Source organism: Amycolatopsis sp. NBRC 101858 (genome assembly GCF_030269325.1).
Classification (GTDB): Bacteria; Actinomycetota; Actinomycetes; order Mycobacteriales; family Pseudonocardiaceae; genus Amycolatopsis; species Amycolatopsis ponsaeliensis.
In genome coordinates, this window is the sequence record NZ_BSTD01000008.1 from 166977 (window position 1) to 621502 (window position 454526).

The following is a 454526-nucleotide window of genomic DNA, read 5'->3' on the forward strand; positions in this document are numbered from 1 at the left end:
CATCGGCTGGCGCTGGGTCTTCCTGGGCCTGGTCCCGCTGGTGGTCATCGGCGTGGCGATGCTGGTGGTGGTCATCCGCCGTCTACCTGCGCACATGCCGTCCGCCGAGGGGCGCCGCGCCGGCGTGGCTCAGGCGATCGTCGCGGCCCTCGGCATCGCGGCGTTGACATGGGCGGCCCAACACCAGTCGCTCCTGGCTCTCGCTTACGGCACGGCTGGGCTCGTCGCCCTGGGTTACGCCCTTCGGACGCTGCTCCCGACCGGGACGCTGACATCCCGCCCCGGCCTTCCGACGGTCGTCGCGTCCCGCGCTCTGATCGCCGGCGCGTACGCCGGGATGGAGGCGTATCTGCCCCTGACGATGAGCGCGGTCCACGGCTACAGCCCGGCCCTTGCCGGCCTGCCGCTGACCATCACGGCGTTGGGCTGGTCAGCGGCCTCAGCGGCGCAAGGCCGCTTCCTCAACTGGTCCAGGGAGGCGTCGCTGCGCACCGGGTTCTGGCTGGTCGCGGCCGGTTTGGTCTGCTTCGGCCTGGTCTCCCAGCCCTGGTTCCCCGCCTGGACGGCGTTCGTAGCCTGCGCGGTCGGCGGCGCCGGCATGGGTATCGCGATGCCGGCGATCTCCGTCCTCCTGCTCCGCCATTCACCAGAGGGTGAGCGCGGCTTCAACACCTCGGCGATGCAGCTGGCCGACTGGGTGGGCTCCGCACTGCTCATCGGCCTGGGCGGCGTCCTGCTCGGCGCAGTGGGCTCGGTTTTCGATCCGTCGTCGGCGATGGCCCTGCTCACGGTGGCCTTGGTGGCCCTCGCACTGCTGGGGGTCCGGCTGACCGGACGCTGGCCGTCGAAGGTGTGACAGGCCACTTCGAGGGCCAGGGTGGGCTTCGTCACGCGGTGGAGCGGACTACCCTGATGGAGCGATGACCTATCTCGACCACGCGGCGACCACTCCGATGTTGCCCGAAGCCGTAGCGGCGATGACCGAGGCGCTGTCCAACGTGGGCAACGCCTCCGCGCTGCATTCTTCGGGCCGCCGCGCCCGGCGGATGGTCGAAGAGGCCCGCGAAACCATCGCCGACGCCTTGGGCGCCCGCCCGTCCGAGGTGATCTTCACCGGCGGCGGCACCGAGAGCGACAACCTAGCGCTCAAGGGCATCTTCTGGGCCCGCCGCGACGAGCAGGAGCAGCGTCGCCGCATCCTGGTCGGCGCCGCGGAGCACCACGCTGTCCTCGACACCGTCGAATGGCTCGAATCCCACTGCGGCGCCGAGATCGCGCTGCTGGAAGTCGACAGCCAGGGTCGCATCTCGCCCGACGCCCTCCGCGCCGCCATTGCCGCTGATCCCGAAGCCGTGGCGCTGGCGACGGTGATGTGGGCCAACAACGAGGTCGGGACGATCAATCCGATCGCCGAGCTGGCCGCGGTCTGCGCCGAGTTCGACATCCCGCTCCACACCGACGCGGTACAGGCTGTCGGCGCCGTCTCGGTCGACTTCGCGGCCAGCGGCGCTGCCGCACTCACCCTGACCGGACACAAGCTCGGCGGTCCCTTCGGCGTGGGCGCCCTTCTGCTGGGCCGCGACGTGACGTGCGTACCCCTTCTGCACGGCGGAGGCCAGGAACGCAGCGTTCGCTCCGGCACCCTCGACGTCCCCGCGATCGTCGGTTTTGCGGCTGCGGTCCGAGCCAGCATTGCGACCCGAGCCGATTACGCCAAGCGCGTCGAGGAGCTCCGCGACGGACTCATCGAAGTCATCCAGCGCGAAGTGCCCGACGCCATCCTCAACGGCGAAGGCGGCGAGCGCCTGCCCAGCCACGCTCACTTCACGTTCCCCGGATGTGCCGGCGACAGCTTGCTGATGCTGCTCGACGCCAAGGGCATCGAATGCTCGACGGGATCCGCGTGCACGGCCGGCGTGGCCCAGCCAAGCCATGTGCTGCTCGCCATGGGCGCCGACCCGGCGGCGGCGCGGGGATCCCTCCGTTTCTCCCTCGGTCACACATCCACTGCCGCGGACGTCGAGGCGGTCGCCGCCGAGATCGGCGGAGTCGTCACGCGCGCCCGGCAGGCAGGCCTGGCCGGAATGCGCAAGCAGAACCAGAAGCAAGAGGTGTAAGGCAATGCGGGTTTTGGCCGCGATGAGCGGAGGAGTGGACTCGGCGGTCGCCGCCGCGCGCGCGGTCGACGCCGGGCACGACGTCGTCGGCGTGCACCTGGCGTTGTCGGCCAAGCCCGGAACCTTGCGGACCGGGTCACGCGGTTGTTGCACGATCGAAGATTCACACGACGCTCGGCGGGCCGCCGACATCCTCGGAATCCCGTTCTACATCTGGGATTTCGCGGAGCGCTTCACCGAAGAGGTCGTTGAGACCTTCGTCGGCGAATACGCCGCCGGACGGACGCCGAATCCGTGTGTCACCTGCAACGAGAAGATCAAGTTCGAAGCTCTCCTCGAGAAGGCGATGGCACTCGGCTTCGACGCGGTCGCGACGGGACACTACGCGCGCCTCTCCGTTGAGGGTGGCGTGCCCGAGCTGCGTCGTAGTGCCGACAGTGGCAAGGACCAGTCCTACGTGCTCGCCTCCCTCACATCGGAGCAGCTCAGCCACGCCATGTTCCCCCTGGGGGACTCGTGGAAGACCGACGTACGCGCCGAGGCGGAACAGCGTGGTCTGTCTGTCGCCAACAAGCCGGACAGTCACGACATCTGCTTCATCCCGGACGGCGACACCAAGAAGTTCTTGGAGAACCGGCTGGGGCAGCGTCCGGGCGAGCTCGTCGACGCGGAGACCGGCGCCGTGCTCGGCCGGCACACCGGGGTGCACGGATTCACCGTCGGACAGCGCAAGGGGCTCGGAATCGAGGCTCCGGCGCCTGATGGCCGTCCCCGATATGTTCTGTCCCTCGAACCGGTTTCCGGCTCCGTCAAGGTCGGTTCCGTCGCCGGGCTCGGGATCAAGACGATCGAGGCCGACCGCGCGATCTGGCCCAGCGGTGAGCCGTTGACCGAACCGACCGAATGCGTGGTGCAGGTCAGGGCTCACGGGGGCATCGTCGACGCGGTCGCTGACGTGGATTCCGACACCATGACGTTGCACCTGCGCGAGCCGCTGCGTGGAGTGGCTCCGGGCCAGGTCGTCGTGCTCTACCGGCCGGATGCCGAGGGCGGGGACATCGTCCTTGGGAGCGCGAAGATCTCGGGCACGCGCTGATCGTCGGTTATCGCCGTGACTTCTTGCGGCTTCGGGTCGATCGCCTCCGGCCGGATTCCATCGATGGCGGTGTTGTCGAGTGCATACGGCCCGCGGGTGTCGCGACGTTCACCGTGCCATCAGGGGTGACTTCGTAGTCCCAATCGGGCTGGCCCTTCAGCCTGCGGTGTCGTGAGCAGTACGTGACCGGCTGATCCGCGGCTTCTGCGGTCTCGCCTTGCGCCCGGGTTGCCTCGATCCCGCAGTTCTGTGCGGGACGCGTGCATCCGGGCTGCCGGCACTCGCGATCTCGGACCCGGATGAACTCGTCGTGCGCCGGGTCCAGCGGGTACCGCGTCGGTGACAGCTCGATCGCTTGGCCGCTTCGCGGATCCGTGAGGACTCGTCGGAGCGTTGTGTCGGAGCCGCCGATGATGCGACGGGCCACCGACGCCGCGACGGGTCCGCGCCCTGCCAGGCTGGCCGGGAAGTCGTTCACGCCGAGGTATGTCGCCAGGTCGACGTGCAGGAACACTTCGGTGCGCTCGCTTGCGCCGCCTGTTCCGCTGAGCAGCAGATCCATGGCGATGTCCGCGCGAAGCTGGTCCATCGTTCGAGACTCGTCCGGGGTCTTCATCGCCCGAGCAGCCCGGTCGATACGGGCGTAGGCCGCAGTCGCCTTCTCGGTAGGCGCGTTGTTGATCGAAAGACTGGTCACGCCGGTGTCCTGGTGATGCAGAGCCAACCGTCGTTCGACGAAACTCCGTTCGGTGCGCTGCTCCGCGCCCTCCGGATCCACTTGTGCAGCCGCATAGGCCGCGGCCCGGCGGACCTGAGTTGCATTGCGTCCTGGAACGCGACCCTCGAGCGTCGCGTCGACGAGGCGTACGTGGTCTCTGGACAGCCATGCCGTCGCATCCGTGACCTTCATGGCGCGATAGAGATCGAGCCGGCCGTCGTCCATGAGGTTGAGCATGCGGGGAAGCCGGGCGATCAGCGCGTTCGCCGCCGAGACGATGGCGCCGGCCCGGTGTTCCGTGATGGACAGCGCCAACGCCACCTCGGAAGCCGTACCGGGCGCCCGTCTCCGGCGCACGCTGAGGTCTGCGATCGCCCGTAGCTGCAGGGCCTGCAGCTTGGAAATCTCGGCATCCGTGACGCGGATCAGGTCGACGACCTGGTCGTCTTTCATGCGTTGCAGCACATCCGGGTCGGCGCGGACCGTGCTCAGTACGAACGGGAGCCTGTCCGAGATGTTCGAGGAGTCGGTGGAAGGGACGACTTTGCGGAGCGGTTGCGAAGGTGCCATGAGCCCGACGGTACGAGGCCTCGCGGGAAATGTCACCGAGATTCAGAAGAATGGGTGGTAAAAGGGAGCGAACGGTCCGTTCGCGCCCTTCGCGGCTTGACGTATGCGAATTGATTCGCAATGGTTCGCGTGCGTGGACGTGTGCGTCACCGAATCCGGGAAGGGGCCAGGCCGATCTTATGTCCTATGTGGATGGACTAGAATCTGTTGGGCGCCAACGTTGTTCAGAGCTTGAGTTTGAACCCGGTGTGGCTGGGAACGAAGCCGAGTCGCTCGTAGAACCGGTGTGCGTCGGTCCTCGAGACATCCGACGTGAGCTGTACGAGTGCGCATCCACGTCGTCGCGACTCGTCGATCGCCCAGCGCATGAGGTCGGCGCCGAGTCCGGAGCCGCGGTGGTCGATGTGGACCCGGACGGCCTCGATCTGGCCTCGGAGGGCGCCGCGCCGGGCGAGGCCGGGAATGATCGTCAGCTGCAATGTCCCGACTGGCACATCGTCGGAGATCACGACGACCAGAAGCTGGTTCGGATCAGCGTCGATTTGCTCGAAAGCGCGCAGGTAGGGCACGAGGTCGTGGGGATCGTCGCGGGTCGCACCGAGCTGGTCGTCCGCCAGCATGCGCACTATCGCGCCGATGTCCTCACGTCGTGCCCTGCGGATGATGTAGTCGTTCACGGCGCCAGTATCACAGTGCCCGACTGAACCCTTGATAGCTCTGCTCGAAGCCGAAGCGAGCGTAGAAGTCCCGCAGGTCGGCGCGCGCCAGGCCGGAATCGAGGTGGAGACGACTGCAGCCTCGTCGACGAGCTTCGTCGATGCCCCAGGTCAGAAGCGCGCTGGTCACGCCGCGCCGTGCAGCGCGGATGCCCTCGAGCAAGCCGCGGGTCGCGCCGTCCCAGGCGAGTCCTCGCAACACCGTGAGCTGCGCAGTACCGGCCACGCCGTTGTCGTCCTCGGCGACGACCAGCGTGACGTGCGGGGTGTTCATGAGTTCCTGGAGTGCGGCGGCCAGTGGCTCGCCCGGTGCGCCGAACAGGCGCACGAGCGCCTCGATGTCCCTCGCTCTGGCACGCCTGATGACATCCATTTCACCCAGTATGCAGGAGGCCGGCCGGGCGTCGTAACGGCGACGACGTGACTACCCGCGGTACTGGCTGCGATGTCGCTCAGGGTGTCGTGTAGTGGCGGATGCCGTCGACTGCCCGGGTGGCCAGTTTGCCCTGGGATACCAGCAGGTCGAGATGCGCTGCTGTCTCCAGGACTGCGAGCGTTTGGTTGAACGAGTCCATTTCGGACAGCTTGCGGTTGCGGCGGGTCCAGCCGATCCGCTGGGCGGCCTCGAATGCGGTGCTCGCGCCGGCGGTGATCTGGGAGCCGATCGTCTCGAGGCGTTGCCGATGGTGTTCCAGCAGTTCGTCGACCCGCGTGTGCACACTTTCGGACACAGAACCGTGCGCGGGAAGCATGCGGCGGTCGGGCATCGCGCGCACCAGGCGCAGCGAGTCGATGAAGTCGTTGAGTGGCAACTCGGCCGGCACGGGCTGGAAGCCGATCGAAGGCGTGATGTGCGGCAGCACGTGGTCGCCGGAGAACAACAGGTCGGCGGTGTCGTCGACGAACACGACATGGCCTGCCGTATGACCGGGAGTGGCGACGACGTCGAACTCGCGGCCGGGCAGGATCGAACGTCGTCCCGGAGTCAGCCACTCATCGGGCGCTTCCCAGAGATCGGCCTCCGTGTGCCGCCGGTCCGTCCCGAAATCGCGGGCCAGGGCATCGACGACTTCGCGGGCGCCGGCCTGGAACAGCAGGTCGATCTGGGCTTCCATCGGCAGCCGGTCGGGGTTGCCGGAAGCCTTCAGCGATGGCTCCTCGTCCTGGCCCAGGGCGATCTTCGAGCCGAATTCGCGACGAAGGACGACAGCCTGCGAATAGTGGTCGCGGTGCACGTGGGTCACGAGGAACTCGCTGACGTCGGCGAGTTCCGCGCCGATCCCGCCGAGCGCGCTCGCGAGTTGTTGCCGTGCCACGGTCAACGCCCAGCCCGAGTCGACCAGGACCAGCTTCTCGCCGTCGGTGACCGCGTAGACGTTGACCGCGCGCAGAGCGTCGTTGGGCAGGGGCAACGGGATCCGGTAGACGCCGGCCGAGACCTCGTAGATTCCGGGCTCGGTCCAGTTCCTGTCGCTGCTTTCCGGCAACGGTTCCACGGTGACCTCCGTCCCGGCGAGACTGCGGCGTCCCAGCCTCCATTCACCTTGAGCCGTGCCGGGTTCGGTGTCCACCTGGAGGGGCTGAGACGCCGGTCACTTGCTCAGTTGGTGTCCTGCTTCAGGGCGGTGTCGATCGTGAGGGCCGCCGCGACCACCATGCTGGCCAGCGGATCGGGCAGGGGGTGGGGGATCTCCACCACGTAGTTGTCGGCGGTGGTGAAGGCGGCCTTGAGAAACCCGCCCCACGTCTTGGTCACCCGGGCGACCTCGGTGTCGGCGTGGTCGCGGATCGAGAAGTTCCAGGCACGCCAGTTCTCGGCGAAGATCCCGCCCACCGAGTGGCCGTCGACGACGAAGCCGAAACGGATCTTCCCGAAGACGTTCTCCTGGACGATCTCGCCGATCGGGGTCTCGTCGGCTCGCGTGACGAGAAACCGCGACTTGAAGACCTTGGCGGGCCGGGTCACCTTGAGCACGGTGCTGTGGTTGGCGTCCCGGACCTCGAACTTGTGGGTCAGGAACTGGTCGTAGTTGGTCAGGAGGCGGATCGCCTTCTTCAACGTGCTTTGCCCGACCTGGACGACTCCGCCGAGCCGGTTGCCGTGCTGGTCGAAGACACCGAACTCGTTGGCCATCTCGATCAGCTTCGCGCGCTGGTTGACCACCAGGACCGGCTCGGTGAACAGCGTCCCGCCGCCGGTGCGCGCGGCGCCTCGGCCGCGGGTCGCGCGATTGACCTGGTCCTGGACGCGCGCCGGGTCGTGGGCCCGCTCGATGTCGAGCTCGATCGGCTCGGAGTCGCTCGGTGGCGGTCCTTGCTGAGCCGGGCGGGTGTTGGCGGTCCAGGCCCGGCCGTCCCACCAACGGTGCAGACGGGGGTCCCGCGCGTCGGGATACCAGCCCGGTTGCGGTGGCGAACTCGTCATGGCGGGTGAGCCTATCCGCGCGGACCCCGCCGCGGTGCCCGTAAAGGCAAATGCGGCGTATGTCTGTCTCCGGGCCGCTCGGTGCGGCGGCCCGGTCGACGTCGGCGGCGGGTGGTCGACCAGAATCGGTGGTCGTGAATGAGCGAGTTTGGCCCAGCAGTGCCGCGACGGCGATCGGCTCGATGCCAGGCACGGACCCCGCGGAGGCGGCGGCGGTCGTGTTCGGCGAGCTGCCGGACTTCCCGCACCTGCCGGAACTGCCGGCCCGGGGCGTCGGTGCCGACATGCTCGGCCGGACCGCCGCGCTGCTGGTCGACCTGGCCGTCGAGGTCGTGCCGAGCGGCTACCGCGTCGCGGCGCGGCCGGGACACGAGCACCGGCGGGCCGTCGACCTGTTGCGCTGGGATCTAGACGCTTTACAGGAAGCGCGAGAGAAGGCCGGAGCTACGCCGCCGGTCTTCAAGGTCCAGCTCGCCGGCCCGTGGACGCTCGGCGCCGGCATTGAGCTGCCCCGGGGCCATCGAGTGCTCACCGACCGCGGCGCGTTGCGGGACTTCACGTCCTCCCTGCTGGACGGACTCGCCGGGCATGTCGCCGAAGTCCAGGCCAGGACCGGCGCGCCCGTGGTCGTCCAGTTCGACGAGCCGTCGTTGCCCGCGGTGCTGGCCGGCGGCCTGTCGACGCCGTCCGGCTATGGGAACGTCGCCGCTGTGCCGGAGCCGGAGGCACGTGACCTGCTCGCCACGGTGATCGACGGCGCGAAGGCGATCACCGGGAAGCCGGTGATCCTGCACTGCTGCGCCGCGAAGCCGCCGCTCGGCATGCTGCGCCAGGCCGGCGCCGACGCACTCGCCTTCGACCTCGCCTCGCTCGACGGCGCGTCCGCTGCGTTCCTCGACGAAATCGGCGAAGTCTGGGACGGCGGCGCGACGCTGTTCCTGGGCGCGGTTCCGACCACGGCGCCCGCGTCTCCGGTGAGCCTGAAGGACGTCGGCGAGCCGGCCTTCCGGCTGGCCGACCGGCTCGGCTTCAACCGCAGCGTCCTCGCCGAACGCGCGGTGCCGACCCCCGCATGCGGCCTCGCCGGCGCCACACCCGAGTGGATGCGCCGCGCTCTCGCGCTGACGCGTGATCTCGGCAAAGCCTTCGTGGAACCCCCGGAAGACTGGTGACGGAATCCGGCAACTCGCCGACGTCTGCCCTGCCCGGCCCGGCAAGTAGCGTGACGGGGGTAGCCGACCGAACGAGGACCACCCGTAACCATGCGCCTGTTCCGCCGCAAGAACGCCGTCGCCGATCCGCCCGACCCGCGCACGGCGTGGCCCGAGCAGCACGTGCCGGACGACCCGGCGGCCGCCGCCGAGGCGTTCTGGCGCGGCTGGTACGACCTGCTCCCGATGGTCAGCGCGGCGCTCGGCGAAGGTGAACCGCACCGGGTCGAGCACGAGCTCTGCCAGCTCGTCGAGGCGCTGCACCCGCGGCTGCACTTTTCGCTCGAACGTGGTCGTCGGTCGATCTACGCCCTGGTCGTGACCGGTCAGGAGGACCCGGAGCTGCGTCCGTTCACCGACGCGTGGCGCGCCGTCGCGCCGCCGGACGACGCGATCTGGGAGTACCACGACTCGGTCCCGCCCGTGCCCGATCCGACGGAGGTCACCGTCAACCTCGGCGAGCACCGGATCGCGCTGGCCGACGTCCGGGTCGTCGCACAGGTCGACGAGGACGAGCACGTGGTCGACGTCGCCGTCTTCCACCCCGGCTTCGGCGACCTCGACGAGGCCGCCCGGCAGACCATGACGTTCCTGCCGCTCGACGCGACATTGGGTGAACGTCTCGCCGCCGAACGACTACGGCGCGTAGAGACAGCGGCGGCCGAACCGGCGGGCGCGATCACCCTTCTGGAGTTCCGTGAACTGGTCCGCGGACTGGACGCCGGACCGGACGAAATTGTCGGTGCCGCCGACTAGGCTCACCACCCGTGAGCAGCACCGAATCCCCTCAGGACCAGATCACCGCGGAGGACGTCACCGACGTCCCGGCCGATGTGCGCGAGCGCCACGCCGCCCTCGCGGAGGAACTGCGCAACCACCAGTTCCGCTACTACGTCCTGGACTCGCCGATCATCTCCGACGGGCAGTTCGACGAGCTGCTCGGCGAGCTGCAGCAGATCGAGGAACAGCACCCGGCGCTGGTCACGCCCGAGTCGCCGAGCCAGCGCGTCGGTGGCACGTTTTCGACCGAGTTCACCGCGTACGACCACCTCGAGCGCATGCTCAGCCTCGACAACGTCTTCGACCAGGACGAGTTTCTCGTCTGGGTGGAGCGCGTCGAGAAGGAGGTCGGGCACACCGAGTTCCTTGCCGAGCTGAAGATCGACGGCCTGGCGATCAACCTCTTGTACGAAAACGGTCACCTCACCCGGGCGCTCACCCGGGGTGACGGCCGCACGGGCGAAGACGTGACGCTGAACATGCGCACGCTCGACCAGGTGCCGGAGACCCTCACGGGCACCGACCAGTTCCCGGTGCCCGCCCTGGTCGAGGTGCGCGGCGAGGTCTACTTCCGCGTCGAAGACTTCCTCGAGCTGAACGCGAAGATGGTCGAAGCGGGCAAGCCGCCGTATGCGAACCCGCGCAACACCGCGGCCGGGTCGCTGCGGCAGAAGGACCCGAAGATCACCCGCGAGCGCCGGCTGCGGCTGATCTGCCACGGCCTCGGCAAACGCGAGGGCTTCGAGCCGCAGCGTCAGTCGGAGGCGTACGACGCGCTGGCCGCGTGGGGGCTGCCGGTCTCGCCGCACAGCAAGGTCCTGACGTCGGCCGAGGAGCTCACCGAGCACATCGTCTACTGGGGCGAGCACCGGCACGACGCCGAGCACGAAATCGACGGCGTGGTCATCAAGGTCGACCGGGTGGCGCTGCAGCGGCGGCTGGGTACCACGTCGCGCGCGCCGCGGTGGGCGATCGCCTACAAGTACCCGCCGGAAGAAGCGATCACGACGCTGCTCGACATCCAGGTCAACGTCGGGCGGACCGGGCGGGTGACGCCGTTCGCGGTCACCGAGCCGGTCAAGGTCGCGGGGTCGACCGTCGCGCGGGCCACCCTCCACAACCAGGAGGAGGTCAAGCGCAAGGGCGTGCTCATCGGCGACCGGATCGTCATCCGGAAGGCCGGCGACGTCATCCCCGAGGTCCTCGGGCCGGTGGTGGACGCGCGGACCGGCGACGAACGCGAGTTCGTCATGCCCACCCACTGCCCGGAATGCGGTACCGAGCTCGCCTACCAGAAGGAAGGCGACAAGGACATCCGCTGCCCGAACAGCCGGTTCTGTCGCGCTCAGCTGCGTGAGCGCCTCTTCAGCCTGGCCGGGCGCGGCGCCTTCGACATCGAGGTCCTCGGGTACGAAGCCGCGGTCGCGCTGCTCGACGCGCAGGTGGTCGCCGACGAGGGCGACGTCTTCGACCTGAACGAGGACAGCCTCGCCGAGGTCGAGCTGTTCCGCACGAAGGCCGGCGAGTTGTCGGCAAACGCACGAAAGCTGCTCGCCAACCTCGACGTCGCGAAGGACCGGCCGCTGTGGAAGGTGCTGGTCGCTTTGTCGATCCGGCACGTGGGGCCGACGGCCGCGCAGGCGCTGGCCCGGGAGTTCGGCTCGATCGAGGCCATCGAGCAGGCGAGCGAAGAGGAGCTGGCGGACGTCGACGGCGTCGGACCGACCATCGCGCGCGCGACGCAGGAGTGGTTCGAGGTCGGCTGGCACCGCGAGATCGTCGAAAAATGGCGACGCGCCGGCGTGCGGATGGAGGAGGAGCGCGACGAGTCCGTCCCGCGCAACCTCGAAGGCCTGTCGATCGTGGTGACGGGGTCGCTCGACGGCTTCTCCCGCGACGAGGCCAAGGAGTTCATCATGGCCCGCGGCGGCAAGGCGGCCGGGTCGGTCTCGAAGAAGACCTCGTTCGTCGTCGTCGGGGACTCGCCTGGTTCGAAATACGACAAGGCCGTGCAGCTCAAGGTGCCGGTGCTCGACGAAGCCGGCTTCCGCGTCCTGCTGGAGCGCGGGCCCGAGGCGGCGCAGGAGGTGGCGCTGCCGGCCGGCGACGAAACCGCCGAAGACGAGTCTGGGGAGACGGATGGGTGATGTCGAGATCCGGCCACCGAGGCCGGAGGAGTACGCCGCCGCGGGGGAGGTCACGGTGCAGGCGTACGACGTCGATGGTCACTTGGCCGGCGACGTCGGTTATGACGCGACGCTGCGTGACGTCGCGAGCCGGGCCGAGCTGGCCGAGGTGCTCGTCGCCGTCGATGCGGCGGGGGAGGTGCTCGGGACCGTGACCGTCGTGCGGCCGGGGTCGCCGTACGCCGAGATTTCGCGTCCGGGGGAGCTGGAGTTCCGGATGCTCGCGGTGGCGCCGTCGGCGCGTGGTCGCGGTGTCGGCGAGGCGTTGACGCGGGCCGTGCTCGACCGCGCACGGGTGCTGGGCGTCCCCAAGGTGGTGCTGAGCAGTCTCGACCGGATGCACTCCGCGCACCGGCTCTAGGAGCGGCTCGGGTTCGCGCGCCTGGTCGAACGGGACTGGCGGCCGTTTCCGCACATCAGCCTGATCGCCTACCAGATCGACGTCTGACCTGGCGTTCGTCGAAAAGAGGACGAGCCGGCTCGTCCCCTTTTCGGCAACGTGCGGGGCTAGCCGTCGAGGACGACCGCGACGATCCCGGCGAGGTGGGCCAGCCGGGCGACCTCGGCCGCGCGGAAAGCCGGGCCGCCGGGACGGGCGACGAGCAGCGCCTTGCCCGGCTTGCCCAGCGGGGTGGCCGCCAGCTCGGTGCCCAGTTCCTTCCACGTCTCCGGGATCCAGGCTTCTTCGCCGTCGAGCACCGTCGCGCGCTCGAGCGGCAGCCAGGGCAGGTTGGTGATCGGGGTCTCGGGAGCGGCGCTCGACGACGCCAGCCGGAGGGCGCCGGTCTCGGCGTGCTCGACGACCATCGCCCAGCCGGCGCGCACGATGCGGGGCACGCCCTCGGCCAGGATGTTGAGCCCGGTTTTCGGCTGGGCGGCGATTTCTTCGACGAGCTCGAGCTCGCGGTGCGTGTCCAGCACGCCCGCGTAGGGGCGGACCGCGTCCACTTCGACGCCTTCGACACTCTCGGCCGCCGTGATGAGGGCGTCGGGCAGCCGGCCGGAGGGGAGCTCGACCACGAGGTCGTCCACCGCCACTCCGGTGCCGCGCTCGACGACGTCCACGCTGAGGATGTCGGCGCCCACCGTGCCGAGCGCCGTGGCGACCGCGCCGAGGGTTCCCGGGCTGTCCGGAAGGAGGACCCGGATCAGGAACGACACCACGCGCCCCTCTCACCTCTGGCGTCCCAGCCTTGCCGTGGGACGCTCGATGCCGGTCGCCGATTGTGACAGACCCACCCGGCCCGCGGGACCCGCTGTCCGCCGGGCGGGATGCAGGCGTCGCCGGACGGCACCCGGCCTGCGCCGGGCGTAACCCAGTCGAGTCGTCCGACGTCGTCACCATAGACTTGCAGCTTCCGAGACAACCCGCACAGCACAACCCGGGAGTCACCCGCGTGCCCAACATTTCCCGAGACGAGGTCGCGCACCTCGCGAAGCTGGCCAGGCTGGCCGTGACCGATGACGAGCTCGACGTCTTCGCCGGCCAGCTCGACCAGATCCTGGACTCGGTGGCCAAGGTGAGCGAGGTCGCCGCCGAAGATGTGCCGCCGACGTCGCACGCCGTGCCGCTGACGAACGTCTTCCGGCAGGACGTCGTCGTCCCCGGGCTCACGCAGCAGCAGGCGCTGGCCGGTGCGCCGGCCGCCGAGGACGGCCGTTTCCGGGTGCCGCGGATTCTGGGGGAAGAGCAGTGACCGAGCTCATCAAGCTGACCGCCGCGGAACTGGCGGGGAAGATCCACGCGCGTGAGGTGTCCGCGGTCGAGGTCACCCAGGCCCACCTGGACCGGATCGCCGAGGTCGACGACCACATCCACGCGTTCCTGCACGTCGACACCGAGGGCGCGCTGGCCGCGGCCAAGGCCGTCGACGAGGGCATCGCCGCCGGCGACAAGCCCGCGTCGGCGCTGGCCGGCGTGCCGCTCGCGCTCAAGGACGTCCTGACCACCGAGGGCGTGCCGACGACCTGTGGTTCGAAAACGCTCGAAGGCTGGATCCCGCCGTACGACGCGACCGTGACGCGCAAGCTGCGCGAGGCCGGTGTCGTGATTCTCGGCAAGACGAACATGGACGAGTTCGCCATGGGTTCGTCGACCGAGAACTCGGCGTACGGCCCGACGCACAACCCGTGGGACCACGCCCGCATCCCCGGCGGGTCGGGCGGTGGCTCGTCGGCGTCGATCGCGGCGTTCGAAGCCGCCATCGCCATCGGCACCGACACCGGCGGGTCGATCCGGCAGCCCGGGTCCGTCACCGGCACCGTCGGGGTCAAGCCGACCTACGGCGGGGTGTCGCGCTACGGCCTCGTCGCTTTTTCGTCGTCGCTCGACCAGGCCGGCCCCTGCGCGCGGACGGTGCTCGACGCCGCCCTGCTGCACGAGGTCATCGCCGGGCACGACCCGATGGACTCGACCTCCATCGACGCGCCGGTGCCGCCGGTCGTCGCCGCGGCCCGGCAGGGCATGACGGGTGACCTCAAGGGCGTCAAGGTCGGCGTCGTGAAGGAGTTCGGCGGCGACGGCTACCAGCCGGGCGTGGAGCGGTCGTTCCAGGCCGCAGTCGAGCAGCTGCGGGCGCTCGGTGCCGAGGTCGTCGAGGTCTCTTGTCCGCATTTCGTCTACGCGCTGCCCGCGTACTACCTGATCGCGCCGAGCGAGTGCTCGTCGAACCTCGCCCGGTTCGACGCCATGCGCTACGGCCTGCGCGTCGCCGACGACGGCAACCACAGCGCCGAAGAGGTCATGTCGCTGACTCGCGAGAAGGGCTTCGGCGCCGAGGTCAAGCGGCGCATCATGCTGGGCACCTACGCGTTGTCGTCCGGCTACTACGACGCCTACTACGGCTCGGCGCAGAAGGTGCGCACGCTGATCACGCGTGACTTCGCGGCCGCCTTCGAAAAGGTCGATGTCCTCGTTTCGCCCACGACGCCGACCACGGCGTTCAAGATCGGCGAGCGCGTCGACGACCCGATGGCGATGTACCTCGCCGACCTGTGCACGATCCCGTCGAACCTGGCGGGCAACGCCGCGATGAGCGTGCCGAGTGGTCTTTCCGAGGACGACGGCCTGCCGGTCGGCCTGCAGATCATGGCCCCGGCGCTCGCCGACGACCGGCTCTACCGGGTCGGCGCCGCCTACGAGGCCGCCCGCGACGCCGCCGCCGGCGGGGCGCTCATCCACAAGGTCCCGGAGCTGGGAGGAACGAAGTGACTGCCGTGGCCGAGCTGATGGACTACGCCGACGTCATCGAACGCTTCGACCCGGTGCTCGGTCTCGAAGTGCACGTCGAGCTGAACACCAACACGAAGATGTTCTGCGGCTGCCCGAACGAGTTCGGCGGCGAGCCGAACACGAAGGTCTGCCCGACCTGCCTGGGCCTGCCCGGCGCGTTGCCGGTGGTGAACGGCAAGGCCGTCGAGGGCGCGATCCGCATCGGCCTCGCGCTCAACTGCGAGATCGCCGAGTGGTGCCGGTTCGCCCGGAAGAACTACTTCTACCCGGACATGCCGAAGAACTTCCAGACGTCGCAGTACGACGAGCCGATCGCCTTCAACGGCTACCTCGACGTCACGCTCGACGACGGCGAGGTCGTGCGCGTGGAGATCGAGCGCGCGCACATGGAGGAGGACACCGGCAAGTCGCTGCACGTCGGTGGCGCCACCGGCCGGATCCACGGTGCCGAGCACTCGCTGCTCGACTACAACCGCGCCGGCGTGCCGCTGATCGAGATCGTCACCAAGACGATCGAGGGCACCGGCGAGCGGGCCCCCGAGGTCGCGCGGGCGTACGTGTCCGCGCTACGAGACCTGCTTCGCGCGCTCGACGTGTCCGACGTCCGCATGGACCAGGGCTCGCTGCGCTGCGACGCGAACATCTCGCTGATGGCGAAGGACGCGACCGAGTTCGGCACCCGCACCGAGACGAAGAACGTCAACTCGCTGCGCAGCGTCGAGCGCGCGGTGCGCTACGAGATGACGCGGCAGGCGGCGATCCTCGCCGACGGTGGCAAGATCAAGCAGGAGACGCGGCACTTCCAGGAGGCCGACGGTTCGACGTCTCCTGGCCGCACCAAGGAGACCGCGGAGGACTACCGGTACTTCCCGGAGCCCGACCTGGTCCCGATCGCGCCGGCGCGCGAGTGGGTCGAGGAGCTGCGCGGCACGCTGCCGGAGATGCCGTCCGAGAGGCGCAAGCGGATCCAGACGGAATGGTCACTTTCCGACGAAGCCCTGCGTGACCTGCTGAACGTCGGGGCTGTCGACCTCGTCGCGGCCACGGTCGAGGCCGGCGCTTCGCCGGACGAGGCCCGCGGCTGGTGGGTCAACACGCTGGCCCAGGAGGCGAACACTCGCGAGGTCGAGCTGGCCGACCTGACGATCACGCCGAAGCAGGTGGCCGAGGTCATCGGGCTGGTTTCCTCCGGCGAGCTGACGAACAAGCTCGCGAAGGAGGTCGTCCAGGGCGTGCTCGCCGGTGAGGGCGAGCCGCGGGAGGTCGTCGAGAAGCGCGGGCTGAAGGTCGTCTCGGACGACTCGGCGCTGCTCGCGGCGATCGACGAGGCCCTGGCGGGGCAGCCGGACGTCGCGGACAAGATCCGCGGCGGCAAGGTCGCCGCGGCGGGCGCGATCGTCGGCGCGGTCATGAAGGCGACCAAGGGGCAGGCCGACGCCAAGCGCGTCCGCGAGCTGATCATCGAGCGCGTGGGTTCCTGATCGTTTTCATGACACAGCCGTTTTCCGTCAAGAGCGTCACCTGGCGCGAGTGGCTCGGCCTGGCGGCCGGGCTGCTCGCGCTGGGCTCGATGTTCCTCCCGTGGACCACGCTGAGCACCAACAAGCCGGACATCGAAGACATCCTGTCGCAGCTGGAGCACAGTGACGTCGTCCGTGACGCGTGGCACTCGAGCTTCTTCGCGTGGTGCCCGCCGCTGCCGTTGCTGCTGGCCGGGGTGGTCGTGGTCGTTTTCGGACGAATCCGGAAGGCGCGGGTCAGCGGCCTGCCGCACCTGTGGCTGGCGGTCGCCGTGGCGTCGCTGCTGCTGATGGTGATCGGCTGGTTCACGCTGGATTGGGAGTTCGATGCCGACCAGCGTGGCATCTTCGACGCCGCCGGCATCGCCATCGGCCCCGGCTTCGGCCGGTTCCTCGGGCTGCTGGCCGCGCTCGCGTCGGGCGTGGCCGCTTTCCTGGACATGCGGGCGGCGCGGGCCGAGAGCCGGCAGCCGCGGAAACGTGAGCCTCGCAGCAAGAGCCGCTGACCGGTTCTCGGCGACCTGCCACCCGGTTGAGGTGACGGTGGGTTTGCCGGCTGTGCGGACTCGCAGTCGTTGAGGTCGCTGAGTCGTCCGTTCCGGTTGCTGGCCTGAAATGACAACGTTGACATCGGCGGCGGCCGTTGCGTGAGAAAGCGCTTTCTGAGACGGTCGAAAGGGCGAGCCGCAGAAGGCTGTGGGCGACCGGCGGGAGGCGTCGGCGAGGTCGCCGAAGGGCTGCGTGGCGGCGGGAATGCCGCGGCGAAGGCTACGCGGCAAGAGGAATGCGGCGGCGAAGGAGTCGCGCGGGCATGCGACGTGCCGAGGGAATCGTGAGAGGCGTCCGCTGAAACAGCGTCGAGGTTGGTGAGGAGGGAGGCCGGGTTGGCTCGGGGAAAGCGTTTGCGGGTTGCCGTCGTCGGGGCCGGGGCTATTGCCGACAGTCACCGGGCTGCCTATCTGGCTCACCGCGACGATGTCGATCTCGTGGCCGCCGCCGACGTCGATGAAAGCCGGGCTCTCGCCTTCTGCGCGACCACCGAGCACGCCAAGCCCTACCCGGACCTCGACTCCCTGCTCGCCGAGCAGGAACCTGATCTCGTCTCGATCTGCACTCCGCCGGGTCTGCACGTAGGACAAACCAAAGCTGTCCTCGAGAGTGGTGCTTGGGTCTGGTGTGAGAAGCCGCCTTGTCGTTCTTTGGCCGAATACGACGACATGGCCTCCGCCGAACTTGATGGGGGCCCCTATGTCTCCTTCGTCTACCAGCAGCGGTCCGGTTCCGCCGTCGCCCGCTTTCGGGAACTGCTCGCCAAGGGCGAACTCGGGCGTCCGCTTGTCGCGCATTGTCAGACCACCTGGTACCGCGATGCCGGCTACTACGCGGTCCCGTGGCGTGGGCGTTGGGCGACCGAAGGCGGTGGGCCCGCCATGGGGCACGGCATCCACCAGATGGATCTGCTGCTCCACCTGCTCGCCGACGAGGACAGCGAAGACGGCGAGTGGGCCGAAGTCCAGGCGATGACCGCGCGGCTCGTGCACGATGTCGAGACCGAGGATGTCTCCACTGCGCTCGTCCGGTTCGGGTCCGGGGCGTTGGCCACCGTCGTCAACAGTGTCCTTTCGCCCGACGAAGTGAGCCGGATCCGCGTCGACCTCGAGCGTGCCACCGTCGAGCTCACGCACCTCTACGGCCACGTTGCCGAAAATTGGCAATACACCCCTGCGCCGAACTGCAGCAGGCCGGAGACCGAATCGGCCGAGGATGTCGGCAGCTCGCATGCCGCTGCGTTGGCGCCCGTTCTGGACGCCTATCGGGCCGGGCGGCGGCCGCCGTGCAGTGGGCGGGATGGGCGGCGGGTGCTGGAGTTCGTCGCCTCTCTCTACAAGGCCGCCTTCACCGGGCAAACCGTGCGTCGTGGGGAGATCGGGCCCGGGGATCCCTTCTACCTGGGCATGGCCGGGGTGAGCGCGGGATGAGCGGCGCGATCACCGTCACCCACCGGCACGGCGACCGCGTGATCGTCGAGGCCGGCGGGGTCCCGCTCATGTCCTATGTGTACAAGCCCGACCCCGTCGCCTACGAGTCGCGCAAGCCCTACACCCACCCGTTGCGCACCCTTCGTGGCCGGCGCGTCAGCGGGTACCGGCCTGCCGACCACCGGTGGCACAAGGGCCTGCAGATGACCTCGAGCCACCTGTCCGGCCAGAACTTCTGGGGCGGCCACACCTACGTCCCCGGCCACTGGTACCAGGACCTGCCCGATCGCATCGGCTCGATGCGCCACGACGGGTTCGCCGGCTTCACCGTCGGCGGTGACCGGCTGACCTTCACCGAACGGCTCACCTGGGTGGCCCACCGCGGCGACGAGTGGGCGCGCGAGCGGCGGGACATCGTCGTCCACTCCGTCGAACCCGGCGAGGGCGCCTGGGCGATCGACTGGGGCATCGAGCTGACCAACGTCCGCGACGTGCCGCTCGTGTTCGGCAGCCCGACCACCGCCGGCCGCGAGCAGGCCGGGTACACCGGCCTGCACTGGCGGGGTCCGCGGGACTTCAGCGGCGGCCGGGTCTTCGGGCCCGGTGGTCTCGGCGGCGACGACATGATGGGCGCGCAGGCGCCGTGGCTGGCTTTTGTCGGCGAACACGACGACGTCGACGCGCACTCGACGCTCGTCTTCGCGCATTCGCCGGAAAACGACCACGCGATCCACGAGTCGCACTGGTTCGTCCGGAGCAAGGAGACGCCCATGGTGGCCTTCTCGTGGGCGTTTTTCGAAGAATTCGCTCTCCCGCCGGGGGAGAGCTTCACGTACCGCTACCGGGTTGTCGTCGCGGATGGCGCGTGGGACCGCGATCAGGTGACCGGATACCTCGACAGGCACGGATGGTCATGAACGAATTCCCGCTACCGGGTGGCATCGGCGTTTCGCACCTGCGCGCCTATGATTGGGAAGCCGAGGACGGCGTCTGCGGTGGCAGCCCGCACCTGCACCTCGCCTGCACCGAGGCCTACGTCGTCACGGCCGGGCGCGGCGCCGTCCAGACGTTGAGCACCGGCGGGTACGCGGAGACGCCGCTCGAACCCGGCGTGATCGCGTGGTTCGCGCCGGGGACCGTGCACCGGATGGTGCAGGGTGGCGGCCTGCGCGTCACCGTCCTCATGCAGAACAGCGGGCTGCCCGAAGCGGGTGACGCCGTGTTCACTTTTCCGCCCGGCGTGCTCGCGGACGCGGAGGCCTACGCCGAGGCCGCCGCGTTGCCGAAAAACGACCAGGCCGCGAAAAGGCGTCGTGACCTGGCGATTCGCGGATATCTGCCGCTGCGTGAAGCGCTGCTGGACGGCGATGCGGAGCCGCTGAGGTCTTTCCACCGGGCGGCCGTCGCGCTCGTCTTGCCGAAAATCGGAGACTGGGTACCGCGCTGGCAGGCCGGGGCACTGAAGGCCGCCGAACTGACCGGCGCGCACCTCAAGGCCCTCGCCGACGCCGACGGGAGTCACCTCGACCAGGCGGGCGTCCGGGTCGCGACGCCGTCGAACCCCGACGGCTACGGCATGTGCGGGCGTCGCGCGGAATACGACATCCCGGGTGTCACCTCGCCGTCCGGCGGGGACGCCCTCGACCAGGAAGGCCGGCGATGAACCAGACCGCCATCGGAGTGCTGCTCAACGGGGTCACCGGCCGGATGGGCTACCGGCAGCACCTGCTCCGGTCGGTGCTGGCCATCCGCGAGCAGGGCGGGGTCGAGCTGCCCGACGGCACCCGTGTGCAGCTCGAGCCGATCCTCGCCGGGCGCAACGCGGCGAAGCTGAAGGAACTCGCCGATCGGCACGGGCTGACCGCGTGGACGACCGACGTCGGCTCGGCGCTGGACGACGCGACGATCTACTTCGACGCGCAGCTGACGTCCGCGCGCGAGCCGTCGGTGCGGGCGGCGATCGCCGCGGGCAAGCACGTCTACGCCGAGAAGCCGCTGGCCGAGACGCTGCCGTCGGCGCTGGAGCTGGCCGGGCTCGCGCGGGACGCCGGGATTTGTCACGGCGTCGTCCACGACAAGCTGTTCCTGCCCGGGCTGCGGAAGCTGCGGCGGCTGATCGACGGCGGGTTCTTCGGACGGATCCTGTCGGTGCGCGGCGAGTTCGGCTACTGGGTCTTCGAGGGCGACTGGCAGGACGCGCAGCGGCCGAGCTGGAACTACCGCGCCGAGGACGGCGGCGGGATCGTGCTCGACATGTTCTGCCACTGGAACTACGTCCTGGAGAACCTCTTCGGCGCGGTTCGCGCGGTGACGGCGAAGGCGGTCACGCACATCCCGCGCCGCTGGGACGAGCAGGGCGAGGCGTACGCGGCGACGGCCGACGACGCCGCGTACGGCATCTTCGAACTCGAGTCGGGGGTGATCGCGCAGATCAACTCGTCGTGGTCCACGCGGGTCTTCCGGGACGAACTGGTCGAGTTCCAGGTCGACGGCACCGAGGGCAGCGCCGTCGCCGGCCTGCGGCGCTGCCGCGTCCAGCACCGCTCGGCGACGCCGAAGCCCGTCTGGAACCCGGACCTGCCCGCCACCGAGCCCTTCCGCGAGCAGTGGCAGGAGGTGCCGGACAACGCCGAGTTCGACAACGGCTTCAAGGCGCAGTGGGAGGAGTTCGTCCGGGACGTGGTCGCCGGGCGGCAACACCGCTACGACTTCTTCTCGGCCGCGCGCGGCCTGCAGCTCGCCGAGGCCGGGTTGGCGTCTTCGGCGGAGGGACGGCGGGTGGAGCTGAAGCCGCTGAGCTGAGATCGGCCGGGAGCCGGCGAAGCCGGGACGTCAGTCCTTGCCGTTGCCGCCGCCGGAGGTCGCCGGGGTGATCAGGACGACGCGGTCGTCGCTCGAGACCGGGGTGCCGCCGTCCTTGTTGACCGTGCCGGCCACCGCGAGCTGCGGGTTGATCATGCTCATCCCGGCGAGCCGCCCGAACGTCTCCGGCGGCTTGCCGGTCTTGCCGTCCAGAGAGATCTGCGGCTTCCCGGTCACCGCGCCCTCCTTCGACACCGGGACGTTCTGCAGGTTGGCGGCCACGGAAGCCGCCACCTCGACGAAGCCGCTCGAGTCGACGAAGTCCGCGCAGCCGGAGACCCCCGGCTTGTCCGGCCACGTCCACGCGGGCGTCGTCAGCGGCTGCCCGGCCTGCACCCGGTAGAGGGTGTCCTTGTCGGCGAGCCGGTCGGTGACCCAGACGCGGCCGCCGTCGGCGGAGGCGCACAGCCCGCCCGGCGCGTGCAGCCCGGCCGCCACGGCCAGCGCGCCGTTCGGGTTGCCCGCCGCGGCCTTGCCGGACGTGTCGATCCGCAGCACCTTCCCGGCCAGGGAGTTCGGGTCGGCGGCGGCGTTCGGGTCGCCCGCGTCGCCGGTGGCGACGAGCAGCGCGCCGCGGTTGTCGGTGCTGATCGTGCCGCGGTTGCCGGTCGCGCCCTTCGGGATCCCGGTGAGCACCGGCTTGGCCGCCTGCCCCTTGGCGAAGCGCACGACGCGGTTGTCCGTCGCCGTGGTCACGTAGGCGAACACGAGCTGGTCCTCGACGTACGACGGCGACAGCGCGAGGCCCGTCAGGCCGCCGTCACCGGCCGCCTGGACGTCGAGCTTCGCGAAGTCGGTGGCGTCCTTGCCCGCTGTCGCCAGCAGGACGCGGCCGCTCTTGCGCTCGCCGGCCAGCGCGCTCGGCGTCGAGCCGTCACCCGGCAGGCCGGCCACCGCGGCGACGGTGTCCAGGCAGGTCGCGATCACCGCCGGGTCGAAGTCCTTGCAGCCCTGCGGCGGCGGCACGGGCGTGGGCGACTGGCCGGGCTGCGCCGGGCGGCCGTCGCCGCCGGAGTCCGCGCCGGGGCCCTGGACCTCGGGCGGTGACTCGGGGCTGGGCACGGGCGCGGGGCTGAAGGTCTGGCCCGCCGCGGTGTCGTCGAACCGCGCGCACCCGGCGGGCAGCAGGACGCCGCAGGCCAGGATCGCCAGCAGGGCCGACCGGTACCGGGTTCGCATGATTCACCAGCCTAGGGCCCGGCACGTGAACCATGGGTTAGTACTCCTCGATACGTTGGGGATCATGACGCTGACCGTCCTGGTGCCCGACGACGAGGGCCTGACCGTGCTCGCCGAGGTGCCGCGGGTGCTGCCCGTGCGCCACCAGTGGGGCGAGCCGGTGCCGCCCGAGGCCGCGAAGGCCGAGGTGCTCATCCCCGGCAAGCATCCGCCGGGTGAGGACCTGTGGCGCGCGCTGCCGAACCTGAAGCTGATCCAGCTGCTCTCCGCAGGCGCCGAGGACTGGGTCGGCCGGGTGCCCGACGGCGTCCTGCTCTCCACCTGCCGGGGCGCGCACGGCGGGAGCAGCGCCGAGTGGGTCGTCGCCGCGCTGCTGTCGATCTACCGGAAGCTGGACGTCTTCGGCGCGGCGCAGCGCGAAGGCCGGTGGGAGCGGCAGAGCACCGACACGCTGCAGGGCAAGCGCGTGCTCGTCATCGGCGCCGGTGACCTGGGCCGGCACCTGCGGCGGCGGCTCGAGCCGTTCGACGCGCGCTGCACGATGGTCGGGATGACCGCGCGGGAGGGCGTGCACGGCGTGCGGGAGCTGCCGTCACTGCTCGGCCTGCACGACGCCGTCGTGCTGATGGTGCCGCTGACCTCGCGCACCCGCGGGATGGTCGACGCGGAGTTCCTCGCCGAGATGCGGGACGGCGCGGTGCTGGTCAACGTCGCGCGCGGCGCCGTCGTGGACACCGACGCTTTGGTCGCCGAATTGACCACGGGCCGGCTGCGGGCCGCGCTCGACGTCACCGATCCCGAGCCGCCGCCACCCGGGCACCCGCTGTGGACAGCGCCGGGGCTGCTGCTGACGCCGCACGTCGGCGGGGCCGTGCGCGGGGTGCGGGGGCGGTCGTACGCCGTCGCCGCGGCCGAGATCGCGCGGTACGCGGGCGGGGAGCTGCCGGACAACCTCGTGCACGGGGAGTACTAGCGCGCGGCGCGGTCTCTCGCCAGGTCAGCCCGCATCCCCTACTCTTCGCGCGTGAGCAGTGGAGATGATTTCTCGCAGCAGCCGACCAGCCTCCTGTCGGACGTCGAGGACAACGGCCCCGACGACACGCCGCGCCAGGGCGGGCTCGGCCTCGGCCTGCTGATCCTGCGGGTGGCGCTCGGCGTGACCATGGGCGCGCACGGCCTGCAGCACCTGTTCGGCCTGTTCGGCGGGCCCGGCATCGGCGGGTTCGCGCGGATGCTGGAGACGTTCGGCTACCACAAGCAGACGACGCTGCTGTCGTGGATCACCGGGATCGTCGAGCTCGGCGGCGGCGTGCTGGTGGTCGTCGGGCTGTTCACGCCGCTGGCCGCGGCGGGGCTGCTGGGCATCATGGCGAACGCGGTGTACGCGAAGTTCCACGGCGGGTTCTTCGAGGGGCAGGGGCAGGGCTTCGAGTTCGAGCTGCTGCTCGGGGCTTCGGCGCTGAGCCTGCTGTTCACCGGGTCCGGGCCGATTTCGCTGGAGCGGAACACGCCGTGGCGGAAACGGCCGTTGCCGCTGGGGCTGGTGTCGCTGCTGCTGGCCGCCGCGGCTGCCGTCGTGGTCATCGTTTTGACACGGTGAGGCTGGGGACAACCCCGGTTTCCCGGCCCGAAACTGTCGGTGCCTGCCGGTAGCGTTGAAACCGGGGGTCCCCCTCGCGGCCTGAGCCGGACTTACTTGTTCACGTCGCGGACCGCGCCCGTGTCCGCCGACGTCGCCATCCGGGCGTACGCGCGCAGGGCCGCCGTCACCGGGCGCTGGCGCTCCTTCGGCTGCCACGGCCGCTCGGACGCCTCCATCTTCGAGCGCCGCTCCGCCAGGACCTCCGGGTCCACCAGGAGCTCCAGCCGGCGCTCGTGGATGTCCAGGAGGACCCGGTCGCCGTTCTCCACCAGGGCGATCAGGCCGCCGGCCGCCGCCTCCGGGGAGATGTGGCCCACCGAAATGCCCGACGAACCGCCGGAGAAGCGGCCGTCCGTGATCAGGGCGCACTTCTTGCCCAGGCCGGAGCCCTTGAGGAACGCCGTCGGGTGCAGCATCTCCTGCATGCCCGGCCCGCCCGCCGGACCCTCGTAGCGGATCACCAGGACCTCGCCCGGCTGGATCTCCTTCTTGAGGATCGCCGACACGGCCTCCTCCTGGCTCTCCAGCACCCGCGCCGGGCCCTCGAAGTGCCACAGGTCCTCGTCGATGCCCGCCGCCTTGATCACCGCGCCGTTCTCGGCGAGGTTGCCGCGCAGGATCGCCAGGCCGCCGTCCTTCGTGTACGCGTGCTCGACGTCGCGGATGCAGCCCCCGGCCGCGTCCGTGTCCAGCGACGACCAGCGGTTCTCCGTCGAGAACGCCTGCGTCGTGCGGACTCCGCCCGGGGCCGCGTGGAACAGCTCGAGAGCGACCTCGGAAGGCGAATCGGCGCGGATGTCCCAAGCACCGAGCCACGACTCGATGTCCTCGGAGTGCACCGAGCGGACGCCGGTGTTCAGCAGCCCGCCGCGGTACAGCTCGCCGAGGATCGCCGGGATTCCGCCGGCCCGGTGGACGTCCTCCATGTGGTAGTCGGAGTTCGGCGCCACCTTCGACAGGCACGGCACGCGGCGGCCGATCGCGTCGATGTCGGCGATCGTGAAGTCGACCTCGCCCTCCTGGGCGGCGGCGAGGATGTGCAGCACCGTGTTCGTCGAGCCGCCCATCGCCATGTCGAGGGCCATCGCGTTCTCGAATGCCGCCTTCGACGCGATCGAGCGCGGCAGCACCGAGTCGTCGTCGTTTTCGTACCAGCGGCGGCACAGCTCGACGACCGTGCGGCCGGCCTCCTCGAACAGCGCGCGGCGCGCGGCGTGCGTCGCCAGCGTGGAGCCGTTGCCCGGCAGGGACAGGCCCAGCGCCTCGGTGAGGCAGTTCATCGAGTTCGCGGTGAACATGCCGGAGCACGACCCGCACGTCGGGCACGCCGAACGCTCGACGATCGAGAGGCCGTCCTCGTCGACCTCGGGGCTGGCCGACGCGGCGATCGCGGTGATCAGGTCGGTCGGCGCCTGCGCGACGCCGCCCACGACGACGGCCTTGCCGGCCTCCATCGGCCCGCCGGAGACGAACACCACCGGGATGTTGAGCCGCATCGCGGCGTTGAGCATGCCCGGGGTGATCTTGTCGCAGTTGGAGATGCAGACGAGCGCGTCGGCCTGGTGCGCGTTGACCATGTACTCGACCGAGTCGGCGATGATCTCGCGCGAGGGCAGCGAGTAGAGCATGCCGGAGTGGCCCATGGCGATGCCGTCGTCGACGGCGATGGTGTGGAACTCGCGCGCGACGCCGCCGGCTTCCTTGACCGCGCCGGCGACGATCTCGCCGAGGTCCTTGAGGTGCACGTGGCCGGGCACGAACTGGGTGTAGGAGTTGGCGATCGCCACGATCGGCTTGCCGAAGTCGCTGTCGGTCATGCCGGTGGCGCGCCAGAGCGAGCGCGCGCCCGCCGCGTTGCGGCCGTGGGTGGTGGTCCGGGAACGGAGAGGCGGCACGGGAACTCCCAGGTCAAAGCCGAAAAGGTGAAACTGGTAGGACCAATTTACTCGCTCGCGGGAGTGCCGGACGCCCCGGGCTTGACGTCGTCGGCGTCCAGCAGGCCGCTCGGGTCGGCGACGAGACCCTCGCTGACCAGCGAAAGCACCGGCAGGTGCCGGGTCCGCACGGTCGGCAGCGGCACCTTCGTGTCGTCCTTGAGCACCGCCTGCACGCGCGACTTCTTGGTGATCGCCAGTCCCTTGAGCGCCGACCACGGGACGTCGCGGTGGCCGAACATCGTGCGCGTCGCCAGCCCTTCGCGCGTCGCGATCGTGCGGGTCCGGACCACGAACACCGCGAGCGCGATCGGGAAGATGTAGAGCCACTGCAGGTACGGGATCTCGCCGAGCGCGATGGGCGTCACGCAGATCGTCAGGAGGGCGATCGCCATGAACGACGTGCGGGGGATCCGGAAGACGGCCTTCCGGCCTTCGTCCTGCTCTTTTTCGGCCACCCCGAAATGGTGCACCGCCCCGCGGACCGGCCGGGACCCGGGTCGGACGCGGGTGACATGCGCCGCTCGGGTGTCCACGATCTGGACTCGCCATCCCGCAGAGTTGACACCCGATCGGCCTTCGGACTAGCGTCAGCGTCGTGACACCGCTGACCGGCCTCGTACTTCCCAAGCGCGTCGACGCTTAGGGAAGACTTTCCGCTGCGTCGACGCGCGAACCCTCGTGCGACCTTACGGTCGGCGAGGGTTTTTTGTTGCCCACGGGAAGAGATTCCCCGCCCCACCGCACCAAGCGAGCCCCAAAAAAGACCCGAACGAGTGACACCGAGACCCACGAGGCAGAACCGATGACCAGTGCCACGTCGCGCAGCGACGCGAAACCCGGGCCGACGCCCGGAACGCCCGGAGCACGTCCGAAGCCGGCGCCACCGGCGGGAACCCCGGTGCGCGTCACCGGCGCGCAGTCCCTCGTGCGCTCGCTCGAGGCGGTCGGCGCCGAGGTGGTCTTCGGCATTCCGGGCGGCACCATCCTGCCCGCCTACGACCCGCTGCTGGACTCGACGAAGGTCCGCCACATCCTGGTCCGCCACGAGCAGGGCGCCGGGCACGCCGCCACCGGCTACGCGCAGGCCACCGGCAAGGTCGGCGTCTGCATGGCGACCTCCGGTCCGGGCGCGACCAACCTGGTCACCCCGCTGGCCGACGCGAACATGGACTCCGTCCCGGTCGTGGCCATCACCGGGCAGCAGTCCCGGGCGCTGATCGGCACCGACGCGTTCCAGGAAGCCGACATCTGCGGCATCACCATGCCGATCACCAAGCACAACTTCCTCGTCACGGACCCGGCGGACATCCCGCGGACCATCGCCGAGGCGTTCCACCTGGCGTCCACGGGCCGACCCGGCCCGGTGCTGGTGGACATCCCCAAGGACGTGCTGCAGGAGATGACCTCGTTCTCCTGGCCGACCGAGCTGCGGCTGCCGGGTTACCGCCCCACGCTGCGCCCGCACGGCAAGCAGGTCCGCGAAGCCGCGAAGCTCATCGCGAAGTCGCGCCGCCCGGTGCTGTACGTCGGCGGCGGCGTGATCAAGGCGGAGGCCCACGAGCAGCTGAAGCAGCTCGCCGAGCTGACCGGCATCCCCGTCGTCACCACGCTGATGGCGCGCGGCGCGTTCCCCGACTCGCACCCGCAGCACCTCGGCATGCCGGGCATGCACGGCACGGTCGCCGCCGTCGCCGCCATGCAGCGCGCCGACCTGCTGATCGCGCTCGGTGCCCGGTTCGACGACCGCGTCACCGGCCAGCTGTCGTCGTTCGCGCCGGACGCCTCGATCGTGCACGCCGACATCGACCCGGCCGAGATCTCCAAGAACCGCAAGGCCGACGTCCCGATCGTGGGCGACTGCAAGGAGATCATCGGCGAGCTGATCACCGCCGTGCAGACGGAGTTCGACCACGGCGGCAAGCCCGACCTCACCGACTGGTGGACCCAGGCCGACGACTGGCGCAAGACCTACCCGGCCGGCTACGAGTGGCCGGATGACGGTTCGCTGTCGCCGCAGTACGTCATCGAGCGGATCGGCCAGCTCGTCGGCCCCGACGCGGTGTACGCCGCCGGCGTCGGGCAGCACCAGATGTGGGCCGCGCAGTTCGTCAAGTACGAGAACCCGCGCACCTGGATCAACTCCGGCGGCCTCGGCACCATGGGCTACGCGGTGCCCGCGGCGATGGGCGCGCAGTTCGGCGTCCCCGGCACGCAGGTGTGGGCGATCGACGGCGACGGCTGCTTCCAGATGACCAACCAGGAGCTGGCCACCTGCGCCATCGAGGGCGCGCCGATCAAGGTCGCCGTCATCAACAACGGCAACCTGGGCATGGTCCGGCAGTGGCAGAACCTCTTCTACTCGGAGCGGTACTCCAACACCGACCTCGGCACGCACAAGCACCGCATCCCGGACTTCGTGCTGCTGGCCGAGGCCCTGGGCTGCGCCGGCCTGCGCTGCGAGACGAAGGAAGACGTCGACGCCACCATCCGCCGCGCGATGGAGATCAACGACCGCCCCGTCGTGATCGACTTCGTCGTGGGGAAGGATGCCCAGGTGTGGCCGATGGTCGCGGCCGGGACCGGCAACGACGAGATCATGGCGGTCCGGGGCATCCGGCCGCTGTTCGACGACGACGAGGTTTCGGTGGAGACGACCGAGGCTGCCGCGGAAGCCGCTGGGGAAGGTGAGCGCTGAGATGAGCGTCCACACGCTGAGTGTCCTGGTCGAGAACAAGCCGGGTGTGCTCGCGCGCGTCTCGGGCCTGTTCTCCCGGCGCGGTTTCAACATCGAGTCCCTCGCCGTCGGGCCCACGGAGAACCCCGAGGTGTCCCGCATGACGATCGTGGTCGCCGTCGAAGAGCTACCGCTCGAGCAGGTGACCAAACAGCTCAACAAGCTGGTCAACGTGATCAAGATCGTCGAGCTGGAGCAGTCGACCGCCGTGCAGCGCGAACTGCTGCTGGTCAAGGTCCGCGCCGACAACACCGTGCGCAGCCAGGTCCTCGAAACCGTCCAGCTCTTCCGGGCCAAGGTGGTGGACGTCTCTCCGGAGGCACTCACCGTCGAGGCCACCGGGACGTCCGACAAGATCGGTGCGTTGCTCCGGATGCTGGAGCCCTATGGCATCCGCGAACTCGTGCAGTCCGGCATGGTCGCGGTCGGACGCGGTGCGCGTTCGATCACCGCCACCTCACCGCGCTAGAAGCAAGTAAGTCAGGAAAGGAAGCAGTAACCCCCATGGCAGTGGAAATCTTCTACGACGACGACGCCGACCTCTCGATCATCCAGGGGCGCAAGGTCGCTGTCATCGGCTACGGCAGCCAGGGCCACGCCCACTCGCTGAGCCTGCGCGACTCCGGCGTCGACGTCCGCATCGGCCTGCCCGAGGGGTCCAAGTCGCGGGCGAAGGCCGAGGAGCAGGGCCTGCGCGTGCTCACCCCGGCCGAGGCGTCGGCCGAAGCCGACCTGATCATGATCCTGGCTCCGGACACGAAGCAGCGCTTCATCTACGAGCAGGACATCGCGCCGAACCTCAAGGACGGCGACGCGATCTTCTTCGGGCACGGCTTCAACATCCGCTACGACCTGATCAAGCCGCCGGCCAACGTCGACGTCGCCATGGTCGCCCCGAAGGGCCCGGGCCACCTGGTCCGCCGCCAGTTCGTCGACGGCAAGGGCGTCCCGGCGCTCATCGCGGTCGAGCAGGACGCCTCCGGCAACGCCCAGGCGCTCGCCCTTTCCTACGCGGCCGCCATCGGCGGTGCCCGCGCCGGCGTCATCAAGACGACCTTCACCGAGGAGACCGAGACCGACCTCTTCGGCGAGCAGGCCGTGCTCTGCGGTGGCGCGTCCGCGCTGGTGCAGACCGGCTTCGAGGTGCTCACCGAGGCCGGCTACGCCCCGGAGATCGCCTACTTCGAGGTGCTGCACGAGCTGAAGCTGATCGTCGACCTCATGTACGAGGGCGGCATCGCGCGCCAGCGCTACTCGATCTCCGACACCGCCGAGTACGGCGACCTGACCCGCGGCCCGCGCGTCATCTCGCCGGCGGTCAAGGAAGAGATGAAGAAGATCCTCGGCGAGATCCAGGACGGCACGTTCGCCCGCGAATGGGTCGCCGAGGACGAGGCCGGCCGGCCGAACTTCACCAAGCTCGAGGAGCAGGGCAACCAGCACCCGATCGAGGCGACCGGCAAGAAGCTGCGCGACCTGATGTCGTGGGTGGACCGGCCGATCACCGAGACCGCCTGATCTTCTTTCCAGGACGCTGAAGGGGACGCCCGCACCGGGCGTCCCCTTCAGTGCGTTCGGTGGTCGTTTCGCTACGCTGGCCGCATGAGCGATGACAAGGCGCACATCCGGCACCACCTGGACCTCTCGAAGGCGGAGTGGGTCCGGGCCGAGCCGGAGGGCGTCACGCTCGAAGAGGTCGTCGAATACGCGCACATCCCGCACACCGACGGCGTCACCTACACCGCGATGCGGAAGTCGACCGACCCGGAGGGCGTGGTCCTCGTCTTCACCCCTTCCGAATGGGACGCGTTCCTCAAGGGCGTCCGCGACGGCGAGTTCGACCTCCCGGGAGACCTCGCGGAGGCCTAGACCTTCGTCGCCAGCTCGGGAATCGCGCCGAGGTCCCCGGCGATGCCGAGGTGGTCGCCGTAGTCGCGGGACTCGACGACCAGGCCGTCGCGCACGCGCATCGAGAAGATGTTGGCGATCCGCACCGGCTTCCCGCCGTATTCGCCCTGGTAGGCGAACTCGCCGATCAGCACCTCCGGATCGGTGCCGTGGTAGGTGACCAGGTCCGCGACGGCGAAGCCGGGGTTCAGCGCCTTGCCCGCCTGGAAGTGCTCGCGGATGTCGGCGCGCGTGCGCGATGCCGTCGACCCCGGCAGGAACGGGTGCGTCACGTGCGTTTCTTCCGCGTACAGGTCCGGAAGTTCGTCCCAGCGCCCGCCGGCCACGCCGTGCACCAGCTTTTCGAACACCGTGCCCGCGCTCTCCGGCGTGACCGGTGAGAGTTCTCGGGGCGGTGCCTGCTCGTAGGCCTTGACCAGCTGGTCGACGCCGTCGCGGATGACGGCCAGCCGCAGGTAGTCGTGGTAGTCGCGGGAATGGACGATCAGGCCGTCGCGGACGCGCAGCACCTGGATGTTGGCCGTCGTGGTCGTCCGGCCGGTTTCGACGGACTCGGCGTCGTAGTCGTATTCGGCGACGATCACCTCGGGGTCCGTGGTCTCGTGGACGACCACGTTCTTGCGCTTGAGCCGCACCGCGCCGGCGAGGACGCCGGTGAACCGCTCGTGGACGGCGTCGCGGCCGGTCAGGCGCGTCGGCCGCGGCACGGCCTGGGGGTGCTCGACGACGGTGTCTTCGGCGTAGAGCGCGGAAAGCTCGCCGAACCGTCCTTCGCTGATGCCGTCGGACAGGGCGTCGAACACTTCATGGGGTTCGGTCATGGGTCCTCCCAGTGGGCAAAACGGAGTCTGTAGTCCGTCTCCGAAGATACGGACTACAGACTCCGTTTGTCTACAGGGTGCGGAGGAGGTCCCCGGCGGCCGGCTGCTCGCACACGTCGGCCCACTTCTCCGGCGTGCTGTGGAAGATCCCGTCCTGAGCATCGAGGTCGGCGCCGTTCTCGACGAGGACGCGGATCGCGTCCAGGTGCCCGGACTGCGCGGCGAGGTGCAGGGCCGTGACGCCTTCGCCGTGGTTCGGGCCGCCGAAGGTGCCGGCGTGGTTCACGGCGGCGCCGAGGTCGAGGAGCGTGCGGATCGCGGTGACCCGCCCGGTCGCCGCCGCCCAGGCCAAAGCCGTGCCGCGGTAGACGTCGGCGTCCACCTCGGCACCCCGGGCGACGAGCGTGCGGAGGGCTTCGGCGCGGTCGTTGCGGGCCGCCCAGGCCAGGGCTTCGTTCTTGGCCTCGGCGGGGTCGTCCTCCGGGTGCCAGGCCGGGAAACCGCTGTGCGGGCGGTAAAAGCCCCGGTGTGCGCCGGCCGCGGGGTGGCCCGGTCGCAGCAGTTCGTCGAGCAGGCCGGCGTCGCCGAGCCCGGCCGCGACGCGCAGGTTGCCGGGCGCCCGGCTGTGGGGCGCCAGCTTCTCCGCGGCCTCGCGGTGGCCCCAGAACAGCGCGACGACCAGGGGAGTGCCGCCGTCGCCGCGAGCCGAGACGTCGACCGGGGCGCCCGCGTCCAGCAGCATGTCGAGCAGGAGCGGGAGGTTGCTGTAGGCGGCCTGGTGCAGCGGGGTCCAGCCGTGGACGTTGCCGCGGGCCGGATCGGCGCCGTGGTCGAGGAGGACGCGGGTGAGCCGTTCGTCGCAGGTGGCGCCGGCCATGCCGAGGAGGTCGTTGCCGTTGGTGCCGCGCGCGGTGATGAGGCCGGGGAACTCTTCGAGGAGCCTGGCGAGATCCTCGACGTCGCGTGCTTCGACGGCGCGGTAGGCACGGGCGAACGGTTCACCGCTGTCCACAAGGGACTTGATGTGGGTGCGAAGTCCCTGCCAGGAAACGAAACCGTGTTCGCGGGCGACGACCGCGCGGGCGCCGTCCCGGGTGAGCGGCTGGCCCCAGCGCTCGAACGGCTCTCGCGCGCCGGGTGTCTCGTCCTCGGCCGAGGCGAGCAGGCCGAGCGCGCGTTCGGCGTAGTAGTGGACGTCCTGGTGGTACGGGTGCTGCAGGTTCTCGCCGTGTTCCGTGACGCGCCGGACGTACGCCTGGAGTTTCGGCCAGCTCGGGAAGCCGTGGTCGCGGGCGATCCGGAACTGCGCTTCGAAGAGCTTGACGCCCTCGGCGCGCGCGAGGTCCTTCGCGCGCTTGCGGAGCTGGTCCAGGCTGGGTTTGGCGGGCAACGTGCCCATGGTGCCTCCTTCCCTCGACGCCCGTGGTCCGCCGGCACCGGGCAGGAAAGAAGGTGCGGAGCTGGTGGTGCGGTGCTGCGGGGGTGGGCTCGGCCCTTTCCGCGGACGGGACGCGGCCCTCACCGCGTCCCGCCACCCTACCGCTGTGTGAAGGAAGGGTCATCTCGCGTGATTGGAGGGTCGACTCGCGTGATTGAAGGGTCGACACGGCAAAGTGGCTGTGTCGTCGCCGCAATCACGCGTGTCGACTCCCGGATCACGCGTGTCGACCCTCTGGTCACGGGAGGAGGTCGGCTAGGCGGCGGTAGGAGTCCGGTTTGCGGGCCAGGACCTGGACGCAGACGTGGTCGGCGCCCGCGTCGAGGTGGGCTCGGATCCGGTCGGCCGCCGCCTGTTCGCCCGTTGCGACGATGGCGTCGACCAGGCGGTCGCTGCCGCCGTCGGCCAGGTCCTCGTCCGTGAAGCCGAGCCGGCGCAGGTTGGCCTGGTGGTGCGGGGCCTGCCGGACGTACAGCTCCACGTGCTTCCGGGCGACCGCCGGGTCGGCGTCCAGGACCACCGCCTGCTCGACCGCCAGGTACTTGCCCGGCCCGAGCCGTTCCCGGGCCAGTGCCGTGTGCTCCGGCGGGACGAAGTACGGGTGGGCGCCGTCGGCGCGTTCGGCCGCCAGGCCCAGGAGCTTCGGGCCCAGCGCCGCGAGCACCCGCCGCGGCCGCGGCACCGGCTGGGGCAGCCCGGGCAGCTCGGCCGCGTCCATCCCGTCGAGGTACTCGCGCAACGCCGTCAGCGGCCGCGCGCCCGGCCGGTGCCCGCCCAGCCCGGCGATGAACCGGCCCGGGTAGGCCTCGCCCAGCGCGCGGACGGCGCCTTCCGCGGCCAGCGGGGAACGCTGGTCGAACCGCGCGACACCGGTGGCGATCGTCAGCTTCGACGTCGCCGCCAGGAGCAGCGCCGCCTGGGCGAACGCCTCCCGCCCGGCGTATTCGCCGAACCAGATCGCGTCGAAGCCCAGCTCCTCGACCTCGGCGGCCGTCTCGCGCAGGACGCCGACCGGGTCGCCGTCGAAGAACCGCCAGATCCCGACGCTCACCGGAGCACCGCCGGGGCCAGCTCCAGCAGAAGGTCCACAGTGGACTCGAAGGTCGCCGCGGACGGGGTCAGCAGCACGTGGTCCGCGCCCGCGTCGAGGAGTTCGTCCAGGCGCTTCGCGATGGTTCCGGCGTCACCCCACAGGACGAGGTCGTCGACGAACCGGTCGCTCGGGCCGACGATGTCGGCGTCGGTGTAGCCGAGCCGTTTCCAGCCCGCCAGGTAGACCGTGACGGAGTATTCGCGCGACTGCGCCACGCGCCGCCGGACGCTCTCCCGGGCGTCCTCGCGGGTGCCGAGCAGCACGGTCTGCTGCGGGATCAGCAGCTTGTCCGGCCCGAGGATTTCGCGGGCGTACGGGGTGTGCGAGACCGGCTGGGCGAACGGGTGTGCGCCGTCGGCGTGGTCGCGCGACAGCTCCAGCATCTTCGGCCCGACGGCGGCCAGTACGCGCGGAAACGCGACCGGAGAAGGGTTTTCGGCCGCCGCCGCGTCCATTTCGGACAGATACGCGCGCATCCGGTCGATCGGCCGGTACTCCTCGCCGAGCTTGGTGGCCTGGAAAGCGTGCCCGATGCCGACGCCGAGCACGAACCGGCCGGGGTGGGCCCGGGCGAGCGTGGCGCCGCCCTTTTCGGTGGTCACCCCGCGCCGCAGCCAGGTGTTGGCGATGCCGGTGCCGAGCACGACGTCCGGCACCGAAGCGAGCAGGTCGCCGAAGTGGGCGAACACCTCGCGGGTGCCGGGTCCTTCGCCGCTCCAGACCGAGCGGTAGCCGGCGCCGGCGAGCCGGCGGGTGCCCGCGCGCTCGACGTCCGGGGGTGGTTGCAGGGGCGCGCTCGGCAACCAGGCGCCGATCGCGCCGAGCCGGGCACGCGTGTCTTCGACCAGGGTCATCCTCGTTCCCTCCAGTAATGTGAGGCTGCCTCCGGTTAATATACGGAGGCAGCCTCCGATTGGCTACCCGGTAGGGTCGGAAGGGCGATGACCGAAGTCAAGCCGATGCGCGCGGACGCCCGCCGCAACTACGAACGCCTCCTCGAGGAGGCGCAGCGCGCCTTCGCCGAACACGGCGTCGAGGCGTCGCTGGAAGACATCGCGCGCCGCGCCGGGGTCGGCATCGGCACGCTCTACCGGCACTTCCCGACCCGGGAGGCCCTGCTCGAAACCCTGCTGCGCGCCCGGTTCGACGCGCAGGCCGAGCGGGCGCGTGAACTGCTCACCCACTCCGAGCCGCTGACCGCGCTGCAGACCTGGCTGGCCGGGCTCGGCGACGCCACCGGCACGTTCCGCGGCCTGGTGGAGCTCACCGCCGACGCGCTCAGCGACGAATCATCCCGTTTGTACGCGTCGTGCCACGCTATGCGCGAAGCTGGTTCCCATCTGGTGGAACGCGCGAAAAAAGAAGGCGCACTACGCAAGGACGTGACGACTCACGAGCTCCTTCTCTTGCTGCACGCGGCATCCTGGGCGGGTGGCCACCTCCCCGGCCCTGGCGGCATGCAACGCCTCCTGGCGCTTGTTTTCGAGGGATTACGAGTGAGTTAACACCGTGGGAAGCCAGGGGGCGGTCCAGCGGGTTAAACTCCGCCTCGACCGGGGCACAACGACGTGCACAGACCGTTTGTCGACACACAGCGTCCTGGAAGTGACCAGATAGTGGGAGTCGCATCGTGAGCAAGCCCAGCAAACCCGTCGTCCTCATCGCGGAGAAGCTCGCCCCCTCCGTGCTGAGTGTGTTCGGTGACGAGGTGGAGGTCCGGCACGTCGACGGCACGGACCGCTCCGCGCTGCTCGAGGCGGTGAAGAGCGCCGACGCGCTGCTGGTGCGCTCCGCCACCCAGGTCGACGCCGAGGTCCTCGGCGCCACGACGCAGCTCAAGGTCGTCGCCCGCGCCGGCGTCGGGCTGGACAACGTCGAGGTACCCGCCGCCACCGAGCGCGGCGTCCTGGTCGTCAACGCGCCGACGTCCAACATCGTCTCCGCCGCCGAGCACGCCGTCGCCCTGCTGCTGTCGGTCGCGCGGCGGGTCCCGGCCGCCAGCCAGAGCCTGCGCGGCGGCGAGTGGAAGCGCAGCTCGTTCTCGGGTGTGGAGCTGCAGGGCAAGACCGTCGGCGTGGTCGGCCTCGGCAAGATCGGCCAGCTGTTCGCCCAGCGCCTCGCCGCGTTCGACACGCACATCATCGCCTACGACCCCTACGTCTCGGCCGCGCGCGCGGGCCAGCTCGGCATCGAGCTCGTCACCCTCGACGAGCTCCTGTCGCGGGCCGACGCCATCTCCATCCACCTGCCGAAGACGCCCGAGACCAAGGGCCTCATCGACGCCGGGGCGCTGAAGAAGACCAAGCCGGGCGTCATCATCGTGAACGCGGCCCGCGGCGGGCTGATCGTCGAGGAGGACCTGGCCGACGCGCTGCGCTCGGGTCACGTCGGCGGCGCCGGCATCGACGTCTTCGTCACCGAGCCGACCACGTCCAGCCCGCTGTTCGAGCTGGACAACGTCGTCGTGACGCCGCACCTGGGCGCGTCGACGGCCGAGGCGCAGGACCGCGCGGGCACCGACGTCGCGAAGTCCGTGCTGCTGGCGCTGCGCGGCGACTTCGTGCCGGACGCGGTGAACGTCTCCGGCGGCGGCGCGGTGGGAGAGCACGTCCGCCCGTACCTGTCGCTGACGCAGAAGCTCGGCCAGCTGCTCACCGCCCTGAACCCGACGGCGCCGAACTCGGTGACCGTGCAGGTCAAGGGCGAGATCTCCAGCGAGGACACCGGCGTGCTGCAGCTCGCCGCGCTGCGCGGGGTGTTCACCGGCGTGGTCGAGGACCAGGTCACGTTCGTCAACGCGCCGCAGCTGGCGGAGAAGCTGGGCGTGCAGGTCGAGCTGGTGACCGAGTCGGAGAGCCCGAAGTTCCGCAGCCTGGTCACGGTGCGCGCGGTGCACGCCGACGGCGCGGTGCTGACCGTGTCCGGTTCGGTCACCGGCAAGGACGAGGTCGAGAAGCTGGTCGAGGTCAACGGCCGTGGCTTCGACCTGCGTGCCGAGGGCACGGTCCTGCTGGTCGAGTACGGCGACCGCCCGGGCGTGATGGGCCGCGTCGGGACGCTGCTCGGCGAGGCCGGCATCAACATCGAGGCCGCCCAGATCAGCCAGACGACCGACGGCTCCGACGCCGTGATGCTCCTGCGCGTCGACCGCCACATCGACGCGCACCTGCTGGAGCCGATCGGCGCTTCGGTCGGGGCGCACACGATCCGCGCCGTCGACTTCAACTGAGGTAACCGCTTTTCGAAGGCCCTCGCACCGGCCCGGTGCGAGGGCCTTCAGGCGTTTCCGGGGCCCCGGTTCGCGGTCAGCCACTCGGCGTCGTTCCAGCTCACCGGTGAAGGCGATCGCGAGCGCGGCAGCAAGGCGGTGTGCATGTCGCGATCGGAGGTCCACGCGCGCGCTCAGCCGGGTGACCTGGTAGCCGTGGTCCACCAGCCATTCCGTCGTCTCGGTCAGGAGCCGCGACCGTCGGAACAGCGCCACCGGACCGCCGTGCGTATCGGCAATCACATTCGGATAACGGAGTCCTTTGCCTACGTAAGTAGGTGTTTTGGGGCATTAAGTTCTCCCCGCGAGGTTGAACCACGCGCCGTCGAGGGCACGGCGCGGTCGCCGTGCTTCACCGTCGGGGGTGCTAGGAGCGGCAGGCAGGTTCGGGTCCAGACCTCGAGTAAGGGGCCGACTCATGAGCAGATCCCGCTTACCCGCTCGCGTCACGACGGCGGTCTTCGCCGTCGTGCTGGCGGCCGCGTTGGGAGGAGGGCCGGTCGCGAGCGCCGCCACTGTGTCTACTCAAGATGTACCCCTCGCCGACGGGGTGGCGCCCGCGAAGATCGACGGCGCGAAGCTGCAGGGCAAGGTCACGCCGCGCCTGGCCGCCGCACAGGGCCGAGTCACCGCGTTCGTCGAGCTGGCCAAGAAGCCCGCCGTCGACGCGTTCACCGCCGCGCAGCCGCAGGGCAAGGACCAGGCCAAGCGGGCCGCCAAAGCCGCCAAGGCCGACACCTCCGCCGCCGTGGACTCGGTCCTCGGCCAGCTGCGCTCGGCCGACGCCAAGCCGCAGGTCGTCACCCAGACCGCCAACGCCGTCCCCGGCGTGGTCGTCACGGCCGACGCCGCGAAGCTGCGCGAAGTCGCGAAGCGCGCGGACGTCGTTTCGGTGCGCACGGTCGTGCCGAAGACCCGCACCAACGCCAGCGCCGAGCAGCTGACCAACACGCTCGCCGCGTGGCAGCAGACCGGCAAGTTCGGCGACAACGTCCGCGTCGGCGTGATCGACGACGGCATCGACTACACCCACGCCGACTTCGGCGGCCCCGGCACGAAGGCCGCGTACAACGGCGTCGACCGCAGCAAGCCGACCCCGCTCTTCCCGAGCGCCAAGGTCGTCGGCGGCACCGACCTCGTCGGGGACGACTACGACGCCGCGACGCCGGGCAAGACCACCCCGGCCCCGGACCCGAACCCCCTCGCCTGCGGTGAGCACGGCACGCACGTGGCCGGCACCATCGGCGGCTTCGGCGTCACCGCCGACGGCAAGACCTTCAAGGGCGACTACAAGAAGCTCGACGCCAAGAAGGTCGACGCGATGCAGATCGGCCCGGGCACGGCGCCGAAGTCGCTCCTCTACGCCATCAAGGTGTTCGGCTGCGCGGGCTCGACGAACGTCACCTCGCAGGCGCTCGACTGGGCGCTCGACCCGGACGGCGACGGCGACTTCACCGACCACCTCGACATCGTCAACCTGTCCCTGGGCTCCGACTTCGGCGCGCCGGACGACCCGGACTCGCTGTTCGTGCGCAAGCTCGCCGCGAACAACGTCCTGCCGGTGATCTCCGCGGGCAACGGCGGCGACATCAACGACATCGCCGGCTCGCCGGGCAACACCCCGGAGGCGCTCACCGTGGCCAGCACGCGTGACGCGGGCATCCTGCGCGACGCCGCCGAGGCCACCGCGCCGACCGCCGCGAAGGGAACGAAGACCGGGCAGTACAGCCAGAACTACACCGGCTACGACACGCTGAACCTGACCGCGCCGGTCGTCGCGTTGTCCGCGGCGAACAACGCGGGCTGCGCGCCGTACTCCGCCGCGGACAAGGCGAAGGCCGCCGGCAAGTTCGTCTGGCTGGAGTGGGACGACAACGACTCGACCCGCGCCTGCGGTTCGGCGGTCCGGGCGAACAACGCCCAGGCGGCCGGGGCGAAGGGCGCGCTGCTGTCGTCCACTTTGGAGCACTTCAGCGCGGGCATCGCGGGCAACGCCGCGATCCCGATGTTCCAGTTCACCGGCTCCGCGACGAAGACGCTGCGTGCGTCGCTGACCGCGGGCACGCTGCAGATCCGGCTCTACGGCGCCGGGCGCGCCTCGGTCCAGACCTACGACAAGACCATCGTGGACACCCCGAGCTCGTTCACCTCGCGCGGCACCCGCGGCCCGGCGCTCAAGCCGGACGTCGCCGCACCGGGTGACACGATCACCTCGGCGTTCCGCGGCAGCGGCAACGGCCGGACGGTCCTGAGCGGCACGTCGATGGCCGCCCCGCACACCGCGGGCATCACCGCGCTGGTCCGCCAGTCCCACCCGGACTGGTCGGTCGAGGAGGTCAAGGCCTCGGTCATCGACACCGCCGGCCACGACGTCGGCGACGGCGCCGGCCACACCTACGCGCCGCAGCGCGTCGGCAGCGGCCGGATCGACGCCAAGGCGGCGCTGGACAACCAGGTGCTCGCCTACGTCCAGGACGACCCGGGCGCGGTCAGCGTCAGCTTCGGCACGGTCGAGGCCGCCGGGCCGGTGACGCTGTCGAAGACGATCAAGCTGGTCAACAAGGGCGTCACGCCCGCCGAGTACACCGTGGTCTACCAGGCGGTCAACGCGCTGCCGGGTGTCGAGTACACAGTGGACACGCCGACGGTGAAGCTCTCGCCGCGCGGCACCGCCAAGGTGAAGGTGACGCTGAAGATCGCCGACCCGAAGGCCCTGCGCAAGGTCATGGACCCGACCATGCAGGCCACCCAGGCCGGCCTGGCGCGGCAGTTCGTCGCCGACGCCTCCGGGCGTGTCGCCTTCACCCCGAAGAGCGGGGCCAAGGTGCCGCTGCGGGTTTCGGTCTACGCGGCGCCGAAGCCGGTGTCGACGATTTCGACGCCGCAGTCGGTGAAGTTCGCCCCGGACGCCACCCAGGCCGTGCTGAACCTCAGCGGCAAGGGTGTCGACCAGGGCTCCGGCGCGCAGCGGTACCGCTCGCTGATCAGCGTGCTCGAGCTGCAGGCGGAGTCCCCGCAGCTGCCCGAGTGCGACGCGGACGTGGTCACCGACTGCACGGTGAACAAGACCGCGAAGGGCGGCGACCTGCGCTACATCGGGGCGGCTTCCACCGCGCCGCTGGCGAAGGAACAGGGTGAGCCGGAGAACGCGATCCTCGCCTTCGGCCTGTCCACGTGGGGCGACTGGGCGAACATCGGCAGCAACACCTCGCCGTTCGTCGACATCGACACCACCGGCGACGGGACGCCGGACTTCGAGACCTACGTGACCAAGGCGACGTCCACCGACGTCCTGCTGGCCGTCACGGTCGCGCTGACCCCGGGCTTCCCGCAGGTCGACGTCCAGGCCGTCAACGGCCAGCTCGGCGACGTGGACACGAACGTGTTCGACACCAACGTGATCACGCTGCCGGTCTCGCTGGCCGCGCTGGGCATCGACGCGAACGCCGACAGCCACCGCATCAGCTACACGGTCGGGGTGAGCGGTTTCTACGTCGCGCCGGGCACGACGAACGGGCTGATCGACTACGTCGGCACGCCGCTGTCGTTCGACGCGCTCGCGCCGGGCTACTCGGTGCAGGGCGGCGGCGACGCCGCGCTGGGCTACGTCGCGAAGCCGGGAACGGCGCTGGTCGTGAACCGGAACGCGGCCTCGGCCGCGGCGGACGGCGCTCTCGGTTTGTTCGCCATCGAGCACCACAACGCCGCGGGGAACCGGGCGAACGTGGTCAAGGTGGACGCCGCCCAGGGTGCCCGGCCGGGCACCGACCGTCAGCCGATCGGGGCTGGTCACCGCTAGTCCGGGGCAAGATCGATCCATGCAGGAAGCAGGGGCGTTCCCGGCGGGTTCCCGCCGGGGGCGCCCCGCTCCTGTTAACCCGATCGGGTGTCTCACCCTGCGGGAGGATGCGGCATAAGGGTGGTGCGGCTACGGCCGTTTGTCTACGGCCGGTAACCTTCCGGCTGCTGGCGTTTTGTTGCGGTGGGCCATCGGTGCATCCGGTGGCCTCGTCGACGGAGGTGTGTGGATGCGGCTCGCGGTGATCCCAGGAGACGGGATCGGGCCCGAGGTGGTCTCCGAGGCGCTGAAGGTGCTCGGCGAAGTAGTACCGACGGCGGAGATCACGAACTACGACCTCGGCGCCGCGCGGTGGCACGCGACCGGTGAGCTGCTCCCGGAGTCGGTGCTCGGCGAACTCCGCCAGCACGACGCGATCCTGCTGGGCGCGGTCGGCGACCCGACGGTGCCGAGCGGCATCCTCGAGCGCGGCCTGCTGCTGCGGCTGCGGTTCGAAATGGACCACCACGTCAACCTGCGCCCGGCGCGGCTGTACCCGGGCGTCCGGGGGCCGCTGGCCGACGCGGGCGACGTGGACATGGTCGTCGTGCGCGAAGGGACCGAAGGCCCGTACGCGGGCACGGGTGGCCTGATCCGCAAGGACACCGAGCACGAGATCGCGACGGAGGTCAGCACCAACACGGCGTACGGCGTCCGCCGCGTGGTCGCGGACGCGTTCGCCCGCGCCGAGGCCCGCCCGCGCAAGCACCTGACGCTGGTGCACAAGACCAACGTGCTGTCGTTCGCCGGCTCGCTGTGGTCGCGGATCGTCGAAGAGGTCTCGCTGGAGCACCCGGAGGTGACGGTCGCGTACTCCCATGTGGACGCGGCGACCATCCACCTGGTGACCGACCCGTCCCGGTTCGACGTGATCGTGACGGACAACCTGTTCGGCGACATCCTCACCGACCTCGCGGCGGCGGTGACCGGCGGCATCGGCCTCGCGGCGAGCGGCAACCTGGACATGACCCGCCGCAACCCGAGCATGTTCGAGCCGGTGCACGGTTCGGCGCCGGACATCGCGGGCCAGGGCCTGGCCGACCCGACGGCCGCGGTGCTGTCGGTGGCGCTCCTGCTGGACCACCTGGGCCAGAAGGAAGCGGCGCGGCGCATCGAGGCTTCGGTGGCGTTCGACCTGGCCACGCGCGACCAGGCGTCGCCGGGTGCCACGACGGCGATCGGCGACCGGCTGGCGGCGCTGGTGTCGTCCAACGTGCGCACGGCGGGCTGATTTCGTTTCGGAGGAGCCCCGCACCGAATCCGGTGCGGGGCTTTTTCGTGCCTCGAGGCTTTCCCGGATGGTGGGAGCTTGACCCAGGTTGTGGACTTTCGCCGAAACCCTGTGGCATGATGCGACCGTGACCAGCTTCGCGATCATTATCATCGAGCGCGCCGGACGATAGCTCCACAAGAGCCCCCGGCGCGCAACCTCTCGCACCCATGCGGGAGGTTTTTTTGTTGCCTCGAAACGATTGGGAGAAGACCGTGACCCGCCAGGAGCCCGCCGATACCCCGCTCGGCGATGCCTTCCACCTCTACGACACGACCCTGCGCGACGGTGCGCAGCGTGAGGGCATCTCCTACTCCGTCCAGGACAAGCTGGCCGTCGCGCGGCTGCTGGACGAGCTGGGCGTCGGGTTCATCGAGGGCGGCTGGCCGGGGGCGCTGCCCAAGGACACGGAATTCTTCGCCCGCGCCGCGAAAGGCGAGCTGAAGCTCGACCACGCCGCTCTCGTGGCGTTCGGCGCGACCCGCAAGGCCGGCACCACCGCGGACGCCGATCCGCAGGTCCGGGCGCTGCTCGACAGCGAAGCACCCGTCATCACCCTCGTCGCGAAGTCCGATCTGCGGCACATCGAACGCGCCCTGCGGGTCGACGTCGACGAAGCCTGCGCCATGGTCCGCGACACCGTCGGATTCCTCGTCAAAGAAGGCCGGCGCGTCTTCCTCGACGCCGAGCACTTCTTCGACGGCTACGCGCATTCGCCCGAGACTTCGCTCAAGGTCCTCGACGCCGCCGCGCACGCCGGCGCCGACGTCCTCGTGCTCTGCGACACCAACGGCGGCCAGCTGCCGCTCGGCCTCGCCGAGACCGTGCGGGACATCAAGGACAAGACCGGGTTCCGGCTCGGGATCCACTGTCAGGACGACACTTCCTGCGCCGTGGCGAACTCCGTCGCCGCGGTGCAGGCCGGCGCGACGCACGTCCAGTGCACCGCCAACGGTTACGGGGAGCGGGCCGGCAACGCCGACCTCTTCGCCGTGACGGGAAACCTGGTGACCAAGCTCGGGATGGAGGTCCTCCCGACCGGAGGTGCCGCCGAGCTCACCCGGGTCTCCCATGCCCTTGCCGAAATCGCCAACCTCGCCCCCTACACCCACCAGGCTTACGTAGGGGCGTCGGCTTTCGCCCACAAGGCGGGACTGCACGCGAGCGCGATCAAGGTGGATCCGTTGTTGTACAACCACATCGATCCGTCTTCCGTCGGCAACGACATGCGGGTACTGGTCACCGAGATGGCCGGCAGGGCCAGCCTCGAGCTCAAGGGACGTGAGCTCGGGGTCGACCTTGCCGGCCGGCCCGAGGCGCTGACGAGCGCCATCACGAAGGTCAAGCGCCTCGAAGCGGAAGGCTGGTCCTTCGAGGCCGCCGACGCTTCCCTGGAACTCCTGCTGCGCCAGGAGGCCGATGTCCCCGTCGAAGCGCCGTTCGACCTCGAGTCCTACCGCGTGGTCCTCGACCACCGCCCGGACGGCGAGGTCATGGCCGAGGCGACGGTCAAGGTGCACGTCGGCGGCCAGCGCGTCATCGCCACCGCCGAAGGCATCGGGCCGGTGCACGCGCTCGACGCCGCGTTGCGGAAGGCGCTCTCCCCACACCTGTCCTGGTTGGACAGTGTGGAGCTCGCCGACTACAAGGTGCGGATCCTGCAGGGCCACCCGGGCACCGACGCGGTGACGCGCGTGCTGGTCGAAAGCACCGACGGCGAGCGCGAGTGGACCACGGTCGGGGTGCACGGGAACATCGTCGAGGCCAGCTGGCTGGCCCTCTGCGACGCGCTCGTGCACAAGTCCACGACCGTGGCCTGAGTCGCAGTGACATCCGGGCCTTCGGCCCGGGCCGGGGGCTCCGCCACCCGGAACCCCCGAAAGCCGCGGGCCGGGCGCACGTAGACTGACCGCGTGCGCCTAGCCCGTATTGCTCATCCCGGTGGTGTCGCGTTCGCTTCGGTCGAAGGGGACGGTGACGACGCCCAGGTCCTGGAGATCGCCGAGCACCCGTTCGGCCAGCCCAACTTCACCGGCAAGCGGTGGCCGCTGGCCGACGTCCGGCTGCTCGCGCCGATCCTGCCGTCCAAGGTGATCGCCGTCGGCCGCAACTACGCCAAGCACGCCGCCGAGTTCGGCAACGAGGTGCCCAGCGCCCCGATGCTGTTCCTCAAGCCGTCGACCACGGTGGTCGGGCCGAACGCGCCGATCCGGCGTCCCTCGAACGTCGGCCGCGTCGACTTCGAGGGCGAGCTGGCCATCGTCATCGGGCAGCCGGTGAAGAACGTGCCGGCCGCCCGGGCCGCGAGCGCGATCCTCGGCTACACCGTGGCCAACGACGTCAGCGCACGCGACCTGCAGAAGTCCGACGGCCAGTGGGGCCGCGCCAAGGGCTTCGACACGTTCTGCCCGCTCGGGCCGTGGATCGAGACGTCGCTCGACGCGTCCGACCTGGCGCTGCGGGCCGAGGTGGACGGCGAGCTCAAGCAGGACGGCCGCACGTCCGACCTCGTCCACAAGATCCCCGAGCTGGTCGAGTTCGTCTCCGGTGTGATGACGCTGCTGCCCGGCGACGTCATCCTGACCGGCACGCCCGAGGGCGTCGGCCCGATCGAGGGCGGCCAGAGCGTCTCGATCACCATCGACGGCATCGGCACCCTGACCAACCCGGTCGAGAACGTCTAGTTCCTGGTCGCCGGCTCCATCGGCCGCCGCGCGAACGCCGGAGCGTGCTCCGGCCGCAGCCCGAGGCCGAGGAGCCGGGCCGGGACGTAGGACAGCACCGGGAACTTCGCGAACAGCTTGATCATCGGTGCCGGCGGGCCGTTGCGCTTGCCCGCCATCACCGCGCGCATCACGCCGCGGTGCAGCAGCCGTTGCAGTCCCTGCACCAGCAGTGTCGGCGCGAGCCGCCGGGACCGCACCTTCGCCAGGTCGGCCTGAGTCGGACGCCCTCGCCGTAGCGGCTCGGCCAGCAGCGTCGCCGCCGCGACCGCGTCCTGCACCGCCAGGTTGATGCCCACCCCGCCGATCGGCGACATCGCGTGCGCCGCGTCGCCGATGCAGAGCAGCCCGTCGACGTGCCACTTGCGCAGCAGGTTGAGCCGCACGTCGAGGAACTTGACGTCGTCCATCGTCTCGAGCTCGTGCACCCGGTCGGTGAACTCGGGGCAGATCTGCGTGACGTTGTGGCGGAACGCCTCGATGCCCTGCTTGCGCAGGTCGTCCCCCTTCGGGCCGAGGTAGGCGACCTGGAAGAAGTCGGGGCGGGGGAGCGGCACCGCGAAGCGGCGGTCCCGCATCTTCGGCAGGAGCATGGTGCCCAGGTCGCCTTCGGTCCGCGAGAGCCGGAACCACCAGACGTCGAACGGGCAGTCGTACTCACGCGGCACGAGACCGGCCTCGCGGCGGGCCACCGACCAGCGGCCGTCGGCGGCGATCACCAGGTCGGCGCGGATTTCGCCGGTCTCCCCGGCACTCGTGCGGTAGGTGATGCCGACGACCCGGCCCTGCTCGCGGACGAGCCCGGTGCACTCGGTCTCCATCCGCTGGACGAATGTCGGCTCCTTGCGGGCGCTTTCGGCGAGCAGGTCGAGGAAGTCCCACTGCGGCACCATCGCGATGTACGGGTGGGCGACCTTCAGCCGGGTGAAGTCGGCCAGCTTCATCATCTCGCCGTTTTCCTGGGGGAACCCCGCCGAGGTCAGCTCGCTGTGCGGCAGCGCGTGGAACTTCTCGCCGAGGCCCAGCTCGTCCAGCAGCGTGAGCGTCGACGGGTGGACCGTGTCCCCGCGGAAGTCGCGCAGGAAGTCCGCGTGCTTCTCCAGCACCGTCACCTCGACGCCGGCCCGCGCCAGCAGGAGTCCCGTGACCATCCCGGCCGGCCCACCGCCGATGACGACGCAGCCCGTGCGCTCGGTCATCTCCACCATCTCCCCATCTATTCATCGCTCGTTGAATAAACTGAGGGTGCACCCGGCCGGTCCCCGGCGTCAAGCGATGTGGCGACGGATACGCTGATCGGGCTATGAGTGAGACATCGGTGGTTCGCGCGCGCTTCTGTCCTTCGCCGACCGGCACCCCGCACGTCGGGCTGATCCGGACGGCGCTGTTCAACTGGGCCTTCGCCCGGCACAACCAGGGGCAACTGGTGTTCCGGATCGAAGACACCGACGCCGCGCGCGACTCGCAGGAGTCCTATGAGCAGTTGCTCGACGGCCTGCGCTGGCTCGGCATCGACTGGGACGAGGGCCCCGAGGTCGGCGGCGAATACGGGCCGTACCGCCAGAGCGAGCGGCGGGCGATCTACGCCGACGTCGCCGCGAAGCTCCTCGAAGCGGGCGAGCTGTACGAAGCGTTCTCGACCAACGAAGAGGTCGAGGCACGGCGCAAGGCCGCCGGCCTGGACCCGAAGCTGGGCTACGACAACTTCGACCGCGACCTCACCGACGAGCAGCGGGCCGCCTACCGCGCCGAGGGCCGCGCGCCGGTGCTGCGCCTGCGCATGCCCGAGATCGATCTCGCGTGGACCGACCTGGTCCGCGGGGACATCAGCTTCCCGGCGAACACGATCCCGGACCCGGTGCTGGTGCGCGCCAACGGCGAGCCGCTGTACACGCTGACCAACCCGGTCGACGACGCGCTGATGAAGATCACGCACGTCCTGCGCGGTGAGGACCTGCTGCCCTCGACGCCCCGGCAGATCGCGCTCTACGCCGCGCTGGAGCGCATCGGCGTCGCGGGGTTCACGCCGCAGTTCGGCCATTTGCCCTACGTCATGGGCGAGGGCAACAAGAAACTGTCCAAACGCGACCCGTCGTCGAACCTCTTCAACTACCGCGACCGCGGCTTCATCCGCGAGGGCCTGCTCAACTACCTGGCCCTGCTCGGCTGGTCGATCGCCGACGACCGCGACGTCTTCAGCGTCGAGGAAATGGTCGCCGCCTTCGACGTCACCAAGGTCAGCGCCAATCCGGCGCGCTTCGACCTCAAGAAGGCCGAAGCGATCAACGGAACCCACGTGCGGGCTTTGCCCGCGGCCGAGTTCGTGAAGCGCGTCACGCCCTATCTGGTCACCGCGGGTGTCCTCCCGGAATCGCCGAGCGAGGACCAGCAGGCCCGGCTGACCGCGATCGCGCCGCTGGTGCAGGAACGCGTCACGGTGCTTTCGGACGCGGCCGCGATGGTGCGTTTCCTTTTTGTTGCGGAAGACGCGTTCGCGCCCGAGGAGGACGCCGCGGCGAAAAACCTCGGCGAAGCCGCGCAGCCGGTGCTCGTCGCGGCGGTCGACGCACTCGAAGCGCTGCCGTCGTGGGAGACCGAGGTCATCGAGCAGGCGCTCAAGGACGCCCTTGTGGACGGTCTGGGTCTCAAGCCCCGCAAGGCTTTCGCGCCGGTTCGCGTCGCCGTGACCGGGCGGACCGTCTCCCCGCCGCTGTACGAGTCGATGGAACTGCTCGGCCGGGATGTCTCACTGGGACGTCTTCGCCGCGCGTTGGTCGGATAACCGAAAGAAGACGGTTCGCCAACTGGGAGTAGAGCGACTGCGCCGGAACAGGCGAGCGGCAATCACCTCTTTGGCAGCGTCGCGAACGCTGCCGTTGCCCTAGCCTCACTGGGTGGATTTCGCTTTGGCACCCCGGACCCCGTCGCGAACCGTCCCCGCCGAGGCGGCGCCCGAGCCCTGGGCGCCGCCGGAGCTGCGGCTGGTGTGCCTGGACATCGACGACACCCTGATCGACTGCACCGCCGCGATCCGCCGCAGCCTCCACATCCTCACCGGCCGGGGCGACCTGTGGCCGTTGTGGGACCTGATCACCGAGGAGCACGTCGCCCTCGTCGTCGCCGGCGAAATCGACTACGCGACGATGCACCAGCGGCGCACCGACTGCTTCCTCGCGGAGATCGGCATCCTCGCCGACGACGAGCAGGTGAGCTCCTTCGAACGGCGCCGAAGAGAGCTGCTCGACCACTCGTGGCAGCTTTTCGGCGACGTCCTCGACTGCCTGGAATGGCTGCGCGCCGCGGGCCTGATGCTGGCCGCCGTGACCAACGCCTCGGGTGTCCACCAGCGGAAGAAAATCGCCGACCTGGGGCTGGCGCCGTTCTTCGACCACGTTGCCATCGCCGGCGAGCTCGGTGTGGCGAAACCCGATCCGGTGATGTTCCACACCGTCTGCCTCGGCCTGGGCTGCGCACCCGCCCAGGCCGTCCACGTCGGCGACAAACTGGACACGGACGCGATCGGCGCCCGCGACGCGGGCCTGGGCGCGGTCTGGCTCGACCGCGACGGCATCGGCGAGCGCGCCCCCGAGGGCGTCCACCGGGTGGCGGGCCTGGCCGAGCTGCCTGAGCTGCTGGTTTCGGAGTACGCGACGATCGGCGTGCCCGCCCAGCGCCGAAGTGACACCCCCGCGTTCACCGTCCGGAACGGCGTGCTCTAGTATTTCTCCTCGTGCGGTGCTGAACCAGCCAGCTGGCTCGGTACCTCACTGGGGTATGGTGTAATTGGCAGCACGACTGGTTCTGGTCCAGTTAGTCTAGGTTCGAGTCCTGGTACCCCAGCTGCGGAGAGTGACCCCCCTGCAGAGCGAGAAATCGCCTCTGGTAAGTTCTCTCCAGCAAGAAAAACAGAAAAGCCCCTGGGAAACCAGGGAAGATCCTAAGCCCCCGTCGTCTAGCGGCCTAGGACGCCGGCCTCTCACGCCGGTAGCGTGGGTTCGAATCCCATCGGGGGTACCAGCAGTCACCAGCCCGTCTGACCCAGGTCAGGCGGGTTTTTTGGTGCGCCGGGAAACGACCGTCCCGGTCTCGGTCCGAGTGGATCCGGGGCCACGCGCTCGGTGTGGTGAGCGATCGAGGCGTGGAGTGGCCCGCTTGGGCGCGGAGTGGCGCGTGGCTCGCTTGGCCGGGAGAAGCGGCCGTCGGCGGCGGAAGTGGCTGTCCTCGCCGCCGACGGGCCGGTGGAATGACCACGGTGATCTCCCCAGTGATCTGCCGTCGCCACGGTTACTTCTTGGCAGCGGCGACCTTCTTGCGGGCAGCACGCTTGCGCGGAGCCGGCGCGGGCGCCGCGGCTTCGGCGGCCTGAGCGGATTCGTACGCGGCGATCACCTCGGACGAAAGGCGGCCGCGCTCGGAGACCTCGTAGCCGTTCGCGTTCGCCCAGGCGCGGATCTGCTGGTTGCGCTCGCGGTCGCTCGTGCTGGTCGTCGTCGACTGGCCGGTCGCGACCCGGACCTTGCGCCCGCCGGTGCGGCGGCCGGCGGCGATGTAGCGGGCGAGCTCGTCGCGCAGGGCGGCGGCGTTTTCGTCGGAGAGGTCGATCTCGTACATGACACCGTCGAGGGTGAACGGGACGGTGTGGGCGGCGGGGGTACCGTCGATGTCGTCGAGCATCTCGACGAGGACCTTCTGGGCCATTCCTGCTCCTTGAAACGGTATATACCAGTAAACCGATGACTGTGACCGAGCGCACGAATGTGCTGCTCCTCCACGGAGTATATCCATACCGGTCGGTTTGGGCAGAAATCCGCTCGCCGGTATCGAAAACGGGAACCCGCCTCGGAGAATTGTCCGGCGGGACGGTTGAACCGGTATTCACCGCCCGGACGCCGATCCGGCCGGTCGGCGGAATGTCCTATCCGGACGGTGGAGTGCCGTTGGGTGCGGGGGAAGGCGGGGTTGCCGTCCGACTCGACGGCCAGGTCCGCGAAGTCCACTTCGGACGGCGGCCGGACCTGCTCCGGAGGGGTCGGCAAGACTGAACTGCCGGATGAAGTCGACCCGGTCGGCCGGCCGTAGGGGAACGGCGCGGCTTCGTCGAGGGTGGTGCTCTGGTCGGCGGCGATGGTCCCGCCGAACCGGCTCCTCGGCCGACGGCCGGAACGGCACCGCCGGTCAGCCGAGCAAGGTCGCGGGAGTGGGGGACGGCGCCGCGGAGGGCTTGACCGCGCCGGCGTCCGCGGGTTCCGCCACGCGCAACGGCTTCACGCTCTCCGCTTCCGACGCGACGGGCTTGGCCGCGAACGGCACGTTCGCCATGCGGATCCGCATCGCCTGGGCGAACAGCGAACCGGACCGCGGCGACGCCTCGGCGCCCCGCGCGACTCGTTGACCCGCTTGGGTTTTCGGCGATTTCGGATCGAACAACTGAGCGACTACGCCACCTTGTCCTATATGGACATCGGGCCGCGTCGCGGTGAATTCGCAGGTCAGCGGCCGCTCAGTTCGTTTGCGTGCCGGGGGAGCGGGTTCGGCCGGACGAGACTTCTTCGGCGACACAACGGAGTTCTCGGCCACCCCTGTTTGGATTTTCGGCCGTCCTGGTAATACTCTGTGTGACGTCGGCCGCGATGGGCCTGACTGCTAGTTCCACTATGGAGGACTGGAATGACGAACAAGGCCCAGCTGATCGAGGCGCTGTCGGAGCGTCTGGGCGACGACAAGAAGGTGGCTGCGCAGGCCGTTGACGGTCTGGTGGACATCATCATCCGGACGGTCAACAAGGGCGAGAAGGTCAACATCACCGGCTTCGGTGTGTTCGAGAAGCGCGCTCGCGCGGCTCGTACCGCGCGCAACCCGCGTACCGGTGAGGCTGTGAAGGTCAAGAAGACCAACGTGCCTGCCTTCCGCGCCGGTACGACGTTCAAGGACGTCATCGGCGGTTCGAAGAAGCTGCCGAAGGCGACCCCGGTCAAGCGCGCCACCGCGACCCGGGCGACCGCCACGAAGACCGCCGCCGCGGCCGCTCCGGCCAAGGCGACCACGACCCGCACCACGCGCGCGGCCGCCGCCAAGCCGGCCACCACGACGCGGGCGACGACCACGCGGACCCGCGCCACCGCGGCGAAGCCGGCCGCGAAGGCCACGGCCACCCGCGCGACCGCCACCAAGGCGGCCCCGAAGGCCGCGGCTGCCAAGGCTCCCGCCAAGGCCACCGCGGCGAAGGCCACCACCACGCGGGCGAAGGCCGCCGCCAAGCCGGCCGCCGCCACCAAGACGGCGGCGGCGAAGAAGCCGGCCGCTGCCAAGGCCCCGGCCAAGCGCACGTCGGCTGCCAAGAAGAAGTAACTCGCTTCACCGGAAGGGCCCCGCACCGGGTTGGTGCGGGGCCCTTCGGCGTTCCCGGCCGGAAGCCGGGACACCCGGCGCGGCCGCCGCTCGGGCGAGCGCCCCTCCGCAGCGCCCGCGGGCGTCCGCCCGGTCGTGGGGTGCCGGCAAGCATCGTCCCGCGCGAACGCGCTCGTGCCAGGGTGTCGAGGAGTCGCGAGCGCCCTGGTGCCGGGGTGTCGAGAAGGCGCGAACGCTCGGGTGCCAGGGCCTCGGGGAGGCACGAACGCTCTGGTGCCACGGTGTCGAAGAGGCGCGAGCGCCCTGGTGCCGGGGTGTCGAGAAGGCGCGAACGCTCTGGTACCAGAGTCTCGGGAAGGCGCGAGCGCCCTGGTGCCAGGGCCTCGGGAGGCGCGAACGCGCTCGTGCCAGGGTGTCGAGGAGTCGCGAGCGCCCTGGTGCCGGGGTGTCGAGAAGGCGCGAACGCTCGGGTGCCAGGGCCTCGGGGAGGCACGAACGCTCTGGTGCCACGGTGTCGAAGAGGCGCGAGCGCCCTGGTGCCGGGGTGTCGAGAAGGCGCGAACGCTCTGGTACCAGAGTCTCGGGAAGGCGCGAGCGCCCTGGTGCCAGGGCCTCGGGAGGCGCGAACGCGCTCGTGCCAGGGTGTCGAGGAGGACGGTGTTGCCGTTGTCGTGCAGGGGCTTGGCGACCCGGGGCTGCTGCCCTCGTCGTGGTCGCGAGGTCAGGCGACCGCCGGGTCGTCGATCGGGCGGGCGATGGATCCTCCCTATCCCGGCCGCGATTTCCGCACCGGGCGCACGCTTCCCGCCTAGTCCCCGCGTGGGTTCCCCTTGCTCCGGGAAGTCTGCGGTGGTTCGCGCTTCAGCGGTGCGGGCATGTCCGGGATCCTGCGAAGCGTGTTCCCGGTCATCCCGTAATGGCTGAGGAACGCCTGTCGCAGGGTCTCCGCCGACCGGAAGCCGCACCGGCGGGCGATCGCGGCTAGTGAAAGTTCGCTGCCGCGCACCAGGTGTGCGGCGGCTTCGGTCCGTGCGTCGCGCACCGCGCGGGCCGGGGTGACTCCCAGCTGGCGCGTGAAGAGCCGGGTGAGGTGCCGGGTGCTGATCCCGGCTCGGGCGGCCAGTGCCGGCGGGCTGAGGTCGTCGGCGAGGCGGGCGCTGATGTGGCCCAGCAGGTCGCGGACGACGCGGTCACCGGGTGGCGGGGCCAGGAAAGTGCTGATCTGGGCCTGATCCGCGGGGCGGTGCAGGTAGGCGACCAGCTCGCGCGCCACCTCGCGGGCCAGGGTGGGGCCGTGGTCGTCCTCGATCAGGGCCAGCGTGAGATCGAGTGCGCTCGTCACGCCCGCCGAGGTGTAGACGTTGCCGTCGCGGATGTAGAGCGGGGCGAGGTCCACGGTGACGGCCGGGAACGCCGATGCCATCAGCTCGCCGTAGCCCCAGTGCGTGGTGGCGCGGCGGCCGTCGAGCAGGCCTGCCGCCGCCAGGACGAACGCGCCGGTGCACACCGAGGCGATCCGCCGGCTCCGGGAAGCCAGCCGCCGCACCTGGGTCAGCAACGCGTCGTCGGCCATGGCCGCTTCCGTGCCGTTGCCGCCGACGATCAGCAGGGTGTCGATCCGGCCGGTGATCGAGGCGAGCCGACGGGCTCCGGTGAGGCCGATGCCGGACGAGCTGCGCACCGGTTTCCCGCTCACCGTGGCGAGCTCGACCGTGTACGGCGGGCCGGCGCCGTGGCTGTTCGCGATCTCGAGCGACGCGCTGGGACAGGCGACGTCCAGGATCTGCGCGTCGTCGTAGGCGACGACCAGTACTCGCCGGGTCGTGGTGGTCACAGCCGAATTGTGCCGCGTCGCGGGCCGATCCGGAGCTGACCGGCAGCTCGACGGTTGTCGGCCACGCGGCGGCGAGGACGAACTGTCCTCGCCGCCGACGGGCCTCGATCCCTCCCCGGTGATCTGCCCGCCACCGCCGTCACTTGCGGGCGGCGGCGACCTTCTTGCGCGGGGCGCGCTTGCGCGGCGCCGCCGGGGCTTCGGTCTCGGCCACCTGGGCCTGCTCGAAAGCCGCGATCACCTCGGACGAAAGGCGGCCGCGCTCGGAGACCTCGTAGCCGTTCGCGTTCGCCCAGGCGCGGATCTGCTGGTTGCGCTCGCGGTCGGTCGTGCTCGTCGTGGTCGACTGGCCCGTCGCGACGCGCACCTTGCGGCCGCCGATGCGCCGGCCGGCCGCGATGAAGCGGGCGAGCTCGTCGCGCAGCGCGGCGGCGTTGTCGTCCGAAAGGTCGATTTCGTAGGTGACGCCGTCGAGGCCGAACTGAACGGTCTGGGCGGCGGTGGAGCCGTCGATGTCGTCCAGGATCTCGACGAGGACTTTCTGGGCCACGGGAATGCTCCTCAAGCTGGATGTGCGTCCGGGGAACGTGACGTGTGACAAGTTGCACAATGGCCGACGTTCTTGGGTGGAGTGTATCCACCCGGTGATCGGTACGGCAATTTCCCGTGGCCTTCCCGCGATTCCGCGATCGCGATAGGACGGGCCGAGCCGGTTCCACTGTGGAGGCCCGGCGCGGTGATTCCGCCTGTCCCGGACGGTGTTCCGGGCGTCGTCGGGCCTCGCTCGCCGGGGTGCTGACGTCGCCGTCAGCGCTCCTCGCCGGGCCTTCGGGCAATTCCGGCCGGCAATTCCGGAATCCGGGAGAGAGAAGGCAGTGGGGCCGCGGATACATCCCGGCGGGGATCGGGTGCGCGACGGCGTTCCCGAGACTCCGGTTCAGCCCACCGGGCCCGGTGGTCCGGTCGCCGAGGCGGTGCCGTGAATTCTTCCGCTGGTGCGGCCGAGGTGTGGGGGGAGTGGCCGGGACCGGTTCCGCGTTCCCCGGCCCGGCAGGGCACTTCGGCGCGAGCGTCGTTCGCCCGTCGGCCCGGGAACGCCGAAGACGGTCCGGGAACGCCGAAGGGCCCCGCACCGGGGTGGTGCGGGGCCCTTCGACGGATGAAGCGAGTTACTTCTTCTTGGCAGCCGACGTGCGCTTGGCCGGGGCCTTGGCGGCGGCGGGCTTCTTCGCCGCGGCGGTCTTCGTGGCGGCCGGCTTGGCGGCGGCCTTCGCCCGCGTGGTGGTGGCCTTGGCCGCGGTCGCCTTGGCGGGAGCCTTGGCCGCGGTCTTCGGGGCCGCCTTGGTGGCGGTGGCCTTGGCGGCCGGCTTCGCCGCGGTGGCGCGGGTCCGGGTCGCCGTCGCGCGGGCGGTGGCCGGCTTGGCCGCGGCCGCACGGGTCGAAGTGGCCCGCGTGCTGGTGGTCTTCGCCGGGGCGGACGCCTTGGCGGTGGCCGCACGGGTGGTCGTGCTGGCGGCGGTGGCGCGCTTGACCGGGGTCGCCTTCGGGAGCTTCTTGGAGCCGGAGATGACGTCCTTGAAGGTGGTGCCGGCGCGGAAGGCGGGCACGTTGGTCTTCTTCACGCGCACGGCCTCGCCGGTGCGCGGGTTGCGGGCGGTGCGCGCGGCACGGGCCCGCTTCTCGAACACACCGAAGCCGGTGATGTTGACCTTTTCGCCCTTGTTGACCGTCCGGATGATGATGTCGACCAGACCGTCAACGGCCTGCGAAGCCACCTTCTTGTCGCCCAGACGCTCCGACAGCGCCTCGATCAGCTGGGCCTTGTTCGTCATTCCAGTCCTCCATAGTGGAACATCTAGTCACGGCCCATCTCGGCCGACACTGCACACGGTATTACCAATACCGCACAAAATCCAACCGGGGGCCGAAATATTTCCTTGCGAGGGCGCTGGTTCCGCCTCTCGAAGGGCCTTCGTGAGACACGCCCCGGAATGGGAACCGGAGGTCGACCATGGCCCTGAGCAGGCAAAACCTTAGGGTCGCGCCGTCCACAGTGGTCGTCCATATAGGACCGGAGGCCCTTCTGAACCTTTTTTCCGCGACACGCCGGGAGCGGGCCTCCCGGCGTGTGGCCGGAGCCACTCGGAGCCCGATCCCGCGCAACGGCGGGGTTCCCGGACCCGTCGCGGAGGGCCGGCGGCGCCGCTTCGCCGTGGCGCCAAGGCAGTAACGCCCCGCCCGCCTCCGGCGACCTCTCCGGGGCGCGGCGAGGTCCGTTGCGGCGCAACCGGTGGCGCCCGCGCCGGAAGTTACGGTGAGGCGAAAAGGATCTTCCCCGTAGGGTGAACTCACTCGTTCGGCCCAGCCGTGGCCACTGGTGACGACTCCGGTACGCCACGACCACAACGCCGTGTTGGCCGCGGGACTGTCGGTCCGGCGAGCTAGTCTGCCGCCGGAGGAAGCGCCGGGTGCGACAGGGAGAACCGTGGACCAGGACACGCTCACGACCGTGGTCGGCCGGGTGGCCGGCACCGAGGACTCGACGCCGCTGCAGTTCCACGTGGCCATCGATCCCGAGGCCTACCTGCAGCTCGACGACGTCGTCGTCACCCGGCGGGAACTCCCCGGCCTGGGCGAAGTCACGTCCTTCGGCGTCGTGACGCAGGTGAGCGCGCGGCACGAGGGCGCCAGCTTCGGCAGCGACGTCTTCCTGATCTCCGACGGCGTCCTGCCCGCGCAGGTGCAGGAGATCGCCGAGATCGCCACCACCCGCGTCGAGCCCGAGTGCTACGTGCCGCCGCGGCCGGGCGCCGTCGTCCAGCGCGCCGTGGGGGAGGATCGCGCGCAGGCGCTGTACTTCGACAACATGACCCGCCAGGTGGCGGTCGGCCTGGGACGGGACGGCGAACCCGTCTACCTCAACATGGACTTCCTCGACGGCACCCGCGGCGCGCACGTCAGCATCAGCGGCGTCTCCGGCGTCGCCACCAAGACGTCGTTCGCGTTGTTCCTGCTGCACTCGATCTTCCGCGGCGGTGCCCTGCCCAACGCCCACAACGCCAAGGCCCTGGTGTTCTCGGTGAAGGGCGAGGACCTGCTGTTCCTCGACACCCCCAACATCCACCTCGACGAGAAGCTCAAGGCCGAGTACGCCAAGCTCGGCCTGCCCGCGGACCCCTTCGCGTCCGTCGGCTTCTACGCGCCGCCGACGCCGTCGGACACCACGGGGAAGCCTTACGTCACCGGGCGGACCTCGGGGGTCGGCGCCTTCTGGTGGACCATCGCGGAGTTCTGCGCGAAGGACCTGCTGCCCTACGTCTTCGCCGACGCGGAGGACGAGCGCAACCAGTACACGATGGTCATCCACCAGGTCGCGAACCGGCTGCGCCTGGACAGCACGCCCGCGGGCAAGGACGGCGCCGCGAACGTCGACGGCGTCCTCTGCCGCACCTACGCCGAGCTCATCGACGTCATCTGCGAACGCGTCACCGACGAGGAAACCCGCGCGAGCTGGGCGGGCGCGGTCACCGGTGCGGGCACGGTCAACGCGTTCATCCGGCGCCTGCGTTCCAGCCAGCGCGCGCTCAACGGCCTGATCCGCGGCGACCTCACCGACCACCCGGCGCGTCAGCTGTCGACGGAGAACCAGCAGGTGACCGTGGTGGACATCCACAACCTCGTCGAGCGCGCGCAGCGGTTCGTCGTCGGTGTCACGCTCGCCGCGGAGACCGCGCGCAAGGAAGCCGCCGGCCCGGGCGGGCTCCTGTTCACCATGCTGGACGAGCTGAACAAGTACGCGCCGCGCGAAGGCAGCAGCCCCATCAAGGAGGTGCTGCTGGACATCGCCGAGCGCGGCCGTTCCCTCGGCGTGATCCTGATCGGCGCGCAGCAGACCGCCAGCGAGGTCGAGCGCCGGATCGTCAGCAACAGCTCGGTGCGGATCGTCGGGCGCCTCGACGCCGCGGAGGCTTCGCGGCCGGAGTACGGCTTCCTCCCGGCCAGCCAGCGGGTCCGCGCGACGCTCGCCACGCCCGGCACGATGTTCGTGAGCCAGCCGGAGATCCCGGTGCCGATCGCGGTCGGCTTCCCGTTCCCGGCCTGGGCCACGCGGCTTTCCGAGGCCGGGAAGGTGCCGACGACCACCGCGTCCTCGAAGAAGTCCGATCCTTTCGCCGGGTTGCCGTCGGGGAGCAGCGACCCGTTCGGCGACGACCCGCCGCCGTTCTGAGCCCGCTGCCCCGTCACCTGAACGGAAGGACGCCGCGTGAAGTTCCTGCACACCTCCGACTGGCACGTCGGCAAGACGCTCAAAGGCCGCAACCGCCTGGACGAGCAGCGCGCCGTGCTCGGCGAGATCGTCCGGATCGCGCGGGAGCAGGCCTTCGACGCGATCCTCGTCGCGGGCGACCTCTACGAGACGTCGGCGCCGTCGGCCGCCGCGCAGGAGCTCGTGGTCCAGGCGCTGATGGCGTTGCGCGACACCGGCGCCGAGGTCATCGCGATCGCCGGGAACCACGACCACGCGGCGACGTTCGAGGCGTACCGGCCACTCCTGCGGAAAGCGGGCATCCACCTCACCGGGAACCCGCGGCCGGTGGCGGACGGCGGAGTCGTGTCGTTCGACGCGCGCTCGACCGGCGAGCGCGTCAACGTCGCCGTGCTGCCCTTCCTTTCCCAGCGCTACGCGGTCCGCGCCGCCGAGCTGCTCGCCGGGACCCCGGCGGACAACGTCGGCGAGTACGACCAGCGCGTGCGCGACATCCTGGAGCACCTCAAGTCCGGGTTCTCCGCCGGTGCGGTGAACCTCGTCATGGCGCACCTGACGGTGACCGGCGGGACGATGGGCGGCGGCGAACGCGCGGCGCAGTCGATCTTCGAGTACCACGTGCCCGCGACGGCGTTCGGCGCCGACCCGCACTACGTCGCCCTCGGCCACCTGCACCGGCGCCAGTCCCTGCCCGCCGCCTGCCCGGTGCACTACAGCGGCTCGCCGTTCGCCGTGGACTTCGGCGAGCAGGACAACAAGAGCGTGGTCCTGGCCGTGGAGGTCACGCCGACGACGCCGGCGAAGATCACGGAAATCCCGATGACGGCGGGACGGCGGCTGCGAACGGTCCACGGCACGGTGGCGGAGCTCGTCGGCCGCGCCGCGGAGTTCGGCGAGGACTACCTTCGCGTCTACGTGCGCGAAGCGACGAGGGCCGGGCTGCGCGAGGAGATCCAGGAAGCCCTGCCGAACGCCCTGGAAATCCGCATCGACCCGGAGTTCGCCGCCCCGGTGACGACGGCGGGCGGCGACCGCGCGATCGCGGACCGTTCGCCGGGGGAGCTGTTCGCGTCCTACTGCGAAGAACGGACTGTCGAGGACAAGCGCGTCCAGTCGCTCTTCGCGCGGCTGCACGACGAAGAGACGAGCGGGGTGTGACATGCGGCCTGTGCTGCTGGAGATGACCGGCTTCGCGTCGTTCCGCGACAAGACCGAAGTCAGCTTCGAGGACACGGACTACTTCGCGCTCGTCGGGCCGACCGGCGCCGGCAAGAGCACCGTGATCGACGCGCTCACCTTCGCCCTCTACGGCTCCGTCGCGCGCTGGGACCACGAAGGCCTCGTCGCACCCGCGCTCGCCCCGACGGCCAACCGGGCCACCGTGCGGCTGGTCTTCGACGCCGGGGGTGTGCGCTACCACGTCGTGCGGGAAGTCCGGCGCAGCGGCGGGAAGAAACCCACGGTCAGCGTGAAGAACGTCCGCCTGGAACGGCTCGCCGACCCCACCGCGCTCGGCGGCGCGGAGGACGACGCCGACCCGGTCGCCGCGGACTCCGAGGTCACCCCGGCCATCGAGCGGCTGCTCGGGTTGACGTTCAAGCACTTCTGCACCTGCGTGGCGCTGCCCCAGGGCGACTTCGCGGAGTTCCTGCACGCCAAGGCCGCCGACCGGCAGAAGATCCTCATCAAGCTGCTGGGCCTGGAGGTCTACGAACGCATCGGCCGCCGCGCCGGCGTCACGGCGGAGCAGCAGAAGCAGCGCGCCGCCGTCCTGGCCGAACAGCTCGGCAGCTACGCCGACGCGACCGAAGAGGCCGTCGAAGAGCTTTCCGCGCGGATGACGGCACTCGCGGACCTCGACGCGCGGGTGAGCGCGGCCCTGCCGGGTTTGTCCGACGCCACCCGTGCCCACGACGAAACGCGGCAGCTCGTCGCGTCGCTGACGAAGGAGCTGGGCGTCCTCGACGCGCTGGAGCGTCCGGACGGCGTCGAAGACCTCGAAACCCGGCGCCAGGCTGCGGTGGAGGCGGCCACCGCCGCGCGAACCGGGCTGGAGCAGGCCGAAACGGCGGACGAAGCCGCGCGGGCCGCCCTCGCCGCCGCACCCGCCCGCGGCGAACTGGAGCGGATCCGCGCCGCCCGCACCGAACTCGCCGAGGTCGAGCAGGCCCTCCCGCGCCGGGAAGAGGCGGCGACCGCGGCGGCGACGGCGAAAACGGCTGCCGCCACGGAGGTCACCGAGGCCGTGTCCGCGGTCGATGCGGCCCGGGAGGCCCGGGACGCGACCGCACGGGCTGCCGAGAACGCCGCTGCCGAAGCGGCGCGCGCCCGCCAGCAGCGCGATCGGCTGGCCGGGCTGCGGCCGCCGGCCGAGCTCGGCGACCTGTCGAAAGAGGCGGCGCGGGTGGCGAAGCGCACGGCGGACGCCGACGCCCGGCTGCGGGGCGCCGAGACCGCCGACGCCGCAGCGCGCGCGGAGCTGGCCGCGCAGCCGGACGTCGCTCCGCTCGCCGCCGCCCGCTCCGACGCCAGGACGCTTTACGCGGTGTGCGAAGCCCAGCGCAAGGCGGCGCCCGAGCAGGCCGCGCGCCGGAAGGAACTCGAAGCGGCGCGCATCGCCTTCGCCCGCGCCGACACCGAAGTCACCGCGGCGAAGACCGCGGTGACCGAAGCGGAACGGGCCGGGCAGGCGCTGAGCCTCCGTGCCGGGCTCGCCGTCGGGCACCCGTGCCCGGTCTGCGAGCAGGAAGTCGCGACGCTGCCCGACGCGGGTGGCCACGCCCACCTGGCCGAGGCCGGGGAACGGCTCGCCGCCGCCGAATCCGGTCGCACCGCCGCCGAGTCCGCGGTGCGCAAGCTGGAACGGGCCGCCGACCGCGACGCCGACTCGGCCGTGTCGGCGGCCGCGCAGGCGGAAGAACTGCGTGCCGTGCTCGCGGGTGTCGACGGCCCGCCGGAGTCGCCGGTGCTGCTGCGCCCGGTCGAGGCCGCTTTTTCCGAGCAGGACTACGCGGATCTCGTCGCGGCGGTGCGCGCGCGGGGCGAGTGGCTGTCGGCGACGATCGACGGCCGCACCCGGGTCGCCGAAGTCGCGCACGCGGCAGACAAGGAACTGGCGGCGGCTCGTGCTGAACGCGCGGCGGCGCAGAACGAGGCCGACGTCGTCGAAAAGTCGTTCGCGGCGGCGCGGGAGGCGTTGCGCGCGGCGCGGGATCCGCTGGTGGAGCTGGGTGCGCCGGCCATCGACAGCGACGACGTCCCGGCGGGCTGGCAGCGGCTGACCGCGTGGGCGGCAGCCACGCTCGAGGATCGGCGGACGGCGCTGGCCGCGCTCGAAGCGGCCGCGGAAGCCGCGGGCAAGGAAGCCGTCGTCGCGGCGGACGACCTCGCCTCCGCCGAGCGGAACGCCGAGCAGCGGCGGAAGCGGGCTTCCGAGGCGGCGCTCGCCGAACAGTCGGCGAGCACCGAGTGGGCGAACACCCGGCGCCGGCACGGCGAACTGGTCGAAACCCTGGACGGCGCGCCGTCCGCCGAGGTGGTCGCCGAGCAGCTCGCGAAGGTGGCCGAACTCGAACAGGCCGCGAAGACGGCCGACGCGGACCTGCGGACCGCCCGCGCGGCCGCGAAACAAGCCGCGGAAGCCCAGGCCCGGATCGCTGAACAGGTCGACGCCGAACGCCAGCGGCTGTCCCGGGCGCGCGACCCGCTGGTCGGCCTCGGCGCCCCGCCGATCGACGGCGAGAGTCTCCTGGGCGCGTGGGCCGCGCTCACGGACTGGGCGGCCGGGCAGGCGAACCGGCACCGCGACCGGCTGGCCGCCGCGACGACCGCCGAGGGCGAAGCCGCCGAAGCGTTGCGGGTGGCGGAACGCGCGGTCGTCGACGACGTCACCGCGCTCGGGGTTTCCCTGGACGAAACCGGCTCGGTGCGCGACCGCGTCCCGGTGGCCGTCGCCACGGCCCGGGCCCGCGCCGAAGGCGACCACACGGAGATGAAGCGGCGCGTGGCGCGCGTGGCGGGCCTGCACGGCGACATCGCGGCCGCGGAGTCCGAAGCGCAGGTCGCGCGGCTGCTCGCGGATCTCCTGCGCTCGGACAAGTTCCCGCGCTGGCTGATCGCCGGGGCGCTCGACACGCTCGTCGCGGAGGCGTCCGCGTCGCTGCTGGAGCTGTCCGGCGGCCAGTTCGAGCTGACCCACGACAAGGGCGACTTCCTGGTGGTGGACCACAACGAGGCCGACGCCCGCCGCCCGGTGAAGACGCTGTCCGGCGGGGAGACGTTCCAGGCGTCGCTTTCGCTGGCTCTCGCACTGTCTTCCCAGCTCGGGGCGATGGCGGCGGACGGCGCGACCAAGCTCGAGTCGATCTTCCTGGACGAGGGCTTCGGCACCCTGGACGAGGCCACCCTCGACGTCGTGGCGTCCACTTTGGAGAACCTGTCGGCCACCGGCTCCCGGATGGTCGGGGTGATCACGCACGTGCCGGCGCTCGCCGAGCGCGTGCCGGTGCGGTTCCTGGTCACCCGCGACGGCTCCGGCTCGCACATCAGCAGGGAGGGCGCATGACGGCGGTGGCCGGGATGAACTTCAGCATCGACTCGTGGGACCCGGGCTACGGCAGCTCGATGGAGGCCGAGGAGCTCGCGCGGTCGGGCGCCGAGGTCGAGCTCGAGGTCGAGGTGCCCACGGAACAGTGGGCGCCGATCGACCCGTCGCCGGTGTCGCCGCCCGAGGCCGTGCTGTTCGTCGACGGCGTCCGCCGGATCGACGCCCGCGTCTGGATCGACGACCCGGCCGGGATGAACTCGGCTTCCATCGGGCTGTGCGCGTCGTACGCGGCCGGAGTGGTGTGCTGCTGCGCGGGGCGGGCGCACGTCGTCGCGACCGACGTCCGGCGCGGGGTGTTCACGGTGGCTTCGGAGGCGGGCGACATCCCCACCTCGGCGGGGGTCTACCAGGCGTTCCGCTCCGCGGCCAAGGACGACAAGCCGCTGGCGGTCGTGCTGTCGTCGGCGCTGCAGGAGCAGCTGGCCGAGACCGAGCTGGACACGGCGGGCGAGGCGCGCCGGGCGATCGCCGGCCACGTCGGCAGTGACCTGCTGGTGGTGGACGGGCCGTTGAGCGGCCGCACGCACCTGCCGCGGGCGGTGGGGTTCATCAAGAGCCACCAGACGACGTACCTGCCGGGCGAGCTCAACGCGATGGTCGGCCGGCTGGACCCGCACCAGCGCACGCCGGTGTTCCTGATGGGCACGACATGGGTGCGGCATTCGTGGTACCTGCGGCTGCCGTCGGTGGGCGGGCCCCCGTGGTCGGGCGTGGTGCGGGTGGAGGCGGCGCCCCATCTCGGGCGTGCCGAGGTGGCGGAGCTGGCGAACCTGACGCAGTCGGTGCTGGGCCGGTTCGCGTCGGTGGAATACAAGGACTCGCGGGCGCCGCAGAACCTCTACCCGATCGCGGGGCTGGAGCGTGACCTGCGGCATCGGCTGGGGGACCAGCAGTTCGTGTACCGGGCGCTGAGGCGGGCCGCGGCCCGCTGAGGCCACTCTTCGTGTACCGGGCGCTGAGGCGGGCCGCGGCCCGCTGAGGCCACCCTTCGTGTACCGGGCGCTGAGGCAGGCTGCTGCCCGCTGAGGCCACCTTCGCGTACCGACCGCTGACGCAGGCCGCAGCCCGCTGAGGCCCCCCTTCGTGTACCGGGCGCTGAGGCAGGCCGCGGCCCGCTGAGGCCCCCGTAGACCGGCCCGGAGGGCGTGGACCGCCCGCCGGGCCGGAATCCGCCCTCTGGGGGTGGGCGGCCCCGGGGCGGCGGGCCTGGGGACCGCTCCCGCCCCGGGGTGTCCTTTGTGGAGGGTCAGCTCGGCGAGCCGTCGCCCGTCTGCGGTGCGCCCGCCGGCTTGACCGTGACCTGCGGCTTCGCCGGCTCGGCCGCCATCGACGTCGTGGGCGGCGGGGTGGTCGGGACGGTGAAGGTCCGCGCCGCTTTGCGGCCGTCGGAACACGTGAACGTCGCGGTGTACTCGCGCGGCGCCGGGGCCGCCGAAGTCGCCGCCCTCGGCGTCGCGACTTCCGCGGCCGTTAGTCCGATCAGTGTTTTCTTCAGCATGACCGATCCCCTCTCCCTCATCTCCTCTCCACGCTTGAGCCGCGAAAACGGTTGAGCCCCGGAGATGTTCAAGTACGTGAACGACTATCGAGTCTATGTTTACTGGTCACGTATGCGTTAGCTTGTCCGCCATTGATCCCGTTCGGTGTCAAGGGAGACTCGATGCGCAACGGCCGGCTCGTTCTCGCCGCGGTACTGGGGTTGTCACTGGCTGCGCCGGTCACGGCGTCGGCGGACGCGCAGCCCTGGCGCGACGCCCGCCAGTCACCCGACCGCCGCGCCGCGGAGCTCGTCGCCGCGATGACGCTCGACGAGAAGATCTCCCAGCTGCACCTGCAGCCCGACGCCGAGCACCAGCGGTTCGTGCCGCCGATCCCGCGCCTGGGCGTGCCCGGTTTCCGGATCGCCAACGGCCCGGCCGGCATGGGTCCCGCTGACGACAAACCGCAGAAACCGGCGACCGCGCTGCCGGCCACGATGGCGCTGGCGTCGACCTTCGACACCGACCTCGCGCGCCGCTACGGACGCCTGATCGGCGACGAAACCCGCGCCCTCGCGCACAACGTGTCCGAAGGCCCCGACATCAACATCGCCCGCGTCCCGCGCAACGGCCGCACGTTCGAGGGGATGGGCGAGGACCCCGTGCTCGTCGGGGACCTGGGCGCCGCCGACATCCGCGGCATCCAGGAGAACGGGACGATCGCCGAGGTCAAGCACTACGCGGCGAACAACCAGGAGACCCAGCGCCAGAGCATCGACGAGCACATCGACGAGCGCACCCTCAACGAGCTCTACCTGCCGCACTTCGAGCAGGCCGTCACCGAAGGCCACGCGGGCTCGGTGATGTGCGCCTACCCGAAGATCAACGGCGTCTTCACGTGCGAGAACCCGGCGCTGCTGCAGGACAAGCTGTGCGACGACTGGGGGTTCAAGGGGTTCGTCCAGTCGGACTGGGGTGCCGCGCACAGCACCGTCGGGTCGGCGAACGCGGGCATGAACCTCGAGATGATCGACGGCACCTGGTACGGCGACAAGATGAAGCAGGCGGTGCTGGCCGGGCAGGTGAGCGAACAGCGCGTCGGCGAGCTGCTGCTGCCGCGGTTCCGCACGATGTTCGCCTTCGGGCAGTTCGACCACCCGCCGGTGCTCACGCCGTTGCCGACCACGCAGCACGACGCCGCGTCGAGGCAGTTCGCCGAACGTGGCATGGTGCTGCTGCGCAACGAACACGCGCAGCTGCCGCTCGATGACCGTGCGGTGAAGTCGATCGCGCTGATCGGGCCGTTCGCGACGAAGGCCAAGACCGGCGGTGGCGGCAGCTCGGCCGTCATCCCGACGTCCACAGTGGACCCTCTGCCCGGGCTGCAGCAGCGGGTTCCGGGCGCTTCGGTGACCCTCGACGACGGCAGTGACCCGGCCCGCGCGGCTTCGCTGGCGGGGACTTCCGACGTCGCCGTGGTGATGGTCGGCGACAACGAGGCCGAGGGCAAGGACCGGTCGACCCTGGCCCTCGACGGGAACCAGGACGCCCTGGTGGCGGCGGTCGCGGCGGCGAACCCGCACACGGTGGTCGTGGTGAAGAGCGGCGGGCCGGTGCTGATGCCGTGGGCGTCGTCGGTGCCGGCGATCCTGCAGGCGTGGTACCCGGGCCAGCAGGACGGCGCCGCGGTGGCGGGCGTGCTGTTCGGGGACGTCAACCCGTCGGCGAAGCTGCCGATCACGTTCCCCGCGGCGGACGCCGACACCCCGGCGAACACGGCGGCGCAGTTCCCGGGCGTGAACGGCGTCGCCGAGTACTCGGAGGGGCTGCAGGTCGGCTATCGGTGGTTCGACGCGCAGGGCCGCACGCCGCTGTTCCCGTTCGGGTACGGCCTGTCGTACACGACGTTCGCGTTCTCCGGGCTTTCGGTGCACAACACCGGCCACGGCGCGACGGCGACGTTCACGGTCCGCAACACGGGCAAGCGAGCGGGCGCCGAGGTGGCGCAGCTGTACCTGGGCTTCCCGCCGGCCGCGGGCGAACCGCCGCGGCAGCTGAAGGGGTTCTCGCGGGTGGAGCTGGCCCCGGGGCAGGCCCGCCGGGTGACGATCGACCTGGACGCGCGCGACTTTTCGGTGTGGGACACCGGCAGCCATGCTTGGCAGCCGGTGAAGGGCGGGTTCACGGTGCAGGTGGGCGACTCGTCGCGCTCGCTGCCGCTGGGGGTGCAGCTCACGCGCCGCTGATGCCGGTCAGGCCTTGCAGCCCGGTGCGCTCGCCGCCGCGGTCATCAGCTCGCGGGACTCCGCCAGCGGGGCCAACGGGTCGTACGTGCCGTCGACGTCCTGCTGGGCCTCCTGCAGCGCCTTCATCGCCGGATCCTGCGACGCCACGTCGCCCGGCTGCGCGCGGTCCAGTGCCGTCTTCGCGTCGCGGGCGCGGTCGCGGGCCGTTGCGTACTTGCCGGCGAACGCCTTCCGGACCGTCTCGGCCAGCGGCACCGGGGCCGGCGGGAGTGCCGTGAGCCTGTCGACGACTTCGCCCGCGCGGTCCGCGATGCCGCCCAGCTGCTCGCTCAACGCCTTCTGCGCTTCCACGACCGACTTCGGCACGGACGTCCCCGGCGCCGCTTCTTCGTTGGTGCGCGTCCGGTAGCCGTGGACGGCGGAGCAGAAGCCGTCCAGCCAGCCGAGCGTCGCCGGGTCGACGGCCGATGCCGCGGTGGGCGGGGCCGTCACCGTCACGGTCGGCGGCCCGGACGGGCGCGGCTCCGAGCACGCGGTCAGCAGCAGGCAGGCGCCGAGCAGTCCCGTGACGATCTTCATCGCTTCCCCTCGCGGTCACCCTTTGCGGATACACGCGCGAGGCCGCCCGGCGGTTGCCTCAAGCCGCGGTGAGCGTCTCGCCCAGCGCGAGCCTGCCGTCGTCGGTCAGCTCCGCCCGCGTCCACTGCCCGACGGCCACGACCGGCCCGCAGGCCGCCCGGATCAGCCCCGCCCGCACCAGCTCGTGCGACGTCGCCTGGTCGCAGCACGCCAGCCCGTCGACCCGCAGGTCCGGCTCGCAGCTGCAGGTCAGTTCGGCCCGCCCCGCGCCGACGGCCCTGAGCATCGCCAGCGCTCGTCTGTTCACCATGTCCGTTCCCCCTCCGTGGTGCTGTCCTGAAGGAGACGTGACCGGCGTCACCGAATACGCGGGTTTCGCGAGGTTCCCCCGAACGGTGCACCATGACCCCATGACGGATTCGATCGGCGACCCGGCGGTGCGCGCGTTCGTCGACGCGCTGAACGCGGGCGACCGCACAGCGTTCCGGGCCACGCTCACCCCGGACGCCACGATGTCGGACGACGGCACGGACCGCGACCTGACGGCGTGGACGGAGAAGGAAGTCTTCTCCAGCCAGGGCCACCTCGAGGTGGAGACGGCCGAGGACGACGGTCGGCGGTTCGTCGCGAACTACTCGAACTCCACTTGGGGCGCGATGCGGACCCGGTGGGCGTTCACGGTTCGCGACGGCAAGGTGGCGCGCTTCGAAACGGGCCAGGCCTGAAACCACTGTGACTCCCGGGGCGGGAGTTACAGGCGTTCCTGCAACGCATCCGCCGCCGCGAGCAGGTCCGCCGCCCAGCGGGCGCCCGGTTTGCGGCCGATGCGCTCGATCGGGCCCGACACCGACACGGCCGCCACGACCGTGCCCGCCGAATCGCGCACCGGCGCGGAAATGCTGGCCACGCCCGGCTCGCGTTCGGCCACGCTCTGCGCCCAGCCGCGGCGGCGCACCTCCAGCAGCGTCCGCTCGCCGAAGACCGCGTCGGCCAGGATCGTGCGCTGCGTGTGCGGATCCGCCCACGCGGCCAGCACCTTCGCGCCCGAGCCCGCCGTCATCGGCAGCCGTGAACCCACCGGAACCGTGTCGCGCAGGCCACTCGGCGGCTCGGCCGTCGCGACGCACACGCGCTGCACGCCGTCGCGGCGGTAGAGCTGCACGCTTTCGCCCGTGACGTCCCGCAGCTTCGGCAGCACCACGCCGGCCGCGTCGAGCAGCGGGTCCGTCGAACCGCCCGCCAGTTCGGCCAGCGCCGTACCGGGACGCCAGCGGCCGTCGGGTCCCCGGCGCAGCAGCCGGTGCACCTCGAGCCCGACCGCGAGCCGGTGCGCGGTGGCCCGGGGCAGGCCCGTCCGCGTGCACAGTTCCGCCAGGCCGCAGGGGTCGTCCGCGACCGCCTGCAGAACGGCCACTGCTTTGTCCAGTACTCCGATACCGCTATGCTGTCCCACGAACCGATACTAGCGTCCCGCACTTTGGGAAGTCCAGTATCTGGGAAACCCTGAACTCGAGCTGCGCCCCTCCTTCGCGGCTCGCATTCGCCCCCGCGGTGCGCGCCCGAGTTCCGACGTCGAACCGTGGAAGGAGCCGGAGATGACCAGCTCGACCGGCAAGGCCCGCACACTCGCGGAGAAGGTGTGGGAAAGCCACCTCGTGCGCCGAGGGGAAGGCGCCGAACCGGACCTGCTCTACATCGACCTCCACCTGCTGCACGAAGTGACCAGCCCGCAGGCCTTCGACGGCCTCCGCCTGGCCGGGCGGCCGGTGCGCCGCCCCGACCTCACCATCGCGACCGAGGACCACAACGTCCCGACCGTCGACATCGAGCTGCCCATCGCCGATCCGGTCTCGCGCACCCAGGTTGACACCCTTCGCCGCAACTGCAAGGAGTTCGGCGTCCGGCTGCACCCGATGGGGGACGCCGAGCAGGGCATCGTGCACGTCATCGGCCCGCAGCTCGGCCTGACCCAGCCCGGGATGACCGTGGTCTGCGGCGACAGCCACACCTCCACCCACGGCGCGTTCGGCGGCATCGCCTTCGGCATCGGCACGTCCGAGGTCGAGCACGTGCTGGCCACCCAGACGCTGCCGCTGCAGCCGTTCAAGACGATGGCGATCACGGTCGACGGCGAGCTGCGCCCCGGCGTCACGGCGAAGGACATCATCCTCGCGGTGATCGCCAAGATCGGCACCGGCGGCGGGCAGGGCTACATCCTCGAGTACCGCGGCAAGGCCATCGAGGCGCTGTCGATGGAAGCCCGGATGACCGTCTGCAACATGTCGATCGAGGCCGGCGCCCGCGCCGGGATGATCGCGCCGGACGAGACGACGTTCGCCTACCTCGAGGGCCGCCCGCACGCGCCGAAGGGCGCCGATTGGGACACGGCCGTCGAAAACTGGCGGCAGCTGCGCACCGACGACGGCGCGGAGTTCGACGCCGAGGTGCACCTCGACGCGAGCGAGCTGACGCCGTTCGTGACCTGGGGCACCAACCCCGGCCAGGGCCTCCCGCTGGGCGCCGACGTGCCCGACCCGGAGCAGATCCCGGACGAGAACGACCGCATCGCCGCTGAAAAGGCCCTGTCCTATATGGACCTGAAGCCCGGGACGCCGCTGCGGGAGATCTCGGTCGACACCGTCTTCCTCGGCTCCTGCACCAACGGCCGGATCGAGGACCTGCGGGCCGCGGCCGAGGTGCTGCGCGGGCGGAAAGTGGCGGACTCGGTCCGCATGCTGGTGGTTCCCGGCTCCATGCGCGTCCGCAAGGCCGCCGAAGAGGAGGGCCTCGACGAGGTCTTCACCGCCGCGGGCGCCGAGTGGCGCCAGGCCGGCTGCTCGATGTGCCTGGGCATGAACCCGGACCAGCTGAAGCCGGGCGAGCGCAGCGCGTCGACGTCGAACCGCAACTTCGAGGGCCGGCAGGGCAAGGGCGGCCGGACGCACCTGGTCTCGCCGCTCGTGGCCGCCGCCACGGCCGTCCGGGGCACGCTGTCGTCGCCGGAAGACCTGCTGACCGCCGCCCGCTGACCCACCCGAGGAGCTCCCACCATGGAACCGTTCACCCAGCACACCGGCATCGGCGTCCCGCTGCGCCGGTCCAACGTGGACACCGACCAGATCATCCCGGCGGTCTACCTCAAGCGGGTGACCCGGACCGGCTTCGAGGACGGCCTGTTCGCCGCCTGGCGCGGTGACCAGGACTTCATCCTCAACACCGAGCCGTTCAAGAGCGGCAGCGTGCTGGTCGCGGGCCCGGACTTCGGCACCGGCTCGTCCCGCGAGCACGCCGTCTGGGCGCTGATGGACTACGGCTTCCGGGCCGTCATCTCCGCCCGGTTCGCCGACATCTTCCGCGGCAACTCCGGCAAGGGCGGCCTGGTGGCCGCGCAGTGCGAGCAGCACGACGTCGAACTGCTCTGGAAGCTGCTCGAAAACGAGCCCGGCACCGAGGTCACGGTCGACCTCGAGACCAAGACCGTGCGCGCCAAGGACTTCACCGCGCCCTTCCAGATCGACGACTACGTCCGCTGGCGGCTGCTCGAAGGCCTCGACGACATCGCTCTGACGTTGCGCCATGCCGGTGAGATCGACGGTTACGAGGCGGCCCGCCCGTCCTGGAAGCCGACGACCACGCCGGTCGCCGCGAGCTAGTCATCGACGAAGGCGGAATCCCTTGTCCGGCAAGGGATTCCGCCTTTTTTCGTCTTGGCCGGCCGGACCTCCGGTGATTCCTTCGGGGGCCGCTTCGCGAGGCGGAACCCGCCCCCGGGCAAGGGAAGGATTCCGCGTCCCGTCTGGAATTTGTGCTGCCTTGGTAATACCGTGTCGCTAGTCGGCCCTGCGCGGCCGTGGACGAGTACTTCCTTCTTGGAGGACTGGTATGGCCAACAAGGCCCAGCTGATCGAGGCGCTGACGGAGCGCCTGGGCGACAAGAAGGCCGCTTCCGAGGCGGTCGACGGTCTGGTCGACATCATTATCCGGACGGTCAACAAGGGCGAAAAGGTCAACATCACCGGCTTCGGGGTGTTCGAGAAGCGGGCTCGCGCGGCGCGGACGGCCCGGAACCCGCGCACCGGTGAGGCCGTGCGGGTCAAGAAGACCAACGTGCCGGCGTTCCGCGCCGGGACCACCTTCAAGGACGTCATTTCCGGCGCGAAGAAGCTGGCCAAGGCAACCCCGGTCAAGCGCGCGGCCGCGGGCACCCGCGCATCCACGACGACCCGGGCGACGACATCCCGCGCAGCGGCGGCGAAGCCGGCCGCGGCTCGCGCGACGGCCACCCGGACCCGCGCGACGGCGGCGAAGCCGGCGACGACAACGCGCGCAACGGCGGCGAAGGCAGCCCCGAAGACGACCACGACGCGGGCGAAGGCGGCTCCGAAGACCACGGCGGCGAAGCCGGCCACGACGAGGTCGACGGCGGCGAAGACGACGGCCGCGAAACCGGCGACGGCCGCGAAGGCGACCACGGCTCGGAAACCGGCAGCGGCGAAGACCACGACGGCGGCGAAGACGACCACGGCGACGAAGACCACGACGGCCCGGAAGACCACGGCCGCCAAGGCTCCCGCCCGGCGGACCACGGCAGCGAAGAAGAGCTGACCACCCGAAACTGTCGTACCCCTGCGGTAACGTGAAATCCGGGGATCCCCCAGGGGGTTACCTCTGGTGGGCGCACGACTTTTCCGGCCAGGGCCCCGCGCGTGAGGCGCGGGGCCCTGCCGCGTTTCCGGAGCCGGCGGGGGAGTGGCAAGTCGGCTCGCGTACCCAGCGGGTCGGCTCGCGTACCCAGGGAGTCGGTTCGCGTACCTGGAGGGTCGGCTCGGGAACCCGGGCATGCGCCTGTGAACCGACTGTCCGAGTACGTGAACCGACTGTCCGGGTACGTGAACCGACTGGCCAGGTACGTGAACTGACCGTCGGGGTACGTGAACCGACTGGCCAGGTACGCGAACTGACCGTCGGGGTACGTGAACCGACTGGCCAGGTACGCGAACTGACCGTCGGGGTACGTGAACCGACTGGCCAGGTACGCGAACTGACCGTCGGGGTACGTGAGCCGAATGGGCCCGAACCTGAGCCGTCCGCCGGGGTTACCCGCTGCCGAGATCCGCCGTCCGAACGGGACCCGTGCACCACCCGCTCGGAGCACCCCGCCGCCCCGGGACCGGTTCCGCCCAATTTCGCAAAGTTGCTTGAGCGCCCGGCCGAGTGATGCCACGCTGCGTTCCTCGGGGTCCGCGTCCGGCGGGTGCCCGGCGGCGCGCGCGAACCCTGGGGGCGACCACCATCGACATCCGGCTGCTCGGCCCGTTCCAGGTGCTCGTCGGCGGCTCGCCGGTCGTGCTGACCAGTTCCCGGCAGCGTGCGCTGCTCGCGACGCTGGCCTTGTCCGCGGGACGCCTGGTGTCGATCGACGCGCTCGCGCGCGGTGTCTGGGGCGAAGAGCCACCCGCGCACATCCGCGGCAGCCTGCAGACCTACGTCATGCGCCTGCGCCGGCTGTGCGGCGAAGAAACCGTCGTCACCGAACCGGACGGGTACCGGCTGGTCGTCGACCCGTCCCGGGTGGACGCCCTGCGTTTCCTCCGCACCCTCGACCAGGCCGCCGCCGCGACCGAACCCACTCGCCGCCGCGGCCTGCTCACCGCCGCGCTGGCCGCCTGGGGTGGCACGCCGCTCGAAGGCGTCGGTTCTCCCGCGCTCGCCGCGGAATGGGGGCCGCTGCTGACCGAGCGGTACCTCTTCGCCGTGGAGCAGCGCATCGACCTCGACGCCGGGCTCGTGCCCGATGCCCGGCTCGTCGCCGAGCTCACCGACCTCGTCGCCCAGCACCCGCTGCGGGAATCGTTGTGGGAACGGCTGGTGCGCGTCCTGGCCCGGTCCGGCCGCCGCGCCGAGGCGCTGGCCCGCTACGCCGGGCTTCGCTCGCTGCTGGCCGACGAGCTGGGCGTCGAGCCGGGGGAGGACCTGCGGCGCCTGCACGCCGAACTGCTCACCGCCGACACCGAACCCGCCGGTCACACCGTGCCGCGGCAGCTGCCCTTCGACGTCGCCGGGTTCACCGGACGCGGCCCCGAACTCGCCGAACTCGACCGGCTCCCGCCCGGCGGCGCGTCCGGCATCGTCGTCATCGAAGGGACCGCCGGGGTCGGGAAGACGTCGCTGGCCGTGCACTGGTCGCACCGCGTCCGCGACCGCTTCCCCGGCGGCCAGCTGTTCCTCGACCTGCGCGGCCACTCCGCGGACACGCCCGTCACGCCGGACGCCGCCCTGGCCGGCTTCCTCCGTGCCCTGGGCGAGCCGCCCGAGACGCTGCCTTCCACAGTGGAGGAACGGTCGGCGCTCCTGCGCAGCCGGCTGGCCGGCAGCCGCACGCTCATGCTGCTCGACAACGCCCGCGACGCCGACCAGGTCCGGCCGCTCCTGCCCGGCCCCGGCAACCTGGTCGTCGTGACCAGCCGCAACCAGCTGCGCGGCGTCGTCGCCCGCGACGGCGCCCGCCGGATCGCCTTGCGCTCCTTCGACGACCAGGACGCCACCGCGCTGCTCGCGGGCAGCGTCGGGCCGCAGCGCCTCGCCGCCGAACCCGCCGCCGTCGCCGAGCTCGTCCAGCTCTGCGGCCGGCTCCCGCTCGCGCTGGCGCTGGCCGGGGAACGCGCGTCGCGGTTTTCCGGCGTCTCGCTCGCGGGGATCGTCGAAGAGCTGCGCGACCAGCGCCTGCGGCTCGACACCCTGCGCGACCCGCAGGACGCCGGCACCGACCTGCGCGCCGCGTTCTCGTGGTCGTACAAGGCGTTGCGCCCGGCCGCCGCGCGCTTCTTCCGGCTCCTGGGCCTGCACCCCGGCCACGGCTTCAGCCTGTCTTCGGCCGCCGCGCTGGCCGGGGCGAACCTGCGCGAGGCCCGCGAGCTCGCCGACCAGCTCGCCGCCGCGCACCTGCTCAACCAGCCCAGCACCGACCGCTACCAGTTCCACGACCTCCTGCGCGTCTACGCCGCCGAGCTCGTCGAAACCGAGACGACGGCGGCCGAACGCGCGGCCGCGCGGCGCCGGCTCCTCGACTGGTACCTCGCGAGCGTCGCCGAAGCGACCAAGCTCGTCCGCCCCGACCTGCTCACCGACGACATCACGCTCGGCCCGGCGCCGGTGCCCGCCATCCGGTTCACCCAGCACGAACAGACGATCGCCTGGTACACGACCGAACGCACGGCCCTCACCGCGCTCGTCGGCGTCGCGGCCGGAAACGGCTTCACCGCCCACGCCTGGAAGCTCGCGTGGCTGCTGCGCGGGTTCTTCGCCGAACGCCACGACCGCGACGACTGGATCACGACCGCCCGGACGGCCGTCGCCGCCACCCGCGAAGCGGGCGACAACACGGGCTTGCAGTACAGCGCGAACAACCTCGGGTCGGCCTACCTGCGCACCCTCCAGCCGGACAAGGCCCTCGAAGCCCTGGAGGAGGCGCGCGCGGCGTCCGAGGCCGGCGACGGAACCGCGCTGGCGGTGGCGATCCTGTCCAACCTCGCCGGCGCGTACTACGTCCGGGCCGAGTACGCGGAAGCCGAGCGCTACGCCCTCCAGGCGGTTCGTCTCGCGCGCGACCACGGCCAGCGGACGTTCGTGCCGCACGCCCTCCTCAACGTCAGCGCGAGCCGCATCGGCCTGCGCAACTACGACAACGCCGCCGAAGCGGCGCAGGCCGCGCACCAGGCCTTCGCCGACTTGGGCGACCGCTACCACGCGGCGCTGGCGCTGGGGAACGTCGCCGAAGCACTCGAAGGGGCCGGCCGGCAGGACGAAGCCGAGAAGGCCGGGCTGGAAGCGCTCACCGAGCTGAAGGAGCTGAACGCCGAATACGGCACGATCGACGTCCGGATCACCCTCGGCCGCCTCAAGCTCCGCACCGGCCGGGACGAGGAGGCGCGGGAGCATTGGGCCGAGGCGCTGACCGTCTGCCAGCGCCTCGGCGACCCCCGCATCCCGGAGATCCGGGCTCTGCTGGCGACGGTGCCGACAGACAGACCCCCGGCCCGGGATGCGCCGTACCCCTAGCCCGGCGCAGCCCAGCGGGACCCGGACCCAGTACACCAAGATCGACTGTCACCGCACTGTCGCCGGACGGGCGAGCGCTCAGGAGCGGGCCGGGGACGGCGTCGGCAACGCGCTCGGGTGGTAGTCGGCCGCCAGCAGGATCGGGCCCTTCTCCGCCGTCGGTGCCCGGAACGACAGCACCCAGAACGAGCCCTTCTTGCTCGGCACCACGCCGCCCCGGGCCGCCTGGAGCTCCACTCCGTCGCGGTCGGCCAACGCGCTGATCAGGTCCGGGATCACGCCGCCCTGGCTGCACACCACCGGCGTCCCGCCGTCGCCCGCCACCGCCAGCAGCCGCGCCACGCCCAGCACCGGGTCCGGCCAGTACCCCTCTTCCGACAGCAGCGGCTCGTGCCGCACCTCGAGCCCGAGGTCGTCGGCGATCCCGTGCACCGTCTGCACGCAGCGCAGCCGCGGTGCCGACAGCACCCGGTCCGGTCCGTACAGCGCCAGCACCCGCCGCAACGCCGAGGCCTGCCGCAGCCCCGCTTCCGACAGCGGCCGGAGGTCGTCGTCGCCGGTCCACTCGTCGCGCTTGCCCGCCTTCGCGTGCCGCACCAGCACCAGCGTCGTCATGCCGGCCGGCACCTCGCAGAACGCGCGCAGCACCCGCACGTCCTCCGGGCGCGTCAGCAGCTTCTCCGCCGCCGTCGGGTCGAGCCAGCGCAGCTCGTCGACCTCGTCGTTCGCGGCGAACTCGCCGGACACGGCTTCGGCGCTGAAGTAGTCGACCGTCTTCGGGACCGTGCCGGAGCCGGTGCGCGCGGGCACCCGGTACTCCGTCCGGGCCAGGTAGCGGCCCAGGACCGCGTCGAACCCGGTCTCTTCCTTCACTTCCCGGACGGCGGCTTCGGCGGTCGTCTCGCCGGGGTCGAGCTTTCCCTTCGGCAACGACCAGTCGTCGTACCGCGGGCGGTGCACCAGGGCGACTTCGGCCGCCTTGCCGGCGCCGCGCCACAGCACCGCGCCGGCCGCCCGTACCTCCTGGGTCATCCGGCGGCCCCGTGCAGCTTCGCCAGCTCCAGCTGGTGATCACGCACCCGCGAGCCGTCGGCCGGGAACGGCGACCACTCGCCGCTCGCCGTCAGCACCCAGCACCGCGTCGCCTTGTCGAGCGCCGAGTCGAAGATGTCGTCGAGCTGCCCGGTCAGCTTCGGGTCCTTGACGCGCACCAGCGCCTCGATCCGCCGGTCGAGGTTCCGGTGCATCATGTCCGCGCTGCCGATCCAGTGCGTGCCGCCGGCCCGGAAGTGGAAGACCCGCGAGTGCTCCAGGAACCGGCCCAGGATCGACCGGACGTGGATGTTCTCGGACAGCCCTTCGACGCCGGGCTTCAGCGTGCAGATCCCGCGCACCACGATCTCGACCGGCACCCCGGCCTGCGACGCGTGGTAGAGCGCGTCGATGACCTGTTCGTCGACCAGCGAGTTGCACTTGATCCGGATGCCGGCGTTCTGCCCGGCCCGCGCCAGCTCGATCTCTTCGCCGATCGCGCGCACGATGCCGCGGCGGATGCCGTGCGGCGACGTCAGGATCGTCCGGTAGGTGTCCTGGCGGGAGTAGCCGGTGAGCACGTTGAAGAGGTCGGTTACGTCCGCGCCGATGCTCGGGTCGGCGGTGAACAGGCCGATGTCCTCGTAGAGCCGCGCGGTCTTCGGGTTGTAGTTGCCGGTGCCGATGTGGCAGTAGCGGCGGATGGTCGAGCCCTCCTGGCGCACGATCATCGACACCTTGCAGTGCGTCTTCAGCCCGACCAGGCCGTACACCACGTGCACGCCCGCGCGCTCCAGCGTCCGCGCCCAGGTGATGTTCGCCTGCTCGTCGAACCGCGCCTTGATCTCGACCAGCGCGACGACCTGCTTGCCCGCCTCCGCCGCGTCGATCAGCGCGTCGACGATCGGGGAGTCGCCCGAGGTCCGGTACAGCGTCTGCTTGATCGCGAGGACCTTCGAGTCGGCCGCCGCCTGCTCGATGAACCGCTGCACGCTCGTGGAGAACGAGTCGTACGGGTGGTGCACCAGCACGTCGCCCTCGCGCAGCGTCGCGAAGACGCTCTTCGGCGTCTCGCGCTCACCGAACGCGGGGTGCGTCGCCGGCACGAACGGCCGGTCCTTCAGCTCCTTGCGGTCCACACCGGACAGCTGGTGCAGGCAGGTCAGGTCGAGCAGGCCGGGGACCTCGACGACGTCGGCCGGGTCGACGTCCAGCTCGCGCAGCAGCAGCTCGAGCATGTGCTCGCTCATGTCCTGCGCGACCTCGAGGCGCACCGGCGGGCCGAACCGGCGCTGCGCCAGCTCGCGCTCGAGGGCCTGCAGGAGGTCTTCGTCGCGGTCTTCGTCGACCTCGAAGTCGGCGTTGCGGGTGACGCGGAAGACGTGGTGCTCGGTGACGTCCATCCCGGTGAACAGCTCGCCGAGGTGCGCGGCGATGAGCTCTTCGAGGGGCAGGAACGTCGCCGTCCGGCTGGTCCGCTCGGTCTCGACGCGCATCAGGCGCTGGACGTTGCTCGGCACCTTCACCCGGGCGAAGCGCTCGGTGCCGCCCTCCGGGTCGCGGACCGTGACCGCGAGGTTGAGCGAAAGGCCCGAAATGTACGGGAACGGGTGCGCCGGGTCGACGGCCAGGGGAGTCAGCACCGGGAAGATCTGCTCGGAGAAGTAGCTGGACAGCCGGAGCTGGTCGGCGCCGGAGAGGTCGGCCCAGCCGACGATCAGGATGTCGTGCTCGGCCAGCTGCGGGCGCAGGTGCTTCTCGAACGCGCCGGTCTGCCGCTCGACCAGGTCCTGGTTGCGCTTGGCGATGTAGTCGAGCTGCTCGCGCGGGGTGAGCCCGTCCGCGCTGCGCACCAGGAGGCCGGTCTCGTCGCGGCGCTTCAGGCCGGCGACGCGGACCATGTAGAACTCGTCCAGATTGGACGCGAAGATCGCGAGGAACTTCGTCCGTTCGAGCAGCGGCTGCGACTCGTCCTCGGCCAGCGCGAGCACGCGGGCGTTGAAGTCCTGCCACGAGAGCTCGCGGTTGAAGTACCGGTCGTCCGGCAGGGTCTCGGTGGCGGCCGGGGCGGTGGTGACCGCGGGCGGCGCCGACGGGACGGCGCGGAACTCCTCGGCGCCGCGGGTGTTGCCCTGCGCGGCGCTGCGGCGCCGGGGCGTCGACGCGGCGGGCGTGCTCTTGCGGACTCTGGCCTTCCCGGCGGTGGCACGGGCGGCGGTGTCGCGCGCGGTGGACTTCGACGGGACCTTCTTCGCCGCCGCCGGTTTGGCCGCGGTGGTCTTCTTGGCCGATTCCGAAGATCCGCTGGCCGGGTTCCGTCGCCTCCGCGGTGCGGGCGTGCTGCCGTCGTCTGTGCTCACGGCCCCCATTCTTCACTACGCACGGCGGATTTGCTCCGGCCGCGGTGAAGGTCAGATGAACAGCTCCGCGGTGTGTTTCCCGACACCCAGCGCGCGCACGTGGGCGAGGTCGTCCGGGGTGTCGACGTCGCTGCGCAGGCTCGGGAGCGGGTTTTTCAGCGGAACGGCCCCGGACGCGGTGTGCGCCCGCGCCGAGCCCGGGCCGAAGCGCGGGTCGAGGGGCGCGCCGGGGGCCGAGAGCAGGAGGGTGGTGCCGGTGCCCTGGCGATCGGCGACGAAGGCGCGCTTTCCGGCCGCTTCGGCGAGGGCGTCGGCCAGGTCGCCGGCACGCAGGGCGGGGAGGTCGGCTTGGAGGGCGCCGACGATCGCCCCGGGGTCGTCTCGCCGGAGGAGTTCTGCGCCGTGGCGGAAGGCGGCGTTGAGGGTTTTCTCGGCGGGTTCGGCGACGATCTCGACCCCGAGCTCGCCGAGTTCGGCGACGGCCCCGGGATCGGCGGCGACGAGCAGGACGCGCCGGACGTGCGCCCCCGAGGTGACGGCGGCGAGGGTGTCGGCGGCGAGCGCGAGGACGAGACCGGGATGCCGCTCGGCCTCGACGGCACCACGCAGCCGCGACTTGCCGTCGCGGGGGTGTTTCATCGGCACGACCAGGTCCACGTCCACCCGTCCATCTTTACCCGAAACGGGGAGTGGGTGTCGGCCGGAGGTGCGGGTTGTCCACAGGCGACGGGTGGTGTGGACAAGTGTGGGGGTGGGGGTGCTGGGCGGCCCCGGCGTATGGCTGGTCGCCGCGCCGCGGCCGGGACCCGATGGCAGAAACGACTCACTCACCTCGCCGGGCGACTCCGCCGAGAACCCCGTCACCCAGACTCGCCCCCACCCCCTGATCACCGCCTCGACCTCGGCGAAGGCACCCTCCCTGGACTGGCCTCACCCCGGCGCGGCAGGATCTGGGGCGGACTTGACGCGTGGAGGAGGAGATCGTGGCCCGGCGTGAGAAGGGCGGCTTCTGGGTGGGGTTGGCCGCCGCTGTGTTCTATCCGCTCACCGGTATTGCGCGGCGGGTTTACGTCGGGAACGAAAAAGTTCCGCGGCAGGGACCTGCGCTGCTCGTCCTGAACCACATTTCGCACCTCGATCCCATCGTCGACGCCGTCTTCGTGCACCGGCAGAAGCGGGTTCCGCGCTTCCTCGGCAAGGAGAGCCTCACCCGGACACCGATCTTCGGGAAGGTCTTCGTCGGCTCCGGGCAGATCCCCGTTTCGCGCGGCTCGGCCGCCGCCGGGGACAGCCTCAAGGCCGCGCACCAGGCCCTGCAAGAAGGCAAGATCGTCGTCATCTACCCCGAGGGCACCATCACCAAGGACCCCGCCGGCTGGCCGAAAGAGTCCTTCACCGGCGCCGCGCGGCTCGCGCTGCAGAACGACGTCCCCGTGATCCCCATCGCGCGCTGGGGCACCAGTGAGCTCTTCAACGGCTACACCAAGAAGTTCAAGCCGTTCCCGCGCAAGACCATCACGCACCGGGTCGGCGATCCGCTCGACCTCTCGGCCTACCGCGAAGGCAGCGCACGCAGCGCGTCGAAGCTGCGGGAGGTCACCAAGGTCATGATGGACGACGTGACCCGCCTGCTCGGCGAGATCCGCCACGAGGAACCGCCGTCGGCCAAGCCGGGGGACCCCGCCTGATGCGCGCCGACGTCCAGCGGGTCACCGTGCTCGGGGCCGGCTCCTGGGGCACCGCCTTCGCGAAGGTGCTCGGCGACGCCGGCCGCGACGTCACGATGTGGGCGCGCCGCGAACAGGTCGCCGAGGACATCCGCGAGCGGCACGTCAACAGCGCCTACCTGCCCGGCACCGTGCTGCCGGAGAACATCACCGCCACCAGCGACCCGGCGAAGGCCCTCGAGGGCGCCCAGGCCGTCGTGTTCGGAGTGCCCAGCCAGAGCCTGCGGGCGAACCTCTCGGAGTGGCGCCCGCTGCTGCCGCCCGACGCGATCCTCGTCAGCCTCGCCAAGGGCGTCGAGCTCGGCACGCTCAAGCGGATGAGCGAGGTCATCGGCGAGATCGTCGGGATCGACGCCGACCAGGTCGTCGTCGTCACCGGGCCGAACCTGTCCAAGGAGATCGCCGCCGGGCAGCCGGCCGCGGCGGTGCTCGCCTGCGCCGACCACGAACGCGCCGTCGCGATCCAGCGCGCCTGCGCCAACTCCTACTTCCGCCCCTACACCAACACCGACGTCGTCGGCTGCGAGCTCGGCGGTGCCTGCAAGAACGTCATCGCGCTCAGCACCGGGATGGCCGCGGGCCTCGGCCTCGGCACCAACACGATGGCGACGCTCATCACCCGCGGCCTGGCCGAAATGGCCCGCCTCGGCGCGAAGCTGGGTGCCGACCCGCTGACGTTCGCCGGGCTCGCCGGCGTCGGCGACCTGGTCGCGACCTGCTCGTCGCCGCTTTCGCGCAACCGGACGTTCGGTGAGCGCCTCGGCCGCGGCGAGACCCTCGAACAGGCGCAGGCCGCGGGCGGCGGGCAGGTCGCCGAGGGCGTCATGTCGTGCTCGTCGATCCGGGCGCTGGCCCTGAGCGTCGGTGTCGACATGCCGATCACCGACGCGATGCACCGCGTCTGCCACGAGGGCGTCGACCCGCGGCAGGCCGGCGCGGAGCTGCTGGGCCGCTCGCAGAAGCACGAGTGGTCCTGACCCTCCCGGCAGGTGGGACGTCTTGACCGGGTCGAGGCGGTAGGGAACGCTGAGCGCCATGTTCGCGTGCGAGATGACTGAGCTGCGGGGCCACCACGGCCTCCGCGCCGTCGTGTGCGCGTGTCGCTGTTGTCGGTGAACCCCGCCCCGGCCCAGTTCGACACCCCCTTTCTCTTCCGTGAGGACCCTCATGTTCGCCGTTCCGGACAACACCCTGCTGCGTCCCGAGAACCCCGCGCTGCGCCACCCGGTGCGCGTCGCGCTGGAGGTCGCCGCCGACCGCGACCGCTGGAAGCACCTGCTGCGCTACGACCCCGACGAGCGTTTCGCGACGCTCGTCGAGAAGGACGGGCAGCAGGAGGTCTGGCTGATGAGCTGGCTGCCCGGCCAGCGCACCGACCTGCACGACCACGCGTTCGCCAGTGGTGCGTTCACGCTGGTCAGCGGGCACCTGACGGAGGCGGTGGCCCGCCGCGCGCCGGGCGGGCGCGCGATCACCGAGCTGCACGCGCTCTCGGCGGGGCAGTCGCGGGTGTTCGGCCCCGGGTACGTGCACGAGGTGCGCAACGACGGCCCGGACCCGGCGATCTCGATCCACGTCTACCGCGGCGCCGAACGTGAGATGCGCTCCTACCACCTGGACCCGCTGGGCGGCCCGGTCCTGGACTGAACCCAGGTCGCCCGGACGGACGCGACGTGTAACACACCGTGGGCGAACGTCCGACTGCGTGAGGTGAAACCCCACCGACCGGTGGTGGGGTCGGGACGATCACCGGGAGCGCAGTGACGATCGCCATCACCTTCGCGGGCAGCACCGGCCCGCACGACCTGCCCGGCTGGCTGGCCCTGGACGAGGATCTGCGCGGCCACCTCCGGACGACGTCCGGGGAGCCGGCGCCCGAGACCATGGGGTGGGAAATGGTCGTCGCGGCCGGGGTCGCGGCAGTGCCCGTCCTGGCGCGGTCGATCTGCGCCTACCTGGTCGAACGCGCGCGGCTTCGGCTGAGCGAGCTGCGCCTCTCCTACACCGAAAACGGCCGCACGGTGGACGTCCACCTGCACGACGAGACCGACCGGGCCGAGCTGACCCGGCTGCTCCTGGAGCACCGGTCGGTGACGATCACCCAGGACGGCGATGCGCCTACCCGTCCCTGAGTCCTCGCACGTCGTCCTGATCGGCACGACCACGTACTCGGGCTCGTTCGCCGCGTACCCGCTGCCCGCGGTGGCCAACAACGTCACCGACCTGGCGGCCGTGCTCACCGACGAGCAGTACGGCGGTTTCCTCGCCGAGCACTGCACGACGGTGGTGGACGAGGACGACCGCGACGTGATCCTGCGGAAGGTCCGCGCCGCCGCGACGCGGGCCACCGACGTCCTGCTGGTCTACCTCAGCGGGCACGCGCGGCCCAAAACGCTGGCGGGCAACGAGATCCACCTGTTCCTGCCCGGCAGCGACGACGGTGGCGAGGACTTCTGGTGGAACCACGCGCTGCCGTACTCCGACATCAACCTGATCGTGCGGGAGAGCCGGGCCGCGTGCCGGATGGTCGTCATCGACACCTGCTTCAGCGGCCGGGCGCTGGCCCAGGTGATGGGCCGGGCGGACGGGGAGGCGTTCGCCATCTCCGGCTCGTACGTCCTGGCCTCGGCCGGCCCCACCACCCACGCGGTGGCTCCCGCCGGGGCGCGGCACACCGCGTTCACCGGGGTGCTCATCGACCTGCTGACGAACGGCATCGAGGACCCGGTGCCGGAGCTGTCGCTGCCCAGGATCTTCCCCGTCCTGCGCCACACCCTGGTGTCGTCCGGGTACCCCGAGCCCGACCACAGCGCCACCAAGACGGTCGACCAGAAGGCGCTGGTCCGCAACCGGGCCGCGCTCATCGCCCGTGACCTGCCGCCCGAGGTGGTCGCGGACCTGGGCAGCGACGTCAACACCGTCATCGCGCGCGGCCTGCAACGCCTGGAAGACCTCTACAGCCTGGGAACCCGGCCGGTGCGCGCCCGGGTCCGGTCGGAGGTCCTGCGGTTCCTCGACCACGACAGCAAGATCGTTTCGCAGGAGGCGGGCCGCCTCTACGACCTCATCCGCGCCTGGGAGGACGACCCGGGCGGGGACGCGAAACCGGGGGCGTCGAAAGAACCCGGACGACTGCGGCAGGCGGCGGCGGACCCGTGGTCCGGCGCGTTCGCGGTGGCCTTGGCGCTCGTCGCCGGGGCGGTGCTGTGGTGGACGGGCCTCACCCCCGGGCTCGCGGCCGCGGTGGCGGCCCCGCTCGCGCTGCTCGGCTACGCCGTGGTGGTCGCGGTGAACACGTACTCGACCCGACCCGAGGAAGACTGAACCAGATGCGAAAGCGTTCCCGGTGGCTCGCCCTGAGCTCGGCGGTGCTGGCGGTGGCGGGCGCCACCGCCGCCGCGGCGATCACCCTGCACCCCAGCACCGACGCTCCTCCGGCATCCACCCCGGTCGCCGCGGCGGTCACCCCAGCGGAGCCGTCCTCGCTGACCGGCAAGACGCTGCGGGTCGGTTTCAACGGGGAGATCCCGGGGTGGAGCTTCCCCGCCAAGCAGCCGAAGGGATTCGACGTCGACTTGGCGAACTACCTCGCGCAGCAGCTCGGCTTCACGGTCGTGCCCGTGGCCCTCACCCCGTACGAACGGGAGGGCGCGCTGGTGAGCGGCAAGGTCGACCTGGTCATCGCGAACTACTCGATGGACGGGGTCAGCACGACCGACAAGACGAAGGCCCGGAAGGACGTCATCGACTTCGCCGGCCCCTACTTCGTCGACCGGTCCGGCCAGATGATCGACGACAAGAAGCTCAACGACATGACCGGCCAGACGGCGCTGATAGACCCTCGGCACATCTGCGTCACCAGGGGCACGACGGCCGAGGACAAGCTCGGTGCCCGGGCGAAGGACACCCTGCAGGAGTGCCTGCACCCCTTCTTCGACCCGGCCGACCGCCAGTTCGCGGCCGTGCAGACCGACGAGGCGATCCTGCTCTCCGTCGCCCAGTACGAAAAAGCGAGTGTCACCGACGCCCGCTGGCAGAACGGTTCCCTGATCAACCCGACCGAGCACTACGGGGTCGGCCTGCGGAAGGGCGACCGCGACACTTGCGTCGAGCTGACCGGGAAGATCCAGGAGTTCGTGCGCTCGAAGGTGTGGGAAACGTCCTACGAGGCCCTGCACATCCCGGCGACCATCCAGCACCGGCCGATCGGGAACGAGCCTTCGTACTGCTACTGACGGTCCAGGTCGCCGCGGGCGCGGAACTCGCGTTCGATCGCCGCCCGGTCCGCGCCGCCCGCCAGCAGCGTGTGCAGGAGGATCCGGGACTTGCGCACGTCCAGCCAGCCGGCCATCGTCGCGCCCAGCGCGATCAGGCTCGACTCCGAACCGTGGAAGCCGTACGTCGACCGCAGCGTCGGGCCGGCGCCCGTCCGCGACGCGACGACCACCGGCAACGACGGCACCAGCTGAGCCACCACGTCGGCCGTGCCCGCCGAAACGTGGCCGACACCCGTCGCCGCCAGCACGATTCCGCGCACTCCGGGCTGCGTAGCCGCGTGCGAGAGCACCGCGCCCGAGTCGTCCAGGCCGGCTTCGACCACCGGCACCAGCCCCGAAAAGTCCGTCCCGGCCAAGGCGGGCGAGCGCGGCGGCGACGGGTGGAAGTAGTGCACCGCCCCTTCGACGACCATGCCGAGCGGACCCGCCGGCGCCGACGAAAACGCCTCCAGGTGGCTCGAATGCGCCTTCCGCACCCAGCGCGCCGCGTGGACGTCGTCGTTCAGCGTCACCAGCACGCCGCGCCCGCGGCTGCGCGGATCGGCCGCGACCGTCAGCGCGGTGCGCAGGTTCGCCGGGCCGTCCGGGCTGAGCAGGCCCGCGTTGCGCATCGCCCCGGTGACGACCACCGGGATCTCCGACGGCCAGCACAGCTCCAGGAAGTACGCGGTCTCCTCCAGGGTGTCGGTGCCCTGCACGACGACGAACCCGTCGGCGTCCTGCCGCAGCCCCCACTCGCGGCACCGCAGCAGCGTCGCGAAGTCCATCGACGCGCTGCCGATCCCGGCCAGGGTCTCGGCGAGCACGTCCATCGGCAGGTCGCCGATCCCGCCGATCAGTTCCGCGGCGCCGAGCCGCGGGACGGCGCCGCCTTCGCCGCCGACGGGAGCCATGGAGATGGTGCCGCCCAATGTGGCGACCGCGATCAGGGGACGTGCCATGCCGCCCACCCTATTCAGCCGCCCTTGACCGCCTGGAGCGTGTAGCTCGCGGCCATCCGGGCGGGGGTGTCGGTCATCCGCCACTCGTCGGTGGCCTCGTCGCGGATCATCTGCCCGGGGAGCGCGTTCCACGGGACGCTGTCGTGCTCGGTGAACGCGGTCAGCCTGAGGCCGTTGTCCAGCAGCGCGGTGATGATCTCGCCCAGCGAGTGGTTCCACGAGTGGCTGACGCTGTTCTCCAGCTTCCGGTCGACGCTGACGTACGTCTCGGGCTCGTCGAACACCAGCGGCTCGGCGTGCTCGAAGTACGGGTAGCGCGGCCACGCCGGGTCCGCGGTCTCGTCCATCGCCCACAGCATCGGGTGGCCTTCGCGGATGAACAGCCGGCCGCCCGGCCGCAGCAGCCCGGCGACGACCGCCGCCCAGCGCGCGACCGAAGGCAGCCAGCACAACGCGCCGATTCCCGTGTAGACCAGGTCGAACCGCCCGGCACCCAGCACCTCCACGGCGTCGTAGACGTTCGCTTCGCGGAAGTCGATCTCGGCGTTCGCGGCGGCGGCGAACCGGCGCGCTTGTGCCAGCGCCGGCCCGGAAAAGTCCAAGCCCGTCACGGCGGCGCCCAGCCGGGACAGCGAGACCGTGTCCGTCCCGATGTGGCACTGGAGGTGCACCGCGCGCAGCCCGCCGAGGTCGCCCAGGCGTGGCCGGTCGAACCGCAGGACGCCGCTCAGGTGCTCCGGATCCGAGACGTAGGACTCGAAGCCGTAGTCCGGCGACGCCGCGTGCAGCACCGCGCGTTCGTCCCAGTTGGCCTTGTTGACGGCGAACGAGTCCGTCACGGCGTCGCGGCCCGCTCGGCCGCGCTGCGCAGGACGCAGAACTCGTTGCCTTCGGGGTCGGCGAGCACCGCCCAGCCCCGGCCGTCCGGCTTGCGGAGGTCGTTGACGAGTGTCGCGCCCAGGCCCAGGATGCGCTCGACCTCCTCGTCGCGCGGCTCGTCCGGCTGCAGGCAGACGTGCAGGCGGTTCTTCACCGTCTTCGGTTCCGGGACGCGCAGGAACAGCAGGTCGATCCCGCCTTCGAGCTCGATGCCGCACTCGTCGTCCCCGGGCTGGTCCTCGTCGGGGACCGGCTTTCCGGTGACCTGGCTCCAGAACTGGCAGAGCGCGTACGGGTCGGCGCAGTCGACGGACACGTGCAGGACGGACGAAGGCATGGCACTCCTCGGCAGACGGGTGGTCCCGAGTCTGGCCGAGGGGAAGCGCCGGGGCGAACCGATTTACGAAGCCAGCGCCAGGCCCGCCGTCCGGTGCACGCGGCGGCTGTCGTCGACGATGAGGATCTCGCAGTCCGGCCGGTCGGCCGCCCAGGTGATGCCCTCGGCGCCCATCGCGAACGCCGCGGTGGCCAGCGCGTCGGCGGTGACCAGGTCGCGGGCCATGACGGTGACGCTCATCAGCCCGGTCGCCGGCATCCCCGACCGGCCGTCGAGGATGTGCGAGCCGCGCTCGTAGGCCGCCGACGTGGCAATGGCGCCGTTGCGCGACTCCAGCACCGCGCACACGGCGAGGGGCTGCTCGGGGTGGCGGATGCCGACCCGCCACGGACGTCCCGGCTGCGGCTCGCCCGCGGTGACGACGTCGCCGCCGGCGTTGAGGCAGAACGTCGTCGCGCCTTCGGCCTTGAGCATGTCGGCGGCACGCTGCACCGCCCAGCCCTTCACCACCGCGCACGGGTCGAGGCCGCGGCCGGGCAGCCGCGCGCGGAACGCGCCGCCGGAGAGTTGCTCGTAGTACGCGCAGAGCTCCAGGACCTCCAGGAGGTCGTCGGTCAGCCCGTCCGCGGTGAGCTCGCCGCGGTCGTAGCGGCTGACTTCACTGTCTTCCTTGAACGGGCTGAACTTCGCGTCGACGTCCCGGAACCAGGCGAAGACCTCGTCGATGACGTCGGCGAAGTCGACAGTGTCCTTCTCGTCCCGCAGGTCGAGGGAGATCGGCAGGCCCATCACCTGCTCGACGCGCGTGGTCATCTGTTGCCCCGGGCGTCGATGGCCGCCTGCAGCGACGTCTTGTACGACTCGCTCGTCTCGGTCGCGCCGGTGATCGTGTCGATGTCGGCGCTCTGCGCTTTCATGGCTTCCTGCTGCAGCCGCGGCAACGCGGTGAGCGCGCGGCCGTCGTCCGGGGCCTGCAGCAGCGTGACCGCGACCATCCGGGAGCCGGTGAACGTGACCTCGACCTGGACCGTCCCGTAGCTGCTCGACTCCGGCGTGCCCTGGGTCGTGACCGTCGCGTTCGCACTGTCCGGAGTGGACGGAACGGCCCCCGGGGACGTCGAGGCAGGCGGAGCGGGTGCGGTGGACGGAGCGGCGACGCTCGGCGGTGCGGCGACGGCGGTGTTGTGCACCGGCCCCGGCTCGAACCGCCAGACCGCGATGAACCCCGCGATCGACAGCGCGACGACGAAGATGGTCCTTTTCATGACGACGTCCCCCTAGGCCGCGAGGCTGAAGCGTTCGGCGTGGACCTGGGCCTTCGGCACCCGCAGCTCCCGCAGGCTGCGCAGCACGGCGGACGTCATCCCCGGCGGGCCGCACACGAACACGTCCCGCTCGTGCACGTCCGGCACCATCATGTGCAGGTTCGCCGGGCCGAGCATCGCCCCGCGCGGGCCGACCGCCTGGTCGGATCCGGTGAGGACGCTCACCACCGCGCCGCGGGCCTTGGCGAGCCCGTTCAGCTCGGGCAGCAGCACCGCGTCGGCCTGGGTGCGCACCCGGTAGAGGACGACGACGTGGCCGTCGATGTCCTCCAGCAGCGCGCGGATCGGCGTGATGCCGACGCCGCCCGCCACGAGCAGTGCGTTGGGCCGCTGCTGGTGGATCGTCGTGAACGCGCCGTACGGGCCTTCGGCGAACACGCGCGTCCCGATCCGCAGGCTGCGCAGCGACGCGCTGGAGTCGCCGAGCGCCTTCGCGGTCAGGCGCAGCGTGCGGCCGTCGGGCGCGGCGGACAGCGAGAACGGGTTGGCCTGGTACCAGCGGTCCTTCGTGAGGAACCGCCACAGGAAGAACTGGCCCGCCCGCGCCGGCATCTTGTCGAGGTTCTTGCCCGTCATGTACACCGAAACCACGTCCGGTGCCTCGGAAACCACGGCGGTGACGCGCAGCTGGTGGCGCAGGTTCCGCCACAGCGGGAGCACGACGCGCCCGGCGAGCACGGCGGCGCCGGCCCCGAGCCACATCGTCCACCAGTACGCCTTGGCCGTCGGCGCACTCGCGAACGACGTGCCGAGTGCGATCTGGTGCGTGAACGCCAGCACGATGGCCGCGTAGGTGTAGAGGTGGATGAAGTGCCACGTCTCGTACGCGAGCCGCTTGCGCGCGAACTTCGCCGAAGCCGCGCCCACGATGAGGATGACGGCGAACGCGACCAGCGCCCGCAGGATCCCTTCGAGCGTGTTGGCCATTTCGACCAGCTCGTCGACGACGCCCTTGTCCGAGACCTCCGCGTACCCGAACGAGATGAACACCAGGTGCGCCAGGAGGGTCCACAGGATCGTGAAGCCGGTCCAGCGGTGCCACGTCGTGAGCCGGTCCATCCCGATCCGCCGGTCCAGCCAGGGCAGCCGGGCCACGAGCAGCAGCTGGAAGGCCATCGCCAGCGCGCCGTACATCCCGGCGAGCCTGCCGATGCTGATGAGCACGTTCTGCGACAGCCCGGCCTCGGCGTAGAACACCGTGACGGCGGCCACGTTGGCGCCCAGGAAGGTGAAGAGGCCGGATTTCGCGGCGATCCGGGGGCGGATCGCCGGGCGCGTGGCCTCGGCGGTCTGCGTCATGCTGGTCACACGGATCCCCCTCGGGTTCGGTTCACGACGCTCAGCCTCGCGACGCAGCCTGTGGCGAGTCTGGGTACGGGCTGTCGGATTCCTGTCGGCCCGCGCCACCGGTCGCCGCCCGCGCGTGCGCCGGGAGAAGATGGGGTGGTGCAGCCCTCCGAACCCGTGCGCCTGCTCGTCGTCGACGACGAGCCGCACATCGCCGACCTCGTCGCCACCGTCGCCCGGTACGAGGGCTGGCAGGCGGTCACGGCCGGGTCCGGCAAGGCGGCGCTGACCCAGGCGGCGGAGTTCGGGCCGGACATCGTCGTGCTCGACCTGATGCTGCCCGACCTGGACGGCTTCACCGTGCTCGACCGCCTCCGGGAGAACGGCAGCGCGGTGCCCGTGGTGTTCCTCACGGCCAAGGACGCGACGGCCGACCGGATCGCCGGGCTCACCCGCGGGGGTGACGACTACCTCGTGAAACCGTTTTCCGTCGAGGAGCTGATGGCCCGGTTGCGGGCGGTGCTGCGGCGCAGCACCGGCGTCGCGCACCAGGCGGCGGCGCGCGGTGCCGTGCTGCGCGTCGGGGACCTGACCCTGGACGAGGACACCCGCGAGGTCCGCCGCGGCGACGGCCCGCCCGCCGAGCTGACCCCGACCGAGTACGAGCTGCTGCGCTACCTCATGCGCCGCTCGCCCGCGGTGCTGACGAAGGCGCAGATCCTCGACCACGTCTGGGAGTACGACTTCGGCGGCCGGTCCAATGTGGTCGAACTCGTCATCTCGCACCTGCGGCGCAAGGTCGACGCGGGCGGCGGCGAACCGCTGATCCACACCGTGCGCGGCGTCGGGTACGTCGTGCGCCAGGTCAACCGGTGAAACGCTTCTTCCGCCGGTGGTACGGGGCCTGGCAGCGCACGCGGCTGGGCACCCGGATCACGCTCGGCCTCGGCGCGCTCGCGCTGGTCGTGTTCGCGGCCGTCGGCGTGACGACGGTCGGGATCATGCACGGCTACCTCGACCGGCGGCTCGACGAGCAGCTGTCCAAGAGCCAGAACAACCAGCTGCCGCAGCTGCGCGAGACGCACGGCTCGCCGCAGTCGGTGTACTCGTGGTACTCGGCGCTGTACAAGGTGCGCGACGGCGTCGCGACGCCCCAGCCGGGCGGCCAGCTGCCCGGGGACGCCAAGCAGCTCGCGAAGATCGCCGTCGACGCGGCGGACGGCGATGTCACGCGGACCGTCTACCTCTACGGCGACGGGCCGTACCGGGTGCGTGCGTGCCCGGTCGACAACGGTTCGGTGCTGCTGTCGGCCGCGCCGCAGAAGGACCTCGACGGCACCGTGCAGCAGCTGATCTGGGTGGAGGTCGGCGCGTTCGCGTTCGCGCTGGCCGTGCTGGTGGTCGTCGGGCGGCTGGTGCTGAGCCGGGGCCTGCGCCCGCTGGCGGACATGGCAGGCACCGCGCACGACATCGCGTCGCACGACCTCGCGGCGAACCCCGCCCTGCCGGCCCGCGCGGCGGGGACCGGCGGCGGCGCCGAAGTCGACGAGCTGCGGACCGCGTTCAACGTGATGCTCGCGCACATCGACACGTCCCTGGCGGCGAAGACCGAGGCGAACGAGCGGCTGCGCCGGTTCGTCGCGGACGCTTCGCACGAACTGCGGACGCCGTTGACGTCGATCCGGGGCTACGCCGACCTTTTCCGTTACGCGGCGGCGAACGAGCCGGCGGAGCGGGAAGCGCACCTGGCGAAGATCCGCTCCGAGACGGCGCGGATGAGCGTCCTCGTCGACGACCTCCTCCTGCTGGCGCGGCTCGACGCGCGGGCCGCCGAGACGCCGTTGCGCCCGGAGCGCGTCGACCTGGCCGAGCTGGCCGGCGACGCCGCGGACGCCTTCGCCGCCGGGCGGCCGGACCACCCGGTGACGTCCGCCCTCGAGGCGGCTTTCGTCCAGGCGGACCCGGTGCGGCTGCGGCAGGTGCTCGACAACCTGCTGGCCAACGCCGCCGTGCACACCCCGTCCGGGACCGCAGTGCACGTCTCGGTGGCGGCGCCGGAGGCCGAAGCCGTGGTGCAGGTGACCGACACCGGGCCGGGGATCGCCGCGGGGGACCAGGAACGGATCTTCGACCGGTTCTTCCGCGTCGACGACTCCCGCACCCGCGGCAACGGCGGCACCGGGCTCGGGCTGTCGGTGGTGCAGTCCCTGGTGACGGCGCACGGCGGCACGGTCTCGGTGTCTTCGGAGCCGGGCCGCACGACCTTTACCGTGCGGCTGCCGCTCGCCCGGTGACGTGCTCCGGCGTCGTCCAGCCGGGGGAGAGGTCGGTGGACGGCTCGGGCGCGCCGAAGACCGTCCGGACCGGGAGGACGCCGGCCCACGCCGCATCGGCGTCGAGGTCCTCCGGCTCGTCGTCCGGGCCCTCGGCGCGCATCTTCACCGACGCCTCGGCGAGGTCGAGCGCCAGCACGCTCACCGCCGCGAACTCCTTCGCGTTGACCTCGCGCGCGTGCTCCCACGAACCCGGGGCGAGGTGGTCGGTCAGCACCTTCAGGCCGTGCATCTTCGCCTCGGGGTCGGTGACCAGCGCCGCCTTCCCGAAGATGACCGCGCTGCGGTAGTTCATCGAGTGGTTGTTGACCGACCGCGAATAGACGATGCCGTCGAGCAGCGTGACCGTGACGCAGACATCGAGGTCCTGCGACGCCGTGCGCAGGCTCGACGCGCCGGTGGAGCCGTGCAGGTAGAGCGTGTCGCCGTCGCGGCCGTAGCCGGTCGGCAGGACCATCGGCGCGCCGTCGCGGACGATGCCGAGGTGGCAGATCAGGCCCTCGTCCAGGACGTCGTGCAGGGCCGAGCGGTCGGTCACGGCCCGGTGCTTCTTGCGGCCGAGCGTGGTGCGGGGCGTGGTGGACAGCATGCGACCAGCGTCTCCCAGCGCAGTGGCATCGGAAAATGTCCACTTCTCGTACACTTGGGAAGTCCACTTGAGGAGGTCCCGTGACCCACGCCGACACCGCGCTCCCGGTGAGCCTCGACCGTTCGGCCGTGACGCCCTTGGCCGTCCAGCTGGCCGACGCGCTGCGCGAAGCGGCGGCTTCCGGCCACCTGCGCGGCGGCGACCGGCTTCCTTCGACGCGGGCGCTGGCCGGCCGGCTCGGCGTCAGCCGCACGGTGACGTCCGCGGCTTACGAGCAGCTGCACGCCGAGGGGTGGATCGCCGGGCGCCACGGCTCCGGCACGTACGTGACGACGCCACCTTCGTTTTCGGCTTCGGAGGTCCCGGCGCCCGCGGTCCCGACGCCCGAGACCGAGGCGTCGCCGCTGCTGGACCTCGGGCCCGGCACGCCGTGGGCCGACGGCTTGGACCGCGCGGCCTGGCGGCGCGCCTGGCGGGCCGCGGCCGACCCGGACCCGCTGGTCCGCGCGCACCGCGCCGGGCTGCCGGAGTACCGCGCGGCGGTGTCGGAGCACCTGCTGCGCCACCGCGGGCTGGCGGCGGGGTCGGTGCTGGCGACCGGCGGGACGACGGCGGCGGTCGTCGAGCTGGCCGCGGCGGTGCTCGAACGCGGGGACGTCGTCGCCGTCGAGGAGCCCGGGTACCAGCGGGCGGTGCAGGCGTTCCTGCGGGCGGGCATGCGGGTGGTGGGCGTGCCGGTGGACGACGAGGGGCTGCGGCCGGACGCGATCCCGCCGGGCGCGAGGGCGGTGTACTGCTCGCCGGCGCACCAGTACCCGATGGGCAGCAGGCTGAGCGCGGCGCGGCGGGTTTCGCTGGTGGAGCGGGCGCGTGCTTCGTCCATGCTGGTCATCGAGGACGACTACGACGGCGAGCTGCGCTTCGACGTGGCGCCGTTGCCGATGCTGGCTTCGCTGGCACCGGACGTCGTGGCGCACTTGGGGACGACGTCGAAGATCCTGACGCCGACGCTGGGGGCGGGGTGGATGGTGGCCCCGGAGGCGATCACGTCGGCGGTGCTGGCGTACCGGGACTTGACGGGGACACGGCCGTCACCGGCGGGGCAGCGGGTGTTGTACGAGTTCGCGCGGAACGGGGATTTGGGCCGTCACCTGCGGAAACTCCGGCGGGAGATGGCCGAGAGGCGGACGTTGCTGGCGGGGGCGCTTTCGGGCGCGGGGGTGCCGGTGCGGGGCGATGACGCGGGGGCGCACCTGGTGGTGCCGTTCCCGTCGGCCGTGCGGGAGGCGTCGGTGATTTCGGAGGCCGAGCGGCGGGGGATCCGGCTGGACGGGCTGGCTCGGCATTTCGCGGGGGAGCCGTCTTCGCACGGGGTGGCGATCGGGTACGCGGGGTGCGGGCGGGAGGCGCTGGTGGCGGCGTTGCCGACGTTGGTGTCGTTGCTGCGCTGACGCGCGGTTGTCCACAGCTTGGCCGCGATGTGGACAACCGGGCTCTGGCGAGGGCTTTTCCCGATTTTCGTCGGTCGGCCTCGGTACGCTGGAGCGGGGATGGTCCCCAGGGAGGGCGGGTGCTGTCCTGGGGCCGGGCTGTTCGCCGAGGTCACCGGGTACGGTGGCTCACCATGAGCGAGAAGATCCGGGTGGCGGTCGTGTTCGGCGGGCGCAGCAGTGAGCACACCATCTCCTGCCTGTCCGCCGGCAGCGTCCTGGGGAACCTCGATCCGGAACGCTTCGAAGCCGTCCCGGTCGGCATCACCCGCGCCGGCCGGTGGGTGCTCGGGACCGGGGACTCCGCCCAGCTCGCCATCCGGGGCCGCGAACTGCCTTCCGTCGACGACGGCAAGGGCCTCGTGCTCGCCGGTGACCCCTCCAGCCAGGGGCTCGTCGCCGTCGAAGGCGGGCGGGAAAGCGAACTTCTCTCCCAGGTGGACGTCGTCTTCCCCGTGCTGCACGGGGCCTTCGGCGAGGACGGCACCATCCAGGGCCTCCTCGAGCTCGCCGGCATTCCCTACGTCGGTCCCGGCGTTCTCGCCAGCGCCGCCGCCATGGACAAGGAGACCGCGAAGAAACTCCTTGCCGCCGAAGGGCTTCCGGTCGGCACCTTCGCCGCCCTCAACCGAAACCAGTCCACTTTGGACGACGAGGACAAGGTCCGGCTCGGCCTGCCCGTCTTCGTCAAGCCGTCGCGTGCCGGGTCGTCCGTCGGCATCAGCCGCGTGACGGACTGGGACGACCTCGACGCCGCCATCGAACTCGCCCGCGCCACCGATCCCAAGGTTCTCGTCGAGGCTGCCGTCGTCGGCCGTGAGGTCGAATGCGGGGTGCTCGAGTTCCCGGACGGCCGCGTCGAAGCCTCGCTGCCCGCCGAGATCCGCGTGCTCTCCGAGGACGAAAACGCTTGGTACGACTTCGAAACCAAGTACCTCGGCGACGACGCGGAGCTGGACATCCCCGCCAAGCTCGACGACGCGCTCACCGAGAAGCTCCGCGCCATGGCCGTCAAGGCGTTCCAGGCGCTCGACTGCCAGGGCCTCGCCCGCGTCGACTTCTTCGTCGGCGCCGACGGCGAGCTGACCATCAACGAGGTCAACACCATGCCCGGCTTCACGACGAAGTCGGCCTACCCGAAGATGTGGGAGGTCACCGGCGTGGACTACGCGACGCTGCTGACCACCCTCATCGAGACGGCCGTCGCCCGCGGCACCGGCCTGCGCTAGGAGAACCGCAGCGGACGCGGGGGCAGCTTCGCCGCGACCGTGTCCGAGATCTGCTGCAGCGGCCCCGTCCCGGCGCTGTCCGGCACTGTCAGAGCCGCGTAGACCTCACGGTCCACGACGTACCACGTCGACGAGCCGTCGCCCGGCACCTGCAGCCACTGCACCTTGTTCACCAGCCGCAGCGCCGCCGTCGGCGTCAGCTCCGGGGGCCGGTCCAGCCCGCAGCGCAGGACGAGCGGGTCGGCCGAGCCCCAGGCCACCGTCGCGGGCGGCGCCGGGTCGGCCAGGGTGCGCACCTTCAGAGAAGTCCCGTTCGACGTCAGCTCCGTGGGCACCGCGCTCAGCAGCGTCGTGCAGCCCGCGGCCGTGGCGAAGGGCGCCGGCACCGGGACGAGCGGCAACGGGCCGGAATCAGCGGAGTCTGTGGAGTCTTCGGAGCGCAGGGTCAGCGCGAAGACGGCGACGGCGACCGCCAAGGCCACGGCGAGGGCAGCCGCGGTGACGAGCACCACCCTGGGCGGAGCACCGGTGTCGGAATCTGGCACCCCTTCACTACACCACCGGAGTCTTTTCGGGGGGTCTGGGGGGTCGTCCCCCCAGGAATGACGCAGCTCAGAGATGCACGACCGGGCAGGTCAGGGTCCGCGTGATGCCTTCCACGTTCTGCACCTTCGCGACCACGAGCTGGCCCAGCTGGTCGACGCTGTCGGCGGCCGCGCGGACGATCACGTCGTACGGTCCGGTGACATCCTCCGAACTGGTGACGCCCGCGATGCTGGAGATCTCGGCCGCCACCGCGGCCGCCTTGCCGACCTCGGTCTGGATGAGGATGTATGCGTGGACCACGGCGCGCCCTTTCGTCGGGATCGGTCAGCTCAGGTAGGAACGTATAGCCAGCTCACCGAAAAACATAGGGCATCCGACTATCGGTGATCGATCTTTGTCCCGGTAGAGAAAGCAGAGGTGACCGGTGTCACCGAACGACGCGACGGTCGCCGAGACCGGCGAGTTCGCGCTCATCCGCGCCGTCACCGAAGGACGGCGCCAGCCCCCGGGCACGCTGCTCGGCCCGGGCGACGACGCCGCCGTCGTCGCCGCCCCCGACGGCCGGGTGGTCGCCAGCACCGACGTGCTCGTCCAGGGCGTCCACTTCCGGCTCGACTGGTCGCCGCCCGAGTACGTCGGGCGCAAGGCCGTCGCGGTCAACCTGGCCGACATCGCGGCCATGGGCGCCACCCCGACCACCGTCCTGGTCGGCCTCGCCTGCCCGCCCGACACCCCGCGCGAGCTCGTCACCGCGCTCGCCGACGGCATGTGGGCCGAGGCCGAGCGCGCCGGCATCGGCGTCTCCGGCGGCGACATGGTCCGCGCCGACCAGCTCGTGATCAGCATCACCGCGCTCGGCGACCTCGGCGACCGCGAACCCGTGACGCGCTCGGGCGCCCGGCCCGGCGACGTCGTCGCGGTCTGCGGGAAGCTCGGGTGGGCCGCCGCCGGCCTGGCCGTGCTCGGGCGCGGGTTCCGCTCCCCGGTCGGCGTCGTCAACGCCCAGCGCTGCCCGGAACCGCCCTACGACGCCGGCCCGCGCGCCGCCCTGGCCGGGGCCACCGCGATGATCGACGTCTCCGACGGCCTGCTGGCCGACCTCGCCCACATCGGCGAGGCCTCCGGCGTCGGCCTCGACATCCGGACCGCCGACCTCGACGTCCCCGCGCGGCTCACCGAAGTCGGCGCCGCGCTGGGCGCCGACCCCCTGGACTGGGTGCTCACCGGGGGCGAGGACCACGCGCTGGTGGCCACCTTCCCGCCGTTCGCCGAGCTGCCCGAGGGCTGGCGCACCATCGGCGTCGCGACCATGCCGGACTCCGGGATCACCGTGGACGGGAAACCGTTTTCGCGAGAAGCCGGATGGACGCACTGGCGCTGATCTAGGCTCGGAAAGCGTGAGAATCGTTCCGGTCCCCTTCGACCATCCCGACGCGGTCACGCTCATGGCCGCGGTGCAGCAGGTGTACGTCGAGCGCTACGGCAGCGAAGACGCCACCCCGATGAGCCCGGCGGACTTCGACCCGCCGCAGGGCGTTTTCCTCGTCGGCTACCAAGGCGAAGAGGCCGTCGCCTGCGGTGCGTGGCGCGCCCACGACGGCCCGGCGCCGGACTTCCAGGACGGCGACGCCGAGTTCAAGCGGATGTACGTCGCCGATTCGGCCCGCGGCCGCGGGTTCGCGCGGATGATCCTGTCCGAGCTGGAGCGCACGGCGGCGCTGTGCGGCCGCAAGCGCGCGATCCTGGAAACGGGGACCAAGCAGCCCGAAGCCATCGCGCTGTACACCTCGTCGGGCTACACCGAGATCCCGAAGTTCGGCGTCTACAAGGGAGAGCCCGAAAGCCGCTGCTACGGCAAGGACCTCACCTCGGTGTGAGCTTGAGGAAGGCCGCGGCGTGCGGCCGCAGCGACGCGGAGACGTCCGTTCCGACGTCCTGGTGGGCCCACAGGTCCCGGACGGTCCACGCGCCCGGGATGGCCGCGGAGACGGTCGCGGTGGTGGTGCCGGTGTTGAGCAGCACCACCGCGAACCCGCCGCCGGTCAGCGGCTTGCCCCACACCTGGTAGCCGGGCCCGGACGTGAGCTGCCGGCCCTGCCCGCCCGCGAAGTCCTGGTCGACGGCGATCGCCTCGGGATTCCCCAGCGTCGCGAGGTCGGCGTCGCTCAGCTTCGCCGGGTCGGTGCCGGCGAACAGCGGCGCGTTCAGCACCGCCCAGACGCTGAAGTGCGCGCGGGCCTCGTCCGCGGTCAGCGTGCCGTTGCCGACCTGCAGCATGTCCGGGTCGTTCCAGCCGCCCGGCGAGCCGCTGTGGGTCGCGACGGTGGCCTGCTGGTCGATCGTCGCGAGCACCGACTCCCAGGTCGCGGTCAGGTCGTAGGTGGTCCGCCACAGGTTCGCCACCGGCCGCGCCCAGGTCCACGGGCTGGAGACGCCGTACTCGGAGATCGCGTAGACGATCGGGCGGGGCAGCGCGGCCAGCTCGTCGCGCATCTTCTCGAAGGCCGTCTTGCGGTCGAGGCCGTCGACGGTGTCGGCGTTGCACCAGTCGTACTTGAGGTAGTCGACGCCCCAGCGGCCGAACGTCTCGGCGTCCTGCTGCTCGTGGCCCAGCGAGCCGATGCCGGACGCGGGGTAGGCGTCGTTGGCCATCGCGCAGGTCCGGCTGCCCGGCACGGCGTAGATGCCGAACAGCAGGCCGCGGGAGTGGACGTAGTCGGCGAGGTCGGCGATGCCGTGCGGGAACCGGGTGGGATCGGCCGCCAGCGAGCCGTCGGCGGCGCGCTTCGGGGCCTGCCAGCAGTCGTCGACGACGACGTAGCGGTACCCGGCGTCCCGCAGGCCGGTGTCCGCCAGCGCGTCGGCCGCCTTCTTGACGACGTCCTCGGTCAGGTCGTAGCAGCGGACCTGGTTCCAGCTGTTCCAGCCCATCGGCGGGGTCGCGGCCAGGCCGTTCGCCAGCGCGGGGGACGCGGTCGGCAGGCTGAGCAGCCAGGTCAGCACGATCAGCAGGAGCACGAGTGCGGTGCTCCCGGTACTGGCGTTCCGGTTCGCGGCGATGGCGTGATCCAATCGCACGGGAAGTGAAACCGCGGTCACCCACGGAGGCGGCATGCCCATCTACGCGCTCGGTTCGCTCGAACCGGCGATCCACCCCGACGCCTACGTCCACCCGGACGCGACGGTGATCGGCGACGTCCGGATCGGCGCGTTCGCGTCGGTGTGGCCCCAGACGGTGCTGCGCGGCGACCACGGCCACATCGAGATCGGCGACCGCTCCAACGTCCAGGACGGCTGCGTCCTGCACTGCACGGAGAGGCACCCGACGATCCTCGGGCCGTCGTCGGCGATCGGCCACGCGGTGCACGTCGAAGGCGCGACGATCGGCACCGGCTGCCTGATCGCGTCCGGCTCGGTGGTGCTGAACGGCTCGGTGATCGAGGACGGCGGGATGGTCGGCGCCGGCGCGGTGCTGTCGTACGGCTCCCACGTGAAGACCGGCGAGATCGCGCTGGGCGTGCCCGCGAAGACGCGGGAGAACACGTCGTTCAGCGCGGAGAACATCGCGCTGGTGGTGGATTCCTACGTCGGACGCGGGCAGCGGTTCAAGACCGAGCTGAGGCGGCTCGACCCGCTCGGGTGACGCCGGCCACGCCCGGTAGGCTTGCGCGCCGTGACCGCACGACCGCTGCAGGACATCGTCGAGGCAGGCTGGGCCGAGGCCCTCGAACCGGTGGCGCCGCAGGTCGCCGCCATGGGGGAGTTCCTCCGCGCGGAGATCGCCGCCGGCCGGACCTACCTCCCGGCGGGTGAGCACGTGCTGCGGGCGTTCAAGCAGCCGTTCCACGACGTCCGGGTGCTGATCGTCGGGCAGGACCCGTACCCGACGCCCGGGCACGCCGTCGGCCTGAGCTTCTCGGTGGCGCCGGACGTCCGGCCGATCCCCAAGAGCCTGGTCAACATCTACAAGGAGTACGCCGAGGACCTCGGCCACCCGCTGCCGGCCAACGGCGACCTGACGCCGTGGGCCGACCAGGGCGTCCTGCTGCTCAACAGGGCCCTGACGGTGCAGCCCGGCAAGTCGAATTCGCACCAGGGCAAGGGCTGGGAAGACGTCACCGAGCAGGCGATCAAGGCTCTCGCGGCCCGGCCGGAGCCGATGGTCGCGATCCTGTGGGGCCGCAACGCCCGCAACCTGCGCCCGATGCTGGGTGAGGTGCCGTGCATCGAGTCGGCGCACCCGAGCCCGCTCTCGGCGCACAACGGCTTCTTCGGGTCGCGGCCGTTCAGCCGCGCAAACCAGCTGCTGGAGAAGCAGGGCGCGGCGCCGGTGGACTGGAAACTCCCGTAGGTTCGGTGTCCGGATCCGCGTGACGGCTCCGACCAGGGGGAAACGAACCCTTTCCGGAGGCATCATGAACGTCACATCGGCGGACGGCACGTCCCTCTTCTTCGAACAGCGCGGCACGGGTGCGCCGGTGATCCTGGTCGGCGGCGCGTTCAACGACCGGACCACGGTCGCCGGCCTGGCCGAAGTCCTGGCCGGCGACTTCACGACGATCGCCTACGACCGGCGCGGCCGCGGGGACTCCGGCGACGCGTCTTCGTACGCGTTCGAGCGCGAGATCGAGGACATCGCGGCACTGATCACCGAGGTCGGCGGGACGGCGTCGGTGTTCGGCCACTCGTCGGGCGCGGTCCTCGCCCTGGAGGCGGCCGCTGCGGGCATCGGCATCGACAAGCTGGTCGCCTACGAACCGCCGTACGCGACCCCGGACCAAGACCGGGGCGACGTCCTCGAGCAGGTGCAAGCCCAGCTGGCAGCGGGTGATCGCGACGGCGCCGTGAAGACGTTCCTGATGGTCGCGGGCACGCCGGAAGAGATGGTCGACGGCATGAAGCAGGCCCCGGTGTGGGGCTGGTTCACGGGCCTGGCGCACACGCTCCCGTACGACCTGACGATCTGCGGCCCGGGCGCCCGCCCGCGGCTGGACCACCTGGCGAAGATCGCGGTCCCGGCGCTGGTGATCGGCGGCGGCGCGAGCCCGGAGGAACTCCAGGCAGGCGCGCGCGTGGCCGCCGAGGCGGTCCCGGGGGCCCGCCATGAGACGCTGGAAGGGCAGGACCACGGGGTCCTCCAGTACCCGGAGACCCTCAAGCCGCTCCTGACGGACTTCTTGAAGTAAGCGCACGAAAATGGCGGGTGCTCCGGAGAGCACCCGCCATTTTCGAACTCTTCTCGCCTCAGCCGCGAACGACCTTGCCCGCCTTGATGCACGAGGTGCACACGTTCAGGCGCTTGCGCTGGGACACACCCACCTTGGCGTGGACGGTCTGGATGTTCGGGTTCCACCGGCGGTTGGTACGGCGGTGGGAGTGCGAGACCGACTTGCCGAAGCCGGGTCCCTTGCCACAGACGTCGCACACGGCAGCCACGTCGAACTCCTTTGGATCTGGGTCATAGAGATGAGCCCAGATGCACTGGGCAACTCGACCATAGTAACTACTGGCTTCGCGAGGTTCCGCACCGGGTCGATACGCTGCCTCGGACCGGTCAGGAGGTTACGGGGTGCGGGTGCTGGACACGGCGGCGGTGTCGGCCTGGGCGACGGGCTGCGTGCACAGTCTCGCGAGCCTGCGGCCGGCCATCGACGAGATCAACGTCTACCCCGTCGCGGACTCCGACACCGGCTCCAACATGCTCTTCACGATGACCGGCGCGGCCCGCGAACTCGAGGCCGCCGAGCCGGGAAGCGCTGCCGAAGCGCTGAAGGTCCTCGCGCGCGGCGCGGTGGCTTCGGCCAAGGGCAACTCCGGCGTGATCCTCTCCCAAGTCGTGCGTGGGCTGGCCGACCGCGCCGAAGGCGACCTGGACGGCGCGTGGCTGGCCGACGCGCTCGGGCACGCCGACGAGGTCGCCACCGGCGCCGTCAGCCGCCCGGTCGCCGGGACGATCCTCACCGTCCTGCACGCCGTGGCCCTCGCCGTGCGCGGCGACACCCGGTCCCTGACCGAAGTCGCGCAGGAGGCCGCGCAAGAAGCCGCGCACGCCCTCGAGAAGACGCCCCTGCAGCTGCCCGCGCTGGCCAAGGCCGGGGTCGTCGACGCCGGGGCCCGCGGGCTCGTCGCCGTGCTCGACGCCCTGGTCGGCGTGCTCACCGGCACCGCGCTCGAGCAGTTCCACGCCCTCGAGGTGCACGCGGACCCGCTCGCCGAGGCTTTCGCCTGGGAGGTCATGTACCTGCTCGACGGCGTCGAGGAAGCAAGCCTGCCGACCCTGCGCAAGGAGCTGAGCGGCCTCGGCGACAGCGTCACCGTGGCCGGCGACGGCTCGGGCAGCCACGCCGTGCACGTCCACTGCGCCGACATCGGTGCCGCCATCGAGGCCGGGCTCGCGCTGGGCCGCCCGCGCAAGATCCGCGTCGAGCCGCTGCTGACGCCGACGCCGATCGAGCCCGGTGGCGGGCTCGACCGCACGGTCGTCGCCGTCGTGCACGGCGGCGAGCTGGCCGAGCTGCTGCGTGCCGAGAGCATCCCGGTGCTGGCCGTGCCCGACGGCGAAACCCCCAGCGTCGAGGACGTGATCGGCCTGCTCAACGAAGCCGCCGGCCGGCACGTCACCGTGCTGCCGGGCAGCGTCGCGCTCACCGCGGCGGCCGACACCGCGGCCGGGCACGCGATGGCCGCCGACCGGGACGTCGTGGTCATCCCGTGCGTCTCGCCGGTGCAGGTCCTGGCCGCCCTCGCGGTGCACGACGCCGGGCGCCGCACCAACGACGACGTCGTCGCGATGGCCGAAGCGGCCGCCGCGACCAGGCGTGGCGAACTCCGGATCGCGCGCGAGGAATCGCTAACCTGGGTGGGCCGGGCCCAGTCCGGCGACGTGGTCGGCCTGGTCGACGACGAGGTGGTGCTGATCGAACCGGCACCGGCGTCGGAGACGAACCTGGTCGCGGCCGCGATGAAGGTGCTGAACCGGATGCTGGCGCTCGGCGGCGAGCTGGTGACGGTGCTGAGCGGGGACGCCGCCCCGCCCGGGGTCGCCGAGGAGCTCGCCGAGCAGCTGCGGGTGGAGCACCCGGAGGTGGAGCTGACGAGCTACGCCGGCGGCCAGGTGGAGGCCGTGCTGCTGATGGGAGTCGAATAGCCGATGGCCGGACTGCGCGACAAGCTGCCGCTGCTGCTGGGCGCCAAGACGGCGAAGGCGCTCGCCACGGCGTTGGACATCGAGACGGTCAGCGACCTGCTGCGCCACTACCCGCGCCGCTACGCCGAGCGCGGCGAGCTCACCGACATCGCGGGCCTCGAGCTCGGCGAGCACGCCACCGTGCTGGCGCGCGTGGAAAAGGTGAGCAAGCGGCGGATGAAGTCCCGCAACGGGACCATCCTCGACATGGTGATCACCGACGGGAAACGCCGGCTCACCTGCGCCTTCTTCAACCAGGCCTGGCGCGAGAAGGACCTCGTCCCCGGCAAGACCGGCCTGTTCGCCGGCAAGGTGTCCGCTTTCCGCGACACCCTGCAGCTGACCAACCCCGAGTACGAGCTGTTCGAGGCCGACCGCGAGGCCGAGGCGATGGACGACTTCCTCGCCGCGATCATCCCGGTGTACCCGGCGGCGCAGGGCATGCCGACGTGGTCGATCGCGAAGTGCGTGCGCCAGGTGCTCGACGTCCTCGAGGTCGACGAAGACCCGATGCCGGCGGAGCTGCGGCGGCTGCACAAGCTGTCCGACCTCGATACCGCGCTGCACGGCATCCACCGCCCGGCCAACTGGGCGCACCTGGAGGCGTCGAAGAAACGCCTCAAGTGGGACGAGGCCATGGCCGTCCAGCTGATCTTCGCGCAGCGGCGCCACTCGGCCATCTCGCGGCCGGCGAAGGCGAACCCGCACGTCAGCGGCGGCCTGATGGACGCCTTCGACAAGCGGCTGCCGTTCGACCTGACCGCGGGCCAGCGGGGCATCGGCGACGAGATCGCCACCGACCTCGCCTCCGAGCACCCGATGAACCGGCTGCTGCAGGGCGAGGTCGGCTCCGGCAAGACGATCGTCGCGCTGCGGGCGATGCTGCAGGTCGTCGACAACGGGCGGCAGACGGCCATGCTGGCGCCGACCGAGGTCCTTGCCGCCCAGCACGCGCGGTCGCTGCGGGAGATGCTCGGCGACCTCGGCCAGGCGGGTGAGCTGGGCGCGGCGGAGAACGCCACCAAGGTCACGCTGCTCACCGGGTCGATGGGCGCGAAGGAGCGCAAGAAGTCGCTGCTGGAGATCGTCAGCGGGGAAGCGGGCATCGTCGTCGGCACGCACGCGCTGATCCAGGACCACGTCGAGTTCGCCGACCTCGGCCTCGCCGTCGTCGACGAGCAGCACCGGTTCGGCGTCGAGCAGCGGGACGCGCTGCGCACCCGCGGCGCCGGCGACACCAGCCCGCACGTCCTCGTCATGACCGCGACGCCGATCCCGCGCACGGTCGCGATGACCGTCTACGGCGACCTGGAAGTGTCCGCGCTGCGCGAGATGCCGGTCGGGCGGTCGCCGATCTCGACCACGGTCGTGCCGGTCGCCGAAAAGCCGGCCTGGTTCGACCGGATCTGGCAGCGGGTCCGCGAAGAAGTCGGCAAGGGGCACCAGGGGTACGTCGTGTGCCCGCGGATCGGCGACGAGCCGCCGTCGGACAAGAGCGACAAGCGGCCGCCGCTCGCGGTCCTCGACGTCGCGCCCGACCTGGAGCACGGCGCGTTGCAGGGGCTGAAGATCGGCGTGCTGCACGGCCGGATGCCGCCCGACGAGAAGGACGCCGTGATGCGTGCGTTCTCGGCGGCGCAGCTCGACGTCCTCGTGGCCACCACGGTGATCGAAGTCGGCGTCAACGTCCCGAACGCGACCGCGATGGTGATCATGGACGCCGACCGCTTCGGCGTCAGCCAGCTGCACCAGCTGCGCGGCCGCGTCGGCCGGGGCAGCAACCCTGGCGTCTGCCTGCTGGTCACCGAGGCCCTCGACGGCACCGCGACGCGCGAGCGCCTGGCGGCGGTCGAGTCGACGACCGACGGTTTCGAGCTGTCGCGCCTCGACCTGGAGCTGCGCCGCGAGGGTGACATCCTCGGTGCCGCGCAGTCCGGGAAGCGGTCCGGGCTCAAGCTGCTTTCGCTGCTGCGCGACGAGGACGTGATCGCCGCGTCGCGGGAGAGCGCCCAGGAGATCGTCGAGAAAGACCCGGACCTGAAGAAGTACCGCGGCCTGGCGCAGATGGTCGCCGACGTCGTCGACGTCGAGCGCGCGGAGTACCTGGAGAAGACATGATCCGGCCGGCTGTGGCCGCGGACGCCGCGGCGATCGGCGAAGTCCACGTGCGCTCCTGGCAGGCGGCCTACGCGGGGCTGATCCCGGCGGACTTCCTCGCCGGCCTCTCGGTGGAGCCACGCGCGGCGTCGTGGGCCCGGCGCATCGAAGCCGGCGGCCCGGTCCTGGTCGCCGAGGAAGACGGCGCCATCGCGGGGTTCGCCGCGTACGGCGACGGCCGGCTCTACGCGCTGTACCTGCTGCCGGAGTACTGGGGGCGGGGCCTCGGCCGGGCGTTGCACGACCGGGTCGTCGAAGAGCTGCCCGGCGAAAGCGCCATCCTGTGGGTGCTGTCGACGAACGAGCGCGCGAAGAACTTCTACGTCCGGCAGGGCTGGGTGGACGACGGCGCCACCCAGACCGAGACGATCGACGAAGGCCGGGTCACGCTGGAGGAGCGGCGGTTCCGGCGTTCGCTGCCGTGAACACGCCCGCTTTCGCGGCGGCCGCGGCGGCTTTCGCGGCGAGATCGGCGTCCGCCGGCGTCACGCCCTCGCGGGAGACGAACAGGCGGTAGAAGATCGGGCCGCACGCCACCCGCACGACTTCGACGGCGTCCGTGCCGGCCGGGACTTCGCCGCGGTCGACGGCCCGGTCGACCACCACCGCCGAGCGCGCGTGGCGGTCGACGTAGAACTCCTGCAGGGCGTCCGCCGCGCGGGAGGAGAGGAACGCCGCCGAGATCGACGCCGTCGGGAGCTCGCGCTCGCCCGGCGAGGTGAAGTAGTGCACCAGCTCGAGGTTGATCCCGCGCAGGTCGCCTTCCAGGGAGCCGGTGTCCGGGGCCGTCCACTCCTGCTCGGTCCCCATCAGCAGGGCCGCCGCGACCAGGCCTTCGGCGGACTCCCAGCGGCGGTACAGCGTCGTCTTGTGCACGCCGGAGCGGTCGGCGACCGCCTCGACGGTCAGCTCCGCGTACCCGCGTTCGCCGAGCAGCTCGAGGGTGGCGTTCAGGGCGGCGAGGCGGGTCCGCTCGGTGCGTCCGCCCGGCCGTCTCGTGCCGGAAATCTCGGTTGCCAACTGCTACTCCTGTTGCGTTAGTGTGCCCAGTATGCCAGAACCGGAGTCCGTCGACGTCACGTCCATCGCCGCCCTGATCGGCGCCGCCGAGGTCGTCGCGATCGGCGAGAACAACCATCACATCCGGGAGTTCGGGGTGCTGCGCGATCGTCTCCTGCGTCACCTCGTCTCCGAGTGCGGGTTCACCGTGCTGGGGTTCGAGGGTGGGTTTCCCGAAGGGCACCTGGTCGACACGTGGCTGTCCGGCGGCCCGGGTGACGTCGCCGACATCGCGCGGGACGGCTTCACGTTCGGCCTCGGCGATTCGGCCGAGGTGCACGCGATGCTGACCTGGCTGCGCGGCCGGGGTGTCCGGTTCGCCGGTCTGGACGTGCCGAGTTCGGCGGGGTCGCCGGTGCCGTCGCTGCAGGCTCTCCGTGAGCACGTCCTGCGCGTGGACCCGGCCAACGTGTCGCTTGTGGACACGGCGTTGGCGGCGTGCGAGCCGTACGCGTCGGTGAGCAGCGCGGTCGCTCCCGGGCGGTACCAGGAGATGAGCACTTCGGCGCGGGATGCGGCGACGGTGGCCCTGACTGTCCTGTGTGGACATGTCGCGGCGCTCGGTTATGGCGACGTTGCCGCCCACCACGCCGAGGGTGCGCTGCGGATCGACCTCTACCTGCGGGAGCTGGACGCGTTGATGGCGGGGCGCGCGCCCGAGCCGCAGAGTTCGTCACGGGACACGTACATGGCCGCGACCGTACGGCTGCTGCGGCGGCTGTACCCGGGCGAGAAGATCGTCCTGATGCTCCACAACGGACATCTGCAGCGCGTGCCGTTCTCGCCGATGCCCGGCATGACAGCGCCGTCCGCGGGGACGCATCTGGCCGCCGAGCTGGGGGAGAAGTACTTCGCGCTCGCGCTGACCGCCGTCTCGGGGACGACGACCGGCCTGGCGCCCGACCCGGACGCGCGGCTCGGGTTCCGGATGTACGAGCAGGCTCTGGAGGCACCCGCGGAAGGCAGCGTCGAGGCGGCGCTGGCTTCTCGGGCGCCGTGCGTGGTCGCGCACCCCGCGGCGTCGAGCATCCGGCACGCGCACATGGCGCCGGCGGTCGACGTGGCGTCAGCCTTCGACGCCGTTGTGTGCCTGAAGGAGCAGGAAACGATTTTCCAGGCAGCCGCCGATCAGGTGCGCCCGTTCGGCTGCTTGCCGTAGTGCGCGGGGTGGGCGTTTCCTACCGGTATGGCCGGGCGGAGGCGGGCGCTGATCGTCGCCAACGGCGAGTACGACAACGCGGGGCTCCAGCGGCTGGGCTCGCCCGCGGCGGACGCGGACGCCCTCGTGGAGGTGCTGTCCGACCGGGCGATCAGCGACTTCGAGGTGCGGGTGGTCCGCAACGAGACCGCGCACGTCGTCCAGGCGGAGATCGAAGACCTGTGCGCGGAGGGCCGTCCCGACGACGTCCTGCTGATGCACTTTTCCTGCCACGGCTTGAAGGACGACTCGGGCGGCCTGTACTTCGCCGCGCGCAACACCCGGCCCGACCGGCTGCGGTCCTCGGCCGTGCCCGCGCAGTTCGTGCAGCAGTGCTTGCGGCAGAGCCGCTCGCGCAGTGTGGTGCTGCTGCTGGACTGCTGCTACGGCGGGGCGTTCGGGCAGGGCGTGGCGGTGCGGGCGTCGGGCGACGCGAACGTGCTGGACAGTTTCCGCGGCGGCCGCGGCCGGGCGGTCATCACGGCGTCGAACTCGATCGAGTACGCCTTCGAGGGCGCGACGCTGGCTTCGGACGAGCCGGCGCAGCCATCGGTGTTCACGGCGGCGCTGGTGGAGGGGCTGCGCACGGGCGAGGCCGACCGCGACGAGGACGGCTGGATCGCGCTGGGGGAGCTGTACGAGTACCTGTTCGACCGCGTACGCGAGCGCAACCCGAAGCAGACGCCGAGCCGCGACATCGAGATGCAGGGCGAGCTGTACCTGGCGAAGAGCCGGCGTCGCCGGATCAAGCCGTCCCCGATCCCGGCCGACCTCGCGGGCGCGATCACGGCGGAGAACCCGTTCACGAGGCTGGGAGCGGTGGCGGAGCTGAGACGCCGCCTGGCGAGCGACAACCTCCCGGTGGCAATGGGGGCGTTCGAGGCGTTGAAGTCCATGGCGGCCACGGACATCCAGCACGTCGCGGCGGCGGCTTCGGACGCGCTCGGGTTCGCGGTGGTCCGGGTGGACGTGCCTTCGGTGAGGTTGTCGGCGGTTTCCGGTGCGCGTGCCTCGGCGTCGCTGCGGGTGGCGGGCCCGCCGGTGGCGCGGGAGGTGCGGTTCGAGGCATCGCACGCGTGGATTTCGGTGACGCAGACGGCTTCGGGCGCGGACCTGTCGGTGACGGCGGGCGAGCCGGGAGTGCGGCGCGGGAGGGTGGTGGTCACCGGTCCGACCGGGGACGCGGTGGTGGAGGTGGAGATCGAGGCGGTCCCGGAGCCGGAGCCGGGGCCGGCGGGTGAGCCGGTGGCGGCAGCGGCGCCGGTTGCCGGAGAGTCGGCCGGCGGGCCCGGGCCGGTTCCGGAGCCGGTTGCCGAAGAGGGGAACTTGCCGGAACCCGCAGCGACCGGTCCGGCGCCCAAGGGGCTGGCATCCGCGCCGGTTGTCTCCGAACCAGCGCCCGCCATCGAAGGTGCGGTTGCCGCGCAACCCGCATCGAAGTCCGCCGGTGTGCCGGGACCCCGGCCGGCGGCAGCTGGGGGACCGCCGCCCGAAGCCGCGGTCTCCGCCGAACCCGCGCCGGAGCCTGTCGACGCGGAACGCGCCACCGCCGCGGAAGCCGAAGGCGGGCCGGCCGCAGAGCTCGGGGTGCTTGCCGGGGGAGCCGGGGATGGGCCGGCCGCAGAGCTCGGGGTCGCCGCGGGGCCTGCTGGGGAAGCCGGAGATGGGCCGGCCGCAGAACTCGCCGTCGCCGCTGGGGAAGCCGGGGACCCGCCGGCCGCCGCAGATCTCGCCGCCGCAGAGGTGCAAGACCGGCCGGCCGCCCGGGAACCCGCTCCCTCCGTGGCCGATCCCGTTGCCGGTACCGCCGGGCTCCTCGGGATCGCCGCCGCCGTCTTCGCGGTCGCCGGGCTGGCCCTCGACTACTACTACAGCGAATCCCTCGCCGTCTACCGGCCGGGGATGCACCTCTACGTCGTGGTCGTCGCCGTCTGTGCCGTTGTCGCCGGGGTGCTCACCCTCGTCTCGCGGACGCGCCGGACCGGGGCGGCCTTGCTGTTCGGTGTCGGCTTCGCCGGACTCTTCGGACTGCTGCGGTTCGCCGCCGAAGGGGTTGTCGTCTCGGCCGCCACCAGCGATGTCGTGCTGGGTGCGGGGTTCACCTTCGAACTGATCGCGCATGCCGCGCTGGTTGTCGCCGGTCTGTTCGGGCTCGTGGCCGTGCGCCGGACCGCCGGCGGCCTCGGTGCCGGGATGGTGCGCGGCCGGGAAGCCTGGGTGGCCGTCGGGCTCGGCATGCTCGTCGCGGCCGGGTGGCTGGCCCAGCTCTCCGAACTGGCCGGGTACGACCCCAGCGAAAGCGGACGGGTCTCGGCCTACTTCACCCTCGGCGCCGTGCTCGCCGTCGCGCTGCCCGTCGTCGCGGCGATCCTGCGCCCGGCGGCCGTCGGCTGTGCCGTGCTGGCGGCCGGGACCGCCGGGCTCGCGGGCGTGCTCGGGCCGACCTTCGGCGCCCTCGGCGACTACAGCTCCCTGACCTTCGCCGGGCTCCTCACCGCGGTCACCGGCCTCGTGCTCCTGCTCGTCGACGCCGTCGTCTGGGGCGTCCGGCTGCGGAATCAGCCGATCGAGCGACAATCCTGAGTTGTCGCCCCGCCGGGGCCGGGGTACCACGACGATCATGAGGATGCTGCTCGCCGCCGTGGCCATCGTGTTCGCCGGACAGACGCCGGCCGTCGCCGCCGGTGGGGTGCAGCCCGATCCGCCCAGCTGGGGGCTGGACCGGATCGACCAGCGCGCCGGGCTCGACCACGCCTACCACTACGCGAGCGACGCTTCGGGCGTCACGATCTACGTGATCGACAGCGGCGTCGACGCGCGGCACCCCGACTTCGAGGGCCGCGTCGCGCCCGGGCGGGACTTCCTGAACGGCGGCTCCGACACCTCCGACACCAACGGCCACGGCACGCGCCTCGCCGGGATCGCCGCCGGCAAGGACTACGGCGTCGCGAAGGGTGCGCAGATCGTGCCGGTGCGGGTGCTCGACAAGGACGGCGGCGGCGCCACGGACCAGATCATCGCGGGCATCGATTGGGTCGCGCAGAACGCCCAGCAGCCCGCGGTCGCCGTCCTCGGCATCGGCGGCGTGCCGAACGACCGGCTCGACGCGGCGGTCAAGCGGCTGGCGGCGGTGGTCCCGGTCGCGGTCCCGGCGGGCAGCGAGACGGCGGACGCGAGCGGGTTCTCCCCGGGCCGCGTCACCGAGGCGCTGACGGTCGGGGCCACCGACGCCCAGGACCACCCCGACAAGGCGTCGAACTTCGGCCAGGACGTCGACCTGTACGCGCCGGGCGTCGAGGTCCCGGCGCCGATCGCGGGCGGCACGGGCGCGGGCCCGGAGTCGGGCACGTCGATGGCGGCGGCGTTCGCGGCGGGAGTGGCGGCGCTGTACCGCGCCCAGCACCCGGAAGCGGCGCCCGACCAGGTGGACCAAGCGCTTGTTCAGGCGGCGACCCCGGACGCGCTCAAGGGAGTTCCGGACGGCACGGCCAACCGGCTCCTTTACGCACCCGCGGGATCCTGAGAAGCTGCCCAGACGCGCTCCCGGCCAATCTTCCGCGGCGCATGATGTCCATCACCTGGTACTGAACTCCCGCAGAGCGGGAAGAACCGGGTAACGTGCGTTGACTTACCGATCCATACGGGAAGGACCGGGCATGTTCCGCAAGGTGCTGGTGGCCAACCGCGGCGAGATCGCCATCCGCGCGTTCCGCGCCGGCTTCGAACTGGGCGCGGGCACGGTCGCCGTGTTCCCCCACGAAGACCGCAACTCGCTGCACCGGCTGAAGGCCGACGAGGCGTACGAGATCGGCGAACCCGGTCACCCCGTGCGCGCCTACCTCTCGGTGGACGAGATCGTCAGCGCGGCGAAGAAGGCCGGGGCCGACGCCGTCTACCCCGGTTACGGCTTCCTCTCCGAGAACCCCGATCTCGCGCGCGCGTGCGAAGAAGCGGGCATCACCTTCGTCGGGCCGAGCGCCGACATCCTCGAGCTCACCGGCAACAAGGCCCGCGCGGTCAAGGCCGCGCGGGAGGCCGGCGTGCCGGTGCTCGGGTCGTCCGAGCCCTCCAGCGACGTCGACGCGCTGGTCGCGGCCGCCGACGACCTGGGCTTCCCCGTGTTCGTGAAGGCCGTCGCCGGCGGTGGCGGGCGCGGCATGCGCCGCGTCGAGGACCCCGCCCAGCTGCGCGAGTCCATCGAGGCCGCCGCGCGCGAGGCCGAGTCCGCCTTCGGCGACCCGACCGTCTTCCTCGAGAAGGCCGTCGTCGAGCCGCGGCACATCGAGGTGCAGATCCTCGCCGACGGCGAGGGCAACATCATCCACCTCTACGAGCGCGACTGCTCGGTGCAGCGGCGCCACCAGAAGGTCGTCGAGCTGGCCCCGGCGCCGAACCTCGACCCCGAGCTGCGCGACCGGATCTGCGCGGACGCCGTCAAGTTCGCGAAGCAGATCGGCTACCGCAACGCCGGCACCGTCGAGTTCCTGCTCGACAAGCAGGGCAACCACGTCTTCATCGAGATGAACCCGCGCATCCAGGTCGAGCACACGGTCACCGAGGAGGTCACCGACGTCGACCTCGTGCAGTCGCAGCTGCGGATCGCGTCCGGCGAGACCTTGGACGACCTCGGCCTGAGCCAGGACAAGATCTACCTGCGCGGCGCGGCGCTCCAGTGCCGGATCACCACGGAAGACCCGGCCAACGGCTTCCGCCCGGACACCGGGATGATCTCCGCCTACCGCTCGCCGGGCGGGTCGGGCATCCGGCTCGACGGCGGCACCGCCTTCTCCGGCACCGAGATCAGCGCCCACTTCGACTCGCTGCTGGTGAAGCTCACCTGCCGTGGCCGCGACTTCAAGACCGCCGTCGGCCGCGCCCGCCGCGCCGTCGCCGAGTTCCGGATCCGCGGGGTCGCGACGAACATCCCGTTCCTGCAGGCGGTTCTCGACGACGAGGACTTCCGCGCCGGGCGCGTCACGACGTCGTTCATCGAGGAGCGCCCGCAGCTGCTCACCGCGCGGCAGTCCGCCGACCGCGGCACGCGCCTGCTCACCTACCTCGCCGACCAGACGGTCAACAAGCCGAACGGCGAGCGCCCGAAGACCCCGGACGCGACGCTGAAGCTGCCGAAGCTCGCGAAGGACGCCCAGCCGGCCGACGGCTCGAAGCAGAAGCTCGTCGAGCTGGGCCCGGGCGGGTTCGCGGAGTGGCTGCGGAAGTCGCCGCACATCGGCGTCACGGACACGACGTTCCGCGACGCGCACCAGTCGCTGCTCGCCACCCGCGTCCGCACGAAGGACCTCCTCGCGGTCGCGCCGGTCGTCGCGAACACCCTCCCCGGATTGCTGTCGCTGGAGTGCTGGGGCGGCGCGACCTACGACGTCGCGCTGCGGTTCCTCGCCGAGGACCCGTGGGAGCGCCTCGCCGCGCTGCGCGAAGCCGTGCCGAACATCTGCCTCCAGATGCTGCTGCGCGGGCGCAACACCGTCGGCTACACGCCGTACCCGACCGAGGTGACCACCGCCTTCGTCGAGGAGGCGACGAAGACCGGCATCGACATCTTCCGGATCTTCGACGCTCTCAACGACGTCGAGCAGATGCGCCCGGCCATCGAGGCGGTGCGCGAGACCGGCTCCGCCGTCGCCGAGGTGGCGCTCTGCTACACCTCGGACCTGTCGGACCCGGGCGAGAAGCTCTACACGCTCGACTACTACCTGAAGCTGGCCGAACAGATCGTCGGCGCCGGGGCGCACGTCCTGGCGATCAAGGACATGGCCGGGCTGCTGCGCGCGCCCGCGGCGACCCGGCTGGTCACCGCGCTGCGCAAGGAGTTCGACCTGCCGGTGCACATCCACACCCACGACACCGCGGGCGGCCAGCTGGCCACCTACCTCGCGGCGATCAACGCGGGCGCGGACGCCGTCGACGGCGCGGTGTCGTCGATGGCGGGCACGACGTCGCAGCCGTCGCTGTCGTCGATCGTGGCGGCCACCGACCACTCCGACCGCACGACCGGGCTGAGCCTGGACGCGATCGGCGAGCTGGAGCCGTACTGGGAGAGCGTGCGCAAGATCTACGCGCCGTTCGAGGCCGGGCTGGCCTCGCCGACCGGGCGCGTCTACCACCACGAGATCCCCGGCGGGCAGCTGTCGAACCTGCGCACCCAGGCCATCGCGCTGGGCCTGGGCGACCGGTTCGAGGACATCGAGGCGATGTACGCCGCGGCCGACAAGATCCTCGGGCACCTGGTGAAGGTGACGCCGTCGTCGAAGGTCGTCGGCGACCTCGCGCTGCACCTGGTCGGCGCGGGCGTCTCGCCGGCCGACTTCGAGGCGGAGCCGAACAAGTTCGACATCCCCGACTCGGTGATCGGCTTCCTGCGCGGTGAGCTCGGCGACCCGCCGGGCGGCTGGCCGGAGCCGTTCCGCACCAAGGCCCTGGAGGGGCGCGCGGCGGCGAAGCCGGTCGCCGAACTGTCCGAAGAGGACCGTTCCGCGCTGGCGGAGCACCCGCGCCGGACGCTCAACCGGCTGCTGTTCCCGGCGCCCACCAAGGAGTTCGAGACGCACCGCGAGGCCTACGGCGACACGTCCGTGCTGCCCAGCAAGGACTTCTTCTACGGGCTGCGGCCGGGGGAGGAGTACCAGGTCGACCTCGAGCCGGGCGTGCGGCTGCTCATCGAGCTGGAGGCGATCGGCGAGGCCGACGAGCGCGGCGTGCGCACGGTGATGTCGACGCTCAACGGCCAGCTGCGCCCGATCCAGATCCGCGACCGGTCGATCGCGTCGGACATCCCGGCGACCGAGAAGGCGGAGAAGGGCAACCCGAAGCAGGTCGCGGCGCCGTTCGCCGGCGTGGTCACGCTGCAGGTCTCCGAGGGCGACACGGTCGAGGCCGGCGCGACGGTCGCGACGATCGAGGCCATGAAGATGGAGGCGTCGATCACCGCCTCCGCCGGGGGCAAGGTCGGCCGGCTGGCGATCACCTCCGTCCAGCAGGTCGAGGGCGGTGACCTGCTGCTGGTGCTGGAGTGACGCTGGTCAACGCGGTCCCGCAGCGCCAGGGCGCGGTGGGACCGCGGGCGGCGGAGCTGCCGGACGGCTGCCTGGCGCTCGCGGAGCTGGCCGGGCACGTGCTCGGCCGGCCGGTGCACCACGTCCGGCAGACGCGTTCGGTGTCCGAAGTGGACCGCGGGGTTTCTTCGCGCGCGGAACTGACGGGCCCGAACCGCGCCGCCCAGCTGGCGGCACTGGAGTCGCCCGGCGGCCCGGTCCTGACGATCGGCGGTGACTGCGGGGTCGAGCTGGTCCCGATCGGCGTCGCCCGCTTCCGGTACGGCCCGGGCCTGGGTGTCGCGTGGTTCGACGCGCACGCCGACCTGAACACGGCCGAGTCGTCGCCTTCGGGGGCGTTCCACGGCATGGTGCTGCGGTCGCTGTTCGGCGAGGGCGACCCTGAGTTCGCCGCGGCGCCCGCGGTGGAGCCGGGCCGGGCCGCGCTGCTGGGGACCCGCGTGTTCGACCCGGAGGAACGGGCGGCGGTCGCGCGGGGGCTCGCGGTCACGTCGGTGGATGCCTTGGCGGGCGTGGAGAAGCTGTACGTCCACGTGGACCTGGACGTGCTCGATCCGGCGGAGTTCCCCGGCCTCAACTACCCGGAGCCGGACGGCTGGACGATCGAGCGGCTGGTGGCCGAGCTGGACGCCCTGGCCGGGTACGAGGTCGTGGGCGCGGGCATCACCGAGTGCGTGGGCACGTCCCGTGAGGTCGAGGTGCTCACGCCGATTCTGGAAGCGGTGGGCCGGCTGCTCGTGAGTGGCTGAAGCCGTCACGACCAGGCCGCGCGGACCGCGTTCAGGGCGGTGTCCAGGTCGGCGCCGAGGTCGCGGGCCTGGGCCAGGTAGGCGGTGGCCGCGGCGAGCAGCAGCTCCGCGGGAGCCGGGCTGCCGGCCGGGATCGTCACCACCGTGCCGCGTGCGCGGGCCGTCGCCACCCAGCCCGCCGCCTCCAGCTCGCGGTACGCGCGGGCCACCGTTCCGGACGCCAGTCCCAGGTCCCGGGCCAGCTGGCGGATCGGCGGCAGCCGCGCCCCCTCCGGCAGCGCTCCGGTCGTGATCGCGTGGATCACCTGGTCGTGCACCTGCCGCCACGGCGCGAGCCCGTTCTCCGTGTCGACGACGATCTTCACGCGGCCGCCGGCAGCCGTTTCACCGGAGCGGTCACCGCCAGGAACGCCGCCACCCCGACGACCACGACCACCAGCGAGCCGAGGTTGCCCGCCGGCCAGCCGAGGGCGGCGCAGGTGCCGATGCCCAGCCCGATCGCGACGCGCCCGCTGCGGCGGCGCAGCGCGAGGTCGGCGCGCGGTTCCCCGACCGCCGGGCGGCGCACGGCGAGCGCGGTGATCACCCAGCAGAGCAGCGTGGTGCCCGCCGCGATGGCCAGCAGCGTCCACTGCCGGGTCCAGGCCAGGTGCGCGATCGCGCCCGCCGAAGCCAGCCCGCTGAGCACCAGCGCCCAGACCGGTACGACGTCGCGCAGCGTGCGCGGCACCAGGGCGGCTTCCCGGCGCGGGCCGCGCGCGGGGCGCTGGGCGAACAGCTCGGCGATCAGGCCGCCGAGCAGCAGCGTCGCGACGATCGTGCCGGCCCCGGTGCCGTCGAGGACCGGCGGGATGACCAGGAACAGCCACGGGTACCAGATCCGGCGCCGCTTGAGGTACCGGACGGCGAGCGCCACTTCGGCGGCGTCCGGGTCCGGGACGCCCCAGCGTTCGAGCAAGCGCTTTCCGTGCTTCTCGCCGGGCCACAGCACGATCAGGATCGCCAGGCCGATCAGCCCGGTGAAGAGCGCGACCGCCAGCACGTTGTCCCACGGCATGTCCGGACCTCCTCGCTTGTATCAAGCACACGATACAAGCGAGCTCAGCTCGCCGCGACCCGGTGGGCCTCGATCACGGGCCGCAGCGGGCGCATCCGCAGCCGCGTGACCACCACGGCCAGCACGAACACGACGACGAGCGGCACTTGGGAAAGCCACACCGACTCGTCCACGCGCTCGGGCGGCAGGCTGTAGACGACCACGACACGCAGGACCGCGTCGAGCGCGAAGGCGCCGGCCCACACCGCCGTCACGCCGCGGACCGTGCGGCGGAACCGGTCCGAGTGGGTCCACGCGCGTTCGTAGGCGTCGGCGAGCGCGGGATCGCCGCGGGTGGCGAACGGCTTGCCCGAGTCCAGCACCAGCGGCCGCCCGGTGAAGCAGGTCACCAGCGCGTACACGGCGGCGACCGCGAGGTAGAGCGCCGGTTTCGCCAGCACGATCCGCGGGTCGCCGCTGACGAACAGCAGTGCTGCCGACAGGCCCATCTCCAGGAAGATCAGCACGCCGAGCGCGTCCACCTTGCCCCGGCGGAGCGTGGTGACCAGCGCGTGGACGCCGGTGGCCGCGCCGGCGATCGTGAGCGACCAGAACGCGCTCAGCCCGAAACCGGAGTGCAGCAGGAAGTAGCCGCCGATCGGCAGGACGAGGTCGAGGACGACCGGGAGGAGGGCGCGCATCAGTCCGCCTCCCGCTGCCAGCGCCGCCCGGGACCCGGCCGTTTCTTGGCTGCCGCAACCGAAGTCTCCAGCCGGGCCAGCAGTTCGCCGAGCCGGCGGACGTCCTCGGGGGACCAGTCGCGCAGGAAGTCGGCGAAGCGGTCGAGCCCGAGCTTCGTCAGGCGGCGCACCTCGTCCCAGCCCGGCTCGGTGAGTGAGATCAAGCAGGATCGCCGGTCTTCCGGATCGGCCTCGAGCCGCACGTGCCCGGCGTCTTCCAGGGCCCGTGTCTGCCGGGTGATCGACGACTGGTGCACGTCGAGCTCCGCGGCGACCTCCGACGGCCGGACGCGGCCCTTGCCCGCGGCCAGCCGCAGGATCGCGACGCGGGTCGGGTCGGCCGCGCGCGATTGGGCGCGGCGCAGTGCTTCGCTGATCCGCGTCAGGGGGTAGACGACGCTCTCGAGGTCCTCGTGGCTGTGCGGCATGACGACGACGGTAGGGCTACTTGCGTCACGCAAACAAGTGGTTGGCGAGAATCTCAGGGATGTCCCGGAGGGCTCCGGCTCTGGAGGAGTTCGGCCGTTCGTACGTACAATCGTGAGCAGTCGGCGGGGTGGTTGTCAGCGTTCCGCAGTCCGACCTCGTGAACTTGTCACGAAGATGACAAGAAATCGGTTTCCCTTCGAAGGTGTGACACGTTCCGGACTACTTTTTCGATGTGTCCGGTGTCACCCCGCATCAGGCGGGGTGCGCGGGCACGGGGTCCCGGGGCGGAGCAAAGGAGCTGCGATGTCGGTGGAGCGCGGATTCGATCACGCTGCGCCACCACCCGCTGCACTACCCCGCAAGCTCGCCGACATCCTGCGTCCCGAGCTGGCCAGCCTCGCCGCGGAGATCGTCGACGAGATCCGCGCGACCATCCCGGCCTACGCCCGCCCGCTCGACGGCCCCTACGGCAAGTCGATCCGCGCCGGCGTCGAGTACGCGATCACGTTGTTCGTCGCGCAGATCGCCGACCCGACGGTGTCCAAGGAACAGTCCCACGAGGTGCACCACCGCTTGGGGCAGAACGAAATGCGCGAAGGCCGCAGCCTCGACACGCTGCAGTCGGCGTACCGGGTCGGCGCGCGCGTGTCGTGGCGGCGGATCATGCGAGTGGGGCGGAGGAGCGGGCTCTCGTCGGCGGTGATGTCGCAGCTGGCCGACGCGATGCTGGCGTTCATGGACGAACTCGCCTCCGTCGCGCTCGACGGCTACCTGGAGGCGAAGGCGCGCACGGCGGGAGCGCTCGACACCTGGCGCCGCAAGCTCTTGCACCTCATCCTCGAGACGCCGCCCGCGTCCCCCAAGGCGATCGCCGAGCTGGCCCAGCTGATCGGCTGGCCGGTACCGACCGACGCGACGCCGGTGGCGGTCTGCCCGGCCGACGGCGTCGCCCCGGCCCGCCGCCACGCGGGGCTGGACGCGGACATCCTCGCCGAGCTCGACACGCCCGACCCGAAGCTGGTGGTCCCCGGCGAGCTCGGCGGCGCGCGGCTGGCGACGCTGCAGGTGGCCCTGCCGGACTGCCGGCTCTCGATCGGCCCGTGCGTCCCGCTCGCGTCGGTCGCGGATTCCCTGCGCTGGGCCCGGAACGCCCTGCACCTGGCCGAGCGCGGCGTGCTGATGCCCCGCCCGGTGCTGCGCGCCGAGGAGCACCTGGCGACGCTGCTGGTCAACTCCGACACGGGTCTGGTCGGCACGCTGCGCCACCGCCTGTTCGCGCCGCTGTCGGACATGACGGGCAAGCAGCAGGAGCGGCTGCTGGAGACGCTGCGGGCGTGGCTCGACAGCCAGGGCAACGTGGTGGAGATCGCGGAGCGCCTGGGTGTCCACCCCCAGACGGTCCGCTACCGCATGAGACAGCTGCAGGCCACCTTCGGCGACAGCCTGCGTGACCCGGCAGCGCGGTTCGAGATGGAACTGGCCCTGCGCGCAGGCGCGGCGCCGTTGCCACTGCGGTACCCGGTCACCGAGCTGCTCCCGGCCCCGCGCAGCGGCGGGTTGCATCCACAGTGGACGCCGCGGTAGCCGGGACAGTCCCGGCCACCGCGAGCGGTCAGGGGACGTCGATCTGCCAGGAGACGTCGGCCGCGTAGCCGGTCGGCGTGTCGTACGGGTGCAGGCCGCTGGAGTCGGCCGCCCACACCTGCGTCGTGTACTGGCGGGCGAACCTTCCCTTGGCACCGAACGACTCCAGCGTGACACCGGCGCCGGAGAGCCCGGCCTTCGAGCACCAGGTCGCGTCGGCGTGGAACTGGTCGGTCCCGTCGGACGCGGCGAGCACCACCCGCAGCCCCTGCTGGCGCAGGTAGTACTCGGGGTGCGCCACCGACTCGAACGAATGGCACGTCGAGTCGGCCTTGCCCGGCACGACCCGCCACGCCGTGTCCGCGCCGGACCCCGCGCCGACGAGGGCGTCGGTCAGGCCGCGCAGGTACCAGCCGGAAGTGCCGGTGCTCTGTGAGCGGATCGACTGGACCAGCACCGCGTCCTCGTACTGGCCGAGCCGCAGGAAGCGGTCGACGTCGTCGTCCGTGCCGGCCATGGCGGTGTTCGCCCCGGCGACCAGCGCGGGGTGCACGCGGCTCTGCTCGGCGCGCGTCCGCAGCTCGAACAGCAGCCGCCGGTCCGCCTCGCCCTTCTTCCGGATCCAGGTGAACCAGTCCTGCAGGTTCGCGCTGTGGATGCCGGTGCCGACGTAGGCCCGCAGCTGGACGTCGTCCATCGTCCGCAGGGCGCGCTCGGCCGCGGCGCGTACCTCGGTGCCCGCTTTCGCGGCCTGCCAGAGGTCGAGCACGAAGTTGACGTCCGGTTCGACGAGCTGGCCTTCGGTCGGCACGACGGCGACCACCGCCGCGGCCCGGACCCGCGCGTCCCGCGCTGCTCTGGCCACCCGCTCCGCTTCGATCGCGTCCTGCTGGTCGGCCGCGCGGGCGGTGAAGATCCCGGTGAGGATGAAGTCCCGCTGCGCGGCGGCGTCACCCTGGTAGGCGGCCAGCGCCGCGAGCTTCAGCTTCGGCCCGGAAGGGTTCTCCCACATGGCGAAGGCGAACTCGCGGTCGCTCTGGATCAGCAGCACCGGCGACGGCACCATGTTGTTGACCAGCGCCGCCCGCTGCTTGGCCTCGCGCGCCGCCCGCGCGACGGCGTCGTCACGCAGGATGCGGGCCTGGTCGCGGGCGTTCGCGTCGTGGACGCCGGTCTTGATCCACTGCGTCCACTCCGCTTCGACACCCGCGTAGGCGAGCTGCGCCGACGCCCGCACCTCGGTGCCGGTCGCCCGCTGCCACAGCGCGAACACGAAGTTCCGGTCGGTGAGGATCAGCAGGTCGGGACTCGCGACGAGGCCGATCTCCTGCGCGGCCCGGACCTTGTCGTCCTGGGTGGCGCTCCGGGGCGCGTCCGCCGTGGCCGCGGCTTCGGCCCGCGGGACGAGCACCGGAGCCGTCGTCCCGATCAGTGCGAGGGCCACGGCGCCCGCCGCGAGCCCCAGCCGGGTTCTGCTTGTCATCGCCGTGCTCCTTCAGCTCGCGGGGTAGACGGTCGCCACGCCGGTGGCGGTGTCGTAGTCGATGCGGCCGCGTTCGAACGTGCTGCGGCGGCCGCCGGGGATGGTGACCTCGTCGGAGGTCGGGTAGCCGAGCGTGGACTTCTCCCCGCCGACGGAGAGCCACTTGGCGCGGATCTCGCCGAGCACGGCGTGCGCGCCCGCGCGGTCGACCGAGTAGATCGAGCCGCCGCCGGCGAAGTTCACGAACCGGCCCGCTTTGTCGGACGTGCAGGCTTCGTCCGTGATCGGGACGCCGAGCGCCGGGTGCCCGCCCAGGCGCAGGTAGGCGGCGAGGATCTCCGGTGACGCGCACGCGGCGCCGCGTCCGGTGGTCAGCGGGTGCACCGCGCCGCCGCGGCTCCAGTAGCTGCGGAAGGCGACCTGCCCGGGCGCGGTCCGGCGCTGGAAGTCCCGGTACCGCACGGCGCCGTCGACCCGCTCCGGCCCCAGCGGCGAGACCAGCAGGTCGGTGTAGGGGTCGTAGTCGGGCAGGTACTTGTTGAGCCAGTTCACCGTGATCTCGGTCGAGTCCGGCAGCGGTTCGGTGACCCACCAGTAGAACTCGATGCCGAGCCCGGCCCGGCCGTCGGACTGCCGCGTCAGGAAGTCCGCGCCGCCGCGCAGGGTCACCCCGGCGCCGGGCAGGATGTTGTCGACGCACCAGGTGGCGTTCCAGCCGAAGTCGACGGTCCCGTCCGCGGGCCGCACCCCGACCTGCGTCTTGGCGCCGTCGAAGTACCGCGCCAGGTAGTAGTTCGGTTTGCTGGGTGACTCGAGGGAGAAGCAGTCCTCGCCGGCCAGCCCGGCGACGACCCGCCAGGTCGCGTCGAGCCCTTCGCCCGCAACGGGTTCCGCGGCGCCGGGTTTGACGACCACGCCGCCGGCGGTCTCGCGCAGGTACTGCCCGGCGATGTTGCCGTTGATGGCGTTGCGGCTGAAGGACTGCGTCAGCGCGTCGTACTGCCCCTGGTCGAGGAACGCGCGGACGGCGTCGACCCCGCCGGCGAGCGCCTGCTCGGCCGCCCGCGCGAGCCGCGGCTGGATACCGCCCACGACGGCCTTGTGCCGGATGTCGTCGACCAGCGCCCGGTCGGCCTCGGCCTTCTGCGCCAGCACGGCGGCGACGTCCCGCCAGTTCGCCGCGTAGACGCCGGTGTCGATGAACTGCTTCCAGTCGGCGCGGACGCGGCTGCGCAACGCCGTGACGGCGGCCTTTTCGATCTCACTGCCCGGCCGCGCGCCATCGGCGATGACCCGGAGGACGTCGTCGTCGGGCAGGCTCACGATGTCGGGCGTCGGGATCACCCGCACCACGGACACGGCGCGTCCCCGGGCTGCTTCGGCGGCCTTGCGCAGCCTTTCGGCCTCGGTGGCCTGCTGGTCGGCGTCGATGGCGTCCTGCTGGTCACCGGCGTGCGCGGTGCGGAGGCCGTCGGTGATGAGCGCCCGCTGGTCGGCCGCGGAGGCGGTGAGGGTGGCGATGATGGCGGCCCGCACCCGCGGCCCGCTCACCCGGCCGAGCACGGTGACGAGGAAGTCGCGGTCGTTCTGGATCAGCAGCTCGGGCTCGGGCGTGACGCCCAGCACGATCAGGGCGGCTTCCTTCGCCTCCCGCGCGACCCGCGCGGCCTCGGCGTCCCGCATCTGCTGCTGCTGGTCCCGCTCGTTGGCGGCGATGATCCCGGACTTGATCCATTCGGTGCAGGCGAGATCGGTGCCCGCGAAGGCGAGTTCAGCGGAGGCGCGCACTTCGGAGCCGGTGGCTTGACGCCAGAGGGCGATGACGAATTCCTTGTCCCGCAACAGCATCATGGCATCGGTGGGGACGACGCCGAGGGTCCGGGCGGCGCGGAGCTTTTCGGACTCACTGGCGACGGGCGGCACCTCGGCGGCGGCGGTGACGCGCGTAGGTGCGGGGGTCGCTTCCGCGGCGGGAACGACGAGCGCGGTCGCCGCCACGACGGCGACGGCCAGGGTGGCGAGTGCTCTCACGGTGTCTCTTCTTCCTCCGCTGGGTCGCGGACTTCCCAGCCGGACCAGTCCCGGTACTCGTGGTGGTGGGCGGTGAACCCCACGGCCTGCAAGACCTTCACCAGGGCTTCTTCCATGACGTCCTTGACCGCCAAGAAGCGCAGGCCGTCGGCCTCGTCGGCGCGCTCGACGACCTGCCGGCTCCAGGACGGGTGCACGTACCAGAACAGGAACACCCCCGGCGCGTAGCGCACCTTCTTGACCTCGACTTCGACCCCGCCCGCCGCCGTGGGGTCGGAGGGCACGGCGAAGCCCGCGATGCGCAGCTGCTCGGTCACCTGCTCGGCGAGCAGGTTCAGCCGCCGCACGTGGGCGTCGTCGACGAAGAGCTCGGGGTTCAGCATCACGGCCGTCTTCCGGTCGAGGTGGGAGTGGCGAGGGGGACCGGCTCGCGGCCGAGGGGCGCCACCGGCACGTCGCCGGGCTGGATGACGATCTTCAGCGCGAACCCGAGTCCTCGCCGCCGCTTGGCGGTGGTGATGTAGCTCTTGAGGAGGTTCTTCGCGCCCGACTGCTCGGCCCTCGACTCACCCCACGGCACCGACCAGGAGATCTTCGCGTTCGGGTTGTCCCGCAACGCCTCTTGTAGCGCGCTGCGGCACGACTTGCACGGCGCGCGTTCGGTGTACAAACCCTGGACCTGGTTCGGGGAGACGCCTCGCGCCCTCAGCTGGTCGAGGATCTGGATCTCCGAGTCGCCACCGGCGCCGCTGGACGCGACGACCATGTTCGGGTAGGGCCCGTACGACCAGCCGGGCACGTAGGCGACCGCGATGTTGTGGTCCGCGTCGAAGAACCCCATCGCGATGCGGGCTTCGAAAGCGGTCGTGCTGAGCAGGTCGCTGTCGTAGGCGATGATGCCGCAGCTGAAGTCCGGGATGTCCGACGTCGCCGAGGGTGGTGCCTCGGCCGCAGCTTCGGAAGGAGCGAAGCCGCCACCGCCACTGCCGAGGACACTGAGCCAGCTGCAGTACTTGTGCAGCCGGTTGAGGAGGTTCAGCACCTTCGCGGCCAGCTTCTCGAGCCGTTCGGAGCGCAGGACCCACTTGCCGATGTTCGCGACCACCGTGGTGATCGCCTTCACGATCGCCTTGCCCTTGATGAACGGCAGCACCAGGCCGACCACGTTCACGACGCTCCAGAGGCAGGCCCCGATGTCGCCGTCGCCGAAGCAGCGCTTGAAGTCCTCGACGCCGATGTACTCCAGCAGGACCTCGGCGCCGATCTCGAGCAGGAAGTCGACGACGTCCCGGCCGGCGAGGCAGTCGGCCGCCGCGGTCCGGTACTCCGCGAGCGTGGCCCGTCCTTCCGGGTCGGAGTTGAGCAGTTCGGCGTCCTGGATCGTGAGGTCGGGCAGGCACCCGGACGCGATCAGGCTCTCGAGGCCCCGGTGCTCCGCTTCCCGTTGCCGTTCGTCGATTTCAGCCTGGTCGGCGGCGCGTTGTGCGTCGGCGGCGGCCTCACGCGCCCGTTGTGCCGCGTTCGACGTCTCCTGGGCGTGGTTCCTCGCCCGTTCCGCCGCGGCCGCCGCTTCGGCGGCGTAACCCTGGGCCGTCGTGGCGGCGTCCCGGGCTGCGGTGGCGTCCGCCTCAGCCCGGGTGGCGGCACCGCGCGCGGCGGTCGCCTGGCCTTCGGCGGCGTCCGCGGCCAGTCCGGCGATCGCCGCGTCCGCGCGCGCGTTGTTCGCCTCCTGGCGGGCTTGGGTGGCGTTCCGATGGGCTGTCGCGTCGCTGTCGTTCGCGCTGTCCGCCGCGGCCCGGGCGAAATACGCCTCTGTGGCCGCGTTGGCCGCCGACCGCTGCGCCTCGGCCACGGACTGCGCGGCCTGCCAGGCCGACTTCGCCGCGTTCGCCGCCGCTTGGAACGCCGCCTTCGTTTCGGCGGCGGCGTTGTCGGCGGCCTGCTGGGCCTGCGTCGCGGCGACCTGGGCCTCGCCCGCCCGGGCCTGTGCGGCTTGCGCCTGCTCGTCGCCCACGGCCTGGGCCTGCGCCGCGACCTCGGCGACGAAGTCGGCGTCGAGGTCGGCTCCGGTGAACGGGGCCACCACGACGATCGCGGTGTTCGCCGGTGCGGTGATGGCGGCCGACGACTGCCGGGCCGCGAGCGCCGCCCGGCCGGCGAGGTTCGCCTGGGTCGCGGCGGAAACGGCCTCGCCGAACGACTCGTTCGCGCTCTGCCCGGCCCGGACGGCGTCGACCGTCGCCAGCCGGGCCTGTTCCGTCGCCTGCTCGGCGAGCGCGGCCGCGTTGCGAGCGGCGTCGGCGGCGTTGACCTCTTCGGCTGTTGCCGTGGCAGCCGCGGCGTTCGCGCGCATGGCGGCCAGGTGGGTGTCGGCGGCCGCGGATTCGGCCCGGCCCGCGGCCAGGTCCGCGTTCGCCGCGGCGGTCTCCGCGTCCTGCGCCGCGGCACGGGAGGCCGCGGCGGCCGCAGTCGCCTTGGTAGCCGCTTCGCGGGCCCGCGCGGCGGCACCGGTCGCCCGGTTGGCGGCATCCTGCGCACCCCGGGCCGCATCCGCCGCGTCGCGGGCGTCTCGGCGAGCTTCCTGGGCGGCTGCCCAGGCGGGTGCCTCCTGCGCGGTTCCCCTCGCCGCCGCCGCGGAGGCTTCGAGTGCCTGCGCCCGGGCTTCGGCGGCGTTCCCGGCCCGCTGGGCCGCCCACGCCGTGTCCCGCGCGGTCTTGGCGTTCGCCTCTTCCTGCCGTGCGGTGCTCTCGCAGCCGGCCGCGATGCCCTCCTGGGTGAGGGCGCGCGACAGGGCCGCGGCCGCTTCCCGCTTCTTCGCCTCGGCCTCACCGCGCGCCCTGCTCGCCTCGGCCGCGGCCGAGTCGGCTTGCTGGCGGTAACGGGCGGCTTCGTCGCGCTGGCGCTCGGCCTCCGCACGGGCGTTGCGAGCCTTGCCCGCCTGGTCCTGCGCCTCCCGGAGTGCGTCGTAGCTGCGTTGCATGCCCTGGTAGGCCTCGTCGCGGGCCACCTGGGCGGACACCCGGGCCTGCCTGGCCCGCTCGGCGGCGTCCTTCGCCGCCTTGGCCTGGTCCGCGGCCGCCGCGGCCAGGGACGCCGCCTGGGCGGCGTGTTCGTCCGCGTGCAGACGCCACTGCCGCGCCTCCTCCGCCCGGGCCGCGGCCTCGTTCTGGTGGCCGATCGCCGCATCCGTGGCCATGGTCGCGTCGAGGGCGTGCTGGGCCGTCTGGACCGCGAGTACCGCCGCCTGCGACGCGGACGCCATGCCGCGGGCCAGCTGCGCCCAGTCGGCGCCGTACGGCAGGCCCACCTCGACCAGGATGTTCGCTTCCGCCGTCGCCGCCACCGAGGCGTTCTGGGCTTCCGTCGCCGCCTGGCCCGCGAGATCGAGCTGCCGCTGGACTTCCTGGCGCGCCAGGCTGAACGTCTCGGGGGAGTGGTGGCCGCCCGCGGTGTTCGCGGCCAGGATCTGCGCCGCCTGGCGGGCCGCGGTGCCCGCCGAGACCATCGCGTTCGCCGCGCGCTGCAGCGACCGGACGCCGCGGCCGTTCGCGACCAGGAGGTTCTGCCGGGCCCGGGACGCCCGGGCGGCGCGCTGGGCCAGGTCGCTCGCCGCCTCGGCGGCCTTGTTCCGCTCTTCGAGGTCCTTCAGGTACTGCTCGCGGTTGGCGGCGTCGCGCTGCGCGGCCGCGACGTACCCGCCGTTGAAGAACGCCACGATCGCCGCGTCCCCGGCCGCGAGCGCCTGCTGCGCGGCGAGCTTGACCTCCGGGCCGACCGAGCCCACCAGCGCCGTCACCCGCGCTCGCAGCTCGTCGGCGCGGGCCTGGGTGTTCCGCCGGGTGCGCTCGTCCCGCTCGGTGGCGATGCCCCGGCCGTAGTCCAGGAACGCGGCACGGTCGGCGTCCGACCCGGACAGCACCCGCTCGACCTCGGCGTTGAAGATCGGGCCGCCGGTGCCACGCAGGTCCAGCACGGCTTCGCGGTTCAGCCGGGCCGTCTCGTTGCGGCGAGCCTCGGCCCGCTGCTGCGCTTCGACCTCGCCGGTGTCGAGGAACTCCCAGATCGCGTCCTCGGTCCCGGCGTCCAGCGCGGCCTGCGCCGCCTCCCGGACCTCGGGCTCTTCGGACAGCTGCGCGATGTCGGACACGAGCTTCCACAGCCGGGGGTCGAGCGCCTCGCCCATCCCCGTTTCGCCGTCCCAGCCCGGGTACTCGGTGTGCGGGATCGGCCGTGGGTCTTCGGCGGTTACCGCGACGGGGGCCGGCGTGAGGGCGTTGACGTCGGTGGTGGCGAACACGGTGAACGCCAGCACCAGGGCGAGCACCTTCGTGACGATTCCGTGCGGCATTTTTCCGCGTCCTGTCGTAAGAGAAGGGAAAGCGCTTACCGAACCGTCGCGAATTGCGGATTCCGCATCCGGGTTTCGCCGTCGGCGGCTTGGGCGAGCAAACCGGCCCAGAACCCGGCCTGCTCGGCCGCCCAGTCCTGTTCGGCCGCCCAGGCAGCTCGGGTGGGATCGGCCGCATCGCGCACGGCCCGCCAGTTCGGCCCGGTCGCGGCCTGCGCGGCGGCGGCGATCGCGGCCCAGTTCGCGGCCTGGTCACGCGCGACCTGCCCGGCCTCCGCCCACGCCGTGCGCGGTGGCCCGGTCTGGGCACCGACCCGCTGCCACGCCCGCGCGGCGGCGTCCCGCAACTGGGCCTCGACCTCGTCGGCGGCGTCGAGCGCAGCGCGTTCCGCTTCCTGGGCGTCGACGATCAGCCGCCGCACCGTGGCCAGCCAGCGTGCTTCCTGCTCGGCGTCGCGCAGGCGGTGGGCTTCGAGGTCCAGTTCCGCGCCGGTCGCCCAGCCGTAGGCGAAGAACTCGACGATGTCGGCGTCGGTGGCGTCCGGCCGCGTCGCCCACGCGGCGGCGGCGCGCACCTGGGCGCCGGGGTCGTGCGTGGCGAGCGTGCGGACGTACTGCCGGTCCGCTTCGACGATGGCCTGCGCCTGTTCGCCGTCCGCTTCCCGGGCGAGCCGGTCACGCTGCTCCGCGGCCGCGAAACCACTGCGCACGAAAAGTTCCCGGTCCGAGTCGGTGCCGAGCAACGCCCGTTGCGCGGCGGCGTTGACCTCCGGTGCGTAGGCCGCGGTGTAGGTCAGGAGCACCCGACGGCAGAAGTCGGCGTCGGCCGAAGCGGTCTCCGCGGCGCGCTGTTCCGCGGCGGCGAGCCCGAAGTCGAGGAAGTCGTAGACGACGTCGTCGTTCTCGTCGGCCCAGGCGACCCAGGCGTCGGCCCGCACCGCGGCTCGCGGATCCTTGCCGGCCAGCCGCCGGACGAGTTTCCGCGCGGTGGCGGCGGGATCGGCGACCTGAACCCTGCTGTCTACAATGGACACAGCGGTGGCCGGAACTTCACAGAACCCGGGTGTCACGGCGGCGACCAGCGCACCGCACAACAGGACGCGCAGACGGCCCATCTGTATCCCCCCAGTGGCCAACGGCGGGCAAACCGCCCAAGCCACGTGAACGTAACACCGGGTGAAGGCAGGCATCAATCGTCCGTTCGGTCCTGTGCGGAAAATTTGTCGGAATCGGATGAAAAACGGCCGGAGTCCCGAACTTCCTTGTGCCGCTGTCGTTTTCGTGGCTAGCCTCCGCAAAGGGCGGTTCCGGGGGGAGTCACGATGAAATCCGTGTTCGGCAGGCGTGCGGCACTGCGCGGCGCCGCGGTGCTCGCGGCCGCGACGGCTCTCCCGCCGGGGACCGCCGAAGCGGCCGAGTCCGGCGAGCTGACCTGGCTGGTCCCGGTCGCGCCCCTGACCCCGCAGCGGATGCGGACCCGCCTGCTCGCCGGGATCCCGGCGGTGATCGAGTACGGCCGTCCGGTGACGGTCGGGCCGGTGACCGTCCAGGCCATCGGCGACGAGCACCTCGGGATGATCATCTACGCGGCCGGCTACCAGGCGGTCTCCGCGATCGTCACCGCGTCCGTCGTCGTCGCGGACGCACGCGGGCTGTCCGGCCGGCTGCCGATCACCGTCACGTTCCCGCGCACCCCGGTGCCCACGACGCAGGCGGAGTTCGTGCTCACCGGCACGGCGATCCTGACCGGCACGCCCGTCCTGCCGTCCGCGCGCAACCCGGGTGTCACGACCATCGCGCTCGACCCGGACCCGGCCGCCGTCCTGACCTTCTACCGCCGGGGGAGCGGGGCACCCACCGAGGTCACGGGCGCACCCCGGCTGAACCCGGCGCAGCAGGACACCGTCGTCGCCCGGATCGAGGTGCGGTGATGGCCTTCGGCAGACGGACGGCCTTGCGCGGGGCCGCGGTGTTCGCCGCCGGCGCGGCCGTGCCGGGGCGAGCCGGCGCGGGGACCCGCGAACTCACGTGGGAGCTGCACTCGACCCACATCGGCGGTGTCGGCCCCCTGCGGTCGCGGATCGTCTCCGGGGTGCCCGAGGTGGTCCGCTACGGGGAGCCGGTGGTGTTCGGCCCGGTGATCGTGCAGCTCGTCGGGAAGGACCTCCTCGGCGGCATGGCCAGGGCGGCCGGGTACGACGCGGTGTCGGCGAAGGTCACCGCGCACGTCGTGGTCACCGACGCCCGGCAGCTGTCCGGCCGGCTCCCGGTGGCCGTGGAGTTTCCCCGGACGGTGGTCCCCGACGAGCGGGCGGAACTGGTCCTCACCGGCACGGCGACGCTCGCCGAGCCGGCGTCCGGGCCGCGCAACGCCGGGCCGATGACCGTCGCGGCCACGTCCGGAGCCGCCGGGGTGCTGACCCTGTACCGGACCGGTTCGGGCGCCGCGACCCCACTCGGCTTCGAGGCCGGGCTCGCCTCGGACCAGGATCCGCTGCTCGCGACGCTCGAGGTGCGCTGAGATGGCCCCCTTCGGCAGGCGCACCGCGTTGCGCGGAGCGGCCGTCCTCGCCGGGTCGGGCCTGCTCACCGGAGCCGCGGCCGGTGTCCTGGACGAGCTGCGCTGGGACCTCGACGCCGGACCGATGAGCGGCGAGGTGCTCCGGACGCGGATCCTCTCGGGCATCCCCGCTTCCGTCGCCTACGGGCAGCCGGTGACGCTCGGTCCGGTCACGGTCCAGCTGATCTGCAGCGACCAGGTCAGCGCCGGGGCGTGGGCGACCGGCCACAACGTCCTTTCCGCGGTGTTCCCGGTGACGGTCGTGGTGACCGACGCGCGCGGGCTGTCCGGCCGGTTCGGTGTCGACGTCACGATCCCGCGCACCCCGGTCCCCGTGGAGGAAGGGGACTTCGTGCTCACCGGCACGGCGACGCTGTCCGGCGGGAACACCCCGGCGGCGCGGAACCCGGGGCCGATGACGGTCGCCGTCGAACCCGCCGCGTCCGGGTTCGTCGTGCTCTATTCGGCGCGGACCGGCGAGGCGGAGCCGCTCGAGTGCTGGCTGCGCCTCCAGCCCGGCCAAGACCCCCTGCTCGCGACGATCGAGGTGCACTGAACGTGTTCATGGAACCGAAGACCGCGGCCGCGCTCGACGAGGCGAAGGCCGTCCTCGCCGCCGGACACCTCGGTGACCCCAACGTGGTCGGCGTCGCGAAGGGCTTCCGCACCCGTGACGGCGAGCTCACCGAAGAGCCGGTGGTCATCGCGCTGGTCCGCAAGAAGCGCCGCGCCGCACTGGTTTCCCGGCGACGGCTGCTGCCCGCCACCATCGGCGGGCACGGCGTCGACGTCGTCGAGACCGGCGAGTTCCGGTTCTCCGGCGCCACCAAGGCGGCCGCGGCCACGCCGATCGCCGAGCGGTTCCGGCCGCCGCTGCAGGGCGGCAGCCTCGGCTCGCTCGCCGACGGCACACTGGGCACGCTCGGCTGCCTGGTGCGGGACCGCACCGATGGCTCGATCTGCGTGCTGTCGGCCAACCACGTCCTGGCGAATTTCGGCGTCGCCGCGCAGGGTGCCGCGATCGTGCAGCCCGCGCCGCTGGACGGCGGAGCGGCCGAAGCCAACACCGTCGCCCGGCTCAAGCGATCCATCCCGCTCACCCAGGACGGCCCGAACACCGCCGACGCGGCGATCGCGCAGCTCGAGCCGGGCATCGGCGTGAGCTCGACGGTGGCCCGCAACCTGATGGCGCCGATCTCCGCGACCCACCCGGCGATCGGGCTGGCGTTCCTCGCCAGCGTCCACGGCGGGACGTTCATGGCCAAGATCGGCCCGGTGCTGGAGCAACTGGACGTCGAGCTGCTCACCGCGAACTCCACCGCCGTCGCCGTCGAGGGCCGCCGGATCGAGAAGGTCGGCCGCAGCTCGGGCTACACGTCGAGCGTGGTGCTGGACACCACCGCGACCGTGGTCGTCGACGGCTACCGGTTCACCGACCTGATCTACGCGCAGCGGTTCTCGCTCGTCGGCGACTCCGGCGCGGTCGTCTGCGAAGGCGGCAACGGGAAGACGTTCACCCCGCTGCCCGCGATCGCCTGCCGGATGCTCGGCGCCGCCGGCGCGTTCTACGACCTGCCGCTCGCCGGCGACAACGCGCTCGCCGACCAGGCGCGCGACGAGTTCCTCGGCGAGAGCCTGGTCGGGAACCTGGTCGTCCAGCTGGTCTACAAGAACCTCGACCTCGCGGTGAACCGGCTCGAAGCCGCGACCGCGAGCCCGGAGGAGAAGGCCGAAGCCCGGCGGTTCTACGACAAGTACCGGACGCTCGTGGCGTCCGTGCTCGGTGATCCCGCCTCGCCGGTCGCGCTGACCCAGGAGCACCTGGACGACGTCCGCACCATCTTCGCCGGGATCTCGCCGGACCTGGTCACCCTGGCGGAGAAGCAGGCGCTGTGGGTGATCTTCGACGACGTCGTCGCGCCGGCGCTCGGCAAGAACCGCGCCCAGCTGCTCGAGTACATGAACGACCTGGCGGTGTACCGGCAAGTCGTGACGAGCCTGCGGGAGATCCCCGGCCTCGACGTCGACGGCACCTACGGGTTCTCCTCGCGGTGACGGCGACCGCGGACCCGGTCCGGTACCACCTCGGCCGGCTCGCCGGCGGGCTTTCCGCGCCGCTGCGCGACACCGTCGGCGGGCTCGTCGACCGGCCCGGCAAGCTGCTGCGGTCGCGGCTGCTCACCGCCTGCGCCGGATACGGCCGCTCCGACGGCGAGCGGGTGGCACGGCTCGGCGCGGTGGTCGAGCTGGTGCACCTGGCCTCCCTCGTGCACGACGACGTGATCGACCGCGCATCGATCCGGCGAGGCGGGCCGGCCGCGCACCGCACGGCCGGGCCGGAGCTCGCGGTCCTCGCCGGCCTGGCCTGCCTCGCGGCGGCCGGGACCGAAGCCGCCGATCTCGGCCAGGGGGTCGCCACGGCGGTGAGCCGGACGGTGGCCGACCTCGCGCACGGCGAGCTGCTCGACGTCGAGCGCGGCTTCGACACGGGGTTGTCCCTGCCGGACTACGTGGACCTGGTGCGGCGCAAGACCGGTGTGCTGTTCCGGTTGTGCTGCCTGCTCGGCGCGGCGGAGTCCGGCGTGGACAGCGCGGTCGTCGCGGCGCTCGCCGAGTTCGGCGTGGAGTGGGGGATCGCGTTCCAGGTCCTCGACGACTGCCTCGACCTCGAAGCCGCGGGCGACGACAAGCCGGCCGGGACCGACCACCTGCTCGGCCTGTTCGGCGCACCGACCCTGGCGGCCCTGCGCGCCGACACCACGGGCGAGCTGCACCGGCTGCTGCTCGCGCCGTCGTTTTCGAGCGGTGACCTGGCACGGGTGCGAGAGCTGGTCACGGCCCACGGTGGCCTCCGGGCGGCTCGTACCTTGGCAGGTGTCCACTTCGGACATGCACAGGCGGCGCTGGCCCGCACCCCGGACGGCCCGGCGCGGCGCGCGCTGGCGGGGATGCTCGAAGCGAGCCGTTCTTGAGCCACGCGGTGGTGCTCGGCGCCGGACCGGCCGGCGCGGTGACCGCGGCCGTGCTCGCCCGCGGTGGCCTGCCGGTCGTGCTGGCCGGGCGGGAGGATGCTGCCCCGCGGCACGACGTCCTGGTCGGCGGCCCGGCGCGGGAGATCCTGCGGTCGATCGGGGTGGCGGTGGACGCCTGGCCGGTGCTCCCGGTGGCGATCGCCTTCGACGCCAGGACCGTTCACGACGTGGTGGATGCCGGGTATTCCGTGGTGGATGGTGCGGTGCTGCGGGAGACACTGCGGGAGCACGCCGTCCGGTGCGGGGCCGAATACCGCACGGCGGTGGCGGAGGTTACGCCCGGCGCCGGAGGGGTGGAAGCGCTCGGACCCGTGGTCCCGGCAGCTCCGCACATCGTCCTGGCCGGCGGCCCCGCCCACCTCGGCACCACACCGCCGTACAGCACCGGCCTCGTCTGCGCCCGGCGCTTCACCGGTCCCGTCCCCGGCGAGCGCGTCCTCCTCCACCTCCTCGCCCCGCCGGCGGACGACCGGCGCGGGAAGCCGCGCTGTGCCTGGCTCGCCCCCACCCCCGACGGCTGCACGATCGGCGCGTCCGCCCTCGGCGACGTCGATGCGGACGCCCTCCTCGACGCGGCCGTCGCGGCGCTCGCCGAGATCGAACCGCGGGTGCTGGAGTGCGTCCCGGCGGGCCCCGCGGCGGCCGGCGCGCTGCACAGCGGCTTCAGCCCCGCGTCGGCCGCGAGCCGCCGGGGGCTGCGGGTCGGCGACGCGGCCGGCCTGGTCAACCCCTTCACCGGCGAGGGGCTGAGCAACGCCGTCCAGTCGGGACAGCTGGCCGCGCGGGCGATCCTGGCCGGGAAGAACGACCCGGCCGCCGCCCGGCGGGAGTACGAACGCCTGCTGGGGTCGGCGTTCGTCGGCTACTTCGAGACCGCGCACCACGCCGCCCGCCGGTACCACCTCGCCTGGCGCGTGCTGGCCGCCGGCGCGGGCAGCGAACGGCCGTTCTTCGCCAAGGGACGGCGAGCCGTCGTGCTGCCCGAAGGCATCTCGGCGCTCGCCGGGGCCGAACCCCTGGACCTGCCGGCCGGGGTGCGGGCTCCGCTACTGCCGTTCCTCGCGGCCTGCGACGAAGTGGCCGTGTCCTGCGTCCGCGGCGAATGGCCGTTCCTGGCCCGGATGTTCGCCGCCGGCCACGAGGACGTGCGGCTGCGGCCCGCGATCGGGTTCTTCGCGGCACTCGTGTCCGGTGGGGACGCCCCGGCCCGCGGTGCCGCGACGGTCGCGGCGGCCATCGAGCTGGCCACGCTCGGCGCGCTGGCGTTCCTCGGCCCGGCGGTCACCCCGCGCGAAGTGCGCGGCGTGGACTGGGAGTCCGCGGCGACCGTCCTCGCCGGCGACTACCTGCTGGGCCAGGCATCGCGGCTGATCACCGAGGCCGCGCCGGAGCTGGCGTGGTCCTTTTCGGACTGGCTGGGTGAACTGGCCGCGTTGCGCGCCGACGCCGTGACGACCGGTGCCGGCGCCGAGGCGGTCTTCGCGTCGCTGTTCGAGTTCCCGTTGCGGATCGGAGCGGCAATGGCCGGGGTGGCCGCGGAGCCGTTCCGGGACTACGGCGCCGCGCTGGGCCGGGCCTTCCTCCGGGGCGAGGACGTGCTCGCCCTGCGCGGCGAGCGCACCCGCCTCGACGCGACGCTTGCCGACCTGCTCGACGGCCGGATCTCGGCGTTGCCGGAGCTGCTGGCGACTCCCGGGCTGACCGCGGATTCCCTTCCGCAGCAAGCACTTCCGACCGCCATCGAAGCGGGACGACGGGCGCGCGCCGAACTCGAGCCGGCGTGCGCAGCGGTGGACCATCCCGTCGCGCGAGAGCTGTTGCGTGCGGTGGCGGACTTCGTGACCGGTCCGGTCAGAGGATCGGCAGCGTCGGGCTGAAGGTCCCGATCTGACCGGCGCTCAGCGTGCAGGCCATGGTCCAGTTCGTCCACGTGTTGTTCGACGCCTTGTGGAACTGGAGGGCGAACGAGGCCGGCGAGCCGGTGCTGAACGTGATCGTTCCCGCCGCACCGGCGACGAACGACTGGCTCGCGCCGAAGAACGGGATCGTCGCCGGCATGCCCCAGGTGGTCGTCGGGACCGTGCCGCCGGTGCCACCGGCGGGCGTCGCGTTCGTTGCGGTGACGGGGATCGCGCCGCTGCCGCGGACACTGTCGTAACCGATGGCGATCAGCAGCGAACGAGTGGCGGTGGACAGCGCGAGACTGCCGGAAATCCCGGTGATGGTGAACGTCGCGCCGGGCGCGACCGTGCTCGGCCCGTCGAACGTCTCGGTGACCGGAGTCGCCTGCGCCGAGATGCCGGGGAAGGTGCAGCGGTACCCGACCGGTCCCGCGTTGTACGTCGTGAGCGCGGCCGCCGGCCCGGCGACCGCGACGAGGGCGGCCACCGCCGCCGGAACGAGGATCAGGAGACGACGGAACACGGTCCCTCCACTTCGGATCTTCGGATCGTCGGGCTGAAGGCGTCAGCGGCTCTGGCGGAAGACCTCCGCGGGGACCGGCACGACCGGCGGGCAGTTGCGGTGGTCGGTCTCCATGCACAGCTGGATCAACGACAGGCGCGCCGAGGCCTGGTTGCCGGGGCCGGAGTTCTGGCCGGTGAACAGCGAGCTCAGCTTCTCCGCCGCGCCGCAGTTCTTGAACGGCGGCAGCGTGAAACCGCGGAACTTGGGGTCGGGGTTGTCCGGGTCGGTGCCGATGAGACCGCCCAGGAACGGGTCGTACTCGCCGATCATGTCGATCGACATCGGGGTCGCCGAGACGCAGTCCGGACCGGCGTCCAGTGGCACCCCGTTGACCTTGACATCGCTCAGCCGGGAGACCACGTCGAGGTGGTTGCGCAGGATCCCGTCGAACAGGGTCCCGAACGAGTGGATCATCTTGCCGGTCCGGTAGTCGGCAGGCAGGAACTCGACGGTCGCGCTGATCGGCAGGAAGCCGTAACCCAGATAGGAGACCGTCACCGGGGTGAAGCCGACCTCGCCGGTGATCTCACTCCTGAGCGGGAACCCGTTCACGTCGGTGATCCGGAACCAGACGCCGTTGACCAGCGCGGCCGGTGCACTGTGGATGACGCTGCCGGTCTTGGTGATCGTGGCCGTGTTGTCGATCTGGTTCGGCTGCAGCGGCAGCACCAGCGTGACGTTGTCGTCGGGCGGTGGCTCGTCGTCCAGCAGCGAGTGCTTCTGGGAGCCGTTCGGCCGCGGTGCGGGGGTGGCCTTCTTCTGCGGCGTGGGTTTCCCGGCCGGCGGCGCGGTGGCGGCGAGGACGGCGACCGAGCCGAAGGAGAGGTCCTGCCCGGCGTCGGGGGTGCAGGCCACCTGCTCGGCGGACTGGTTCGCCGGCGCGCCCGTGGGACCGATGGCGAGTTTCGGTGCGCTCAGCCGGATGCGGAGCACGCCCGCGGCGGACGGCGAGAACGCCGCCAGCTTCCCCTTGGCCACCAGGGGGACGTCCCCTTCGGCAGGCAGCGGGGTCGCGGCGATGGTCAGCGGGACGGCGAGGGTGTCCTTGACCTTGCCCTGCTCCAGCAGCAGCTGGAAGGTCAGCCCGCCTTCGAGCGTGCTGCCCGCACCGAGCAGCTGCTGCGCGGCCGCGCGGGGCAGCGAGAACGACACGGCCAGTCCGTCGATCGTCGCGGGCCGGCCCGTGGTCATCGAGGCGGGCAGCGTGGCCGCGGTGGTCACGTCGAGCTTCAGCGGCCCGACCGGGTCGGCGAAGGGACACGACGCCGTGATCGTCTTGGTGATGTCACGGCCGCCCGCTCCCGCGTCCGGGGCCGGGGCGCCGGGAGCGGCGGACCCGGTCCCGGTGAACGCGCCGGTGACCACCGACACCGCGCACGCCAGCGCGAGCGCGCCTCGGGTCGCTGTCCGCCGAGCTGGCATGTCGTGCTCCTGTCCGTGCGACTGGGGGAACGGGCCGCGGGGATGGCCGGTGCACCGGCCATCCCCGCGGTCTTGCTACACCCCGCCGATCACGTGATGGTGAAGGTCGGCGAGAACGCCAGGTTCTGCACCGGGCTGGTCTTCGGCGTGCAGGTCATGTTCCAGTTCGCCCAGGTGTTGTTGGACGCCTTGTGGAACTGCAGGGCCGCGGTGATCGGCGTGCCGAGCGACAGCGTGTCCGTGCCCGCGGTCGCCGGGGCCGTGTAGGTCGGGATCGACGAGGTCGCCACCTGGTTGATGTTGACCGTGATCGAGCCGCCCGCCGGGTAGATCACCTCGGGGATGTTGAGCCCGGACGCGGGCCCGGAGACCGAGCCGCGGGCCGCGGTGACCGGCACCGTCGCCGTGCCGCGGATGCCGTCGTAGCCGACCGCGGTCAGCAGCGAGTGGACCGCGGCCGAGATCGTCGCGGTGCCCCCGACCGCCGTCGGCACGGCCGTGCCGCCGGCCGCGATCGAGTCCGGCCCGGTGAGGGTCGCGGTGATCCCGACGTCCTGCTGCGGGATGCCCGGGAACGTGCACCGGTACGTGGCGGCCGCGTTGTACGGTTGATCGGCCGACGCCACGCCGGCGAAGACCATGCCGAGCGCGCTGACGGCCGCGGCGGTCGTGACCGCCTTGAGGGACAGGTTCTTGAGTCGGGTCATGACTGTCAATCTCCTTCGATCATCCAGTTGACGTCTCGACGGGCGCTGCCCAAGCGCCCCGCGGGCCGAAGCGGCACCGCGAATTCCCCCGGTGTTTCCCTGGTGCAGCCGGAACCCTCGCGAGGTGGCTGTGAGAAATAAGGTTACTCGTGAGTCGGTTGCGCAACAAGGATGTCATCCGGCCGGTTTTCACGGCCACCCCCGAGAGTGCTTTCTTGTCAGCGCCGGAGTAGTCGCCGGACGATGTTGGTGCGGTTTTGACAAATACTCCGGGGGGTCCCGATCGGCAGTTGTGCGGGTTACTATCGATACCACGCGCGCAGCGTGCCCGCGAGAATCGATTCAGCGAAAGAGGACGCCGTGGGTCCCCGTTTCCGCAGTGCCCCCCGCCGGGCTTCCGTGCTGCTCGCCGTCACCCTGGTCACCGTTCCGGTGGTGTCGGGCGCGGCCGCCTCCGCACAGGCGCCGAGCGTCGGCGGCGTGGTCGAATGGGGGTTCTCGAACTACATCCTGGGGCCGCCCCCGGAAGCGTCCGAAGGCGTCGGCGCGGTCTCCATGGGCGGGATGGACGCCATGGGCCTCAAGGCGGGCCAGGTCCTGGTGTGGGGCGACAACAACTTCGGCCAGACGGAGGTGCCGGAGGCGGCGATGTCCGGCGTCAGCGCGATCGCCGCCGGCTGGGGGCACGAGCTCGCGCTGAAGAACGGCGGCGTCCTGGCCTGGGGAAACGATTGGTACGGCCAGACGCAGGTGCCTGCCGACGCGAAGTCCGGTGTGGTCGCCATCTCGACCAGCGCGATGCACAACCTCGCGCTCAAGGCGGGTGGGCGCGTGATCGCCTGGGGCCTGCGCTCGGACGTCCCGGCCGCGGCGACGTCCGGCGTCACCGCGATTTCCGCCGGGGGCGACCACAGCCTGGCGATCAAGAACGGCGGGGTGCTCGCCTGGGGCGCCGACGAGCACGGCCAGACCGACGTGCCTGCCGACGCGAAGTCGGGCGTCACCGCGGTTTCCGCCGGTCACCAGCACAGTCTCGCGCTCAAGGACGGCCGGGTGCTCGCCTGGGGCCGCAACGACGACCACCAGATCGAGGTCCCGGACGCCGCGCTGTCGGACGTCGTCGCGATCGACGCCGGGTGGACCTTCAACTACGCGCTCAAGAGCAACGGTGACTTCGTCGCCTGGGGCTCCAACGACGTGACCGAAAGCGACCCGTCGAGCTGGGGGGTCTGCGGGCCGTTCCTGACCGTCTCCGCGGGCGACCGGTTCGTCGTCGCGCTGAAGGAAGATCCCGCCGCACCCTGCTGACCAGGCACGAAAAGAGGGGCGCACCGGCCGGTGCGCCCCTCTCGTCGTGCCCCGGCTCAGCCTTCGGTCTTGGCCGCCAGGTCCAGCGAAATCGTGTTGCCCGGCCCGGAGATCAGCGCGCCCAGCGCCAGGTCGGCGATGAAGCAGTTCTTGAACTCCGGGATGGTGTACGTGCCCGTGACGGTGATCTTCGGGCCGAAGATGTCGACGTCCTTGGCACTCAGGTCGAGGTCGAGCGGCTTGCTCGCCTTGCAGCTGCCCGGCACCGTCGGGATCGGGATGACCGGCACGATCAGGCCGGCCCAGATGTCGTAGATCTCCATGTTGGCCTGGGCGTGCGTGGTCAGCGTGGCGTCCGCGATGGTGCCGGTGGCCGGGCCGGTCGGGGTGATCTTGACCTTCGCCTTGATCCGGAAGATGCCCGACACCAGCGAGATGTCGGCCTGCGACGGCGGCAGGCTCAGGTTGGCCCGCAGGCCGACCGAGCCGGTCTGGTCGTCGATGATCAGCGCACCGTCGAGGGTGCCGGGGCCCAGTGCCATCGAGCCGCCGGTCTTCTTCACCACGGTGCTGCCGGTGACCGTGTAGCCCACCGGGATCTCGACCACGTCGGCCGACGCGGGCACGGCGGTGACGACGCTCAGCGCGACGCCGGCGACCGCCGTGACCGCGGCCGCGCGTGCCCATTTCCGGCCGTTCTTCCGAGTGCGCGACAAAACAGGCATGCCAACTCTCCTTCGAATTGTGCAGCGGTGGAAAACGGGGTCAGCGGGGGGTCAACCCGGTAATTTTCCAGGCATTGCCCTCACGTTCCGCGGTCACCGAAAGCTGGGCGGCCGCGGAACTGCTGGAATTGTTGTCGGCGCGCGTGGCGGCTTGGTCCAGGAACACGAGGAGCCGGGCATGCCCTTCGCGGAGATCCTGCACCGCGGATGACGTCACCCGCGTCGTCAGCACCAGTTTCTGGGCCGGTGCCTTTTCCTTCACCTGGGCGAACAGCCGGTCGTAGGTGGTGAGTGCGTCGCCGCGCAGGACGTCCCGCGCGGCCTGTTCCGTGATCTCGGTCTTGTCGTAGGAGTAGGAGAAGATCCGGTTGAGCGCCAGCGTCACCGCCGACGTGACGTCGGCGGTCGCCCCGACGTCGGTGAGTGCGTGGTTGGCCGCGGCCGGATCGTCCGCCGCCGAGCGCGCCGCCAGCGTGAACAGCACACCGGCGGCCGCCAGCAGTACCGAGACGACGACCAGCAGCGGCAGCAGGAGCGGCCGGCGCCGAGGCGGTTCGGCCACTTCGTCGGAGGAGGCGGGGACGTCGTCGTCGGAGGAGGCCGTCACTTCGGCCTCTTCCTCAGCTGTCGGCAGCGCGTCGGTGCTCATCTCGCCCCCACCGGCAGCTCGTCGAGGGCGCTGAGCTTCCAGCCGCCGTCGGTCCGGGTCAGTCCCGCGGCGAACCGGTTGCGCTTGGTCGCCGGCGCGACCCCTTCCTTCAGCGCGGTGATCTCCACCGAGGCCAGCAGCTTGGCGGTGCCCGCGTGCTCGTCGAGCTCGCTCAGCGCCGCGTCCAGCACCTTGCCGGTGGACACCGTCGCGTCCTGGGTGAGGGTCTTCTTCGTGGCTTCGTCGGTGTGGGCCAGCCGGTCGTGCAGCGGCCCGGTCGACGCGTCGAGCCACTGCGCGAGCCCCTGATCGAGCTGGTGGTAGTCGAGGGTGCACAGCAGCGCGACCAGCTGGCGGCCGCTGGAGAGCGCTTCGTCGCGGGCGGTCCCGTAGGTCAGCGTTTCGCTGTGCGCCGTGCGGTACCAGCCGATCCCCGCCCAGGCCGCGAAGGCCGCGGTGACGACCACGGCCGCGACCGCGGCCCGCAACCGCCACTTCCTGTGCCTTTTGTGACCGATCCGACCACAGTCACGGCCGAATGGCTGCGTGGCAACGGTTACGTGCCGCGGGGCGGTCGGCCTGCTTTTGGCCGGATCGGTCACTTTCCCAGCCACAGCATCTCCTCGAGGGTCGGGGAATCCGGCTGGCCGGCGGACACGGTCAGCGGGGTCCCGGAGCCGGGCACCGCGGCGGGCGGCACCGGCGGGTGCGGCGCGTTCTGCGAGCCGCGCACCGACGTCGCGTCGCCCTTCTCGAGCGTGCAGGACGCGCCCGTGTTGAACGGCAGCGGTGTGGTGTCCGTGCTCGGCCGGTACTGCGTGCCTTCGTACCCGGCCCGGCAGGGCAGCGGGTCGTAGAACGTCAGCGCCATGCCGAGGTTGCCGTCGCCCCCGCCGAAGACCGTCGACGCCGTCGCGACCGCCTTCGGGGTCGCGACGAGCAGCTGTTCCAGCTGGCCGGTGCGAGCCTGGAACACCTGCGCCGTGGTGAGCAGGTTGGCGAGCAGGATCGGCAGCCCCGGGTCGGTGTCCTTCAGCAGGCTGCCCAGCTCGGACGCGGCCGGCGGCGCGGTCGCGATCAGCCGCCTCAGGTCACCGTCCGAACTCGACAGCTGCGCGGCGAACAGCTTGGCGTTGCTCGTGAACGAGCGCCACTCGGCGGCGGAGTCGAGCTGGGTGCGCAGCACGGTCGAGCCGTCGTCGATCAGCTTCGTGGTCTGCGGCAGGTTGGCCGAAGCGTCCTTGGTGAACGACGTCGCGGTGTCCAGCAGGACCTGCAGGTCGGGCCCGGTGCCGCGCAGCGCGTCGTCGAGCTCGTCGACCACCGTGCGCAGGTCGCCGGTCGGCACCGACGCGGCCAGCGAGTCGAGGTCGCCGAGCAGGTTCTGCACCGGCATCGGCAGTGTCGTCTTCTCACGCGGGATGACCGAGCCGCCGGTCAGGTAGGGGCCGTCGCCGGTCCGCGGCTGCAGGTCCACGTACTGCTCGCCGACCGCGGAACGGTTCGCCACCACGGCCTGGGCGTTCGACGGGATCGGCGGGGCCGAGTCGTCGATGACCAGGTCCGCCTCCATCCCGGACGGCGTGAGCCGCAGCTCGCCGATCCGCCCGACGGCGACCCCGCGGTAGGTCACCTCGCCGTTGGTGAAGATGCCGCCGCCCTCGGCGAGCTCCAGCTTCACCGTGTACCCGCTGCCGCCGAAGAGCCTGCCGATGCCCGCGTAGTTCGCGCCGACGAACGCGACCGTGACCAGCGAGATGACCACGAACGCGATCACCTGGACGCGGACCCTGGTGGTCAGCATCAGCGCCCTCCCGACGTCGTGACGCCGCTGGCCGGCAGCGGCAGGGTCGGCAGGCCGGGCGGGACGCCTTCGCCGGGCGGCGGCAGCGGGACCCCGGGCGCCGGGATCACCGACGCGTAGACGTTGAGGTAGTCGCCCTTGATCGCCGGGATGACCGCGTCGGTGTACGGGAAGGACGGCAGGATCTCCAGCGACTTCGGCAGCGACGCCCCGGCGTCGGCGAGCCGGTGCAGGATCGGCGCGAGCGCGGTCAGGTCGGCGACCAGGTCGTCCTTGCTCTTGTGGATGACGTCGGTGGCGACACCGGAAAGCTGGTCGAGGGACTGGAGCATGGCCACGAGCTGGGTGCGCTGGTCGGTCAAGGTGCGCAGGCCCGGCGTGAGGTCGGTGAGCGCGCCGGACACCTGCGCGTCGCGGTCGGCGAGCGTGGTCGCCAGCTGGTTGACCCCTTCCAGGGCCGCGGTGATGTCCTGGCGGTGCGCGTCCAGGTCGGTGGCGAGGGTGTTGACCCCGGACAGGAACGAGCGGATCTGCGTCTCGTTCCCGGTCATCACCTTGGACAGCTCGCGGTTGATCGTCTGCAGCTGCCCGATGCCGCCGCCGTTGAGCAGCAGCGAAAGCGCGCCGAAGACCTCTTCGAACTCGGGGTTGCGGTTGGTGCGCGACACCGGGATCACGGCGTTGTCGGCCAGCCGCGCGCTCTGCGGCGGCTGCGTCCCGTCCGGGGCGGCGAGTTCGACGAACTTCTCGCCGAGCAGGCTGGACTGCCGCAGCCGCGCGACGGCGTCGGCGGGCAGCACGACGTCGCCGTTGACCTCGACGACGGCCTCCGCGGTCCAGCCGTCGGAGCCGAGCCGGATGGTCTGGACGCGTCCGACCGGGACGTCGCCGACCTTCACCGCGGCCTGCGGCACCAGGTCGAGGACGTCGGCGAACTGCACGGTGACGTGGTACGGGTGGTCGCCGACGTCCGCGCCGCCGGGCAGCGGCAGGTCGTAGACCCCCTTGAACTCGCCCGAGCAGGCGGTCAGCACCAGGCAGCAGCCGGCGGCCAGGGCCGTCATGCGTCGCAACGGTTTCATCTGCCGCCCGCCTCGTTCGTGTAGACGGATCCGGTCACCGGCAGCGGCAGGTAGTCGAGCAGGTCGGTGCGGCTCTGCAGGGCACCGGTGGCGGGGTCGACCGTCTGGAGCAGGTTGGTCGCGGCCAGCGGAGCCGTCTCCAGGGTCTCGGCCAGCGACGCGCGCTGGTCGACGAGGGTCTGCGTGGTCACCGCCAGCTTGTCCACATTGGACTTGATCAGCGCGCGGTTGTCCTTGATGAACCCCTGGATGTCGGCGAGCGCGCTGCCGAGCGAGCGCAGTGCCGTGGCGAGCTCGTCGCGGTTGGCCGACAGCGTGCCCGACACCGCGGCGAGCTGCTGGTTGACCTGGGTGACCTGGTTGTCGTTGGCGGCCAGCATGCTGGTGAACTGCTGCAGCTCCCGCACGGTGGTGAACAGGTCGCCGGAGTTGCCGGCCAGGGTCCGCGCCAGCTCCGAGAGCTGCTTGACGGAGTCGTTGAACGCGGTCCCGTTGCCCTGCAGGTTGCGGGCGCCGGTCTTCAGCAGGTCCGACAGCGCGCCGTTCTTGTTCGCGCCGTCCGGCCCGAGCGCCTTGGTGAGCGAGTCGAGGCTGGCGTAGAGCTGGTCCAGCTCGACCGGGGTCGCGCTGCGGTCGACGCCGATGGTGGCGTTGTCGACGAGCCGCGGCCCGCCGCGCGCGGGCTTGGAGAACTGGACGTACCGGTCGGCGACCACGCTCGGCGCGATGACGACGACGTCGGTGTCGGCCGCGATCGGCGCGGAACCGTCGTAGGTCAGCGTCACCTCGACCTGCTCGCCGCGCGGGGTCACCGACTCGACCTGGCCGATCCGGACGCCGAGGAGCCGGACGTCGGAGCCGCTGTAGACACCGACCGCGCGGGAGAAGAGCACGGTCGCGCGATCGAGCCCGGTGCCGGAGAAGATCCACCACAGCCCGGGCACGACGACCAGCGCCGTGACGACCGCCGCGGCGAGGAACCGGTAGGTGCGGGTCGCGTTCACTTCGGGGCTCCCGACTGCTTCGGCGGCACACACGGGTCGCGGTTTTCGGGCAGCAGGCCGCAGAGGTAGGAGTCGAGCCAGCGGCCGTTGCCGAGGGCGTTGTTCGCCAGCCGGAAGTACGGCCCGGCGGCGGCGAGGCTCTTGGCCAGGTTGTCGTTCTGCCGCGTCAGCAGGTCGGTCACGGTGTTCAGCTGGCTCAACGCCGGCTTGAGCGCGTCGGTGTTGTCCTTGACCAGGCCGGAGAGCTGGGTGGCCAGCGCCTGCGCGCCGGTCAGCAGGTCGTGGATGGCCTGGCGGCGCCGGTCGAGCTCGCCGAGCAGCAGGTTGCCGTCGGAGAGCAGCTGCTCGAAGTCCTCGTTCGAGTTCGCCAGCGTCGTGGTGATCTTCTTGGCGTTGGCCAGCAGGCCGGCGAGCTGGTCGTCGCGCGAGGACACCGTCTTCGAGAGGGCGGACAACCCGTCCAGCGCGGTGCGGACGTGCGCCGGGGCGTTCCGGAACGTGTCGCTGATCGCGGTGAAGCTGTCGGCGAGCTGCTCGGTGTCGATCTGGCCGGCGGTGTTCGCGAGGCCGTTGAACGCCTCGGTGACGTCGTACGGCGTGACCGTCCGGCTCCGCGGGATCGCCTGGTCCGGGTCCTGCACGCCGTCGCCGGTCGGCTTGAGCGCGAGGAACTTGCGGCCCAGCAACGTCTTGATCCGGATCTCCACCGACGTCCGGTCGCCGACCCACGCGTCCTTCACGCGGAAGGTGACGAGCACGTGGTCGTCGGCCAGCTCGACGTCGCGGACCTCGCCGACCTTGATGCCGGCGACGCGGACCTCGTCGTCGGCCTGCAGCCCGGCCGCCTCGGAGAACTCGGCGTGGTAGGTGGTGCCGCCGCCGACGATCGGCAGGTTGTCGTAGTTGAACGTCACGGTCAGCAGCGCGGCCAGCACGACGCTCCCGGCGATGCCGAGGCCGAGCGGATTGCGTTCCTTGAAGGACTTCACGCGCCGCACCTCTCCGCCGTGACCGGCGTCCCGCGCGGGGGCGTGGTCTGCAGGGTGGCGCTGCACAGGTAGAAGTTCATCCACGAGCCGTAGGAGCTGATCCGGCCCAGCCCGTTCAGCTTTTCCGGCAGCGTGCTGAGCGTCTGCTCGAGACCGGGCAGGGTGTCCTCGTCCGCCAGGTTCTTCGTGACGCGGTCGAGCCCGGTGACGCTGTCCTTCAACGGGGTCCGCACGTCGCCGAGCAGGCCCGCGGTGGCCGTGGACAGGTCACCGAGGCCGCCGATCGCGTCACCGATGACGGCCCGGTCCGAGGCCAGGCCGGAAACGAGCTCCCGCAGGGTCGAAATCAACGTCGTCAGCGCGGTTCCCTTGCTGTTCACCGTGCCGAGCACGTGGTTGAGGTTGGTGATCACCTCGCCGATGAGCTGGTCGCGGCTGGCGAGCGTCGAGGTCAGCGAGCCGGTGTGCGCGAGCAGCTCCTCGACCGTGCCGCCTTCGCCCTGCAGCACCTGCACGATCTCGCCGGAGAGCTGGTTGACGTCGGTGGGGGAGAGCGCCTGGAACAGCGGCTTGAAGCCGTTGAACAGGTCGGTCAGGTCGAGCGCGGGTGTGGTGCGGTTCAGCGGGATCTCGCCGCCGACCGGGAGGGTGCCCCGGCCGCCGGCACCACGCTCGAGCGCGATGTAGCGCTGGCCGACCATGTTGCGGTACTTGATGACCGCGCCGACGTCGGCGGGCAGCTGCCGGCCTTCGTCGAGGGAGAACCGGATGTGCGCCAGGCTGTGGTCGGCGATCTCGAGCTCCTCGACCTGCCCGACGCGGACCCCGGAGATCCGGACGTCGTCCCCGACGTTCAGCGAGGTCGCGTCGGTGAACGTGGCGCCGTAGAGGTCGGTCCGGCCGACGCCGGTGCCGGCGATGGAGATCGCCAAGAGCACGGTCGCGGCGGTGGTGACCAGGATGAAGATCAGGCTCTTGACCAGCGGGGCGGCGAACTTCCTCACTTGAGCGTCACCTCCGTGCCGCGGTAGAGCGGGCCGACCAGCACGCTGCTCCAGTCCGCGACGTCCTTGGTGGGCACGCCCAGCTGCGGCGCGAGCACGGTGGCGAGCAGCTCGCGTTCCTGCGGCGAGTTCGCGACGCCGAGGTCGTCACGGGTGCCGACCAGCAGCGGGTGCTGGGGCGCGCCGGGGGCCACGGCGGCGGTGCCGGTCGTCGGCGCGACGCCGCTGGGGTAGCAGCGCGGGCCGCCGCCGCTCGCCGGGACCACCGGGTCGTCCTTGCCGGGCACGTACTTGCCGCGGGCCTGGGTGACGGTGATCTCGGCGTGCATGCCGGGCTGGTTCGTGCCCTTGCCGAGCGCCTTGTCGACCGGCTCGCGCAGGGCGTCCATCGCCTTGAGGGTGCACGGGAAGCTGGGGGAGTACTCGGCCGCGACCTCGAGGGCGGCGCGGCTGTCGGCCGACAGCGCGATGATGGTGTTCTTGTTGCGGCTCAAGAAGTTCTCGACCTCACCCGCGGAGTCCGTCACCTGCTGGTACACGGTGGCGAGGTCGGCGCTCTTGTCGTGCACCGTGTTCAGCGTGACGGCGGAGTCGGTGAGCGCGTCCAGCAGGTCGGGCGCGATGTCGCCGTACAGCCGGGAAACCGAAGCGAGGTCCTGGACGTCCTTGGTGAAGGCCGGCAGCTGCGGGGTGAAGTCCTTCAGGTAGTCGGCCGCGGTGGAGAGGGTCTGGCCGATCTGCTCGCCGCGGCCCTCCAGCGCCGTCGAAACCGCGGTCAGCGTCGTCGCCAGCTTCTGCGGCTGGACGGCCTTGAGCAGCGGCAGCAGGTTGTCGAAGACGCGTTCCAGCTCGATCGCGTTGGCCGAGCGGTCCTGCTCGATCGTGTCGCCCGCGACCAGGTGGGAGTCCTTCGCGCCGTCCGGAATGGACAGCTGGACGTACCGCTCGCCGAACAGCGTCTTCGGCACGAGCAGCGCGGAGACGTTGCGCGGCAGCATGTCCACCTTGTCCGGCTCCAGCGCGAGCGCGATCTCGGCGCCCTGCGGCGTCGCCCGCACGTCGCGGATCTCGCCGACGAGCACCCCGCGGGCCTTGACCTGGCCGCCCGCCGAGAGCTGGTTGCCGATCCGGCTCGCCTTGAGCGTCACCGGGACCGTGCTGACGAAGTCCTTGTCGTACACCTTGATCGAGAGCGTCACGAGCACGCCCATGACCACCAGGAACAGCACCCCGGCGGTGCGGACCCCGGCCTTGCGGCGGATATCGCGTCTCATCCGGCCACCTGCACGGTGGTCGTCGCGCCCCAGATCGCCAGGCTCAGGAAGAAGTCGATGATGCTGATCGCGACGATCGCGGTGCGCACCGCGCGGCCGACCGCGACACCGACGCCGGCCGGGCCGCCACTCGCGCGGAAGCCGTAGTAACAGTGGGCCAGTACCACGACGACGCTGAACACCAGGACCTTCCCGAACGACCACAGGACGTCGCCGGGCGGCAGGAACAGCAGGAAGTAGTGGTCGTAGGTGCCCGCGGACTGGCCGAAGAACCAGACGGTGATCTGCCGCGACGCGAGGTAGCTCGACAGCAGGCCGATCGCGTAGAGCGGGATGACGGCGAGGAAACCGGCGATCACCCGCGTCGTCACCAGGTACGGGACGCTGGGGATGCCCATGACCTCCAGCGCGTCGATCTCCTCGGAGATCCGCATCGCGCCGAGCTGCGCGGTGAAGCCGCAGCCGACGGTGGCGCTCAGGGCGAGGCCGCTCACCAGCGGCGCGATCTCGCGGGTGTTGAAGTAGGCGGAGACGAACCCGGCGAACGCCGAGGTGCCGACCTGGTTGAGCGCGGAGTAGCCCTGCAGGCCGACGACCGTGCCGGTGGCGACGGTCATCCCGATCATCACGCCGATCGTGCCGCCGATGACGGCGAGGGCGCCGCTGCCGAAGCTGACCTCGGCCAGCAGGCGGACGACCTCGCGCAGGTAGCGGCGCAGTGCCCGCGGCGTCCACGCGATGGCGCGGAGGAAGAACAGGATCTGGTCGCCGAGGGTGTCGAGGAAGCCGAACCGGCGGTCGACGGCTTCGCGCACGCGCGCGGTCTTGGGGACTTCCGTGGTCGTCACGTTCAGCTCCCCTTGGGCGGCACGAGTTGCAGGTAGACGGTGGTGAGCACCAGGTTCAGCACGAACAGCAGCAGGAACGTGATGACCACGGACTGGTTGACGGCGTCGCCGACGCCCTTCGGGCCGCCCTTGGGGTTCAGGCCCCGGTAGGCGGCGACCACGCCGGCGACGAAGCCGAAGATGACCGCCTTGATCTCGCTGATCCACAGGTCGGGCAGCTGCGCCAGCGCCGAGAAGCTGGCCAGGTACGCCCCCGGCGTCCCGTGCTGCATGATCACGTTGAAGAAGTAGCCGCCGAGCACGCCGACGACGCTCACCATGCCGTTGAGGAAGATCGCGACGCCCATGGCGGCGAGCACCCGCGGCACGATCAGCCGCTGGACGGGCGAGACGCCGAGGACCTCCATGGCGTCGATCTCTTCCCGGATGGTGCGCGCGCCGAGGTCGGCGCACATCGCGCTGCCGCCGGCCCCGGCGATGAGCAGCGCGGTGACGATCGGGCTGGCCTGCTGGATGATCGCGAGCACGCTGGCCGCGCCGGTGAAGGACTGCGCGCCGATCTGCGTGGTCAGCGACCCGATGTGCAGCGCGATCACCGCGCCGAACGGGATGGAGACCAGCGCCGTCGGCAGGATCGAGACGCTCGCGATGAACCAGAACTGCTGGATCAGCTCACGCAGCTGGAACGGGCGGCGGAACGTCAGCCGGACGACGTCGAGGCCGAGCCCGTAGAGCCGTCCGGTCTGCCGCAGCGCGGCGGCCCCGGGGAACGACGGCGTCGTCGTCCGTTCGGCCATTCGTGTGCCTCCCCAGCGGTTTCGACGGCACGCCGAATACACCCGAGTCGAGCAAGGGGAATGGTCCGAACGGGGTAACAATTGTCGGCCATTCACGGTCTCGGGGCTCACCGTGCCGGTTCCTACTGGTCGGTACGTTAACCACGGCCTTGTTGGGAGACAAGAACTTGAGCAGGATCACGCGGTCACGGGCTGGTAACCGCGCATTTCTTGTCCGGGGCTGACAAACGGACCTGATCTTGTTGTCAAAGATGGGAAAAAAATCCCGTCCCGGATGTGAGAGGTGTTTACGAGCTGCGCACTCGTGTGCATTTCCGCCCGGCGCGACACCGCCGAACGGCTGACACGCGTGATCGGGAGGTCGGCACGCGTGATCAGAGGGTCGACACGCCGCAGCAGGGTAAGCCGCGCCGTGTCGTCCGTCCAATCACGCGTGTCGACCCTTCGATCACGCGTGTCGACCCGCTGGTCACGTCAGGACTTGAGGCCGGCCAGCAGCTCGTAGGAGCGGACGCGGTCCGCGTGGCCGTGGACCATCGTCGTGACCATCAGCTCGTTCGCGCCCGTGTCGGCCAGCAGCTGCTCGAGTCCCTTGTGGACCGTCTCCGGCGAGCCGATGATGCTCGAGCCGAAGCGGTCGGCCAGGAACGCGCGGTCCATCTCCGTGTACGGGTACTCGGCCGCCTCTTCCGGCGTCGGCAGCGCGATCGGGCGGCCGCGGCGCAGGCTCAGGAACGTCAGCCCGGACGGCCCGGCGAGGAACTGCGCGCGGTCGTCGGTCTCGGCGGCGACCACGGACACCCCGAGCATCACGTACGGCTCGTCGAGCACCCCCGGCCGGAAGTTCTCGCGGTAGAGCTGCACGGCCGGGATCGTGTTCTCCGCCGCGAAGTGGTGCGCGAAGGAGAACGGCAGCCCGAGCCGCCCGGCCAGCTGCGCGCTGAAGCCGCTTGAGCCCAGCAGCCACACCGGCGGCTGGTTGCCCTCGGCCACCACCGCGTTGACGCCGCGCGCCTCCGAGTGGGTGAAGTAGCCGATCAGCTCCTGCAGGTGCTCCGGGAAGTTCTCCGCGGACAGCCCGCCGGGGCCGCGCAGCGCCAGCGCCGTCCGCTGGTCGGTGCCCGGCGCGCGGCCGATGCCGAGGTCGATGCGGCCCGGGTGGAACGCCTCCAGGGTGCCGAACTGCTCGGCGACCACCAGCGGCGCGTGGTTGGGCAGCATGATCCCGCCCGAGCCGACGCGGATGCTCTCGGTCGCGTCGGCGACGTGGCCGATCAGCACGACCGTCGCCGAGCTGGCGATGCCGGGCATGTTGTGGTGCTCGGCCAGCCAGTAGCGGCGATAGCCCAGCCGTTCCGCGGCGCGGGCGAGGTCAAGGGTGTTTCGCAGCGTCTCGCCGACGGTGTTCCCCTCGGAGACGGGGGACAGGTCGAGCACGGACAGCGGCACGTCAGGCAGTGAGCTCACAACCGGGGTCAACGCCCCGGTGCCGTCATTGCTTCCCGCAACGCCGCCGGATCGCCGCCTTTCCACGCGACGACGCCGTCGGGACGCACGAACAGCGCCTCGGCCGGGGCGTCCGGGCACTCCGCCGTGACGATCTTCACGTCCGGGCCGGCGGCTTCCCGCAGGTCGGCGCGGCCGGCGAAGTCGAACAGCACCGGACGCGCCGCGCGCATGACCTCGGCCACGCGGGTGGCCCGGCCGCCGACGGTCAGCGGCAGGTCGGGGACGTACGGCAGCTCGTCGGCGTCCCGCAGCAGCCCGGCCAGGTGCCGCGTCGCCTGCGGAAGCGCCGCCAGCTCGCCGAAGAGCGTCCGCAGCGCGTCGCCGTCCTCGCCGGTGGCACGATCGAGCAGGGCTTGGACGCGGGTCTGCGTCAACGTCCGCGCGGCGACCGGGTGCCGCTCCGCGTGGTAGCTGTCGAGCAGGCTCTCGGGAGCGGCGCCGCGCACGACGGCGCCGAGCTTCCAGCCCAGGTTGACCGCGTCCAGCAGCCCGACGTTCAGCGACGACCCGCCCGCCGGGAAGACGTGCGCCGCGTCGCCCGCGAGGAAGACGTTCCCGGCGCGGTAGCGCTCGGCGAGCCGGGCGGAGCTGACCGTCCGCGACAGCCAGAGCGGTTCGCCCAGCCGCAGATCGGTGCCGAGCACGCGCCGCACGGCGTCGTGGAACTCTTCGAGCGTCGGCTCCCCGGGTGGCTCCGGCGCGACTTCCCGGACGCCGGCGATCACGACGCCGGGCGTCAGCGACGTCACCAGCACCCGGCCGCCGGGCCGGCGGTTCCAGCCGCGCTGCAACTCCGAGCCGAACATCGGCAGGTCGGCCCGGAAGTGGCCGAGGCGCATCAGCTCGTCGTCGGTGGTGCCGGGGAAGCCGATCCCGGCCAGCTCGCGGACGCGGCTGTGCGCGCCGTCGCAGCCGACGACGTACCGCGCCTCCAGCCGGTAGGAGCCGTCCGCGCCCCGGACGGTGCCGAGGTCGGCGAGTTCGTGCCCGCGCCGGATTTCGGCGCCGAGTTCGAGCGCGCGCTCGGTCAGCAGGGCCTCCATCCGCGGCTGCTGCAGCATGAGCCCGCGCATCGGCGAGTCCAGCCCGGCGAAGTTCAGGGGCACCGGCCCGAACGGGAACCCGGGGAACGGACCGGCGAAGCCCGCCTCGGCCCGGAAGCGATCGAGCAGCCCTCGGTGGTCGAGCTGCTCGACGATCCGGCCGCCGAGCCCGTTCGCCCGCGGCCGTTCGTCCGGCGCAGCCCGCCGGTCCAGGACCACCACCTCGGCCCCGCCGAGCCGCAGCTCCGCCGCCAGCATCAGGCCCACCGGGCCCGCCCCGATCACCGCGACATCCATGACGTCCTCCTCGTGTCAGTTTGGACTGACGAACGGATGTCAGGCTAGACTGACACACCATGGAAGCGGAAGAGCTTTCCGGGCGGATCTCGGAAACCGACCCCGCGGTCGCGCTGCGGGCGGTCGGCGCGCTGCACCGGCTCGCCGAGCAGGTCGAGGCGGCCGCCGTCGCGCACGCGAGGGAGCGCGGCTGGTCGTGGGAGCAGATCGGGGACGCGCTCGGCGTCGCCCGCCAGTCCGTGCACGCGAAGTACGGGAAGTGAGGCCGTGGTGCTCGACCGGCTGATCGCGAAGAGCCCGTTCGCCGTCGTGGTGACGGCAGCCCTGGAGGAGTCCCGCCGCCGCGGCGACCGGCGCCTCGGCACCGAGCACCTGCTGCTCGGCCTCCTCCACGACTCGGACAGCGCGCGGGCCCTCGGCACGAACGTCGAGGAGGCCCGCGCGGCCCTCGACCGCCTCGACCGCGCGGCGCTGGCAGCGCTCGGCATCGAAGTGGAAGGGCTGCGGCCGGCGGAGGTTCCGGTGAAGCGGGGGCGCCTGACTCCGGGCGCGCTGACGTCGAACGCCCGCGCGGTCGTCAACGAGGCGATCCGCGGGAAGCCGCGGGAGCCGGCCGAACTGCTGCGCGCGCTGCTGAAGGTGACTCCGCCGGATCCGGCCGCCGACCTGCTCGCGGAGCTCGGTGTCGACGCGGGAGCCGTCCACCGGCGGCTGGTTTCGCCGAACGAACAGTGACGCGGCGCGGCACCCGATACGGTTGGGGACAAACCGGCGGACAAAGGGAGGACGGGTGCCGCGTCCGGAGCGACCCTTGGATCCCGGCGACGATCCGCTGACCGAATTCGCCGCCGATCTCCGGCGTTTGCGGGAGAGCGCCGGGAATCCGACGTACCGCGAGCTCGGCCGGCGCGCGCACTACTCGGCCGGGACGCTTTCGGAGGCCGCCGGCGGGCGGAAACTCCCCAGCCTGGCGGTCACTTCGGCCTACGTCCGGGCTTGTGGCGGGGTGCCCGGTGAATGGGAAGAGCGCTGGCACGCCGTCGCCGGAAGCGCACGCCGCGAGGGTGATGATTCACCGCCCGAGCCGGAAACCGGGGAAAAGCCGCCGTACGTCGGCCTCGGCGCATTCGGGCCCGCCGACGCGAGCCGATTCTTCGGCCGGGAACGACTGGTCGAAAAGCTCGTCGGCCGGCTTTCGAGACAACGTTTTCTCGCCGTCCTCGGCGCGTCCGGTTCGGGGAAGTCCTCGCTGCTGCGCGCCGGCCTGCTGCCGTCGGTGAAGGACCCGGTCGTGCTGCTCACCCCGGGCGCCCGGCCGCTGCAGGAGTGCGCCGTCAAGTTCGCCGCCGCGCTCGGCCTCGCGCCCGGCGCGCTGCTCGACGACTTCGCCGCCCACCCGCGCAACCTCGGGCTCGCGGCCCGGCAGCTCGCTGACGTCGATGACACCGACGTCGTGGTGGTCGTCGACCAGTTCGAAGAGGTCTTCACCCTCTGCCAAGACGACCAGGAGCGAGCCCGGTTCCTCGGTGCGCTCGTCACCGCGACCACCGAGCCCGGCAGCCGGACCCGGGTCGTCCTCGGCATCCGCACCGACTTCTACACGCACTGCGCGCGGCACGCGGACCTCGCCGAAGCCATGCAGGACGCCCAGGTCCTCGTCGGCCCGATGACCACCGAAGAGCTCCGGCAGGCGATCTCGCGGCCGGCGATCGACGCCGGGTACCGCGTCGAGAACGCCTTGGTCTCGCGGCTCGTCGCGGACGCCACCGGCCGGCCCGGCGTGCTGCCGCTGCTCTCGCACGCGCTCCTGGAAACGTGGCGGCGGCGCCGCGGCACCACGCTCACCCTGACCGGCTACGAGTCCACCGGCGGCATCGAGCGGTCGGTCGCGCAGACGTCGGAAGGCACCTTCGCGACGCTCTCGGCGCGCCAGCAGCGGCTGGCGCGGCAGATCTTCCTGCGGATGACCGCGCTCGGCGAAGGCACCGAAGACACCAAGCGCCGGATCAGCCGGGCCGAGCTCGACACCGACGACGAGGACACCGCCGTCGTGCTCGGCGAGCTGGCTTCGGCGCGCTTGGTCACCCTCGACGACACCGGCATCGAGATCACCCACGAGGCCCTCATCCGCGGCTGGCCGCGGCTGCGCGAGTGGCTGACCCAGGACCGCGAAGGCCTGCGCGTTCACCGGCAGCTCACCGACGCGACCGACGCGTGGGAGTCGGTCGAGGAGGACCCCGGCTGGCTCTACCGCGGCACCCGGCTGGCCATCGCGCGGGAGTGGGCGGCGCGCCAGGACACCGCGCTTTCCCAGCGGGAACGGCGTTTCCTCGACGCCAGCCTCGCCGTCGAGCACGCCGAGCAGGAGCGCGACCGCCGTCGCACGCGGCGGCTGCGGCAACTCGTCGCGCTGCTCGCCGTGCTGCTGGTCGTCGCCGTCGCGGCCACCGCGTACGCCGTGCGCGCCGAGAGCACGGCCACCGAACAGCGCAACAGCGCGCTCGCGCAGAAGGTCGCCGGCCAGGCGCTGGCCATGCGCGCCACCAACCCCGCGCTGGCCGCGCAGCTCGCGCTCGCCGCGTACCGCCTCGACCCGAGCGCCGACGCGCGCAGCAGCGTGCTCGGCATGTTCGCGACGCCGTACTCGACCCGCGTCACCGGGCACACCGGCCGGGTCAACACCGTCGCCCTCCGCCCGGACGGGCAGGTCCTCGCGACGGCCAGCTGGGACGGCACGGCGCGCCTGTGGGACGTCCACGACCCACACCACCCGGTGCCGCTCGGCGTCCTCGCCGGGCACACCGGCAACGTCAACAACGTCGCCTTCAGCGCCGACGGCCGGACCGTCGCGACCGCCGGGTTCGACGGCACCGTCCGGGTCTGGGACGTCGGCGACCCGGCGCGGCCGGGGCCCGGGGTGATCGTCGAACAGCACGAGGGCAAGGCCTACGCGGTCGCGTTCAGCCCGGTGGGACCGCTGCTCGCGACCGGCGACGGCACCGGCGTGCTCCGGCTGTACGACACCACGGACCCGGCCCACGCGCGGCCGTTGGGGGAGCTGACCGGGCACACGTCGTACGTCAACAACGTCGCCTTCAGCGCCGACGGGCGGCTGCTCGCGTCCGCGTCGGCCGACCAGACCGCGCGCGTCTGGGACGTCGCCTCGCGGCGTCCACTGGGTGTCGCGACCGGGCACACCGACGTCGTCCACTCGGTCGCCTTCAGCCGTGACGGGCGGACGCTCGCCACCGCGAGCGCCGACGAGACCGCGCGCCTGTGGGACGTCACCGATCCCGCGGTGCCCCGGCAGCTGTCCTCGCTCGGCGCGCACAAGGCGATCGTGCGGTCGGTCGCGTTCGCCCCCGACGGGCACACCCTGGCCACCACCGGATTCGACCGCACGGCGCGGTTGTGGGACGTCGCCGACCCGCGGCAGCCGCGCGAGGTGTCGGCGCTGCCCGGGCACACCGGCGCGATCGGCTCCGCGGTGTTCACCCGCGACGGCCGCAGCCTCGCCACCGCCAGCGACGACCAGACCGCCCGGCTGTGGGACCTGCCCGGCCCGGCGATGCCGGCCCACACGGCGCAGGCGTGCCACGCCGCGTTCGGCCGCGGCGTCCTCGCCACCGGCGGCTACGACAAGGCGGTGCGGCTGCACGACTTCGCCGACCCGGCCGCGCCCCGGACCGTCGCCACCATCGGCGGCTTCGGCAACGCGGTCTGCGGCGTCGCGATCAGCCCGGACGGCCGGACGCTGGCCGCCGGCAGCTGGGACCACACGATGACGCTGCGGGACATCACCGACCCCGTCCACCCCGGGCCGCCGGTGGTGTTCTCGCGCCCGCAAGACGACATCGACGCCGTCGCGTTCAGCCCGGACGGCCGGCTGCTCGCCACCGCGGGCCAGGGCCACACGGCCCGGCTCTGGGACCTCGCCGACCGCCTGCACCCGGTGGAGATCGCCACGCTGACGGGCCACGACGACGACGTCCACACGCTCGCCTTCAGCCCGGACGGCCGGACACTGGCGACCGCGGGCTGGGACCACACGGCGCGGCTGTGGGACGTCTCGGCGCCGCGGGCTCCCCGGCCGCTCTCGAAGCTCGAAGGGCACACCGACACGATCTTCTCGGTCGCGTTCAGCCCCGACGGCCGGACGCTGGCGACGGCCGGCGCCGACCGCGTGATCCGCCTGTGGGACGTCGCCGACCCCGCCGCCGCCCGCGTGTCGGCGGTCCTCGCCGGGCACGCCGACATCGTCATGTCGGTGTCCTTCAGCGGCGACGGCCGGGTGCTGGCGTCCGGCAGCTACGACCGCACGGTCCGGCTGTGGGACGTCGCCCGGCGCGAGCCGTACGCGGTGCTGCCCGAGGAGGACGACCGGGTCTACGCCGTGCAGTACGCGCCGGACGGCCATACGCTGGTGGCGACGGTCGCGGACGGCACGGTCCGGTTCGCCGAGACCGACCCCGCCCGCGCGGCGGCGAAGATCTGCGCGGTGGCGGCACCCGGGATCACGGCGGCGGAGTGGTCGGCGAACCTGCCGGGCATCGACTACAGCCCGCCCTGCCCCTGACGAGTTGTTCGGTGTTGTTGTTCGGCGCCGGCACGCGGACACCGAACAACGTTTGTCCAGTAGACATGCCCTCGGACGCGTTCCGTCCGAGAGACGTTTCTTTCACCGGGGGTCTGAAGGGCTCCTTCAAGGGCACGGGAACCCGCCTCCCGCCCCTCGAAGGAGCCCTTCAGCGTAAGTACCGCCCGTCGCCGCCTCTCCGGGTACGCGAGCCGACTCTCCAGGTACGCGAGCCGACCGTCCAGGTACGCGAGCCGACTCTTCAGGTACGCGGGCCGACCCTCCGGAGTCAGCCCGCCGGGATCCAGTCCGGGTTCGAGGCCAGCACGATCAGCTGCTGCGTCGCCCGGGTCAGCGCCACGTACAGCACCCGGCGCCCGGTCGTCGACTCCGTGATCAGGTCGTTCGGCTCCACGAGCACCACCGCGTCGTACTCCAGGCCCTTCGAATCCAGGCTGCCGACGACCTTGAGCCGCTCGTCCGCTTGTCCCGACACCCAGCCCGTGACCTCCGGCACCCGGTCCATCGCCGTGATGACGCCGACCGTGCCCTCGACCGCGCCCAGCAGCTCCTTCACCGCCGCCTGCGTCGCCGAGGCCAGGCTCGCCGCCTCCACCGGGCGGACCTCCGGCTCGACGCCCGTCTTGCGCACCGCCACCGGCAGCTCGCCCGACTCCGCGTGCCCGGCCACCACCTTGGCCGCCAGGTCGAAGATCTCCGCCGAGTTCCGGTAGTTCGTCCGCAGCGTGAACCGCCGCCGGGCCGTCTTCACCCCGAACGCCTGGTCACGCGCGGAAGCCGCCTCCGCCGGGTCCGGCCACGAGCTCTGCACCGGGTCGCCGACGACCGTCCAGCTCGCGTACTTCCCGCGCCGGCCGACCATCCGCCACTGCATCGGCGAGAGGTCCTGCGACTCGTCGACGACCACGTGCGAGTACTCGTCGTAGTGCTCGGGCCGGGTCGGGGCGCCGCCGGACCGCTGCGGCTCCACCTCGATCATCTGACGGCGCTTGCGCTTCGGCGGCGGTCCGATCAGCACGCGCAGCTCGTCGAGCAGCGCCACGTCCGCGATCGACCAGCCCCGCGACCGGTCCGCGAGGTCCGCCGCCAGCAGCGAGATCTCCTGCCGGTTCAGCACGCCCTTCGCGACCGACGCCAGCCGCTTCTCCTCGCCCAGCCACTTCAGGATCTGCGCCGGGTACAGCACCGGCCACCAGACGACCAGGAACCGGTGGAAGTCGATCCGCTCGCCCAGGTCGGTGATCAGCTCCGCCCGGTCGAACGACTTGCCGTCGGCCTTCGCGTACTCCTCGGCCTTCGCCGCCAAGGCGTCGAGCAGCAGCTCCGCCGCCCGGATCCGCGACCGGTTCGGCGGCGCGCCCTGCGTGTGGGCCTTGCGGCGCACCTTCTCGAGCTCGCGCGCGTTCATCCTGAGGACTTCGCCGCGGTAGACGATCCGCATCTCCTCGGGCGCCTCCGGCGGGGTGTCCCGCAGCGCCCGCAGCAGGATCTTGCGCATCCGCAGCGACCCCTTGATCGCGGCGAGCGGCGCCGCGTCCTGCCGGGTCGCCTCCAGGCCGTCGAGGACTTCGCCGAGCGCGCGCAGTTCGACGTTCGTCTCACCCATCGAGGGGAGGACGCGCGAGATGTAGCTGGTGAACACCCCGGACGGCCCGATCACGAGCACGCCGGCGCCGCCGAGCTGACGGCGGTAGCGGTAGAGCAGGTAGGCCGCGCGGTGCAGCGCGACGGCCGTCTTGCCGGTGCCCGGGCCGCCGGTGATCTCGGTGACGCCGCGCCACGGCGCCCGGATGACCTCGTCCTGCTCCTTCTGGATGGTCGCGACGATGTCGCGCATCTTCTCGCCGCGCGAGCGCCCCAGCGCGGCCATGAGCGCGCCTTCGCCGACGATCTGCATGTCCTCGGGCACGGCGTCGGCGATCAGGACGTCGTCGTCGACGTCGAGGACGTTCTGGCCGGAGCAGCGGATCACGCGCCGCCGCACGACGTCCATCGGCTCCTCGGCCGTGGCCTGGTAGAACGCGGCCGCGGCCGGCGCCCGCCAGTCCGTCACGAGGTTGTCGAACTCCGCGTCGCGGATGCCGAGCCTGCCGACGTAGGTGCGTTCGCCCTCACGGTCGTCGAGCCGGCCGAACACGAGCCCCTCGTACTCGGCGTCGAGCGTCTGGAGCGTCTGGTTCGCGTGGTAGACCATCATGTCGCGCTCGAACAGCATCGACGCCTGCTCGAAGATCGCCTCGCGCTGCGCGCCCTGGCCGATCTCGTAGCCCTTGGTGCGCATCGCCTCGGCTTGGGCACGCAGTTCGTCCAGACGGGTGTACACGCGATCGACGTGGGCTTGTTCGATGGCGATCTCGGCCCGTCTGACCCGAGGTTCCGACACGCATGGCTCCTTGACAGCTCTGGATCGCCTCCGAGGGCGAAGAACGACTCTACGCGTTGGGTCCGGCGGGCACACCGATGTCCCGGTCATCCGTGCCGTGCGTCGCCCCCGCACAATCGGGGGGTGACCAGGATCGTGGCCGGGACGGCGGGCGGGCGGCGGCTGAAGGTGCCGCCGAAGGGCACCCGGCCGACGTCCGAACGCGTGCGGGAGGCCCTGTTCAACGCCCTGGAGACGGCGGGCGAGCTGGACGGCGCCCACGTCCTCGACCTCTACGCCGGCTCCGGCGCCCTCGGTCTCGAGGCGCTCTCCCGCGGCGCGGCGGACGCGCTCTTCGTGGAGTCCGACCGGCGCGCGGTCGACGTCCTGCGCGGCAACGTCGCGGCACTGGGCCTGGGCGGCACGGTCCGCGCCGGGCAGGTCGAGGCGGTGGTCGCGGCGCCCGCGCCCCGGCCGTACGACCTGGTGCTGGCCGACCCGCCCTACGCCGTGGACGCGGCCGCGCTCGGCAAGGTGCTCGCGTCGCTGGCGGCGGGCGGCTGGCTGGGGGAGAGCGCGCTGGTCGTGGTCGAGCGCGCGGCCCGCGACGGCGAGCCGGGCTGGCCGGCGGGCTTCGAGCCCTCGCGCGCGAAGAAGTACGGCGACACGGCGGTCTTCTGGGCGGAGTACTCGGCTGTGGCGTGAGCCACGTGCGGCACAGGGGGCGCGGCGACCTGCGGCACGGTAGCGTCCGCGCCATGCGGCGTGCGGTCTGTCCCGGTTCCTACGATCCGGCCACCAACGGGCACCTCGACATCATCGAGCGGGCGAGCGGGCTGTTCGACGAGGTCGTCGTCGCGGTGGGGGTGAACAAGAGCAAGAAGGGCCTCTTCGAGATCGAAGAGCGCCTGGAGATGCTGCGCGAGATCACCTCGAAGCTGCCCAACATCCGCGTCGACTCGTGGGAAGGCCTGCTCGTCGACTACTGCCGCGAGAACGACATCGCGGCGATCGCCAAGGGCCTGCGCTCGGTCAGCGACTTCGACTACGAGCTGCAGATGGCGCAGATGAACCGCGAGCTCACCGGCGTCGAGACGCTGCTGATGGCGAACAACCCGGCGTACGGGTTCGTGTCCAGCTCGCTGGTCAAGGAGGTCGCGGCGCTCGGCGGCGACATCGAGCACCTGGTCCCGGCGGTGGTCTACGAGCGCCTCTCGGAGAAGTTCCCGAAGCTCGGCGCCTGACGCTCCACAAGAGACTGCGCGCAACCCGGGACGTCCGGTTCCCGTCGTTCGGCCCCCTACGTTCGTCGGGACTTCCGTTCCGCACGGCCGGAGTTCACGTTCCTGTCTTCTGACGATCATCCGATCGGGTTACGGTCCGAAAATGACCAACTACCGATCACGCCTGGTCGCGGTCTTGTTTGCGACTCTGGCCACGCTATCTGCGTTGTTCTTGGGGGTCACCGCCGCCGAAGCGGTGACAGCAGCACCGGCAGCACCGGCCGTCGCCGCCCAGAACGCGTGCGGGAACCTGTCCGGGTTCTCCCACACGACGCTCTCGGCCCTGCCCGCCGAGGCGACGACGACGTACAACCTGATCCAGAAGGGCGGCCCCTTCCCGTACCCGCAGAACGACGGCGTCGTCTTCGACAACCGGGAAGGCATCCTCCCGTCCTGCGCGTCGGGCTACTACCACGAGTACACGGTGCCGACGCCCGGCTCGAGCAACCGCGGCACGCGCCGCATCGTGACCGGCTCGGGCGGCGAGTACTTCTACACCGGCGACCACTACGCGACCTTCAAGGTCATCGACATCAGCGGCGGCGGCACGACGCACGCCTGCGGCGACCTGTCCGGCCTCACGAAGATCGGCTACTCCCAGCTCTCGGTGGCGGCCCGCACGGTGGTCGACAACGTCCGCGGCGGGGCGACCAGCAGCACGACCTACGAGAACCGCGAAGGCGTGCTCCCGGCCTGTGCGTCGGGCTACTACAAGCTCTTCAACGTCGGCACGAACGACCGCGTGATCTCCGGCAAGGCGGGCGAGCTGGCCTACACGCCCGACCACTACGTCACCTTCAAGCGGATCGACCTGAATTCCTGACCCGCGTGCAACGCGCCGCGCCTCCCCGTCCGTGAGTACCGGGGGAACATCGGACGAGGAGGCGCGATGCGGTCTGGGGACGAGGCGGAGTTCCGGGAGTTCGCCAGGGAACGGGCGCTGCCGCTGCGGCGGACGGCGTTCCTCCTGTGCGGCGACTGGCACTTGGCCGAAGACCTGGTCCAGGTCGCGCTCATCAAGCTCCACCGGGTCTGGCCGAAGGTCACCCGGACGGGGCCCGTCGACAACTACGCGAGACAGGTCCTGCTCCGCTGCTGGCTCGACGAGCGGCGGCGACCCTGGCGGCGCAACGAGCGTCGCGACGGCGTCGTCCCCGAAGAGCCGCGGTCCGATCCGGCCGACGCCGGCATCTCCGGTGACCTGCTCCGCGCCCTCGCCGAGGTTCCGCCGAAGCAGCGCGCCGCCGTCGTGCTCCGCTACTGCGCCGACCTCCCGGTCGCCGACGTCGCGAAGGCACTGCGCTGCTCCGAAGGAACCGTCCGGAGCCAGGCCGCGCGCGGACTCGAAGCGCTGCGCGCGGCCTTGACGCGGCTGGAAGACCCGGCCGCGGAGAGGAGCGCGTGATGACCGACCTGGAGACCAGGCTGCGCGAGGTGGTGCTCGCCGAGCCACCCCTGGGGTTCGACCCCGACGAAGTCGTGACGAAGGCGGCGAAGCGGCAGCGCAACCGGCGCGCGACCGTGGCGACGGTGCTCGTGACGCTCGGGCTCGCCGGCGCCGCGATCGTGGCGCTGCGGCCGTCGGCCCCGCCGCCCCCGGCCGCGACCCCGCCGCCGACGTACCTGCCGCCGGTGATCATCGTGAAGCCGCCGCAGCAGCCCCGGACCCCGCTCGAGCAGCGGACCTTGGACCACCTGAAGGAAGCGTTGCCCGCGGTGCTCCCCGGGTTGCGCAAGATCCTCCTCGGCAACTTCTACAGCATGGGCGGGGAGCTGCACCCCGACGAGCTGACGACGATGGTGTCGTTCGTCGATCACGAGGGGAAGGGGCACTCCTTCAACCTCGGCCTCAGCGGGAAGCTCACGGTCGCGCGGAACATGATCCCGGTGGCGCAGGTGTGCGGGTCGCACCAGGCGGCCGGCTGCGAGAAGCTGCCCGACGGCAGCACGGTGGTGGTCTCCAGCAACAGTGCCGTGCACTACCGCGTGGACGGGACCGCGGTCGACTTCACCGACGTGGGGAAGATCTACCCGGACGACGCGCCGGTGCTGGGTCTCCCAGCCGGCCCGGGCCTCGCCCCGTTCGAGGAGGACTCGGTCTTCGACGAACGGCAGATGATCGCCTTGGTCACCGATCCGGGCTTCGCCGCCCAGTAGGGGACCCCGCCACCGGGTGTGCTCCAGGGGGACACGCCCGGTGCCGGTGGCGTTCACCGGTTCCGCGGGGAAAACGGGCAGACTGGTCCCAGCGACAGGGGATTGGAGTTGCCGTGTACCGGGTTTTCGAGGCGCTCGACGAGCTCGTCACCATCGTCGAGGAGGCGCGCGGCGTTCCGATGACGTCCAGCTGCGTGGTGCCCCGCGGCGACGTGCTGGAGCTGCTCGACGACGTCCGCGACGCGTTGCCGGCGGAGGTCGACGACGCGCAGGACGTGCTCGACAAGCGCGACGACTTGATCCACGCCGCCCGCAAGGAGGCGGGGGAGGCGGTCGCCGGCGCGAACGCCGAAGCCGAGCGCGCGATCGCCGACGCCACCGACGAGGCCGAGCGCATCCTGGCCGACGCGCGCGCCCGCGCCGAGCAGATGCTCGCCGACGCGCACGACCAGGCCGACCGCACGGTCGCGGCGGGCCAGGCCGAGTACCAGAACCTCACCGACCGGTCCCGCGCCGAGTCCGAGCGCATGATCCAGGCCGGCCGCGACGCCTACGACCGGGCCATCGAAGACGGCCGCGCCGAGCAGGGCCGCCTGGTGGCGCAGACGGAGGTCGTCCAGGCCGCCCACGCCGAGTCGGCCCGCATCGTCGACGAAGCCCACGCGGAGGCCGACCGCCAGCGCGGCGACTGCGACGCCTACGTCGACGGGAAGCTCGCGGAGTTCTCGGAGCTGCTGGCGACCACGTTGCGGACCGTCGACTCGGGCCGCAACCACCTGCGGTCCCCGGCGAACCTGCCCAGCAGTGGCGGCCGCCCGACGCTCTACGACTATCAGGTGTGACCAGCCTCTCAGCGGCCGGATGACGTGCGCGGGTGCCAGCTCGAATGGGGTGGCGACCAGTGCGTACTCTGATCTGGATGTCCGAGAACAAGACCCCCCAGCTCGACGACCGCAGCCCCTGGGTGATCGACACCCGTGAGCTCGGCCGTCACGCCGGCCTCAGCCGCGCCGTCCGGCGCAGCGTGCCGGTGGAGACGCCCCTTGGCGTCCCCGATGTCATCACGATCGACGCCGGCTCCGAGCTCAAGCTCGACCTGCTGCTCGAGTCCGTCGTGGAGGGCGTCCTGGTCAGCGGCACCGCCACGGCGACCGCGAAGGGCACCTGCGCGCGCTGCCTCGACCCGCTGACCGAGGAGATCGAGGTCGAGGTCCAGGAGCTGTTCGCCTACCCGGGCTCGGCCACCGAGGAGACCACGGACGAGGACGAGATCCCCCGGCTGATCGACGACCGGATCGACCTCGAGCCCATCGTGCGCGACGCCGTCGTGCTCGCCCTGCCGCTGGCGCCGCTGTGCACCGAGGACTGCGCCGGGCTCTGCATCGAGTGCGGCGTCAAGTGGGCCGATCTCGAGCCCGGACACGGGCATGAGAAGATAGACCCTCGGTGGGCCGCACTGGTCGAGCGCTTCGACGAGAATGCGGGCGAGAAGCCTGCGCCGGGTCCCGCTGAGCAAGCCTGACGAGCGACCCAGCTCGTTGCGGAGGAAGTTCGCTCGCACCGCGAGCAGACCGTCTTAAGGAGATCTACTCGTGGCCGTCCCGAAGCGGAAGATGTCGCGATCCAACACGCGCTCCCGCCGCAGCCAGTGGAAGGCGGCTCCGGTGCAGCTGGTGCCCTGCTCCAACCGCGCCTGCAAGCAGCCGAAGCTCCAGCACATCGCGTGCCCGTCGTGCGGCCAGCACAACGGTCGCCAGGTCGTCGAGCCCGCCTGATCGGGTAGCCGACATGGGGGGCAAGACGCCCGGGGGACCACCAGCCGATCCGGCGCCGTTGCTCGAAGCGCTCGGGGTCACACTCGACCCCGAGCTGCTCGGGCTGTCGCTGACCCACCGTTCGTACGCGTACGAAAACGGGGGCCTGCCGCCGAACGAGCGGCTGGAGTTCCTCGGTGACGCCGTGCTCGGCCTGGTCGTCACCGATCACCTGTACAACACGCATCCCGACCTGCCCGAGGGGCAGCTCGCGAAGCTCCGCGCCAGCGTCGTCAACATGCACGCACTGGCGCGGGTCGCGCGCGGCCTCGGCGAGGGCGGGCTCGGGGCGCACCTGCTGCTGGGCAAGGGCGAAGAGCTCACCGGCGGCCGGGACAAGGCGAGCATCCTCGCCGACGGCCTGGAAGCGGTCATCGGTGCCGTCTACCTCGAGCACGGCATCGAGATCGCGCGCAAGCTCGTGCACCACCTCTTCGACGGCCTGCTCGCCGAAGCTCCGCTGCGCGGCGCCGGGCTGGACTGGAAGACGAGCCTGCAGGAGCTGACCGCGTCGGCCGGACTCGGCGTGCCCGAGTACAAGGTCGAGGACACCGGTCCGGACCACCGCAAGGAGTTCACGGCCACCGTCCTCGTCGCCGGCCGCCCGCTGGGCAACGGCAACGGGTCGACGAAGAAGGAAGCCGAGCAGAAGGCCGCCGAGACGGCTTGGCGCTCGCTGTCGGCCGAGCTCGAAGCCGAGAAGAAGGACGCCACGGAGTCCTGATCACCGGGAACCTCCGTTGACGATTCCGCCTGCCGCTCAGTAGCGTGATGATCATCCGCCGCGCTCGCACTCACTGAGAGGTCTGGCGGATGCGTCTGTTCTTCGTTCCCTTGATCGTGGCGGCGCTCGTCGTCGTTCCCGGGCCGTCCGCGTCGGCGGCGCAGGTGCGCGTCACCTCGCTGCCGGCGCTGCAGTCCGCGCTGGACAAGGCGAACCCGGGCGACACGATCGTCCTGGCCGACGGCTCGTACTCGGCGGGCTCGACGCTCTCGATCAAGCGGTCCGGCACCGATGCCGCGCCCGTGACCGTCGCCGCGGAGCACACCGGCAAGGCCACGATCACCGGCTCGAAGACCTTCGCCTTCGCGAGCGGCGTCTCGAACGTGGTCCTGCGGGGCTTCAAGTTCCGGGGCGGCGCGTCCCTGAGCATCCCCGCCGGGGCGTCGCACAACCGCCTGACGCGCAACGACTTCCAGCTCACCGGCGACGGGAACTGGGTGACGGTCAGCGGTGACGACACGGTCGTCGACCGCAACGTCTTCCAGAACCGCACGAGCCAGGGCGTGTTCCTGCAGATCCTCGGGCCGTCCGGGGCCATGGCGAAGCGCGTCCACGTGCACCACAACTACTTCTTCAACCACCAGTTCGCGGGTTCCAACGGCGGCGAGTCGATCCGGCTCGGGCTGAGCGACCGCCAGTCGTACTCCGCGAACGCGCTGATCGAGAACAACCTCTTCGAGAAGGCCGACGGCGACAGCGAGGCGATCTCGGTCAAGTCGTCCGACAACGTGGTGCGGTACAACACGATCCGCGACAGCAAGGGCTACATCGTGCTGCGGCACGGCAATCGCAGCGTCGTCGAGGGCAACCTGCTGTTCGGTTCGGGCATCCGGTTCCACGGCAACGACCACAAGATCGTCGGCAACTACGTCGCGAACTCCGGCGACCGCGCCATCGTGTTCGGGTCCGGCGACGAAGCCGACAGCGGCCCGGCGAGCAAGCTCCATGATCGACCCGATCGGGTGACCGTCGCCTACAACACCGTGCTGGGTTCGAAGAGCGTCATCGACGGCGACGGCGGCGACTTCAAACCGAAGGACTGCGTGGTCGCGGACAACATCGTGCAGGGGACGTCCGGCCCGCTCGTGACGCTGCCCAGCGGGTCGACGGTGAAGTACGAAGGCGACATCACCTTCGGCGGCTCGGCGGGGATCCCGTCCCGTTCGGTGGATCCGAAGCTGGTCAAGGACGCCGCCGGGCTGTACCGGCTGGCGGCGGGGAGCCCGGCGATCGACGCGGGCGTGGGTTCGTACCCGTTCGCCGCGAAGGACTTCGACCTGCAGTCCCGTTCGGGTGCTTTCGACGTCGGCGCGGACGAGTACTCCGCCTCCGGTGCGACGCGGGTCCCGCTGACGAAGGCCGACGTCGGACCGGCCGCGCCGTAAATTGTCGGACGCGCCGGGCACAATGAACGCATGCCCGAACTCCCCGAGGTCGAAGTCGTCCGCCTGGGCCTGCAGACGCACGTCGCGGGCCGGACCATCCGCGAGGCGGAGGTCCTGCACCCGCGCGCCATCCGCCGGCACGCGCTGGGCGCGGAGGACTTCGCGAAGCGGCTGGCCGGCACCCGCGTCGAGGCGGCGCGTCGGCGCGGCAAGTACCTGTGGCTGGAGCTGTCGGACAAGGAGGCGCTGCTCGCCCACCTCGGGATGAGCGGGCAGATGCTCGTCCAGCCGGAGGAGGCGCCGGACGAGAAGCACCTGCGGGTGCGGCTGCGCTTCGACGACGACGGGCCGGAGCTGCGGTTCGTCGACCAGCGGACGTTCGGCGGCCTGGCGCTCGACGACCTCAACGAGGTGCTGCTGCCGGACACGATCGCGCACATCGCCCGCGACCCGATGGACCCGGCGTTCGACCTCGACGCGGCGGTCCGCGCGCTGCGGTCGCGGCGCACCGAGGTCAAGCGGGCGCTGCTGGACCAGACGCTGGTGTCGGGCATCGGCAACATCTACGCGGACGAAGCGCTGTGGCGCGCTCGCCTGCACTGGTCCCGGCCGACGGAAAAGCTCACCTTGGCGAAGGGGCGTGAGCTGCTGACGGCGGCGTCGGACGTGATGAACGCGGCGCTGGGCGCGGGCGGGACGTCGTTCGACGCGCTGTACGTGAACATCAACGGGCAGTCGGGGTACTTCGACCGGTCACTGGACGCGTACGGCCAGGAGGGGCTGCCGTGCCACCGGTGCGGAACGGCGATCCGGCGGGAGCCGTTCATGAACCGGTCGTCGTTCTCCTGTCCCCGCTGCCAGCCGAGGCCGAGGGCGAACTCGCGTTGATAAATGGTGTTCAGCTTTCAGCTAGGATGAATGTGCCTGGTAGCTGAGGGAGTGCATCGTGGTCAAGGAGCCCGGCAAGTCGACGCTGGCCGACAAGATCGACCGGCTGTTCCACGTGGTCCGCAGGCCCGATCGGGAGCCGTACAGCAACGAAGAGGTCGCGAAGGCCTGTCGTGAGGCAACGGGCGAGAGCTTCTCGACGACGTACCTGTGGCAGCTGCGCACGGGCCGCCGCGACAACCCGACGAAGCGTCACCTCGAAGCACTGGCCCAGTTCTTCGGGGTACCTCCGGCATACTTCTTCGACGACGAGCAGAGCACGAAGATCGCGGAGGAGCTTGCACTGCTGGGGGCCCTGCGCGACGCGGGGGTCCGAGACCTGGCACTGCGAGCGGTGACGTTGTCCTCGGACGGCTTGGACACGATCAGCGACATGATCGACGCGATCGCCCGAAGGGAGGCCGGTCGCAGCGGACCGAAGAGGGAGGGCTGAGGTGACGGCGTTCGCGGGATCGGCAAGCGAGCCGAGTGCTGCGGACGGCCTGCAGAGCGCCGGCTCGCCGGCAGGTTCGAGCTGCCGGCCAGGCGCCGCTCATCGCGACCGCCGTGGGGCTGACCCGGGTCGCACGGCTGGCGCTGCCTTCCTCCGCAGGCCGTGCCCTGTGACCCCGGGACGTTCGCCGGAACCCGCGTCCACTCTCAGCTCGCCGACCGGTCCGCAATCCGCGTGGCCGATCTTGCTTCCCCCGCGTATCCCCGCTGCGGCCGTCGCGTTGAACCGGCCGGAGCCGTGGGGTCGCGGCGTGAGGGAGGGCTGACGTGGCGCGGACATCGTGGCTCCGGCGACCGGGGCGGGCGCTGTGGAAGCGGGCCCGCGAGGTCGCCGATGCCGTCACCCTTCCCGAGCCCTTCGATGCCGGGACCTTCGTCGCCGCCCTGGCCGCCGGGCGGGGGCGGCCCATCGAGCTCATGCCCGTCAGCGCTCCGGAAGGCACCCCCTGCGGGCTGCTCATGAGCACCGAACGCGCCGACTACATCCTCTACCCGACCACCACCACCGCCCTGCACCGGCAGCACATCCTGCTCCACGAGGTCGGCCACCTGCTCTGCGGCCACACCGGCCCGGCCGGCGGCGCGGACGGTGTCGCGCTCGACGCCGCCGCCGGGCGGCAGCTCATGCCCAGCCTCTCGCCCGAGCTGGTCCGGCGCGTGCTCGGCCGCACCACCTACACCGAGGTCGAGGAGCGCGAGGCCGAGCTCGTCGCGAGCCTGCTCGCCCAGCGCGTCGTCCGGCCCGGGGAGCCGCGCGAGTTCGCCGCCGACGTCCCGGACGGCGTGCGGCGCTTCGACTCCCTCTTCGGCGGCCGGGACCGCCGCCGGGCGCCGTGACCGAGACCCTGGCCTACCACCTCTGCCTGATCGGGTTCGCCGGGTTCGGGTACAAGCTCGTCGAAGCGCGCCGCAGCCAGCCGGTGCGCACCATGTGGTTCCTCGCCGGGTTCGGCATCTGCATCGCCGTCGGCATCGTCGTGCTGACCCCCGCGATGGCCGCCCTCGTGGGCCCGGGCCCGGTGGCCGAGTGGGTCCTGAGCCTGGCCGGCGACGAGCTGAAGCTGGGCGCGATCGGCTTCGCCGTGGCGTTCACGCAGTCGGTGTGGCGCGGCGAAGGCGCCCGGCTCGCCCTGCACGCGCTGTTCACGGGCGCGACGATGGTGCTGCTCGCCGTGTGCTTCACGCTTTCCGGACCGCGGCGCGTCGGCGACGACACGGTCTTCTCGGACGCCGGCCTGCCCTTCGCCCTGGCCGACAAGCTCGTCTTCCTGACCTACAGCCTGATCAGCCTCGCCCTGCTGATCGCGGTGTTCGCCCGCAGCGCGTGGCAGGCGGAACCGGGCCCGCTGCGCACCGGGCTGTGGCTGCTGGTCGTCGGCGTGGGCGCGGCGTTCGCGTGGACGTTCTGGGACATCGACGACGTCCGCCAGCTCGCCGAGACCGCCCGGATCGGCGCCCGTGAGGACGTGCCGTCGTCGGTGCTCGCCGCGACGACGATCGGCTTCGTGGCGGCCGGCGCGACGCTCAGCGCGTGGTCGCCGGCGGTGTCGTCGGCGATCGGCCGGGTGCGGGCGTACCGGGCGTACCGCCGCATCGAGCCGCTGTGGACGGCGTTGCGCGCGGCGGTGCCCGGCATCGCGCTGGACCCGGGCCGAGAGCTGACGGGCGGTGCCGAGTTCGCGCTGTACCGCAGGGTGATCGAGATCCGCGACGGTCACCTGGCGCTGCGGGCCCACTTCGACCCGGACCTCCCGGCCCGGGCGGAGACGGCGGCCCGCCGGGCGGGAGTGCCGGAAGCCGAGCTGGCACCGACGGTCGAGGCGGTGACCCTGGCCGCGGCGATCGAGGCGGGCCGCCAGGGACGAAGGTTCGCCCCGACCGAGGCGACGCCGGACTCCCTCCCGGACGCGGACGTCCTGGCGGAAGCGGCGTGGCTGGTCCGGGTGAGCCGCGCCTGGCAGCGCGCGGCGGTGGTGGACCGGATCCAGGCCGGCGCACTCGATCAACGCGGGTAGCGAGCCCCGTTGACCGTCACCCTCAGCGTGTACAGCGAGCTCGAAGCCGTGATGAACAGCTCGTTCCCCCTCGCGCCCCCGAACGTGAAGTTCGAACAGATCTCCGGCACCCGCAGCTTCCCGATCCGCGTCCCGTCGGCCGCGAAGCAGTGCAACCCGTCGTGCGCCGCCGCCCAGACCTGGCCCTCGCTGTCCACCCGGACCCCGTCGAACACGCCGTTGTCGCACGTCGCGAAAACCGATCCGCCGGTCAGCGCGCCCTCGCGGCCCACCTCGAACACCCGGATGTGGCTGGGTTTCTGCCGCGTGTCCACTATGTACAGCAGCGACTCGTCGGCCGAGAACGCCAGCCCGTTCGGGCGGGAGAAGTCGTCCGCGACGATCCGCACCTCACCCGACGGTGCCACGCGGTACACGTGGCACGCGCCGATCTCGCTCTCCGCCCGGAACCCCTCGTAGTCGCTGTCGATGCCGTAACTCGGGTCGGTGAACCAGATTGACCCGTCCGAGTGCTCGACGACGTCGTTCGGGCTGTTGAAGCGCTTCCCCTCGAACTCCGACGCCAGCACGGTGATCGTCCCGTCGTGCTCGGTGCGCGTCACCTGGCGGCGGCCCTGCTCGCAGCTGACCAGCCGCCCGGCGCGGTCGACCGTGTGGCCGTTCGAATAGTGGGCAGGCTGCCGGAACACGCCGACCTGGCCCGTCGTCTCGTCCCAGCGCAGCGTGCGGTCGTTCGGGATGTCGCTGAACACCAGGTAGCGCCCGGCCGGGAAGTACGCCGGCCCCTCGGTCCAGCGGCAGCCGGTGTGCAGGCGCTGCATCCACTCGTCGCCGTTGACGCGGGCGAAGCGCTCGTCCAGCACCTCGAAGTCCGTCTTCACCAGATCCATGTGTCACCCCTAATGAGATTCTGCGTCAAGCATGGATCGCCGAACCTGATATGGTCAAGCCGTGGACGACGTGGATCGCATGCTGCTCGCCGAACTCCAGCAGGACGCGACGCAGGCGTACGCCGCGCTGGGCAAGGCCGTCGGCCTTTCCGCGGGGGCGGCCCACGAGCGCGTCCGCAAGCTGCGCGAGCAGGGCGTCATCCGCCGGACCACGGTGGACGTCGACCCGGCCGCGGTCGGCCGCGGTGTCGCGGCGTTCGTCCTCGTCGAGGCCAACGCCTGGATGGGGGACGAGCCGGTGCGCGCGGCCCTCGAAGCGCTGCCCGAGGTGGTGGAGGCGCACGTCATCGCGGGGCCGGCGTCGCTGCTGGTCAAGGTGCGCACGCCGACGACCGAGGAGCTCCAGGCGTCGCTGCGCCGCCTGTTCACGATCGACGGCGTCACCGGCACGCAGACCATCGTCATCCTCGAATCCTTCTTCGAGCGCCCGGTGGACCCGACCGCCTGAAACGGCCTGACGCGCCCGGTTGGCCCTCCGCCGTGCGCACTACTGTGCAATGCGTGGTACCTTTCCAAGCGTAAGACTGGAGGGTGCAGTGGAGATCAGTCAGCTGCTCAAAGGGGTGCTCGATCTGGCCGTGCTCGCGGTGCTCCGCGAGGAAGACGGCTACGGGTACGACGTCCTGCGAAGACTCAGGAGCGCCGGCCTGAACGAGGTGGGGGACGCGTCGGTGTACGGGACGTTGCGCAGGCTCTACAAGGCCGGCCTGCTCACCTCGTACGTGGTGCCCAGCGAAGAGGGCCCGCACCGCAAGTACTACAGCCTGAACGAGCCGGGCCGGCTCCGCCTGGCGGAGTCGGGCAAGACCTGGCAGAGCTTCGCATCGACGATGAACGTACTCCTGGGAGACGCAGTGGGAGAGGCAGCATGAGCGACAAGCCGACCGCCGTGCGGGTGTATCTGGCGCGGGTCCGCACCGCGCTCGCCGACCTGCCCGCGAGCGAGATCGAAGAGATCCTCGAAGACGTCCGCCCGCACCTGGCGGAGCTGGAGGCCGAACTGGGGGAGAGCGCCCGCGTCGAGGCCCTGATCGAACGGCTCGGCACCCCCGAGAGCTACGCCGCCGAGCTGCGTGCGTCCGGCGGGTACCCGCCGGCGGCCGAAGGCGCGACGCAGGTGCTCGCCACGGCCAAGAGCCCGAGCCTCGCGAAGCCGCGGATCGCCTTCTGGGGCCTGGTGCTCTGCGCGGTGGCGCTCGCGCTGTTCGCGTTCGCCGCCGCGGTCCGGGTCGACCCCGACGGGCTGCTGGGCGCGGTGCTGTTCCTGCCGGTGTTCCTCGTCAGCCTGTTCCTGCTGCTGAAGGGCGGGGTCGAGCCGGTGCTCGCGCTGCCGGAGGTGGTGTGGCTGCGGCAGGCGCTGAACAAGGGGCGTCAGCAGGAAGACTCCGGGAAGGCGCTGAACTACCTCGCTTCGCTGAAGCCGGCGTGGTGGATCGTGTGCGCCGTCGTCCTGATCGCCTTCGGGCTGCTGCTCATGCTGCGCACGCGCAGTGCCGTGCTGCTGCTGCCGTTCCTGCTCGTCGCGGGCGGCGCGGCCGTCTGGGCGGGTCCGCGGCTGCGGCGCGACCGGCGGCTGCTCTGGGTGGCCGTGCCGATCTCGGCGTTCGTCATCGGCGGCATCCTGGGCGGGTTCGGCGCCGCGGTCGACCTGATCTCGCACCGGAACTCGTACTCGAGCTCGCCGTCGTACTACCCGTCGTCGTCCGACCGGTACGGCAACGAGCAGCTGAGCTACGGCAACCGCGAGATCGAGAACGTCTACGCGTTCGACGCCGAGGGCAAGCCGCTGACGGAGGTCTACCTCTACGACGAGCAGGGCCGGCCGATCACGCTGACCCGTTACGGCTGCGAGCGCTCGAGCGGGACGAAGGAGAAGATCGGCGAGGACAACCGGTTCCCGCGGCCGAAGATCGACCAAGGCGTCACCGACGACCAGGGCAACTACAACGGCTACAACGGGTACCGCTCGGCCTGCCGCGAGGACGCGGGGGTGCCGTTCAGCGCGGCGATCCCGAAGGTGACGGTGCCGCCGACGGCCACGACGACGCCCGCGCCCACGACGACGGCCACTCCGCCGCCGTCCACGACGCCGACCAGGTAGAAGCCATCAGGAGCGGAGGTCGGGGCCGCTCCTGACGCGACGAAGGCCGCCTCCGGACCGATCCGGGGGCGGTCTTCGACCTTCCGCCGCTCGCGGTGTTCACCCGATCCCAACGTGGGTGAAACGCGGGCGTGCTGAGCTGGATCCGTGCCACTCACGGAGGTCGGGGCGGACACCTTCGCCCCGCGGACACGGGTCGTCCACGGGTACGAGCGCGCCTACCGGATGGCCGGGCGCGGGCCCGCTCTGCTGTTCCTGCACGGCATCGGCGACGACTCGGCGACGTGGCTGGAGCTGCTGGCCTCGCTCTCGGCCGACCACACGGTGATCGCCCCCGACCTGCTCGGCCACGGCGCGTCGGCCAAGCCGCGCGCGGACTACTCCGTCGCGGCCTACGCGTGCGGCATGCGCGACCTGCTGACCACGCTCGACGTCGACCGCGTGACGGTGATCGGGCACTCGCTCGGCGGCGGTGTCGCGATGCAGTTCGCCTACCAGTTCCCGGAACGCTGCGAACGGCTCGTGCTGGTCGGCTCGGGCGGCGTCGGGGCGAGCGTGCACCCGCTGCTGCGGCTGGCCGCGGCGCCGGGCGCGGGGCTGGTGCTGCCGCTGCTGGGCACGCGGCCGGCGCTGACGGCGCTGCGCGGGCTCGCCGAGCTGCTGCGGGTGTCCGAAGGGCTGGGGCTGGGGCCGGACCTCGACTACGTGGTGACCCGCTACGTCCGGCTGCTCGAGCCGAGCACGCGCTCGGCGTTCCTGCGGACCCTGCGGTCGGTCGTCGACTGGCGCGGGCAGGTGGTCAACATGCTCGATCGCTGCTACCTGACCGAGGGAATCCCGACGCTGCTGGTGTGGGGGACGGACGACCGGGTCGTGCCGAGCGGCCACGCGCTGCGCGCGCACCGGGCGATGCCGGGCAGCAGGCTGGTGCTGTTCGAGGGCGCGGGCCACTTCCCGCACCGCTCCGACCCGCAGCGGTTCCTGGAGATCCTGCGCGAGTTCCTGACGCAGACGCCCCCGGCGCGCTACGACCGCGGCCGATGGGGCGACTTGCTGCGGGTGGGCCGGCGGGAGGGGTCGCCGGACCCGGAGGAGATCCCGGACGCGCCGACGGTGTCGTCGGGCACCTGAGCAGCCCCCGTTTTCCACGCTACCGGTGGGCACCGACAGTTCCGGCGCTCTCCGCGCGGGTTGTCCACAGCCGGGCCCGGACACGACGAAGGCCACCTCCCCGCTCGGGAGGTGGCCTTCGTTCTCAGTGCGTCAGTGGGCGTCAGTGGCCGAAGGCGCTGCGAGCCGCCAGGTCCGCCAGGAGGGCACGTCCCTTCTCCGCGTTGCGGGGCTGGGACAGGACGTCGTACCTGCGGGCGACCAGCTGGCTCTGGGAGATGAACCCGCGCTTGTTGCGGTTGGCCGCGTACCCGAGCGCGCCGAACAGCAGGTTGAACCCGAGACCGGCGACCAGGCCGATCACGATCGGGACCAGGCCCGCGCCCGGGTTCAGCAGGCTCAGCACCAACCCGAGGAACACGCCGAACATCGCGCCGGACGTCGCCGCGCTGCCCAGGACCTTGCCCCAGGACATCTTGCCGGCGATGCGCTCGACGAGCATCGGCTCCACGCCCACGATCGTGACGTCGGTGACCGGGAACTCCGCGCCCGCGAGGTGGTCGACCGCGCGCTGCGCCTGCTCGTAGGACTCGTAGGAACCGATCGGCCAGCCGGTGGGCAGGGTGGGCAGCTGGGGCCGCGCCTGCTGCTGTCCGATCGTGTTCTGCTGCGTGAATGTGGTCATCGATCTCACCTCTCCTGCCCGTACAACGTGGGAGTACCCCGGATTCCTCCCGTCGGAGCGGAATTCACAGACTCTTCTCAGCCGGGCAAACGGCGCATACCGACCGGCGATCCAATGGTTCAAGAAAATACCTTTGTTCCAGTTGACCCGTCGGGCGTGACCGGGTAGGAAGAAGCCGCAAAGGATTCGCATCAAACCTTTGGGGCGGCTGATGGCACGCAGACGAGGCATGCTCACGCTCGACGAGCTCCGGGCGCGGGTGGACGCGGGCACGATCGACACCGTGCTCGTCGCGATCACGGACATGCAGGGGAGGCTCCAGGGCAAGCGCTGCTCGGCGGAGTACTTCCTGGACGAGGTCGTCGGCCACGCCACCGAGGCGTGCAACTACCTCCTCGCCGTGGACGTCGACATGAACACCGTCGACGGCTACGCGCTCTCCTCCTGGGACAGCGGCTACGGCGACTTCGTGCTGCGCCCCGACCTCGAAACCCTGCGCGAGATCCCCTGGCACGAGGGCACCGCGCTGGTCCTGGCCGACGTCGAGCGCGTCGAAGGCGGGCCGGTGCCGATGTCGCCGCGCCAGATCCTGCGCCGCCAGCTCGACCGCCTCGCCGAGCGCGGGCTCGCCGCCTACGTCGGGACCGAGCTCGAGTTCATCGTCTTCGACGACACCTACGAAGCCGCGTGGGACAAGCACTACCACGGCCTCAAGCCCGCCAACCAGTACAACGTCGACTACTCGATGCTCGGCACCGCGCGCCTCGAGCCGCTGCTGCGCCGCATCCGCAACGACATGGCCGGCGCCGGGCTCTACCCGGAGTCCGCGAAGGGCGAGTGCAACCCCGGCCAGCAGGAGATCGCCTTCCGCTACACCGACGCGCTGAGCACCTGCGACAACCACAGCGTCTACAAGAACGGCGCCAAGGAGATCGCCGCGCAGGAGGGCAAGAGCCTCACGTTCATGGCGAAGTACAACGAGCGCGAGGGCAACTCCTGCCACATCCACATCAGCCTGCGCTCCACCGAGGGCCGCGCCGTGCTCGCGGGCGACCACGACCACGGCTTCTCGACGCTCATGGAGCAGTTCCTCGCCGGCCAGCTCGCCGGACTGCACGAGCTGACGTACTTCCTCGCGCCGAACATCAACTCCTACAAGCGGTTCGTGCCCGGCAGTTTCGCGCCGACCGCGATCGCGTGGGGCACCGACAACCGCACGTGCGCGCTGCGCGTCGTCGGCCACGGCGAGTCGCTGCGCGTCGAGAACCGCGTGCCGGGCGGGGACGTCAACCCGTACCTGGCCGTCGCCGCGCTCATCGCCGCCGGCCTGCACGGCATCGAGAACGAGCTGGAGCTGGAAGAGCCCTTCACCGGCAACGCCTACAACTCCGACCGCGACACGGTGCCGACGACGCTGCCCGAGGCCGCCGCCGCGCTGGCCGGCAGCGAGCTGGCGCGCGAGGCGTTCGGTGAGGACGTCGTCGAGCACTACCTGAACGCGGCGAAGATCGAGGTGGACGCCTACAACGCCGCTGTCACCGACTGGGAGCTGGTCCGTGGCTTCGAACGGCTCTAAGCCCGTCATCGGGCTCACCAGCTACCTGGAACCCGCGAAGTTCCTGGTGTGGGAGACCGAAGCCGTGCTGCTGCACCGGGTCTACGTCGACTGCGTCGTCGCGGCCGGCGGCATCCCGGTGCTGCTGCCGCCGGTGAGCGACGAGTTCGACCGGCTGGTGTCCACTGTGGACGGCCTGGTGCTGACCGGGGGCGCCGACGTCGAGCCGGAGCGCTACGGCCAGGAGCAGCACCCCACCACCTACATCCGGCCGAACCGGGACGCCTTCGAGTTCGGTCTGTTCGAAGCGGCCCGGCGCCAGGGCAAACCGGTGCTCGGCGTCTGCCGCGGCCTGCAGGTGATGAGCGTCGCCCTCGGCGGCACCCTGGTCCAGCACCTGCCCGAGGCCCGGGAGACGACCGAGCACCAGCCCGCGCCCGCGACGTTCGGCCGGGGCACCGTCACGCTCGCCGAGGGCAGCCGGGCGGCGGCGATCCTCGGCTCGGAAACCAAGACGCTGTGCTACCACCACCAGGCGATCGACCGGCTCGGCGCGGGCCTGGACCCGGTCGGCTGGGCCGCCGACGGCACGATCGAAGCCGCCGAAGTCCCCGGCGAGTTCACCCTGGGCGTGCAGTGGCACCCCGAGCAGGACACCGACGACGTCCGGCTGTTCCAGGCCCTCGTCGAAGCGAGCAAGGAGAGGAAATGACGACGTTCGACGTCCTGAACCCCGCCACCGAGGAGGTGGTGCGGACCGTCCCGCTGACCAGCGCCGAGGAGACGGACGCGGCGATCGCCCGCGCCCAGGCGGCGTTCCCGGCGTGGCGCGACGTCACCCCCGGCGACCGCGCGCGGCTGCTGCGCCGTTTCGCCGACGCCGTCGAGGCTGACATCGAGAACCTCGCGCGGCTCGAGGTCGAGAACTCCGGGCACACCATCGGCAACGCCCGCTGGGAGGCGGGCAACGTCCGCGACGTGCTCAACTACTACTCCGCCGCGCCGGAACGCCTGATCGGCAAGCAGATCCCGGTCCCGGGCGGCATCAACGTCACCTTTCAGGAGCCCCTGGGCGTGGTCGGCGTGATCGTGCCGTGGAACTTCCCGATGCCGATCGCGGGCTGGGGCTTCGCGCCCGCGCTCGCCGCCGGCAACACCGTCGTCCTCAAGCCGGCCGAGCTGACGCCGCTCACCGCGATCCGGCTCGGCGAGCTGGCGCGCGAGGCGGGTATCCCGGAAGACGTCTTCCAGGTGCTGCCCGGCAAGGGATCCGTTGTGGGGCAACGGTTCGTGGACCACCCGGGCGTGCGGAAGGTCGTCTTCACCGGCTCCACCGAGGTCGGCAAGCAGATCATGGCCGGCTGCGCGGCCCAGGTGAAGCGCGTGACGCTGGAGCTGGGCGGCAAGAACGCGAACATCGTCTTCGCCGACTCCGACCTGGAGAAGGCCGCGGCGACCGCGCCCTACGGCGTCTTCGACAACGCGGGCCAGGACTGCTGCGCCCGCTCGCTGATCCTGGTGCAGGCGAGTGTGTACGACCGCTTCATGGAGCTGCTCGAACCCGCGGTGCACGGCGTCGTCGTCGGCGACCCCGGCGACGAGAAGACCGAGATGGGCCCGCTGATCTCGGCCGCGCACCGCGAGAAGGTCGCTTCCTACGTCCCGGACGACGCGCCGGTCGCGTTCCGCGGCAGCGCGCCCACCGGGCCCGGGTACTGGTTCCCGCCGACCGTCCTCACCCCGCCCGACCTGCGGCACCCGGCCGCGGCGGACGAGGTCTTCGGCCCGGTCGTCGCCGTCGTGCCGTTCGCCGAAGAGGCCGACGCGATCCGGCTGGCCAACGCGACCGAGTACGGCCTGTCCGGGTCGATCTGGACCCGCGACGCCGGCCGCGCGTTCCGGGTGGCGCGTGGCGTCGAAGCCGGCAACCTGTCGGTCAACTCGCACTCTTCGGTGCGCTACTGGACGCCGTTCGGCGGCTTCAAGCAGTCCGGCCTCGGCCGCGAGCTGGGCCCCGACGCCGCGGCGGCGTTCACCGAAACCAAGAACGTCTTTCTCAGCACGGAGGAGTAATGGTCCAGCGTTTCGAAGGCCGCGTCGCGGTCATCACCGGCGGCGCGAGCGGCATCGGGCTGGCCTCGGCCCGCCGCCTGGCGAGCGAAGGCGCGAAGGTCGTCATCGCGGACCTGACGCCGGCCGTGGGCAAGGCGGCCGCGGACGAGGTCGGCGGCGCGTTCATCCAGACCGACGTCACCGACGCAGAGCAGGTCGAGAACCTGTTCCACAGCACGGTCGAGCAGTTCGGCTCGGTCGACGTCGCGTTCAACAACGCCGGCATCTCCCCGCCGGAGGACGACTCCATCCTGACCACCGGCATCGAGGCGTGGGAGCGGGTCCAGCGCGTCAACCTGACGTCGGTGTACCACTGCTGCAAGGCCGTCCTGCCGCACATGCAGCGCCAGGGTCGCGGGTCCATCATCAACACGGCGTCGTTCGTCGCGGTGATGGGCGCGGCGACGTCGCAGATCTCCTACACGGCGTCGAAGGGCGGCGTGCTGGCGATGAGCCGCGAACTGGGCATCCAGTTCGCGCGGGAGAACATCCGCGTCAACGCGCTGTGCCCGGGACCGGTCAACACGCCGCTGCTCAAGGAGCTGTTCGCGAAGGACCCGGAACGCGCGGCGCGGCGGCTGGTGCACGTCCCGGTCGGCCGGTTCGCCGAGCCCGAGGAGATCGCGGCGGCGGTGGCCTTCCTGGCCAGCGACGACGCCAGCTTCATCACGGCGTCCCAGTTCCTGGTCGACGGCGGCATCTCCGGCGCGTACGTCACCCCGCTCTAACGCTTGGTCGGTTTCTTGACGCCGTAGACCTCCCGCAGGTAGTTCCAGGCGGCGTTGAGCTTCTTGCGCTCTTCGGAGACGAGCCGTTCGCGGCGCCGCAGCACGCGCACGGCGATCTCGGAGGCGAGGAAGGCACCGGCGGCGAAGGTCAGGACGCCGACGATCAGGGTCAGGGCGATGACGGTGGTGGTCATGGTGACCAGCGTCGATGCCGGATGGGCGATTCGTCCCTGCGCAAAGCTAGCGGGTTTCGTTAGCTTTGTGAGGTGACGCACTGGCGCGCCGACGAGTGGGCGGAAGCGGTCCGGGCCGGGATCCGGTCGCGCGGGCTCTCCCTGGACGAGGCCGCGAGACGCATCGGCGTTCCCACGTCGACGCTGCGCAGCTGGATCGAGCACCGGCACGCGCCGAAGGTGACCGTCTTCGACCACTGGGCTCAGCTCGCCGAGGTCACCGGGCTCGGGGAGGCCGAGCTGCTGCGGGTCGCCGGCGTGCTGCCCGAGAGCCTCGCCAGCCCGGTGCACGTGGCCCAGGCCGCGAAGGCGCTGCGGGAGGGCATCGACCAGGCCGGGCAGTTCCTCCGGCAGGCCACGGCGCTCGTCTACTCCTCGCCCGGCACGCAGGTGGCCAACCTGATCGCCGCGTCGCCGATCGACTGGGAGATGCGGATCCGCTCCGCGACCCGCGGCGACGAGGTCCGCGTCACCTACCACCACTACGTCGGCGTCGTGGCGCCCCGGGACTTCCCGCACGACGACGCCGAGGTGCGCCGGATCCTCGAGCACGACGTCCTCGGTGAACTGTGGCGCCCGCTCGGGCTCTACTGGCGCGTCGCCGAGGTGCACGACTGGCACGAGCCGCCGCGGCTGGTGATCCAGGTGCCCGAGCAGGAGGCGACGCGCCCGCCCGTGCCGGCGCCGGTCGTCGCCGCGCCGCCGGTCGTGGTGCTCTCGCCGATCTGGGGGTACGGCGAGCTGCTGGCGTCGCTGGTCGCCGACGGCCTCGGGTTCGGCAACGTCGACTTCCGCTACTTCGGCCTCCCGGACGCGATGGCCGACCGCGTCCGGATCGCCGCCCGCGAGCTGGCCGAGCCCGCGCCGCGGCTGGTGCACTCGGTGCCGCCGATCATGCTGCTGCACGGCCTGGAGGTGCCCGACCTGACCGGCCGGCTCCCGGTCGTGGTCCGCTACGGCCCCCGCATGCGCGAGCGGGCAGCGCGTATTTACCGCGAGCCGCTGCTCGAAGCGGGGTTCGCCGACCCGCTGGAGGGAGCGCGCGCGATCGAGGCGGCGGTCTCGGTCCCACCGGGTTGCGCGTACTACGAGGTGACGCTCGCCGACGAGGACGTCTTCGACGGCGACCGTCCCTCGCTGGACCGCCTCAACGACGCGGTGGCGTGGTACGCCGAGCAGATCGTCGAGCAGGTGCTGCTGGAGGCCGGCCATCCGCCGGTGCCGCTGGGCGGGCCGCTGAAACGGCTGGTCCTGCCCTCCGGCCGGGTCCGCCGCCCGCCGACACTGGCCGGGAGCGTCGTGCGGCGGGTCGCGGCCGGGACCTGATGTGGCGTTGCCCGTGTGAAGTAGACGGACCTCGGAGGCGGCAGGTACCGTAGCCGCCACAACTGCAGATCGGGCCGTCGAGCCGAGGCGGGAGAGCCCTCACGAAGTCAGTGGGGCACCGAAGGAGCAAACTCCCCGGAATCTCTCAGGTATCCGCTACCGCTTCGTGCGAGGCCACTCTGGAAAGCAGGCGCACCCGCGCCTCACCCAAGGTGAAAGCCGTGCTCCGCACGGTGAAACTCTCAGGTGCCATGACAGAGGGGGAGTTCCCAGCGCACCCTTGTGCGCCCGGCCTGAGGAGCTCCCGATCACTTCCACGCAGTTCGACGCCCGCCACATCGGCCCGTCCGAGGCCGAGCGCGCGAAGATGCTGGCCGAGTGCGGTTACGGCAGCCTGGACGCCCTCGTCGGCGCTGCCGTCCCGAGCGCCATCCGCGCGACCCGTGAACTCACCCTCCCGCCGGCCGCGTCCGAAGAGGACGCCACCGCGGAGCTGCGTGCCCTCGCCGCGCGCAACCGGCCGATGACGCAGATGATCGGGCTCGGCTACTCCGACACCGTCACCCCCGGCGTGATCCGCCGCAACGTCCTCGAGAACCCCGCCTGGTACACCGCGTACACGCCCTACCAGCCGGAAATCTCCCAGGGCCGGCTCGAAGCGCTCCTCAACTTCCAGACGATGGTCGCCGACCTGACCGGCCTGGCCACCGCGAACGCGTCCCTGCTGGACGAGTCGACCGCCGTCGCCGAGGCCGTCACGCTGATGCGGCGCGCGTCCAAGTCGAAGTCGAACAAGGTCGTGCTGGACGCCGAGTGCCTGCCGCAGACCATCGCCGTCGTGCGGACCCGCGTCGAGGCGCTCGGCATCGAGGTCGAGGTCCGCGACCTGCTCACCGGGCTGCCGGACGAGTTCTTCGGCGTCGTCGCCCAGTACCCCGGCGCGTCCGGTGTGCTGCGCGGCCGCGGCTTCTACCACGCGATTTCCGAGTCGGCGAAGGCCGCGGGCGCGCTGTTCACCGTCGCCGCCGACCTCCTCGCGCTGACGCTGATCACCGCCCCCGGCGAGTTCGGCGCCGACGTCGCCGCCGGGTCGACGCAGCGCTTCGGCGTCCCGCTCGGCTACGGCGGCCCGCACGCCGGGTACATGTCCGTCCGCGCCGGGCTCGAGCGCTCGCTGCCCGGGCGCCTGGTCGGCGTCTCGGTCGACGCCGACGGCAACCCGGCCTACCGGCTGGCGCTGCAGACGCGTGAGCAGCACATCCGCCGCGAGAAGGCGACGTCCAACATCTGCACCGCGCAGGTCCTCCCGGCCGTGCTGGCCGCGATGTACGCGGTCTACCACGGCCCGGACGGCCTCAAGCGGATCGCCCAGCGGGTCCACGGCCTCGCCGCGGGCTTCGCCGACGCTCTCCGCAAGACCGGCGTCGAGGTCGTCCACGAGTCCTTCTTCGACACGGTCGTCGCGCGCGTCCCGGGCCGGGCCGCCGAGGTCCACGCGGCTGCCCGCGAGGCCGGGATCAACCTCGGTCACGTCGACGCCGACCACGTCCGCGTCGCCTTCGACGAGGTCAGCACCCCGGCGATCGCCACGAAGGTCCTGCGCGCGTTCGGCGTCGAGGCGGACGTCGAAGACGGCGTCGCGCTCCCGAACGGCCTGGCCCGCGAGAGCGGCTTCATGGGCCACGAGGTCTTCGGCAGCCACCGCTCCGAGACGGCGATGCTGCGGTACCTGCGTCGCCTGTCCGACCTGGACTACGCGCTCGACCGAGGCATGATCCCGCTCGGCTCCTGCACGATGAAGCTCAACGCCACCACCGAGATGGAGCCGATCAGCTGGCGCGAGTTCGCCGGCATCCACCCGTTCGCGCCGGCCGAGGACGCCGAGGGGTACCACACGCTCGTGGGGCAGCTCGCGGACTGGCTGGCCGAGGTCACCGGCTACGACCAGGTGTCGCTGCAGCCGAACGCGGGCAGCCAGGGCGAGCTGGCCGGGCTCCTCGCGATCCGTGCGTACCACCGCGCGAACGGCGACGAGGCCCGTGACGTCTGCCTGATCCCGTCGTCGGCGCACGGCACCAACGCGGCTTCGGCGGTGCTCGCCGGGATGCGCGTGGTCGTCGTCAAGTGCACCGACGAGGGCAACGTCGACCTCGCCGACCTGCGGTCCAAGGTGGACACCCACCAGGACACGCTCGCCGCGATCATGGTCACCTACCCGTCGACGCACGGCGTCTACGAGCACTCGATCGACGAGCTGGCGAAGATCGTCCACGACGGCGGCGGCCAGGTGTACGTCGACGGCGCGAACCTCAACGCCCTGCTGGGCCTGGCCAAGCCGGGCGAGTTCGGCGGCGACGTCTCGCACCTGAACCTGCACAAGACCTTCTGCATCCCGCACGGCGGTGGCGGCCCGGGTGTCGGCCCGGTCGCGGTGCGCGCGCACCTCGCGCCGTACCTGCCGAACCACCCGCTGCTGGAGGCGGCCGGTCCGGAGACCGGTGTCGGCCCGATCAGCGGCGCGCCGTACGGCTCGGCGTCGATCCTGCCGATCTCCTGGGCCTACGTCCGGATGATGGGCGCGCCCGGCCTGACCGCCGCGACGAAGGTGGCCGTGCTGGCCGCGAACTACGTCGCCTCGCGGCTGGCCCCGCACTACCCGGTGCTCTACACCGGCCAGGACGGCCTGGTCGCGCACGAGTGCATCCTCGACCTGCGGCAGCTCACCAAGGAGACCGGCGTGACGGTCGACGACGTCGCGAAGCGGCTCATCGACTACGGCTTCCACGCGCCGACCATGTCGTTCCCGGTCGCGGGCACGCTGATGGTCGAGCCGACCGAGTCCGAGGACCTGGGCGAGATCGACCGGTTCATCGCCGCGATGATCGCCATCCGCGCCGAGATCGACGAGGTCGCTTCCGGCAAGTGGAGTGCCGAGGAGTCGCCGCTGCGGGGCGCCCCGCACACCGCGGAGACGCTGGTCGGGGAGTGGGACAAGCCCTACGACCGCGAGCTGGCCGTGTACCCGGCCGGGGTGTCGCGCAAGAACAAGTACTGGCCGCCGGTGCGGCGCATCGACGGCGCCCGCGGGGACCGCAACCTCGTCTGCTCCTGCCCGCCCCTCAACGCTTACGAAGGCTGATCCCGACGTGTCGAAGGAAACCTCCCTCCACGGAGTCCACAAGGGACTCGGTGCGCTGTTCACCGACTTCGCCGGCTGGTCCATGCCGGTCCGCTACGCCAGCGAGCTGGCCGAGCACAAGGCGGTCCGCGAGGCGGCCGGGCTGTTCGACCTCTCGCACATGGCCGAAATCCACGTCACCGGCAAGCAGGCCGCCGACGTCCTGGACTTCGCGCTGGTCGGCAACCTCACCGGGGTCAAGCCGGGCCGCGCGCGGTACACGATGATCTGCGACGCCTCCGGCGGCGTGCTGGACGACCTGGTGGTCTACCGGCTGGCCGACGAGCACTACCTGGTCGTCGCGAACGCGGGCAACGCGAAGGTCGTCGCGGACGCGCTGGCCGAGCGGGTCGCGGGCTTCGACGCGGTGGTCGACGACCGGTCCGAGACGACCGCGCTGATCGCCGTCCAGGGCCCGAACGCCGTCGCGATCCTCGGCGCCGTCACCGACGCCGACCTCGACGCGCTCAAGTACTACGCCAGCGTCCCGGCCGTCGTGAAGGGCCACGACGTCCTGCTCGCCCGCACCGGCTACACCGGCGAGGACGGCTTCGAGCTGTTCGTGAACGCCGACGAAGCCCCGGCGGTCTGGCGCATCCTGACCGAGGCGGGCGAGGGCCACGGCCTGGTCCCGGCCGGGCTCGCCTGCCGCGACACGCTGCGGCTGGAAGCCGGGATGCCGTTGTACGGCAACGAACTCACCCTCGACCAGAGCCCGTTCGAAGCCGGGCTCGGGCGCGTCGTCAAGTTCGAGAAGCCGGGCGACTTCGTCGGCCGCGCGGCACTGGAAGAGCGGTCCAAGGCGGACGTCCCGCGCGTGCGGGTCGGGCTTCGCGGAGCGGGCCGGCGTGCGCCGCGGCACGGCTACAAGCTGCTGGCCGACGGCGCCGAGATCGGCGAGGTCACCAGCGGCGCGCTGTCGCCCACGCTGGGTTACCCGATCGCGATGGCGTACGTCGATCGGGCGTACGCCGAGCCCGGCACCGAGCTCTCCGTCGACATCCGGGGCAGGATCGAGCCCGTCGAGGTCGTCGCCCTGCCCTTCTACTCCCGCGCGTAAAGGACTTTCACCGTGAGCATCCCCGAGAACCTGAAGTACACCAAGGAACACGAGTGGCTGAACGTCGAGGACGGCGTCGCCACCGTCGGCATCACCGCCTTCGCCGCCGAGTCGCTCGGTGACATCGTGTTCGTCCAGCTGCCCGACGCCGGCGCCACCGTGACCGCGGGCGAGGTGTTCGGCGAGGTCGAGTCGACCAAGTCGGTCAGCGAGCTGTACGCGCCCGTGTCCGGCGAGGTCGTCGAGGTGAACGAGGCCACATCGGACCGCCCCGAGGTCATCAACGAGGACCCGTACACGGAAGGCTGGCTGCTGAAGGTGCGTCTCTCCGGGGACGTGCCCGAACTGCTCGACGCCGCCGCGTACGCCGCGCTCACCCAGGAGAACTGATGACGACCTTCGACGCCCACCTCGCCGACGTCGACCCCGAGGTCGCGGCGGCCGTCGCCGACGAGCTCACCCGCCAGCAGTCCACCCTGGAGATGATCGCCTCCGAGAACTTCGCCCCGGTGGGCGTGCTCGAGGCGCAGGGTTCGGTGCTGACCAACAAGTACGCCGAGGGCTACCCCGGGCGTCGCTACTACGGCGGCTGCGAGCACGTCGACGTCGTCGAGCAACTCGCCATCGACCGCGCGAAGGCGCTGTTCGGGGCCGAGCACGCCAACGTCCAGCCGCACTCGGGCGCGCAGGCCAACGCGGCCGCGATGTTCGCCGTGCTCAAGCCGGGCGACACGATCCTCGGCCTCGACCTGGCGCACGGCGGCCACCTGACGCACGGGATGAAGATCAATTTCTCGGGCAAGCTCTACAACGTCGTCGCCTACCACGTCGACAAAGAGACCGGCATCGTCGACCTCGCCGAGATCGAGCGCCTGGCCGTCGAGCACCAGCCGAAGCTGATCATCGCCGGCTGGTCCGCCTACCCGCGTCAGCTCGACTTCGCCGAGTTCCGCCGCATCGCCGACCTCGTCGACGCTCGCCTGATGGTGGACATGGCGCACTTCGCCGGGCTGGTCGCGGCCGGGCTGCACCCGTCGCCGGTGCCGCACGCCGACATCGTCACCACGACCACGCACAAGACCCTCGGCGGCCCGCGCGGCGGCCTCATCCTGTCGCGGCAGGAGCTGGCGAAGAAGATCAACTCGGCCGTGTTCCCCGGTCAGCAGGGCGGGCCGCTGGAGCACGTCATAGCGGCCAAGGCCGTCGCGCTGAAGATCGCCGCGAGCGAGGAGTTCCGCGAGCGTCAGCAGCGGACTCTCGAGGGTTCGCGCATTCTGGCGTCGCGGCTGTCGCAGGACGACTGCTCGTCGGTGGGTGTCCGCGTGCTGACCGGCGGCACCGACGTCCACCTGGTGCTGGTCGACCTCGTCCAGTCCACTCTGGACGGACAGCAGGCCGAGGACCGGCTGCACGAGGTCGGCATCACGGTCAACCGCAACGCCGTCCCGTTCGACCCGCGCCCGCCGATGATCACGTCGGGCCTGCGCATCGGCACGCCGGCGCTGGCCACCCGCGGTTTCCAGGCCGAGGACTTCGCCGAGGTCGCCGACGTCATCGCCGAGGCGCTGAAGCCGGACTTCGACGACGCCCTGCGGTCGAAGCTGCGCGACCGCGTCGAGGCGCTGGCCGCGAAGCACCCGTTGTACGCGGACCTTTCGCGATGAGCGCGCTGCCCGAGGGGCGGAAGCTGCTGCGGCTCGAGGTCCGCAACAGTGAGACGCCGATCGAGAAGAAGCCGCCGTGGATCAAGACGCGGGTGCGGATGGGGCCGGAGTTCACCGAACTCAAGGGCCTCGTGCGCCGTGAAGGCTTGCACACCGTCTGCGAAGAGGCGGGTTGTCCCAACATCTACGAATGCTGGGAAGACCGCGAAGCCACGTTCCTCATCGGCGGCGACCAATGCACCCGCCGGTGCGACTTCTGCCAGATCGACACGGGTAAGCCCGCCGCCCTCGACCGCACTGAGCCCCGCAAGGTCGCGGAGTCCGTGCAGGCGATGGGTCTGCGGTACTCGACGGTCACCGGTGTCGCCCGGGATGACCTCGAGGACGGCGGTGCCTGGCTGTATGCGGAGACCGTCCGTCAGATTCACGATTTGAACCCGGGTACCGGTGTCGAGTTGTTGATCCCGGACTTCAACGCCGATCCGGCGCAGCTGGCCGAGGTGTTCGGGTCGCGGCCGGAGGTGTTGGCGCACAACGTGGAGACGGTGCCGCGGATCTTCAAGCGGATCCGTCCCGGGTTCCGGTACGCGCGTTCGCTCGAGGTCATCACGGCTGCACGTGAAGCGGGCCTGGTGACGAAGTCCAACCTCATCCTGGGCATGGGGGAGACGCCGGACGAGGTGGCGCCCGCGATGCAGGACCTGGTGGACGCGGGGTGCGAGATCTTGACGATCACGCAGTACCTGCGTCCCTCGCCGCGGCACCACCCGGTCGATCGCTGGGTGAAGCCGGAGGAGTTCGTCGAGCACTCCAAGGCCGCCGAAGCGATGGGCTTCGCCGGTGTGATGGCCGGGCCGCTGGTGCGGTCGTCCTACCGCGCGGGACGGCTGTACGCGCAGACCAAGGGCTACCGTGGGGAGGAGCTGCCGGAGAACCTGCGGCACCTCGCCGACCAGGGCCCGGCCGCGCAAGAAGCCAGCTCCCTGCTGGCGCGATAGGAAGGGGCGGATCAATGGCGATCAGCGTCTTCGACCTGTTTTCCATCGGCATCGGCCCGTCGAGCTCCCACACCGTCGGGCCGATGCGGGCGGCCCGGACCTTTGTGGACGGACTCGGCGACGACCTCGGCTCGGTGTCCCGCCTCCAGGCCGAGCTGTTCGGCTCGCTCGGCGCGACCGGGTTCGGCCACGGCAGCGACAAAGCCGTCCTCCTCGGGCTTTCCGGCGAACGTCCCGAAGCGATCGACACGGACGTCGTGCCCGGGCGCATCGCGGAGATCCGCGAGTCCGGGCGGTTGCTGCTGGCCGGCACGCACGAGATCGCGTTCGACGAGGACAACGACCTCACCATGCACCGCCGCAAGTCGTTGCCGGCGCACCCGAACGGCATGGTGTTCCGGGCGTTCGACGCGTCCGGTTCGCTGCTGCGCGAGCGCACGTACTACTCGGTGGGCGGCGGTTTCGTCCGCGACGAGTCGTACGAGACCGACACGGTGTTCGTCGAGGACTCGACGCCGGTGCCGTACCCGTTCCGCACCGGCGCGGACCTGCTCGGGCACTGCGCGTCGACCGGGCTGCCGATCAGCGAGATCATGATGGCGAACGAGCTGTCCTGGCGTTCGCGCGACGAGGTCCGGGCCGGGCTGCTGGACATCTGGGCGGTCATGGCGGAGTGCGTCCGCAACGGCTGCACGCACGAAGGGGTCCTGCCGGGCGGGCTGAAGGTGCCGCGGCGCGCGAAGGCGTTGCACGAGAAGCTCCTGGCCGAGGACGGCGCGGACGACCCGCTGTACGCGATGGACTGGGTCAGCTTGTACGCGCTGGCGGTGAACGAGGAGAACGCCGCGGGCGGGCGCGTGGTCACGGCGCCGACCAACGGCGCGGCGGGGATCATCCCGGCGGTGCTGCACTACTACCAGCGGTTCATCCGGCATTCGACGGACGACGGCATCGTGACGTTCATGCTCACGGCGGCCGCGATCGGCTCGATCCTCAAGCAGACGGGCTCGATCTCGGGAGCGGAGGTCGGCTGCCAGGGCGAGGTCGGTTCGGCGTCGGCGATGGCGGCGGCGGGGCTGACGGAGGTGCTGGGTGGCTCGCCGGCCCAGGTGGAGAACGCGGCGGAGATCGGGGTGGAGCACCACCTCGGCCTGACGTGCGACCCGGTGGGCGGGCTGGTCCAGATCCCGTGCATCGAGCGCAACGCGGTGGGCGCGTCGAAGGCGATCCACGCGGCCCGCATGGCGATGCGGGGGGACGGCAGCCACGTGGTGACGCTGGACAAGGCGATCAAGACGATGCGCGAGACGGGCGCGGACATGAGCGTGAAGTACAAGGAGACGGCCCGCGGCGGCTTGGCGGTGAACGTCATCGAGTGCTGACGGCTCAGTTCCGCCGGTCCTCGTCTTCCACCGCCAGCTTCAACCCCACCTCGACCAGTCTCCAGCCGAGCTGCTGTTTTCTCGTTCCCGGGCTGCGGCTCGGCGTCGCCCGGCCCGGCGGGCGGTTGCGGACTCCGTGGCGCAGCTCGTTCTCGCGCTCGTGAACCAGATCCTCGGCCATCAGGAAGTGCACCGGATCGCCCCCTGCGTCGATGTTCGGTTTCGGTGGTGTCATCGTCGCCGACCGTGGCCGTCCGGTTCCACCTGTTTTTCCGCGCGCGAACAACATTGTCACCGACAGCGATCATCCGTGGCCACTCCGAAGGTGCGCCGCGCCGGGGGTGATCCACACGCCGCGGCCTAAACTCGCGGGATGGAACCGACCTCCGTGGCGAATGCCGGTGAAGCGCTGTTCCGGCCGGTCCGCGCGGGCAACGCCTTCGAGGAGACCGTCGAGCGGCTGCTCCAGGCCATCCGCCTCGGCGTGGTCGGTGCGGGGGAGCGGCTGCCGTCGGAGCGGGAGCTCGCCGAACGGCTCGGGGTCAGCCGCGTCACGCTCCGCGAAGCCATCCGGGCCCTCTCCGACGCCGGTTACGTCGAGTCACGGCGAGGCCGCTACGGCGGCACTTTCGTGCACGACACCCTCCCCGGACCACCCGAACCCGACGGCAAGGTCGACGCCGTCGGCCTGGAGGACGCGTTGTGCCTCCGCTACGTCCTCGAGACCGGCGCCGCGGAGATGGCCGCGGCCCGCTCGCTCAGCCCCGCCGACCGCCGGCACCTCACCGGCACGCTCGCCGAAGCCGCGAGCGCGGACCTCGACGACTACCGCCGCAAGGACTCCCGCCTGCACCTCGCGATCGCCGAGGTGACCGCGTCCGGCTCCCTGACCACGGCGATGGCCGACGCCCGCACCCGCGTCAACCAGCTGCTCGACCGGATCCCGCTGCTCCCGCCCAACCTCGAGCACTCGAACGCCCAGCACGAGGCGATCGTCGACGCGATCCTGGCCGGCGACGCCCCCGCGGCCCGCCAGGCCATGGCGGAACACATCGAAGGCACCGCGTCGCTCCTGCGCGCGTTCCTCGCGTAGCACCGGCATCGGCGACGCCACCTCCGGCGAGTCGCCGCGCGGGGTGCGGGAGGCGGCACCCGGGGATCGCCGGCCGAAGGTCGTGAACGAGTCATTCACGTCGCCGCCGGGGCCCGGCCGTCGTCTTGACAGGATTCGAACAACCTCGTTAGTTCTCCACAGAACCTCCTCACCCGTTCGGCCGTCATCCATTCGTGACCTTGGCGACCGAGGAAATAGAGGAAGAGAACGAGCAGCCGGACACCCCGCGACGCCGGCGGTGGCGGCGGATCCGGCGCATCGGGTACTGGACCTTCGGGCTGCTCGTCGGCGTGCCGCTGATCGCCTTCTGGGTCGCCTACCTCGTGCTCGACGTCCGCAGCCCGCAAGAGGTCCTCGCCGGGCTCGACAAGACCGTCGTCCTGCAGTACTCGGACGGGTCGCCGCTGCTCAAGGTGATCCCGGCCGACGGCGACCGGACCTTCGTGCCCTACGCGCAGGTGCCCGAGAAGCTGCGTGACGCCATCATCGCCACCGAAGACCCGACCTTCTGGGACAACCAGGGCTTCGACCCGACCGGCATCGGCCGCGCGTTCCTCACCGGCGTCGGCGGCGGGTCCGGGATCACCCAGCAGTACATCAAGAAGTCCACCGGCGACGACGACGCCACCCTCGGCCGCAAGTTCGCCGAGCTCGTCCTGTCCACGAAGATCACCCAGGAGCAGAGCAAGGAACAGATCTTCGAGAGCTACGTCAACATCATCTCCTTCGGCCGCGGCACGTTCGGGCCCGCCGCGGCGATGAACGCCTACTTCGGCAAGAAGCTCGACGACTCGATGACGTGGAGCGAAGCCGCCTTCCTCGCCGGGATGATCCAGTCGCCGTCGGTGCACGACCCGGCCGCGTCCGGCGACGCCCACGCCGCCCGGCGCTGGCAGTACGTGCACGACAAGCTCGTGGCCCGCGGTTACGTGCAGGCCGGTGAGCCGATGGCCTACCCCGGCGAGGAGGTCCAGGCGCCGTCGGAGACTCGCGCGGGCCGCCTCACCTACGACGAGTTCCACATCAAGCAGCAGGTCCTGGCCGAGCTCGAAGAGGACGGCTTCCCGCTCGGCCGCCTCCAGCAGGGCAACATGACCGTCGAGACGACGCTGGACCGCGGCCTGCAGGACGCCGCGAAGAAAGCGTTGCAGGACAGGCTGAAGGGCGAGCCGAAGGAGTTCCGCGGCGCGGTGGTCGCCGTCGACCCGAAGACCGGCGCCGTACGCGTCTACCAGGGCGGCGACCAAGGCGTCCGCGACTACGCGAGCACGCCGCACGCGGCCGGCTCGGCGTTCTACCCGTTCACGCTCGCCGCCGCCCTGCGCCGCGGCTACGGCCCGGACGTGCCGGTTCCCGCGCCCGAGGAACAGGAGTTCCTCGGCGAGAAGTTCAAGTACCCGGACGTCTGCGGCCTCAAGTGCACGCCCCGCGCCGCGATGCAGGCCCACGCCGACGGCCCGTTCATCGCCCTGGCGAAGAAGCTCGGCCCGGACGCGCTGAGCGAAACCGCGCGGCAGGCCGGCATCCCCGAGACCGTCGACGGCACGCCGACCATGCGGGAGAAGGACGGCTTCCTCATCGGGCCGGGCATCGCGATCGGCCGGTACCCGCTGCGGCCGCTGGACCTGGCCGGCGCCTACGCGACCTTCGCGAACGACGGCGTCCGCACGACCCCGCACCTGGTGGCGAAGGTGCGTGACGAGAGCGGCGCGGTCGTCTGGGAGCACACCGACACCGCGCGCCCCGCGTTCGACGACGACGAAGACGCGAGCCGCCGCATCGCCCGGGACGTCACCGGCACGCTGACCGACGGCGGCGGGGCGGCGCTGCGCACCGGCGAGGCCGAGCACGGCAGCAGCCCGGACAACCAGGACGCCTGGGCCGTCGGCTACACCCCGCGGCTGGCGGCCGCGGTCTGGATCGGCTCCGACGACGAGCGCCTGCTGAAGGACGCGAACGGCGCGAAGCTCACCGGCGACGTCGTCCCGGCCGACGTCTGGCGCGGGTTCATGACGGCGGCGCACGAGGACGTGCCGGCCCGGAAGGTCGTCGTGGCCCCGCCGCCGGTGGTGCGGCCGCCGCGGTGAGTCAGCGGACCAGGGCCAGCACGAACCCGTCGTGCCCCTTGGTGCCCACGGTCTGCACGGCGGTCGCGTCCAGCCGCGGCTCGGCGGCGAGGACGCCGACCATCTCGCGCACGCCCAGGACGTCCGGGTCGGTGCTCCCCGCGTCGACCACCCGGCCGGCCCGGACGACGTTGTCGACGACGATCGTCGTGCCCGGCCGCGACAGGTCCAGCACCGCGCGCACGTAGTTCCCGAGGTTGTTCTTGTCGGCGTCGACGAAGATGAAGTCGAACGGCCCGGTCAGCGTCGGCAGGGTGTCGAGCGCGGCGCCGACGCGGATGTCGACGACGTCCTCGCCGAAGCCCGCCCGCGCGAGGTTGGCCTTCGCGACTTCGGCGTGCTTGGGCTCGTACTCGCAGGTCACCAGCTTGCCACCGGCCGGCAGCGCGCGGGCGAGCCAGATCGTGCTGTACCCGCCGAGCGTGCCGATCTCCAGGATCGAGCGCGCCCCGGCCTGCCGCGCCAGCAGGTTCAGCAGCTTGCCCTGGTTGGGGGCGACGGCGATGCGCGGCAACCCGGCGGCGGCCGAGTCGGCGAGCGCGTCGTCGAGCACCGGATCGGGGGAGAGCAGCGCGCCGGTGAAGTAGTCGTCGACGTCGGCCCAATTCTGGTCGGTCATGGCACCTCCACGGCCAATCTAGCGGGCTGGGATCATGCTCAGGAGCGATCGAAGGCGGGAAGGTGCACATGGACGACTACCGCGTCGTCGCGGACGCCCTCGCCGCCGACATCGAGGCCGGCCGTCTCCGCCCCGGGGACCGGCTCCCGCCGCAGCGCCGCTTCGCGCGGGAGCGCGGGCTCGCGAACTCCACCGCCGCCCGCGTCTACGGTGAGCTCGTGCGGCGTGGCCTGGCCGTCGGCGAGGTCGGGCGGGGCACCTTCGTGCGGGCCGCGAAACCGCCGCCCGAACCCGCGCTCGCCGAACCCGGGGATGCCCGGGTCGACCTCGAGCTCAACTTCGCCGTCCTGCCCGACCAGAGCGCCCGGCTCGCCAAGGCCCTCGAACCCCTGCTGCGCGACGACGTCCTCACCGCGGCCCTGCACCCGATCGGTGCCGCGGGTACGCCGACCGCCCGGGAGGCCGCGGCCACGCTGCTCACCCGCGGCGACTGGCGTCCGGACCCGGCAGCCGTCCTGTTCACCGGCAACGGACGGCAGGCCATCGCGGCCGCGATCGCCGCGTTCGTGCCGGTGGGGGAGCGGCTCGCGGTCGAGTCGCTGACCTACCCGGTGGTGAAGGCCGTCGCGGCGAGGCTCGGCGTCGAGCTGGTCCCCATCGACACCGACGACCACGGACTCGTGCCGGCCGCCCTGGCCGCGGCCGGGCCGGTGCGCGCGCTCTACGTCCAGCCGACCCTGCACAACCCGCTCGGCACGACCATGCCGCCGAAACGCCGTGAAGAACTCGCCGCCGTCGCCGCGCGGCTGGACCTGCCGGTGATCGAGGACGGCATCTACACGTTCCTGCGCGACGACGTCCGGCCGTTCGCCGCGTACGCGCCGGAGCGGACGGTGTTCGTCGACAGCCTGTCCAAGCGCGTCGCGCCCGGCCTGACGGCGGGATTCCTGGTGGCGCCGCCGGCCTGGACCGCGCGGCTGGCGTCGTCGGTCCGCTCGGGTGCGTGGGCCGCGTCGCGCTTCGCCGTCGAAGCGGCGACGCAGTGGATCGTCACGGGCACTCTCGCCGCCGTCGAAGCCGCGAAACGCGCGGACGCCGCCGCACGGGCGTCGGTGGTCGAGGCGAAGCTGCCGGGCCTGCACGGTGACGCGGCGTCCTACCACCGCTGGTGGGAGCTGCCGGAGCAGTGGCGGGCGGAGACGTTCGTCGCGGCGGCGGCCCGTCGCGGCATCGCCCTGCTGCCGGCCGCGGCGTTCGCGGTGCTGCCGGGCCACGCGCCGAACGCCGTGCGGATCGCCGTGTCGGCCCCGCCGGTGCCGACGCTGGCGGCCGCCCTCGACGTCCTGGCGGCGCTGGCGAACGGCAGCCCGGACGACCTGCTGGCCGACTGACAGCGGGTGCCAGCGGCGTGCCAGTGCGGTGTGCGGCCCGCACCAGGCACCCCCGCCACTCTTCGGTTGTCGCGAAACGAACCGAAGGAGCACCCATGAACGTCACGATCATCGGCGCCGGCCTCGGCGGCCTCACCCTGGCCCGGGTCCTGCACGTCCACGGCATCGACGTCACCGTCCACGAGGCCGAGTCCTCCCCGATGGCGCGCATGCAGGGCGGGATGCTGGACATCCACGACTACAACGGGCAGCTCGCCGTCGAAGCCGCCGGCCTGGAGGACGAGTTCGGCGAGCTCATCCTCGAAGGCCGCCAGGCGATGCGGATCCTCGACCGGGACGCGAACCTGCTGTACGAGAAGGTCGACGACGGCACGGGCGGCCGTCCCGAAGTGCAGCGCGGCGAACTGCGCCGCATGCTGCTCGACGCGCTCCCGGAGGGCACCGTCCGGTGGGGCCGCAAGGCCGCCGGCGCGCGCACCCTCGACGACGGCCGCCACGAAGTCACCTTCGAGGACGGCACCAGTGTCGTCACGGACCTGCTCGTCGGTGCGGACGGCGCCTGGTCGAAGGTCCGGCCGCTGCTCACCGACGTCACTCCGGTGTACGAAGGCACGGCGTTCGTCGAGACGTACCTGTTCCTCGCCGACTCCCGCCACCCCGAGACCGCCAAGGCGGTCGGCGGCGGGTCGATGGTCGCGCACGCCGGCTCGTCGGACGAGGGGATCAACGCCCACCGCGAAAGCGGCGACACCCTGCACACCTACGTGGCGCTCAACCGGTCGCTGGAGTGGTTCGCCGCCATCGACTTCACCGATCCGGCCGCGGCCGCCGCGCGCGTCGCGGCGGAGTTCGAGGGCTGGGCACCGGAGCTCACCGCGCTGATCACCGACGGGGACACCAGCCCGGTCCTGCGCCTGCACTACTCGCTGCCGACCGGGCTGCGGTGGGCCCGCGTGCCGGGCGTGACCCTCGTCGGCGACGCCGCGCACCTCGCGCCCCCGAACGGCGAGGGCGCCAACCTCGCCATGCTCGACGGCGCGGAGCTCGGTCAGGCCCTGGCCGCGCACCCCGGCGACGTCGAGGCCGCGCTCGCCCAGTACGAAGAAGCCATGTTCGTCCGCGCCGCGACGCCGATCGACGACGCCGTCCTCCTCGAGAGCCTGTTCGGCGACGACGCCCCGGAGACCCTGCTCGAGCTGGTCCGGGGCGACCGTAACTAGGGCGCGTACTTCCCGACGAAGCTGCCGCACGTGATCGCGCGGCCCGTGAGCCGGGCCTGGATCGCCTTCTCCAGGCCGAGGTAGTCGAACACCGGGGTGTCGACCGGGATCGACTCCGGCACCGGGCCGCCGGTCGCGAGCATCCGGATCGAATCCGTCTCGAACAGCACCAGGTAGCCGCCGTCGCGGTTCAGGTCGTCGGCCTTCGCGAGCATCCGCTCCGGTGCGTCGCCGACGATCTCCAGCGGCAGCGGCCACTCCAGCGGGAACGGGTTGCGCAGGCCGAACGCGGGGTAGGCGAACGTGCTGTCGGGCAGGATCGCCGTCTTCGCGGCCGGGAACTGCGCGAGGCAGTCGCGGATCTGCCGGACGAACGTGAACGTCGAAGGGTTGGTGCGGATGCCGGCCATCTTCGGGCTGACGTCGCCGAGGTCGGCGGTCAGCCGGTCGTGCCCGAGGTCGAGGTAGGCCGCCTGGTCGTGGCGCGCGACGACGACCCAGCCGCACACCGCCACCGCCGTCAGGCCCGCCGTCGCCGTCACCCAGCGGCGCGCGAGCCGCGGCCGCGGCGGGACGAGGTGGCTCAGCAGCAGCAACGCGGTCAGCGCGAGGGTGCCGGTGAGCAGCGTCGGCGTGTCGTTGCCCCACGACAGGCTGGTCATGAACCCGGTGGCGAGCACGAGCAGGCCGGCCCACGGCACCTTCCGCGTGACGGCGGCGTTGACCGGCACGCTGACCGCGACGATCCACCACAGGACGTCCGCCCAGCGCGAGGAACCGGTGAACCGGCCGTCGACGACCGTCCAGACGACGGCGGCCGCACCGGCGAGCACGAGCACCCAGGACGCGGCCCGCCCGGCCGCGCCGAGCCGGTCACCGGGCAGCCGGACGGCCAGCAGCACGACGGCGATCGCGGCGAAGAAGCCCAGTTCCCGCATCGGCGCGCGGGTCAGCACCTCGGGGTCCTCGAGCCAGAGACCGAGCAAGCGCTGGCCGTACGCGGGCACGCCGCCGGTCAGCTGCTCGACCATCTCGGCGAACCCGCCGCCGAGGCTCACCCACGCGACGTACGCCAGCCCGGGCGCGCCGAGCGAGAGCAGGTCGAGGACGAGCCGGCGCCACCAGCGCGCCGTGCGCAGCGCACCCGCGCGGGTGGCCGGGTGCAGCAGCAGCCACAGCACGCCGATCACCGCGGCGAGGGCGAAGCTCTGCTTGACGAACACCGCGCAGCCGAGAAGCACCAGCCCGCCGCGCCGGGCGAGCGCGCGGTCTCCGCCGAGGCCGGCGTCGAGGGCCCAGGCGCCGCACGCGGTGAGCGCGATGCCGTCGACGGTGTGCCAGGCCATCAGCGGGAAGGCGTTGAGGTTGATCAGCGACGCGGCCGCGACCATCGCGGTCATGCCCGGGCCCCAGTCGAGCACCCGGCGGCGGGTGACCAGCGTGGCGAAGGCGATGGTGGCGACGATGATCTCGATCATCGACAGGAAGCTCGACCCGAAGAACAGCGGCATCGGCAGGGCGTAGTCGACGACGTGCAGCACCGCGGACCCGAGCGGGCGCGCGGAGATGATGTCGGCGTGCGGGACTTCGCCGTGCAGCACGCGCCACGCCTGGGCGAGGATGAAGCCCTGGTCGGAGGGGTGGAACCCGAACCGGCCGACGCGCAGTTCGGTGGCCAGGGCCAGCAGGACCACCCAGCCGGCGTGGACACCCCAGCGCAGCAGCGGCCGGGCGGGTTTCGCGGGCCGGGGTTCCGGGGCGGCGGCGCGCGTAGGACTCGCCACGTCCACGCCAGCCCGCCTTCCGCTCCCCGATCACGCCCGGAAAGCGATGGTAGCGGCCTGGTCCGGCACCGGCGTGGACAGCACCACCCGGGCCTACCGGTCCTGCCTGACCGTTCGGCCAGGCGGGGCGGAGCTTCGCGTGGTGGCCCGGGAGCCGGAGCCGGGTGGGCGCGCACCCGGCTCCGGTCCGTGGATCACCCGATGGTGCGCCGGGCGGTGCCGATGGCGGCCGTCTCGGCGGCCACGGCGGATCGTTCCCCAGTACTGCTGATTTCCGGCATTCCGAACTCCCCAGTTCACGCCCGTACCAATGTACGGGACTCGCGCGAGGGTAGAAGTACCGTCGTCTCCAGGGCCAGGGTTTCGGCGGAATTCGAGGGGATCAGGCGCGACGACGCCAGAACAGGCGGGTGACCGCCGCCGCGACCGCCGCCGGCGCGGGCGGGCGGGGCAGGCCGCGTGCCTCGGGCGCGGACTCCCGCATCGCCCGGTAGGCGAGGTGCGCGGCGAACCGGGCGAGCCGTGGCGCGGCGAGCGTCGCCAGCTCGGCGGCCCGGCCTTCGGGCAGGCTGAGGACTTCCGGCCGGTCCTCCAAGGCCTTCACCACGAGCGCGGCCGCGCGTTCCGGGCTGCTCGACGGGAGGCCGCGGTAGCCGGTCGGCGCGATCATCGGCGTCCGGACCAGCGGCATCCGCACCGACGTGAACGTGACGCCGTCCGAGAGCGTCTCGCGCCCGGCCGTCAGCCCGAACTCCTCCAGCGCCGCCTTCGACGCCAGGTACGCCGAGAAGCGCGGGGTGTCGGTCTGCAGGCCCATGGTGGTGACGTTGACGACGTGGCCGAACCGCCGCTCGGTCATCGACGGCAGGAAGCCGAGGATCAGCCGTGCCGGCCCGAAGTAGTTGATGGCCATCGTGCGCTCGTAGTCGTGGAAGCGTTCGGTGGACAGCGTCACCGAGCGCCGGATCGACCGGCCGGCGTTGTTCACCAGCATGTCGACCGCGCCGTGGTCGCCGAGCACGTCCTTGACCAGCGCGTCGACGGCGTCGCCGTCGGTGAGGTCGCAGGGGTACGCCGCGGACGCGCCGCCGGCCGCGGTGATCTCGTCGCGGACTTCTTCGAGCTCCGAAGCGCGCCGGGCCACGAGGATCACCTTCGCGCCCTTGCGTGCCACGGCGAGGGCCGACGCCCGGCCGATCCCGGACGACGCCCCGGTGATCAGCACCGTGCGCCCCGCCAGCCCGTGCCGGCGGCGCGCGCGGTCGGGGTCGAGGTGGGCCTGCCAGTACCGGTAGAGCGGCGCCGCGTAGTCGCGCAGCTCCGGCAGTTCGATGCCGCTGCCGAACAACGCGGTCGTGGTGCGCGCGGTGTCGAAGACGACGTCCGTGCTCAGGTGCGGCAGCACTTCGAGGGGAATGCCCAGCTCCTCGAGGACGGCGGCGCGGGTGGCCCGGCCGCCGGGCAAGCGGTCGACGCCGGTGGCCGCCGCGTGCGCGAGCCGGGTGCCCACCCGCCGCACGACGCCGGACGGCCGCGCCGGCAGCACGGCCCGGATCGTCGGCCCGCCGGCCGCGCGCGCGAAGGCGTTGTACACGGAGTTGAGCGACTGCGGCCGGGCAGCGGCGAGGTGGTAGGTCGCCCCGGACGGCGCGTCCCGGTGCATCAGGTGCTCCATCGCCTCGACGACGTAGTCGACCGGCACCAGGTTCGTCGCCCCGAGACCGGGCGCGGCGAGCGGGAGCCGCGCCGGCAGCGCTGCCAGCCGCGAGATCGCGGGGAGGAAGTAGTACGGGCCGTCGACCTTGTCCATCTCGCCGGTGCGCGAGTCGCCGACGACGGCCGAGGGCCGGTAGACGCGGAAGGGCAGGGACTGCTCGCGGACGAGCTTCTCGGCCTGGAACTTCGTCGCGTGGTACGGCGAGCCGAAGTGCTGGCCGAGGTCGAAGTCGGCCTCGGTGAACCGCCCGGCGTGGTCGCCCGCGACGGCGATCGAGGACACGTGGTGCACCAGGCCCGCCTCCGCGGCCGAGGCGAAGGCGAGCAGGTGCCGGGTGCCCTCGACGTTGGCGCGCCGGTTGGCGTCCTCGCCGGCGGTGAGGTCGTAGATCGCGCCGAGGTGGACGACGTGGTCGAGGCGCCCCACCCCGGCCGGGTCGACGCCGAGCCGGGGTTCGGCGAGGTCGCCGAGCACCGGGTGGAGCTTGTCCGCACCCGGCCAGTCCTGGGCCAGCTCGGCCAGGCGGTCCCGGGAGGTTTCGCGGACCAGCGCGTACACCGCGGACGTCTCCGGCCGCCGCAGCAGGCGGGCGACCAGGCGCTTCCCGATGAAGCCCGTCGCGCCCGTCACGAAGTAGGTCGTCATGGCCGGTCCCTTCCGTCGTCGGGGCCGACTCTAACCTACTGGAAAGTAGGAACGATAGTTGTCAGTGTCTTCGGCTCACGGTCCGGCCGTCTCGTCCGCCGTCGCGACGACGGCGTCGCGCAGGGCGGCGCGCAGCCGTCCGACGTCGAGCGGGCCGAGCACCGCGGCCTCGCCCGGCGGCGCGACCAGCACTACTTTGTCCTGACTGACGAACACCGTCACGTCCCTGCGCCTGCCGGCCAGATCCCGGCAGCCGACGGACCATTCGCCCCGACTCATGGTCGCCGCCCCTCCGTTTCTCCTCGTGGTCGTGCTCCGTGCGAGGGTGGGAGCGGGGCCCGGAGGCGCTATGACGCCGGTTCACCCGATTTGCCTACTCGTGAGTTTTCTCTTGCGCTTCGCGGATTTCCGGCGTATCCCCCGGTCGTGGCCGGGCCCGTTCGGGAGTAGCGTCCGCACCGGACTCGTCGACGTGGGAGGTCACTGATGCCGGAGCCGCGGAAGATCGTCATCGTGGGAGCGGGCCTGGGCGGCGCGTCCGCCGCGGCCGCGTTGCGTGAACGCGGGTACACCGGCGAAGTCCTGCTGATGGGGTCCGACCCGCACCGGCCGTACGAGCTGCCGCCGCTGTCGAAGGGCGTGCTGCTCGGCACCACGGACGAGCCCGACTGGGTGCACGAAGAGAAGTTCTACGCGGAGCACGACATCCGGTTCAGCGCGGGCGTCACGGCGACGCGCGTCGAGCTGGGCGCGCGGCTGGTGCTGGACGACGCGGGCGGCGAGCACCGCTACGACCGCCTCGTGCTGGCGACCGGCTCCCGGCCGCGCTCGCTCCCGGTCCCCGGCGGCGACCTCCCGGGGCTGTACACGCTGCGCAGTCTCGACGACGCGCTCAAGCTGCGTTCGGCGTTCGCCGCGGCGGAGCGGGTGGTGGTCGTCGGCGCCGGTTGGATCGGCTCGGAAGCCGCCGCGGCGGCCCGCACGCACGACGCGGACGTGACGGTGGTGGACCCGGTCGCGGTGCCGCTGGCCACGGTGATCGGCGAGACGGTCGGCGGGGTGTTCCGGGACCTGCACGCGGAAAAGGGCGTCCACTGGCGGCTGGGCGAGCAGGTCGCGGAGATCACGGGCGGCCCGGACGGCGTCCGCGGCGTCCGCCTGAGCGGCGGCGACGAGCTGACGGCGGACGTGGTCCTGGTCGCGGTCGGCGCGGCACCCCGGGTGGAGCTGGCGCACACGGCGGGCCTGGAGCTGTCCGACGACGGCGGGGTGTGCGTGGACGCGGGCCTGCGCACGGCGGCCCCGGACGTGTACGCGGTGGGCGACATCGCGGCCCACTTCCACCCGCGCTACGGGCACCGCATCCGCGTGGAGCACTGGTCGAACGCGAAGGACCAGGGCACGCACGTGGCGCAGAACCTGCTGGGGGAGAACGAGCCGTACCTCGCCTCGCCGTACTTCTTCACGGACCAGTACGACTTGGGTTGCGAGTACCGCGGGCTGGCCGACCCGGCGGCGGACGAGCTGGTGGTCCGGGGCGATCTGGCGGCCCGCGAGTTCACGGCGTTCTGGCTCCGCGACGGCGAGGTATCGGCGGCGATGAACGTGAACATGTGGGACGACGGGGATGCGTTGAGCGCATTGGTGGACGGCCGCACGAAGGTGACGGCGGAGCAGCTCAAGACGGCGGACCTGGCGTCGCTCACCTGAGGCGTTCGCGGAGCAGGGAGTCGAGCCGTCGCCACGCCGGTGACGACGCGTTCACGGCTCCCTGCACCAGCGCCGGGATCGCGGAACCCTGGTCGTACGAAGGAAGTTCCGCACCGTAGCGGTCGCGAGTCGCCGCAATGAGCTTGTCTGCCAGCGCGTCGACGCGGGGGTCCCTCGGGTCCAGGTCGTGCACGCCGTCGTACTCGAGGACGATCGACAGCAGATCCGGGTCGGCCAGCATCGACGACTGGTCCTGGAAGTTCGCGCGCGCCGTGGATGGGTGCGTGGCGAACACCAGCAGCCACAGGTCGTGCTGCAGCGCCACCCACCTCTCGCTGAACCCCAGACCCGGCATGCGGGACAGAAACTCCACGACGTCGGCGGGCAGCGCGGACAGCCGGCCGTCGGCCAGCTGCCGGAGTCGTTCCTGGGTCGCGCGGAGCCCTTCGATGCGTGCGGACAGGTCGTCGTCGATCTGCCGCAAGGCCGCCGCGAGCTCGCCGCCGGAACGCAGCTCGCGGATGCGCGCCAAGGGCACCCCCGCCTCGGCGAGCGTGCGGATCTTGATCAGCTCCACGGCGTCGGCCGCGCTGTAGCGGCGGTAGCCGGACGCGTCGCGCGGCGGCTCGGGCAGGAGCCCTTTCGCGTGGTAGACGCGGATCGTCTTGGCCGTCACCCCGACGTACCCGGCGAGCTGTCCGATGGTGAGCACCCGGCCATCGTCGCACTTGACCTTGCCCCAGGGGCAAGGTTGCAGGATGGCGGGCATGGCGGACTACGAGACCCTGCGCGCGCTGGCCGACGAGGGCAACGAAACGGCGCTCGACCGGCTCGCCGACCTCGCCGACGCCCGCGGCGACGTCGAAGAGCTGAGCGAGCTGCTCGACGAGGGCTGTGACCACGCCGGTGCCCTGCTGACCCGGCGCGCGGTCACCGCGAATGACCTCTTGGAGCTGCAGCGGATCGCCGACGCCGGCCACGAGCCGGCCGGCGAGGAGCTGGAACGCCTGCTCAGGAAGTAGCCGGGCGCGTCAGGGCCAGATAAGCCACCAGGGCCAGCAGCGCGAACCCCGCCATCGTCGCGGCCATCGGCACCGCGGTCCCGGGCCCGCCCAGCCCGACCAGCGGCGTCGCCACCGCGCCCACCACGAACTGCAGCACCCCCAGCAACGCCGAAGCCGCTCCCGCGGATCGAGCGTGCGACGCCAGCGCCAGCGAGCTCGAGTTCGGCATCACCAGGCCGATGCTCGACACCAGCAGGAACAACGACACCAGCAGCAAGGCCAAGGGCGCCCGGAACAACGCCGACGCCAGCGCCGCGGTCCCGCCGAAGACGCCGAGCAGCAGCCCGGTGAGCAGCAGCGCCCGCTCGCGGATCCGCCCCACGAGCCGTCCGTTGAGCTGGCCCGCCAGCACGATCCCGACGCCGTTCACGCCGAACACCACGCTGTAGGCCTGCGGGCTCAAGCCGTAGACGCCCTGCAGCGCGAACGACGAGCCCGAGATGTAGGCGAACATCGACGCGAACAGCAGCCCGGACGCCAGCGCGTAGCCCGCGAACGACCGGTCCAGCGCCAGCCGCCCGTAGGTCCGCATCACCTGGCCGAGCCGCGCCGGCGACCGCGAAGCAGACGGCTCCGGGAAGAAGAACACCACCACGGCCAGCAGCAGTGCGCCGAACGCCGTCAGCACGACGAACACCCCGCGCCACGACGTCCAGTTCAGCAGCTGCCCGCCGATCAGCGGCGCCAGGATCGGGGCCAGCCCGCTCACCAGCATCAGCGTCGAGAAGAACTTCGTCATCGCGGTGCCGGAGAACAGGTCCCGCACCGTGGCCCGCGCGATCACGATGCCGGCCGCCGCGCCGAGGGACTGGACACCGCGGGCCGCGACCAGCAGCCACGCGTCCGGGCTCACCGCGCACAGCACCGAGCCCACGACGTAGAGCACGAGCCCGGCCAGCAGCGGGCGACGGCGGCCCAGCGCGTCCGACAGCGGTCCGAGCACCAGCTGGCCCAGCGCCAGGCCGGCGATGAACGCGCTGAGCGTCAGCTGGACCGTCGTGTCCGCCGCGTGGAGGTCGCCCGCCATCCGCGGCAGCGCGGGCAGGTACATGTCGATCGACAGCGGCCCGAACGCCGAGAGGCCACCGAGGACGAGGACGAACTTCAGCTGCGTCCGCCTGCTCGTCGCGGTACGTTCCGGCGTGATGGTCATGCGCCTCCTCGGGTCCCTGACTCCGACCAGCGACGCGGTGACCTGCGCTATTCCGGCTGTGAGCGGTGACACCCCGTGCTCAAACGAGCACTGAACCGGTACTGATCCGATCAATTTCCGGTCGATTGGGCGACGGCTCTGGATCGGCGACCCTGACTGCGATATACATCGGATGTCTGGTCGAGCGGGTGAAGGGAAAATCCGTGCAGCTTGTGCGCCTCGGGGAGCCGGGAAGTGAGCGTCCGTTCGTGCGTGCCGACGACGGCACGACCTACGAGCTGGGCGGCCTGACCGCCGACATCGACGGCGGTTTCCTCGCCACCGGCGGCGTCGCCCGCGTGGCCGCCGCGCTCGCCGCCGGGGAGCTGCCGAAGGCGGACGTCGACGGCCTGCGCGTCGGCTCGCCCATCGCCCAGCCCGGCAAGGTCGTCTGCATCGGCATGAACTACCGCCGGCACGCGGAAGAGACCGGCGCGACGCCGCCGACCGAGCCCGTCGTCTTCATGAAGGCGCCGGACGTCGTGGTCGGCCCGGCCGACGACGTCCTCATCCCGCGCGGGTCGGTCAGCACCGACTGGGAGGTCGAGCTCGGGGTCGTCATCGGCAAGACCGCGCGCTACCTCGACAGCGTCGACGAAGCTCTCGAGTACGTCGCCGGCTACGTCGTCTCGAACGACGTTTCCGAGCGCGCGCTGCAGTTCCGCACCGCCCAGTGGGACAAGGGCAAGTCGTGCGAGAACTTCAACCCGCTCGGCCCGGCGCTGGTCCCCGCGGCCGAGGTGCCCGACCCGCAGGACCTCGGCCTGCGGCTGTGGATCAACGGCGAGAAGAAGCAGGACTCGTCGACCAAGGACATGATCTTCTCCGTGGCCGAGATCATCCACCACCTGAGCCAGGTCATGGTCCTGCGCCCGGGCGACCTCATCAACACCGGCACCCCCGAAGGCGTCGCGCTCGGCCAGCCCGACCCCAAGCCCTACCTGCGCGACGGCGACGTGATCGAGCTGGAGGTCGACGGCCTCGGCCGGCAGCGCCAGACCGCGAGGCAGGCCTGACCATGGCGAAGATCATCGGCATGGAGGTCCTCGACGTCCGGTTCCCGACCTCCCGGGAGCTCGACGGCTCGGACGCCATGAACCCCGACCCGGACTACTCCGCCGCCTACGTCGTGCTCCACACCGACGGCGGCCCGGACGGCTACGGGCTCGCGTTCACCATCGGCCGCGGCAACGACGTCCAGGCCGCCGCGATCCGCGCGCTCGCCCCGCACGTCGTCGGCCGGGACGTCCCGGAGGACGCGGCCGCGTTGGGCGACCTGTCGCGCACGCTCGTCGGCGACTCGCAGTTCCGCTGGCTGGGCCCGGAAAAGGGCGTCGCGCACATGGCCGTCGGGGCGGTGGTCAACGCCGCGTGGGACCTCGCCGCGCGCCGCGCCGGCCTCCCGGTCTGGCAGTTCGCGGCCCGGATGTCGCCCGAAGAGCTCGTGTCGCTGGTCGACTTCCGGTACCTCTCCGACGCGCTCACCGAAGCCGAGGCCCTGGACATCCTGCGCCGCGCGGAACCCGGCCGCGCCGAGCGGACGAAGCAGCTGGAAGCGCACGGCTACCGCGCCTACAGCACGTCCCCCGGCTGGCTCGGGTACGCCGACGCGAAGCTGGTGCGGCTGGCCGAGCAGGCCGTCACCGACGGCTTCGAGATGATCAAGCTCAAGGTCGGCGGCAACCTCGAGGACGACGTCCGGCGGATGAAGCTCGCCCGCGAGACCGTCGGCGACGGCATCCGGATCGCCGTCGACGCCAACCAGCGCTGGGACGTCCAGGCCGCGGTCGACTGGATGACCGAGCTCGCGCCGTACGACCCGTACTGGATCGAGGAACCGACGTCCCCGGACGACGTGCTCGGCCACGCGGCCATCGCGAAAGCGCTTGCGCCCATCAAGATCGCCACCGGTGAGCACGTCCAGAACCGCGTCGTCTTCAAGCAGCTGCTGCAGGCGGACGCGATCTCGGTGCTGCAGCTCGACGCCGCCCGCGTCGGCGGGTTCAACGAGAACCTCGCGATCCTGCTGCTGGCCGCCAAGTTCGGCGTCCCGGTGTGCCCGCACGCCGGCGGCGTCGGGCTCTGCGAGCTCGTCCGGCACCTCTCGATGTTCGACTTCGTGGCGGTGTCCGGTACCGACGCGGACCGCTCCATCGAGTGGGTCGACCACCTGCACGAGCACTTCACCGACCCGGCCGTCGTCGAGCGCGGCCGGTACCTCGCCCCGACCGCCCCCGGGTTCTCCGCGCGCATGCACGACGCGACGCTGCGCCGGTTCCGCTTCCCGGACGGTCCCGAGTGGACGGAGACCGCAAGTGAGTGAATTCGAGGGCCTGGTGGCCGCCGTCACCGGAGGCGCCTCGGGCATCGGCCTGGCCGCGGCCACGCTGCTGGCCGAGCGCGGCGCGCAGGTGGCGGTCCTCGACCTGAAGCCGGGCGACGACGGCATCCGCTGCGACGTCTCCTCGGACGACGAAGTGCGCACCGCGATCGACACCGTCGTGGAACGCTTCGGGCGCCTCGACATCCTCGTCAACAACGCCGGCATCGGCGCGCAGGGCGACGTCACCGCGAACGGCGACGACGAGTGGCACCGCGTGTTCGACGTCAACGTCGTCGGCATGGTCCGGCTCGCCCGGGCCGCGCTGCCGCACCTGAAGAACTCGCCGTCCGCGGCGATCGTCAACACCTGCTCCATCGCGGCCTGGGCCGGCCTGCCCAACCGCGCGGTCTACTCGGCCACCAAGGGCGCGGTGCTCTCGCTGACCCTGGCCATGGCGACCGACCACCTGCCCGACCGGATCCGCGTCAACTGCGTGTGCCCCGGGACGGCGGACACGCCCTGGGTGGGCCGGCTGCTCGACGCCGCCGGCGACCCGGCGGCCGAACGCGCGGCCCTCGCCGCGCGCCAGCCGATGGGCCGGCTGGTCACCGCCGACGAGGTGGCGAACGCCATCGTCTACCTCGCCAGCCCGCTTTCCGCTTCGACCACCGGCACCGCGCTCGCGGTGGACGGCGGCATGTACGGCCTGCGTCCTCGCGGCCCCGTGAACCACGACTGAACAAGACTTGATTTCCGCTGTCATCAAGGAGGATGCGGTGCGCACGAAGGTGATCCAGGTGGCCGCCACGGCCGCCGTCTGCGGCCTGGTTCTGGCCGCCTGCGGGTCCACAAAGGACAATGCGTCGGCGCCCGCGGCGGGCGGCGGCACCCCCGGCGGCAAGGTCGGGGCCACGCTGCCCCTGCTGACCTCGCCGTTCTGGCAGGCCTACAACAACTACGTGCCGCAGATGGCCAAGTCCGAGGGCGTCGACGTCCTCCCGACGGTCAACGCGGACAGCGACCCCGCGAAGCTGATCACCGACATCGGCACCTTCCTCAACCAGGGCGTCAAGGGCCTGGTCGTCACGCCGCTGGACTCGGCCGCGATCGTCGCCGGGCTCAAGCAGGCGGAGAACAAGGGCGTGCCGGTGGTCGCGGTCGACGTCGCGCCCGAGAGCGGCAAGGTCGCCATGGTCGTGCGGGCCGACAACAAGGCCTACGGCACCAAGGCCTGCGACGCGATCGGCGAGAAGGTCAAGTCCGGCAAGGTCGTGCAGATCATGGGCGACCTCGCGTCGGTCAACGGCCGCGACCGCTCGGAAGCCTTCCGCGACTGCATGAAGCAGAAGTACCCGGGCGTCCAGGTGCTGGAGATCCCGGCCGAGTGGAAGGCCGACAAGGCGTCCTCCGGCCTCGACAGCATGCTGACCGCGAACCCGGACATCAAGGGCGTCTACATGCAGGCCGGCGGCGTCTACCTGGCCCCGACCGAGCAGGCCCTCAAGCGCAAGAACCTGTTCTTCCCGGTCGGCGACCCGAAGCACATCGTGCTCGTGTCCAACGACGGCATCCCGCAGGAGCTGGCCGCGATCCGCGCCGGCGAGCTCGACGCCACCGTGTCCCAGCCGGCCGACGCGTACGCGAAGTACGGCCTGTACTGGCTGAAGAAGGCCATGGCGGGCGAGACGTTCAAGCCCGGCCCGACCGACCACGACAGCACCATCGTCGAGATCAGCCCCGGCATCCTCGAGGACCAGCTGCCCGCGCCCGTCATCACCAAGGCCAACGTGGACGACAAGGCCCTCTGGGGGAACAACCTGTGACCGCGCTGCCCGCCGGCGAATCCGCCGTCCCGGTGGTCAGCGCGGTAGGAGTCGGCAAGCGCTACGGCCCGACCGTGGCGCTGCACGACGTCAGCCTCACCGTGCACCCCGGCGAGTCGCACGCGCTCGTCGGGCGCAACGGGGCCGGCAAGTCGACGCTCGTCTCCATCCTCACCGGACTGTCCGCCACGGACACCGGGCACGTCGAGTTCGGCGGCGAGCCGGCCCCCGCGCTGACCAAGCAGGACGACTGGAAGGCCCGCGTCGCCTGCGTGTACCAGCACGCGATGGTCGTCCCGCAGCTCACCGTCGCCGAGAACCTGTTCCTCAACCGGCAGGCGGGCGGCGGGTTCTCGATCGGCTGGAAGTCGTTGCGGCGCAAGGCCCGCGAGCTGCTCGACTCGTGGGACGTGCACGTCGACGTCGACACCCCGGCCGGCGAGCTGTCGGTCGAGGACCGGCAGTTCGTCGAGATCGCCCGCGCGCTGTCCTACGGCGCCCGGTTCATCGTCCTCGACGAGCCGACCGCGCAGCTGGACAGCCAGGCCATCGAGCGGCTCTTCGAGCGGATGCGCCAGATGCAGGCGGGCGGGGTGACGTTCCTGTTCATCTCGCACCACCTGCACGAGGTGTACGAAGTCTGCCAGGCCGTCACGGTGCTGCGCGACGCGAAGCACGTGCTCACCGCGCCGGTGGCCGAGGTCGGCAAGGCCGAGCTGGTCGACGCGATGACCGGCGAACCCGGCGGCCTGTCCGTCCGCGACGCCGCCTCCCGGGAGTCCCTCGAGGACGACGCCGCCGAGATCCTGGCGGTCGACGGGCTCTCCGGCGACAGCTTCCACGACGTCTCGTTCCGGCTCCACCAGGGCGAAGTCGTCGGGCTCGCGGGCAGCAACGCCAGCGGGAAGCACCAGGTCGCCGAGACGGTCTACGGCCTGCGGACGCCGTCCGCGGGCACGGTCCGCGTCGACGGCAAGCCGCTGCGGCCGGGCGACATCCCGGCGGCGATCCGGGCCGGGATCGGCTGCGTGCCGCGCGACCGCCACCACGAGGGCCTGGTGCTGGCGCACTCGATCGCCGACAACGCCACCCTGTCCATCCTGGACAAGCTGGGCCGTGGCGGGATCGCGTCGCCGGGGACGCGGCACGCGAAGGCGGCGCAGGCGCTGAAGGACTACGACATCGTGGCCGCGGGTGCCGAGCAGCCGGTGTCCGACCTCTCCGGCGGCAACCAGCAGAAGGTCGTGCTGGCCAGGGCGCTGCTGAGCGACCCGCGGGTGGTCGTGCTGATCAACCCGACGGCCGGGGTGGACGTGAAGTCGAAGGAGGCGCTGCTCGCGGTCGTCGACCGGGTGCGCGCCGAAGGCAAGGCGGTGCTTATCGTCAGCGACGAGCTGGACGACCTGCGCCTGAGCGACCGGGTCCTGGTGCTGCGCGCCGGGGCCGTGGTCGCCGAGCACGAGGCCGGGTGGTCCGACGGCGACCTCGTGGCCGACATCGAAGGAGTCGAGCTTTCGTGACCGACGTGATGACCTCTCCGCAGACGGAGCTGCCCGCGCCACCCCGGCGCCGGAAAGCCGTCTGGCTGCGTGAACTCGCCCTGCTGCCCGCACTGGTCGTGGTGTTCCTCATCGGCGGCCTGGTCGACGACACCTTCGTCGGCTGGAGCAACATCGTCAGCATCCTGACCGCGTCCGCGGCGCTGTCGCTGGTGGTGCTGGGCGAGTCGCTGGTGCTGATCACCGGGAAGTTCGACCTGTCGCTGGAATCCACGATGGGCCTGGCACCCGCGCTGGGCGCGATGGTCGTGATCCCGGCGGCGTCGGCCGGCTTCGGCGTCGAGCTGCCCGCCGCGATCGGGCTCTTGGTGATCCCGCTGTGCGGTGCGCTCGTCGGGTTCGTCAACGGCTTCCTGATCGTGAAGCTGAAGCTGAACGCCTTCATCGTGACGCTGGCGATGCTCACCGTGCTGCGCGGTGTCCAGGTCGGGTCGACCAAGGGCAAGACGCTGTTCAACCTGCCGGACTCGTTCACCAACCTCGCGACGACGACGTTCGCCGGGCTGCCGATGTCGGTGTGGCTGGCGGCGCTGCTGTTCGCGGTCGCCGGCTGGGTGCTGCGCTACCACCGCGTCGGCCGCGCGCTGTACGCGATCGGCGGCAACCGGGAAGCCGCGCGGGCGGCCGGCGTGCGCGTCGACCGGATCGCGTGGGCGGTGTTCGTCGTCGCCGGGATCCTCGCCGCGATCGGCGGGCTCGCGTACACCGGTTACGTCGGCGCGCTCGGTGCGAACCAGGGGTCGGGGATGATCCTGCAGGTGTTCGCGGCGGCGGTGATCGGCGGCGTCTCGCTCGACGGCGGCAAGGGCACGCTGGTCGGCGCCCTCACCGGCGTCCTGCTGCTGTCGTCGGTGTCGAGCCTGCTCAACTACGCGCACGTGACGGCGGAGTGGCAGGGCGCGATCTACGGCGCCATCATCCTGGTCGCGCTGATCATCGCCCGGTACGCGGGCGGAAAGCCCCAGACCTGATGGTCACCCGGTGATCATCCGATCACTGTCAGGAGGCTTCCGCGGCCGGCTCGGCGTCCGAATCGGGCACGGTCGGGTCGTCCGCGGTGCCCAGTGCGTTGCGCAGCCACTGCTCCACGCCCGCGACGTGCACGGTCGCCCACGAGCGCGCCAGTTCCGGCTCGCGGGCCGCGATCGCCTCGTAGATCGCCGAGTGCTGCTCCCGGGTCTTCGCGACCGCGCCCTCCTGGGTGAGGCCGCGCCAGATCCGGGCCCGCGCGGTCGGCCCGGAGAGGCTGTCGAGCAGCGAGCAGAGCACCGGGTTGCCGGAGCCGTCGGCGATCTTGCGGTGGAACTGCAGATCGTTGGCGACCAGCGCCTCGACCGTCGGCGAGTCCTCCAGCTCCCCGAGGAGCTGACCCAGCTCGGTGATGTCGTCGTCGCTCATGTGCAGCGCGGCCAGCGCGGTCGCGGCCGGCTCGAGGATCCGCCGCACGGCGAGGAAGTCGAGCACGGTGTCGTCGCGGTGGAAGTCGACCACGAACGTCATCGCGTCGAGCAGCAGGTTCGGCTCGAGGCTGGTGACGTACGTGCCGTCGCCCTGGCGGACGTCGAGCACCCTGATCAGGCACAACGCCTTGACGGCCTCCCGCAGGGAGCTGCGCGAGAGCCCGAGCCGCTGGGCCAGCTCGGCCTCCTTCGGCAGCCGGTCGCCCGGTGCCAGCTCGCCGGAGATGATCATGTCCTTGATCTTGTCGATCGCGACATCGGTGACGGGCATCGTGTCCGCCCTTCCCTGCAACAGACCTCGGATGTTTCGGTGTTACCCCCAGCGTGCCATGTCCCGGCGAAGGAGTGGTGATGACCCACGGTCCGGCACCTCAAAGAGTGGCCCTCCATACGCGGCTGAAGCCCGGCAAGGAGGCCGAATACGAGTCCGTCCACGCGGTCATCCCGCCCGAGCTGGACGTCGCCCTCCGCGAAGCCGGCGTCCGCACCTGGCGGATCTGGCGTAACGGTCTCGACCTCTTTCACGTCGTCGAGGTGGACGACTACGCGGCGATGCGGGCGGCGTTGCGGGACCACCCCGCGAACGTCCCGTGGCAGGCCAGGATGGCCGAGCTGCTGGCCGTCGAAGACGACTACTCCGGCGACGACACCGGCATCGGGCTGGTCTGGGAACTGCCGGTGAAGGAGTGACGGCGTTGGAACTCTCCCTGTCCCCGCTCGGGCTCGGCTGCGCGCAGCTGGGCAACCTCTACCACGCGATCAGCGACGAGACGGCGGCCGCGACCGTGCGCCGCGCGTGGGACGAGGGCGTCCGGTACTTCGACACCGCGCCGCACTACGGCCTCGGCCTCTCGGAGACCCGCCTCGGCGCGGCGCTGCGGTCGTACCCCCGCGACGAGTACGTGCTCTCGACGAAGGTCGGCCGCGTGCTGGAGCCGAACCCGGACGGCGCGGGCGAGCGCGACGACCAGGGCTTCGCCGTCCCGGCCGCGTACAAGCGCCGGTGGGACTTCAGCCGCGACGGTGTCCTGCGGTCCTTCGAGGACAGCCTCACCAGGCTGGGGCTCGACCGCGTCGACATCGTCTACGTGCACGACCCCGACGACCACTTCGAGGAAGCCCTGCGCGGCGCCTTCCCCGCGTTGCGCGAGCTGCGGGACCAGGGCGTGATCCGCGCGTTCGGCGCCGGGATGAACCAGGCGCCGATGCTCACGGAGTTCGTCCGCCGGACCGACCTCGACGTGCTGCTGGTGGCCGGGCGCTACACGCTGCTCGACCAGCCCGCGCTCGACGAGCTGCTGCCGCTCTGCGTCGACCGCGGCGTCTCCGTCGTCGCCGGCGGCGCGTTCAACGGCGGCATCCTGGCGACCGCCGAGCCGGGCCGCGTCTACGACTACGCCGACGCCCCGCCGGAGCTGGTCGAGCGCGCCGGGCGGATCGCCGAAGTCTGCGCGCGGCACGGCGTCGAGCTGCCGGAAGCCGCGCTGGCGCTGCCGATGGCGCATCCCGCGGTGGCGTCGGTCGTCGTCGGCGCGCATGATCCGGACCAGGTCAGCGTCAACGCACGGCGCGCGCGGGCCGCGGTGCCGCTCCAGCTGTGGAAGGAACTGGTCGACGCGGGCCTGCTGCGCGCCGACGTCGTCATCGCCGAAGGAGCCTCATGATCGACGCGCACCACCACCTGTGGGACCCGTCGCGGCGCGAGTACCCGTGGATGGCGGGGGCGGCGCTCGACCCGATCCGCCGCCCGTACACGGTGGACGACCTGCGCGCGGTGACCAAGGCGGCCGGCGTGCACGCGACGGTGCTGGTCCAGACGGTGTCATCGGCCGAGGAGACTTCGGAGTTCCTCGCCACGGCTTCCGCGGAGCCGGTGATCGCGGGCGTGGTCGGCTGGGTGGACCTCGCGGCCCCGGACGTCGCCGACCGGCTGGCGGCTCTTCGCGAGGAGGGTCCGCTGGTCGGGATCCGGCACCAGGTGGAGACCGAGCCGGACGACGACTGGCTGCTGCACCCGGCGGTGGTGGCCGGGCTGAGCACGGTGGCGTCGGCGGGCCTGGCGTACGACCTGCTGGTCCGCCCGGCGCAGCTGCCCGCGGCGGCCGAGGTGGCGTTGCGGCTGCCGGAGCTGCGGCTGGTGCTGGACCACGCGGCGAAGCCGCCGATCGCGGCGGGGGAATGGGAGCCCTGGGCGTCCGGGGTGGCGGCGCTGGCCGCGCGCGAGAACGTCGTGTGCAAGCTGTCCGGGCTGGTCACGGAGGCGGACTGGACGGGCTGGGAGGTCGGGCACCTGCGCCGGTACGTCGACCACGTGCTGGACGCGTTCGGTCCCGCGCGGGTGGTGTTCGGCTCGGACTGGCCGGTGTGCGAGCTGGCGGCGTCCTACGAGCTGGTCCTGGACGCGGCGATCGCGCTGACCGGCGGGCTTTCCGACGCCGAGCGGCTGGGCGTGTTCGAGCACAACGCCCGCCGCGTCTACGGCTTGGATGCGAGCGGGGAGACCTCCCCCAGGGGGTAGAAGAGGTTTCCCCGCTCGCGGCTGGGAGGCCTAGAACTCTTCGTCGTGGATCATGCCGCGCAGCCGGGTCAGCGCGCGGTGCTGCGTCACGCGGACGTTGCCCGCGGAGATCCCGAGCGCTTCGGCGGTTTCCTGTGCCGAGAAGCCGACCGCGATGCGCAGGGTCAGGATCTCCTGCTGCACCCGCGGCAGCGAGGCGAGCAGCCGGCCCAGGCGGGCGCCGAGGTCGAGGTGCAGCGCGTGGCTCTCGGGCTCGTTGCCGGCGACGAGCGGGCGCTCGGGGAGCTCGGGGACGGGCTCGGAGCGGTCGCGGGCGACGGCGCGGTAGGCGTCGGCGACCTTGTTGGCCGCGATCGCGTGGACGAGGTAGAGGAAGGATCCGCCGCGGTCCTGATAATCCGGAAGGGCCTTCAACACCGCGAGGCACACCTCCTGGGCGACGTCGTCGGCCGAGAGGTAGGAGAGGTCGCGGCCACCCATCCGCGCCCGGCAGTACCGCACCACGACCGGCTCGATCATCTGGAGCAGGTTGTGGATGGCGGCGGGGTTGCCCTCGCCCGCGTCCTTGACGAGCGGGTCGAGGTCCTCCTTGGTGAGCCGTCCGCTGGGACGCGGCAATGACTCAGGAGTGCGATAATCGCGATCGCTGTTGTCGGACTGCTCGGCGGTCCTCGTCGGTGCTGTCATGAGTCGTCTCCCCGGCCGACCCTCGACCGTCGCTGCCGGGGGATCAACTCTCTGTGACGTTCCGATCGCAGATACTCCGGGAGACCCGGTCTTACCTGCGTTCCGTGCGACGCTGGGTAATCGTAAGCACGGGATGGCGCATCAGTCCAGATTTCAAGTACCAATACCCCGTTAGCAGCAGTGACCGTGATGTTCCCGCGACCAGGCCCCGCACATTGCGATTAATCGGTTTCAGGATGTGCCGAGTTCACCCGTCAGTGGAGGACGGCCACGGAAGTGGCAGTCACGGTCACGGCGAGCGACGCGACGGCGGGCAGAAGAGGACTCATCGCGACCGGCGAGGCGCTCCGCAGAGCCCGTTCGCGACGCACGCCCACGGCCGCGAGCAGGGCAGATGTCACCGCGGCGAGCAGCACGGGGACGAGAGAGACACCCCAATGGCGCTGGGCGGCGGAGTGCAGCAGAAGTACGGTGCAGGCGGCAGAGGCGAGAGCGGTCCGCCGCCAGGCGAGCCCGGTGCGCTCGGCTTGGGCGCCATCAGGGGTGGTCACGGGATTACCCGCAGGGCGATGACGGTACTTCTGACGTCGCGATAATCGCGAAGCGGCGGTATTCGGGGGACGGCCTGGAGTCGGTCGGCATTGGTCCGAATGGCTTGAACGGCTCCTGGCGGGGCCGGGCAGGCCTGTTCGGACGGCCTAACGGCATGTGCGGTCCGTGGCGGAGCGTGCGGACCGGGATCGGCGGGGGTCACGGAGCCGGGCTGCCGAATGTCCGAGCGAGCTTGGCTCCGGACGGCGCGGCGTGGCTGGTGCGGGTGTCGGATCGGTGTGGTCTGTGTGCCGCGTGGCCGAGGCGCCGCGGTCTGTTGTCGGCTGGGCCGGGTAGGTGCGGGCTGGGTGCCTCGAAGCCGGAGTGCCGCGGTCTGCGGCGTCTGCTCGAGGTCGGCTGCGGCGGGCATGTCCGCCACCCGTGAGCGGTGCGCCGGTGCGATTGCCGCGCCTGCCGTGTTCTGCTGTCGGCTGGGCCGGACCCCTGCGGCCCGTGGCGCCTGCCCAAGCCCTGCCACCCGCGACCAGCGCGCCGGTGCGATTGCCGCGCCCACCTCGGTCCGCCGCTGGGCGGGCCGGATCCGCGCGTGCCGAGCCGCGGCCGGCTTGGTCACGGCACCACCAGCAACACCGCCGCCGTCACCGTCAGCGCCAGCAACCCTCCGGTCAGTGCCACGATCGTCCAGCTCCGCGGCAACGGCTCGCCCGCCCGCATCGCGATCTGCACCCTCCGCCACCGCGGGTACGCCGTCGCCGCCAAGGCTGCCGCCAGCACCACGCACAGTCCGGCGAGCACCGCGCTGGCCGCCGCCGGGGCCGGGACCAGCTGGTGCACCGCGACCCCGCCCGCCAGCAACCCCAGCGCCGTGCGGATCCACGCCAGGAACGTGCGCTCGTTGGCCAGCGTGAAGCGATAATCCGGCTCACTGCCGCCCTCGTGGGGCTTGATGTCTTCCGAGGCCACGCCTCCAGACGCTAGCCGCTGTGGGCGGGCGTGGCCGTCCGGTGCGCGAACACCCACCAGCGCAGCACCGCGAACCGCACGAACCCGCCGACCAGGCTGGCCAGCAGCAGCGTGCCGGTCTCCTCCCACGACGTCGGCCGGTCGACGACCGCGTCGAGGATCGCCAGCACCGCCGACCCGTACCCGGCGTAGAACGCGAACGTCAGCAGGTCCTGCAGGTGCCGCTTCCCGGCGTTGCTCGGCCGCCCGGCGAAGGTGACGCGGCGGTGGAACTCGGTGTTCCCGACCGTCGTCAGCGCGATCGCGACCAGGTTCGCCACCTGGGAGCCGAGCTCGTCGCGCAGCAGCAGGAACAGAACGGCCTGTACGCCGGTTGTCACGACGCCGGCCACGACGTACCACGCGGCGTGCGTGCCGAGCTCGTGGTGCCGTTCCGGGTCGGTGGCGAGCAGCCGGTGTCCCGGTGCGCACCTGGTGGTGGCCATGATCCGAAGCTACCCCGCGTTCACAAAATTGTGAATATGTTAAACCCGTTGAAGAAATGTGATCCCGGTGACACCGGCCGGGTTTGAAGCCCCCGACGCCCCGGGTAGGTCACCGGCGATGACGGGAGAAAGCAGTGAGTGAACCGCAAGGCCTGGACCCCAGCGAGGCGCTCGACGAGGACGAGCTGCGCGTGGACCCCCTCGAAGCGGGCGTCGAGCCGCCCGAGCACTGGAGCGCCGCCGATCGCTTCGGCACCACGCCCAGAGAAGCGCGCGAAGGCGAGCCGATGGACCAGCGCCTCGCCGAAGAGGTGCCGGACACCGAGCCCGAGCCGGTCCCGGAACGCCCGCTCGCGGCGACCCCGGCCGACCAGCTCGACGAGACCGTCGAAGACGCGCCGGCCGACTACGAGCAGGTGACCCCGGCCGACGAGATCCCGCACCGCCACGCCGACCCCGATCCGGGCGAGCAGGCGGACTACGCGGGTGGCTCGGTGGCGGACGCCATCCGCGAGGCTCGACAGGGCTGATCCGCTCAGACTGCACGCCCGAACGGACGCCCTTAGCGTGGGGCTCCACAGTGCATCCGACCGCGACGAAGGGAAGGCCGAAGATGCTTACCGTGACCGAAGCCGCCGCCGAGGCGATCACCGCACTGACCAGTCAGGGGGAGGGCGACGCCGGGCTCCGCCTGGCGGTCCAGAACGCCGACGGCGAAAGCGCCCAGCTGGCGCTGTCCGTCGCCCCCGAACCCGCGGCGGGCGACAGCGTGCTGGGTGCCGAGGAAGGCCCGAAGGTCTTCCTGGAACCGCAGGCCGCGGCGTTGCTCGACGACAAGGTGCTCGACGTCCAGGAGGACGAAGCCGGCGGAGTCGCCTTCGCGGTGCTGCCGCAGCACACGAGCTGACCACGGCGGACGGGCCCTCCGCAGCGTCGCGGGCGGCCCGTTCGCCGGGCGTTCGCCAGCTGGCCGGCCCGGACGCGGACCACGTCCACGGCTAGCCGGCCGCCCAGTCGCGGACCACCTCCGCGGCGCGCGCCCGCAGCAGTTCCGCCGCGTTCGCTTGCGCGTGCTCCACCGACGGCGCGTGGTCGATCAGCGCGCTGCTCCCCACCACGCCCAGCCGTTGCAGCCCGGCGGCGTCGAGCTGGATCCGCCCGGCCAGCGCGATCAGCGGTATACCCCGCGCCCGATCCGCGATCCCGGCCGGCGCCTTGCCGTTCAAGCTCTGTTCGTCGAGCGAGCCCTCCCCGGTGATGACGAGGTCGGCGCCCACCAGCGCCGCATCGACCCCGGTCAGCCCCGCGATGAGGTCGAACCCGGATTCGACGACCCCGCCCAGCGCGATCGCGCCCGCCGCGACCCCGCCACCGGCACCCGCACCCGGAATCCGGGAGACGTCCGGAGCGCCACCCACCTGGAGAGCGTGCGCCCACCGGCCCAGAGCTTCGTCGAGCACCTTCACCTCCGACGGCCCCGCACCCTTCTGCGGCCCGAACACGGCGGCGGCGCCTTCCGGGCCCAGCAACGGGTTCGTGACGTCGGTGGCGACGGCGACGCTCACCCCGTCGAGGCGTTCCCGGACCGGCGTCAGCTCCGTCGACGCCACGCGCGACAGCGTCCCGCCGCCCAGGCCGACTGGTGCGCCGAACGCGTCCAGCACGCCGCCGCCGAGCGCGCCGAGCATCCCGGCCCCGCCGTCGGTGCTGGCCGTGCCCCCGACCGTCAGCACGAGCCGGCGAGCGCCGTGGATCAACGCGTCCGCGAGCAGCTCTCCGACGCCCCAGGTGTGCGCGCCCAGCGCGGTTTCCGGGCTGGGCTCGACGAATTCGATCCCGCACGCGCGCGCCGATTCGACGTACGCCGTGCCGTCCAGCACCGCGTAAGAAGCCTGGACCGGGTCTTCGAGCGGCCCGCGGACGGTCAGCCGGACGATCCGCGCGCCCGCCGCTTCGAGGACGTCGAGCGTGCCTTCGCCGCCGTCGGCGACCGGGCAGGTGACGATTTCGGCGTCCGGCAACGCGTCCCGCACGCCGAGCGCGATGGCCGCCGCGGCCTCGACCGCGGTGAGACTGCCCTTGAACTTGTCGGGCGCGATGACGATCCGGGTCATGGCTTCACCTCCGTCAGCGGGGGACGCCCGGCGAGCACCGCCGCGACGTTGCGGGCCGCCAGCACGGCCATCGCCGTGCGCGTCTCGACCGTGGCGGACCCGAGGTGCGGGCTCAGGACGACGTCGTCCCGGCCGAGCAGCCGCGGTTCGACGTCGGGCTCCTTCTCGAACACGTCCAGCGCGGCGCCGGCGATCTCCCCGGCTTCGAGGGCGTCCGCCAGCGCGGCTTCGTCGACGACCGGGCCGCGCGTGGTGTTCACCAGATAGGCGCTGGGTTTCATGGCGCGCAACGCGGCCGCGTCGATGAGGTGCCGCGTCTCGGGGGTCAGCGGGCAGTGCAGCGAGACGACGTCCGAACGCGCCAGGAGCTCTTCGAAGGGAACGGACCCCGGTTTCGACCGTCCCGAATGGACGATCGACATGCCGAACGCCTCGGCCCGCTTCGCCACCGCCCGGCCGATCTGGCCGAACCCGACGATGCCGAGCGTCTTGCCCTGCAGGCCCGAGCCGAGCAGGAAGCCGAGGTGGAACGACCACGGCGTGCGCGAGCGCAGCAGCCGTTCGCCCTCGCCGATCCGCCGGGTCACCGCCAGCAGCAGGCCGAAGGCGAGGTCCGCGGTCGCGTCGGTGAGCACGCCCGGCGTGTTCGTGACGACTACGCCGCGCCCGGCCAGCGCCGGGACGTCGACGTTGTCGTAACCGACGGCGACGTTCGCGACCACCTTCAGCCCGGGCCCGGCGGCGTCGGCCAGCGCGCCGTCGAGCCGGTCGTGCAGCATGCCGACGACGGCGTCCGCGCCGGCCACGAACTCGCGCAGCTCGTCACCGGTCAGTGGCCGGTCCAGCTCGGACACGGCCACTTCGCCCGCTTCGGCCAGCACTTTCACCGCGTCGTCGGGAATCCATCGGGTCACCGCGATCTTGGGCACGCCGACAGCCTAGTTCACGGCACCGACAATTCAGCCCCGCTGGACCGCGGCCAGGACGATCTCCGACTGCGCGGCGGCCCCGGCGCCGTTGGGGTGGAAGGGAAACGCGAGCAGCAGCGGGTTGCTCGCCGAGATCGGGATCAGGCCCTCGGCGTAGCGCACGGTGGGCGCCTGGCACGCGTCGTGCCCGACGGTCGGGGTGTAGGTGTCGACCAGCTCGGTGTCGTTGGCCGCGGCGACCCGCGCGAGCATGGCGTTCATGTGGAGGAACTTCTCCTGCAGGTAGGCGACGTCGCCGTCGGCGATCGGGATCACCGGCCAGCAGCCCTTCCCGCTCGCGGGCAGCCCGGCGAGGTAGTTCACCAGCAGGACCCGCGCCTGCGGCGAGCGCTCGTGGATCCCCTGCAGCGCGTTCGCGACCTTGGGCTCGCTTGCCGTGATCGCGTTCTCCAGCTGGTCGACGCCGCCCGCGGTGAACTTCGCCTTGCACGTGCTCACCGGCAGGAGGTTGAGGCACTTGGTCACGGCCGACGCGAGCCCGATGTCGTTGCCGCCGATCCCGACGGTCACCAGGTCGGTGGTGGGCGTGAGCCGGTCGAACTGCGGCGGGTTCGTCCCGCCCAGCGGCAGCTTCTGCGGCTGCGTGAAGTCGGGCGTCGCGGCGCCACCGCAGCTGGCGTCGCGGAACGTCTCGACGCCGAGCGCGCCGGCCACCTCGTGCGGGTAGTCCGAAGTGGACTGTGCGCAGTCGAGCGGGGTGAACTGGGTGGCGGGCGGGAGGGTGACGAAGACGTCCGCGGTCCAGGAGTCACCCAGGGCGACGTATTCGCGGTAGCTCGCGTTCGCCGTAGCCGACGCCGGAGCGGCGAAGGCGAGCATGGCGAGCGCGGGCACGACGAGCAGAGCGAACAGGCGCTTGCGCATGCTGCCTCCGTTGGCGAGCGGCGAGGTGAAGGACTTTCACATTTGACTCACGTCCGGTGAAAAGTCAATCCAGGTCACCCGTCCTGGTGACGCCGGTCGGCGTGGGTATTCAGACCCTGGTCAGCCGCACCACCGCGCTCGCGTACCCGCTCCCGGGCAGGTCGACGTCGAGTCCGTGGCTCAGCAGCACCGCGCCGTCGTGCACGACGCCGTCCTGGTCGCGGTACCGCGCGGAAGGATCCAACCCGGTCAGCCGGGGCGGCGTGACCGGCCGCGCGAACTCCGCGGGCCGCCGCCAGAAGAAGACCACGACGTCGTCGTCCAGCACGTACTGCACCGCGGTCAGCGCCGACTTCGCCGGGTCCGCCAGCCGGTACAGCTCGCCGTGCTGCACCACGGGCCGGATTTCCTTGTACAGCGCGACGTGCGCCGCCGCCTCGTCGAGTTCTTCGGGAGACCACCGCGGCAGGTCGCCGCCCAGGCCGAGCACGCCCGCCATCGCGACGTGGAACCGGAAGCTCAGCGGCGCCTCGCGGCCCGTGGTCGGGTTCGGGCTGTCGGTGACCCAGGCCGACATCGTGCCGGCGGGGTAGAGCTGGCCGTAGCCGTGCTGGATGGTGATCCGATCGGCGGCGTCGGTGTTGTCGGACGCCCAGATCTCGTCGGTGCGGGCGAGGATTCCCAGGTCGGTGCGCCCGCCGCCGCCCGCGCAGCCCTGGATCCGCAACGCGGGGTGATCGGCGCGCAGCCGGTCCAGGATGGTGTGCACCGCGCGGACGTGCTCGACCCAGAGCCGTCCCGCGTCGTCGCCCGCCGCGGGCCAGCCGGCCTCGGTGAACGCGCGGTTCATGTCCCACTTGAGGTAGTCGATCCCGTGCTCGCCGACGAGCCGGTCGAGCCACTTGTGCGCCCAGTCCGCGACGTCCGCGCGCGCGAAGTTCAGCACGAGCTGGTTCCTGAGCGTGGTTCGCGAGCGGTGGGCCATGTGCAGCACCCAGTCCGGGTGGGCGCGGTAGAGGTCGCTGTCCGGGTTGACCATCTCCGGCTCGACCCACAGCCCGAACTTCATGCCGTGCGCGTGGACGGCTTCGACCAGGGGCCGCAAGCCGGCCGGGAAGCGCTGCTCGTTGGCGGTCCAGTCGCCGAGCCCGGCCGCGTCGCCGGTGCGGGCGCCGAACCAGCCGTCGTCCATGACGAACAGCTCGGTCCCGAGTTTCGCCGCGGCCGCCGCGAGGGACGTCTCGGTGGCTTCGTCGACGTCCCAGCCGGTGGCCTCCCACGAGTTGTAGACGATCGGCCGCAGCTCCTGGGGGTACGGCTGGACGAACTCGCGGACGTAGGCGTGCCACCGCCGGCTCGTGCCGCCGAAGCCGTCGCCCGCGTAGAGCCCGGCGAACACCGGTGTCTCCCAGGTTTCGCCGCGCAGCAGCCGCCAGCCGACGTGCTCGTGGCCGAACCCGCCGGTCCACGTGACGCGGCCGGTGTGCGTGCGCTCCACGGTGATCCGCCAGCTCCCGCTCCACGCGAGCGCGGTGCTCCAGACCTCGCCGGACGTCTCGGTCGCGTCACCCGCGTCGAGCATCACCCAGGGGTTGACCTGGTGGCTGGACACCCCGCGACGGCTGGTCAGCGTGGTTTCGCCGACCGGCAGCGGTTCGCGCAGCACGCCGTACTCGGCGCTCCACGCGCCGGAGGTCCGGGTGAGCCGCGCGCCGTCGCGGCGGGGGAGCGTCCACGACGCGGAATCCGTGCGCAGCAGGGAAATCGGGGCCTCCCCGGTGTTGCGCAACGACGTCCAGCGCTCGACGACGTCGCCGCGAACGCGGTAGTGCAGCGACAGCTCCAGCGGGTAGTGCCGGTCCACGAGCCGCACGACCAGGGAGTCCTCGGTGCCGGTGTGCCCGTCGTAACGCCACTCGAGGGCCGACGTCCCGTCCTCGTACCGCACGGCCAGCGCCGCGACGCCGAAGAAGGCGCCACCTTCGGTCGGCAGCTCCTGCCGCTCGTCGCCCGGCTCGTCGAAGCTGCTGTCGGCCGGGTTGCGGCGCGCGGCGACCTGCGTGGCCTGGGCCAGCGTCAGCGGCGGGCCCCAGTGGACGTGGCGCGGCCGGTCGTCGGCGTCGAGCCGGAAGGCGTACGAGCTCTCGGGGGTGCGCAGCAGCCAGAGCCGGTGCGCGGGGTCGTGTTCGACGAGCGACATGATCCCGAGCGTAGGCATGACCAGCCGAAAAATAAATTCTTGACGAAGTTAATTAATCCTGCCTACCCTTCCGGCCATGCCTCGCAGTGCACCGGCAAGGGCGCCGATCACCAGTCCCGCGGCAGCGACCGTGTTCACCACGGTCCTGACCGAAGGGCCGGTCTCCCGCGTCGACGTCGCCCGGCGCACCGGCTTGTCGTCGGCCGCCGTCACCAAAGCGGCCCGGCCGTTCATCGAAGCCGGTTACCTCGAAGAACTCGCCTCCGAAGGCCGCACCGGCCCCGGCGCCGGCCGGCCCGCGAACCCCCTCGCGATCCGCCCCGACCGCGAGTACTTCGTCGGCGTCAAGATCACCGGCGACGACCTGATCGGGGTGGTCACCGACCTGCGCGCCGACGTCCGCGCCAGCGCCCACCACGCGCTGACCGGCCACGACGTCGACCACGTCGTCCGCGCGCTGGCCGACCTCGTCGGCGAACTGCTGGCCGGCCCGACCCCGGACGGCACCAGCAACCTCCGGGAGCGCGCCTACTGCCTCGGCGTCGCGGTTTCCGGCGACGTCGACCGCGCTTCCGGCCTCGTCCGGTACTCGCCGTTCCTGGGCTGGCGGGACGTGCCGCTGGCTTCCCTTCTGGAGGACGCCACCGGGCTGACCGTGACGCTGGAGAACGACGTCAAGGCGCTGACCGTGGCCGAGCAGTGGTTCGGCGAGGGCGTCGGCGCGTCATCGTTCGCGCTGGTCACGGTAGGCACGGGCATCGGCAGCGCGCTCGTGGTGAACGGCGACCTGGTCCGCGGCGCGCACGGCGTCGCCGGCGAGATCGGGCACGTCCCGGTGGCCGACGGCGGCCCGCCCTGCCACTGCGGCGGCCGGGGCTGTGTCGAGGCGATCGCGTCCACCGAGGCGATCCTGCTGCGCGCTCGCGAAGTCTCCGGCGAACCCGGGCTGACCATGGACGACGCCGTGACGCGCGCCCGCGGCGGTGACGAGCCGCTGCGCGAGGTGTTCGCCGCGGCCGGGCACGCGATCGGGCTCGGCCTGGCCGCGCTGGTCAACCTGTTCGGCCCGGAACGGGTGGTCGTCTCCGGGGAAGGCGTCGCCACCTACGACCTGTTCGAGGACCAGATCCGCCGGACCTTCGCGGTCCAGGCCTTCGGCAGCGCCGCCCGCTGCGGCCTGGTGATCCGGCCGCTGCCGTTCGAGGAGTGGGCGCGGGGCGCGGCCGCCGTCGCCATCCAAAGTCTTTTCGTCGCCGAGAGCGTCTAAGGAGTCCGTTGTGAGCCCCATGAATCGCCGAAGCTTCCTGGTCGGTTCCGTGTTGTTCGCCGGTGGCGCCGCACTCGCGGGCTGCACGAGCGATCCGTTGAACAAGAACGCGGGCGCCGCTTCGGGCGCGAAAGTCACGCTGCAGCAGTGGTACCACGCGTACGGCGAATCCGGGACGCAGCAGGCCGTCCAGCGCTACGCGCAGGAGTTCACCAAGGCCAACCCGGACATCGCGATCAACGTCAGCTGGATCGCCGGCGACTACGAGACCAAGCTCAACTCGGCGATGCTCACCGCGCAGGCACCCGACCTGTTCGAGCTGGGCGACTTCCGGTACCAGAACGTCAAGAACGGCCTGCTCGCGCCGCTCGACGACATCATCACGCCGGCCAAGGCCGACTTCAGCCCGGCGGCGCTCGACACCGTGACGGTCGACGGCAAGATCTACGGCGTCAAGATGATCGACGACGTCATGATGCTGTACTACCGCAAGAGCGCGCTGCAGGCCGCGGGCGTGCAGCCGCCGCAGACGTTCGCCGAGCTGCTCGACGCGACCCGCAAGCTCACCACGGGCAAGCAGAAGGGCCTTTACGTCGGCACCGACGGCGTCGGCGAGGCCGCGACGCTGCTGCTCTGGTCGTCCGGCGGCGACTTCTTCGACAGCAGCGGCAAGAAGGTCGCCTTCGCCTCGCCCGAGGCCGTCGCCGCGATCGCCGGGCTCAAGCAGCTGCACGACACCGGCGGCCTGCTCCAGGGCTACCCGACCGACTGGTCCGACCCCGGCGCGTTCGCCAACGGCGCCACGGCGATGCAGTGGGGTGGCCTGTGGTCGCTGCCCGACATCAAGAAGGCCCTCGGCGACGACTTCGGCGTCGTCGCGTGGCCGAAGTTCGGCGACACCGGCAAGCAGGTCGCCCGCGTCGGCGGCTGGTACCAGCTGGCCAACGCGAAGTCGCAGAACCTGGACGCCGTCAAGAAGTTCATCGACTGGCTGTGGATCAAGAACGCCGACCTGCAGAAGGACTGGTGCGTCAAGTACGGCTTCCACATCCCGGCGCGCAAGCCGGTCGCCGCGCAGACGACCGAGTTCTCGAGCGGCGCGGCGAAGGACGCCGTGACGATCTCGCAGCAGAACGGCAAGTCGTACTCGGGGCTGTGGAACAAGGCGTCGGCGACGCTGTTCCTGCAGGCCGCGACGAAGATCGCGAACGGGCAGGCCGACCCGGCCGCCGAGCTGGGGGACGCGGCGAAGAAGGCCCAGGCCGAAGTCGACAAGCAGCTGGCATGACGGCGTTGCTGGAGGCCCCGGCCGTCTCGGCGCCGGCGAAGAAACGCCGCCGACGTCGTGACTGGCGGGCGATCGGCGCGTTCGTGGTGCTGACCGGGCCCGTGGTGATCGGGCTGGGGTTGTTCAAGTACGTCGCGATCGCCTGGAGCTTCCTGCTCAGCTTCAACGACGCGCGCGGCACCATCACCATCGGCCACTGGATCGGCTTCGACAACTACGCGTTCCTGCTCGGCGACGACGCCTTCCTGACGTCGCTGTCGACGATCGCGCTCTTCACCGTGTTCATCGTGCCGATCACGTTCGTCGCGTCGCTCGGCCTCGCGGTGCTGATCAACAGCATCAAGCGCGGCAAGGCGTTCTTCCGGACGATCTTCCTCATCCCGGCGGCGGTGTCGTACGTCGTCGCCGCGCTGGTGTGGAAGATGGCGCTGTTCAACGGCCTGCCGTCGGGCGTCGCAAACGTCCTCGGCGGGCTGTTCGGCGCCGACCCGGTGCCGTGGCTGTCGGAGACGAGCCCGCCGGTGTACTGGGTCGCGGTGGTGACGCTGCGGCTGTGGCTGCAGGTCGGGCTGTACATGATCCTGTTCCTGGCCGGGCTGCAGGCGATCTCGCCGTCGCTGTACGAGGCGGGCGAGCTGGACGGCACGACGAAGTGGCAGGCCTTCCGCTACATCACGCTGCCGCAGCTGCGGAACACGTCGGTGGCGGTGCTGCTGCTCATCCTCATCGCGGCGTTCCAGGCGTTCGACGAGTTCTACAACCTGTTCGGCACCGGGCTTTCGGGCACGGCGACCGCGCCGGTGAAGCCGCCGCTGGTCTACCTCTACGACTCCGCGCTCGGCGACCAGAACTACGGCGTCGGCTCGGCGGGCGCGTTCCTGCTGACCGTGCTCATCGTCGTGATCACCCTGCTGCAGGGCCGGTTCGTCGGCTTCGGGAAGAAGGACTGATGGCCGTCCTCGCCGCTCCCCGCGTTCGGAAGGCGCCGAAGTACGTCCTCGCGTCGATCCTCGCGGTGATCTTCCTGCTGCCGTTCTACATCATGCTGCGCAACGCGCTGATGACGCGCCAGCAGGTCAGCTCGCCGGACTGGTCGTGGCTGCCGGACCCGCTGTCGTGGGTGAACTTCGGCGATCTGTTCGCCGACGCGTCGGTGCCGATGGCGCACTCGCTGTGGAACTCGTTCCTGGTCGCGATCGTCACGGCGCCGGTCGGCACGCTGTTCGGGTCGATGGCCGGGTACGCACTGGCCCGGATCAACGTGCCGGGGCGTCGCGCGGTGTTCACGTACGTGCTGGTCACGCTGATGATCCCGCAGTCGGTGACGTTCGTGCCGACGTTCGTCGTCGTCGGGTCGATGGGCGGGGTCAACACCGAGTGGGGGATCATCGTGCCGAACCTGTTCAGCGCGTTCACCGTGATCCTGTTCCGCAACTTCTACCTGCGGTTCCCCGCCGAGATCGAAGAGGCAGGCCGGCTCGACGGGCTCGGCTACCTCGGCGTCTACCGGCGCCTCGTACTGCCGAACTCGGGGAGCATGATCGCGTCGCTCGGGGCGCTGATGTTCATCGAAAGCTGGAACGCGTTCCTGTGGCCGCTGGTGATCGGGCAGGACCCGTCGTCGTGGACCGCCCAGATCGCGCTCTCGACGTTCCTGACCGCGCAGTCGGTCAACCTGCCGGCGCTGTTCGCCGGCGCGCTCGTCACCATCGCGCCGCTGGTCGCGATGTTCCTGGTCGCCCAGCGGTTCATCGTCAGCGGGATCGCGGCGAGCGGGCTCAAGGAGTAGGTCCCCTCTGGAGGAGTGTCCGGTGAAACGCTTCTTTTCCGTTTTCCTTGCTGTACTCGGTTTCCTGTCCCTCTTGGTTCCGGTGGCCGACGCGCGGACGCCGTTCGTCAAGCCGTTCATGGGCTGGAGCAGCTGGAGCCTCGAGTCGTCGACCCGCGCGGGTTACGGCACGTCGTGGCTGAACGAGTCGCACGTCCGCGACGCGGCTTCGGCCTTGGCTTCGAAGCTCAAGCCGGCCGGCTACACCAACGTCAACATCGACTCCGGCTGGAACGCGGACCTGTCGTGGGTGTTCCACACCGACGTCAACGGGATCCCGGCGCCGGATCCGGGCCGGTTCCCGTCCGGGATCCCCGCGTTGGCTTCTTATGTGCACGGGCTCGGGCTCAAGCTCGGCCTGTACGCGGTGACCGGGCTCGAGAAGGAGGTCTACGACAAGAACGCGCCCATCCTCGGGACCTCGTGCCACGCGCAGGACATCGCCTACCGGCCGCTGACACCGTCCAACGGCTGGGGCGGCAACTGGAAGGTCGACTTCGGGAACCCGTGCGCGCAGAAGTACTACGACTCGATCGTGGCCCGCTTCGCGTCCTGGGGCGTCGACTTCGTCAAGGTCGACGGCACGACGGCCGACAACGTCCCCGACATCGCGGCCTGGTCCAAGGCCATCGATCGTTCCCGGCGGCCGATGTGGCTGACGGCGAGCGCGTGGCCGGTGCCGCGGTCCATCGGGCCGTCCCTCGCTCCCCACGCCAACGGCGTGCGGATCGACACGGACGTCGAGTGCTACTGCGACACCGTGTCCACCTGGGACAGCTCGGTGAAGGCGCGGTGGGCGGACCTGCCTTCGTGGCAGGGCGTGTTCGGGCCGCAGTACCGGCCCGACCTGGACTCCATGCCGATCAGCAACAACACGGGGTCCGGCATCCAGGACGGGATCTCCGACGTCGAGCGGCAGAGCGTGATGACGTTCTGGTCGATGGCGTCTTCGCCGCTGTACGTCGGGGGAGACATCTGCTTCCTGGACGCCTCCGCGGTGTCGATCCTGACGAATCCCGAGGTCGTTCGCGTCGACCAGTCCGGGACGTACGCGACGCAGGTGACCGGCGGGAACCTCCAGGTGTGGAAGAAGCGTGCGCCGGACGGCACGACGTACGCGGCCGTCTACAACCTGGGCTCCACGCCCGCGGACATCACGGTGGACCTCGGCGTGCCGGGGGCGCGGCCGGTGCGCGACCTCGTCGCGCGGAAGGACCTCGGGCGGTTCCGGGGCTCGTGGACGGCGTCTTCGGTGCCGCCGCACGGCTCCCGGCTGGTCCGGATCGGCTGACGTTTCTCCTCCGAAGGGGACTTTCCTCGCTGCTCACGCGCGGAAAGTCCCCTTCGCCGTGCCTGCGTCATCCATTGGGTGGAAGACGTCTGGTCGGCGGCCCGCGGGACGTGCTATGTTCGGTTTCAGAACGAGTGTGCGTCATGCGAACGGATGCGGGAGAGTGGGATGGCAGAGCTGCTGTCACTGGAGGAGGCCGTCGGCCGGCTGGTGCACGACGGCGACACCGTCGCGCTCGAGGGCTTCACGCACCTCATCCCGGTCGCGGCCGGGCAGGAGATCATCCGGCAGGGCCGGCGTGGGCTCACGCTGGTGCGGATGACCCCGGACATCGTGTACGACCAGCTGATCGGCGCGGGCTGCGCGAGCAAGCTGATCTTCTCGTGGGGTGGCAATCCCGGCGTGGGTTCGCTGCACCGCTTCCGTGACGCGGTCCAGCACGACTGGCCGGTACCGCTGGAGATCGAGGAGCACAGCCACGCGGGCATGGCGAACCGGTACGTCGCCGGCGCGTCCGGCCTGCCGTTCGCGGTGCTGCGCGGCTACACAGGCACGGACCTGCCGGCGCAGACGGAGACCATCAAGCCGATCACGTGCCCGTTCACCGGCGAGCGGCTCACCGCGGTCCCGGCGCTGAACCCGGACGTCACGATCGTCCACGCCCAGCGCGCCGACCGCGCCGGCAACGTCCAGATGTGGGGCATCACCGGCGTCCAGAAGGAAGCGGTCCTGGCGGCGAAGCGCTCCATCGTGACGGTGGAGGAGATCGTCGACGAGCTGGAGCCCCGGGTGGGCGCGGTGATCCTCCCGTCCTGGGTGGTCACAGCGGTGGCCGAAGTACCCGGCGGAGCGAAGCCGTCGTACGCGGCGGGGTACTACGAGCGCGACAACTCGGCGTACCAGGCGTGGGACGAGGTGGGCCGCGACCGCGAGGAGTTCACGAAGTGGCTGAATGAGCTGACCGGGGTGAAGGCATGAACACGCATCGACCCGTTCGTCAGGCGCCCGGCCGGGAAATCGCCGCCTCCTTCCCCGAGGCAGCGCCCACCGGCCGGGCCCGCGTCCACCACACCGGCACGACCCGCAAGACCGCGGAGGCGAAGGCATGAGCACCGACTACACGGCCGACGAGATGATGAGCATCGCGGCGGCCCGTGCCCTCGGCGACGGCATGTCCTGCTTCGTCGGCATCGGCCTCCCGAGCAAGGCGGCGAACCTCGCCCGCCGCGCGCACGCCCCCAACCTCACCCTGATCTACGAATCCGGCTGCCTGGGCGCGAAGCCGTCCCGCCTCCCGCTGTCCATCGGCGACGGCGAGCTGGCCGACACCGCCGACGCGGTGGTCAGCGTCCCGGAAGTGTTCAACTATTGGCTCCAGCCCGGCCGCATCGACGTCGGCTTCCTCGGCGCCGCCCAGCTCGACAAGTTCGGCAACATCAACACGACCGTGATCGGCTCGGACTACCACGACCCGAAGGTCCGCCTCCCTGGTGCGGGCGGCGCCCCGGAGATCGCGGCGTCGTGCGGCGAGGTGTTCATCGTGCTGCGCCAGAGCCCCCGCGCGTTCGTCGAGAAGGTCGACTTCGTCACGTCGTTCGGCCACGGCTCCGGCAAGGGCGACCGCGAGAAGCTCGGCCTCCCCGGCCAGGGCCCGACGCTGGTCGTGACCGACCTCGGCCTGATGCGCCCCGACCCGGAGACCGCCGAGCTGACCCTCACCGAGCTGCACCCGGGCGTGGAGCTGGACCGGGCGATCAAGGCGACGGGGTGGAAACTGAAGGTCGCGGAAGACCTGAAGACCACCCCCGCCCCGACGGAGCAGGAGCTCACCCTCCTGCGAGAGCTGGAGAAGGCATGACCGACGTCTACGTCCTCGACGCGATCCGCACCCCGTTCGGCCGCTACGGCGGCGCGCTGGCGGGTGTCCGCCCGGACGACCTGGCCGCGGGCGTCCTCAAGGCCCTCGTGGCGCGCAACGACCTCGATCCGTCCACAGTGGACGAGGTGACCCTCGGCGACGCGAACGGCGCGGGCGAGGACAACCGCAACGTCGCCCGCATGGCCGCCCTCCTGGCCGGCTGGCCCACCAGCGTCCCCGGCAACACCGTCAACCGCCTGTGCGGCTCCGGCCTCGACGCGGTGATGCAGGCCAGCCGCGCGATCCAGGTCGGTGACGCTTCGCTGGTCGTCGCCGGCGGTGTCGAGTCGATGACCCGCTCGCCGCTGGTCATGCCGAAGCCGGAGAAGGCGTTCCCCGCCGGCAACCAGACCCTCTACAACACCGCGCTCGGCTGGCGCATGGTCAATCCGGAGATGCCCTCGCAGTGGACGATCTCCCTCGGCGAGTCCACCGAGCAGCTCGCCGAGCGCTACGGCATCGGCCGCGACGAGCAGGACGCCTTCGCCGCCCGAAGCCACGTCAACGCCGCGAAGGCGTGGGACGACGGCTTCTACGACGACCTGGTCGTCCCGGTCGACGGCGTGGACCTGGCCCGCGACGAGGGCATCCGCCCGGACTCCAGTGCCGAGAAGCTGGCCAAGCTGAAGCCGGTCTTCCGCAAGGAGAACGGCACCGTCACGGCGGGCAACGCCTCCCCGCTGAACGACGGCGCGTCGGCGCTCCTGCTCGGCGACGAAGCGAGCGCGAGCCGGCTCGACGCGACCCCGCTGGCCCGGATCGCCGGACGCGGCGCGGCGGGTGTCGACCCGGACGTCTTCGGCATCGGCCCGGTGCGCGCGGCGGAGATCGCCCTCGAGCGCGCCGGCATCGGCTGGGACGACCTGGTGGCGGTCGAGCTCAACGAGGCGTTCGCCGCCCAGTCGCTGGCCTGCCTGCGCGACTGGAAGAAGCTCGACCCGGAGATCGTGAACACCCACGGCGGCGCGATCGCGATCGGCCACCCGCTCGGCGCCTCCGGTGGCCGCATCCTGGGCACCCTGGCGCACGACCTGCACCGCCGCGGCGGAGGCTGGGGCCTGGCCGCCATCTGCATCGGCGTCGGCCAGGGCCTGGCCGTCGTCCTCGAAGGCCGGTAAAGGAGAGAAGACGTGGCTACTCCGACCGAATTCAGGCTGCCCCGCTACGGCGAGGAGCCCGAGGGCACGCACCCCCCGCTCGGCTTCCCCGGCTACCGCTCCACGGCGCTGCGGCACCCCAAGCAGGACCTGGTGCTGCTCCCGCAGATGCTGACCGAGGTCACCGGCCCGCTGCTCGGCCCCGGCCGCCTCGGCGAGCTCGACAACGACCTCACCCGGCAGCACGCGGGCGAGCCGCAGGGCCAGCGGATCATCGTCACCGGCCGCCTGCTCGACGGCGACGGCCGTCCGGTGCGCGACTCCCTCGTCGAGATCTGGCAGGCGAACGCGGGCGGCCGCTACCGCCACACCGGCGACCGCTGGCCGTCGCCGCTCGACCCGAACTTCGACGGCGTCGGGCGCGCGCTGACCGACAGCGACGGCCGCTACACCTTCACCACCATCAAGCCGGGCGCGTACCCGTGGAAGAACCACGACAACGCCTGGCGTCCCGCGCACATCCACTTCTCGGTGTTCGGCTCGGCGTTCACGCAGCGGCTGGTCACCCAGATGTACTTCCCGGACGACCCGCTCTTCTCCCAGGACCCGATCTTCAACTCCATCCCGGACGAGAAGGCCCGGCAGCGCATGGTCTCGCGCTACGACCACGAGATCACGCAGTCGGAGTGGGCGCTGGGGTTCCAGTTCGACATCGTGCTGCGCGGGCGTGACGCGTCGGTGTTCGAAGAGGAAGAGGACGAAGACGAATGACCAAGCTGCTCCCCACCCCTTCGCAGACCGTCGGCCCGTACCTGTCGATCGGGCTGCCCTGGCCGGACGGCCCGTACGTCGTGCCCGAGGGCACGCCCGGCGCGTTCTGGATCCGCGGCATCGTCCGCGACGGCAACGGCGACCCGGTCCCGGACGCGATGATCGAGACGTGGCAGGCCGACACCGGCGGCGGGTTCCGCCACCCGGACGACCCGCGCGGCGAGGCGTCCGGCGACTTCCGCGGCTTCGGCCGCTGCCCGACCACCCCCGAGGGCACGTACGGGATCCTCACGGTGCTCCCGGGCGTGGTGCCCGGCGAAGGCGGCGCTACGCAGGCTCGGCACATCGATGTGTCGGTGTTCGCGCGCGGCCTGCTCAACCGGTGCGTCACGCGGATCTACTTCGAGGACCAGGACAACGCGGCAGACCCGGTGCTGGCGACGGTCCCGGAAGAGCGGCGCGGCACGCTGATCGCGACGAAGACCGGTGACGGCTACCAGTTCGACGTGCGCCTCCAAGGCGACGGCGAGACGGTGTTCTTCCGGGTATGACGAACGCGAACGGAGGTGACGGCGTGGGTGCCGTCCGGCTGCACCGGGTCGTCGAAGGGCCCGAAGACGGTCCGGTGGTGGTGTTCGGGGGATCGCTCGGCAGCGACATCCGGATGTGGGAACCCCAGGTCGTGCCGCTGCTGGAGCGCGGCTTCCGGGTGGTCCGCTACGACACGCGCGGGCACGGTGCTTCGCCGGTGCCGCCGGCGCCGTACGACCTCGAAGACCTCGGGTTCGACTTCCTCGCGCTGCTCGAAGACCTCGGCGTCGCGAAAGCGCACCTCGTGGGCCTGTCGCTCGGCGCGATGACGGGCATGTGGCTCGGCGCCCACGCACCGGACCGGATCGCGAGCCTGGTGCTCTGCTGCACGTCCGCGAAGCTCGGCCCGCCGGAAATGTGGGCCGACCGGGCCCGCACGGTCCTGGATAAGGGCACCGGCGCGGTGGCCGCGGCCGGTGTGAGCCGCTGGCTGACACCGGGCTACGCCGAGCGGCACCCGGACCGCGCCGCGTACCTGCGGTCGATGATCGCCGCCGTCCCGGCCGAGGGCTACGCGGCGTGCTGCGGCGCGATCGAGCGGATGGACCTGCTCGACGTGCTGCCGAAGATCACCGCGCCCACCCTGGTCATCGCGGGCGCCGACGACCCGGCCACCCCACCGGAGGGCCACGCCGACCTGATCGCGGCGGGCATCCCGAACGCGCGGCTGGAGGTCGTGCCGGACGCCGCGCACCTGGGCAGCTACGAACGGCCCGAAGAATTCACGAGGCTGATCCTCGAGCACCTGGAGGCGCTGTGACACCGAAAGACACGAGCGGCGACCGTCACGAGCAGGGCATGAAGGTCCGGCGCGAGGTGCTGGGCGACGAGCACGTCGACCGCGCGGTCGCGGGCACGACGGACTTCAGCCGCCCGTTCCAGGACTACATCACCGAGGGGGCGTGGGGCTCGGTCTGGTCCCGCGACGGCCTCGACCGCCGCACGCGCAGCTGCGTCACGCTCGCGGCGCTGACCGCGCTGCAGGCGCACAACGAGCTGGCGATGCACGTCCGCGCGGCGGTCCGCAACGGCCTCACGGCGGCGGAGATCGGCGAGGTCCTCCTGCACACGGCGGTGTACGCGGGAGCCCCGGCGGCGAACGCGGCGTTCGCCATCGCCCAGCGCACCCTGGCCGAGCTCGGCGAGCCGAGCGCCCGGCCGGCCGACGCCGGATAAGGTGCCGGGCATGGACACGGGGAGGCCCATCGAAGCCGAGCTCGACAGCGAGCCTGCCCACCGCGGCGCCCACCACGTCCAGTCGCTGGAGCGCGGGCTGGCGGTGATCAAGGCGTTCCATGCGGACGCGGCAGAGCTGACCTTGAGCGACGTCGCCCGCGCAACGGGCCTGACCCGGGCAGCGGCCCGCCGTTTCCTGCTGACCCTGACCGACCTCGGCTACGTCCGCACGGACGGCAAGTACTTCTCCCTGACGGCCCGCGTCCTGGAGCTGGGGTATTCGTACCTGTCGAGCATGACGTTGCCCGAGGTGGCCCAGCCCCACTTGGAGCACCTGTCGGCGGGAGTCCGCGAGTCGAGTTCGGTGTCGGTCCTGGAAGGAACGGACATCGTCTACGTGGCGCGGGTGGCGGTCTCCCGCATCATGACGGTGAGCATCAACGTGGGAACCCGCTTCCCGGCGTACGCGACCTCGATGGGTCACGTCCTCCTGGCGGGCCTGAGCAGAGCGGAGCTGGAGGCGTACTTCGTGGTGGCGAAGCTCGACCGCCTCACGGACCGCACGGTGACGGCCCCGGACCGCCTCCGCACAGAGCTGGCCAAGGTGACCGACCAGGGCTGGGCAATGGTGGACCAGGAACTGGAGGAGGGCCTCCGTTCGGTGGCGGCCCCGATCCACGACCGCAAGGGCCGGGTGGTGGCTGCGGTGAACCTGTCAACGCACGCAAGCCGCACAACAGCGGAGTCGGTGGAGAAGGACCTGGTACCACCCCTCCTGCAGACGGCAAGGTCGATAGAAGCCGACCTGGCCATCAGCGCACCGGGCCGCGCCCATGGCTGAGGAGGGAAAGCACCGACCGCGAGTGGACCCGGCGATCGCCGCTCCCGGCCGAGCAGCGAATCCCCGCACTGCCGGTGGCTGCACTGCCGGTGGCTGCACTGCCGGTGGCTGCACTGCCGGTGGCTGCACTGCCGGTGGCTGCACCGCCGGTGGCCGGCTCGCCGTGGCCGTGCGCCCATGACTGCGGCCGCACCCCGCACTCCGCCCGTCGCCGGCCTTCTCCTCGCCGCCGGGGCCGGCCGCCGGTTCGGCGGCCCCAAGGCCCTCGCCGAACTCGGCGGGCAACCTCTCGTCCTGCGCGCACTCGCCACCCTGACCGCGGCCGGCTGCCACCCCATCCGCGTCGTGCTCGGCGCCGCCGCCGACGAGGTCAGTGCGCTCCTGCCCGACCCGGCCCAAGCCGTACGGGCCGCGGGCTGGGAGACCGGTATGGGCGCCTCTTTCAAAGCCGGCCTCGCCGCGCTCGACCAGGAGCCCGGTCCGGTGGCCGCGCTGGTGCACCTCGTCGACCTGCCCTGGGTGGGCGCGGACATCCTCACCCGGGTCGCCGCCGACGCGACCCCCGAAACCGTCGCCCGCGCGGCCTACGAAGGCGTCCCCGGCCACCCCGTCCTCCTCGGCCGCCGCTGGTGGGCGGAAATCGCCGAAACCGCCCAAGGCGACCGCGGCGCCCGCGACTGGCTGGCCGGCCGCCCCGACCTGACCCTCATCGAGTGCGGCGACCTCGGCAGCGGCCGCGACGTCGACCACCGCACCGACCTCCCCACCGCACCACCCCCCTGACACCCGCCGCCGCACGCGACCCGACCCCCCAGACACGCGACCCGACCGTCCAGGCACGCGACCCGACCCCCCCAGGTACGCGACCCGACCCACCAGACACGCGACCCGACCCACCAAAACCGGCGAGTCGACCCTCCAATCACGCGTGTCGTCCGCCCAATCACGCGTGTCGTCCATCCAGGCACGCGTGTCGTCCTCAAGCGGTGACCCGCGCGCAGCCGCCGCGCCGCCTACGATCGACAGCGTGACCGACTCGCCTGAAGAACTCGCCGCCGCGCTGGACCGGACCGGCTATCTCGCCGATGACGGCCTCGCCACCGCCGGGTTCCTCGCCCTCCGGATGGGCCGTCCGCTGTTCTGCGAAGGCGAACCCGGCACCGGGAAGACCTCGCTCGCCATCGCGCTGGCCACCGCCCTCGACCGGCCGCTCGTCCGCCTCCAGTGCCACGAAGGCATCGACGCCGCCCAGGCGCTCTACGAATGGGACTTCCCGCGCCAGCTCCTGCACCTGCGGGCCCTCGAAGCCGCCGGGGACGGGGGGCTCGACGTCGAGGCCGCCGAGCGCTCGCTCTACACCGAACGCTTCCTGCTCGCGCGCCCCCTGCTGCAAGCCCTGATCACCGCGCCGTGCGTGCTGCTGGTCGACGAGATCGACCGCGCCGACGACGAGTTCGAGGCCTTCCTCCTCCAGTTGCTCGACGAGCACGCCGTCACCATCCCCGAATACGGCGAAGTCCGCGCCGAGGTGCCGCCGCTCGTCGTCCTGACCTCGAACCGGACCCGCGAAGTGCACGACGCCCTCAAGCGCCGCTGCCTCTACCACTGGCTGGAACACCCGGACCTCGCGCGCGAGGTCACCATCCTGCGCCGGCGAATCCCCGAGATCGGCGAGCGGCTGGCCCGGCAGGTCGCGGAAGCCGTGCACCGCCTGCGCGAGATGGACCTGCTGAAGCCGCCGGGCGTCGCGGAGTCCCTCGACTGGGCCCGGGCCCTGCTGGCCCTGCACCGCGACGAGCTGGACGCGGCATCGGCGGCCCGGACGCTCGGCGCCGTCCTGAAATACAGCGAAGACCTCGACCGCGTCCGGGCGAAACTCGACGCCCTGTTCGCCTGAGAGTCCACAAAGGACCGCAGTTAATTGCGTTGACTGCGCTGGCGGGCTCCGGCATGCTTTTTCCAGCACAGCAGGCAACACCACCGAGAGGAGGAGATCGTGACCGAAGCCCGGCAACTCCGATGCGGCACGATCTCCCGTGCCGTTCGCTGAATCTTCCTGAAGGCTCTTCGCGCCCACCCCTCGCTACCTCGGGTCGGCCGCCGCGAAGAGCGCGGTCTGCGCCTGCCCGGGGAGGGGCGTGCGCGCAGACCGCCCCGTCCCGGTAGCTCAGCAGGACAGAGCGCGGCGCTACGAACGCCGAGGTCCGAGGTTCGACTCCTCGCCGGGACACCGAAAGAGAACACGAACCGGGCACCGCACACAGGCCACCACCAGCGCAGCCCACCGCTCATCCGCCCCTTCGGACCCCGGTGAGCGCACAATGGAGTCATGACCACCGCCGCCGATCCCGTCGCCGGGTACGCCGGGTTCGCCGCCGCCCTGCGCGAAGCCGGGGTCGCCTGCGACGCGCGTCGCGTGCAGGCCTACCTCGCCGCCGTCGGTGAGATCGACGTCGCCGAACCCACCCAGCTCTACTGGGCCGGCCGCCTCACCCTGTGCTCCAGCCCCGACGACCTCCCGTGCTACGAAGAAGCCTTCAGCCAGTGGTTTTCGATCGAAACCACCACCCCGCAGCGCGCGAAGTCCGCCGCGCCGAAGCAAGCCCGGATCGCCCCGCTGGTCGACGCCGACGGCGCGGGCACCGACGGCGGCGACGGCCCCGAGCAGCTGAAAGTCGCCGCGAGCGCGCAGGAAGTCCTCCGCCACCGCGACCTCGCCGCGCTGACCACCGCCGAGCGAGAACACCTCCGCGAACTCCTCGCCACCTTGAAGCCCGCGCCGCCCCAACGGCCGGCCTCACGAAGGACCCCGGCCAAGCGCGGCCGGCTCGATCCCTCCCGCACCCTGCGCGCCATGCTCGCCAGCGGCGGCGAACCGCTGAAACTCGCGTACGTCCGGCGGGCCAAGCGGCCGCGCCGGGTCGTGCTGCTCATCGACGTCTCCGGGTCGATGAGCCCGTACGCCGACGCCCTGCTCCGCTTCGCCCACGTCCTCACGCGCAGCGCACCCCAGTCCGTCGAGGTCTTCACGCTCGGCACGCGGCTGACCCGCGTCTCACGCCAGCTGCGTCAGCGCGACCCCGAACGCGCGATGCTCGCGGCGGGTTCGGCGGTGCCGGACTTCGCCGGCGGCACCCGGCTCGGTGAGACGCTGCAGGCCTTCCTCGACCGCTGGGGCCAGCGCGGCGTGGCCCGCCGGGCCGTGGTCACCGTGTTCTCCGACGGCTGGGAACGCGGCGACACCGGCCTGCTCGGCGAGCAGCTCGCCCGCCTGCGCCGGCTCGCACACGCCGTATTCTGGGTGAATCCGCACGCCGGCCGTGCGGGGTACGCTCCGGTCCAGTCCGGGATCGTGGCTGCCCTGCCCCACATCGACCGGCTGCTGGCCGGGCACACCCTGGCCACTTTGGAACGACTGCTCGGGGAGATTTCCGATGCGTGACGTACTGGACGACGTGTTCCGCCGCTGGTCCGACGGGGAAACGGTCGGGCTCGGCACCGTGGTCGCCACCTTCTCGTCGGCGCCGCGCGCGCCCGGCGCCGCGATGGTCGTCGCCTCCGACGGCACCGTCGCCGGCAGCGTGTCCGGCGGCTGCGTCGAAGGCGCCGTCTACGAGCTCGCGCAGGAGGTCGTCGCCGAGCGCAAGCCGGTGCTGCAGCGCTACGGCGTCACCGACGACGACGCCTTCGCGGTCGGCCTGACCTGCGGCGGGATCATCGACATCTACGTCGAGCACGTCGATCGCGTCTCGATGCCGGAGCTCGGCGACGTCGTCGCGTCCGTGCGCGGCGGCGAGCCCGTCGCGGTCGTCACGGTCATCGAGCACGAGCGCGAAGGCCTGGTCGGCGAGCACATGATCGTCTGGCCGGACCGCACCGAGGGCTCGCTGGGCTCCTCGCGGATGGACGACGCCGTGGCCGACGACGCGCGCGGCCTGCTGGCCAGCGGCCGCACCGGCACCCTGCACTACGGCCCGGACGGGCAGCGCCGCGGCGAGGGCATGGCGGTGTTCGTCAACTCCTTCGAGCCGCCGCCGCGCCTCCTGGTGTTCGGCGCGATCGACTTCGCCGCCGCGATGGCGCGCATGGGCGCCTACCTCGGTTACCAGGTCACGGTGTGCGACGCGCGGCCGGTGTTCGCCACCAGCAGCCGCTTCCCGGACGCGCACGACGTCGTCGTCGACTGGCCGCACCGCTACCTGGAGGCGGAAGCCGCGGCCGGGCGCATCGACCAGCGCACGGCGATCGCGGTGCTGACCCACGACCCGAAGTTCGACGTGCCGCTGCTGGAGGTCGCGCTGCGCCTGGACGTCGGGTACGTCGGCGCGATGGGTTCCCGCAAGACGCACGACGACCGCTTCGCCCGCCTGCGCGAAGCCGGGATCACCGAGCCGGAGCTGGAAAGGCTGTCCTCGCCGATCGGTCTCGACCTCGGCGCGCGCACGCCGGAGGAGACGGCGGTGTCGATCGCGGCGGAGATCATCGCGCTGCGGTGGGGTGGCGGCGGCAAGCGTCTCGCCGAGCTGACGGGGCGCATCCACGGCTGAACGGCTTTCCGGAGAGTGCTGCTCCGGGTGGCCCACAAAAGTTCACCCATCCGGACTTCCGCACATACGGCGTTCCACAGTGGATTCCCGCGTATCTGCGGAACAGGTAGTTGAACGTGTGACATCAGGACTTGTTCGCGCGAAGGTCGCGTAGCACGCTCGGAGGTCTGTGAGCCCGATCACGGTCGGGCGGGCCGTTCCCGAACCGGCTTTTGGAGGCCTGATGCGCATCACCGTCACTGTCGACGGGACGAAGTACACCGACGAAGTCGAGCCCCGCACGTTGCTCGTCCACCACCTGCGCGAAAAACTCGGCAAGGTCGGCACCGTCGTCGGCTGCGACACGAGCAACTGCGGCGCCTGCACCGTCCACCTGGACGGGCACAGCGTGAAGTCCTGCTCGGTGCTCGCCGTGCAGGCCGACGGCTGTGAGGTCACCACCATCGAAGGCCTCGCCCGCGACGGGCAGCTGCACCCGGTGCAGAAAGCGTTCCACGACAACCACGCCCTGCAGTGCGGGTTCTGCACGCCCGGCATGATCATGCAGTCGATCGACCTGCTGGCCGACAACCCGGACCCGGACGAACAGGCGGTCCGCGAAGGGCTCGAAGGCAACCTCTGCCGCTGCACCGGCTACCAGAACATCGTCCGCGCGGTGCGCGACGCCGCGCAGAACATGAGCCCCGGCGCCGGCCCCGAAGTCGAGCGGATCGCCGAGACCAAGCACGCCGGCGTGGGTGGTGACTGATGACCGCCACGATCGAACCGGAAGTCGGAAAGTCACGGCGCCGCAAGGAAGACGAGCGGCTGATCACCGGCCGCACCCGCTGGACCGACAACCTCGCGCTGCCCGGGATGCTGCACATGGCGGTCCTGCGCAGCCCGTTCGCGCACGCCAAGATCGTCTCGATCGACACGTCGGCGGCGAAGGGCGCACCCGGCGTCGTCGCCGTCTACACCGCGAAGGACCTCGACCCCGACGGCGCGATCGGGATGCCCTGCGCGTGGCCGATCACGCCGGACATGAAGGCGCCACGCCGGCCGATACTCGCCGCCGACCAGGTCAACTTCGCCGGTGAAGGCGTCGCGGTCGTCGTCGCGCGGACGTCCGCCGAAGCGCACGACGCGCTCGAAGAGATCGATGTCGAGTACGACGAGCTGCCGGTCGTCCTCGACATGGAAGCCGCCATCGCCGACGGGGCCGCGCTGGTCCACGAGGACCTCGGCACCAACACGAACGCCGTCTGGAAGTTCGATTCGGCCGAGGCCGGCACCGGCGGCAACGTCGAGGACGCGATCAGCTCGTCGGAGGTCGTGCTCAAGCGCCGCTTCCGGCAGCAGCGCCTGGTACCGGCGTTCATGGAGCCACGTGCCTGCGTCGTCGACCCGACCAGCACCCAGATCACCGTGTGGGCGGCCACGCAGGTCCCGCACATCCTGCGCGTGATGTCGGCGCTGACGCTCGGCATCCCCGAGCACAAGCTGCGCGTGATCGCCCCGGACGTCGGCGGTGGTTTCGGCGGCAAGATCGGTGTCCTGCCCGAAGAAATGATGTCGCTGCTCGTCGCGCAGAAGCTCGGCAAACCGGTCAAGTGGAACGAGACGCGCTCGGAGACGATGCTCGCCGCGCACCACGGCCGCGACCAGATCCAGGACATCACGATCACCTCGACCCGGGACGGCCAGGTGACCGGCCTCAAGGTCGAGTTGCTCGCCAACCTCGGCGCGTACAACGGCCTCGTCGGTCCCGGCGTGCCGATCCTCGGCGCGTTCATGTTCAACGCGATCTACAAGATCCCGGCGTACCACTTCGCGTGCACCAACGTGTTCACGACGACGACGCTGACCGACGCCTACCGCGGCGCCGGCCGGCCGGAGGCGACGTTCGCGATCGAGCGGATCATGGACGAGCTCGCCGTCGAGCTCGGCATGGACCCGATGGAGCTGCGCGAGAAGAACTGGATCAAGCACGAGGAATTCCCGTTCACCACGGTGTGCGGGCTGACCTACGACTCCGGCAACTACGAGGCCGCCACGGAGAAGGCCAAGCAGCTCTTCGACTACGACGGCCTGCGCGCCGAACAGGCGCGGCGCCGCGAGTCGGGCGACAAGGTGCAGCTCGGCATCGGCATCTCGACGTTCACCGAGATGTGCGGGCTCGCGCCGTCGCGGGTGCTCGGCTCGCTGGCCTACGGCGCCGGCGGCTGGGAGTACGCGTCGATCCGGATGCTGCCCACCGGCAAGGTCGAGGTCACGACCGGCGCGTCCGCGCACGGCCAGGGCCACGAGACGGCGTGGAGCCAGATCGTCGCCGACCAGCTGGGCGTCGCGTTCGAAGACGTCGAGATCCTGCACGGCGACACCCAGTCGTCGCACAAGGGCCTGGACACCTACGGCTCGCGGTCGCTGGTCGTCGGCGGGATCGCCGTCATCAAGGCCGCCGAGAAGGTCGTCGCGAAGGCCAAGCCGATCGCGGCGCACCTGCTCGAATGCGCGGAGGACGACCTCGAGTTCGCCGGCGGCAAGTTCACCGTGAAGGGCACCGACACGTCCACGACCATGGGCGACGTCGCGCTCGCGACGTTCTTCGCGCACAACCTGCCCGACGGGGTCGAGCCGTCGCTCGACTCGGATGCGACGTTCGACCCGGAGAACTTCTCGTTCCCGCACGGCACGCACCTGTGCGCGGCCGAGGTGGACACCGAGACCGGGCGGATCAAGCTGCGCTCGTACGTGTGCGTCGACGACGTCGGCGTCGCGGTGAACCCGCTGATCGTCGAGGGCCAGGTGCACGGCGGGCTCGCGCAGGGCATCGCGCAGGCGCTGTTCGAAGGCACCGAGCACGACGACAGCGGCACGCTCACGACCGGGACGTTCGCCGACTACCTGCTGCCGTCGGCGGCGGACCTGCCGTCGTTCACCACCGACCGCACGGAGACGCCGGCGACGTCGAACCCGCTCGGCGCCAAGGGCGTCGGCGAAGCGGGCACGATCGCGTCCACCCCGGCGGTGGTCAACGCGGTGATCGACGCGGTGCGGTCCTTCGGGGTGAACGACATCGAGATGCCGTTGACGCCGATGCGGGTGTGGCACGCCATCCAGCACGGCACCACCGACGCGGGCGGCCCCGGCCGTTCCGAGGCCGGCGGCGGGCTGGGCTCCATCGATGCCACCGGAGGTGCGCAGTGATCCCGTCTTCCTTCGACTACGTGCGCCCGTCCACAGTGGACGAGGCGGTGCAGGCGCTGGCGTCGGCGGGTGAGGACGCCAAGGTGATCGCGGGCGGGCAGAGCCTGCTGCCGGTGTTGCGGATGCGGCTGGCCGCGCCGACGACGCTGGTCGACCTCGGGCGCGTCGCGGAGCTGCGCGGAGTGCGCGAGGACGGCGACGACCTGGTGATCGGCGCGATGACCACGCACTACGACGTCCAGCGGGACGCGCTGGTGGCCGCGCACGCGGCGCTGCTCAAGGAGGCGACGGACACGGTCGCCGACCCGCAGATCCGCCACCGGGGCACGCTGGGCGGCGCGATCGCCCACGCCGACCCGGCCGGTGACCTGCTGGCGCCGGTGCTCGCGCTGGACGCGTCGCTGGTGCTGGCCGGGCCTTCGGGGCGCCGGACGGTGCCGGCGGCGGAGTTCTTCCAGGACCTGTTCACCACGGCGCTGGCCGCGGACGAGCTGCTGGTCGAGGTCCGCGTGCCCAAGCACACCGGGTGGCGGGCGCACTACGAGAAGTTCAACCGGGTCGCCCAGGCGTGGTCGATGGTCGCGGTCGCGGTCACCGTCCGTACCGAAGCGGGAGTCATCGAGGAGGCCCGGGTCGCGCTGACGAACATGGGCTCGACCCCGGTGCGCGCGTCGGGCGTCGAAGCGGCGCTGGTCGGGGTCCAGGCCTCGGCCGACTCGATCGCCGCGGCGGCTTCGCACGCGGCGGAAGGCACGAACCCGCCGGTCGACAGCAACGCCGACGTCGAATACCGCCGTCACCTGGCCCAGGTCCTGACGGGCCGGGCGATCGCGGCGGCGGCCGGGGCCTGACGTTCGGAGTTCGTCCCCCTGGCCGCCGCCCCGGCGGCGGCTAGGGTGGGCACCGGACACCTCATCAGGTCTGGCAGAGAGGAGGTCGGCCCGTGCGGCTCGACCACGAATTCACCGTCCCGGCTCCGATCGGCGAGGTCTGGCAGGCGGTCGTCGACCCCGAGCGGGTGGCGCCGTGCATGCCGGGTGCCACCCTGACGAAGGTCGAAGGGGACAAGTTCAGCGGGACGGTGAAGGTCAAGCTCGGGCCGATTTCCCTGCTGTACAAGGGGAACGGCGAGTTCCTGGAGAAGGACGACGCCGCCCACAAGGTGACGATCAAGGCATCGGGCAAGGACTCGCGAGGCTCGGGCACGGCGGCGGCAACGGTGACGTTGACGCTGACGGAGGCCGAGGGCGGAACGCACGGTTCGGTGGCGACGGACCTGTCGATCACGGGCAAGCCGGCCCAGTTCGGCCGCGGCCTGATCAGCGAGGTGGGCGGCAAGATCCTGGACACGTTCGCGGGATGTTTGTCGGGCAAGCTGGCCCCGGCGGCCGAGCCGGCTCCGGCGGCCGAGCCTGCCTCGCCTGCCTCTGCGGCGGAGCCGGTCCCCGCGGTGGCTTCGGAGCCGGCGGTCAAGCCGGCCCCGGCGGTGAAGCCGGCGCCGACAACGGCGGAGATCAACACGGACCCCAAGCCAGCGGCGGAGCGTCCGCCGCTGCGAAGCGTCCCGGCAGCCCCGGAGACGGAAGCGATCGACTTGCTCGACTACGCGGGGCAGTCGGTGTTGAAGAGGCTGGCCCCGGTGCTGGTGGCGATCGCGGCGGTCGTCGGACTGGTGGCGATCATCCGGGCGCTGCGCAAGTAGCGCGAGCGGCTCGGCTCTTTGAGGTGAGCCGGCGGCGTTCTGGATCTGCGCTGGTCGGAGTGGGTGGTCGCGCTAGGCTGCGCCGCTGAGCAGGGCTGGGCCGCTGAGCCCTGTCCGCACCCGTGCTCGCGCTGCACGGATGACCAGCTTGCGTTGTTGCGCGCGGCCGCTGTCTTCGCGCGATTCTCCGTCGGCCCGCGTCGATCTTGCTGGTCTCGGTGGGCGAGCTCCTCCCGTCCGGGATCGGGGTGTGCGTTCTCGGGCGCCTATTTCCGGAGCGATGATCCGCTGAGCTGGGCCGATCTACCCTGCGCGGGTCTTCGGGCAGGAGCGTTGCCCGCAATTCGCCCGGACTGGCGACGCGCGTCGTCGGAACGGCTACGCTGGGCAACCTGGTCGGCCGAACTTCGCGCAAGGGGTACGTCACGATGCCGGTCCGTCACTTCTGTGGCCACGGCTCTTGAGAGCCCAGGCCGCCGTGCGCCGGGAAGCGCTTTCCGCCTGGCCGGGCTGGCCCGCGCGGTGGGAGATGTGGGCCGGGGCGAAGGCCCGCTGGATCACCTACGCGCTCGGCTGTGAGCTGGTCGCCGTCGTGGCGACCGGGGTCGCGCTGGTCACCGGGTTCGGCGAGCCCGTGCGGCCGGTCTGGTTCGCGGTGCTGGTGGCGCTCGGCGTCGCGCAGGCCGAAATGTCGCGCCGCATCGAACGGCTGCGGCGGTGGATGAGCGGGCAGACCCACATCAACGTCACGTCGGTCTGGTACCTCGCCGGCGTCGTCCTGCTGCCGCCGGCCTGGGTGGCGCTACTGGCTGTCGTGCTCTACACGCACCTGTGGGTGCGTGTGTGGCGTCAGGTGCGTACGCGGCCCGCGCACCGCTTCGTCGCCAGCACGGCTTGGGCGATGCTCTCGTGCTTCGCCGCTTCGTCCGTTCTCACGGTGTCGGGCCTGCACGGGACGCCGTTGCAGACGGCGCGCGGCCTGTTCGCGCTCTGCCTGGCGGCGGCGGTGTTCGAGCTGGTGAACATCGGCCTGGTCTCGGCCGGCATCTACCTCTACACGAGCCAGCGCTCGGCGGCCGACCTGATCGGGACGTGGGAGGACAACGCTTTCGAGCTCGCCACGCTCTGCCTCGGCGGCCTCGCCGCGCTGGCGCTGGCCGAGCAGCCGGTGCTGGTGGTGTTCGTCGTCGCGCCGTTGTTGCTGCTGCATCGCTACCTGTTGCTGAAACAGCAGTTGCAGGTCGCGGCGGTCACGGACGAGAAGACGGGGCTGCTCAACACGGCCGGCTGGCACGACTCCGCAGCGCGCGAACACAGCCGCGCACTGCGGCGCGGCCCCGCCGGCGGGGGCTTCGCGGTGCTGATGATCGACCTCGACCACTTCAAGCGCATCAACGACACGTACGGCCACCTCACCGGCGACGACGTCCTGGCCGCGGTCGCGGTCGCGATTTCCGGCGCGGTGCGCCAGGGCGACACGACCGGCCGGTTCGGCGGCGAGGAGTTCGTGGTGCTGCTGCCGGGCATCGGCCGCGCGGACGTGCTGGGCATCGCCGAACGCGTGCGGGTCGCGGTGGGCGAGCTGAACGTGGTGATCTCGACGGGTAGCGGGACGGTCCGGGTGAGCGGGTTGTCGGTCTCGATCGGAGTGGCGCGCCATCCGGAAGCGGGGCCGACGCTCGATGACGTGCTTCGGTCGGCTGACGCTGCGTTGTATCGCGCCAAGGAGGCTGGGCGGAACCGCGTTGCCGTGTGAGTGGGTGTGCTCGGCCGGGAGGCTTTGGTGCGGTCGGGCTGGTGGGGCGGGCGCGCCGACTGTGGTGGGACTCGGTTGGAGTGGCTGGATCGGGCGCCCCGCGAAAGTGGGGGCAACCCCTCGACGTCTGTGATTCATGGCGCGAAATACCCTTGGGCGTCAGTCGTTGAACTTGACATGAGCGGTGCGGATCACGAGACCGACGTTGTGGTGATCGGGGCGGGGCAGGCTGGGCTCTCGGCTGCCTATCACCTGCGGCGGGCCGGGTTCGCCAACGAGCGGGGCTTCGTTGTCCTCGATCATGGGAAGCGGGCCGGAGGTGCTTGGCAGTATCGGTGGCCCTCCCTCGTGCTGGGCAAGGTGCATGGCATCTATGACCTTCCCGGCATGGCCTTCGGCAGCCCGGACGTGACGCGACCCGCCTCCGAGGTCGTCTCGGAGTACTTCGCGCGCTTTGAAAGCGTCTATGACCTCCCGGTTCTGCGGCCCGTCGACGTCCAGTCCGTGACGCGGGCGGGGGAGCGGTTGGTGGTTTCGAGCCCGGCCGAGAGCTGGGCTGCGCGGGCCGTGATCAGTGCCACCGGTACCTGGGACCGGCCCTTCTGGCCGCGCTATCCCGGCCAGGAGACCTTCGCCGGCCGGCAAGTGCACACGGCGGACTACGCCGGCCCCGGCGACTTCCGTGATCAGCGGGTCGTCGTGGTCGGGGGTGGGGCGTCGGCCGTTCAGCTACTCATGGAGTTCGCCCCTCTCGCCCGCGCCACGGCCTGGGTGACACGGCGCCCGCCCGTGTGGCGCGACGAGCCCTTCAGCGAGAACTGGGGACGGGACGCCGTCGCGAAGGTCGACGAGCGGGTGCGGGCCGGGCTGCCGCCGGAGAGCGTCGTGAGCGTGACCGATCTTGCCGTGACGCCGGAAGTGCGCGCCGCGCGCGCCGCCGGGATTCTCGAGCGGCGGCCGATGTTCGAGCGCATCACGCCCGACGGGGTCGTCTGGGCGGACGGCTCTCGCTTCGACGCCGACGTCATCCTCTGGGCGACCGGGTTCCGCGCGGCGATCGACCACCTCGCGCCGCTGCACGTCCGCGAACCCGGGGGCGGGATCCGGATGGACGGGACGCGCGTGGTGCGTGAGCCGCGGCTGCACCTCGTGGGGTACGGGCCCTCGGCCAGCACGGTCGGGGCGAACCGGGCGGGACGCGCCGCTGTCGCCGAGATCAAGAAGCTGCTGAGTTCGGACGGGTGAAGTCATACATCCGAAGCTACCCGAACACCTGTGCGATGATCATCGCTGGATCGGGTGAACCACGGCGGCGGGGAGCGACGAGATTTTCGGCGTGAAATAAGGGAAACCGGCGCGGGCGGATGGGCGCTGCCCCCGGTTTCCACGCTACCCGCGACCACCGACAAACCGGTGGCGAACCGGGAAAGGTCGGGCGTCTGCGGTACCCATCCCGCGGCGCGGGGCAGTGCACCGCTCAGCGGAAACCGTGCTGAGCTGGGAAAACGCACGGAACCTCACCCTCTTGACCGATTCAACGACAAGACACGTCTTGTCAGCCGAAACCGGTCACCGATACAGTCCGCTTTAGTTAGGAAACTTTCTTAACAGTTTCAAAGCGCCGCAGCCCACCAGCCACCGCCAGGCCCAGAAGGAGCGCGACGTGCCGTCGACCCGCCTACGAACACTCACACCCCTATTGGCCGCGATCGTCCTGCTGCCCTCGGCGATCGCCACGGCCAGTACCCCAGCCGATGTCCTGCTCTCCCAAGGGAAGCCCGTCGCGACCTCCACCACCGAGAGCTCGTCGTACGCCGGCGCGAAGGCCGTCGACGGCAGCACCACCACCCGCTGGGCCAGTGCCGAAGGCGCCGACCCGCAGTGGCTGCGGATCGACCTCGGCCAGTCCGCCGCGATCCACCGGGTGCTCCTGACCTGGGAAGCCGCCTACGCCAAGAAGTACCGCATCGAAGTCTCCGACGACGGCACGAACTTCACCGCCGCCACCACCGTCGACAACGGGGACGGCAAGACCGACGACCTCACCCTGAACGCCCACGGCCGGTACGTCCGCTTCGTCGGCGTCACCCGCGCGACGAGCTACGGCTACTCCTTCTGGGAGATGCAGGTCTTCGGCTCCACGGACTCCTCCGGCGACACCCAGGCCCCGACCACCCCGGCCGGCCTCACCGCCGGCACGACCACCGCCACCAGCGCCGCCCTGACGTGGAGCGCCGCCACGGACAACGTCGGCGTCGCCGGGTACGACATCCTGCGCGACGGCACCGTCGTCGCCACCAGCACCACCCCGGCCTACACCGACAACGGCCTCACGCCCGAGACCGGCTACTCCTACGCCGTCCGCGCCCGCGACGCCGCCGGGAACACGTCGGGCACCAGCACCCCGGTCACCGTGAAGACCAAGGCGGGCAGCGGATCCGGCTTCGTCCTCGCCGCGGCCGGGGACATCGCCGAACGCTGCACCTCCAGCAGTTCGAGCTGCGCCCATGTGAAGACCGCGAAACTGGTCGAGCAGCTGAACCCGGCCGCCGTGATCACCATGGGCGACAACCAGTACGACGACGCCCACCTCTCGGACTTCAAGTCCTACTACGACAAGACGTGGGGCAGGTTCAAGAGCATCACCCGCCCGATCCCGGGCAACCACGAGTCCTACGACGACACGCCGTTCAAGGGCTACGAGGACTACTTCGGCGCCATCGCCAAGCCGCAGGGAAAGCGGTACTACAGCTGGGAAATGGGCAACTGGCACTTCATCGCCCTCGACTCCAACGACTTCGTCACCCACGACGACTTCGCCGAGCCGCCCCAGATCACCTGGCTCAAGCAGGACCTGGCGAACAACAAGAAGGGCTGCGTCGCCGCCTACTACCACCACCCGCGGTGGAGCTCGGGTGACCACGGCGACAACCCCGACAGCACCGAGCTGTGGAACATCATGACCGCCAACAAGGTCGACCTGGTCCTCAACGGCCACGACCACGACTACGAGCGGTTCGTGCCGCAGAACGCCGACGGCAAGGCCGACGCCAACGGTCCGGTCGAGATCGTCGGCGGATCCGGCGGCGCCAACCTCTACGACCTGAGCCCGGCGCACCAGACGACCGCCAAGCTGCTCAAGACCTTCGGCGTCCTCAAGCTGTCGATGACGGACACGTCGTTCCAGTCGCAGCTCATCGGCGTCGACGGCAAGGTCCTCGACAGCAGCCCGACCTACCCCTGCCACTAGGAGCCGGGCATGTACATCGCGGCAAGCCGTACTGCGGACCTGGCGGCCGGCGAGAACCGGAAACCCGCGCTCGACAGGGTTTCCGCCAACGTCGTGGCGCTCGGGATGGTCAGCCTGGTCACCGACGTCTCCTCGGAGATGGTCACCGCCGTCCTCCCGCTCTACCTGGTGCTCGGCCTCGGCCTGAACCCGCTGCAGTTCGGGCTGCTCGACGGGCTCTACGCGGGCGCCACGGCCCTCGTGCGGGTGCTCGGCGGGCACCTCGCCGACCGGTGGCGGCGGCTCAAGGCCGTCGCCGGGTTCGGGTACGGCTTGTCCGCGGTGTGCAAGCTCGGCCTGGTCGCGGCCGGTTCGTCGGTCGCGGCGATCGGCGTCGTCCTCGCCGCCGACCGCACCGGCAAGGGCCTGCGCACCGCCCCGCGCGACGCCCTGATCTCGCTCAGCAGCACGCCGGACGCGCTCGGCCGGTCGTTCGGCGTGCACCGCGCACTCGACACCGTCGGCGCGTTCCTCGGCCCGCTGGTGGCGATGGCGGTGCTCGCGCTGAGCCTCGGCAGCTACACCAGCGTGTTCTTCACCAGCTTCTGCGTCGCCGCGATCGCCGTGCTGCTGCTGGCGCTGTTCGTCAAGGACCACCCCGGCAGCGTCGACCGCGCCGCGGTGTCGCTGCGAACGGCAGCAGGTCTGCTCAAGCAGAGCGACTTCCGGCGCGTGACGCTCTGGGCCGCGCTGCTCGGCCTGGTGACGGTCGGCGACTCGTTCGTCTACCTCGTCCTCCAACGGCGCTGGGAGATCGCGGCGACGTTCTTCCCGCTGCTGCCGCTGGGCACCGCCGGGGTCTACCTCGTGCTGGCCGTGCCGCTCGGCAAGCTCGCCGACCGCGTCGGGCGCTGGCCGGTGTTCCTCGGCGGCCATGTCGCCCTGTGCCTGGCCCTCGTCCTGCTCTGCGGCCCGGCGTACGCGGTGCTTCCCGTCGTCGCGCTCGGCCTGCACGGGGTGTTCTACGCGGCCACCGACGGCGTCCTCATGGCTGCCGCGGGCCCGCTCATCCCGCGTGACCTCCGGGCCACCGGGATGGCCGTCGTGCAGACCGGGCAGGCCGTGGCCCGCATGCTCTCGTCCGTCCTCTTCGGACTGGCCTGGACGCTCTGGGACCTGCGGCCCGCGGTGCTCGCCGCCGCGGCCTGCCTGGCCGTCGTCGCCCTCGCCGCCGCTCTCGTGAAACCGGTGCGCCCGTGAAGAAACTCGTCCTCGCCCTGCTCGGCACGGCGCTCCTGATCGCCGCCGCCGTCGTCTACACCCTCAGCGCCCGCCACGACACCGCGGACGCCGAACCGGCCGCCCAACTCACGCTGAGCCCCGGGCAGCTGTTCTTCCGTGACACCGCCACCGGCCGCGTCGGCACCCTGAGCCAAGAAAAACGCCTGCTCAGCGGCCTGAAGTGCGACCGGTTCGCGGTGGCGAAGCAGACGGCCGTGTGCTTGGCCGTGCGGCCCGGGACGCTCCCCGCACTGACCGACGTCCTCGTCCTCGACGACCACCTCGCCGTCCGCCACACCGAGTCCCTGCCCGGCACGCCGAGCCGCGCCCGCGTGTCCCCGGACGGCAAGCGCGTCGACTGGACGCTGTTCGTCACCGGCGACTCCTATGCGCAGACCGGCTTTTCGACGCGTGCCGGGCTGTACGAGGTCGACACCGGACGGCTCGTCAAGACGATCGAAGAGCTCCCGGTGTTCGCCGGCGACCAGCGCTACTTCGCCGCGGACGTCAACTACTGGGGCATCACGTTCGCCCCGGACGGCAACCGCTTCTACGCGACCCTCGGCAGCAAGGGCAAGACCTACCTCGTCGAGGCCGACTACCGGCGCTACCGGGGGAAGACCGTGAGGGAGAACGTCGAATGCCCGTCGCTCTCCCCCGATGCCACCCGGATCGCCTTCAAGAAGAAGGTGGGCCAAGGCTGGCGGCTGTCCGTCCTGGACCTGAAGACGATGCAGGAAACCGAGCTGGCGGACCAGCGAAGCGTGGACGACCAGGCCCTCTGGCAGGACGACCACACGGTGCTCTACGGGCTGGACAACGCCGTCTGGGCGGTCCCGGCGGACGGCTCGGGCGCCCCGCGGAAGCTGGTGGACAACGCCGCGTCGCCGGCCGTCACGGGGTGACGCCGACCGCCGCGAACAACGTCCGGACGCACAGGTCGCGCAGCTCTTCCTGGGTGACCGTCGGCTGGTCGAGCCAGTCGAGGATCATCGTCGCGACGAACGCGAGCCAGCCGCGCACGGCCAGCCGCGTCACGTCGGTGATGGGGGTCAGCAGGCTCACCGCGTCCAGGATGCGGGCCGCGTTCGCGGCCATCCCGGACTCGCGGATCTCCTGGATCTCACGGTCGGCGCCGCTCGCGGCGCGGTGCACGATCCGGTAGCCGTCGGGGTGCGTGCGCGCGAACTCGAGGTAGACGTCGAGCCCGGCCCGCAGCTGCTCCGCCACGGGCAGCGCCGGGTCGGGCTCGCTCATCGCCAGGAGCTGGTCGCGTTGCGCGCGGACGATCGACGCGAAGAAGTCCTTCTTCGTCGGGAAGTAGTGGTACAGCAGGCCGCGGGAGACCTGCGCGATCTCGGCGACCTCTTCGATCCACACCTCGTCGTACGGCCGCTTCGCGAACAGCCCGGCTCCGATCGTGAGGAGCTGCTCGCGCCGCTGCTCGGTGCTCAGCCTCGTCCGCATCCCCCGACCTTACTTGACACGGGTTCAGTAGCGGGGGATCGTGACCCTATTGGATCCGGGTTCAATAGGAGATGTGCCGTGGACACGACCGCGCTGCCGCACCGGCCGGGCCGCCTGCCGGTGATCGGCGACCTGATCGGCGCCAACCCGCGCACGCCGTTGCAGGACACGCTGCGCATCGGCAAGCGCATCGGGCCGATCTTCACCCGGAAGATCTTCGGGTTCGAGATCGTCTTCGTGGGCGGGGTCGACCTCGTCACCGAGCTGAACGACGAGACGAAGTTCGGCAAGCACGTCGGCATGGGCATCGAGAACCTGCGCGCGCTCGCCGGCGACGGCCTGTTCACCGCCCACACCCACGAGCCGAACTGGCGGCTCGCGCACGACATCCTGCAGCCGGCGTTCTCCGCCGAGGCGATGCGCCGCTACCACCCGGTGATGCTCGACGTCGCCCGCGAGCTGGTCGCGCGCTGGGACGCCGCGAGCGGGCCGGTCGACGTCGCCGCCGACATGACGCGGCTGACCCTGGAGACGATCGGCCTCGCCGGGTTCGGCTACCGGTTCGGCTCGTTCGAGCGCAGTGAACCGCACCTGTTCGTCACGGCGATGATCCGCGCGCTGCGGTACGCGCAGCTGCAGAACGTCAAGCTCCCGTTCGTGCGGCGCGCGTTCGCCGGCACGGCCGAGCAGAACCAGGCCGACATCGCGACCATGACGAACCTGGTCGACGAGGTCATCGACGAACGCCGCCGCAGTGGTGCGGAGAGCCGTGACCTGCTCGGCCTGATGCTCAGCGAGGGCCACCCGGTGACGGGGGAGCGCCTGGACCCGGTGAACATCCGCAACCAGGCCATCACGTTCGTCGTCGCCGGCCACGAGACGACGTCCGGTGCGCTGTCGTTCGCCTTGTACTACCTGACGCGCCACCCCGAGCTGCTGGCGAAGGCCCGCGCCGAGGTCGACGCGGTGTGGGGCGACCGCGAGCCCGCCTTCGGAGACGTCGCGAAGCTGCGTTACGTCCGTCGCTGCCTCGACGAGGCGATGCGGCTCTGGCCGACCGCGCCCGGTTACTCCCGCGAAGCACGCGAAGACGTCGTGCTCGGCGGGAAGTACCGGATGCGCGAGGGCGACTGGGTGATCGTGCCGCTGCCGCTGGTGCACCGCGATCCCGCGGTCTGGCCGGACCCCGAGCGGTTCGACCCGGACCGCTTCGAGCCCGCCGCGGTGAAGAAGCGGCCAGCGCAGGCGTACAAGCCGTTCGGGACGGGCGAGCGCGCCTGCATCGGCCGCCAGTTCGCACTGCACGAAGCCGTACTGGCGCTGGGAATGGTGCTGCAGCGTTACGACTTCGAGGTCGATCCTTCGTACGAGCTCGAGATCGTCGAGTCGCTGACGCTCAAGCCGAGCGGGTTCACCCTGCGGCCGCGGGTCCGGACTCGCGAGCCGCTCACGACCTGAGGTACCGGACCTGGCCGGGCTTCGAGCGCTCGTACTCGTCGTGTCCCGCGAGGTGCTCGGGGACGCCGACCTCCCACCACGCGCCGGCCTCGGTCCACGACGATGGCTGCGTCTTCACCACGACCACCGCCGGCCGCTGCTCGGCCACGGCGGCCTTTCGCGCCGACGCGTACGCGGTGCGCAGGGAGTCCACATCGGACGCCGGGAACACCAGGCAGCCCAGCGATTCCGCGTTCCGCGCGAAGTCCACTCGGGGAGGCGAAGCGTGGGAAGTCGTGCAATCGGCGTAGAAGTTGTTGAACGGCTTCCCGCCCTGCCCTTCCTGGAGCCGCCCGATCACCGCGTAGCCGTCGTTGTCGCAGACGACCGCGACGAACGGGTGACCCGCGAAGGCCGCCGAGAACAGCTCGGAGTTCAGCATCAGGTACGAGCCGTCGCCCAGCAGGGTCGTCACCAGGCCCGGATGCGCGATCGCCGCACCCCACGCGCCCGACAGCTCGTAGCCCATGCAGGAAAAGCCGTACTCGACGTCCATCGAGAGCGAGCCGGAGCCGCGCCAGCCGCCGATCAGCTCGCCCGGGAGCCCGCCGGACGCCGTCATCACGTAGTCGTCCGCCGCCGACAGGTCGTTCACCACGCCCACGACCTGCGCGTACGACGGGATCTCGGCCGCCGCCGAGCGCAGCGAATCCACGTGCGCGTCCCAGGAAGCCCGCTCGGCCGCGGCCCGCGACGTCCACGCCGGGTCGACCCGCCAGCTCTCCAGCTGCGCGCCGAGGTCGGCCAGCCCCGCGTCGGCGTCCCCGACCACGGACAGCGCGCCGTGCTTCACCGCGTCGAACCGGGCCGCGTTGAGCGCGACCAGGCGGACGTCGGGGGAGAAGACCGTCCACGATGCCGTCGTGAAGTCCTGCAGGCGCGTCCCGACCGCGAACACCACGTCCGCTTCGGCCGCGAGGACGTTCGCCGACGTCGAGCCCGTGATGCCCAGCGGCCCGGCGTGCAGCGGGTGCGCGTGCGGCACCAGCGTGCGGCCCGCCGTGGTCTCCACCAGCGGGATCCCGTGCCGCTCGGCGAAGTCCAGCGCGCGTTGGCCGGCGCCGGAGTACCGGACGCCGCCGCCGAGCACGAGCAACGGACGTTTCGACGCCCGCAGCACGCCCGCCGCCTCGGTGACCGCACGCCGGTCGGGACGCGACCGCACCGGCCGGTGCGTGACCGGCTCGAACAGCGCCTCCGGGAAGTCGTACGTCTCCGCCTGGACGTCCTGCGGCAGCGCCAGCACCACGGGCCCGCTGTCCGCCGGGTCGGTGAGCACCCGCGCGACCTGCGGCAACGTCGAGAGCAGCTGCTCGGGCCGGGTGATCCGGTCGAAGTAGCGCGAGACCGCGCGGAAGGCGTCGTTGACCGTCGCGGTCGCGTCGCCGAAGGGTTCGATCTGCTGCAGCACCGGATCCGGCGCCCGGCTGGTGAACGTGTCGCCGGGCAGCAGCAGGACCGGCAGCCGGTTGGCGTGCGCGACCCCGGCGGCGGTGACCATGTTCAGCGCGCCCGGCCCGATCGACGACGTCACGACGCCGACCTGCCGCCGGTGCGTGGCCTTCGCGTATCCCACCGCAGCGAGCGCCATGCCCTGCTCGGTGTGCCCGCGCCACACCGGGATGTCCCCGCGGTGTTCTTCGAGGGCGGTGCCGAGGCCGAGGACGTTGCCGTGACCGAAGATCGCGAAGACGCCGGGGAAGAGCGGGACTTCGCGCCCGTCGAGGGTTTCCGAGCGCTGGGCGAGGATCCAGCGGACCAGCGCTTGAGCCGTCGTCAGCTTCACCGCACACGTCCTTCGTGGCTCGTCACCGGGCAGCGGGGATCGAGGTCCTGCGACGCCCAGGTGTCGCGGACCCAGCCGTGCGCGGGGTCGTCGCAGAACGCCATCGAGCGTTCCGGGGCCGGCCCGGCCAGGACGTTCAGGTAGTACATCGGGTAGCCCGGCGCGGCCACGCACGGGCCGTGGAAGCCGCGTGGGATCAGGAAGACGTCCTGGTCGCGCACGGCGACGTCTTCGTCCAGCTCGCCGTCGGTCGTGTACGTCCGGTGCAGGCCGAAGCCTTCGCGCGACGGCGTCACCCCGTCGCGGCCGGCGATGCGGAAGTAGTAGATCTCCTCGTTGACGACCTCGCACTCGCTCGCTTCGTCGTGCTTGTGCGGCGGGTACGACGACCAGTTGCCGCCCGGCGTGATCAGCTCGCACGCGTTGAGCTTGTCGGCGTGGTCCCACGCCCCGGGCACGCCGAAGTTGGTCACCTGCCGCGTCGCCTGCCCGGCGCCGCGGACCTCGACCGGGACGTCCTCGGCGGGGCCGTACTTCGGTTCGAGCCGCCGGGTGCAGCGGGCCATCGGCAACGCCACCTGCGCGCCGGTCTCGGAAGTCAGCTCGACCTCGGCGTCGCGGGGGACGTAGGCGAAGTCCGTGACCCGGGTGAACACCGACTCACGCCCTTCCAGCTCGAACTCCTCGCCGTCGACGCGGACCGTGAGCGAGCCGGACAGGGGGAGCACGAACGCCTCGAACTCGCCGGTCATGACCGTGCGCGGGAGCCGGGTGCCGATCCGGAGCACCCGCAGCCCCGTGTACGTCCAGCCCGCCGAATCCGGGGTGAGCCGGACCGGGTCGGCGTCGTCGGACAGTGTCCCGAACGGACGGTGCAGCTTGCTCACTTCGCGGCCTCCAAGACCTTCGCGGCGGCTTCGACGGCAGACCCGACGTTTCCGCCGAGCCGGGTGTGGCTCATGACCAGACCGCGGACGACCCCGTGCCACAGCATCGACGACTGCGGGTCGGCGGCCGGCGGATCGCCGAGCACCACCGGCAGCGTCGTGGCGCCCAGGGCAGCGGCCGAGCCGGGCGACGGCAGTTTCAACCAGGTGTGCGCGGACGTCGTCCCGAGGCCGGACGCGATGGTGACCGCCCGCGCCAGCGACGCCGGGTCCTCCGGCAGCTCGATCATGGCGACCAGGCCGTACGCGGCCAGCTCGGTGACAGCGTCGGCACAGGCCTGCCGGGTCTGGGCGGTGCCGGCCAGGCGCAGCAGCATCGTGCCGCCGTCGAGGCCGCAGTCGATCAGCGTCCGGGCGTCGTAGCCGGTGAACCGGTCGTCGGGGTTCATCGACCCGAAGACGACCTTGTCGTGCAGCGCGCCGAGCAGGAGCAGCTCCTCGACGATGTCCGGGGTGCCCAGGACGCCGTCGACGGCCGGGTTCTCCACTGCGACGAGCAGCCGCTCCAGCAAGGTCCGCCGGTCGAGCAGGTCCTCGTGATCGGCGGCGACCAGGAACAGCGTTCCGTTGTCGGACAGCAGTTTCGACCGGCGTTTGCGGGTCGCGTACGCCTGCCGGACCGCGCCCGGGTTCGTGGCGCGGGTGTGCAGGAGCTCGCGCCAGCGCTCGTCGGTGAGGATCACAGCAGCTCCTCGATCTCCGCCGCGGTCGGCATGGCGTCGGCGCAGGCCAGCCGGGACGCCACGAGTGCGCCCGCGGCGTTGGCGTACTCGGCGATGCGCACCGGCTCCCAGCCCGACAGCAGCCCGTGGATCAGCGCGCCGCCGAAGCCGTCACCGGCGCCGAGGCCGCAGACGACCTCGATGCGTTGCGGCCGCACGGTCCGGCGTCCCTCCGGGGTGGCCACCAGCACGCCGTCCGCGCCCTTCTTGATCACCGCCAGCCGCAGGCCGCGTTCGAGCATCCGGTCCGCCGCCGCGTCCGGGTCCGCGGTGCCGACGGCGACCTCCACCTCGGTGCGGTTGCCGACCGCGACGGTGACGTGGTCGAGCATCGCGCCGATCTCTTCCCGGGCCTGCTCGACCGACGGCCAGAACATCGGCCGGTAGTCGAGGTCCAGCACGGTGTGCTCGCGGCGGCCGCGGGTTTCGAGGATCTTCCGCTGCGTCGCGCGGGCGGGTTCGGCGGACACGCCGGTGCCGGTGACCCACAGCAGCGGCACCGACTCGACGACGTCCCACGGCACGTCGTCGTCGGTGAGCGTGAGGTCCGGCGCGATGGGGGAGCGGTAGAACAGCAGCGGCGGGTCCGCGGGCGGGTTCAGCTCGCAGAACACCACCGGCGTCTGGAGGTCCGGCGACGTGCCCACGTGCGCCGGGGACACGCCGAAGCCTTCCAAGGCTTGCCGGACGTAGTCGCCGAAGCCGTCCGGGCCGACCTTGGTCAGCACCGCCGTGTGCCGGCCGAGCCGCGCGGCGGCGACCGCGACGTTGGTCGCGGTGCCGCCGAGCGACTTGGCGAACGTGCTGACGCCGGCCAGGGGGACGCCGCTCTGCTCGGGGTAGAGGTCGACGCCCACCCGGCCGATCGTCAGCGCTTCGAGGTTCACGCCTTCTCCACCTGCCGCAGCTCGTGCTCGAGGGCTTCCAGTTCCGCACCGCCCGCCATCTGCCGGGTCAGCTCGTTGATGTCGATGTCCTTCTTCTCGTACGAGCCGAGCGGCGCACCGCGCTTGAGCAGCAGGAACCGGTCGGCGACCGGGTAGGCGTGGTGCGGGTTGTGCGTGATCAGCACGACGCCGAGCCCCCGGTCGCGGGCCTGCGCGACGTACTTCAGCACCACCCCGGCCTGCTTGACGCCCAGCGCGGCGGTCGGCTCGTCGAGGATCAGCACCTTCGCGCCGAAGTACACCGCCCGGGCGATCGCGACGCACTGGCGTTCACCGCCGGAGAGCGTCCCGACCGGCTGCTCGACATCCCGCAGGTCGATGCCCATGTCGGACAGCGCCTGCTTGGTCGTCTCGCGGCCCTTGCGCCGGTCGAGCATCTTAAACGGGCCGAAGCCGGTCGTCGGCTCGGACCCGAGGAAGAAGTTCCGCCAGACGCTCATCAGCGGGACCACGGCGAGGTCCTGGTACACGGTCGCGATGCCGTGGTCGAGCGCCTCCCGCGGCGAGGTGAGCCGGACCGGCTGCCCGTCGATGAGGAACTCGCCGCGGTCGTGCTGGTGCACGCCGGCCAGGATCTTGATCAGCGTGGACTTCCCGGCGCCGTTGTCGCCGAGCACGCAGGTCACCTCGCCGGCGTTGACCACAGTGGACACATCGCGCAGGGCGATGACGCTGCCGTAGGTCTTCCCGATCTCGCGTACCTCGATGAGGCTCATCGGCGTACCCTTTCCGCGCGCCGCCGGAAGGCGTTGTTCACCAGGACCGCGGCCAGCAGCATGATGCCGAGGAACAGCATGAACCAGTCGCTGTTCCACTGCGCGAACACGATGCCCTGCCGCGCCATGCCGAAGATCAGCGCGCCGATCGCCGCGCCCACCGCCGAGCCGAACCCGCCGGTGAGCAGGCAGCCGCCGATCACCGCGGCGATGATGTACTGGAACTCCAGCCCGATGCCCTGGTTCGCCTGGACGCTGGCGAAGCGCAGGATGTTGATCGAGCCGACCAGCCACGCGCCGAGCGCGGTGCCCATGAACAGCAGGATCTTCGTGCGCACCACCGGCACGCCGACCGAGCGGGCCGACACCTGCGACCCGCCGACCGCGAAGATCCAGTTGCCGAACCGGGTCCGCACCAGCAGCCACGCGGCGATCGCCGTGACGACGATCCACCAGATGATCGACGACTGGAACTGCGTGCCGCCGATGTCGAACGTGGACGCGAACAACCCGCCGGCGGACTCGTACCCGCTGGTCGAGCGCATGCCCGAGACCTGGACGGTGTTGGTCACCCAGCGCGTCACGCCGAGGTTGAGCCCCTGCAGGGCGAGGAACGACCCCAGCGTGACGATGAAGCTGGGCAGGCCGGTCTTCATGACCAGCCAGCCGTTGAACGCGCCGACGCCGAGGGCGAAGGCGAGCGAGACCAGCAGCGCGAGCCAGACGTTCCAGCCCGCCTGCGTGGCCAGGATCGCCGTGACCAGCGACGTCGACGCCGTCATCACGCCGGCCGAGAGGTCGAACTCGCCGCCGACCATGAGCAGCGCGACCACGACGGCCATGATGCCCAGGGTCGAGGAGTCGTCGAGCCAAGTCGCCACGCCCAGCGGGCTGAGGAACTGGCCGGTGACGACGGAGAAGAAGACGAACACGAGCACGGCGCCGAGCAGCGCGCCGATCTCGGGCCGGACGACCAGCCGGTCGGTCAGGCTCTTCTTCCCCACGCGTTCGTCGGGTTGCGCCTGGATCGCGGCGGTCATCAGCGAGTGCCGCGCTCGGCGTACGGGGCCACGGTGTCGATGTTGGTCTTGTCGACGAAGCCGGGGCCGGTCTGCACCGGGTGGCCGCCGCCGATGGTGTTGCCGTTCTCCTTGTACAGCTTGAGGAACACGATCGGCAGGTAGCCCTGCTCGTACTGCTGCTGGTCAACGGCGAAGAGGATCGTGCCGGCCTTGATGGCCGCGACGACGTCGGCGTTCAGGTCGAACGTCGCCACCTGCGCCTTCGAGCTCGCCTCCTTGGCCGCGTCCACCGCGCGGGCCGCGACCTGGGAGTTCAGCGCCAGCACGGCGTCGATCGACGGGTCGGACTGCAGCGCGCCGCGGATCCGGGCCTGCGCGTCGGTCGGGTTGGAGATGTCGACCTGCAGCGTGGTCACGTTGCCGAAGGCCTGCTTCGCGCCGTCGCAGCGCTGGTTCTGGCCGATGTTGCCGGCCTCGTGGATGACGCACAGCAGCTTCGTCTTGCCGGCCGCCTTGAGCCGCTGGCCCGCGCCCTGGCCCGCGAGGCCCTCGCTCTGCCCGACGTGCGCGATCGCGCCGAACGCCGCGCTGGAGTCCTCGCCGGAGTTGATGGTGACGACCGGGATGCCGGCCTTGACCGCGTTCTGGATCGACGTCTGCAGCGCCTGCGGGTTCGCCATGGAGACGACCAGGCCGCTGACCTTCTGCGCGACGGCGTTGTCGATCAGCTTGGCCTGGTTGCCCGGGTCGCCGTCGGAGTAGTAGTCGACGCCGATGTTCAGATCCTTGCCCGCCTGCTCGGCGCCGTTCTTCACGACGTTCCAGAAGGCGTCGCCGGCGCTGCCGTGCGTGACGACCGCGATCTTGAGCGGGCCGCCCGTGCTCGGGGCCGCGGCGGACGAGGCGCTCGAGCTGCCGGCCGAGTTGTCGGCGCTCGGGCCGCTGCAGGCGGACAGGACCAGCCCGGCGGCGGCGATCGCCGCCACGCCGGCCAGCTTCTTGATAGAGAACACAGTCACTCCTTTGGGACCGATTAGAGGGAGTCGATGATCTTCGCGAGGTGGGCCAGGCTGCGCTCGGTGTCCCGGCGGGGTGTGTCGTCGGGGCTCGAGTCGCCGAGGGCGGTGTCCTGTTCGAGGACGTACCAGCCGTCGTAGCCGGCCGCCTGGACGGAGCGCACCATCGACGCCACGTCCACGTCCCCCTCGCCGAGCGGGGTGTAGATGCCCCGCCCGACCGCGTCGGTGTAGCCGAGCCGGCCCGAGCGGACTTCGGCCGCCAGGTCTTCTCGGACGTCCTTCAGATGCACGTGCCCCACCCGTTCGGGATACCGCTGCGCCAGCTCGACCGGATCCGTCCCGCCGATCATCAGGTGCCCGGTGTCGAGGCACAAGCCGAGGTCGGAACCGGCGAGGAAGCGCTCGACCTCGGCCTGCTGCTCGACGTGGGTCCCGACGTGCGGGTGCAGCACGGTGCGCAGGCCGTGGGCGGCGGCGATGTCGCGGATCTTGCCGGCGGTGCCGACGAGCATCGCCCATTCGGCGTCGGTGAGCTTCGGGCGTTCGTCGTAGCCGTCGAGCCCGGTCGCGGCGGCGAGCACGAGGACGTCACCCCCGCACGCGGCGAACAGTGCGGCGGACTCTTCGGCTTCCTTGAGGGCGTTCTCCCGGTTTTCGTGGAGGACGACGGCGAGGAAGCCGCCGACGAGCGTCAGGCCGTGCGTCCCGAGCAGGTCCCGGAGCTCCGCCGGGGCGCGCGGGAGGTACCCGGGCGGGCCCAGTTCGGTGGCCTGCACCCCGAGCGCCGCCATTTCGCCGAGCACGGTCGGTGCGTCGAGCACGCGGCCCCACCCCGGGACTTCGCAAACGCCCCAGGAGATCGGCGCGGCGGCTACTCGGATCGTCGCTGTCACCATGGGCCTCCGTCGGTCCGTTGGAGCGCTCTATTGATTAGAGCGCTCTAATCTTGTAGCGTCCGTCACAGCAAGTCAAGGCTGAGTTTTTCGTGGTCAGGGGAGGTGCCGTCATGCGTCCGACCATGGAAGACGTCGCCGCGCGGGCGGGAGTTTCCCGCGCGCTGGTCTCCCTGGTGATGAGGAATTCACCGAAGGTCTCCGACGCCCGCCGCTCGGCGGTGCTGCGGGCCGCGAAGGAGCTCGGCTACCAGCCGCACGTGATGGCGCGGTCGCTGGCCAGCCGCACGTCCACGGTGCTCGGCGTGATGGTCAACGACCTGCGCAACGCGTTCTTCGCCGACATCGTCGAGGAGCTGGACAGCGCCGCGCAGGCGGCGGGCTTCGACCTGATCCTCAACACCGGCGGCCGCAGTCCCACGCGCGAGTGGAACGCCTTGCACAACCTGCTTTCCTTCCGCCCGGCGGGGATCATCCTGCTCTCGCCGGTCGTCCCGGCGTCGGCGATCCAGGTCGCGGCCCGGCAGTGCCCGGTCGTGCTGGTCTCGCGGACCGCGCGGTCGTCCACAGTGGACACGGTGAACGACGACGGCGAGGCGGGCTCCGCGCTGGCCGTCGACCACCTGGTCGGCCTCGGGCACCGGCGCATCGCGCACCTCGACGGCGGCGCCGCGGCCGGGTCGGCCCAGCGGCGGCGGGGCTTCGAGGCCGCCATGCGGCGGCACGGGCTCGAGCCGATCGTCGTGCGCAGCGAGCACACCGACATCGGGGGCGAGAACGCCGTGCGGGAGCTGCTGGCCGAGTACGCCCGCCCGGACCTGCCGACGGGGCTGGTCTCCGGCAACGACTTCAACGCCGTGGGGGCGATCTCGGCGCTGGAAGAAGCCGGGCTGCGGGTGCCCGAGGACGTGTCGGTCGTCGGCTACGACAACACGTCGCTCGCCGCACTCCGCCACCTTTCGCTGACCACAGTGGACCAGCCGCGCAAGGACATGGCGCGGCTGGCCTTCGAAGCGTTGATCGAACGCGTCCGCGGGGAGCGCACGGAGCCGGTCCGGCACCTGCTGCACCCGTCCCTGGTGGTCCGCGCGACCACCGCCGAGATTTCCGTGACAGGAGGAGTACAACGATGAGGTTGGGACTGGCGGGCACCGGCCGGATCGGCACCGCGCACGCGGAGACGCTGAAGAGCTTCGACGAGGTCGAGTCGGTCGTGGTGGCCGACGTCGACGCCACGCGAGCGCAGTCGGCCGCCGCGAAGCTGGGGGTCGAGGCGGCTTCCCTCGACGAGCTGTTCACCGCGGGCCTCGACGGCCTGGTCGTCACGGCCGCCACCGACGCGCATCCGGGCCTGATCATCGCCGCGGTCGACGCGGGCATCCCGGTCTTCTGCGAGAAGCCGGTCGCCGCGGACATCCCCGGCACCCTGGCCGTGATCGACCGCATCGGCGCCTCGGACGTCCCGGTCCAGATCGGCTTCCAGCGCCGCTTCGACGCGGGCTACGCGGCGGCGCGGGCGGCGGTCGCGTCGGGCGAGCTGGGCTGGCTGCACACGCTGCGCGCGACGACGTTCGACCCGGCACCCCCGCCTGCGGAGTACGTCGCCCACTCCGGCGGGCTGTTCCGCGACTGCGGCGTGCACGACTTCGACATCATCCGCTGGGTGAGCGGCCGCGAGGTGGCCGAGGTGTACGCGATCGGCGCGAACCGCGGCGAGCGGTTCTTCGCGGACGCGGGCGACGTCGACACGGCGGCGGCGACGCTGACCCTGGACGACGGAACCCTGGCGACGGTGTCCCTGACCCGCTACAACGGCGCGGGATACGACGTGCGGCTGGAGGCGCTGGGCTCGGTGTCGGGCGTGGTGGTCGGCCTGGACGACCGGGCGCCGCTGCGGTCGGTGGAGCCGGGGGTGCCGCCGCTGCCGGGGCCGGCGTACCCGGGGTTCATGGAGCGGTTCCGCCCGGCGTACACGACGGAGCTGCGGGCGTTCCTGGACGTCGTCGCGGGCCGCGCGCCGTCGCCGTGCGTGGCGGCGGACGCACTGGAGGCGTTCTACATCGCGGAGGCGTGCGAGCTGTCCCGCCGCGAGCGGCGCCCGGTGGGCCTGGCGGAGGTCAGGCGCTGAGCAGCTTGCGGACGGTGCGACACGCGTGATTGCGGAGCCGTCACGCGTGATCAGGAGGTCGACACGCCGCGGGGTCGAGAGCCTCGCCGTGTCGACCCTCTGATCACGCGTGCCGACCTTCCGATCACGGGCGCAGGAGCTTGCGGACGGTGCGTTCGACCAGCGCCGCGGCCTTCGGCGGGGGAGTGCGGCCGGTCGAGAGGTAACGGTGGACGACCGCGCGCGGGATCTCGACCAGGGCGAGCACGACCTCTTCGTCCGTGCAGCCGGTGAGCGGCGGCAGGGCCCGCGTCGCGCGCTTGAGCGTGTCGCGCAGCTCCTGCTCGTCCTCGGTCACGGCCTTCGCGGCTTCGGGTGACCAGTCGGCGGGCCCGAAGGCGTGCTTGCCCGCGTCGAGCACCCGCGCGCCCTCGGGGTGCTTGCGGCACCAGTGGACGACGCTCGTCGCGGCCTCGACCGCCGCTTCGATCGTCGTCGCCTCGCCGAGGCACCGGGTGAAGGTGTCCTGGAAGTCGCGCAGGGTCCGGCGCCAGAGCTCGGCGAGCAGCGCGGGGCGGTCCGGGAAGCGGTGGTAGATGGAGCCGTTGGGGGCTCCGGCGGCCTTCGCGGTGGCGGCCATGGTCACGGCGCGGGCCCCGCCTTCGGCGAACAAGGCCGTGGCGGCGTCGAGGAACTGCGCTGTGGTGTGCGTCGCGGGGCGGCCCATGTTGTAGAGATTATGCTCTAATACGTTCTGGAGGACAGTCTCTAGAACGGAGAGTCTCATGGTCCGCAACGTCCACACCCGCCGGTTCCCGGTCTCCGCCGACCGGCTCGTTCCCCTGCTGGAAACGCTCGGCACCCCGGAGGACCGGCTCTGGCCGGTGGCCGACTGGCCCCCGACCCGTCTGGACGGCCCCCGCGTCCCGGGCACACCGGCGGGCCACGGGCCGGTGCGCTACGTCGTGGAGGAGGTTTCCCCGGACCGGCTGCGGTGCCGGTTCACCGCGCCGGCGGGCGTGCACGGGTACCACGAACTCACGATCGACGGCGGCGCGCTCACCCACGTCCTGGACGCGTCCCTGCACGGCCGGGCCCGGCTGACCTGGCCGTTGTTCTTCCGGCCCCTGCACGACGCGCTGCTGGAGGGGCTGCTGGACCGGGCCGAGCTCGAGGTGACCGGCCGGGTGGCGCGGCCGGTCCGGTGGTCGCCGTACGTCCGGCTTCTGCGGGCGCTGGGCAAAATCGGGTCGCGCGGCCGGCGTCCGGCCGCGAAACTCCGAGCATGACCGTGCTGACCCCGCTGGACGAGCCGGCGCTGGCGCGGCTGCTCGAAGCCGCCGTCGCCGGCGCCGACCCACTCGAGGTCATGCCGCCGGTCGAGGACCCGCCCGGCTGGACCGCCGCTCGCCGCGAGGCGTTCCTGGCCTTCCACCGCGGCCGGTCCCTGGACCCGGCGACGGCGGTGGAGCGCACGTGGGTGGTCGACGTCGACGGCGAGGCGGTCGGGGCGGCCCGCCTGGAGCGGCGCGGTGACGCCGTGGAGGCGGGCATCTGGTTGCGCCGCGACGTCCGCGGCCGCGGGATCGGCACGCAGGTCACGGCGCTGCTGCTGGCCGAAGCGCAGCGGTCGGGCGCGGCCCGGTTCGTCGCCTCGACGACGGCGGGCAACCACGGTGCCCGGTCGTTGCTGGGCGGGATCGGGGCGGCACTCACCGCCGACGGGGACGAGGTCGTGGCGGACCTACCGCTGAGCTGACCGCAGCTTCGGCAGGATCTCGGTCCGCACGTACTCCAGCGCGTCCCGCTCCGGGAGGATGTGCGGCCCCTGCACCCACGCCACCCCGTGCCGCACGGCCGCGGCGGTGACCCGCTCCCGCAGCGTCCCCACCACTCCCGCGCCCAGCACCAGTGCCTCGTAAGCACCCAGCCGGGACAGCACCGCTTCCTCCGAAGCGACGCCGTCCGCGGCGAAACCCGCCGCGGACAGCGCCGCCGTCACCCTTGAGACCGTGGCCGGGTTGCGGCCGAACAGGAGCACCTTCATGCCCCCAGCCCCATACCTCGAGGGCGGTCGAGGTCAAGACAGTTCGAGCGTGGGCTGGTACATCTCGATCCAGTGGTAGAGGTCGAGCACCCGGTCCAGGCCGATGCGCATGGCCGGGTCCATGGTCGCCGAGTCCACTTCGGACGCCCGGTGCGCCCACGCCTTGTCCACCAGGCCGAACACCTGGTGCCCCGGCTCGGCCAGGACCTCCTTGACCTGCTGCTGCAACGCCGCCGCGTAGCCCGGGTCCTGCGTCGACGGGTACGGGCTCTTCACCCGCTGCGCCACCGACTCCGGCAGCACGTGCTTGGTCGCGTGCCGCAGGAGGCTCTTCTCCCGGCCGTCGAACGTCTTCAGCGACCACGGCGTGTTGTAGACGTACTCGACCAGCCGGTGGTCGCAGAACGGCACGCGGACCTCCAGGCCCACCGCCATCGACGCGCGGTCCTTGCGGTCGAGCAGCATCCGCACGAAGCGGGTCAGGTGGAGGTTGCAGATGGTCCGCATGCGCGCCTCGATCGCGGACTCGCCGTCGAGGTGGTCGACCGCGGCGACCGCCGTCTTGTACTGGTCGGCGACGTAGGACTCGACGTCGAGGTTCTTCACCAGCTCCGGCGTGTACAGCGACGACCGCTCGTCCATCATCGACGTCCGGAACGCCAGCCACGGGAACGTCTCCGCGTTGACGGCCTTCTCGTCGTGGAACCAGCGGTAACCGCCGAACACCTCGTCGGCCGACTCGCCGGACAGGGCCACCGTCGACTGGCCGCGGATCGCCTTGAACAGCAGGTACAGCGACGTGTCCATGTCGCCGAGGCCGGCCGGGATGTCGCGGGCCCGCAGCACCGCGCGCCGGACCTCGGGGTCGGTCAGGTCGCCCGGGTTGAGCATGACGTCCTCGTGCGCGGAGTTCACCAGCTGCGCGACGTCCCGCACGAACGGCGAGTCCGCCGTGTCGCGCATCTCGTCCGGCTTGAAGTTCTCCTCCTGGCCGAAGAAGTCGACGGAGAACGTCCGCAGCTGCTCGCCCTGGTCGGCCAGCCGCGCGGCGGCCAGGCCGGTGACGGCGCTCGAGTCGAGCCCGCCCGAGAGCAGCACGCACCGCGGGACGTCGGCGACGAGCTGGCGGTTGACGATGTCGGTCATCAGCTCGCGCACGCGCGCGACCGTCGTCTCCTGGTCGTCGGTGTGCTTCTTCGCGTCCAGCTTCCAGTAGGTGCGGGTCTTGATGCCCTCGCGGGACACGGTGACGATCGTGCCCGGCTGGACCTCTTCCATGTCCTTCCACAGCGACCAGCCCGGCCGCTTGGTGAAGCCGGCCAGCTCGCGGAAGCCGTCGAGGTCGACGACCTTCTTCGCGAGGGGGTTCGCCAGGATGGCCTTCGGCTCGGAGCCGAACAGGACGCCGTCGCGGGTCGGGTAGTAGTAGAACGGCTTGATGCCCATCCGGTCGCGGATCATGACGAGCCGGTCGTCGCGCTCGTCCCAGATCGCGAACGCGTACATGCCGTTGAGGTGGTCGACGACCGCGTCGCCCCACTGCAGGTAGCCGTGCAGCACGACCTCGGTGTCGCTGTCGGTCTCCCACTGGTGGCCGAGCTTCGTCAGCTCTTCCTTCAGCTCGGTGAAGTTGTAGGCCTCACCGCTGTAGACCATCGCGACGTCGCCGTTCGGCGTGTGCACGGACATCGGCTGCCGGCCGCCGGGCAGGTCGATGATGGCCAGCCGCCGGTGGCCGAGCGCGACGTGCGTGCGCACCCAGGTGCCCTCGTCGTCCGGACCGCGGCAGGACATCGTCGCCGTCATGGCGTCGACCACGTCCTGGCGGCGGGTGAGGTCGGCGTCGTAAGAGACCCAGCCGGCGATACCGCACATAGGTGATCCCCTCTCCCAAGATTTGCTTAGCCGATACAACTATCGGTAACACAGGTGTAACACGGCCTGAAGATCTTGTCTGCCCGAATTGCACGTTCCGCACTTGTTCGGTCACTCGGTGTGTCGTGAGTCACTAGCCGACTGCATACAGTGAGTGCTGGGCAAACGTTTGCGTGACGCCCGCCACCGGCCATAAAGACGGCGTAAATGGGTGTCAGGAACGCATCAAGAGGCCGTCAGCCGCAGGTCGGGACGGGCTCTCCCGGCCGCACAGTGAACGCGTCCGGTCACCGAACCCGGTGACCCGTCTTGAGAGGTGCCCTGTGGCCGACTTGCTCTACGCCGTCCTGCTGATCGGCGTGTTCGTGGTGCTCGCGCTGGCGCTGCGCGGGCTGGAGAAGCTGTGAGCGGCGCGGGAACCGTGGCCAACGTCGTCGGCGGGCTGCTGGCGCTGGGCCTGCTCGTCTACCTGTTCGTCGCCTTGATCAGGCCGGAGAAATTCTGATGTCCGACACTGCGGCCGGGCTCATCCAGCTCGGCCTCCTCCTCGTCGCCCTCGCCGTGGTCTACAAGCCGCTCGGCGACTACCTGGCGCGCGTCTTCTCGACCGAGAAGCACTGGAAGCTCGAAAAGGGCCTCTACAAGCTCTTCCGCGTCGACCCGGACTCCGAACAGCGGTGGCCGACCTACGCCGCGGGCGTGCTCGGCTTCTCGTTCGTCTCGGTCGTCCTGCTCTACCTGCTGCAGCGGCTCCAGCCGCTCCTGCCGTGGAGCCTGGGCCGCGGCTCGGTGAGCCCGGGCGTCGCCTTCAACACCGCGGTTTCCTTCGTCACCAACACGAACTGGCAGTCCTACGTCCCCGAGACGACGATGGGCCACTTCGTGCAGATGGCCGGGCTGACCGTGCAGAACTTCCTGTCGGCCGGCGTCGGCCTCGCCGTGGCGATCGCGGTGACGCGCGGGTTCGTCCGGGCGAAGACCGACCGGCTCGGCAACTTCTGGGTGGACCTCACGCGCGGCACGATCCGCGTCCTGCTGCCGATGGCCTTCGTGTTCGCGATCGTGCTGGTCGCGCTCGGCGTCGTGCAGAGCCTCAAGGCCGGCGTCGCCGTGACGAACCCGGACGGCAGCCAGAGCACCATCGCCCTGGCCCCGGCGGCGAGCCAGGAGGCGATCAAGGAGCTCGGCACCAACGGCGGCGGCATCCTCAACGCCAACTCCGCGCACCCGTTCGAGAACCCCAACGCCTGGACCAACCTGATCGAGCTGTTCCTGATCCTGGTGATCCCGGTCAGCCTGACCCGCGCGTTCGGCAAGCTGGTCGGCAAGCCCAAGCAGGGGTACGTCCTGCTCGGCGTGATGAGCCTGCTGTGGGCCGCGTCGCTGGCGATCATCTGGTTCTCCGAAGCCAACGCGAGCAACCCGGCCGCACTGGCCGCGGGCGCGAGCATGGAAGGCAAGGAACAGCGGTTCGGCATCGGCTTGACGTCGATCTTCGCCGACACGACCACCGGCACGTCGACCGGCGCGATCAACGGCGCCCACGACAGCCTCTCCGGCCTCGGCGGCGGGGGACCGCTGCTCAACATGCTCTACGGCGAGATCTCGCCCGGCGGCGTCGGCACCGGTCTCTACGGGATCCTGGTCATGGCCATCATCGCGATGTTCCTGGCCGGCCTGATGGTCGGGCGCACGCCGGAGTACCTGGGCAAGAAGCTCGGCAAGCGCGAGGTCACCTGCGCGGCGATCGCCATGCTCGCGATGCCGACCGTGGTCCTCCTCGGCTCGGGAATCGCGCTGCTCCTGCCGGACACGGCGGGCGCGCTGGGCAACGGCGGCGCGCACGGCCTGTCCGAGATCCTCTACGGCTACGCGTCCACCGGCAACAACAACGGCAGTGCGTTCGGCGGCCTGACCGCGACGAACGACTGGTTCCAGTCGTCGTTCGGCGTCGCCATGGCGATCGGCCGGTTCGTGCCGATCCTCGCCGTGCTCTGCCTGGCCGGTTCGCTGGCCGCCCAGCGCAAGGTGCCCGAAACCGCGGGCACCCTGCCCACCACCGGGCCGCTGTTCGCCACCATGCTCACCGGCACGGTGGTGCTCGTCGCGGCCCTCACGTTCATCCCGGCGCTCGCGCTCGGGCCCATCGCGGAGGCACTCGCATGACCGTCACCGAAGAACGACCCCAGGTGACTCCGGCCGAAACCACGAGCAAGGTCGGCGCGGGCGTGTTCACCCCCCGCCAGCTCTGGACGTCCCTGCCGGACGCGTTCCGGAAGCTCAACCCGAAGCACCAGCTCGGCAACCCCGTGATGTTCGTGGTGTGGGTGGGCTCCGCGCTCACCACCGTCTTCGCGATCACCGACCCGAGCGTGTTCACCATCCTGATCGCCGTGTGGCTGTGGTTCACGGTCCTCTTCGCGAACCTCGCCGAGGCTGTCGCCGAAGGGCGCGGCAAGGCGCAGGCGGAATCCTTGCGGCGGTCGAAGAAGGAGACCGTCGCGCGCCGGCTCACCGACACCGGCGAAGAGCAGGTGCCCGGGGTCGACCTGAAGATCGGCGACTTGGTCGTCGTCGAGGCGGGCCAGGTGATCCCGGGCGACGGCGACGTCGTCGAGGGCATCGCGACCGTCGACGAGTCGGCCATCACCGGCGAGTCCGCCCCGGTCATCCGCGAGTCCGGCGGCGACCGGTCGGCGGTCACCGGCGGCACGACCGTGCTGAGCGACCGGATCGTCGTCAAGATCACGACCAAGCCCGGCGAGTCCTTTGTGGACCGCATGATCGCGTTGGTGGAAGGCGCCTCCCGGCAGAAGACGCCGAACGAGATCGCATTGACGATCCTGCTCTCGACGTTGACGATCATCTTCCTGCTCGCCGTCGTGGCGCTGCAGCCGATGGCCCGCTACTCCGGGTCCGAGCAGTCCGTGATCGTGCTGACCGCGCTGCTCGTGTGTCTCATCCCGACGACGATCGGCGCGCTGCTGAGCGCCATCGGCATCGCGGGCATGGACCGGCTGGTGCAGCGCAACGTCCTGGCGACGTCCGGCCGCGCGGTGGAGGCCGCCGGTGACGTCTCGACGCTGCTGCTGGACAAGACCGGCACCATCACCTTCGGCAACCGCCGGGCCACCGAGCTGATCCCGGTCGGAACGTCCACACCGGACGAACTCGCCCGCGCGGCCCGGCTGGCCAGCCTCGCCGACGAAACCCCCGAGGGACGCAGCGTCGTCGAGCTGACCGAGGCCCACGCGGGTGACGACGTGCACGGCGAGTTCGTCCCCTTCACGGCGCAGACGCGGATGAGCGGGCTCGACGTCGGCGACCGCCGGATCCGCAAGGGCGCCGCGAGTGCCGTTCGCGCGTGGGTGCGTGAGAACGGCGGCGAGTTCCCCGACGAGACCGAGCGCGTGGTCGACGAGATCAGCGCCCAGGGCGGCACGCCGCTCGTCGTGGCCGAGGACACCGTGGTGCGCGGCGTGATCCGGCTGTCCGACGTCGTCAAGCCGGGCATGAAGGAGCGCTTCGGGGAACTGCGGGCGATGGGCATCAAGACGGTGATGATCACCGGCGACAACCCGCTCACCGCCAAGGCCATCGCCGCCGATGCCGGTGTCGACGACTACCTCGCCGAGGCCAAGCCCGAAGACAAGATGGCGCTCATCAAGCAGGAGCAGGAGGGCGGGCGCCTGGTCGCGATGACCGGCGACGGCACCAACGACGCGCCCGCGCTCGCGCAGTCCGACGTCGGCGTCGCGATGAACACCGGCACGTCGGCCGCGAAGGAGGCCGGCAACATGGTCGACCTCGACAGCGACCCGACGAAGCTGATCGAGATCGTCGAGATCGGCAAGCAGCTGCTGATCACCCGCGGCGCGCTGACCACGTTCAGCGTCGCCAACGACCTCGCCAAGTACTTCGCGATCCTGCCCGCGATGTTCACCGGCATCTTCGCCCAGCTCGGCGCGCTCAACATCATGCACCTGGCCACGCCGAAGTCGGCGATCCTCTCCGCGGTCATCTTCAACGCGCTGATCATCGTCGTGCTCATCCCGCTGGCCCTGCGCGGCGTGCGGTACAAGCCGTCGTCGGCCTCGGCCCTGCTGCGCCGCAACCTGCTCGTCTACGGCCTCGGCGGGATCGTCAGCCCCTTCCTCGGGATCTGGCTGATCGACCTGCTCGTGCGCCTCATCCCTGGAATCGGGTGACTCTCGTGAACACTCTCGTCAAGCAGACCTGGGCCGGGCTGCGCGTCCTCGTCGTGCTGACCGTCCTGCTCGGGATCCTCTACCCCCTGGCGGTGTGGGCGATCGCCCGCATCCCCGGCCTGGAGGGCAACGCCGAAGGCTCGGTCGTCACGCAGAACGGCCAGGCGGCCGGGTCGTCGCTCATCGGCGTCGACCCGGTGCCGGCCGACCCGGCGCACGACCCGTGGTTCCACAACCGCCCCTCGGCGCTCTCGAAGGACGCGCTCGGCCCCGGTGACCCGTCGACCTCCGGCGCGTCCAACAAGGGCCCGTACAACGAGGACCTCGTGAAGACCATCCAGGAGCGGCGCGACGCCATCGCCAAGCGCGAAGGCGTGTCACCCGACCAGGTACCGCCGGACGCGGTGACGGCGTCGGGTTCCGGCCTCGACCCGGCGATCAGCGTGGCCTACGCCGACCTCCAGATCGCCCGCGTCGCCCGCGTGACGGGGTTGCCGGCGGACCGGGTGAAGCAGCTGGTCGAAGCGAACACCTCCGGGGCGGGGATCGGTGTCCCCGGCGTGAATGTGCTCCAGCTCAACTTGGCCGTGCAAGCCGCGGCCGGAGGGGCACACTGACAGCGTGACCAGTACGAAGAAGCCGCGCCGAGGGGAGCTGAGGATCTACCTCGGCGCGGCTCCGGGCGTCGGCAAGACCTTCGCCATGCTCGGCGAAGCGCGGCGCCGCCTCGACCGCGGCACCGACGTCGTCGTCGGGCTGGTGGAGACGCACGGCCGCGAGAAGACCGCGGTGCTGCTCGACGGCCTCGAGGTCGTCCCGCGGCGGCACGCCGGGCACCGCGGCCGCGAGTTCGACGAGATGGACGTCGACGCCATCCTCGCCCGCGCACCCGAGGTCGCCGTCGTCGACGAGCTCGCGCACACCAACGTGCCGGGCTCGCGCAACGCCAAGCGCTGGGAGGACGTCGAGGAGCTGCTGGCCGCCGGGATCGACGTCCTGTCCACGGTCAACGTCCAGCACCTGCAGAGCCTCAACGACGTCGTCGAGCGGATCACCGGCGTCACCCAGCAGGAGACCGTGCCGGACGAGGTCGTCCGCCGCGCCGAACAGCTCGAGCTGGTCGACATCACCCCGGAGGCGCTGCGGCGGCGGCTCGCGCACGGCAACGTCTACCCGGCCGAGCGGATCGACGCCGCGCTCGGCAACTACTTCCGCCCCGGCAACCTCACCGCGCTGCGCGAGCTCGCCCTGCTCTGGGTGGCCGACCAGGTCGACGTCGCCCTGCAGCGCTACCGCGCCGAGCAGAGCATCACCGACACCTGGGAGGCGCGCGAACGCGTCGTCGTCTCCATCACCGGCGGCGCGGAGAGCGAGACGCTCATCCGCCGCGCCAGCCGGATCGCCACCCGCGCCGGCGCCGAGCTGCAGGTCGTCCACATCCTGCGCGGCGACGGCTTGTCGGGGCTCGGACCCGCCGCGATCGCCCGCTGCCGGACGCTGGCCGAAGAGGTCGGTGCGACGTTCCACACGGTCGTCGGCGACGACGTCCCGACCGCGCTGCTGGACTTCGCCCGCGGCGTCAACGCGACCCAGCTGGTGATCGGCACCTCGCGGCGTTCACGCGTGGCACGGCTGTTCGACGAGGGCATCGGCGCCGGCGTCGTGCGGCAGTCCGGGTCGATCGACGTCCACATGGTCACCCACTCCGAGGCGGGCGGGCGCCTGCGGGCCCGGCTGAGCGCGAGCCCGCTGGGGTTCTCGCGGCTGGTCGCGGGCTGGGTGCTCAGCGTCGTCCTGCCGGTGCTGGTCACCGTCGTCGGGGTCTTCATCCCGGCCGGGCTCGACTTCGCCACCGACGTCATCTCCTACGTGCTGGCCACCGTCGTCGTCGCGCTGGTCGGCGGCCTCGGGCCGGCGCTGGCCGCGGCCGTGCTCGGCGCCGGGCTGCTCAACTTCTTCTTCACGCCGCCGCTGTACACGCTCAACGTCCACACCCCGCAGAACCTCGTGACGCTCATCGCGATGGTCGTGGTCGCGGTGCTCGTCGCGCTGGTCGTCGACCAGGCGGCGCGCCGGGCCACGCAGGCGGCGCGGGCGCGGACCGAGGCGGCGCTGCTCGCGTCCTACGCGCGGACCGTGCTGACCCACGCCAACCCGATCGAGCGGTTGCTGGAGAAGGTCCGCGAGAACTTCGCGCTGACGTCGGTGACCCTGCTGGAGAAGCAGGAAGGCGAATGGCGCGGGGTCGCGACGGCGGGGGAGCACCCGTGCGCCGACCCGGACGAGGCCGACGTCGACATCGCCGTCACCGCCGACGTGCACCTGACCCTGCGCGGGCGGGCGCTCCCGGCGGCCGACCGGCGGGTGCTGGAAGCCGTGGCCGGGCAGGCGTTGCTCGCCCTGCGCCAGCAGCGGACGGCCGCCGCGGCGGCTCGCGCCGAGCGCAAGGCCGAGGCGACCGAGCTGCGCACGACGCTGTTGTCCGCGGTCGGGCACGACCTGCGGACGCCGCTGACGTCGATCAAGGCGTCCATCGGCAGCCTGCGCGCGCCCGATCTCCGGCTGTCCGAAGAGGACACCGCCGAGCTGATGGAGGCCATCGAACTGTCGGCCGACCGGCTGGCCGGGCTGATCGACAACCTGCTCGATTCGTCCCGGCTGGCCACCGGCGCGGTGAAACCGCACCTGCGTCCGGTCGGCTACGACGAGGTCGTCGCGCACGCGTTGTCCAATGTGGACTCGTCGGAGGCGGTGCGGGTGGCGGTCGACGACCAGCTCCCGGCGGTGCTCGCCGACCCCGGCCTGCTGGAGCGGGTGGTGGCGAACGTGCTGGACAACGCCCTGCGCCACGGCGGCGCCCCGGTGTCCGCCCGGGCGTCGGCGCACTCCGGCCAGGTGGAGCTGCGGATCGTCGACCACGGCAAGGGGCTGCGCAAGGGGACCGCGGACTCGGCGTTCGCGCCGTTCCAGCGCCTCGGCGGCGACCGGGACGCGACGCCGGGCGTCGGGCTCGGGCTGTCGGTGGCGAAGGGGTTCACCGAAGCGATGGGCGGCACGATCCGCGCCGAGGACACGCCGGGCGGCGGGCTCACGGTCGTGGTTTCCCTGCCTGCTTTCAGCGTCGAGTTCGAAGAGGAGGGCGTGCGATGAGCGACCCGGGTGCCACCGTGCTGGTGGTGGACGACGAGCCGCAGATCGTGCGGGCGCTGCGGATCAACCTGAACGCCCGCGGCTACAAGGTGATCACCGCCCACGACGGCACGGCCGCGCTCAAGGCGGTGGCCGAGACCAAGCCGGACGTCGTCGTGCTCGACCTCGGCCTGCCGGACCTGGACGGCACGGAGGTGATCGCCGGCCTGCGCGGCTGGACGACGGTGCCGATCATCGTCCTGTCGGCCCGCGGCGACTCGGCCGACAAGGTCCAGGCCCTCGACGCGGGCGCGGACGACTACGTCACCAAGCCGTTCGGCATGGACGAGCTGCTGGCCAGGTTGCGGGCGGCGGTCCGCCGCTCGGCGGTGACGGGCGCGGACGACGCGGACGCGGTGGTCGAGACGTCGTCGTTCAGCGTGGACCTGGCCGCGAAGAAGGTCCGCCGCACCGACGGCGTCGAGGTGCACCTGACGAAGACCGAGTGGGGGGTGCTGGAGCTGCTGGTCCGCAACCGAGGGCGGCTGGTGGCGCAGAAGCAGCTGCTGCACGAAGTGTGGGGGCCGACGTACGAGCGCGAGTCCCACTACCTGCGGGTCTACCTGGCCCAGCTGCGGCGCAAGCTGGAGCCCGAGCCCTCGCGGCCCAAGCACCTGCTCACCGAGCCCGGGATGGGTTACCGCTTCGAGGTCTAGGACGGCCGTCGACGGGGTACCTCACCGGCATGAGGCCGTCGAAGAAGTGGTGGACGGGGTGGGAACGCATCCCGCCGGTGCTCGTCCTGCTGCTCGCCGTGGGGTGGACCTTCGGCGCCCTCGCCTGGATCGTGACGGCTTTCGACAGTGGCGACGTCACCTGGGCGAGGTGGCTGCGGATCGCCTCGGCACTGGCAGGCGGCCTGCTCGCGGTCTACTTCTGGGCGCTGTACGCCCGCGTGCACCGGCGGTCACCCCGCCGGACCTTGGGCAGCCCGCTGGGCTGACCGGGACGGAAACACCGAAGGCCACCGCCGCGGCGGTGGCCTTCATTGCTGTGTCCAGCGTTCCCGGGCGGCCGCGCGGATGTGGCCTTCGGTGCGCCAGACGCAATCGAGGCGGCCTTGGCTGCGTTCAACACATCCAAGGCTGCCTCGAGGCGGTCGGACTTCCTACTGCGCGTGCGTGGTGCTCCCGGTCGGTGTCGCGGTGTCGGACGTGGGGCCGGTCGGCGAACCCCCGGTGCTCGGGCCGCCGCCGCTCGGGGTGGTCGGTGTCGTCGGGGGCGTCGACGTCGGGTCCGGCGTCGTGGTCGGCGGCGTCGTCTTGGTCGTCGGCGGGGGCGTCGTCTTCGGCGTCGTCTGCGGCGGCGGGTTGCCCGTGTCGTCGCGGGGTGGTGGGGGCGGGTCGGCGTGGGTGACCACCGTGGTCGTCGTCTTGCCGTCCGGGCTGATCGACACCACCGTGCTCGGCGCCGTCGAGGAGGTCGCCGACGACTCCGACGTCGGCGCGCCGGCCGTCGACGGGCCGGTGGACGACGGGGTGTTCGGCACCGTCTGCAGGCCGGCCTGCGAGGTGCCCTGGCCGCCGGTGCCGCCGGTGCCGCCCGCGGTGGTGGCGGGGTCCGGGCCGGCGAGCTCGGCGACCGCGGCGAACGCGGTCGCGACCACCAGACCGGCCACCCCGAGCACGACGTACCCGGTGCGGTTCGGTTTGCTGCTCTTCGGCGGGGCGGTGTCGATCCTGGTCACGTGCGAGCTCGATGCGGACCCGTCGGGGCGGGGCATTGCAGGCTCCTCGGGGGTTCGGGAGAGGCGCGTTGTTCTCAAAGATGCAGCGAGGCCGTGAATCGATCACTGCTTCCCCGGGTGGGGGAACCCGGGAGGACGACCTCGGCGGCGAGGTTATCACCGTCGGTGCCCTATTCGCCCAGGTAGTAGGCCTGCGTGATCACTGTGTGCAGTCGAAGTGTCCGGAAAGGATGAAAGCGTGCGTGAGGAACAAACGAACACCCGGTTGACGGCGTGGGTCCGCGGGCGGGTGCAGGGTGTCGGTTTCCGCTGGTGGACCCGCAGCCGGGCGCTCGAGCTCGGACTGGTGGGCAGTGCGCGGAACATGCCCGACGGGCGTGTCGAGGTTATAGCGGAGGGTGATCGAGACAACTGTGAGCGGTTGCTGGCCGCCCTCCGGTCCGGAGAATCACCCGGAAGTGTGGAGAACGTCGTCGAGCGCTGGTCCGACCCGAAAGGGGGACTCAGCGGCTTCCTGGAACGCTGATGCAGGCCTTGGTACTTCCGGGGCGGGTGTGGCGCACGAGGTTGCTGAGGCCTCTGCCGATGTGCTAGGGCGCGCCGAGGAGGGGACGCGTCCGGCGGTCCCCGGAGGCCCCCGGGTAGCCTGGGACGATTGAATCGCCAGTACCGGCAGCCAGAGGGGTCAGCACCCAGTGCACCTGAAAAGCTTGACGCTGAAGGGCTTCAAGTCCTTCGCCTCGGCCACCACGCTGCGCTTCGAACCGGGCATCACCTGCGTGGTCGGGCCGAACGGCTCGGGCAAGTCCAACGTGCTGGACGCCCTGCGCTGGGTCATGGGCACCCAGGGCGCGAAGGACCTGCGCGGCGGCAAGATGGAGGACGTCATCTTCGCCGGCACCGCGGGCCGCGCCCCGCTCGGCCGCGCCGAGGTCACCCTCACCATCGACAACGCCGACGGCGCGCTCCCCATCGAGTACGCCGAGGTGTCGATCACCCGCCGGATGTTCCGCGACGGCGCGAGCGAGTACGAGATCAACGGCGACCGCTGCCGCCTGATGGACGTCCAGGAGCTGCTGTCGGACTCCGGCATCGGCCGCGAGATGCACGTCATCGTCGGCCAGGGCCAGCTCTCGGCGATCCTCGAATCCAAGCCCGAGGAGCGCCGCGCCTTCATCGAAGAGGCCGCCGGCGTCCTCAAGCACCGCAAGCGCAAGGAACAGACCCTGCGCAAGCTGGCCAACATGCAGGGCAACCTCGACCGCCTCGGCGACCTCACCACCGAGCTGCGCCGCCAGCTCAAGCCGCTCGGCAAGCAGGCCGAGATCGCCCGCAAGGCCCAGTCCGTGCAGTCCGAGCTGCGCGACTCCCGCCTGCGCCTGCTCGCCGACGACCTGGTCACCCAGCGGGACACGATCTCGCGCGACGAGGCCGACGAGAAGACCGCCCGCCAGCGCCGGGCCGAGGTCGAGCAGACCCTCGAGGTCGTCTCAGCCGAGGAAACCGAGCTGGAGTCGTCGCTCGCCGAGGACGCGCCGCTGCTGCAGACCGCGCAGGAGACCTGGTACAAGCTGTCCGCGCTGGCCGAGCGCCTGCGCGGCACCGTCCGGCTGGCGATCGAGCGGCAGCGCCACCTCTCGGCCGACGTCTCGACGGCCACCGGCGGCCGCGACCCCGAAGAACTCCTGGAGGAGGCCGAGCGGGTCGCCGAGCAGGAAGAGGAGCTCAACGAGGCCGTCATGGAGGCCCGGGAGCTGCTCGCCCAGACCGTGCTGCGGCGCGAAGACCTCGAACAGCGCGTCCAGGCCGCCGAGCGCGCGCACTGGGCCGCCGTCCGCGCCATCGCCGACCGCCGCGAGGGCATGGCCAAGCTGACCGGCCAGGTCGAGGCGCTGCGCAGCAAGAACGGCGCCACCTCCGACGAGATCGACCGCCTCAGCGTCTCCCTCGAAGAGGCCGCCGAGCGCGCCGAGATCGCCGTCGAAGAGATGGAGCTGGCCAAGGCGGAGGGCGGCGTCGAGGAGTCCGACGACTCCGGCCTGATGGACCACCACGACCGCGCGGTCGAGGCCAACAACGCGGCCAAGGCGCGCGTCGAAGAGCTGGTCAAGGCCGAGCGCACCGCCGAACGCGAGATCGCGTCCGAGAAGGCACGCGTCGAGGCGCTGTCGATGGGCCTGCGGCGCAAGGACGGCGCGGGCGCGCTGCTCGGCGCGTCCCACGAGCTGCCGGGCCTGCTCGGCTCGGTCGCCGCGCTGCTGACCGTCGAGCCGGGCTACGAGGTCGCGCTGGCCGCGGCGCTCGGCCCGGTGGCCGACGCCGTCGCCGTCACCGGCGGCGAAGACGCCCTGCGCGCGTTGAAGTACCTGAAGGACACCGACTCCGGCCGTGCCGGCATCCTGCTCGGCGGGCCCGAGTCCACTGTGGACACCTACTCGTGGCCCGCGCTGCCGGAAGGCGCGCGCTGGGCCCGCGAGGTCGTCACGGCGCCCGCGCAGCTGCGGCCCGCCGTCGAGCAGGCGCTCGAGAAGCTCGCCCTGGTCCGCGACCTCGAGTCGGCGCGCCACCTGGTCGCGGTGCACCCGGAGGTCCGGGCGGTCACGGCCGAGGGGGACGTCTTCGGCGCCCGCTGGGCGATCGGCGGCTCCGGCAAGCGCGAGAGCGTGATCGAGGTCCAGGCCGCCGTCGACGAGGCGGGGGAGCGGCTCCGCACGGCCGAACGCTCGCTGGAGCGCTACGCGGCCGAGCTGGAAGGCGCCCGCGCCGAGCAGCAGGCGCGGCGCGAGGAGGTTTCGCAGGCCAAGGACGCCCTCGGCGAGGCCAAGGTCCGCAAGGCCCGGTCGTCGGAGCGGCTCAGCCGGCTGCAGCAGGCGGCCCGCCAGGCCCAGGCGGAGGTCGAGCGGTTCAGCGGCCAGCGCGCGAAGGTCGAGCAGAGCCGCGTACAGGCGCTGGCCCAGCTCGCCGAGCTGGAAGAACGGCTCGCCGCGGTCGCCGAGCAGCCCGTCGAGGACGACCCGGACACCGCCGAGCGTGACGCCGCCGTCGAGGAGCTGGCCGTCGTCCGGCAGGAGGAGATGGAGGCGCGGCTCGCGCAGCGCACCTCCGAAGAGCGGGCGCGCAGCATCGCGGGCAAGGCCGAGGGCCTGCGCCGCGCCGCGCACGCCGAGCAGCAGGCCCGTGAACGCGCCGAGCGCGCCGCCGCCAACCGCAAGCGCGGCGCCGAGATCGCCAACGCCGTCGTCAACGGCGGCGAGATCGCGCTCGACCGCATCGAGCACTCCGTCCAGCGCGCGGCCACCGAACGCGACCAGGTCCAGGCCCGCCGCCAGAGCCGCGAAGCCGCGCTGACCAGCGTCCGCGCCAAGGTCCGCGAGCTGACCGGCGAGCTGGAGAAGCTGACCGACGCCGTCCACCGCGACGAGGTGCTGCGCGCCGAGCAGCGGCTGCGGCTGGAGACGCTGGAAGCGAAGATCGCCGAGGACTTCGGCATCGGCCTCACCGATCTCGTCCAGGAGTACGGCCCGGACGTCCCGGTCCCGCCGAGCGCGGGCGAGATGGCCGAGTACGAAGCGGCGAAGGACCGCGGCGAGGACGTCACCCCGCCGCCGCCGATGCCCTACGACCGCGACACCCAGGCCCGCCGTGCGAAGCGCGCCGAGAAGGACCTTTCCCTGCTGGGCAAGGTGAACCCGCTCGCGCTGGAGGAGTTCGCGGCGCTGGAGGAGCGGTACAAGTTCCTCTCCACGCAGCTGGAAGACCTCAAGGACACCCGCAAGGACCTCGAAGCGGTCATCAAGCAGGTCGACGAGAAGATCCTCGAGGTCTTCGCCGGGGCCTACGCGGACGTGGCCCGCGAGTTCGAGACGGTGTTCAGCGTGCTGTTCCCGGGCGGCGAGGGCCGGATGGTCCTCACCGAGCCGGACGACCTGCTGGCCACCGGCGTCGACGTCGAAGCGCGCCCGCCGGGCAAGAAGGTCAAGCGGCTCTCGCTGCTGTCCGGTGGCGAGAAGTCGCTGGTCGCGGTGGGCATGCTGGTCGCGATCTTCCGCGCCCGGCCTTCACCCTTCTACGTCATGGACGAGGTCGAGGCCGCGCTGGACGACACCAACATGCGCCGGCTGATCGGGCTGCTGGAGCAGCTGCGCGACTCGTCGCAGCTGATCATCATCACCCACCAGAAGCCGACCATGGAGATCGCCGACGCGCTCTACGGCGTGAGCATGCAGGGCGACGGCATCACGAAGGTGATCTCGCAGCGGCTGCGCACGGCCGACGACGAGCCGGTCGCGGTCGGCTGAGGCGTCACATCTCGTCTTCGCGTGGTGCGCGGCGCTCGTCGCCGCGCACGCGTGGCTCGTAGGTGCTGAGATCGTTGCCGATGCTCCCGGCGTCGCCCAGCTGCGGCCGCCGTCCGCCGGGCCGGAGCATGCCGTGCCTGGCGCCGCGCTTGCGGTCCAGCCGGTCCATGACCAGGCCGATCACGAGCAGCACGGCGAGGACCACGCCGATCCCGATGAAGAACCCCATGTGAGACCCCCTCTCCCGCTCCCAGGTTACGGGAGCGGGAGAGGGCTCACATCCGCTTATCCGGCGACCCAGAAGGCGTAGTCGGCCGAGTAGCGGACCGCCGTCTGCGCGCCGTCGGTGCAGGTCCCGGCCGGAGCCAGCCCACCCCGCGTGTTCAGGCGCTGGACGTAGGTCACCTTGCCGAAGACGCCGTCACCGGTGTTCAGGTTCGCCTTGAGCAGCAGCTCCGGGATCGCGCCGTCCCGCGGCGAGTTCGCCACCGCCGCCGCGCCGACCGTGCTTCCGTCCACGATGGACGTCCACACCGGACCCTTGCTGTGCAGGGCCACCGGCTTCCCGTGTTTCGACAGCACCGCCGCGGGCTGGATCAGCGCCCACGCACCGGCGGTGCACCCGTAGATCTGCACGCCTTCGGCGGGGTACGTCGCGATGGCGTGGTTGCCCGCGGGAACCTTGATCGCTTCCGGCACCGTCGCCGGTGCGGGGGTGGCCGAAGCCGTCGCCGCGCCGCCGAGCACCAGGGCGCCGACCGCGAGCGCCACCGTCATCCGTTTCATGGATCCACCTTCGATTCCTCCCGCCGCTTTTCGGCGGGCACCCGCAGACCGACACGGGCGCCCGCCGGAAACGGTTCAGAAGGATCAGGCGGCGGGGACCTCCGCGGTTTCCCCGGCGGCATCGGCTTCGGCCGCCTTCGGGTCCGGTGTCCGGTGCCGCAGCGCCAGCAAACCGCCCACGACCAGCGTGATCACCACGCCGAGCAGCGTGTACCAGGGGTAGGCCAGCGCGACCTTGTCCCCGGCCGCCTTGGAGAAGTCGATCCCGATCAGCCCGCCGGTCTTCGCGTTGAACTTCACGCCGAGGATGACGAACGCCATCACCACGACCGTGGCGACGAACGCGATGATCGCGTCCACCTGCCGGGCCTTCTTGATCAGCAGCCCGAGCAGGAACGACCCGAGCAGCGCGCCGTAGGTGTACCCGGTGATGGCCAGGCCGAGCTCGATCACCGAGTTCTTCGTGGTCGAGAACAGCGACGCGAACACCGCGAACACGACCGCCCAGATCAGCGTCCACATGCGACCGTGCTTGAGCAGCTTCGAATCCTCCGGTGAGCGCTTGGTGAAGCGCTGGTAGAGGTCGGCCACCGTCGACGTCGAAAGGGCGTTGAGCGCGGACGCGAGCGCACCCATGGTCGAGGCGAGCACCCCCGCGATGAGCAGGCCCGAGACGCCGACCGGCAGGTCGTCGATGATGAACCGCGAGAACACGTCGTCCGGGCTCTGCAGGCCGAGCTGCGCGACCGACTTGCGGCCGTTGAACACCCACAGCATCGCCCCGACCAGCAGGAACAGCGCGAACTGGATGGTCACGATGATGCCGCTGCCGATGAGCGCCTTCTGGCCGTCGCGCAGGCTGCGCGTCGCCATCAGCCGCTGCGCGATCAGCTGGTCCGCGCCGTGCGAGGCCATGGACAGCGCCGCGCCGCCGAGCACCGCCGTGATGAACGCGTACGGGCTGGTCAGCAGGTTCTTCGTGAAGTCGACGAGCATGAACTTGCCGTCGTCGGACGCCTGCGTGAACCAGTCGCCGGGCAGCTTGTTGAGCAGCACGATCGCGGCCACCGCCGCGCCGCCGAGGTACAGCGTCAGCTGGATGACGTCGACCCAGACGACCGCCTTGATGCCGCCGATGTAGGCGTAGATCAGCGTCAGCGCGGTCAGGATCACCACGATCACCCAGTAGTCCAGGTGGATGTTGTAGTGCCCGAGGATCACCTTGATCGGGATCGCGCCGGCGAACAGGCGGACACCCTCGGCGAGCAGCCGGGTGATCACGAACGTCACCGACGCCGTGCCCTGCAGCCCGGAGCCGAACCGCTTGCCCAGGAAGGCGTACGCGCTCACGAGGTTGCCGCGGAAGTACCGCGGCAGCAGCACGAACGCGGCGATGACCCGGCCGATGATGTAGCCGAAGGCCAGCTGCAGGAACAGGAACGCGTTGCCGAAGACGAGCCCCGGCGTGCTGATCACGGTGAGCGTCGAGGTCTCCGTGGCCACCACGGACAGCATCACCGCGCCCCACGGGAGGCTGCGCTCGCCGACGAAGTAGTCGGCCGCCGACCGTTGCTTCCGGCCGACGAGCACGCCTATCAGCGGCATCGCCGCCAGGTAGACCACGATGATGGCGAGGTCAACACCGCGCATGGACTTCTCCTACTGTCATCCGGCCTTCTCCGCGACTCGCAACCGCGTCACGGTGCCCCCCAGCGGGGCGGGAAGGATCAGGGGCCCGGCACCCGGGACGAGCGCGCCGAGCAGGCGCGGTCCGCGGGCACCGGTCGCGGACGGCACCGTACCGGGGACGCCGCACCAGGTCAGCCAGCCGAGCAGCGCGGTGAGGTACGCCTCTTTGCCGGCGCCGGGCAGGCCGAGGTCGTCGCTGGTCTTGAGCACGGACGGCAGGTTCCGGGCGAGCGCCGTCATCAGGGCCGGGTTCGCGACGCCGCCGCCGGAGGCGATCACCGTCGTGACGCCGTGGCGCTTGCACTCGTCGGCGACGGTCACGGCGGTGAACTCGGTCAGCGTCGCCAGCAGGTCACCCGGCTCGACCGGCGGCAGCCCGGCGAGGGCGGCGTCGAGGTAGGGCCCGTTGAAGTACTCCTTGCCGGTGGACTTCGGCGGCGCGGCGGCGAAGTACGGGTCGGCGAGCAGCCGGGTGAGCAGGTCGGAGCGCACCGACCCGCCGAGCGCGAGCCGGCCGTCGACGTCGCTGCGCTGCCCGCTGACGCGGTGGGCGGCGAGGTCGAGCAGCGCGTTGGCGGGCCCGGTGTCGTAGGCGATCGCCGGCTCGTCGCCGGTGACCACGGTGATGTTCGCGATACCGCCGAGGTTGAGCGCGGCGACCGGCCGGCCGCCGTCCTGGGCCAGGCCGCGCAGCCACAGCTGGTCGAACGTGCTCGCCAGGGGAGCGCCGTGGCCGCCCGCGGCGACGTCGCGGGCCCGCAGGTCGGCCAGCACCGGCAGCCCGGTGCGTTCGGCGATCCAGGCGGGCTGGCCGAGCTGCAGCGTGCCGTGGACGTGCCCGTCCTCGACCCAGTGGAACACCGTCTGGCCCAGTGAGGCGACGAGGTCCGCCTTGCCGCCGGCCAGTTCTTCGGCGCCGCGCGCGGCCGCGTCCGCGAAGGCCTGGCCGACGCCGGTGTCGAGCCGCGTCAGCTCGCCGGCGGTGCAGGGGTTCGGCGGCAACGCGGCGAGCAGGCCTTCGCGCAGCGGGTCCGGGTAGGGGACGTCGAGCTCGCCGAGCGGGGTGAGGACCACGGTGCCGTCTTCGGCGTGCAGGTCGGCGGCGGCCACGTCGATGCCGTCGATCGACGTGCCCGAAATCAGCCCGATCACCCGGAAGCCGTGGCCCGCGCTCATCCCCATCCGGAGGGGTTTAGTGCAGGGGCCCTGGTGGCGCAACCCCGCGTGGTGAAGTCTTGGCCCAATCGGGATCTACGTCGTTACGAATTGCCTGTGCGGACGGGGTGTCCGGGTCTGTGGGGTGCGGATGAAAGGATGGGCGGGTGTCGAGCACCTGGTTCCTGTTCGTAGTCCTCGCCGTCGTCGTGCTGGTCGCCCTCCTGGTGACCGGCCTGCTGGTCGCGCGCCGGCGCCGGATCAGCCTGGACGCCCAGCGCGAGGTCGAGGAGAAACCGAAGGGCGGCTCCTACGCGGCCAGCGGGGGCATCGCCCTCGCACCCGGCGGGACCGAGGTCGAGCACCCGGTCGAAGAGCGCCCGGAGACCGACGGCCAGCCCGCGGTCGGTGACGACGCGGCGGTCCCGCGTGACTCGGCGCAGCGCACGGTGCGCGACGTCAAGCTGCCGGACGAACCCGCGCCGGACGTCGCCGAAGAGATCGACCCGGCGACCGGCCGCCTGGAGCGGCTGCGCGGCCGGCTGTCGAAGTCCCGCTCGGTGTTCGGGACCAGCCTGCTCGGCCTGCTCGGCGCGGGCGACCTCGACGAGGACTCCTGGCAGGACGTCGAAGACACCCTGCTGATGGCCGACCTGGGCGCGGCCACCACGACCCAGATCGTCGAGCGGCTGCGCGACGAGCTGTCCCGCCGCGCGATCCGGTCGTCGGCCGAAGCGCGCGAGGTGCTGCACGAGGTGCTGACGGCCCAGCTGTCCACCGACAGCGAGCGCGCGGTGCGGGCACTGCCGCACATCGTCGACGGGCAGAAGCAGCCCGCGGTGGTCCTGGTGGCGGGCGTCAACGGCACGGGCAAGACGACGACCACGGGCAAGCTCGCCCGCGTCCTGGTGGCCCAGGACAAGACGGTGGTGCTGGGCGCGGCGGACACGTTCCGCGCGGCGGCGGCCGACCAGCTGCAGACGTGGGCCGAGCGCGTGGGCGCGGAGGTCGTCCGCGGCAAGGAAGGCGCGGACCCGGCGGCGGTGGCGTTCGACGCGGTGAAGCGCGGCGTGGACACCGGCGTGGACGCGGTCCTGATCGACACGGCGGGCCGGCTGCACACGAAGACGGGCCTGATGGACGAGCTGGGCAAGGTCAAGCGCGTCGTGGAGAAGCAGGCGAAGGTCGACGAGGTCCTGCTGGTGCTGGACGCGACGACGGGCCAGAACGGACTGATGCAGGCCCGGGTGTTCGCCGAGGTCATCGACGTGACGGGGATCGTCCTGACGAAGCTGGACGGCACCGCCAAGGGCGGCATCGTGTTCCAGGTCCAGCGGGAGCTGGGAGTGCCGGTGAAGCTGGTCGGGCTCGGCGAGGGCCCGGACGACCTGGCGCCGTTCGAGCCGGGCGCGTTCGTGGACGCCCTGCTCGGCTAGCTGTGATGTCCGGGGAGGTTGGTCAGCCGGGTGACCGGCGGCTTGCCGCGGGACAGGCGGTCGATCGACAGCGGGTCAGCACCGCGTGCACGGTCGAGGCGGGCAGGCCGGGCTGTGGTGCGGGCGGGAGCTGCGGCCGGCCATTCCGGCCGGGCCTTCATCGCGGTAGCGGTCTACCCACTTCGCGGCGGGTTTTGGCGGTGACCATGAACGTCCCTGAACATCACGGCTAGACCCGGAAGAGCGGCGTCCCGTCAGCCTTGCGCAGGCCCAGTTGCAGCAGCACCGGCGCGGTCGGGCGGTGGACCGGGATGAGGAACGGCGACGTCTGCCGCGCCGCGACCGTCAGGCGGGACCAGCCGATGCCCTGCAGCGTCGGGCCGGAGCGGGTGCGCCGCAGCGGGTCGACGATCATGGCCGCGCCGAAGTAGTGGCCGCCCGGCACCGAGATGCGGGCGGTGTGGCCCAGGACGAACGAGAACACCGTGCCCGTGCGGCTGCCGTCCTCCTGCAGCGTCAGGATCACCGGCGTGCGCCCCTTCGTCGGGACGTGGTGCCGCACGGAGATTTCGACGGTCCCCGCCGCGGTCTTCGGCGGGCGCGGCCACACGGGTGACAGCGGCGAGCCGTCGAGCGCGCGGTCGACCAGGCGGTCCAGCAGGTTCGAAGCGGCGCCCTGGGCGAGCCAGGTCAGAGCGCCGGTGTGCGTGTCCATGCGGCCTCCGCCGATATTCAGGTGACGGGCGCCCGTGCGGCGGCGCACACTCCGGGGATGCCCGGTTGACGCAGTGCGCTTTTCGCTCGTGCCCCTCCTCGTAACAGACGCCCCAAAGCCGTCATTCGCTACGAGAGAGGACCCATCATGACTGTCATCACCGGCGAACGGGTGCGGTTGCGCCCGATCGTCGCAGCGGACCGCGCCCGCGTGCGCGAGATCCTGGCCACCCCGGAGGTCGCCCGCTGGTGGGGCGACCCCGACACCGAGACCGAAGGCCTGTACATCGTCGAGGACGGGTACACGTGCTACGTCATGGAGTTCGACGGCGTGGTCGTCGGGCTGATCCAGAGTTGCGAGGAGCTGGATCCGCAGTACCGCCACGCGGGCATCGACATTTCGGTGCACCCGGACTTCCACGGCCGCGGAATCGGCACGGACGCACTCCGGGCGCTGGCCCGCCACCTGCTCGAAACCGGCGGCCACCACCGCCTGACGATCGACCCGTCGGCATCCAACGAGACGGCGATCCGGGTGTACACGAAGGTGGGCTTCCGCCCGGTGGGCCTGATGCGCAACTACGAGCGCGCCCCGGACGGCACCTGGCGCGACGGGCTGTTGATGGATTTGCTGAAGGGTGAGCTGACCTGAGTCGTCAGTCCTTGTCGATGACCCGCTGGAGGAGCTGGACGATGTGCTCGATTCGTTTGTCCAGCTCAGCGAATCCGCGGTCCACCGTGTGCTCGAGGCCGTCGGGTTCGCGCCCGATCTCACCTAAGTCGGGCCTTGAGGCATCCCAGCTTCCGGCCGATGTCCAGCTGAGTCTCGAGCATGTCGTCGAGCAGGGTCTTCTGCTCGCTGAGGATCCGCCGGATCTCGGTGCGCCGATCGGCGCGGAACAGGTCGGGCACATCGCTCAGAATATCGCGCAGAGTGATCGGTCTTTACGTACCGTCAGACCGTGACCGCCGACTGGGAGAGGCTCGCGCCCAGTGCGTCCGCCACCCGCTGTACCGCCGGGGCGATGTGTGCCACCGCCTCGGCGGTCAGCCGCCCCGACGGCCCCGATACCGACACCGCCGCCGGCACCGGCGCGCCCGGCACCGCGACCGCGACGCACCGGACTCCCAGCTCCTGCTCCGCCTCGTCCAGCGCGTACCCCTGCGAAGCAATCCGCGAAAGCTCCACCGCCAGCGCGTCCGCGTCGGTGAACGTGTGCTCGGTATAGGCCGGCATGCCGGTCCGCGAGAGCAGCTCACGCACGTCGGAAACCGGCAGGTGGGCCAGCATCGCCTTGCCCACTCCCGTGCCGTGCGGCAGCAGCCGCCGGCCTACCTCGGTGAACATGCGCATCGAGTGCTTCGACGGCACCTGGGCCACGTACACGACTTCGTCGCGCTCCAGGACCGCCAGGTTCGCCGTCTCGCCGACCTCCTCGACCAGCTCCGCCAGCAGCGGCCGCGCCCACGCGCCGAACTGCATGCTCGCGTTCTCGCCGAGCCTGATCAGGCGCGCGCCCAGCGCGTAGCGGCGGTTCGTGTTCTGGCGGACGTACCCGAGGTCGACCAGGGTGCGGATGAGCCGGTGGATCGTCGGCATCGGCAGCCCGGACAGCGTCGCGAGCTCCGACAGGCTGGCCTCCCCGCCGGTGTCCGCGAGGTGTTCCAGCAGCTCGAAGGCACGCTGCAGGGACTGGACGCCGCCGTCGCGTCCGTTCTTCTCCGCTGCCACCGGTGGCCCTCCTTACGTCGGCGTTGAGGTTCCGCTATGCAGAAACTATAGTCCGGCTGGTAGAAAACCGTAGGGCCGTTATCCAAAGATCCGAACCTTCGAGGTGTTTCCCCATGTCTTCTGAAGTCCAGGTGCTGGGCGAGCCGGTCGAGCGCGGTGACGAGATCCTCACGCCCGAGGCGCTCGACTTCCTCGCCGGCCTGCACGACGCGTTCGCCGGCCGCCGCGACGAGCTGCTCCAAGCGCGGAGCAAGCGGCGCGAGGAGGCCCGGACCACCGGCAGGCTCGACTTCCTGCCGGAGACGAAGGAGATCCGTGACGGCGACTGGCAGGTCGCCGGCGCCCCGCCCGCGCTGCGCGACCGCCGCGTCGAGATCACCGGGCCGACCAGCCGCAAGATGACCATCAACGCGCTCAACTCCGGCGCGAAGGTCTGGCTCGCCGACCTCGAGGACGCCAACACCCCGCACTGGGCGAACGTCGTGTCCGGCCAGGTCAACCTGTACGACGCCGTCCGCGAGACGATCACCCTCGAGAGCGGCGGCAAGAGCTACGCGCTCAAGGACGACGTCGAGCACGCCACGATCGTGGTCCGCCCGCGCGGCTGGCACCTCCCCGAGCGCGGCCTGTCCTTCGGCGGCCGCGAAGCCGTCGGCGCGCTCGTCGACTTCGGCCTGCACTTCTTCCACAACGCGGCCGAGCAGCTCGAGCGCGGCAAGGGCCCCTACTACTACCTGCCGAAGATGGAGAGCCACCTCGAAGCGCGGCTCTGGAACGACGTCTTCACCCACTCGGAGAAGGCACTCGGCATCGAGCACGGCACCGTCCGCGCGACCGTGCTGATCGAGACCATCCCGGCCGCGTTCGAGATGGAAGAGATCCTCTACGAGCTGCGCGAACACGCCTCGGGCCTCAACGCGGGCCGCTGGGACTACCTGTTCAGCGTGATCAAGTACTTCCGCGACGCGGGCGAGAGGTTCGTGCTGCCGGACCGCAACTCCGTCACCATGACCGCGCCGTTCATGCGTGCCTACACCGAGCTGCTCGTGCGCACCTGCCACAAGCGCGGCGCGTTCGCGATCGGCGGCATGGCCGCGTTCATCCCGAGCAAGGACCCCGAGGTCAACCAGGGCGCCTTCGACAAGGTGCACGCCGACAAGTCCCGCGAGGCCGGCGACGGCTTCGACGGCTCCTGGGTCGCGCACCCGGGCATGGTCGAGCTCTGCAAGGAGGAGTTCGACAAGGTCCTCGGCGACGAGCCGAACCAGCTCGGCCGCACCCGTGACGAGGTCAGCGTCACCGCCGACCAGCTCCTGGACGTCGCTTCGACGCCGGGTGGCGCGACGGCGGGCGGCCTGCGTGCCGCGGTCGACGTCGGCGTCCGCTACATCGCGTCCTGGCTGAGCGGCAACGGCGCGGCGGCCATCCACAACCTCATGGAAGACGCGGCGACGGCGGAGATCTCGCGCTCGCAGATCTGGCAGTGGGTCAAGAACGGGACCACTTTGGACACCGGCGACGTCGTGACGTCGGAGCTGGTGCGCGGCGTGCTGGCCGACGTCCGCGGCGAGCTCGCCCGCGAGCTGCCCGCCGACCGGCTGCTGCCGGCCATCGAGCTGTTCGAGCAGGTCGCGCTGGCCGACGAGTTCCCGGACTTCCTGACGCTGCCCGCCTACGAGCGGATCAAGTAGTGCGTCTTCCCGACGACGTCTACGCCGCCGCCGACGCGCGCCTGGCCGAGGCCGACGCGCGCGTCGCGGCGGCGTACCCGGGGGAGCGGCCGGGGCGCCAGCCGGTGCACACGGTGTACGTCCCGGCGTCGCAGTACCGCACGCGCCTGGTCGCCGACTGGGGCAAGCAGGCGATGCGCGTCTTCATCGAGCACGGCGACCTCCTCGGCGTCGACGCGGACGTGTACGAACGCGTCCGCGCGAAGCTGCTGACCGAGCCGATCGAGGACCTCCGGATCGACTTCGAAGACGGCTTCGGCCGCGTGCCCGACGACGTCGAGGACGCGGCCGCGCGGGCGGCGGGCCAGACCCTGGCCACCACCGGCGGGACGCCGTTCTGCGGTATTCGCTTCAAGAGCTTCGAAGCGGCGACGCGCCGGCGTGGCATCCGCACCCTGGACCTGTTCCTGGGGGCGCTGCTCGAGAACGGCCCGCTGCCGCCCGGGTTCGTCGTCACGCTGCCGAAGGTGACGGCGGTCGAGCAGGTGGCGGTGGCCGCGGAAGTCCTGGCACGCCTGGAATCCGCGTACGACCTGCCGGAGAACACGCTGCGGTTCGAGGTCCAGATCGAGACGGCTCAGTCCATTGTGGACCTCGACGGGACCCTGTCCGTGGCGCGGATCGTGCAGGCCGCAGCAGGCCGGTGCACCGGTTTGCACTACGGGACGTACGACTACAGCGCGGGCCTCGGCATCGCGGCGGCGTACCAGAGCATGGAGCACCCGGCGGCGGACCTCGCCAAGGGCCTGATGCAGGTCGCGGCGGCGGGCACCGGCGTCCGCCTGTCGGACGGCTCGACGAACAAGCTCCCGATCGGCGACGCGCTTCCCGGCGCGTGGGCCGAGCACCTGCGCCTGGTGCGGCGATCTTTGGAACGCGGCTTCTACCAGGGCTGGGACCTGCACCCGCACCAGCTGCCGACGCGCTTCGCGGCGACGTACGCGTTTTACCGCGAAGGATTCCCGGCCGCGGTGGACCGCCTGCGTGCCTACGCCGACAAGCAGTCCGGGGGAGTCCTGGACGAACCGGCGACGGCCCAGGCACTGGCGGTGTACCTGCTGCGCGGCCTCGACTGCGGGGCGCTCGACGAGGGTGAGCTGGCGTTCGGGCGGCCGGAGCTGGAGAAGTACGCGCTACGGCTTGCCTGAGAGCCGGGCGCGGTCGGCGGCGGACCGGCCGGCGTGCCAGCCCTCGTCGCTGCGCACGGTCACCGACTTGCCCACCACCTGGGGAAAGAGCGTGGTGAAGGCCGCGTTCACCCTCAGCTCGTGCGACGCCAGCACCGGCAGCAGCCGGTCCGGGTCCGCCGCGGCCGTGAGCGTGGCCGCGGCAGCCTTTTCCAGGCGCTCGCCGACGCGGGTGGCGTAGGAGACGAGGAACGACTTCCGGAACGCCCGGTCCCGGCCGGCCGGGTCGGCGATCATCGCCCGCGTCGCCTGGACGAGCAGCGACGTCGTCAGCAGCGCGACGGCGGCCAGGTCGTCCTCGTCGCCGACGACGGTGACGAAGTCCCAGCGCGCGTCGAAGACGGCCCGGCAGCGGTTCGCCTTGGCGACCACGTGGACCAGCAGCGACTTGGCGTCGACGTACGGCGTGTCGAGCCAGATCCGCCGGGACGCGGGCGCGTCGGGCGCGGCCTCGCCGGCCTCGACCAGCACGCGGTCGAAGGCGTACCGGGTCATGAGCTCCTGCGCCTTCGCCGAAAGGGCCTCGGCTTCGTCCGGGAACGAGCTCGACTCGGCCTTCGCGAGCAGCGCGCGGACCCGGCTCAGCTTCTTCTCGTCGACGCCGTGGTGCAGCGGACGCCTCGGGGGCGCGCTTCCCAGCGGTGGCAAGGTCGTCAGGAACCCCAACGCTTCGATGACGGAGGTCAGCGCCTCGGCCGGGGTCAGGATGTGCTTCGCCGCCCACTGCGGCAGGTGCGGCTCGGACTCCGCCCACCAACGGACGGCACCGACCTCGTCGAGCTGGTCGCTCGCGGACGGTTCCGAATACGCGGCCAGGGTGTCGAGCACGAAGGACCGGGCGAACTCGTCGACGCGCCGCCGGGCCGCTTGGTCGAGGTCCTCGGGCAGCCAGCCGCCCCGGCAGGCCCGGGCGATCAGCTGCCGCCCGGCCCGGCGGGCCCCTTCGGCCGCCTCGGCCGGCAGTTCGAGGTCCGGCGCCAGCCGGTTCGCACTCTTCCCGGCGGCGCCGCGGACTCCCCGCGCGGTCTCGTAAGCGGCAGCCAGCAGGGCGTCGCCGAATTCTTCGGCGGTCGCGGGCCGCGGGGTCTCCTCGGCCGGGATGCGTCGCTTCTGCTTGCCCACGGAGCGAGTCTGCCGCAGCCCGGTCACCTTCCCGGCGGCCGCCCCGTCGGGAAGGCATGCACACCGCCGTCGTCATCACCGTGATCGTCCTGAACGCCGGAATCGGCCTCGCCGACCTGGTCAAGGCCCCGTTCGTGCTGGCCACCTCGAACGCGGTCGACGTCCCGCCGAGCTGGCTGCCTCTGCTGGGCACGCTCAAGCTCGCTGGTGCCGCCGGTCTCGCACTGGGCCTGCTCGGAGTCGAACTCCTGGGCGTGGCTGCCGGAATCGGCCTGGTCCTGTTCTACGTCGGGGCCGTCGTCGCGCACGTCAAAGCCCGCAAGTTCGCCACGACCGCCGCGCCGCTGCTGTCTCTCGGGCTGGCCGCGGTGACGCTCGTCTAACGCAGCCGTGGGAGGGCGTCGCGCGCGAAATGGCTCAGCGTCCGCAGGTCCTCGGCGAACCGCTCGCGGTGGTCCGGGGGCAGCGGCCGGAAGAACAGCTGCTCGATGTTTTCGACGTGCAGCCGGCTCGCCCGCACCGTGGTCTCTTCGCCGAGCGGGGTCAGCCGCACGAGCTGGACGCGCCGGTCACGCGGCGACGCCGTCCGCGTCACCAGGCCGAGCGCTTCCATCCGGTCGACGAGGCGGGTCGCCCCACCCGTCGTCAGCACCTGCTCCTGCGCGATCGAGCGCATCGTCAGCCCGTCGTCCCCGGCGCGGCCGACGATCAGCAGCACCTCGTACATCAGGTGCGTGATCCCGCAGTCCCGTTCGAGAGCCCGCCCGAGCAGGTACTCGAGCCGGTTCGCCGCGCCCTGCAGCCGCCCGAAGGCCAGCACGCGCGGGTCGTGCCCCGCCTGCCGGGCCGACGTGATCTCCGGGTCCACGCCGTCCATCATCCCGCCTGGTCGCCGGCGCGCAGCGCGAGGTAGACGTCGAGCTGGTCGGTGAACTCGGTCAGGTCCGCGCCGAGCAGTTCGCCCGCCCGGCCGATGCGGTAGCGCAGTGTGTTGACGTGGACGTGCAGTGCCTTGGCCGCCCGCGTCGGCGAGCCCGAGCACTCCAGGAACACCCGCACCGTGTGCACCAGGTCCGTGTGCTGCTCGGCGTCGTAGGCCAGCAGCGGCCCGAGGACGCGCCGCCGCACCGCCGCGCGCAGCCCGTCCGGCGCTCCGGCGAGCAGCAGCTGGTGCACGTCCACCTCGCCGGCCGGGACGACCGCGACGCGTCCCGTGCGCCGCGCCGCCACCTCCAGCGCGTACCGCGCCGTCTCCCGCGCCTCGTCGAGCGGGGCGGGATCGCCGACCCCGCAGAGGATCCGCGACGCCCGGAGCAAGGGCTCCACAGTGGACAGCTCGGCCGCGGACGGCACCTGCGTGGCCGTCGCGAAGGAAGTGTCCCCAGTGGACTCGAGCAGGACACCGCCGGGCACCAGTTCCCCCAGCACGTCCCGGCTCTCGTCGCTGCCTTCGGTCCGCAACGCGACCACGCGCACCTCGGCCGGCAGCTCGGCTTCGGGCCGCGGCGAACGCGCCCGCGTGACGCCGACCAGCCCGGCGAGCTCCTCGGCCAGCTCGGCCTGCGCGGTGCTCAGCGGCCCGCCCGCGGCGATCAGCCACGGCACGGCGTGCCGGCCCTCGACCGGGACCACCGTCAGCGGCCCGGACTCCTTCGCCGCGTACTTGCGGACGACGTCGGCCGCCGGCACCGGCAGCGGCGTCGTCCCGGCGACCACCCGGCCGAGGCCGGACAGCACCCAGCAGGGCACCCCCAGCTCGGCCGACGCGCGCTCCAGCAGCGTCTCGACGGGCGCGTCCGCGGCGGCCTGCAAACGTTTGCGCGCACTCTCGGACGCGGCCGCGAGCGCCAGTACGACCTGCTCGGTGATCACCGAGAACGACAGGTCGGCGGGCACTTCCAGCAGCGGGATCCGGTGCCGGTCGCAGGCCTCGACGACGTCGCCGGGGATACCGCCGGAGTCGGCGCCGGACGCGGCCAGCGCCGCCGCGCCCGCCCGGGCCAGCGCGGCCACGAACGGCTCGGCGTCGCCCGGGCGCCGCCACCACAGCAGGCCGGACAGCACCAGCTCGCCCGCCGACAGGTACCGTCCGGGGTCGGGCAGCTCCGTGACGTAGATGCGGGTCACGGGCCGGTCGAGCAGGTCGGCCCCGGCCAGCGGGCGCAGCCGCAGCCCCGGCAGGCCGAGCAGAGTTTTCACGGTCGTCATCAGGCTTGTAGGAAAGCACAAACGGCGTGGGTTTCGCTGCGGTGCGTTTCATGGCCCCTGCCGTTGCCGCCCGCTCCCGGTTGGGCGTCTACTGGTCTATCGCCCTCACGAAGGAGCAACCTTGGAGTTCCTGCGTCCCGCGACGCTCGCCGAGGCACTGGCCCTCAAGGCCGAGCGGCCCGGCGCCGTGCCGATCGCCGGCGGCACCGACGTCATGGTCGAGCTGAACTTCGACCACCGGCGTCCCGAGGCCCTGCTGGACCTGGCCACGGTCGGGGAGCTGACGGAGTGGTCCACTGTGGATCACTCGGACGGGACGGTCCGGCTCGGTGCCGGCGTCCCGTACTCCCGCGTCATCGCCGAGCTGGGTGAATCGATCCCGGCGCTGGCCATGGCGTCGCGCACGGTCGGGTCACCCCAGATCCGCAACCGCGGCACGGTCGGCGGCAACCTCGGCGCTGCTTCGCCCGCCGGCGACACTCACCCGGTGCTGCTCGCCCTCGACGCGCGGATCGAGGTGGCCTCCGTCCGGGGGACCCGGATCCTCCGCGCGGAGGAGTTCTACGTCGGCGTGAAACGGCACGCGCTCGACCCGGACGAGCTGATCACCGCCGTGCACCTGCCCGCGCACGCCGGGCCGCAGCAGTTCGCCAAGGTCGGGACGCGCAACGCCATGGTCATCGCGGTCTGCTCGTTCGCGCTCGCCCTGCGCGACGGCACGGTCGGTGCCGCCATCGGGTCCGCCGCGCCCACCCCGCGCCGGGCGAAGGCCGCCGAAGAGTTCCTGGCCGCCGAACTGCCGTGGGGCTCGGCCGACGCGCTGCCCGACTCCCTGAAGCGTCGCTTCGGCGACCTGGTGGCCGAAGCGACGTCGCCGATCGACGACGTCCGCGGCAGCGCCGCCTACCGCAAGCACGCGCTGTCGGTGCTCGCGCGGCGTACGTTGACCTGGGCCTGGGACGACCACCGGACGGGGGAGCGCGCATGCGCCTGAATGTCACGATCAACGGCGAACAGCGGCAGGCGGACGACGTCTGGGAAGGCGAAAGCCTGCTCTACGTGCTGCGGGAACGGCTCGGCCTGCCGGGCTCGAAGAACGCCTGTGAGCAGGGCGAATGCGGCTCCTGCACGGTCTACCTCGACGACGTCCCGGTGTGCGCCTGCCTGGTCGCGGCCGGGCAGGCCGAGGGCCGCGTGGTGCGCACGGTCGAGGGGCTGGCCGACGGCGCCACGCTCGACCCCGTCCAGCAGTCCTTTGTGGACGCCGGGGCGGTCCAGTGCGGGTTCTGCACGCCGGGCCTGGTCGTCGCGGCGCACGATCTGCTGAACCGCGTCCCCGATCCGAGTGACGAGGAGATCCGCGAAGCCCTGGCCGGCAACCTGTGCCGCTGCACCGGCTACGAGAAGATCCTCGACGCGGTGCGCGCCGTCGCGAAGGGTCCTGTTGGAAAGGACACAGTCGCGTGAGGACGCTCATCACCGGCGGGGCGGTCGCCACGGTCAGCGGCGAGGAGTACGCCAACGGGTACGTCGTCGTCGAGAACGACCGGATCGCCGAAGTCGGCGAAGGCGTCTACACGGGCGAGTTCGACGAGCGCGTCGACGCGTCGGGCTGCCTGGTCACGCCCGGCCTGATCAACACCCACCACCACCTCTACCAGTGGGCGACCCGCGGGATGGCCGCCGACCACACGCTCTTCGAGTGGCTGGTCGCGCTCTACCCGGTCTGGGGCCGGCTCGACGCGGAGATCACGCACGCCGCGGGCACGGCCGGGATGGCCCGGCTCGCCCTGACCGGCTGCACCACCGTCGCCGACCACCACTACGTCTTCCCTCGCGACGGCGGTGACCAGGTCGCCGCGCTGGCGTCGGCCCGGCAGCGGATCGGTGTCCGGCTGCACGTCGTGCGCGGGTCGATGGACCGCGGCGAGTCCGACGGCGGGCTGCCGCCGGACAACCTCGTCGAGACCACCGAGGAGGCGCTGACCGGCACGGAAGCGGCGATCGGCCGTTTCCACGACGACTCGCCGGAAGCGCACCTGCAGATCGCCGTCGGCCCGTGCTCGCCGTTCTCGGTCACCGAGCGGCTGATGTCCGGCGCGGCCGACCTGGCGCGCAGCAAGGGCGTGCGGCTCCACACGCACCTGGCCGAGACCCTCGACGAGGAGCAGCAGTGCCTCGCCGAGGTCGGCTGCACGCCCGCCGAGTACGCCGACAAGCTCGGCTGGCTCGCCGACGACGTCTGGCTCGCACACACCATCCACCTCGCGCCCGAGGCGATCCGCCGCTTCGGCGCCACCGGCACCGGCTCGGCGCACTGCCCGACGTCCAACGGCCGGATCGGCGCGGGCATCGCCCCGGTCCGCGCCCTGCTCGACGCCGGTGTCCCGGTCGGGCTCGGCGCCGACGGGGCCGCGTCCAACGAGTCCGGCGGCCTCGGCGAAGAGCTGCACCAGGCGTTGCTGCAGGCCCGCCAGCGCGGCGGCCCGCGTGGGCTGACCACGCGCGAAGCGTTGTGGATGGGCACCCTGGGCGGCGCGCGCTGCCTGGGCCGCGCGGACGACCTGGGGTCGATCGAACCCGGGAAGCTCGCCGACCTCGCCGTCTGGGACCTGACCGGCCTGAACTACGCCGGGATCACCGACCCGGTCGCGGCGCTGGTGCTGGGCACCACGCCGCCGGTGCGGCGGCTGTTCGTCGGCGGCAAGGCCGTCGTCGAGGACGGCACGTTGCGCGAAGCGGACGAGTCCGAGATCGCGTCCGAGCTGGCGGCGGCGAGCGCTCGACTGCGGGAGGCCCGATGACCACCACCGTCAGCACACAGACGGTCGACGGCGTCGGCACATCGCCGCAGCGCCCCGACGGCATCGTGAAGGTCCGCGGCGAGTTCGCGTACTCCTCGGATCTGTGGCACGAGGACATGGTGTGGGGCGTGACGCTACGCAGCCCGCACCCGTACGCGCGCATCACCGGCATCGACATCACCGAAGCCCTCAAGGTGCCCGGGGTCTACGCGGTGCTGACGCACGAGGACGTCCCGGGCGTCAACCGGTACGGCCTGGAGCACTCCGACCAGCCGGTGCTCGCGTCCGACGTCGTGCGTTACCAGGGCGAACCGGTCGCGCTGGTCGCCGCCGACCACCCGGAGACCGCGCGCCGCGCGATGAAGAGGATCGTCGTTTCCTACGAAGAGCTTTCTCCGGTGACGGACTCCGAAGCGGCTGTCGCGGGCGAAGGGCCTTCGCTGCACTCCGGCGGGAACGTCGTGCGGCACGTGAAGATCCGCCACGGCGCTCAGGACGTCACGGCCGACGTCGTCGTTTCGGGCGTCTACGAGGTCGGCATGCAGGACCAGGCGTTCCTCGGGCCGGAGTCGGGGCTCGCGGTGCCGGACACGGAAGGCGGCGTCGACCTGTACGTCGCGACGCAGTGGCTGCACGTCGACCAGCAGCAGATCGTCGCCGCTTTGGGCCTGCCGGTCGAGAAGGTGCGGCTCACGCTCGGTGGCGTTGGCGGCGCGTTCGGCGGCCGCGAGGACCTGTCGATGCAGGTGCATGCCTGCCTGCTGGCGCTGCACACCGGCAAGCCGGTGAAGATGGTCTACAACCGCGAAGAGTCCTTCTACGGTCACGTCCACCGTCACCCGGCGAAGATGTACTACGAGCACGGCGCCACTCGCGACGGGCGTCTCGTGTACGTGCGCACGCGCCTGTACCTCGACGGCGGCGCGTACGCGTCCTCGACGGGCGCGGTCGTCGCGAACGCCGCGACGCTCGGCGTCGGACCGTACACAGTGGACAGTGTCTCGGTGGACTGCTGGGGCACCTACACGAACAACCCGCCGTGCGGCGCGATGCGCGGCTTCGGCGCGGTGCAGGCGGCGTTCGGCTACGAGTCCCAGATGGACAAGCTCGCTGAGGCCTGCGGGCTGGACCCGGTCGAGATCCGCGTCCGCAACGCGATGAGCGAAGGCGACTTGATGCCGACCGGCCAGGTCGTCGACTCCGCGGCCCCGGTCGCCGAGCTGCTGGGGCTGGTGCGGGACAAGCCGATGCCGCCGGAACGGCCGTTCGACCTGCGGCACATGCCGGGCGGGGTGTCCAACACGACGCACGGCGAAGGCGTCGTGCGCGGGGTCGGGTACGCCGTCGGGATCAAGAACGTCTGCTTCTCCGAAGGCTTCGACGACTACTCGACGGCCCGCGTGCGCCTGCAGCTGGTCGGCGGCGAGCCGGCGGCGACCGTGCACACCGCGGCCTGCGAGGTCGGCCAGGGCCTGGTGACGATCATGCAGCAGATCGTCCGCACCGAGCTGGGCGTCGAGCAGGTGACGGTCCTGCCGATGGACACCTCGATCGGCAACGGCGGGTCGACGTCGGCGTCACGCCAGAGCTACGTCACCGGCGGCGCGGTCCAAGCGGCTTGCGTGGCGGTGCGGGCGCGCCTGCTTTCCCGGTTCGACGCGAAGGTGCGCGTGGTCGGCGGCAAGCTCGTCGCGGCCGACGGCCAGGTGCTCGCCGACCTGGTGGACGTCCTCGCCGACGACGTCCACGACGAGACGGTCGAGTGGCGGCACCGGCCCACCACCGGCCTGGATCCGGAAACCGGCCAGGGCACCGCCCACGTGCAGTACGCGTTCGCCGCGCACCGGGCGGTCGTCGACGTCGACACCGAGCTGGGCCTGGTCAAGGTGGTCGCGCTGGACTGCGCCCAGGACGTCGGCAAGGCGCTGAACCCGCAGGCCGTGCTGGGCCAGATCCAGGGCGGTTCGGCGCAGGGGCTCGGGCTCGCGGTGATGGAGGAGATCCAGACTTCCGGCGGGAAGATCCGGAACCCCTCCTTCACCGACTACCTGATCCCGACGGTTCTGGACATGCCGCCGATGAGCATCGACGTCCTGGAGCGCCCGGACCCGCACGCGCCGTACGGCCTGCGCGGGGTGGGGGAGCCGCCGACGATCTCGTCGACCCCGGCGATCGTGGCGGCGATCCGGGCCGCGACCGGGCTCGCGCTCACGCGCGTCCCGGTGCGGCCGGAGCACCTCACCGCTACTTGAGCTGCCAGTTCTGGTTGGCGTCGTCGTTGCAGCCCCAGAGCTCGAGCTGGATGCCGTTGACGTTGCCGGCGGGCTTGTCGCCGCCGGTGACGTCTACGCAGAGCCCGGCCTGGGTGATCGAGCCGTCCGGCGCGAGCTTGAACTTCTGGTTCGCACCGCCGTGGCAGGTCCAGACGATGAGCTTGGTCCCGGCGGCGCTGCTGCCGCCGTCGGCGTCCAGGCACAGGCCGTTGGCCTTCAGCTCACCTGCGCTGGTGAACGTCCAGGACTGGTTCGGGCCGCCGTCGCAGTCCCAGATGTCGACCTTGGTGCCGGGCGTGGTGACGTTGCCGTTGATGTCGATGCAGCGGGACGACGACGCGCCTGGCAGCGGGTGGGCGGTGTCGATGCTGCTGCCGCTCGCGTTGGCCTTCACCCGGTAGATGACGGTGCTGTGCGACGGGACGTTCGCGCTGATCGTGCCGGTGCTCGTGGTCAGCTCCTTCGACCAGAGGTTGGTCAGCCGGTAGTTCGACGCGCTGGGCAGCCCGGCCGCGGCGGCCGTCGTCGAGACGGTCTTCGTGGTGCTGTTCTCGTTGAACAGCACGACGGCGACGTCCCCGCCTTGGAGCGGTTTCGCGAGGACGTCCAGGCCGTTTCCGGTGCTGATGCGGGTGGCCTGCTTGCCGAGCGGGTCCTGGTCGACGGCGATGACGTCGCCATTGAGGTAGGTCGAGAAGGTGGCGACGCTGGCGGAGCGCAGGTCGGCGCCCGCGATCAAAGGTGCGGCCATCGCGGCCCAGAGCGTGAAGTGGGCGCGGTCCTCCTGGAAGTCCATGCCGTCGCCGACCTCGAGCATGTCGGGGTCGTTCCAGGCGCCGGGCTTCGCGGCCGAAGCGAGGCCGACGTTCTGGCGGTAGAGCGAGTCGATGCTGCCCCAGTTGTTGGTGATGTCGCCGGTGGTGCGCCAGAGGTTGCCGACGTCCGGCGCCCAGGTCGAGGGGTTGAAGTTGCCCCATTCGCAGATGCTGTAGGCGATCGGGCGGCCGGTGGCCTTCAGCGCGTCACGCATGGCGGAGTAGCGGCGGACGTAGTCCTGCTGGGTTTCGCCGGCCGGGCTGCCGCAGTTGTCGTACTTGAGGTAGTCGACGCCCCAGCTCGCGTAGCTGTTCGCGTCGGTCTGCTCGTGGCCGAGGCTGCCGGGGTAGTGCTGGCAGGTCTCGGTGCCGGCGCTCTCGTAGATGCCGAACTTCATCCCGCGCGCGTGGATGTAGTCGCCGAGGGCCTTGAGGCCGCTGGGGAACTTCGCGGGGTCGGCGACGAGGTTGCCCGCGGCGTCGCGGTTGCGGGTCATCCAGCAGTCGTCGAGGTTGACGTAGGTGTAGCCGCGGTCGCGCATCCCGGAGCTGACCATGAGGTCGGTGGTCTGCTTGACCAGGGTCTCGTTGATGTTGCACTCGAAGGTGTTCCAGGTGTTCCAGCCCATCGGCGGGGTTCTCGCGAGCCCGTTCTCCAGGGCTTCCGCGGACGGGCTGACGAGTCCGACGGCGGCGACGGCGGTGGCGAAGACGGCGAGGAATCGGCGCATGGCGGCTCCAACCGAACGACGGTGTTTGAGGCAGGAGGACTAGACCACTGTTGACCAGCACCGTGTAGCTTCGATGTCCGATGCTGCGCGGTCAAGCGCCATGTTGAGTATTCTTGTTGGATTACCGACTAAAGTTGCTCGCCCTGAAGTCGCTTGGCGATGTCGACGCTGGTCGCGCCCGCGACGGCCATGGCCTCGGTGTCCCGGAGCGCGCGGCAGAGGACGAACGCGCCTTCGAGGCTGTTGACGACGGAGATGGTGAGCGTCCGGGCGGCCTCCTGGCTCAGCCCGAACTTCGCGAACTTCTCGGTCCCGGCCTCGATCCAGGCGGTGAAGACGTCCGCGGTGGCTTCCCGCAGCGGTTCGTTGGTGCTGGCGACCTCGAGCGCGACGGTGGCGATCGGGCAGCCTTCGACGTAGTCGGTGGCCTGGAGCGTCGCGATCCCGGCGGCGAAGAAGGCTTCGATTCCGCTGATCAGGTCCGGGGCGGGCGCGATGAAGAGGTCGAAGAGCTGGATGTAGGCCAGGCCGGAGGTGCGGATGACCTCCTGGCCGAGCTGCTCCTTGCCCCCGGGGAAGAAGTGGTAGAGCGACCCGAAGGGGGCATTCGCCTCGGTGACGATCTGCTTGAGCCCGGTGCCGCTGTAGCCGTTGCGCCGGAACAGTTCCGCGCCGGCGGCCATGATGCGTTCCTTGGTCCCTGCCACGACGTCACGATACGCCCGGATTGATAGAACGCTCTATCAATCCGGGCGTCGGCGGCTAGTGGATGTCCCAGGCCGGGCCCGGGTCCTGGGCGTCGTCGCGCAGGATCGTGCCCTCGATCAGGCCGTACGGCCGGTCCGCCGCGTAGAACACCTCGTTGGCGTTCTTCAGCCCGAACGGGCTCAGGTCCACCAGGAAGTGGTGCTTGTTCGGCAGCGACAGCCGCACCTCGGCGATCTCTTCGCGCGCCTGCAGCACGGCCTCGCCCATCGCGTAGAGCGTCTGCTGCAGCGAAAGGCTGTGCTTCGTCGCGAACGTCTCGAGCATCAGCCGCCGGATTTCGCGGTGGCTCTCGGCCCAGTCGATGCCCTCGCCCTGGTAGCGCCACTTCGCCGTGACCGCCGTCGCGAGGATCCGGTCGTCGGTCTCGGCGAGCGTCGTGTACTGGTCGCGCGGGAAGCCGTGGAACTCCGAGCCGGTCGACTTGAGCAGCGTCAGGCCGTCGATGCCGGACACGACCCACGCGCGGCCGTCCCGGATCGTCACGGCCGTGGTGCGCCGTTCGTCGCCGGAGCGGCTGAACGCGTGATCGTGCGGCTCGCCGCCGACGGCGATCCGGTCCCAGCCGTGCTCGTCGACCTTGATCCGCGCGCCGGTGATGTTCCCCTGGGTGCCGGTGAAGTGCCGCCCCAGGCGCAGCGCGAAGTCCTCGATCTCGCCGACCGGCGCCTCCTTCGCGAAGGCGTACACGGTGTTCTTCTGCGTGTCGGTCGCGAGCACGCCCGCGTTGTCGCCGGTGAGGTGCGTCGCGGCGAGCTCGCCGCGCAGCGACGTCGACACGGTGAGGTCCTTGAGGTGGTGCACGGGGCCGTCGCGGCGCACCGTCACCAGGCGGACCTCCGCCTTGCCGTACTGGTTGGGGCCCAGGGTGATGGCCACGGTTCAGCTCCCTCGGTAGGTCGAATAGGCGAACGGGCTGAGCAGGAGCGGCACGTGGTGGTGCGCGGCGCCGTCGGAGATCCGGAAGGTGAGGGCCACCTCCGGGAAGAAGGCGTCCGGGCCCAGGTAGGCGCCGGTGTCGAAGACCAGCCGGTACGCGCCGGGGTCCAGGGTTTCGGGGCCGAGGTCACGGATCCGGCCGTCGTCGTCGGTGCGCCCGTCGGCGATCGGCTTCCCCTCGGCGGTCTCGAACCGGACGGCGATCCCCGGCGCGGGGCGTCCGGTCGCCGTGTCGAGGACGTGGGTGGTCACGAGGCTCACGCGGTCACCGCTTTCGCGAGTCGGAGTTCGGCGATCTTCAGCAGTTCCCGCCCGGCGACGGCCAGTTCGGTCGCGGGGTCGTTGCCCAGCCGGCTTTCGAGGATCCTCAGCAGTTCGTCCCCGCTGCGGCCGCTGGCGCAGACGAGGTAGACGTGCCCGAACTTGGCTTCGTACTGGGCATTCGCGGCGGCGAAAGCGTCGGCGTTGTCCACACCGGACTGTTCCGATCGCGACCAGTCGCCCTCGGTGCCCTGCTGCTTCGGCTTTTCCCCGATCCGGGGATGGGCGGCCATGGCCTGCCGGATCTCGTCACTGCTCAACGGCAGGTTCGCGGCGGCGGTCAGCGCGTCCAGGTCGGCGTAGGGCCGGCGGTCGAGAATCGCGTCCACCCAGCGGGGGACGGCAAGACAGGCGGCCAGCGCCGGACGGACGTCATCGGCGCCGGCGGCGTTGAAGTCGGTGAGGGTGAGCGGCACGGGGAACTCCTCGTGAGTGGCGTCCCGCTGACCGTACGTCGACGCCGGAGTTCCGTCAACATTTTGTTGAAAGCCCTGGTCAGTCGGCTTCCCGGTTGAGGTAGTTGTAGACGGTGAACCGCGTGACCCCCAGCGCGTCGGCCACCGAGGAGACGGATTTCCGCAGGCCGAAGGCTCCACGTTCCCGCAGCAGCCGGACGGCCCGCTGCTTGCCGGCCCGATCGAGTTCACCCAGGGGGGCGCCGAGTTCGCGTTCGACATCGGCGATCAGCCGGGCGAGCGCATCGTGCAGTTCGACGACCGGCCCATCGGCCGCCGCGACGTGGCTGGGCTCGCTGGCTGCGGCGACGTGGCCGGGCTCGCCGGCCGCCGCGACGTGGCCGGGCTCGCCGGTCGCCGGGACGTGGCCCGGCTCGCTGGCTGCCGCGACGTGTCCCGGGCCGTCGGCTGCCCGAGCGTGTCCAGGCTCGCCGGTCGTCAGGCCGTCATGGCCCGCCGCGGGCAGGTCGCTGCCCCCGTCTGCTGCGAGCCGGCGCACCTGCAGCGTCACCTGCGTCGCGCCGTTGTCCAGCGCGGCCTTCGCGATCGCCGGGAGCGCGTCGTACAGCTCCTTCGCTTCGCCGCGGACGAGCGTCCCGAGCGGCCCGAAGTCGGTCTCCAGCCCCGCTTCCGCGGCGGCGTCCCGCGCGGCGAGTGCGTGCTCGGGCGGCGAACCCTCGCCACGGAACGGTTCGCTGGTGAACTCCGCTTCAAGCCGCACGAGGATGACCGTACTGTGTCGTGGCTGCCAATCCGACCGGCAGCCACGGCGGAACAGGTGTAGTGAGCGGGTTGGCTTCGGGCCGTCTCCGCCTGCTTTCGCCCGGATCGGCAGCATGCCGCGTCCGTCGTTGACGAGCGGCGCGCGCCGTGGTTACTGTCGTTGTGCGAAACCGCCTTTCCGTACTGCGAAATCGGCGGTGGTTCAATCCTCCCGGAGAAGGGTTTTCGGATGGATCTTGTGGTGCGCGCGGCCCGGGCTGTCACGGCAGAGGGCGAGGTTCCGGCGACCGTCGGTGTCGACGGCGGCCGGATCGTCGCGGTCGAACCCGGCGGCGCCGCGCTGTCCGGCGACCACGTGCTCGACCTCGGCGACGACGTCGTGCTGCTGCCCGGGCTCGTCGACACGCACGTCCACGTCAACGATCCCGGCCGCGCCGAGTGGGAAGGCTTCGAGACGGCGACCCGCGCGGCCGCCGCGGGCGGGGTGACCACGATCGTGGACATGCCGCTCAACAGCCTGCCCCCGACGGTCGACGTCGCGGCCCTGGAGGTCAAGCGCAAGGCGGCGACTGGCCGCGTCCACGTCGACGTCGGGTTCTGGGGCGGCGCGATCCCCGGCAACGTCGGGGATCTGCGCGGGCTGCACGACGCCGGGGTGTTCGGCTTCAAGTGCTTCCTGCTCCACTCGGGCGTCGACGAGTTCCCGCCGCTGGATCCGGCCGGCCTCGACGAAGCGTTGCGGGAGCTGAGTTCCTTCGACGCGCTGATGATCGTCCACGCCGAAGACGCGCACGAGATCGACTCCGCGCCGGAACCGCACGGCGGTCGCTATGTCGACTTTCTGCACTCGCGGCCGCGTGCGGCGGAAAACCTCGCGATCACGCACGTCATCGAGGCGGCCCGCCGCAACGACGCCCGCGCGCACATCCTGCACCTGTCTTCGGCGGAGGCCCTGCCACTGGTCGCTTCGGCGCGCCGCGACGGGGTGGCGCTGACGGCCGAGACCTGCCCGCACTACCTCAGCTTCATCGCCGAGGAGATCCGCGACGGCGCGACGCAGTTCAAGTGCTGCCCGCCGATCCGGGAGGCGGCCAACCGCGAGCTGCTCTGGCAAGGGCTGGCCGAGGGCGTGATCGACACCATCGTCAGCGACCATTCGCCGTGCACGCCGGAGCTGAAACGCTTCGACAGCGGCGATTTCGGCCTCGCATGGGGCGGGATCTCCAGCTTGCAGCTGGGGCTGCCGGCGATCTGGACGCAGGCGCGGCAACGCGGGTTCGCGCTCACCGACGTCATCCGCTGGATGGCCGAACGCCCGGCCGCGCAGGCCGGGATGCGCCGCAAGGGACATCTCGCGGTGGGCTACGACGCCGACTTCTGTGTGTTCGCACCGGATGAGGCGTTCGTGGTCGACGTCGCGAAGCTGAAGCACCGCAACCCGGTCAGCGCGTACGACCGGCGGCCGCTCGCCGGCGTCGTGCGCTCGACGTGGTTGCGGGGCACCGAAATCACCGGCGACGAGCCCTGCGGCGCGTTGCTGACCCGGGGGGACTGCTGAAATGGAGGCTGTGTTGTCGTCTGATCGTCCTGAGTGGACAGAACTGCCCGACCTCGCGTCGCGCCGCTTCGGCGGGACGGTGATGTGGGCGACCGACGAGCTGTTCGCGGAGAAGGAGAACCTGGTCAACCCGTGGACGCCGGCGCACCGCGCCGAGACGTTCGGCCCGAAGGGCCAGGTCTACGACGGCTGGGAGACCCGCCGCCACCGCGAGCCGGGCGACGACCAGGCCGTGGTGCGGCTCGGCCTGGCCGGCACGGTCACCGGCGTCATCGTCGACACGGCGTTCTTCAAGGGCAACTACCCGCCGTTCGTCTCGGTCGAGGCGGCGTCGGTACCGGGTTACCCGTCGGCGGCTGAACTGGCGACGGTGGATTGGGACATCCTGGTCGACCGCGCCCCGGCGGCCGGCCACACGGAGAACTTCTACGCGATCAACGGTTCCCGCCGGTACACCCACGTCCGGCTGACCCAGCACCCGGACGGCGGAGTGGCGCGCCTGCGCGTGCACGGCGCCCCGATCCCGGACCCGGACCTGCTGGACCTGGACGCGCTCGACTTGGCGGCCCTGGAGAACGGCGCCCTGGTCACCGGGTGCAGCAACAAGTTCTATTCATCGCCGAACAACGTGCTCTCGCCCGGGCTGGCGGCGCACCAGGCCGAGGGCTGGGAGACGGCCCGCCGCCGCGACGACGGCAACGACTGGCTGACGCTCCGTCTCGCGGGCGCGGGCATCATCCGGTTCGCCGAACTGGACACGAGCAACCTCAAGGGCAACGCCCCGGGCTGGGCATCGGTCAGCGGCCGCGACACGTACGGCGAGTGGGTCCCGCTGTTGCCGAAGACCCGCCTGCAGCCGGACACCCGCCACCGGTTCGCACTGAAGGACGGCCCGGAGGTCACGGAGGCCCGCCTGGACATCTACCCGGACGGCGGGCTGGCCAGGCTGCGCCTGTACGGCCGGCTCACCGAGGCGGGCCGAACCAACGTGAAGGCGCGCTTCGCCAAGACACGATAAGGCGACGCGAGCCGCTCGGCTTTCCCGGCGGCTCGCGCTCAGCCCGCGTCCGGCCGGTTGAGGTAGGCGGAGGCCAGCGACAGGACACAGGCGCACCCGATGATGGCGCTGACCCACCACTGCAGCCCGACGACAATGCTCCAGACGAAGCCCGCCGCCGCCAGCACGGCGACGAGGATGTTCCGGAACTGCAGCGGAGTCGGTTTGGCCATGCCACCAGCCTCTCACGGGCGCGAGCCGGTCGATTGCGCACCCGGGGAGGAGGCACCGCCGGACTGCGGCCGACCCGTGCCGCTCCACTTTGTGTGGCTCACGTTCGCCCCGAGACGGCCCCTCGCCTCGCGCCCGCGAGGACACATCGGCGCCCTTGCCGCTCCGCTCGTGTCGCGCACGTCCGACCTGACTGCAGCCCTAGCCTCGGTCCGCCTTGGCTCACGCCAGGCGCGTTCCAGGCAGGCGCTCGTCCTCCCTCGTGCTCATGGCGCCGGGTCAGATCTCCGCGCGCTGGCCGGGTTCGAGCAGCACGAGGCGGTCGGTGAGGCCCGACGCTTCGAACTCCCTTCGCAGCGTGTCCGGTCCTTCGCTGAAGTGTTGCCAGCCGCGGAAGTGCAGTGGCACCACCTTCGCCGCGTCGAGCACCTTTGCCGCTTCGGCGGCGTTCGCGCTGGTGAGTGTCAGGGGAGCGCCGTCGAACAGCGCCGTCCGGGCGGCGCCGGCGAACAGCACCGCGATGTCCACGCGGAACCGCGACGCGATCTCCCGCACCAGCTCGACCGACGCGTTGTCCCCGCTGACGTACACCGTCGGCAGGCCGTCGCCGCTCAGCACGAACCCGGTGACCTCGCCGGTCGTCGGCTCGGCGCCCTCCGGCCCGTGCAGCGCGGGGACGGCGGTGACCGTCAACGGTCCGACCTGCGTCTCCTCCCACGGCTTCAGCCCCCGCGCGGTCCCGCCCAGCCGCTCGGCCCCGCTGGGCGTGATCAGCGTCAGCGGCACCGTCCCGAGGTAGGCCCGGCCCCGGTCGTCCAGGTTGTCGGGATGCTGGTCGTGAGACAGCAGGACCGCGTCCACCACGCCGACCGCGTCTTCGGTCAGCACGGAGTCCTCGGTCTTGACCAGCACGCGGTTGCCGATCGAGTGGTCGCCGGGCGCATCGAAGGTCGGATCGGTGAGCAGCCGGACTCCGCCCAGCTCGAGGAGCGCCGTCGGGCCACCGGACAGGGTGATCCCCAGAGTTTCGGTCATACCCCGGCCAACAGCGGGAACGCGCGTTCTCTTCCCTAGGGTGCCGACTGCCTCCGGGAGCTGATCACGCCGGTGTTGAACCCGGCCAGGTGGAGCCCGCCGGCGAAGCGCGCGTGTTCGATCTTCACGCACCGGTTCATCACGACATCCAGCCCGGCCTCTCGCGCGCGGTCGGCCACCGGCTCGTGCCAGAGCCCGAGCTGCAGCCACAGCGTCCGCGCGCCGGCGTCGATCACCTCTTCGGCCACCTGGGGCAGGTCGTCGTGCTTCCGGAACACGCTGACCAGATCCGGTTCTCCCGGTACGTCCTTGATCGACGCGTACACCGGCTTCCCGAACAGGGTGTCCAGCCGCGGGTTGACGAAGTTGACCTCGTAGCGCGTCGACGAGAGCAGGTACGTCGCCACGAAGTAGCTGGGCCGCGCCGGGTTGGCGGACGCGCCCACCAGCGTCACCGACTTCGTCCGGTTGAGGATCGCGCGCCGTTCGACGGCTCCCACCGCGTAGGTCATCCGGCCACCGCCTTGCCCAGTGCCTGGTCGAGGTCCCAGAGGATGTCTTCGACGTCCTCCAGCCCGATCGACAGCCGGATCAGGTCGGGGCCGACGCCCGCGGCCGCGAGCTGGTCCTCCGACAGCTGGGCGTGGGTTGTCGAGGCCGGGTGGATCACGAGCGTCCGCGCGTCCCCGACGTTCGCCAGGTGCGACAGCAGCTCCACCGATTCGACGAACTTCTCGCCGGCCGCCCGGCCACCGTCGATGCCGAACGAGAACACCGCGCCCGGCCCGGCCGGCAGGTACTTCTTCGCCAGATCGTGGTGCTCGTGGGAAGGCAGCCCGGCATACGACACCCAGGCCACCCGCGGGTCCGCTTCGAGGTACTCGGCGACCGCCCGGGCGTTGGCCACGTGCGCGTCCATTCGCTGGGGGAGCGTCTCTACTCCTTGCAACAGCAGGAAAGCCGAGTGCGGTGAGAGGACCGCGCCGATGTCCCGCAACTGCTCGGCGCGCAGCCGGGTGCAGAACGCGTATTCGCCGAAGTTCTCCCAATACCTCAGGCCGCCGTAGCTCTCCACGGTCTCGGTCATCCGCGGGAACTTCCCATTGCCCCAGTCGAACTTCCCGGACTCGACGACGATCCCGCCGAGCGTCGTCCCGTGACCGCCGAGGAACTTCGTCGCCGAGTGCAGCACGATGTCGGCACCGTGCTCGATCGGCCGGCACAGGTACGGCGTCGCCAGCGTCGCGTCCACCACCAGCGGGATGTCGTGGGCATGCGCGAGATCCGCCAGCGCCGCGAGGTCGGCGATGCCGCCGCGGGGGTTGCCGATCACCTCGGTGTAGAGCAGCCGGGTCCGGTCCGTGATCGCGGCCGCGTAGTCGTCGATGCCGCCGCTGACGAACGTCGTCTCCACGCCGAACCGCCTGAGCGTGCCGGTGAGCTGGGTGACCGTGCCGCCGTAGAGGCCGCTCGCCGACACGATGTGGTCGCCCGCCTCGGTGAGCGCGCTGAAGGTGAGGAACTCCGCGGCCTGCCCGCTCGCGGTGGCGACGCCGCCGATCGCGCCTTCGAGGCTGGCGATCCGCTCCTCGAACGCGGCCACCGTCGGGTTTCCGATACGGCTGTAGATGTTGCCGTACTTCTGCAGCGCGAAGAGGTTCGCCGCGTCGGCGGCGTCCTCGAAGACGAAGCTCGTGGTCTGGTAGATCGGCACAGCCCGCGCGCCGGTCGCCGGATCGGGGGTTCCGCCCGCGTGCAGTGCGCGGGTGCGGAAGCCCCAGGTGCGTTCACTCATCGGTTCTCACCGTAACCGTCCTCCCCTTCGGATGGCCACGCCTCTCAGGTGCTGGGCGGGACCATTTCGTGCTGCCGAGCGTAGCACGTTTTAGAATTCCGTGCGCTACACTCGAAAGTATGAAATGTGCTTCGTGTGGCAAGCCGCTGCCACCTCGGCGCGGAGCTGGCCGAAATCGCCAGTACTGCGACGCCACGTGTCGGAGCGCTGCCCGCCGGCAGCGAGCGCACGTAAAGAATGACTTGACAACCCGGCCGCGTCAATCCACTCTTGACGTCGTGCCGGGAGGGCCCTTGGTCGCGGTCGGTGAGGCGTTGCGAAAAGTCCGCGATGCCGAAGCGACACTGCGGGACGCCGTGGACGAGGCCAGGGCGGCCGGGCACACCTGGCAGGAGCTCGGCGACCTGCTGGGCACCAGCCGGCAGGCTGCCTTCCAGCGGTTCGGCCGGCCGGTCGACCCGGCGACCGGAGCGTCCATGACGGAGCTGAAGCCGCCGGACGTGATCCACCGCGCCGAGGGGCTCGTGGCGGAACTCGTGGGCTGCCAGTGGCACGAGGTACGGCGCGACTTCGACGACCGGATGCTTGCGGCGGTCGGTGAGGACGAGCTGCGGCTCGCCTGGGCGCAGGTGGCCGGATCGGTCGGCAGTTACGAAGGGATGGGGGAGCCGTATGCACGGTCCACAGGCGACTACACGGTCGTCCACATGCCGCTGGCGTTCGAGGCCGGCGAGCGGACCGTGCAGGTGACCTACCGGGAAAACGGCAAGGTGACCGGGCTGTGGATCCGGCCGCCCGAGCAGTAGCCGGTGATCAAGGGGAAACGACGGAAGCACAGGGGGATGAATGAAGACAGCGACAGCGGCCGTGGTTGCGGTCCTGGTGCCATTGGTGGCTCCGGCCGCCCAGGCCACCGAAGTGCCCACGGCGACGCAGCAGCTCGAGTGGGTGGTCGACGCGACCGGGCGCGTCCCGGTGTCCGATGCCGAGGTACGCGAGCACATCGCCCAGGTCCTGCTCACCGCCGTGGGCGGAACGGCGGGAGTCAACGGCGCACTCGCGCGGCTCGGCCCGATCGAACTGGAACAGATCGTCACCGAGGCTCCGGACCACGTCCAGGCCGCGGTGCACGGACCCGCCGACGACTACCTGCTCGACCTGCACGTCGACCAGGCCGGGCTGATCGACGGGCTCAGGTCGAGCCCGGACGACCCGGTCCCGGCGTCTTGGACGGAGGTCGATGCGCAGCTCGCGGCGCTCGGCGCCCGCGTGTCGTTCGGGGCGTCGGAGATCCTCCCGGACGGGCGCTGCCGGGACGTGCACGGCGTGAGTGACGACGTGCAGCGGCCGCTCGGCTCGGCCTTCAAGCTCTACGTCCTGGGTGCGCTCGGCAAAGCGGTCGCAGCCCACAAGGCGTCCTGGAGCGAGCAGCTGGCGATCCGCGACGACTGGAAGAGCCTGCCGTCCGGGGTGTTGCAGAACGAACCGGCCGGCACGCAGCTCCCGCTGTCCGCGTACGCCGACAAGATGATCTCGATCAGCGACAACACCGCGACCGACCACCTGATCCACCGGCTCGGACGGGACGCCGTGCAACGGCAGCTCACCGCGTTCGGCAACCAGCGGCCGTCGGCGAACATCCCGTTCCTGACCACGAAGGCGATGTTCGAGCTCAAGGCCACGCAGTACCCGGCTCGCGCCGATGCCTACCTGGCGCTGCCGCGCTGGGCGCGTCCCGCGGCGGTCGCCGGGCTGGAGCGCCTGCCGCTCACCGGTCTCCAGGGCTGGCAGGCGCCCGAGAAGATCGACGACATCGAGTGGTTCGGTTCCCCGGACGACATTTGCCGCGCCTTCTCCGGGCTGCAGAAGGAGAACCAGCCGGAGATCGGGCACGCGTTGTCCCTGAACGACGGCGGCCTCGGACTCGACCGGGCGAAGTTCCCGGAGGTCTGGTTCAAGGGCGGCAGCGAACCCGGCGTGCTGACCTTGAACTACCTGGCACGGACCGCGGACGGCCGTTCGCTGGTCACCAGCGTCATGGTGTCGGATCCGGTCGCTCCGTTGAACGAAGACCACGTTGCCGCACGGGGAATCGCCGTCGCGAAGGGTGCGGTGGCGCTTCTCGCGGCTACGCTTCGTCCGTGACGGTGCGGTGGACTCTGACGATGGACTGCGCGGAGCCCCGCGCGCTGGCGAGGTTCTGGGCGGTGGCCCTCGGCTACATCGAGCGGCCACCACCCGCCGGGTTCGCCCGCTGGGAAGACTGGTTCGCGCACCACGGAGTCCCCGAAACCGAATGGGATGACGGCGCCTACCTGACCGATCCGGAAGGCGTGCTGCCGAACCTGAGCTTCCTCAAGGTGCCCGAGGGAAAGGTCGTGAAGAACCGCTTGCACCTGGACGTCCAGGCCGGCGGCGGGCGTGAGGTCCCGTGGGACACGCGGTGGGAGCGGGTCGTCGAAGCGGTCGCCCGGCTCACCGCGGCCGGCGCGACGGTGGTGCAGGAGTACGAGCTGGACGGCCGCCCGGACCACATCTTGATGGCGGACCCGGAGGGCAACGAGTTCTGCGTGCTCTGAGCTGTCGATCCGGGTGCCGCGTATTCGTGTAGCGGGTGGATCCGGATCGTGACGAGGAGCGCTCATGACATTCACCGCCGAAGAGATCGCCTACCTGCGTTCGCAGCCGCTCGCCCGCGTCGCCACGCTCGGCGCGGGTGAGCAGCCGGACGTCGTCCCGCTCGCGTTCGAATTCGACGGCGAACACTTCTGGGTCGGCGGAGTCGGCGCGGCGGTGGCGGCGACCCGCAAGTTCCGGAACGTCGCCGCCGGCCGCCGGAAGGTCGCGATCGTGGTGGACGACCTGGTGTCGCTGCAGCCGTTCGTCGCCCGGGAGATCCGGGTGTACGGCGACGCGGACGAGCCCGTGGAACGGACCGGCCTGGTCGGGCCGGGGCTGTACTCCCGGATCACCCCGCGGATTTCGTGGAGCTGGAACATGGCGGGGGAACCGGCGGGAGAGACGTGGTTCGAGCCGAGGAGGGCGGTACATGGGAAGTTGAGCGGGTGCGTGGTCACGTGCCCGTCCTGGATGACTCAGATCACTCGGGGGTGTCCAGGCGTTCTCGTCACATCGGCCGTCGTCGCGGGGTCTACTGCTACGACTGCGGCGCGAAGGGGATGGGAAACGGTGGACACGCTGACCGAACGGTTCGAGCGGGAGCGCCCGCGGCTGCGGGCGGTCGCCTACCGGATGCTCGGTTCGGCGAGCGAGGCCGACGACGCTCTCCAGGAAGCCTGGCTGCGGTTCGACCGCACCGACACGGGTGAGGTCGAGAACGTCGGCGCGTGGCTGACGACTGTCGTCGCGCGGGTGTGCCTGTCGATGCTCCGGACGCGTCGCAACCACCGCGAGGAGCCTCTGGACGGCCGGCCCGAGCAGGGCGAGGACCGCCGGGATCCTGAGCAGGAAGCGGAGCTGACCGATTCGGTCGGGCTGGCGCTGCTCGTGGTGCTCGACGCGCTGGCGCCGGCCGAACGGGTCGCGTTCGTGCTGCACGACATGTTCGCAGTGCCGTTCGACGAGATCGCGCCGATGATCGACAAGACCCCGGCGGCGGCCCGGCAGCTCGCGAGCCGGGCCCGGCGGCGGGTCAAGGGCGGCACCGCGGCGGACGCGGGCCTGCCGCGGCGGCGCAAGGTCGTCGAGGCGTTCCTGGCCGCGTCGCGGGGTGGCGACTTCGAAGCGCTGCTCGCGCTCCTCGACCCGGACGTGGTGCTGCGTGCGGACCGGTTCGTCGGCCCGAGCCCGGCGCCGGTCGTGCTGCGTGGCGTCGAGAACGTGCGCAAGGGCGCGGTGCTGGCGTCCGAGCGGGCTCGGGCCAGCGAGCTGGCCCTCGTCGACGGCTCGCCCGGGCTGCTGTGGGTGCGCGAGGGGCGGCTGTCGGTCGTCCTGGCGTTCCTGGTGGACGGCGACCGGATCACCGGCATCGACGTCATCGCCGACCCGGAGCGGCTGCGCGGGCTGGAGCTGGCCGTCCTCGACTGAGGTGCGTCAGCCCAGGGCGGCGCGAAGCCGTGCGTCGCGCTCGGCGGGCGTCTGGCGCGGGCAGCTCACGCACTTCGGGTTGCCGACCTCGTAGATCAGGCAGCACGACGCGCGGCGCACGGCAGGCGTCCGGCCGACGCGCACGAAGCGCGGCTTCGGCAGGCCCAGGCCGATCGCGGCCACGAGCGGTTCGGCGAGGGCCATCGCGCGCTCGGGGTCGGGCGTCCACAGCAGCCGGTTGCCGATCGAGTCGGCGGCGATGGCGCCGAGGGCGCGCGCCCGAGCGCCGGTGACGGCGGCGATCGTGGTGATGGCGGCCCCGAGCGCCTCGCCGAACGCGGCGCCCAGCTCGGGCAGCCCGCCGATGAGGGCGCGGGTGGAGCGGGCACCGAGGAACCGGCCGTCGGCGAGGAGGTCGATCTCCATGGCATCGAGCGACGGGTCGGCCAGTACGAGCCGCGGAGGCCGGCCGGCGGCGGGTCGATCGGGTGGTGCCGGGTTTGCCGTCGGGGCGCTTGCCGAGTGCTGCGCTTGGCCGGGTGGTACCGAGCCCGCCGCAGCTGAGCCCGCCGCCGAGCGCTTCGCAGCCGGTCGCTCCGCGGCCGTGCCCGCTGCGGCCGTGCCCGCTGCAGCCGAGCCCGCCGCGGCCAAGCCCGCAGCCGTGCGCTCCGCGGCCGAGTTCGCCGTAGCCGTGCCCGCCGTAGCCGAGCCCGCCGCAGTCGAGCCAGCTACGGCCGAGTCCGCCGCCGCCGGGCGTTCCGCTCGGCCGGCCGGTGCTGGGCTCGCTGCGCTGTCCGTCGCGGCCGCCAGGCTCTCCAGCGCCGGGGCCACCAGCACCGATGACAGCGAATACCACCAGATCGTGCCGAGGACCTCCGGCCGGGCGCAGCCGTAGAGCTTGGCCGCGCCGCCGATGCGGGCGCGTACCCACTCCGGGTCCGCGAGCAGGGTCGCGGGGGCGGTCCAGTCGGGCTTCACCTCACCCAGCCTTCCAGATCTCGGCGATCCGCCCGCATGGCGTGCGAGGCCGTTCGTCCGCGGCCAAAAGCCGGACGCCTCACAGCCGCCGGTACGTCGAGACCGTGAACGACACCGTCACCGCCTGGGGTTCCGTCAGCGCGTCCAGGCGGGCACGCCGGTCGCCACGGTCGAGATGGAAGGCCGTCGGGCCCATCTCCACCGCCTGACGGATCTGCCGCGGGGTCAGCTGCGCCGTCCTGCGGACCTCCGTCCGGCCGGTGCGGGCGAAGTGCTCGCCGAGCGTGCTGTCCAGGCGCTCCTCCTTGCGGTCGTCCACCGACAGCACCAGGTCGCCCAGCTCGCGGAGGTGGTCCGGAGCCGGGGACGCGACCGTCAGCAACCCTCCGGGCCGCAGGACGCGGTGGAACTCCGGCCCGTTGCGCGGCGCGAAGACGTTCAGCACCGCCGATGCCACCCCGTCGCCCACCGGCCACGGCTCCCACAGGTTCCACACCGCCGCGCCCACGCGCGGGTGGGCGCGCGCCGCGCGCCGCAGCGCTACCGCCGAGACATCCAAAGCGAGACCGAAGGCCGCGGGCGCCGCGTCCAGGACGTGCGCCAGGTAGTAGCCCGTGCCGGCGCCCGCGTCGATCACGAGGCCGTCCGCCTCCGCGCACACGCGGGCCAGCTCGTCCGCGAGCGGCCGGTACGCGTCCGACGCCAGGAAGTCCGCGCGGGCCGCGACCATGGGCGCCGTGTCCGCCGTCCCGGCCGGGATTCGCGCGTGCAACAGGTTCACGTAACCCTGGCGAGCTAGATCGAAAGAGTGGCGGTTTTCGCAACGCAGCGTGCGATCGACGGCATCCAGCGGTGTACCGCACACCGAACAGCGCAACGCCTCCACGACCAAGGGTGGCAGTGGGTCATTCCCGTGGTCACTGGAGGTCATGGGGATATTCGACCACGACGTTACGCAACCAGACACTCCAGGACACGTCCCGGGAAACCTGGCCGTAACAACCGGGCACGGACAGTTCACGCGGGCGAAACCTCTCGCGCCGCCCCGTGAAACACCGCGAGCCAAAACTGCCTTCGCAGGACACCCAGGGCACGGGAGGACGATGTGCTGAACGCAGGAGACACCGCATGGGTACTGGCCAGCGCCGCGCTGGTCATGCTCATGACACCGGGATTGGCATTCTTCTATGGCGGCATGGTCCGCGCGAAGAGCGTCCTGAACATGCTGATGATGAACTTCATCGCACTGGCCGTGGTGGGGGTGCTCTGGGCCCTGTACGGCTTCTCGATGTCCTTCGGCGACGACGCCTTCGGCGGCCTCGTCGGTAACTTCCACTTCGCCGGCTTGGAGAACACCTTCGGGAAGCTCGCCGGCTTCGCGGTCGCCGCCACCGATTCGGCTCCGGCCGTCGCCTGGCCCGGCACGGATGCGCTGCCGGTGCTCGCGTTCGTCATGTTCCAGCTGATGTTCGCCATCATCACGCCCGCGCTGATCTCCGGCGCCATCGCCGACCGCGCGAAGTTCTGGGGCTGGACGCTGTTCGTCGTCATCTGGGTGACGGTCGTGTACTTCCCGGTCGCGCACTGGGTGTTCTCCTTCAACGGCTTCGTCGGCGAGAACGCGGTCGGCGGCTGGATCGCCAACAACCTCAAGGCACTCGACTTCGCCGGTGGTACCGCGGTCCACATCAACGCCGGTGCCGCGGGTCTCGCGCTGGCGTTCGTGCTCGGCAAGCGCAAGGGCTGGCCGAAGGACACCGGCCGCCCGCACAACGTGCCGTTCGTGCTGCTCGGCGCCAGCCTCCTGTGGTTCGGCTGGTACGGCTTCAACGCCGGTTCGGCGCTGGCCGCCAACGACCTCGCCGCCGTCGCGTTCACCAACACCACCGTCGCCACCGCCGCCGCCGTGCTCGGCTGGCTGATCGTGGAGCAGCTGAAGTTCGGCAAGCCGACCACCCTCGGCGCGGCTTCCGGCGCGGTCGCCGGCCTGGTCGCCATCACCCCGGCGTGTGGTTTCGTGAGCCCGCTCGGGGCCATCGCGATCGGCCTGATCGCCGGTGTCCTCTGCGCGCTGGCCATCTCGCTCAAGTTCAAGTTCGGTTTCGACGACTCGCTCGACGTCGTGGGCGTCCACCTGGTCGGCGGTATCGTCGGCACGCTGCTGATCGGCTTCTTCGGCACCACGAGCGTCAACGCGCTCGGCGCCGACGGCCTGTTCTACGGCGGCGGGTTCACCCAGCTGGGTCGTCAGGCCGCGGCCGCCGGTGCGGTGCTCGCGTACTCGTTCATCCTGTCCTTCATCATCGGTTTCGCGATCAAGAAGGCGGGCGGTTTCCGCGTCAGCACCGAGGACGAGGTCAGCGGCATCGACGAGGCCCAGCACGCGGAGAGCGCGTACGACTTCACCGGGTTGTCCGGCGGTGGCGCTCCGTCCATCCTTCCGGTCAAGACCACCCCGGCCGCGAAACTCGAGGAGAGCAAGGCATGAAGCTCATCACGGCGATTGTCAAGCCGTTCACGCTCGACGACGTCCGCTCCGCACTGGAGCAGCTGGGCGTGCTGGGCATGACGGTCAGCGAGGTCCAGGGCTACGGCCGGCAGAAGGGCCACACCGAGGTCTACCGCGGTGCCGAGTACTCCGTGGACTTCGTGGCCAAGCTGAAGATCGAGGTCGTCACCGACGACACGAACGTGGAGAAGGTCCTCGAGGCCATCACCACGGCCGCGCACACCGGCAAGATCGGTGACGGCAAGCTGTGGGTGACCCCGGTCGAGACGGTCATCCGGGTACGGACCGGCGAGCGCGGCACGGACGCTCTATAGGCGTCCGGGACATGGCCGACGGGGGCGAACTGGTCAAGGCCACCGAGCGTTTGCTCGAGGGCAGGCACGGGAGGCTGGGGGCGTCCGCACTGCGGGCGGCCCTGGTCGACCTCTACGAGTTCTGGCTGGGCAGGGGAGCCTCGGCGGCCGGCGTCGACACCGCGGAACCGGGTGTCGCGCTGGTCGCCGTGGGCGGGCTCGGCCGCCGGGAGCTGGTGCCGTTCTCCGATCTCGACCTGGTGCTGGTGCACAACGGCAACAGCAAGGTCGGCGAGATCGCGGACGCGCTCTGGTATCCCTTGTGGGACGCGAAAGTCGGACTGGACCACTCGGTCCGCACGCCCGGCGAAGCATTGAAGGTCGCTTCGGAGGACCTTCGCACGGCCATGGGACTGCTCGACGCCCGGCACCTGTCCGGGGACGCCGAGCTGACCGGCCGGCTGGTTTCCGCGGCGCGCGAACAGTGGCGCCGCACCGCGCGCAAGCAGATCCCGGACATGACGGCGTCGGTGCGGCAGCGCTGGACCCGCAGCGGCGAGATCGCGCAGTCCGCCGAACCCGATCTCAAGCACGGGCGGGGCGGGCTGCGGGACTTCGCCGTCTTGGAAGCCCTGGCCGCGGCGCAGCTCACCGCGCGGCCCGGCGAGGAGCTCTTGGAAGCCAAGGAGCTCCTGCTCGACGTCCGCACCGAGCTGCGGCGGGAGATCCGGCGCGAACGGGACATCCTGTCCGCGCCGGAGGCGGAGCTGGTGGCCGCCGAACTCGGGTTCGGCGACCGCTTCACGTTGGCCCGCAAGCTTTCCGGTGCCGGGCGCACCATCGCGTACGCGCTGGACGTCGCGCTCCGGTCCACTGTGGAGCCACCGAAGCCGCGCTTCGGACGACGGCCGTCGCGCACTCCGCTGGCGGAAGGCGTCGTCCTGCACGGGAACGAGGTCGCGCTGGCCCGCGACGCCGTCCCGGCGAAGGACCCAGCGCTCCTGCTGCGGGTCGCCGCGGCGTCGGCGCGCACGGGCAAGCCCATCGCGCTCGGCACGCTCAAGGCGCTGGCGGAATCGGCGCCGGAGCTGAGGGCGCCGTGGCCGCCGGAGGCGTTGAACGCCCTGGTCGAGCTGCTGGGTGCGGGGGAGGGCCTGGTCGACGCGGTCGAGTCGCTCGACCGCACCGGCCTGTGGGCCCGGCTGTTCCCCGAGTGGGGCGCGGTCCGCGACCTGCCGCCGCGTTCGCCGGTGCACCAGTGGACGGTCGACCGGCACCTCGTGCGCACCTGCGTCGAGGCGGCCAAGCTGACCACCACGGTGCCGCGGCCGGACCTGCTGCTGATCGGCGCGTTGCTGCACGACATCGGCAAGGGCCGCGACGCCGACCATTCGGAGCTGGGCGCCAAGATCTCCCTCCAGGTCGCGACGCGGCTCGGGCTGAGCGCGGCGGACGCGGCGACGGTGTCGGCGATGGTCCGCCACCACCTCCTGCTGCCGCACACCGCGACGCGCCGCGACATCAGCGAGCCGGAAACGGTCGGGCGCGTGGTGAAGACCCTGGACAGCGACCTCGTCCTGGTCGAGCTGCTGCACGCGCTCACCCAGGCCGACTCGCTGGCCACCGGCCCCGGCGTCTGGACGGACTGGAAGGCACGGCTGCTGGCCCAGCTCGTCACCGGGTGCGAAGAAGTGTTGCGCGGCAAGGGTTTCACCGCGCCCGAGCCGATGGACTCCGAACAGCGCGAGCTCGTCGCCCAGGCTGTGGCTTCGGGTACCGGCGAGATCCGGATCAGTGCGCAGGGCAAGGTCGTCACGGTGCTGCTGGCCGTGCCGGCCCGCGCGGAGCTCCTGGCGCCGGCGGCGGGTGTGCTGGCGCTGAACTCGCTGGAAGTGCACTCGGCGGTCCTGCGCGGCCACGACGGCGGCCGGGCCGGCATCTTCACGGCGTCCCCGAAGTTCGGCTCCCTGCCGGACGCGACGCTGCTGCGCGAGCAGTTCGCCCGCGCGGTCGCCGGAACCCTCCCGCTCACGCAGCGTCTGGCGGCGAAGGAACGCGACTACGGCTCGTCGGACGCGGCGCCGGTCGCGCCGAAGGTCCTCTGGTTCGACGACGAGACGAGCGGCCCCGACACGGTGGTCCTCGAACTGCGTGCCGCCGACCGGATCGGCCTGCTGTTCCGGGTCGCCGGGGCGTTGCGCCGCTGCGACGCGGAGGTCCGCTGGGCGAAGGTGTCGACGCTGGGCGGGGCGGTGGTGGACTCGTTCGCGGTCACGCCCCGCGGCGGCCGCATCGAGCCGGGCTGGCGGCGTGAGGTGGAGCAGGCGATCTTGGCCGCCGCTTCGTGAGTGAGCTTGCCCGAGCCACCCCTTGGCTCGGGCAAGCTTGATCACCGGTGCAGGGCCACGGCGGCAGGGTGACCGAACCAGCGGTGCAGGGCGTTCTCCAAACCCGGGCCACCGGCCCACACCACGTAGCCGTCCGGCCGGACGAGCTGCGGCTCGGCGCCGGACCGCGGCTCGACCCGGTCGGCCCATCCCTCGGGGAGCGCAGCACCGGTCAGCACGGCGCGGCCGTCGGGTGCGGCCGGCACCTCGGCGCGACCGGACACCCCCGGGTAGCTCACCCCGAGGCCCGAGAGCTCCGCGGCGAGGGCACGGCGCGCCTCGGGGACGGCCAGCAGCCCCGTGACGACCTCCCGCACGGCCGCCGCGTCCGGGACGGGCACCCCGAGCGCTCCCTGGGCGCGGGTGCTGACCAGCACGCGGGCGGCGATCGGGTGACGCTCGGCGTGGTAGCTGTCGAGCAGGCTCTCCGGCGCCGTGCCGCGGACCGTCGCGGCCAGCTTCCAGCCGAGGTTCACCGCGTCCTGCAGGCCCAGGTTGAGTCCCTGGCCGCCGACCGGGAGGTGGACGTGCGCGGCGTCGCCGGCGAACAGCACCCGGCCGTGGCGGTAGCGCTCGAGCTGCCGGGCAGCGTCGCCGAAGCGTGACGCCCACCGCACCTCGCCCACCTCGATCTCCGGGCCGTGCGCGGAGGTCAAGGCCCGCTGCAGCTCGTCGCGCGTGACCGGCTCGTCGCGACCCAGCCGCTGCTGCTCTTCGCCGAAGACGATCGTGCGGTAGCGGCCGCCGGACAGCGGCAGCAGGTACCCCGACCCCGACGACGGCAGCGTCCACGCGTCGGCCAGGCCGGCGGGCTTGGCGGACAAGGTGAGGTCGGCGACGACCAGCGAGATCCGCGCCGGGCTGCCGGGAAACGCGGCACCCAGGAGCGTGCGCACCGTGCTGTGCCCGCCATCGGCGGCGACGAGCCACCCGGCCCGGTGAGTACGTCCACCCGCTGTGACCATCACGCCGTCGTCGTCCTGGGTCACGGCGGTGACGGCCGCGTCGCGCAGCACCGGGGTCCGCAGCCGTGCCTCGATCGCCGCTGCGACGTGGACCTGTTCCACGCCGAGCTGGTACGGGAATCGCGTCGGCAGGTCGGTGTAGTCGATCGGGAGGCCCGAGAAGTGCCCTCCGGGCAGCTTCGCCTGCACGTGGGGCTCGATCGCGGCGAGCAGGCCGCGGTCGGCCAGCACCTCGACCGAGCGGGGCTGCAGGCCGAGGGCCTTCGACTGCGTCGTGGGCTCGGCGTCGCGTTCCAGGACCAGCACCTCGAGCCCGGCGCGCTCCAGTTCGAACGCGGTCAGCAGGCCGGTGGGCCCGGCGCCCGCCACGAGGACGTCAGGCATCGAGGTTCTCCTTCTTGAGGTACCAGAGGTGCCAGACGAGCAGGACGGCCAGCGCGCCGAACCACGCCACGTTGGTGACCAGCGCGATCAGGTCGATCGGCAGCGTGTAGACGAGCACGATGTGCAGCACCGCACCGGCCAGCAGCACCGAGCCCCAGGCGGCCGTGTTGATCCGCAGGCCGCGGCGGAACCGGGCGTCGGTGTCCCAGCGGCCCACCCACGCGTCCGCCCCTTCGGCACCGCGCTTGACCTCGGCGATCGTGCGGCCCAGCGTCAGCTGCGCCGGCCGGCCGATGAACACCGAAACCAGCATCCACGCGCCGAACACGCCACCCAGCGCCGCTGTCCACCCTTCGCGGATCACCAGCGTGCGCGGGTCGTCCGAGAGCAGGCCGAGCACGACCGACAGCACCAGGACGCTCAGCGTGACCAGGGCGACCAGGTCGACCCGGCGGTTGCGCACGATCGTCCACACGACGTACGGCGCGGCCACCAGGACGCCGGCCATCAGCGCCCACCACTGGCTCACGCCGGCCGCGCGCAGGCCGTAGAACAGCGCCATCGGCACGATCACTTCGAACACGACGTTCAGCACGTTCGCGCGGACCAGCCGGCGCAGGCCGGCGTCGGGTTCGGTCTTCTCTTCGATCATCATCCGTGTTCCCCAGTGGATTCGGGTGCGGTCGCCCGCACGTAGAGGTCGGCGAGCTCACGGCCGATGCGCGCGAGCTCGGCGGGTTCCAGCCCGGCCGCGGCCGCCGTCGCGACGACGGCGTCGAGGCCGGAGGTGAAGGCGAGCGCCGTGGTCCGGGCATCGAGCGGGCCGAACGCGCCCGCTGCCTGCCCGGTGCGGAAGTGCTCTTCGAACAGCGCGAGCCGTCCGTTGACGCCGGCGCTCTGCGAGCCGGCGTTCTTCACCAGGTCGATCAGCGCGCGGACTTCGGCCGGGTGCTCGCCGACGAGTTCGACGTTCGATTCGACGTAGGCGCGCAGCTGCGCGACGTGGCCGACGGCGGCGTCGATGCGCGGCTGCATGAACGCCCCGGTGACCAGCTCGATCTCGGTGACGCACGCCGCGAGCAGGTCGTCCTTGCCCGCGAAGTGGTAGCTGATCATGCCGGTGCTCGACAGGCCCGCCTGCTTCGCGATCCGGCTGAACGACGCCTTCGCGTAGCCGGCCTCGGCGATCACTTCGATCGCCGCCCGCACGATCTGGGCCCGCCTGCCGGACTCGGTGAAGGTTCTTGCTCGCATGAGCAAAATTTAGCTCAGCCGAGCAAAAATGACAAGTCGCCAGGTCAGGGGCAGGAAATGGGGGAGTGGATCAGGCGGTGGCGGTGCCGTCGACGACGCGGTTGCGGCCCGCGTCCTTGGCCCGGTACAGGGCCTTGTCGGCAGCCTGCAGCAGCCGCTCGACGGCCGTGCCGCCGTCCGGGTACGTCGCGACGCCGATCGAGGCCGACAGGGCGTCGATCACGCGGAGGTGGGTGCCGTCCTCGTACTCGACCTTCAGCGACTCGATCGCCGACCGGATGCGCTCGGCCACCGTGAGGACCGCCGCCGGGCCGATGTCCGGCAGCAGGACCACGAACTCTTCGCCGCCGAAGCGGCCGACCGAGTCGTAGTCGCGGACCGCGCTCTTGATCGTCGCCGCAACCGCGCGCAGCACCGTGTCGCCCGCCAGGTGACCGTGCGCGTCGTTGATCAGCTTGAAGTAGTCCAGGTCGATCATCAGCACGCCGAATGTGCTCCGGGAGCTGCGCTGGGCGCGGGCCAGTTCGCGCGAAGCGAGCAGATGCCACCCGGTCGTGTTGAACAGGCCCGTCTTCTCGTCGGTCGTCGCGGCGATCTCCAGCTGCTTGATCAGCACCGCCCGGTGCAGCACCAGCAGCGGCGGCACGATCGCGACGGCGAGCGCGGGCAGCGTCGCCAGCGTCAACGCCGTGAGCAGGCCCAGGCAGAGCGTCGCGACCTCGAGGAGGTTGTCGCCGAGACCGCCGAAGAACGCCTTGATCGTGCGCTTGGTGATCGTCAGCGCCGGGACGATCGTGATCGCCGAGACCAGGAAGTACGTCACCGCGGCCAGCGCGATGGCCGTGACGCCGCGCCAGCCCGACGTCAGCGCGGAGTACATGTCGCCGACGCCGAGCCGGGCGAGCACGAACTCGGCCGAGTAGCAGGTGACCACGACCAGCGTCGCGTTCAGCGTGGTCCGGAACGGCGGGACGCGCTTCATCCGCGCGAGGCTGCGCGTGGCCAGGTGCAGGTACAGGACGGCGATCAGGGCCGTCACGAGCGCGGGCGGCAGGAGCAGCACGCCGGCGAACGTCCAGACCGACGTCAGGTTGATGTGCGGGGTGTCGGACACCAGCCGCCGGACGCGCTCGATCTGCCGGCCGAGCTCCGCTTGCAGCACACCGAGGCCGGCGAGGACGCCGAAGACGACCAAATCCCAGGCGTGGACGGGCACCACCGCGGCGGTCCAGATGGTGGCCACGAGCGCTATGGACTCGACGAGGAAGCAGTAGAAGATCAGCGATCCGCGCTGCTGCCAGAGCGTCCAGCGAGCAGGGTTCAGCGCCCCACGGATCCGGCCCACGCGGGGTTCGGCCGGACGGGCGCCGTCCATACTCAAGGCGGGTGCAACTCCCCTGGGTGATCCGACGATCCGCGTCCACTTCACCACATCGGGCGACCGCGATCGACGATTGCCACACGTTCGGAGCAGCGAAGGGAGGCCGTCATGCGCAACCGCGAGTCCTGAGCCGCCGAAGTCCCGCCGGAACACCCGAGAGGAGACGTGCCGTGCGCAACCGCGAGTCCTGAACCCACGCCCACCCGTCCACGCGCGCGAGAGGAGAGCCAAGTGCGCAACCGCGAGTCCTGAACCCACGCTCACCCGTCCACGCGCGAGAGAGGAGAGCCAAGTGCGTAACCGCGAGTCCTGAACCAGCGCTGACCTGCCACTACGTGCGTGAGGAAAGCGCCGTGCGCAACCGCGAGTCCTGAAGCGAAGCCCACCCGTCCGCCACGCGCGAGAGGAGAGCCCCGTGCGCAATCGCGAGTCCTGAACCCACGCCCACCTGCCCCGACGTCCGGAAGGAGACGCGCCGTGCGCAACCGCGAGTCCTGACCCCGCCGAACACCCGTCCGCTCACCACGAGAGGGGAAACGTCACCATGCGCAACCGTGAATCGTGAACGCCCGCCGGAGGAGCTCCGGCCTGCCCAGTACCCGCGGGCCCGGGTGGGGCCGCTCAGGCGGTCGCGCCGCCGTCGACCACCAGGTCGTGCCCCACGGTGAAGGCCGCTTCGTCCGAAGCCAGCCACAGCACCGCGGCGGCCACTTCGGCGGTGGCCCCCACCCGGCCCAGCGGGATCGCGCCCTTCAGCCGTGCGGCGCGGTCCGCGTCCGTCTCGCCGGGGCGCAGCGACATGTCCGTGGCGGTCGCCCCCGGGCTGACCGCGTTGATGCGGACGCCGTCGGCGATGTGGTCGCGCGCCGCCGTGCGGGTCAGCGCGCTCACCGCGGCCTTCGACGCCGCGTAGGCCGCCATGTTCGGCAGCCTGCCGTGCGCGCCGATGTTCGACGCGATCGTGACGATCGCGCCGCCGCCGTGCGCCCGCATGTGCGCGACCTCGTGCTTCAGGCACAGCCAGGTGCCGGTGAGGTTCGTGCCGATCACCGCGCCGAAGGCGTCCTCGTCGAGGTCCGCCGCCGGCGCCGGCGACCCGAGGATGCCCGCGTTGTTGACCGCGACGTCCAGCCCGCCGTGCCGCTCGACGACCGTGGCGACCATCCGCGCCACGTCCGCCGAGTCGGTGACGTCCACCGTCACCGCGCTCGCCGCGCCCCCGATTTCCTTCACCGCGGACGCGAGCCGCTGCTCGTCCCGGCCCGCGACGGCGACCGTCGCGCCTTCCGCCGCGAACGCCTGCGCCGTCGCCAGCCCGATGCCCGAGCCGCCGCCCGTCACCAGGACGACCTTGCCTGCGAACCGTGCCCCCATGTCTGCCTTCTTTCTGGTCTGATCAGTCTCGAATGAGTACGCGCATCGCCTGCGAGACGGCCGCGTGCAGCCGGCTCGCCGCGTCCGTGCCCTTGCCCAGGACGCGCAGTCCCTGGAGCACGGTGAGCAGGAAACGCGAGAGCGTCGCCGGGTCGCTGTCGTCGGCGAGTTCGCCCTGGGACCGAGCGCGTTCGAGCGCCATGGTCAGGGCGACTTCGAGGGTGTCCCAGCTGCGCTCCACGATCCGGGCGACCGCCGGATCGCGGGGGAGCAGCTCGATCGCCGCGTTGACGACGAAGCAGCCGACGGGCCCGTCTTCGTCCAGGATGTCCGCGACATAACCGTCGAGGAGCCGTCGCACCGCGGCCACCCCTGAGCCCGGCTTCGACAGCTCGGTCATCACGCGGGTGTCGGTCCGCTCAGCGTAGCGCTTCAACGCCGTCACGTAGAAGTCGTGCTTCGTGCCGAAGGTGGCGTACAGACTCGCCTTCGCGACGCCGAGGTGCGCGACGAGGTCGCTGACCGACGTCGCTTCGTAGCCCTGACGCCGGAAGAGCGCGAGCGCGGCGTCGCAGGCTTCGTCGACGTCGAACTCCTTGACCCGGGACATGATCGAAACCCTAGTCGTATCGAGAACGTTCGGTCAAATAAGTGCCCCGCGGTGTGTCGCCTCCGATGACAGGCCGTGCGGTGGCACGATGGCGGGTCTGACCGGCCTGAGGGGGTGAGCGATGCAGGACCTGACGCTGCCGCCGACGGTCGTCGCCACTCACCTGCGCTCCTGCGCCGAAGAGCTCGCCGCCGGCCTGCGCTGCGGCGGTCCGGGCGCCACGACCGGCGAGCTCACCGACGTCGTCGCGCACCTGATCGCCAGCCAGGAAGCCATCTCCCACGCGCTCGCCGGCCTCGCCGCCCGCGTCGAAGGCGGTGCGGACGCCCTCGCCGCGGCCCCGCCGCCGGACGTCGAGGTCGTCGCCGAGGTGCTGCGCGAGGCGGCCATCGCGGCCCGCTGCGCGGCCGAAGCACTCGACGAGGTCACGCCGTCGTTCGAATGTGTGAGCGAATCCGTCGCGCCTGACACCCGTTTGTAGCTGTCGGGGCGCGTGGGCGCCTGTCTAGCCTGGGAGCTGCGGAGGTGGCTCGCATGCGCGCGATGTGGATGGGCACGATCGGGTTCGGCAGCTACGCCATCCCGGTGAAGGCGTACAGCGCGACCGAGGACCGCGAGATCCCGTTGCACCAGGTGCACGAGGCCGACGGCGGGCGCGTCCGGGTGAAGCGGGTGTGCGAGGTCGACGGCGCCGAGGTGCCGCCCGAGCAGATGGTCCGCGGCTACACCGTCCCGGGCGGCGACGTCGTGCTGCTGTCGGACCACGAGCTCGCGTCGCTCCCGATGCCCGGCCGCACGATCGCCATCCGCGGCTTCGCGCCGCTGGCCGACGTCGACCCGATCTGGTTCGCGAAGAGCTACTACCTCGAGCCGGAGCCGGCGGGCACGAAGCCGTACGTGCTGTTCAGCGAGGCCCTGCAGCAGTCCGGGCGGATCGCGCTGGTCACCGTCGCGCTGCGCCGCCGCGAGACGCTCGGTGCGCTGCGCGTGCGCGACCAGGTGATCGTGCTGGAGACGATGCTGTGGCCGGACGAGGTCCGCACGCCCGACTTCCCGTTCCGGCACGCCGACGTCGACATCCGCCCCGGCGAGCTGCGGCGCGCGGTGAACCTCGTCGAGGAGCTGACCGGCGAGTTCGACCCCGGCCGCTACCCCGACCGTTACCGCGAGGCGTTCCAGGCGTTGGTCCAGGCGAAGATCGACGGCGCCGAGGTCGTCCAGCCGACGGCCGCGGAGCAGGCGGAGGGCGTCACGCGGCTGCTGGCGGCCCTGCAGGAGTCGGCGTCCGAAGCCGAGGACGCGCGCAGTGCGGCCGTCGCGAAGGCCAAGGCTGCCGCGTCGAGGGCGGCGAAGGCGCGTACGACGGCGAAGCGCGCCGCTACTCGCGGGCGCACGAAGACGTCCTGAGTAGTACTACCCACGGGTAATTGAGGGTTCTCCCACTGCTGGCCGGGTGCTCCGGAGCGGCAGACTTCGTCCTGTCAGCGGATACCGGATCGCTGGCGAAGGGGGAGGGAACCGGACGGCCCCTGGGGAGGTGAGCCGTCCGGGCACCAGGGTTCCGGGGCGGGCCGACGGAGGAGCGGCCCGTTCCCGGAACCCGTGCCGCACCGCGGGGAGGCGGAGCGGCAGAGGGGAGTGGCCCGGAGCCGCCGTGGAGGGATCGAGGGGTCTCCGCGGCGGCTTTCAGGCGTCCGCGACCCGGAGCAGCAGCTCCGAAGCCAGTTTCAGCAGCTGACGTTCGGTCGGTGACAACGTCGCCTCGATCGCGCCGGCCAGCCAGCGCTCCCGGCGGGCGCTGTACTCGCGCAGCACCGTCAGCCCCGCCGGCGTGATGCTCACCAGCGAACGGCGCCCGTCCGCCGGGTCCGGCGAACGCGTCACCAGCTCGCGTTCGGTCACCCACGCGAGGATCCGGGTCAGCGACTGCGGCTGCAGCCGTTCGGCTTCGGCCAGCTCGGTCGGCGTGTGCGTGCCCGCCCGGTAAAGCCGGCTCAGCACCGCCAGCACCGCCGGGCCCGGGCCGTTGAGGTCCCGCTCCGCGCGCATCCGCCAGTTCAGCCGCCCGACGCCCTCGCGCACCCGGTGGGCCAGGTCGGCGAGCTCGGCGTCCTCGCTGACCTGCAAGGTGACTCGGCCGAGGGCGTCGGGTTCGGGCTGCATGGCCCCAGGTTAGGCGGTTCCCCGGACCAGCCGGGCATAACGCCCGTCGCGCGCCAGCAGCTCGTCGTGCGTCCCGCGTTCCACGATCCGGCCCTCGTGCAGCACCACGATCTGGTCGGCGTGCTCCACAGTGGACAGCCGGTGCGCGATCGTCAGCGTCGTGCGGCCCGCGGCGAGCCGGTCGAGCTCGGCCTGCACCGAGCGTTCCGTGCGGGTGTCGAGCGCGCTGGTCGCCTCGTCGAGGATGAGCACCGGCGGGTTGCGCAGCAGGATCCGCGCGATCGCCATCCGCTGCTTCTCGCCGCCGGAGAACCGGTAGCCGCGCTGGCCGACCACCGTGTCGTAGCCCTCGGGCAGCCCGGCCAGCGTGTCGTGGATGTGCGCGGCCTTGGCCGCCGCCTCGATCTCCTCGTCGGTCGCGTCCGGCCGCGCGAAGCGCAGGTTCTCGCGGACGGTGTCGTGGAACAGGTAGGTCTCCTGCGACACCATCCCGACACCCGCCGCGAGCGACGCCAGGGTCACGTCGCGGATGTCGGTGCCGTCGATCTCGACGGACCCGCCGCTCACCTCGTACAGCCGCGCCACCAGGTACGCGAGCGTCGTCTTGCCCGAACCGGTCGACCCGACGAGCGCGGCCGTGGTCCCGGCCGGGACGTCGAGGTCGATGTCCTTCAACGTCAGCGGGCCGTCCTCGTCGTAGCGGAACGAGACCCCGCGCAGGGAGACGTCGCCGCGCCGCACGTCCAGGGTGCCCGCGCCCGGCTTGTCGCTGATCTCGACCGGCAGGTCCAGCACCTCGAAGATGCGCCCGAACAGCGCCTTCGACGTCGCGACGTTCTGCCCGATCGTCTGCATCGCGCTGGCCGGCGCGACCAGCCGGTTGAGCATGCTGGTGAACGCCACGACCGTGCCGAGCGAGATCGGCGACGCGCCGCCCGCCAGTGCCAGCCCGGCGATCCAGTAGACGAGCGCGGGGATGACGGTCAGGCTCATCCCGCGCGACGCGATCTGCCAGCGTCCGGCCAGCGCCGCCGCGCGTTCCAGCGACGCGATCTCCCGGGACTCGGCGCCGAAGCGCTCGCGCATCGCCCGTTCGTTGCCCATCGTCTTGGCGAGCAGCACGCCGGTGACCGACAGGGACTCCTCGACCATCGTCGTCAGCCGGGCCATCCGCCGGGTCCGGCCGCGGGCCAGCGTCCGCCGCTTCTTGCCCAGCCGGAGCGTGAACAGCAGGAACAGCGGGACGACGATCAGCGAGAGCGCCGCGAGCTGCCAGTCGAGCACGATCAGGGCGACGGTGATGGCGATCGTCGTGGTCGCGTTCTGCACCACCGAGCCGGCGGTGGTGGTGATGACGTTGTCGACGCCGCCGATGTCGTTGAACACCCGCGAGAGCACTTCGCCGCTCTTCGTCCGGGTGAAGAAGCCCAGCGACATCCGCTGCAGGTGGCCGTAGACGGTGACGCGCAGCTCGTTCATCACCCGCTGGCCGATGGTGTTGGACAGCCCGGTCGTGGCCACGCCGAGGGAGCCGCTGCCGACCGCGCAGACGATCATCCCCGCGGCCAGGAGGCTGATCAGGAGCGTGTCGCGGTGCGGGAGGGCGTCGTCGAGGATCTCGCGCAGCAGGAACGGCGAGACGACGCCGAGGCCGGCCTGCAGCACGATCAGCGCGAACAGCGCGGCGAGGGGCCGGCGGTGCGGGCGGAACAGGCCGGCGATCCGCCGGAGGGGGACCGGTTCGTCGGCGTCGGCGGCCGGTTCGGCGAGCGACGGCCGGGGTCTGGTCGCGGAAGTCATACACGCATGTTTACTGATTCTCAGGATGCGCGCCAGCGGTTTTCCCCAGGTAAAGCCACTTTTACCGTTTCTCGCGCGCGGAGTAGTACGTCTATGTGTACTGATCGCGTGCGCGACCTTCGCGTACCCGTGAGGCGGGGGAGCCGGAGCGACTACCCTCGGGAGGGCCGGCCTCGTCCGGCGCGCCACTCTCGACCCAGCTGGAGCGTGCACACCCGTGTTCGACACCCTCTCCGATCGGCTCACCGCCGCCCTGCAGACGCTCACGCGCAAGGGCAGGCTGTCCGACGCCGACATCGACGCCACCGCGCGCGAGATCCGCATCGCGCTGCTGGAGGCCGACGTCGCCCTCGGCGTGGTCAAGACCTTCATCGCGAGGATCAAGGACCGGGCGAAGGGTGCCGAGGTCTCCCAGGCGCTCAACCCCGCGCAGCAGGTCGTCAAGATCGTCAACGAGGAGCTCGTCGGCATCCTCGGCGGCGAGACGCGCCGGCTGAACCTGGCGAAGAACCCGCCGACGGTGATCATGCTCGCCGGCCTCCAGGGCGCCGGTAAGACGACGCTCGCCGGCAAGCTCGCGCTGTGGCTGAAGAAGCAGGGCCACGCGCCGATGCTGGTCGCCTGCGACCTCCAGCGCCCGAACGCCGTCACGCAGCTGCAGGTCGTCGGCGAGCGCGCCGGCGTCGTCACCTTCGCGCCCGAGCCGGGCAACGGCGTCGGCGACCCGGTCGACGTAGCCCGCCGCGCCATCGCCGAGGCGAAGCACGCGCAGCACGACGTCGTCGTGGTCGACACCGCCGGCCGCTTGGGCGTCGACGAAGAGCTGATGAAGCAGGCCGCGGACATCCGCGACGCCGTGCAGCCGGACGAGACCCTGTTCGTCGTCGACGCGATGATCGGCCAGGACGCCGTGACCACGGCCGAGGCGTTCCGCGACGGCGTCGGCTTCACCGGCGTCGTGCTCACGAAGCTCGACGGCGACGCCCGCGGTGGTGCCGCGCTCTCCGTCCGCGAGGTCACCGGCCAGCCGATCCTCTTCGCCTCCAACGGCGAAAAGCTCGAGGACTTCGACACCTTCCACCCGGACCGGATGGCGTCGCGGATCCTCGGCATGGGTGACGTCCTGACCCTGATCGAGCAGGCCGAGCAGGCCTTCGACCAGGACCAGGCCGAGCAGGCCGCGGCGAAGCTGTCGAGCGGCCAGCTCACCCTCGAAGACTTCCTGGAGCAGATGCTCGCAGTCCGCAAGATGGGCCCGATCGGCAACCTGCTCGGCATGCTCCCGGGCGCCGGCCAGATGAAGGACCAGCTGGCCCAGGTCGACGACAAGCACCTGGACAAGCTGCAGGCGATCATCCGCGGCATGACGCCCGCCGAGCGCGACAACCCGAAGATGATCAACGGGTCGCGCCGGCTGCGCATCGCCAACGGCTCCGGCGTCTCGGTGCGCGAGGTCAACGACCTGGTCAACCGGTTCTTCGAGGCCCGCAAGATGATGGCCCAGATGGCCGGCCGGTTCGGCTTCGGCGGCGGGGGCGGCTCCAAGACGCGCAAGGGCAAGAAGGGCAAGAAGGGCCGCGGCCCGACGCAGCCCAAGGTCCGCGGCGGCTTCCCCGGCGGCATGCCGATGCTGCCCCCGGGCGGTCAGATGCCGGGCGGCATGCCCGACCTCTCGCAGCTCGGCGGGATGAACGACGTCCCGGGCTTCGACCCGTCGAAGTTCAAGCTGCCGAAGAACCCCAAGGACAATTGAGCACCGCGCTCCACGCCGCCGGGGTGATCCTGCCCGGCGGCGAGTCCCGGGACCTCTGGATCACCGGCGGCCGGATCTCGTTCGAGCCGGTGCCGGACGCCGAGACGCTCGGCCGGGGCGTGTTCCTCGTGCCCGGCCTCGTCGACGCGCACTGCCACCCCGGCATCGGCGTCGGCGGGCCCGTGTCGCTGGAAGAGGCGACCGAGCAGGCGCTGACCGACCGGGCCGCCGGCACGCTACTGATCCGCGACTGCGGCCTGCCGATCGACGTCCGGCCCCTGCAGCAGCGGGCCGACCTGCCGACGATCATCCGCGCCGGGCAGCACCTGGCGCTGACCAAGCGCTACATCCCGGGCCTGGGCATCGAGCTCGACGACCCCTCGCAGCTGCCGGCCGCCGTCGCCGAGCAGGCCCGCGACGGCGACGGCTGGGTCAAGCTGGTCGGCGACTGGATCGACCGCGGCGTCGGCGACCTGGCGCCGCTGTGGCCGGACGACGTCCTGGCCGAAGCCGTCAAGGTCGCGCACGACCACGGCGCCCGCGTCACCGCGCACGTGTTCGGCGAAGCCGCGCTGCCGGGGCTGATCGCGGCCGGCATCGACTGCCTCGAACACGGCACCGGCCTGAGCGCCGGCCAGCTCGCCGAGCTGGCCCGCAACGACGTCGCACTGGTGCCGACCCTGATCAACATCGAGAACTTCCCGGGCATCGCGGACAAAGCAGGCAAGTACCCGGCGTACGCGGCGCACATGCGGGCACTGCACGCCGGTGTCGGCGAGATGGTCGCGACAGCCGTCGAAGCGGGCGTACGCGTCTTCGCGGGCAGCGACGCCGGGGGCATGGTCGAGCACGGCCGGCTCGTCGACGAGATCGAGGCGCTGCACCGCGCGGGCATGACCCGCGAGGCGGCCCTGGCGAGCGCGTCCTGGGCCGCCCGCGACTGGCTCGGCCACCCCGGCATCGCCGACGGCGCACCCGCCGACCTGCTCGTCTACGCGAGCGACCCGCGCGAGGACCTGGGCGTCCTGCGGCACCCTTCGCACATCGTGCTCGGCGGAGTGGTGTACGCGTAGACCCCCGCCGTTTCCTTGCGGGGTCGGCACTTTAGCGTTGGGGCCGTGACGGACGACGACGGCGCACGGCGCGTGCTGGGGGCGCACTGGTGTTTCGTGGCGTTCTTCGCGGGGATCGCCGGCTACTACCTGATCAACCTCGTCATCGCCGCCGCGGTCAACCGCAACGTCGGCGAGTTCGACCCCCTCGAGCTGCACGACATCGGCCCGCTGCTGCTCCTGGCGTTCGTGCCCAACCTGCTGCTCGGCCTCGGCCCGGCGGTGGGCTCGTGGCACTGGGGAGAGGGCCTGCGCACCGACTTCGGGCTCAAGCCGACCTGGCGCGACGTCCGGATCGGCCTCGCCTGCGGCGCGCTCGCGCTGGTCGTCGGCTACGGCCTCAACCTGGTGCTGATCGCCGTCTACGGCGCCGACGACGTCTCCGACAGCCCGCTGAGCGACCTCGCCGACACCTTCGACGGCGACACCGTCTGGCTGGTGCTCGCCGCGGTGATCGTCATCGCCGGCGCGCCGATCACGGAGGAACTGCTGGTCCGCGGCACGTTGTGGAAGGCACTGCAGTTCCACCGGGTCCCGCCGTGGGTGGTGCTCATCCTGACGTCGCTCGTGTTCGCCCAGCTGCACGGCGAGCCGACCCGCACGATCGCCCTCTTCGGCCAGGGCATCGCGATCGGGCTGGCCCGGCACCTCTCCGGCCGGGTGAGCGCCGGGGTGATCGCCCACGCGGCCAACAACCTGCCGCCGGCGGTCCTGCTGTTCGTCGCGCACTGAGCGTGTTGCGCAGATTGATGGACAGTAGTCGGACGGATACTGTGTGATCACTCTCCGGCGGCTAGGCTCGGGACCAGGAGCCGACGATCGCGGAGGGCAACGCGTGACCACTTCCCAGCCCCGGGACCCGGCTCCCGACGCGGCATCGTTCCCCGACCCCGACGAGCCCGCGGTACCCGACGCGACCGCGTTCCTGCCGCCCGCGCGCCGGCACCGGTGGGGCTTCGGGGCGTTCCTGCTGGTCGAAGCCGTGTTGCTGTCCTCGGCGGCGTTCGTGTCCGTGCTCGTCGGCGACACCGGTCCCGGCCCGCTGCCGATCCGGGTCGTGCTGCTGGGCACCATGCTGCCGACGATGATCGCGGCCGGCGTCGCCGTGCTGATCACGTACGTGCGCGGCAACGGACCCGTCGCCGACCTGCGGCTGGAGTGGCGCTGGGCCGACGTGAAGACGGGGTTCCGCTTCGGCTGCGTCGGGCTCGTCTTCACCACCCTCGGCGCCTACCTCTGGACACAGCTGGTCGGCAACGCCAACGCGACGTCGGCGATCAGCGCGCTGGTGGAGGACCGGAAGATGTCCGTCTCGGCGGCCGTCGTGATGTTCGTCTACCTGTGGCTGCTCGGCCCGATCTGCGAAGAGATCATCTACCGCGGCCTGCTCTGGGGCGCCGCCGAACAGCTGCAGTGGCGCAGCGAGCGCTGGGCGGGCGCGGCGGCGTTCCTGTTGTCCACGGCGGTGTTCGCGGCGAGCCACCTCGAGCCGCTGCGCACGACGTTGCTGCTGGTCATCGCGGTGCCGATCGGCCTGGCCCGGCTGGTCACCGGACGGCTGCCGGGCAGTATCGTCGCGCACCAGGTGAACAACTTCCTGCCGGCGCTCACCATCCTGCTCGGGGCGCTCGGGGTGGCCTCTTTCTGAGCCTCTTTCCCGGTGCGCGGGGGCCGTCTGGCAGAATGGCACACTGCCTGCTTCCGCCGGACCCTCTCACCGTGCGAAAGCTCCTGACCTTCGGGTGCCCGCGACCGTGTCCCCACTCGGCCCGCGTGCGCCCAGCCCAGCACCAGAGAGATTCGAGGAGAACCCACACCCGTGGCCGTCAAGATCAAGCTGCAGCGCCTCGGCAAGATCCGTGCGCCGTACTACCGCATCATCGTCGCCGACGCGCGCACCCGCCGGGACGGCAAGGCCATCGAGACGATCGGCAAGTACCACCCGAAGGAAGAGCCGAGCCTCATCGAGGTCGTCTCCGAGCGCGCCCAGTACTGGCTGGGTGTCGGCGCGCAGCCGACCGAGCCGGTCCAGCGCCTGCTCGAGATCACCGGTGACTGGCAGAAGTTCAAGGGCCTGCCGGGCGCCGAGGGCACCCTGAAGGTGGCCGAGCCGAAGCCGTCCAAGCAGGACCTGTTCAACGCGGCCCTGGCCGCCGCCGGCGAGGAGCCCTCCACCGAGGCCACCACGCCGAAGAAGAAGTCCGCCCCCAAGAAGGCCGAGGCCGAGAAGGCCGAAGCCACCGAGGGTGAGAAGGCCGAGTGAGCTTTCTGGCTGACTCCCTCGAGCACCTGGTGCGCGGGATCGTCGACAACCCGGACGAGGTCCGGGTCGAGCTGCTGACCACGCGCCGTGGCCGGACGCTCGAGGTGCACGTGCACCCCGACGACCTCGGCAAGGTGATCGGCCGGGGTGGTCGCACGGCGACCGCCCTGCGCACCGTCATGGGCGGCATCGGTGGCCGCGGCGTCCGCGTGGACGTCGTCGACACCGACCGCTGAAGCCTGTCTCGGAAACGGTCATGGACGTCGTAGTCGGTCGCATCGCCAAAGCGCACGGAATCCGCGGGGAGCTCGCGGTGGACGTGCGCACGGACTCGCCGGACCAGCGGTTCCGGATCGGTGCGGCCGTGACGACCAAGCTGCGTGACGGCAGCAAAAGGGAACTCACCATCGCAGCCGCCCGCGAACACAGCGGGCGGCTGCTGGTGCGTTTCGAGGAGGTCCTGACCCGCGACGTCGCCGAGACGCTGCGGGGCGCCCTCCTGCTCGCCGACACCGAAACGCTGCCGCCGACCGGCGACCCCGACGAGTTCTACGACCACGAGCTGGCCGGCCTGCGGGCCGAGCTGGCCGACGGCACGGTCCTCGGCAAGGTCGTCGAGATCGTCCACTCGCCCGCGGGCGAGCTGCTGGAACTCGACGTCGAGGGCCGCGAGGTGCTGGTGCCCTTCGTCCGCGCGATCGTCCCCACGGTGGACATCGCGGGCGGCCGGGTCGTGCTCGATCCCCCGGAAGGGCTCCTGGACGCCTGAGATGCGCATCGACGTCGTCACGATCTTCCCCGAATACCTCGACCCGCTGCGCGCCGCGCTGCTGGGCCGGGCGATCGACCGCGGCCTGATCGAGGTCGGCGTGCACGACCTGCGCGACTGGACCCACGACGTGCACCGCGCGGTCGACGACGCGCCGTACGGCGGCGGGCCCGGCATGGTCATGAAGCCGCAGATCTGGGGCCCGGCGCTGGACGACGTCTGCCGCCCGGAGACCCGGCTCGTCGTGCCGACGCCGGCCGGGCGGCCGTTCACCCAGGAGCTGGCCCACGCCTACGCCGCGGAAAAGCACCTGGTCTTCGCCTGCGGGCGGTACGAGGGCATCGACCAGCGCGTCGTCGACGACGCCGCCCGCCGGATGCCGGTCGACGAGGTGTCGATCGGCGACTACGTCCTGGTCGGCGGCGAGGCGGCGGTGCTCGTCATGGTCGAGGCCGTCGTCCGGCTGCTGCCCGGCGTGCTCGGCAACGCCCGCTCGGCCGAGGAGGACTCGTTCTCCGACGGCCTCCTCGAAGGGCCCAGCTACACGCGCCCCGAGGTGTGGCGGGAGCTGTCCGTGCCCGACGTGCTGCGGTCCGGGAACCACGCCCTGATCGACCGCTGGCGGCGCGACCAGGCCCTGGAGCGCACCGCCCACCGCCGCCCGGATCTTCTGGCGCGGCTGCCGGAAGGCAGCCTCGACAAGCACGATCGCGGGGTCCTGGAGGGCTTGGAGCCCGAGCAGCCCTAGGGGCGGTTCTCCCGCCGGAAGCCCGGTCTGTAAACTTGACCGGTGGCGCGGCCACGAATCAAGCCCGCCATTTGTCCCCCTGGGTCGCCCGCAGCGGCACCGCTGCGCGCCCGGGACGTGTACGCAAGCCATACGAAGACGAGGACGGACCACCGATGAACACCCTGGACGCGCTGGACAAGCAGTCACTGCGTTCCGACATCCCGGCCTTCCGCCCGGGCGACACGCTCAAGGTGCACGTCCGCGTCATCGAGGGCAACCGTGAGCGCAACCAGGTCTTCCAGGGCGTCGTGATCCGCCGTCAGGGCGGTGGCATCCGGGAGACCTTCACCGTTCGCAAGGTCTCCTTCGGCGTCGGCGTGGAGCGCACCTTCCCGGTGCACTCGCCGAACGTGGCCGAGGTCGAGGTCCACAAGCGCGGTGACGTGCGGCGCGCGAAGCTGTACTACCTGCGCGACCTGCGCGGCAAGAAGGCCAAGATCAAGGAGCGCCGCGAGAACCGCGAGACGGCTTCGGCTAACTGAGTCACAACCCGGTTACCGGTAGCCTGACGACGTGGCCGAACCCGTGTCCCAGAACGCTCCTGAGGATGACCCCGATCGCTCCGAGGAGGACCAGCCGAGGCGGTCCCGCTCCGAGGAGCGTGGGGGATCCCGGCGGCGGCGTGCCAAACCCGCCAAGAAACGGTCGTTCTGGAAGGAACTGCCGATCCTGCTCGTGATCGCCCTGGTGCTCACGATCCTGATCCAGACGTTCCTCGCGAAGGTCTTCATGATCCCCTCGGGATCGATGGAGGCCACCCTGCACGGCTGCCCCGGGTGCACCGGAGACCGGATCCTCGTCGACCGGGTCACCTACGACTTCACCGAGCCCTCGCCGGGTGACGTGATCGTGTTCAAGGGTCCGCCGGCGTGGGTCAACAACGAGATCCCGCCGCAGGAGTCGAGCAACATCGTCGTCCGCGGGCTGCGTGGTCTCGGCTCGCTGGTCGGGTTCGCCCCGCCGGACGAGCGCGACTTCGTCAAGCGCGTGATCGCGGTCGGCGGCCAGACCGTCCAGTGCTGCGACACGGAGGGCCGGGTCGTCGTGGACGGCAAGGGGCTCGACGAGCCGTACGTCCACTGGGAAGACCCGTCCAACCAGAACGAGCGCGCTTTCGAGCCGGTCAAGGTCCCGGCCGGGACCGTCTGGGTCATGGGCGACAACCGCAACAACTCCGACGACTCCCGGTTCCAGGGCGGCGGCGGCGTGAACGGCGCGGTGCCCGTGGACAACATCATCGGCAAGGCGCGGATCATCGTCCTGCCGCCGGGCCGGTGGGGCGGGATCACCGACCACAACCCGCAAGAAGGCGCCCAGCCGGTGGCGCTCGGCGCGCCGGCGTGGCAGAGCGGGATCCCGCTCGGTGCCGGTATCGCGGCGGCCTGGCCGGCGCTCTTCGTCGGGCGCAAGCTCAAGTCCGGACTGCGCCGGGCGGCCGGGCGGAAACGCTAGCCACCCCGATCCGTGCCGGCAGACGGGTGATCCAGCCTTGACTCTTCCCGTTCCCCTCGCCGCGGCCGAGCCGATCCGGCCGCCGCGGGCCGTGGTGCGCGGCGACCTCTTCTGGGGTCTGCAGGGCGCGCTCGACCGCCGTGGCCTCGGCCCGGTCGCCGGTGTGGACGAAGCCGGCGCCGGAGCGTGCGCGGGGCCGCTGGTGGTCGCGGCCTGCGTGCTCAAGCAGGGCGACGCGGCGAAGCTCACCGAGCTGACGGACTCCAAGCTGATGACGGCCAAGGCGCGCGACCGGGTCTACGACCTGGTCCTCGCCCGAGCCGTCGACTACTCCGTGATCGTCATCCCGACCGCGGAGGTCGACCGCTACGGCATCCGGGTGATGAACCTCGAGGGCATGCGGCGCGCCGCGGCGGCGCTGCGCGTGTCCCCGGGCTACATCCTCACCGACGGCTTCCGGGTGCCGGGCCTGACGGCCCCGAACGCGGCGGTGATCAAGGGCGACCGTTCGGTGGCGTGCATCGCGGCCGCGTCGGTGCTGGCGAAGGTGACGCGCGACCGCATCATGGCGGGTCACCACGACGACTTCCCGCACTACGGTTTCGACGTGCACAAGGGTTACAGCACGTCAGAGCACTTGGCGGCGCTGCGCGAACACGGTCCCAGCGACGTCCACCGGTGGTCGTACACGAACGTCGCGACGGTGGCCATCAAGCACGGCGTGCGCCCCGCGCGGCCGGTCCTGCTGACCTACGCGGCACTGGAAAAGGCCATGGACGCCGGAGCCGGGGCGGAGCTCGCCGCGGTGCTCGACGAGGCCCTCGAGCCACAACTCAGCCTGCCGCTGCATGCCCCGGCAGCGGGTGTGGGTCACAATGAACGCTCCGCCGGCGGAGCAGCAGCACGATCCCGAGGAGGGGCGCGGATTTCATGAGCGCAGAGGATCTCGAGAAGTACGAGACCGAGATGGAGCTCTCGCTGTACCGCGAGTACCGCGACATAGTCGGCCAGTTCTCGTACGTGGTGGAGACCGAGCGGCGGTTCTACCTGGCGAACGCGGTCGACGTCCAGGTCCGCGACGGTGGCGGCGAGGTGTACTTCGAGGTCCGCATGTCCGACGCGTGGGTCTGGGACATGTACCGCCCGGCCCGCTTCGTCAAGCACGTCCGCGTCATCACGTTCAAGGACGTCAACGTCGAGGAGCTCGACAAGCCGGACCTCCGGCTGCCCGAAGACGGCCCGTTCTCGGGCTGATCCGGTCTTCCACCGCGCCGGTTCGTCTTGGACGAGCCGGCGCGGTGCTTTTGCGTGATCTTTTCGGGCCGTAGCACAACGGGCCGACGGTTCGGCGCTTTCTTCGTGTTCGGTGGACCGAGTTGTCCACATACCCCCGGTTGTCCACAGAGCGGCGATTTCGGCCTGGTTTCGCCGCGTCGTGCGCTGGCATCGTCGAACGCACACGCACCGTGATCGCTGGGATCGCCCCGGTGACCAGCGTGTCGACGAGGGGGCGAAGATGACGGGCACCGACCAGCTCGCAAGACACCGCCGCGACCTGGGTGCGTGGGGCGAAGACCTCGCCGCCCGGCACCTGCAGGACCGCGGCCTCGTCCTGCTCGGCCGCAACTGGCGCTGCCGCGAAGGCGAGATCGACCTCATCTTCACCGACCGCACCCGCGTGGTCTTCTGCGAGGTCAAGACCCGCACCGGCACCGAGTTCGGCCTGCCGTCGGAGACGGTCTCGGAGGAGAAGGCGGGCCGGGTGCGCCGAGCGGGTCAACGCTGGCTGCGCGAGTTCCGCATCGGCTGGTGCCCGGTCCGCTACGACGTCGTGACGATCCTCGCCGAGCCGGGAACCCGCCCCCGCGTCCAGCACATCGAGGCGGCGTTCTGATGCCTATCGCCAAAGCGTGGAGTGTCGCTTTGCTCGGCATCGACGGCCGTGTCATCGAGATCGAGGCCGACCTCGGCGGTGGGCTGAGCCGCGTCACCCTGGTCGGCCTCCCCGACGCGGGGCTGCGCGAAGCCAAGGACCGCGTCCGCTCGGCCGTCCGCAACTCGGGCCAGTCCTGGCCGGACGGCAAGGTGACGCTCGGCTTGTCCCCGGCGAACCTCCCGAAGGTCGGCTCGGCGTACGACCTCGGCATCGCGGCCGCGGTGCTCGCGGCGACGGGATCGGTCCCGGCGACGCGGCTGCTCGGCACGGTGCTGCTGGGCGAGCTGGCGCTCGACGGCCGCGTCCGCCCGGTCCGCGGCATCCTCCCGGGTCTGCTGGCCGCCCGCGCGGCCGGCTACGAACGAGCCGTCGTCCCGGCGGAGTCGCTGGTCGAGGCGGGGCTGGTGGACGGCATCGACGTCGCGGGCGCGGCTCACCTGCGCGATCTGGTGGCGTGGCTGAAGAAGGAAGCCGAGCTGGTGCCACCGGAGCCCCAGGTGCCGCCGGCCCCACCGGCGGTGCCGGACCTGGCCGACGTCATCGGCCAGCCTGAGGCGCGCTGGGCGCTGGAGGTCGCGGCGGCGGGCGGGCACCACCTCCTGCTCACCGGCCCACCGGGCGTCGGCAAGACGATGCTCGCGCGCCGCTTGCCCGGTCTGCTGCCGCGCTTGTCGCACGAAGAATCCTTGGAGGTGACGGCGGTGCACTCGGTCGACGGCTCGCTGTCGAAGTCGTCGCCCTTGGTCACAGTGCCGCCGTTCGTGGCCCCGCACCACTCGATCACGGTGGCGGCACTGATCGGCGGCGGCAGCGGCCTGGCCACCCCGGGCGCGATCAGCCGAGCCCACCGCGGCGTCCTGTTCCTCGACGAGGTCTGCGAGTTCGGCGGCCAGCGCCTGGAGTCGCTGCGCACGGTCCTCGAAGAGGGCGAAGTCCGCATCGCCCGGGTCAAGGGCGCGATCACGTACCCGGCGCGGTTCCAGCTGATCCTGGCGACGAACCCGTGCGCGTGCGCACCCCCGAAGGAAGCCGACTGCGTGTGCTCGCCAACGGCCCGCCGCCGCTATCTCGGCCGCCTGTCCGGCCCGCTGCTGGACCGCGTCGACCTCCGCGTCCGCCTACGGCCGTTGAGCGCGATCAACGCCCACGACACCGGAGCAACGGAGCCGTCGGAGGCGGTCCGCACCCGAGTCCTGCAGGCCCGAGACCGCGCAGCCCACCGCTGGCAGGCCCACGGCTGGCGATCGAACTCGGAGGTCCCGGGCCCGGCCCTGCGGCGCGAGTTCACCCTCCCGGCCAACGCAACGCAGTTACTGGACCGGGCAATGGACCGAGGTGCGTTGAGCGGCCGCGGAGCAGACCGCTGCTTACGCATCGCCTGGACCCTGGCCGACCTGGACGGCGAGCAACGCCCAGGCCCAGACCAAGTCGCCTCGGCCCTGGCTTTCCGAGAGCGAGTAGCAGCATGACCCCCGACAACCAGCGCCCCGCACCGCCGGCCCCAGAGAGCGGAACGAGCCCGGACGAGCACCGTCCCGCGCACCGACCGGCTCCGGGCAGCGCCACCGGCTCGGGTGAGCAGCGTCCTGCGCACCCACTGGCCGCAGGCAGGGATGCGAGTCCGGATGAGCAGCGTGAGTCGCGGCCGGAGGCTGCGGGCAGCAGCACGAGCCCGGACGAATTGCGTCCGGCGCACCCACTGACTGCGGGTGGCAACACCGGCCCGGATGAGCAGCGCTCGGCGCCCTCGCTGGCTCCGGGCAGCGGTGCAGGCCCGGAAGTGCAGGGTAAGGAGCAGCCAGCTGCGGCAGGCGGCGGCACGAGCCCTGGCGAGCGGCGAGCGGTGCCCCCAGCCGAACGCGTGAGCCCCGACGAGTTGCGTCGAGCCCGTGCCTACCTCCTGCGAGTCGCCGAACCCCCTGCCCCCGCACTGGTCGCCTTCGTGGCCCGACACGGTCCGGTCGACGCAGCCGTCCGGGTCCGCCGGGGCGACTGCCCGCCCGAGGTGCTCAAGGCGACCGAAGCGCGCCGCGGGTACGACCTCGTCGACCAGGACTTCTCGCGCGCCGCCGTCGCTGGTGCTCGGCTGGTTGTTCCCGAGGACGACGAGTGGCCCGCCTGGCCGCTGCTCGCCCTCGATCTCGCGGCTCAGCGCGGCGTTTCCGAAGCCGTGCCTCCGCTCGCGCTCTGGGTTTCCGGCGACGTCGCGCTCGGCACCGCTGCCGATCGGGCCGTCGCCGTGGTCGGGGCTCGGGCGGCCACCGAGTACGGCGAACACCACGCGGCCGAACTCTCGTACGGCCTCGCCGCCCGGGGCGTTCCGGTGTTCTCGGGCGCTGCCTACGGCATCGACGGCGCCGCCCACCGCGGTGCGCTCGCCGCCGAAGGGGTCACCGTTGCGGTGCTCGGCTGCGCCGTCGATGCGGGCTATCCGGCGGGGCACGTCGGGCTGCTGAACCGGATCGTCCGCAACGGTGGCGCGGTCGTCAGCGAATACCCGCCCGGCACGCCGCCGGCCCGGCACCGCTTCCTCGTCCGCAACCGGCTCATCGCCGCCCTCACCGAGGGCACCCTGGTCGTCGAGGCCGGGCGTCGAAGCGGTGCGCGCAACACCGCGAGCACCGCCGGCGCCCTCGGGAAGGTGGTGATGGCGGTGCCGGGCCCCGTCTCGTCCGGGATGTCCGTCGGCTGCCACGAACTGATCCGCGACTCGCGGGCGACGCTCGTCTCGACCGTCGACGAGGTCCTCGAGACCGTGGGCCGCTTCGGCATCGCCGAGGACCAGGCCGCCCGGCCGAAACGCCCCACCGACCGGCTGGGCCCCGACGCGCTGCGGACGTACGAAGCCTTGGCCGCGCGCACCGACCGGTCGGACATCGAAATCGCGGCCGAATCCGGGCTCCCGCTGCGGAAAGTGCGGGCTCTGCTGCCCGCGCTGGAGATCGACGGATTCGCGGTCCGCGGGGAAGCGGGGTGGCGACGACGGAGGCAAAGCGCGTGAAGACCACGAAATCCCGGCGAAATCGTCGAAAGTGTTCGGCCGGTCCGGTGGGCCCGCGTGGCGATCCTTGACCGATGGCGGTTGTTCGCGCAGCGTGACAGCCATGCCGCCGCCATCACGCTCCGGTCAGGGGCGCCGCCCGGACCTGCGCGCGCTCCGGGCCGCGCTGCCCGAGCCGGTCCGGGCCGCCGTCACCGGCTACGAACGGCACCTCGGGCTGGAGCGGGGGCTGTCCGCGCACACCGTCCGGGCCTACGTCGGCGATGTGGTTTCGCTGCTGGGGTTCGTCGTGGATGGCGGTGGCGGGCTCACCGAGCTGGACCTCGCCCGGCTGCGGGCGTGGCTCGCCGCCCAGCAGGCCGGCGGGGCGAGCCGGACGACGCTCGCGCGGCGCGCGGCCTCGGCGCGGACGTTCACCGCCTGGGCGCACCGCACCGGCGTCCTCGCCACGGACCCCGGTGGGCGGCTCGCCGCGCCGCGGGCGCACCGCACCCTGCCCGGGGTGCTGCGCGCCGGGCAGGCGGGGGAGGTCATGCGGGCGTCGGCGGCCGGCGCGGCGCAACGCGATCCTGTCGCACTGCGTGATCGCGCGATCGTCGAGCTGCTCTACGCGACTGGCATCCGCGTGTCCGAGTTGTGCGGGTTGGACGTCGGCGGGGCCGATTTCTCCCGTCGTGTCGTGACGGTGCTCGGCAAGGGCGGCAAGGAACGCGTCGTGCCGTTCGGCGTCCCGGCGGCGGAAGCGCTGGACGACTGGATCACCGAGGGGCGGCCGAAGATCGTCGCGGAAACCGCCGGTGAGGGCGTCGAGCCCGCGCTTTTCCTCGGAGTGCGGGGGAAACGCCTCGACCCGCGCGCGGTCCGGCGTGTCGTGCACGACGCCGTCACGGCGGTGCCCGGAGCGGCCGACATGGGGCCCCATGGCCTGCGACATTCGGCCGCGACGCATCTGCTGGAGGGGGGTGCCGATCTCAGGAGCGTTCAGGAACTGCTTGGTCACGCTACGCTTGCCACGACGCAGCTCTACACTCATGTGACCGTCGACCGGTTGAAAGCGATCCATGACCGAGCGCACCCCAGGGCCTGAGGCGGCCCGGGGAGCCTCGCCGGGGTCGTCACCAGCGGGCCCGGCGGCGCACGCGCATCCGCACGAGCACGGAGACGACACTGAGCCGCATGCCGAGAACGACTGTGCAATGACCGCAGGCCCGCACGTGACCGACGCCACCGGAGTGACCACTCGCGGTGACGCCGCCGTGCCCGCCGAAGCGCGGGCCGGTTACGACGTCGACGCCGGGATCGCGGCGCTGTGGCGGCAGTTCGCCGACAGCCCCGACCAGGCGTCGCGCGATCGGCTCGTGCTGCACTACGCCCCGCTGGTCAAGTACGTCGCCGGCCGGGTCGGCACCGGCCTGCCGACCCACGTCGACGTGGGCGACCTCGTGCAGTCCGGCATCTTCGGGCTCGTCGACGCGATCGAGAAGTTCGACCCCGAGCGCGGCCTGCGCTTCGAGACGTACGCGATGCAGCGCATCCGCGGCGCGATCCTCGACGACCTCCGTTCGCAGGACTGGGTGCCGCGCGCCGTCCGCAGCAAGGCCAAGGAGGCCGAGCGGGCGATGGAGCGCCTCGGCGCCCGCCTGAACCGCACCCCCACCGACGCGGAGCTCGCCGCCGAGCTCGGCATCGGCCTCGACGACCTGCGCGACTTCTACGGCCAGCTGCAGCTGACCAGCGTCGTCGCGCTGGAGGACCTGGTGGCCGCGGGCAAGGACAGCGGTTCGCTGGTCGACACGTTGCCCGACGACGACGCCGTCGACCCGGTCGCGGTGCTCGTCGACCAGGACAACCGCCGGCAGCTCGCGCAAGCCATCGCGCAGCTGACCGAGCGCGACAAGATCGTGGTCAGCCTCTACTACTTCGAGAGCCTGACGCTCGCCGAGATCGGCAAGGTCCTCGGCGTCACCGAGTCGCGGGTCAGCCAGCTGCACACGCGGGCGGTCATGCGGCTGCGCGCCAAGCTGGTCGAGCAGACCGGCGCCTGATCAGGGACCACCTCCCCACGGCTTGAGCCGGAACTCGCCGACCTCACCGGTCAGGGCGAGGGGATCGACGTACTCGTCGCCCCGCCGCACGCCCCAGTGCAGGCACGCGGCGATCGCGCAGCCGGGATGCCCGGCGAGGACAGTCCCGAGCACCTGCCCCCGGTAGACCTGCTCCCCGACGGCCACCTTGGGCTCGACGGGCTCGTAGGTGGTGCGCAGGCCGCCGTCGTGGTCGACGGAGAGCACGGGCCGCCCGGCCACGAGCCCGGCGAAGACGACCACGCCGGCATCGGCGGCCAGCACCTCCTGCCCGGGCACGGCGGCCAGGTCGACGCCGCGGTGCCCGGGGCCGTAGGGCGTTTCCGGCGCGTCGAAGTACTTGGTAACCACCGGAACGGGTGACAACGGCCAGGACAGCCGCGCCTGCCGCACGGCCGACGGCAGGCCGGCCGTCGCGTGTTCGGCGGGCTCGGATGGGCGAGGATCCGCCGCGCGCGTGGTCGGCCGGAGGGATATCGCCGATTCGGACGATGCTGCAGGCTCGAGGCTCGCCCAACCCGCCGGTGGTGGCCCGAGGCTGCCCGACGATGGCGGCTCGAGATCGGCCGACCATGGTTGCCCGAGATCGCCCGTCTGTGATGGCCCGAGATCGCCCGACCATGGTTGCCCGAGGTCGCCTGACTGTGGTGGCCCGAGGCTGCCCGGCTGTGGCGGTGGCGCCGGTGGTCGGCCAAGGCGTGCCCAGGCCGCAGTCATCCCCAGCCCAGGCTCCGCAATCGCACCTGATCGGGCCGGCCCGCCACCGTCTGCCACGCCCGGCCCAGCTGCCCGCCCACCCGTCGCCGGCGTCGAAGCCCACGCGCCGCCGAGCAGCACGAAAGCGGCCGTGACCAGCGCGATCACGACCAACCCACGGCCCGTCATCCGGTGCCGGAACTCCTTGATCGACTCCATGACTTCAGCCTGCGGCACCGCGGAGCCCGTTGGGGAGCCGATGCCGAATCTGTGGATAACCGGACCCGATGTGGACAACTCCGCCGGTCCGCGGCCGCCGGTGGGGGAGGGGCTGGTGGCAGGGGGTAGAATCTTTTCCGCGGTCCGCGTGAGCGGGCTGACTTCGCGTGCACGTGCGCGATCCCCGGCAGAAAGTCGCCGGCGAGTCGCACGATGTCCGGCGGTCCCTGGGGCTCCTCACTCCTCAGGGTCCGGACACCGCCACGGGCACCAGGGCGAGCGGCCACCCGGCCGCGAGCGACAAAACCGAGCAGCGCGTCAGCGGTGAACCGCCGCGAGCGCGCACTACACAGAAGAGGTTGATTCCGGCAATGGCCGTCGTCACCATGAAGCAGCTGCTCGACAGCGGCGTGCACTTCGGGCACCAGACCCGTCGGTGGAACCCGAAGATGAAGCGCTACATCTTCACCGAGCGCAACGGCATCTACATCATCGACCTGCAGCAGACGCTGACCTACATCGACCGCGCGTTCGAGTTCATCAAGGAAACCGTCGCGCACGGTGGCACGATCATGTTCGTCGGCACCAAGAAGCAGGCTCAGGAAGCCATCGCGGCCGAAGCCTCGCGCGTGGGCATGCCCTACGTGAACCAGCGCTGGCTCGGCGGCATGCTGACCAACTTCCAGACCGTGCACAAGCGTCTTCTCCGCCTCAAGGAGCTCGAGTCGCGTGAGCAGACCGGCGGCTTCGAGGGTCTCACCAAGCGCGAGATCCTGACGCTGACCCGCGAGAAGGACAAGCTCGAGAAGACCCTCGGCGGTATCCGCGACATGGCCAAGGTGCCGAGCATCGTGTGGATCGTCGACACGAAGAAGGAGCACATCGCCGTCGGCGAGGCTCGCAAGCTGAACATCCCGGTCGTCGCGATCCTGGACACCAACTGCGACCCGGACGAGGTCGACTACCCGATCCCGGGCAACGACGACGCGATCCGCTCGGCCGCGCTGCTGACCAAGGTCGTCGCCGAGGCCGCGGCCGCCGGTCTGATGCAGCGGTCCAGCCGCAACGGTGCTTCGGCCGACTCCAAGCCGGAGCCGGGTGTCGCCACCGACGAGCCGCTGGCCGAGTGGGAGAAGGAGCTGCTCGCCGGCTCCGAGACCGCCGCCGCCGACGCGACCGAGGCGGCCGCGGCCGTCGACGCGCCGGTCGAGACGCCGGCCGAGGTTCCCGCCGAGCAGGCCACCGCCTCCTCCTGATGCAACCGCGTCCGTGCGGCCGGGTTCGCCCCCGGCCGCACGGACGTAGCTCCCCCCAAGGATTTCACGTACCTGAAAAGGACGGATTTAGCAGAATGGCGAACTACACCGCCGCTGACGTGAAGCGCCTGCGCGAGATGACCGGCGCCGGCTTCATGGACTGCAAGAAGGCGATGGAGGAGAACGACGGCGACTTCGACAAGGCCGTCGAGTTCCTCCGGATCAAGGGCGCCAAGGACGTCGGCAAGCGCGCCGAGCGCGCCACCGCCGAAGGCCTCGTCGCCGGCGACGGCGGCGTCCTGATCGAGCTCGACTCCGAGACGGACTTCGTCGCGAAGAACGCCGACTTCCAGGCGCTCGCCGCGAAGATCGTCGAGGTCGCGAAGACCGTCAAGACCAGCGACGTGGACGCCCTCAAGGGCGCCGAGCTGGACGGCAAGACGGTCAACGAGGTCGTGCAGGAGCTGTCCGCCCGCATCGGCGAGAAGCTCGAACTGCGCCGCGTCGTGTCCTTCGAGGGCCAGACCACGAACTACCTGCACCGCCGCGGCTCGGACCTGCCGCCGGCCGTCGGTGTGCTCATCGAGTTCACCGGTGACGACACCGAGGCCGCCCGCGCCGCCGCCATGCAGGTCGCCGCGCTGCGCGCCAAGTACCTGACCCGCGACGAGGTGCCCGCCGAGATCGTCGAGAACGAGCGCTCCATCGCGGAGAAGACCGCTCGTGAAGAGGGCAAGCCGGAGCAGGCCTTCCCGAAGATCATCGAGGGCAAGGTCAACGCGTACTACAAGGACAACGTGCTGCTCGAGCAGCCGTCGGTCAAGGACAACAAGAAGACCGTCAAGGCTCTGCTCGACGCGGCGGGCGTGACGATCACGAAGTTCGCGCGCTTCGAGGTCGGCCAGGCCTGAGGCCAGGTCCGGGCGTAGGTTTCACCCCCAGTGCCCCGTCTCCGTCCATCGGGGACGGGGCACTGTCAGGTCTAGATAGGGAACAAGGGTCGAGGGGCCTAGGAGGCGACATAGATGGGTGACCGGGTCGAAGGTGGCTACCGGCGGGTGCTGCTGAAGCTGGGCGGCGAAATGTTCGGCGGTGGTTCGATCGGCGTCGATCCGGATGTCGTCCACTCGGTCGCGCAGCAGATCGCCGACGTCGCCCGCACCGGCGTCCAGGTCGCGGTCGTGATCGGCGGCGGCAACTACTTCCGCGGCGCGGAGCTTTCGCAGCGCGGCATGGACCGCGACCGCGCCGACTACATGGCGATGCTGGGCACCGTGATGAACTGCCTGGCGCTGCAGGACTTCCTGGAGAAGGAAGGCCTGCCCACCCGCGTGCAGACCGCCATCACGATGGGCCAGGTCGCCGAGCCCTACATCCCGCGCCGCGCCGAGCGGCACCTGGAGAAGGGGCGCGTCGTGATCTTCGGCGCCGGGGTCGGCATGCCGTACTTCTCCACCGACACCGCGGCGGCGCAGCGGGCGCTCGAGCTGGGCTGCGAGGCCGTGCTGATGGCCAAGGCCGTCGACGGCGTCTACACCGCGGACCCGAAGGCCGACCCGACCGCCGAGATGTTCCGCGAGATCACCCACCGCGAGGTGCTGGAGCGGGACCTCAAGGTCGCCGACGCCACGGCGTTCAGCCTCTGCATGGACAACAACATGCCGATCATCGTGTTCAACCTGCTCACCGAGGGGAACATCGCCCGCGCGGTGAGTGGTGAAAGAATCGGCACGTTGGTCAGTACCCCCGCCGACGGGGTGCCGGCCTAGACCTGCTGGGATCAACCGCAGCGCCACCCATCACAACAACGGGAGTAGCCGTGATCGACGAGACCCTCCTCGATGCCGAGGAGAAGATGGAAAAAGCGGTGTCCGTCGCGAAGGACGATCTGACGTCGGTCCGCACGGGCCGCGCCACCTCGTCGATGTTTTCGCGCATCGTGGTCGACTACTACGGCGCGCCGACCCCGCTGAACCAGCTGGCCAGCGTGAACGTGCCGGAAGCCCGGATGGCGTTGATCAAGCCTTACGACCAGTCGCAGCTCAACGCCATCGAGAAGGCGATCCGCGAGTCCGACCTCGGGGTCAACCCGAGCAACGACGGCAACGTGATCCGGATCGTCATCCCGCAGCTCACCGAGGAGCGGCGCAAGGAGATGGTCAAGGTCGCCAAGAGCAAGGGCGAGGACGCCCGGGTGACCATCCGCAGCATCCGCCGCAAGGCCAAGGAAGAGCTCGACCGCATCGGCAAGGACGGCGAAGCGGGCGAGGACGAGGTCGTGCGCGCGGAGAAGGAACTGCAGAACCTCACCGACACCTACTCGCACAAGGTCGACGAGCTGGTCAAGCACAAGGAAGCCGAGCTGCTCGAGGTCTGATGGCACAGGTGAGCGAGGAACGCGAGGACCGGGTGGAAGCCACCGGAGATCAACCGGCGGCCACGCCCGGGGCGGCCGAGGCCGGCACTCCGGCCACGCCGGAGTTCCCGGGAACGACCGCGCCGGAGGGCGCTCCGGCAACCTCGGGTTCCGCGAACGGGGCGACGCCGGTTGTGCCGGAGGCCTCGGGCAACGGCGAGGCGGGTCGGTTGTCGGCCGCCGGAGCTCCCGCGGAGACGCCGGATGCCTTGGGAACGGGCGACGCTGACCGGTTGTCGGCTGCCGGAACTGCCGCGGCGGAGACGCCGGGGCCCACGGGAACGGGCGACGCTGACCGGTTGTCGGCTGCCGGAGCTGCGGCGGATGCCTCGGGAACGGGTGAAGCCGACCGGTTGTCGGCCGCCGGAAGTGCCGGGGCGGCTGTCCCGGCTCCCGAGGCCAAGAAAGCCTCCAAGGCCGGCCGGAACCTGCCTGCGGCCATCGGTGTCGGGCTGCTGCTCGGGGCCGCGATCATCGTCTCCCTGCTCACCGTGCGCTTCCTGTTCATCGGGATCATCGCGATCGCGATCGCGGTCGGCACCTTCGAGTTCGCCGGGGTGCTGCGCCGGGTCGCCGACACGCGGGTCGCGATGATCCCGGTGCTCGTCGGCGGGCAGGCGATGATCTGGCTCGCCTGGCCGTTCGGCCGGGAAGGCGCGCTCACGGCGTTCGTCCTCACCGTGCTCGCCTGCCTGCTCTGGCGCCTGCCCGGCGGCGCGAAGGGCTACCTGCGCGACATCAGCGCGTCGGTGTTCGCGGCCGCCTACCTGCCGCTCTTCGGCGCCTTCGCGGCGATGCTCGTGCCTCCGTCGGACGGCGTCGGGCGGGTCCTGACGTTCCTGATCGGCGTCGTCGCGTCGGACACCGGCGGCTACATCGCCGGCGTGCTCGGCGGCAAGCACCCGATGGCGCCCACCATCAGCCCGAAGAAGACCTGGGAAGGCTTCGGCGGTTCGCTGGTCGGCGGCGTCGTGGCCGGCGCGCTGACCCTCAGCCTGCTGCTCGACGGCCACGTCTGGCAGGGCGTGATCTTCGGCGTCGCGATCGTGCTGACCGCGACCCTCGGCGACCTGGTCGAGTCGCTGATCAAGCGAGACCTCGGCGTCAAGGACATGGGCACGCTGCTGCCCGGGCACGGCGGGATCATGGACCGCCTCGACTCCCTGCTGCCTTCGGCGGTCGTGTCGTGGCTCCTGCTCTCGGCGTTCGTCCCGCTGGGCTGACCTGCGGTGGGAGCCTCCGCCTACCAGACGTAGGCAAAGGTTCGTGGACCACCGAAGCTTCGGCGGGTTTCACTCGGGGGCATGCCCACCGAAACCCGCGCCCCGGCGAAACTGGCGCTGACCGCCGTCTGCCTGGGCTTCGTGATGATCACGCTCGACGCGACCATCGTGAACCTGGCCCTGCCCGCGATCGGCGCCGACTTCGGCGAACCGTCGACCGCCGCGCTGCAGTGGGTCGTCGACGCCTACACCGTCACGCTCGCCGCCTTCCTGCTCACCTGGGGCGCCGCCGGTGACCGGTGGGGTTCGCGACGCGTCTTCGAAGCGGGCGTCGCCGTCTTCGTCCTCGCGAGCATCGGCTGCGCGCTCGCCGGGGACACGGCTTGGCTGATCACGGCGCGGGCCGTGCAGGGTGCGGGGGCCGCCGCGCTGCTGCCGTCGTCGCTCGCGCTGATCGTCCACCAGTTCCCGGACGCGCGGGAGCGAGCGCGCGCCCTCGGCGTGTGGGGCGGCATGAGCGGGGTCGGGCTCGCCGCCGGGCCGATGCTCGGCGGGCTCGCCGTCGGCCTCGCCGACTGGCGGCTCGTCTTCGCGGTCAACATCCCGGTCGGCGTCGTCGCGATCGTGCTGACGCGCCGCGCGGTCGCGGAACCGCCGCGCCACGCCGCCACCCGCCTGGATCTGGCCGGGCAGGTGACGGGCACGGCGTCGCTCGCGGGGCTCGTCGCCGGGTTCATCGAGTCCGGGCACGCCGGCTGGCTCGCGCCCGGGACCCTCGCGCTGATGGCCGGGGGAGTGGTGGCGGGCGCGGTGTTCGTGGCGGTCGAGAAGCGCGTCGGGGAACCCGTGCTGCCGCTCGGGATCCTGAAGATCCGGAACTTCGCCGTGGCGACCGGGATCGGCGGCCTGTTCAACTTCTGCCTCTACGGCACGCTTTTCTGCCTCGCGCTGTACCTGCAGCGCGCCTGGTCGCTCGGTGCGCTCGCCGCCGGGCTCGCCCTGGTGCCGCTGACGCTGGTGGTCGGGCTCAACGCGTTCTTCAGCGGCCGCCTGACCGGGCGCTCCGGCCCGCGCGTCCCGATGGTCGCGGGCGCGCTGGCGGGCCTGGCCGGTTCGGTGGGCTTCGCCTTGCTGCCCGCGGATCGCGCGCTCGTGCCGTTCGTCGTGGTCTCGGTCGTGTTCGGCTGCTGCTCGCTGGCCATGCCCGCGATGACGTCGCTGGCGATGAACTCCTTGCCGGGCAAGGCCGGGCTGGCCGCGGGCGTGCTCAACGCGTCGCGCCAGACCGGCGGCGCGATCGGGGTCGCGCTCGTCGGCGCGCTGCTGCCCGCCACCGGGATGTGGCTGGTGGCGGGCGGGTACGCGCTCGTCGCGGGGCTCGCGTTCGCCGGGCGTCAGTCGTCGTAGGGGTCGTCGACCTCGGCGCGGCCCCAGTCCTCGGAGACGCGCGAGTGGTCGATCACCGCGAAGACCGCGCCCTCGGGGTCGGCGAGGATCGACATCCGGCCGAACGGCGTGTCGTAGGGCTGGATCACGACGGTGCCGCCGTTCATCAGCGCTTCCCCGGCAACGGCGTCGACGCCGCGGGCCGGGTCGATGTCGAAGTAGACGAGCCAGTGCGGCGGGGTGTCCAGGCTGTACTCCGAGCCCATCACGTACCGGTACAGCACCGGCTCGTGCTCGATGAGCCATTCGACGTAGTCGAGCGACTCGCCGTCGCCGATCTGGTGGCTCCCGTAGGTGAACAGCTTGGTGTAGAAGTGATCCGCCGCGACGCCGTCGTGGGTGTTGAGGTCCGCGCCGCTGAAGGTGTTGGGGATCCCGGTGACGAACTCCCAGTCCGGCGGCACCTCCCAGAACACCACCGGCGCGCCGCACGCGTCGTAGGCGTGCAGGATCGTGCCGCGCTGCGGGATCGGCATCGGCCCGAGCGTCAGCTGCCCGCCGAGGTGCTCCACCCATTCGGCCGCGCTCGCGGTGTGCGGCACGGACAGGTGCGGCATCCAGCCCAGCGGCGCGCCCTGGGCGGCGCGGTAGAGGCCGCCGACCGGGACGGTGTTGAGCGTCGCGATGGCGTACCGGCCGTCGGACGTCGCCGGGTCGCGCTGAGTGTCGTACGTCCAGCCGAAGAGGGCCCCGTAGAATCTCTCCGCCACGGCCTGTTCGCGGCAGGCCAGCTCGATCCAGCACGGAATTCCGGCCGGGACCGGGGACGACGTGGTGGACGGGTCGATCGCCATGGGTGCTCCTCCCGAGACCCACCGAATTCTATGCGTGATCCGTAAGGTTTCCGCCAAGAATTCGCCGCCGGTGAATCACTGTCGGCGGGTGAAGGCCCCGAAAGGAGCAACGGTGCGGTGGTCGTCCCGGCGCGCGGAGGTCGTGCCGAGTCCGAACATCTGGTACTACCAGGCCGATTACGAGCTGGAGAACCGGGCGCAGGACAGCGGCGGCGAGATCTGGCGCGTGCTCCGCGAAGAGGGCGACTGGGCCGGCCAGGACGTGCTGGACGTCGGCTGCGGCGACGGGTTCCACCTGCCGCGCTTCGCCCGCGACGCGCGGTCCGTGCTCGGGGTGGAGCCCCACGAGCCGCTCGTGCGAAGCGCGCTGGAGCGGGTGAAGGGTCTGTCGAACGTGGACATCAAGCTGGGCCGGGCCCAGCGGCTGCCGGTCCGCAGCGCGAGCGTCGACGTCGTCCACGCGCGCACGGCCTACTTCTTCGGGCCCGGCTGCGAGCCGGGGCTGGCCGAGGCCGAGCGGGTGCTGCGGCCGGGCGGAGTGTTCCTGATCGTCGACCTCGACGCGACCAGCGAGCCCTACGGCTCCTGGATGCGCGCCGACCTACCGCACTACGACCCGGGCGCCGTCGAACGGTTCTTCGCCCGGGACGGGTTCGGCTGCCGCCGGGTCGCCACCGAGTGGCGGTTCGAGACGGCGCGAGACCTCGAAGCGGTGCTGAAGATCGAGTTCAGCAAGCGGGTCGCCGAACAGGCGATCGCGGAGTCGGTGCAGCGTAATGGGAATCGCGAGCGCGACCTGACGCTGCCGGTGGGCTACCGCGTCCACACGCGGGTCAAGCCCACCGGCCTCGTCCTGCCAGGTCACTCGGCTGCTTCTTCCGAAGGAGCCGACGACTCGTCCTCGTCCTCGCCGAGGATGCCGTAGAGCGAGCGCCGGGCGTCGTTGAGCACCTCGGCCGCGCGGGCCTGCTGGCTCTCGGTGCCCGCGCGCATGATCTGCACGACGGCGGCGGCGAGGTTCTTGCCCGCCTTGGCGAGCCCGACCTCGGACGCGTCGACGTCCTGCGCGATCTGCTCCCACGGCGGGGTGCTGTCCTGCTCCTCCGCGGCGGTGCGGCCGGCGTCGGTCAGCTCGAAGAGCTTCTTGCCGTGCTCGTCCTTGCTGATGACCAGGCCTTCGTCGGCCAGCAGCTGCAGCGTCGGGTAGACCGAGCCGGGGCTCGGCCGCCAGAAGCCGCCGGAGCGCTCGCCGATTTCGCGGATGATCTCGTAGCCGTGCCGGGGCTGCTCGGCGAGCAGCGCCAGGATCGCGGCGCGGACGTCACCGCGGCGGCTGCGCCGTCCACCGTGACCCCGCCTGCCCGGTCCGTGACCCCGGCCGCGTCCGCCACCGGGACCGAAGCCCGGGGGGAACTCGCCGAAGCCGCCGAAGGGGCCGAATGATGCGCGCCCACGTTCGTGAGCGAAGGGGTGTCGTTGCCTACGCATGTCTGTGTTCCTTTCTCGAACTGTTGCGACACGTTCACGATATATCGGAAACAGTCGGATGGCAACCTCGTCCCGGTGATGCCGCTCACGGAGCTTGAGCCTTCAAGTGCTGGGCCTTAGATTAGGCAAGCCTAAACACCTGTTAGCAAAGGTAACGACCAGTGCGCACCCGATCGCTCCGGCTGACCGCCGGGCTGCTGGTCCTCGCCGCGGCCGTCGCCGCCGCGGTGCTGCTCAGCGTCGCCGTCGGCACCCGCGGCCTGAGCCCGGGCACCGTGCTGGACGCGCTCTTCCGCTTCCAGCCGGGCAACCCCGACCACCTCGTGGTCCGCGAGCTCCGGCTCCCGCGCACGCTCGCCGGCGTGCTCGCGGGCGTCGCGCTCGGCCTGTCCGGCGCCGTCATCCAAGGCGCCACGCGCAACCCGCTGGCCGACCCGGGACTGCTCGGCGTCAACGCGGGCGCTGCTCTCTTCGTCGTCCTCGGCATCGGCACCTTCGGCATCGCGAGCGTCGGCGGGTACGTCTGGTTCGGCTTCGCCGGCGCCGCGGCCGCGGGGGCCGTCGTCTACGGCATCGGCTCGCTCGGCCGGGCCGGGGCGACACCGGTGAAGCTCGCGCTGGCCGGGGCCGCGGTCTCCGCCGCGCTGGCCTCGGTGACCAGCGGGCTGCTGCTGACCGACGCGACGACGTTCGACCAATACCGGTTCTGGCAGGTCGGCTCGCTGGCGGGCCGGGACGCCACGACGATCACCCAGGCCGTGCCCTTCATCGCGGTGGGCGTGGTGCTCGCGCTGGTCGCCGCGCGGATGCTCAACGCGCTCGCGCTCGGCGAGGACGTCGCCCGCTCGCTCGGCCAGAACGTGCCGGCAGCGCGGCTCGTGTGCGCGCTCGCCGTGATAGTCCTCTGCGGCTCGGCGACGGCGATCGCCGGGCCGATCGCGTTCGTCGGGCTGACGGTGCCGCACGTCGCGAGGCTGGTCACCGGGCCCGACCACCGCTGGCTGCTGCCGTACTCGGCGCTCCTCGCCCCGCTGCTCCTGCTGGTTTCCGACGTCGTCGGCCGCGTGGTCGCGCGCCCGGCCGAGGTCCAGGTCGGGATCATCACGGCGTTGCTGGGCGCGCCGGTGTTCGTGTTCCTGGTGCGCCGCCGGAAGGTCGTGACGGTGTGAACGCCGTCGAGGCGGTCGTCGCCGCGCGCCGCCGCGGTGCGGTCCGCGCGCGTTCGGTGTCGCTGCTGCTCTTCCTCGCGATCGTCGTCGTCTTCGGGGCTTCGCTGGCTGTCGGCGACTTCCCGGTGCCGATCGGCGACCTCCCCGGCCTGCTCTTCGGCGACGGCGTCGGCCGCGCGGCCTACGTGGTGACCGAACTGCGGCTGCCCCGGGCGGTCACCGGCCTGCTCGTCGGCGTCGCCTTCGGGACGGCCGGGGCGCTCTTCCAGCGGCTGCTGCGCAACCCGCTGGCCAGCCCGGACGTCATCGGCGTGACGCAGGGTGCGAGTGCCGCCGCGGTCGTCGCGATCGTCCTCTTCGGCGCCGCCGGCCCGGTCGTCTCCGCCGCGGCCCTGGCCGGCGCGCTGCTCACCGGCGCCGCGATCTACGTCCTGTCCCGCCGCGGCGGCGTGCACGGCTACCGGCTGGTGCTCGTCGGCGTCGGCATCGGCGCGATGCTCACCAGCGTCGTCTCGTACCTGATGACCTGGGCCGACGTGACGCTCGCCCAGCAGGCTCTCATCTGGCTCACCGGCAACCTCAACGCGCGGACCTGGGACCACGCCGGTCCCCTCGCTGCCGCACTCGTCGTGCTCGTGCCCGCGGCGCTGCTGCTCAGCCGGGCGCTGACCGGGCTGCAGCTCGGCGACGAAACCGCGGCCGGGCTCGGCCTGCACGTCGAACGCAGCCGCCTGGCGCTGCTGGTCGTCGCGGTCGCGCTCGCCGCGTTCGCGACCGCGGCGGCCGGCCCGATCTCGTTCGTCGCCTTCGTGGCCAACCCGATCGCGACCCGGCTCGTCGGCGGCGCCCGCGCCGGGCTCGTCCCGGCCGCGCTGACCGGGGCGCTCGTGGTGCTGCTGGGCGACTTCGCGGCCCAGCACCTGCTGGGCGGGCAGCTTCCGGTCGGCGTCGTCACCGGCGCCGTCGGCGCGCCCTACCTGCTGTGGCTGCTCGCGACGGCGAACCGTGCCGGGCGAGTGTGAGAGGAACGCCGTGACACTGCACACCGAGAACCTCGAACTCGGCTACGGGCCGCTGCGCGTGGTCAAGGACCTGTCCGTCCACATCCCCGAGGGGCGCGTGACGATGATCGTCGGGACCAACGCCTGCGGGAAGTCGACGCTCCTGCGCGGGCTCGCGCGGCTGCTCACGCCGACCGCGGGCGCGGTCTACCTCGACGGCAAGGGCATCACGACGTGGCGCAGCAAGGACGTCGCGACCGTGCTCGGGCTGCTGCCGCAGTCGCCGACCGCGCCCGAGGGCATCACCGTCGCCGACCTCGTCGGCCGCGGCCGTTACCCGCACCAGGGGATGTTCCGCCGCTGGAGCGACGAAGACGACGACGCCGTCGCGAAGGCGATGCTCGCGACCGACACCGTCGAGCTGGCCGGCCGGCCGGTCGACGAGCTGTCCGGTGGGCAGCGCCAGCGCGTCTGGATCGCCATGGCCCTGGCGCAGCGGACGCGGTTGCTGCTGCTCGACGAGCCCACGACGTTCCTCGACATCGCCCACCAGGTCGAGGTCCTCGACCTGCTCGCCGAGCTGAACGCCGAGGACGGCCGCACCGTCGTCATCGTCCTGCACGACCTCAACCTGGCCGCCCGCTACGGCGATCACCTGATCGCGATGAAGGACGGCCGGATCGCCGCCGAGGGCGCGCCGGCCGACATTCTCACCGCCGAACTCGTCGCCGACGTCTTCGGCATGCCCTGCCAGGTCATCCCCGACCCGGTTTCCGCCACGCCCCTGGTCGTCCCGATCGGCAGGCGGCGGGCCACTCCCCGAGAAGAAGGAACCCTCGATGCGTCCTAAGTGGACTCGCCTGGCCGCGGTGCTCGCGGCCGGCACGCTGCTGGCCGCCTGCGGCCAGCCGGAGAAGCCGAGCACGTCCGGCGTCGGCGACCAGGACGTCGCCACCGGTGGCCGGCTGTTCTCCACCGCCGACACCGAAACCGCGAAGCTCGGCGCGGACGTCGGCCCGGGCGTCTTCCCGCGGACCGTCACCCACGCGCTGGGCAAGACGAAGCTGGACAAGAAGCCGTCACGGGTCGTCGTGCTCGACAGCGGCGAGCTCGACGACGTCCTCGCGCTCGGCATCACCCCGGTCGGCATGGCCACCAACTCCGGGCAGAACGACGTGCCGGCCTACCTCGCCGATCGCGCGAAGGGGATACCCGCGGTCGGCGGGATCAGCAACCTCAACCTCGAGGCGATCGCGGCGCTGAACCCGGACCTCATCCTGGGCAGCAAGCTGCGGGCGAACGACCTCTACCCGCAGCTGTCGAAGATCGCGCCGACGGTGTTCAGCATCCGGCCCGGGTTCCCGTGGAAGGAGAACCTGCTCCTGATCGGCGCTTCGCTGGGCGCGGAGACGCAGGCGACCGGGCTGCTGAACGACTACCAGAAGCGCGCGAACGAGGTGAAGGCCGCGGTCAAGGGCGCGCCGAAGATCTCGCTGCTCCGCTTCCACTCCACCGGCATCCGGCTCTACGGGAACCTGTCGTTCATCGGCGTCATCCTCAAGGACACCGGCCTGGCGCGCCCCGCCAACCAGAACATCGACGAGCTCGCGGCGCAGATCTCCAAGGAGCGCATCGACGAGGCCGACGGCGACTGGATCTTCTACTCCAGCCTCGGCGCCGGCCCGAGCGCGGACGAGAAGGCCGTCACGAGCAGCGGGCTGTGGGCCGGGTTGAGCGCGGTGAAGGCGAAGCACGCCATCCCGGTCGACGACTCGGTGTGGTTCCTCGGGCTCGGCCCGATCGGGGCGATGAAGGTCCTCGACGACCTGAAGAAGTACTTGGGCTGAGAAGATCGGCGCGTGCCGGAAACCATCGACGAGATCGACGCGCGCCTGCTCCAGGCGCTGGGGGAGGACCCCCGGTCCACGGCGGTCGCGCTGGCCGAGCGGCTGGGCCTGTCCCGCAACACGGTGCAGGCCCGGCTCGCGCGGCTGGAGCAGCGCGGCGTCCTCGGGTCGTTCGAACGCCGCATCGACCCGGCGCGGCTGGGCTACCCGCTGCGGGCGTTCGTCAACGCGCAGGTGGACCAGCGGCGCCTCGCCGAGATCGCCGACGCGCTGGCCGTGATCCCCGAGGTGACCGAGGTGTGCGGGCTGACCGGGGCGAGCGACCTGATGGTGCAGGTCGTGGCCGTCGACGCGGACGATCTCTACCGGATCGCCGGGCGCATCCTGGCCTCGCCCGGGGTCGAGCGGACCAACATCTCGCTCGTCATGCGCGAGCTCGTCCCGTATCGCCTGACGCCCCTGCTCGAGCGCGTGCATTCTGCGTACCCGGAGACCTGAGCCGTCCCTCGCCGGTGGGCATTCTGCGCACTTCCGGTGGCCTCGGTTGTGCGTTGCGTCCACCAGTGGTGTCCTTGGGGGCGCTTCCTGCACGAAAGGTGTCGACGATGACTCAGGCCTCCCCGGCGGCTCCGGCGACCGGCTCGGACGAGCTCGCCGCGATCGAACGGCGGGTGCTGTGGCTCGCCACCGCGATCGTGCACCAGGCCAACCGCGTCCGGCCCAACCCGTCCGGGCTCAAGGTCGGCGGGCACCAGGCGTCGTGCGCGTCGCTGGTCTCGATCATGACGTCGCTGTGGTTCCGGCACCTGCGCCCCGAGGACCGCGTCTCGGTGAAGCCGCACGCGTCGCCGGTGCTCCACGCGATCAACTACCTGCTCGGCGAGCTGGACGAGGCCTACCTGCCGACGCTGCGCGAGTTCGGCGGGCTGCAGAGCTACCCGAGCCGCGCCAAGGACCCCGACCCGGTGGACTACTCGACCGGCTCGGTCGGCATCGGCGCGACGGCCCCGATCTGGGGCGCGCTGGCCCGCCGCTACCTGACGACGCGGGGCTCGTCCGCCGGCACCGGGCGCCAGTACTCGCTGGTCGGCGACGCCGAGCTGGACGAAGGCGCGATCTGGGAAGCCATCCTCGACCCGGGCGTCGCGGAGCTGGGCGAGATCGTCTGGATCGTCGACCTCAACCGCCAGTCGCTCGACCGCGTCGTGCCGAACATCGCGGCCGGGCGGCTGCAGGGCATGTTCGACGCGGCCGGCTGGCAGGTGCTGACGCTGAAGTACGGGCGGCTGCTGGAGGAGCTGTTCACCCGGCCCGGCGGCGCCGAGCTGCGGGCGCGGATCGACGCGATGCCGAACCCCGAGTACCAGCGGCTCCTGCGCTGCGACGCGGCCCAGCTGCGCGACCGGCTGCCGGCGGACAACGCCGCGCTGGCTTCGCTGGTCGCCTCGCTGGACGACGCGACGCTGCTGGCCGCGATCCGCAACCTCGGCGGCCACGACCTCGGCTCGCTGGACGAGGTCTTCGCGTCCATTTCGGACAGCCGCCCGACGGTGATCTTCGCCTACACGGTCAAGGGCCGCGGCCTGCCGACGCAGGGGCACCCGCAGAACCACTCGTCGCTGCTGACCGTCGCGCAGATGGAAGAGCTGGCTTCGGCTTCGGGCACGGATCTCGCTTCGCCGTGGCAGGGCTTCGCATCGGGCTCGCCTGAAGCTGCGTTGTGCGCTGACGTTGCTTCGCGCCTTCGCCGTCCTGACATCCCTTCGGCGCCTTCGCTGGAGCTGCCGGTCGACATCGGGCGGACGCCGTCCGGGACCGCGACGACGCAGGCCGCGTTGGGCCGCGTGCTGCTCGACCTGACGCGCGAAGCGCCCGAAGCGGCGAAGCGGGTCGTGACGGTCAGCCCCGACGTCAGCTCGACGACCAACCTCGGCGGCTGGGTCAACAAGGTCGGCGTCTGGTCCGCGACCGAGCGCCGCGACTGGTTCGACGACGACCCCGAAACGATCATGCACTGGCGCGAGAAGCCCACCGGCCAGCACGTCGAGCTGGGCATCGCCGAGACGAACCTGGTCGGCCTGCTGGGCGAGCTGGGCGCGACCTGGAGCCGCTGGGGCGAGCCGCTGCTGCCGATCGGCGTCATGTACGACCCGTTCGTCGAGCGCGCGCTGGAGCCGTGGTCGTTCGGCATCTACGCGGGCGGGCAGTCGATCCTGATCGGCACGCCGTCGGGTGTCACGCTCGCCCCGGAAGGCGGCGCGCACCAGTCGATCACCACGCCGTCGATCGGCATCGAACAGCCCGGCTGCGTCAGCTACGAGCCCGCGTTCGCGATCGACACCGAGTGGACGCTGCTGGCGGCGCTCGGCCGGCTCGGCAAGCCGGGCGGCACGTCGTCGTACTTCCGGCTCTCGACGCGGCCGGTCGACCAGACCCTGGCCGGCGTGCCGACGGATCCGGCGGCGCGCGAACGGCGCCGCCGTCAGGTCGTCGCGGGCGCGTACCTGCTGCGCCGCGCGGCGTCCCCGGCGGTCACGCTGGCGGCGATGGGCGCGCTGGTGCCGGACACCCTCGCGGCCGCCGAGCGGCTGGCCCAGGTGGGCGTCGAGGCCGACGTCGTCTGCGTGACCAGCCCGGGCCTGCTGTTCGAGGCGCTGCAGGCGCGGTCGGGCCGGGGCGGCGGCGAGTCGTGGATCCTCGACCAGGCGTTCCCGGCTTCGCGGGCGAAGCCGCTGGTCACCGTGCTCGACGGGCACCCGCACACGCTGGCGTTCCTGGCCGGGGTCAACCGGGTGCCGTCGGTCGCGCTGGGCGTCACGGGCTTCGGCCAGTCCGGGTCGCTGGAGGACGTCTACCGCCACCACGGCATCGACACGGACGCGATCATCCGGGCGGCGCTCGACGTCGTCAGCTGAACGTCGCCGCGGCGAGCATCGCGTCCATCTTCTCGTCCCAGTCGGCGGAGGCGCCGTACTCGACCACGAGGATCTTGCTCGTCGGCAGCCACCACATCCGGACCTGGTTGTTCTGCTTCGCGTCCTGGCAGGTGACCTGCCACTTGCCGTACTCGGCCTTCTTCGGGCCGATCGGCTGGAAACCGGAGTCGAGCAGGTCGCTGCCGGTCGCGACGGCGGCGTCCCCGGGCGGTGAGGTGGCGGTGATGCACGTCGGGACGTCCGTGCCGGTGTACCAGCCGAAGGGCCGCTTCGCGCTGGGCAGGTTGATGGGCGCGTTGGGGTCCGAAGTCGCTTCGCGCAGGTCCAGCAGCCGTGCGTGGCAGACAGCGCTGCCTTCGCCGACGCAGCCGTCGAGCAGGCCGTCCTGGCCCTTGTCCGTGTACTTCGCGCCCGCGGGCAGGGTGACGTGCATGGTCGAGACCACGACCTGCGGCCCGGCGACCTTGGTCACGGTCGGGACGGGCTGCGCCTGACCGCCGGTGGTGCTGCTGCAGGCGGTGGCGCCCAGCACCACCGCGACGGCCAGGATGAAACGGCTCCGCACGGGTTCACCTCTTTCGTCCGACCTTGGACTCGCGAGTGCCCCGGCCGGTTTCACCGGGCGGTCGACAATCTAGCCAGCACGGTGCCGTCCGCCGGTCCCGGGCCGTGGGTGACCTGGCGTACACCAGGCCAGGGCGCCCCGGGCGGCGGCTCGGGGCGCGTGGGACACTGGTTCGGTTATGACTGCCCTCCCGCTCGTTTTCGACGCCCCCAAGCGCGGCCTGCCGCCGCGCCACCTCGCCGACCTCACGGTGGCCGAGCGCGCCGCCGCCGTCGCCGAGCTGGGGGAGAAGCCGTTCCGCGCGAAGCAGCTGTCGAACCACTACTTCTCGCGCCTGACGGTGGACCCGGCGGAGATGACGGACATCCCGGCAGCTTCCCGCGCCAAGTTGGTCGCCGACTTGATGCCGACGCTGCTGACCGAGGTCCGCGCGCTGGCGGCGGACAACGGCGCGACGCGCAAGACGCTGTGGCGCGCGCACGACGGCACGCTCCTGGAGAGCGTCCTGATGCGTTACCCGGACCGCGCGACACTGTGCATTTCGAGCCAGGCGGGCTGCGGCATGGCGTGCCCGTTCTGCGCGACGGGCCAGGGCGGGTTGGACCGCAACCTGTCGACGGCCGAGATCGTGGACCAGGTCCGTTCAGCGGCGGCGGTCATGCGCGACGGCGCGATGCCGGGCGGGCCCGGGCGGCTGTCGAACATCGTCTTCATGGGCATGGGCGAGCCCCTGGCCAACTACAAGCGTGTGGTGGCCGCGGTGCGGCGGATCACGGATCCCGCGCCGGGTGGGCTGGGGATCGGGCAGCGGTCGGTGACGGTGTCGACGGTGGGTCTGGCGCCGGCGATCCGCAAGCTGGCGGACGAGAAGATGCAGGTTCGTCTCGCGGTGTCGCTGCACACGCCGGACGACGAGCTGCGGGACACGCTGGTGCCGGTGAACGAGCGCTGGTCGGTGGACGAGGTGCTGTCGGCGGCGCGGTACTACGCCGACACTTCCGGGCGGCGGGTGTCCATTGAGTACGCGTTGATCCGGGACATCAACGACCAGCCGTGGCGGGCGGAGCTGCTGGCGAAGCGGCTGCGCAAGCACTTGGGTCAGCTGGTGCACGTGAACGTGATCCCGTTGAACCCGACGCCGGGTTCGAAGTGGGATGCGTCGCCGAAGCCGGTGGAGCGGGAGTTCGTGCGGCTGGTGAACGCGGGCGGAGTAGCGTGCACGGTGCGTGACACGCGCGGCCAGGAGATCGCGGCGGCTTGTGGCCAGCTCGCGGCCGAAGGCTGAGTTTTCGTTTCTATGTTGGAGTGTTTGTCGTGATGTATGCCCCCAGCCTGCTGGACCCGGCTGCGGAATCGTTGAAGCTGACGGATTTCGCGGGTGCGACGGAGGTTGCGCGTGAGGCGCGGACGTTGCTGGGTGAGCGGTTCAGCTCGGTGACGTTCATGTACGTGCTGATGCGCGCGTACGAGGTGGAGTACAACGCGGCGCGGGATGCTTCGCGCTGGCACGAGTTCCACGGTGGGCCGCGGGCGCTGTCGGATGCTGATCTGGAGAAGCTGCTCGCTCCGTGGCTCAGCCGCTGACCGGTTTAGAGTCGCCGGATTCGTTGCTGGGTAAGGCTTCGAGAGGTTCGGGGCCCGACCACGCGAGCTGAATCAGTTCCTGGCCGGCGCGCTTGACCGACGTCACGCGGCCCGGCATCAGCGCCGACGGCCAGACTCCGCCCAGCAGCGGTCCCTCGAGGAAGTCGCCGTCGCCGACTACGCCCGGCGTTGCGAGGTCGGCGAGCTTTTTCAGTACCCCTTGCCCGAGTGCTTCGCCCGCATGTTCCGTGCGGCGGGCGAGTACCAGGTGCAGGCCGACGTCCTTCGCCTGCGGGAGGAACTCGCGCAGCGGCTCGAGCGGGTCGTCGTCGCCCACGGAAACCAGGTCGGCGTCGTCCACGATCACGTACAAGTCGGGCCCTGACCACCAGCTGCGGTTCTTCAGCTGCTCCTGCGTGACCTCAGGTCCGGGAAGCCGTCGCCGCATCGATTCGCGGACGTCTTCGAGCATGGATCCGAGCTGGGGCGGGGAGACCGCGTAGGCCAGCAGGTGGTCCGCAGGCACGTAGCCGAGCGAGGTGCGGCGGTAGTCGACCAGCATGATCAGCGCCTCCGCCGGTGTGTGGCGCTCGACGATGCCGGTGATGATGGTCCGCAGCAGTGTCGTCTTGCCTGACTCCGGGCCCATGAACGCCACGAAGTGCGGATCGACGTCATGCCGCCAGCAAACCGGTGTTCCGTCGATGCCGACGCCGAGTGGCACGGAGTCCCGCTCCGAAGTCGCGACCTCGCTGTAGGGAACGTGGGTCGGCAGTGCGGTCAACTGCCGTGCCAGCTCCGGCGGTAGTGCCGAGTCGAAGTGAGAGCTCCTCAGGAACACCGCGTCGGCGAACTCCAGGCCGTCGTCGAAGAGCGCCGACGTGAACACTGCGTCGCCGCGGAAGCTTGCCGCCGTGAAAACCGCGCGGCTCTCGAACCTGGCTCCGGTGAAGTCCGCTTCCGCGGTGAACTTCGCCGAGGCGAAGGCGGCCGCGTCGGTGAACGTCGTGCCGCCGAAGGATGCCTTGCCCACGAAGGTCGCCGATCGGAATCCGGCCGACCGCACCCGGCAGCCGCTCAGGTCGAAGCCGAGCAGGCTCGCGCCCGCGAGGTCGAGGTCGGTGTCCGGCCAGAACCGGTGGTCCGGCGCCTCGGGGCGCAGGTGCGCCGCCAGGACCTCGCCGACGGCCTGCCGGACGCGCCCCTGCTGCCCGATGTGGTTTTCGCGGCTGTCGACGACGTCGGCGGCCGCGTCGGTGAACATGCGCAGGTAGGCGCAGAGCACGTTGACGATCGTCTGCCGCTGGCCCGGGCTGTTCTGGCCGAGGCGTTCCAACGCGTAGAGCCCGCCGAGCTGCACCGCCAGCCGCTCCGAGCCCAGCTGGTCGACTGCCGTGCTGTAGAGCTCGGTGAGCCTCCGCTCCGCCGCGTCCAGCCGGGTGTCCTCGGCCATCTGCTCCTGGAGTGCGTGCGTGCGAGCCGCCGCGGCCTGGTCCAGATCCTTCTGCTTCAGGCCGATTTCGGTGCTTCGCTGACGACGCGCGGCGAGCAGCAGGGCCGCCGCGCCACCCGTCCCGACCACGATCGTGCCCGCGGTCTTGATCGCCTCGAGCTGATTCCGCTCCTGCGCGTCGCCGTGGCCGAAAGCGGTCAGCAACCAGACCGCGACCGCGACGCCCAGCACGACGATCACGGCGGACGCGTACCAGATCATCCGGATCGACAGGACGCGGTAAGCGACCGTCCTCGGCTCGGTGTCGCGGGATTCGCCGTCGTTCTCCACGGTGATCACCGTAGGGCAGAGCCGGGACGCTGGGGCACACTCGCGGCATGGCGTTGCGTGATCTCGGGGCTGCGGTGCGCTGGTTGCGCGAGAACACCGACCCCGCCTCGGTGGGGCTGCCTGCTCGTGGGGTCCGGCGGGTTCGCGGGTTGCGGCGGGAAGAGCTCGCCGACCTCGCCGGGGTGTCCGCGGACTACGTGCGGCGGCTGGAGCAGGGACGCAGTCACCCCTCGGCCGGGGTTGTGAGTGCCATCGCCCGGGCCTTGCAGGTCGGCCGGGCCGACTACGAACGGCTCTGTGCGCTGGCCGGGTACGCCGCCGTGGACGGGCAGGTTCCGCGTGCGGCCGGGGTGGGGGCGATGCGGCTGCTGGACCGCTTTGGTGCCACTCCCGTGTTCCTGACCGATGCGGCCTGGAACGTCGTCGCCGTCAACGGTGCCTGGCTGGCGCTGAAATGCGGGGCGCCCACCGGGCACGCCCGGGACTGGAACGTCGCCTGGCGCACCTTCCGGAGCGCACTCGGCGGGATCAGCCGGACCGACGAGCGCGCGGCCGGGTTCCAGGCGATGCTCGTCGCCCGGTTGCGCGGCACCTGCGTCCGCTACCCGGCCGACGCGTCGCTCGCCGGACTCGTCGACGAGCTGCGGAGCACGAGCCGGCCGTTCGACACCCTGTGGCGCACGCCGAGGACGGTCGGCGGCTACGAGAACCGGGCTGTGTTCCGCCATCCCGAGGGGGGCGAAATCACGCTCGACGGCACCCTGCTCGACGTCCCGGGTGACGACTTGATGGCGGTGGTCCTCACCGCGGCTCCGGGCTCGGCCGACGCGGCACGGCTCGGTGAGCTCGTCGGCGCTTCCGGGCGGCCGTCCGTCGTCAGGGTGGGCCAAGCCGGCCCAGGCTGAGCGGGCCGGTGGCCGCGATCCTGGGCCTCATGCGGATCACCAACGCTCAAGCTCCGCCCTTGCGGCGGCGAGGCGCGGCCGAGCGAGGCGGCGTCGAACGCATGTGGTCGCGCACCGGCGCCAGCAGGCCGGCGAGGGTTTCGACGTCCGCGCGTGAGAGCGGCTCGAACAGCAGGCCGCTGACCACCTCGATGTGACCCGGCAGCACCTTCGCGAGCAGCGCGCGCCCGGCGTCGGTGATGGTGATGGTGACGCTCCGCTCGTCGTCCGGAGCCGGGGCGCGCACGACCAGGCCCGCCTTCTCGAGCAGGCCTGCCTGGTAGGTCAGGCCGCTGCGGCTGTAGACGACGCCGTCGGCCAGGTCGGTCATGCGGTGGCTGCCCGTCGGCGAGTCGCCGAGCCGGGCCAGGAGCTGGAACTGCACGTAGCTGAGCTCGCCGGCCTCGCGCAGCTGCTGCTCGACCGCGTGCCGGAGCAGGCTGGTCACCTCGACGAGGTCGAAGTACGCGCCGAGCTGCGCCGGGTCGAGCGAGGGATCAGGCATGCGGCCAGTCTACTGCTTCGAATTCGAAGGAGTCGTGACCGGCATCACTTGCTTCGAATTTGAAGCAGATGTACTGTCGCCTTCAGTTGCTTCGAACTCGAAGCAACTGGGCCAGAGTGAAAGCGAGACTTCGATGAAGGCAGTGCGTTTCCACGAGTACGGCGAGCCCGGCGTCCTGCGGTACGAGGACGTGGAGCGGCCCGCCCCCGGGGCCGGCGAGGTGCGGATCCGTGTCGCCGCGACGTCGTTCAACTCCGTGGACGGCAACATCCGCGGCGGCTTCATGCAGGGACCCATCCCGGTGGTGCTGCCCCACACCCCCGGTATCGACGTCGCCGGCACGGTCGACGCGCTGGGCGAGGGCGTCGACGGCGTCGAGGCCGGCGAAGACGTCATCGGCTTCCTGCCGATGGACGGCGACGGCGCCGCCGCCGAGTACGTCATCGCGCCGGCCGGGATCCTGGCGAAGGCGCCGAAGAGCGTGCCGCTGCCCGACGCCGCCGCGCTGCCGGTGGTCGGCCTCACCGCCTGGCAGGCGCTCTTCGACCACGGCAAGCTCGAAGCCGGGCAGCGCGTGCTGGTCAACGGCGCCGGGGGAGCGGTCGGCGGCTACGCCGTGCAGCTGGCCAAGCGGGCCGGTGCGCACGTCATCGCCACCGCCAGCCCGCGCAGCGGCGAGGCGGTCAAGTCCGCCGGCGCCGACGAGGTCATCGACCACACGACCACCCGCGTGACCGACGCGGTGACCGAGCCGGTCGACGTCGTGCTCAACCTCGCGCCGGTCGACCCGGCCGCGCTGGTCACCCTGGTCCGGCCGGGCGGTGTCGTGGTCAACACGACGGTGTGGATGCCCGCGCCCGCCGACGAAGAACGCGGCGTGCGGGGCGTGGACCTGTTCGTCCGCAGCGACGCCGGGCAGCTGGCGCAGCTGGTAGGGCTGATCGACGGCGGCGAGCTGCGCGTCGACGTCGCCCGGCGGGTCCCGCTGGCCGAGCTGCCGGCCGTCCACGCCGAGGCCGCGGCGGGCACCCTGGCGGGGAAAGTCGTCGTCCTGCCGCCCACGGCCTGATCCGGCTAGCGGGACGGCGGCTGCCCGCCCGCCGGTGGTGCGCCACCCGAGGGCTTGGTCGTGGTGTCCACTCCGACGTCGAGCGTCACCTGGTAGCCGCTCGTCACGTCTCCCGTCACCGTGGCGAGCTGCAACGCGCCGCTGTCGTCGCCGAACACGTTGTCGTTGCTCAAGCTCACCTTCGCGAGGTTCGCGGTGGACTGCTCGTACCCGGACTGGGCGTAGACCGCTTCGCACACGTTCTGCGGCAACGCGACCTGCGACGTGGCGATCGCCTGGGTGGCGTCGGTGATGCCGGCCTGGTCGGGGTACACCTCGAAGTGGATGTGCGGCCAGCGGCCGTCGTAACAGGCGGGGAAGATGCTCGTGAAGCGGACCCGGCCGTCGGCGTCGGCGAGCTGGACGCCGCGCAGGTAGTTCTCGTTCTCGATCCCTGGGGAATACAGGGAATACCGGCCGGCGCGGTCGCAGTGCCAGACGTAGACGGCCACCCCGGCGAACGGCGAGCCGCCCTTGGCCAGGTCCGCCACCACCAGGTCCAGCGTCATCGGGACGCCTTCGGCCGTGGCGCTGCCGGTGCCGAAACTGGACCGGATGTCCCCGCGCACGACGCCGCTCTGCTCGAGCACGTCCGGCCCGTTCGAGCCGTCGCCCGGGTACGGTCCCGCGGTCTCGTCCGGGATCTCGCCGGAAGCCGAAGCCGACGACGACGTCGTGGTGGTGCCGGAGGAACCGCCGGAGCACGCGGTCAGCACGGCGCCGGCCGCGCCGAGACCGAGGAACCTCAGCGCCCGGCGGCGATCGAGCAGCGTTGCGACGTCGAAGCCGAGACCTTGGTCCACGACCTCGTCCCGCGGCCGGGGCAGCGGGCGGCCTTCGTAGGCCGGAGCGGGCTTTTCCATGCCTTCGACCTTCCCGCGAGAAGGTAGGGGACCGATGTGCGCGAGCTGTGCGACGGCTTTGGAAAAGAACATTACGGACGAACGCGGTGCCTGGCGAGGGGCAGCCCCCGCCAGGCACCACGCGTCACGCGGGGTTGTCCAGGGTCAGCGCCGTGCAGCGGATGCCGCCGCCGCCCTTGCGGAGCTCCGTCGTGTCCAGCTCCGTCACCGCCAGCCCCAGCGACCGCAGGTCGGCCGCCAGCCGCGGGGCTCCGGCGGTCATCGTCACCGTGCGGCCGTCGCTGATCAGGTTCAGCGCGAACGCCGCCGCCTCGGCCGGCGCCACCTCGATCAGCTCCATGCCCAGCCCCCGCAGCGTGCGCAGGCTGGGCGCGTCCAGCGCCGCCGGGTTGTACGCCAGCACGGAACCCTGGTGGATCACCGCCACCGCCAGATCGAGGTCGTACCACTGGGGACTCGTCGTCTGGAGCGGGACGATTTCGTAGTTCAGGTGCCGTTGAAGGGTCCGGAACGCGCGGACGTCCGTGCGCTGCCCGTGCGCCGCCAGCAGGTAGGGACCGCACGCCAGCGCGTCACCCTGGCCGCTGAACGCGTAGGGCGTCGACGCCACCTCGAACTCGTGCGACTCCAGCCACGCGCGGTGGTGCGGGGTTTCGTCCGCCCGCTCGGCCGGCAGCGTCGCCAGCACGGCGCGGTTGCCCTGGACCACCGCCGCGTTGGCGGTGTAGGTCATGTCGGGGCAGGACGGGTCCGCGTCGACGAACTCGATCTTGCGGCCCGCCGCCAGGTGCGCTTCCACGATGTTCTCGTGTTCCACGAGGGCGGCTTCGACATCGGGCTGGACGCCGACGTGCATGTACGGGTTGATTTCGTAGTCGATGCGGAAATACCGCGCGGAACACATCAGGAGCCGTTGGTGGGTCATGAGTTCACTCGTTTCGTCGGACGGGCGGGTGAGGTTCGGGCCGGTGTGGGAACCGGCCCGGAGGCGCACGGCCGACGAAGCGAGCGAGCCGGCTCAGCCCAGGCCGCGCAGGCGGAACAGCTCGATCGTCATGAGGTAGCCCGGCTGCGACCGGGCCGCGTCGATGCGCTGCGCGACCGTGGTGGCCGACGGGGCCGGACGCAGGGCCGTGCTCACCGCGCGCACCAGTTTGGCGATCATTTCTTCTCCCTTTCTCCGTGGAACTCCGGGGAAATTCAGGGTGCCCGGGCGCGGGGTCCGGGGTCTGGCCAGATCCGGACAGCTTCGCGGTCATCGCGTCGCGTTCAGGAAGCCGATGACGACGGCGCCCCACCAGCACAGCTGCGAAACCGCGGTGGTGAGCCCGCCCCGGACGAGCAGCCGGAAGGAAACCGGGCCGTCGGCCAGTGCCATGCGGTTGCCCAGCACGGTCGCGTGCACGCCGTTGACGGCGAGCACCCCGACGAGGCACAGCTTCACGATCGTGGCGGGGGAACCGAGGTTCGGGGACAGCAGCGCGCCGCTGGCCACCAGGCCCGTCAGCCCGCCCCAGACCAGCAGGTGCAGCCGGGAAGCGCTGCGGACGGCCTCGGCGAACGGCACGCGCCCGAACGCCCACAGGGCGAAGAAGTAGTCCGCGACCAGGACCGCGCCGAAGCCCAGGATGAGGGAAGCGAGGTGCGCGAACAACGCGATGTCGTGCCACGCCGTGCTCGGCCGCAGCTGCGTCGACAGCCAGATCGCGCCGACGAGCAGCAGGATCGAAGCAGACATGGCGTAATACGCCGCGTAGCGTCGGTGCACACCGGGCCCCGGCGGACGCGGGGTGGGCGGGATCCGTACCGGGATGCCGTTGTCGAGCATGACCTGTCCTTCCGGGAAATCCGTGGGGGAACGGGTTCCGCCGGAACGACCGGTGAGTCCGACCTGCCTGCGTCAGCGAAAAACCCGTGCTCTGCTGATTACAGGCCATCGCGGACTTGGCTGGGAGCGTTGTCCGCAAAGGACAATCAATCCCGCGCTTTCGATGAGAAGACGGGGACGGCGGCGCCGTTGCCGGACCGTCCCGGTGCTAGGCGGACACCGGCCCCGCGAAGGCCGAAAGGTCGTGTCCGCCGCTTTCGACGGTGCTGAGCACGAAGTCGCGCACGGGCGGGAGCAGCGCGTGGCCGTCGAGGTACGGGTCGGCGTGCGTGAGCAGGCCGGCGTCGGCGATTTCCTCGACGAGCTCGTCCAGTGCCGCGGACACCGCGTCGAACCCGCCGGGCGGGGTCCGCGCCAGCCGCTCCAGCAGCTCCCGCGCCGGCGTGCCGAGCGTGCGGTAGGCCGACTCCAGGCAGTCGCGCAGGGACAGGTCCCCGACGCTCAGCCAGTCCGCGGTGTTGCCGTTCAGGCGCCATTCGTCGACGACCCGCCGCAGCGTCAGCCGCGGCCGCGAGGCGATCTTGCGCAGTGCCAGGTCGAGCGCGAGCGGCAGGTCGCCGCACAGCTCGGCGAGCCGGTCGCGGTCGGGTCCCGCGGAGACGGCGACGTGCGGGAGCGCCGAGGTGATCATCGCGATCGAGTCGCCGCGCGGCAGCGGTGTCAGCTGCAGCCGGTGGACGTCCCGCAGGCCCAGCAACCGCTTGCGGCTGACCAGCAGCGTCGTGCTCGTGGTGGTCTCGGCCAGCAGCGGGCGCACCTGCTGCTCGTCCTGGACGTTGTCCAGCACGACCACGAGCCGGCGTTCGGCCAGCAGCGTGCGGTACAGCCCGGCCCGGTGGTCGAACGTGCCGGACAGCTGGTCGTCGTCGACGCCGAGCGCGCGCAGGAAGCCGTCGAGGACGTCGGCGGTCGCCGGCACGGGGGGAGCGCCGCCGCCGTGGCGCAGGCCGCCGAGGTCGGCGTAGAGCTGCCCGTCGGTCTCCTCCGTCGCGATCGAATGCGCGTAGTGCAGCGCGAGGTCGCTCTTCCCGACCCCGGCCGGGCCGCTGATCACCAGCGGGGTGTCGCGCGGTGACCGCAGCCAGGCCAGCTCGGCCGTGCGGCCGGTGAACCCCCGGGGGCGCTGCGGTAGCTGCGCCGGATGCGGCGGGGTGCCGCGCCGCTGGAACAACGCCGGTCTTCTCTTGCGCCCCCCGAACGGAGGCTGGGTATACCCGCTCGTCGCGGCGTGCCAGTGCCGGCGCCACGCCTCGTCGTCGCCACCGCACGCGGCGACGAAGGCGAGCGTCACCTGCAGCGACGGCATCCGGTTGCCGCTCGCCGCGCTGGAGAGCACCGACGACGAGAACATCGCCGACCGGGCCATTTCGCGGTAGGTCGGGTTGCCCGCCCGGGCCCGCAGTTCGCGCAATTCCCGAGCGAACTGGGTGGCGATGCCACCGGAGGTGTTGACGGGCTTTTCTGGTCTGCCCATGTGAATCCCCTTCCCCTCACTCACTCAGCGTCGCTCTTCGCGGCCGGTGTCTCTTCCGCTGTCTGGCGGTCTCGTTAGCCCGTTCGTGCATTTCTCGGACGGTCGGTTGATCATTTTCCGATGCTCGTTTGCGGCATTTCGGTGATTTGTGACAACACTCGACGGCCGTCCGCGCGCAGCGGACGGCCGTCGGGGTTCGGGACTTCAGGGGGTGGCGCGGCGGGCGGTCATCCCGAGCAGGGCGCACAGCGCCGCCACCAGGCCGAGCGCGCCGCACAGCCACCAGACGCCGTTGCCCAGCGCGACCCACGCGGCCACGCCGAACAGCGGCCCGAGGGCCATGCCCAGGCCGAAGGTCGCCTGGTGGGCGCTGATGTAGCGGGCCTTGACGGCGGCGGGGAACGTCGAGGGGTAGGCGAACATCGTCGGCCCGTTGATCATGATCCCGAAGACGAACACGACCGTGCACACGACGAGCGCGACCGCCGAGCCGCCGCTGAGACCGAACCCGGCGACCCCGAGGCCCATCAGCACGGTCCCGGCCGTGGCGGCGACGTGACCCGGCCAGCGCGTGACGTACGAGGTGATCTTCAGCTCGCACAGGATCAGCACGGCCGACGCGGTCACGAGCACGACGCTGTAGAGGCCGGCCGAGTGCCCTTCGGCGGTGATCTTCAGCGGCAGGGCGACCGTGTACTGGACGTAGATGATCGACCCGATCAGCACCGAGGCCAGGAAGAACCAGAACCGCCCGTCGCGCAGCAGGGTCCCGTACGCGGCCCGGGTCCCGCTCCCGGCCGGCTCGGCCGCCTCGCGCTCGACCCGGCGGTCGGGCAGCAGCCGCACCGCCAGGACCGCGTAGAGCAACGCGGTCGAGGCGTCGAACCACAGCAGGAGGTTCCAGTCGAGCAGGATCAGCCCGGCCGCGATCAGCGGGCTGAGCGCCGCGCCGAGGTTGAGGGCGATCCGCATCATCGAAAAGCCCATGACGCGGTCGGAATCGGGCATCAGCTCGCTGAGCAGGACGGCGGCCGCGGGCCGGTAGCTCTGGGTCGCGAGACCCGCGAGCAGCATCGCGGCCATCAGCGCGACGATGAGCTCGGGCCGTCCGAAGAACGGGACGAGCGCGAGGATCACGGCCGAGCCGGACATCGCGGCGGTGATGGTGGCCCGCGGGCCGATGCGGTGCACGAGCTCGCCGCCGGCCAGGCCGCCGAGGACCGAGCCGATGCTGTAGGCCGCGAGGACGAGTCCCGCCTGCCCCGCGGAGAAGCCGCGGAAGACCAGGTACAGCACCATGAACGTCTGGACGAACGCGCCGAGCTGGTTGACGAGCACGCCGCCGAGCAGATAGCGGACGGGCGTGGGCGTCCGGCGCAGGACGGCCAGTACGCCGGCGGGTTTTTCGGTGGTGGTCACGGCCGAGCCTCCAGAGGCATGCGTTGGGGTGTGCCGCACCACTTCTCGGGTGCCGGCTTCCTCATTGCAGCTGTCCGGACGATTGACCGGCAGAGTTGTTTCCGCCGGAAAATCAATTCTCGCGTGACGTGGACAACGTCGGTGCTCGGAGCGTGACGCCGTTGTCGCGGAATTCGCACTGCCCGCGCCCGGCCGGACGCAGCGATTGCTGCATCCGGCCGGGCGACGGGGAAATCAGAGCCCGACGATCAGTTCGTGGTCGATTTCGACGAACTCGGTGATCAGGTCGGCGAACTTGCCGGCGATCAGTTCCTTGTACGCGGCCGACCCGGTGTGCGCGTCGTAGGCGGCCTGGTCGGCGAAGTGCTCGACGAACAGCAGGAAGTCCGGCTTCGCGGGGTCGCGGTACACGCGGAAGGACACGGTGCCGTCCTCCTGCCCGGGGCCGAGCGGCGCGAACTCGTGCACGAGCGCCTCGGCCTCGGCCTGCTTGCCCGGCTTGAGGGGGATGGGGAACACCTTCGCCAGCATGGGAAAACCTCTCTGTTGTGCGGTGCGCGATCGGCGCACCACCGTTCGGGGACCACTGTGCCGAGCGCGGGCCGCGGAGTCTGGTCAGATCCGGACATCTTCTTCTTCCGGCGTGCGCTCCTGCCGCGGTCGTGTCCGGATCCGGCTAGCGCCCGCCCGGGCGGATCGCCACCATCGGGGGCATGACGACTTTTTCGGCCGTGGTCACGACCGGCATCTACTGCCGTCCCGGCTGCGGGGCGAAGCCGCTCGCCGAGAACGTGAAGACGTTCGAGCTGGCCGCCGAGGCCGAGGCCGCCGGGTTCCGGGCGTGCCTGCGCTGCCGCCCGTACCGCGTCGCCGGCCCGGTCGGGGCGGACGCGCCGGAGCTCGTCTGCCGCGCGGTGCAGCTGATCATCGCCGGGGCGCTGGACACCGGCACCGAAGCGGAGCTGGGCCGGCGGCTGGCCGTGTCGCCGCGGCACCTGCGCCGGCTCTTCCACGACCACCTCGGCGTGACGCCGGACCAGCTCGCCCGCTCGCGCCGCGCCCACTTCGCCCGCCGTCTGCTCGACGACTCCGACCTGACCGTCGCGGACGTGGCGTTCGCCGCCGGGTTCGGCAGCCTGCGCCAGTTCAACCGGGACATGAAGCTGGTCTTCCGCGCGTCCCCGCTCGAGCTGCGCAACCGGCGCCGGCGGACCGACCGGCTCGCCGCGGACGGCGGCCTGATGATGCGGCTGCCCTTCGCGGCGCCGTTGCACTGGGAAGCGCTGAGCGCGTTCCTGGCCGAACGCGCGGTCCCCGGCGTCGAGTCGGTGCTCGACGGCGTCTACCGCCGCACGATCAGCATCGACGGCGAGGCCGGCGTCATCGAGGTGTCCCGCGGGGGCGAGGACCACCTGCTGCTGACCGCGCACATGCCGTTCTGGGAGGGCCTCATCCACGTCGTCGACCGCGTCGGGCGGATGGTCGGGGTCGACGCCGACATCGCGCCCGCCGAGGCTGCCTTCGCCGGGGACCCGGTCCTCGGCCCGTTGCTGCGTGAGCGGCCCGGCCTGCGCGTGCCGGGTGCCTGGGGCTTCTTCGAGGTCGCGGTGGAAGCCGTGCTCAGCCAGTACAGCGTCCGCGCTCGGGTCCGGCGGCAGCTGGCCGCGCTGGTCGAAGCGGCGGGCACGCCCGTGCCGGGCCTCGAACACGGCCTGACGCACCTGTTCCCCTCGGCCGAGACCCTGGCGCAGGCCGATCTGGCCCGGGTCCGGCTGTCCGCGACGACCGAGCGGACGCTGCGCACCTTCGCCGCCGCCGTGGCCGCGGACGAAACCCTGCTCGACCCCGGAGCGAGCCTGGCCGACTGCACCGCCGCGCTCACGGCGCTGCCCGGCATCGAGCAGAGCACCGCCCAGGAGATCGCCCTGCGGCTGGGACACGCCGACGCCTTCCCGGCCGGCGAACGCACGGTGGAGGCGATGCTGCTCGAGCACGACGTCTTCGCCGACGCCGGCCGCTCGGCCGCTGCCTGGCACCCGTGGCGCGCCTTCGCCGCGACCCACCTGATCGCCGCCGGCGTACCGACGCCGGCCGCCTGAACACCCAGAAGGAGAACGGATGTCTGCCAACCGGCTCGCCGAACGGCTGCGCGCCCTGCACACCGACCGCACCCTGGTGCTGCCGAACGCCTGGGACGCCGCCAGCGCGGCCCTCATCGCGCGGGCCGGGGCCCCGGCGATCGCCACGACCAGCGGCGGGGTCGCCTGGTCCGCCGGGCGCCCCGACGGGCACGGCCTCACGCGCGAGGAGATGGCCGAGCTGGTCGCCCGGATCGTGCGCGTCGTCGACGTCCCGGTGACCGCCGACATCGAGGGCGGCTACGGCCCGGCCGAGGACGATGTCGCGGCGACCGTCCGCGCGGTCGTCGAGGCCGGCGCGGTCGGGGTCAACCTGGAGGACTCGACCGCGCCCGGCGGTCCGCTGTTCGACGTCCCGGCCCAGGTCGGGCGGGTCCGCGCGGCCCGCGACGCGGCGACCGCGGCCGGCCTGCCCGAGCTGTGGATCAACATCCGCACCGACGTCTACCTGTTCGGCATCGGCGAGCCCGAAGGCCGCCTGGACGACGTCTTGACGCGGGCGGGCGCCTACGCCGCGGCGGGTGCGGACAGCCTGTTCGTGCCGGGCCTGGTCGACCTGGAGACGCTCCGCGTCCTCGTCAAGGAGAGCCCGCTGCCGGTGAACGTCATGGTGTGGCCGGGTGCCCCGACGGTGGCGGAGCTGGAAGCGGTCGGCGTCCGCCGGATCAGCGTCGGCACGGCGATCGCGCAGGCCGCCTACGCGGTCGCCCAGCGCGCGGCGGTGGAACTGCTGGAGCAGGGCACCTACACCGCGTTGGAAGGGGGGCTGGACTTCGGCGCCGTCAACAGCGCCGTGACCGGCTGATTCTTCCCCTGGACAGGGCCGCGGCGGAGCTTCCGTCGCGGCCCTGTCCACTTCGGTTTTGCGCCCCGTTGATTTTCCTTGACGGACAACCGTTTCCATCAATTAAACCGCTGGCTTCAATCACTTCCACAGCCGAGAAGAAGACCTCGAGGGAAGTGATGTGATGACCGTAGTCGAGCCGTTGGCGGTCCGCCCGCCGGAAACCGCGGCGGAGATCCTCGCCAAGGCCCAGGCCCTCGCCCCGGTGCTGAGGGATCGTGCCGAAGAGATCGAGCAGGCCCGGCGGCTGCCCGCGGACGTCGTGGACCTCCTGCGGGGCGCCGGAGTGTTCCGGATGGGGTTCTCCCGCACGCACGGCGGTCCCGAGCTGACGTCGATCGAGCAGACCGAGGTGATCGAAGCCCTCGCCTACGGCGACCCGGGGGTCGGGTGGTGCGCGATGATCGGGTCGGACACCGGTCTCTACGCCTCGTTCCTGGACCACGCCGTCGCCGAAGAGATGTTCCCGAGCCTGGACATGGCGACCGCGGGGCTGCTCTTTCCCAACGGCCGTGCGGAAATCGTCCCCGGCGGCTACCGCTTGACCGGCCGTTGGCAGTTCGGCAGCGGTGTCACCCACGCCGACTGGGTCGTCTCCGGAGCGTTCCTGTACCGCGACGGTAAGCCGGAGCACGACTCGATCCTGCTCATGGTGCCGAAGGCGGACGTCGAGGTCGTCGACACCTGGCACACCACCGGCCTGGCCGGCAGCGGCAGCTGCGACTACACGATCACCGACGTGTTCGTGCCCGCCGAGCACACGCTGACCTTCGCCGAGGTGCGCGGGGGCTCGGGTCCGCTGGCCCAGCCCGAGGTGCACATGCGGAACATGCCGGGCGTCGCGCTCGGCGTCGCCCGCGCCGCGCTCGACTTCGCCACGGACGCGGCCGTCTCCGCGGGCCGGGAAGACGACTACCGCACGCAGACCACCCTGGCCGACTGCGAAGGCGACTTCGCCGCGGCTCGCGAAGGCGTCTACGGCGCTTTGCGGCGCCAGCACGAAGTCCTGTCCGCGGGCGGCTCCCTCGACGACCTGACCCCGCGGGAGCGGGCCGCGCTGCCGCTGTCCCGGCGGCACGCGTTCCGCACCGCCCGGTCGATCGTCACCCGCCTGTACGACCTGGTGCAGACCACCGCGATCTACCGGCCTTCGCCGCTGGACCGCTGGCTGCGCGACACCACCACGATGTGCCAGCACATCGTGGCGCAGGACCGGATCCTGCAGACCGCCGGTGCCCACCTCCTCGGTGGCCGCCCCGCGTTCCCGCTGGCCCTCGGCATCACCTCCAGCCGGCGCTGACTCCACCCCCACCCCACCCCGAAAAGAAGGAAGACACCGATGCGCAAGCTCCGGGCCGCCGTGTGCGCGGCCGCCGTGCTCGCCGTGACACTCACGGCGTGCAGCACCCCGAGCGGCACCACCGCCGCTCCCTCGCCGGACGGTGCCGCCGCGCCCGCCGCGGCGAACATCGACCGCAACGCGGTCATCAGCTACAGCGAGACCGAGCCGGCCAATCCGCTCGTGCCGGGCAACACCACCGAGGTCGGCGGCATCAGCGTGCTGGGCACGCTCTTCCGCGGCCTCATCGAGTACGACGCCAAGACGGCCGCCCCGCACAACGCCGTCGCGGACTCGGTCACCACCACCGACTCCAAGGTGTGGACGATCAAGCTCAAGGACGGCTGGACGTTCCACGACGGCACGCCGGTGACCGCCAAGAGCTTCGTGGACGCGTGGAACTACACCGCGTATTCCCCGAACCTGATGGCCGGCGCCAGCTACTTCTCGCACGTCGTGGGCTTCGCCCAGGTCAACAACGCGACCGCGGACGGCAAGCAGCCGGCGGCGCTGCCGGCGGCCAAGGAGCTGTCGGGCCTGAAGCTCGTCGACGACAAGACGTTCACCGTCACCCTCGACGCGCCGTTCTCGGAGTTCGGCGTCCAGCTGGGCTACGCGGCGTTCTTCCCGATGCCGGCGAGCTTCTTCGCCGACCGCAAGGCCTTCGAGGCGCACCCCGTCGGCAACGGGCCGTTCAAGTTCGAGTCCTACACGCCGGGCAAGGACCTCGTCGTCAAGCGGTTCGACGGCTTCGCCGGCTCCCAGCAGCCGAACATCGGCGGCATCGACTTCCGCTTCTACACCGACCTGGACAAGGCCTACGCCGACGTCCTGGCCAACAAGCTCGACTTCCTGTCGTTCACGCCGTGGACCTCCACCCAGGGCGGCAAGATCAAGAAGGACCTGCCCGAGGACCGGCGCAAGACCTACACCTACCTCGGCTACCAGGCGATCGCGTTCCCGCTGTTCGACAAGCGCTACGACAGCCCGCAGTTCCGCCAGGCCATCTCCATGGCGATCGACCGGAAGGCCCTGATCCAGCAGGTCTTCAACGGCGGCCGCACCCCGGCCGACGGCCTGGTCGCCCCGAACGTCCAGGGCCACCTGGACAACCAGTGCGGCGAGCTGTGCACCTACCAGCCGCAGAAGGCCAAGCAGCTGTTCGACGCGTCCGGCTTCCAGGGTGACATCGAGCTGACGTCCAACATCGACTCCGGCAACCAGGAGTGGATGGAGGTCATCTGCAAGCAGATCCAGGCCTCGCTGGGCCACACCTGCAAGTTCACCCCGCAGACGACGCTGGGTGACTTCCGCAAGCAGCTCAACAACCGGACGGTCACGGGCATCTACCGCTCGGCGTGGGTCGCGGACTACCCCTCGATCGAGAACTTCCTGAACCCGCTCTTCCGCACCGGTGCGGCTTCGAACGTCGGCCAGTACTCGAACCCGAAGGTCGACGACCTGCTCAAGCAGGCCGACGCCGCCCCGTCGCAGAAGCAGGGCCAGGCGCTCTACCAGCAGGCCGAAAAGCTGGTCCTGCAGGACATGCCGACCATCCCCATCTGGTGGCAGTCCGGCACCGCCGCCTGGGCGTCCCGGCTGCACAACGTCCAGCCCACCCAGTTCCGCGAGCTCGACCTCTTCAGCGTCACCGTCAGCAAGTAGCTCCGTGCGGCGCGCCGTGACCCGGCGCGCCGCACGTCGATCAGGAAAGAAGACAGCCATGACCGTCCACGAAGTGGATGTCCTGATGATCGGGGCCGGCCCGGCGAACCTCGCGCTGGCCGTGGCCCTCGAGGAGTGCGGCCGGGCCGGCGTGGCCCGGAGCGCCATGGTCCTCGAACAGTACGAAGACGTGAAGTGGCAGCGCAACCTGATGCTGCCGTGGGCGCGCAGCCAGGTGTCCTATGTGAAGGACCTGGTCACCCTGCGCAACCCGCGCAGCCGCTTCTCCTTCCTCAACTTCATGTACGAGCGCGGCGAGCTCGACGAGTTCGTCAACCTCGGCACCTTCAACCCGTTCCGCTGGCAGATCTCGGCCTACCTGCAGTGGGTCGCCGACTCGCTGGAGCAGGTCCGGGTGCGCTACAACGCCCGCGCCGAGCGGGTCCTGCCGATCCACTCGGAGTCGGGCCAGGTGCTCGGCTTCACCGTCCCGCTGTCCGACGGCGACACGATCCTCTGCCGCGACCTGGTCATCGGCGGCGGCCGCGACGCCCACGTGCCGGAGGTGTTCCGCGGGCTGCCGGCCGAGCGCGTCGTGCACAGCACCGAGTTCAGCACCCGGGTCGCCGAGACCGTGGGGCTGGCCCGCCCGGGCAAGCCGCTGCGGCCGGTCGTCGTCGGCGGTGCCCAGAGCGCGGCCGAGATGTTCATGGCCCTGCACCAGGAGGCGCCGGGCTCGTCGCCGACGCTGCTGCTGCGCGCGATCGCCCTCAAGGACTACCAGACCAGCAAGTTCGTCAACGAGCTGTTCTTCCCGTCCTTCGTGGACGAGTTCTTCACGATGTCGGAAGAGGCCCGCGCGAAGGTGCTCGAGGAGATGCACCTGACCAACTACGGCGGCCTGGCCGGGCCGTTCCTCGAAGAGCTCTACACGATGCTCTACAAGCAGAAGATGCTCGGTCAGCCCGTTTCGACGATCCGCGGCTCCGCCGACGTCGTCGGCTCCCGGGCCGACGGCGACGAGATCGTCCTCGACGTCCGCGACCTCAAGCACGGCACGGTCGAGCAGATCCGCTGCGACGCGGTGTTCCTCGGCACCGGCTTCGACCCGCGGATGCCGTCGATGGTCCGCGGCCTGGCCGAGTCGATCGGCCTGGACGGCGTCTCCGTCAACCGCCGCTACCGCGCCGACCTCGGCGAGGGTGCTCACGGCGCGCTGTACCTGCAGGGCGTCAACGAGGCGACGCACGGCATCTCGGACTCGCTGATCAGCGTGCTGGCCCAGCGGTCGGCCGAGATCGCCGGGGACATCGTCGAGCGCCGCGTCACGGGCACGGGTCCCGACGAAGACCGCCGCCGCTCCGACGAGTCCGTGGGGGTGGGGGTGTGATCGACATCCGCCGGCTCGACCGCGACCACTTGGAGCGCGCGTACGGGCTCGACTCGCAGCGGCTGCTGCCCTGGCCGGAGCTCAACGCGCCGTTCGAAGGTGCCTGGTGCGTCCTGCGTCCCGGCACCACCTCCACCGCGCACTCCCACCACGAGTACGAGATCTTCATCGCCGTCTCGGGCACCGCGACCCTGGTCGTGGACGACGAGCCGCACCCCTTCACCGCCGGCGACGTCGTCCGGCTGCCCCCGGGCTCGACGCACTGCGTCACCAACCGGGGCACGGCGGACTTCGAGTACTACGGCGTGTGGTGGGACACCGAGATGGCGGACCGCTTCACCTCCCGGCACGAAGCAGGCGTGTCATGAACGCCCGCACGGTCGTCATCTCGCCCGCCCCGACGGCGAACGGCGACCTGCACCTCGGGCACATCGCGGGCCCGTTCCTGGCCGCGGACGTGCACACCCGCTACGCCCGGTCGCAGGGCCGGGAAGTGTTGCTGGGCACGGGGTTCCAGGACACCTCGACGTTCGTGGTGACGACCGCGCACCGGCGCGGGGTCACCCCGGCGGAGCTGGTCTCGACGTCGGCGGCGCAGATTTCCGCCAGCCTGGAGGCGATGGGCATCGGCGTCGACGGCTACACCGGCGACGACGACCGGTTCACCAAGTGGGTCGTCGACTTCGTCGGCCGGCTGTACTCGGCGGGCAAGCTGGAACTGCGCACGATGAAGTTCCCGTACTCGTCGCGGTCGGGTGAGTTCCTGGTGGACGGCTTCGCGTCCGGCAGCTGCCCGGAGTGTCTCGCCGAGGGCTGCGCGGGGCTGTGCGAGAGCTGCGGGCAGCTGGTCGCCGCCGGGGACCTGCTGGACGTCCGGTCCACTTTGGACCCGGCGGACCCCGTGGTGCTGCGCGAAGCCGACGTGCTGGTGCTGCCCGTCGAGAAGTACCGGGCGCAGCTGCAGGCGCACTTCGAGGCGCACGCTTCGGGGATGCGGCCGCACATGGCGCAGGCCATGGCGGCGATGCTGGCGAAGCCGTTGCCGGACTTCCCGGTGACGTACCCGACCTCGTGGGGCATCGAGGTGCCCTTCCCCGAGGTCGCGGGGCAGCGCGTCAACCCGAACGCCGAGCCGATGGCGTGGAGCATGCACGCCACCGCGCTGGCCGCGGAGAAGCGCTCGGGTGCCGGTTCGTCGGAGGACGCCCTGTGGCTGGCCGGCGCGGGTTCGGAGATCGTGTACTTCCTCGGGTTCGACAACATCTACCCGTTCGCGATCGCCGGCCCGGCGATGCTCCTGGCGCTGGACGGTCGGTACGACCTGCCGACGCGCTACCTCACCAACGAGTTCTACGAGCTGGACCACCGGAAGTTCTCCACCAGCCGCGGGCACGTGGTGTGGAGCCGGGAGCTGGCCGCCGAGGTGCCGCGCGACCTGATCCGGTTCCACCTGGCCGCGACGAGCCCGGAGCACCAGCGCACGAGCTTCACCCGCGACGGCCTGTCCCGGGTGACCTCGACGCGGCTCGTTTCCCCGTGGAACCGGTTGGCGGACAAGGTGAACCGGTGGGTTGGGATCGGCCCGCTGCCGGTGTCCTCGCGATCGCGTCGCGCGGCCGCGCGGATGGCCGAGCGGTTCGCGGCGTCGTACGAGCTGGCGGGGTTCAGCCTGAACCGCGCGGCGGAGACGATCGCGGAGCAGCTGGCTCGCCTCGACGGCCGCGAGGTGACGGGCGCGAACGCGGGCGACTTCTGCTTCGAGGTCGACCGGCTGCTGCGCGGGGCCGCGCCGATCCTGGTGGACCTGGCCGAGCAGGCGCTGGGGGAGGACGCGGGAGTGGACGCGGAATCGTTCACGCCGGCGGCCCTGCCCCGCTTGCATCCGGCGGGGAGCGACCGATGAGCGCGAACACGTTGCCGGGCGCGGCGATCGCCGCGCCCGGCGCCGGCCGGGACGCTCCGGGCGGCGCGGTGACTCGCGCGGGCCTGGAGGCCAGTGCGGGCCGGGGTGACCTGGGTAGAGCGGTGTCGCGGACTCACCGGCCGGCGACCGCCGGGTCCGGTGGGGCTGCCGCCTTGCCGGGTGAGACGGGCGCTGGTACTCGGCAGGCGGGTGTGCTTGCCGGGGCCGGTGGGACCGCCACTTTGCCGGGCGCCGGTGCTCGGCAGGCGGGTGAGCTCGCCGGGTCGGGTGGGGCGCCCACCTCGCCGGGCGAGGTGGGCGCTGGTACTCGGCAGGCAAGCGTTCTCGCCGGGTCCGGTGGGCCCACCACCCTGCCAGGCGAGACGGGTGCGACCGCGATGGTCGCGGGGACCGCCACCCTGCCGGAATCCACTGTCGCCGTGCCCAGCATGGGGCTGGGCGAGCCACTGTCTCCGGCCGGCCTCCCGGCCGGCGCCGGGCACGACGGGCTGCTCGGCAGCACCCTCGCCGCGGCGAACGCCCCGCGCTCCGCCGTTGCCGCGTTCGGGGCCGGCCGCTCCGCTCGGCGGGGCAGCCTGCGGGTTGTCGTGGTCGGTGGGGGGATCACCGGGTTGCTCACCGCGATCCAGTGCGTCCTCGCCGGGCACCGCGTCGTGCTGCTCGAACGCGGCCCCGTGCCGCACCCCGGGTCCACCTCCTTCGACCAGCACCGCGCGCTGCGGGCGCTCGTCGTCGGGGACCGGGCCGCCACGCGGCGGGCCGCCGAGCTGCACCGGCGGTGGCGGGAGCTCGACATGCTGCTCTGCGACCACCTGCCGGGGGCCGGCCTCTACCGGCGCGTCGGGGTGCTCCAGGCCCTGCCGCCCGGTCTCGTGCCGGCAGCCGTCTCGACCGCGTCCGCCGCCGGGGTGCCCATCCGGATCGTGCACCCGTCCGCCTACCCCCTCATCGGGTTCCCGCGGGGCAGCGGCGCCGTGTTCGAGCCGCACGCCGGGACGCTGCTCGCCGACCGCGTGCTGCACGCCGCCGCGCGCTGGCTGCGGCACCACCCGGACGCCGAACTGCGGCCGGGCCGGGAAGCCGTCGCCATCGACGCGGACCGGGCGAAAGTCCACCTGGCCGACGGCACGACCGTGACCGGCGAGGCCGTCCTCGTCGCCGCGGGGCCCTGGACCGCGGCGCTGGTCGACCAGCCGGTCGCGCTGCACCGGCAGACGATGGTCTACCTGCGTCCGCCCGCCGCGCTCGCCCACGCCTGGGCGGCGACGCCCACCGCGGGCGGGATCGGTGCCGACGGGCGGGCGTGGCTGCTGCCCTCGGTGGCGGGCACGCTGCTCAAGGTCAGCACCGACGCCGTCCGGCGCGAGGTGCCCACCCTGTCCGGCCCCGACGACAACGCGGGCTGGGCGGCCCGCGTACTGGCCGCCGGCATCGTGTCCGATGTGGACGGTTACGACGTCGTGCGCGTCAAGCACTGCCACTACGCCACCGCCGAAGGTGACGAGACCGGCTTCGTCCGCATCGGGCCCGCCGCCTGGGCCCGCCCGGCCAGCGGCGCCGACGGCTTCCGCACCGCCCCGCTGGCCGCGGACGCCGTCGTCGCCGAGCTCGCCACCCAGCCTTCCCTCCTCTGACCCGAAAGGACTTTCGATGACCTCGAACCCGGGTGCGCTGCTCGTCATCGGCAGCGGCCTCAAGCTCTACCGCGAATACCTCGTCCGCTCCGTGGCCGACCGGGCCCGCGAAGCCGGGCTGCGGCTGGTCCTGATCAACAACCTCAAGCCGACCTGGCAGCACGAGTACTTCGACGACATCACCGTGGTCAACGTCTTCGACCACGCGCTGCTCGCCGAGACCGCCCGTGAGCTGGCGACGCAGTACACCGTGGCCGGCGTGCTCTGCTGGGACGAGCCGCTGGTCATGCCCGCGGCCGAGCTGGCCGACGAGTTCGGCGTGCCCGGCCTGAGCATCCCCGGCGTGCACGGCTGCCGCGACAAGCACAGCTGCCGCGTCCGGCTCACCGCCGCCGGCCTGCCCCAGCCCGGCTTCCACCTGGCCATCGACCTCGACGACGCCCGCGCGGCGGTCGCCCGCATCGGCTTCCCCGTGGTCGTCAAGCCCCGCGCGCTCGGCGCGAGCATGGGTGTCTCCCTCGCCCGTGACGCGGGGGAGTTCGATGCCGCCTACCGCGTCGCCCACGAGGCCAGCCTCGTCGGCGACGAGCCCTTCCGCGGCGGCGCGATCATCGAAGGCTTCGCCGACGGCCCGGAGATCAGCATCGACGGCGCCGTCCACAAGGGCGAGTACCTGCCGATGTTCGTCGCCCGCAAGAGCACCGGGATGCCGCCGTTCTTCGAGGAGACCGGCCACCTCGTCGACTCGGCCGACCCGCTGCTGCGCGACGAGGAACTGCTGCACGTCCTGGCCGAGTCCCACCGCGTGCTCGGCATCGAGAACGGCATCACCCACACCGAGGTCCGGCTGACCGCCCGCGGCCCGGTGATCATCGAGATCAACGGCAGGCTCGGCGGCGACCTCATCCCGCTGCTCGGCAAGACGGCCACCGGCATCGACCCGGGCAGCGTGCTGTTCGACGTCGCCACCGGCCAGCGCCCGGACGTCACCCCGACGCGGTCCGGGGTCGCCGGCATCGGGTTCGGCTACCCGGACCACGACTGCGTCGTGCACTCGGTCGAGGTGCCGTGGGAGGCTCCCGGGCTGGTCATGGCGTCGCCGATGGTCGAGCCGGGCACCACGCTGCGGCTGCCGCCGGGCGGCTACATCGCCCGCCACTCGTTCGTCGTGTGCGAGGCCGGCGACGCCGACACCTGCCGCCAGCGGCTCGCCCACGCGGCCTCGCTGGTCGAGGTGGACGCCGTCGAGATCGCACCGCCGCCCGTCGGCACCACGCTGGCGATGCCGGCCGGACTCCTGGACGTGGACGAATGAGCATCCACTACGACGGCCGCCGCTTCCGCACGCTGGGCGGTGGCGACGGCACCTACGCGGAGTACCGCCAGCACGGCGACCTGGTGTGGGCGGAGTTCGAGGGCGGGCACGTCCTGCGCGGCACGGTGACCGGCACGTGCGACGCCGGCGGCGTCCTGCGGCTGGCCTACACGATGGTCCTGGCCAGCGGCGAGGTGATCGCCGGGCACAGCACCAACACCCCGCAGTGGCACGGCGGCACCCTGGTGCTGCGCGAGGTCTGGGAACGCTACGGCGAGCACGCGGCCACCGGCGTCTCCTACCTCGAAGAGGTCGCCGAGGCGGTCGCGTCATGACCGCCTGGGACGGCCTGCGCGGCCTCGGCGAACTCCGGTTCCCCGGCGACCCCGGCTTCGCCGCCGTGTCGCCGGTGAACCGGCGGTTCGCCGCCACCCGCCCCGCGGCGGTGCTCACCGTGACGAGCGCGGGCGACGTCGCCCGCGCCGTCGGGTGGGCCCGCGCGGAGTCGGTGCCGGTGACGGTCCGCGGTGGCGGGCACAGCTACGCGGGCCACTCCGCGGGGCCCGGCCTGGTGCTCGACCTGGGGCGGCTGTCCGGGATCCGCGTCGACCGCGGTTCCGGGCGGGTCACCGTCGGCGGCGGCACCCCGATGAAGGCGCTCTACGCGGGGTTGCGGCCGTGGGACCTGACGTTCCCGCTCGGCAACTCCGACACCGTCGGCATCGGCGGCCTGACCCTCGGCGGCGGCGTCACGACGATCTCCCGCGCGCACGGCCTGACGTGCGACGCGCTGGTCTCGACCGACGTCGTGCTCGCGGACGGCCGGGTCGTCACGGCATCCGCCACCGAGAACCCGGACCTGTTCTGGGCCTGCCGCGGCGGCGGGGGCGGCAACTTCGGCGTGAACACGGCCTTCACGTTCCAGGCGCGCCCGGCGCCGGCCGGCTCGACGTGCGTCGTGCTCTGGGCGTGGCCGCACGCGGTCGAGGTCCTCGCGGTGATGCAGGAGATCATGCTCGCCGCGCCGGAGGAGTTCTCGGCGCGGATCGGCATCGCGCGATCGGCGGGCGAAGACGGCGCCGTGTCCGTGGTGGGCCACCACCTCGGCCCGGCCTCGGAGCTGTGGGAGCTGCTGGCGCCGGCGTTCGCCGTCGCGGCGCCCGACCGGGTCGACATCGAAGACCGGGACTTCTGGGACGCGGCGTCCTTCCTGCACCACAGCAGCGAAGGCGGCGCGTTCGCGGTCCGCACGCGGTGCACGCCGCACGCGATCGCGGACGCCGGGCTGGAGGCACTCGTCCGGGCGGTCGAGAAGTGGCCCGGCAGCGGCAACCCCGACGGCGCCGGAGCGGCGTTGTTCGCGTGGGGCGGGGCGATCGGCCGCGTCCCGGTGGCGGACACCGCGTTCCCGCACCGGGACACGAAGTTCCTGCTGAGCCTGGACACGTCGTGGGCCGAGCGGGACACGCCCGGAGTGGTCGCGGCGAACCTGGACTGGCTGCACGAGCTGCACGCCGAGACGGGCGAGTTCGCGCCGGACGCGTCCTACGTCAACTTCACCGATCCGGACCTCGAGGACTGGCGGGGTGCCTACTACGGCCCGAACGCCGGCCGGCTCGCCGAGGTCAAGCGCCGGTACGACCCCGACCGGTTCTTCTCGTTCCCGCAGGCGTTGTGATGACCACGGCACCCGACCTGCGTGGCGCGATGCGGACTTTCGCGACGGGGGTGTGCGTCGCCACGACCTACCGCGACACCCCCGGCGGCCGGCGGCACGACGCCGTGACCGTCAACTCCCTGGGGTCGATCTCCCTCGACCCGCCGCTGGTTTCGCTGTCGTTCCGCAAGGAGTCGGCGTTCCTGGCGGACCTCCTCGAAACCGGCCGGTGGGTGGTGTCGATCCTGCCGGCCGACGCGCGGGACGTGGCCCGGCGGTTCGCCGGCCCGCGTGCGTCGCGCGTCTCCGAAATTGCTGTCCTGGAGGCGGAGCCGGGGGAGCGGACCGGGGCGCTCGTGCTGGACGGCGCGAGCTGGCTGGAGTGCGCCCTGGCGAAGAAGTTCGACCTGGGCGACCACACGCTGGTCGTCGGCGAGGTGCTGGCCACGGGCCACGACCGGCACGCGCCGGCCCTGGTGTTCGTCCACGGCGGCTACCACGCGGTGACCGACCCGCGGCACGTGTCCGGGCCGGGGCAGTGGGGCGAGGCGCTCTAGCGGTCATGTCCGAATCCGGCTAGCCCGGCCTCCCCGGGCCGGGCATGCTCGTCGGGGTGAGTGAAGACGCGATGCGCTGGAGCGGCCAGCGCACGGACCGGGTCGACGAGGGAACGCTGCCGGGCCTGGCCCGGCTGACCGGGTTCGTGCGCAGTGTCCGCACGCCGGAGTTCCGGGACGTGACGTTCCACGAGGTGCTCGCGAAGAGCGCGCTGAACCACGTCCCGGCGGACGCGCGCATGCTGCCGGGCGAGTACACGATGAACCCGTACCGGGGGTGTACGCACGCTTGTCAGTACTGCTTCGCGAGGCCGACCCACACGCGCCTCGGCCTGAACGTGGCGGGCGACTTCGACAACGAGATCATCGTCAAGACGAACATCGTGGAGGTGCTGCGCAACGAGCTGGCACGGAAGAGGAAGCTCCCTCCGCGCGTGGCGTTCGGCACGAACACGGACGTGTACCAGCGCGCGGAGGGCCGGTACGAGCTGATGCCCGGCATCATCGACGCGCTGACCGGGCACCGGGTGCCGTTCTCGATCCTGACGAAGGGGCCGCTGATCCGCCGCGACCTCGACCTGCTGGCCAAGGCCGCCCAGCGGACGACGGTGCACTTGGGCGTGTCGTTGTCGATGCTGGACGAGGAGCTGCAGCAGTCGGTGGAGTTCGGCACGGCCACGACGACGGCCCGCTTGGCCACGGTCCGCGCGATCCGCGACGCGGGGCTCGAGTGCACGGTGTTCCTGTCGCCGATCCTGCCGCACCTGTCGGATTCGCCGGCGCAGCTGGAGTCCCTGGTGGCCGCGGTGGCTTCGGCGGGGGCGACGGATGTGCTGTACCACCCGCTGTACTTGTCCAGCGCGGTGAAGGACGTGTTCTTCGCCTGGCTGCGGCGGACGCATCCGTCGTTGGTGGCGGAGTACACGCGGCTGTACTCGTCGGGCTCGGAGACGTCGTACCGGCACGAGATCGGGGCCCGGATCCGGCCGTTGATCGCGAAGTACGGGTTCCCGGAGCCGAGCAAGGAGATCGAGGACAAGTTCGCGCTGAACGGGCGGCGAGGACAGCAGCCTCCGGAGGAACCGGCGCAGGCGACGTTGTTCTGAACCCGGGTCTCAAGCTCCGGGCGCCCAAAGCCCATCGGCATCCCCGGCTTCCAGCCGCCCCCGGTAGACCCCGATCTTCCGGTCGATCAGCTTGAGGTTCTCCTCCAGCTCGGCCAACCGGGCCAGCACCTCACCCCGATGCGCCTCGAGCAGTTCCAGCCGTTCCGCCTCGTTCCCCCGCCCGGCGCTGACCAACTCCGCGTACCGCCGGATCACCTTGATCGGCATCCCGGTGGCCCGCAGCTTGGTGCAGATCTTGATCCAGTCCAGGTCCAGCTGCCGATACCGCCGCCGCCCGCCGGAGGTGCGGTCGACGCGCGTCACCACCAGGCCGGCGCGTTCGTAGTACCGCAACGTGTGCGCGCTGACCCCGGTGCGCCGCGCCGCCTCGGCGATGGTCAGGCCGGCCTCGGGGATCGGTTTGACTTCGAGCACGCTCTAAATCCTACCGTCGGTGACATGAAAATTCCGGTTCTGGCCATCTGCTGCGCCAGCGTCGTCGTCGCGGTCATGGACATCTCGATCGTCACCGTCGCCCTGCCGTCGCTCCGCCGCGACCTGGGCGCGTCCACCGAAGGTCTACAGTGGACGGTCGATGCCTACACGCTGGTGCTGGCCGGGTTCCTCGTGCTCGCCGGGTCGACCGCCGACCGGTTCGGGCGCAAGCGCGTCTTCCTGACCGGCCTCACCGTCTTCGGGCTCGGGTCGCTGCTGTGCAGCGTGGCGCCCGGCATCGGCTGGCTGATCGCCGCCCGTGCCGTCCAAGCCGTCGGTGGCACCATGCTCAACCCGGTCGCGCTGGCCATCGTCGTCACCACCTTCCCCGAGCCGGCCGCCCGCGCCCGCGCCATCGGCGTGTTCGGCTCGATGTCCGGACTGGCGCTCGCGCTCGGTCCCATCCTCGGCGGGGTGCTCGTCGACGGGCTGGGCTGGCGGGCCGTCTTCTGGGTCAACGTGCCGATCATCGCCGTCGCGATCGCCGCCACCGCCGTGTTCGTGCCGGAGTCCCGCGCGGCCCGGGCCCGCCGGTTCGACCCGGTCGGGCAGCTGCTCGTCGTCCTCGTGCTGGGGTGCGTGGTGGCGGCGATCATCGAGGCGCGCCGGTCGCCGATGACCCTCGGCCTGCTGGTCGTCGCCGGGCTCGCCGCGTTCGCGCTACTGCGCCACGAGCCGCGCCGCGCCGATCCGCTGCTCGAGCTGCGCCTCTTCCGCAGCGTCCCGTTCAGCGGCGCGATCGCCACGGCGCTGTGCGCGCTCTGCGGGTTCGGTGCGTTCCTGTTCCTCACGACGCAGTACCTGCAGGACGTCCGCGGCCTCCCGGCCCTCGACGCCGGGCTCTGCCTCCTCCCGGTCGGCGTGCTCGTCCTCTTCCTGTCCCCGCGGGTGGGACGGCTGGTCGGCACGCGCGGGCCGCGGTTGCCGCTGGTCGTCGCCGGGGTCGCGCTGGCACTGGGCGGCACCGCGTCGGCGTGGCTCGGCCCGGCGACGCCGCTGCCGCTCGTGCTCGCGGACTTCCTGCTGTTCGGCGTCTTCCTCGCCGCGGTCAACCCGCCGATCACCAACTCGGCCGTCTCCGGGATGCCGGCGTCGATGGCCGGGGTGGCCGGCTCGCTGGCCTCGGCCGGGCGCCAGACCGGCACCACCCTGGGCGTCGCACTCGCCGGCGCCGGTGCCGGCATCTGGTGGCTGGTGGCCGCGCTCGGTGCCGGTGTCCTCGTTCTGGCCCTGGTCACCACCGGCCTGCGCGCAACGGCGACGGCCGCGCGCGCGGCGGCGCTGTTCGCCGAGGTCGAAGGGGCCGGCCTCCGGCGACCGACGGGATGATCCCCACCTCGCCACGGTCGCGCAACGACGCCGAGGGGCCGCCGCTCCAAAGCGGGATACCGCTGCGCGAGCACGCCGAGCAGGGCGCCCAGCGTGGCCGGCTCGCCGATCTCGACGTCCAGCCGGGCCGGCGTCGTCGGCGCACGTCGCGTCGCGCATGACCCCGGCCCAGTATCCGTCCGGCAGTCCCGCGCCCACGGCCTCCGGATCGCCTTGCCGCCGCCCCGGGCCCAGGTCGTCACCCGTCGCGGACACCCTTCCTCCCCGTGACCGGCGTCACAGTACGCTGCCGGAAAAAATCTCCGGGGAAAATGTCGAACGCCGCGAGCGGCCGATCGACGCGGGGGTGAAGGCCGGTCGACGAGCCCGGGAGGACCCGGGCCCCGGCCGACGAGAACAGGGAGAACGACCATGCGTTTCCTCATGATGCACCGGATCGACGAGAACGACCCGCAGGCGTGGAACCCCACCCCGGAGTTCGTGGAGAAGATGGGCGGGTTCGTCCAGGCGGCGGCCGAGAAGGGCATCCTGATCACGGCCGAGGGCGTGCACAAGTCGGACAAGGGTGCGCTCATCCGCAAGCCGCGCGGCGCGGCCATCCGCGTCACCGACGGGCCCTTCGCCGAGGCGAAGGAGGTCATCGGCGGGTTCGCGCTGATCAACGCCGCCGACCGGGCCGAGGCCGTCGAGTTCGCCAAGTCCTACGTCGAGCTGTTCGACAACGAGATCGAGGTCGAGGTGCGCCAGGTCGTCGAGTACGACGACCTGCCGGCGCAGGACTGACGGCCGCCGGTGGCGCTAGGCTGGCGGGGAACCGACTCTGGGGGTGGAGCGATGTTCCTGGTCACCGGCGCCACCGGCAACGTCGGCGCGGAAGTGGTTGCGGCGCTGGCGAAAGCGGGCGAACCGGTCCGGGCGCTGGTGCGCCGGCCGGACGTCGCGCTGCCGGACGGCGCCGAAGCCGTCACGGGCGATCTCGACGATCCCGCGAGTCTCGGCGCCGCGCTCGAGGGCGTCGCCGGGATCTTCCTGCTGCCCGGCTACCACGACATGCCCGGCATGCTGGCGCGGGCGCGCGAGGCGGGTGTCCGCCGGATCGTGCTGCTGTCCGGTGGCTCGGCGGCGCTCGAGAACCTGGACAACGCGGTCTCGGCCTACATGACCCTGGCCGAACGCGCGGTGCGCGAGTCGGGGCTGGACTGGACGTTCCTGCGCCCGCGCGCGTTCATGGCGAACGCGCTGCGCTGGCTGCCGCAGCTGCGCGAGGGCGACACGGTCCGCGCGCAGTTCCCGCAGGTCGCGGCCGCGTCCATCGACCCGGCGGACATCGCCGCGGTGGCGGCGCGGGCGCTCGCGGGCGGCCACGACGGCCGGATCCACGACCTGACCGGCCCGGTGGCGCTGCGGCCCGCCGACCAGGTCGCGGTGCTGGCCGACGTGCTCGGCCGGAAGCTCGAGTTCGTCGGCCTCTCGGACGACGAGACGCGCGCCGAGCTGGAAGCGACCATGCCGCGCGAGTACGTCGAAGCGTTCTGGGCCTTCTACGTCGGCGGAACCCTGGACGAAGCGACCGTGCACCCGACGGTGGCCGAGGTGACGGGCCGGCCCGCCCGCACGTTCGCCGACTGGGCCGAGGCGCACGCGGCCGCGTTTTCCTGACAGCTCCCGGACAGTTTCGGCGGACCGTTGTGCTCCGCCGGGCGCCACGCCAAGGTGGACCCCGGCCGGGAGGGGGAGCGTGAGCGACGAACAGCGGGCCAGGGTGGATCTTTCCGCGGTCCTGGGGGTGGTGCTCGCCGTCCCGGTGGTCGCCAGCAGCCTGTTCGTGCTGGGCCTGCTCGGGACCCTGGTCTGGCCGGCGTACTTCTGGGTGCTCCCGGCCGGCTGGGCGCTGGCCGGCGCGATCACGTTCGTCCCCGTCTACGAGCACGTCGTGCTGTCCGTGCTGCTCAAGATGCGCGAGCCCAGCCGGCGCGAGCTGACCTGGCTCACGCCGAGCTGGGCGGCCGTCTGCGCCGCGGCCGGCGTCGACAGTGGCCGCTACCGGCTGTGGGTCGAGCCCTCGCGCGAGCTGAACGCCTTCGCCGCCGGGGGCCGGACCGTCGCGGTGACCCGGGCCGCCCTCGACCTGGAGTGCCCGGGCCTGGAAGCGATCCTCGCCCACGAACTGGGCCACCACCTCTCCGGGCACACGCGGGCCACCCTGCTGATCCACTGGCTCGAGCTGCCGGCCCGGGTGCTGGCGCGGCTGGTCCGGCTGATCGCCTGGGTCGTGCCGCACGTCGGCCGGGCGTTCCGGTCCTTCGGCCGGTCGGTCGAGGTGCTGGTCACCGTGCTGCTCAGCCTGGGCATCCTCACCGCGCTCGCGTTCCTCGACCCGTGGCTGCTGCTGACGCCGCTGCTGGGCCCGGTGCTCGCCTGGTCGAAGCGGCTCGGCGAATACCGGGCCGACCGGATGGCGGCGCGCCTCGGGTACGGCCGGGAGCTGGCGCTGCTGCTCAAGGCGTGGAGCGTGCGCGACCGCGGGGATGAGCGCCGGCTGTGGTCCCGGCTGATGGCCGGGCACCCCGCCCACATCGACCGGGTCAAGCGGCTGAAGGACCTCGGCGTCAGGTTGTGAGCACGGTGAGCACGACCTTGCCCGCGGCGCGTCCCGCTCGGAGGTGGCCGAGCGCGACGACGGCGTCGGCGAGCGGGAACGCCCGGTCCAGCGCGGGGGTCAGCTTCCCGGCCTCGATCAGGTCCCGGAGGTCGTCGAGGTCCGCGCCGCGCTCGCGGGCGACGAGCCCGCACAGCCGGTGCCGCACGAACGGGTTCAGCAGCGCCGCCCGGAGCACCCGCTGGATGCCGCCGAACCACCGGCCGCCGTTTTCGCCGCCGACGATCACCAGCGTGCCGCGCGGGGTCAGCGCCCGGCGCAGGACGGTCAGCGAGCGCAGGCCGGCGGTGTCCACGACCAGGTCGTACCGCCCGGCCGCGATGTCCTCCCGCGTGTAGTCGACGACGTCGTCGGCGCCGAGCGTGCGGACCAGATCGGTCTTCGCGGTGCTGCACACCCCGGTGACGTGCGCGCCGAACGCCTTGGCCAGCTGGACCGCGAAGGACCCGACGCCGCCCGCCGCGCCGATCACCAGGACGCGCTGCCCGGGCCGGACGCGCCCGGCGTCGCGCACGGCCTGCAGCGCCGTGCCGCCGGAAACCAGGACGGCCGCCGCCTGCTCGAACGAAAGACGCCCGGGTTTCGCCGCGACGAGGTCCGCCTTGGCCACCGCGTACTCGGCGAACGTGCCCTCGCCGACGCCGAACACCTCCTCACCCGGCCGGACGCGGGTCACGCCGTCGCCGGTCTCCTCGACGGTGCCGGCGAAGTCGAGTCCCCGCACCGGCTGCTTCGGCCGGCGCAGCCCGAACCCCAGCAGGCGCACCAGGTACGGCTTCCCGGTGGCCAGGTGCCACACGCCCGGGTCGACGCCGGCCGCGTGCACCCGCACGAGGATCTCGCCGGCCCCGGGCGAAGGTCTGTCGACGTCGCGGAACACAAGGACGTCCGGCGGGCCGTAGCGGTCTTGGGCGATGGCTTTCACGAGGTCTCCTCCGGGTACTGGAACACTTCTTCGAGCGGGACTCCGAACACGTGCGCGAGCTGGAACGCCATCTCGAGCGACGGCGAGTAGCGGCCCTGCTCGATCGCGATGACGGTCTGGCGGGTGACGCCGATCCGGGTGGCGAGGTCGGCCTGGGTCATCTGGCCGTGCGCGAATCGGAGGGCGCGGATCGAGTTAGTGACGCGGGTCGGTTTCACCACGGCTGGAAACCCCGGCGGTAGGCGACGATGCGGGCGACCGACCCGAGGATCGCCGAGAGCGTGAAGGCCAGGTAGACGGCGTTGGCGATCCAGAAGTGCGGCGCCCGCACCAGCGCCAGCAGCAGGGCCGCGACGGCGCCGGCGACGACGAACGAGTTGCCGACGTGGTCGCCGAACCGGCCGATCTCGCGGTCGCGCTGGTCCGTCTCGCCGTCGCGGGAGATCACCGCGGCGAGGATGCTCGCGACGATCCCCGCCACGATGGACGCGCCGATCGTCCACAGCAGGGGCGCGACGTAGGGGACGTCGGCCAGCGGCCGCCCGCCGGCCCGGCCGAGGACCACCACCAGGTAGACCGCGTAGCTCGCGATCGCGCCGATCCCGAGGATCCAAGCGCGCTTCTCTTCGTGGGTCACCAGCCCAAGGTAAAACAAACCAGACATCGTGTCAAAGTTTCTTGACATGAGAAAATTCCCGGCGAGGGTGTCCAAGGCGGCGTCGGCCGTTCGTAGTCACCGCGTACGGCAACCGAGCCACCGGAGGAATCCCGTGAAGTACCTGATGCTGATCAACGCCTCGCTCGACGCGGACGGCGCGCCCACCGGCTGCAGCACGCCCGAGGACTGGATGCTGTTCGACAAGTCCATGAAGGACGCGGGCGTCCACGTCGGCGGGAACTCGCTCGCCGACTTCACCACCGCCGCCGCGGTACGCGTCGACGAACACGGCGAGCGGATCGTCACCGACGGGCCGTTCGCGGAGTCGAGGGAGGTGCTCGGCGGCTACTTCGTCATCGACGTGCCGGACTTCGACGTCGCGCTCGACTGGGCGGCGCGCTGCCCGGGCGCCCGCGACGGCGGGCACATCGTCGTCCGCCCGCTCGCTTCGTACGGGGACTGACGCGGTGGAGGGGCGGGCGTCGGTCGAAGCTGTCTTCCGGGAGGAGCGCGGGCTGTTGCTCGCCGCGCTCGTCCGGCGGTTCGGCGACCTCGACCTGGCCGAGGAGGTGACGTCGGAGGCGATCGAGGCCGCGCTGGTGCACTGGCCCGCCGAGGGCGTCCCGCCGAAGCCGGGTGCCTGGCTGATGACGACGGCGCGGCGCAAGGCCGTCGACCGGCTGCGCCGCGACCAGGCCTACGCGGCCCGGCTCGCGGTGCTGCAGGTCGAGGCCGACCGGGCGGCGCCCGCCCCGCCCGCCGACGGCGGCCTGCCGGACGAGCGGCTCCAGCTGTTCTTCACCTGCGCCCACCCGGCGTTGCCGGCGGAGGACCGGATGGCGCTGACCCTGCGCTGCTTGGCGGGGTTGACGACGTCGGAGGTGGCGCGCGCGTTCCTGGTGCCCAGCACGACGATGGGCAAGCGGATCGTGCGGGCGAAGAACCGGATCCGGGTGGCCCGCATCCCGTTCCGGGTCCCGGACGCCGCGGAGCTGCCCGGGCGGCTGCCGGGCGTGCTCCAGGTCGTCTACTCGATCTTCACCGAGGGCTACGCGGCGAGCTCGGGTCCGGACCTGCAGCGGCTCGACCTGGCGGAGGAGGCGATCCGGCTGGCCCGGATCCTGCGCCGGCTGCTGCCGGGGGAGCGGGAGGTCGCGGGGCTGCTGGCGCTGATGGTGCTGATCCACGCGCGCCGCGAGGCCCGCACGGGCCCGGACGGCGACCTGGTGCTCCTCGACGACCAGGACCGCGGCCGCTGGGACCGCGCGCTGATCGCCGAGGGGACTTCGCTGGTCCCCGTCGCCCTCACCGGCGGACCGCCGGGCCCGTACGGAGTCCAGGCGGCGATCGCGGCCCTGCACGACGAGGCGGCGGACGTTTCCCGGACCGATTGGCCGCAGATCGTGGGGTTGTACGACGTCCTGCGCGGGCTGACGCCGTCTCCGGTGGTGGAGCTGAACCGAGCGGTGGCGGTGGCGATGCGCGACGGCCCGGCGGCGGGTTTGGCGCTCTTGGACGCCCTGGCGGAGGAGCCACGGTTGCGCGAGTACAGCCCGTTCCCGGCGGCGCGAGGGGACCTGCTCAGCCGCTCGGGTCGCCTCGCGGAAGCCGCCGTCGCCTATCAGGACGCGCTCGCTTTGGCGGGAACGGAACCCGAGCGGGCCCACTTGCGCCGCCGCCTCACCGAGGTCGCCGGCCCGGTCGGGATCCCCCGGCCGGGCCGGCCGGACCGGACTAGTGATCGTTGAGGTAGTAGTGCTGGCTCGGGTGCTGGTAGTCCGGACCCAGGAAGACCGTGACGCCGATGCTCACGTGTTCCGGAAGGTCGTGCGTGCCGCCGTCGGAAGCCCTGGCCGTGGCGCAAGATCCCACTCCGCCGGAGGCGACGAGCGTGTAACGGATGTAGTAGGCGCCCGAACTCTGCTGGACGGCGACGTCGGCCCGGGCGGCGAGTCCGTCGGCTGCCGAGTCGCAGACGGACACGACGTCACCGTTCTCTTCGACGTAGACAGTGCCACCTTTGTCGGCGTCCGTGGTGGTCCACGTGTGGTCCCAGCTGCCGCCGGGCGGGTCCACGGTCGCCGACGCCGACGTCGCGGTCAGGAGTGTGCCGCCGGCGGCAAAAGCGGTCGTCGCGACCAAGGCCGCGATCTTGTTGCGCATCGTCTGAATCCCCATTCTCCCACGCCGAAAGGACGGCTGGATCCCGTAAACCAACCCCGGCGGCCGGGCGGCGTCAATCGGCCCCGAAACGTTTTGCCCGTGCCTGAAGGGTCTCTGCGACGGCAACCTCACCGCGTCGGGCCGCGACCTGCGAAATCAGCGTCACCGGTGTCCGCAATGGTGCGGGAGTCCGAATGCGGTACTAGGCCGGAGTGCGCAGCGCCGCCACGGCCGGGGCGAACATCGTCGCCTTGATCGCGCCCAGTGTGCCCTTGTCCTTGCCCGCCAAGGCATGCACCCGATCGGACGCCACCTTCACCACGTCGTCCTCGGAAGCGATCTCGTCCACCAGCCCGAACGACAAAGCGTCGGACCCGCCGAACCGGCGTCCTGTCGTCATCGACGCGATCGCCGCCGACGGCGTCAGCTTCCCCTGGATCAGTGCCGCCATCCCCGGCGTGAACGGGATGTTGATGTCGGCCTCCGGGAAGCAGAAGTACCCGCGGTCGCCGCGCATCACGCGGAAGTCGTGCGCCATCGCCAGCATCGCGCCCGCGCCGAACGCGTGGCCGGTGATCGCCGCGACCGTCGGGACCGGCAGCGTCAGCACACGCGCGAACAACTCCTGCACCTCGGCCACGTACTCGGAAGCCTTGTCCCCGTTGGCCATCAGCCACTCGAGGTCGAGGCCGTTCGAGTAGAACTTGCCGCCGCCGGTGGTCACCAGCACGTCGTCCACTTCGTCCAAAGTGGAATGGACGCGCTGCAGCCACTCCGGCGAGAAGCGGTTTTCGTCGTCGCCCAGGTGCAGAACGGTCACGGTCGGTCCTTTTCTCGAGGGGGCACGGTCAGCACGGCTCGCACGGCGGCGGCCAGCCGCTCCCGCACCAGGGAATCGGTGATGTCGCGCCGGAAGAACGCCGTCGGCAGGTCGACGACGCAGGTGGTGATCACCTCGACGGCCAGGCCGTCGCCGCGGTCCCACACCTGCCGCGCCAGCCGCACGAGCAGCGCGACCAGGCGTTTGTCCAGCGCGTGCAGGGCGTCCGCCAGCTCGTCGGGCAGTTCGGGCCCGAACAGCCGGTCCGCCTTGACGCGCAGCAGCATCCGCGCCCCGTCGGGACGCAAGGTGGCGAACACCGAGGGCGTGTCGGCCGCCGCGACGACGGCGTCCACCGGGGACGAAGCGGCGTCCACCCGCGAGGTCTGCAGGTCGAGGAACGCGGTCGCCGCGCGCAGCCAGACCTGCGCCAGCAGTGCGCTGAGCGACCCGAAAGCGTGGTAGATCGTCCCGTTCGGCACGCCGGCGGCTGCCGCCAGGCTACGCACGGTGACCTCGCCCGACGTCGCGACCAGCCGTTCGGCGACGTCGAGCAGCGCGTCGAGGTCGTGGACGCGGGGGCGGGGCATGCCGCGACCGTAACAGAACACGTGCTCCAAAACCAGGGCGGTAAGCTGCCGCCGTGGAGATCTGGGTCAACCCGGCGTGTGCGAAGTGCCGGTCCGCCGTGTCGCTGTTGGACGAAGCCGGCGCGCAGTACACCGTGCGCCGCTACCTCGACGACCCGCCGACCGCCAAGGAGCTGAAAGCCGTCCTCAAGCGGCTCGGCCTGGAGCCGTGGGACATCACGCGCACCGCGGAGCCGATCGCGAAGGAGCTCGGCCTCAAGACGTGGGGCCGCACCCCGGCCGACCGCGCGCGCTGGATCGACGCCCTGGCCGCGAATCCGAAGCTGATCCAGCGGCCCATCATCACCGCCGACGACGGCACGACCGTCGTCGCCCGCGACCCCGAAACGGTCCGCTCGGTCCTTTAAGGAATGCGCCCGTCCTTCGCGAGCAGGGGGACGTCGAGGGGCACCGTCTCCGGGTACTTGATCCCGGCGCCGGTGTTGAGCACGACGACGTCCTCGTCGCCGGAAAGCCACCCCGACTCGCGCAGGTGCCGCAGTGCGGCGAAGCACGCCCCGCCTTCGGGGCAGACGAAAGTGCCCTCGCGCTCGGTGAGTTCCCGTTGCGCGGCAAGCAGTTCCTCGTCGGTGACGGCCGCCGCGGTGCCGCCGGTCGCGTACACCGCGTCGAGCACCAGAAAATCACCGAGGGCCTTGGGCACGGTGATGCCGAAGGCGACGGTCCGCGCGTCCGGGAACGGCACGCTCTCGCGGTCGCCACGCGAGAACGCTTCGACGATCGGCGCGCACCCGGTCGCCTGCACCGCCACCAACCGGGGCAGCGGCCCGGAAACCCAGCCGAGTTCCCGCATTTCCAGCAACGCCTTGTAGATCCCGATGATCCCGACCCCGCCGCCGGTGGGGTAGAGGATGACGTCGGGCAGCCGCCAGCCGAACTGCTCGGCGATCTCGTACCCCATCGTCTTCTTGCCCTCGATGCGGTACGGCTCCTTCAACGTCGAGACGTCCTGCACCCCGGGACGCCGCGGAACCGCCGCCGCGACGAGCTTGCCCGCGTCACCGATGAGACCGTCCACCCGGTACAGCTCGGCGCCGGCGGCAACGCACTCGCGCATGGTGATCGCCGGGGCGTCGTCCGGCATCGCGATCAGGCTCGACAGGCCCGCCCGCGCCGCGTACAGCGCCCAGGCCGCGCCCGCGTTGCCGTTCGTCGGCATCGCGATCCCGCCCACGCCCAGCTCGGCCGCCCGCGAGACGCCGACCGCGGCGCCCCGCGCCTTGAACGTGCCGGTCGGGACCAGGCCTTCGTCCTTCATCCACAGCCGCGAGAGCCCCAGCTCACGGCCGTAGCGCGGCAGCCGCAGCAACGGCGTCATGCCCTCGCCCAGGCTCACGACGTGCTCGGCCGAGCGCACCGGCAGCACCTCGTGGTAACGCCACAGCGTCGGCTCGCGCCCCGCGATCTCCTTCGGCGTCACGGCTTCGCGGACGCCATCGAGGTCGTAGCGCGCCAGCAGCGGCGCTCCCGACGGCGAGAGGCCTTGGACGGCGTCGGCGTCGAGGCGCTCGCCGGTCCGGGAGCAGTCGAGGTGGCTGAGGAACGAGTACGGCACGGCGCCTCCGGTCAGAAACGGCGGGTGAACGGCAGTGGCTTGCGCATCCGGACCAGCAGCAGGAGCGGCACCAGGACGTACGGCAGGTTGAAGGCCAGGAACTTCGCCGGGTTGCCGGTGCGCATCGCCGGGTCGCCGAAGAACTCGACGCCGAACACGACGACCCCGGTCAGCGTGACGATCATCGTCGCGTAGATCACCGACGGCAGCTGGATCCAGTTCCGGCCGGAGAGCAGCGCGAAGACGAGCACGACGTAGAACGGCATGTAGACGAACGCCGAGAGCCCGGTGACGATCCGCATCCAGTCCGGTGGGTGCATGAACAGCGCGTCGGCGTCGTGGGCGTACCAGTAGTTCGAGTTCACGAAGAAGTTGTCCGACGGCTTCGAGAAGTCGACGCCGACGGTCGGCAGCAGGTCGCTGATCAGCGACGTCACCGTGAAGGCCGAGAACAGCACCGCGAAGAAGACGTCGATCTTCCGGTCCCGCAGCGGCAGGTTCATGAGATCGATCCTAGGTCCTATTGTGGGCGGATGGACGCGCTGCGGGTCTGCCTGTACGTCTTCGCCGGGGTGACGCTCGGCACCTGGGTGATGTCGGTGCTGACCAGGGAGTACTCCTGGGTCGACCGGATCTGGTCGATCGTCCCGGTCGCGTACCTGGCGATCTTCGCCGGCGCGGCGGGGTTCGCCGACGCGCGCCTCGACGTGATGTTCGCGCTGGTCACCCTGTGGGGGATCCGGCTGACGTTCAACTTCGCCCGGAAGGGTGGTTACGCCCGCGGCGGCGAAGACTACCGGTGGGCGGTGCTGCGCGAGCGGATGGCGCCGTGGCAGTTCCAGGTGTTCAACTTCTTCTTCATCTCGCTCTACCAGAACGCGATCCTGCTGCTGATCACGCTGCCCGCGTACACGGCGCTGGAGCACCAGGGCTCGTTCGGCGTGGCGGACGTCGTCGTCGCGGTGGTCTTCGCCGCGTTCCTGGCCGGGGAGACGGTCGCGGACCAGCAGCAGTGGGTGTTCCACCGGGAGAAGCACGCGGGCCGCGCATCGACGCGGTTCCTCCAGGACGGCCTGTTCCGCTACTCGCGGCACCCGAACTTCTTCTTCGAGCAGGCGCAGTGGTGGGTGATCGCGGTGTTCGGCGTCGTCGCCGCGGGTCTGCAGTGGACGGTGGTGGGCGCGGTGCTGCTCACGCTGCTGTTCGTCGGGTCGACGAAGTTCACCGAGAGCATCACCAAGTCGCGCTACCCGGAGTACGCGGACTACCAGCGCCGGACGTCGCCGGTCGTGCCGTGGCCGGTCCGCGGATGACGGTCGTCGCCGCTCTCCAGGTCGGGACGGGCGTCTCCCTCGAGCGGATCCTGGAGTTCGAAGACGAGATCCGCGGTGCCGCGCTGGTGGTGCTGCCCGAAGCCGTGCTCGGCGGGTACCCGGGCCGGCAGCCGTTCCCCGAGTACTTCCGCGCGGCGATCTCCGTGCCGGGACCCGAGACGAGGGCACTGGCCGGCCTCGCCGCGCGCACGGGTGCGAGCCTGGTCGTCGGCGTCATCGAGCGGGACGGCTCCACGTTGTACAGCACGGCCGTGTTCCTCGACCCCTCGCTGGGGCTGGTCGCCAAGCACCGCAAGCTGGTCCCGACCGAGCGCGAACGGCTCTTCTGGGGCCGCGGCGACGGTTCGACGCTCCCGGCGATCCCGACGGCGGCGGGCCTGGCGGGCGCGGCGATCTGCTGGGAGAACCACATGCCGCTGCTGCGCGCGGCGATGTACGCGAAGGGCATCGAGATCTGGTGCGCCCCGACGGCGGACGACCGCGACGTCTGGCAGGCATCGATGCGCCACATCGCCGACGAGGGCCGGTGTTTCGTGATCTCGGCCTGCCCGTACGAGACTTCCGGCGAGGATCCGTTCCGCGGCGGCAGCGTGATCGTCGGCCCCCTGGGCGACGTGCTGGCGGGCCCGCTCCGTGACGGCGAAGGCCTGATCACGGCGACCATAGACCTGGAGGAGATCGTGACGGCCCGCAAGAGCCTCGACGTCTCGGGGCACTACGCGCGGCCGGACGTCTTCGCGCTGACGGTGGACGAGCGGCCCCAGGACGGCGTCACCTTCCTGCGGTGACGCCGTCCCGACGGGACTCAGACCGCCAACCGGCCGCCGTCCACCGGGAGGATCGCTCCCTGGACGAAGCTCGACTCCGCCGTCACCAGGAACGCGATCGCCGCCGCGATCTCCTCGGGTGCCGCGACTCGGCCGGCCGGGCCCGCCGATGCCAGCTCGTCCAGGCCGTCGCCGAACACCGCTGTTCCCTCGGTGCGGGTCGGGCCGGGGCTGACCGCGTTGACGCGCACGCCGGACGGGCCGAACTCCGCCGCCCACGCCTTGGTCATCAGCTCGACCGCCGCCTTCGACGAGCCGTAGAGCGCCATGCCCGCCATGCCCCGCGCCGCCACCATCGTCGACACGTTGACGATCGCGCCGTGGCCGCGGGCGGCCATCTCCGGCGCCAGTTCGGCGGTGAGGAAGTACGGCACCTTCACGTTCGTCTCGTAGACGCGGTCGAAGTCGGCTTCGTCCGTGTCCGAAGTGGACCCGGTCGGGAAGATCCCGGCGTTGTTCACCAGCACGTCGACGTGCCCGCCCACTTCCCGGGCGCGGGCGGCCAACGCGCGTGCCGACGCCGCGTCCGTCAGGTCGGCCGCGACGAAGTCGGCCTTCCCGCCCGCTTCCCGGATCCGCGAGACGACCTCCGCGCCGCGCGCCGCATCCCGGCCGGACAGCACGACGTGGGCCCCGAGCCCGGCCAGCGCGACCGCCGTCGCCCGCCCGATCCCGCTGGTTCCGCCGGTCACGAGCGCCGTGGTCCCGGACAGTCCTTCAGTCATCACTCAACTCCTCGCGGCCGGGGTGTTTCCCCGGTCACCGGGTTCAAGGAGGAGCACCGGGCAGGACTTCCGGATGAGCGTTCGGCGCTGCTTATGCCCGCGATTCGCCGCGCCGATGGGCGGCGCTACCAGGCGGAACTGCCTGCCACCGCCTCCTTGAGCGCGGCCAGGAACCGGTCTCGGCAGACGATGTTCTCCGGATTCCAGATCGGTGTGACGAAGTGCGCGGAGATGCTGAACTCCAGCTTCCTCTCCTTGCCGGCGCTGTCCCACCGCGCCAGCAGGGCGCAGCGCCGGGTTGCCGTGACCGCGATGATGGTGTCCAGGCCGATGTCGATCTGCGCGGTCAGGGGCATCACCAGGGCGTTCAGCAGCCGTTGCGGGTGAAAGTTCCAGTCGTGCAGTTTCGCACTGTGCTTCGCTGCTCGGTTGGACAGCTGCAGGCCGGACCTCCCGATGAGCGGCAGGAACACCAGCCGCCGGTCGGTGAGCATCAGCGTGCCGCCCATTGTGGGGACGGCTCCGAGCATCCGGCCGCCGTACTGGGTCGTCACCACGGTCTCTTCGGACATCATCGCTTCCTTCCGCCGTTGCCGGAAAGTGGCTACGGCGACCGCGGAGATACGTCTTCCAGCGCCGCGACGAACTCCGCGACGTCCCGGCGGTGCGACGTCGCCGGCCAGACGGCCCACGTCCGCCGGACGATCGGGTTCCCGGCCAGCGGCAGCCACCGGACCGTGTCCGGCATCGGGTACGGCCACTCGGGCGGGGCGAAGGCGTACGCGCCGCCCGCGCTGACCGCCGGGATCTTGAGCTCGACGATCAGCCGCTGCTCCTCGGGCACCTCCGGCCCGACGTCGAGGCCGTGGCTGCGCAGCGTCGCCGCCAGCTCGTCGTACCAGGCCGGGCTGCCCGCGCGGGCGAAGGCGAACCACTCCAGCCCCGCGAGGCTCTCCAGCCGGACCGGGGAGCCCAGCTTCTCCGCGAGGTCCGCCGCGAGCAGGACACCCACGTTCTCCGCGACGACGAGCTGCGCGTCGAGGTCCGGCCCGGCCGGGCGTTCGCGCACCAGGCCGACGTCCAGCTCGTCCGCCCGCAGCGCCGCCACCTGGGCCACCGACGACAGGTGGCGGGCCTGCACCCGGGTGTCCGGGCAGGCCTCCGCCAGCCGCGCGAGCGCCGCGGGCAGCAGCTCCGGCGGCAGCTCCAGGGGGACGCCGACGCGCAGCACGCCACCGCCGGTCTTCGTGTGCCGGGCCATGGCGGCGACGGCTTGGTCGTGGCGGGCCAGCACCGCGCGGGCTTCGCCCAGCAGCGTCGTCCCGGCCTCGGTCGCCTGGACGCCGGTGCTGGTGCGGACCAGCAGCTGGACGCCGAGACGGCGTTCGAGCGCGGTGATCGTCTGGGACAGCGCCGGCTGGCTCACGTGCAGCTGCCGCGCCGCCTTCGACATCGCGCCCGCCTCGACGACCGCGACGAACGCCCGCAGCTCGCGGATCTCCATCACCGCGCCCAGCGGATCGGCAGCGACTTCAGGCCGTTCTGGAAGGTCGAGCGCAGCCGCACCGGCTCACCGGCGAGCTCCACGAAGCCCAGCAGGTCCAGCACCGCGTCGAACATCGCCCGCAGCTGCACCCGGGCCAGGTGCGAGCCCAGGCAGAAGTGCGGGCCGTGGCCGAAGGTGAGGTGGTCGTTGGGTGTGCGGCCGATGTCGAACGCGTCCGGATCGGCGAACACCGAAGGGTCGCGATTGGCCGAAGAGAACCACACCACCACCTTCTCGCCCGCGCGGATGTCCACATCGGACAGAGAGACGTCGGCGGTCGCTGTCCGCCGGAAGTTCATCACCGGCGTCCACCATCTCAACATCTCCTCGACCGCGGACGGCAGCAGCGAACGGTCGGCCAGCAGCCGTCGGTACTCCGCGGGGTGCGAGAGCAGCGCCAGCATCCCGCCGGGTAGGCCGTTGCGCAGGGTTTCGTTGCCCGCCACGGAAAACAGCCAGAAGAGGTTCTCGAACTCGGCGAGCGAGACGCGCCCGCCGTCGTCGCCGACGTGCCGCATCAGGTTGCTCATGACGTCGTCGCCCGGGTGCTCGCGCTTGTACTCGCCGAGCGCGTTCGCGTACGCGTAGAGGTCCGGCATGCCGGCGCGCGTGCGCGGGTCCGGCATCGACCCGTCCGGGCCGGGCGACGGGCGGACGGCGAGCGCGGCCCGCGCCAGCTCGCTCACCGACGAGGGGTCGACGGTGGCGCTGACCGCGTACTCGGCGTCCTGGTAGCCGATGACCCGGTTGCTCCAGTCGTACATCAGCCGCCGGTCCCGCTCCGGCACGCCGAACACCGCGGCCAGCGTCAGCAGCGGCAGGTCGGCGGCCAGCGCCGCGAAGTCGCACGAACCCCGCTCGGCGACGCTCGCGACGAGGTCCCGCGCCGACGCTTCGATCCGCTCGGTCAGCTTCGCGATCGCGCGGGGCGTGAACGCCCGTGTCAGCAGCCCGCGCAGCCGGCCGTGCTCCGGCGGGTCCATGTTGAGCATCATCCGGCGCACGTAGGCGAGGTCCGAAGGAGTCGCGGGGTCGCGGATCTGCGTCCCGCCGAGCTGCGAGGAGAACAACCCGGGATCGCGCAGGACGCGCCGCACGTCGGCGTGCCGCAGCACGGCCCAGAAGTCGTCGACGCGCACCACCGGCGACGCCTGCCGAAGCCGCGCCAGCTCGTCGTACGGGACGCCCTCCACATAGGTGTCCGGATCGGTGATCCCCACGAGCCGACCCTAGCCGCGCCCACCGACAATTTGGCAGGCTGCTCCGATGGACACGCTGAACATGCGCACCGGCGGCGAGGGCGAACCGGCCATCCTGTTCCTGCACGGCCTCGGCGCGACGGGCGCGGTCTGGGCCCATCTGACCGAACTGGTGCCCCGGCGCGTCCTGGTCCCCGACCTGCCCGGCCACGGCCCGTCCGCGCCGCTGCCGCACTACAGCTTCGGCACGCTCGCCACGGCCGTCGCGCGGGCGCTCCCCGACAACGGCCCGCTGGTCGTCGCCGGGCACTCGCTCGGCGGGGTGCTCGCGCTGGAGCTCGCGTCCGGGAAGTACGACGTCGAGGTCGAAGGCGTGCTGGCGCTGGGCGTGAAGGTCGAGTGGACCCAGGACGACCTGGGTCGGGCGGCGAGTTTCGCGGCGCGGCCGCCCCGGGTGTTCGAGACGCAGCCCGAAGCCGACCAGGCGTACCTGAAGGTGTCCGGGCTGCTCGGCATCGCGCCCGCGGACCCGGCCGGGCTTCGCGAGACCGAGGGAGGTTGGCGTCTCGCGATGGACCCGGCCGCGTTCGGCGTCGGCGCGCCGGACATGCCGGCGCTGCTCGCCGCGGCGCGGTGCCCGGTCGTGCTGGCGGCGGGCGAGAACGACCCGATGAGCCGCCCGGAGCAGCTGCGCGCGCTGGACCCGGACGCGGTCACCCTCGCCGGCCTCGGGCACAACGCCCATGTCGAGGATCCAGCCGCCGTACGCGCCCTGTTGGAGCGCTTCGGCGTCTGAAGGCTCGGGTGCAGCCGTCGTACCCCATGCGACGGCTGCTCCGAACCCCTCGCCACCACCGGACCCGGAAAGCCTAGGAAACCGCGGTGGACTTGGGCCTGTACCCGGCGGCACCGCCGTCGTCACGGTCGGTACCTGCGGAAACGGTTATCTTCGCCGTTCGGTGGTACAGGTGGAGCGGCACGATCGGAATCCTGGAGGGGTACGTTCCGCTGCGGGGGCACGCGGGGAGAGGACGCCTGTGGACGAAGGCCTGCCGTTCGCCGGATGGCTGCGGGACCGGCGCGTGCTCGCCGGCCTCACCCAGGCCCAGCTGGCCGAGCGCGCCGGGGTGAGCCTGCGCGCGGTGCGCAACGCCGAGCTCGGCAACGTCCGCCGGCCTCGGCCGGAGACGGAACGCCGGCTGCGGGAAGCGCTTGCCGAAGCACCGCCCGAGCGGGTGCGGATCGGCGTCCTGGGCCCGCTCACCGTGTGGCGCGGGGACTGCCCGGTCGAGATCGGCGCCGAGAAGCAGCGCCTGCTGCTCGCGATGCTGGCGTTGCAGCCGAACCGCACGGTCCGGCGCGAGGACCTCGTCGACGTCATCTGGGACGAGTCGCCGCCGTCGGGCCTGGAGCTGCTCCACACCTACGTCGCGCGGCTGCGGCGGGCGCTGCGGCCCGCCGACCCCATCGCCACCGACAAGGGCGGCTACCGGCTGACCGCCGACGTCGAGGACCTCGACCTCCTGCGGTTCGAGGCGTTGCTGGCCGAGGACGCCCACCGCGAGGCCCTGGAGCTCTGGCGCGGGCCGGCGCTGGCCGATGTCGGACGGCTCCGGCAGCACCCCGCCCGGCTGGCACTGGCGATGAAGCGCGCGAAGGCGGTGATGGCGTTCACCGAGGCCGCGGACCCCGAGGACGCGGCGATCCAGCTGCGCGTGCTCACCGCCGAGGAGCCGCTGAACGAGTCCGCGCACGCTCGGCTGATGCAGGTGCTCGCCGCGTCCGGGCGGCAGGCCGCCGCGCTGGCGGTGTTCGAGGAGATCCGGCTGCGGCTGGACGCCGAGCTGGGCATCGAACCCGGCGCCGAGCTGCGCGCGGCCCAGCGGCAGGTGCTGCGCCAGGACTTCGCCGCCCCGGAACCGCCGGCCCGCGTCCCCGCCCAGCTGCCCGCGGACGTCGCCGGCTTCCGCGGCCGCACCGGCCAGCTGGCCGAGCTCGACGCCCTCCGGGAAGGCGGCGGCACCGGCGCGCGCATCGCCGTCCTGTCCGGCACCGGCGGGGTCGGGAAGACGGCGCTGGCCGTCCACTGGGCCCAACGGTCCCTCGCCGAGTTCCCGGACGGCCAGCTCTACCTGGACCTGCACGGCTACGGCACGGTCCGGCCGGTCGAGCCGGGTGACGCGCTGTCCGGGTTCCTGCGCGCCCTCGGCGTCGACGGCGCGGACATCCCCGCCGAGCCGGAGGAGCGCGCCGCGAAGTTCCGCACCGCGCTCACCGGCCGCCGGATGGTGCTGCTGCTGGACAACGCCGGCTCGGTCGGGCAGGTCCGCCCGCTGCTGCCCGGCTCGGCGTCGTGCCTGGTCCTGGTGACCAGCCGGGACGCGCTGCCGGGGCTGGTCGCGCGGCACGGCGCCCGCCGCGTGCTCGTCGACCTGCTGACCGAGGCCGAAGCCCTCGACCTGCTGCGGACGCTGCTCGGCGCCCGCGTCGACGACGAGCCGGACGCCGCCGAGGCGCTGATCGGCTACTCCGCCCGGCTGCCGCTGGCCCTGCGGCTGGTCGCGGAGCTGGCGCTGAGCCGGCCGGGGGAGCGGCTCGACGCCCTCGCCGAGGAACTCGCCGACGAACGGCGCCGGCTCGACCTGCTCGACGGCGGCGGCGACCCGCTGACCGCGGTCCGGGCCGTCTTCTCGTGGTCCTACCGGCACCTGACGGCCGACGCCGCGCGCGTGTTCCGGCTCTGCGGCCTGCACCCGGGCCGCGACCTGACCCCGGCCGCGATCGCCGCGCTCGCCGGCGTCACCCTGCCGGAGGCGGAACGGCTGACGGCCACGCTGGTCCGCGCCCACCTCGCGCAGGAGACCGGCGACGACCGCGTCCAGCAGCACGACCTGCTGCGCGTCTACGCCGCCGAGCTCGCCGCGCGGAACGAGACCGAGAGCCACGCCGCGCAGGAGCGGCTGTTCGACTTCTACGTCCGGTCGGCCGCGCAGGCCATGGACGTCGTCCTGCCGCAGGAACGCCACCTGCGCCACGACGTGCCCGACCCGGACGTCAAGGTGCTCGACGCGCCGGCGTGGCTGGAGGCCGAGCGCCGCAACCTCCTGGCCGTCGCGGCGCACGCGACGCGGCACGGGTGGGCCGAGCACCTGCGGCTGCTGTCCGGGATCCTCTGGCACTACCTCGACGTCGGCGGCTACCACGAGGAATCGCTGGTGCTGCACTCGCACGCGTCGGCGCTGGCCCACGACGCCGGCGACCGGGTGGCGGAGGCCGAGCCGCTCATCCTGATCGCGCTCGGCCACTGGCGCGTCGGCCGCTCCCGGGAGGCGCGGCGGTACCTGGAGGAGGCGCTCGTCCTCGCTCGCGAGACCGGCGACCAGCGCACCGAGATCCACGCGGTCAACACCCTCGGCCTGGTCTGCCGGGCGCTGGGCCGGTTCGCCGAAGCGATCACGTACTCGACCGAAGCCCTGTCCCTGACCCGCAAGGCCGGCGACCGCACCAGCGAAGGCCTCGTCCTGGTGGTGCTCGGCTGCTCCTGCCGCGGCATCGGCCGTTACGGCGAAGCGATCGGCTACCTCGAGGAGGCGCACGCGCTGGCCCGCGACACCGCCGACCGCACGAGCGAGGGCTACGCGCTGGTCAACATGGGCGATTCGCTGTCGGCGCTGGGCCGCCACGACGAGGCGGTCCGTGCGCTGGAGGAGGGGCTGGAGCACTTACGCGCCATGGGCGTGTGGGTCAGCGAGGGGTACGCGCTCGGCATCCTCGGCGACGTCGAGCACGCGCGCGGCCGCTACCCGGAGGCCGCGGCCCACCTCGAGCGGGCCCTCGAAATCGCGCAGGAGACCGGCAGCCCGACCAACCGCAGTGTCGCGCTGAAGCACCTCGGCGACGTCCGGCTGGCGCAGGGCCGGGAAACCGAAGCGGCCCAGCACCTCGAAGAGGCACTGGGCCTGGCCCGCGAATGCGGCGACCGGGGCGTGGAGTCCCGGGTGCTCAACAGCCTCGGTGCGCTGGCGGCGGCCCGGGGCGCGTCTTCGGACGCGCTCGGCTACCACCGCGAAGCGCTTGCCGTGGCGAAGGAAACGGGCTGCCGTCCCGAGCAGGGGCGTGCCCACTGCGGGCTCGGTGAAGTCCACAGTGGACTCGGTGACCCGGGGACGGCGCGCGAACACTGGGAACGCGCGCTGGCCTGTTACGCCGGGGAGTGCGTGCCCGGCGCGACCCGGGTCGAAGACCACCTGGCGGCCTTGGCGTAGTGGCGTTCGTCGGCGACGAGGTCGCTTTCGAGGCGCTGGACGTCCCGGTCGAAGACCTCGGTGCTGCCGGCCAGCCGGTTGCGCGGGTACGGACGGCGGCGGTACGCGTGGTCGAGCGCCCAGGCGAGCACGACAACTGCAGCGAGAACGGCGATGATCATGACGCTCCTCCCGGAGTGCTAACGGCTGTTGCTTTGAAGAACGTGTAATGGAAGGTCCCGTATTCCCTGGTGGTGCGGTAAAGGTCGGCGATCCCGCGGGCCCAGCCGGCCTCGTCGATGAGCCCCCTCGCGACGGCGGTCTCGCCGACGCCCTCGACCATCGCGGTGAAGGTGTCCCGGGTGAAGCCGGTGACGAGGTCCGGCCGTGACGCGTCCGCGTAGACCGTCCGCGGTTCGACGTGGACGTCTTCGAAACCGGCGTCGGCGAGCAGCGGGTGGAGGCGCCGGCCGAGGAGCCCGTCGCCGCCGGCGTCGGCCTGCAGGCGCACCAGGCAGTCGATCGCGGCCTGGGCGTGGTCGCTGCGCGGGTGGAAGAACGCCGAGCCGTGGTCGCCCTCGATGACGGTGATCGTCCCGCCCGGCCGCAGCAGGGTTTTCAGGTGTGCCAACGCTTTCTCCGGCTCCGGCAGGTGTTCGAGCACGAAGCAGACGAAGAGGTGGTCCCATTCGCCGTCGAGCGCGAAGAGGTCGGCCCGGCGGAACTCGACGCCCCCGACTCGCTGCCTGGCTTGGTCCAGGGAGTCTTCGGAGACGTCGACCGCGGTCAGGTGCGCGTCCGGGCTGCGGGCCACGAGGTGGACGGTCTGGGCGCCGATGCCGCAGCCGACCTCCAGCACGCGGCTCCCGGCGGGGTAGGCCGTCCCGGCGTGCAGCAGCGCGGCCAGGACGTCGGCCTGGTCGCCGAGGCGGCGGGCCTCGGGTTCGGTGTATCCGTGCACGTAGCTGGTGTCCATCCGACCAGCGTGCTGCGACAATGGCTCGATGGACAGAGCCAAAACCCCGCGCTCGGAGGGGTCCATAGGATCGGACTTCCTCCAGCTCGACGTCCGCGAGGCGCCGGCGGGCGGGCTCGCGGACTGGCTCGCGGGGCAGCTGCGCGCGGCCGTCGCCGACGGCAGGCTCCCGGTCGGCGGCCGCTTGCCCGCGTCCCGGGTCCTGGCCGCCGAGCTGCGCGTGTCCCGCGGGGTCGTCACCGAGGCCTACCAGCGCCTGATCGACGACGGCCACGCGGCGGGCCGCGGCCGGGCCGGCACGGTGGTGGTGGCCGCGCCCGTGCTCGCGCCCGAACCCGCGCGCGTCCGGCCGCCGTCGAAGGTGATCACGCCGATGCCGGGCGTCGAGGTCTTCGACGCGGTCCGCGCGGCCCCGGCCCGCATCGACCTGACGCCGGGCGTCCCGGACCTGACGGCGTTCCCGCGCGCGGCGTGGCTGCGGGCCGAACGGGCGGTGCTGGACGAGCTGGAGCCGTCCCACTTCGGCTACGGCGACCCCCGCGGCGCGCCGGCGATGCGGCTGCAGGTGTCGCGCTGGCTGGCGCGCAGCCGCGGCATCCGGGTGGACCCCGGCGAGATCATCGTGGTGGCCGGCGTCGCGCAGGCGTTGACGCTGGTGGGGGAGGTGCTGCGGCAGCACGGCGTCGACGGGATCGCGGTCGAGGACCCGAGCTCGCTGGGCGCACGGCAGCACCTGCACCACTGCGGCCTGGTGACCCCGCCGGTCCCGGTGGACGACGACGGCCTGCGCGTCGCCGAACTGCGTGCCCCGGCCGTGCTGGTGACGCCGGCCCACCAGTTCCCGATGGGCGTGGTCCTGGGCGGCGAGCGCCGCCGCGACCTGCTGCGCTGGGCGGCCGAGGGCGGGATCGTTGTGGAGGACGACTACGACGCCGAGCACCGCTACGACCGCGCACCGGTGCCCGCGGTCCGGGCGATGCTGCCGGAAGTGCTGTACACGGGCAGCGTGTCGAAGCTGCTGGCGCCCGCGCTGCGCGTCGGCTGGCTGGTGGCGCCCGCGCGGTTCCGCGACGACCTCGTGGCGGCGAAGCGGTTCGCGGACCTGGGCAACCCGGTGCTGGCGCAGCTGGTCCTGGCCCGGCTGATGGAGACGGGCGAGCTGGAGCGGCAGCTGAGGGTGGTCCGGGCCCGCCACCGCCGTCGCCGTGACGCGATGATCCGTGCTCTGGCGGCTTCCCTGCCCACCGCGGTGGTCCACGGTGCGGCGGCAGGGCTGCATTTGACGATCACGTTCGACTCCGAGGTCGACGACGTCGCACTGGCGGCGGCCGCGCTGGCGGAGGGGGTGAAGGTCCAGCCGCTGTCATGGCACCGGCAGCTCCCGGGGCGGCCGGGGCTGGTCCTGGGGTACGCGGCGCGGACGGCGACGGAGATCGCCGAGGGGGTCGCGGTCCTGGGAAAGCTCACGGGTTCAGTAAAGGATCCACAAAGGACAGTCAAGCAGGTGTGATCATGCTCTCCCAGGCGATTCCGGAACTTGGTTGCCATACGCAAGCAACTTGCTTAGCCTAGCTAAGGGACTTTGCGAGCAGAAGGGTTGCACAGTGGCGGAACGCCGGACGTATTCGATCGCGGAACTGGGGCCGCGGTACAAGTGGATCGCGCTGTCCAACACGACGCTGGGCATGCTGATCGCCACGATCAACTCCTCGATCGTGCTGATCGCGCTGCCCGACATCTTCAAGGGCATCGGCATCAACCCCCTCGAGCCCGCCAACACCAGCTACCTGCTGTGGATGATCATGGGCTTCCTCGTGGTCACCGCGGTGCTGGTGGTGAGCTTCGGGCGGCTCGGCGACATGTACGGCCGGGCGAGGATGTACAACCTCGGCTTCGCCGTCTTCACCGTTTCCTCCATCATGCTGGCCGTCACCTGGTTCGGCGGTGACGCGGCCGCGTTGTGGCTGATCGGCTGGCGGATCGTGCAGGGCGTCGGCGGCGCCTTCCTGATGGCCAACTCCTCGGCGATCCTCACCGACGCCTTCCCGGCCAACCAGCGCGGCCTCGCGCTCGGCATGAACGGCGTCGCGGCCATCGCGGGCTCGTTCCTCGGCCTGGTCGTCGGCGGCGTGCTCGCCCCGGTCGACTGGAACCTGATCTTCCTGGTGTCGGTGCCCTTCGGCGTGATCGGCACGATCTGGGCGTACCTCAAGCTGCACGACACCGGCGTCCGCAAGCACGCGCGGATGGACTGGTGGGGCAACATCACCTTCGCCGTCGGCCTGATCGCGGTGCTGGTCGGCATCACCTACGGCATCCAGCCGCACGGCACGTCGCAGACCGGCTGGACCAGCCCGATGGTGCTCTCGTGCCTGATCGGCGGCGTCGCGGTGCTCGTCGCGTTCGTGGTCATCGAGACGAAGGTCGACAACCCGCTGTTCCGGTTGTCGCTGTTCAAGATCCGCTCGTTCACGTGGGGCAACATCGCCAACCTGACGGCGTCGCTCGGCCGCGGTGGGCTGCAGTTCATCCTGATCATCTGGCTGCAGGGCATCTGGCTGCCGCAGCACGGCTACACGTTCGAGCAGACGCCGTTGTGGGCGGGCATCTACATGCTCCCGATGACGGTCGGCTTCCTCCTGGCCGCCCCGACGTCGGGCATCCTCGCCGACCGGATCGGCAGCCGCCTGCTCGCTTCCAGCGGCCTGTTCATCACGGCGATCACGTTCCTGCTGCTGATCATCCTGCCGGTGAACTTCGACTACTGGGCATTCGCGGCGATCCTGCTGATCAACGGGATCGGCATGGGCATGTTCTCCTCGCCCAACCGCGCCGAGGTGATGAACAGCCTCCCGGCGGATTCGCGCGGCTCCGGCGCGGGCATGATGACGACGTTCCAGAACGCGGCGATGGTCCTGTCGATCGGCTTCTTCTTCAGCCTGATCATCTCGGGCCTGTCGAGCAGCCTCCCGTCGACGATGCACGACGGCCTGATCGCCCACGGCGTCCCCGAAGCGGCGGCCACGCAGGTGGCGAACCTGCCGGCGGTGGCGGTGCTGTTCGCGGCGTTCCTGGGGTACAACCCGATCCAGCAGCTCCTGGGCGGCCAGCTGACGTCCTTGCCGCCAGACCAGGCGTCGTTCCTGACGGGCCGCAGCTTCTTCCCGAACCTGATCTCGGGCCCGTTCCAGTCGGGTCTGGCGGTGGCGTTCGGCTTCGCGATCGCGGTGTGCTTGATCGGCGCGGTGGCATCGCTGCTGACGAAGGACGCCCGCCCGAAGAGCGGCGAGTCGGTGGGCGAGGAGCTGGCAGCGGTGGCCGGCGAGTCCGGCGGCGGGCCGAGCGAGCTGGTGTCGCCCGCAAGCGAACGCTGACGACCGGGTCCGGAGCCGGGTGCCGCCTGCGCGGTACCCGGCTTCTCCGTCGTCAGGCCGTGACGAGCGCGGGTTCGGCGACCTCGGCCGCCGGCTCCGTCTTCGTCTTCTCGGCCCGGCGCCGCGTGATGATCCGGCGCCCGACGTCGATCATCGGGACCTCGGCCCAGCGGTACAGCAGGTCGGCGGCCGGCAGCCCGACGATCGTCACGGCGACCGCGGTGAGCGTGCGGTGCGGGGCGAGCGAGCGGCCCGCCGCCGGCGACCAGCGAGGGCACCAGCAGCGCCGCGAGCAGGATGTAGATCGTGCCGGTGATCGAGCCGCCTTCGTCGCTCAGCAGCTCGGCGATTTCGGCGAACATGGTCTGGACCGCGACCAGCGCGGCGGCGACCACCAGCCCGGCGGCGGGATGCGTGAACACCCGCAGCGCGGCGAAGCCCTTGCGGTGGTGCAGCACGATCGCCAGCGCCGACGCCGAACGCGAGCAGCGGCCAGACGAGGTAGAACTTCTGCTCGACACCGAGCGTCCAGGCCTGGCCGAAGAGGGGCATCTGGTGGAACTCGCCGACGAAGGCGACGACCACGCCGGGTGGCCAAGTCGGGGTGACGTTTGGGACGTTCGGGCCCGTAGCGTGCCTGATCGTGGCGAAGTCCGTGCCCGCCGAGGCCGCGCGGGCGTAGGCCGTCGGTCGGCTTGACCTACCGGCCGACGGACGCGCGCTGGATCTTCACGGGGTGCGCCGGGGCGCCGTCCAGCGGTCCGTTCGGGTCGGTCGGGATGATGCCGTCGGCCACCATGTGGTCCAGCGCCTCCATGCCGCGCACCACGCGGCCCAACACCGAATAGTTGGCCGGGATGTTCGCGAACGAGTGCACGATGAAGAACTCCGACCCGTTCGTCCCGGGCCCCTGGTTCCCCATCGCCACGGTCCCGCGCGGGTAGGTCTCGGCCCCGGTGACCTCATCGGGGAACTTGTACCCCGGTCCGCCCTTCTCGACCTCGTAGATGTCCCCGCACTGGAGGACACCGAGCCGGGAAGAGTTCGAAAGCCGCCAGCACTGCGACCGGTCGTAGAACCGCTGCAGGATGAGCGAAACCATGTTGTGGACCGCGCAGGGCGCCGCCCCGGCGCGGTCGAGCCGCACCGTCACCGGGCCGTAGTTGAAGCGGAACGTCACGTCGACCGTCCCGCGCGTCAGCGCGAACGGCAGCGGGCGCACCACGGGCCGGGCGGCCGGGTTGTCCGGCGTCGGCGTGAAGGAGCAGCGGACCACCGGTGCGGACGCGGCCGAAGCCGAAACCGGCGCCACCAGCAACGCACCCAAGACACCGACGAGAGCCAGACCCCAGCGCAGCTTCATGCCGGGGACGTTAGCGAATGACGAACTACTTGCGCCAGGCCGTGCGCTGCTTGCGGATGTCGAGCACCAGCAGCAGGACCAGGAACAGCGCCAGGCCGACGAGCCAGACGTTCTCGGTGTTGTTCTCGTGGTTGCCCTTGATCATCACGAGCAGGATGACCGCGCTGACCCAGCCGGCGATGCGGGTGGCCTTCGGAAACGAGCCGTGCCAGCCCCAGGCCGCGGACGGCTCGTCGCGGGGGTCGACCTCGGGCCGCTTCTCGACCGCCTTGCCTGCCACGATGAACTCCTCAAGACCCATGAACCACGTACCCGCCGATGATCCCACACCTCCGGGTGCGCCGCGGAGACGCCCCGCGTGGTGGTGGCCACTCGTGAGGGCCTCGGAGCGCGCCCGGTGCGGCAGCCCCGCGCGAGGGAACCTCCGGGTGCGCCGCGGAGACGCCCCGCGCGACAATGACCCGCGATGACTACCTCGCGAAGCGTTCTCGTGCTCGGCTCCACCGGGTCCATCGGCGTGCAGGCCCTGGACGTCGCGGCGCGCAACCCGCACCTCTTCCGGGTGGCCGGCATCGCCGCCGGCGGTGCCGATCCGGCCGCGCTCGCCGCGCAGGCGCTCGCCCACGGGGTCGAGGCCGTCGCCGTGACCAAGGCCACGGCCGCCGAAGACGTGCAGCTCGCGCTCTACGCCGAAGCGCAGAAGCGGGGCTACGACCAGGGCGACTTCAAGCTCCCGCGGCTCTTCGCGGGCTCGGACGCCGTCACCGAGCTCATCGACGCCGTCCCGGTCGACACCGTCCTCAACGCCCTCCCGGGTTCCCGCGGCCTCGAGCCGACGCTCAAAGCGCTCGCCACCGGCGCCACCCTCGCGCTCGCGAACAAGGAGTCGCTCATCGCCGGCGGGCCGCTCGTGCTCGCCGCCGCGAAGCCGGGGCAGCTGGTACCCGTCGACTCCGAGCACTCCGCCATCGCGCAGGCCCTGCGTGCCGGGCGCCGGAGCGAGGTCGCCCGGCTCGTCCTCACCGCATCGGGCGGTCCCTTCCGCGGCCGCAAGCGCGCCGAACTGGCCGATGTCACCGTCGAGCAGGCGATGGCGCACCCGACCTGGTCGATGGGCCCGCTGATCACCATCAACTCGGCCACGCTGGTCAACAAGGGCCTGGAGCTGATCGAGGCGGCGCTGCTGTTCGACATCGCGCCGGAAAAGATCGACGTCACCGTGCACCCGCAGTCGATCGTGCACTCGATGGTGACCTTCACCGACGGCTCGACGATCGCCCAGGCCAGCCCGCCCGACATGCGGCTGCCGATCGCGCTCGCCCTGCACTGGCCCGACCGGGTTCCCGACGCCGCCCCGGCCTGCACCTGGGACAAGGCCGCGACCTGGACTTTCGAGCCACTGGACGACGACGCCTTCCCGGCCGTCGAGCTCGCCCGCCACTGCGGCACCGCGGGCGGCTGCCTGCCCGCCGTCTACAACGCGGCGAACGAGGAGCTGGTCGCTGCTTTCCTGAAGCAGAACACCCGCTTCACGTCGATAGTGGACACTGTTTCCGAGGTGGTGGGAGCCGCCGACGAGTGGCGTCGCGAACCGCGCGACGTCGACGACGTTCTCGCCGCCGAGCGCTGGGCTCGCGCGCGGGCCGGTTCGATCATCGAGGGGAAGTAGCGGGTGTCCTACATCATCGGTGTGGTGCTCTTCGCACTGGGGATCTGCGTCTCCGTCGCACTGCACGAGGCCGGCCACATGGTCACCGCGAAGGCCTTCGGCATGAAGGTCCGCCGGTACTTCGTGGGCTTCGGGCCCACGGTGTTCTCCTGGCGCCGCGGGGAGACCGAGTACGGCCTGAAGTGGATCCCGCTCGGCGGCTTCTGCGACATCGCCGGCATGACCGCGCTCGACGAGGTCACGCCGGACGAGGCGCCGCGTGCGATGTGGCGGTTCAAGACCTGGAAGCGCACCGTCGTCATGAGCGCCGGGTCGGTCACGCACTTCATCCTCGGCTTCGTGGTGCTGTACCTGATGGCCGTGACGATGGGGCTGCCGAACCTGGCCCCCGCCACGACCGAGCCGGTGCTGGCCGCGACCTCCTGCGCCCGCTCGACCACCACCGAGGCCGAGGCCCAGGACAGCTCCTGCCCGCCGGGCGCGCCGACCCCGGCGAAGACGGCCGGCCTGCAGGTCGGCGACAAGGTGCTCTCGGTCGGCGGCAAGCCGGTCGCGACCTGGGACGAGATGCTCGCCGCCGTGCAGGCCACCAGCGGCCCGACGGCCTTCCAGGTGCTGCGCGAGGGTAAGACGCTGAACCTCACCGTCGACGTGCCGAAGGTGAAGCGCTGGACCAGCGCCGGGGTGAAGGAAGTCGGCATGATCGGCGCGTCGGCGCAGCCACCCGCGCTGACCACGCAGTACGGCCCGGTCGCCGCGGTCGGCGCCACGTTCAGCTTCACCGGCACGATGTTCTCCGAGACGGCCCAGCGGCTCGTCGAGTTCCCGGAGCGCATCCCCGCCGTCGTCACCGCGATCTTCGGCGGCGAGCGCGACCCGAACACCCCGGTCAGCGTCGTCGGCGCGAGCCGGATCGGCGGCGAGGCCGTCGAGCGCGGCATCTGGGTGCTGTTCTTCTTCCTGCTGGCCAGCCTGAACTTCTTCATCGGCGTGTTCAACCTGCTGCCGCTGCTGCCGCTCGACGGCGGGCACATCGCGGTGGTCTGGTACGAGCGCGTCCGCGACTGGATCCGGGCCCGGCGCGGCAAGGTCGCCGGCGGGCCCGTCGACTACACCAAGCTGTCCGGGATCACGATGGTGCTGGTGCTCATCGGCGGCGCGGTGACCCTACTCACGGTGACGGCGGACATCGTCAACCCGATTCGTCTGCAGTAGTGCCCCGCCTCGGAGGGGTTCCGGCCCCTCCTGGGCGGGCCATACAGGGCGTAATGCTGCTCACCGTGACGGTTGACATGGTGAAGGTGGCCCGGTCGGGGTAGGTACGCTGGAGGCCGTGACCGTCGCACTCGGTATGCCCGCCCTGCCCCCGCCCGTCCTCTCCGAGCGCCGCAAGACCCGCCAGCTCCAGGTGGGCTCGGTCGGCGTCGGCAGCGACTCCCCGATCTCCGTGCAGTCGATGACGACGACGCTCACCTCCGACGTCAACGCGACCCTGCAGCAGATCGCCGAGCTGACCGCCGCGGGCTGCGACATCGTCCGCGTCGCCTGCCCGTCGGCCGACGACGCCGAGGCGCTGCCCGCGATCGCGAAGAAGTCGCAGATCCCGGTGATCGCCGACATCCACTTCCAGCCGAAGTACGTCTTCGCCGCGATCGAGGCCGGCTGCGCCGCGGTCCGCGTGAACCCGGGCAACATCCGGAAGTTCGACGACCAGGTCAAGGAGATCGCGCAGGCCGCGAAGGACCACGGCACGCCGATCCGGATCGGCGTCAACGCGGGTTCGCTCGACAAGCGGATCATGGACAAGTACGGCAAGGCGACGCCCGAAGCGCTGGCCGAGTCGGCGCTGTGGGAGGCGTCGCTGTTCGCCGAGCACGACTTCCACGACATCAAGATCTCGGTGAAGCACAACGACCCGGTGGTCATGGTGCGCGCGTACGAGCTGCTCGCCGAGCAGTGCGACTACCCCCTGCACCTGGGCGTCACCGAGGCGGGCCCGGCGTTCCAGGGCACCATCAAGTCGGCCGTCGCGTTCGGCGCGCTGCTGCGGCAGGGCATCGGCGACACGATCCGCGTGTCGCTGTCCGCGCCGCCGGTCGAAGAGGTCAAGGTCGGCATCCAGATCCTGCAGTCGCTGAACCTCAAGCAGCGCAAGCTGGAGATCGTTTCGTGCCCGTCGTGCGGGCGCGCGCAGGTCGACGTCTACACGCTCGCCGAGCAGGTCACGGCCGGGCTCGAGGGCATGGAGATCCCGCTGCGCGTGGCCGTCATGGGCTGCGTCGTGAACGGCCCGGGCGAGGCTCGCGAGGCCGACCTCGGGGTCGCTTCCGGCAACGGCAAGGGCCAGATCTTCGTCAAGGGCGAGGTCATCAAGACCGTGCCCGAGCACGCGATCGTCGAGACGCTCATCGAAGAGGCCATGCGCATCGCCGAAGAGGCCGGGGAGTCCCTCGGCCAGGGCGAGCCGGTCGTCACCGCTGGCTGAGCTGCTATCGGGGGTCCGGGTGGCGAAGCCCCCGGCTCGGGGCGAAGCCCCGGCTGTTACAGCGCTGCTGGCGGACGACGCGCTGGAGGCGTCGTCCGTCGTCGCCAACCGCGCGATGAACCGCGAGCGGCGGCTGGCCGGTCGTGACGGCTATTCGCGCGTCCTCGGGTTCGACATCCTGGGCCTGCCGCCGGGCGCGCGCTGGCTCGACCTGTGCTGCGGCAGCGGACGGGCGCTCCTCGACGCGGCCGCGGCCCGGCCGGACCTCGACATCACCGGCGTCGACCTGGTCGGGTACTTCGCGGCGACCGGGCCCGTGCGGTTCGAAACCGCGTCGATCACGGCGTGGGAGCCCGCGGGCCGGTTCGACCTCGTGACCTGCGTACACGGCTTGCACTACGTCGGCGACAAGCTCGGCGCGCTGCGGCGGGCGGCGTCGTGGCTGAGCGACGGCGGGGTGTTCGTGGCGAACTTCGACGTCTCCGGCGTCCGGCTGCCGGGCGGCGCGCGCCGGGTCCTGCCGGCGTTGCGATCCGCCGGCTTCGCCTACGACGCACGGGCCCGCCGGATCCGGCGCACCGGCCCGTTCACCGGGGTCCTGCCCTTCCGCTACCTCGGCGCGGACGACCGGGCCGGCCCCAACTACACGGGCCAGCCGGCGGTCCACTCGTACTACGAGTCAGCCCTGTAGGTGGTGCTGGGCGGCGTCGCGGATCTGCAGGCGGACGTTCTCCAGCGCGGCGGCGACCTCGTCGATCTGCTGCGACGCCAGCTGGATCGAGCCCTGGATCGCGGTCGCGGTCGAGGTTTCGCCGAGCAGGCCGAGCACCTGCGCCTGCAGGTCTTCGAGGTCGCTCTTGGTGGCGAGCGCGATGCCGGTGGGCACCTGGTCGGCGAGCAGCTCGAGCTGCTGCGCCTGCTCCTGGATCGTCATCGGTGGTTCCTTCCGCGGGGGGACGCACCCTCCGTGTTAGCAGAACCGGAACTGTCGGTGGTGACGTTTACGCTGGTATTCGTGAGCGTGACCTGGGCTGTCCACCAGCCGCACCCCGTGGTGCGGCCCCTGGTCACGCGCTACGTCGGGTACGCGCAGGACGAGGTGACGCTGCCGGTCCACCGCGGGCTGCCGTCCCGGCACGTGACGCTGGTCATCAGCCTCGCCGGGCCGGTCCGGATGTCCGGGCACAGCCTGCAGGCGCTGGTCGGCGGGCTGCACACGCGCGCGGTGCTGATCCGGCAGGACCGCCGGCAGGAAGGGCTGCAGCTGGAGCTCGACCCGCTGGGCGTGCGGACGCTGTTCGGGGTCACGGCGGCGGAGCTCGGCGGCGAGGTGCACGACCTGGCCGAGTTCGGCCTGGGCTCGCTGCCGGAGCGGCTGGGTGCGCTGCCGACGTGGCGGGAGCGGTTCGCCCTCCTCGACGGCGTGCTGGCCGCGCGGGCGGTCTCACCGGTGGCACCGCCGCCGGAGCTGGGGGAGGCGTGGCGCCGGATGCGGGGCGCCGACGGGCAAGTGCGCGTCGCGGAACTGGCCGGCGAGGTCGGCTGGAGCCGCCGTCACCTGGGGGAGCGGTTCCGCGCGGAGCTGGGCCTGGCCCCGAAGCAGGCGGCGCGGGTGCTGCGGTTCGAGCGCGCCGGTCGGCTGCTGCGGCAGGGGCACGCGGACCTGGCGGCGCTGGCCGTCGCGTGCGGGTACTACGACCAGGCGCACCTGACCAACGAGTGGCGGGCGCTGGCCGGGTGCACGCCGGGCACGTGGATCGCCGAGGAGCTCCCGTTCCTCCAAGACGAGGAGGTGGCGGCGGGGCAAGACTCGCCGGTATGACTCCTGAACCGAACGTCTGGCCCGCCCTGCGCTACGACGACGCCCCGGCGGCGGTCCGTTTCCTCGTCGACGTCCTGGGTTTCACCGAGGCACTGGTGGTGCCCGAAGGCGACTTGATCGCGCACGCGGAGCTGCGCTGGCCCGAGGGCGGCGCGGTGATGCTGGGCAGCGTCCGCCCGCCGGACGGGATCCACGACGCGATGAAGCCCGGTACCGGCGCGGTGTACGTGGTGTCGGACAAGGTCGACGAGATCCACGCCCGGGTGAAGAAGGCGGGCGCGGAGATCACGGCGGAGCTGACGGACACGGAGTACGGCTCCCACACGTTCAGCCTCCGCGACCCGGAGGGCAACGCCTGGACAATCGGCACCTACCGCGGCGCACCCTGACCCGCCCGGAGGTCATGAACGTGCTTGTTCATGACCTCCCCGGCCGGCGGCGAAGCGGGAGCCCGGCTACTGCACCGGCCGCTCGAACGTCACCAGCAGCCCGTCCACCCCGCCGGGCCCGACCCGCCCCTTCACCTCCGCCGAGGTGATCGCCTTCAGCTGCCAGCCGTCCTCGGCGTGGTCGTTGAGCAGTTTCTCGAGCTTCCCGCCCGACATCTTGCCGCCGATCATCTTCTCCCGGACCTCGACGACCTTGTACGTATACCGCTGCATACGGCCCATTCTCCCCGGGAACCGCGACCCGGGCCGTTCATCCCAGCGTGTCGACGACCTCGCGTTCCGTTTACCGGCGGAATCTGGCACCCTGGACCCCGTGTTGCGGCTTGCAGGTGCACGGCTGCTCGATGATCGGGACTATCCGGCGGTCCGTGCCGCGCTCGCCGCCGACCCGGTGGGCAGCTGCATGGTCAGCGCCCGGGTCGAGGCTGCCGGTCTCGACCCGTGGCGGCTCGGTGGCGAGCTCTGGGCCGCCGACAGCCGTCCGGTCCGGGCCGGACGGCTCCAAGGCCTGTGCTTTTCCGGGCCCAACCTCATTCCCCTGCGCGGCAACGCCCCCGCGTTGCGCTCCTTCGCCGACCGCGCGCTCCGGAGGCAACGCACCTGTTCTTCCCTCGTCGGCCCGGCCGAGCAGGTCCTCGGGCTCTGGGAGGAGCTCGAAGACGAGTGGGGCCCGGCCCGCGAGGTCCGCGACGACCAGCCGCTGATGGCCCTCGACTCGACGCCGCTGGTCGCGGCCGACCCGCTGGTCCGCCCCGTCCGGCCGGACGAGCTCGAGCGGTACCTGCCCGCGGCGGTCGCGATGTTCATCGAGGAGGTCGGCGTCGACCCGCGCAGCGGCGACGGCGGCGCCAGCTACCGCGCCCGCGTCACCGAGCTGATCGGCGCCGGGCGCGCGTTCGCCCGGTTCGAAAACGGCGAAGTCGTGTTCAAGGCCGAGATCGGCGCGATGTCGGCCACCGTCGGGCAGATCCAGGGCGTCTGGGTGCACCCCGAACGCCGCGGCGACGGCCTCGGCACCGCCGGCACCGCCGCGGTCGTGAACCGGCTCGTCAAAGGCCTGGGCCGCACCGCCAGCCTCTACGTCAACGCCTTCAACACCCCCGCCCTCGCGGCCTACCGCAAGATCGGCTTCCAGCAAGTCGGCCAGTACGCGACGGTCCTCTTCTAGCCACTCTTCCGTGGCGGCGTTTCGAGGCCGGGACACCCCTCCTGACCAGGCATCATCCCGCCATGAGTGCACGTCGAGGCCGCGGTGCGCTCGCGGTGCTGCTGCTCGTCGCCGCGACCACCGCCGGGTGCTCGGGCGACGATCCCGAGGACGCCCTCTCCGCCTTCCTCGACGCCCTCGCGTCCGGGGACGTCGCCGCCGCGGCCGCGAACACCGACTCGCCGGCCGCGGCCACGAGCGTGCTGTCCCAGATCCGCGGCGTGCTCGAGCCCGAGTCCCTCGACGTCGACGACGAAGAGGTCAAGGAGCCGAACGGCGACACCGTCACCGCCGGCTACCAGCTCACCTGGCACCTGCCGCAGGGGCGCACGTGGTCCTACCGCGCCGACGCCCTGCTGCGCGCCGCCGAGACCGGCTGGCAGGTGCACTGGCAGCCGACCGTCGTGCACCCGCAGCTGGCCGTCGGCCAGACCCTCGGCCTGCTGCCGCAGCTGCCCGAGATCGCACCGGTCCTCGACCGCGACGGCGTGCCGCTGATGCGCCCGCAGACCGTGATCGGGGTGGCCGTCGACCCGCAGAAGACCGGCAACGCGAGCGCGGTGGCCGGCTCGCTCGCGAAGGCGCTGCACCGCTACGAGCCGTCGGTCACCGGCCGGTCGGTGCTGGAGGGGATGAGCAAGACCAAGCCCGGCGACGCCTACCCGGTGATCAGCCTGCGCGCCGGCGACTACCAGCGGGTCAAGCCGGTGATCTACGACCTGCCCGGCGTCCGGTTCGTCAGCCAGGAGCGGCTGCTGCCGGTCACCCGCGGGTCCGGGCAGCAGGTTCTGCCGGGCATCCGCGCGCTGGTCGAGCAGCAGCTGGCGGGGGCGGCGGGCTGGCGGATCGTCACCAGGGGCGTCACCGGCGGCGAGGTCTCCGAACTGAAGGCCGAGCCGCCGCGCCCGTCGCCGGCAGTCACCAGCACGCTCAGTGCGCGGATCCAGGCCGCTGCCGAGAAGGCCCTGGACACCGAGCCGTACCCGGCCGCGCTGGTGGCGATTCAGCCGTCGAGCGGGGACATCCTCGCGGTGGCGCAGAACCGGGCCGCCGACGACGAAGGCTCGCTGGCCCTGGCCGGCCGCTTCCCGCCGGGCTCGACGTTCAAGATCGTGACGGCGGCGGCCGCGCTGTCGGCGGGCGACGTCGACGCCGGCAGCCCGGTCGACTGCCCCGGCACGACGACGATCGAGAACCGCGTCGTCCCGAACGAAGGCCGGTTCGACCTCGGCCGCGTCCCGCTGGCGACGGCGTTCGCGCGCTCGTGCAACACGACCTTCGCCCGGCTCGCCGCCGGGCTGCCGGCGTCGGCGCTCACCGACGCCGCCCGCTCGTTCGGGATCGGCGCGGACTTCGTCGTCCCGGGCCTGACCACGGTGACCGGGGCCGTCCCGGCCAGCGACTCGGCCGTCCAGCGCGCCGAGAACGGCTTCGGCCAGGGCACGGTGGTGACCAGCCCGTTCGGCCTGGCGCTGGCCGCGGCCACGGTGCAGGCGGGGAAGGTGCCGACGCCGTCGATCGTCAAGGGCCTGCCCGCGACCACGCAGAACGTCGGCGACCCGCCGTCGGACGACGTCCTGGGCGCACTGCGCGGGATGATGCGCCAGGTCGTCACGGCGGGTACCGCGACCGGGCTGCGCGACATCCCCGACGTCGCGGGCAAGACCGGCACCGCCCAATTCGGCGACGGCTCCCGCTCGCACGGCTGGTTCGTCGGCTACCGCGGTGACCTGGCGTTCGCGGTGCTGCTGACCGAGGCCGGGTCGTCCAAACCGGCGGTGCAGGCCGCGCACCGGTTCCTGGCGGGGGTCGGCTGAGCGGGCCGTCGTAAAGTGGGGGCATGTCCGTTCGTGCCCCGCTGGTTCCCGGCGTCCAGACGCCGCGCCGTGACGTCCCCACTTCCATCGCCCGTCCCGAGTACGTGGACAAGCCGGCGCCGAAGCGGGACACCGGCAGCGGCGTGCGCACGCCCGAGGTGATCGAGGCGATGCGGATCGCGAGCCGCATCGCGGCGCAGGCGCTGGAGGAGGGCGGCAAGGCCGTCAAGCCGGGCGCCACCACGGACGACATCGACAAGGTGGTGCACGAGTTCCTGCTCGACCACCACGCGTACCCCTCGACGCTGGGCTACCGCCGGTTCCCGAAGTCGTGCTGCACTTCGCTCAACGAGGTCATCTGCCACGGCATCCCGGACTCGACGACGATCGAGGACGGCGACATCTGCAACATCGACGTGACGGCCTACATCGGCGGCGTCCACGGCGACACGAACGCGACGTTCCTGGCCGGTGACGTCTCCGAGGAGGCGCGCCTGCTGGTGGAGCGCACCCGCGAGGCGACGCTGCGGGCGATCAAGGCGGTCCGGCCGGGCCGGCAGCTCAACGTGATCGGCCGGGTCATCGAGGCCTACGCCAAGCGCTTCGGCTACGGCGTGGTCCGCGACTTCACCGGCCACGGCGTCGGCCCGGCGTTCCACACGCCCCCGACGGTCCTGCACTACGAAGAGCCCTCCGTCGACACGGTGATCGAGGAGGGCATGACCTTCACGATCGAGCCGATGATCACCCTGGGCACCATCGACTATGACATCTGGGCCGACGACTGGACCGTCACCACGAAGGACAAGAAGTGGACGGCCCAGTTCGAGCACACCCTCGTGGTGACGGCCGAGGGCAGCGAGATCCTCACGCTGCCCTGAGCGGACACACCGAAGCCGCCCGGCGGACCGGACGGCTTCGGTGGCGCGAGCGAGCAGAGCGACGCACCGTGTCGACTCCCCGATCACGCGTGTCGACCCGCTGATCACGCGTGTCGGCTTCCGGATCACGGGGCTGCTCGGTGGAGCCGGCGTTCCCCGGCGACTTCCCGTGACGGGAGGGTCGACACGCGTGATCGAAGGGTCGACACGCGTGATCAGAGCGACGACACGGCCTCAGTGGCTGGTTGCCTTCTTGTAGCAGCGGACCGAAAGCGGCACGAAGACCACCAGCAGCACCACGATCCACAGCACCGACGCCAGCACGGCGTGCTGCATCGGCCAGACGTCGTGCACCGGCATCGCCGCGCTCGTGTTGCCGAACAGCTCGCGGGCCGCCTGTGTGATCGCCGAGACCGGGTTCCAGTCCGCGATCACCCGCAGGGGCGTCGGCAGCCGCGCGCTGTCGACGAACGTGTTGGCCAGGAACGTGAGCGGGAAGATCGCCACGCTCGCGACGTTGTTGAACACCTCGGGCTTGCGCACGGCCAGGCCGAGCGTCCCCATCACCCACGACAACGCGTAGGCGAAGGCCAGCAGCAGGAGCACCCCGCCCAAGACCTCGAACACGCCGGTGTGGACGCGCCAGCCGACCAGCAGGCCGACGATGCCCATGATGAGCAGGCTCGTCACGTTCAGGATGAGGTCGGCGGTGGTCCGCCCGACCAGCACCGCGGCCGGCGACATGGGCAGCGAGCGGAAGCGGTCGATGATGCCCTTCTGCAGGTCGTCGGTCAGCCCGTAGCCGGTGACGATGCTGCCCATCGCCACCGCGAGCGTGAAGATCCCCGGCAGCATGAACTCGCGGTAGGAGATCCCGGGGATGTCGATCACGCTGCCGAACACGTACCCGAACAGCAGCACGAACATCACCGGCATGAACACGATCGACCCGAGCAGGTCCATCGACCGGAGGATCTTGATCGAGTTGCGCTTGGCGACGGTCACGCCGTCGGTCACGGCCATCTGCACCGCGTTCATCACACGGCCTCCTTCGCGGTCTCGGTCACGTCGTGACCGGTGAGGGTGAGGAAAACGTCGTCGAGGGTGGGACGGCGGACGCCGACGTCGCGGACTTCGACGCCGTCCACCGCGAGCAGCGCCAGCGCCTCGGTAAGCGCTTTCGCGCCGTGGGTCACGGGCACGGTGAGCCGGAATCCTTCGGCCTGCGGCTCGCCGCTGGCCAGCCGGGCCAGCGCCCGCTGCGCGACGACGACGTCGTCGTGCGTGCCGACGGTCAGCTCGATCCGCTCGCCCCCGACGAGGTCCTTGAGCTCGTCCGCGGTGCCGCGGGCGATCACGCGCCCGTGGTCGACGACGGCGATGCTGTCGGCCAGGCGGTCGGCTTCTTCGAGGTACTGGGTGGTCAGCAGCAGCGTGGTGCCGCCGGCGACCAGCTCGGTGATGACGTCCCACAGCTCGGTGCGGGCCCGCGGGTCGAGCCCGGTCGTGGGCTCGTCGAGGAACAGCACCGGCGGGTTCGCGACGAGCGCGCCGGCCAGGTCGAGCCGCCGGCGCATGCCGCCGGAGTAGCCCTTGACCGGGCGGTCGGCGGCGTCGCCCAGGCTGAACCGGGCCAGCAGTTCGCGGCCGCGCGCCTTGGCCCGCTTGGTGCCCAGGTGGTACAGCCTGCCGACCATCTCGAGGTTTTCGGCCCCGGTCAGTTCGAGGTCGACGGCGGCGTACTGCCCCGACGCGCCGATGTGCGAACGCAGCTCGTGCGCGTCCTTCACGACGTCGAACCCGGCGACCGTCGCGTGGCCCGCGTCCGGCCGCTGCAGGGTCGTGAGGATCTGCACGGTGGTGGTCTTCCCGGCGCCGTTCGGCCCGAGCACGCCGAGCACCGTGCCTTCCGGTACCGCCAACGTCATTTCGTCGAGTGCGGTGACCTTCCCGTATTTCTTGACCAGTCCTTCGGCCACGATGGCGTCCGACATGGATTTCCCCTTTTGTGTGTGGAGTTTCAGGCGCGGCGGATGACGATGTCGCCGGTGTAGGTGTGGGCTTTGACCTCGACGGTCTCGGTGTTCCCGGTGGGGCCGTCGGTGGCGCTGAGCGTGTTGCGCACGGAGCCGGTCAGGGAATTGAGCTCCAGCCACGCGGCGCTGCCTTCGCGGATGCCGACCTCGATCTCGCCGACGGCGGTTTCGAGCACGACCCGGTCGCGCATGACCTCGCCGAGCCGGATGTCGCCGGAGGCGGTCTTGGCGTGCACGCCCGCGTGGGCGACATCGACGAGGATGTCGCCGTTGGCGACGTTGACGCGCAGGTCACCGGTCACCTCGCCGACGCGGGTCTCGCCGTTGGAGTTCTTCAGCACGGCGGTGCCGTCGATCTCGCGGATCCGCAGCTCGCCGGAGCCGGTGCCGAACTCGGCGTGCCCGGTGGCGCGGGCGACGGTGACGTCGCCGGTGGCGGTGCTCGCCTCGACGCGAGCAGCCTCGTCGAGGTCGATGTCGCCGACGGACGTCTTGAACCGGCTGTCGCCGATCCGGCCGCCGACGCGGAAGTCGCCCATGGCCGCGGTGCCCTGGATGCGCGAGCCGGTGGGCAGCTCGATCGTGATGTGCAGGGCGCCGGCCTTGCCCCAGAGCTTGGTGACGTACTTCGGGCCCTTGACCAGCAGCTCGCCGTGGGCGAACTCGACGCGGGTCCGCGCCGCGGCCTTGACGTCCTCGTTGTCGCCCGGGTCGGCCGGGGTGACCTCGACGGTGGTCTCCGCGCGCTCCCCGGCGACGATCCGGACGTCCGCGACGCTGACGTCGATCGTGGCCGTGATCGGCTCGGGAGTGGGGAAAACAGGCATGGCTGCGCCCTCCTGGGGTGCTCGGGTGGCGTCTCCGCAGGTCGGAGACGTGCGAAAAAGAGAGAGTGGGAGTTACTGAACCCAGCCGGTGTACTTCTCACCGAAGGCCGAGCGGCGCTGCGAAGGCTGGGTCTTGCCGGGGCCGAGCGCGCTGTTCGCGGCCCGGACGAGCCAGGCGTTGATGGAGACCCGGTCCCGGCCGGCGGCTTCTTCGACGCGCTGCTTGAGCTGCTCGGGCAGGCGCAGGTTGATCCGCGCGACCGCGCCGTCGTCGGGCTCGGGTGGCGGCGGCGCTTCGGCGGGCGCCGGTTCGGGTGTGGTGGGCAGCGAAACGGCGAACTCGGCCTCACGGCGGCGAAGGCGTACTTCGACGGAGCCGGGCGCGAGGTCACGGGTGATCTCGTCGGCCGCGGCCGAAAGAGCGTCGAGCAGGGTGAGCCGGATCGCCGATTCGAGCGGCGCGGTGAGCCGCTCGGCGAGGGCGACGGCTTCCTCGCCCGCCGCTTCGGCGGCGACCGCGAGCTCCCGGCGGAGTTCGTCCACGAAGGGCGTCAGGTCCATGGCACTACTGTGGCACCGCAGTGGCACCACGACAACCCTGAATTGGCACCCTTAAGGGTCGAAAGTGGTGCCAAATGAAGTGAACCAGCAGGTCAGGAGCGTTCGACGCGCTCCAGGAGCTCGTCCAGGAACCCGCAGGCCTCGGCGGCTGCCCGGTTGGGATCGCGCTCGGCGATCGCCTCGGCCAGGCCTTCGTGGCCGATCTCCGGCACGTGGTCCACGCCCGGCGTGATGCTCGACGTCGCCGCGACGCTCGCCGTGATCACCTCGGTCAGCCCGCGGTACAGCTCGGTGAGCAGGCCGTTGTGCCCGGCGCGGACCACCGCCGTGTGGAACTCGGCGTCGGTGTGCGCGAAGTCCTCCCAGCGTCGCTCGCGCAGCTCCGTCTCGCGGCGGGCCAGCAGCGACCACAGCTCCGCCACCTCCTCCTCGGTGCGCGACACCGCGGCGAGCCGGGCGCCTTCGGCTTCGAGGGTGCGCCGGACCTGCAGGACCTCGCGCAGCTCCGAGCCGCAGAGCCGGCGGATCGCGCCGGACACCTCGCTGGTGGCGCGCACGTAGGTGCCGTCGCCCTGGCGGACTTCGAGCAGGCCCGTATGCGCCAGCGCGCGCACGGCCTCCCGGATGGTGTTGCGCCCGACGCCGAGCTGTTCGCCGAGCTCGACCTCGGTGGGGATGCGTTCGCCGAGGGGCCATTCGCCCTGCGTGACCGCGGCCCGCAGCTGCTCGATGACCTGGTCGACCAGGCCGGTCCGCCGGGTGGTGGCCAGAGGCACAGGAATTATCCCTTCATCCAATCATCCTACGTATGCGATAGTAGCGGTCATGCGCGTCGAACACCGTGAATCCGCCCTGGAACCCGAGCTGGACGGCGCTGTGGAGATCCGGACGCCGGGTGTGGTTACCGCGGGCGTGCTGCTCGCGGTCGCGGTGGTGCTCACCGCCCTCAACCTCCGCCCGGCCATCACCGGGGTCGGGCCCATGCTCGCCGAAATGCGCGCCGACCTGGGGACCTCCGTGGTCTGGGCGGGCGTGCTCACGACGTTGCCGACGCTCTGCTTCGCCGGTGCCGGGCTGGCCGCCCCGCTGCTGGCCCGCCGGGCCGGGGTCGGCGCCGCCATCGCGATCGCGCTCACCGCGCTCGCGGCCGGGCTCGTGCTGCGCGTGCTCGACGGCCCGGCCGTGGTGCTCGGCGGGACGCTCGTCGCGACCGCCGGGATCGCCCTGATCAACGTGCTCATCCCGGTGGTCATCAAGGACTCCTTCCCGGCCCGCATCGGCGTCATGACCGGCGTCTACACCGCGGCCCTGCAGGGCGGCGGCGCCCTCGGGTCGGCGGTGACCCCGCAGCTCGGCGACGCGTTCGGCGGCTGGCGCCCGGCTCTGGGCGCCTGGGCGGTGGTGGCCGTCGTCGCGCTGCTGGCGTGGATTCTCGCAGCCCGCGGCACCGGCCGGGCACCGCGTCACGCCGGCGCCGCCGACGCCGGCCGGTCGCTGCTGCGCAACCGCCTCGCCTGGATCGTCACGACCTTCTTCGGCCTGCAGGCCTTCTACGCCTACGCCGCGATGGGCTGGTTCCCGCAGGTGCTGATGGACGCCGGGGTGCCGCGCGACGAGGCCGGCCTGCTGTTCGGCCTGGTCTCCCTGATCGCCGTGCCGATCAGCCTGGTCGTCGCGCCGATGGCCGCCCGCCAGCGCGGCCAGGGCTTGTGGATCATCACCCTCGGCGTCTTCGGCTTCGCCGGGACGACCGGGCTGATGCTCGCGCCGTCGTGGTCGCCGCTGCTGTGGAGCCTGCTGGTCGGGCTCGGGATGAGCGTGTTCTCCCTCGCCCTGACGGTGATCGCGCTGCGCGCTCGGACCGGCGCCGACACCGCCCGGCTGTCCGGCATGGCGCAGGGCTTCGGCTACCTCTTCGCCGCGCTCGGGCCGTTCCTCTTCGGCCTGCTGCACGACCTCGCGGGTGGCTGGCAGGTTCCGCTGGCCATGCTCCTGGGCCTGCTGCTCGTCCAGATGGTGTTCGGCGCGCTCGCGGGCCGCCGCCGGTTTGTCTGACTCTTAACTGTTAACGGCTTTCGCCCGGCTACTCGCCGCTTAAGATCACCGGATGGCCGTGCCGTCGCCGGACCTCGGGACGTTGCTGCGCGTGGGCCCGTTCGACGCGGCCTTGCGCGCGGCGATCCGTGCCCGCGGCCTGAGCCTCGATCGCCTGCGCGAACACCTGCACGCCCGCGGCGTCTCGGTCACGACGGCGACGCTGAGCTACTGGCAGTCCGGCCGCAGCCGCCCCGAACGGCGGGACTCGGTGCGCGGGCTCGGTCAGCTCGAAGCCGTCCTCGAGGTGCCCGCGGGGTCGCTCGTCTCGCTGCTCGGGCCGCCGCGGGTGCGCCGGTCCGCGCCCGCGGAGATCGGGCGCTTCTGGCCGGACGAACGGCGTATCGACGCCGCGGTGTCCGATGTGGACACCCGGTGGGACGAGCGGCTGACCCGGCTCAGCCAGCACGACGTGGTCCTCGTCGGCCCCGGCCGCGAGGAGCTGGAGTTCCGGTCGCGGCAGGTGCTGCGCGCCGAGGCCGACGGCCCCGACCGCTGGGTGGTGATCCTGCACCTGGACGAGCACGACCGGCCGCTGCCGGAGCTGCGGGGCCTGCGCGGGTGCCATGCGGGCCGCAGCGTGCACCGGCCCGAGGACGGCCTCCTCGTGGTCGAACTGCTCTTCGCCCGGCCGCTCCTGCGCGGGGAAACCGTGCTCACCGAGCACACGCTCGTGAATCGCGCGCCGCACCCGGTCGCGACGAACTACGAACGCAAGTTCCGGCTGCCGGTCCGGGAATACGTGCTCGAAATCCGCTTCTCGCCCGAGGCGCTCCCGGCGGTGTGCCGCCGGTTCGCCGAGCCCGGTGAATGCACCGAGGTGGTCCCGGAATCCGGTGCGGTGCACGGGGTCGCGCTGAACTTCGGCCCCGGCCGGTACGGATTCGAATGGGATTGGCCCGCCAGTTAACTGTTAAGGACTTCCGGATCTTCAATTCGGTGTTTCCCGCGTTCTACGGTCGGCGCACTCCACTCGCCGATCCGAGGAGAAACCGATGCGCAGATTCGTTTCCGTCACGAGCGCGGCCGCCTTGGCCGCGCTCGGCTTGGGCTTGGCACCCGCCGAAGCAGCACCGGCCCACCCGGACGCCGAGGTGGCGGGCGTCGCCGCCGCCTTCGGGCTCACCGCCGACCAGGCGCGGGCTCAGCTCACCGCCCAGGACCGGGCGCACCGGCTGGCCGCCGCCCTGCCCGCCTCGGTGCGCGAGCAGTCGGCCGGGCAGTGGTTCGACGCGGCCGCCGGGAAGCTGACCGTCGCCGTGACCGGCGCCGACGCCGCCGACCAGGCTCGGGCGGCGGGGGCGGCGGCTCAGGTCGTCGCCCGCAGCCAGGCCGACCTGGACCGCACCGACGCGGCCGTGCGCGCCCTGGTCGGGAAGGGCGTGCCCGGCGTCTACGGCTGGGGCGTCGACGTCCGCGGCAACGACGTCGGTGTGGACGTCGACCGGACGAAGAAGACCGCGGAAACCGACAGTTTCCTTTCCCGCGTCAGGGATCTCGGCGTCCGGATCACCGAGACGGCGACGTCGCCGCGGCAGCAGTCGGGCACGATCCAGACCGGCAACCCGTGGTGGCCGGGCAGCGAGAGCAACTGTTCGGTCGGCTTCCCGGTGACGGATTCCGCTGGTGCCAAGCACTTCCTGACGGCGGGGCACTGCACGAACGACGTCAACCAGGCCGCGTACGGCGCTTCGGGTCAGCAGAACAAGATCGGCACGTCGAACGTCGGCGGCACGCACAGCGTCAACGCCCGCGAAGGCGACATGGGTGTCGTCGCGGTGACGGAGGCGGGCTGGAACCTGTCGGCGTCGGTCAACACCTGGGGCCAGCCGGCAGTCACGCTGACCGGTGCGGCCGAGGCGATGGTCGGCGACCGCGTCTGCCACTCCGGCAACACTTCGCACTGGCAGTGCGGCGAAGTGAAGTACACGCACAAGTCCGCCGACTACGGCAACGGCCTGGTCATCGACGACCTGACCTGGACGACGGCGTGCTCCCTCGGCGGCGACTCGGGCGGTGGCTGGCTGCTCGGCGACAAGGCCACCGGCCTGCACGACGGCGGCCCGTCGCAGTGCGTCCAGAACCCGTCCGACGGCGACATGTCCCTGTTCCAGCCGGTCATCGAGGCGCTGAACAAGTGGCAGCTCACCCTCGTCACGAGCGGCGGCACGGGGGACACGACGGCGCCGAGCGCGCCCGGCAACCCGCGTTCCACCGGCACGACGTCGAACAGCGTCTCGCTCGCGTGGGACGCCTCGACGGACAACGTCGGCGTCACCGGCTACGACGTCTACAACGGCTCCGCGCTCGCCACGAGCGTCGCGGGGCCCAGCGCCACGGTCAGCGGCCTGAACCCGGACACGGCCTACACGTTCACGGTGAAGGCGAAGGATGCCGCCGGGAACGCGTCGCCGGCGAGCGCGGCGGTGTCCGCGCGCACCCAGGCGGGTGGCGGCGGCAACCGCACGCTGACCAACGACACCGACTACGCGATCCGGGACTACCAGCAGGTGTTCAGCCCGATCGCCTCGACGCTCACCGGCAGCGCGGCCGCCACGATCGGCGTCTCGCTGACCATCCGGCACACGTGCGCCGAAGACCTCGGCATCACGCTGCTCGACCCGAAGGGCAAGGCGTACGCGCTCAAGTACAGCGGCGGCAGCACCTGCACGCCGTGGAGCGGCGCCCGCACCTTCACCGTGCCCGCGACGGCGACCCCGGCGTCCGGCAAGTGGCAGCTGCGCGTGACCGACTACGGGCCCGGCGACACCGGCACCCTCGACACCTGGTCGATCACGCTCTAGGGACTCCCGCGGGCCGGGCGGTCACCCCGCCCGGCCCGCGGTGACTCAGTCCAGGGGCAGGCTGAGCAGGGCGTTCTCGATCAGCTCCGGCATGGCCGGGTGGATCCAGTACTGCCCGCGCGCGATCGAGTGCGCGTCCTGGCCGAAGCTCATCGCCTGGATGAGCGGCTGGATGACGCTCGACGCCTGCGGCCCGATGATGTGCGCGCCGAGCAGCTGCCCGGTCGCCGGGTCGGCCAGGAGCTTCGCGAAGCCCGTCGTGTCCTCCATCGCCCAGCCGTAGGCGATCCCGGCGTAGTCCTGCTTCGACGTCACGTACGAGACGCCCTTGGCGCGTGCCTTCTGCTCGGTGAGGCCCACCGACGCGACCTGCGGGTGGGTGAACACGGCGTGCGGCACGAACCGGTGGTCGGCCTTGATCCGCTCGTCCGGGTGCAGCAGGTTGTGCTGCACCACGCGGGCTTCGTGGTTCGCGACGTGCTTCAGCTCGTGCGGCGAGGAAAGGTCGCCGAGCGCGTAGATGCCCTCGACCACGGTCTCCTGGTAGTCGTCGACCACGACGTGCCCACTGTCCATTGTGGTCACCCCGGTGGCGGCGACGTCCAGGAGGTCGGAGTTCGGCTTCCGGCCGGTGGCGACCAGCAGCAGGTCGGCCTCGACCGTCTCGGCGCCCTGCGGGCCTTCGAGGTCGAGCGCGACGCCGTCGGCGGTCCTGCGCGCACGGACCGTCTTGCGCTCCAGGCGGACGTCGAAGCGTTCCGAAGCCAGCTCGGTGAAGCGCGCGCTGACGTCCTCGTCTTCGCCGCGCAGCAGCCGCGCGGACCGGTTGACCAGCGTGACCTGCACGCCGAAGGACGCGAAGACGTGCGCGAACTCGGCCGCGATGTACCCGCCGCCGAGGATGACGATCCGCTCGGGCAGCTCGTCGAGCCGCATCACCGTGTCGGACGTGTAGTAGCCCGCGTCCTCGATGCCGGGGATGTCCGGGATGACCGGGCGCCCGCCGGCGGCGAGCACGAACTTGTCGGCGGTCAGCACCTCGTCGGGACGGCCGTCGGGGAAGCTGACGCGCAGTTCCTTGTGCCCGGTGAAGCGGCCGGTGCCCTCGTAGACGTCGACGTTCGCGTTGTCCTCGTGGCTGCGGCGGTACTCGGCGCCACCGGCGGCGATCGGGTCGATCCGGCCGAAGATGCGGTCGCGGATGTCGCGCCAGCGCACGCCCTTCAGCTCTTCGTCGACGCCGTACTTCGCGCTGTGCGAAGGCGTGTACGCGACGTCGGCGGCGTACACGAACATCTTCGTCGGGATGCAGCCGACGTTCAGGCAGGTACCACCGAAGGTGCCCTTCTCCACGATCGCCGTCTTCTTGCCGGCGAAACCGGGCCCGAGGATGGAGTTCCCCGATCCCGTCCCGACGATCACCAGGTCGTAGTGGGGCACTGCATCCTCCGCGGGGTCGGTTCCGGTCGATTCACCCTAGCCAACCGTCGCCGCGAGGCGGGTGTTCCCGCCTGTGCTTAACGTCGTATTACGTGCTCAGTGGCCGTTGCCGGTGAAGTGCATCCGGTCCTTCGGGCTGGTCCAGGCTCCGCCCCAGGTCCAGCCGATCGCGGCGAACGCGCGCACGGTCGCGTCGCCCGCCAGGACCATGCCCGGCCGGCGGTTCGCGCGGTCGAGGTAGGCCGAAGCCAGCTCGGGCAGCACGAGCTTGCCCTGCGTGTAGGGGTTGCAGAACGGGTTGACGTCCACCGCGAGCCCGTACGCGTGCGCGGACCAGGACGTCTGCCCGCGCGCCGGGCGGCAGACGAACGCGCTGGTGCTGTTGCCGTCGCCGGTCGGCGGCGCGGTCAGCTCCTCGGGGCTGGTCACGCGCATCTCTTCCAGCGGGAAGCCCGCGGCGAAGAGCTGCCCGAAGACCTGGGTGATCCCGGCGGCGCCCTTCGCGTTGACCAGCATTTCGCCGGTGTGCGCGCGGCCGTCGAAGCCCCGGAAGGACATCGTCAGGTAGCGCAGGTCGGTCGCCTTGACCGGGCAGGCGGGCTGCCAGGTGCTGCGGGCGAGGACGTCGGCGGGCACCGCGCTGACGGTCGCGTGGTACCGGCCGTCCGCCGGCGGCGGGAGGACGTCTTTTGTCGGAAGTGCCCGGTTCACCAGTTCGGCTGGCGTCGGTTCGACGGCCCCGAAGCCGCCGGGCCCGACGGGGAGCGGGCGGGCACCCACCTGCCAGGTGACAACGGGCTTGCTCGCCGCCGCCGGCGGCGCCGACGTCACCGGGGCGGGGGGTTTGGCCACCGCCGTCGAGAACGGCGCCGCGGCCACCGGCTGCGGGGTCTGCGGGAGTTCCGACGTGCAGGCGCCCAGCGTGCACGCCAAGACCGTCCCGCACACCGCCGTCGCTGTCCGCCGCATCCCTCCAGCCTGACAGAAGCGTTCGGTGAGCGCGGAGTCCACCCGTTTCAGTGACACCGTTTCGGGCCCACTCCGATTAGGGTATTCAGGGCCGCTCGTTCACGCACCGGAGTCATCCGGGTGCCGAGCGCTGTGACTTTGCTGTTCGAAGAGGGGAACGACCCATGTCCGTGAAGTCCCGCCGATCCCTGCTGCTCGCGAGCGGCGCGTTCCTCGCGGTCGCCGCGGTGGCCGTCCCGGTCGTGGTCGGCACGGCGTCGGCGGACCCGGCGTCCGCCAACCAGCCGCGGATCGTGGGCGGCGACAAGGCCTCGCTCTCGGACCACCCGTATGCGGTGTACCTGACCGACGCGGGCGGGAACCAGTTCTGCGGCGCGGTGATCGTCAGCTCGACGGCGGTCGCGACGGCGGCGCACTGCGCCAAGGCGGTCGAGAAGCAGAGCATCCGCGTGGTGGCCGGCCGGGAGGACAAGCGCACGGACGAGGGTGACGTGCTGAGCGTCTCGAAGGTCTGGATCAGCAAGGGCTACAACGACCCGACGCAGGGCGACGACATCGCGGTCCTGACCGTCCGCGGCCAGCTCGGCTACCGTCCCGCGCAGCTGCCCGGCAACGGTGACGCGGCTTCGTACCGCGAAGGCACCAAGGCGACGGTGCTCGGCTGGGGCCGCGTCGCCGACGGCGGCGACCGGTCCGACTACCTGCGCAGCGCCCAGGTCCCGCTGGTGTCCGACAGCTCCTGCCGCTCCGACTACTCCGTGTACGACCAGAAGACCATGGTCTGCGCGGGGTACGCCGAAGGCGGCATCGACGCGTGCCAGGGCGACTCCGGCGGCCCGCTCGTGGTGGGCGACACGCTGATCGGCATCGTGTCCTTCGGCGACGGCTGCGGCAAGGCGGGCAAGCCGGGCGTCTACACGCGCGTTTCGGCGTACACGGACGACATCGAGGCCCAGGCCAAGCCGCGCATCTTCGGCTGAGCGTGATAGGCAGGGGGCATGCCGACCCTGCACGACGCGACCGGGCCCGAGCTGACCGCCGCCCAGCTCCACGACATCCTCCGCCTGCGCGTGGACGTGTTCGTGGTGGAGCAGAAGGCGGCGTACCCGGAGCTCGACGGCCGTGACCTGCGTCCGGACACCCGCCACCTGTGGTTCTCGGAGGCCGGTGAAGTGCTGTCCTACCTGCGCGTCCTCGCCGACCCGGGTGGCATCCGCCGCATCGGCCGGGTCGCGACGGCGGCCTCGGCCCGCGGCCAGGGCCTGGCCGCGCGCTTGATGGACGCGGCCCTCACGACCCCCGGCGAGTACGTCCTGGACGCGCAAACGTACGTCCAGGGCTTCTACGCGCGCTACGGCTTCATCGCGGAAGGCGCGGAGTACACGGACGAAGACGGAATCCCGCACATCCGCATGCGCCGCCTCCCGCAGTAAAGCCGTGTCGACCCCCCAATCACGCGTGATGCCCCTCCAATCACGCGAGATACCCGCCCAATCACGCGATCCGACCCTCCAGGCACGCGATCCGACCCTCCAGGCACGCGAGCCGACCCTCTAGGTACGCGAGTCGTCCGTCCAGGTACGCGGGTCGTCCGTCCGGGTACGGCTCAGGCGATCGCGCCCCGGGGCGCCGTCGCCGTGATCACCTTCACCGCGCGGTCCACATCGGACTCCGTCAGATCGGCCCGCGCGGTCAGCCGCAGCCGTGAAATGCCGTCCGGCACCGACGGCGGCCGGAAGCACCCGACGCGGATGCCCTGCTCCGCACACGCCGCCGCCCACGCGACGGCCGACTCCGCCGACGGCGCCTGAACCGAGATCACGGCCGCGTCCGGCAGGCTCACCGTCAGCCCGGCCGCCTTCAACGACATCGCCAGGTTGCCCGCGTTCTCCAGCACCTTCTCCGCCAGCCCCGGCTCCTCCTTCAGCGCGTGCAACGCGGCCAACGCGGCCGCGGCACTCGCCGGCGCCAGAGCGGTGTCGAAGATGAAGCTGCGCGCCGTGTCGATCAGGTGCTTGATCACGCGACGCGGCCCCAGCACCGCCCCGCCCTGGGCGCCGAGGGACTTCGACAGCGTCAACGTCGTGACGACGTCGGGTGCGCCCGCCAGCCCGGCCGCGTGGACCGCGCCGCGGCCACCTTCGCCGAGGATGCCGAAGCCGTGCGCGTCGTCGACCACCATCGCGGCACCGTGCGCACGGCAGATCCCGGCCAGCTCGGCGAGCGGCGCGAGGTCGCCGTCGACGGAGAACACCGAATCGGTCACCACCAGCGCCCGCGGCTTCCGGCGGGTCGCCAGCGCGTTCTTGATCGCCGACGGCGTCGAGTGCGCGACCGCGGCGACGTCGGCCCGTGAGAGCCGACAGCCCTCGATCAGCGACGCGTGGATGTACTTGTCGGTGACGATCGCGGACTCGGACCCCGACAGCGCCGTCACCGCGCCGAGGTTCGCGGTGAAGCCGGACGAGAACACCAGCGCCGCCTGCACGCCGCAGAACCGGGCGAGCTCCAGCTCCAGCTCGGTGTGCAGCTCGGTCGACCCGGTGACCAGCCGTGACCCGGTCGACCCGGCGCCCCAGCGCAACGCGGCGGCCGCGGCGGCCCCGGCGACGCGCTTGTCGCGGGCCAGCCCGAGGTAGTCGTTGCCGGCGAGGTCCAGCTCGTCCGCCTTGGCGGGACGCGGCCGCAGCTGTCGGACGAGCCCCGCGTTCGCCCGCTTCTCCGCCTCGGTGTCGAGCCAGTCGAAAACCTCGTCGGGCGGGAGTGTCGGCGGCGTAGTCACATCCCGCAGTCTCGCATCCGGACTCGGGGTCGCCGGGAAGCGGGCCCGGAAACGCCGGAAGCCCCGGACCGAGGGTCCGGGGCTTCCGAAAAACGAGATCAGCTGTCGTAGCCGCGACGCGGGCCACGGCTCGGGCGGCCGTAGCCACCGCCATTGCCCGAGCGGGGCTGACGGCCACGGCCGCCGAAGCCGCCGGGACGACCCTCGCCGGAGCGCTGGCCGTAACCGCCGCGGTCGCCACCGCGGTCACCACGGTCGCCGCCGTAGCTGCTGCCGCCACGCTCGCCCTGGCTGCGGTCGCCGCGGTAGCCACCGCGGCTCGCGCCGCCGTAACCACGGTCGCCGCGGAAGCCACCGCCGCCGCGACGCGGGTTCTCGCGCCGCCGCTCGATGACCGGCTCGCCGCTGGGCTCGCGGGCACCGGTGATGCGGTTCAGCGCCTCGTCACCCGGACGGACCATCGTGGACTCGGCGCGGACGCCGGCCCGGTCGGTCATCCGCTTGACCATGCGGCGCTGGTCGTTCGTGACCAGCGTGACGACGACACCGGACGCCCCGGCGCGCGCCGTGCGGCCCGCGCGGTGGAGGTAGTCCTTGTGGTCGGCCGCCGGGTCGACGTGCAGCACCAGCGAGATGTCGTCGACGTGGATGCCGCGCGCGGCGACGTCCGTGGCGACCAGCACCGGCGAGTGGCCTTCCTTGAAGTCGGAGAGGACGCGGTTGCGCTGCCCCTGCGTCTTGCCGCCGTGCAGGGCCTGCGCGTTCACGCCCTGCTCGCGCAGGCGCTCGGTGAGGCGGTCGACGTGGTGCTTGGTGCGGACGAACATGATCGTGCGGCCCTCGCGGGCGCCGATCTGCGTGATGACGTCCTGCTTGTCCTGGTGCGACACCTGGAGCACGTGGTGGTCCATGGTGGTCACGCTCGCGGTCGACGGCGCGACCGAGTGCGTGACCGGGTCGCTCAGGTACTGCCGCACGAGGCGGTTGACGTCACCGTCGAGCGTCGCCGAGAACAGCAGGCGCTGCCCACCCGGCGGGGTGAGGTCCATGATCTCGCGGACCTGCGGCATGAAGCCCATGTCGGCCATCTGGTCGGCCTCGTCGAGCGCGATGAAGTTGCAGTCGCCCAGGTGCGCGGTGCCCTGCCGGACGTGGTCCGACAGCCGGCCCGGGGTGGCGATCAGCAGGTCGACGCCACGGGAAAGCGCGTCGGCCTGGCGGGCGAAGGCCATGCCGCCGACGGCGGTGCGGCACCACAGGCCGAGGGACTTGGCCAGCGGGGTCAGCGAGTCGGCCACCTGCATGGCCAGCTCGCGGGTCGGAACGAGGATCAGCGCGCGGGGGCGCTTCGGGCGGGCCTTGCCGTCGGCGAGCCGGGCCAGCATGGCCAGGCCGAAGGCGAGGGTCTTGCCGGAACCGGTCTGGGCACGGCCCAGCACGTCGCGGCCGGCCAGGGCGTCCGGGATGGTCGCGGACTGGATCGGGAAGGGGCTGCTGATGCCGGCCTCGGCCAGCGCGCGGAGCAGCGGCTCCGGCAGGCCCAGCTCGGCGAAGGTCCTGGTCGCCACTGTCTCGACCGCGTCGTCGCGCAGCGTGTCCCCACCGGCGGGGCGCTGACGCGGCCGACGGTCGGGACGGCCCGCGTGCGCGGACGTCGAGGAGGGACCAGAGTTGAACGTGACTGTCACAAATGCCTCTCGGACGTGGTTCGTCACAAGGAGGCCCGGGCTCCCTGCGCGCAGGCAGGGCAAGATGGTGTGCGTGGGCGTTCACAGGGACGGACCCGGCACACTGTGTCTTGCGCTTTTCCGACACTGCGCGCCGCTTGGGGGGTTGCGGATCACCGCGAGCCATTCGGTGGCTCTGGAGGCGACGGACACCAACTCATCCACGCCGCCGGTTGCGGTCTGAATCGATAGTACCTGAGGGGGGCCTGGTCCTCCGCACGGAGGTAACCGGTTGTGGGCGGCGTCGCAGACGTGTTCCGTGCCACATCCGCGACGCCGCCGCGCGCTCACCCGATCCCGGCAGTGGAAACGAGTTCCGCCAGCAGCTCACCGGTGTTCGTGACGTGCTCCCCGAGGCCGCGGCCGTGGAACCAGCCGGCGAGGTTGCGCACGTCCCGCGCGAGGAACTCGACGCCGCCGGGGTTGGCGACGACGTCGACGACCTGAGGCAGGTCGATCACCACGAGCCGGCCGCGGTGCACGAGCAGGTTGTACGCCGAGAGGTCGCCGTGCGCGAGCCCCTCCGACGCGAGCAGTTCGAGCGCCGCGGTGGCCTGGAACCAGAGGTCCTTCAGCTCGGCCGGCTCCGGGCGGACCTGGGCCAGCCGGGGTGCGGCCGTCCCGTCGTCCTCGCCGAGGAACTCGAGGAGCAGCTCGGTGCCGTTGCGCTGCACCGGGTACGGCACGGGTGCGCCGAGCGTCCACAAGCGACTCAACGCGGCGAACTCCGCGACGGCCCATTGTTCGGCGATCAGGTTGCGGCCGAACGCCGTGCGGTGCTCGATCGCGCGCATCTCGCGGGAGCGGCGCATCCGCCGCCCTTCGAGGTAGCCCGCGTCGCGGTGGAACAGCTTGTGTTCGTCGCTGCGATAGCGCTTCGCGGCGAGCAGCGTGCCGGGGGTGCCGGGCAGGCCGCGCCGCAGCAGGTGGACGTCGGCCTCCTTGCCGGTCTTGAGGACGCCGAGGTCGATGTCGACCGCGGCGAGCTCGGTGACGACCCAGTCGGGCCGGGGGAGCGGGCCGTGTTCGGCGTCGTCCCAGGTGGACCAGCGGTCGGCGCCGTCCGGAAGCTGGTTTTCGGTGTAGGCGTCGTCGCGGAGCTTGGCGAGCCGGACGCGCTCGCCTTCGGTGAGCCGCCCGCGGCGGGCGGGTGCGGGTTCGTCGTCGAACCGGGTGGTCCGGCGAGCCCGCGGGGTGTCGTCCTCGGACCGCGTGCGGCGGCGGGACGGGCGTTCGTCGAAGAGATCGAAGTCGTCGGAATCGTGCTGGCGCACTGGTGGGTTTCTCCTTGGTCAGGGATGCCCCACCGGGCGCGTGGTCAGCCTCGGGGGGCGGGTGGGTGAGGGCACGAGAAGGCCCGGACATCCATCACGACAGGCACCTCCCGCTCTCTCCGCACCGGCTCCCTGCCGGTTGTGCTTCAGCTTGCCGGACCGATCCGGCGCCGCGCAACCGAATAGCGCGAAAGGACCGTTCGTGCGCTTTCCTTGAATTCGGCCCGCCGGCGTGGTCACGATGAAGGGGCAGGCTCACCGAGGAGGGGTGGATGGATTCCTACGACGTCGTGGTCGCCGGCGGCGGTCACAACGGACTGGTGGCGGCCGCGTACCTGGCACGGGCGGGCCGGTCGGTGCTCGTGCTCGAACGGCGCGGGGAGACCGGTGGCGCCGCCGTGTCGTTCCGTGCGTTCGACGGCGTCGACGTCCGGCTGTCGCGCTACTCCTACCTGGTCAGCCTGCTGCCAAGGAAGATCGTGGCCGACCTCGGCCTCGACGTGCGGCTGAAGCGGCGCCGGATGTCGTCCTACACGCCCACGGGCGGCTCGGGTCTCCTTGTCGACACGGGTGACGACGGCCGGACGGCGGCGTCCTTCCGCGCGGTCACCGGGTCCACATCGGACTTCGCGGCGTGGCAGCGGTTCTACGAGGTGACCGAGCGCGTCGCCGAACGCTCCTTCGGCACGCTCACCGAGCCACTGCTGTCCGAAGTGGACTTCCGCTCGCGAGTCGGTGACGCCGAGGCGTGGTCGCTGCTGTTCGAGCGGCCGATCGGCGAGACGCTCACGTCGTGGTTCGGCGACGACCTGGTCCGCGGGATTGTGCTCACCGACGCCCTGATCGGCACGTTCGCCGCGGCGGGCGACGAGGACCTGCGGCAGAACCGCTGCCTGCTCTACCACGTGATCGGCAACGGAACCGGCGACTGGGACGTCCCGGTCGGCGGCATGGGCGCGGTCACCGGCTCGCTCGCGGCGGTGGCCGCCGCGGCGGGCGCGCGGCTCGTGACGGGGGCGGAGGTGCTGTCGATCGACCCCGGCGGCGAGGTGCGCTACCGCCGTGACGACGCCGAGCACGTCGTGCGCGGCGGGCACGTGCTGGCGAACGTCGCGCCGTCGACGCTGGCGCGGCTGCTGGGCGAGGAGCCACCGGAGCGGCCGGAAGGCGCGCAGCTGAAGGTGAACATGGTGCTGTCGCGGCTGCCGAAGCTGCGCGACCCGCACGTCGACCCGGCGGAGGCGTTCGGCGGCACGTTCCACGTCAACGAGACGTTCACCCAGCTGGAGACGGCGTATCGCGAGGCGGCGGCGGGGAAGATCCCCACGCTGCCGCCGTGCGAGATCTACTGCCATTCGCTGACGGACCCGTCGATCCTGGGCCCGGCCGAACGCGCGGCGGGCGTGCAGACCCTGACGTTGTTCGGCCTCCACATGCCGGCGCGCCTCTTCGAGGGACGCAACGAAGAGGCGCGGGAGGCGGCGTTGCGCGCGACGCTGGCTTCGCTGAACAGCGTGCTGGCCGAGCCGATCGAGGACTGCGTGCTGACCGGGCCGGACGGAAAGCCCTGCGTGGAGGCGAAGACCCCGCTCGACCTGGAGGCCGAGCTGGGCCTGCCGGCGGGACACATCTTCCACCGCGACCTGGCCTGGCCGTTCGCGACGGATCAGGCGCAGGTGGGCAAGTGGGGAGTGGAGACGGCGCACGAACGAGTGCTGCTGTGCGGCGCGGGAGCGGTGCGAGGAGGTGGTGTCAGCGGCATCCCCGGCCACAACGCGGCGATGGCGGTACTGGGAGCGGACTGAGGGCCGGACTGGCGAACCGGCCCGCCGCGGCGGCCCGCCGCGGCGGGCCGGCCGACTTAGGCGTGGCAGCGGGCGAACCCGGCTGCCGCGGCGAGCCACCTGCGGCAGCGCGACCCTGCTTCCGGCCGGCCGACTTAGGCGTGGCAGCCGGCGAACCCCGCCACCGCAGCGAGCCACCTGCGGCAGCGCGACCCGCCCGGCGGCTGCTCGGTCAGCCCTGAGCAGCGTCGTGCTCGGCGCACAGGCACCCGATGCCCGGCTCGATCCACTCCTGCCCGGCCCACTCCGGGTGGCGCCCGACCAGGACCTCCCGGACCTCCGCGACGATCTCGGCGACCCCGAGACCCGCGTCCCGCCTGCGCCACGTCTCGTCCCGTAGCTCGCGCAGGTAGTCGCGGACGTCGGTGAGCACCGAAACGCCGCCGACCTCTCCGTGGCCGGGCACCACCACGCGGGGCCCGTCGAGGGCCAGCCGGTCCAGTACCTCGAGCCAGCCCACGCCGGTCACGTCCGTGTCGTGCGGTGGGAACCACGGGAGGATCGCGAACTGCCCCGTCTCGGCCAGGTCGCCGGTGAACAGCACCCCCGCGTCCGGCACCTCGACGACCTGGTCACCGGTCGTGTGGCCGCGGCCCGTGGGGCGGAGCCGGACCGTCCGGCCGCCCAGGTCGAGGTCGTGGACGCCGTCGTAGACCACGTCGGGCGTGGGCACCCGGATGCCGTCCAGCCGACGCGCGACCACCTTGCCGAGGCCGCGGAACATCTCGAGGTAGCCCGCGCCCTTCGTGCTCAGGTCGTCCGCCTGGCCGCGGTTGACCAAGTAGGTCGCCGCGCCGGCGAACACCTGCGCGCCGTAGGCGTGTTCGGGGTGGAAGTGCGTCGTCGTCAGGAAGAGGCGGCGGCCGGCGGCCACCGACGTCGCGAAGGCGAGCACCTCCGACGCGTTCGCGATGCCGAGGCCCGTGTCGACGACGAGGACGGCCTCCGTGCCGCCGATGACGCCGATGTTGGGCACGAGGTCGACGCGGTCGTTCGGGATCACCAGCAGGTCCGGGGCGAGTTCCCGGGCGCCGGCCACCCGCACGGCGGGATCGGTCATGTCGGTCATGTCCCCGATTCCACCGCCGTGACACCGGTGCCGTCCAAGACCGATTGCGTGGCGCCGATACCCGGCGGACATCGTCGCAGGCCGGGGTTACTGTTCGGCCATGGCAGTCGATCAGGAACTCGTGGACGCGGCGATCGAGCTGGCGCGCAACCGCTTCGGGGGCACGCCGTGGTCCGGGGCGGCGGCCCTTCGCCTCGACGACGGCACGGTGCTCACGAGCACGGCGCCGGACTTCCCGAACCAGGCCGTCAGCCTGTGCCACGAAACCGGTGCGCTCTGCGAAGCCTTCAAGCTGGGGCGGAGCGTGACCGGCTCGGTCTGCGTGACCGCCGCGGACGAAGACCGCGGCTACTGGGTCCTCGCGCCCTGCGGCGTCTGCCAGGAACGGCTCTTCGCCCACGGCCCGGACGTCGAGGTCGCCGTGCCCGAGCCCGCGGACCCACGGCAGTGGCGGGCCCTGCGGCTGCGGGACGTCCAGCCGCACTGGTTCGCGCGCGTCTTCCCCGATGACGTCTGGCCCTTCGACGCCGCCGAGCAGGCCGGGCGGCAGGGCTGAGATGGAGCTGCGCACGCTGCGGTACTTCGTGGCCGTCGCCGAAGAACTCCACTTCGGCCGGGCCGCCGCGCGGCTGCACATGAGCCAGCCGCCGCTGAGCCGGGCGATCAAGCAGCTCGAGGCCGACGTCGGCGCCGTCCTGATGGTGCGCTCGGCGGCGGGCGTCACGCTCACGCCGGCCGGCGTGGCCCTGCTCGAGGAGGCGCGTGCCCTGCTGGAGCAGGCCGAACGGGCGAGGGCGCGCGTGGCCGGCATCGCGACGATCACCGTCGGCCTGCTCGCCGACAGCGCCGACCCGGACGCGACGCGGCTGGCCGACGCCTACCGCCGGCAGCACCCGGACGTCGAGGTCCGCGTCCGCGACACGGACCTGACCGACCCGACGTGCGGGCTGCGCGCCGGGCTCGTCGACGTCGCGCTGACCCGCGGGCCGTTCGACGAGACCGGCCTGACGGTGCACCGGCTGCGCGAAGACCCGGTGGGCGCGGTGCTGCGCGCCGACGACCCGCTGGCCCGCCGCGACCACCTGGAGCTGGCCGACCTGGCCGGCCGGCGCTGGTTCCGGTTCCCGGACGGCACCGACCCGGTCTGGCAGTCGTACTGGCACGGCGGTGTGCCGCGCGAAGGGCCGGTGGTGCGAGCCGTCCAGGAGTGCTTGCAGGCCGTGCTCTGGAACGGGACCGTCGGGCTGATGCCGCTGGGCCACCACCCGCCCGGCGACCTGACCGTGGTGCCGGTGACCGACCTGGCGCCGAACCCGGTGGTCGTCGCCTGGACGGACGCGAGCCCGCTGGTCCGGTCGTTCGCGGCGCTCGCGACGGCCGCGTATCAGACGACCGGCGGGCGACGGACGTCGTAGAGGTCCCAGTCCAGCTGCCAGAACGCGTCGATGCCGTGCTCGCGGATGTACTTCCGCTCGGTGTCGTGCACCGGGAAGCAGCCGGCGATGCTGATCGGCGCGCCCCCGATGTCGATCAGCGTGTACTGGTACGCGTCGAGGCCGGCGGGCGCGGACACGGCGAACGCGGTCATGGCGGACTCGGGCGCGATCGGCTCGCCGAAGTCGATGGTGTCGCCGTAGACGAACGGGCACGTGCCGCGCAGCTGCTCGGCGAGGTAGCCGATGGCCAGCGCCCACACCGGGTCGTCGGACCGGACGCTGATCCACAGCTCCGGTTTCACGCCGTGCCATTCGGCGTGGTCGGCCAGCGACAGGCCGTAGGTCACCCCGGTCAGGTATCTCGGCTCCGGTTCGTCGGTGTAGACGAACGCGATGACGTCGTCGAGCCCGGCGTGGGTCGACGGGATCGGCTGCAACCGGGGCTCGGTGCTCCCGGTCAGGGTGTCGAGATGGGCGACATACCGCTCGGCACGGCTCGGCATGGCGCGCAGCATACGACCGGCCGGCCGGGGGTGCGGGGCAATCCCGGTGGCCCGGGCGCGGCACGATCGGGCAGGGTGGGGGACATGCGAGTGCTCGTGATCGGCAGCGGAATCGGCGGCGCGGCAACGGCCTGGCACCTGGCGGGCCGGGGCGCGGAGGTGGTCGTGGCGGACGCGGCCCGGCCGGGGACGGCCACCGAAGCCGGCGCCGGGATCGTCAGCCCGTGGACGTCGCGCTGGGAGGACGCGCTGTACCCGCTCGCGTCGGCCGCCGGCCGGTACTACCGCGAGTTCACCGCCGAGCTCGAGGATTCGTCGTTCGAGGTCGTCGGCGGGATGGTCGTGTCGGCCGCGGAAAGCGAGCTGGCCGAGGCGCACGAACGGCTGACCGCGCGGGCGGCGGGCGCGCCCGAGATCGGCGAAATCCGGCGGCTCGACCCGGATCAGGCGCGTGAACTGTTCCCGGCGCTGGCGCCCGGGCTGGGCGCGGTGCACCTGGCGGGCGCGGGCCGGGTCGACGGCCACCGGCTGCGCGGGGCCTTGCTGACGGCGGCTGAGCGCCGGGGCGCGAAGTTCGTCGAAGGCGAGGTCGCGTTCCGGGCCGACGGGACGGTCGTGAGCGCGTCGGGCCCGATGGAGGCGGACAGCGTCGTGGTCGCGGCCGGCGCGTGGAGCCGGGAACTGCTGGCGCCGCTGGGGATCGACCTGCCGGTGACGCCGCACCGCGGTCAGATCAGCCACTTCGACCTGCCGGGCACGGACACGTCGGCGTGGCCGGTGGTGCTGCCGCGCACGAGCCACTACCTGCTGGCGTTCGGCGGCGGCCGGGTGGTGGCGGGCGCGACGCGCGAGGCGGAGGCCGGCTTCGACTACCGCGTGACGGCGGCGGGCCAGCGCGAGGTGCTGGACAACGCGCTGACCGTGGCTCCCGGCCTGGCGGACGCGACGCTGGCGGAGACGCGGGTGGGCTTCCGCCCGGGAACGCCGGACGGCCTGCCGATCCTGGGGTCGCTCCGGCCGGGATTGGCGGTGTCGACGGGCTTCGGCGCGGGCGGGCTGACGAACGCGCCGTTCGCGGGGAAGCTGGTCGCGGCGATCGCACTGGGGGAGGACCCGGGGTTCGACCTGACGCCGTTCGCCCCGGACCGCTTCTGAACGGAGCCGCGAGCCGTCAGCCCTCCGTGACCAGCTCCAGCGCGTGCTCGCCCGTGCGCTCCACCACCAGGCCGGCCTTCCTGATCACCTTCGCCAGCTGGTCCACAGTGGACGGTTCGGCCCGCGTGGTCACCAGCTCGCGTGCCAGGCGGCCCTTGTACGCCTTGTTGAAGTGGCTGACCGTCACGCGCTCGCCGCGGGCGTTCTCCGTCACCACGCGGACCGTCACCGCGTCCGGGCGCAGCTTCGCGAACGCCGAGTACGTGCCCGAGCGCAGGTCCACCACCAGGCCCTCCACCTGCTGCAGCACCGGTTCGAGCACCGGCTTCCAGTGCCCGCGGACCGTCCCCAGCGACGGCAGGGAGTTCCCGCCGGAAAGCCGGTACGCGGGAATCGGGTCGGTCGCCGACACCACGCCGAACAGCGACGACGTCACCGCCAGCCGCCGGTGCGCCTTCTCCAGGCCCGCCTTCGTGAGGCTCTTCACGTCGAGCGCGTCGTACAGCACGCCGGTGTAGCGGCGCAGCGCCGGCATCGTCGGCGACGTCCACAGCCGCGCGTTGTGCTCGACCTCGCCGGCCTGGCGCTCGGTGATGCCCAGCGCCACGACGCTGGCCGGGACGTCGCCGGCCAGCTCGGCCAGCGCGTCGGCGAGCTTCGCGCGTGCGGGGTTCAGCTCGGGGAACGACAGCGCGTCGAGGTCGAGCGGAGCGCCGCGGCCGCCGTCGGCCTTGGTCTCGGAGGGAGGGAGGAGCACCAGCACGCACCGAGCCTAAATCGGGGTGCGCGGACGCCGCCGTCCGGCCTAGCCTCGCGGCATGGACCTGACCTGGCGCCCGTTGACCCTCGACGACGTCCCGGCCCTCACCCGGCTGTACGCCGCGGCCGAGGAAGTCGACCGGACCGGTGACCACTTCAGCGACGGAGACCTCCGCGAGGAGCTCGAAGGGCCCAACATCGACCTGGCCCGGGCCACCGTCAGCGCGTGGGCCGGCCGGACGCTCGCCGGCTACGGCCTGATCCGCCGCCGCGACGCCGCGAACCCGGTGCACATGGTCCGGCTGCAGTCGGTGGTGCACCCGATGTTCCGGACGGCCGCCGTCGCCGCTCAGCTGGTCGAGTGGTTCACACGCACGAGCCGCGAAGTCAACGAGCGCACCTTCCCCGGCGCGCCGCTCGAACTGCACCACGGCCTGCACCAGAACGAGCGCTGGATCGCCGGCGTCCTCGCCGGCGCGGGCTTCACGCACCAGCGGACGATGGTGAACATGCGCGTCGGCCTCGCCGACCTGCCGCCGCAGCCGCCGCTGCCGGACGGCGTCACCGCGGTGCCGTTCGACTTCAAGTACGACCTAGCCACGCTCGACGCGCGCAACGACACCTTCGCCGGGCACTGGGGCAGCACCGCCTACGAGCCGGAGGCCTGGCACCACCTGGTCACCGGCTCGAAGGACTTCCGCCCGGAGGTGTCGTTCCTCGTCCTCGACGGCGACAAGGTCCTGGCGTTCGTCCTCAGCCACTTCTACGAGTCCGAAGCCGCGGCGACGGGCCTCCGCGAGCACTACGCCACCTGGGTGGGAACGCGCGCGGTGCTGCGCGGCCGCGGCGTCGCGTCGGGGTTGCTGGGGCACACGCTCCTGGCGGCGAAAGCGGCGGGGTTCGACCGGTCGGCGCTGAACGTCGACGTCGACAACGCGCACCGGGCCCTGGGTGTCTACGAGCGGTGCGGATACCGCGTCGACGACGAATGGCACGTGTACACGCTCACTCCACGAGGTTGAGCAGCTCTTCTCCCCGCACGTACCTCCGCAGCTGCTCCGCCGCCAGCCTCTTCGCGCGCGGGTAGAAGGACGCCGATCCGCCGGCGATGTGCGGGGTGATGACCACCCCCGGCACCGTCCACAGTGGATGGTCAGCGGGCAGTGGTTCCGGGTCCACGACGTCGAGGCCCACGCGCAGGCGTCCGGTGTTCGCTTCGGCGAGGAGGGCGTCCGTGTCGATCGCCGTGCCGCGGCCGACGTTCACCACCAGCGCGTCGTCGGGGAGGGCGGCGAGGGCCTTCGCGTCGATCAGGCCGCGTGTCGCGGGGGTGTCCGGGAGGATCAGCACCACGATGTCGGCCCCGGGCAGCAGCCCTGGCAGCTCGTCGACGCCGTGGACGCCGTCGTCCGGCCGCGCGCGGCTCGCCACCCGCGTGACCACCGCTTCCGCGGCGAGGAGCTGGCGCTCGATCGCCTGCCCGATCGAGCCGTAACCGACCAGGAGCACGCGGCTGTCGGCGAGCGACCGCGTGTGCTCGCGAGTCCACTCCCCGCGCGCCTGCTGCGCGAACCACCGCGGCAGGTCGCGCTGCGCCGCGTGGATCAGCGCGAGGGCGTGCTCGGCGACGCTCAGGTCGTGCAACCCCCGCCCGTTCGCCAGCCGCACCCCCTCGGGCAGCAGCGGCACCAGCGTCTCGACCCCGGCCGACAGCGACTGCACCACCCGCAGCGACGGCAGCTCCGCGATGAGCTTCGGCGGCTCCGGCCCGCGGTCGTAGGGCAGCACGTAGACCTCGACGTCGTCCAGCCCGGCCGGGGCAGGCTCGACGCCGTCGTAGTAGGCGGCTTCGACCCCTTCCGGCACGTCGATGTCGGTCCACGGCAGCAGTACGCGAGCGCTCATGCCGCCTTTCTACCCGCTGCCGCGCGTCGCGACCCGCTAGTGCTCACCTCCCGAGACGCAGAACTCGTTGCCCTCCGGATCGGTCAGCACGGTCCACGCCAAACCCGGCACGGAATGCTCGGCCACCTCCTTCGCACCCAGCTCCACCAGCCGTTTCACCTCCGCTGCCCGATCATCCCCGCCGAAGTCGACGTGGACCCGGTTCTTCCCTGCGCGAGGCTCCGGTACTCGCTGCAGGCCCAGCGGCAGCCCGCCCTCCGGGGGTGCCAGCACCAGGAACTCGCCGCCGTAGTCCTGGGCGACCGTGGTGCCCAGCGCCGCCGTCCAGAACGCCGCCAGACCGCGCGGATCGGCGCAGTCGATCGTGATCATGCCCATGTGGATCGCCATGTCCCGAAGCTAGCGGCGACCACCGACAAAAACGGGCCGTCGAGTAACCCGTTGGAGTCACGGCCGGGGGAGTGACTACCCTGAGCGGGACTTTCACACCCGCCCGGAGCAGGGAGCCCCGCAGTGATCACCAGGACTTCGTCGTTGTTCCTTCGCACCTTGCGCGAGGATCCGGCGGACGCCGAGGTACCGAGCCACCGGCTCCTGGTACGCGCCGGCTACGTCCGCCGGGTCGCCCCGGGCGGGTACTCGTGGCTGCCGCTCGGCCTGCGCGTGCTGCGCCGCATCGAGGCTGTCGTGCGCGACGAGATGAACGCCATCGGCGCGCAGGAGATCCAGTTCCCCGCGCTGCTGCCGAAGGAGCCCTACGAGGCGACCGGCCGCTGGACCGAGTACGGCGACAGCCTGTTCCGCCTGAAGGACCGCAAGGGCGCCGACTACCTCCTCGGCCCGACGCACGAAGAGCTGTTCACGCTGACGGTCAAGGGCGAGTTCACCTCCTACCGCGACTACCCCGTCACGCTCTACCAGATCCAGACGAAGTACCGCGACGAAGCGCGTCCCCGCGCCGGCATCCTGCGCGGCCGCGAGTTCGTCATGAAGGACTCGTACTCGTTCGACCTCGACGACGAGGGCCTGGAGCGCTCCTACCAGGCCCACCGCGCCGCCTACACGAAGCTGTTCGACCGCCTCGGCCTCGAGTACGTCGTGGTCAAGGCGACGTCGGGGGCCATGGGCGGCTCGGCGTCGGAGGAGTTCCTCGCGGTCGCCGAGACGGGTGAGGACACCTACGTCCGCAGCACGGAGTCGGGCTACGCGGCGAACGTCGAAGCCGTCGTGACGCCCGCACCGCCCGCGCAGCCGATCGAAGGCCGGCCCGAGGCGCAGGTGCACCACACGCCGAACACGCCGACCATCGAGTCGCTGGTGAACTTCCTCAACGCGGCCGGGCTCGGCCGTGAGTTCACCGCCGCGGACACGCTGAAGAACGTCATGCTCAAGGCGCGTCAGCCCGGGGCGAAGGAGTGGGAGCTGGTCTGCGTCGCGCTCCCCGGCGACCGCGAAGTGGACCTGAAGCGCCTCGAAGCGTCGCTCGAGCCCGCCGAGGTCGCGCTGCTCGACGAGGCCGACTTCGCCAAGAACCCGTTCCTGGTCAAGGGCTACATCGGCCCGAAGGCCCTGCAGGACAACGGCGTGCGCTACCTCGCCGACCCCCGGATCGTGCCCGGCACCGCCTGGGTCACCGGGGCCGACAAGGTCGACCACCACGTCGTCGACCTGCTGGCCGGCCGCGACTTCACCCCGGACGGCACCATCGAGGCCGCCGAGGTCCGCGAGGGCGACGCGTCGCCGGACGGCCACGGCACGCTGGTCGCCGCGCGCGGCATCGAGATCGGGCACATCTTCCAGCTCGGCCGCAAGTACGCGGACGCGTTCGAGCTCGACGCGCTCGGCCCCGACTCCAAGCCGATCCGGATCACGATGGGGTCCTACGGCGTCGGCGTCTCGCGGCTGGTCGGCGTGCTCGCCGAGCAGAACCACGACGACCTCGGCATCATCTGGCCGCGCGAGGTGTCGCCGTTCGACGTGCACATCGTCATCGCGGGCAAGGACGACGCGGTGCGCGCCGGCGCCGAGAAGCTCGCCGCCGAGCTGGACACGGCCGGTCTCGAGATCATCCTCGACGACCGCAAGGCGACGCCGGGCGTCAAGTTCGCCGACGCCGAACTGGTCGGCGTGCCGACCATCCTGGTGGTCGGGCGCGGCCTGGCCAACGGCGTCGTCGAGGTCAAGGACCGGCGGACGGGCGAGCGCGAGGAGATCGCGGTCGACGCCGTCGTCGAACACCTGGTCAAGCTCGTCCGGTCCTGATGGGCCTGTTCTCCCGGCGCTCGGACGACCCGACGCCGGGGTACGAGGACAACGCGGCGCTCCGCGGGTTCGGCGGCTACGAACCCGCGGACGCGCCGACGCCCTCGCCCACACCGCCGCCGGAGCCGCCGAGGGCGCAGCCGAAGCGGATCCGCCCGGCGCCGAAGCCGCTGAAGTGGCGGCGGGCGCCGTGGCTCGGGCTCGTGCTGATCGCGCTGATCGCGGGCGTGCTGAACGCGCTGGGCGTGGGCAAGACGCACCACACGTCGTCGACGCCGACGTCGCGTCCGCCGCGGGTGGAGATGCCGGCGCCGCGGACGGTCGTTCCCGCGGTGACGAGCGGCTGGCAGTCGGTCGCGGCCCGGGACGGCTCGTACGCCTACGACGTCCCGCCGGCGTGGAAGCCCGAGCCCGGCACGCTCCACGGCTGGGAGAAGACCGCCGCGGTGCCGGGGATCCGCCTCATCACGAGCGCGTTCCTGGGCGAGGACTTCTGCGAGCACGCGAACCTCGGCGGCGCGGGTGTCACGACGGAGCCGCTCGCCGACCCGGACGCGGCGGCCCGCAAGGCGGTGACGGACCTCGGGGTGAGCGCGTTCAGCCCGGACAACGGCCCGCCGGCGGCGGTGACCGCGGACGCGGGCACGGACGCCCAGCTCACGAAGGCCGATGGGTCGAAGGCCCCGGCGCGGATCGTGGTCGCCGAGGTGGTCCCGACCGACCAGGACAAGTGCGTGGCGAAGCACGCTCTGGTCGCCGCGATGGCGTTCGGCAACGGGAGCGCGTCGGGCGTGGTGGTGGCGTACGCCGATGCCGACCGCTCCGGGCCGACGATCCGGGAGGACCTGGTGGGAATCCTGAAGAGCTACCGGTTCGTGCCGGCGGCGGACCGGAGCACGACCACTCCGCCGCCGACCACCTACCGCTGACTCAGCGCTTCCGGGCCAGCTTCGCCAGCTCGCGCAGCCGGACGTCCGGCAGATACGCCCGGCTCAGCGCCAGCCCGATCCGCGGCAGGTCCGCCTCGTCGCGGTAAGCCAGGTACAGCGGCACGTGCCGCGGCTGGAACTTCGCCTTGAACGCGTGCAGGGAACGGAATCCGTAGTACGGCTCCATGACCCGGCCCAGCGACTCCAGCGCGCGGTCGACCGTGCGTGCCGGGCCTTCGTCGCTCGTGCGGGCCAGGGGTGCTCCCGACAGCGACACGAACCGCGCGCCCTCCGCGCGGAACTGGACGCAGGCCGAGGCGATCAGGAACTCCATCACCGGGCGGAAACCGTGGGGGCTGCGGCGCATCACGTCCAGCGTCCAGCCGCCCACCTTGCCCGCGCCCGTGTGGACCGGCATCCACGACGTCACGCCGTGGACCGTGCCCTCCGCGTCCACCGCCAGGCCGACGCGCGTCGCCGGGTCCATCGCCTCGTCGAGGCCGCCGAGGGTGAAGCCCATCTCCGGCATTCCCTTGCCCGACATCCACTCCTCCGACAGCGCCCGGACCTGGGCGAGGATGGGCTCCGGCTGGTCGGCCAAGCGGACCAGCCGGAAGTCGATGTCCTGCTTGGCGGCCTTGTTCAGCGCCGACCGGACGTCCTGCCACGCCTTGCCGCGGAACTCCAGCCCCTCCAGGTCGAGCACGTTGTCCTCGGCGACCTGGACGTGCTGCCAGCCCTGCTCGGCCGTCGCCGCGACCGTCGCCTCGGTCGCCGAGAACACGCACGGCACCAGGCCGGTGTTCTCGCACATCGCGGTGAACTCGGTGACCGTGGCGGCCGCCGTGCCGTCCGGCGCGATCGGGTCGCCCAGCGCGACGGCCACGCCCGCGTGCCGGCGGTAGGCGAGGTAGGAGCGGCCGTCCTCGCGGACGAAGTACGTGTTGCGCGGCCAGGTCGTCATCCACGACAGCGTGCTGCCGCCGTGGTGCCCGAGCAGCGTGCGGGCCAGCGAGGCTCCGGGACCCTGCGCGTGGCGCCGCAGCCGTCGCCGCGACGGGACGCGGAACGCGTGCTGCGCGGCGATCAGGACGCCCAGCTCGACCGTCCACAAGAGATTGTCCACGAAGAACAGCGGCAGGCCCGTGGTGTCGTAGTCCGCGCCGAAGAAGTCGGCCAGCCCGTAGACCGTGGCCGCGGCGAGGGCTTGCAGCGTGACGAAAGCCGACAGCGCGATGGCCCAGCGCCACGCGACGCGCCTGCCCTTGCGCAGCCCGTTGATCATCGGCACGACGATCAGCACGAGGATCGCCAGCTCCGGCGCCGACAGCGAAACCCCTTCGGTGGAGCCGAACGGGCCCTCGCCGGGCACCAGGAACATCACGATCTCGGCGGTGGTGAGCAGCAGCAGGCCGGCG

At 71.6% G+C, this 454526-nt stretch carries 437 protein-coding genes, 3 tRNA genes, 3 pseudogenes and 1 riboswitch (2 of these 444 cut by a window edge); of the genes and pseudogenes, 268 read left to right on the forward strand and 175 right to left on the reverse strand.

Annotation, left to right across the window (positions count from 1 at the left end; genetic code table 11):
• From QSK39_RS47890 to mnmA, 3 genes are all read left to right on the forward strand, one after another.
• On the forward strand, positions 1–856 hold the 3' portion of the coding sequence (locus tag QSK39_RS47890) for an MFS transporter (RefSeq protein ID WP_285484513.1). It extends 512 nt beyond the left edge of the window; only the last 856 of its 1368 coding nucleotides appear in the window; its start codon lies beyond the left edge, outside the window; it ends in the stop codon at positions 854–856.
• A gap of 64 nt (positions 857–920) precedes the next feature.
• Positions 921–2117, forward strand: a complete 1197-nt coding sequence (locus QSK39_RS47895; RefSeq protein ID WP_285484514.1) for a cysteine desulfurase family protein — start codon at positions 921–923, stop codon at positions 2115–2117.
• Between the two features lie 4 nt (positions 2118–2121).
• Positions 2122–3213 carry a tRNA 2-thiouridine(34) synthase MnmA gene (gene mnmA / locus QSK39_RS47900; protein WP_285484515.1) on the forward strand — a complete coding sequence of 364 codons (1092 nt, stop codon included), beginning with the start codon at positions 2122–2124 and terminating at the stop codon, positions 3211–3213.
• Between the two features lie 7 nt (positions 3214–3220).
• Here mnmA and QSK39_RS47905 read toward each other — a convergent pair whose 3' ends face one another.
• The 5 genes from QSK39_RS47905 to QSK39_RS47925 form a co-directional block, all read right to left on the reverse strand.
• On the reverse strand, positions 3221–4501 hold the full coding sequence (locus QSK39_RS47905; protein WP_285484516.1) for a DUF222 domain-containing protein: 1281 nt from the start codon (positions 4499–4501) through the stop codon (positions 3221–3223).
• A 224-nt stretch (positions 4502–4725) separates the two neighbouring features.
• Positions 4726–5178, reverse strand: a complete 453-nt coding sequence (locus QSK39_RS47910; protein ID WP_285484517.1) for a GNAT family N-acetyltransferase — start codon at positions 5176–5178, stop codon at positions 4726–4728.
• 10 nt (positions 5179–5188) lie between these two features.
• On the reverse strand, positions 5189–5590 hold the full coding sequence (locus QSK39_RS47915) for a GNAT family N-acetyltransferase (protein ID WP_285484518.1): 402 nt from the start codon (positions 5588–5590) through the stop codon (positions 5189–5191).
• 79 nt (positions 5591–5669) lie between these two features.
• Positions 5670–6713 (reverse strand): MBL fold metallo-hydrolase, encoded by a 1044-nt coding sequence (locus QSK39_RS47920; RefSeq protein ID WP_285484519.1) that lies wholly within the window; start codon positions 6711–6713, stop codon positions 5670–5672.
• A 104-nt stretch (positions 6714–6817) separates the two neighbouring features.
• Positions 6818–7642, reverse strand: a complete 825-nt coding sequence (locus QSK39_RS47925; protein ID WP_285484520.1) for an LURP-one-related family protein — start codon at positions 7640–7642, stop codon at positions 6818–6820.
• A 134-nt stretch (positions 7643–7776) separates the two neighbouring features.
• On the opposite strand from QSK39_RS47925, the gene QSK39_RS47930 reads away from it, so the two are divergent.
• The 4 genes and pseudogenes from QSK39_RS47930 to QSK39_RS47945 all read left to right on the forward strand — a co-directional run bounded on the left by QSK39_RS47930 (position 7777) and on the right by QSK39_RS47945 (position 12267).
• Positions 7777–8814, forward strand: coding sequence for a methionine synthase (locus QSK39_RS47930; protein ID WP_285484521.1), 1038 nt, complete (start codon positions 7777–7779; stop codon positions 8812–8814).
• A 90-nt stretch (positions 8815–8904) separates the two neighbouring features.
• A complete protein-coding gene (locus QSK39_RS47935; RefSeq protein WP_285484522.1) occupies positions 8905–9609 on the forward strand; it encodes a hypothetical protein in 705 nt (234 codons plus the stop codon).
• Between the two features lie 11 nt (positions 9610–9620).
• Positions 9621–11780 carry an NAD-dependent DNA ligase LigA gene (ligA, locus tag QSK39_RS47940; RefSeq protein ID WP_285484523.1) on the forward strand — a complete coding sequence of 720 codons (2160 nt, stop codon included), beginning with the start codon at positions 9621–9623 and terminating at the stop codon, positions 11778–11780.
• A pseudogene (locus QSK39_RS47945) lies at positions 11773–12267 on the forward strand (GNAT family N-acetyltransferase). Before ligA ends, QSK39_RS47945 begins: the two are co-directional and overlap by 8 nt.
• Before the next feature lie 59 nt (positions 12268–12326).
• Here the strand turns inward: QSK39_RS47945 and QSK39_RS47950 are convergent.
• Positions 12327–12980 (reverse strand): ACT domain-containing protein, encoded by a 654-nt coding sequence (locus tag QSK39_RS47950; RefSeq protein WP_285484524.1) that lies wholly within the window; start codon positions 12978–12980, stop codon positions 12327–12329.
• Between the two features lie 236 nt (positions 12981–13216).
• On the opposite strand from QSK39_RS47950, the gene gatC reads away from it, so the two are divergent.
• The 8 genes from gatC to QSK39_RS47990 all read left to right on the forward strand — a co-directional run bounded on the left by gatC (position 13217) and on the right by QSK39_RS47990 (position 21352).
• On the forward strand, positions 13217–13516 hold the full coding sequence (gene gatC, locus QSK39_RS47955; protein ID WP_285484525.1) for an Asp-tRNA(Asn)/Glu-tRNA(Gln) amidotransferase subunit GatC: 300 nt from the start codon (positions 13217–13219) through the stop codon (positions 13514–13516).
• Positions 13513–15030 carry an Asp-tRNA(Asn)/Glu-tRNA(Gln) amidotransferase subunit GatA gene (gene gatA, locus QSK39_RS47960; RefSeq protein ID WP_285484526.1) on the forward strand — a complete coding sequence of 506 codons (1518 nt, stop codon included), beginning with the start codon at positions 13513–13515 and terminating at the stop codon, positions 15028–15030. Before gatC ends, gatA begins: the two co-directional genes overlap by 4 nt.
• A complete protein-coding gene (gene gatB, locus QSK39_RS47965) occupies positions 15027–16532 on the forward strand; it encodes an Asp-tRNA(Asn)/Glu-tRNA(Gln) amidotransferase subunit GatB (RefSeq protein WP_285484527.1) in 1506 nt (501 codons plus the stop codon). Before gatA ends, gatB begins: the two co-directional genes overlap by 4 nt.
• Positions 16533–16540: 8 nt before the next feature.
• Positions 16541–17077 (forward strand): hypothetical protein, encoded by a 537-nt coding sequence (locus tag QSK39_RS47970; protein WP_285484528.1) that lies wholly within the window; start codon positions 16541–16543, stop codon positions 17075–17077.
• Positions 17078–17455: 378 nt separating this feature from the next.
• The gene (locus QSK39_RS47975) at positions 17456–18550 is read left to right on the forward strand and encodes a Gfo/Idh/MocA family protein (RefSeq protein WP_285484529.1); all 1095 of its coding nucleotides are present in this window, start codon (positions 17456–17458) and stop codon (positions 18548–18550) included.
• On the forward strand, positions 18547–19467 hold the full coding sequence (locus tag QSK39_RS47980) for a DUF6807 domain-containing protein (protein WP_285484530.1): 921 nt from the start codon (positions 18547–18549) through the stop codon (positions 19465–19467). Before QSK39_RS47975 ends, QSK39_RS47980 begins: the two co-directional genes overlap by 4 nt.
• A complete protein-coding gene (locus QSK39_RS47985; protein ID WP_285484531.1) occupies positions 19464–20213 on the forward strand; it encodes a cupin domain-containing protein in 750 nt (249 codons plus the stop codon). The genes QSK39_RS47980 and QSK39_RS47985 overlap by 4 nt, the downstream gene beginning before the upstream one ends.
• The gene (locus QSK39_RS47990) at positions 20210–21352 is read left to right on the forward strand and encodes a Gfo/Idh/MocA family protein (RefSeq protein ID WP_285484532.1); all 1143 of its coding nucleotides are present in this window, start codon (positions 20210–20212) and stop codon (positions 21350–21352) included. Before QSK39_RS47985 ends, QSK39_RS47990 begins: the two co-directional genes overlap by 4 nt.
• Positions 21353–21382: 30 nt before the next feature.
• On the opposite strand, the gene QSK39_RS47995 is transcribed toward QSK39_RS47990, so the two are convergent.
• Complete coding sequence (locus QSK39_RS47995; protein WP_285484533.1) at positions 21383–22591, reverse strand: PQQ-dependent sugar dehydrogenase; 1209 nt, start codon at positions 22589–22591, stop codon at positions 21383–21385.
• A gap of 64 nt (positions 22592–22655) precedes the next feature.
• Between QSK39_RS47995 and QSK39_RS48000 the strand changes: the two genes are divergently transcribed.
• Both QSK39_RS48000 and QSK39_RS48005 read left to right on the forward strand, forming a co-directional pair.
• Complete coding sequence (locus tag QSK39_RS48000; RefSeq protein WP_285484534.1) at positions 22656–23564, forward strand: NAD(P)-dependent oxidoreductase; 909 nt, start codon at positions 22656–22658, stop codon at positions 23562–23564.
• 51 nt (positions 23565–23615) lie between these two features.
• On the forward strand, positions 23616–24191 hold the full coding sequence (locus QSK39_RS48005) for a DoxX family protein (RefSeq protein WP_285484535.1): 576 nt from the start codon (positions 23616–23618) through the stop codon (positions 24189–24191).
• Positions 24192–24283: 92 nt separating this feature from the next.
• Here QSK39_RS48005 and ilvD read toward each other — a convergent pair whose 3' ends face one another.
• Positions 24284–26128 (reverse strand): dihydroxy-acid dehydratase, encoded by a 1845-nt coding sequence (ilvD, locus tag QSK39_RS48010; protein WP_285484536.1) that lies wholly within the window; start codon positions 26126–26128, stop codon positions 24284–24286.
• 47 nt (positions 26129–26175) lie between these two features.
• On the reverse strand, positions 26176–26706 hold the full coding sequence (locus tag QSK39_RS48015; RefSeq protein WP_502873386.1) for a PH domain-containing protein: 531 nt from the start codon (positions 26704–26706) through the stop codon (positions 26176–26178).
• A 266-nt stretch (positions 26707–26972) separates the two neighbouring features.
• Here QSK39_RS48015 and QSK39_RS48020 point away from each other — a divergent pair, with 266 nt between their 5' ends.
• The 4 genes from QSK39_RS48020 to QSK39_RS48035 all read left to right on the forward strand — a co-directional run bounded on the left by QSK39_RS48020 (position 26973) and on the right by QSK39_RS48035 (position 30773).
• A complete protein-coding gene (locus QSK39_RS48020; RefSeq protein WP_285484538.1) occupies positions 26973–28865 on the forward strand; it encodes an acetolactate synthase large subunit in 1893 nt (630 codons plus the stop codon).
• A 1-nt stretch (position 28866) separates the two neighbouring features.
• On the forward strand, positions 28867–29373 hold the full coding sequence (ilvN, locus tag QSK39_RS48025; RefSeq protein WP_003080760.1) for an acetolactate synthase small subunit: 507 nt from the start codon (positions 28867–28869) through the stop codon (positions 29371–29373).
• A gap of 35 nt (positions 29374–29408) precedes the next feature.
• The gene (gene ilvC, locus QSK39_RS48030; protein WP_013223583.1) at positions 29409–30422 is read left to right on the forward strand and encodes a ketol-acid reductoisomerase; all 1014 of its coding nucleotides are present in this window, start codon (positions 29409–29411) and stop codon (positions 30420–30422) included.
• Positions 30423–30506: 84 nt separating this feature from the next.
• On the forward strand, positions 30507–30773 hold the full coding sequence (locus QSK39_RS48035) for a DUF397 domain-containing protein (protein ID WP_285484539.1): 267 nt from the start codon (positions 30507–30509) through the stop codon (positions 30771–30773).
• Here QSK39_RS48035 and QSK39_RS48040 read toward each other — a convergent pair.
• From QSK39_RS48040 to QSK39_RS48055, 4 genes are all read right to left on the reverse strand, one after another.
• On the reverse strand, positions 30770–31633 hold the full coding sequence (locus QSK39_RS48040; RefSeq protein ID WP_285484540.1) for a nuclear transport factor 2 family protein: 864 nt from the start codon (positions 31631–31633) through the stop codon (positions 30770–30772). The two genes, QSK39_RS48035 and QSK39_RS48040, sit on opposite strands and share 4 nt — an antisense overlap.
• Positions 31634–31703: 70 nt before the next feature.
• Positions 31704–33032 (reverse strand): ankyrin repeat domain-containing protein, encoded by a 1329-nt coding sequence (locus tag QSK39_RS48045; RefSeq protein ID WP_285484541.1) that lies wholly within the window; start codon positions 33030–33032, stop codon positions 31704–31706.
• 277 nt (positions 33033–33309) lie between these two features.
• The gene (locus tag QSK39_RS48050; protein WP_285484542.1) at positions 33310–34122 is read right to left on the reverse strand and encodes a TIGR03620 family F420-dependent LLM class oxidoreductase; all 813 of its coding nucleotides are present in this window, start codon (positions 34120–34122) and stop codon (positions 33310–33312) included.
• Positions 34119–35018 carry a TIGR03620 family F420-dependent LLM class oxidoreductase gene (locus tag QSK39_RS48055; RefSeq protein WP_285484543.1) on the reverse strand — a complete coding sequence of 300 codons (900 nt, stop codon included), beginning with the start codon at positions 35016–35018 and terminating at the stop codon, positions 34119–34121. The genes QSK39_RS48050 and QSK39_RS48055 overlap by 4 nt, the downstream gene beginning before the upstream one ends.
• A gap of 87 nt (positions 35019–35105) precedes the next feature.
• On the opposite strand from QSK39_RS48055, the gene QSK39_RS48060 reads away from it, so the two are divergent.
• From QSK39_RS48060 to QSK39_RS48085, 6 genes are all read left to right on the forward strand, one after another.
• Positions 35106–35669: a TetR/AcrR family transcriptional regulator gene (locus tag QSK39_RS48060; protein WP_285484544.1), complete on the forward strand. Its 564-nt coding sequence runs from the start codon at positions 35106–35108 to the stop codon at positions 35667–35669.
• 125 nt (positions 35670–35794) lie between these two features.
• A complete protein-coding gene (gene serA, locus QSK39_RS48065; protein WP_285484545.1) occupies positions 35795–37393 on the forward strand; it encodes a phosphoglycerate dehydrogenase in 1599 nt (532 codons plus the stop codon).
• Positions 37394–37850: 457 nt separating this feature from the next.
• Positions 37851–41231, forward strand: coding sequence for a S8 family serine peptidase (locus QSK39_RS48070; protein ID WP_285484546.1), 3381 nt, complete (start codon positions 37851–37853; stop codon positions 41229–41231).
• A gap of 229 nt (positions 41232–41460) precedes the next feature.
• Positions 41461–42501, forward strand: a complete 1041-nt coding sequence (locus tag QSK39_RS48075) for a 3-isopropylmalate dehydrogenase (RefSeq protein WP_285484547.1) — start codon at positions 41461–41463, stop codon at positions 42499–42501.
• 254 nt (positions 42502–42755) lie between these two features.
• On the forward strand, positions 42756–44360 hold the full coding sequence (cimA, locus tag QSK39_RS48080) for a citramalate synthase (RefSeq protein ID WP_285484548.1): 1605 nt from the start codon (positions 42756–42758) through the stop codon (positions 44358–44360).
• A gap of 93 nt (positions 44361–44453) precedes the next feature.
• Positions 44454–45224 (forward strand): fumarylacetoacetate hydrolase family protein, encoded by a 771-nt coding sequence (locus QSK39_RS48085; protein ID WP_285484549.1) that lies wholly within the window; start codon positions 44454–44456, stop codon positions 45222–45224.
• Here QSK39_RS48085 and QSK39_RS48090 read toward each other — a convergent pair.
• A complete protein-coding gene (locus QSK39_RS48090; RefSeq protein WP_285484550.1) occupies positions 45221–46462 on the reverse strand; it encodes an FAD-dependent oxidoreductase in 1242 nt (413 codons plus the stop codon). The genes QSK39_RS48085 and QSK39_RS48090 overlap by 4 nt on opposite strands.
• A 104-nt stretch (positions 46463–46566) precedes the next feature.
• Between QSK39_RS48090 and gltX the strand changes: the two genes are divergently transcribed.
• The 4 genes from gltX to QSK39_RS48110 all read left to right on the forward strand — a co-directional run bounded on the left by gltX (position 46567) and on the right by QSK39_RS48110 (position 49280).
• Entirely contained in the window at positions 46567–48045 is a 1479-nt protein-coding gene (gene gltX / locus QSK39_RS48095) for a glutamate--tRNA ligase (protein ID WP_285484551.1), read from the forward strand.
• Between the two features lie 202 nt (positions 48046–48247).
• Entirely contained in the window at positions 48248–48982 is a 735-nt protein-coding gene (locus QSK39_RS48100) for an HAD family hydrolase (protein WP_285484964.1), read from the forward strand.
• 49 nt (positions 48983–49031) lie between these two features.
• Positions 49032–49103: transfer RNA gene (locus tag QSK39_RS48105), tRNA-Gln, on the forward strand.
• Positions 49104–49204: 101 nt separating this feature from the next.
• Positions 49205–49280 (forward strand) — tRNA-Glu (locus QSK39_RS48110).
• A 267-nt stretch (positions 49281–49547) separates the two neighbouring features.
• Here QSK39_RS48110 and QSK39_RS48115 read toward each other — a convergent pair.
• Positions 49548–49961 (reverse strand): histone-like nucleoid-structuring protein Lsr2, encoded by a 414-nt coding sequence (locus QSK39_RS48115; RefSeq protein WP_285484552.1) that lies wholly within the window; start codon positions 49959–49961, stop codon positions 49548–49550.
• 499 nt (positions 49962–50460) lie between these two features.
• Here QSK39_RS48115 and QSK39_RS48120 point away from each other — a divergent pair, with 499 nt between their 5' ends.
• Both QSK39_RS48120 and QSK39_RS48125 read left to right on the forward strand, forming a co-directional pair.
• Entirely contained in the window at positions 50461–50655 is a 195-nt protein-coding gene (locus tag QSK39_RS48120; protein WP_285484553.1) for a hypothetical protein, read from the forward strand.
• A gap of 275 nt (positions 50656–50930) precedes the next feature.
• Positions 50931–51611 carry an HU family DNA-binding protein gene (locus QSK39_RS48125; RefSeq protein ID WP_285484554.1) on the forward strand — a complete coding sequence of 227 codons (681 nt, stop codon included), beginning with the start codon at positions 50931–50933 and terminating at the stop codon, positions 51609–51611.
• Between the two features lie 808 nt (positions 51612–52419).
• Here the strand turns inward: QSK39_RS48125 and QSK39_RS48130 are convergent.
• The 3 genes from QSK39_RS48130 to QSK39_RS48140 all read right to left on the reverse strand — a co-directional run bounded on the left by QSK39_RS48130 (position 52420) and on the right by QSK39_RS48140 (position 55277).
• A complete protein-coding gene (locus tag QSK39_RS48130) occupies positions 52420–53445 on the reverse strand; it encodes a GlxA family transcriptional regulator (protein WP_285484555.1) in 1026 nt (341 codons plus the stop codon).
• Between the two features lie 139 nt (positions 53446–53584).
• Positions 53585–53995 (reverse strand): histone-like nucleoid-structuring protein Lsr2, encoded by a 411-nt coding sequence (locus tag QSK39_RS48135; protein WP_285484556.1) that lies wholly within the window; start codon positions 53993–53995, stop codon positions 53585–53587.
• Positions 53996–54614: 619 nt separating this feature from the next.
• Entirely contained in the window at positions 54615–55277 is a 663-nt protein-coding gene (locus tag QSK39_RS48140) for an HU family DNA-binding protein (RefSeq protein WP_284743256.1), read from the reverse strand.
• Between the two features lie 653 nt (positions 55278–55930).
• Here QSK39_RS48140 and QSK39_RS48145 point away from each other — a divergent pair.
• From QSK39_RS48145 to QSK39_RS48160, 4 genes are read left to right on the forward strand one after another with little or no spacing between them, the layout of a single operon-like run.
• The gene (locus QSK39_RS48145; protein ID WP_285484557.1) at positions 55931–57673 is read left to right on the forward strand and encodes an ATP-binding protein; all 1743 of its coding nucleotides are present in this window, start codon (positions 55931–55933) and stop codon (positions 57671–57673) included.
• Positions 57674–57709: 36 nt separating this feature from the next.
• Positions 57710–58870, forward strand: coding sequence for an exonuclease SbcCD subunit D (locus QSK39_RS48150; RefSeq protein WP_285484558.1), 1161 nt, complete (start codon positions 57710–57712; stop codon positions 58868–58870).
• Between the two features lies 1 nt (position 58871).
• On the forward strand, positions 58872–62276 hold the full coding sequence (locus QSK39_RS48155) for an AAA family ATPase (RefSeq protein ID WP_285484559.1): 3405 nt from the start codon (positions 58872–58874) through the stop codon (positions 62274–62276).
• A complete protein-coding gene (locus QSK39_RS48160; RefSeq protein WP_285484560.1) occupies positions 62273–63250 on the forward strand; it encodes a hypothetical protein in 978 nt (325 codons plus the stop codon). The genes QSK39_RS48155 and QSK39_RS48160 overlap by 4 nt, the downstream gene beginning before the upstream one ends.
• Before the next feature lie 314 nt (positions 63251–63564).
• On the opposite strand, the gene QSK39_RS48165 is transcribed toward QSK39_RS48160, so the two are convergent.
• Positions 63565–63816 carry a hypothetical protein gene (locus tag QSK39_RS48165; protein WP_285484561.1) on the reverse strand — a complete coding sequence of 84 codons (252 nt, stop codon included), beginning with the start codon at positions 63814–63816 and terminating at the stop codon, positions 63565–63567.
• A gap of 162 nt (positions 63817–63978) precedes the next feature.
• Here QSK39_RS48165 and QSK39_RS48170 point away from each other — a divergent pair, with 162 nt between their 5' ends.
• Positions 63979–66042, forward strand: a complete 2064-nt coding sequence (locus tag QSK39_RS48170; RefSeq protein ID WP_285484562.1) for a glycoside hydrolase family 3 C-terminal domain-containing protein — start codon at positions 63979–63981, stop codon at positions 66040–66042.
• Between the two features lie 6 nt (positions 66043–66048).
• On the opposite strand, the gene QSK39_RS48175 is transcribed toward QSK39_RS48170, so the two are convergent.
• Positions 66049–66621, reverse strand: a complete 573-nt coding sequence (locus QSK39_RS48175; protein WP_285484563.1) for a hypothetical protein — start codon at positions 66619–66621, stop codon at positions 66049–66051.
• 58 nt (positions 66622–66679) lie between these two features.
• Positions 66680–66931, reverse strand: coding sequence for a hypothetical protein (locus QSK39_RS48180; protein ID WP_285484564.1), 252 nt, complete (start codon positions 66929–66931; stop codon positions 66680–66682).
• Positions 66932–67031: 100 nt separating this feature from the next.
• Between QSK39_RS48180 and QSK39_RS48185 the strand changes: the two genes are divergently transcribed.
• A complete protein-coding gene (locus tag QSK39_RS48185) occupies positions 67032–67346 on the forward strand; it encodes a nuclear transport factor 2-like protein (protein ID WP_285484565.1) in 315 nt (104 codons plus the stop codon).
• 26 nt (positions 67347–67372) lie between these two features.
• Here the strand turns inward: QSK39_RS48185 and QSK39_RS48190 are convergent, their stop codons facing one another.
• Positions 67373–68074: an IclR family transcriptional regulator gene (locus QSK39_RS48190; protein ID WP_051183801.1), complete on the reverse strand. Its 702-nt coding sequence runs from the start codon at positions 68072–68074 to the stop codon at positions 67373–67375.
• A gap of 142 nt (positions 68075–68216) precedes the next feature.
• Between QSK39_RS48190 and leuC the strand changes: the two genes are divergently transcribed.
• The 4 genes from leuC (at position 68217) to QSK39_RS48210 (ending at position 74679) form a co-directional block, all read left to right on the forward strand.
• Positions 68217–69650 carry a 3-isopropylmalate dehydratase large subunit gene (gene leuC / locus QSK39_RS48195; RefSeq protein ID WP_285484566.1) on the forward strand — a complete coding sequence of 478 codons (1434 nt, stop codon included), beginning with the start codon at positions 68217–68219 and terminating at the stop codon, positions 69648–69650.
• A 21-nt stretch (positions 69651–69671) separates the two neighbouring features.
• Positions 69672–70274, forward strand: a complete 603-nt coding sequence (gene leuD, locus QSK39_RS48200; protein ID WP_285484567.1) for a 3-isopropylmalate dehydratase small subunit — start codon at positions 69672–69674, stop codon at positions 70272–70274.
• A gap of 229 nt (positions 70275–70503) precedes the next feature.
• The gene (locus QSK39_RS48205) at positions 70504–71226 is read left to right on the forward strand and encodes an HU family DNA-binding protein (RefSeq protein ID WP_285484568.1); all 723 of its coding nucleotides are present in this window, start codon (positions 70504–70506) and stop codon (positions 71224–71226) included.
• Between the two features lie 612 nt (positions 71227–71838).
• Positions 71839–74679, forward strand: coding sequence for an AfsR/SARP family transcriptional regulator (locus QSK39_RS48210; RefSeq protein ID WP_285484569.1), 2841 nt, complete (start codon positions 71839–71841; stop codon positions 74677–74679).
• A gap of 78 nt (positions 74680–74757) precedes the next feature.
• On the opposite strand, the gene QSK39_RS48215 is transcribed toward QSK39_RS48210, so the two are convergent.
• Genes QSK39_RS48215 through cofC form a run of 3 tightly spaced genes read right to left on the reverse strand, consistent with a single transcriptional unit; the run spans position 74758 to position 78734 of the window.
• Positions 74758–75711 (reverse strand): NUDIX hydrolase, encoded by a 954-nt coding sequence (locus tag QSK39_RS48215; protein ID WP_285484570.1) that lies wholly within the window; start codon positions 75709–75711, stop codon positions 74758–74760.
• Positions 75708–78080 carry an RNA degradosome polyphosphate kinase gene (locus tag QSK39_RS48220; protein WP_285484571.1) on the reverse strand — a complete coding sequence of 791 codons (2373 nt, stop codon included), beginning with the start codon at positions 78078–78080 and terminating at the stop codon, positions 75708–75710. Before QSK39_RS48220 ends, QSK39_RS48215 begins: the two co-directional genes overlap by 4 nt.
• A gap of 42 nt (positions 78081–78122) precedes the next feature.
• On the reverse strand, positions 78123–78734 hold the full coding sequence (gene cofC, locus QSK39_RS48225) for a 2-phospho-L-lactate guanylyltransferase (RefSeq protein ID WP_285484572.1): 612 nt from the start codon (positions 78732–78734) through the stop codon (positions 78123–78125).
• 305 nt (positions 78735–79039) lie between these two features.
• Between cofC and QSK39_RS48230 the strand changes: the two genes are divergently transcribed.
• The 6 genes from QSK39_RS48230 (at position 79040) to QSK39_RS48255 (ending at position 84033) form a co-directional block, all read left to right on the forward strand.
• Positions 79040–79759, forward strand: a complete 720-nt coding sequence (locus tag QSK39_RS48230; RefSeq protein WP_285484573.1) for a lysophospholipid acyltransferase family protein — start codon at positions 79040–79042, stop codon at positions 79757–79759.
• Complete coding sequence (locus QSK39_RS48235) at positions 79759–80775, forward strand: NAD(P)H-dependent glycerol-3-phosphate dehydrogenase (RefSeq protein WP_285484574.1); 1017 nt, start codon at positions 79759–79761, stop codon at positions 80773–80775. Before QSK39_RS48230 ends, QSK39_RS48235 begins: the two co-directional genes overlap by 1 nt.
• Positions 80776–80965: 190 nt before the next feature.
• Complete coding sequence (locus tag QSK39_RS48240; RefSeq protein ID WP_285484575.1) at positions 80966–81445, forward strand: cysteine dioxygenase; 480 nt, start codon at positions 80966–80968, stop codon at positions 81443–81445.
• Between the two features lie 113 nt (positions 81446–81558).
• The gene (locus QSK39_RS48245; protein ID WP_285484576.1) at positions 81559–81930 is read left to right on the forward strand and encodes an effector-associated constant component EACC1; all 372 of its coding nucleotides are present in this window, start codon (positions 81559–81561) and stop codon (positions 81928–81930) included.
• Positions 81911–83122 carry a caspase, EACC1-associated type gene (locus tag QSK39_RS48250; RefSeq protein ID WP_285484577.1) on the forward strand — a complete coding sequence of 404 codons (1212 nt, stop codon included), beginning with the start codon at positions 81911–81913 and terminating at the stop codon, positions 83120–83122. The genes QSK39_RS48245 and QSK39_RS48250 overlap by 20 nt, the downstream gene beginning before the upstream one ends.
• Positions 83123–83127: 5 nt before the next feature.
• Positions 83128–84033, forward strand: a complete 906-nt coding sequence (locus QSK39_RS48255; protein ID WP_285484578.1) for a transporter substrate-binding domain-containing protein — start codon at positions 83128–83130, stop codon at positions 84031–84033.
• Here QSK39_RS48255 and QSK39_RS48260 read toward each other — a convergent pair.
• The 6 genes from QSK39_RS48260 to QSK39_RS48285 all read right to left on the reverse strand — a co-directional run bounded on the left by QSK39_RS48260 (position 84027) and on the right by QSK39_RS48285 (position 88856).
• A complete protein-coding gene (locus QSK39_RS48260; protein ID WP_285484579.1) occupies positions 84027–85016 on the reverse strand; it encodes an asparaginase in 990 nt (329 codons plus the stop codon). The genes QSK39_RS48255 and QSK39_RS48260 overlap by 7 nt on opposite strands.
• 14 nt (positions 85017–85030) lie before the next feature.
• Positions 85031–85855 (reverse strand): class I SAM-dependent methyltransferase, encoded by an 825-nt coding sequence (locus QSK39_RS48265; protein WP_285484580.1) that lies wholly within the window; start codon positions 85853–85855, stop codon positions 85031–85033.
• A complete protein-coding gene (locus tag QSK39_RS48270) occupies positions 85852–86232 on the reverse strand; it encodes a VOC family protein (RefSeq protein ID WP_285484581.1) in 381 nt (126 codons plus the stop codon). The genes QSK39_RS48265 and QSK39_RS48270 overlap by 4 nt, the downstream gene beginning before the upstream one ends.
• 63 nt (positions 86233–86295) lie before the next feature.
• Positions 86296–87045 (reverse strand): FAD:protein FMN transferase, encoded by a 750-nt coding sequence (locus QSK39_RS48275; RefSeq protein ID WP_285484582.1) that lies wholly within the window; start codon positions 87043–87045, stop codon positions 86296–86298.
• Positions 87042–87497, reverse strand: coding sequence for an FMN-binding protein (locus QSK39_RS48280; RefSeq protein ID WP_285484583.1), 456 nt, complete (start codon positions 87495–87497; stop codon positions 87042–87044). Before QSK39_RS48280 ends, QSK39_RS48275 begins: the two co-directional genes overlap by 4 nt.
• Before the next feature lie 12 nt (positions 87498–87509).
• On the reverse strand, positions 87510–88856 hold the full coding sequence (locus QSK39_RS48285) for a ferredoxin reductase family protein (protein WP_285484965.1): 1347 nt from the start codon (positions 88854–88856) through the stop codon (positions 87510–87512).
• 147 nt (positions 88857–89003) lie between these two features.
• Here QSK39_RS48285 and QSK39_RS48290 point away from each other — a divergent pair, with 147 nt between their 5' ends.
• Both QSK39_RS48290 and QSK39_RS48295 read left to right on the forward strand, forming a co-directional pair.
• Positions 89004–89720, forward strand: coding sequence for a response regulator transcription factor (locus QSK39_RS48290; protein WP_285484584.1), 717 nt, complete (start codon positions 89004–89006; stop codon positions 89718–89720).
• Positions 89717–91138 (forward strand): sensor histidine kinase, encoded by a 1422-nt coding sequence (locus tag QSK39_RS48295; protein WP_285484585.1) that lies wholly within the window; start codon positions 89717–89719, stop codon positions 91136–91138. The genes QSK39_RS48290 and QSK39_RS48295 overlap by 4 nt, the downstream gene beginning before the upstream one ends.
• On the opposite strand, the gene QSK39_RS48300 is transcribed toward QSK39_RS48295, so the two are convergent.
• Positions 91110–91766 carry a pyridoxamine 5'-phosphate oxidase family protein gene (locus tag QSK39_RS48300; protein WP_285484586.1) on the reverse strand — a complete coding sequence of 219 codons (657 nt, stop codon included), beginning with the start codon at positions 91764–91766 and terminating at the stop codon, positions 91110–91112. The genes QSK39_RS48295 and QSK39_RS48300 overlap by 29 nt on opposite strands.
• Before the next feature lie 80 nt (positions 91767–91846).
• Here QSK39_RS48300 and pdxR (QSK39_RS48305) point away from each other — a divergent pair, with 80 nt between their 5' ends.
• Positions 91847–93217: a MocR-like pyridoxine biosynthesis transcription factor PdxR gene (pdxR, locus tag QSK39_RS48305; protein ID WP_285484587.1), complete on the forward strand. Its 1371-nt coding sequence runs from the start codon at positions 91847–91849 to the stop codon at positions 93215–93217.
• A gap of 173 nt (positions 93218–93390) precedes the next feature.
• Positions 93391–94485 carry a D-alanine--D-alanine ligase family protein gene (locus tag QSK39_RS48310; RefSeq protein ID WP_285484588.1) on the forward strand — a complete coding sequence of 365 codons (1095 nt, stop codon included), beginning with the start codon at positions 93391–93393 and terminating at the stop codon, positions 94483–94485.
• Here the strand turns inward: QSK39_RS48310 and QSK39_RS48315 are convergent.
• Both QSK39_RS48315 and QSK39_RS48320 read right to left on the reverse strand, forming a co-directional pair.
• Complete coding sequence (locus tag QSK39_RS48315; RefSeq protein ID WP_285484589.1) at positions 94482–95030, reverse strand: DUF3515 domain-containing protein; 549 nt, start codon at positions 95028–95030, stop codon at positions 94482–94484. The two genes, QSK39_RS48310 and QSK39_RS48315, sit on opposite strands and share 4 nt — an antisense overlap.
• Before the next feature lie 67 nt (positions 95031–95097).
• Positions 95098–95331, reverse strand: coding sequence for an Lrp/AsnC ligand binding domain-containing protein (locus tag QSK39_RS48320; protein ID WP_155545137.1), 234 nt, complete (start codon positions 95329–95331; stop codon positions 95098–95100).
• A 124-nt stretch (positions 95332–95455) separates the two neighbouring features.
• On the opposite strand from QSK39_RS48320, the gene QSK39_RS48325 reads away from it, so the two are divergent.
• Complete coding sequence (locus QSK39_RS48325; RefSeq protein ID WP_285484590.1) at positions 95456–96412, forward strand: thiamine-phosphate kinase; 957 nt, start codon at positions 95456–95458, stop codon at positions 96410–96412.
• A 16-nt stretch (positions 96413–96428) separates the two neighbouring features.
• The gene (locus QSK39_RS48330; RefSeq protein ID WP_285484591.1) at positions 96429–96908 is read left to right on the forward strand and encodes a GNAT family N-acetyltransferase; all 480 of its coding nucleotides are present in this window, start codon (positions 96429–96431) and stop codon (positions 96906–96908) included.
• On the opposite strand, the gene QSK39_RS48335 is transcribed toward QSK39_RS48330, so the two are convergent.
• Positions 96895–98049: a glycoside hydrolase family 27 protein gene (locus QSK39_RS48335; protein ID WP_285484592.1), complete on the reverse strand. Its 1155-nt coding sequence runs from the start codon at positions 98047–98049 to the stop codon at positions 96895–96897. The two genes, QSK39_RS48330 and QSK39_RS48335, sit on opposite strands and share 14 nt — an antisense overlap.
• 94 nt (positions 98050–98143) lie before the next feature.
• Here QSK39_RS48335 and QSK39_RS48340 point away from each other — a divergent pair, with 94 nt between their 5' ends.
• The 3 genes from QSK39_RS48340 (at position 98144) to QSK39_RS48350 (ending at position 100217) form a co-directional block, all read left to right on the forward strand.
• A complete protein-coding gene (locus tag QSK39_RS48340; RefSeq protein ID WP_285484593.1) occupies positions 98144–98674 on the forward strand; it encodes a gamma carbonic anhydrase family protein in 531 nt (176 codons plus the stop codon).
• 30 nt (positions 98675–98704) lie between these two features.
• Complete coding sequence (locus QSK39_RS48345; RefSeq protein ID WP_285484594.1) at positions 98705–99382, forward strand: uracil-DNA glycosylase; 678 nt, start codon at positions 98705–98707, stop codon at positions 99380–99382.
• A gap of 64 nt (positions 99383–99446) precedes the next feature.
• A complete protein-coding gene (locus QSK39_RS48350; protein WP_285484595.1) occupies positions 99447–100217 on the forward strand; it encodes an alpha/beta fold hydrolase in 771 nt (256 codons plus the stop codon).
• 58 nt (positions 100218–100275) lie between these two features.
• Here the strand turns inward: QSK39_RS48350 and rpmB are convergent, their stop codons facing one another.
• The gene (rpmB, locus tag QSK39_RS48355) at positions 100276–100467 is read right to left on the reverse strand and encodes a 50S ribosomal protein L28 (RefSeq protein ID WP_003091970.1); all 192 of its coding nucleotides are present in this window, start codon (positions 100465–100467) and stop codon (positions 100276–100278) included.
• Between the two features lie 133 nt (positions 100468–100600).
• Between rpmB and QSK39_RS48360 the strand changes: the two genes are divergently transcribed.
• The 3 genes from QSK39_RS48360 to QSK39_RS48370 are packed head-to-tail and all read left to right on the forward strand — an operon-like array spanning position 100601 to position 104799.
• Positions 100601–102178: a DAK2 domain-containing protein gene (locus tag QSK39_RS48360; protein WP_285484596.1), complete on the forward strand. Its 1578-nt coding sequence runs from the start codon at positions 100601–100603 to the stop codon at positions 102176–102178.
• Between the two features lie 3 nt (positions 102179–102181).
• Positions 102182–104335, forward strand: coding sequence for an ATP-dependent DNA helicase RecG (recG, locus tag QSK39_RS48365; protein ID WP_285484597.1), 2154 nt, complete (start codon positions 102182–102184; stop codon positions 104333–104335).
• A complete protein-coding gene (locus tag QSK39_RS48370) occupies positions 104332–104799 on the forward strand; it encodes a GNAT family N-acetyltransferase (RefSeq protein ID WP_285484598.1) in 468 nt (155 codons plus the stop codon). The genes recG and QSK39_RS48370 overlap by 4 nt, the downstream gene beginning before the upstream one ends.
• Here QSK39_RS48370 and QSK39_RS48375 read toward each other — a convergent pair.
• Positions 104759–105394 (reverse strand): TetR/AcrR family transcriptional regulator, encoded by a 636-nt coding sequence (locus tag QSK39_RS48375; RefSeq protein WP_285484599.1) that lies wholly within the window; start codon positions 105392–105394, stop codon positions 104759–104761. The genes QSK39_RS48370 and QSK39_RS48375 overlap by 41 nt on opposite strands.
• 31 nt (positions 105395–105425) lie before the next feature.
• On the opposite strand from QSK39_RS48375, the gene QSK39_RS48380 reads away from it, so the two are divergent.
• The 5 genes from QSK39_RS48380 to QSK39_RS48400 all read left to right on the forward strand — a co-directional run bounded on the left by QSK39_RS48380 (position 105426) and on the right by QSK39_RS48400 (position 114453).
• Positions 105426–106592 (forward strand): erythromycin esterase family protein, encoded by a 1167-nt coding sequence (locus QSK39_RS48380; RefSeq protein ID WP_285484600.1) that lies wholly within the window; start codon positions 105426–105428, stop codon positions 106590–106592.
• 27 nt (positions 106593–106619) lie between these two features.
• Complete coding sequence (locus tag QSK39_RS48385) at positions 106620–109214, forward strand: caspase, EACC1-associated type (RefSeq protein ID WP_285484601.1); 2595 nt, start codon at positions 106620–106622, stop codon at positions 109212–109214.
• Between the two features lie 43 nt (positions 109215–109257).
• Positions 109258–110154, forward strand: a complete 897-nt coding sequence (locus QSK39_RS48390; RefSeq protein WP_285484966.1) for a S8 family peptidase — start codon at positions 109258–109260, stop codon at positions 110152–110154.
• A gap of 133 nt (positions 110155–110287) precedes the next feature.
• On the forward strand, positions 110288–113665 hold the full coding sequence (locus QSK39_RS48395; protein WP_285484602.1) for a pyruvate carboxylase: 3378 nt from the start codon (positions 110288–110290) through the stop codon (positions 113663–113665).
• Positions 113662–114453: an arginase family protein gene (locus tag QSK39_RS48400; protein ID WP_285484603.1), complete on the forward strand. Its 792-nt coding sequence runs from the start codon at positions 113662–113664 to the stop codon at positions 114451–114453. The genes QSK39_RS48395 and QSK39_RS48400 overlap by 4 nt, the downstream gene beginning before the upstream one ends.
• A 5-nt stretch (positions 114454–114458) precedes the next feature.
• Here QSK39_RS48400 and QSK39_RS48405 read toward each other — a convergent pair whose 3' ends face one another.
• The 4 genes from QSK39_RS48405 to QSK39_RS48420 are packed head-to-tail and all read right to left on the reverse strand — an operon-like array spanning position 114459 to position 116657.
• Positions 114459–114818: a GntR family transcriptional regulator gene (locus tag QSK39_RS48405; protein ID WP_285484604.1), complete on the reverse strand. Its 360-nt coding sequence runs from the start codon at positions 114816–114818 to the stop codon at positions 114459–114461.
• Positions 114815–115510, reverse strand: coding sequence for a hypothetical protein (locus QSK39_RS48410; protein WP_285484605.1), 696 nt, complete (start codon positions 115508–115510; stop codon positions 114815–114817). Before QSK39_RS48410 ends, QSK39_RS48405 begins: the two co-directional genes overlap by 4 nt.
• 44 nt (positions 115511–115554) lie before the next feature.
• Positions 115555–116190, reverse strand: coding sequence for a VC0807 family protein (locus QSK39_RS48415; RefSeq protein WP_285484606.1), 636 nt, complete (start codon positions 116188–116190; stop codon positions 115555–115557).
• Complete coding sequence (locus QSK39_RS48420) at positions 116190–116657, reverse strand: MarR family winged helix-turn-helix transcriptional regulator (RefSeq protein WP_285484607.1); 468 nt, start codon at positions 116655–116657, stop codon at positions 116190–116192. The genes QSK39_RS48415 and QSK39_RS48420 overlap by 1 nt, the downstream gene beginning before the upstream one ends.
• Positions 116658–116961: 304 nt before the next feature.
• Here QSK39_RS48420 and QSK39_RS48425 point away from each other — a divergent pair, with 304 nt between their 5' ends.
• Entirely contained in the window at positions 116962–118242 is a 1281-nt protein-coding gene (locus tag QSK39_RS48425) for a PucR family transcriptional regulator (protein ID WP_285484608.1), read from the forward strand.
• Positions 118243–118270: 28 nt separating this feature from the next.
• On the opposite strand, the gene QSK39_RS48430 is transcribed toward QSK39_RS48425, so the two are convergent.
• The 5 genes from QSK39_RS48430 to QSK39_RS48450 are packed head-to-tail and all read right to left on the reverse strand — an operon-like array spanning position 118271 to position 127219.
• Complete coding sequence (locus tag QSK39_RS48430; RefSeq protein WP_285484609.1) at positions 118271–119725, reverse strand: AbfB domain-containing protein; 1455 nt, start codon at positions 119723–119725, stop codon at positions 118271–118273.
• A gap of 12 nt (positions 119726–119737) precedes the next feature.
• On the reverse strand, positions 119738–121756 hold the full coding sequence (locus QSK39_RS48435) for an AbfB domain-containing protein (protein ID WP_285484610.1): 2019 nt from the start codon (positions 121754–121756) through the stop codon (positions 119738–119740).
• Complete coding sequence (locus QSK39_RS48440) at positions 121753–122139, reverse strand: hypothetical protein (protein ID WP_285484611.1); 387 nt, start codon at positions 122137–122139, stop codon at positions 121753–121755. The genes QSK39_RS48435 and QSK39_RS48440 overlap by 4 nt, the downstream gene beginning before the upstream one ends.
• Positions 122139–126104, reverse strand: a complete 3966-nt coding sequence (locus tag QSK39_RS48445) for a nucleic acid/nucleotide deaminase domain-containing protein (protein ID WP_285484612.1) — start codon at positions 126102–126104, stop codon at positions 122139–122141. The genes QSK39_RS48440 and QSK39_RS48445 overlap by 1 nt, the downstream gene beginning before the upstream one ends.
• A 35-nt stretch (positions 126105–126139) precedes the next feature.
• Positions 126140–127219, reverse strand: coding sequence for a hypothetical protein (locus tag QSK39_RS48450; protein WP_285484613.1), 1080 nt, complete (start codon positions 127217–127219; stop codon positions 126140–126142).
• 207 nt (positions 127220–127426) lie between these two features.
• Here QSK39_RS48450 and QSK39_RS48455 point away from each other — a divergent pair, with 207 nt between their 5' ends.
• From QSK39_RS48455 to QSK39_RS48480, 6 genes are read left to right on the forward strand one after another with little or no spacing between them, the layout of a single operon-like run.
• Positions 127427–128035: a hypothetical protein gene (locus tag QSK39_RS48455; protein ID WP_285484614.1), complete on the forward strand. Its 609-nt coding sequence runs from the start codon at positions 127427–127429 to the stop codon at positions 128033–128035.
• On the forward strand, positions 128035–128625 hold the full coding sequence (locus tag QSK39_RS48460) for a hypothetical protein (protein WP_285484615.1): 591 nt from the start codon (positions 128035–128037) through the stop codon (positions 128623–128625). Before QSK39_RS48455 ends, QSK39_RS48460 begins: the two co-directional genes overlap by 1 nt.
• A gap of 1 nt (position 128626) precedes the next feature.
• Entirely contained in the window at positions 128627–129220 is a 594-nt protein-coding gene (locus QSK39_RS48465; RefSeq protein ID WP_285484616.1) for a DUF6801 domain-containing protein, read from the forward strand.
• A 2-nt stretch (positions 129221–129222) separates the two neighbouring features.
• Positions 129223–130719 carry a chymotrypsin family serine protease gene (locus QSK39_RS48470; RefSeq protein ID WP_285484617.1) on the forward strand — a complete coding sequence of 499 codons (1497 nt, stop codon included), beginning with the start codon at positions 129223–129225 and terminating at the stop codon, positions 130717–130719.
• Positions 130716–131636 (forward strand): polyprenyl synthetase family protein, encoded by a 921-nt coding sequence (locus QSK39_RS48475; protein ID WP_285484618.1) that lies wholly within the window; start codon positions 130716–130718, stop codon positions 131634–131636. The genes QSK39_RS48470 and QSK39_RS48475 overlap by 4 nt, the downstream gene beginning before the upstream one ends.
• Complete coding sequence (locus tag QSK39_RS48480) at positions 131633–133573, forward strand: hypothetical protein (RefSeq protein WP_285484619.1); 1941 nt, start codon at positions 131633–131635, stop codon at positions 133571–133573. Before QSK39_RS48475 ends, QSK39_RS48480 begins: the two co-directional genes overlap by 4 nt.
• Here the strand turns inward: QSK39_RS48480 and QSK39_RS48485 are convergent.
• The 3 genes from QSK39_RS48485 to QSK39_RS48495 all read right to left on the reverse strand — a co-directional run bounded on the left by QSK39_RS48485 (position 133548) and on the right by QSK39_RS48495 (position 136291).
• Positions 133548–134120: a DUF6801 domain-containing protein gene (locus QSK39_RS48485; protein WP_285484620.1), complete on the reverse strand. Its 573-nt coding sequence runs from the start codon at positions 134118–134120 to the stop codon at positions 133548–133550. The genes QSK39_RS48480 and QSK39_RS48485 overlap by 26 nt on opposite strands.
• A 42-nt stretch (positions 134121–134162) precedes the next feature.
• Positions 134163–135584, reverse strand: coding sequence for a DUF6801 domain-containing protein (locus QSK39_RS48490; protein ID WP_285484621.1), 1422 nt, complete (start codon positions 135582–135584; stop codon positions 134163–134165).
• Between the two features lie 89 nt (positions 135585–135673).
• Positions 135674–136291 (reverse strand): DUF6801 domain-containing protein, encoded by a 618-nt coding sequence (locus tag QSK39_RS48495; protein WP_285484622.1) that lies wholly within the window; start codon positions 136289–136291, stop codon positions 135674–135676.
• 360 nt (positions 136292–136651) lie between these two features.
• On the opposite strand from QSK39_RS48495, the gene QSK39_RS48500 reads away from it, so the two are divergent.
• Positions 136652–137599, forward strand: a complete 948-nt coding sequence (locus QSK39_RS48500; RefSeq protein WP_353051127.1) for an RCC1 domain-containing protein — start codon at positions 136652–136654, stop codon at positions 137597–137599.
• Between the two features lie 56 nt (positions 137600–137655).
• Here QSK39_RS48500 and QSK39_RS48505 read toward each other — a convergent pair whose 3' ends face one another.
• The 13 genes from QSK39_RS48505 to QSK39_RS48565 all read right to left on the reverse strand — a co-directional run bounded on the left by QSK39_RS48505 (position 137656) and on the right by QSK39_RS48565 (position 150624).
• Positions 137656–138324, reverse strand: a complete 669-nt coding sequence (locus QSK39_RS48505; protein WP_285484623.1) for a hypothetical protein — start codon at positions 138322–138324, stop codon at positions 137656–137658.
• 40 nt (positions 138325–138364) lie between these two features.
• Positions 138365–138973, reverse strand: coding sequence for a hypothetical protein (locus QSK39_RS48510; RefSeq protein WP_285484624.1), 609 nt, complete (start codon positions 138971–138973; stop codon positions 138365–138367).
• Entirely contained in the window at positions 138970–139461 is a 492-nt protein-coding gene (locus tag QSK39_RS48515) for an Rv1363c family protein (RefSeq protein WP_285484625.1), read from the reverse strand. Before QSK39_RS48515 ends, QSK39_RS48510 begins: the two co-directional genes overlap by 4 nt.
• A gap of 110 nt (positions 139462–139571) precedes the next feature.
• Entirely contained in the window at positions 139572–140777 is a 1206-nt protein-coding gene (locus tag QSK39_RS48520) for an MCE family protein (protein ID WP_285484626.1), read from the reverse strand.
• Complete coding sequence (locus QSK39_RS48525; protein ID WP_285484627.1) at positions 140777–141841, reverse strand: MCE family protein; 1065 nt, start codon at positions 141839–141841, stop codon at positions 140777–140779. Before QSK39_RS48525 ends, QSK39_RS48520 begins: the two co-directional genes overlap by 1 nt.
• 14 nt (positions 141842–141855) lie before the next feature.
• Complete coding sequence (locus QSK39_RS48530; RefSeq protein ID WP_285484628.1) at positions 141856–142863, reverse strand: MCE family protein; 1008 nt, start codon at positions 142861–142863, stop codon at positions 141856–141858.
• Positions 142860–143852 (reverse strand): MCE family protein, encoded by a 993-nt coding sequence (locus QSK39_RS48535; RefSeq protein ID WP_285484629.1) that lies wholly within the window; start codon positions 143850–143852, stop codon positions 142860–142862. The genes QSK39_RS48530 and QSK39_RS48535 overlap by 4 nt, the downstream gene beginning before the upstream one ends.
• Positions 143849–144856 (reverse strand): MCE family protein, encoded by a 1008-nt coding sequence (locus QSK39_RS48540; protein ID WP_285484630.1) that lies wholly within the window; start codon positions 144854–144856, stop codon positions 143849–143851. The genes QSK39_RS48535 and QSK39_RS48540 overlap by 4 nt, the downstream gene beginning before the upstream one ends.
• A complete protein-coding gene (locus QSK39_RS48545) occupies positions 144853–146130 on the reverse strand; it encodes an MCE family protein (protein WP_285484631.1) in 1278 nt (425 codons plus the stop codon). Before QSK39_RS48545 ends, QSK39_RS48540 begins: the two co-directional genes overlap by 4 nt.
• Entirely contained in the window at positions 146127–146978 is an 852-nt protein-coding gene (locus tag QSK39_RS48550; RefSeq protein WP_285484632.1) for an MlaE family ABC transporter permease, read from the reverse strand. The genes QSK39_RS48545 and QSK39_RS48550 overlap by 4 nt, the downstream gene beginning before the upstream one ends.
• 2 nt (positions 146979–146980) lie before the next feature.
• Positions 146981–147775, reverse strand: coding sequence for an MlaE family ABC transporter permease (locus tag QSK39_RS48555; protein ID WP_285484633.1), 795 nt, complete (start codon positions 147773–147775; stop codon positions 146981–146983).
• A gap of 474 nt (positions 147776–148249) precedes the next feature.
• Positions 148250–149242 carry an LLM class flavin-dependent oxidoreductase gene (locus QSK39_RS48560; protein ID WP_285484634.1) on the reverse strand — a complete coding sequence of 331 codons (993 nt, stop codon included), beginning with the start codon at positions 149240–149242 and terminating at the stop codon, positions 148250–148252.
• A gap of 8 nt (positions 149243–149250) precedes the next feature.
• Complete coding sequence (locus QSK39_RS48565; protein WP_285484635.1) at positions 149251–150624, reverse strand: FAD-dependent monooxygenase; 1374 nt, start codon at positions 150622–150624, stop codon at positions 149251–149253.
• 59 nt (positions 150625–150683) lie between these two features.
• Between QSK39_RS48565 and QSK39_RS48570 the strand changes: the two genes are divergently transcribed.
• Genes QSK39_RS48570 through QSK39_RS48580 form a run of 3 tightly spaced genes read left to right on the forward strand, consistent with a single transcriptional unit; the run spans position 150684 to position 155200 of the window.
• A complete protein-coding gene (locus QSK39_RS48570) occupies positions 150684–150887 on the forward strand; it encodes a helix-turn-helix domain-containing protein (protein ID WP_155545168.1) in 204 nt (67 codons plus the stop codon).
• Between the two features lie 4 nt (positions 150888–150891).
• Positions 150892–151359 carry a Clp protease N-terminal domain-containing protein gene (locus tag QSK39_RS48575; RefSeq protein WP_285484636.1) on the forward strand — a complete coding sequence of 156 codons (468 nt, stop codon included), beginning with the start codon at positions 150892–150894 and terminating at the stop codon, positions 151357–151359.
• Positions 151360–151414: 55 nt separating this feature from the next.
• Entirely contained in the window at positions 151415–155200 is a 3786-nt protein-coding gene (locus QSK39_RS48580) for an nSTAND1 domain-containing NTPase (RefSeq protein WP_502873379.1), read from the forward strand.
• A 289-nt stretch (positions 155201–155489) separates the two neighbouring features.
• Here the strand turns inward: QSK39_RS48580 and QSK39_RS48585 are convergent, their stop codons facing one another.
• On the reverse strand, positions 155490–157604 hold the full coding sequence (locus tag QSK39_RS48585; protein WP_285484637.1) for a HelD family protein: 2115 nt from the start codon (positions 157602–157604) through the stop codon (positions 155490–155492).
• 123 nt (positions 157605–157727) lie between these two features.
• Here QSK39_RS48585 and rsmD point away from each other — a divergent pair, with 123 nt between their 5' ends.
• The 14 genes from rsmD to QSK39_RS48655 all read left to right on the forward strand — a co-directional run bounded on the left by rsmD (position 157728) and on the right by QSK39_RS48655 (position 168461).
• Positions 157728–158288 (forward strand): 16S rRNA (guanine(966)-N(2))-methyltransferase RsmD, encoded by a 561-nt coding sequence (gene rsmD, locus QSK39_RS48590; RefSeq protein WP_285484638.1) that lies wholly within the window; start codon positions 157728–157730, stop codon positions 158286–158288.
• Between the two features lie 53 nt (positions 158289–158341).
• Positions 158342–158827 carry a pantetheine-phosphate adenylyltransferase gene (coaD, locus tag QSK39_RS48595; protein WP_285484639.1) on the forward strand — a complete coding sequence of 162 codons (486 nt, stop codon included), beginning with the start codon at positions 158342–158344 and terminating at the stop codon, positions 158825–158827.
• Positions 158828–158969: 142 nt separating this feature from the next.
• The gene (locus tag QSK39_RS48600) at positions 158970–159689 is read left to right on the forward strand and encodes a ribonuclease domain-containing protein (protein ID WP_285484640.1); all 720 of its coding nucleotides are present in this window, start codon (positions 158970–158972) and stop codon (positions 159687–159689) included.
• 66 nt (positions 159690–159755) lie between these two features.
• Complete coding sequence (locus tag QSK39_RS48605; RefSeq protein WP_285484641.1) at positions 159756–160271, forward strand: SigE family RNA polymerase sigma factor; 516 nt, start codon at positions 159756–159758, stop codon at positions 160269–160271.
• On the forward strand, positions 160271–161023 hold the full coding sequence (locus tag QSK39_RS48610; RefSeq protein ID WP_285484642.1) for a hypothetical protein: 753 nt from the start codon (positions 160271–160273) through the stop codon (positions 161021–161023). Before QSK39_RS48605 ends, QSK39_RS48610 begins: the two co-directional genes overlap by 1 nt.
• A 113-nt stretch (positions 161024–161136) precedes the next feature.
• A complete protein-coding gene (locus QSK39_RS48615; protein WP_285484643.1) occupies positions 161137–161865 on the forward strand; it encodes a DivIVA domain-containing protein in 729 nt (242 codons plus the stop codon).
• A 77-nt stretch (positions 161866–161942) separates the two neighbouring features.
• The gene (locus QSK39_RS48620) at positions 161943–162545 is read left to right on the forward strand and encodes a YceD family protein (RefSeq protein ID WP_285484644.1); all 603 of its coding nucleotides are present in this window, start codon (positions 161943–161945) and stop codon (positions 162543–162545) included.
• Positions 162546–162615: 70 nt separating this feature from the next.
• Positions 162616–162798: a 50S ribosomal protein L32 gene (gene rpmF / locus QSK39_RS48625; RefSeq protein ID WP_013223689.1), complete on the forward strand. Its 183-nt coding sequence runs from the start codon at positions 162616–162618 to the stop codon at positions 162796–162798.
• Positions 162799–162811: 13 nt separating this feature from the next.
• Positions 162812–163561 carry a ribonuclease III gene (rnc, locus tag QSK39_RS48630; protein WP_285484645.1) on the forward strand — a complete coding sequence of 250 codons (750 nt, stop codon included), beginning with the start codon at positions 162812–162814 and terminating at the stop codon, positions 163559–163561.
• Between the two features lie 89 nt (positions 163562–163650).
• Positions 163651–165006 (forward strand): polysaccharide lyase 6 family protein, encoded by a 1356-nt coding sequence (locus tag QSK39_RS48635; protein ID WP_285484646.1) that lies wholly within the window; start codon positions 163651–163653, stop codon positions 165004–165006.
• A gap of 30 nt (positions 165007–165036) precedes the next feature.
• Positions 165037–165894: a bifunctional DNA-formamidopyrimidine glycosylase/DNA-(apurinic or apyrimidinic site) lyase gene (gene mutM / locus QSK39_RS48640; RefSeq protein WP_285484647.1), complete on the forward strand. Its 858-nt coding sequence runs from the start codon at positions 165037–165039 to the stop codon at positions 165892–165894.
• Positions 165895–165952: 58 nt separating this feature from the next.
• The gene (locus QSK39_RS48645) at positions 165953–166387 is read left to right on the forward strand and encodes a helix-turn-helix domain-containing protein (RefSeq protein WP_285484648.1); all 435 of its coding nucleotides are present in this window, start codon (positions 165953–165955) and stop codon (positions 166385–166387) included.
• Between the two features lie 326 nt (positions 166388–166713).
• The gene (locus QSK39_RS48650) at positions 166714–167283 is read left to right on the forward strand and encodes a hypothetical protein (protein WP_285484649.1); all 570 of its coding nucleotides are present in this window, start codon (positions 166714–166716) and stop codon (positions 167281–167283) included.
• Positions 167280–168461 carry an MAB_1171c family putative transporter gene (locus QSK39_RS48655; RefSeq protein WP_285484650.1) on the forward strand — a complete coding sequence of 394 codons (1182 nt, stop codon included), beginning with the start codon at positions 167280–167282 and terminating at the stop codon, positions 168459–168461. Before QSK39_RS48650 ends, QSK39_RS48655 begins: the two co-directional genes overlap by 4 nt.
• On the opposite strand, the gene QSK39_RS48660 is transcribed toward QSK39_RS48655, so the two are convergent.
• Positions 168449–169351: an SMP-30/gluconolactonase/LRE family protein gene (locus QSK39_RS48660; RefSeq protein WP_285484651.1), complete on the reverse strand. Its 903-nt coding sequence runs from the start codon at positions 169349–169351 to the stop codon at positions 168449–168451. The two genes, QSK39_RS48655 and QSK39_RS48660, sit on opposite strands and share 13 nt — an antisense overlap.
• 61 nt (positions 169352–169412) lie before the next feature.
• On the opposite strand from QSK39_RS48660, the gene QSK39_RS48665 reads away from it, so the two are divergent.
• From QSK39_RS48665 to QSK39_RS48680, 4 genes are all read left to right on the forward strand, one after another.
• Positions 169413–169859 carry an Lrp/AsnC family transcriptional regulator gene (locus QSK39_RS48665; protein WP_285484652.1) on the forward strand — a complete coding sequence of 149 codons (447 nt, stop codon included), beginning with the start codon at positions 169413–169415 and terminating at the stop codon, positions 169857–169859.
• An 88-nt stretch (positions 169860–169947) separates the two neighbouring features.
• Positions 169948–170283, forward strand: coding sequence for a PadR family transcriptional regulator (locus QSK39_RS48670; RefSeq protein ID WP_285484653.1), 336 nt, complete (start codon positions 169948–169950; stop codon positions 170281–170283).
• Positions 170280–171512 (forward strand): DUF1700 domain-containing protein, encoded by a 1233-nt coding sequence (locus tag QSK39_RS48675; protein ID WP_285484654.1) that lies wholly within the window; start codon positions 170280–170282, stop codon positions 171510–171512. Before QSK39_RS48670 ends, QSK39_RS48675 begins: the two co-directional genes overlap by 4 nt.
• Before the next feature lie 225 nt (positions 171513–171737).
• The gene (locus QSK39_RS48680) at positions 171738–172643 is read left to right on the forward strand and encodes an alpha/beta fold hydrolase (protein WP_502873387.1); all 906 of its coding nucleotides are present in this window, start codon (positions 171738–171740) and stop codon (positions 172641–172643) included.
• Between the two features lie 142 nt (positions 172644–172785).
• On the opposite strand, the gene QSK39_RS48685 is transcribed toward QSK39_RS48680, so the two are convergent.
• Positions 172786–173307, reverse strand: a complete 522-nt coding sequence (locus QSK39_RS48685; RefSeq protein ID WP_285484656.1) for a YflT domain-containing protein — start codon at positions 173305–173307, stop codon at positions 172786–172788.
• 211 nt (positions 173308–173518) lie between these two features.
• On the opposite strand from QSK39_RS48685, the gene QSK39_RS48690 reads away from it, so the two are divergent.
• Genes QSK39_RS48690 through QSK39_RS48705 form a run of 4 tightly spaced genes read left to right on the forward strand, consistent with a single transcriptional unit; the run spans position 173519 to position 177702 of the window.
• Complete coding sequence (locus tag QSK39_RS48690) at positions 173519–174883, forward strand: glutamine synthetase family protein (protein ID WP_285484657.1); 1365 nt, start codon at positions 173519–173521, stop codon at positions 174881–174883.
• A complete protein-coding gene (locus QSK39_RS48695; RefSeq protein ID WP_285484658.1) occupies positions 174864–175574 on the forward strand; it encodes a gamma-glutamyl-gamma-aminobutyrate hydrolase family protein in 711 nt (236 codons plus the stop codon). Before QSK39_RS48690 ends, QSK39_RS48695 begins: the two co-directional genes overlap by 20 nt.
• A complete protein-coding gene (locus QSK39_RS48700; protein WP_285484659.1) occupies positions 175571–176935 on the forward strand; it encodes an aldehyde dehydrogenase family protein in 1365 nt (454 codons plus the stop codon). Before QSK39_RS48695 ends, QSK39_RS48700 begins: the two co-directional genes overlap by 4 nt.
• Positions 176935–177702, forward strand: a complete 768-nt coding sequence (locus tag QSK39_RS48705) for a 3-oxoacyl-ACP reductase (protein ID WP_285484660.1) — start codon at positions 176935–176937, stop codon at positions 177700–177702. Before QSK39_RS48700 ends, QSK39_RS48705 begins: the two co-directional genes overlap by 1 nt.
• Here the strand turns inward: QSK39_RS48705 and QSK39_RS48710 are convergent.
• Positions 177699–177896: a hypothetical protein gene (locus QSK39_RS48710; RefSeq protein ID WP_285484661.1), complete on the reverse strand. Its 198-nt coding sequence runs from the start codon at positions 177894–177896 to the stop codon at positions 177699–177701. The genes QSK39_RS48705 and QSK39_RS48710 overlap by 4 nt on opposite strands.
• A 72-nt stretch (positions 177897–177968) precedes the next feature.
• Here QSK39_RS48710 and QSK39_RS48715 point away from each other — a divergent pair, with 72 nt between their 5' ends.
• The 7 genes from QSK39_RS48715 to QSK39_RS48745 all read left to right on the forward strand — a co-directional run bounded on the left by QSK39_RS48715 (position 177969) and on the right by QSK39_RS48745 (position 187543).
• Positions 177969–179261 (forward strand): XRE family transcriptional regulator, encoded by a 1293-nt coding sequence (locus tag QSK39_RS48715; RefSeq protein WP_285484662.1) that lies wholly within the window; start codon positions 177969–177971, stop codon positions 179259–179261.
• A 169-nt stretch (positions 179262–179430) separates the two neighbouring features.
• Positions 179431–179529: riboswitch (glycine riboswitch) on the forward strand.
• A 39-nt stretch (positions 179530–179568) separates the two neighbouring features.
• Positions 179569–182400, forward strand: a complete 2832-nt coding sequence (gene gcvP, locus QSK39_RS48720) for an aminomethyl-transferring glycine dehydrogenase (RefSeq protein ID WP_285484969.1) — start codon at positions 179569–179571, stop codon at positions 182398–182400.
• A gap of 7 nt (positions 182401–182407) precedes the next feature.
• Positions 182408–183499: a glycine cleavage system aminomethyltransferase GcvT gene (gene gcvT, locus QSK39_RS48725; protein ID WP_285484663.1), complete on the forward strand. Its 1092-nt coding sequence runs from the start codon at positions 182408–182410 to the stop codon at positions 183497–183499.
• 12 nt (positions 183500–183511) lie between these two features.
• Positions 183512–183889 (forward strand): glycine cleavage system protein GcvH, encoded by a 378-nt coding sequence (gene gcvH / locus QSK39_RS48730; RefSeq protein WP_285484664.1) that lies wholly within the window; start codon positions 183512–183514, stop codon positions 183887–183889.
• The gene (glyA, locus tag QSK39_RS48735; RefSeq protein WP_285484665.1) at positions 183889–185163 is read left to right on the forward strand and encodes a serine hydroxymethyltransferase; all 1275 of its coding nucleotides are present in this window, start codon (positions 183889–183891) and stop codon (positions 185161–185163) included. The genes gcvH and glyA overlap by 1 nt, the downstream gene beginning before the upstream one ends.
• Positions 185160–186161: a lipoyl synthase gene (lipA, locus tag QSK39_RS48740; RefSeq protein ID WP_285484666.1), complete on the forward strand. Its 1002-nt coding sequence runs from the start codon at positions 185160–185162 to the stop codon at positions 186159–186161. Before glyA ends, lipA begins: the two co-directional genes overlap by 4 nt.
• A gap of 14 nt (positions 186162–186175) precedes the next feature.
• Positions 186176–187543 carry an L-serine ammonia-lyase gene (locus QSK39_RS48745; RefSeq protein WP_285484667.1) on the forward strand — a complete coding sequence of 456 codons (1368 nt, stop codon included), beginning with the start codon at positions 186176–186178 and terminating at the stop codon, positions 187541–187543.
• Between the two features lie 4 nt (positions 187544–187547).
• Here QSK39_RS48745 and QSK39_RS48750 read toward each other — a convergent pair whose 3' ends face one another.
• Complete coding sequence (locus QSK39_RS48750; RefSeq protein WP_285484668.1) at positions 187548–187838, reverse strand: hypothetical protein; 291 nt, start codon at positions 187836–187838, stop codon at positions 187548–187550.
• 78 nt (positions 187839–187916) lie between these two features.
• On the opposite strand from QSK39_RS48750, the gene QSK39_RS48755 reads away from it, so the two are divergent.
• Both QSK39_RS48755 and QSK39_RS48760 read left to right on the forward strand, forming a co-directional pair.
• The gene (locus QSK39_RS48755) at positions 187917–188636 is read left to right on the forward strand and encodes a FadR/GntR family transcriptional regulator (protein ID WP_285484669.1); all 720 of its coding nucleotides are present in this window, start codon (positions 187917–187919) and stop codon (positions 188634–188636) included.
• A 194-nt stretch (positions 188637–188830) separates the two neighbouring features.
• Positions 188831–190744 carry a transglycosylase domain-containing protein gene (locus tag QSK39_RS48760; protein WP_285484670.1) on the forward strand — a complete coding sequence of 638 codons (1914 nt, stop codon included), beginning with the start codon at positions 188831–188833 and terminating at the stop codon, positions 190742–190744.
• A gap of 1 nt (position 190745) precedes the next feature.
• On the opposite strand, the gene QSK39_RS48765 is transcribed toward QSK39_RS48760, so the two are convergent.
• Positions 190746–191402 carry an O-methyltransferase gene (locus tag QSK39_RS48765; RefSeq protein ID WP_285484671.1) on the reverse strand — a complete coding sequence of 219 codons (657 nt, stop codon included), beginning with the start codon at positions 191400–191402 and terminating at the stop codon, positions 190746–190748.
• Between the two features lie 68 nt (positions 191403–191470).
• Here QSK39_RS48765 and QSK39_RS48770 point away from each other — a divergent pair, with 68 nt between their 5' ends.
• Both QSK39_RS48770 and QSK39_RS48775 read left to right on the forward strand, forming a co-directional pair.
• Complete coding sequence (locus QSK39_RS48770; RefSeq protein WP_285484672.1) at positions 191471–192793, forward strand: aminotransferase-like domain-containing protein; 1323 nt, start codon at positions 191471–191473, stop codon at positions 192791–192793.
• A 95-nt stretch (positions 192794–192888) separates the two neighbouring features.
• A complete protein-coding gene (locus QSK39_RS48775; protein WP_285484673.1) occupies positions 192889–194013 on the forward strand; it encodes an FAD-dependent oxidoreductase in 1125 nt (374 codons plus the stop codon).
• On the opposite strand, the gene QSK39_RS48780 is transcribed toward QSK39_RS48775, so the two are convergent.
• The 3 genes from QSK39_RS48780 to QSK39_RS48790 all read right to left on the reverse strand — a co-directional run bounded on the left by QSK39_RS48780 (position 194010) and on the right by QSK39_RS48790 (position 198438).
• Positions 194010–195803: a hypothetical protein gene (locus QSK39_RS48780; protein ID WP_285484674.1), complete on the reverse strand. Its 1794-nt coding sequence runs from the start codon at positions 195801–195803 to the stop codon at positions 194010–194012. The genes QSK39_RS48775 and QSK39_RS48780 overlap by 4 nt on opposite strands.
• 376 nt (positions 195804–196179) lie before the next feature.
• Positions 196180–198159, reverse strand: a complete 1980-nt coding sequence (locus QSK39_RS48785; protein ID WP_285484675.1) for an SDR family oxidoreductase — start codon at positions 198157–198159, stop codon at positions 196180–196182.
• Between the two features lie 75 nt (positions 198160–198234).
• Entirely contained in the window at positions 198235–198438 is a 204-nt protein-coding gene (locus tag QSK39_RS48790; protein ID WP_285484676.1) for a hypothetical protein, read from the reverse strand.
• A 207-nt stretch (positions 198439–198645) separates the two neighbouring features.
• Between QSK39_RS48790 and QSK39_RS48795 the strand changes: the two genes are divergently transcribed.
• Positions 198646–199869: an NAD(P)/FAD-dependent oxidoreductase gene (locus tag QSK39_RS48795; protein ID WP_285484677.1), complete on the forward strand. Its 1224-nt coding sequence runs from the start codon at positions 198646–198648 to the stop codon at positions 199867–199869.
• On the opposite strand, the gene QSK39_RS48800 is transcribed toward QSK39_RS48795, so the two are convergent.
• Complete coding sequence (locus tag QSK39_RS48800) at positions 199862–200581, reverse strand: MerR family transcriptional regulator (RefSeq protein ID WP_285484678.1); 720 nt, start codon at positions 200579–200581, stop codon at positions 199862–199864. The two genes, QSK39_RS48795 and QSK39_RS48800, sit on opposite strands and share 8 nt — an antisense overlap.
• Positions 200582–200636: 55 nt before the next feature.
• On the opposite strand from QSK39_RS48800, the gene QSK39_RS48805 reads away from it, so the two are divergent.
• Positions 200637–200891, forward strand: coding sequence for a hypothetical protein (locus tag QSK39_RS48805; protein ID WP_285484679.1), 255 nt, complete (start codon positions 200637–200639; stop codon positions 200889–200891).
• Here QSK39_RS48805 and QSK39_RS48810 read toward each other — a convergent pair.
• Complete coding sequence (locus tag QSK39_RS48810) at positions 200881–202086, reverse strand: multidrug effflux MFS transporter (RefSeq protein WP_285484680.1); 1206 nt, start codon at positions 202084–202086, stop codon at positions 200881–200883. The two genes, QSK39_RS48805 and QSK39_RS48810, sit on opposite strands and share 11 nt — an antisense overlap.
• 203 nt (positions 202087–202289) lie before the next feature.
• Between QSK39_RS48810 and QSK39_RS48815 the strand changes: the two genes are divergently transcribed.
• From QSK39_RS48815 to QSK39_RS48840, 6 genes are read left to right on the forward strand one after another with little or no spacing between them, the layout of a single operon-like run.
• Complete coding sequence (locus QSK39_RS48815; protein ID WP_285484681.1) at positions 202290–203141, forward strand: fumarylacetoacetate hydrolase family protein; 852 nt, start codon at positions 202290–202292, stop codon at positions 203139–203141.
• A 2-nt stretch (positions 203142–203143) separates the two neighbouring features.
• The gene (locus QSK39_RS48820) at positions 203144–204448 is read left to right on the forward strand and encodes an enolase C-terminal domain-like protein (protein ID WP_285484682.1); all 1305 of its coding nucleotides are present in this window, start codon (positions 203144–203146) and stop codon (positions 204446–204448) included.
• Positions 204441–205187 carry an SDR family NAD(P)-dependent oxidoreductase gene (locus QSK39_RS48825; RefSeq protein WP_285484683.1) on the forward strand — a complete coding sequence of 249 codons (747 nt, stop codon included), beginning with the start codon at positions 204441–204443 and terminating at the stop codon, positions 205185–205187. The genes QSK39_RS48820 and QSK39_RS48825 overlap by 8 nt, the downstream gene beginning before the upstream one ends.
• Before the next feature lie 49 nt (positions 205188–205236).
• The gene (locus tag QSK39_RS48830) at positions 205237–206271 is read left to right on the forward strand and encodes a sugar ABC transporter substrate-binding protein (RefSeq protein ID WP_285484970.1); all 1035 of its coding nucleotides are present in this window, start codon (positions 205237–205239) and stop codon (positions 206269–206271) included.
• Positions 206268–207791 carry a sugar ABC transporter ATP-binding protein gene (locus tag QSK39_RS48835; RefSeq protein WP_285484684.1) on the forward strand — a complete coding sequence of 508 codons (1524 nt, stop codon included), beginning with the start codon at positions 206268–206270 and terminating at the stop codon, positions 207789–207791. Before QSK39_RS48830 ends, QSK39_RS48835 begins: the two co-directional genes overlap by 4 nt.
• Entirely contained in the window at positions 207788–208801 is a 1014-nt protein-coding gene (locus QSK39_RS48840; protein ID WP_285484685.1) for an ABC transporter permease, read from the forward strand. Before QSK39_RS48835 ends, QSK39_RS48840 begins: the two co-directional genes overlap by 4 nt.
• Before the next feature lie 28 nt (positions 208802–208829).
• Here the strand turns inward: QSK39_RS48840 and QSK39_RS48845 are convergent, their stop codons facing one another.
• Positions 208830–209561, reverse strand: a complete 732-nt coding sequence (locus QSK39_RS48845; protein WP_155545211.1) for a FadR/GntR family transcriptional regulator — start codon at positions 209559–209561, stop codon at positions 208830–208832.
• Between the two features lie 80 nt (positions 209562–209641).
• Here QSK39_RS48845 and QSK39_RS48850 point away from each other — a divergent pair, with 80 nt between their 5' ends.
• The 3 genes from QSK39_RS48850 to QSK39_RS48860 are packed head-to-tail and all read left to right on the forward strand — an operon-like array spanning position 209642 to position 211808.
• Entirely contained in the window at positions 209642–209980 is a 339-nt protein-coding gene (locus QSK39_RS48850) for an L-rhamnose mutarotase (RefSeq protein WP_285484686.1), read from the forward strand.
• A 5-nt stretch (positions 209981–209985) separates the two neighbouring features.
• Positions 209986–210954, forward strand: coding sequence for an aldo/keto reductase (locus tag QSK39_RS48855; protein ID WP_285484687.1), 969 nt, complete (start codon positions 209986–209988; stop codon positions 210952–210954).
• Positions 210951–211808 (forward strand): amidohydrolase family protein, encoded by an 858-nt coding sequence (locus tag QSK39_RS48860; protein WP_285484688.1) that lies wholly within the window; start codon positions 210951–210953, stop codon positions 211806–211808. Before QSK39_RS48855 ends, QSK39_RS48860 begins: the two co-directional genes overlap by 4 nt.
• A 30-nt stretch (positions 211809–211838) precedes the next feature.
• Here the strand turns inward: QSK39_RS48860 and shbA are convergent, their stop codons facing one another.
• The 4 genes from shbA to QSK39_RS48880 all read right to left on the reverse strand — a co-directional run bounded on the left by shbA (position 211839) and on the right by QSK39_RS48880 (position 214495).
• Complete coding sequence (gene shbA, locus QSK39_RS48865; RefSeq protein ID WP_285484689.1) at positions 211839–212495, reverse strand: RNA polymerase sigma factor ShbA; 657 nt, start codon at positions 212493–212495, stop codon at positions 211839–211841.
• A gap of 254 nt (positions 212496–212749) precedes the next feature.
• Positions 212750–213046: a DUF202 domain-containing protein gene (locus tag QSK39_RS48870; protein WP_285484690.1), complete on the reverse strand. Its 297-nt coding sequence runs from the start codon at positions 213044–213046 to the stop codon at positions 212750–212752.
• Between the two features lie 610 nt (positions 213047–213656).
• Positions 213657–214010, reverse strand: a complete 354-nt coding sequence (locus QSK39_RS48875) for a YidH family protein (protein ID WP_285484691.1) — start codon at positions 214008–214010, stop codon at positions 213657–213659.
• Between the two features lie 11 nt (positions 214011–214021).
• Complete coding sequence (locus QSK39_RS48880; protein WP_285484692.1) at positions 214022–214495, reverse strand: GtrA family protein; 474 nt, start codon at positions 214493–214495, stop codon at positions 214022–214024.
• A 134-nt stretch (positions 214496–214629) separates the two neighbouring features.
• On the opposite strand from QSK39_RS48880, the gene QSK39_RS48885 reads away from it, so the two are divergent.
• Together QSK39_RS48885 and QSK39_RS48890 are read left to right on the forward strand one after the other, a co-directional pair.
• Positions 214630–215025, forward strand: a complete 396-nt coding sequence (locus QSK39_RS48885; RefSeq protein ID WP_285484693.1) for a hypothetical protein — start codon at positions 214630–214632, stop codon at positions 215023–215025.
• An 83-nt stretch (positions 215026–215108) separates the two neighbouring features.
• A complete protein-coding gene (locus QSK39_RS48890) occupies positions 215109–215402 on the forward strand; it encodes an iron-sulfur cluster biosynthesis family protein (protein WP_284743642.1) in 294 nt (97 codons plus the stop codon).
• A gap of 91 nt (positions 215403–215493) precedes the next feature.
• Here the strand turns inward: QSK39_RS48890 and QSK39_RS48895 are convergent, their stop codons facing one another.
• The 4 genes from QSK39_RS48895 to QSK39_RS48910 form a co-directional block, all read right to left on the reverse strand.
• Positions 215494–216609, reverse strand: coding sequence for a glycerate kinase (locus QSK39_RS48895; RefSeq protein ID WP_285484694.1), 1116 nt, complete (start codon positions 216607–216609; stop codon positions 215494–215496).
• Positions 216606–217538: a 2-hydroxyacid dehydrogenase gene (locus QSK39_RS48900; protein ID WP_285484695.1), complete on the reverse strand. Its 933-nt coding sequence runs from the start codon at positions 217536–217538 to the stop codon at positions 216606–216608. The genes QSK39_RS48895 and QSK39_RS48900 overlap by 4 nt, the downstream gene beginning before the upstream one ends.
• A 30-nt stretch (positions 217539–217568) precedes the next feature.
• Positions 217569–218462 (reverse strand): SGNH/GDSL hydrolase family protein, encoded by an 894-nt coding sequence (locus tag QSK39_RS48905; protein ID WP_285484696.1) that lies wholly within the window; start codon positions 218460–218462, stop codon positions 217569–217571.
• A gap of 109 nt (positions 218463–218571) precedes the next feature.
• The gene (locus QSK39_RS48910; protein ID WP_285484697.1) at positions 218572–220662 is read right to left on the reverse strand and encodes an alpha-galactosidase; all 2091 of its coding nucleotides are present in this window, start codon (positions 220660–220662) and stop codon (positions 218572–218574) included.
• A 76-nt stretch (positions 220663–220738) separates the two neighbouring features.
• On the opposite strand from QSK39_RS48910, the gene QSK39_RS48915 reads away from it, so the two are divergent.
• The 28 genes from QSK39_RS48915 (at position 220739) to QSK39_RS49050 (ending at position 249339) form a co-directional block, all read left to right on the forward strand.
• Positions 220739–221929 (forward strand): ROK family protein, encoded by a 1191-nt coding sequence (locus tag QSK39_RS48915; protein WP_285484698.1) that lies wholly within the window; start codon positions 220739–220741, stop codon positions 221927–221929.
• 19 nt (positions 221930–221948) lie between these two features.
• On the forward strand, positions 221949–223217 hold the full coding sequence (locus QSK39_RS48920) for an ABC transporter substrate-binding protein (RefSeq protein WP_285484971.1): 1269 nt from the start codon (positions 221949–221951) through the stop codon (positions 223215–223217).
• Positions 223214–224167, forward strand: a complete 954-nt coding sequence (locus QSK39_RS48925) for a carbohydrate ABC transporter permease (RefSeq protein WP_285484699.1) — start codon at positions 223214–223216, stop codon at positions 224165–224167. The genes QSK39_RS48920 and QSK39_RS48925 overlap by 4 nt, the downstream gene beginning before the upstream one ends.
• Positions 224167–225006, forward strand: coding sequence for a carbohydrate ABC transporter permease (locus QSK39_RS48930; protein ID WP_285484700.1), 840 nt, complete (start codon positions 224167–224169; stop codon positions 225004–225006). Before QSK39_RS48925 ends, QSK39_RS48930 begins: the two co-directional genes overlap by 1 nt.
• A gap of 22 nt (positions 225007–225028) precedes the next feature.
• Entirely contained in the window at positions 225029–226336 is a 1308-nt protein-coding gene (locus QSK39_RS48935; protein WP_285484701.1) for a glycoside hydrolase family 27 protein, read from the forward strand.
• 168 nt (positions 226337–226504) lie between these two features.
• The gene (locus QSK39_RS48940) at positions 226505–227314 is read left to right on the forward strand and encodes a CoA transferase subunit A (protein ID WP_285484702.1); all 810 of its coding nucleotides are present in this window, start codon (positions 226505–226507) and stop codon (positions 227312–227314) included.
• On the forward strand, positions 227311–227445 hold the full coding sequence (locus tag QSK39_RS48945; RefSeq protein ID WP_285484703.1) for a hypothetical protein: 135 nt from the start codon (positions 227311–227313) through the stop codon (positions 227443–227445). Before QSK39_RS48940 ends, QSK39_RS48945 begins: the two co-directional genes overlap by 4 nt.
• Positions 227442–228194 carry a CoA-transferase subunit beta gene (locus QSK39_RS48950; protein WP_285484704.1) on the forward strand — a complete coding sequence of 251 codons (753 nt, stop codon included), beginning with the start codon at positions 227442–227444 and terminating at the stop codon, positions 228192–228194. Before QSK39_RS48945 ends, QSK39_RS48950 begins: the two co-directional genes overlap by 4 nt.
• Positions 228191–229372 carry a thiolase family protein gene (locus QSK39_RS48955; protein ID WP_285484705.1) on the forward strand — a complete coding sequence of 394 codons (1182 nt, stop codon included), beginning with the start codon at positions 228191–228193 and terminating at the stop codon, positions 229370–229372. Before QSK39_RS48950 ends, QSK39_RS48955 begins: the two co-directional genes overlap by 4 nt.
• A 12-nt stretch (positions 229373–229384) precedes the next feature.
• A complete protein-coding gene (pcaH, locus tag QSK39_RS48960) occupies positions 229385–230122 on the forward strand; it encodes a protocatechuate 3,4-dioxygenase subunit beta (protein WP_285484706.1) in 738 nt (245 codons plus the stop codon).
• Positions 230119–230673, forward strand: coding sequence for a protocatechuate 3,4-dioxygenase subunit alpha (gene pcaG / locus QSK39_RS48965; RefSeq protein WP_285484707.1), 555 nt, complete (start codon positions 230119–230121; stop codon positions 230671–230673). The genes pcaH and pcaG overlap by 4 nt, the downstream gene beginning before the upstream one ends.
• On the forward strand, positions 230670–231473 hold the full coding sequence (gene pcaD / locus QSK39_RS48970; protein ID WP_285484708.1) for a 3-oxoadipate enol-lactonase: 804 nt from the start codon (positions 230670–230672) through the stop codon (positions 231471–231473). The genes pcaG and pcaD overlap by 4 nt, the downstream gene beginning before the upstream one ends.
• Positions 231470–231889 (forward strand): 4-carboxymuconolactone decarboxylase, encoded by a 420-nt coding sequence (gene pcaC, locus QSK39_RS48975; protein ID WP_285484709.1) that lies wholly within the window; start codon positions 231470–231472, stop codon positions 231887–231889. The genes pcaD and pcaC overlap by 4 nt, the downstream gene beginning before the upstream one ends.
• A 10-nt stretch (positions 231890–231899) precedes the next feature.
• The gene (locus tag QSK39_RS48980; RefSeq protein ID WP_285484710.1) at positions 231900–232730 is read left to right on the forward strand and encodes an IclR family transcriptional regulator domain-containing protein; all 831 of its coding nucleotides are present in this window, start codon (positions 231900–231902) and stop codon (positions 232728–232730) included.
• 177 nt (positions 232731–232907) lie between these two features.
• Positions 232908–233513, forward strand: coding sequence for a nucleotidyltransferase family protein (locus tag QSK39_RS48985; RefSeq protein ID WP_285484711.1), 606 nt, complete (start codon positions 232908–232910; stop codon positions 233511–233513).
• A gap of 244 nt (positions 233514–233757) precedes the next feature.
• Positions 233758–234627 (forward strand): AAA family ATPase, encoded by an 870-nt coding sequence (locus tag QSK39_RS48990; RefSeq protein WP_285484712.1) that lies wholly within the window; start codon positions 233758–233760, stop codon positions 234625–234627.
• A gap of 259 nt (positions 234628–234886) precedes the next feature.
• Positions 234887–234960 (forward strand) — tRNA-Arg (locus tag QSK39_RS48995).
• 99 nt (positions 234961–235059) lie between these two features.
• The gene (locus tag QSK39_RS49000) at positions 235060–236172 is read left to right on the forward strand and encodes a vWA domain-containing protein (protein ID WP_285484713.1); all 1113 of its coding nucleotides are present in this window, start codon (positions 235060–235062) and stop codon (positions 236170–236172) included.
• A complete protein-coding gene (locus QSK39_RS49005) occupies positions 236165–237277 on the forward strand; it encodes an XdhC family protein (protein ID WP_285484714.1) in 1113 nt (370 codons plus the stop codon). Before QSK39_RS49000 ends, QSK39_RS49005 begins: the two co-directional genes overlap by 8 nt.
• Positions 237278–237500: 223 nt before the next feature.
• Positions 237501–238025 (forward strand): (2Fe-2S)-binding protein, encoded by a 525-nt coding sequence (locus tag QSK39_RS49010; RefSeq protein WP_285484715.1) that lies wholly within the window; start codon positions 237501–237503, stop codon positions 238023–238025.
• Positions 238025–240466 (forward strand): xanthine dehydrogenase family protein molybdopterin-binding subunit, encoded by a 2442-nt coding sequence (locus tag QSK39_RS49015; protein WP_285484716.1) that lies wholly within the window; start codon positions 238025–238027, stop codon positions 240464–240466. Before QSK39_RS49010 ends, QSK39_RS49015 begins: the two co-directional genes overlap by 1 nt.
• Positions 240463–241317 carry an FAD binding domain-containing protein gene (locus tag QSK39_RS49020; protein ID WP_285484717.1) on the forward strand — a complete coding sequence of 285 codons (855 nt, stop codon included), beginning with the start codon at positions 240463–240465 and terminating at the stop codon, positions 241315–241317. The genes QSK39_RS49015 and QSK39_RS49020 overlap by 4 nt, the downstream gene beginning before the upstream one ends.
• A gap of 92 nt (positions 241318–241409) precedes the next feature.
• Positions 241410–242168 carry an SRPBCC family protein gene (locus QSK39_RS49025; RefSeq protein ID WP_285484718.1) on the forward strand — a complete coding sequence of 253 codons (759 nt, stop codon included), beginning with the start codon at positions 241410–241412 and terminating at the stop codon, positions 242166–242168.
• A 529-nt stretch (positions 242169–242697) separates the two neighbouring features.
• Positions 242698–243924 (forward strand): GGDEF domain-containing protein, encoded by a 1227-nt coding sequence (locus QSK39_RS49030; RefSeq protein WP_434056757.1) that lies wholly within the window; start codon positions 242698–242700, stop codon positions 243922–243924.
• A 177-nt stretch (positions 243925–244101) separates the two neighbouring features.
• Positions 244102–245169: an NAD(P)-binding domain-containing protein gene (locus QSK39_RS49035; protein ID WP_285484719.1), complete on the forward strand. Its 1068-nt coding sequence runs from the start codon at positions 244102–244104 to the stop codon at positions 245167–245169.
• Between the two features lie 418 nt (positions 245170–245587).
• Positions 245588–247174 carry a discoidin domain-containing protein gene (locus QSK39_RS49040; RefSeq protein WP_285484720.1) on the forward strand — a complete coding sequence of 529 codons (1587 nt, stop codon included), beginning with the start codon at positions 245588–245590 and terminating at the stop codon, positions 247172–247174.
• A 9-nt stretch (positions 247175–247183) separates the two neighbouring features.
• A complete protein-coding gene (locus tag QSK39_RS49045) occupies positions 247184–248413 on the forward strand; it encodes an MFS transporter (RefSeq protein WP_285484721.1) in 1230 nt (409 codons plus the stop codon).
• Positions 248410–249339 carry a TolB-like translocation protein gene (locus QSK39_RS49050; RefSeq protein WP_285484722.1) on the forward strand — a complete coding sequence of 310 codons (930 nt, stop codon included), beginning with the start codon at positions 248410–248412 and terminating at the stop codon, positions 249337–249339. The genes QSK39_RS49045 and QSK39_RS49050 overlap by 4 nt, the downstream gene beginning before the upstream one ends.
• Here the strand turns inward: QSK39_RS49050 and QSK39_RS49055 are convergent.
• Positions 249329–249901 (reverse strand): TetR/AcrR family transcriptional regulator, encoded by a 573-nt coding sequence (locus tag QSK39_RS49055; RefSeq protein WP_285484723.1) that lies wholly within the window; start codon positions 249899–249901, stop codon positions 249329–249331. The genes QSK39_RS49050 and QSK39_RS49055 overlap by 11 nt on opposite strands.
• 78 nt (positions 249902–249979) lie before the next feature.
• Between QSK39_RS49055 and QSK39_RS49060 the strand changes: the two genes are divergently transcribed.
• Positions 249980–251359 (forward strand): cytochrome P450, encoded by a 1380-nt coding sequence (locus QSK39_RS49060; protein WP_285484724.1) that lies wholly within the window; start codon positions 249980–249982, stop codon positions 251357–251359.
• Here QSK39_RS49060 and iolD read toward each other — a convergent pair.
• The 8 genes from iolD to QSK39_RS49100 are packed head-to-tail and all read right to left on the reverse strand — an operon-like array spanning position 251349 to position 259450.
• Complete coding sequence (gene iolD / locus QSK39_RS49065; protein ID WP_285484725.1) at positions 251349–253184, reverse strand: 3D-(3,5/4)-trihydroxycyclohexane-1,2-dione acylhydrolase (decyclizing); 1836 nt, start codon at positions 253182–253184, stop codon at positions 251349–251351. The two genes, QSK39_RS49060 and iolD, sit on opposite strands and share 11 nt — an antisense overlap.
• Positions 253181–254071, reverse strand: a complete 891-nt coding sequence (gene iolB / locus QSK39_RS49070; protein WP_285484726.1) for a 5-deoxy-glucuronate isomerase — start codon at positions 254069–254071, stop codon at positions 253181–253183. Before iolB ends, iolD begins: the two co-directional genes overlap by 4 nt.
• A complete protein-coding gene (locus QSK39_RS49075; protein WP_285484727.1) occupies positions 254068–254814 on the reverse strand; it encodes a Cgl0159 family (beta/alpha)8-fold protein in 747 nt (248 codons plus the stop codon). The genes iolB and QSK39_RS49075 overlap by 4 nt, the downstream gene beginning before the upstream one ends.
• A complete protein-coding gene (gene iolC / locus QSK39_RS49080; protein WP_285484728.1) occupies positions 254811–255740 on the reverse strand; it encodes a 5-dehydro-2-deoxygluconokinase in 930 nt (309 codons plus the stop codon). Before iolC ends, QSK39_RS49075 begins: the two co-directional genes overlap by 4 nt.
• Positions 255737–256516, reverse strand: a complete 780-nt coding sequence (locus QSK39_RS49085) for an ATP-binding cassette domain-containing protein (RefSeq protein WP_285484729.1) — start codon at positions 256514–256516, stop codon at positions 255737–255739. Before QSK39_RS49085 ends, iolC begins: the two co-directional genes overlap by 4 nt.
• Positions 256513–257556, reverse strand: a complete 1044-nt coding sequence (locus tag QSK39_RS49090; protein ID WP_285484730.1) for an ABC transporter permease — start codon at positions 257554–257556, stop codon at positions 256513–256515. Before QSK39_RS49090 ends, QSK39_RS49085 begins: the two co-directional genes overlap by 4 nt.
• Positions 257556–258551 (reverse strand): sugar ABC transporter substrate-binding protein, encoded by a 996-nt coding sequence (locus QSK39_RS49095; RefSeq protein ID WP_285484731.1) that lies wholly within the window; start codon positions 258549–258551, stop codon positions 257556–257558. The genes QSK39_RS49090 and QSK39_RS49095 overlap by 1 nt, the downstream gene beginning before the upstream one ends.
• Positions 258552–258571: 20 nt before the next feature.
• The gene (locus QSK39_RS49100) at positions 258572–259450 is read right to left on the reverse strand and encodes a TIM barrel protein (RefSeq protein ID WP_285484732.1); all 879 of its coding nucleotides are present in this window, start codon (positions 259448–259450) and stop codon (positions 258572–258574) included.
• Between the two features lie 113 nt (positions 259451–259563).
• Here QSK39_RS49100 and QSK39_RS49105 point away from each other — a divergent pair, with 113 nt between their 5' ends.
• A complete protein-coding gene (locus QSK39_RS49105) occupies positions 259564–260583 on the forward strand; it encodes a LacI family DNA-binding transcriptional regulator (RefSeq protein WP_285484733.1) in 1020 nt (339 codons plus the stop codon).
• Entirely contained in the window at positions 260580–261578 is a 999-nt protein-coding gene (locus tag QSK39_RS49110) for a Gfo/Idh/MocA family protein (protein WP_285484734.1), read from the forward strand. Before QSK39_RS49105 ends, QSK39_RS49110 begins: the two co-directional genes overlap by 4 nt.
• A 124-nt stretch (positions 261579–261702) precedes the next feature.
• Here the strand turns inward: QSK39_RS49110 and QSK39_RS49115 are convergent, their stop codons facing one another.
• Positions 261703–262284, reverse strand: a complete 582-nt coding sequence (locus tag QSK39_RS49115; RefSeq protein ID WP_285484735.1) for a TetR/AcrR family transcriptional regulator — start codon at positions 262282–262284, stop codon at positions 261703–261705.
• Positions 262285–262342: 58 nt separating this feature from the next.
• Here QSK39_RS49115 and QSK39_RS49120 point away from each other — a divergent pair, with 58 nt between their 5' ends.
• Together QSK39_RS49120 and QSK39_RS49125 are read left to right on the forward strand one after the other, a co-directional pair.
• Entirely contained in the window at positions 262343–262846 is a 504-nt protein-coding gene (locus QSK39_RS49120; RefSeq protein WP_285484736.1) for an SRPBCC family protein, read from the forward strand.
• A complete protein-coding gene (locus tag QSK39_RS49125) occupies positions 262843–263316 on the forward strand; it encodes a GNAT family N-acetyltransferase (protein WP_285484737.1) in 474 nt (157 codons plus the stop codon). The genes QSK39_RS49120 and QSK39_RS49125 overlap by 4 nt, the downstream gene beginning before the upstream one ends.
• On the opposite strand, the gene QSK39_RS49130 is transcribed toward QSK39_RS49125, so the two are convergent.
• Complete coding sequence (locus QSK39_RS49130; protein WP_285484738.1) at positions 263302–263604, reverse strand: hypothetical protein; 303 nt, start codon at positions 263602–263604, stop codon at positions 263302–263304. The two genes, QSK39_RS49125 and QSK39_RS49130, sit on opposite strands and share 15 nt — an antisense overlap.
• A 33-nt stretch (positions 263605–263637) precedes the next feature.
• Positions 263638–265479: an asparagine synthase (glutamine-hydrolyzing) gene (asnB, locus tag QSK39_RS49135; RefSeq protein ID WP_285484739.1), complete on the reverse strand. Its 1842-nt coding sequence runs from the start codon at positions 265477–265479 to the stop codon at positions 263638–263640.
• A 403-nt stretch (positions 265480–265882) separates the two neighbouring features.
• Between asnB and kdpF the strand changes: the two genes are divergently transcribed.
• The 7 genes from kdpF to QSK39_RS49170 are packed head-to-tail and all read left to right on the forward strand — an operon-like array spanning position 265883 to position 273819.
• Positions 265883–265984 (forward strand): K(+)-transporting ATPase subunit F, encoded by a 102-nt coding sequence (kdpF, locus tag QSK39_RS49140; RefSeq protein ID WP_247062298.1) that lies wholly within the window; start codon positions 265883–265885, stop codon positions 265982–265984.
• The gene (gene kdpA / locus QSK39_RS49145) at positions 265984–267645 is read left to right on the forward strand and encodes a potassium-transporting ATPase subunit KdpA (protein ID WP_285484740.1); all 1662 of its coding nucleotides are present in this window, start codon (positions 265984–265986) and stop codon (positions 267643–267645) included. Before kdpF ends, kdpA begins: the two co-directional genes overlap by 1 nt.
• Positions 267642–269687, forward strand: a complete 2046-nt coding sequence (kdpB, locus tag QSK39_RS49150) for a potassium-transporting ATPase subunit KdpB (protein WP_285484741.1) — start codon at positions 267642–267644, stop codon at positions 269685–269687. The genes kdpA and kdpB overlap by 4 nt, the downstream gene beginning before the upstream one ends.
• 5 nt (positions 269688–269692) lie before the next feature.
• Positions 269693–270304: a potassium-transporting ATPase subunit C gene (locus QSK39_RS49155; protein WP_285484742.1), complete on the forward strand. Its 612-nt coding sequence runs from the start codon at positions 269693–269695 to the stop codon at positions 270302–270304.
• A 4-nt stretch (positions 270305–270308) separates the two neighbouring features.
• Positions 270309–272837 (forward strand): sensor histidine kinase, encoded by a 2529-nt coding sequence (locus tag QSK39_RS49160; RefSeq protein WP_285484743.1) that lies wholly within the window; start codon positions 270309–270311, stop codon positions 272835–272837.
• The gene (locus tag QSK39_RS49165; protein WP_285484744.1) at positions 272834–273532 is read left to right on the forward strand and encodes a response regulator; all 699 of its coding nucleotides are present in this window, start codon (positions 272834–272836) and stop codon (positions 273530–273532) included. The genes QSK39_RS49160 and QSK39_RS49165 overlap by 4 nt, the downstream gene beginning before the upstream one ends.
• Positions 273533–273561: 29 nt before the next feature.
• A complete protein-coding gene (locus tag QSK39_RS49170; RefSeq protein ID WP_285484745.1) occupies positions 273562–273819 on the forward strand; it encodes a hypothetical protein in 258 nt (85 codons plus the stop codon).
• 165 nt (positions 273820–273984) lie between these two features.
• Here QSK39_RS49170 and QSK39_RS49175 read toward each other — a convergent pair whose 3' ends face one another.
• The gene (locus QSK39_RS49175) at positions 273985–274563 is read right to left on the reverse strand and encodes a hypothetical protein (RefSeq protein ID WP_285484746.1); all 579 of its coding nucleotides are present in this window, start codon (positions 274561–274563) and stop codon (positions 273985–273987) included.
• Between the two features lie 238 nt (positions 274564–274801).
• Here QSK39_RS49175 and QSK39_RS49180 point away from each other — a divergent pair, with 238 nt between their 5' ends.
• Positions 274802–275089, forward strand: a complete 288-nt coding sequence (locus QSK39_RS49180) for an acylphosphatase (RefSeq protein WP_285484747.1) — start codon at positions 274802–274804, stop codon at positions 275087–275089.
• Positions 275090–275258: 169 nt separating this feature from the next.
• Positions 275259–278861 (forward strand): chromosome segregation protein SMC, encoded by a 3603-nt coding sequence (gene smc / locus QSK39_RS49185; RefSeq protein WP_285484748.1) that lies wholly within the window; start codon positions 275259–275261, stop codon positions 278859–278861.
• Positions 278862–278865: 4 nt separating this feature from the next.
• Here the strand turns inward: smc and QSK39_RS49190 are convergent, their stop codons facing one another.
• The 4 genes from QSK39_RS49190 to QSK39_RS49205 all read right to left on the reverse strand — a co-directional run bounded on the left by QSK39_RS49190 (position 278866) and on the right by QSK39_RS49205 (position 282518).
• Complete coding sequence (locus QSK39_RS49190) at positions 278866–279090, reverse strand: hypothetical protein (protein ID WP_285484749.1); 225 nt, start codon at positions 279088–279090, stop codon at positions 278866–278868.
• 56 nt (positions 279091–279146) lie between these two features.
• A complete protein-coding gene (locus tag QSK39_RS49195; protein WP_285484750.1) occupies positions 279147–279647 on the reverse strand; it encodes a DUF3455 domain-containing protein in 501 nt (166 codons plus the stop codon).
• Positions 279648–279731: 84 nt separating this feature from the next.
• Entirely contained in the window at positions 279732–281297 is a 1566-nt protein-coding gene (locus QSK39_RS49200; RefSeq protein WP_285484751.1) for a sodium:solute symporter, read from the reverse strand.
• A 15-nt stretch (positions 281298–281312) separates the two neighbouring features.
• Positions 281313–282518: an anhydro-N-acetylmuramic acid kinase gene (locus tag QSK39_RS49205; protein WP_285484752.1), complete on the reverse strand. Its 1206-nt coding sequence runs from the start codon at positions 282516–282518 to the stop codon at positions 281313–281315.
• A gap of 140 nt (positions 282519–282658) precedes the next feature.
• On the opposite strand from QSK39_RS49205, the gene ftsY reads away from it, so the two are divergent.
• Entirely contained in the window at positions 282659–283927 is a 1269-nt protein-coding gene (gene ftsY / locus QSK39_RS49210; protein WP_285484753.1) for a signal recognition particle-docking protein FtsY, read from the forward strand.
• A 96-nt stretch (positions 283928–284023) separates the two neighbouring features.
• On the opposite strand, the pseudogene QSK39_RS49215 reads toward ftsY, so the two are convergent.
• Together QSK39_RS49215 and QSK39_RS49220 are read right to left on the reverse strand one after the other, a co-directional pair.
• Positions 284024–284116: pseudogene (locus QSK39_RS49215) on the reverse strand (leucine zipper domain-containing protein); the annotation flags it as partial.
• A 40-nt stretch (positions 284117–284156) separates the two neighbouring features.
• The gene (locus tag QSK39_RS49220) at positions 284157–284642 is read right to left on the reverse strand and encodes a hypothetical protein (protein ID WP_285484754.1); all 486 of its coding nucleotides are present in this window, start codon (positions 284640–284642) and stop codon (positions 284157–284159) included.
• Positions 284643–284789: 147 nt separating this feature from the next.
• Here QSK39_RS49220 and QSK39_RS49225 point away from each other — a divergent pair, with 147 nt between their 5' ends.
• On the forward strand, positions 284790–285293 hold the full coding sequence (locus QSK39_RS49225) for a GNAT family N-acetyltransferase (protein WP_285484755.1): 504 nt from the start codon (positions 284790–284792) through the stop codon (positions 285291–285293).
• A 119-nt stretch (positions 285294–285412) separates the two neighbouring features.
• Here QSK39_RS49225 and QSK39_RS49230 read toward each other — a convergent pair whose 3' ends face one another.
• Together QSK39_RS49230 and QSK39_RS49235 are read right to left on the reverse strand one after the other, a co-directional pair.
• A complete protein-coding gene (locus QSK39_RS49230; protein WP_285484756.1) occupies positions 285413–285553 on the reverse strand; it encodes a hypothetical protein in 141 nt (46 codons plus the stop codon).
• A 43-nt stretch (positions 285554–285596) separates the two neighbouring features.
• Positions 285597–286373, reverse strand: a complete 777-nt coding sequence (locus QSK39_RS49235) for an IclR family transcriptional regulator (RefSeq protein WP_285484757.1) — start codon at positions 286371–286373, stop codon at positions 285597–285599.
• A gap of 113 nt (positions 286374–286486) precedes the next feature.
• Between QSK39_RS49235 and aceB the strand changes: the two genes are divergently transcribed.
• Together aceB and QSK39_RS49245 are read left to right on the forward strand one after the other, a co-directional pair.
• Positions 286487–288064, forward strand: a complete 1578-nt coding sequence (gene aceB / locus QSK39_RS49240; protein WP_285484758.1) for a malate synthase A — start codon at positions 286487–286489, stop codon at positions 288062–288064.
• Complete coding sequence (locus QSK39_RS49245) at positions 288064–289251, forward strand: DUF6986 family protein (protein ID WP_285484759.1); 1188 nt, start codon at positions 288064–288066, stop codon at positions 289249–289251. The genes aceB and QSK39_RS49245 overlap by 1 nt, the downstream gene beginning before the upstream one ends.
• On the opposite strand, the gene QSK39_RS49250 is transcribed toward QSK39_RS49245, so the two are convergent.
• Positions 289237–290412: a DUF2786 domain-containing protein gene (locus QSK39_RS49250; RefSeq protein ID WP_285484760.1), complete on the reverse strand. Its 1176-nt coding sequence runs from the start codon at positions 290410–290412 to the stop codon at positions 289237–289239. The genes QSK39_RS49245 and QSK39_RS49250 overlap by 15 nt on opposite strands.
• Positions 290413–290468: 56 nt before the next feature.
• Here QSK39_RS49250 and QSK39_RS49255 point away from each other — a divergent pair, with 56 nt between their 5' ends.
• Positions 290469–290795, forward strand: coding sequence for a DoxX family protein (locus QSK39_RS49255; RefSeq protein ID WP_285484761.1), 327 nt, complete (start codon positions 290469–290471; stop codon positions 290793–290795).
• Here the strand turns inward: QSK39_RS49255 and QSK39_RS49260 are convergent.
• Both QSK39_RS49260 and QSK39_RS49265 read right to left on the reverse strand, forming a co-directional pair.
• Positions 290792–291280, reverse strand: a complete 489-nt coding sequence (locus QSK39_RS49260; protein ID WP_285484762.1) for a MarR family winged helix-turn-helix transcriptional regulator — start codon at positions 291278–291280, stop codon at positions 290792–290794. The genes QSK39_RS49255 and QSK39_RS49260 overlap by 4 nt on opposite strands.
• An 8-nt stretch (positions 291281–291288) precedes the next feature.
• Positions 291289–292620, reverse strand: coding sequence for a PucR family transcriptional regulator (locus QSK39_RS49265; RefSeq protein WP_285484763.1), 1332 nt, complete (start codon positions 292618–292620; stop codon positions 291289–291291).
• A gap of 121 nt (positions 292621–292741) precedes the next feature.
• Between QSK39_RS49265 and QSK39_RS49270 the strand changes: the two genes are divergently transcribed.
• Genes QSK39_RS49270 through pucD form a run of 4 tightly spaced genes read left to right on the forward strand, consistent with a single transcriptional unit; the run spans position 292742 to position 297676 of the window.
• Positions 292742–293614 carry an FAD binding domain-containing protein gene (locus tag QSK39_RS49270; protein ID WP_285484764.1) on the forward strand — a complete coding sequence of 291 codons (873 nt, stop codon included), beginning with the start codon at positions 292742–292744 and terminating at the stop codon, positions 293612–293614.
• Positions 293605–294087 (forward strand): (2Fe-2S)-binding protein, encoded by a 483-nt coding sequence (locus QSK39_RS49275; RefSeq protein WP_285484765.1) that lies wholly within the window; start codon positions 293605–293607, stop codon positions 294085–294087. The genes QSK39_RS49270 and QSK39_RS49275 overlap by 10 nt, the downstream gene beginning before the upstream one ends.
• The gene (locus QSK39_RS49280; RefSeq protein ID WP_285484766.1) at positions 294084–295424 is read left to right on the forward strand and encodes an 8-oxoguanine deaminase; all 1341 of its coding nucleotides are present in this window, start codon (positions 294084–294086) and stop codon (positions 295422–295424) included. Before QSK39_RS49275 ends, QSK39_RS49280 begins: the two co-directional genes overlap by 4 nt.
• A complete protein-coding gene (pucD, locus tag QSK39_RS49285; protein ID WP_285484767.1) occupies positions 295421–297676 on the forward strand; it encodes a xanthine dehydrogenase subunit D in 2256 nt (751 codons plus the stop codon). Before QSK39_RS49280 ends, pucD begins: the two co-directional genes overlap by 4 nt.
• Here the strand turns inward: pucD and QSK39_RS49290 are convergent.
• The 6 genes from QSK39_RS49290 to QSK39_RS53380 form a co-directional block, all read right to left on the reverse strand.
• On the reverse strand, positions 297669–299243 hold the full coding sequence (locus tag QSK39_RS49290; RefSeq protein WP_285484768.1) for a glycoside hydrolase family 27 protein: 1575 nt from the start codon (positions 299241–299243) through the stop codon (positions 297669–297671). The genes pucD and QSK39_RS49290 overlap by 8 nt on opposite strands.
• 128 nt (positions 299244–299371) lie before the next feature.
• Positions 299372–299950, reverse strand: a complete 579-nt coding sequence (locus tag QSK39_RS49295) for a TetR/AcrR family transcriptional regulator (RefSeq protein ID WP_502873380.1) — start codon at positions 299948–299950, stop codon at positions 299372–299374.
• 55 nt (positions 299951–300005) lie between these two features.
• A complete protein-coding gene (gene pucL, locus QSK39_RS49300; RefSeq protein ID WP_285484769.1) occupies positions 300006–300887 on the reverse strand; it encodes a factor-independent urate hydroxylase in 882 nt (293 codons plus the stop codon).
• Positions 300888–300890: 3 nt separating this feature from the next.
• Positions 300891–301208, reverse strand: coding sequence for a hydroxyisourate hydrolase (gene uraH / locus QSK39_RS49305; RefSeq protein WP_285484770.1), 318 nt, complete (start codon positions 301206–301208; stop codon positions 300891–300893).
• A complete protein-coding gene (gene uraD / locus QSK39_RS49310) occupies positions 301205–301684 on the reverse strand; it encodes a 2-oxo-4-hydroxy-4-carboxy-5-ureidoimidazoline decarboxylase (RefSeq protein WP_285484771.1) in 480 nt (159 codons plus the stop codon). The genes uraH and uraD overlap by 4 nt, the downstream gene beginning before the upstream one ends.
• Before the next feature lie 79 nt (positions 301685–301763).
• Positions 301764–302165 (reverse strand): helix-turn-helix domain-containing protein, encoded by a 402-nt coding sequence (locus tag QSK39_RS53380; RefSeq protein WP_502873388.1) that lies wholly within the window; start codon positions 302163–302165, stop codon positions 301764–301766.
• A gap of 510 nt (positions 302166–302675) precedes the next feature.
• Here QSK39_RS53380 and allB point away from each other — a divergent pair.
• Positions 302676–304004, forward strand: coding sequence for an allantoinase AllB (gene allB / locus QSK39_RS49320; protein ID WP_285484772.1), 1329 nt, complete (start codon positions 302676–302678; stop codon positions 304002–304004).
• Position 304005: 1 nt separating this feature from the next.
• A complete protein-coding gene (gene alc, locus QSK39_RS49325) occupies positions 304006–305022 on the forward strand; it encodes an allantoicase (protein ID WP_285484773.1) in 1017 nt (338 codons plus the stop codon).
• 38 nt (positions 305023–305060) lie between these two features.
• On the opposite strand, the gene QSK39_RS49330 is transcribed toward alc, so the two are convergent.
• The 4 genes from QSK39_RS49330 to QSK39_RS49345 all read right to left on the reverse strand — a co-directional run bounded on the left by QSK39_RS49330 (position 305061) and on the right by QSK39_RS49345 (position 308062).
• The gene (locus QSK39_RS49330) at positions 305061–305234 is read right to left on the reverse strand and encodes a hypothetical protein (protein WP_285484774.1); all 174 of its coding nucleotides are present in this window, start codon (positions 305232–305234) and stop codon (positions 305061–305063) included.
• Between the two features lie 277 nt (positions 305235–305511).
• Complete coding sequence (locus QSK39_RS49335) at positions 305512–306267, reverse strand: MBL fold metallo-hydrolase (protein WP_285484775.1); 756 nt, start codon at positions 306265–306267, stop codon at positions 305512–305514.
• A 35-nt stretch (positions 306268–306302) separates the two neighbouring features.
• The gene (locus QSK39_RS49340) at positions 306303–306779 is read right to left on the reverse strand and encodes a CoA-binding protein (RefSeq protein ID WP_285484776.1); all 477 of its coding nucleotides are present in this window, start codon (positions 306777–306779) and stop codon (positions 306303–306305) included.
• Positions 306776–308062 (reverse strand): O-acetylhomoserine aminocarboxypropyltransferase/cysteine synthase family protein, encoded by a 1287-nt coding sequence (locus tag QSK39_RS49345; RefSeq protein ID WP_285484777.1) that lies wholly within the window; start codon positions 308060–308062, stop codon positions 306776–306778. Before QSK39_RS49345 ends, QSK39_RS49340 begins: the two co-directional genes overlap by 4 nt.
• A 278-nt stretch (positions 308063–308340) precedes the next feature.
• Between QSK39_RS49345 and QSK39_RS49350 the strand changes: the two genes are divergently transcribed.
• The 5 genes and pseudogenes from QSK39_RS49350 (at position 308341) to QSK39_RS49370 (ending at position 312109) form a co-directional block, all read left to right on the forward strand.
• The gene (locus tag QSK39_RS49350) at positions 308341–308868 is read left to right on the forward strand and encodes a DUF3887 domain-containing protein (RefSeq protein ID WP_285484778.1); all 528 of its coding nucleotides are present in this window, start codon (positions 308341–308343) and stop codon (positions 308866–308868) included.
• Positions 308869–308908: 40 nt separating this feature from the next.
• Entirely contained in the window at positions 308909–310207 is a 1299-nt protein-coding gene (locus tag QSK39_RS49355; protein ID WP_285484779.1) for a serine hydrolase, read from the forward strand.
• Positions 310208–310227: 20 nt separating this feature from the next.
• A complete protein-coding gene (locus QSK39_RS49360) occupies positions 310228–310641 on the forward strand; it encodes a VOC family protein (protein ID WP_285484973.1) in 414 nt (137 codons plus the stop codon).
• A gap of 64 nt (positions 310642–310705) precedes the next feature.
• A pseudogene (locus QSK39_RS49365) lies at positions 310706–311050 on the forward strand (PPOX class F420-dependent oxidoreductase); the annotation flags it as partial.
• A 201-nt stretch (positions 311051–311251) separates the two neighbouring features.
• Positions 311252–312109 (forward strand): sigma-70 family RNA polymerase sigma factor, encoded by an 858-nt coding sequence (locus tag QSK39_RS49370; protein WP_285484974.1) that lies wholly within the window; start codon positions 311252–311254, stop codon positions 312107–312109.
• A gap of 6 nt (positions 312110–312115) precedes the next feature.
• On the opposite strand, the gene QSK39_RS53220 is transcribed toward QSK39_RS49370, so the two are convergent.
• Both QSK39_RS53220 and QSK39_RS49385 read right to left on the reverse strand, forming a co-directional pair.
• Entirely contained in the window at positions 312116–312760 is a 645-nt protein-coding gene (locus QSK39_RS53220; RefSeq protein ID WP_502873389.1) for a (2Fe-2S)-binding protein, read from the reverse strand.
• Positions 312761–313166: 406 nt separating this feature from the next.
• Positions 313167–314018 (reverse strand): putative RNA methyltransferase, encoded by an 852-nt coding sequence (locus QSK39_RS49385; RefSeq protein ID WP_353051128.1) that lies wholly within the window; start codon positions 314016–314018, stop codon positions 313167–313169.
• Between the two features lie 174 nt (positions 314019–314192).
• Here QSK39_RS49385 and QSK39_RS49390 point away from each other — a divergent pair, with 174 nt between their 5' ends.
• From QSK39_RS49390 to QSK39_RS49400, 3 genes are read left to right on the forward strand one after another with little or no spacing between them, the layout of a single operon-like run.
• Positions 314193–315575, forward strand: coding sequence for an ammonium transporter (locus QSK39_RS49390; RefSeq protein WP_285484781.1), 1383 nt, complete (start codon positions 314193–314195; stop codon positions 315573–315575).
• Positions 315572–315910: a P-II family nitrogen regulator gene (locus tag QSK39_RS49395; RefSeq protein ID WP_086855863.1), complete on the forward strand. Its 339-nt coding sequence runs from the start codon at positions 315572–315574 to the stop codon at positions 315908–315910. The genes QSK39_RS49390 and QSK39_RS49395 overlap by 4 nt, the downstream gene beginning before the upstream one ends.
• Positions 315911–315921: 11 nt before the next feature.
• Positions 315922–318237, forward strand: a complete 2316-nt coding sequence (locus QSK39_RS49400; RefSeq protein WP_285484782.1) for a [protein-PII] uridylyltransferase — start codon at positions 315922–315924, stop codon at positions 318235–318237.
• A gap of 41 nt (positions 318238–318278) precedes the next feature.
• Here the strand turns inward: QSK39_RS49400 and QSK39_RS49405 are convergent, their stop codons facing one another.
• The 6 genes from QSK39_RS49405 to QSK39_RS49430 form a co-directional block, all read right to left on the reverse strand.
• Complete coding sequence (locus QSK39_RS49405; protein ID WP_285484783.1) at positions 318279–319625, reverse strand: FAD-dependent oxidoreductase; 1347 nt, start codon at positions 319623–319625, stop codon at positions 318279–318281.
• Positions 319618–320280: a VC0807 family protein gene (locus QSK39_RS49410; RefSeq protein ID WP_285484784.1), complete on the reverse strand. Its 663-nt coding sequence runs from the start codon at positions 320278–320280 to the stop codon at positions 319618–319620. Before QSK39_RS49410 ends, QSK39_RS49405 begins: the two co-directional genes overlap by 8 nt.
• Entirely contained in the window at positions 320277–320879 is a 603-nt protein-coding gene (locus QSK39_RS49415) for a TetR/AcrR family transcriptional regulator (protein ID WP_285484785.1), read from the reverse strand. Before QSK39_RS49415 ends, QSK39_RS49410 begins: the two co-directional genes overlap by 4 nt.
• A 70-nt stretch (positions 320880–320949) precedes the next feature.
• Entirely contained in the window at positions 320950–322254 is a 1305-nt protein-coding gene (locus tag QSK39_RS49420; protein WP_285484976.1) for a GGDEF domain-containing protein, read from the reverse strand.
• A 627-nt stretch (positions 322255–322881) separates the two neighbouring features.
• Positions 322882–323634 carry an SDR family NAD(P)-dependent oxidoreductase gene (locus QSK39_RS49425; RefSeq protein ID WP_285484786.1) on the reverse strand — a complete coding sequence of 251 codons (753 nt, stop codon included), beginning with the start codon at positions 323632–323634 and terminating at the stop codon, positions 322882–322884.
• Between the two features lie 22 nt (positions 323635–323656).
• Positions 323657–324244 carry a TetR/AcrR family transcriptional regulator gene (locus QSK39_RS49430; protein WP_285484787.1) on the reverse strand — a complete coding sequence of 196 codons (588 nt, stop codon included), beginning with the start codon at positions 324242–324244 and terminating at the stop codon, positions 323657–323659.
• Positions 324245–324365: 121 nt separating this feature from the next.
• Between QSK39_RS49430 and QSK39_RS49435 the strand changes: the two genes are divergently transcribed.
• Together QSK39_RS49435 and ku are read left to right on the forward strand one after the other, a co-directional pair.
• Positions 324366–324725 (forward strand): hypothetical protein, encoded by a 360-nt coding sequence (locus QSK39_RS49435; RefSeq protein ID WP_285484788.1) that lies wholly within the window; start codon positions 324366–324368, stop codon positions 324723–324725.
• A 53-nt stretch (positions 324726–324778) separates the two neighbouring features.
• Complete coding sequence (gene ku / locus QSK39_RS49440) at positions 324779–325651, forward strand: non-homologous end joining protein Ku (RefSeq protein WP_285484789.1); 873 nt, start codon at positions 324779–324781, stop codon at positions 325649–325651.
• A 279-nt stretch (positions 325652–325930) separates the two neighbouring features.
• Here the strand turns inward: ku and QSK39_RS49445 are convergent, their stop codons facing one another.
• The gene (locus tag QSK39_RS49445; protein ID WP_285484790.1) at positions 325931–326407 is read right to left on the reverse strand and encodes a MarR family winged helix-turn-helix transcriptional regulator; all 477 of its coding nucleotides are present in this window, start codon (positions 326405–326407) and stop codon (positions 325931–325933) included.
• A gap of 9 nt (positions 326408–326416) precedes the next feature.
• Positions 326417–328207 carry an ABC transporter ATP-binding protein gene (locus QSK39_RS49450; protein WP_285484791.1) on the reverse strand — a complete coding sequence of 597 codons (1791 nt, stop codon included), beginning with the start codon at positions 328205–328207 and terminating at the stop codon, positions 326417–326419.
• Between the two features lie 217 nt (positions 328208–328424).
• On the opposite strand from QSK39_RS49450, the gene ffh reads away from it, so the two are divergent.
• The 17 genes from ffh (at position 328425) to QSK39_RS49535 (ending at position 343328) form a co-directional block, all read left to right on the forward strand.
• The gene (ffh, locus tag QSK39_RS49455; RefSeq protein WP_285484792.1) at positions 328425–329960 is read left to right on the forward strand and encodes a signal recognition particle protein; all 1536 of its coding nucleotides are present in this window, start codon (positions 328425–328427) and stop codon (positions 329958–329960) included.
• Entirely contained in the window at positions 329957–331033 is a 1077-nt protein-coding gene (locus tag QSK39_RS49460; protein WP_285484793.1) for an amidohydrolase family protein, read from the forward strand. Before ffh ends, QSK39_RS49460 begins: the two co-directional genes overlap by 4 nt.
• Before the next feature lie 45 nt (positions 331034–331078).
• A complete protein-coding gene (locus QSK39_RS49465; protein WP_285484794.1) occupies positions 331079–331804 on the forward strand; it encodes a CPBP family intramembrane glutamic endopeptidase in 726 nt (241 codons plus the stop codon).
• A gap of 103 nt (positions 331805–331907) precedes the next feature.
• Positions 331908–332720 carry a CPBP family intramembrane glutamic endopeptidase gene (locus QSK39_RS49470; protein WP_285484795.1) on the forward strand — a complete coding sequence of 271 codons (813 nt, stop codon included), beginning with the start codon at positions 331908–331910 and terminating at the stop codon, positions 332718–332720.
• 171 nt (positions 332721–332891) lie between these two features.
• A complete protein-coding gene (gene rpsP / locus QSK39_RS49475) occupies positions 332892–333335 on the forward strand; it encodes a 30S ribosomal protein S16 (protein ID WP_155545316.1) in 444 nt (147 codons plus the stop codon).
• Positions 333332–333571 (forward strand): RNA-binding protein, encoded by a 240-nt coding sequence (locus QSK39_RS49480; protein ID WP_003103110.1) that lies wholly within the window; start codon positions 333332–333334, stop codon positions 333569–333571. The genes rpsP and QSK39_RS49480 overlap by 4 nt, the downstream gene beginning before the upstream one ends.
• 20 nt (positions 333572–333591) lie before the next feature.
• Complete coding sequence (gene rimM, locus QSK39_RS49485) at positions 333592–334104, forward strand: ribosome maturation factor RimM (protein WP_285484796.1); 513 nt, start codon at positions 333592–333594, stop codon at positions 334102–334104.
• Between the two features lies 1 nt (position 334105).
• Positions 334106–334852: a tRNA (guanosine(37)-N1)-methyltransferase TrmD gene (trmD, locus tag QSK39_RS49490; RefSeq protein WP_285484797.1), complete on the forward strand. Its 747-nt coding sequence runs from the start codon at positions 334106–334108 to the stop codon at positions 334850–334852.
• A gap of 155 nt (positions 334853–335007) precedes the next feature.
• Positions 335008–335376, forward strand: a complete 369-nt coding sequence (rplS, locus tag QSK39_RS49495; protein WP_155545319.1) for a 50S ribosomal protein L19 — start codon at positions 335008–335010, stop codon at positions 335374–335376.
• Between the two features lie 31 nt (positions 335377–335407).
• Positions 335408–336346 (forward strand): signal peptidase I, encoded by a 939-nt coding sequence (gene lepB / locus QSK39_RS49500; RefSeq protein ID WP_285484798.1) that lies wholly within the window; start codon positions 335408–335410, stop codon positions 336344–336346.
• 91 nt (positions 336347–336437) lie between these two features.
• Positions 336438–337280: a ribonuclease HII gene (locus QSK39_RS49505; RefSeq protein WP_285484977.1), complete on the forward strand. Its 843-nt coding sequence runs from the start codon at positions 336438–336440 to the stop codon at positions 337278–337280.
• Entirely contained in the window at positions 337277–337600 is a 324-nt protein-coding gene (locus QSK39_RS49510) for a DUF2469 domain-containing protein (RefSeq protein WP_003096226.1), read from the forward strand. The genes QSK39_RS49505 and QSK39_RS49510 overlap by 4 nt, the downstream gene beginning before the upstream one ends.
• 262 nt (positions 337601–337862) lie before the next feature.
• Positions 337863–338240: a YraN family protein gene (locus QSK39_RS49515; RefSeq protein ID WP_285484799.1), complete on the forward strand. Its 378-nt coding sequence runs from the start codon at positions 337863–337865 to the stop codon at positions 338238–338240.
• Positions 338240–339751, forward strand: coding sequence for a YifB family Mg chelatase-like AAA ATPase (locus QSK39_RS49520; protein WP_285484800.1), 1512 nt, complete (start codon positions 338240–338242; stop codon positions 339749–339751). The genes QSK39_RS49515 and QSK39_RS49520 overlap by 1 nt, the downstream gene beginning before the upstream one ends.
• A 392-nt stretch (positions 339752–340143) precedes the next feature.
• On the forward strand, positions 340144–341283 hold the full coding sequence (gene dprA / locus QSK39_RS49525) for a DNA-processing protein DprA (protein WP_285484801.1): 1140 nt from the start codon (positions 340144–340146) through the stop codon (positions 341281–341283).
• A 103-nt stretch (positions 341284–341386) separates the two neighbouring features.
• Positions 341387–342370: a tyrosine recombinase XerC gene (locus QSK39_RS49530; RefSeq protein WP_285484802.1), complete on the forward strand. Its 984-nt coding sequence runs from the start codon at positions 341387–341389 to the stop codon at positions 342368–342370.
• 109 nt (positions 342371–342479) lie between these two features.
• Positions 342480–343328 (forward strand): FliA/WhiG family RNA polymerase sigma factor, encoded by an 849-nt coding sequence (locus tag QSK39_RS49535; protein WP_285484803.1) that lies wholly within the window; start codon positions 342480–342482, stop codon positions 343326–343328.
• Here QSK39_RS49535 and QSK39_RS49540 read toward each other — a convergent pair whose 3' ends face one another.
• A complete protein-coding gene (locus tag QSK39_RS49540) occupies positions 343329–343718 on the reverse strand; it encodes a M23 family metallopeptidase (protein ID WP_502873381.1) in 390 nt (129 codons plus the stop codon).
• Positions 343719–344653: 935 nt separating this feature from the next.
• Between QSK39_RS49540 and rpsB the strand changes: the two genes are divergently transcribed.
• The 6 genes from rpsB (at position 344654) to QSK39_RS49570 (ending at position 350584) form a co-directional block, all read left to right on the forward strand.
• Complete coding sequence (gene rpsB, locus QSK39_RS49545; protein WP_285484804.1) at positions 344654–345538, forward strand: 30S ribosomal protein S2; 885 nt, start codon at positions 344654–344656, stop codon at positions 345536–345538.
• A 95-nt stretch (positions 345539–345633) separates the two neighbouring features.
• Positions 345634–346449, forward strand: coding sequence for a translation elongation factor Ts (gene tsf / locus QSK39_RS49550; protein ID WP_285484805.1), 816 nt, complete (start codon positions 345634–345636; stop codon positions 346447–346449).
• 114 nt (positions 346450–346563) lie between these two features.
• A complete protein-coding gene (pyrH, locus tag QSK39_RS49555) occupies positions 346564–347307 on the forward strand; it encodes a UMP kinase (RefSeq protein WP_003065595.1) in 744 nt (247 codons plus the stop codon).
• A gap of 50 nt (positions 347308–347357) precedes the next feature.
• Positions 347358–347915 (forward strand): ribosome recycling factor, encoded by a 558-nt coding sequence (gene frr / locus QSK39_RS49560; protein ID WP_285484806.1) that lies wholly within the window; start codon positions 347358–347360, stop codon positions 347913–347915.
• A gap of 392 nt (positions 347916–348307) precedes the next feature.
• The gene (locus QSK39_RS49565) at positions 348308–349177 is read left to right on the forward strand and encodes a phosphatidate cytidylyltransferase (RefSeq protein WP_285484979.1); all 870 of its coding nucleotides are present in this window, start codon (positions 348308–348310) and stop codon (positions 349175–349177) included.
• Positions 349178–349258: 81 nt separating this feature from the next.
• Positions 349259–350584, forward strand: a complete 1326-nt coding sequence (locus QSK39_RS49570; protein WP_285484807.1) for an MFS transporter — start codon at positions 349259–349261, stop codon at positions 350582–350584.
• On the opposite strand, the gene QSK39_RS49575 is transcribed toward QSK39_RS49570, so the two are convergent.
• A complete protein-coding gene (locus tag QSK39_RS49575) occupies positions 350572–351417 on the reverse strand; it encodes a VOC family protein (RefSeq protein WP_285484808.1) in 846 nt (281 codons plus the stop codon). The genes QSK39_RS49570 and QSK39_RS49575 overlap by 13 nt on opposite strands.
• A 112-nt stretch (positions 351418–351529) precedes the next feature.
• Here QSK39_RS49575 and QSK39_RS49580 point away from each other — a divergent pair, with 112 nt between their 5' ends.
• Positions 351530–352342: a class I SAM-dependent methyltransferase gene (locus QSK39_RS49580; RefSeq protein ID WP_285484809.1), complete on the forward strand. Its 813-nt coding sequence runs from the start codon at positions 351530–351532 to the stop codon at positions 352340–352342.
• Here the strand turns inward: QSK39_RS49580 and QSK39_RS49585 are convergent.
• Complete coding sequence (locus QSK39_RS49585; RefSeq protein WP_285484810.1) at positions 352279–352905, reverse strand: PadR family transcriptional regulator; 627 nt, start codon at positions 352903–352905, stop codon at positions 352279–352281. The two genes, QSK39_RS49580 and QSK39_RS49585, sit on opposite strands and share 64 nt — an antisense overlap.
• A gap of 161 nt (positions 352906–353066) precedes the next feature.
• Here QSK39_RS49585 and QSK39_RS49590 point away from each other — a divergent pair, with 161 nt between their 5' ends.
• From QSK39_RS49590 to QSK39_RS49615, 6 genes are all read left to right on the forward strand, one after another.
• Positions 353067–354074, forward strand: coding sequence for a FecCD family ABC transporter permease (locus tag QSK39_RS49590; protein ID WP_285484811.1), 1008 nt, complete (start codon positions 353067–353069; stop codon positions 354072–354074).
• The gene (locus tag QSK39_RS49595) at positions 354071–355096 is read left to right on the forward strand and encodes a FecCD family ABC transporter permease (protein WP_285484812.1); all 1026 of its coding nucleotides are present in this window, start codon (positions 354071–354073) and stop codon (positions 355094–355096) included. Before QSK39_RS49590 ends, QSK39_RS49595 begins: the two co-directional genes overlap by 4 nt.
• Before the next feature lie 10 nt (positions 355097–355106).
• Complete coding sequence (locus tag QSK39_RS49600) at positions 355107–355925, forward strand: ABC transporter ATP-binding protein (RefSeq protein ID WP_285484813.1); 819 nt, start codon at positions 355107–355109, stop codon at positions 355923–355925.
• A complete protein-coding gene (locus QSK39_RS49605; RefSeq protein ID WP_285484814.1) occupies positions 355915–356922 on the forward strand; it encodes an ABC transporter substrate-binding protein in 1008 nt (335 codons plus the stop codon). Before QSK39_RS49600 ends, QSK39_RS49605 begins: the two co-directional genes overlap by 11 nt.
• 12 nt (positions 356923–356934) lie before the next feature.
• A complete protein-coding gene (locus tag QSK39_RS49610) occupies positions 356935–357420 on the forward strand; it encodes an Lrp/AsnC family transcriptional regulator (RefSeq protein WP_285484815.1) in 486 nt (161 codons plus the stop codon).
• Positions 357421–357527: 107 nt separating this feature from the next.
• Complete coding sequence (locus QSK39_RS49615) at positions 357528–359837, forward strand: transketolase-like TK C-terminal-containing protein (protein ID WP_285484816.1); 2310 nt, start codon at positions 357528–357530, stop codon at positions 359835–359837.
• On the opposite strand, the gene QSK39_RS49620 is transcribed toward QSK39_RS49615, so the two are convergent.
• The gene (locus tag QSK39_RS49620; RefSeq protein ID WP_285484817.1) at positions 359830–360423 is read right to left on the reverse strand and encodes a hypothetical protein; all 594 of its coding nucleotides are present in this window, start codon (positions 360421–360423) and stop codon (positions 359830–359832) included. The genes QSK39_RS49615 and QSK39_RS49620 overlap by 8 nt on opposite strands.
• Before the next feature lie 178 nt (positions 360424–360601).
• Between QSK39_RS49620 and rlmN the strand changes: the two genes are divergently transcribed.
• Both rlmN and QSK39_RS49630 read left to right on the forward strand, forming a co-directional pair.
• Entirely contained in the window at positions 360602–361708 is a 1107-nt protein-coding gene (gene rlmN, locus QSK39_RS49625; RefSeq protein ID WP_285484818.1) for a dual-specificity RNA methyltransferase RlmN, read from the forward strand.
• A 32-nt stretch (positions 361709–361740) separates the two neighbouring features.
• Positions 361741–362007 carry a hypothetical protein gene (locus tag QSK39_RS49630; protein WP_285484819.1) on the forward strand — a complete coding sequence of 89 codons (267 nt, stop codon included), beginning with the start codon at positions 361741–361743 and terminating at the stop codon, positions 362005–362007.
• Here the strand turns inward: QSK39_RS49630 and QSK39_RS49635 are convergent.
• Positions 361997–363790 carry an FtsK/SpoIIIE domain-containing protein gene (locus QSK39_RS49635; protein WP_285484820.1) on the reverse strand — a complete coding sequence of 598 codons (1794 nt, stop codon included), beginning with the start codon at positions 363788–363790 and terminating at the stop codon, positions 361997–361999. The two genes, QSK39_RS49630 and QSK39_RS49635, sit on opposite strands and share 11 nt — an antisense overlap.
• A gap of 47 nt (positions 363791–363837) precedes the next feature.
• Between QSK39_RS49635 and QSK39_RS49640 the strand changes: the two genes are divergently transcribed.
• A complete protein-coding gene (locus QSK39_RS49640; RefSeq protein WP_285484821.1) occupies positions 363838–364695 on the forward strand; it encodes a helix-turn-helix domain-containing protein in 858 nt (285 codons plus the stop codon).
• Between the two features lie 46 nt (positions 364696–364741).
• On the opposite strand, the gene QSK39_RS49645 is transcribed toward QSK39_RS49640, so the two are convergent.
• Positions 364742–365239 (reverse strand): MarR family winged helix-turn-helix transcriptional regulator, encoded by a 498-nt coding sequence (locus QSK39_RS49645; protein WP_285484822.1) that lies wholly within the window; start codon positions 365237–365239, stop codon positions 364742–364744.
• 133 nt (positions 365240–365372) lie between these two features.
• On the opposite strand from QSK39_RS49645, the gene QSK39_RS49650 reads away from it, so the two are divergent.
• Positions 365373–366308, forward strand: a complete 936-nt coding sequence (locus tag QSK39_RS49650; RefSeq protein WP_285484823.1) for an NADP-dependent oxidoreductase — start codon at positions 365373–365375, stop codon at positions 366306–366308.
• Positions 366309–366313: 5 nt separating this feature from the next.
• On the opposite strand, the gene QSK39_RS49655 is transcribed toward QSK39_RS49650, so the two are convergent.
• The 7 genes from QSK39_RS49655 to QSK39_RS49685 all read right to left on the reverse strand — a co-directional run bounded on the left by QSK39_RS49655 (position 366314) and on the right by QSK39_RS49685 (position 372522).
• Entirely contained in the window at positions 366314–367210 is an 897-nt protein-coding gene (locus tag QSK39_RS49655; protein WP_285484824.1) for an intradiol ring-cleavage dioxygenase, read from the reverse strand.
• 124 nt (positions 367211–367334) lie between these two features.
• Positions 367335–368135, reverse strand: a complete 801-nt coding sequence (locus tag QSK39_RS49660; RefSeq protein WP_285484825.1) for a dimethylarginine dimethylaminohydrolase family protein — start codon at positions 368133–368135, stop codon at positions 367335–367337.
• A 93-nt stretch (positions 368136–368228) separates the two neighbouring features.
• The gene (locus tag QSK39_RS49665; RefSeq protein ID WP_284750365.1) at positions 368229–368375 is read right to left on the reverse strand and encodes a hypothetical protein; all 147 of its coding nucleotides are present in this window, start codon (positions 368373–368375) and stop codon (positions 368229–368231) included.
• Between the two features lie 90 nt (positions 368376–368465).
• Positions 368466–368948 (reverse strand): hypothetical protein, encoded by a 483-nt coding sequence (locus QSK39_RS49670; protein ID WP_285484826.1) that lies wholly within the window; start codon positions 368946–368948, stop codon positions 368466–368468.
• A 298-nt stretch (positions 368949–369246) separates the two neighbouring features.
• Positions 369247–370572 (reverse strand): helix-turn-helix domain-containing protein, encoded by a 1326-nt coding sequence (locus tag QSK39_RS49675; protein ID WP_285484827.1) that lies wholly within the window; start codon positions 370570–370572, stop codon positions 369247–369249.
• Positions 370573–370776: 204 nt separating this feature from the next.
• Positions 370777–371991 (reverse strand): MFS transporter, encoded by a 1215-nt coding sequence (locus QSK39_RS49680; protein WP_285484828.1) that lies wholly within the window; start codon positions 371989–371991, stop codon positions 370777–370779.
• A gap of 234 nt (positions 371992–372225) precedes the next feature.
• The gene (locus QSK39_RS49685; protein ID WP_284750715.1) at positions 372226–372522 is read right to left on the reverse strand and encodes a putative quinol monooxygenase; all 297 of its coding nucleotides are present in this window, start codon (positions 372520–372522) and stop codon (positions 372226–372228) included.
• Between the two features lie 182 nt (positions 372523–372704).
• On the opposite strand from QSK39_RS49685, the gene QSK39_RS49690 reads away from it, so the two are divergent.
• From QSK39_RS49690 to QSK39_RS49750, 13 genes are all read left to right on the forward strand, one after another.
• The gene (locus tag QSK39_RS49690) at positions 372705–374090 is read left to right on the forward strand and encodes an AlkA N-terminal domain-containing protein (RefSeq protein WP_285484829.1); all 1386 of its coding nucleotides are present in this window, start codon (positions 372705–372707) and stop codon (positions 374088–374090) included.
• Positions 374091–374109: 19 nt separating this feature from the next.
• Positions 374110–374934 carry an isocitrate lyase/PEP mutase family protein gene (locus QSK39_RS49695; RefSeq protein ID WP_285484830.1) on the forward strand — a complete coding sequence of 275 codons (825 nt, stop codon included), beginning with the start codon at positions 374110–374112 and terminating at the stop codon, positions 374932–374934.
• Positions 374935–375097: 163 nt separating this feature from the next.
• Positions 375098–376273, forward strand: a complete 1176-nt coding sequence (locus tag QSK39_RS49700) for an acyl-CoA dehydrogenase family protein (RefSeq protein ID WP_285484831.1) — start codon at positions 375098–375100, stop codon at positions 376271–376273.
• 39 nt (positions 376274–376312) lie between these two features.
• Positions 376313–377977: a peptide ABC transporter substrate-binding protein gene (locus QSK39_RS49705; protein ID WP_285484832.1), complete on the forward strand. Its 1665-nt coding sequence runs from the start codon at positions 376313–376315 to the stop codon at positions 377975–377977.
• A 58-nt stretch (positions 377978–378035) separates the two neighbouring features.
• Positions 378036–379367, forward strand: a complete 1332-nt coding sequence (locus tag QSK39_RS49710; RefSeq protein ID WP_285484833.1) for a SidA/IucD/PvdA family monooxygenase — start codon at positions 378036–378038, stop codon at positions 379365–379367.
• The gene (locus QSK39_RS49715) at positions 379364–379735 is read left to right on the forward strand and encodes a cupin domain-containing protein (protein WP_285484834.1); all 372 of its coding nucleotides are present in this window, start codon (positions 379364–379366) and stop codon (positions 379733–379735) included. Before QSK39_RS49710 ends, QSK39_RS49715 begins: the two co-directional genes overlap by 4 nt.
• Positions 379732–381270 (forward strand): class I tRNA ligase family protein, encoded by a 1539-nt coding sequence (locus QSK39_RS49720; protein ID WP_285484835.1) that lies wholly within the window; start codon positions 379732–379734, stop codon positions 381268–381270. Before QSK39_RS49715 ends, QSK39_RS49720 begins: the two co-directional genes overlap by 4 nt.
• A 398-nt stretch (positions 381271–381668) precedes the next feature.
• Positions 381669–382925, forward strand: a complete 1257-nt coding sequence (locus QSK39_RS49725; protein ID WP_285484836.1) for an NAD(P)/FAD-dependent oxidoreductase — start codon at positions 381669–381671, stop codon at positions 382923–382925.
• Positions 382926–382941: 16 nt separating this feature from the next.
• Entirely contained in the window at positions 382942–384240 is a 1299-nt protein-coding gene (locus tag QSK39_RS49730) for an ATP-grasp domain-containing protein (protein WP_285484837.1), read from the forward strand.
• Positions 384237–384575 (forward strand): avidin-fold protein, encoded by a 339-nt coding sequence (locus QSK39_RS49735; RefSeq protein WP_285484838.1) that lies wholly within the window; start codon positions 384237–384239, stop codon positions 384573–384575. Before QSK39_RS49730 ends, QSK39_RS49735 begins: the two co-directional genes overlap by 4 nt.
• Positions 384572–385918, forward strand: coding sequence for an FAD-binding oxidoreductase (locus tag QSK39_RS49740; RefSeq protein WP_285484839.1), 1347 nt, complete (start codon positions 384572–384574; stop codon positions 385916–385918). The genes QSK39_RS49735 and QSK39_RS49740 overlap by 4 nt, the downstream gene beginning before the upstream one ends.
• Entirely contained in the window at positions 385918–386454 is a 537-nt protein-coding gene (locus QSK39_RS49745) for a flavin reductase family protein (RefSeq protein ID WP_285484840.1), read from the forward strand. Before QSK39_RS49740 ends, QSK39_RS49745 begins: the two co-directional genes overlap by 1 nt.
• Positions 386455–386510: 56 nt before the next feature.
• Positions 386511–387560, forward strand: coding sequence for a radical SAM protein (locus QSK39_RS49750; RefSeq protein ID WP_285484841.1), 1050 nt, complete (start codon positions 386511–386513; stop codon positions 387558–387560).
• A gap of 9 nt (positions 387561–387569) precedes the next feature.
• Here QSK39_RS49750 and QSK39_RS49755 read toward each other — a convergent pair whose 3' ends face one another.
• Positions 387570–387995 carry a MerR family transcriptional regulator gene (locus QSK39_RS49755; RefSeq protein ID WP_285484842.1) on the reverse strand — a complete coding sequence of 142 codons (426 nt, stop codon included), beginning with the start codon at positions 387993–387995 and terminating at the stop codon, positions 387570–387572.
• A gap of 24 nt (positions 387996–388019) precedes the next feature.
• Here QSK39_RS49755 and QSK39_RS49760 point away from each other — a divergent pair, with 24 nt between their 5' ends.
• From QSK39_RS49760 to QSK39_RS49775, 4 genes are all read left to right on the forward strand, one after another.
• Positions 388020–389384 (forward strand): MFS transporter, encoded by a 1365-nt coding sequence (locus QSK39_RS49760; protein WP_285484843.1) that lies wholly within the window; start codon positions 388020–388022, stop codon positions 389382–389384.
• A gap of 411 nt (positions 389385–389795) precedes the next feature.
• On the forward strand, positions 389796–390167 hold the full coding sequence (locus QSK39_RS49765) for a YciI family protein (protein WP_284746445.1): 372 nt from the start codon (positions 389796–389798) through the stop codon (positions 390165–390167).
• A gap of 51 nt (positions 390168–390218) precedes the next feature.
• Positions 390219–391043, forward strand: a complete 825-nt coding sequence (locus QSK39_RS49770; RefSeq protein ID WP_285484844.1) for an NAD(P)H-binding protein — start codon at positions 390219–390221, stop codon at positions 391041–391043.
• A gap of 79 nt (positions 391044–391122) precedes the next feature.
• Positions 391123–392004, forward strand: a complete 882-nt coding sequence (locus QSK39_RS49775) for a M48 family metalloprotease (protein WP_285484845.1) — start codon at positions 391123–391125, stop codon at positions 392002–392004.
• On the opposite strand, the gene QSK39_RS49780 is transcribed toward QSK39_RS49775, so the two are convergent.
• From QSK39_RS49780 to QSK39_RS49790, 3 genes are read right to left on the reverse strand one after another with little or no spacing between them, the layout of a single operon-like run.
• The gene (locus QSK39_RS49780) at positions 391994–392968 is read right to left on the reverse strand and encodes an NAD(P)-dependent alcohol dehydrogenase (protein WP_285484846.1); all 975 of its coding nucleotides are present in this window, start codon (positions 392966–392968) and stop codon (positions 391994–391996) included. The two genes, QSK39_RS49775 and QSK39_RS49780, sit on opposite strands and share 11 nt — an antisense overlap.
• Positions 392965–393189: a helix-turn-helix transcriptional regulator gene (locus QSK39_RS49785; RefSeq protein ID WP_285484847.1), complete on the reverse strand. Its 225-nt coding sequence runs from the start codon at positions 393187–393189 to the stop codon at positions 392965–392967. Before QSK39_RS49785 ends, QSK39_RS49780 begins: the two co-directional genes overlap by 4 nt.
• Entirely contained in the window at positions 393183–393605 is a 423-nt protein-coding gene (locus QSK39_RS49790) for a hypothetical protein (RefSeq protein ID WP_502873383.1), read from the reverse strand. Before QSK39_RS49790 ends, QSK39_RS49785 begins: the two co-directional genes overlap by 7 nt.
• A 133-nt stretch (positions 393606–393738) precedes the next feature.
• Here QSK39_RS49790 and QSK39_RS49795 point away from each other — a divergent pair, with 133 nt between their 5' ends.
• Together QSK39_RS49795 and QSK39_RS49800 are read left to right on the forward strand one after the other, a co-directional pair.
• Positions 393739–394089 (forward strand): YciI family protein, encoded by a 351-nt coding sequence (locus tag QSK39_RS49795; RefSeq protein WP_285484849.1) that lies wholly within the window; start codon positions 393739–393741, stop codon positions 394087–394089.
• 4 nt (positions 394090–394093) lie between these two features.
• Entirely contained in the window at positions 394094–395374 is a 1281-nt protein-coding gene (locus QSK39_RS49800; protein WP_285484850.1) for an RNA polymerase sigma factor, read from the forward strand.
• Here QSK39_RS49800 and QSK39_RS49805 read toward each other — a convergent pair.
• From QSK39_RS49805 to QSK39_RS49815, 3 genes are all read right to left on the reverse strand, one after another.
• Entirely contained in the window at positions 395361–395789 is a 429-nt protein-coding gene (locus QSK39_RS49805; RefSeq protein WP_285484851.1) for a hypothetical protein, read from the reverse strand. The two genes, QSK39_RS49800 and QSK39_RS49805, sit on opposite strands and share 14 nt — an antisense overlap.
• 202 nt (positions 395790–395991) lie before the next feature.
• The gene (locus QSK39_RS49810; RefSeq protein ID WP_285484852.1) at positions 395992–396609 is read right to left on the reverse strand and encodes an enoyl-CoA hydratase/isomerase family protein; all 618 of its coding nucleotides are present in this window, start codon (positions 396607–396609) and stop codon (positions 395992–395994) included.
• Complete coding sequence (locus QSK39_RS49815; RefSeq protein ID WP_285484853.1) at positions 396606–397199, reverse strand: TetR/AcrR family transcriptional regulator; 594 nt, start codon at positions 397197–397199, stop codon at positions 396606–396608. Before QSK39_RS49815 ends, QSK39_RS49810 begins: the two co-directional genes overlap by 4 nt.
• 53 nt (positions 397200–397252) lie before the next feature.
• Here QSK39_RS49815 and QSK39_RS49820 point away from each other — a divergent pair, with 53 nt between their 5' ends.
• Positions 397253–397606: an arsenate reductase family protein gene (locus tag QSK39_RS49820; protein WP_285484854.1), complete on the forward strand. Its 354-nt coding sequence runs from the start codon at positions 397253–397255 to the stop codon at positions 397604–397606.
• On the opposite strand, the gene QSK39_RS49825 is transcribed toward QSK39_RS49820, so the two are convergent.
• Together QSK39_RS49825 and QSK39_RS49830 are read right to left on the reverse strand one after the other, a co-directional pair.
• A complete protein-coding gene (locus QSK39_RS49825) occupies positions 397603–398814 on the reverse strand; it encodes a threonine synthase (RefSeq protein WP_285484855.1) in 1212 nt (403 codons plus the stop codon). The two genes, QSK39_RS49820 and QSK39_RS49825, sit on opposite strands and share 4 nt — an antisense overlap.
• A gap of 11 nt (positions 398815–398825) precedes the next feature.
• Positions 398826–399317 (reverse strand): EXPERA domain-containing protein, encoded by a 492-nt coding sequence (locus QSK39_RS49830; protein ID WP_285484856.1) that lies wholly within the window; start codon positions 399315–399317, stop codon positions 398826–398828.
• Between the two features lie 30 nt (positions 399318–399347).
• Here QSK39_RS49830 and QSK39_RS49835 point away from each other — a divergent pair, with 30 nt between their 5' ends.
• Complete coding sequence (locus tag QSK39_RS49835) at positions 399348–400127, forward strand: DUF1295 domain-containing protein (RefSeq protein WP_285484857.1); 780 nt, start codon at positions 399348–399350, stop codon at positions 400125–400127.
• Entirely contained in the window at positions 400124–400936 is an 813-nt protein-coding gene (locus QSK39_RS49840; protein ID WP_285484858.1) for a carbon-nitrogen hydrolase family protein, read from the forward strand. Before QSK39_RS49835 ends, QSK39_RS49840 begins: the two co-directional genes overlap by 4 nt.
• Positions 400937–400953: 17 nt before the next feature.
• Here the strand turns inward: QSK39_RS49840 and QSK39_RS49845 are convergent, their stop codons facing one another.
• From QSK39_RS49845 to QSK39_RS49860, 4 genes are all read right to left on the reverse strand, one after another.
• Positions 400954–401700 carry an SDR family NAD(P)-dependent oxidoreductase gene (locus tag QSK39_RS49845; RefSeq protein ID WP_285484859.1) on the reverse strand — a complete coding sequence of 249 codons (747 nt, stop codon included), beginning with the start codon at positions 401698–401700 and terminating at the stop codon, positions 400954–400956.
• A 125-nt stretch (positions 401701–401825) separates the two neighbouring features.
• A complete protein-coding gene (locus tag QSK39_RS49850) occupies positions 401826–402272 on the reverse strand; it encodes a hypothetical protein (protein WP_285484860.1) in 447 nt (148 codons plus the stop codon).
• Positions 402273–402304: 32 nt separating this feature from the next.
• Entirely contained in the window at positions 402305–403204 is a 900-nt protein-coding gene (locus QSK39_RS49855) for a LysR family transcriptional regulator (protein ID WP_285484980.1), read from the reverse strand.
• A complete protein-coding gene (locus tag QSK39_RS49860; RefSeq protein ID WP_285484861.1) occupies positions 403204–404466 on the reverse strand; it encodes a cytochrome P450 in 1263 nt (420 codons plus the stop codon). The genes QSK39_RS49855 and QSK39_RS49860 overlap by 1 nt, the downstream gene beginning before the upstream one ends.
• Before the next feature lie 46 nt (positions 404467–404512).
• Between QSK39_RS49860 and QSK39_RS49865 the strand changes: the two genes are divergently transcribed.
• Both QSK39_RS49865 and QSK39_RS49870 read left to right on the forward strand, forming a co-directional pair.
• Complete coding sequence (locus tag QSK39_RS49865) at positions 404513–405241, forward strand: alpha/beta fold hydrolase (RefSeq protein WP_285484862.1); 729 nt, start codon at positions 404513–404515, stop codon at positions 405239–405241.
• A 241-nt stretch (positions 405242–405482) separates the two neighbouring features.
• The gene (locus QSK39_RS49870) at positions 405483–408710 is read left to right on the forward strand and encodes a tetratricopeptide repeat protein (RefSeq protein ID WP_285484863.1); all 3228 of its coding nucleotides are present in this window, start codon (positions 405483–405485) and stop codon (positions 408708–408710) included.
• On the opposite strand, the gene QSK39_RS49875 is transcribed toward QSK39_RS49870, so the two are convergent.
• Both QSK39_RS49875 and QSK39_RS49880 read right to left on the reverse strand, forming a co-directional pair.
• Positions 408647–408871: a hypothetical protein gene (locus tag QSK39_RS49875; protein ID WP_285484864.1), complete on the reverse strand. Its 225-nt coding sequence runs from the start codon at positions 408869–408871 to the stop codon at positions 408647–408649. The genes QSK39_RS49870 and QSK39_RS49875 overlap by 64 nt on opposite strands.
• Positions 408868–409665 (reverse strand): L-histidine N(alpha)-methyltransferase, encoded by a 798-nt coding sequence (locus QSK39_RS49880; RefSeq protein WP_285484865.1) that lies wholly within the window; start codon positions 409663–409665, stop codon positions 408868–408870. Before QSK39_RS49880 ends, QSK39_RS49875 begins: the two co-directional genes overlap by 4 nt.
• A gap of 28 nt (positions 409666–409693) precedes the next feature.
• Here QSK39_RS49880 and pdxR (QSK39_RS49885) point away from each other — a divergent pair, with 28 nt between their 5' ends.
• Positions 409694–411175, forward strand: a complete 1482-nt coding sequence (pdxR, locus tag QSK39_RS49885) for a MocR-like pyridoxine biosynthesis transcription factor PdxR (protein ID WP_285484866.1) — start codon at positions 409694–409696, stop codon at positions 411173–411175.
• Between the two features lie 94 nt (positions 411176–411269).
• Positions 411270–413039, forward strand: coding sequence for an MFS transporter (locus tag QSK39_RS49890; RefSeq protein ID WP_285484867.1), 1770 nt, complete (start codon positions 411270–411272; stop codon positions 413037–413039).
• A 52-nt stretch (positions 413040–413091) separates the two neighbouring features.
• On the opposite strand, the gene QSK39_RS49895 is transcribed toward QSK39_RS49890, so the two are convergent.
• Positions 413092–413250, reverse strand: coding sequence for a hypothetical protein (locus tag QSK39_RS49895; protein WP_285484868.1), 159 nt, complete (start codon positions 413248–413250; stop codon positions 413092–413094).
• A gap of 95 nt (positions 413251–413345) precedes the next feature.
• Between QSK39_RS49895 and QSK39_RS49900 the strand changes: the two genes are divergently transcribed.
• Positions 413346–413738: a hypothetical protein gene (locus QSK39_RS49900; protein ID WP_285484869.1), complete on the forward strand. Its 393-nt coding sequence runs from the start codon at positions 413346–413348 to the stop codon at positions 413736–413738.
• Between the two features lies 1 nt (position 413739).
• Here the strand turns inward: QSK39_RS49900 and QSK39_RS49905 are convergent, their stop codons facing one another.
• Positions 413740–414402: a peptidylprolyl isomerase gene (locus tag QSK39_RS49905; protein WP_285484870.1), complete on the reverse strand. Its 663-nt coding sequence runs from the start codon at positions 414400–414402 to the stop codon at positions 413740–413742.
• 25 nt (positions 414403–414427) lie between these two features.
• Positions 414428–414682: a DUF2631 domain-containing protein gene (locus tag QSK39_RS49910; RefSeq protein WP_285484871.1), complete on the reverse strand. Its 255-nt coding sequence runs from the start codon at positions 414680–414682 to the stop codon at positions 414428–414430.
• A 186-nt stretch (positions 414683–414868) separates the two neighbouring features.
• Between QSK39_RS49910 and dxr the strand changes: the two genes are divergently transcribed.
• The 4 genes from dxr to QSK39_RS49930 all read left to right on the forward strand — a co-directional run bounded on the left by dxr (position 414869) and on the right by QSK39_RS49930 (position 419247).
• Positions 414869–416071, forward strand: a complete 1203-nt coding sequence (dxr, locus tag QSK39_RS49915) for a 1-deoxy-D-xylulose-5-phosphate reductoisomerase (protein ID WP_285484872.1) — start codon at positions 414869–414871, stop codon at positions 416069–416071.
• Between the two features lie 3 nt (positions 416072–416074).
• A complete protein-coding gene (locus QSK39_RS49920; protein WP_285484873.1) occupies positions 416075–417286 on the forward strand; it encodes a M50 family metallopeptidase in 1212 nt (403 codons plus the stop codon).
• 118 nt (positions 417287–417404) lie between these two features.
• Entirely contained in the window at positions 417405–418556 is a 1152-nt protein-coding gene (gene ispG / locus QSK39_RS49925; protein ID WP_285484874.1) for a flavodoxin-dependent (E)-4-hydroxy-3-methylbut-2-enyl-diphosphate synthase, read from the forward strand.
• A 19-nt stretch (positions 418557–418575) separates the two neighbouring features.
• The gene (locus QSK39_RS49930; protein WP_285484875.1) at positions 418576–419247 is read left to right on the forward strand and encodes a class I SAM-dependent methyltransferase; all 672 of its coding nucleotides are present in this window, start codon (positions 418576–418578) and stop codon (positions 419245–419247) included.
• Here QSK39_RS49930 and QSK39_RS49935 read toward each other — a convergent pair.
• Positions 419236–419490, reverse strand: coding sequence for a hypothetical protein (locus tag QSK39_RS49935; protein ID WP_155545387.1), 255 nt, complete (start codon positions 419488–419490; stop codon positions 419236–419238). The genes QSK39_RS49930 and QSK39_RS49935 overlap by 12 nt on opposite strands.
• Before the next feature lie 81 nt (positions 419491–419571).
• Here QSK39_RS49935 and QSK39_RS49940 point away from each other — a divergent pair, with 81 nt between their 5' ends.
• Positions 419572–420378, forward strand: coding sequence for a helix-turn-helix domain-containing protein (locus QSK39_RS49940; RefSeq protein WP_285484876.1), 807 nt, complete (start codon positions 419572–419574; stop codon positions 420376–420378).
• Positions 420375–420767, forward strand: a complete 393-nt coding sequence (locus QSK39_RS49945; RefSeq protein WP_285484877.1) for a VOC family protein — start codon at positions 420375–420377, stop codon at positions 420765–420767. The genes QSK39_RS49940 and QSK39_RS49945 overlap by 4 nt, the downstream gene beginning before the upstream one ends.
• A 66-nt stretch (positions 420768–420833) precedes the next feature.
• Here the strand turns inward: QSK39_RS49945 and QSK39_RS49950 are convergent, their stop codons facing one another.
• Positions 420834–421040, reverse strand: a complete 207-nt coding sequence (locus QSK39_RS49950) for a DUF4177 domain-containing protein (RefSeq protein WP_285484878.1) — start codon at positions 421038–421040, stop codon at positions 420834–420836.
• Between the two features lie 100 nt (positions 421041–421140).
• Here QSK39_RS49950 and QSK39_RS49955 point away from each other — a divergent pair, with 100 nt between their 5' ends.
• The 3 genes from QSK39_RS49955 (at position 421141) to map (ending at position 424732) form a co-directional block, all read left to right on the forward strand.
• Entirely contained in the window at positions 421141–421995 is an 855-nt protein-coding gene (locus QSK39_RS49955; RefSeq protein WP_285484879.1) for a GNAT family N-acetyltransferase, read from the forward strand.
• Positions 421996–422057: 62 nt separating this feature from the next.
• Positions 422058–423851 carry a penicillin-binding transpeptidase domain-containing protein gene (locus QSK39_RS49960; protein ID WP_285484880.1) on the forward strand — a complete coding sequence of 598 codons (1794 nt, stop codon included), beginning with the start codon at positions 422058–422060 and terminating at the stop codon, positions 423849–423851.
• A 23-nt stretch (positions 423852–423874) separates the two neighbouring features.
• Positions 423875–424732, forward strand: a complete 858-nt coding sequence (map, locus tag QSK39_RS49965; RefSeq protein ID WP_285484881.1) for a type I methionyl aminopeptidase — start codon at positions 423875–423877, stop codon at positions 424730–424732.
• A gap of 234 nt (positions 424733–424966) precedes the next feature.
• Here the strand turns inward: map and QSK39_RS49970 are convergent, their stop codons facing one another.
• From QSK39_RS49970 to QSK39_RS49990, 5 genes are all read right to left on the reverse strand, one after another.
• Positions 424967–425770, reverse strand: coding sequence for an ABC transporter permease (locus QSK39_RS49970; RefSeq protein WP_285484882.1), 804 nt, complete (start codon positions 425768–425770; stop codon positions 424967–424969).
• Positions 425770–426726 carry an ATP-binding cassette domain-containing protein gene (locus tag QSK39_RS49975; protein WP_285484883.1) on the reverse strand — a complete coding sequence of 319 codons (957 nt, stop codon included), beginning with the start codon at positions 426724–426726 and terminating at the stop codon, positions 425770–425772. Before QSK39_RS49975 ends, QSK39_RS49970 begins: the two co-directional genes overlap by 1 nt.
• Positions 426727–426752: 26 nt before the next feature.
• The gene (locus tag QSK39_RS49980; protein WP_285484884.1) at positions 426753–427595 is read right to left on the reverse strand and encodes a DUF4097 family beta strand repeat-containing protein; all 843 of its coding nucleotides are present in this window, start codon (positions 427593–427595) and stop codon (positions 426753–426755) included.
• Positions 427596–427667: 72 nt separating this feature from the next.
• On the reverse strand, positions 427668–428156 hold the full coding sequence (locus QSK39_RS49985; RefSeq protein WP_285484885.1) for a toxin-antitoxin system HicB family antitoxin: 489 nt from the start codon (positions 428154–428156) through the stop codon (positions 427668–427670).
• Between the two features lie 92 nt (positions 428157–428248).
• Positions 428249–428932 (reverse strand): FadR/GntR family transcriptional regulator, encoded by a 684-nt coding sequence (locus QSK39_RS49990; protein WP_285484886.1) that lies wholly within the window; start codon positions 428930–428932, stop codon positions 428249–428251.
• 49 nt (positions 428933–428981) lie between these two features.
• Between QSK39_RS49990 and QSK39_RS49995 the strand changes: the two genes are divergently transcribed.
• The 3 genes from QSK39_RS49995 to QSK39_RS50005 all read left to right on the forward strand — a co-directional run bounded on the left by QSK39_RS49995 (position 428982) and on the right by QSK39_RS50005 (position 433054).
• Entirely contained in the window at positions 428982–430211 is a 1230-nt protein-coding gene (locus tag QSK39_RS49995; RefSeq protein ID WP_285484887.1) for a CynX/NimT family MFS transporter, read from the forward strand.
• A 52-nt stretch (positions 430212–430263) separates the two neighbouring features.
• On the forward strand, positions 430264–431160 hold the full coding sequence (locus tag QSK39_RS50000; protein WP_285484888.1) for an XRE family transcriptional regulator: 897 nt from the start codon (positions 430264–430266) through the stop codon (positions 431158–431160).
• A gap of 85 nt (positions 431161–431245) precedes the next feature.
• Positions 431246–433054 (forward strand): proprotein convertase P-domain-containing protein, encoded by a 1809-nt coding sequence (locus QSK39_RS50005; RefSeq protein ID WP_285484889.1) that lies wholly within the window; start codon positions 431246–431248, stop codon positions 433052–433054.
• Between the two features lie 45 nt (positions 433055–433099).
• On the opposite strand, the gene QSK39_RS50010 is transcribed toward QSK39_RS50005, so the two are convergent.
• On the reverse strand, positions 433100–434494 hold the full coding sequence (locus QSK39_RS50010) for a mycothione reductase (RefSeq protein ID WP_285484890.1): 1395 nt from the start codon (positions 434492–434494) through the stop codon (positions 433100–433102).
• Between the two features lie 96 nt (positions 434495–434590).
• On the reverse strand, positions 434591–435463 hold the full coding sequence (locus QSK39_RS50015; protein ID WP_285484891.1) for a M15 family metallopeptidase: 873 nt from the start codon (positions 435461–435463) through the stop codon (positions 434591–434593).
• 164 nt (positions 435464–435627) lie between these two features.
• On the opposite strand from QSK39_RS50015, the gene QSK39_RS50020 reads away from it, so the two are divergent.
• Both QSK39_RS50020 and QSK39_RS50025 read left to right on the forward strand, forming a co-directional pair.
• Positions 435628–436443, forward strand: a complete 816-nt coding sequence (locus tag QSK39_RS50020) for a S1 family peptidase (protein WP_285484892.1) — start codon at positions 435628–435630, stop codon at positions 436441–436443.
• Positions 436444–436461: 18 nt separating this feature from the next.
• Complete coding sequence (locus QSK39_RS50025; RefSeq protein ID WP_285484893.1) at positions 436462–436896, forward strand: GNAT family N-acetyltransferase; 435 nt, start codon at positions 436462–436464, stop codon at positions 436894–436896.
• Between the two features lie 173 nt (positions 436897–437069).
• Here QSK39_RS50025 and QSK39_RS50030 read toward each other — a convergent pair whose 3' ends face one another.
• The 3 genes from QSK39_RS50030 to QSK39_RS50040 form a co-directional block, all read right to left on the reverse strand.
• Positions 437070–438245, reverse strand: coding sequence for an 8-amino-7-oxononanoate synthase (locus tag QSK39_RS50030; protein WP_285484894.1), 1176 nt, complete (start codon positions 438243–438245; stop codon positions 437070–437072).
• A gap of 98 nt (positions 438246–438343) precedes the next feature.
• Complete coding sequence (locus tag QSK39_RS50035) at positions 438344–439933, reverse strand: DEAD/DEAH box helicase (protein WP_285484895.1); 1590 nt, start codon at positions 439931–439933, stop codon at positions 438344–438346.
• A 326-nt stretch (positions 439934–440259) separates the two neighbouring features.
• Complete coding sequence (locus tag QSK39_RS50040) at positions 440260–441246, reverse strand: serine protein kinase RIO (RefSeq protein ID WP_285484896.1); 987 nt, start codon at positions 441244–441246, stop codon at positions 440260–440262.
• Between the two features lie 272 nt (positions 441247–441518).
• Between QSK39_RS50040 and QSK39_RS50045 the strand changes: the two genes are divergently transcribed.
• On the forward strand, positions 441519–443051 hold the full coding sequence (locus QSK39_RS50045; protein WP_285484897.1) for a phytoene desaturase family protein: 1533 nt from the start codon (positions 441519–441521) through the stop codon (positions 443049–443051).
• Between the two features lie 211 nt (positions 443052–443262).
• Here QSK39_RS50045 and QSK39_RS50050 read toward each other — a convergent pair whose 3' ends face one another.
• On the reverse strand, positions 443263–444159 hold the full coding sequence (locus QSK39_RS50050; protein WP_285484898.1) for an MBL fold metallo-hydrolase: 897 nt from the start codon (positions 444157–444159) through the stop codon (positions 443263–443265).
• A gap of 100 nt (positions 444160–444259) precedes the next feature.
• Between QSK39_RS50050 and QSK39_RS50055 the strand changes: the two genes are divergently transcribed.
• On the forward strand, positions 444260–444715 hold the full coding sequence (locus QSK39_RS50055; RefSeq protein ID WP_285484899.1) for a cytidine deaminase: 456 nt from the start codon (positions 444260–444262) through the stop codon (positions 444713–444715).
• A 1-nt stretch (position 444716) separates the two neighbouring features.
• A complete protein-coding gene (locus tag QSK39_RS50060) occupies positions 444717–445574 on the forward strand; it encodes a LysR family transcriptional regulator (RefSeq protein ID WP_285484900.1) in 858 nt (285 codons plus the stop codon).
• Here the strand turns inward: QSK39_RS50060 and QSK39_RS50065 are convergent.
• Positions 445544–446098 carry a suppressor of fused domain protein gene (locus QSK39_RS50065; protein ID WP_285484901.1) on the reverse strand — a complete coding sequence of 185 codons (555 nt, stop codon included), beginning with the start codon at positions 446096–446098 and terminating at the stop codon, positions 445544–445546. The two genes, QSK39_RS50060 and QSK39_RS50065, sit on opposite strands and share 31 nt — an antisense overlap.
• A gap of 84 nt (positions 446099–446182) precedes the next feature.
• Here QSK39_RS50065 and QSK39_RS50070 point away from each other — a divergent pair, with 84 nt between their 5' ends.
• Complete coding sequence (locus tag QSK39_RS50070) at positions 446183–447253, forward strand: NAD(P)/FAD-dependent oxidoreductase (protein WP_285484902.1); 1071 nt, start codon at positions 446183–446185, stop codon at positions 447251–447253.
• A gap of 16 nt (positions 447254–447269) precedes the next feature.
• Here QSK39_RS50070 and yaaA read toward each other — a convergent pair whose 3' ends face one another.
• Positions 447270–448016 carry a peroxide stress protein YaaA gene (gene yaaA, locus QSK39_RS50075; protein ID WP_285484903.1) on the reverse strand — a complete coding sequence of 249 codons (747 nt, stop codon included), beginning with the start codon at positions 448014–448016 and terminating at the stop codon, positions 447270–447272.
• Between the two features lie 55 nt (positions 448017–448071).
• Between yaaA and QSK39_RS50080 the strand changes: the two genes are divergently transcribed.
• The gene (locus QSK39_RS50080) at positions 448072–449034 is read left to right on the forward strand and encodes a GNAT family N-acetyltransferase (protein ID WP_285484904.1); all 963 of its coding nucleotides are present in this window, start codon (positions 448072–448074) and stop codon (positions 449032–449034) included.
• On the opposite strand, the gene QSK39_RS50085 is transcribed toward QSK39_RS50080, so the two are convergent.
• Positions 449018–449917 (reverse strand): 2-hydroxyacid dehydrogenase, encoded by a 900-nt coding sequence (locus QSK39_RS50085; protein WP_285484905.1) that lies wholly within the window; start codon positions 449915–449917, stop codon positions 449018–449020. The two genes, QSK39_RS50080 and QSK39_RS50085, sit on opposite strands and share 17 nt — an antisense overlap.
• Positions 449918–449953: 36 nt before the next feature.
• The gene (locus QSK39_RS50090; RefSeq protein ID WP_285484906.1) at positions 449954–450307 is read right to left on the reverse strand and encodes a VOC family protein; all 354 of its coding nucleotides are present in this window, start codon (positions 450305–450307) and stop codon (positions 449954–449956) included.
• A 123-nt stretch (positions 450308–450430) separates the two neighbouring features.
• Here QSK39_RS50090 and QSK39_RS50095 point away from each other — a divergent pair, with 123 nt between their 5' ends.
• Both QSK39_RS50095 and QSK39_RS50100 read left to right on the forward strand, forming a co-directional pair.
• Positions 450431–452179 (forward strand): proline--tRNA ligase, encoded by a 1749-nt coding sequence (locus tag QSK39_RS50095; RefSeq protein WP_285484907.1) that lies wholly within the window; start codon positions 450431–450433, stop codon positions 452177–452179.
• Positions 452179–453108, forward strand: a complete 930-nt coding sequence (locus tag QSK39_RS50100; protein ID WP_285484908.1) for a DUF8017 domain-containing protein — start codon at positions 452179–452181, stop codon at positions 453106–453108. The genes QSK39_RS50095 and QSK39_RS50100 overlap by 1 nt, the downstream gene beginning before the upstream one ends.
• 1 nt (position 453109) lies before the next feature.
• Here the strand turns inward: QSK39_RS50100 and QSK39_RS50105 are convergent, their stop codons facing one another.
• Positions 453110–454526, reverse strand: partial view of a bifunctional lysylphosphatidylglycerol flippase/synthetase MprF gene (locus QSK39_RS50105; RefSeq protein ID WP_502873385.1) — the 3' portion only. Its footprint extends 698 nt past the window's final position; 1417 of the gene's 2115 nt are visible here — the last part of the coding sequence; its start codon lies off the right edge, out of view; it ends in the stop codon at positions 453110–453112.

Coding starts and splice junctions, on each gene's coding strand:
- QSK39_RS50055 (WP_285484899.1), top strand. CDS start 444,260: ATGGCAGTCGATCAGGAACTCGTGGACGCGGCGATCGAGCTGGCGCGC.
- QSK39_RS48985 (WP_285484711.1), top strand. CDS start 232,908: ATGACTGCGGCCGCACCCCGCACTCCGCCCGTCGCCGGCCTTCTCCTC.
- QSK39_RS49710 (WP_285484833.1), top strand. CDS start 378,036: ATGACCGTCCACGAAGTGGATGTCCTGATGATCGGGGCCGGCCCGGCG.
- QSK39_RS48845 (WP_155545211.1), bottom strand. CDS start 209,561: ATGCCCGTCACCGATGTCGCGATCGACAAGATCAAGGACATGATCATC.
- QSK39_RS49995 (WP_285484887.1), top strand. CDS start 428,982: ATGCGCGTCGAACACCGTGAATCCGCCCTGGAACCCGAGCTGGACGGC.
- QSK39_RS49950 (WP_285484878.1), bottom strand. CDS start 421,040: ATGCAGCGGTATACGTACAAGGTCGTCGAGGTCCGGGAGAAGATGATC.
- QSK39_RS48545 (WP_285484631.1), bottom strand. CDS start 146,130: ATGAGACGCGATATCCGCCGCAAGGCCGGGGTCCGCACCGCCGGGGTG.
- aceB (WP_285484758.1), top strand. CDS start 286,487: ATGTCTTCTGAAGTCCAGGTGCTGGGCGAGCCGGTCGAGCGCGGTGAC.
- QSK39_RS48430 (WP_285484609.1), bottom strand. CDS start 119,725: ATGACAAGCAGAACCCGGCTGGGGCTCGCGGCGGGCGCCGTGGCCCTC.
- QSK39_RS49165 (WP_285484744.1), top strand. CDS start 272,834: ATGAGCGACCCGGGTGCCACCGTGCTGGTGGTGGACGACGAGCCGCAG.
- QSK39_RS48300 (WP_285484586.1), bottom strand. CDS start 91,766: ATGCTGTCCACCACGCCCCGCACCACGCTCGGCCGCAAGAAGCACCGG.
- QSK39_RS50085 (WP_285484905.1), bottom strand. CDS start 449,917: ATGAGCGCTCGCGTACTGCTGCCGTGGACCGACATCGACGTGCCGGAA.
- QSK39_RS48510 (WP_285484624.1), bottom strand. CDS start 138,973: ATGAGCACCGACGCGCTGCCGACAGCTGAGGAAGAGGCCGAAGTGACG.
- QSK39_RS48890 (WP_284743642.1), top strand. CDS start 215,109: ATGCTTACCGTGACCGAAGCCGCCGCCGAGGCGATCACCGCACTGACC.
- QSK39_RS49435 (WP_285484788.1), top strand. CDS start 324,366: ATGCAGGACCTGACGCTGCCGCCGACGGTCGTCGCCACTCACCTGCGC.
- QSK39_RS49705 (WP_285484832.1), top strand. CDS start 376,313: ATGCGCAAGCTCCGGGCCGCCGTGTGCGCGGCCGCCGTGCTCGCCGTG.
- QSK39_RS49015 (WP_285484716.1), top strand. CDS start 238,025: ATGACCGCCACGATCGAACCGGAAGTCGGAAAGTCACGGCGCCGCAAG.
- ku (WP_285484789.1), top strand. CDS start 324,779: ATGCGCGCGATGTGGATGGGCACGATCGGGTTCGGCAGCTACGCCATC.
- QSK39_RS49840 (WP_285484858.1), top strand. CDS start 400,124: ATGACGGTCGTCGCCGCTCTCCAGGTCGGGACGGGCGTCTCCCTCGAG.
- rlmN (WP_285484818.1), top strand. CDS start 360,602: ATGACTGCCCTCCCGCTCGTTTTCGACGCCCCCAAGCGCGGCCTGCCG.
- QSK39_RS48055 (WP_285484543.1), bottom strand. CDS start 35,018: ATGACCCTGGTCGAAGACACGCGTGCCCGGCTCGGCGCGATCGGCGCC.
- QSK39_RS49290 (WP_285484768.1), bottom strand. CDS start 299,243: ATGCGCCGATTCCTCGCCGTCTTCGCCACCGCCGTCGCCGCCGTCGGA.
- QSK39_RS48910 (WP_285484697.1), bottom strand. CDS start 220,662: ATGTCGCTCGTCGAACACGACCCCGCGCACCGGCTCTGGCTGCTGCGC.
- QSK39_RS48395 (WP_285484602.1), top strand. CDS start 110,288: ATGTTCCGCAAGGTGCTGGTGGCCAACCGCGGCGAGATCGCCATCCGC.
- pyrH (WP_003065595.1), top strand. CDS start 346,564: ATGGGTGACCGGGTCGAAGGTGGCTACCGGCGGGTGCTGCTGAAGCTG.
- QSK39_RS48810 (WP_285484680.1), bottom strand. CDS start 202,086: ATGACCATCACGCCGGAACGTACCGCGACGAGCAGGCGGACGCAGCTG.
- QSK39_RS49695 (WP_285484830.1), top strand. CDS start 374,110: ATGTCTGCCAACCGGCTCGCCGAACGGCTGCGCGCCCTGCACACCGAC.
- kdpA (WP_285484740.1), top strand. CDS start 265,984: ATGTCCGACACTGCGGCCGGGCTCATCCAGCTCGGCCTCCTCCTCGTC.
- QSK39_RS48380 (WP_285484600.1), top strand. CDS start 105,426: ATGCCAGAACCGGAGTCCGTCGACGTCACGTCCATCGCCGCCCTGATC.
- gltX (WP_285484551.1), top strand. CDS start 46,567: ATGAGTGAGACATCGGTGGTTCGCGCGCGCTTCTGTCCTTCGCCGACC.
- QSK39_RS49575 (WP_285484808.1), bottom strand. CDS start 351,417: ATGGCGATCGACCCGTCCACCACGTCGTCCCCGGTCCCGGCCGGAATT.
- QSK39_RS49520 (WP_285484800.1), top strand. CDS start 338,240: ATGCCTATCGCCAAAGCGTGGAGTGTCGCTTTGCTCGGCATCGACGGC.
- QSK39_RS49850 (WP_285484860.1), bottom strand. CDS start 402,272: ATGTCCGAAGAGACCGTGGTGACGACCCAGTACGGCGGCCGGATGCTC.
- QSK39_RS48445 (WP_285484612.1), bottom strand. CDS start 126,104: ATGCCGCACGGAATCGTCACGAAGGTGCTCGCCCTGGTGCTGGCGTTC.
- QSK39_RS48440 (WP_285484611.1), bottom strand. CDS start 122,139: ATGCTGAACCCCGAGCTCTTCGTCGACGACGCCCACGTGCGGCGGCTG.
- QSK39_RS48980 (WP_285484710.1), top strand. CDS start 231,900: ATGGACACGGGGAGGCCCATCGAAGCCGAGCTCGACAGCGAGCCTGCC.
- shbA (WP_285484689.1), bottom strand. CDS start 212,495: ATGACAGCACCGACGAGGACCGCCGAGCAGTCCGACAACAGCGATCGC.
- QSK39_RS49855 (WP_285484980.1), bottom strand. CDS start 403,204: ATGGAGATCCGCGAGCTGCGGGCGTTCGTCGCGGTCGTCGAGGCGGGC.
- QSK39_RS49510 (WP_003096226.1), top strand. CDS start 337,277: ATGAGCGCAGAGGATCTCGAGAAGTACGAGACCGAGATGGAGCTCTCG.
- QSK39_RS48675 (WP_285484654.1), top strand. CDS start 170,280: ATGAGCGACAAGCCGACCGCCGTGCGGGTGTATCTGGCGCGGGTCCGC.
- QSK39_RS48020 (WP_285484538.1), top strand. CDS start 26,973: ATGACCAGTGCCACGTCGCGCAGCGACGCGAAACCCGGGCCGACGCCC.
- QSK39_RS49445 (WP_285484790.1), bottom strand. CDS start 326,407: ATGCAGCCCGAACCCGACGCCCTCGGCCGAGTCACCTTGCAGGTCAGC.
- QSK39_RS49880 (WP_285484865.1), bottom strand. CDS start 409,665: ATGGACACCAGCTACGTGCACGGATACACCGAACCCGAGGCCCGCCGC.
- QSK39_RS49935 (WP_155545387.1), bottom strand. CDS start 419,490: ATGACGATCCAGGAGCAGGCGCAGCAGCTCGAGCTGCTCGCCGACCAG.
- QSK39_RS48180 (WP_285484564.1), bottom strand. CDS start 66,931: ATGGTGAACAGACGAGCGCTGGCGATGCTCAGGGCCGTCGGCGCGGGG.
- QSK39_RS49760 (WP_285484843.1), top strand. CDS start 388,020: ATGAAAATTCCGGTTCTGGCCATCTGCTGCGCCAGCGTCGTCGTCGCG.
- QSK39_RS48155 (WP_285484559.1), top strand. CDS start 58,872: ATGCGGCCTGTGCTGCTGGAGATGACCGGCTTCGCGTCGTTCCGCGAC.
- QSK39_RS48270 (WP_285484581.1), bottom strand. CDS start 86,232: ATGCCTTCGTCCGTCCTGCACGTGTCCGTCGACTGCGCCGACCCGTAC.
- QSK39_RS48700 (WP_285484659.1), top strand. CDS start 175,571: ATGACGACGTTCGACGTCCTGAACCCCGCCACCGAGGAGGTGGTGCGG.
- QSK39_RS47935 (WP_285484522.1), top strand. CDS start 8,905: ATGCGCCTGTTCCGCCGCAAGAACGCCGTCGCCGATCCGCCCGACCCG.
- QSK39_RS50090 (WP_285484906.1), bottom strand. CDS start 450,307: ATGGCGATCCACATGGGCATGATCACGATCGACTGCGCCGATCCGCGC.
- QSK39_RS48090 (WP_285484550.1), bottom strand. CDS start 46,462: ATGACCGAGCGCACGGGCTGCGTCGTCATCGGCGGTGGGCCGGCCGGG.
- QSK39_RS48945 (WP_285484703.1), top strand. CDS start 227,311: ATGAACACGCATCGACCCGTTCGTCAGGCGCCCGGCCGGGAAATCGCC.
- QSK39_RS49645 (WP_285484822.1), bottom strand. CDS start 365,239: ATGCCTGATCCCTCGCTCGACCCGGCGCAGCTCGGCGCGTACTTCGAC.
- QSK39_RS48210 (WP_285484569.1), top strand. CDS start 71,839: ATGCCACGCTGCGTTCCTCGGGGTCCGCGTCCGGCGGGTGCCCGGCGG.
- QSK39_RS48495 (WP_285484622.1), bottom strand. CDS start 136,291: ATGACCCGACTCAAGAACCTGTCCCTCAAGGCGGTCACGACCGCCGCG.
- alc (WP_285484773.1), top strand. CDS start 304,006: ATGGAGGCTGTGTTGTCGTCTGATCGTCCTGAGTGGACAGAACTGCCC.
- QSK39_RS48410 (WP_285484605.1), bottom strand. CDS start 115,510: ATGCCGTGGGACAACGTGCTGGCGGTCGCGCTCTTCACCGGGCTGATC.
- QSK39_RS48275 (WP_285484582.1), bottom strand. CDS start 87,045: ATGACCACGCGCGTCGAGCAGGTGATGGGCCTGCCGATCTCCCTCGAC.
- QSK39_RS48955 (WP_285484705.1), top strand. CDS start 228,191: ATGACCGACGTCTACGTCCTCGACGCGATCCGCACCCCGTTCGGCCGC.
- QSK39_RS48565 (WP_285484635.1), bottom strand. CDS start 150,624: ATGGATGTCGCGGTGATCGGGGCGGGCCCGGTGGGCCTGATGCTGGCG.
- QSK39_RS50065 (WP_285484901.1), bottom strand. CDS start 446,098: ATGCCGAGCCGTGCCGAGCGGTATGTCGCCCATCTCGACACCCTGACC.
- QSK39_RS50045 (WP_285484897.1), top strand. CDS start 441,519: ATGGATTCCTACGACGTCGTGGTCGCCGGCGGCGGTCACAACGGACTG.
- QSK39_RS49125 (WP_285484737.1), top strand. CDS start 262,843: ATGACCGTGCTGACCCCGCTGGACGAGCCGGCGCTGGCGCGGCTGCTC.
- QSK39_RS49200 (WP_285484751.1), bottom strand. CDS start 281,297: ATGCGCGGTGTTGACCTCGCCATCATCGTGGTCTACCTGGCGGCGATG.
- QSK39_RS49630 (WP_285484819.1), top strand. CDS start 361,741: ATGTATGCCCCCAGCCTGCTGGACCCGGCTGCGGAATCGTTGAAGCTG.
- ilvC (WP_013223583.1), top strand. CDS start 29,409: ATGGCAGTGGAAATCTTCTACGACGACGACGCCGACCTCTCGATCATC.
- QSK39_RS48215 (WP_285484570.1), bottom strand. CDS start 75,711: ATGACCCAGGAGGTACGGGCGGCCGGCGCGGTGCTGTGGCGCGGCGCC.
- QSK39_RS48915 (WP_285484698.1), top strand. CDS start 220,739: ATGCCTCGCAGTGCACCGGCAAGGGCGCCGATCACCAGTCCCGCGGCA.
- QSK39_RS47980 (WP_285484530.1), top strand. CDS start 18,547: ATGAGCGGCGCGATCACCGTCACCCACCGGCACGGCGACCGCGTGATC.
- QSK39_RS48570 (WP_155545168.1), top strand. CDS start 150,684: ATGGAAGCGGAAGAGCTTTCCGGGCGGATCTCGGAAACCGACCCCGCG.
- QSK39_RS49005 (WP_285484714.1), top strand. CDS start 236,165: ATGCGTGACGTACTGGACGACGTGTTCCGCCGCTGGTCCGACGGGGAA.
- QSK39_RS48045 (WP_285484541.1), bottom strand. CDS start 33,032: ATGGGCACGTTGCCCGCCAAACCCAGCCTGGACCAGCTCCGCAAGCGC.
- QSK39_RS49960 (WP_285484880.1), top strand. CDS start 422,058: ATGAGTGCACGTCGAGGCCGCGGTGCGCTCGCGGTGCTGCTGCTCGTC.
- QSK39_RS48620 (WP_285484644.1), top strand. CDS start 161,943: ATGTCCGAGAACAAGACCCCCCAGCTCGACGACCGCAGCCCCTGGGTG.
- QSK39_RS48860 (WP_285484688.1), top strand. CDS start 210,951: ATGATCGACGCGCACCACCACCTGTGGGACCCGTCGCGGCGCGAGTAC.
- QSK39_RS49770 (WP_285484844.1), top strand. CDS start 390,219: ATGTTCCTGGTCACCGGCGCCACCGGCAACGTCGGCGCGGAAGTGGTT.
- QSK39_RS49535 (WP_285484803.1), top strand. CDS start 342,480: ATGACCGCAGGCCCGCACGTGACCGACGCCACCGGAGTGACCACTCGC.
- QSK39_RS48930 (WP_285484700.1), top strand. CDS start 224,167: ATGGCCGTCCTCGCCGCTCCCCGCGTTCGGAAGGCGCCGAAGTACGTC.
- QSK39_RS48710 (WP_285484661.1), bottom strand. CDS start 177,896: ATGACCACCACCGTCATCGCCCTGACCCTGATCGTCGGCGTCCTGACC.
- QSK39_RS47895 (WP_285484514.1), top strand. CDS start 921: ATGACCTATCTCGACCACGCGGCGACCACTCCGATGTTGCCCGAAGCC.
- QSK39_RS49675 (WP_285484827.1), bottom strand. CDS start 370,572: ATGGGCAGACCAGAAAAGCCCGTCAACACCTCCGGTGGCATCGCCACC.
- QSK39_RS49420 (WP_285484976.1), bottom strand. CDS start 322,254: ATGGACGGCGCCCGTCCGGCCGAACCCCGCGTGGGCCGGATCCGTGGG.
- QSK39_RS48250 (WP_285484577.1), top strand. CDS start 81,911: ATGCGCCTACCCGTCCCTGAGTCCTCGCACGTCGTCCTGATCGGCACG.
- QSK39_RS48450 (WP_285484613.1), bottom strand. CDS start 127,219: ATGGGCCGTCTGCGCGTCCTGTTGTGCGGTGCGCTGGTCGCCGCCGTG.
- QSK39_RS48660 (WP_285484651.1), bottom strand. CDS start 169,351: ATGGATCTGGTGAAGACGGACTTCGAGGTGCTGGACGAGCGCTTCGCC.
- dxr (WP_285484872.1), top strand. CDS start 414,869: ATGACTACCTCGCGAAGCGTTCTCGTGCTCGGCTCCACCGGGTCCATC.
- QSK39_RS49340 (WP_285484776.1), bottom strand. CDS start 306,779: ATGACCTACGCGGTGGGAGCCGTCGAACGGCGCGCGATCCTCAACCGG.
- QSK39_RS49640 (WP_285484821.1), top strand. CDS start 363,838: ATGGCGTTGCGTGATCTCGGGGCTGCGGTGCGCTGGTTGCGCGAGAAC.
- QSK39_RS48455 (WP_285484614.1), top strand. CDS start 127,427: ATGAAATCCGTGTTCGGCAGGCGTGCGGCACTGCGCGGCGCCGCGGTG.
- QSK39_RS48350 (WP_285484595.1), top strand. CDS start 99,447: ATGAACGTCACATCGGCGGACGGCACGTCCCTCTTCTTCGAACAGCGC.
- rpsB (WP_285484804.1), top strand. CDS start 344,654: ATGGCCGTCGTCACCATGAAGCAGCTGCTCGACAGCGGCGTGCACTTC.
- QSK39_RS49655 (WP_285484824.1), bottom strand. CDS start 367,210: ATGGAAAAGCCCGCTCCGGCCTACGAAGGCCGCCCGCTGCCCCGGCCG.
- tsf (WP_285484805.1), top strand. CDS start 345,634: ATGGCGAACTACACCGCCGCTGACGTGAAGCGCCTGCGCGAGATGACC.
- QSK39_RS48850 (WP_285484686.1), top strand. CDS start 209,642: ATGACCCACGGTCCGGCACCTCAAAGAGTGGCCCTCCATACGCGGCTG.
- QSK39_RS48920 (WP_285484971.1), top strand. CDS start 221,949: ATGAATCGCCGAAGCTTCCTGGTCGGTTCCGTGTTGTTCGCCGGTGGC.
- QSK39_RS48795 (WP_285484677.1), top strand. CDS start 198,646: ATGCCGGAGCCGCGGAAGATCGTCATCGTGGGAGCGGGCCTGGGCGGC.
- QSK39_RS49530 (WP_285484802.1), top strand. CDS start 341,387: ATGCCGCCGCCATCACGCTCCGGTCAGGGGCGCCGCCCGGACCTGCGC.
- QSK39_RS48925 (WP_285484699.1), top strand. CDS start 223,214: ATGACGGCGTTGCTGGAGGCCCCGGCCGTCTCGGCGCCGGCGAAGAAA.
- QSK39_RS49830 (WP_285484856.1), bottom strand. CDS start 399,317: ATGAACCTGCCGCTGCGGGACCGGAAGATCGACGTCTTCTTCGCGGTG.
- QSK39_RS49425 (WP_285484786.1), bottom strand. CDS start 323,634: ATGGGGGCACGGTTCGCAGGCAAGGTCGTCCTGGTGACGGGCGGCGGC.
- QSK39_RS49265 (WP_285484763.1), bottom strand. CDS start 292,620: ATGACGACCGTGAAAACTCTGCTCGGCCTGCCGGGGCTGCGGCTGCGC.
- pcaD (WP_285484708.1), top strand. CDS start 230,670: ATGACGAACGCGAACGGAGGTGACGGCGTGGGTGCCGTCCGGCTGCAC.
- QSK39_RS48060 (WP_285484544.1), top strand. CDS start 35,106: ATGACCGAAGTCAAGCCGATGCGCGCGGACGCCCGCCGCAACTACGAA.
- QSK39_RS48175 (WP_285484563.1), bottom strand. CDS start 66,621: ATGAAGATCGTCACGGGACTGCTCGGCGCCTGCCTGCTGCTGACCGCG.
- QSK39_RS48040 (WP_285484540.1), bottom strand. CDS start 31,633: ATGACCGAACCCCATGAAGTGTTCGACGCCCTGTCCGACGGCATCAGC.
- leuD (WP_285484567.1), top strand. CDS start 69,672: ATGGAACCGTTCACCCAGCACACCGGCATCGGCGTCCCGCTGCGCCGG.
- pcaG (WP_285484707.1), top strand. CDS start 230,119: ATGACCAAGCTGCTCCCCACCCCTTCGCAGACCGTCGGCCCGTACCTG.
- QSK39_RS50000 (WP_285484888.1), top strand. CDS start 430,264: ATGGCCGTGCCGTCGCCGGACCTCGGGACGTTGCTGCGCGTGGGCCCG.
- QSK39_RS49805 (WP_285484851.1), bottom strand. CDS start 395,789: ATGCGCAACAAGATCGCGGCCTTGGTCGCGACGACCGCTTTTGCCGCC.
- QSK39_RS49430 (WP_285484787.1), bottom strand. CDS start 324,244: ATGTCCCGGGTCAAGGAGTTCGACGTCGACGAAGCCTGCGACGCCGCG.
- QSK39_RS48820 (WP_285484682.1), top strand. CDS start 203,144: ATGGCGAAGATCATCGGCATGGAGGTCCTCGACGTCCGGTTCCCGACC.
- QSK39_RS48075 (WP_285484547.1), top strand. CDS start 41,461: ATGCGGCTCGCGGTGATCCCAGGAGACGGGATCGGGCCCGAGGTGGTC.
- QSK39_RS49975 (WP_285484883.1), bottom strand. CDS start 426,726: ATGTCGGACGCCATCGTGGCCGAAGGACTGGTCAAGAAATACGGGAAG.
- QSK39_RS49865 (WP_285484862.1), top strand. CDS start 404,513: ATGGACACGCTGAACATGCGCACCGGCGGCGAGGGCGAACCGGCCATC.
- map (WP_285484881.1), top strand. CDS start 423,875: ATGTCCGTTCGTGCCCCGCTGGTTCCCGGCGTCCAGACGCCGCGCCGT.
- QSK39_RS49115 (WP_285484735.1), bottom strand. CDS start 262,284: ATGGGCCGCCCCGCGACGCACACCACAGCGCAGTTCCTCGACGCCGCC.
- QSK39_RS49190 (WP_285484749.1), bottom strand. CDS start 279,090: ATGGGGTTCTTCATCGGGATCGGCGTGGTCCTCGCCGTGCTGCTCGTG.
- QSK39_RS48140 (WP_284743256.1), bottom strand. CDS start 55,277: ATGACGAACAAGGCCCAGCTGATCGAGGCGCTGTCGGAGCGTCTGGGC.
- QSK39_RS48690 (WP_285484657.1), top strand. CDS start 173,519: ATGGCACGCAGACGAGGCATGCTCACGCTCGACGAGCTCCGGGCGCGG.
- mnmA (WP_285484515.1), top strand. CDS start 2,122: ATGCGGGTTTTGGCCGCGATGAGCGGAGGAGTGGACTCGGCGGTCGCC.
- QSK39_RS48070 (WP_285484546.1), top strand. CDS start 37,851: ATGAGCAGATCCCGCTTACCCGCTCGCGTCACGACGGCGGTCTTCGCC.
- asnB (WP_285484739.1), bottom strand. CDS start 265,479: ATGTGCGGTATCGCCGGCTGGGTCTCTTACGACGCCGACCTCACCCGC.
- QSK39_RS48745 (WP_285484667.1), top strand. CDS start 186,176: ATGGCGATCAGCGTCTTCGACCTGTTTTCCATCGGCATCGGCCCGTCG.
- QSK39_RS49665 (WP_284750365.1), bottom strand. CDS start 368,375: ATGATCGCCAAACTGGTGCGCGCGGTGAGCACGGCCCTGCGTCCGGCC.
- QSK39_RS49980 (WP_285484884.1), bottom strand. CDS start 427,595: ATGCCTGTTTTCCCCACTCCCGAGCCGATCACGGCCACGATCGACGTC.
- QSK39_RS48170 (WP_285484562.1), top strand. CDS start 63,979: ATGCGCAACGGCCGGCTCGTTCTCGCCGCGGTACTGGGGTTGTCACTG.
- QSK39_RS47990 (WP_285484532.1), top strand. CDS start 20,210: ATGAACCAGACCGCCATCGGAGTGCTGCTCAACGGGGTCACCGGCCGG.
- QSK39_RS48460 (WP_285484615.1), top strand. CDS start 128,035: ATGGCCTTCGGCAGACGGACGGCCTTGCGCGGGGCCGCGGTGTTCGCC.
- QSK39_RS49700 (WP_285484831.1), top strand. CDS start 375,098: ATGACCGTAGTCGAGCCGTTGGCGGTCCGCCCGCCGGAAACCGCGGCG.
- coaD (WP_285484639.1), top strand. CDS start 158,342: ATGCGGCGTGCGGTCTGTCCCGGTTCCTACGATCCGGCCACCAACGGG.
- QSK39_RS49110 (WP_285484734.1), top strand. CDS start 260,580: ATGAGGTTGGGACTGGCGGGCACCGGCCGGATCGGCACCGCGCACGCG.
- QSK39_RS49130 (WP_285484738.1), bottom strand. CDS start 263,604: ATGAAGGTGCTCCTGTTCGGCCGCAACCCGGCCACGGTCTCAAGGGTG.
- QSK39_RS49105 (WP_285484733.1), top strand. CDS start 259,564: ATGCGTCCGACCATGGAAGACGTCGCCGCGCGGGCGGGAGTTTCCCGC.
- QSK39_RS49405 (WP_285484783.1), bottom strand. CDS start 319,625: ATGCCTGACGTCCTCGTGGCGGGCGCCGGGCCCACCGGCCTGCTGACC.
- QSK39_RS48950 (WP_285484704.1), top strand. CDS start 227,442: ATGAGCACCGACTACACGGCCGACGAGATGATGAGCATCGCGGCGGCC.
- QSK39_RS48255 (WP_285484578.1), top strand. CDS start 83,128: ATGCGAAAGCGTTCCCGGTGGCTCGCCCTGAGCTCGGCGGTGCTGGCG.
- QSK39_RS50080 (WP_285484904.1), top strand. CDS start 448,072: ATGGACCTGACCTGGCGCCCGTTGACCCTCGACGACGTCCCGGCCCTC.
- QSK39_RS48240 (WP_285484575.1), top strand. CDS start 80,966: ATGTTCGCCGTTCCGGACAACACCCTGCTGCGTCCCGAGAACCCCGCG.
- QSK39_RS48310 (WP_285484588.1), top strand. CDS start 93,391: ATGAGCGAGAAGATCCGGGTGGCGGTCGTGTTCGGCGGGCGCAGCAGT.
- QSK39_RS49415 (WP_285484785.1), bottom strand. CDS start 320,879: ATGCGAGCAAGAACCTTCACCGAGTCCGGCAGGCGGGCCCAGATCGTG.
- QSK39_RS47995 (WP_285484533.1), bottom strand. CDS start 22,591: ATGCGAACCCGGTACCGGTCGGCCCTGCTGGCGATCCTGGCCTGCGGC.
- pdxR (WP_285484866.1), top strand. CDS start 409,694: ATGGACAGAGCCAAAACCCCGCGCTCGGAGGGGTCCATAGGATCGGAC.
- QSK39_RS48635 (WP_285484646.1), top strand. CDS start 163,651: ATGCGTCTGTTCTTCGTTCCCTTGATCGTGGCGGCGCTCGTCGTCGTT.
- QSK39_RS48525 (WP_285484627.1), bottom strand. CDS start 141,841: ATGACGGCCCTGGCCGCCGGCTGCTGCCTGGTGCTGACCGCCTGCTCG.
- QSK39_RS48160 (WP_285484560.1), top strand. CDS start 62,273: ATGACGGCGGTGGCCGGGATGAACTTCAGCATCGACTCGTGGGACCCG.
- QSK39_RS49045 (WP_285484721.1), top strand. CDS start 247,184: ATGTACATCGCGGCAAGCCGTACTGCGGACCTGGCGGCCGGCGAGAAC.
- QSK39_RS47970 (WP_285484528.1), top strand. CDS start 16,541: ATGACACAGCCGTTTTCCGTCAAGAGCGTCACCTGGCGCGAGTGGCTC.
- QSK39_RS49330 (WP_285484774.1), bottom strand. CDS start 305,234: ATGGCCAAACCGACTCCGCTGCAGTTCCGGAACATCCTCGTCGCCGTG.
- QSK39_RS49085 (WP_285484729.1), bottom strand. CDS start 256,516: ATGAGCCTCATCGAGGTACGCGAGATCGGGAAGACCTACGGCAGCGTC.
- QSK39_RS49725 (WP_285484836.1), top strand. CDS start 381,669: ATGGTCGCGGGGACCGCCACCCTGCCGGAATCCACTGTCGCCGTGCCC.
- QSK39_RS47915 (WP_285484518.1), bottom strand. CDS start 5,590: ATGGATGTCATCAGGCGTGCCAGAGCGAGGGACATCGAGGCGCTCGTG.
- QSK39_RS49030 (WP_434056757.1), top strand. CDS start 242,698: ATGTGGGCCGGGGCGAAGGCCCGCTGGATCACCTACGCGCTCGGCTGT.
- QSK39_RS50015 (WP_285484891.1), bottom strand. CDS start 435,463: ATGCGGCGGACAGCGACGGCGGTGTGCGGGACGGTCTTGGCGTGCACG.
- QSK39_RS47985 (WP_285484531.1), top strand. CDS start 19,464: ATGAACGAATTCCCGCTACCGGGTGGCATCGGCGTTTCGCACCTGCGC.
- QSK39_RS48260 (WP_285484579.1), bottom strand. CDS start 85,016: ATGGCACGTCCCCTGATCGCGGTCGCCACATTGGGCGGCACCATCTCC.
- QSK39_RS49740 (WP_285484839.1), top strand. CDS start 384,572: ATGACCGCCTGGGACGGCCTGCGCGGCCTCGGCGAACTCCGGTTCCCC.
- QSK39_RS48755 (WP_285484669.1), top strand. CDS start 187,917: ATGGAACCGACCTCCGTGGCGAATGCCGGTGAAGCGCTGTTCCGGCCG.
- QSK39_RS47925 (WP_285484520.1), bottom strand. CDS start 7,642: ATGACGAGTTCGCCACCGCAACCGGGCTGGTATCCCGACGCGCGGGAC.
- QSK39_RS49385 (WP_353051128.1), bottom strand. CDS start 314,018: ATGACCTCCAGTGACCACGGGAATGACCCACTGCCACCCTTGGTCGTG.
- QSK39_RS49615 (WP_285484816.1), top strand. CDS start 357,528: ATGACTCAGGCCTCCCCGGCGGCTCCGGCGACCGGCTCGGACGAGCTC.
- QSK39_RS48775 (WP_285484673.1), top strand. CDS start 192,889: ATGAACGTCACGATCATCGGCGCCGGCCTCGGCGGCCTCACCCTGGCC.
- QSK39_RS48765 (WP_285484671.1), bottom strand. CDS start 191,402: ATGACCGACCAGAATTGGGCCGACGTCGACGACTACTTCACCGGCGCG.
- QSK39_RS48390 (WP_285484966.1), top strand. CDS start 109,258: ATGCTGCTCGCCGCCGTGGCCATCGTGTTCGCCGGACAGACGCCGGCC.
- QSK39_RS49335 (WP_285484775.1), bottom strand. CDS start 306,267: ATGACCGAAACTCTGGGGATCACCCTGTCCGGTGGCCCGACGGCGCTC.
- QSK39_RS48235 (WP_285484574.1), top strand. CDS start 79,759: ATGCGCGCCGACGTCCAGCGGGTCACCGTGCTCGGGGCCGGCTCCTGG.
- QSK39_RS49585 (WP_285484810.1), bottom strand. CDS start 352,905: ATGCGTAGGCAACGACACCCCTTCGCTCACGAACGTGGGCGCGCATCA.
- QSK39_RS48600 (WP_285484640.1), top strand. CDS start 158,970: ATGACCAACTACCGATCACGCCTGGTCGCGGTCTTGTTTGCGACTCTG.
- QSK39_RS48420 (WP_285484607.1), bottom strand. CDS start 116,657: ATGCCGCACAGCCACGAGGACCTCGAGAGCGTCGTCTACCCCCTGACG.
- QSK39_RS49730 (WP_285484837.1), top strand. CDS start 382,942: ATGACCTCGAACCCGGGTGCGCTGCTCGTCATCGGCAGCGGCCTCAAG.
- QSK39_RS48285 (WP_285484965.1), bottom strand. CDS start 88,856: ATGACGCAGACCGCCGAGGCCACGCGCCCGGCGATCCGCCCCCGGATC.
- rplS (WP_155545319.1), top strand. CDS start 335,008: ATGAACACCCTGGACGCGCTGGACAAGCAGTCACTGCGTTCCGACATC.
- QSK39_RS49255 (WP_285484761.1), top strand. CDS start 290,469: ATGCACACCGCCGTCGTCATCACCGTGATCGTCCTGAACGCCGGAATC.
- QSK39_RS50005 (WP_285484889.1), top strand. CDS start 431,246: ATGCGCAGATTCGTTTCCGTCACGAGCGCGGCCGCCTTGGCCGCGCTC.
- QSK39_RS48880 (WP_285484692.1), bottom strand. CDS start 214,495: ATGGCCACCACCAGGTGCGCACCGGGACACCGGCTGCTCGCCACCGAC.
- QSK39_RS49745 (WP_285484840.1), top strand. CDS start 385,918: ATGACCACGGCACCCGACCTGCGTGGCGCGATGCGGACTTTCGCGACG.
- QSK39_RS48280 (WP_285484583.1), bottom strand. CDS start 87,497: ATGAAAAGGACCATCTTCGTCGTCGCGCTGTCGATCGCGGGGTTCATC.
- QSK39_RS48000 (WP_285484534.1), top strand. CDS start 22,656: ATGACGCTGACCGTCCTGGTGCCCGACGACGAGGGCCTGACCGTGCTC.
- QSK39_RS49985 (WP_285484885.1), bottom strand. CDS start 428,156: ATGGACCTGACGCCCTTCGTGGACGAACTCCGCCGGGAGCTCGCGGTC.
- QSK39_RS48785 (WP_285484675.1), bottom strand. CDS start 198,159: ATGACGACCTACTTCGTGACGGGCGCGACGGGCTTCATCGGGAAGCGC.
- QSK39_RS48520 (WP_285484626.1), bottom strand. CDS start 140,777: ATGCTGACCACCAGGGTCCGCGTCCAGGTGATCGCGTTCGTGGTCATC.
- QSK39_RS49670 (WP_285484826.1), bottom strand. CDS start 368,948: ATGTCTGCTTCGATCCTGCTGCTCGTCGGCGCGATCTGGCTGTCGACG.
- QSK39_RS48185 (WP_285484565.1), top strand. CDS start 67,032: ATGACGGATTCGATCGGCGACCCGGCGGTGCGCGCGTTCGTCGACGCG.
- QSK39_RS48415 (WP_285484606.1), bottom strand. CDS start 116,190: ATGCGCGCCCTCCTCCCGGTCGTCCTCGACCTCGTCCTGCCGATCGGC.
- QSK39_RS49345 (WP_285484777.1), bottom strand. CDS start 308,062: ATGAGTGAACGCACCTGGGGCTTCCGCACCCGCGCACTGCACGCGGGC.
- QSK39_RS48340 (WP_285484593.1), top strand. CDS start 98,144: ATGCCCATCTACGCGCTCGGTTCGCTCGAACCGGCGATCCACCCCGAC.
- QSK39_RS48895 (WP_285484694.1), bottom strand. CDS start 216,609: ATGACCCGGATCGTCATCGCGCCCGACAAGTTCAAGGGCAGTCTCACC.
- QSK39_RS49275 (WP_285484765.1), top strand. CDS start 293,605: ATGCGCCTGAATGTCACGATCAACGGCGAACAGCGGCAGGCGGACGAC.
- QSK39_RS48940 (WP_285484702.1), top strand. CDS start 226,505: ATGGCAGAGCTGCTGTCACTGGAGGAGGCCGTCGGCCGGCTGGTGCAC.
- QSK39_RS48555 (WP_285484633.1), bottom strand. CDS start 147,775: ATGGCCGAACGGACGACGACGCCGTCGTTCCCCGGGGCCGCCGCGCTG.
- QSK39_RS48035 (WP_285484539.1), top strand. CDS start 30,507: ATGAGCGATGACAAGGCGCACATCCGGCACCACCTGGACCTCTCGAAG.
- QSK39_RS49225 (WP_285484755.1), top strand. CDS start 284,790: ATGACTGTCATCACCGGCGAACGGGTGCGGTTGCGCCCGATCGTCGCA.
- QSK39_RS49360 (WP_285484973.1), top strand. CDS start 310,228: ATGGACTGCGCGGAGCCCCGCGCGCTGGCGAGGTTCTGGGCGGTGGCC.
- QSK39_RS49010 (WP_285484715.1), top strand. CDS start 237,501: ATGCGCATCACCGTCACTGTCGACGGGACGAAGTACACCGACGAAGTC.
- QSK39_RS48805 (WP_285484679.1), top strand. CDS start 200,637: ATGGCGGACTACGAGACCCTGCGCGCGCTGGCCGACGAGGGCAACGAA.
- rnc (WP_285484645.1), top strand. CDS start 162,812: ATGGGGGGCAAGACGCCCGGGGGACCACCAGCCGATCCGGCGCCGTTG.
- QSK39_RS49720 (WP_285484835.1), top strand. CDS start 379,732: ATGAACGCCCGCACGGTCGTCATCTCGCCCGCCCCGACGGCGAACGGC.
- QSK39_RS49835 (WP_285484857.1), top strand. CDS start 399,348: ATGGACGCGCTGCGGGTCTGCCTGTACGTCTTCGCCGGGGTGACGCTC.
- QSK39_RS49605 (WP_285484814.1), top strand. CDS start 355,915: ATGCGTCCTAAGTGGACTCGCCTGGCCGCGGTGCTCGCGGCCGGCACG.
- QSK39_RS49690 (WP_285484829.1), top strand. CDS start 372,705: ATGACGACTTTTTCGGCCGTGGTCACGACCGGCATCTACTGCCGTCCC.
- kdpB (WP_285484741.1), top strand. CDS start 267,642: ATGACCGTCACCGAAGAACGACCCCAGGTGACTCCGGCCGAAACCACG.
- QSK39_RS49055 (WP_285484723.1), bottom strand. CDS start 249,901: ATGCGGACGAGGCTGAGCACCGAGCAGCGGCGCGAGCAGCTCCTCACG.
- QSK39_RS48680 (WP_502873387.1), top strand. CDS start 171,738: ATGGCCGGGCGCGGGCCCGCTCTGCTGTTCCTGCACGGCATCGGCGAC.
- mutM (WP_285484647.1), top strand. CDS start 165,037: ATGCCCGAACTCCCCGAGGTCGAAGTCGTCCGCCTGGGCCTGCAGACG.
- QSK39_RS49945 (WP_285484877.1), top strand. CDS start 420,375: ATGACTCCTGAACCGAACGTCTGGCCCGCCCTGCGCTACGACGACGCC.
- QSK39_RS49195 (WP_285484750.1), bottom strand. CDS start 279,647: ATGAAACGGATGACGGTGGCGCTCGCGGTCGGCGCCCTGGTGCTCGGC.
- QSK39_RS48205 (WP_285484568.1), top strand. CDS start 70,504: ATGGCCAACAAGGCCCAGCTGATCGAGGCGCTGACGGAGCGCCTGGGC.
- QSK39_RS48505 (WP_285484623.1), bottom strand. CDS start 138,324: ATGCCTGTTTTGTCGCGCACTCGGAAGAACGGCCGGAAATGGGCACGC.
- QSK39_RS49035 (WP_285484719.1), top strand. CDS start 244,102: ATGAGCGGTGCGGATCACGAGACCGACGTTGTGGTGATCGGGGCGGGG.
- QSK39_RS48165 (WP_285484561.1), bottom strand. CDS start 63,816: ATGCTGAAGAAAACACTGATCGGACTAACGGCCGCGGAAGTCGCGACG.
- QSK39_RS49685 (WP_284750715.1), bottom strand. CDS start 372,522: ATGCTGGCGAAGGTGTTCCCCATCCCCCTCAAGCCGGGCAAGCAGGCC.
- QSK39_RS49395 (WP_086855863.1), top strand. CDS start 315,572: ATGAAGCTCATCACGGCGATTGTCAAGCCGTTCACGCTCGACGACGTC.
- QSK39_RS49515 (WP_285484799.1), top strand. CDS start 337,863: ATGACGGGCACCGACCAGCTCGCAAGACACCGCCGCGACCTGGGTGCG.
- QSK39_RS48370 (WP_285484598.1), top strand. CDS start 104,332: ATGATCCGGCCGGCTGTGGCCGCGGACGCCGCGGCGATCGGCGAAGTC.
- QSK39_RS49450 (WP_285484791.1), bottom strand. CDS start 328,207: ATGACTTCCGCGACCAGACCCCGGCCGTCGCTCGCCGAACCGGCCGCC.
- QSK39_RS49660 (WP_285484825.1), bottom strand. CDS start 368,135: ATGACCCACCAACGGCTCCTGATGTGTTCCGCGCGGTATTTCCGCATC.
- leuC (WP_285484566.1), top strand. CDS start 68,217: ATGACCAGCTCGACCGGCAAGGCCCGCACACTCGCGGAGAAGGTGTGG.
- QSK39_RS49875 (WP_285484864.1), bottom strand. CDS start 408,871: ATGATCATCGCCGTTCTCGCTGCAGTTGTCGTGCTCGCCTGGGCGCTC.
- QSK39_RS49120 (WP_285484736.1), top strand. CDS start 262,343: ATGGTCCGCAACGTCCACACCCGCCGGTTCCCGGTCTCCGCCGACCGG.
- ilvN (WP_003080760.1), top strand. CDS start 28,867: ATGAGCGTCCACACGCTGAGTGTCCTGGTCGAGAACAAGCCGGGTGTG.
- QSK39_RS48220 (WP_285484571.1), bottom strand. CDS start 78,080: ATGGGGGCCGTGAGCACAGACGACGGCAGCACGCCCGCACCGCGGAGG.
- QSK39_RS50020 (WP_285484892.1), top strand. CDS start 435,628: ATGTCCGTGAAGTCCCGCCGATCCCTGCTGCTCGCGAGCGGCGCGTTC.
- QSK39_RS48685 (WP_285484656.1), bottom strand. CDS start 173,307: ATGACCACATTCACGCAGCAGAACACGATCGGACAGCAGCAGGCGCGG.
- QSK39_RS48465 (WP_285484616.1), top strand. CDS start 128,627: ATGGCCCCCTTCGGCAGGCGCACCGCGTTGCGCGGAGCGGCCGTCCTC.
- QSK39_RS48705 (WP_285484660.1), top strand. CDS start 176,935: ATGGTCCAGCGTTTCGAAGGCCGCGTCGCGGTCATCACCGGCGGCGCG.
- QSK39_RS50050 (WP_285484898.1), bottom strand. CDS start 444,159: ATGACCGACATGACCGATCCCGCCGTGCGGGTGGCCGGCGCCCGGGAA.
- QSK39_RS48905 (WP_285484696.1), bottom strand. CDS start 218,462: ATGCGCAAGCGCCTGTTCGCTCTGCTCGTCGTGCCCGCGCTCGCCATG.
- QSK39_RS49000 (WP_285484713.1), top strand. CDS start 235,060: ATGACCACCGCCGCCGATCCCGTCGCCGGGTACGCCGGGTTCGCCGCC.
- QSK39_RS48385 (WP_285484601.1), top strand. CDS start 106,620: ATGGCCGGGCGGAGGCGGGCGCTGATCGTCGCCAACGGCGAGTACGAC.
- QSK39_RS49905 (WP_285484870.1), bottom strand. CDS start 414,402: ATGAAGCTGCGCTGGGGTCTGGCTCTCGTCGGTGTCTTGGGTGCGTTG.
- QSK39_RS48115 (WP_285484552.1), bottom strand. CDS start 49,961: ATGGCCCAGAAGGTCCTCGTCGAGATGCTCGACGACATCGACGGTACC.
- QSK39_RS50070 (WP_285484902.1), top strand. CDS start 446,183: ATGCGAGTGCTCGTGATCGGCAGCGGAATCGGCGGCGCGGCAACGGCC.
- QSK39_RS48490 (WP_285484621.1), bottom strand. CDS start 135,584: ATGCCAGCTCGGCGGACAGCGACCCGAGGCGCGCTCGCGCTGGCGTGC.
- QSK39_RS49815 (WP_285484853.1), bottom strand. CDS start 397,199: ATGCCCCGCCCCCGCGTCCACGACCTCGACGCGCTGCTCGACGTCGCC.
- QSK39_RS48605 (WP_285484641.1), top strand. CDS start 159,756: ATGCGGTCTGGGGACGAGGCGGAGTTCCGGGAGTTCGCCAGGGAACGG.
- QSK39_RS49650 (WP_285484823.1), top strand. CDS start 365,373: ATGAAGGCAGTGCGTTTCCACGAGTACGGCGAGCCCGGCGTCCTGCGG.
- QSK39_RS49410 (WP_285484784.1), bottom strand. CDS start 320,280: ATGATGATCGAAGAGAAGACCGAACCCGACGCCGGCCTGCGCCGGCTG.
- QSK39_RS49205 (WP_285484752.1), bottom strand. CDS start 282,518: ATGGGGATGAGCGCGGGCCACGGCTTCCGGGTGATCGGGCTGATTTCG.
- lipA (WP_285484666.1), top strand. CDS start 185,160: ATGAGCGCGCTGCCCGAGGGGCGGAAGCTGCTGCGGCTCGAGGTCCGC.
- QSK39_RS49570 (WP_285484807.1), top strand. CDS start 349,259: ATGCCCACCGAAACCCGCGCCCCGGCGAAACTGGCGCTGACCGCCGTC.
- QSK39_RS49170 (WP_285484745.1), top strand. CDS start 273,562: ATGAGGCCGTCGAAGAAGTGGTGGACGGGGTGGGAACGCATCCCGCCG.
- QSK39_RS50060 (WP_285484900.1), top strand. CDS start 444,717: ATGGAGCTGCGCACGCTGCGGTACTTCGTGGCCGTCGCCGAAGAACTC.
- QSK39_RS49220 (WP_285484754.1), bottom strand. CDS start 284,642: ATGGACACGCACACCGGCGCTCTGACCTGGCTCGCCCAGGGCGCCGCT.
- recG (WP_285484597.1), top strand. CDS start 102,182: ATGGCCGGACTGCGCGACAAGCTGCCGCTGCTGCTGGGCGCCAAGACG.
- QSK39_RS48425 (WP_285484608.1), top strand. CDS start 116,962: ATGTCGGTGGAGCGCGGATTCGATCACGCTGCGCCACCACCCGCTGCA.
- QSK39_RS49970 (WP_285484882.1), bottom strand. CDS start 425,770: ATGAACGCGGTGCAGATGGCCGTGACCGACGGCGTGACCGTCGCCAAG.
- QSK39_RS49735 (WP_285484838.1), top strand. CDS start 384,237: ATGAGCATCCACTACGACGGCCGCCGCTTCCGCACGCTGGGCGGTGGC.
- QSK39_RS50025 (WP_285484893.1), top strand. CDS start 436,462: ATGCCGACCCTGCACGACGCGACCGGGCCCGAGCTGACCGCCGCCCAG.
- QSK39_RS48770 (WP_285484672.1), top strand. CDS start 191,471: ATGGACGACTACCGCGTCGTCGCGGACGCCCTCGCCGCCGACATCGAG.
- QSK39_RS49400 (WP_285484782.1), top strand. CDS start 315,922: ATGGCCGACGGGGGCGAACTGGTCAAGGCCACCGAGCGTTTGCTCGAG.
- QSK39_RS50100 (WP_285484908.1), top strand. CDS start 452,179: ATGGGCCTGTTCTCCCGGCGCTCGGACGACCCGACGCCGGGGTACGAG.
- glyA (WP_285484665.1), top strand. CDS start 183,889: ATGACGACCTTCGACGCCCACCTCGCCGACGTCGACCCCGAGGTCGCG.
- QSK39_RS49765 (WP_284746445.1), top strand. CDS start 389,796: ATGCGTTTCCTCATGATGCACCGGATCGACGAGAACGACCCGCAGGCG.
- QSK39_RS48790 (WP_285484676.1), bottom strand. CDS start 198,438: ATGAGTCGGGGCGAATGGTCCGTCGGCTGCCGGGATCTGGCCGGCAGG.
- QSK39_RS49355 (WP_285484779.1), top strand. CDS start 308,909: ATGAAGACAGCGACAGCGGCCGTGGTTGCGGTCCTGGTGCCATTGGTG.
- QSK39_RS48610 (WP_285484642.1), top strand. CDS start 160,271: ATGACCGACCTGGAGACCAGGCTGCGCGAGGTGGTGCTCGCCGAGCCA.
- rimM (WP_285484796.1), top strand. CDS start 333,592: ATGGACGTCGTAGTCGGTCGCATCGCCAAAGCGCACGGAATCCGCGGG.
- trmD (WP_285484797.1), top strand. CDS start 334,106: ATGCGCATCGACGTCGTCACGATCTTCCCCGAATACCTCGACCCGCTG.
- QSK39_RS49090 (WP_285484730.1), bottom strand. CDS start 257,556: ATGACCGCCGCGATCCAGGCGCAACCCGACGAACGCGTGGGGAAGAAG.
- QSK39_RS48125 (WP_285484554.1), top strand. CDS start 50,931: ATGACGAACAAGGCCCAGCTGATCGAGGCGCTGTCGGAGCGTCTGGGC.
- allB (WP_285484772.1), top strand. CDS start 302,676: ATGGATCTTGTGGTGCGCGCGGCCCGGGCTGTCACGGCAGAGGGCGAG.
- QSK39_RS49845 (WP_285484859.1), bottom strand. CDS start 401,700: ATGACTGAAGGACTGTCCGGGACCACGGCGCTCGTGACCGGCGGAACC.
- QSK39_RS47905 (WP_285484516.1), bottom strand. CDS start 4,501: ATGGCACCTTCGCAACCGCTCCGCAAAGTCGTCCCTTCCACCGACTCC.
- pucD (WP_285484767.1), top strand. CDS start 295,421: ATGACCACCACCGTCAGCACACAGACGGTCGACGGCGTCGGCACATCG.